Source organism: Candidatus Seongchinamella marina (assembly GCF_026262685.1).
GTDB classification, from domain to species: Bacteria; Pseudomonadota; Gammaproteobacteria; order Pseudomonadales; family Halieaceae; genus Halioglobus; species Halioglobus marinus.
Map to the genome: position 1 here is coordinate 115343 of NZ_SHNP01000003.1, position 461373 is coordinate 576715.

Here is a 461373-nt window from a genome sequence, read left to right on the forward strand (position 1 = left end):
TTCCCAGGAAATTCAGGCAGCGTATGAAATGATCAAGAAGAGTCGCGCCTAGATCCGCCAGAACATGGGTGTAAATAACACTAACAAAGTAAATACTTCCAGCCGTCCCAGCAGCATGGTGAAGCAGAGAATGCCCTTGGCGGTATCGCTGATGCTGGCATAATTTGATGAAACCTCTCCCAGACCAGGCCCAAGATTGTTGATGGATGCCGCTACCGCCGAAAACGCAGTGGTAAAGTCCAGCCCGGTAGCCATTAGCAGCAACATGATAATGATAAAGCAGGTGGTATAGACCGCGAAGAAGCTCCACACCGCGCTCACCACTGAGGCTTCAACTCTGCGGCGTCCTACTTTCAAGGGGATAATGGCCTGTGGGTGCACTAACTGCTTCAGCTCCCGCACACCCTGCTTGTAAATCAGCATCAGGCGCATGGCTTTCATGCCACCGCCGGTGGAACCAACGCAGCCTCCCATAAATGAAAACATTAGCAACATGACCGGTAAAAAGGAGGGCCACTGGGCAAAATCCTTAGTAGCAAATCCGGTGGTGGTGGTAATAGAGACCGCCTGGAATATGCCGTGTACCAGACTGTCTGAGGGCTGCAAAGTCTTGCTGATAATCAGGTAGACACAAGTAATGGTCACACAAATTAGCAGCACGCTGGAGAAAAAGCGGGTTTCCGAGTCTTTGCGGTAGGGAGCGATGCTGATGCGCCGCCAGAAAATGAAATGCAGTCCGAAATTGATCGCTGAAATATACATAAAGAGCGTACATATGAGCAATACGGTGTTGCTTTGAAAATAGCCCATGCTGGCATCGTGAGTAGAAAAGCCACCGATGGCGACGGTTGATAGGGCATGGGCGATGGCATCAAAAGTGGTCATACCTGCAAGCCAGAACGCGATAGCGCAGATGACTGTCAGCCCCACGTAAACCATGGCTAATGCTTTGGCGGTTTCGGTGATCCGGGGAGTGAGTTTGCTGTCCTTTGAAGGCCCGGGAGTTTCTGCCTTATAAAGCTGCATGCCGCCAATGCCGAGCATGGGCAGCACTGCGACAGCAACGACAATGATGCCGATGCCGCCCATCCACTGCAGCAGTTGCCGATAGAGCAGAATTGATTTGGGCAGGCTGTCGAGCCCAACGATGACGGTCGCGCCAGTTGTTGTGAGTCCGGAAATGGATTCAAAGATCGCTTCTATCGGAGTTAGGTCCAGGCTATCGGAAAGAGCAAAAGGTAGCGCACCGAAGAGGCCCAGTACCGTCCAGAACAAGGAGGTAATGAGAAAACCGTCGCGGATGCGAAGCTCGTGTCGAGCATTCATCACCGGCACCCAGATAATGAGCCCGGCAAAGAAGGTTATTGCCAGGGCAGAGAGGAAGCCATCAGCGGTGCTGTCATCTGCAATTAGTGCCATTACCAGTGGCACCAGCATGGTACTGGAGAACAGCATTAACAAAATGCCGAGTATGCGCAGAGAGACGGAAATATGCATGGGCTAGAAGAAACCGAAGCCCACGGCGAACAGTTTTTCTACAGCGTTAATCTTGCGTCTGTCGACCAGGAACAGGATAACGTGATCGTCTGTTTCCACGACGACATGGCTGTGGGCGATTAACACCTCCTCACCCCTGACAATTGCACCAATGGTGACGCCCTCAGGCAGTTGAATCTCATCCAGTCTGCGTCCCACGACTTTTGAGGAATAGGTATCGCCGTGAGCAGTGACTTCAATGGCTTCTGCCGCGCCTCGCCGCAGCGAGTGTACATTGCTGATATCACCTCTGCGCACGTGGGTCAGCAGGCTGCCAATGGTGATCTGTTGCGGCGAAATCGCGATATCAATTTCGTCGCCAACCAGTTCAGCGTAGGCGGGATTAGTGATTAGCGTAATCACTTTTTTGGCGCCCATCCGCTTGGCGAGCATGGACATCATAATGTTGGATTCGTCGTTGTTGGTCAGGGCGCAGAAAACATCGTTGGCTTCGATATTCTCCTGGGCAAGAAGCTGTGGTTCTGCGGCGCTTCCGTTGAGCACGATGGTGTGAGCCAGCCGCTCGGACAGCACCCTGCATCGTTCATAGGATTGCTCGATGACTTTGACCTGGTATTTATTTTCTATAGAGAGCGCCAGAGTCGCCCCGATGTTACCACCGCCGGCAATCATTACTCGTTTGTAGGGCTTGTCGACTTTGCGCAGCTCTGACATAACTGCTCGAATATTTTCTCTTGCCGCGATAAAGAAGACTTCATCGTCCGCCTCAACGACTGTGCTGCCCTCGGGCAAGATGGCGCGATCCTGGCGGAAAATAGCCGCGACTCGTGTGTCTACCTTGGGCATGTGAGTGCGAATTTCCTGTAATTCCTGACCAACGATGGGGCCGCCGTGATATGCCTTTACGGCCACTAGCTGGACTTTGCCGTCGGCGAAGTCCAATACCTGCAGCGCTCCGGGGTTAGCAATTAATTGACGAATGTTTTTGGTGACCAACTGTTCTGGGCCAATGATGACGTCTACCGGAATATGGTCTCTGTTAAATAACTGTTCCTGGTGCGATAGATAGTTGGGCGACCGTACACGAGAGATCTTGGTAGGCGTATTAAACAGGGTATGGGCAACCTGGCATGCCATCATGTTGATTTCATCGGAGTTGGTCACCGCGATCAGCATGTCCGCGTCTTCTGCACCGGCTTTATAGAGACTATTGGGGTGCGATGCGCCGCCGGTGACGATACCGATGTCCAGCTTGTCCTGCAGTGCACGGAGCTTTGCGCTGTCGGTGTCGACAACGGTGATGTCATTCTGCTCGTTGGCCAGGTGTTCTGCGAGGGTGCCGCCTACCTGGCCGGCGCCTAAAATTATGATTTTCATAGCTTGCGGATTCAGCTAAATGTCTGGAAACAATAAAGAAAAGCCCGCCATAATGTAAGGGCGGGCTCAGCGAAATTGTGCACAATTGTAGTCTTGCTAGAGTAACCGGCGTTTTTCGATCAGGGCGTAGAATAAGCCGTCCGGCCCGCTAATATTAGGGAGCAACTGACGGCCAACGCCGGCTGTCACTCCCCAGGTTAGCTCTGGTTGCACCAAAATGGCATCGTCGGTTGCTTTGAGGAAGCTGTTAACCACGCTGTTGTTTTCGCCATCGAGGATGGAACAGGTGGCATATAGCAGGCGACCACCGGGTTTTAGCAGCGGCCATAGTCCCTGCAGAATGGCTGTTTGCTGCGCGCCCAGCGAAGCAATGTCGTTCTGCCGACGCAGGGATTTTACGTCCGGGTGTCTGCGAATAACGCCGCTGGCGCTGCAGGGGGCGTCCACCAGGACCTTGTCAAAGCTTTGCGCGGCCAGAACCGGGGGAGGATTGGCGCCGTCGCCTGCAATTACCGAAGCCTGAAGCCCTAAACGCTCCAGGTTTTGCTGCACTCGCTCCAGACGCTGGGGGTCCAGGTCCATCGCTGTCAGCTCGCCGAGTGCGGGCTGTAATTCCAGTATATGGCAGCTCTTGCCACCGGGCGCGGCACAGGCATCCAGTACTCGCTCCCCGGGCTGAGCGGCGAGCAACAATGCCGCCATTTGTGCGGCCTCATCCTGAACGCTCGCGTCGCCTGTTTCAAAGCCAGGCAGTTCCAGGACGTCCCTGGCCGATTCAAGATAAATGGCCTGTGGTGACAAATCACCTTCTTTGGCAGCGATGCCAGCTGCATTGAGCCGGAGCAAATAGTCCGCTCGATTGCCTCGCCTGGCGTTAATACGCAGGGTCATCGGAGGCTGGGCATTGTTGGCGTCAATAATCGCGTTGGCCTGCTCCGGCCATTGCTCATTTATGATGTCGAATAGCCACTGGGGGTGTGCGTGCCTGGCAGCCTCTGGGAGTTTGGTCAGCAGGGAATCTCGCTCGCGCAGAAAGCGGCGTAATACCGCGTTGGATAAGCCCTTGGCCCAGGGCTTTTTAAGTGCCTTGGTCGCTGCAACGGTCGCGGATACGGCAGCGTGGTCAGGTATGCGGGTGTCCTCAAGTTGGTAAAGACCGCAAAGTAAAAGGCCGTGTATATCCCTGTCTTTTTCCCGTAGCGGTTTGTCCAGCAGCTGGTTTAGTAGTGCCTCAAGCCGAGGTGCCTGGCGCAGAGTGCCGTAACAGAGCTGTTGTAGAAGCCCTTTGTCGCGCGGCGCTACCTTTTCCAGTGTCGGAGGCAGTGTCTGGTTTAGTGACTTGCCTGAAAGCACATCGCCCACTATTCGAGCGGCTGCGGCGCGGGTGTCAAGCGCCATCAGTGGGCCTGTCCAGCTAGCGTGAAGCTGGCACCTGGGGTAAACAGATCGCTACTGCCATTGAGCACTTGATCTGCAGTCAGTGGCTTGCCTCCTGGCAATTGCAGGCGCTGGATATTGAGCTGACCCTCGCCACAGTTGACCAGGATGCCATTTCGGTCAGCGCGTAAAATGGTACCTGCAGCTTCTGTTAAAGGCGCGTTGCCGGCGGCTTGGGCCTGCCATACTTTTATCCGCTGGCCTTGCAGGTGAGTGAAACACACAGGAAAGGGGTTGAAAGCTCGGATAGCGCGATCCAGCGTTGTAGCTGCTTGTGTCCAGTCCAGCTCTGCTTCTCCTTTGAGGATTTTACTGGCGTAATTGGCGTTCTCATCATTTTGAGCAGTGGCATTGGCCTGATAGCGCTCCAGGTCTGACAGCACCTTAACCAGTAGCGGCGCACCCTGTGAGGCTAGCTTATCGTGTAGTGCTGCTGCTGTTGTTTCGGGGCCGATTTCGCAGTTTGCCGTGGCCAGCATATCGCCGGTATCCAGGCCTACGTCCATTTGCATGATAGTGGTACCGGAGGTGTTGTCCCCTGCTTCGATGGCTCGCTGTATTGGCGCTGCTCCGCGCCAGCGAGGCAGCAGGGAAGCGTGAACATTAAGGCAGCCGAATGCGGGGGCGCTTAAAACTTCGGCTGGCAGAATTAAGCCATAGGCAACGACGACCATAACGTCAGCGCCCAGTGCAGCCAGGCAAGCCTGCTCTTGCGGATCACGCAGGCTCTGCGGCTGGTAGACCGGAATACCCTGTTCCAGGGCCAGTTTTTTTACCGGGCTGGCCTGCAGCTTCTTACCTCTGCCAGCGGGCCTGTCGGGTTGCGTATACACAGCGATAAGTTGGTGCTCACTTTCAATGAGAGCGGCTAAATGTATGGCCGAGAAGTCGGGTGTTCCGGCAAAAATCAGTTTCAGAGAAGACACTCCTCAGACTCGCCGCCGCTGGTCTTTTTCCAGCTTTTTACGGATGCGATTGCGCTTCAGGGGCGACAGATAATCTACAAACAATTTGCCATCCAGGTGGTCAATTTCATGCTGCAGGCAAATAGCCAGAAGGCCTTCTATTTCGCTTGAGAAGGGCTTTCCGTCTCGTCCAAGCGCCTTTACTGCAATGCGCTGTGGTCGGTTTACCGTTTCATAATATCCGGGAACAGAAAGGCAACCTTCATCATATTCGCCCAGTTCCTTGTCTAGAATCTCTACTTCTGGATTAATAAACACCAGCGGGTCGTTCTGTTTCTCGGATAGGTCGATCACCAGTATGCGCTCATGCACATTGACTTGAGTTGCAGCCAGGCCGATGCCGGGAGCGGCGTACATCGTTTCGAGCATATCGTCTAGTAATTGTCGGTGCTTGTCGGTTACCGAGTTGACCGGTGCTGCGACTGTGCGAAGCCGGGGATCGGGGAACTCCAGGATCTCGAGTACTGCCATGTTTTAAAAGCTCTTTTTCAGGTTTTTAATAGCCCGCCAAGAGGTGCGGGAAAAGTAACATTTAGGCTTGCCAGCGGCATAACGCGACAGCACACTGTAATCTATTATACTGCCTGGGAATAAGGGGTGCCCAGTGGAGGCGCACGGGGCAGAGATAACAAGGCCACGCAGGGACGTAAAAATGAAAACAAGGTCACTCTCAATTTGGCTGTTGCTGGCATCGCTAATGTTTAGCGGTTTCCTTCACGCAGCGGTAGAACTTAATGAAGATGTGCCAGAGACCTATATCGTTAAAAAAGGCGATACGCTTTGGGGCATTTCAGGTATGTACTTGCGCGAGCCCTGGCTCTGGCCCGAGCTATGGGACGTCAATCCACAAATTGATAACCCCCACCTGATTTACCCCGGTGACGAGCTTTACCTGGTGTGGATCGATGGCCAACCACGTCTTCGTTTGCGCCGCGGCCGCGATGTGAAGCTTACGCCAAACATGCGGGTGTCGCCTCTGGATCTCGCTATTCCTACTATACCTCTTGATGAAATTGGTGCCTTTTTGCTGCGCCACAGGATTCTTGCAGCAGATGAGATCAACAATTCCGCCTATATCGTGGCGGGGGACCAGGGAAGCTTGCTGAGTGCGCCCGGTGACCTGATCTTTGGTCGTGGCGCCTTCCCCGATGGAGAACGAGCCTACGGTATCTACCGTCCCGGCGATACCTATTCAGACCCGATAACCGGAGAGCTGCTGGGCTACCAGGCTCAGGATATCGGCAATGCCAAGCTGAAATCTTCCAATACTGATGCAATAACCGAGTTAGAGATCAACAGGATCACCGAGGAAGTGCGCATTGCCGACAGGTTGTTGCCCCTTGAGGAGCGAATTCTGGATGCTGCCTTCCAGCCCAGGGCGCCGGAAACCCCCATCGAAGACGGGTTCATGATTGCCGTCGATGGCGGTGTTACCCAGATCGGAACGACAGACATTGTAGTACTTAATAAAGGGCTGCGTGATGGTCTGGAGGTGGGTCATGTGTTGGCCGTCTACCAAACCGGTGAACTGGCGTTCGACAAGGTAGCGCAGGGGAATGTGCGCTTGCCAGATGTGCGTGCCGGACTTGCCATGGTGTTTGAGTCTTTCGACAAAGCCAGCTATGCGCTGGTCTTAAAGTCTAATCGGCCACTCAAGGTGCTGGACAAGGTCAAGAACCCATAGTTTAACCAAGAGCGCGGCAAGGATGCGGTGCTCTGGGGCTAATGCCCCACAAAAACCAACCGACATTACGTCAAGGATGATGTATGAGCGTTGTAGACCGAGACCTGCGAGCGGCAGGCACAGAAGTTTTGTCGCTGGCAGACCCTCTTTATCCTCCCCTATTAAAGACCATCCCTGACCCGCCGCCTTTATTGCACGTGCGCGGTAACCCGATGCTTCTGGCTAGGCCTCAGTTGGCGATCGTAGGGGCTCGTCGCGCCAGCGCGGCCGGGCTGCAGGTGGCCCATAAATTGGCCGTTGCAGCGGTGCGCGCCGGGCTGGGGGTTACCAGCGGCTTGGCGTTGGGTGTCGATGGCGCAGCACATCGAGGCGCTCTGTCGGCAGGCGGGGACACAGTTGCAGTAATGGCCACAGGGATTGAGACGATCTACCCCCACAGGCACGAACCGTTGGGGCAAGAGATCGCGTCATCTGGTTGCCTGGTAACTGAATTTCCGCCCGGCACTAAACCATTGCCATATCATTTCCCTAAACGAAATCGCATTATCAGTGGATTGTCGCTGGGTGTCCTGGTCGTGGAGTCAGCGTTACCCAGCGGTTCTCTCATTACCGCCACCAGTGCAATGGAGCAGGGCCGAGAGGTCTTCGCCCTGCCCTGGTCAATTTCCCATAAGGGGGGTGCGGGGTGTCTCAGCCTGATACGCGACGGTGCTAAAATGGTGCTGGGAATCGAGGATATCCTGGAGGAGCTGGATTCGCTGTTTGGGTTGCAGCAGGAGCTGTCACAGGTTTCGACAATACCGAGCCCTGAATCGACTAGCGAGCCAGACTGTTTGCTGCTGGAACTACTGGGCTTTGAGGTCAGTAGTCTGGACCAATTAGTCGTTGCCAGCGGTCTACCTGTTGGGCAGGTGATGGGCGAGTTGTCGTCGCTAGAGTTAGCAGGCAGGGTCAATCGTTGCCCTGGGGGTTATATACGCAGTCGATAGCCCTGTTTTGCTTGCCAATTGCAGCAGGGTTGGTTAAATTTCGCGCTTTTTTGGGCGAATACAACTTCGCCACAGTCAGGAGATAAGCAATGAGCAAACCATTTGTCGCAATTGTCATGGGATCCGACTCAGATCTGCCAGTTATGGAAGCCAGCTTTGATGTTCTGCGTTCTTTTGATATCCCTTTCGAGGCTCGTATCACATCGGCGCATCGCACCCCGGAAGTGACAAAAAACTACGTCAAAGATGCGGACGAGCGCGGCTGCGCGGTCTTCATTGCTGCTGCTGGCATGGCGGCCCACCTCGCGGGCGCAGTGTCTGCTGCTACCGTCAAGCCTGTCATTGGGGTGCCCATGAACGCTTCTATGGATGGCCTTGACGCGCTGCTCTCTACGGTACAGATGCCTGCGGGTATCCCCGTCGCCAGCGTGGCGATTGGTAAGGCCGGCGCCAAAAATGCTGGCTATCTCGCCGCCCAGATTATCTCAACGGCAGACCCTGAAATGGGCCAGAAGTTGCGCGATGAGCGCGCCGCTAACGCCGCAAAAATTGCGGAAAAAGATGCCGCGTTGCAGGCATCGCTCAAGGTCTGATTTTGCCGTTTACGCCCTCTTCCCTGCGCTTGTCCGCGGCGGTCGGCGCGCTGCGGCGAGAAGGCGTTGTCGCCTGTCCAACTGAGGCGGTGTGGGGTTTATCCTGTGACCCCGACTCTGAGCAGGCAGTGTCCAGACTGTTGGCACTCAAAGGTCGCAGTGCGGACAAAGGCCTTATTTTGGTGGCCGCCAGCGTGGAACAGTTAGGCTTTTTATTGGCGGATCTTTCCCAAGCGCAGAGGCAACAATTGAGCGCCAGCTGGCCTGGCCCCAACACCTGGCTGGTGCCGCACCAACAGAGAGTTCAACCCTGGGTCCACGGCCGGTTTGAAACAGTCGCAGTTCGTGTCAGCCAACACCCGGTAGTGCGTTCCCTTTGCGAAGCATGGGGTGGACCGCTGGTTTCTACCTCAGCGAACCCAGCCGGAGCCCAACCGCCCCGCGCAGGCTTTCAGGTGTTGCGTTACTTTGGCGGCTCGCTCGATGGGATGTTGCCCGGCCAAGTGGGTGGCGCGCAGACTCCCAGTACTATTCGTGATCTGGCTTCCGGTGAGTTAGTCAGGGCGTGATGCTTTCCAGCTATTGTTACCCTGCCCGGGTGCGTATAATGCTCGCGCCCCTGCACAAGGAACAGGATAATGCAGATCGATCAGGTTAAAGCCTACCTTTTATCCCTACAGGACAGTATTTGCTCTGCTCTTGCACAAGAGGACGGTAGCGCAGCATTCATTACCGATGAATGGCAGCGCAGTGAAGGCGGCGGCGGACGCAGTCGCGTACTTGCCGAGGGCGCAGTGTTTGAAAAAGCGGGAGTGAATTTCTCCCATGTTATGGGTGAAAACCTCCCTCCCTCCGCCAGCGCTTCAAGGCCGGAGCTTGCCGGCCGCAGCTATCAGGCGATGGGCGTTTCCCTGGTCGTTCATCCCAATAATCCTTACGTTCCGACATCACACGCCAATGTGCGTCTGTTTGTGGCCGAAAAAGAAGGCGCTGAACCGGTATGGTGGTTTGGCGGCGGCTACGACCTGACACCTTATTATGGCAATCGTGAAGATTGTATTGCCTGGCACCAGGTTGCCAGCGAAGCCTGCGCCCCGTTCGGTGGGGAGTTATATCCCCGGTATAAAGCCTGGTGCGACGAGTATTTTTACCTGAAGCACCGGCAAGAGCCACGTGGTGTGGGAGGGTTGTTTTTTGATGATCTCAACGAATGGGACTTTGATACCTCGTTCGGCTTTATGCAGTCGGTGGGAAACTCTTTCCTTCGCGCATACCGGCCTATTGTCAGCAGGCGTAAGAATACTCCCTTTGGTGATCGCGAAAGGCAGTTTCAGCTTTATCGTCGGGGTCGTTACGTTGAGTTCAATCTGGTCTTCGACCGAGGTACTCTGTTTGGATTGCAATCAGACGGGCGCACCGAGGCGATATTGATGTCCCTGCCGCCGCTGGTGCGCTGGGAATACAGTTACCAGCCAGAGCCGAATACCCCGGAGGCAGAACTGACCGATTACTATCTCCAGGGTCGAGACTGGTTGAGCGAGGGCTGAATAATGACCGACAAGGACAAGTACGCAGTATTCGGTAATCCGATCAAGCACAGTAAATCGCCGGCTATTCATGCTGCTTTTGCAGCTCAGTGTAGCCAGGCCATGCAGTATCGTGCGGTGCGTGTCGATGAGGGCGGGTTTGCCGAGGCGGCCCAGCGATTCTTTGAAGGCGGTGGCAGTGGCCTCAATGTCACTCTGCCTTTCAAGCAGGATGCCTGCCAGTTTGCAGATCGATTGAGCGAACGGGCAGAGCGCGCCCAAGCGGTCAACACATTGAAATTTGGTCCTGGTGGAGAGATCGAAGGCGATAATACTGATGGCATTGGTCTGGTGCGTGACATGGTTGTGAACCTGGGCTGGGTCGTTCAGGGTTTGCGAATTTTGATTGTCGGCGCCGGCGGCGCGGTGCGTGGTGTGCTTGAGCCCTTACTAAGAGAGCGCCCGGATCAGCTGCTTATTGTTAATCGCACCGCTGCAAAGGCAGAAGAGCTGGCCGCTGAATTCGCTGATCTGGGCACGGTCGAAGGCGGGGGCTATGACTTAATTGGTGAGCGTCAATTCGACCTGGTGATTAATGCCAGTAGTGCGGGTCTGTCCGGCGAGATGCCGGATCTGCCAAGCACCCTATTGACCGAGCGCAGTTGCTGTTACGACATGGTGTATGGCCCTGAGCCTACGGCATTTATGCGCTGGGCCGCTCATCATGCCGCCTGGGCAGTGTCCGACGGTCTGGGTATGCTGGTCGAGCAAGCGGCCCAGTCGTTCTATCTCTGGCGGGGCCAGCGCCCGGAAACTCGCCCTGTCATTCACCAGATTCGCGAGGCTATGGAGGCTGCATGAGCACACCCCCTCAAACCCGTCGCTTTATAGCCGGAGCCGTCTGTCCTCGCTGCGGTGCCATGGACAAAATCGTGGTGGACATGGAGACCCAGTCCAGAGAATGTGTGGCCTGTGATTTTTCGGAGGCCCGTCCCCCCGACCCACTTTCCCAAAATGAACTGCCCACCCGGGTCAGCCGCGCCGCAGCGCGCAGGGTGGAGACTCCCGCTCAGGTCGTGACGCTGGTGGATCCGACAGACTCTGAGAATTAAACCCCCCGTTTTAGCCTGATCTGCGGTCGCGCGCCGTAAGCGCGCCGCTGGACGTTTGTTGGCGGTAGCAAAATACGATGCTCAAACAACGCTAGCCCTCGTTTGCCCTAAGCCAGGCATCGTCCCTGTTTAAGCGCCAGAACCAGATGTAAAGAAAGACCCCCCGGGCGAGATTAAAGGCGGTAAAAGCTAGCCACAAGCCGTGATTACCCAGCCCTGTGCAGAGATACCAGAGAGGGAGGTAAACCAAGAAGACACTGAGTAACATGGTAGACATCATGTAACGCGTTTCGGCGGCCCCGATAAATACCCCATCCAGCAAATAGCTTGGCGCTGCAATGAGTGGCAGAACAATAAGCCAGGGGAAAAACTGTCGCATAAGTTCTTTAACGGAACTGATGTCGGTGAGAATGTTGATGAATACCGGTTGTAGCGTTAGAAACGCCAGGCTCATTATTCCTGCTGCAACCATCGTCCAAACACTGCATCGTTTGACAGCCCTTAAAAAGCCGTCCAGGTCGCGCCCACCCAGCCGTTGTCCCACCAGGCCCTCCGCTGCAAATGCAAATCCATCCATACCATAGGCAGCCAGCATCAGCAGTTGGAGCATCAAGGCATTGGCAGCGAGCACTTCGCTGCCAAAGTTCTCACCCTGGGCGGTAAAAAAGGCAAAACTGAACAGCAGGCACATCGTTCGCACAAATAAATGTCTATTGCTCTTCAGAAGTTGTTTGTAAGCGCTAACATCCCCCAAATGTCCCTTTATAAGCGACAGTTCTGCTGTTTGCAGTTGTTTCCAAACCGCCAGGATCGCGATAGTGCAGCCCAGGTATTCCGCAATAACAGTGGCAAGAGCAGCGCCATCGCTGTTCATCCCCAGTCCCATAATGAACAGAAAATCGAGGCCGATATTGACTAAATTAGTGACTACGACGATCAACATGGGCCAACGCGTATTCTGCCGGCCGATGAACCAACCGACGATGGTATATGTCACCAAGACAGCAGGCGCGCTGCCGATTCTAATGTTAGCGTAGGATTGGGCGAGGTTCAGCACGTCCTCTGCGGGCGACATCAACAACAGGCCCAGGTGGATTACCGGTCGGTGCAATAGAACCACCAGTGCTGCCAGCGCCAGTGCAAGAATAGCAGAGCGCATCAATACCAAAATAGAACCGATAGTGTCGCCGGCGCCCTCTGCCCTGGCTACCAGGCCAGTGGTGCCCATGCGTAAAAAGCTGAATCCCCAGTAGAGAAACGACAGTAGTGCGGCCCCAACGGCAACAGAGCCCAGGTAAAGGCTGCTATCAAGGTGTCCCAGAATCGCCGAATCCACCAGGCCCAGCAAAGGAATGGACACATTCGAGAAAATTGCAGGCCAGGCGATGCCCCATATTTTGTGGTCCAGCTGCTTGTTAGTTTCCATATATGCTCTTTATGATGTTGTCGCTTCAAGCCCTTTTACTGTCTAGGTACGGACGAATTTCTGATGCAGTAAAAACTTGGGATTGCCAGCCACTGCGGGTATACTTGCCGCGTTTTGCTGGTGCCGTCAATGGACGCACTGTCGGCAAAATTGAGTCAGCCGGTCATCTTTGCCCTGTCTTTATCACATCTGCCCCCGGGACCCGGGGCTGCCAGAATGCGATCCTATGTTGGGTCCATTCAGTGACAAGTTCAGGGCTGGCAACAATTAGAACCGGTTGTGAGGATTAAAAACAGACTAAATATGGAGACACGGGAAATGTGTTTTGAAGCGAAGCGGCTGTTCAGACTCGCGCTCGGTCCTGTCCTTATGTTGTTAAGCGCTGCCACTATGGCCGCGGGCGGCGAAGTAAGCTCGTTCAATATGTCGCCAGGTGTGACTGCTGTAGGTAAGGAAATATACAGCCTGCACATGATCATCTTCTGGATCTGCACGATCATTGGCGTTGGTGTTTTTGGGGTGATGTTTTATTCCATCTATGCCCACCGTAAGTCGAAAGGCGCGGTTGCCGCTACCTTTCATGAGAGCACCAAGGTAGAGATTGCCTGGACAATTATTCCGTTCTTTATTTTGATCGGTATGGCATTTCCAGCTACTACTACGCTGCTCAAAATCTATGACAACGACGAGGCCGATATGGACGTAGTTGTGACTGGATTTCAGTGGAAGTGGAAATACGAATACCTGAACGAAGAAGGTGAAAACGTAAGCTTCTTTTCTAACTTGCGCACCGCTCAGGATGAGATTTATAACACGACAGAAAAGGGTGAGCATTACCTACTGGAAGTTGATGAGCCTCTGGTGCTGCCTGTTGATACTAAAGTGCGCTTCCTGGTAACCGGCAACGATGTCATTCACTCCTGGTGGGTTCCTGAACTTGCGGTCAAAAAAGATGCAGTTCCCGGCTTTATTAACGAAGCCTGGACCCGCACAACAGTGGAAGGTATTTACCGCGGACAGTGTGCTGAACTGTGTGGCAAAGAACACGGCTTCATGCCCATTGTGGTCAATGTTGTCAGCAAAGAAGAGTACGCTCAGTGGTTAGCTGAGAAGCAGGGAGAGGCAGCGCAAATCAAGGATTTGATGGCTCAAACCTTCTCTATGGACGAACTCATGGAGCGTGGCAAGGCAACGTACGAGCGCAGTTGCCTGGCCTGCCACGGCGCATCTGGTGAAGGTGGTGTTGGTACGGCAATCGCCGGCAGCGCTGTTGCTACAGGTGAGCTTGCGGGCCATCTGAACATCGGTATTAACGGTGTACCGGGTACAGCGATGCAGGCTTTTGGTAGCCAGCTGAACGATGTCGATATGGCGGCGGTAATCACATATCAGCGAAATGCATTTGGCAACAATATGGGTGACATGGTTCAGCCTATTGATGTCTTTAACCACAAGAAAGGCTAGTCGGAGGACTTCACGATGGGAGATCATCATCACGGCCCTGCGAAGGGCATAGGTCGGTGGCTTTTCACCACTAACCACAAAGATATCGGAACCATGTACCTGTGGTTTTCGTTCGCAATGTTTATTATGGGTGGCTTCTTTGCCATGGTCATTCGTGCCGAGCTGTTCCAGCCCGGCATGCAGCTGGTAGAGCCCGCCTTTTTCAACCAGATGACGACTTTGCACGGCTTAGTCATGGTGTTTGGGGCGATTATGCCCTCTTTCGTTGGCTTGGCTAACTGGATGATCCCGATGATGATCGGAGCGCCGGACATGGCGCTGCCAAGGATGAACAACTGGAGCTTCTGGATTCTGCCGCCAACGTTTTTGCTGCTGGCATCAACATTGTTTATGGAAGGTGGAGCGCCCGCCTTTGGCTGGACTTTTTACGCTCCGCTGTCGACTACTTACGCTCCGCCGTCAGTCACATTCTTTATCTTCTCAGTACACGTACTGGGTCTGTCATCCATCATGGGGTCCATTAATATCATTGCGACGGTAATGAACATGCGCGCTCCTGGCATGACTTACATGAAGATGCCGCTATTTGTGTGGACCTGGCTGATCACTGCTTTCCTGCTGGTTGCGGTTATGCCGGTTCTAGCCGGGGCGGTCACCATGATGTTGATGGATATTCACTTTGGCACCAGCTTCTTCTCGGCGGCCGGTGGCGGTGACCCGGTGTTGTTCCAGCACGTATTCTGGTTCTTCGGACATCCAGAGGTGTACATCATCATCCTGCCCGCCTTTGGCGTAGTTTCGCAGATCATTCCTGCGTTCTCGCGTAAGCCGCTGTTTGGTTATGATTCCATGGTGTACGCAACAGCCTCTATCGCATTCCTGTCCTTCATTGTGTGGGCTCACCACATGTATACGGTGGGTATGCCAGTAGCGGGTGAGCTGTTCTTTATGTACGCCACCATGCTGATTGCAGTACCCACAGGGGTGAAGGTATTCAACTGGATTTCCACGATGTGGCGTGGCTCTTTATCGTTTGAGACCCCCATGCTGTTCTCTCTCGGCTTCCTGGTGCTATTTACCATTGGTGGTTTCACCGGCCTGATGCTGTCAATTGCGCCGGCCGACTTCCAGTATCACGACTCCTACTTTGTGGTTGCTCACTTCCACTATGTCATGGTCGCTGGCGCGGTGTTCTCTATGACCGCGGCGGTCTACTACTGGTTGCCCAAGTGGTGCGGTAAAATGTACAACGAGGCGATGGGTAAGACGCATTTCTGGATTTCGTTTGTCGGCTTTAACCTCGCCTTCTTCCCGCAGCATTTCGTGGGACTGGCAGGTATGCCGCGTCGTATTCCCGACTATGCTCTGCAGTTCGCGGACTTCAATATGATGTCTTCGATCGGCGCCTTCATTTATGGCGCCTCGCAGATCATGTTCCTGTACAACGTGATAGCAACGATCGTGTCCGGTAAGCCAACTTCTGAAGAGAAGGTTTGGGACGGCGCTGAAGGCTTGGAGTGGACAATTCCTACGCCTGCTCCTTACCATACGTTCGAAACGCCGCCTAAAATTGATCCGGCGCACGCTCACTCCTGAGGATTATGAGTCAGTGATTCAAGTAAACGCCAACCCAGCAATCGATACCGCCATTAAATTGGTGGTGGTAGCGATTGCCATGTTCGCATTTGTGTTTGTAGTGATGGTTCCATTGTACGACGTGCTATGCGATGCCCTGGGTATCAATGGCAAGACCTCGGGAGAGGCTTATACGTCGGTGCCGGTCGCGGTTGACGAGAGTCGCACGATTAAAATCCAGTTTGTGGCGACTAACAATGAGGGCATGCCCTGGGAGTTTGGACCCAGCGTGACTGCGATGAAAGTACATCCGGGAGCGGTCAACGATACGGTTTTTTACGCCCGTAATCCTTTACCTGAAGCGATGGTTGCACAGGCAATACCCAGTGTTTCACCGGCCCGTGCTGCCGCTTACTTCCATAAGACCGAGTGCTTTTGCTTTAACCAGCAGCCATTGGATGGCGATAGCGCCGCAGAGATGCCTCTGCAGTTTATTGTAGATCAGGGCTTACCGCGGGACATACGCACAATTACACTGTCGTATACAATTTTTGATGTAACAGATATGGCGAGCGGCGCAGTCGCCGTTCGCTGAGGCGCAGGTTGGGGAACCTGCGAACTAACGGAGAAATAAAATGAGTAATCCGACTTCTACTGAGTACGAAACGTATTACGTACCCGAGAAGAGCAAGATGGCGGTAATGGCCACTATCGGCCTGATTCTTTCTATATACGGCGCCGCCAGCATCATGAATGACATGACTTTCGGCGACCCTACTGAGCCCACCAGCTCTTGGTCTATATTCCTTTGTGGGCTGTTTTTCTTCATGGCGACACTGTTCGTCTGGTTCCGTATGGCGATCAGGGAAAACATTGCGGGTATGAACAGTGCCCAGCTCAAGAAGTCCTACGTGCTGGGTATGTACTGGTTTATCTTCTCAGAAGTGATGTTCTTCTTTGCATTTTTCGGAGCGCTTTTCTACCTACGTAATTTGGCCGGCCCCTGGCTGGCTGGCGAGGGTGATGGCGGTCGCATGAACGGCATCTTGTGGGAAGGGTTTGAGTTTTCCTGGCCGATGATGCAAACGCCTCAGGAAGCGGTTGGTGGTGCTGTAGTTCAGCCCATTGCCAACAATGGCTCCTTCACCAGCGCCGAGACCAGCATGGCGTTTGCTGAGGTTAGCCATTGGTATCACTGGCTGCCCATGTGGAACACGTTCATTCTGCTGACGTCCAGCTTTACCTGTCACGTTGCCCACTTGGGTATTCTTGACGGCAACAAGAAGAAATTTAATCTCTGGTTGGGAATTACCGTTGCTCTGGGCATAGTGTTCCTGTTCCTGCAGGTGGCAGAATATTATGAGGCCTACGCCCTCTTTGGGCTTACCCTGAACTCCGGTGTTTATGGCTCGACATTCTTTATGTTGACCGGGTTCCACGGCTTCCACGTGTTCATGGGTATGACCATGCTGGCAATACAGTTGGTCCGCAGCTTGCGCGGCCAGTTTACTGCTGACGATCACTTTGGCTTTGAAGCGTCCAGCTGGTACTGGCACTTTGTTGATGTGGTTTGGGTATTCCTGTTCCTGTTCGTCTATATTTTGTAATGCTTTGTAGTTCTCGCTACGGCGTGAACTAGCGAACGTGAGCAATGCTAAGCCCCCGCTATTGCGGGGGCGATTGTTTTTGGGGAAGGGAAACCAGGCCTGATTAGCGCGAGAAGTCAGTCAGCGTTTTGACTGGCGTTTGGCCTTGGCCCGGCATCCCAGGGGTTGCGGTGTCCGAGCTGATCGGTGGCGACACCGTAAATAATCACGGCAAGTAAAGCGCTAGCCAGGCCCAGCCTCACTCCTAGTGAGTGAAAAGTGCGACGCTTTGTCTTGTCGCCCTGATCTAGCATCAGGTAGTAGAATCCGCTTCCCATGCTGGCGACCAGTGCCAGCATCAGGACGATTATCAGGGTTTTTAGCAAAAGGAGTCCCTCCTCAGGTGAGAGACCAGTATAAACCAGTACCGCGTCCCAAGCTCACTTTGAGGCTGCACTAATGGCCGCTCGCTTTGAGTTTGATTTCGAGTGGCGCATCACTTTGTTTACGCTGCTGTTGTTGCCGTTGCTGGTGTCTCTTGGGTTTTGGCAGTTGCAGCGGGCTGACGAAAAGGCTCTGCTTGCGGCGGCCTTTGAGCAACAGCAGGCCAGGGCCCCTGCCCCGCTGGATGAGGTCACCGCGTATCCTGTTGAGCAGTTGGCTTATCTGCCTGTGCTCCTCAAGGGACAGTATCGGCAGGGCGAACATTTCCTGCTGGATAACAGGATGTTTGGACGCAAATTTGGCAACGAAGTGCTGTCGGTGTTCGAGCTGGACAGCGGTGGGATGGTGCTGGTCAACAGGGGCTGGATAGAGGCCGACTCGAGCAGGCGGTCGATGCCCCTGGTGCCAGAGGTAGAGGGTTCAGCGACTGTTAGTGGTCATGTTTATGTTTCTCCTGGCGAGCCCTACATGTTGGCTGATGAGCCTTTGGGTGCATCCTGGCCACGCCAGGTTCAGTCTGTGCAAGTAGAAAAAATGGCACAAGTTGTAGGCGGCGACTTGTTCAGTTACCCCGTAAGGATTGATGCCGAGAGCCCGGGTGCCCTGACAGTAGATTGGCAAGTCATTAACGTGAGCCCGGCCAAGCATCACGGTTATGCAGTGCAGTGGTTTAGCATGGCGGCGATGCTTGCATTGATATATTTTTTGCGCAGTTGCAACCTTTGGCAGTTAATTCGAGGTACAGCCTCGAGTCAGGCTGAGAACGAGTAAGTAATGACAGAAGAAAAACAAATTCGAAGTAACCGCCTGGTACTGCTGATGATTGCGGGCATTCCAGTCACAATGATTCTCGCCGCGAGTTGGCTGTGGTATTACGTAGTCAATGGTGAGCTCGACTTGATAGGCACTGTAGGTACAGCCAACAGCGGTCGCTTGATTCAGCCACCGCGTCAAATTGACGAAATCGCAATGCGCACCGATACCGGCGCAGCAATGAAATACACTGACCTCCCCCGAAAATGGACCATGGTTATTGCCAATGAAGGTGCTGTTTGTGATGCTAGCTGCGAGAAATCCCTTTACGTTACTCGCCAGATACACGTTGCCCTGGGCAAGGGTTTTAGTCGAATTGGCAGGTTGTATCTTAGTGAGCAAGCGTCTGGGCAGACGTCGCTTGGGGTATCACAGCTGAGCGACGAACGCCCTGCCCCGGGTTCACTCGACGAGCTGTTGGACTCGGAGCACCGTGGTCTGAAGTCATTAACTCTGGCTGCCGGTGGTTATGAAAAACTGTTCCCCGAGCAACGACAGGATAAAAGCACCTGGTATCTTGTGGATCCTGCGGGTTGGGTGATGATGTCTTACAATAGCGGCAATCACTACAAGGATGTGATTTCCGATCTCAAGTTTCTGTTGAAGAACTCCAGCGGGTAAGGCGCCATGGCAGATTTACAGAGCACAGAAGCCGCCACCTGGCGCGATTATAAAGAGCTGACCAAGCCTAATGTCGTGCTGCTGATGATTCTCACTTCCGCTATTGGTATGTTTATGGCGGTACCCGGCATGGTGCCGCTGGATGTACTGATACTAGGCAATCTGGGTATTGCTCTGTCTGCCGGAGCGGCTGCAGCGGTAAACCACCTGGTTGACCAGCGCATTGACTTGCAAATGGCTCGCACTCATAACCGCCCTATCGCAACGGGCCGCCTGAGTAATACCCAGGCGACCGTGTTTGCCATGATAATGGGCGGGCTGGGTATGACGATCCTGATGGTTTTTGTTAACCCTCTGACAGCCTGGCTTACGCTGGCGTCCCTGCTAGGTTATGCCTTTGTCTATACCATGTTTCTTAAGCGAGCCACGCCCCAGAATATTGTGATTGGTGGCCTGGCGGGTGCGGCGCCTCCTCTGCTGGGCTGGACCGCTGTCACCGGAGAAATTCATGGGCATGCCCTGCTTCTGGTGTTGATCATTTTTGCCTGGACTCCGCCCCATTTCTGGGCATTGGCTATTCACCGGCGGGAGGAATACGCAGCCGTTGGGATACCGATGCTGCCGGTGACCCATGGCGTGGCTTTTACCAAGCTACAAATCCTGCTTTACACCATTATTATGTTCCTTATCACCCTGCTTCCGTACGCCACTAGAATGAGCGGACCGCTTTACCTCCTCGGAGCCGTCGTTCTCGGGCTTGGTTTCCTTTACTGGGCGGTTGAGTTAATGCGGGGCAAGAACGCCAACGCCCCCATGGAGACTTTTAAATACTCCATTACCTACTTGATGGCGCTGTTTGTGGTGATGTTGGTGGACCACTATTTGTTTCCGGTAAGCACTCTATGACGACGACTACGCGCAACCCGACCCAGGCTCGTAATATCAAGATTACCGTGGCCGCGATACTGGTGCTCATTACGATCATCGTGGCGGGCTTTGTTAATCGTGTGCAGCAACCCAGAGTCATGACTTTCGCTGAAATGAAGATAAATGGGCTCTATTTGTTGCAAACACCGCGTAACTTCGGCGAAGTAAAGCTGATAGACCATCATGGCGAACCGTTCACCAGAGAGCGCCTGGAGGGTCACTGGACTATGGTTTTCTTCGGCTTTACCCATTGTCCTGACATATGCCCGACTACTATGGCGTTTATGGACAAGTTCATGGCAGAGCTGGAGGGTACGGAGGCGCAGGAAACCGAGGTGGTGCTGGTGACCGTCGATCCGGCGCGAGACACGGTAGAACAACTTGCCGCCTATGTGCCCTATTTTAATCCAGACTTCACTGGGGTAACCGGCGAGTTTCTCGATGTTCACCGCTTTGCTACTGCGCTTAACACGCCCTTTCGGAGGGTTCCCGGCCAGGACGAAAATTACCAGGTAGACCATAGTTCCAATGTGGTACTTATAAATCCTCGCGGCGACTACCATGGCTTTTTTAAAGCGCCCCTGGACCAGGCCAAGATGAAGGTGACCTATCGGTCGGCGCGGGTTCTCTGGGACTACTAGCTTCTCGCAGATAACAGAAGATGATCCCCGAGAGTTCTCAAGCCAAGTTAGGAAAGGTTCTGTGGCGTTAGTTGGTACCAACTTATAAAATAAAAAAAAGGTGGCTGCCCCGTCTTTTTTAGTAGAGAGTTCTATTATGGCTTCAACACCCCCTATTGTGCTTGTAGATGGCTCGTCTTATGTTTATCGGGCCTTTCATGCTCTGCCGCCACTCACCAATTCCAAGGGTCAGGCGACCGGAGCGGTCAAAGGCGTGATCAATATGCTCCGTCGGCTGCTCAAGGACTACCCCGAAAGCCCGGTAGTTGGGGTGTTTGATGCCAAGGGCAAGACCTTTCGCGACGACCTTTACCCTGAGTACAAAGCAAACCGCCCTTCGATGCCCGATGAGTTGCGCGAGCAAATCGTTCCCATTCACTCGATAGTGCGTGCTATGGGTCTGCCTTTTCTCTGTGTGGAGGGCGTTGAGGCTGATGACGTTATTGGCACGTTGGCGCGACAGGCAAGTGAGCAGGGCAGGAGTGTAGTGATCTCCACCGGCGATAAGGATATGGCGCAATTGGTGGATAAGCACACGACCCTGGTCAACACGATGACCGATACAGTGATGGACGAAGCGGGCGTGGAGCAAAAATTTGGCATTCCGCCGAGCCTGATCATCGATTTTCTCGCCTTGATGGGCGATAAAGTCGACAACATTCCCGGGGTTGCTGGCGTGGGCGAAAAAACAGCCCTGGGTTTACTGCAGGGTATTGGCAGCCTGGACGATATTTATGCGTCATTGGATAAAGTGGCGGAATTGTCTTTTCGCGGCGCTAAAACCATGGCGCCCAAGCTGGAGGCGGAAAAAGCCAATGCTTACATGTCCTACGAGCTCGCCACGATCAAGACGGACGTGGAGTTGGACCAACGCCCCGAGGTGTTGGCTAATGCCGAGCCCGACCGGGAGGCCTTGGTAGAGTGGTATACCCAGATGGAGTTTCGTGCCTGGTTGGAGGACTTGCTGGAAGAGGGTGAAGCCCCCGTGGTGGAGCAGTTGGAAACCAGCTACGAGATCATCACCGAGCAACAGGAGCTGGACCGTTGGCTACAACAGCTGGAAGCGGCCGAGTTGTTTGCTTTTGATACTGAAACCACCAGCCTGAACTATATGGAAGCGAAAGTGGTGGGGGTTTCTTTTGCGATTGAAGCAGGTAAAGCAGCCTACGTTCCGTTGGCGCATGATTACCTGGGCGCGCCAGAGCAGCTAGACCGTGATGCAGTACTGGCACAAATGAAGCCCCTGTTGGAGGACCCAAATCAGGCTAAAGTGGGCCAGAACCTGAAATATGACGCCAGCGTCCTGGCCAACCACGGCATTGCACTTAAAGGCATTGATTACGACACGATGCTGGAATCTTACGTGCTCGATTCTACCGCGACGCGCCATGATATGGATAGTCTGGCGCTGAAATACCTGGGCCAGAACACTATTCACTTTGAAGACATTGCGGGAAAGGGCGCCAAGCAGCTCACCTTTAACCAGGTCAAGGTGGAGGAGGCGGGTCCTTATGCGGCCGAAGATGCCGACATTACACTGCGCCTGCACCAGGCTCTTTGGCCCAAGCTGGAAGAGCTCTCCAGCTTGTTGCCGGTGTTCAGGGATATAGAATTACCACTGGTGCCGGTGCTGTCTAAAATTGAACGGCAGGGGGCCTTGCTGTCTTGTGAAATGCTGCATCAGCAGAGCACTGAACTTGGGCTGCGGCTGGAAGAACTGAAGTCTGCTGCCTATGAACTGGCGGGGCAGGAGTTTAATCTGGGATCTCCCAAGCAATTGGGAGAAATCCTGTTTGAAAAACTCGAGCTCCCGATCATCAAGAAAACGCCAAAGGGAGCCCCCAGTACCGCTGAAGAGGTGCTGGTAGAGCTGGCCCTGGATTATCCTTTGCCGAAGCTATTGCTGGAATACCGCAGTTTGTCGAAGCTCAAATCTACTTACACGGATAAATTGCCGGGGATGGTCAATCCGCAAACGGGCAGGGTGCATACTTCCTATCACCAGGCCGTGGCTGCGACGGGGCGGTTGTCCTCCTCTGACCCTAACCTGCAAAATATCCCGATCCGCACGGAGGAGGGCAGGCGCATCCGCCAGGCTTTTATTGCGCCACAAGGCTTTCGCATCGTGGCTGCGGACTACTCGCAAATCGAATTGCGCATCATGGCGCATTTGTCCGATGACCCGAGCTTGCTCACGGCTTTTAAAGAGGGGCAGGATGTGCATCGCGCTACGGCTGCGGAGGTATTCGAAGTTAGTCTGGATGAAGTTTCTGGCGATCAGCGCCGCAAGGCGAAGGCTATTAACTTCGGTCTGATTTACGGCATGTCGGCATTTGGCCTGGCCAAGCAACTACATCTTGGGCGCCACGAGGCCCAGGAATATATCGACCGTTATTTTAAACGGTATCCCGGAGTGGCCCAATATATGGATCGCACCCGAGCGATTGCCAAAGAGCAGGGCTTTGTGGAGACGCTGTTTGGTCGGCGCCTGTACTTACCGGAAATTAATGCCCGCAACAAAATGCGGGTACAGGCCGCCGAACGTACAGCGATCAATGCCCCCATGCAGGGCAGTGCCGCAGACATTATCAAGCGGGCCATGCTATCCGTCGACCAATGGCTGGAGCAGGGTGACGCCAACGCTCGCATGATTATGCAGGTGCACGATGAATTGGTACTGGAGGTGGCTAACGATGAAGTAGACGCAGTCAGTAACCAGGTATGCCGCCTGATGTCCGGCGCCGCCGAACTCGCGGTACCCTTATTGGTTGAGGCGGGGGTTGGTGATAATTGGGACGAGGCCCACTAGTCGTTCTCAGTGCTGCGTTGCCACTCCCGGGGGTCAAGCCGGTAATAGGCTTGTAGCTCTGCAAAAAGCTCAGGTCTGGCCTTCTGCAGTTGCCGGGGTTGCTCAAAGAAAGCTTCTGTTGCGACAGCGAAAAACTCCGCGGGGTTGGTCGCGCCGTATTGATCTATTACAGTCGCCAGGCCGCGTTGGCTGCGATGGCGTAAATCTTCAAAATTTTCCGTGAAGACTCTTGCCCATGACTGGTAGCTATTGCTGCGCAGGGGCGGGGCTCCGTTGGTTGAGCCAGACAGACCGTCCAACTGGTGGGCAAATTCGTGCAGCACCACGTTATGGCCGTCGCCAAAGTCAGACACACCCTTCTCCACGTCGTCCCAGGATAGGATGACCTTGCCGTTACTCCACGACTCTCCCAGCAGGTCGTGTCTCGCTATCGCAACCGTGCCGTTATCCTGCATTTGATCCCTTTCTGCACGGAAAGCGCTGGGATACACCAGTACAGAAAGTAGCTTGGGATAGGTCTGCCAGCCTTTGTTGAGCAGCAACAAACAGGCTTGACCGGCAATGGTAATACGAATTTCATCGGTGATTTCGAGGCCAGCACAGCCGTAGAATTGCTTGCGCGTCAGAAAGAGAAGGATCAGCTGCTTCAGCCGATGCTGCTGATCTTCGCCAAGCGCAGGGTAGACCGGCAGGTTGCAGGACAGTATCGCCTCATGTTGCGCGGGAAAGGGCTTTTGCCTGATCCACTTATCGCGCAAAAACGTTTGATAGATGAATAGAATCGCCCCGGCGGCCACAATGAGGAGAAAAATGGTTACAGCCATATGTGAAAACCCTGTGCTTGATTGAACTCATGTCAGATTATTTGGTCGTAGTTTAGGTAGCAGATGCTACATCCCTGTAGAAGGCTTCATCTTCATGGGTCTTCGCGAACAAGTCTCTTTCCCCAGAGACTCTAGGTGTTTCGGTTGCCTTCCCCTTAGAGGCAACCGATTTTTTTGTCTGCGAACAGGTGCGCGACAAGCCTGGCTCAGCAGCTCTCAATGTCCTCGTCCGGATCGTAAACGCTGGCATCGGTCAGCCATCCGTCCAACACCTCTACCAATTGCTGATGGCCGCTGTGCTTCAGTGCCGAGAAAAGCTGCACCGAAACCAGCGCTTCGTGGGCTTTCATTGCCTTGCGGACACCTAACAGTGAGTTATTGGCGGGCCCTTTTTTGAGCTTATCGGCTTTAGTGAGCAAAATGTGCACGGGCATATGGGCTGTGAGTGCCCAGTTGAGCATTTGTTCATCAAAAGGTTGCAGCGGATGACGCACATCCATGAGTAGAATCATGCCTCGCAGACACTGTCGCTTGGCCAGGTAATTCTCCAACTGTTTTGTCCACTCTTTCTTCACGGCCACCGGTACCTTGGCAAAGCCGTAGCCCGGAAGATCCACTAGGCGCTGGCTCGTTGAGAGCTCAAAGAAATTAATCAACTGGGTACGCCCCGGAGTTTTGGAGGTTTTAGCGAGCTTTTTATTATTAGTTAAGCTATTGATTGCGCTAGACTTTCCAGCATTCGACCGGCCTGCAAATGCCACCTCCCAACCTTTATCTGGCGGGCATTGGTGAAGCTTGGCTGCGCTGGTCAGATACACCGCCCCGCGGTAGTTTGGGGTTGCTGGGCCGGGGACTTGGTCCTGTTCAGACATTGTGTGGTATTGCCTTTGTAGGTGTGGATAACTCGTATATAATGCCACAGCTTTTTTAGACTGTTATGAAAAGCTTGCGTGGCCCAGAGTCACCACTAATCGAGAGGTACCTCATGAACAAGATCATTGCAGCAGCTCTGTTATTGTGTGCGACTGGCGCTTTCGCGGAGCCCGATATGGGTAAGTACAACAAGAGCTGCGCTGTCTGTCACGCGACAGGCGCCGCCAACGCACCGAAAACAGGTGACGCTGCGGCTTGGGAACCACGTCTTGCCAAAGGTATGGATACACTGGTTGCATCTGTGGCCTCCGGCCTCAATGCCATGCCACCCAAGGGTATGTGTTTCGACTGCTCTGACGAAGACGTTAAGGCCTTGATCGAATTTATGGCCAAGCCTGCTGAATAAGCTGGCGTTAAACTACGTAATATCTGGAACGAACATGAAGAAAATTTTGATCCTGGTCAGCCTGCTGATGGGCTGGTCTCAAATAGTCATTGCACAACCGGGTGATGCCGCTGCCGGCGAAGCGAATAGTGTTGTGTGTAGTGCCTGTCACGGCGCCGACGGAAACAGTGCAGTAGCGTCGTTTCCCAAGCTGGCTGGTTTGGGTGAGAAGTATCTGCTCAAGCAATTGATGGACATTCGAGACGGTGGCCGTCCAATCGCGACAATGGTTGGTCTGCTGGATGAAAAATCGGACCAGGACCTGGCAAATCTCGCCGCCTTTTATGCGGGTCAGGCACGCTCAGGCAGCCAGGCTAATCCTGATTTAGTGGCGCTGGGTGAAAAAGTGTATCGCTCCGGAGTCGCTGAGCGAAAGGTTGCCGCCTGCACGTCCTGTCATTCACCCAATGGCAAGGGCAATGCGCCCGCTGGGTTCCCAGCACTGGCTGGGCAACATGCAGACTACATTGCGGCTCAGTTAAAAGCCTATCGCAAGGGTTATGAAGATAAGACCGGGCGTACTAATGATGGCGAAAGCAAAATTATGCGCACCAATGCATTTGGGCTGTCTGACAAGGAAATTGAGGCCGTCGCCAGCTATGCGGCCGGTCTGAAGTAAGTTGCTGTGCTCTGGGAAAAGGTGGCAATATGCCGCCTTTTTTTGTATCGAGACGAACGCTGTGCCTAATTGGTTGTCTTAATTAGGCGATTGTAAACCAAGGAGAAACCCAATCATGTTCAAGCGCATCTTGATGATTATGTTACTGGCACTGGCCCCCCTGGCTGTGCAGGCCCAAGAGGTCTACGAGGCGGGTAAGGACTATGACATTATCAACCCGGCTATTCGTGCCTCTGATATGAGCAAAATCGAAACGGCCGAGTTTTTCTGGTACGGCTGTGGCCACTGCTACACTTTTGAGCCAATGCTTGCTCAATGGAAGAAGACGCTGGCGGATGATGTGAGCTTCCGTGGTGTGCCTGCGATGTGGGGCGGAGCAATGGAACTTCACGCCAAGGCCTTTTATGCCGCCAGGGCTCTTGATGTTGCTGAAAAAATGGATCAGGCAATGTTTCAGGCTTTGAACGTAGATCGCAAACCACTGCGCTCGGATAAAGAAATTGCCCAGCTGTTTGTCGCCAACGGGGTAGCCGAAGAAGATTTTTACAAGGCCTACAATTCTTTCGGTGTCAGTAGCCAGGTGCGCCAGGCAAATTCTATTGCCCGTGCCGCCAAGATCACCGGTACGCCGGCATTAATGGTCAGTGGCAAGTACATGATTTCTCCGCGAAAGGCTGGTAGCACGGCCAATATGCTGAAAATTGCCGATTACCTGATTGAAAAGGAGCGCGCTGCCAAAGGCAGTTAGGGCTCAGGCAAGCATAAAAAAGCCCGGCTGATGACCGGGCTTTTTTGTGCCTGAAGAACGCTAAATTTTGAGCCATTGGGGAACGGGTAAACCTTTGTTCTCCAAAAATACCGGGTTGAATAACTTGCTTTGATAACGTGTGCCGTAGTCGCAAAGAATTGTGACAATGGTATGACCTGGCCCCAATTCTTCGGCCAGCCTCACTGCACCGGCAATATTCAGGCCGGCTGAGCCCCCCAGGCAAAGCCCCTCGTTCTGCAATAGCTCAAAAATGAAGGGCAATGCTTCTGTATCCGGGATACTGAACGCGGTATCGACATTTGCAGCGGCCACATTATCAGTGATGTGGTTAATGCCAATACCTTCAATGATTGAGCTACCTTCGCTGGCTTGCAGTTCACCCGTGTTGAAATAATTGCTTAGCGACGCGCCGCAGGGGTCTGCCAGGCCAATCCTGATCTGGGGGTTTTTGTGTTTCAGGGTTGAAGAAACACCGGCGAGGGTGCCGCCCGTGCCGACGGCACAGATAAATCCATCAACTTTGCCGGCAGTTTGCTCCCAGATTTCTGCACCGGTAGTGCGCGCGTGAATTTCCATATTCGCCGGATTGTCGAATTGTCTTGCCCATACTGCGCCGTGTTTTTCTTTTTCCGCGAGCTTTTGTGCCAGTCGTTCAGCGGTGTGTATGTAGTGCTTGGGGTCTGCATAGGAAGTTGCACCTACCAGGTGCAGGTCTGCGCCCAGCAGTTCCAGTGAGTCAATCTTCTCCCTGCTTTGACTGATAGGCATAACCACCGTGCTGCGATAACCCATGGCATTGGCGAGTAAGGTGAGGCCGATACCGGTATTTCCTGCTGTGCCCTCTACAATGCGTCCGCCCGGGCGCAAATCTCCGGACTGCTCGGCAGCCTGGATGATGCCTAGCGCGGTGCGGTCCTTGACCGAACCCCCAGGGTTGAGAAATTCGGCTTTGCCAAGAATGGTACAACCGGTTCGTTCCGATACCTGCCTGAGGTGAAGCAAGGGAGTGTTGCCGATAAGTTGAGTGACGTCCTGAGCCGTGTGCACGGTGGTCCTCCAGGGAAAATGCTCGCAGAGTATGCCATAGGCGGTGCAGTTGGGTCAGGTTAGCTGACTGCGATACTGCCGATAGGCTTTCAAGCTTAATATCACCGCCGCCAGATTGATGACAAACATCGCGGCAAGCATGGGTTGCGGGCTGTCTTTGAGCATTGCGCCTACGGCTGCGGTGCCGATGGCAGACAACCCCATCTGGATAAAGCCCAACAAGGCAGAGGCTGTTCCAGCGATATGCGGGAACGGAGCTAGCGCAATGGCCATGGCGTGGGGTAGTACCAAACCCATACCGACGGCATAGATTGTCATCGGCAGCATGAGTATCCAAATGTTGTTGGTTAATAGTGTAGCGCCAGTCCACATGATGATTGTAGTGAGCAGGCAAAGTAGGGCGCCCAGCAACATGGTTTGCTGTGAGTCGTAGCGAGACGCCATACGGGCACTGACGCCACTGCCGCCCACGTAGCCGGCCACGGTGGAGAGGAAAATAAAACCAAAGTATTGTACTGGTACGCCAAGCATTTCGATGTAAACAAAGCTGGCAGAGGAAAGGTAGGCCAGCAGGCCGCTATAAACCGCGGCGCTGGCCAGGGTCACCGAGAGATAGGAGGGGTCGACGATCAGCTGCATGTAATTGCGGGCGATGCTCAATGGATGCAGGCTTTGCCTCGCGGGAAGCGATTCCGAAAGATACACCTGCAGCAGGAAAATCATCAGTACGCCGTAACAGGCGAGGAACAGGAAAATGACCGGCCAGGGTAAAACCAGCAAGACTACACCGCCCAGTATTGGTGCGACCGCAGGCCCCACCGCCATCAGCATTGCAATGAGGGACAAGGCCCTCGCTGCTCGCCTCGGTCCAAATATATCCCGGGTTACCGTGCGCGCGAGTGTGGGCCCCACACAGGCACCCACGCCTTGCAAAAATCGAAAAACCAACAATTCTTCAACCGTTGTAGATTGTGCACAGCCAATGCAGGCGGCGACAAAAATCAGTGTGCCGCCAGTAAGCACCGGTTTGCGACCGAAACGATCAGCGAGCGGCCCACAGGCCAGGTGAAAGACAGCAAACCCCGTTAAGTAACTGCTGAGGGTGAGGTGCATGTGGCCTATGTCGGTGCCCAGAGCCCTCATCATCAAGGGCATCGCCGGCAGGTACATATCTACGCTGAGGGGTCCCATTGCGACCAGCGCGGCGAGCAAGCCAAGCAGCCAGGGTGAGTCGGGGTTGAGGTGTCGGTGGGCCATGGGCGGAGGAGGGTAGCCCATGACCAGGGTGAAGTGAAGCGGCCTGGTTACTTCTCGAAGTTCATTACTGTTTTCCACCATAGCCCGGGAGCCAGAGCACGCCAGAAGTACAGTAGTTTGGCTTCACTGGGATAAATAATGTCTTTGTCCTTGGCCACACCTTTCTCAATGGCATTAATAATTTTTTCGGGGTCAGCCAATCTGCCTTTTTCCTTTGATTCGGTAATACTTCCGGGAGCGTCAGTGTTGATTGTCTGATCGACCAGAGGAGTGTTGACCGCTGGCGGACAAACCAGGTGGGCACGCACGCCGGTGCCGCGAATTTCATTCTGCAGGACCTCGATATAGGCGTTTACAGCGGCCTTGGTCGCGCAGTAAGCGCCCATTTTTGGTACCAGTGCAATACCGGCAATTGAGCCAAATGCAATGATGCGGCCGGCTCCGCGGGCCTGCATTGAGGGCAGTACCGCGCGCACCATGTAGGTGGTGCCAAAATAGTTGATGCGAAACAGTTGTTCCATGCCCTCGTGGCTGTGTTCCGCCAGGCTGTATGCAGGCATCAGTGCTGCAGCGTGCACCAGCACGTCAACAGGGCCCAACTGGCCCTCCACTTGCGCTACTTTGGTGTTAACGTCCTCCAGGCTAGAGATGTCGCAGTGGAAAGCCGTAATGTTATCGGATTCTGCTTCGGTGGCATCCAGGCCCTGCTGGTTAACATCAAAAATGGCGACCTTAGCGCCATTAGCCGCCAATCGGCGGGCATAAATTTGACCCATGCCGCTGGCACCACCGGTGACTAAAGCTACTTTGCCGTTTGCATCCATTGAGTTGTATGTCCTGTGTTTTTAAGCAGGAGATCATGGTGCGATTCGTCAGTGGCCCATACAAGCCCCTAAACGGCCACTGGAACTTGTATCTTTTAGCAGGGCTCAGGCCTGGACCCGGGTGGTGTCGTCGATGTGCTCAAGGGGCAGCTCGGTGCGCTGGACCACACGGCGCAGCTCGAAACTGGAGTGCACGCCGGCAACGCCTGGAATGCGAGTGAGTCGGCCCAGGAGAAATTTTTCGTAGTACTCCATGTCCGCCACGACTGCTTTGAGCAGGTAGTCTGAAGACTGGCCGGTGACAACCGAGCACTCCATGACCTCGGGGTAGCTTAATACCTCTGTCTCGAATGCCTCGAAGCGATCGGGCGTATGCCGGTCCATGCTGATGCCGATGTAGGCGGTGAGTTTGAGCCCCAGCATTGATTGATTGAGCAATGTGACGTGAGCATTAATGAGCCCGGACTCCTCCAGCCGTTTGACTCGGCGTGAGCAAGGGGTGGGAGATAGCCCCACCAGCTCTGCCAGTTCCAGGTTGCTGATGCGTGCATTGTCCTGCATTGCATTGAGAATTTTCTTGTCAGTGCGGTCCAGTTTCATTGCCTGTTCACCATGCCTTGGCGGAGTTTATGAGAGGGATAGCAGCAGTATAACTTGGTTTATTAGTGATATATTTTAATAAATACCGAAATAAAGCATATTAATTGCTCTTATTTGCCATAATAGCGGCATATTTGCAATCCCTCGCTCTCTCTCAGGCAATATACTGTACGTCAGGCTGAAAACTCACTCGTGCGAACCGACTGGCCAGAGCTACCTTTTCTGGCAGACTGCGCACCAAACCCCAAAAGGGCTCGCGCCCGCGGGTGAGCAGCCATCCAATGGAAGAAGACCGGTGAAGTCATGAGCAATTTCGATCATAAAAAGTACAAGCCTTTCGCGCCTGTTGGCAAGACCGACCGTCGCTGGCCGGACCAGGTTATCGACAAAGCGCCGCTTTGGTGCAGCGTGGACTTGCGCGATGGCAATCAAGCGCTGATCGAGCCCATGACTGCTCGTCAAAAGTCCCTGTTATGGGACCAGTTGGTAAAAATCGGCTTCAAGGAAATCGAAGTGGGGTTTCCCTCAGCTTCCAGTCATGACTACGACTTTGTCAGAGAGTTAATCGATAACGATCGCATTCCGGAAGATGTGACTATTCAGGTGCTGGTGCAGGCTCGTAAGGAACTTATTGAAAAAACGTTTGAGTCGCTCAAGGGGGCCAAGCGCGCAGTGGTTCACGTGTATAACTCGACTTCCACGGTACAGCGCGAACAAGTGTTTGGCCTGGACAGGCAGGGCATTATTGATATAGCGGTTAATGGTGCCCAGCTAGTGCAGGCATGTGCCCAAAAGTATCCGCAGACCGAGTGGACTTTTGAATACTCACCGGAAAGCTTTACCGGCACCGAGTTGGACTTCGCCGTTGATGTTTGCAATGCAGTAACAGCAGTGTGGAAGCCTACACCAGAAAAACCGGTCATCATCAATCTCCCGGCAACGGTAGAGATGAGCACTCCAAATCTTTACGCCGATCAGATTGAATGGTTCTGCGATAAGGTGGCCAACCGTGAAAGCCTGCTGATCTCCCTGCACACCCATAATGATCGCGGCTGTGCGGTGGCCGCCGCAGAACTGGGAGTCATGGCCGGTGCGGATCGGGTAGAGGGCACTCTGATGGGCAATGGTGAGCGCACCGGGAACATGGACGTGGTCACCATGGCGATGAACCTTTACAGCCAGGGGGTAGATCCAAAATTGAACTTGGCCAATATGGATGAAATTATTCGCACGGTTAAAGAATGTACGCATTTGCCGGTGCATCCTCGCCACCCCTGGGCTGGTGAGCTGGTTTTCACTGCCTTCTCTGGCAGTCACCAGGATGCGATTAAAAAGTGTCTGTCGCGACGCGATGAAGAGCAAGCATGGGAGGTGGCTTATCTGCCAATTGATCCCGCTGATATTGGTCGCTCTTACCAGGAAGTTATTCGCATCAATAGTCAGTCCGGCAAGGGCGGTATCGCCTATGTCCTGGAGCGAGACTATGGCTTTGAGCTGCCTCGCTGGCTGCAGGTTGACTTTAGTTCAGCAGTGCAGGCCTATGCGGAAGAGAAGGAGACTGAGGTTGGCTCCGAGGACATCTTCTCTTTGTTTCAACAGACTTATCTCAACGGAGCAGGTCGCTGGCAGTTGGGCAACTATAAGGTTTCCCGAGAAGATCAGGTTGATAAGTTGCACGCTGAACTGATGCTTGGCGACACACAGGAAACCATCACCGGCACCGGCAACGGTGTCGTGGCATCTTTTGTTGACGCGATGGAAAAATTCACGGGTAAGCAAATTGTGCTGGTTGAGTACAGCGAGCATGCCCTTGGCCAGAGCGCCGATGCTGAAGCGGTTTGTTACATTCAGCTGAACATCGAAGGCGACCGCTTCTGCGGCTGCGGCCGCAGTCACGATATCGTACAAGCTTCACTGGATGGTATTTTGCGCGCGATTAACAAATCAGCGGAGCAGCAACAGAACGCAGCAGCTTGATTCAGTTGGCCGCGCTAATAAGGGTGCCTGGTAAAGTAATCCTTGGCGGCCTCTTTCACTCTGGGCGCTAACCATAGCGTTGCTGTCATTGTCGGTATTGCCATCAAGCCATAAGCGGCTGAAATCAGATTAAAGACAATGTCCAGGCTGACCAGCGAGCCGAAGATCACGGTTGCAACAAAAAACCAGCGATAATGGTGTTGCACTTCGGCACCAAATAAAAAGCCGAAACACTTGGCTCCGTAGTACCACATAGTAAACATGGTGGTGCTGCTGAGTATCAGAGTGACGAGAAAAAGCAGCGCCACCCCGACATTTCCCATCTCTTGAGCAAAGGCGTTCGATGTGAGGGTAATGCCGCTGAGCTCTCCTGGGTTTTGCCAGTTGCCGGCGATCAGAATGACTAGCGCGGTGCAGGTGCAAACAATCAATGTGTCTGCCACTGGACCCAACATGGCAACCAGGCCCTCGCGAATCGGTTCATTGGTTCGCGCTGCGCCGTGGGCCATCACTTCAGTCCCGACGCCCGCCTCATTGGAAAATGCTGCCCGGCTTATGCCAATCAACATGACACCCAGCAAGCCGCCACCGGCCGCCTCGGCACTGAACGCGCTGTTAACAATGTTTGCCAGCAGCGCCGGAATCTCGTCCAAATGAGACGCCAACAAGTAAAACGTCATGGCCATGTAGAGAAGTACCATTAGCGGTAACACGGTCACCGCCACTTTCGCGACGCGCTGCAGTCCGCCAAAAACAACCGTACCCACGACCAGGGCGAGCACCAGCCCAATGGCACCGTTTACCAGCAGTGGTTCTTGAGTGGAGAACAGGTTTTCCCGGATGAGGGCGGTCAATTGATTGGCCTGGTACATCGGTAGCGTGCCGATCAAGCCCGCCAGGGAAAATAATACAGCGAGCGGGTACAGTGAACGGGGCAATGCCTCACGAATAATGTACATGGGGCCACCTTGCAGGCGACCCAGGCTGTCTTCACCCCGGTACATGACGCCAAGGCTGCAGGTAAAGAATTTGGTTGCGATGCCCACCAGTGCAGAGACCCACATCCAGAAAACAGCGCCCGGGCCGCCAGCCACTACCGCCAGTGCTACTCCTGAGATATTACCCAGGCCCATAGTGCCGGAGAGCGCCGCTGCCAGTGCCTGGCCATGGCTTAATTCTCCGGGCTGATCCGGAGTATTGTGACGACCCAGCGCCAGCCCCAGTGCATGCCCAAAGTGTCGGTAGGGCAAAAATCCGGAGTACAGCGCGAAAAACAGGCCACCCAGTAACAGCAGCATTACCAGCGGTGTGCCCCAGACGGCATTGGCAAAGTCGATCGATAGTTGTTCCAGAGCTTGCATTATTTGTTCTCAATGATTTGGCTCATACCGTAACATGGCGGTAGCTCGCGTTGGCAGCTAAACTGCCGCTCTGACTGCAGCAAGACAGGTGTGTCTTGTTGATATGGGCTTATCCAGTTTACGCCCTGCCGCGCCTAATTTTTGAAGGAAATTACAGATGACTGAAAGGGTGTTGCCAGTGCTGGAAGACTTGCAAGAGGCCTGGTGTAGAATTTCTCCTCATCTCCATCGAACGCCGGTGATGTCCAGTCATTTGCTAGACCAGCTTACGGGCGCGAATGTGTTCTTTAAATGTGAGCACTTGCAGAAAGCAGGCGCATTTAAGGCGAGGGGGGCTATCAATGCGGTGCTTAGCCTTGATGACGATGCGGCAGCGGCGGGGGTTGCAACGCACTCGTCGGGCAATCACGGCGCGGCTTTGGCGATGGCGGCTTCGGCCCGCAATATTCCCGCGCATATTGTGATGCCCTCCAATGCGCCAAGGGTCAAAAAAGAGGCCGTGGCCGCATACGGAGGCCTGATCATCGAATGTGAGCCTACGCTAGCAGCCAGAGAGTCGACCGTTGCCACAGTCATTGAACAAACCGGTGCCCACGAAGTTCATCCCTACAATGATTCGCGCATTATCGCAGGGCAGGGTACCGCTATGTTGGAATTACTGGAGCAGGTAGAGGACCTTGATGTGGTGGTTGTTCCAGTGGGAGGTGGGGGATTACTGGCAGGCACTGCGATTGCCGTGAAAGAGAGCAATTCCAACATCGAAGTAGTAGCAGTGGAACCGGAGGGCGCAGACGATGCCTTTCGTTCTTTTGGCCTGGGTGAATTACAACCGCAAAATAATCCGCAAACGATTGCCGATGGTTTGCGAGCTGGCCTGGGTGAACTCAACTTCGACATTATCCGCAAGCATGTAGACACAATTCTCACAGTCCCGGACACTGTAATCGTCCAAGCGATGCAGTTACAGTGGACCCGGATGAAACAGCTGGTGGAGCCATCAGGCGCGGTAAGTTTTGCCGGTCTGCTAGAGCACCCGGAGCGGTTTCGGCAGCGCCGCGTTGGTGTTGTTGTGAGCGGCGGCAATGTAGATCTGGATAATTTACCCTGGTAATTCAGGAGGGCTTTTGACACAAATGATTCGCAACGCTCTGCTGTTTGTTCTCTTGCTGGCCCTTGTCGGTTGCAGTAGCACCACCTTTGTTTATAACCGGCTGGACTTTATTATTCCCTGGTACATGGGCAAATACGTAGGCCTGGATCGTGATCAGAAAACCTTCCTGGATGACCAATTACAGCCGTTTCTCAACTGGCACCGCACGGAAGAGCTTCCGGCCTATCTGCTATTACTGGATGGCATGGAGCAAACGCTCGATGCAGAGGTAAGCCAGGCTCAGGTGGCAGAAATCGCCACTCAGTTTGAGGATGCCTGGGACCGTATTGAATGGCGTGCCCTTGAGTGGATGCTGGCGCTGGGGGAGGAGTTGTCTCGAGAGCAGTTGGAAGAATTTACTGAAAACTTGCGTGAAAAGCAGGTGGAGTACGAAGAAGAGTATTTACCCCGTACTGACGAAGAATACCGGCAAGAAGCTTATGAAAATCTGGAGGATTCGGTACAGGACTTCATGGGTCGACTAGACAGTGAGCAGCGCGGTTACCTGGATCAGGCAGCACAAGACATGCGTCGCGCCGATACCATCTGGTTGCGGGAGAGAGCCGAATGGCTTGAGCGCCGGGAAGTGCTACTGCAGCGTGAAGAAGGCTGGCAACAGGGCATTCGTGACGCCCTTGCTACCCGCGAGCAAACGACCTCCGCCGAATACCTGGAAATTTTTGAGCACAACAGCCAGGTGATTTTCAGAGCACTGGCGCAAGTCGCGAACGTTCGCAGCGATAAGCAGGACAGACGACTACGGAAAAAACTGGCTGATTTTCGCGAGGATATCGAGTCACTGATAGCGCGGCGATAAATCATCCAGGGATGATTTAAACCGCTGGCAGAATGTTGTTTATTCATCACTCAACTGAGTTGAGTTGCTTAATCCAGTAGTGACAAATCGCGCACGGCGCCCTTATCCGCACTTGTCGTCATTTTGGCATAAACCTTGAGCGCAGCGCTGACCTTGCGGGGCCTTGGTTCCATTGGTTGCCAGGCTTTGTCGCCCCTGGCCTCCATGGCTTCACGCCGGGCTGCAAGCTCTTCCTCGGATAACATGACGTTAACGCTGCGTGCGGGAATATTAATCTCAATAAGGTCGCCATTTTCTACCAGGGCGATAGCGCCGCCAGCAGCTGCTTCGGGAGAGGCATGGCCGATTGACAGTCCAGAGGTACCACCGGAGAAGCGGCCGTCAGTCAGTAGGGCACAGGCGCTGCCCAACCCTTTGGACTTGATGTAGCTGGTAGGGTACAGCATCTCTTGCATGCCCGGGCCTCCGCGGGGACCCTCATAGCGGACGATCACCACGTCACCGGCTTTTACCTTATCTTCGAGGATATCGGCAACCGCTCCCTCCTGGCTCTCGCAGACATGTGCGGGCCCGGAGAAAACCAGAATCGATTCGTCGACGCCTGAGGTTTTTACGACGCAGCCATTCTCGGCGATATTGCCGGTTAGGACTGCCAACCCTCCTTCCAGCGAGAACGCATTTTCCAGAGAGCGAATACAACCATCGCTGCGGTCGTCGTCCAGCGACGGCCAACGCGAGTCCTGGCTGAAGGCAGTTTGGGTTGGAATACCGCCTGGCCCGGCGCTGAAAAATTTGTGAACCTCGGCATTGTCTGTACGCACAATATCCCAATTGTCCAGGGCGTCCCCCATAGTGGGACTGTGAATGGTCGAGCAGTTGGTATGCAGCAGGCCGGCGCGATCCAGCTCGCCCAGAATACCCATAATGCCACCTGCGCGGTGCACATCTTCCATATGATATTTGGGCGTATTGGGAGCCACCTTGCAAAGCTGTGGAATCTTGCGCGACAGCCTGTCTATATCGGCCATGGTGAAATCAAGCTCCGCTTCCTGGGCTGCTGCCAACAGATGCAGGATTGTGTTGGTGGAGCCGCCCATAGCAATGTCCAGGCTCATGGCGTTCTCGAATGCCTCGAAATTGCCAATGTTTCGCGGTAGAACTGACTCATCATCCTGTTCGTAGTAGCGTTTGCAAAGTTCGACAACCAGGCGGCCGGCGCGCAGGAATAGCTGCTCTCGGTCCGCATGGGTGGCAAGCGTGGAGCCATTGCCTGGCAGGGACAAGCCCAATGCCTCGGTGAGGCAGTTCATCGAGTTGGCGGTGAACATGCCAGAGCAAGAGCCACAAGTCGGACAGGCAGAACGCTCGTATTCGGCAACCATTTCGTCACTGGCTGAATCGTCTACGGCAATGACCATGGCATCTACCAGGTCGAGTTTGTGCTCGGACAGTTTGGTTTTGCCGGCCTCCATAGGCCCGCCAGATACAAAGACTGCGGGCACGTTCAGGCGCATGGCAGCATTGAGCATTCCCGGAGTGATCTTGTCACAGTTGGATATGCATACGATGGCGTCGGCGCAGTGGGCGTTGACCATGTATTCAACCGAATCGGAAATAATATCGCGGGAGGGAAGGCTATAGAGCATGCCGTCATGGCCCATGGCGATTCCATCGTCTACGGCGATGGTGTTGAATTCTTTGGCTACGCCACCAGCGGCCTCGATTTCCCGGGCCACCAGTTGCCCCAGGTCTTTAAGGTGCACATGCCCCGGTACGAACTGGGTGAACGAATTCACTACAGCGATAATAGGCTTGCCGAAGTCGCCATCTTTCATACCGGTGGCACGCCAGAGGGCGCGGGCGCCAGCCATATTGCGGCCGCCAGTGGAGGTTTTGGAGCGATAGTCGGGCATGATCATGTACCGTTTGAATTTGCGGCTTCTGTAGGAGTCGCAGTTGAGTCGTAATTTAAGCCGCGAAGGATAGCAAAAAACCGCGGAAGTTTCTTCGTGTGAGGGTTGCAGCGAGCGCCACGAGCCAGGCGACGTGCGTGATCAAAAATGAGGATGCCGAGGACGCTTGAGGGCCCGACGCAAGGTCAGGACAGAGTCTTGAAGAACACCTTGGAATTGCGCTGCAGATTATAGAGCGACTGTTTGTGTCCCGGGAGCTGGTCGCGTGAGCTTTCCACAAAACCTTGTTCGCGGAACCAATGGGCGGTCTGTGTGCTCAGCACAAAAACACTCTTGAGGCCCATATTAATGGCCTCCTGCTCAAGCTCGGCCAGCAAACGCTGGGCACGCTTGCCACCCCGATAGTCTGGGTGAGACACAATGCAGGCCAACTCACCGCAGTGGTCTTCGGGGAAGGGGTACAGGGCGGCACAGGCGATGATTCGGCCGTCCCGCTCCAGTAACCTGAAAAGGTCAATCTCGGTTTCAAGCAACTCCCTGGAACGCTTGAGAAGAATGCCTTCCTGCTCCAGAGGCTCGATCAGCTCGAGAATTCCGCCGACGTCGTCGATTCCTGCCTGCCGCGATTTTTCATAGTCCCGGTTGGCGACCAGGGTGCCGCTACCATCGTGAGTAAATAGTTCTTCAAGTAGCGCGCAATCATCCTGGTAACTGATAATTTGGCAGCGGGGTACACCTTCCAGGCACGCCTGCCTGGCAGTGTGCAAAAGCGCACCTTGCTCTGCATTTGCCAAAGGAAGTTGTTCAATGTCTCCCAGCGAGAGCTGACGGATAAGATCACCTTCGGTATTGGTGATTCCCGCTTCACTGCTAAACAGGATCAGTTTGTCTGCGCAGATCGCAGCAGCGCAGTTCACAGCGATGTCTTCTAACGCCAGGTTGAAAATCTCTCCGGTAGGGGAATAGCCCAGCGGTGAAAGCAGGACAATGGAGTCATCGCGTAATTGACGATGAATACCCTCTGTGTCGATGCGCCTGACTTTGCCAGTATGCTGAAAATCTACGCCATCGACCACGCCGGTTGGCCTCGCGGTGACAAAGTTTCCAGAGCAGACCCGCATGTGTGAGCCCTGCATTGGTGAGTTCGGTAACCCCATGGAGAGCAATGCTTCGATTTGGGAGCGCAAGGATCCGGCGGCATCTTTTACATGTTCCAGGGCATCGGTATCGGTAATCCTGACGTCCTGATAAAAGTTGCTCTGAATACCCGCAGTCTCCAGGCGCGAAGCAATTTGTGGCCGGGAACCGTGAATCAATACCAGTCGCACGCCCAGGCTCTTCAGCAGAGCGATATCGTGGATGACATTGGCGAAGTTTTCGTGTTGCGCGACTTCACCCCCCAACATCAGCACGAAGGTCTTACCCCGGTGCAGGTTGATGTAGGGTGCGGTATTTCTGAACCAGCGGATGTGGGCCCTGCCTGGCGTAGTCACCTCGTCTCCCAAGTCATTGATTATTAGCGAATTATCAAGAGTACAGAAAGCACAGCCATTCACCTAATGGAAATTTTTCACAATTGATGGAGGGGAGTGGGCCGCGTTAGCGGGCTGATAATAGTGTTTGGCCCTGATAGGGGTAGCCGGAATTAGTGCACGTGGCCGTGGGCGATTTCTTCTTCACTGGCCTCTCGCACGTCAACCACCTGCACATCGAAGTTTAGTTCGACACCTGCCAGGGGGTGATTGCCATCGATCGTAATGCCGTCATCGCTGACTCCCTTGACCACGACTCGGCGGGCCTGGCCGTCTGAACCCTCGGCCTCGAAGGCCATGCCGGCTTCTATTCTTTCAATACCTTCGAAGGCTTCACGGGGCACAGTTTCAACCAGCTCCGGTTGAAATTCTCCGTATCCATCTTCTGGTGAAACTGTTGCCTTCAAGCTGGCACCGGCAGTTTTACCTAATAGCTCTCGTTCCAATCCGGGAATCAGGTTGCCAGCGCCATGCAGGTAGGCCAGAGGATCAGCGCCTTCGGAGCTGTCGATGACTTCGCCGGATTCGTCGGTCAGAGTGTAGTGAATGGTTACAACGAGCTTGTCGCCAATAAGCAGTGACATGGTTGGAACTCCTGTTTTGCCGTGGATGGTGACGTTCTGGGCCACCACTCTAAATGTTTAAAATGCCACTGATTAGGCGGCCTCAGGCTGATGGGGCGGTTACTTATGAAAAACAGGAAGAGGAACTTTATTGCTGAACGTAAATGCAGGTCATAAAGAGTAGCCATCAGGCCGGGGCAGTATATCCGCCGCTTTGTGGGAGTCAATGCAAGTGCTTACAAGCAGTAATGCCGTATGCAGCTTTCGAGCAGCCTTATGCAGGGCTCGATTTGGTCCAGCGGCATAAATTCGTCGGGTTGGTGTGCCTGATCTATGGAGCCCGGGCCCATGACGATGGTGTCCATACCCAGCTGTTGCAAGAATGGCGCCTCGGTGGCAAAGGCCACTGCCGTGGCACTGTGGCCGGTTAGTTGCTCGGCTAACTTGACCAGTTCGCTATCTGCAGCTTGCTCGAACGGAGAAACATCCTGTATCAGGGATCGTAATTCGATATCCAGGCCCCGGGTCTGTCCGATGGCGGAGAGTCGTGCACGAATGTCTTCGCGTACCTGAGTGTTGTCCCCTCCCGGGGTCATGCGCAGGTCAAAATGCAGCTCGCTTTGGCCACAGATTCGATTGGGGCTATCGCCACCATGAATGCAACCCAGGTTAAGGGTGGGATAAGCCACCTCAAACAGTGGGTTGCTGTAGCGCTCCACCATTTCTTCTCGAAAAGCGACCAGATCGCCCATAACTGAATGCATGCCGTCCAGGGCGCTGTTACCCAGAGAGGGGTTAGACGAGTGACCAGCCTGCCCGGTGATATGCACCGCCTCCATCATGATGCCCTTGTGCATACGCACTGGCATCAAGGAGGTTGGCTCGCCAATAATTGCCGCTCTTGCCTTCGGTTGGCCTGCGGCAGCCAGTGCCCGGGCGCCATTCATGGAGCTCTCTTCATCGGCGGTGGCTAGAATAATCAGGGGCTGCTGCAGCGGCGTATCACCAAAGCTTGCAGCCGCGGCCATTGCCAGAGGGAAAAAGCCCTTCATGTCTGTGCTGCCCAGCCCATAAAGCCGGTTGTTGCGCTCGCTGAGTCCCAGCGGGTCACTGTTCCAGCGACCTTCGTCGTAGGGCACAGTGTCCGTGTGCCCTGCAAGCACAAGCCCCCCGGGGCCAGTGCCCCGGCTGGCGATCAGGTTGGCTTTACTGCCGTCGCTGTTAATAGCCTGAATATCTGTGGCGAAGCCCATGTCAGTTAGCCAGCTCGCCAATAAATCAATGACCGCGCGGTTGCCCTGGTCCCAGCCCGGATCAGTAGAGCTGACCGAGGGTGTACTGATCAGTTGGCCAAGCTGGTCGATAATGCGCTTTTCAGTATTGGACATGCAGTAGCAGCCGCTCTGGTGTTAAAACGAAAGTTGCAGCATCGTCTGTCGAGAGCCGCGTCGTAATGGCCCGTGCACAGGGCCGCAGCCTTGAGTGTAGACCTTGGCGGGAGACACCGCGACCAAGGTGGTGATCGCGGGTAAGTTCTGTCGCTGTTATATCAGGGATTAAAGATGCCCTTGAATAAGAAAAAGAACAGGATAGCCAGACCGGCGCCAGCGGGTAGCGTGATAACCCAGGACATGAAAATATTGCCGATGACCCTGAGGTTCAGGGCAGCGATGCCACGGGCGAAGCCCACGCCAAGTACTGCGCCAACCAGAGTATGGGTCGTTGAAATAGGCAGTCCGGTAGCGGATGCCGTCACCACTGTGGCAGCGGCGCCCAACTCTGCGGCAAAACCGCGACTGGGGGTGAGTTCGGTGATTTTACGCCCCACTGTGGTGATAACTTTCCAGCCGTAGGTAGCGAGGCCGATGACGATACCCAGGCCACCAATAAGCAGAATCCACCAGGGCATGACCGACTTAGCCGCGATCTCTCCACCAGACTGCACCGTGCTAACGATTGCCGCCAGCGGGCCAACTGCGTTGGCCACGTCATTGGAGCCGTGGGCGAATGCCATAGAGCAGGCGGTAAATACCATGAGAATGGCAAATACTCTTTCTACGCTGGCAAAGCGGTTGTCGGGGTCTTGGTCATCCTTAATGTTGCGCAATAGCATGGCACCAAAAAAAGCGACTAACAGACCTACCAAAACGGAAACGGGTATCGCGTTTGCGAACTTGCTACCCAGGCCCAGGTCGAGATCCAGTCCAACATGCTTGAGCCCCTTGAGCATGGTCACCATAGAGATCATGAAGCCCACCATCCACATGTAAATAGGGATGTACTTCTTGGCCCTGCTGAAGGGGTCATCAGTATCGAGAATAAACTTCTTCACGCTCATGAACAGCCCGAAGGATATGGTGCCAGCGAGCACCGGTGAAACTACCCATGAGGCAACAATACCCCCGACCTTGCCCCAGTTGACCGCGTCCACTGCAATCCCCACCGAAGCAAAGCCAACGATGGCACCAACGATTGAGTGAGTGGTTGAAACAGGCCAGCCCTTCATACTCGCAATGAGTAGCCAGGTCCCTGCTGCCAGCAGTGCGGACATCATGCCGTAAACCATCAGTTGCGGCTGATCTTCCATCACTTGCGGGTCAATGATGCCCTTGCGGATGGTAGAGGTCACTTCCCCACCGGCAAGATAGGCGCCGAGGAACTCGAAGATCATGGCAATAAGTATTGCCTGTTTTATGGTCAGGGCACGGGAGCCGACCGAGGTGCCCATGGCGTTGGCCACGTCATTGGCACCAATCCCCCAGGCCATAAAGAATCCGAACAGGCAGGCCATGATCAGGAATACGTTGCCGTATTGAGCAATAATTTCCATTATTCAGCCCTTCGTTATTTTGCTAGCAGTATTTGCAGATGGTCGCCGACTTTTTCGGCACAATCCGCCAGGGAGCCCAGTAGTGCCGTGGCACGGTAGTAAAACATCACGTCAACCGGGTGGAGTTCGTCCTCCAGCTTGAACAGCTTGCGGCGCAGGTTGAATTGTTGCTTGTCAGTGCGTCGCTCCAGCTTGTCCAACTCATTGAGCATGGCTTCCACTCGCTTGACCTCACGGCCGCTAAAGCCAACTTCCAGCAACTCATCCAGCTCTTGAATGGCAGCTAGCGCTTGTCCGCAACAAGCCACGCTGGTTTGGGTCAGTTCGTGAACTGCAGGGGCCAATTTTTCTGGAAAGCGCATGTCTCGCCCCATCAGGATGCTGGCGAAATCTTGAGCGGTATTGGCAACCTGGTCCTGAATGCCGACTAATACCAGCAGATCAGAACGCGGCACTGGCAGAAACAGGCTTTTGGGTAAATGCCTGCGGACATCGCGTTTCATTTTGTCTGCATTTTTCTCAGACTCGATAATGGCCTTGTAAATTTCCTTGGCCCGATTCCAGTCTTCATCTGCCGATGCTTGGACCAGCTCTGGGAGATGCTCCGCAGCCTCGAAGGCTACCTGCATATGTTCCTGTATGGGGCCTATAGGCGATCGCCCAAACAAGCTGCCCAAAGTGTTTCTACCAGCCATGGAGTTTCTCCGTTTCATGATACTTCGTTTCGGCGAAGTATAGGTACAAAGCGCGCGGCCGTCACGAAATCTTCGCATGGGCCTCATCCGGCTTAATGTCCTATATCAAGGGGTGGCACGCGAGACCCTGTGCTAGCATTAGTGGTTCAGGTGCAGGCCGACGATAAGTGCCCTAGCAAGCACCGGTTTACCAACAGGGATAGCCAATATGGCAACACATTTCGGCGAACAGGCCATGGAGCACAGACTGGAGCTGGCCTCGCTGGCCCAACTGCTATTCAGTGACGGGAGGATAACCCGGGAGGATATGCTGCGGGTGACCAGAAACGCCCGGGTCAAGGTGCATCCGTTGATCTTTCTGGCAGAGCAAGTGCTTGAAGATCCGTCCCGTTCTGGCAGCTTGCTGGATATGGATAGCCTGCTGGCCTGGCTGAGTGAAACGACAGACCAATTGGTTTACTCCATTGACCCACTGAAAATTAATGTCACCGCCGTTGCGGATGTCATGTCCCAGGCCTTTGCTGAACGCCATCGTATCCTCGCTGTTGAAGTAAAAGATGATGAGGTATGGATAGCTTCAGCCGAGCCGTTTATACGCGGGTGGGAAGGAAATCTGGAGCATGTGCTGCGTAAGCGAATCCGTCGGGTCTTGGCCGACCCTCGCGACATTGCTCGCCACACTTCCGAGTTCTACACCATGGCGGTTTCCGTTCGCGGGGCCCGCAGTGCTGACAGTCTAGAGAACAAGCCTGGCACCTCCAACCTGCAGCAAATGCTGGAGTTGGGTTCAATGAAGGAACCCGACGCCAACGACCAGCACATTGTTAACATTGTTGACTGGCTGCTGCAGTACGCGTTTGAGCAGCGCGCCAGTGACATTCATATTGAGCCCAGGCGTGACGTGGGTAATGTCCGCTTCCGCATTGATGGCGTGCTGCACAGTGTTTACGAATTGCCACAGCAGGTCAGTGCAGCAGTCTCCAGCCGCATCAAGATCCTTGGACGCATGGATGTGGCTGAAAAGCGCAGACCTCAGGACGGTCGCTTGAAAACGCGTACCCCTGAGGGCAATGAAGTGGAGTTGCGACTGGCAACCCTGCCCACCGCATTTGGCGAAAAATTGGTAATGCGTATTTTCGATCCGGATGTACTGCAAAAAAGTTTTGAACAACTGGGCCTGGCAGAGGAAGACCTGATTCGTTGGGATGATATGACCCGGATGGGCAACGGCATCGTTTTGGTTACCGGTCCCACGGGGTCAGGTAAAACCACGACCCTTTACTCAACCCTGCGTCAGTTGGCCACTGCTCAGGTGAATGTCTGCACCATTGAGGATCCTATCGAGATGATCGAGGAGGCCTTTAACCAGATGCAGGTCAATCACGGCATCAATTTGGATTTTGCGTCCGGTGTTCGCGCCTTAATGCGCCAGGACCCCGATATCATCATGATCGGAGAGATTCGCGACCTGGAAACCGCCAACATGGCGGTGCAGGCAGCACTGACCGGTCACCTGGTGCTCTCGACCTTGCACACCAATGATTCACCCAGCTCAATCTCGCGACTACTGGAACTAGGCGTCCCCGCATACCTGTTAAAGGCCACAGTGCGAGGCATCATGTCCCAGCGCCTGGTGCGAATATTGTGCCCCAGCTGTAAAACATGGGAGCCCCTGGACATAGATGCCTGGAAGCAATTAACAGCACCGTGGCAAATCGACCCTCCGGAAAAAGTGGCAAGGCCAGGCGGTTGCAAGGAGTGCCGTGAAACAGGGTATATGGGGCGTCAGGGAATTTACGAGGTGCTTGTTAACAGTCCGGCCTTGCAGCAGGAGATTCACTCGCATTTAGAGACCGCCCGAATTCGTGAAATTGCAATGGCCGGCGGCATGAAAACATTGCGCCTTTCCGGCGCCGGCCGAGTGGCGCGGGGGCAGACGACTATTGAGGAGGTCATGCGGGTTGCTCCTGTTCTGGACGCCTGATTTGTTAGTGATCGCCGAGAATTCCTATGAGTGTTGAGACAAGCAGCTTGCCGGATCCTCTTGCAGAGCAGGCGCTGGCGGCCTGGGAAAATATTCTGGATCGGGCCGACCCGGTTCAGGCAGACAAACTGCGAGTCGCAGCTGCTGTCCGTCCGGTCAGTGAACAGCTTGCTAGAGCTCTTTCCTGTAGTGCGTTTATCGCTGAGCTCAGCAAGCGGAAGCCGGGCTTGTTGTTGGAGGTGTTGTCTGGTGATTTTATTCAGCAGTCGCTGGACGAGGCGGATTTTCACGCTCAACTGGTGGCGGCGCTGGCCTCAGAAAACCAGGACCTGGGTTCCTGTTTGCGTGGCTTCCGGCAACGTCACATGTTGCGCATTGTCTGGCGAGACTTTTGTCGCCTGGCAGATACCCGGGAAACTGTGCGAGATACCTCGTTGTTGGCGGAAGCCTGTATCACTGAAGCCCTGTCTTGCACTCAGGCTGAGCTGGAGCAACGCTTCGGTGTTCCCATCGGCAAAGACAGCGGTGAACCTCAGGAACTGATCGTTCTTGCCATGGGCAAGCTGGGAGCCAGGGAGCTCAACGTCTCATCTGACATCGACCTGATTTTCGCCTATCCAGAGGCGGGCTATACCAATAGCGAAAAACGACCCATCAGCAACGAGGAGTTCTTTATCAAGGTAGGACAGGGTGTGATCAATGCCCTGGACCAGGTAACTCCGGAGGGTTTTGTATTTCGTGTAGACATGCGATTGCGCCCCTATGGCGAGAGCGGTGCACTGGTGCATAACTTCACGGCGCTTGAAGAGTACTACCAGGATCAGGGCAGGGACTGGGAACGTTATGCACTGATCAAGGCAAACCCGGTGACCGGCGATCCGAGCGTGGCGCAGCGATTGATGCAAAGCCTGCGGCCATTTATTTATCGCCGTTACGTGGACTTCGGTGTGATTGACAGTTTGCGCGGGATGAAACAGATGATTACCGCAGAGGTCCGGCGCCGTGGGCTGCAGGACAACGTTAAACTAGGTCATGGTGGTATTCGAGAGGTTGAGTTTATTGCCCAGTGCTTTCAGCTGATTCGAGGGGGACGCGACCTGGGCTTGCAGCAGCGCGAATTGCTGCTGGTGCTGGAGGAGTGTGTCAGCCTGGGCTGCTTGCCAAGGGAGGTAGTCGATGAATTACGAGCCGCCTATTTATTTCTGCGGGATAGCGAACACGCCATACAGGGTTATCAGGATAAGCAGACACAGGAGCTGCCGGGCGACGCGCTAAGGCAGTTGGCCATGGCAACAGTCATGGGCTTTGCAAGTTGGGAGCATTACAGGGCCGCTCTACAGCAGCACCGGGACAATGTTGCCGGCCATTTTTCCGAATTGATTGCGCCGCCGGAAGAAGAGAATTGTGCAAGCGTCGATGAAGATGGCCTCGACCTGTGGGGTGAGGACATGAGTAGCGCAGCGCTGGCAACGTTGGGCTACAGCGATGCCGATGTGACCCTGCAGCGATTGCAACACTTGCGCAGCAGCAACAGGGTGACGGCGCTGCAGGTGGAGGGCAGAGAGCGACTGGAGCAGTTCATGCCGCTGCTGGTACGTGCCTGTAGCGAATCAGTTAATCCGGATCTTGCCCTTCACCGGGTGCTGCCTCTGGTGATTGCGGTGCTCCGGCGCAGTGCCTACCTGGTGCTGCTCATGGAAAATCCGCCGGCCCTGGCGGAGTTGGTTTCGCTGTGTTGCGCCAGTCCCTGGATCGCGGAGCAAATGTCGCGCAATCCGGTCTTACTGGATGAGTTTCTCGATCGGTCCAGCCTTTATAACGCCCCTGATAAAGAGGAGTTGCGCGAGCAGCTCTCCCAGCAGGTCGCGCGCCTGGCTACCGATGACCTGGAGGCGCAGATGGATGCCTTACGTTATTTCAAGGCATCGCAGGTTTTACGTGTCGCCGCTAGCGAAATTGCCGGGCGCTTGCCGGTGATGAAAGTCAGTGACAACCTGACCTGGATTGCCGAGGTGATTCTGGAACAGGTGCTTGCAGTTTCATGGGCTGACCTGGCCCGTAAACACGGTGAACCCAAGCGCCAAAGTGATGGCTCTGGTTTTGCCGTTTTCGGTTATGGCAAGCTGGGCGGGATAGAGCTGGGATACGGTTCAGATCTGGACCTGGTGTTTATCCACGAGGGTGTTCGCGGCTCTACAGATGGTGAGCGCAGCATCGACAACAGTGTTTTTTATATGCGCCTGGGACAGCGCATGATCCATATTCTCGAGACACGTATGGCCCTGGGCCAGCTGTACGAGGTAGACATGCGGCTCAGGCCGGATGGTAACTCAGGCTCCCTGGTACCTGGGGTCGATGGCTTTTCCAACTATCAGCAAAAGAGCGCCTGGACCTGGGAGCATCAGGCATTGGTGAGGGCCCGGTTTGCAGCCGGCGATCCCGCGGTGGCTGCCCGGGTAGCGCAGGTTCGTAAGGACATTCTTTGCAAGCCGCGGGAACACGCTGAGCTTGCTCGGGACGTGGTCAAAATGCGCAGGCGCATGAGCGAGCATTTGTTGAGCGAGGGCGACAACACCTTGTTCCACTTGAAACAGGGCAGTGGTGGCATTGTTGATATTGAGTTCATGGTGCAATTCGCTGTTCTGGCCTGGGCTCACAGTCATCCGGAGCTGGCGCGTTGGTCTGATAATGTTCGCATTCTCGAGGTATTGGGCAAGGAGGGCCTTTTTTCCAGCGATGAGGCCCAGGATCTTACCCAGGCGTACCTGGACTATCGAGGCGCCGCTCATCAGTTGGCCTTGCAGCAGGAGCCGACTGAGGTCAGTACAGCACAATTCAACGATCAGAGAAGCCGGGTACAGGGGCGTTGGCAGGCCTTGTTTGGTGAGATCGAGGAACAGGCGGCGAAGGCATGAATCAGTTGCCTGAAAAGATACTGGTCATCGGGCCCTCCTGGGTAGGAGATATGGTGATGTCCCAGGTGCTTTACCGGTTCTTGCAGGAGACCAGGCCAGGCGTGGTTATCGATGTTGCAGCACCGGTCTGGAGTGAGCCCATTCTTGAACGTATGCCGGAAGTGAATCAAGCCATTACCAAAGCTATCGGGCACGGAGAACTCGCACTTGGCCGGCGTTGGAAGTTGGGTCGAGGCCTGCGCGCGGAGCATTACGACCAGGCCATTATGCTGCCCAACTCGTTCAAGTCTGCCCTGGTTCCCTGGTTCGCCGGCATTCCCAGACGCACTGGCTGGCGCGGTGAAATGCGCTATGGCTTACTTAATGATATGCGCGTCTTGAGAGAGCAAGACCTGCCTTTGATGGTGCAGCAGTTTGCGGCTTTAGGTCAGGACGCCTCCGCAGTGCTTCCAGAGGTATTGCCCACCCCGAGACTAGTGGTGGATGAAATCCAGGCCAGAGAGTGTCGCGATAAGTTTGGCATCGCTGCGGATATGCCAATCCTGGCTTTGTGCCCTGGAGCAGAATTTGGCAGCGCCAAACGTTGGCCCGCCGAGTATTACGGTCAGTTGGCGAAGCAGTTTCTTGATCGCGGCTGGCAAGTGGCCTTGTTTGGCTCCATTAATGATCAGGGGGTTACGGCGCAAATTGCAGCGGCATCCGGCGCTAGCGCGCGCTGCTTTGATTTGGCGGGCCGCACCCAATTAGCTGAGGCGGTAGATATGCTGTCACTGGCCACCGCCGTGGTGAGCAATGACTCCGGGCTAATGCATATCGCAGCAGCGCTGTCACGGCCTTTGGTGGTGATATACGGAGCAACATCTCCTGGCTTTACACCGCCTCTTAACGACAACAGTAGCGTTGTGGTCAGCGCAATTAACTGCGCGCCCTGTTTCCAGCGTGAGTGCCCTCTGGGCCATCATAAGTGCATGCGTGACACCCCAGTGGGCGAGCTTACTGATAAACTAGACGCTTTATTGGCGGTAACTAGCGAGGCTTGATGCGCGTCCTGCTTGTCAAAATGTCGTCCCTGGGGGACGTGGTCCATACACTGCCGGCACTGACTGACGCTGCGGCCGCCGTTCCGGGTATACATTTCGATTGGGTTGTTGAAGAAGCCTTTGCCGAGATTCCAGCCTGGCACTCAGCGGTCGACAAGGTCATCCCTATTGCCCTGCGGCGATGGCGTAAGCGCCCGTTACGGGATTTCTCCGGCCCCGAGTGGCGTGAATGCCGCAGTCAGCTCAGGCGAAATCATTATGACGCGGTCATCGATGCCCAGGGCCTGCTCAAGAGCGCCTTCGTAGCTCGCCTGGTAAAAGCGCCCATTTACGGACTCGATAAGCATTCAGCGCGCGAACCGCTGGCCTCAGCAATTTATCAACACAAACTTGCTGTACCCGCAGACATGCACGCGGTGGAACGAACGCGTCTGTTGTTTGCCAAGGCCTTGCGCTACGAGGTTCCTGCTGAAAAAGGTGATTATGGGGTTCGTGACAACCTGGTCGGCGGGAAATCCAGTCGATCTAAAGGATTGCTCTTTTTCCATGGTACCGCCAGAGACGAAAAGCTGTGGCCAGAATCGCACTGGATTGAACTTGCTGACAAGGCTCACGAACAGGGCTATCCCGTTTGGCTGCCCTGGGGCAACGAAGAGGAGAAGGCGCGTGCTGGCCGCATTGCCAGCCAATGTCAGTCTGCCAAGGTCTTGCCTAAACTGAATCTTGTGGGCGTTGCCGGTCTGTTGCTGGAGGCCGATGGCGCTGTTGCCGTTGATACCGGGCTAGGCCATCTGGCCGCCGCATTGGATGTACCCAGCGTATCGCTCTACGGGCCGACAAGTACTCAGCTGATTGGTGCTTATGGTCGCAATCAGGTGCATATCCAGTCTGAGGTGGGTGTGAGCGACACTGCTGATCCGGTGGCGATGATGAGCGCCATTGATCCGCAGCAAGCCTGGTCCGAGTTGCAGTCTATTCTCCCGGCAGGGCACTGACGGTGCGTCTGGCCTTCTTGCTCTATAAATATTTTCCCTACGGTGGCATGCAGCGCGATTTCCGTCGCTTTGTTGAGGAAGTGCAGGCGCGCGGTCATCATTGCAGGATTTATTATATTGATTGGCAGGGCGATAAAATTCCCGCAGCGGAACATCGCAAAGTGCCTGTGTCAGCGGCCAGCAATCATCGACGCAATGAACGCTTTCTGGCCTGGGTAAACAATGACCTGGCGGCTGACCCCTTAGACGGAGTGGTCGGTTTTAATAAAATGCCGGGGCTGGACATCTATTATGCTGCGGACTCCTGTTACCTGGACAAAGCGATGAACGAGAGAGGACGCCTGTATCGCAGGGGGGGGCGCTTTCGTCATTTTGCTGACTATGAAAACGCCGTGTTTGGCAGCGCTTCCAGCACTGAGATATTGCTAATTTCCGACACTGAAAAAGCCAAGTTCAAGCATCACTACCACACGTCCGAAGCACGCATGCATATGCTGCCTCCTGGTATTTCACGGGACCGCTGTGCTGGTGCGGATGCCGCTGACCGGCGCAAGGCGATTCGTGACTCCCTGGGCATGGCTCGCTCGGAACATTTGTTATTATTTGTTGGCTCCGGCTTTATCAAGAAGGGCCTAGACAGGGCAATTCGAGCCCTGGCCAATGTTCGCGAAGCGCAGCCTCATCAGACCATACGACTGGTGGTGGTGGGTCAGGACCGGGAACGGCGTTTTCGCCGCTTGGCAAAAAAACTGGGAGTGCATGACCTGGTGCATTTTCTTGGTGGCAGGGATGATGTGGCCGAACTGTTGCTGGGAGCCGATACCCTGGTGCACCCGGCCCTGGACGAAGCAGCGGGCATTGTTTTGCTAGAGGCACTCGTCGCTGGCTTGCCGGTAATCTGCACGGATGTCTGCGGTTATGCCCACCATATTGCTGCCGCCAAGGCGGGCATGGTGTTGCGCAGTCCCTTCCTGCAGGAGGACTTGAATATAGCGGTATTGCGTTCCCTGGATGGCGTTTATCGCTCTCAATGCCGTGAGACAGGGCTGACCTACGCTCAATTGACGGACTTATACTCCATGCACAGCACGGGCGCAGCATTGATTGAGGCGGCCATTGCCCATAAACAGGAACGCGGCAATGACTAAATACTTTTTGCGGCAAGACCTGGCAACTGGCACGGACGCTCCACGAGCTGAGGCCGCTGCTGTCCTTGACTGGGCGGAGCAGTTAGCCTCCCACGCAGCGCCTGCAGATGTATACCGCAACAAAGAAGGGCGCAAGACCCTCCGTTTCAATTGGCAGGGGCGCTCATGGTTCCTGAAGCTACACAGCGGTATTGGCTGGGGCGAGATTTTCAAGAACCTGTTGCAGATGCGATTCCCTGTTTTGGGAGCCGCCAATGAATACAGTGCGATAATGGCACTGGAAAAGCTGGGCGTGGATACCCTGTCGGTGGGGGCATATGCCTCCCTGGGCGAAAATCCGGCAAGGCGTCATTCAATGATTGTTACCGAAGATCTTGTGGATACAGTCAGCCTGGAAGATTACTGTGCCAACTGGGCTAACTCACCGCCCTCTTTTCCAGTGCGCCTTAAAATCATCCGTAAGTTGGCCGACAGTGCCGGGCGTATGCATGGCGCTGGAATTAATCATCGGGATTTTTATATTTGCCATTTTCATCTCGATGAATCGACCCTGGTTAACCGGCAACCGACTTGTTATCTCATCGATTTACATCGCGCTCAAATTCGACGTCGCACGCCACGGCGTTGGCAGGTAAAGGATCTGGCGGGGTTGTATTTTTCTGCTTTGGATTGTGGCCTGACCCGGCGGGATCTGTTGCGCTTTATGCGCTGTTACACGCCCGGTGGTCTGCGGCAGGCCCAAACAGCGGATGCGGCCTTATGGCATGACGTGGAGAAGCGCGCGCTGGCACTGTACCGAAAAGAGCACGGCAGGGAACCGTCTGCTGTGGCTCCAGCAGGTAGCCTAAAAGGTGGCCTGGAAGGTGGCGTAAATGGTGGTCGAGATTAGACGAGTCCTCAGAGACAATGGCTGGGCCGGGGACCTGTCCCAGTGCCTTGCTCTAGAAGCCAATAGCATTGAGCTGTGGATGGAAAATAATACCCGAGTGATGAAACGCGATGCACACAGCTGCGTGAGTCTGCTCGAGGTGAGTGGCCACCTGTGTTACCTAAAATTTTATCGCAGTAAATCTCCACTACAATCGCTGGGCTTCCAACTGGGTTATGGCCGTGGCGTGCGCAGTTTTGATGCGGCAGGCCGCCTCGGCGCCGCTAGAGTCGTGGTACCCGAACCTCGCTGTGTGTTGCTTGTTCCTGGAGGACTGGTGCTGTTAACCGAGGGTCTTGCAAACAGCGCCGACCTGAAATCTCTTTGGTCACAGCAGCTGCCGCCCAATGAATTTCGCGATTGGTTGGTGTTGGCCGGCGAAGCCTTGGCGAAACTGCACCTCGCAGGTTTTTTTCACGGAGACTGCAAGTGGAGTAACTTCCAGTGTTGTGAGTCTGCCGTGGTATTTGTCGACCTGGAGGCTGTGGGAGTCGCCGCGCCGGGCAGTGGTGCCCAATGCCGGGACCTGGCTCGCTTTACTCTTAACGCCGAGGATATGGCGCTGTCCCCGGATGATTACGCGTTATTTCTTGATGCCTATCTGGCGGCAACGGGTTGGAGTAAGGATGAACTGCTCGCCGCAGTGCTCAAACCACTGCAGCCCCTGCGCTCCAGACATCTGGCGAAGTATGGTCCCCGGGGCCATGCGCTGGTCTGAGCGTTAGGATTCCCCGTGGTATTCGAACACGGTATTGCCGTGTAGCGTGGCAGTCTGTCGGTAGCCCAGGCTGATAATAGTGCGATCAAACCATTCACTCTGCAGCAAATCACTGCCCTTGCGCACCTCCAGAATAATGATCGGGAGACAGCGGCTAATGGTTTGCAGTGCGCCAGAGAGGGCGGCTTTTTCGTGATCTTCTACATCCAACTGGATGATTGATACGGGGCGTTCATCACCGACAACGCTGTCGATGGTGACAATACGCACGTCCTCGTCGGTGTTGGCATTGAACTCTCCTGCAACCACAAGGTGACTCTTTCCGCCCAGGCTTACACCTTGGGAATCGCGCGTGCGCATGTGCAGTGTTGCCGGAGCATCTCCCAGACCAGCGTTTTGCAACTGAACATTATTCAGCGCGTTAATGAGCGTAGTGATCTGGGCGCAGCGGTAGTTCTCCGGGTTGGGCTCGAAGGCCCAGACGAGACAGTTGCTATCGCATGCCTGAGACAGTGCCGGTAAAAAGTCGCCAAAGTAAGTGCCCGCATGAACCACATCACCGCCGCGACAATGTGCGCGCATGAATTCAATGGTCTCAGGCTCATAGGCTTCACCGCGAAGTATTTTACGGGGCGCAGTGCGATGAAGAGATGCTTCAGGGAGACAATAGCCACCGTACTGGTTGTACCAAATACGGCATTTCAGGGCGTTCAGCGCTTGATACTGTGCCGCGGGCAGTTTCTTGGGAGTGACGGTTTTTTTTTCGCGGCGCAGGGGCCGGGGCAGCAACTTCTGCAGGAAATGGCTCATCGCTGGGCCTTATTCGGAAAACTGTATCCGAAAGTATCGATATCGACCGCGTAGAGATCGGCGATGATATTTTTGGACTTCTCGCTGTAAAAATCCTGGTAGGATGCCTGTCGGCTCTGATTGATATGGGGCAGAGTGGTATCCAGCTTCAAACGGTTTGCGATAGTGGCAAAGTCTTCCGTTAGGCTCTCGAAACGGCCCACGAAGTCCATGGCCAATCTCCCGTACTCATCCTGCAGAAACAGAATTTGCGGAGTTAGCAGGGCATTGCGCATGATGTTATCTGCTGTCATCCACTGGCAGACAAAATCGTCAAAAGAATCAAAGCTGTTGATGAAGTGGGCCCAGTGCTGGTCTTCTTCACTGGCGGCCGAGCCTCCATTTTTCAAATAAGTATAGGCGGAAACGGCACGATCCCACGGGTTGCGCACGAAGGTGAATTTGAAGTACCGCTCGAACTTTTCCCGATCAAGTCGCTGGTACCAATCTGCCGGTGCATGCTCCACCGACTTTACGTTGAAGAGTCCGCGAACAATACTGCGACCGGCAGATTTGGGTACGTGAATAAAAAGTGCCTCGTATTTGTCAAAGCAGGGCTGGTAAATGGCTCTTCCGCGCAGGATGCGATCGATATGCCGTTGCTGGTATTGCGGCGCATAGGATAACAACATATTTCGCTCGCTAGCGGGGATCATGCGCCAAAGCATTTTGGTGAGCAGGTTCATAGAAGTTTTCCTTTTGCTCGCAAGCGTCGCATCGCCCACTGGTAGGCCTCAGTGGCGACAAGGTGTGCTTCCGGATCCGCAAGATTATGCATCTCCCGACGCCAATGGCTGAAAAACCGCATGCGATCGGTATTGCTGATATCGGCTGGCGTTAACATGTTCAATTGCATTAAGTTGCGCAAGATATCGCGTCCAGCGGGGGGCTGGCGTTGCCGGTTACGCTCATTGTCAATCAGGGAGAAGTGGAAAGCACTTCCCTCACGGTGGGCGAGTACATTGCTGGTGCGCAAATCACCGTGAGTAAAGCCAGCGTGGTGCATGCGACCAATGAAGCTGCCAAGACCGAACAAGAGGTTGCGTCGCAAAGACAGCGATTCGCCCTGCCGGTCGACCAGTGTCTCGCGCAACCACGCGGTGACGCCTTGTCCTGGAACTGCACTGCTGAAAAGGTATTCACTTCCGCCAGCGATTGATCCCCATGCCAGGTTCACCGGCGCCGGAAAGCTTGCTGCACGCAGAGCCTCATTGTTCCGCCTGGCGCGGTAAGCGCGGCTGCCTTTTACCCGGGCTTTTACTGTCTCAAGCGGACTGCGCTTCAAAAACTCTTTGTAATAGACCTGGGTGTGCTGATCTACCGCAACTCTGGCATTTATTGAACTGCCAACCATGCTCCAGCCATCGGGCATTTCATGCCGTGCCAGACTCTGCGCAAGTTGCTCGAAGTGTTCGCTGTTGGTGGCGATGTCAGTAATAGCAGTAATCTCTAAGTGTACCGTCGGAGCTGGCCTCTTAATCGCTTGCCGATGGTAGCTGAACAATGACTACGCGACCTTTATTTCCGCCGCCGAAGCTGCGCTGTTCAGTGAGCGTATTTTTTTGTAGAAAATTTCGCCAGAGTTCTTCCCGCTGGGACTTGATGTACATTACCAGATAGTCCTCGTCTTGCCATAGTTGGGGAGTTTCCAATAGAGATCCGAGTGAGAAGCGTTTCGCCTGAATTGCCTCCCAGTTAAATTCGCGACCGCTGAAATAAGCGATGTATTTTTCATTACTGGCCAGGGATGCGTCTTTGGGTGTGTTTTGCACAACCCACTCGGTGGCATCCTTAATAAAAATTTTGTCCCTATCGCCATTATGTAAGGTATCGGCAGACATACCCGCCAGCAGAGCAATTACCAGCAATTTTTTCCATCCCCCGCTTTGCCACAGAGCGCCGAGAATAAAGGGCAGGTAGAGCAACAGGAATATAACAACCTGCATGCTGTAGCGTTCCAGCATGAAGCGGTTAATGAGGATAAAGACAGCCAGGTAGCCGACCGCTATCACCAGGTGAGCACGCAGAATAACCCTGTCATCGGGACGAAAATGACGATGTAGGCGAGCCTGTGCGCCCCAGGCAAGCGTTATTACCCAGGGCCAGGACAAGGCTCTGCAGACGTTAAGTAGCAGTACGATTGCCAGGCCTGCGGCAGCTGCCCAGCTCGCGTCTTCCCGGGAGGTAAATTGCAGCAATGTCCCTGCCGTTTGCTGGGCGACAGCGCTGAATTGTTCGGGAAAGTTTTTCAAGCCGTCGAAGTAGTAGGCAATGCCTGGGAACAGGAGCGCAGCGTCGGTTTGCTGGCTGCGATAGATCATGAATGCAGCTGTTACCAGAGCCAGGGTCGTCAGTTGGGGCATTAGTAATAACAGGCAATGTCGCAGGCGATGCTCCAGATTGCGGGTAAATAGCAATGCGAAGGGCGCCATAATCGCGAAAAACAGGCCTTCAAAGCGGAAGGTGCAAGCAAGCATGACGTAAAGAAACCACCGCAGTCGCAGGACCAGCGAGGGTTGGCGCAGGTAAAGCAGTAACTCCCTGAGGGCTAACATAAGTAGTGCCCAGTAAACCGGGTCGCGCATGATGGAGCTGCGCATGTGGTTCAACCACGGGTGGGAAAGCACCACGACCGCCGCTATTATTTGTACGGTTCGGTTGCCGCCCAATAAACGAACAGTGGCGACAAAGCTTGTGCATAAAATGGCATAAGCCACTGCCGCAATGGCGAGGCCGGTGTGAAGTAGAGACAAGCCCGTCAATTGATGCACCAGCGCGATACACACAGAAAGGATTGGCCTGCCATGTACCTGCTGTGCTGCAGCCAAGCCTCCCTGCAGGTAGGCATCTGCAGAACGCAGGTATATGATAGCGTCGCGATTAATGAGCGGGTCTAGCCACACAAGCCAGGCTGACAGCAACAAGCTGACGGCGATAACCCATCGGTATTGGAGAGGGGGCTGTGAACTGGCAGCGGGGTGTGTTTGCACGTAATAAACTCTGGCTTACGGCTAGTTTAACGCTCTGATCGCAGTCAGGCCAGCGCCTATCGGAGAGAGGAAATCTGTTTGATTCAAAAAGTGTTGATTACCGGGGCCGCAGGCCAGCTGGGTCGGGAATTGTTGCGCACAATGCCTGAGGGTGTTGAGTGTATAGCGGCTACTCGAGAGATACTGGATATCGCTGATGCGGCTCAGGTACGGGCACTTGTCCGGAGGGAGCGCCCGGGCTTAATTATCAATGCCGCCGCTTACACAGCGGTGGATAAAGCAGAGTCAGAGCAGGAATTGGCTGCGGCGATTAATGTCAATGGTGCTGCCAATCTGGCAACAGCCTGCGCTGAGAACGAGTCGCGACTGATCCATGTTTCTACAGATTTTGTGTTTGATGGCACCTCTTCTACCCCCTATCTTCCCGATGCACCAACATCGCCACTGGGCGAGTATGGGCGCAGTAAGCTTGCGGGAGAGCAAGCTGTTGTCGCAGGCCTACCCTCTGCCCTCATTATGAGAACCGCCTGGGTGTACTCAGCCTTTGGTGGGAATTTTGTGAAAACCATGCTGAGATTGATGGCTGAGAGGGAGGAACTGTCCGTGGTCGCAGATCAGGTGGGAACGCCCACCTGGGCCCGGGGCTTGGCGGATGCTCTATGGCTGGCTGCTGACCAATCTGATTTGCAGGGGTTATACCATTGGACTGACGCGGGTGTTTGCAGTTGGTACGATTTTGCCGTGGCGATTGCCGAAGAAGCGCTTGAAATCGGCTTGTTACAGCGCATGCCGCGTATTCACCCCATTCCCGGTAGCGCCTATCCGACGCCGGCGGCTCGGCCCGCGTTTAGTGTGCTGGATAAAAACAGTACCTGGGCGGTGCTGAAAACAGAGAGGCTGCACTGGAGATCTCAGTTACGGTCTATGCTTAAAGAATTAAAGGAGTCATCGTTTGAGTAAGTCCCTTCTGGTCACCGGCGCTGCCGGATTTATCGGCGCCAACTTTGTGCATTATTGGCGCAGCCAATATCCCGATGATCGCATCGTCGCCTTTGATGCTCTGACCTATGCCGGCAATCGTGCCAATCTGGCGTCACTGGAAGGTACTGACGGGTTTTATTTTGTGCACGCGGATATCTGTGATTACGACACGGTATTGGCGACATTGCGCGAGCATGCCGTAGATACCCTGGTGCACTTTGCTGCCGAGAGCCATGTGGATCGTTCTATCACCGGCCCTGATGCCTTTATCGAAACCAACGTCGTGGGCACCCACAGCCTGCTCAAGGCTGCCAGGGAATATTGGCTGGGGGGCGAGGCGAAATTGCCGCACCGTTTCCATCATGTGTCCACCGATGAGGTTTATGGTTCCCTGGCGTCTGATGCGCCAGGCTTTTATGAAGAACAGAAATACGAACCCAACTCGCCCTACTCGGCGAGCAAAGCGGCTTCAGATCATTTGGTGCGCGCGTATCTTCATACCTATGGTCTGCAGGTCACTACTAGTAATTGTTCTAACAATTATGGGCCTTATCATTTCCCGGAGAAGCTGGTGCCCTTGTGCCTGACCAATATTCTGCGGGGTCTGCCCCTGCCGGTTTATGGTGACGGTAGTAATATCCGTGACTGGCTGTTTGTGGCCGATCACTGCCGGGGGATCGAAAAAGTTCTGTTGGACGGTGTGGTGGGCGAGACTTATAACATCGGCGGTAATAACGAATGGAACAATCTTGATATCGTGCATCTGTTGTGTGAACAGATGGACGCACGTTTTGCGGCCGACAGCAGCCTCGCCCAGCGTTTCCCTGATTCTCCCTGTGCCGGTGATGGCAGTGCCCGAGATCTGATTATTTTTGTTGAGGACAGGGCCGGTCACGATTGGCGCTACGCCATCGATGCCAGCAAAATTAGCAGCGAATTGGGCTATGAGCCGGCAGAAACCTTTGAAACAGGTTTAAGTAAGACGCTGGACTGGTACCTTGCCAACGAGGACTGGTGGCGGCCGCTACTCTAGTCAGTCCAGCAAGGGCGCTTGTGTAAACGCCAGGCCCTGTGCATCTTTGCCAGAGACTTGAGGGGTTTCGCCCTCAGGCACTGGCCAGTCGATACCTACCTGAGGGTCATCCCAGGCCAGCGATATTTCACTTTCCGGGTGATACACATCGGTACATTTGTATTGGAAGTCGGCAACGTCGGTGAGCACGTAAAAGCCGTGGGCGAATCCCGCCGGGACCCAGAGCATTTGATGATTTTCGGCGCTCAAGGTGGCGCCATACCAATGGCCCAGAGTGGGTGAATCCTTGCGCATATCGACCACCGCATCGAATACAGCTCCGGCTGTGACCCTTACCAACTTGCCCTGGGTATGTTCGGTCTGGTAGTGCAGGCCGCGTAGAATACCCCTGGCCGAACGGCTGTGATTGTCCTGCACAAAATGCATGTCGAAGCCTTCGTTGGCAAACGTAGTCGCGCTCCAGCTTTCCATAAAGAAGCCGCGTTCATCGCCAAAAACTTTGGGTGTCAGCAGATAGACGCCCTGCAGCGGAGTCGCCTCAAACTTCATGGAAAACTACACCGTCGTCGTTGAGCAGGCCTTTGAGATAATGTCCGTAGCCGCTTTTCTCTAGCGGTGCGGCCAGGGCCAGCAGCTGTTCGGCATTGATGTAACCCATGCGGAAGGCGACCTCTTCAGGGCAGGCAATCTTCAAGCCCTGGCGCTCCTCCACCACGCGCACGAAGTTGGCCGCATCAAGCAGGGAATTGTGGGTGCCCGTATCCAGCCAGGCGCTGCCGCGGCTCATGACTTCCACGTTGAGTTTGCCGCGCTCCATATAAACCTTGTTGACGTCGGTAATTTCCAGCTCTCCCCGGGGGGATGGCGCGATGGACTTAGCTACATCTACCACGTCGTTGTCGTAAAAGTAGAGTCCGGTCACCGCGTAATGGGACTTTGGCTGCGCAGGCTTTTCCTCGATATCCTGAGCGACGCCTTCGGCGTCAAAGGAAACTACGCCGTAGCGCTCGGGATCCTGTACATAGTAGGCAAATACGGAGGCACCGGCTTCCCGCTGGGCAGCATTTTGCAGTTTTACGGTGAATCCGCCGCCGTAGAAGATGTTGTCTCCCAAAACCAGGGAGACCTTGTCGCCACCAATAAAGTCCTCACCCAATATAAAAGCCTGGGCCAGGCCGTCTGGGCTGGGTTGCACTGTGTAACTGATGTTAATGCCCCAGCGTGAGCCGTCCCCCAACAGGTCGGCAAAGGCCGCCTGGTCTCTGGGCGTGGTTATTACCAGTATGTCGCGGATACCTGCCAGCATCAGCGTGGCCAGGGGGTAGTAGATCATCGGTTTGTCGTAGATCGGCATTAATTGCTTGGATACGGTGCTGGTGAGCGGGTGCAGGCGAGTGCCTGAACCGCCAGCGAGAATGATGCCTTTATAGGCGGATTTGGCGGCTAAGTTGCTCATGCAGTGAAGATTCCAAGGGTAGGGCCAATAATTATAGCGGGAAAGGGAATGATTTGACGATAACCGGAATTCACACCGGGCCCCCAAAAGGGGTGGATTTTTGATCAATCGCTGACTAAAATCTAGCCCCTTTGCTCGCAGGACAGTCACTTTAGGTGTCCTTGATCGAGCTGAAGTATCTCCTGATCGTCCGAGTTTTGTTCTCAATTAGACAGAGGAAGCTGATATCACGCAGCTAGAAACAGTGCAGGCCGAAGCGCAGCCCGCGGAAGTGGCCAACCCCACTCCGTCACCTGTGTCGGTGAAACCCCTGCGAATAGCCTTACTCGGCTATCGCAGCCAGCCCTATGGGGGCGGTCAGGGCGTGTACCTGCGATATCTCAGTAAAGCTCTGGTCGATGCCGGGCACTCAGTCGATGTTATTTCCGGGCCACCCTATCCTCATCTGGATCCCCGGGTGCGGCTTATTGAGTTACCCAGCCTGGATTTGTTTGAAAACGGTTTGTTATCGCTGCGCCCGCGTCACCTCATGTCTATGACCGATATTATCGAATGGACCAGCAAGCTGACTGGTGGTTTCGCGGAGCCCTATACCTTTGGTCGGCGAGCGGTAAAGTATCTGCGTGAACACCGGGAAGAATACGACCTTGTTCACGATAACCAGAGCCTCAGTTACGGCATGCTGCAGTTGCAACGTATGGGAATACCTCTGGTAACCACAGTGCATCACCCGATTACCTCGGACTTACGCATTGCCCTCAATGCCGCTCGCAGCGCCTGGGAGCGCGTGCTGATCCGGCGCTGGCACTCTTTCCTCAACATGCAGAAGAGAGTGGTTAAAGACCTGCACAACGTGGTCACAGTTTCTGACTGCTCTCGGCAAGACATTGCCAGGGACTTCGGGCTGCAGCCCGCGGGCATCAGCCTGGTTTATAACGGTATCGATACTGACGTATTCAGGCCCGTTAAGGGCATTGAACGCAGGCCGCTGCGCCTGATGGCAACCTGTTCTGCCGATGCCCCTCTCAAGGGAACCCGTTATTTACTGCTGGCTTATGCCCGACTATTGGAGACGTATCCGCAGCTAGAGCTGTTGTTGGTCAGTAAGCCACAGCCCGGCGGTAAGACGGAGAGGCTGGTTAAGAAGTTGGGCCTGGTAGACAGGATTCAGTTTGTCAGCGGAATCACTACCGAACAAATGGTTCAGTATTATGCCGAGGCCAGCATCGCGGTGGTGCCTTCGGTCTATGAAGGCTTTGGCCTGCCCGCAGGCGAGGCCATGGCCTGCGGCGTGCCGGTGGTTTCAACCGATGGCGGTGCCTTGCCAGAAGTGGTGGGCGACGCCGGTATTATCGTGCCGGTGAAAAATGTAGAGGCGATGGCTAAGGCTATCGATGAGTTGTTGCGCGACCCCGGCCGACGGGAGACGCTGGGTAATGCGGGGCGCGAACGTATTTTGGACAAATTTTGCTGGCAGGTCTGTGCCAGGGAGATGAGTCAGTATTATCGGGAAGTTTTGTCGCATGCAGACTGTTGATTTTAGCCATTTTCCTCTGCAGTCAGGCGACGTCGTCCTTGACCTGGGTTGCGGCGAAGGCCGTCACGTGATCTCCGCTTATGTTGAGGCGCAGGTGCACTCCATTGGCGTAGACCTTAGCCTCGACGATCTCAAAACCACGCAACAAAAATTTCAGGACTTTGCCGAGCCTGACAACGAAACCAAGACCTTTGGCTTATCTTCAGCCAATGCGCTGGAGCTGCCATTTGCCGATAATACCTTCGATAAAGTGATTTGCAGCGAGGTCCTGGAGCATATTCCTGATTATCAGGGTGCGCTTAAAGAAGTAGAACGGGTGCTCAAACCGGGTGGCCTTTTTTGCGCCAGTGTTCCCCGGCTCTGGCCAGAAAAAATATGTTGGGCTCTCAGCGAGGAGTATCACAACACCCCCGGGGGGCATATTCGTATATTTCGCGCCAGTGAACTGCGCGATGATATCGAGAGCCTGGGCTTTAGCCGTTATCATCGTCACTGGGCGCATGCCCTGCACGCACCTTACTGGTGGTTGAAGTGTTTGTTCTGGGATCAACAGGACAGCAATTGGCTGGTAAAGCAATACCATCGCCTGCTGGTTTGGGACTTGATGGAGCGCCCCGCCCTCACTCGGGTGACGGAGCAGCTAATGAATCCCGTGGTTGGCAAAAGTGTGGTGATGTATTTCCGTAAGGGAGCAGTTGTATGAGTGGTCTGTATTTGAGTAGGGGCTTGTTTCCTACCGAATTTCTACGCCCAACCGTGCAGTTTATTTTGAATACTCAGCAGGACAGCGGTGAAATTCCCTGGTTTGAGGGCGGCTATGCCGATCCCTGGGATCATGTTGAAGCGGCCATGGGTTTATCGATTGGTGGCGAGCACGACGCGGCGCGCAAGGCCTACGAATGGCTTTATAGCATGCAGTTGGTAGATGGCAGCTGGTGGGCCTCTTACCGCGGCGAAGTGGTCGACAACCGTGAGCGACGCGAAACCAATTTCGTCGCTTATATTGCCGTCGGTATCTGGCACCATTTCCTAATCACCGAGGACAGAGATTTCCTTCGGGCTATGTGGCCCATGGTCGACAAGGCCATCGGCTTTGTTCTTGCCCTCCAAACCGAGCATGGCGAGATCCATTGGTCTGTTGACGGCGAAGGCAAGCCCAAGGAAGACGCGCTCATGACGGGCTGTAGTTCGATCTATAAGAGCCTGGAGTGCGCCCATAATATTGCCTGTACCCTGGAAGAAGCACGACCTCATTGGCTGCTCGCCCGGGAGCGATTGGGCCACGCCCTGCGTCATAAGCCGGAGCGTTTTGATCGCACCTGGGAAAGTAAAGCGCGCTATTCCATGGACTGGTTTTATCCGGTACTTGCGGGGGTGCTGCCCCCTGAAGAATCCCGGGCCCGCATCGCTTCGCGCTGGGATGAATTCGTAGAGAAAGGCCTGGGTTGTCGCTGTGTGTCTGATGAGCCCTGGGTCACGGTCGCCGAATCCTGTGAACTGGTTATGGCGCTGCTGGCCGCTGGGGATCACGCCAGGGCGGTAGAAGTTTACAGCTGGTTACACCAGTGGCGTCTCAATGACGGTTCTTACTGGACGGGTTACCAGATGGTGGAAGATCTGCTCTGGCCAGATGAAAAACCGACCTGGACCGCTGGCGCAATATTGTTGGCAGCTGACGCCCTGACAGAACACACAGCGGCAGCAAAGCTGTTTTGTAGTGTGCAGCTGTTGGGTGTGGATACTCAGGAACGCATCTCCCACGTAGACTGATATTAGCGTTATCCAGATCAGAGTCGGCGCAACAAACCCAGCGAGTTGATCTGGCCGAGGTCTTCGAATAACCCCGATGCTTTTGCCATGCGATAGACCGCAAAGGGCGCCTGTCCGCCTTCATGGGCGTCTTCGAACAGGTCGTGAATGGCCAGAATACCCCCGCGTAAGAGGTGCGCTGTCCAGCACCGATAGTCAGTGAGAGCGGCTTCCAGGCTATGACCGCCGTCGATAAAAACCATCGCCAGTGGGGTTTGCCACTGTCTGGCTGCGGCCTCCGAGCCTGCAACGACAGGTACCACTGTTTCCTCCAGCCTAGCGTTGCGAATGTTGCGGCGGAATTCTTTGAACGTATCTACTTTCCCCTCACCGTCGTCGTAGAGGTCAGGGTCGTGAAAATACTCGCCTATCTGGTGCTCCTCAGAGCCTCGGTGATGGTCCAGTGCGAATACTGTTGCCTTGTTTTGTTGACAAGCCAGGCCCAGGTAAATGGTGGACTTGCCACAGTAGCTGCCGATCTCCAGCACTGCACCACTGTGACTGGCATCCAGGGCGTGATGATATAGCGCCTCGGCCTCGTCCTCTGCCAGAAAGCCTTTAATGTCGTTAATAGTGTCCGGCAGGTTGGGGATCATGTGGGTAAGTGTATTGTCTGGGGGCTGGGCAAAGTAGCTGTTTTAACGCGCAGAGGCAAGCGAGCAGCGTGGTATGATGACGCCACGTCGAACTGGCCGCCCGCCGACATTGAGGACAAAAATTGATGAAACTGGAAATGCCCCGTCTTGACCGGGCTCAGGTGCTGGTACTTGGGGATATTATGCTCGACCGGTACTGGGAGGGGGGCACCTCGCGGATTTCCCCGGAAGCGCCGGTGCCGGTGGTAAAAGTCGATCAGATTAATGATCGGCCCGGAGGCGCGGGAAACGTGGCCCTCAATATTGCTGCCCTGGGTGCCGGCGCACAGTTGAGCGGCTACACCGGTGACGATGAGATGGCAGACTCCCTTCAGGATATGCTTACCGGCGCAGGTGTTCACTGCGATTTCACTCGGGTGCAAGCGCATCCTACTATCACCAAGCTTAGAGTCGTCAGCCGCCATCAGCAGTTAATTCGATTGGATTTCGAAGAGTCGGACTTATCACGTTCAGGTCCGCCGCTGGCAGATTCCCTGCCCGCTTTATTGCCTCACTGCGGAGCACTGGTGCTTAGCGATTACGCCAAAGGCGCGCTGGAAGACCCCGCTCCGTTAATAGCGGCTGCCAGGAACGCGAAGGTGCCTGTGCTGGTAGATCCGAAGGGCTCAGATTTTGCCCGCTATCGCGGCGCTACCCTGCTGACACCCAATCTCAATGAGTTCGAGGCCGTTGTTGGCCATTGCTCCAGTGAAAGTGAACTGGTCGAGCGCGGCAAAAAACTGATGACTGAACTGGAATTGCAGGCCCTGCTCGTAACCCGCGGTGAGCACGGTATGACATTGTTGCGCCCCGGCGCGCAGGAGCTGCATTTACCCGCCAGAGCGCGGGAAGTCTTCGATGTGACTGGTGCCGGCGATACAGTGATCGCAGTGCTTGCCAGTGCGGTTGCCGCGGGAGCCGAGCTGCCTCATGCCGTTGCCCTGGCGAATATTGCTGCCAGCATCGTGGTGGGCAAACTAGGCACAGCAACAGTCAGCGGTCCGGAACTGCGCCGCGCCGTGCAGCAGGACCAGGGTTCTGAGCGTGGTGCCGTCTCCCTTGAGCAACTGCAAATTGCGATGGCTGATGCCAGAAGTCATGGTGAAAGGGTGGTGTTCACCAACGGTTGTTTCGACATTATCCACGCTGGCCATGTGACTTATCTTGAGGAGGCCAGAGAGCAGGGTGACCGGCTCATCGTGGCGGTCAATTCTGATGACTCGGTACGCAGATTAAAGGGTAAGGGTCGTCCCATTAATCCGCAGGACCGTCGAATGGCGGTTCTTTCCGGCCTGGAGGCGGTAGACTGGGTTGTTTGTTTTGACGGTGATACCCCACGTCACCTGCTGGAGACATTGCAGCCTGATGTTTTGGTGAAGGGCGGTGACTATGCCGGCAAGGAGAAGGTTGTAGGCTGGGAGATCGTCGAGGCCTATGGCGGCGAGGTTAAGGTATTAAGCGTGGTGGACGAACTTTCAACGACCGCCATCGTTACCCAGATTCAGCAGGACAAAGAGTCCTGACATCTAGTTGCTCTGCGCCTGCTTGTTCAGTGTTTGATGAGCGGCTTCTACATTGGCCTGGAGATGTTTGGGGGTGATTGTTCCAATGATGGCAGCGCCGGTGCCAGGGTGCCCCAACACCAAATCCATTGAAGCCTGTATCGGGTCCTCGCAGTCTTGCGTGAGGTGGCCACTGGCCAGTGCTTTCTTGATGATTGCACCTTTGCCAAGCTCAGCGCAGGTATTGAGCACGGCCTCTTCTTCGCGCTGCGCCAGATTATAAGTAAGCATTACGATGTCGGCTTGCTGGGCTGCGGCCCGTCCTCCGGCGACTGTTTTAGTCGACATACCGAAAGCCCTGATCAAACCTTCCGACTTGAGTTCTGCCAAGGCCTGCAGTGTGCCCAGCTCTTCGATGATGCGCTGGTCGTTGCCGTCGGAATGGATAAGCACCATATCGATCATCTCGGTATCGAGGCGTTCCAGGCTGCGTTGCACAGAGGCACGGGTGTGCTCCGGGCTAAAGTCAAAGTGAGACACGCCCTGTTCGAACTGTTCCCCCACTTTGGAACAAATCACCCACTGGTTCCGTTGACCTTTCAACAATTTACCCAACCGCTCTTCACTACTGCCATAGGCGGGGGCGGTATCGATAAGGTTGATGCCAAGTTCGCGAGCCTGGCTTAACAGCCGGGTTGCGGCCTGATCGTCGGGAATAGTGAAATTTCCGGGATACTTAACGCCTTCATTACGCCCCAACTTCACGGTGCCCAGCCCGAGGGCACTGACCTCAATGCCCGTATCACCCAGAACCCGTATCCAGCTCATGTGAATACGCTATCCCAGTAGGTTTCGGCGATGCCGGGCCTGCCAAGATCCTCTAAAGCAGTGAGGTCGGTTGCCGGGCCGGGGATGATGTTGCGCTGCTGCAGGGCAATATCAACTTCGTCGGCAAGATTGGGGCTGAGGCTTAGTTTAGTCGGCCAGGCCACCAGGGCATTGTCTAAGCCCTCTACCGGGCCAACGAAGGCACTGTCCGGGCGAAGCAGGGCGGACTGCAGTGGCTCGCCTCTGTCCAGTTGAAGCGTGCGCCACTGGCATTGTCCAAAATCGATCCAGGGCAGCAATTCGGCAACTTCCCTCTGGGCTTTGGCGATAAGCTGATCAGGGTCTGCGTTGGCACCTTCAGTGGCGAGGTCGCCGCCCAGGTACCAAACGGGTTCGCCGCTGCTATTTTTGTGGCTGGAAATAGTGAGTCGGGGCGCGGCGCTGCCGCCGGTGCAATGAGAGTAAAACGGCTCTGCGTACTCGTGCTTCATCAGTACCTGTTGCAGCGGTCGGCGCTGCATTGCCGGCTCATTAGCGCCCAGCGCTTTGATCAGGGCTTCATTGCCAGCGCCGGCCGTAAGAATCAATTGTCCGGGATGTAACTCCCAATCTCGCCCGCGAATATAAGCCCTGTCTCCGTCGTGTTCCAGCGAGGCCTGGCTCCAATCTATGCGATAAATAACATCACGATGTTGCCGGGCGAGAACCTCTACCAGAGAGGGCACGTCCAGTACCAGGTCTGCCAAACGGTAGGCTTGTCCCTTGAAACTGGGGGAGCGCAGTGGCGGGGGAAAATCGGCGGCTGCTAATTTGTCTACCCGGCCACGCAGCATTTTGCTGGCGAAAAAGGAGCTTACCTTTGACGTGAGCCCGGTGTGAGACCAGAGATAAAAGTCTTCACTTAATATCTGGCAGCCGCGCAGATCAACTTTACCTTCACCAGCCAGACAGCTGCGCCATACGCCAGGCATGGCAGAAATAGCTTCCGAGCTACCGCTCCAGGCGCCCGACAGGGCGTACTTGATGCCGCCGTGAATCATGCCCTGGGAGCCTACGGTCTGGTAGCTCCCCAACGCTTCCTGTTCGAACAAAACGGCGTTGAAGCCTTGGTTACGCAGCTGACTCAAGGTCCACAGGCCGGCGATGCCGCCGCCGATAATCGCGATGTCTGTTGCTATTACAGGTGAGCCCATCAGGCATTCCCTATGAAATGAGGGTCCAAGTATAGCCTGCCTGAATTGAGGGTAGTCTCTTCGCCGGGAGATTATTTTTTTAGCCCTCGCGGTGGGCGAGTGCAAGTCAGCGCTGTTATGCTTTGCCTGATGTCCTGTCGTGGAGCTTTTCATGCGCTACCTATATAGCGCCCTGTTTTATTTGTTGCTGCCCATTATCGTTGTGCGCATGTTGTGGCGTTCGCGCAAGGCGCCGGCCTATCGGCGGAGGCTGGCGGAGCGCTTTGGTTTTTTCCACGGCCCCGACAGCGTCGCTTCAGACAAAGTGATATGGGTGCATGCGGTTTCGGTGGGAGAGACCCTGGCTGTAGCTCCCTTGATTGAAGAGCTGCTTGATACCTGTCCCCAACATCAGCTTGTGGTAACCACGACTACACCGACTGGTTCAGAAAGAGTAGAGGCGCTTTTTGGCGACAGGGTCTTCCATGTTTATTCTCCCTGGGATATGCCCGGAGCTGTTCGTCGATTTTTGTCCAGGGTTCGCCCGGGTTTATTGCTGGTGATGGAGACAGAACTTTGGCCCAACATGCTGCATTACACCCACCGCAGCGGGTGTGGCATTGTGCTGGGCAATGCCCGATTGTCAGCCCGCTCTGCACAGGGTTATAGCAGGCTTACCTCACTCACCCGAGATATGTTGCAGCAGTTGGATGTGGTCGCGTGTCAGTCTGAAGCTGATGGCGAGCGGTTGGTTACATTGGGCTTGCCCCGCCCACGCCTGCAGGTAACAGGGAGCATTAAGTTCGATATCGATATCGATGAAAATTTACGTGCCGAGGTGGGTGCCCTGAAGCAGTCTTTGGACCGGCCGGTCCTGCTGGGCTCCAGTACCCATGCCTCGGAAGAGGCGATAATCCTGGATGCGTTTGCTATCGCGCGGCAATCTATTCCCGATCTGTTGTGTCTGCTGGTGCCCCGTCACCCGGAGCGCTTTGAATCGGTTTATCAATTGTGCCTTGCCCGGGGCCTAATGACTGCCCGCAGGTCAATGGGTGAGCGGGTTAGCGAGGGTCACCAAGTATTGCTCGGCGATACTATGGGAGAATTGCGCTTGTTGTCAGGCCTTGCCTCGGTTTGCGTGATTGGTGGCAGTTTTATAGAGCACGGCGGGCAAAACGTGCTGGAGGCTGCGGCCTGGGGTGTACCGGTGATAAGCGGCCCGCATATGCATAACTTTACCGAAATTACCGAACGTCTGACCAGCGCAGGGGCCATGTCTAAGCTGAACGGAGCCGACGAGCTGGCACCAGCCGTACAGTCGCTGCTGGAAGATGCGTCACGTCAGGCGGCAATGGGTGCAGCAGGGGAGGCGGTCATTGCCGCTAATCGCGGTGCCCGAGACCGCTTGTTGGCGTTGATAAAGGAGCAGCTAGGCGGCGCCTGAGCAGGCACCGCAAAGAGGCAAAGCCTACTTGCTACCTGAGGCTGCAGGTGCTGCAGGCACAACCAGGTAGGAGTTCAGATTGTAGACGTCATCAGGACTGAGCAGGCCGGCCTGTTCTTTCAATTTCAGCAAATCCAGAATGTAATCATAACGGCTGTTAGCGTAGTCACGCTGTGAAGAGAACAAAGTGTTTTGCGCATTCAAAACATCCACTACGTTACGGGTACCGACCTCATAGCCCGCCTGGGTAGCATCCAACGCGCTTTTGGAAGACACAATACTCTGCTTGCGCGCTTTCACTCGAGAAACATCGCTGACCACGGTCATGTGCAGCGACCGGGTAGCGGTCACCGTATTGCGGCTCAGGTTGATACGATTTTCCCTGGCTGCATTGAATTCCTGCGCCGATTTTCGGCGATTGGCGCTGATGGCCCCTCCGGAATAAAGCGGTAAATCTACGCGCACCTCCCAGCGGTCACCGTCGGTGGAATTGAACGGAGATGTGTTGAAGCCTGTAGCCGGCACAATGTTGCGACTACCGTCAGTTTCGGTGTCGGAGTACCGATAATTGCCGCTTATCCGAAAGGCGTGTTCAGAGGCATTGGCTTTTGAATTTTGGCGTGACGCTTCTTCGCCATATTTGGCCGCTTTCAGATTGAAATTATTTTCCAGGGCGAAGTCGACCCAGGAAGCTCTGTCAATGGGTTCGGGTAGTTTGATCTCGAAGTCTTCTTTGAGAATATTGAGAGTGCTGTGCTTTTGCCCGGTGAGAACGGAAAGCTGCTCCAGGGCGACTGCGACATTATTTTCATCGACGATGCGGTTTACCCGAGACAAGTCATAGGCTGCCTGGGCTTCATAAACGTCGGTAATGGCAATCAAACCCACTTCAAAGCGCTGTTGGGTTTGCTCCAGCTGACGTTCAAAGGCGCGCTCCTGCGCTTTGGATGCTTCGAGGTTGTCCTGTGCTCGCAGCACAGTGAGGTATGCTTCTACCACTCGCACCACCAGGTTTTGCTGGTTGCCTGCAAACGTCGCCTCAGCCTGCTTGCTTAATTCTTTGCCAGACTGAAAGCTGAACCATGCTGGCAAGTCGAAAAGCGCCTGGTTAAGAGAGACCGAAAAACCTTCGGAGATAGTGTCATTGGTCGTCGTGGTATCTATAGTCGACAAAGTGTTGTCTGCAAAATCAACACTTTCACTATCGGTATCTGTATCGGAGCCGGACCTGGAATAGTCTGCGCCAATCTGAGGTAAGAGTGCAGAAAGCCCGAGGTTTTCCCGCTCCCGATTAGCCAGATAGGTAGCCTCTTCCGACTTCAACTGGGCATCGTTTTCCAGCGCCAGTTCGTAAATATCAAGCAGCGAGTCTGCACGGGTTGTAAAGCTTCCCAGCGAAAGTGTCAGCGCTAATAGCGTGACTCCAGTCTTTCTCATGTCTTGTCCTCTTAACGGGGGAAATAGCGGCGTGTGCCGTCTATTCTAGCAGTACAGGAACTGACTTGCATTGTGTGCGCCACATTCCACAACGCGGATAGCCTGCGCTATCATAAGTGCTACACTCAAAGCAGGTCTATGCCATATGGCATGGATTTGACTCAATTCATCGCATGAATGTGTTAAACAGGAGCAAGACCGTTGCTACAAGCCCGAAACAGGCAATTTAAGCTGGACCTCGCAGAGCTTCACGCGATCTGCGAGGCTAATTATGTCCGGTTTTTAAGGCTGTTTCCTGCGTATGAAACCAGTAATGTTCGGGAATTCCAGCTGGGGCCCGCCCACGTGCACCTGGAGGTCATCGAACGTTGTCGGTATACCACGATCTTCTCTTTGTCACAGCAACACGCGGAGGCTCGTTGGCTGGGGGGACTTAAAGTCGAAGTGCGGGCCTATCATGACGCGGGCATGTTGGAAGTCGGTAGCTTTCAATCGCATCGGCGTATCCAGCCCCGCTATAATTACCCCAACGAACAAATGCATCAGCAAGATGAAAAGTCCCAACAAAATCGCTTTCTTGCGGACTGGCTGGAACATTGCCTCGGCAATGGCCGCAGCAGCCACCAACTGGTTATCGGCGGAGTTTAAGCGGGCTTAACCGCGCCTCGTTATGTCGAAAACAGAACACAAGCCCTGCTACATCCAGACTGAAGGAGATACGGTTCGTCTGGTGCAGATCACAGATACTCATCTGTGCGCCAACCCAGGCGGCACACTGTTGGATATGGATACTGATCGTTCGTTGAAACTGGTTATTGAGCGAGCCCTGCAGGAGCGTGGAACGCCCGATGGTGTTCTCTGCACCGGTGATCTGTCTGATCAGGGTTCCCTGCAGGCGTACCGCCGATTAATCGCTCATCTGCAAGAGATTCCCGCTCCTGATTTCTGGCTCCCAGGCAATCATGATGATCTAAGCGAAATGCAGGCCGCGGTAGGCACTAGCAATCGGCTTTGTGCTGAAGTGCTGGCGGGCAACTGGCAGGTCATTCTATTAAACTCCCAAATTCCCGGTGAAGTAGGCGGCCGGCTGGGTAGCGATGAGCTGGAAAAACTGCGCTCGGCACTTGAGCGTGCACAAGCCGAGGGTTTGCACTCACTCGTTTGTTTGCATCATCAACCCGTTGCCATTGGCAGTGCATGGATTGATCAGCAGATGGTAGAAGACGCGGATCAATTCTGGGAAATTGTGGATGCGGCCAGTTCGGTCAAGGGAGTCCTGTGGGGGCACGTTCATCAACAGATAGATAAGCGTCGTGGCGATATTGCCCTGATGGCGTCTCCGTCAAGTTGCGTTCAGTTCGCCCCCGGGAGTGCAATGTTCAAAGCTGACGATAAACCGCCCGGTTATCGTTGGCTGGATCTGTGTAGCGATGGCAGCATCAATACCGGGGTCTCGAGGGTGACCGGCGTTGATTTTACCGTCGACCTGGAATCTGGCGGTTATTTGTAGGCGCCATCAACCCTCTTCACACGAAGCCGTCCAAATATTTCTTACGCCAGCCGCTGTCGTTTGCTCTCGCTCATGTACAATGGCTCCATCCTAATTTCTAAAGCCATAAATCGCTAAAACTACGAATGAGCCAATATACCGCCGAAGATATCGAAGTCCTCACGGGACTTGAACCCGTGCGCAAGCGCCCGGGTATGTATACCGACACTACTCGCCCCAACCACCTTGCTCAGGAGGTTATCGATAACTCCGTGGACGAAGCACTTGCTGGCCATGCAGACCAGATCGATGTCATTCTTCATAAGGGCGGCTCCGTATCTGTATCGGACAATGGCCGCGGCATGCCAGTCGACATTCACCCCGAGCAGGGTAAGCCGGGGGTGGAGGTTATTCTTTCTACCCTGCATTCCGGGGGTAAGTTCTCTAACAAAAACTACGAGTTTAGTGGCGGCCTGCATGGCGTGGGTGTGTCGGTGGTTAATGCCCTCTCCAGCGAATTAGTGGTGAGTATCAAGCGCGATGGCAGCGTTCATCAGATTACTTTCTCTGGGGGGGAAAAAACGTCTGAACTGGCTGTGATAGACAGCTGCGGCAAGCGTAATACCGGCACCATGGTGAAGTTTACCCCGGATGCCAAGTATTTCGATTCTATCAATTTTTCCGTATCGCGCCTGGTACATGTTCTGCGTGCCAAAGCTGTCTTATGCCCTGGTCTCAGGGTTAAGTTCAAGGACGAAAAAAAGGGTGAGACCCAGGAGTGGTATTACGAAGACGGCCTTACTGACTATCTAGCAGACGCCACAATTGATTTTCCGGCGATTCCTGAAGAACCGTTTGTGGGCAGTTTTAGTGGCAGCAGCGAAGGTGTGGACTGGGCGGTCCAGTGGTTGCCCGAGGGTGGGGAGGTTATCGCCGAGTCCTATGTGAATCTTATTCCTACCGCCCAGGGCGGCACCCACGTAAACGGCCTGCGTACCGGTTTACTGGACGCTATGCGCGAGTTTTGTGAGTTGCGCAGCTTATTGCCTCGGGGCATCAAGCTCGCCCCCGACGATATTTGGGATCGCTGTTGTTATGTACTGTCTTCCAAACTGGGTGATCCGCAATTTTCCGGTCAAACCAAGGAGCGGCTCTCTTCCAGGGAGGCTGCGGCATTTGTTTCGGGCGTTTCCAAGGATGCGTTTAGCCTGTGGCTTAACCAGCACACTGAGGAAGCCGAGAAGCTGGCGGAAATGTGCATTAATAATGCGCAGAGCCGTATGCGTAGCGCCAAGAAAATCGTGCGCAAAAAAGTTTCTGCCGGCCCAGCCCTGCCGGGTAAATTAGCAGATTGCTCAGGTGAAGATCCTACCCGCGGCGAGCTGTTTCTGGTGGAGGGGGACTCAGCCGGCGGCAGTGCCAAGCAGGCGCGGGACCGCGAGTTCCAGGCTATCCTGCCTTTGCGCGGTAAAATCCTTAATACCTGGGAAGTAGATTCCCAGGAAATCCTGGCCTCCCAGGAAGTGCACAATATTTCGATCGCCCTTGGCATTGATCCCGCTAGCGACGATCTCTCCGATTTGCGCTATCACAAAGTGTGCATCCTGGCGGATGCGGATTCAGATGGTTTGCACATCGCTACCTTGATCTGCGCATTGTTTGTTCGCCATTTCCGTAGTTTGGTCGCGGCGGGCCACGTTTATGTGGCTATGCCGCCTCTTTACCGCATTGATGTGGGCAAAGAGGTTTTCTACGCCTTGGATGAAGGCGAAAAACAAGGCGTGCTTGATCGAATCGAGGCGGAAAAAAAGCGCGGCAACGTCAATGTGCAGCGTTTCAAGGGCCTGGGTGAGATGAACCCGCTACAGTTGCGCGAGACTACAATGGACCCGGATACACGCCGTCTGGTCCGTCTGGTGTTGGACGCCGGTGATGGCACCAATAATATGCTGGATATGTTGCTGGCCAAGAAGCGAGCTTCCGATCGCAAGGCTTGGCTGGAGAAAAAAGGCGACCTGGCCGAGGTTGTTTAGATCCAATGGGCATAAAGAACGCCTAGACCTTGGCGAATTCCCGACTGGTCCCAGTCCATCGGTGTATTAGCGGCTCTGCGAGGTCGGGATGATTCGCTTGAATATTGGCAGCGATATCCTGCACCTCTTCCAGCAGGTGATTATGCGTCGGCAATTGTGCAATCCTGAATTCCATTAAGCCGGTTTGGCGGGTGCCTAGCACTTCGCCGGGCCCTCGCAGCTCGAGGTCTTTTTCGGCAATGTAAAAGCCATCGGTACTTGCCCGCATTGCTTGTAAGCGCTGCTTGCCATTCAACGAAAGTGGGCTCTGGTAGAGCAGTACACAGTGACTGGCGGCTGTGCCACGGCCTACTCGACCGCGCAACTGATGAAGCTGGGCGAGGCCAAGTCGCTCAGGGTTTTCGATAATCATCAGGCTGGCATTGGGCACATCTACCCCCACTTCGATCACTGTGGTGGCCACCAGTAAGTCAATTTTTCCTGCCTTGAAGGCCGCCATGACCAAGTCTTTTTCCGTCGGCTTTAAGCGGCCGTGTACCAGGCCAACCGCAAGCTCAGGCAGCGCCTCAGCCAATTCGGCAGCGGTAGCTTCTGCCGCCTGGGCCTGCAATACGTCGCTTTCCTCGACCAGGGTGCAGACCCAATAAGTTTGGCGACCTCCGGCACAGGCGTTTGCCACGCGTTGCACAATTTGTTCTCGGCGGCTGTTATCAATTAGCGCGGTCTCTACAGGTTGTCGACCTGGCGGCAACTCATCAATAACGGAACAATCGAGGTCGGCATAAGCAACCATAGACAGGGTGCGGGGTATGGGTGTAGCCGTCATTACCAACTGGTGAGGGCGTCCCACATCAGGTCCTGATTTTTCAGTAAGCGATAGCCGCTGGTGCACTCCGAACCGGTGTTGTTCATCGACGATAACGAGGCCCAGTCGTTCGAACATGACATCGGCTTGAAACAGGGCGTGCGTTCCTATGACCAGAGCTGCGCTTCCGGAGGAAATAGTTTCCAGGGCTTCGACCCGCTTCTTGCCCTTTATGCGGCCGCTGAGCCATGCGATGTTGATATCAAGCTGGGAAAACCAGCTCATAAAATTCAGGCGATGCTGCTCCGCCAGAATTTCTGTGGGCGCCATAATAGCAACCTGATAGCCGCTGGCGATGGCTTGCAGTGCCGCAGCCGCAGCCACCAGGGTTTTGCCTGACCCGACGTCTCCCTGCACCAGGCGCAGCATGGGATGAGGCTTGGCGATATCCTCGGTGATCTCCTGCATAACGCGCTGCTGGGCGGCGGTCGGTGAAAAAGGCAAAGAGTCAAGAAACTGTTCCAGTAGTTGTGCATTGCCATGTAGCTGAGGAGACCCTGCCGCTTGCTGTTGTGCCCGCAAGCCTTGCAAGGTGAGGTTATGTGCGACCAGTTCTTCGACTGCCAGGCGCAGTTGAGCAGGGTGGTTGCCTTCGCGCAGGGATTCCTGTGGCGCATCCGGCGGTGGTGTGTGCAGAAACACCAGCGCCTCTCCGAGGCCATAGGGCAGGGGGTGCTCTGTAGGCAGCAACTCTTGCGGGGAGCTGTGCTTTAACCGCGTGACGGCTTGTGCACAAAGCTTGCGCCACTGATTTTGTCCTATCCCTCCAAGCGCAGGATAAACTGGAGTGAGGGCGTCTTCTGTCTCGACTTCGCCCTCGATGACCTGTCGGTATTCGGGATGGTACATTTCCAGCCCGCTGCCGCCGCGGCGGACCTGGCCGAAACAGCGTAGGCGTGTGCCTGGTTTGAGATTGTTTTTTTGGGCGGCGGAAAAATGAAAGAAGCGCAAGCTGATGGTGCCGGTGCCATCCTGCAAGCGAACAACCAGACTTCGGCGCCGACCAAAAGCGATATCGGCCACCCGGACCTCACCCTCTATGACTACATCAACTCCGTCTTGAGTCGCGCCTATGGGGGTAACTCGAGTGCGGTCCTGGTAGCGTAGCGGTAAGTGGAAGAGCAGGTCTTCAACCCGGTGAATGCCAACTTCTGCAAGCTTGGTAGCAAGCTTGGGGCCTACACCACGTAGTTGCGTTACTGGATCAGCGGCTATTCCCGGCACTAATCTTTCAGGGCCTCGGCAAGCAGATCAATCACCTGGGGACGGGGATAGCTCACTCTCCAGGCCAGGGCTATTGTGCGGTAAGGGCTGGGCTCCTGAAATGGACGCACTACTAAATCGTGTTCTGAGTAAAGGGCGATATTAGCGGCAGATTCGGGCAGTACGGTAATGCCCATGCCACTGGCCACCATGTGCTTGAGAGTGTCCAGAGAACTGCCTTCAACGACAGTGTGGTCCCGGGCGTTATGAGCCACGATAGACTCCTGTAATCCGGGGCAGGCCTCCAGCACCTGATCTCTGAAACAATGACCTTCACCCATTAGCAGCACTTTGTGTTCTGCCAGTGCCGTTGGAGCGATAGTGCTCTGTTTGGCCATAGAGTGATCTCGCGGCATCATCACAACGAACGGCTCATCAAATAGTGAACGGGTAACGATTTCTGGCTCAGTGAACGGGAGGGCCACGAAAATAGCATCGAGGGCACCGCTACTCAGTTTGACTCGCAGGTCGGCGGTGTAGTTCTCCTCGAGATACATGGGCATTTCCGGGGCCAGTTGATTTATGCCGGGCACCAGGCGAGGAAATAGGTAAGGACCAACGGTATAAATCGCCCCCACTGACAGCACGCTGCCGAGCGGGTCTTTGCCTTGCTCGGCCATGCTCACCAGGTTGCTGGCCTCTTGCAGCACCGTCCTGGCCTGGGCAACGATTTGTTCTCCCGTGGGCGTGGGGCTGACCTTGTGTCGTGCTCGCTCGAAGAGAGCAATGCCCAGTTCGTCCTCCAGTTTTTTGATGGCGATGCTGAGAGTCGGCTGGCTTACATTGCAGGCATCGGCGGCCTTGCGGAAATGTCCCGCTTCAGACAATGCAACCAGATAGCGTAGTTCAGTGAGAGTCATTATAAGGCGAGTATGGCTTCAACCTCGATGTCGACCGCTTTAGGCAGGGCCGCCACCTGGACGCAGGCGCGAGCTGGATAGGGCTCTTCAAAGTAGGAGGCCATCAACTCATTAACCACTGCGAAGTTGCCAAGATCAGTGAGGGAGATGTTAATTTTCACTGCGTCATTGAGACTGCCGCCAGCGGCATTGGCGATTGCGGCAAGGTTTTTAAAAACCTGAGTTGCCTGAGCGCTAATATCGCCAGTGACCAGCTCCATGGTGTCAGGAACAAGCGGAATTTGTCCTGAAATCCAGACCGTATTGCCAACCTTGACTGCCTGGGAATAAGGCCCAATCGCGGCCGGTGCATCAGGCGTTGAAATAATTGCGCGGTTAGTCACGTTGTTGCTCCTTGTTGCCTAATTCTTGATGCGCACTACTTTGCGGACAGAGGTGGTGCTGCGCAGGCGCTTCATGATGCGCGCCAGGTGTATCCGGTTCTCAACCAGCATTTCCAGGTCTACGAAGGTGAACTGGTAATCTTTGTCTTCGGTCGATATTTTCTCAATATTGACTCCCATGGCGTTAATGCGGGTGGCTAGAACCGCGATCATACCGCGGCGGTTCTCGACTTCAATACGCAGTTCCACGGCGTATTCACCTTCAACCTGATCATCCCAGCGCAGGGCGACCAGGCGTTCGCTATTCACTCGCATATCGCCCAGATTGTTGCACCGCTCCCGATGCACAACCACTCCTTTTTCCGAGCTGAGGTAGCCCTCGATGGGATCCCCGGGGATGGGGTGGCAGCACTTGGCGTAGGAGAGCATGAAGCCTTCTGTGCCGCGAATAGCGACAGGGTGAGCGTTATCCGGCTCCTGCTGCTCTTCTGCAGGTTCGCCCAGTAATTGCTGGGCAGTGATAGCCGGGAGTCGGTTGCCCCTGGCAATATCTTCCAGCAACTGTTCTAGCGACTCGTACTGGTGCTCTTGTAGGTATTCCTGCAGCTCGTCTTCGGGAATGGTTTCCAGGTTGCTGTCCAACCCTGCGAGGGCACGATCCAGCAGACGTTGGCCAAGGGCAACTGAGTCTTCGCGCGTCTGGTTCTTGAGAAAATGGCGAATATTGGTGCGCGCTTTAGCCGTTACTGCGTAGTTAAACCAGGACGGATTGGGACTGGCGCCCTTGGCGGTAAGAATTTCAACCGTCTGACCACTTTGCAGTGGCTCAGACAGTGGTGCCAGACGGCGGTTTATGCGGCAGGCAACACAGCTGTTACCCACGTCGGTGTGCACGGCGTAGGCAAAATCGACGGCGGTGGCCCCACGGGGCAATTCCATGATCCTGCCTTTGGGGCTAAACACGTAAATCTCATCCGGGAACAGGTCGATTTTAACGCTTTCGATAAACTCCAGGGAGTTACCGGCGCGCTGCTGCATCTCCAGTAAGCCTTGCACCCACTCGCGGGCCCTGGCGTGGCTGCCATTGGCTGATTGTGCATCGCTTTTGTACAGCCAGTGGGCGGCGATACCATTGTTTGCCATATCTTCCATTTCGCGGGTGCGGATCTGGATTTCGATAGGGACGCCATGCATACCCATCAGTACGGTGTGCAGTGATTGATAACCGTTAGCCTTGGGGATGGCTATGTAGTCTTTGAATTCGCCGGGTACTGGCTTGTAAAGGCTGTGTACGCAGCCCAGGACTCTATAGCAGGTGTCAACAGAATCAACGATGATGCGAAAAGCGTAGATGTCCATGATCTCGGAAAAGGACTTGCGCTTGGATTTCATCTTTTTATAAATGCTGTACAGGTGTTTTTCTCGCCCCATCACTTCGGCGGAGTGGCCTTCCTGATTGAGGGTGGCCTCGATTTGCTGGCGAATCTTGTCTACCAGTTCTTTGCGGTGGCCACGAGCGTTGCGCAGCGCTGCTTCGATTCGCCTTGCCCGCATGGGATGCATGGCAGAAAAGCCCAGATCCTCGAACTCCATGCGAATATTGTTCATACCCAGGCGCATCGCGATAGGTGCGTAGATTTCGAGCGTCTCTCTGGAAATGCGCCGGGCCTTGCTGGTTTGGAGTACACCCAGCGTGCGCATGTTATGCAATCTGTCAGCCAGCTTTACCAGAATCACGCGGATGTCCCGCGCCATGGCCAAAGCCATCTTTTGGAAGTTCTCCGCCTGCTTTTCTTCCAGCGATCCAAACTCCATTTGGGTCAATTTGCTGACGCCATCTACCAGTTCGGCAACGGGAGCGCCGAACTGTTCGCCAATCGCTGATTTGGGAATACCAGTGTCTTCAATAACGTCATGGAGCATGGCGGCAATCAGGCTCTGGTGGTCCATGTGCATTTCAGCAAGAATGCCGGCGACCGCCAGTGGATGTGTCACATAAGGCTCACCACTGCGCCGAAGCTGACCATGGTGGGCCTGCTCGGCGAAGTAGTATGCGCGCCTTACGTGATTGCTTTGCTCTGAGGTGAGGTAGGTGTGGAGCGTGTTGGAGAGGGCATCGATAGATTGAATGGCGTTCATAGGTCTGCCTTTCTTCGATGCCCCCGGAGCTTAGAGAGCCTCGCTGGTGGCCTCTGACATCACTTCAGCCAGTTCTTCCTCGGCCTCCAGCTCGTCTTCGCGGGTCAGGATGTCCGCTGTAACCAGACCCTCTGCGATTTCACGCAGGGCGATAACAGTGGGCTTATCAGATTCTTCTTCGACCAGCGGATCCTTTCCGCCAGTCGCTATTTGACGAGCTCGCTTGCTGGCTACCATGACCAGTTCAAAGCGGTTAGCAACGTTTTCCAGGCAATCTTGAACAGTGACTCGTGCCATTAGTACAACTTCCCATAATAAGTAAAAAAATAGAACCGGAAATTATACCTCGCCAAGCCCCATTGCTCCAGCGTGAATAATGCCCGCCTACTGTCAGCTGAACAATGTGGTCAGGAGGTCGTCAAGCGTCGCTCTCTGTTGGTCGGTGGCCAGTCTGTGACAGCCGATAATAGACTGTAACTGGGCCAGCGCCTGATCAAAATCGTCATTTACCACCAGGAAATCACTTTCTATATAGTGAGACATTTCCTCCACGGCCTCGGCCATTCGACCCTCAATGGTGTTTGAGTTGTCCTGACCTCTTGCTGTCAGGCGTTGCAGCAGGGTCAACCTCGACGGTGGAAGAATAAAGATCGCCTTTGTATTCGGTAGCAGATGCTTGACCTGCGCAGCGCCTTGCCAATCAATTTCGAGGATGACATCGGTGCCCTGAGTCAACTGATCCTGAACCCAGGGCTGGGAAGTGCCATAGAGGTTGCCAAATACCTTGGCATGCTCCAGAAACTCGGCTTTTTCCAGCATGGCCAGGAAAGAGCCTTCATCGACAAAGTGGTAGTTCACCCCGTTTTCTTCACCAGGCCGCTTTTCCCGCGTAGTGTGAGACACCGAGACTCGCAGAGCCTCGGTACGCTCTATCAGCGCGGCAACAAGGCTGGTTTTCCCTGCGCCAGAAGGCGCTGATACGGTGTATAACGTTCCGGTACGGCTCATCTGCTGTGGCCCTTACTCAATATTCTGGATCTGCTCGCGCATTTGCTCGATCAGCACTTTCAGCTCTACTGCGTTTTGGGTGGTGCCGCTGGAGGTGGATTTGGAGGACAAAGTATTGGCCTCCCGGTTGAGTTCCTGCATCAGGAAGTCCAGACGCCGGCCACAGGGTCCGCCCTTGTCCAGGGTGCGACGTACTTCGCTGACATGAGCGTCGAGGCGGTCCAGTTCCTCATCGACATCGGCTTTATGTGAAAGGTGCACAAGTTCTTGTTCAAGCCGCCCCTGATCTACGTCGACTTCCAGTTCCTGTATGCGAGCGATCACCTTGTCACGCTGTTGCTGGAGTAATTCGGGCACTCGCGCTTTGGTCACTGCGACCTCAGCTTCGACCAGGTGTATTCGTTCGTTGATCATCTTGGCAAGCTTGGCCCCTTCGCGAGCGCGATTGTCTGCGAGCGAACTCAGCGCTTGTTTGGCTAACACGAGTGAGGCCTTGTGGAGCTCTTCCTCGGAATCCTCAGGTGCGCTGCAAATGCCCGGGAATTGCAGTACCTGCAAAGCGGTGGGCTGGGCTGTTTTCATGACCGTCTCAATCTCACTGGACGCTTTAGCCAGATCCTCGAGCATTTCCCTATTGATCACAAGAGAGGCGCTGCGCTGCGAGTTCGCCTGCAGTCGCATCATGCAATCAACCTTCCCTCGGGCCAGATTTTTTGCAATCATTTCACGCAACTTTGGCTCCAGCGCGCGCAGGCTATCAGGTAGTTTGAAGCTGCTATCCAGGTAGCGGTGGTTCACGGTTCGCAGTTCAATGGTCAGCATCCCTTGTTCGGTATTAGCGCTCTCCCTGGCGAAGGCTGTCATGCTGTGTATCTTGGCCAATGCTGCGATTCCTCGTTGAAATAGGACGGAATTAGAGTGTAGCAGTTTGCCGGGACTGCTCACAGTGCGCCACGCAGCGTATACTGGCGCTTTTGTTTAGCGGAGAGCTTTATGCAACGCCCCAGTGGTCGCACCCCGGAACAACTCCGGGACATTTCTATCACTCGTAATTTCACCTGCCACGCGGAAGGCTCAGTGCTGGTTAGTTTCGGAAAAACCAAGGTGATATGCACCGCCTCCGTAGAGGAGGGAGTGCCCCGTTTCCTGCGGGGCAAGGGTAGCGGATGGGTTACTGCAGAGTACGGAATGCTGCCTCGCTCCACCGGCAGCCGAATGGGGCGCGAGGCCAGTCGGGGTAAGCAAGGGGGCCGCACGGTAGAGATTCAGCGATTGATTGGACGCTCCCTGCGGGCCGCGGTAGATCTCAAAAAATTAGGCGAAAATACTATCAATATTGATTGTGATGTCATTCAGGCAGATGGCGGTACCCGGACGGCGTCCATTACAGGTGCCTTGGTCGCCCTGGTTGATGCAATTAACTATCTGCAACGCAAGAAAATTATCAACACCGATCCTCTGCTGGAGATGATGGCATCTGTGTCTGTGGGTATATACCAGGGAGTGCCAGTGCTGGACCTGGACTACCCCGAAGACTCGGCCGCTGACACCGACATGAATGTGATCATGGGGGAGTCCGGCGGTTTTATCGAGGTGCAGGGCACAGCTGAAGGGGCTACTTTTGCCCGCGATGAGCTCGATGCTATGTTGGATTTAGCCAGCGCAGGGATTTTGGAGCTGATTGAAAAGCAGAAAGCGGCATTGGCGGAGGGCTGATCGCCCAGGCATTAGTCCACGGTGCCTGGGCCAGAGTCCAGGTTTCAGAATTGGTTAGATTGTGGAGCTCTTGTCAGTGCTTGCCATAGTGCTTACAGCTCGATGTCGTAATCCATGATGACCGGCGCGTGCGTGGAAAACTCGCGACTTTTGTAGATTGCGCCGTAGTCTACGGCGTATTGCAGGTCTTTGGATATCACCTGGAAATCTGAACGCCAGCCATTTGTTGCACGATCTCCCTCAGGCCACCAGGTGAATTCATCCTGGTCTGAATTGATCTCGCGGAAGGGGTCTATATATCCCTCGGTAAACAGCTCGTTCATCCACTGGCGCTCTTCGGCGAGGAAGCCGGAAATCGTGCTGTTGCGCTCGGTGTCCTGAACGTCGGCAGGTGTGTGGGCGACATTCCAGTTGCCACAGATGACGAACTCACGGCGCTTGTTACGCACCTTTTGTAGGTGATTACCCAGGAGCTCATAAAAGTCATTCTTGCGCGATTGCTGCTCGGCATTTCCCGGCTCAGCACTGGGAGCCAGCAGGCAGCCGATGCTGATATTTTCGTAGTCCGCCTGAATGTAGCGCCCTTCCATATCAAAATCAGCGAATCCAAGGCCAGTCATGATTGCCTTGGGTAGCTGGCGGCAGTAAATCGCAACGCCGTTGGCCTTGCCGTCTATATCGTCAAAGAAGTAGGGGTTGTACTCCTCGGGAAAGAAAAGGTTGTCCTGAAGGTCATACTCCGAGCACCGTAGGTCCTGAATACAAACGAAGTCAGCATCCTGCTCTTTTAACCAGTCGTAAAACCCTTTTTCAGCGGCGTTCTTGATGCCGTCTGCGCTGAAACTGATGACCCGCATTCGTAGCCCCTTGATATTAGAGCGTGTATTATATGCAGCCCAATCGGGCGGCCTGTTATGACTTCCAAAAGGACTATCCGAAACTTGTATTCCGATTGCTACTGACTAGCGGTCCCGTCTCTGCTGATTATTTGTTTTGCCCGTGCAGATACGAAAACGCTCGGGTAAGCCACAAAGACCGCGCAGCAGTGCATTCTAGCTGGGAATGCCTTGATAACAAAGTCCGGAAGCGACAAACATTGGTGATTACAGATCATATTGACGAGAGAAGCGCAGGTATGCAGGCATATCAGAAAGAATTCATAGAACTGGCCAGGGAATACGAAGTGCTTAAGTTTGGTGAATTCACCCTTAAGTCGGGTCGAGTCAGCCCCTACTTCTTTAACGCAGGTGCATTTGACAGTGGTCGTGCACTGGCGGCCCTGGGCCGCTGCTATGCTAATCGTATCGTCGAGTCAGGTATTGAATTTGATGTGCTGCTGGGCCCTGCCTACAAGGGTATTCCCCTGGCGGCGGCGACTGCGGTGGCATTGGCCAATGATCACGGTATGGACTTGCCCTTTGCTTACAATAGAAAAGAGGCAAAGACCCATGGCGAGGGAGGTACGCTTGTGGGTGCCCCTCTCATAGGCCGTGTTCTGATAATCGATGACGTGATTACGGCTGGTACCGCAGTGCGGGAGGTTATAGCAATGATAGAGTCTGCCGGTGCAGAGCTGGCTGGTGTCGCCATTGGACTCAACCGGCAAGAGCGAGGAGCGGGTGAACTGTCGGCGATTCAGGAGCTCGAAAAATTATATTCCATTCCGGTGCTTAGCATTATTGATATGGGGCACATCATTACCTTTCTGGAGCAAACCGGTGGTTCTGCAGAAGCTTTGGAAAAAATGAAAGAATACCGCATTCGCTACGGGCTCTGACTTGTTCCTTATTCACCCAACGCCTATATTGGGCGGCATGAAAGTTAATTGCCTCAAATCCTCGAACTTGTTAGCCATGGTCCTCTTACTGGTGCTGGGCACAGTCGCCCAGGCCACCGATCTATATCGTTATGTTAACGACGAAGAGGTGACGGTTGTCGGTTTTCAGGTGCCTCCGGAACATGTCAAGAAAGGCTACGAAGTGGTCAATGACAAAGGAGTTGTTATCCGGGTGGTGCCCAGGGAGCTTTCCGCAGAAGAACAGAAGCATGCAGACGCGCAAAAGCGCCTGGAAGAAGAAGCGGCAGCAGAACAGGTGCGATTAAAAGAGTGGGACGAGGCACTACTGCTGCGTTATAGCTCTATAGAGGATATCGAAGCTGCAGCAGAGCGCGGCCTGGGCGATTTACGAATACGAGTCAGTATTATCAAGTCCAATAAACGATCTTTGAAGCAGCAGGTCGAAAACTATCAAGCACAAGCCGCTGAAATGGAGCGGTTGGGCCGTGAGGTCGATATTGGGCGGTTACAGGCCATTGAGGACCTGCAGTCAGAAATCGCTATTTCTGATCGTGCAATTGCCGATCGGCAGGTCGAAATCGAAGCGGTAGAAGCCGCCTACCAGGAGGATATTGAGCGCTTTGAGATTTTGTTGGATATGGTGGAGTTCCGGCGCAACATGATGGCCCAACAACGGGCCGAACAGCAAAAAACCACGCACGACCCGCGACGTTAGCCCTGGTTTAAGGGCTGGGAAAATCCACCTTGTCCGGGAACCGGCTGACTGGCAGCTTCGTTGAAAAACCCCGTCATTAGCAGCTCCCACTGCTGCTTCCAGTCTTCTGTGGGTGACCTTTTAAATCCAGAGCGAACGTACTGTGAGATGCGTCCTTCTGCAGTGGCCATTAACAGGTTGGCTGCGGCAGGCAGTGGAATAGCCGGGCGCAGTCCCTCGCGCATCTCCGCCTCGCGGATAACCTGTTTCAGTTGAGTTTCAAACCTGTCAAACAACTGTGCTACACGCACGTGCAAGCGCTCGGTCTCGCCCGCCAGAGCATCACCGGTAAGAATGCGAGTTATGCCGGGATTGCGCTCGGCAAAGGCTAGTAACAACGTCAACATTTTTTCACAGCGGCCGGTGGCGCTAGGCTCTTCGTTAAGAATAAGCTTGATGCGGCTGAACAGGGTTTCCTCGATGAACTCGATAAGGCCCTCGAACATTTTTGACTTACTGGGGAAGTGACGATAGAGCGCCGCCTCTGAGACACCCACCTGCTTCGCCAGTCCCGCCGTGGTAATCCTGTTACCGGGGTTGGCCTCCAGCATTTGAGCCAGTGCTTCCAGGATCTGTTGACGCCGTTGGGATTTTCTGGGGGGCATGAAAATTACACACTATTCAGGTGATGCTCCATGCTAGCGATTAGCCGGTGACCCTGCAATAAGCAGCGAGCGAAAATGCCTGAAATTATAGTCCCGGGCCGTATTTTTTTGCCCTGTTCAGTCCCTCTGGTTGCTGATTAGCGTACCGATACCTACATCAGTGAATATTTCCAGTAACACAGCATGGGGCACTCGCCCATCGATAATATGTGAACTGGCGACTCCCGACTTGACCGCGTCCAGTGCGCAGGCAATTTTTGGCAGCATACCTCCATAAATTGTGCCGTCTTCAATAAGGCTGTCTACTTCTTCGGTACTGAGTCCGGTGAGAATCTCCCCACTCTTGTTTAGCAGGCCAGAGACATTGGTCAACAGCATCAGCTTCTCTGCTTGTAAAACTTCGGACAGTTTACCTGCTACCAGATCGGCGTTGATGTTGTAGCTGCTGCCCTCATTGTCTACTCCGATGGGTGCTATCACCGGTATAAAATTACTTTCAAGAATGACTTTAAGGACCTCTGTGTCGATATGTTCTACTTCGCCAACGTGGCCAATATCGATGATTTCTGAGGCGTCAAGTTCCGGGCTATAGCGGGTAACCTTGAGCTTCCGCGCTCTGATGAGTTGGCCATCCTTCCCGGTAACGCCTATAGCCTTGCCGCCGTTGCGGTTAATAGAAGATACGATCTCCTTATTGACGCTACCTCCCAGTACCATTTCCACCACGTCCATGGTTTCTTCGTCGGTCACCCGCATGCCATCCACGAACTCAGTTTGGATGTTGAGTTTCTCCAGCAGGGAGCCGATCTGGGGGCCGCCCCCGTGGACTACAACAGGGTTCATGCCTACCAATTTCATGAGCACGACATCCCTGGCAAAGCTCTCGTGGAGCTCCGGGTCGACCATGGCATTGCCACCAAACTTGACCACGATGGTCTTGCCGGTAAAACGCTGGATGTAAGGTAAGGCCTCGGTCAGTACCTTGGCGATATTAAGGGCAGCATTGCGATCGAGTGACATGAATTACCTGTGGGAGCCTATTGAGCTCAGAAGTTCAGTTCAAGTGTGGAGTCTACCAGTGCGATCTGCTCACGGAATTCGTTCATGATCATCTCCAGTGCATCTGCACTGGTGGCTTCAAATCGGGCAGTCAGTGCCGGGCTGGTGTTGGATGCTCGAACCAGACCCCAGCCTTCTGAGAAGTCTACCCGAATCCCATCCATAGTGTTGACCTTGCCTGAGGAGAAATCAGTATTACGGATGATTCTATCTATCAGCGGTTGCTTGCTCTGCTCTGAGACAGGTATCAGAATCTCCGGCGTATTTACTGTGACCGGGAAGGTATCGATGATGTCGTCCAGGCTGTCACCCTGAGTGCTCATAATTTCAGCCAGTCTTCCCGCCGCATACATGCCATCATCGAAACCGAACCAGCGTTCGCCGAAGAACATGTGGCCGGAAAATTCGCCGCCCAGGAGGGCACCGGTTTCCGCCATTTTTTCCTTCATAAAGGCATGGCCAGTTTTCCAGAGCACAGGGCGGCCGCCATTACTGGTAATCAGCTGGGTAAGGTTGCGACTGCACTTCACGTCAAACACGACATCAGCACCGGGGTTGCGTGACACCACATCCTGGGCAAATATCATCAGCAAGGTGTCTGAGCGGACAATGCGGCCACTGCCTGTGACCACCGCCAATCTGTCGCCATCGCCGTCGAATGCAACGCCGAAGTCTGCTTCCTCCCGTTGGACTGCATCGCACAGGGCGCGCAAATTATCCTCGTTTGAAGTGTCTGGAGAATGGTTGGGGAAGTTGCCGTCTACGCTGCAATACATTGGAATGACTTCGCAGCCCAATTCTTCGAACAATTGGGGTGCAACATCGCTGGTCGCGCCATTACCCGCGTCCACCACAATTTTGAGGGGCACCGCGATAGCAATGTCTTCGGTGACCGCATCGATGTAGGCGGGAATGACATCTTCTTTGATCATCCTGCCGCTGCCCTTGCTGAATTTACCCTCGATCACCTTGTCTCGAACATCCTCAATACCACCGGCATGTATCGTGTGTTGGTTGAGAACGATTTTGAGGCCATTGTCGTTCTTGGGGTTGTGGCTACCCGTCACCATCAGGCCCGAGCGGCAGTTCAAGTGGCGGGTAGCGAAGTAGAGAACAGGTGTGGGTACCAGGCCAATGTCGATAACATCGCGACCAGATTCCATGAGCGAGCGTACCAGCGCGGACTTAAGTACGGGGCTCGAGTTGCGCCCGTCGCAGCCTACCAGTAACGACTGTTCTCCCATTTCGCCAGCGATAGTGCCCAGAGCAAGACCAATGTTTGCCATCAATTCTTGGGTAAGCTCGCGGCTTGCGTCTCCACGAATATCATAGGCTCTGAATATATGGGCCGGAAAATCAGAGGGAAGGGCGGAAATTTGTTCCGGATCTTCCTCCATGACCAAGTCCAGCTCCAACACATCATCCAGGTCAGCAGCAGAGGGCGCGCTTTCCACCGATTCTAGCGTCTCTACTTCCATGCTGGGCATTGGAGCACTATGACCACCGTCTATCTGGCGAAGAGCGCGCAGCGTGGCCCTGCGCAGCTGTCTTGCAACAGTGACTAGTTCCGGGATGGCTAGGCTTAATTCAGACCTGCGGTCCGAGGCAGATATCATTCGATTGACGTCGTCCTTGATGATATTGGGCATCCGGATAGCGACAATGGCAAAACCTCCAAGAGTAGCCACAATGCACAATATGAGCACAATCTGAAGGGGTCGGCTGGACGAGCCCAAAAGGCTGATCAACTCCCTGGAGGGGGTGAAAGCGACTCGCCAATTGGTGTCGGGTATGGTGGCGAATCGCTCATAGTTCGCCGCGTCGCCGCTACCTGCCTGGGCGATGATGTTAGTGCTGGTTTTGCCATCTCTGGACGTATACATCTGTTCCAGGGCATATTTTCCGGTGCCGGAGTTCAGGGCCTGAAGCTCCCGGGTAAATGCCTGGTTATCGACTGTTGCGACTAGCACTGCTCTGCGATTTTTTTCCCGCGGGTGCTTGACCAATTCGGCAATCGTGGTCAGCCAGCGCTTTTCAAATTGAAACGCCTCGGGCAGGGTTTGTTCGCCATTTGCCGTGCGGCGCACCAGGTCTACTTCAATATGATTACGCAGCTCCTGGTCGCCGCCCTCAAACTGTGCGGTGCCCATGTCACCCACCGGTACGATCTTGAGGGTCAGCAAATCTGGGAAGTAGTCCAGCACTGCTTGCTCTACCAGTTCTATGTCTTCCCGGGCGCTGCTGGCAATTGCCGACAAGGCCAGTGGAGATTGTGCGGTACTTCGCAGTCGCTCGCGCACAAGGCTGATTCGGGCGCTAATGTTGGTGGCTTGCTGAGTGGCATAAGCACCGGCAACCCGATCTGCCTGCTGAGTCCTTACGCCAGGTTCGCGAACCAAAAGTAGATAGGCGAAGCTCACCAAAATAACCAAAAGAGTAATCGCTAGTCCGGTGCCGGCTATTTTGTAGGTCGCATTGCCGGAAGCCGAGATGCCCTGGGGATTACTTGCAGCCCGGCGTTTGGGCTCTTTCGCTGCGTCACCTTTATTTTTTTTAAGTTTATTCAGCATGTTCCCTGCCAGCGTGTCCTTGAACGGGATGATATTACGCTCACGCCTCAACGTGAATGCGCTTTGGTATTTTTTGAGTAACTAGTTTTTGGTGGCCTTGGCGATCAGGCCCATGATTTGGCGGGCGATGGCCGGCTTTCCTGCTCTGGAGAGGGCTTGTTCCCCGGTCTCCCAAAGTACAGTGACCTCGTTTTCGTTGCTATTGAAGCCGATGCCATGATCCGAGACGTCGTTAGCAATAATCATGTTCAGGCCCTTACGTTGCATTTTATCCCTGGCATAGCCAAGTACATTCTGGGTTTCGGCGGCAAAGCCCACAGTGAAGGGAGCGCTTTCGCCGGCTGCGACGGCATTGACTATATCGGGATTTTTAACCAACTGGAGGCTGATTTCCTCGGCACCTTTCTTGATTTTCTGACCCTCTATTTGAGCTGGGCGATAATCCGCCACCGCAGCACAGGCGATGAAAATGTCACAATCAGCAACCAGGTCCAGGCATGAGTCCAGCATCTCCTGGGCGCTTTCGACTCGGTGGCACTTTGCGTGCGCGGGTGGATCCAAGCTGACAGGTCCACTAACCAGGGTTGTTACAGCTCCCGCATCAATCGCCGCTTGTGCCAGGGCGTAGCCCATTTTGCCGGAGCTGTGGTTGGAGATATATCGCACTGGATCCAGCAGCTCTCTGGTGGGCCCGGCGGTAATAACAACTTTTTTTCCAGCCAGCGCGCCAGTGTGAAAAAGTGCAGCAGCAGCAGCGGCGATGGCGGGTGGTTGCTCCATGCGCCCCGGGCCTATATCGCCGCAGGCCTGCTCTCCAGCTGCCGGGCCAATGAAATGTAAATCCCGACGCTGCAGGGTTTCGATATTGGCAGCAGTGGCCTGGTCGCGCCACATTTGTTGATTCATGGCAGGCGCCAATAGTACAGGGGCAGGCGTCGCCAGGCTGACTGTGGTGAGCAAATCGTCGGCGCGACCCGCCGCCAGACGAGCGATGAGATCTGCCGTTGCGGGTGCTATTAATAGCAAGTCCGCCCAGCGGGCTAGTTCGATGTGTCCCATGCCCTGCTCGGCCTGTTCGTCCAGCAATTGGGTATGAACCGGGTGACCTGACAGCGCCTGCAGGGTCAGCGGCGTAATAAATTCCTGGGCGCCATGAGTCATGATCACACGGACCGTGGCTCCCTGCTCCTGCAACTGCCGCACTACCTCCGCTGATTTGTAGGCAGCGATGCCGCCGCTTACGCCCAGGAGTACATTGCGATTAAATAGATGTGCCATTGTCGGACCTGAATTGCCACAATAGTTACCCGAAAGCAGCGAAAGATACCATTTGGCCCGCGTTTTTGACACCGGGGGGCCAGAGAGGCTCAAGGAGGAGCGTCTTGGAGGATGCATGTTGGGAGCCCGTAGAGGGGCCTCGGGACAGGCTGTTATTGCGTGGAGCGAACAGTCTCTCGGATCCCGAATTACTGGCGGTGCTGTTACAAACCGGCTATCGCCAATGTAATGCGGTTGTGCTGGCCAAAGAGCTACTCCAGCAATTTGGTGGACTGACAGGTTTGATGCGAGCAGACGCGAACAGTTTGCTGGCCTTTCAGGGTATAGGTGATGCCAAGTATGCCCTGCTGCAAGCGTCGGTAGAGCTCGCTCGCCGCCGGGCTTTGCAAGAGCTGCAGGGAGCGGACGTGCTTTCCAGTCCCAGCCAGACCCGGCTGTTTTTGCAGCATCACCTGGGCAGCCGGGTGAGAGAGGTATTCAGTGTCATTTTTCTGGATAACCAGCACCGCATCATGCGCTGTGAGGACCTCTTTCTTGGAACGCTGGACGGAGCCGCAGTTTACCCCCGGGAAGTTGCGGTCCGAGCTCTTCAATATCGGGCGTCTGCAGTGATTTTTGCTCATAACCATCCTTCTGGAGTGGCCGAGCCCAGCAGTGCAGACAAGCGTATCACTGAGCGCCTGGTTGCTGCCCTGGGCCTGCTGGATATAAGGGTTCTGGACCACATTATCGTTGGATCTGGTTGTGAATTTTCCTTTGCCGAGCAGGGGCTGCTGTGAACCTGGCCAGGCTAGCAGGTCGCGCGTGTCGCATAGCAGGTGCCAGTGCTGGAGAAGAGCTCCGGGCAGAGATTTTCTTGCTATGGTCTAGCCCTTCTGGTATAAAGTCGCGCTCCGTGCGGCTGGGGTCCTTTTTCGGATCTGTTATGGCCACTTATTTTTTATGAAATCCCGCGATTTTGGGAGAGACAGGATCATGGCAAGAGTATGTCAGGTCACCGGCAAGCGTCCGGTCACCGGTAACAACGTATCACACGCAAAAAACCGCACCCGTCGCCGTTTTTTGCCCAATCTCCACAAGCACCGCTTTTGGGTGGAGTCTGAGAAACGCTTCGTGAGCCTGAGGGTATCCTCAAAGGGTATGCGTATTATCGACAAGAAGGGTATCGAAACCGTTCTTGAAGAAATGCGATCTCGCGGCGAGAAGGTTTAAGGAGAAGATCGATGAGAGAAAAAGTTCGCATGAATTCTTCAGCTGGTACTGGACACTTCTATACCACTGACAAAAACAAGCGCACCACCCCGGATAAGCTGGAGCAGAAGAAGTACGATCCAGTCGCCCGCAAGCATGTGATGTATAAGGAAGGCAAAATTAAGTAAGTCGCTCTGCATAATACATCCTGAAACCCCGGCATAGTCCCGGGGTTTTTTGTGCCCGCTGTCGCGGTATGATGTGGGTTTTGCTGTTGATAGATAGTCATGCCGGAGCTTCCCGAGGTAGAAACCACTCGTCGTGGGGTAGAACCCCATGTAAAAGACCAACGGGTGAAACGCCTGCTGGTTAGAGAGGGCCGTTTGCGCTGGCCTATTCCCCCTGACCTTCCAGGCTTGTTCCAGGGGCAACGTATAGAGCGCGTGGAACGTCGGGCAAAATACCTCCTGTTCCATACCGCTGCCGGAGCTTTGTTGGTGCATCTGGGAATGTCTGGTTCACTGCGTCTGGTACCTCCCTCACAGCAACCTGCACGGCACGATCACTTCGATATTGAACTCGCTGGCGGTAACGTCCTTCGCTACAACGATCCCCGCCGTTTTGGCTGTTGTTTATGGGTGGCCTACGGGGAATCCCATGCCCTGTTAGAAAACCTGGGGCCAGAGCCGCTATCAGATTCGTTCGATGGAGCGCTTCTCTATAGACGATCCCGAGGACGTAAAGGCCCGATCAAATCATTCCTGATGGACCAAAAAATCGTTGTCGGCGTTGGTAATATTTACGCTAACGAGGCTCTGTTTTTGTCGGGCATTCGCCCCAACCGGGCTGCCGGGCGAATTTCAAAGGCCAGGTATCAGCGCCTCGCTGATCAAGTGAAGTTAGTGCTTACTTCCGCTATAAATCATGGTGGTACTACACTTAGAGATTTCGTGGGTGGTGATGGAAAGCCTGGATACTTTGCCCAGCAGTTGTATGTTTATGGCCGTGGGGGCGAACCCTGCAAGCATTGCAGCGAGAAATTGCAAGAAAGTCGAATTAGTCAGCGAACTACCGTGTACTGCGTGGCCTGCCAGCGTTGAACAGGCTACACTAAAAAGACCATAGGGGACGGGGAAGGGATCCCGCGGAGAAATAATATGAAAAAAACAGTAGGCGCGAAGCGCCTTGTAATAGCCCTGATGATTTCATGCTTGCTGATTCCACAGTCGCTGTTGGCAGCAAAAGCGGTCGACGAGAGCCCCAACGAGTGGGCTATGGTTGGTGATTTGTTGGTGGCGCGCCCGGTCGGGTTGGTGATGACAGTGGGTGGTGCCGCCGTCTGGTTGGTCAGCCTGCCCTTTACGCTGCTTGCTGGACATGCAGGTGAAGCTGCGGAAACACTGGTGATTGGCCCAGGTGCAACGACGTTCATGCGTTGCCTGGGTTGTCGTAACACGGGCTACACCAACAAAGACGTGGACTCAATTCGCGCTTCCAGAGCGGCACGCGAATAGGGCTAGTCAATCAAACGCGGCCAGGGGCTCAACGCGGACCCCATTGCGCCAGATCTTTATTCGGCGAATCGAGACTGCAGTGCCAGGGCGACGGGCTCTGGCACAAAGGGCGTGATATCGCCTTTGAGGGCGGCGATTTCCCTAACCAGGGATGACGAGATAAATGACAGATGTTCAGAGGGTGTCAGAAACACGCTCTCGAACTCCGGGAACATGGCCCGGTTCATGTTTGTCAGCTGAAACTCGTACTCAAAATCGGCCACGGTCCGCAACCCTCGCAGCACGCATCTCGCGCCTTGGCTTTTGGCAAAATCGGTCAAAAGATTACTAAACCCTGTCACTTCAACGTTATCCAGGTGAGAGAGAGACGCCTCACACAGGGCTATTCGTTGCTCCAGATCGAATAAGGGCGTCTTTTTCTCGCTGTAGGCGATAGCAACCACCACCCGGCCAAACAGCCGGGAGGCGCGCTCGGTAAGATCCACGTGGCCGTTAGTGATGGGATCAAAAGTACCGGGATAGATGACAGTGTTGGTGCGCATAGCGCTCAGCCTTGCAGTTACTTTAGCTGCGGATGGTAACCCGATTTACTCGGGGTGAACAATGAACAAGCGGTAGCTAACGCCCCCGGCCTTTTTCTCCCGATGCGGCTCCCAGCTTGCTGGGAAATCAGGTAGCTTTTCTTTGGCGCCGGACTCTACGTAAACCATCGCTCCCGGCGAAAGGCTTTTTAGTTGATTCAATAGGTCACAGGTTGGGGCAAGCAGGTCCTGGCCGAAAGGGGGGTCTACAAATACGATGTCCCAGCGCTGCTGTGCCTTGGTGAGGAAGGACAGTGCAGAGTCGTTATGGCAGTGGCCTCGGCTTGCGCCATCAAGGACTTGTAAATGTGATTGCAACTGCTTGATTGCCGCGGCGGACGTATCGATGAAGTCGCAATAGGTCGCCCCCCGGGACAGCGATTCCAGCCCTAGAGCACCGCTGCCGGCAAAGAGATCCAGGCATTTCGCCCCATGTATATCCGCAGCCAACCAGTTGAACAGGGTTTCTCGCACCCGGTCGGAGGTGGGCCGAAGGCCTTCAGCTGCAGTGAATGACAGCTTCCTACCGCGCCATTGACCGCCGATGATGCGTAATTGACCGTTACCGCTTAGGCCTTTTGTGCCTCTCGACATTTAATCACTCTGTACAGCAGTGGTAGGATAGACCCTTTCGCGGCTACCCTTCTGGTGACTGCAGACTTTAACACGACCGATATGAAAATTTTCAAACGAAAGAACAAGCTGGAAGCGCAACCGCTTGCCGAAGCAGGCGCTGCACAGGAACTCCCTGAGCCCGCTGTTGAAAGCTCGGCTCAACCCGAGCCTCAAGTCGAGGCAACGCCGGGGTTAACTACTGACGCAGCGCCCCAGGACAAGCCCGGAATTTTCGGCCGCTTGCGCCGGGGCCTTGGGCGAACCAGCGATAGTCTGGTTCAGGGTCTGGGGAACCTGTTCCTAGGGCGCAAGGAAATCGACGAAGAGTTGCTCGAGGAACTGGAGTCGCGTTTGCTGATGGCCGACGTGGGTATCGAGGCCACCATGGATATCATCGACAAGCTCATGTTACGTGTATCCCGTAAGGAATTGACCAATCCGGAATCGTTACAAGGGGCGCTCAAAGAAGAGCTTCTGTCTTTACTGAAGCCCTGCGAGCAGCCGCTGTCAGTAAGCGGGCACCAACCTTATGTAATATTGATGGTCGGCGTAAATGGTGTCGGCAAGACCACAACTATCGGTAAACTGGCCAAGCGATTTCAGTCCCAGGGGCAGTCAGTCATGCTGGCGGCCGGCGATACCTTTCGGGCTGCAGCGGTAGAGCAGCTGCAGGTATGGGGAGATAGAAACAGTGTGCCAGTGGTGGCACAACACACCGGCGCAGACAGCGCTTCTGTCATTTTCGATGCATTACAGGCCGCACAGGCCCGGAATATCGATGTGTTGATTGCTGACACGGCGGGTCGTCTGCACAACAAGGACAATTTGATGGAGGAGCTTAAGAAAGTGGTTCGGGTGATGGGTAAACTCGATCAAAGTGCTCCCCACGAAGTGATGCTGGTACTGGATGCGGGCACTGGACAGAATGCCCTGGCCCAGGCCGATCATTTCCAGCAATGGGTAGGCGTATCAGGCATTAGCCTGACCAAGCTTGATGGTACGGCCAAGGGTGGGGTAATTTTTGCGATCGCCAAAAAACTGGGTTTACCGATTCGGTTTATCGGTATTGGAGAGGCGGTAGATGATTTAAGACCCTTTGAGGCTGAGCCTTTTATCGAGGCCTTGTTCGCCGGGAATGAAGACCCTGCATGATCCGCTTCGAGCGCGTCAGTAAGCGCTATGATGAGGGTCACGATGCTCTGCGTGAAGTCAGCTTTGAGATTGCCAAAGATGACCTGGTTTTTCTGACCGGCCATTCTGGCGCGGGTAAGAGCACGCTAATGCGCCTGGTGATGTTGATGGATAGGGCAACCCGCGGCAAGGTCATCGTCGATGGGATAGACATGGCGAGCATTCCAAATCGAAATATTCCCGCTCATCGACGGGATATCGGCGTGGTGTTCCAGAACCATCAGCTGCTTTTTGATCGCTGCGTATTCGACAATGTGGCTCTGCCCTTAGTCATTGCCGGTTACGATCATCGAGAGATTGGCAGACGAGTGCGCGCGGCGTTAGACAAGGTGAGCTTACTGAATCGCGAACGGGCCTTGCCAGTAACCTTGTCAGGGGGGGAACAGCAGCGAGTAGGCATCGCACGCGCGGTAGTGGGCAAGCCAAAGATCCTGTTGGCTGATGAACCCACGGGAAACCTCGATCCGGCGCTGTCTGCTGAAATCATGCAGCTGTTCGAGGAATTCAACCAGGTGGGCGTCACGGTGCTCATCGCCAGCCACGACCTGATATTGATTTCCAAGTTGCGCCACCGAATCATCACGTTAAGTGAAGGGCGCCTGGTGACCGGGGGTGCCCTGTGAGTAAGTCCCGGATCGAAGGCGCAGTGCAAAGTAAGACGCGTTTATCTGATCGTTATAATGCGTGGCTGCGTCATCATAGACTGTCTGCGGCTGATAGCCTTCACCGGGTGTTAGACAATCTTGTCGCCAGCTTGATGACCTGGCTCGTTATTGGTATCGCAATGGCATTGCCTGTGGGGCTTGATGTGGCGCTGGACAATGCAACTGAGCTGAGCGCTGGCTGGGACAGCCCTTCGCAGATTTCCTTATTTCTTAAAGAGGGTCAGGACTCGGCTTCAGCTGAAACTTTAGTCCGTGAAATTGAAGCCAGGGACGATGTGGCCGGGGTGCACTTTGTGTCGCGCGAGGATGCTCTGGCTGAATTTAGCGCGCTGTCTGGTTTTGCGGATGTGCTGGCTAGCCTGGAGAAAAACCCGCTGCCCAATCTGTTAGTGGTAACCCCGGTTGCGTCTTTGGTGGGAACCGCCACCGATGGCCTGCGCTCGGAGTTAGCCCAGCGAGAAGAAGTGGCGGAGGCGGTGCTGGATATGGAATGGCTGCAACGTCTCAACAGCATCATGCAGTTGAGCCGGCGCCTGGTCATGGCCATTGGCGGGCTGTTGGTTTTAGGGGTGGTATTGATATTAGGTAATACCATTCGACTGTCGATCGAGAATCGCCGGGAAGAGATCGTCATTGTGAAATTGGTGGGGGGCAGCAATCCTTTCGTGCGTCGACCCTTTTTATATACGGGACTCTGGTACGGTGTCGGAGGCGGCTTTTTTGCCGCATTGCTGGTGAGTTTGTCTCTTTGGTTTCTGGAATCGCCGGTCTCTGAATTGGCCGCTTTGTACCAGAGTGACTTTGACCTGGAGGGACTCGGCATGATGGGCGCTCTCAATATGCTTATCCTGGGCGGGTTGCTAGGTCTGGCCGGCGCCTGGCTTGCAGTCACGCGCCATCTAGCTGCAATCCAGCCCCGTTAGTGGGTTTTAGGTGGCAGCTTACCCCGGCTCGCAAAATTGCCTGTAACCGGTGTGTTTGGCAGAATCTTTAGCATAAGTTGTTGATTATAATAAAAAAGCATGATTTTTTTGATACCTCCATGGAACTATGTGCTGATTAGCACTCTAATACAAAGAGTGCTAATATTGCTGGCCAAAATTTAATGGAGGTCTTTTATGAGTAGTAACCTGCAACCCGTCGATCAGATGGTACCGGGAGCCAACCTTGCCGCCTATGTGCAAGCCGTTGGCAGTATCCCTGTGCTCAGTCCTGAGCGCGAGCGGGAACTGGCAGAAGACCTCTTTTACAATGACAACCTCACCGCTGCCCGAGAACTGGTGATGTCTCACTTGCGTTTTGTCGTCCACATTGCCCGCAGTTACTCTGGCTATGGCCTGGCTGAAGCCGACCTGATTCAGGAAGGTAACGTGGGTTTGATGAAAGCCATTAAGCGCTTTGACCCGGAGAAGGGCGTCCGGCTGGTCTCTTTTGCCGTCCATTGGATCAAGGCAGAAATGCATGAGTACATTCTGCGTAACTGGCGTATTGTTAAAGTGGCGACCACCAAAGCGCAACGCAAACTGTTCTTCAATTTACGCAGCAAGAAGAAGAGCCTGTCGTGGCTCAGCGCTGACGAGGCCAAGGCTGTCGCTGAGGACCTTGGGGTTGACGTGAAAGAAGTTCACCGCATGGAAGGCCGACTGACTAGTCGTGACCTCGCATACGATATGTCTACTGACAGCGATGATGATGACGCTTGGCAAGCACCCCAGTATTACCTGGAAGATCATAGCTCCGACCCCGCCCAGACAGTAGAGGAGGGTGACTGGAAGCAGAACTCGCAGGCCCAACTGCATAGTGCTCTGGCAGACCTGGATGAACGCAGCCGCAATATTCTGGCACAGCGTTGGCTGGCCGAGGAGAAGTCGACCCTGCATGAGCTTGCCGATCAATACGGTGTCTCGGCAGAGCGTATTCGTCAGTTAGAAGCGAATGCGATGAAAAAGCTAAAGGTCGCCATCGCCGCCTGATTTAGCCAACATACTCTTGTAGGAGCCCACTGTGTGGGCGATGATTGTCTTCGGTCATCGCCCATCCAGTGGGCTTCTTCAGTTTCAGGATAGATACAAACCATGGCAAAACTATTTATTACCCTCGCGTCCCTCAGTGGCATGTTGGCAGTTACTTTCGGTGCCTTTGGCGCCCATGCTTTGCGCGACAAGCTTGATAACGACATGATGGGAGTTTTCGAAACTGCAGTTCAGTACCACTTTTACCATTCACTGGCCCTGTTGGCGGTGGGGGTGATTGCCCTTAGTCAGCCCCAGACCGTCATGCTTAAAAGCGCCGGCTGGTTGTTCCTGTCAGGCATAGCGGTATTTTCCGGTAGTCTTTATATTCTGGCGATAACCGACACCAAGTGGCTGGGTGCCCTTACCCCTCTGGGCGGCCTGTCATTCATTGCGGGCTGGGCGTGTTTGGCAGCAGTGGGCTGGAAGTTGCTGGGTTGATATGAGCGAAACAGAAAAGCATCGTCGCATTCGCAGCTATGTGCTGCGCACCGGACGCATGACCCCCGGACAAGAGCGAGCGTACGAGGAAAATTGGTCCCGCTGGGGCCTGGTGCATGCGGATGGCCCCCTGGATTTCGACACCTGTTTTGGCCGGCCCGGGCCAAAGGTGCTGGAAATAGGCTTCGGTATGGGCCAGTCCCTTGTAGAGATGGCGGTAGCAGCTCCCGATAACAACTTTGTTGGCATAGAGGTCCATAAACCCGGTGTCGGACGCCTGCTGCATTCCATGGTGGATGAGGGCGTGAATAATGTCAGAGTCTATTGTCATGATGCAGTAGAAGTATTGCGCGACTGTATTGCCGATGAATCTCTGGACACGGTGCAGATTTTTTTCCCCGACCCATGGCACAAAAAACGCCATCATAAGCGGCGCCTGATCCAGTCCGAATTTGTAACGCAGCTTACACGCAAGCTGAAATCCGGCGGTATTTTACACTTGGCTACAGATTGGCAGCAGTATGCTGAGCAGATGATGGACGTTTTGACCGCTGCCGAGGGTTTGTCGAATAGCGACGGGCCCGAGCAGTTTTCTCCACGGCCCGATGATCGGCCACTGACCAAGTTTGAAGCCCGTGGGGAGCGACTCGGACACGGGGTTTGGGATCTTTTGTTTGTAAAAGATTAGTACCGCAGCTATTTCACTGCCTGCGCAGGGAGTTATCAGGTCGGCTGGCCCAGGGTCAGTCGTTAGGCAGAAATTCCGCGATCACGCTGTCGAGGAAGCGCCTTCCTAGTGGTGTTGCTCGAATATTGTCGCGGTCCGTAGAAAGCAGTTCTCGATCCGCTAGTGACTGCACCTTTGGGCGCAGTTGATCTGCTGACAATCCGGTGACCTGCTCGAATCGCTGTGTGCTGAAGCCATTATTGAGCCGTAAGGCAAACATCATAAATTCTCCGATAAGCTCACCCTGGTTGAGAACGCGCTTACTGGCGGTGTAACGCTTGCCCTGCAAATAGTCTTGCGGTGCCCTGGTCTTGGCGTAGCGTCTGATGCTGCCGTCGGCTGCGGTAATTTTGCCGTGAGCGCCTGCGCCCAGGGCGAGATAGTCACCAAAGGACCAGTAGTTGAGGTTGTGTTGACACTGCAACTCGGGACGGCTGTAGGCCGACACTTCATATTGGGCATAGCCCTGATTTTCAAGCAACAATTCCCCCCGGTCCTGAATGTCTGCCAGGGCGTCTTCTACCGGCAGAGTGGGTGGTCGTTTGTTGAAGACGGTGTTGGGTTCAATCGTCAGCTGATACCAGGACAAATGCGGCGGATGGAAGCTGATGGCTGTTTCTAGGTCGTAAATAGCGTCTGCTTCAGTTTGTCCCGGTAAACCGTGCATTAAATCGATATTGAAACTATCGAAGCCGGCGGCACTGGCATATTCGATAGCAGCGCGGGCCTGCTTACTATCGTGCACCCGCCCTAGCGCGCCCAGCTTGTCATCCTGGAAACTCTGGACACCCAGCGAGAGACGATTAATGCCTGCCTGGCGAAAGCCGAGAAATTTGTCCGCTTCGGCGCTGCCCGGGTTTGCCTCCATGGTCGCCTCTGCGTCAGGGGCCAGTTCAAGTCTGTCACCGATGCCCGCCAGCAAGCGGGAGATCGCCTCGGCGCTAAACAGGCTCGGGGTTCCTCCACCGATGAACAGGGTCTGGATTTCACGCCCAGCCGCCATGGCCAGGTCGGCGTCCAGGTCTTGCAAAAGCGCGGTGATATAGGCCTGCTCTGGAACATGACTGCTCTCATGGGAGTTAAAGTCACAATAGGGGCACTTGCGCTCGCACCAGGGAAGGTGAATATAAAGGCTAAGTGGCGGCAGCGACATTGGGTTTAGGCGCTTGTGCCTAAAGCCTTCAGCAGCAGAACACTGGCAATTGCGCGGTGACTAATACCGTTTTTGATGTCCGTCGAGAGCTCGGCCGCGCTGCACTGGTAGTCTGGTAGATAAAACAAAGGATCGTAACCAAACCCATTTACGCCCTGTTCAGCTTCTAGAATGCGTCCTTCCCAGCTACCCTGGCAAACGATTGGCGTGGGGTCTTCAGCATGGCGCATATACACTAATGCGCATTGATAGCGGGCACCGCGCTGTGGCTCGGGCACCCCTTCGAGTGCGCGAAGTAACTTTGCATTATTCGCTATATCACCTGCCCCGGAATAGCGGGCTGAGTGAATGCCTGGCGCGCCTTTCAGGTGGTCCACTTCTAGCCCGGAGTCGTCGGCGATTGCCGGCAGTTCACTGTGGCGACAGGCAGCGCGGGCTTTGATAATAGCGTTTTCAACAAAACTAAGCCCGTCTTCGGCTACCTCGGGAACGTCAAATTCTGCCTGTGATTTAAGTTCCAGCCCAAGTGGGGTCAAAGTACGGTTCAGTTCCTTGAGCTTTCCTGCGTTGCCACTGGCGAGAACCACGGTTTGTTTGTCCATGGGCGGGCTTAGTCCTTGTACATCTGATGCTTGAGTTCGAATGTGTAGGTTTGTTGAGCACCCTCTGGTCGAAAGTAGACCTCAAAAGACCGGTGCTCTTCGTTGAGAAATTTGAATTCAGCGATGTAGTAAACGGCAGGCCCTTCGCGGATCTCCTGAAACTCCAGGACATCGAGTTTTTGCAGTAGATCCCTGCTAGTGCCCTTTAATTGCATGGGGCGGCCTATGTCGCCGCCTGCATCCAGGTGTTCGCGCACCGACAGGTTCAGTATGGCGCGCTCTTCGCCGCGGATAATCCCGTACGTGGCGGCGACGCTGGGTTCTAGAAAGGTAGTGTTAACTACGCTGTAGTGAAGCTCAAAAGGACCGAACATTTTTGACTGTTGACCGTGGGCCGCGACAGCAGGCCACAGTGCCATGATGAGAAAGGTAAGAAAGAGTGTACGCATGCTGACCTCAGCGGGTAATGTGATAGATCGCAGTGGTGGCGAACAAATTCGGCCAGGCATTGGCTAGCATCGGTTCGCGCTCTGTGTTGCCTACCACGTCGCGCGCCAGAATTCGTATTCCTCGTTCACTGCAAAGGGCTTCGAAGTCGTGCACGGTACAAAAGTGGATATTAGGCGTGTTGTACCAGGTGTGTGGCATAAAACTGGAGACTGGCATACGTCCTCTTGCACCGAGGAACAGGCGGCAGCGCCAGTGGCCGAAGTTGGGAAAAGTGACTATGCCCTGGCGGCCAATGCGCAGCATTTCTTCCAGCACTCGATCCGGGTAATGGACAGCCTGCAGAGCGTGGGCGAGCACTACGGTATCAAAGCTCTGGTCGGGGAAGTTTGCCAGGCCTTTATCCATATCCTGTTCGATAATATTCAAGCCACGTCCGATAGCGCTATTGATATCGGCCTGGTCGATTTCGATCCCCGTGCCACGCACTTGTCGCTGATCACGGAGAGTCTGCAGGAATTCACCGTCAGCACAGCCCAGGTCCAGCACCCTTGAACCAGGAGCTATCCAGCGTTGTATGTGAGTAAGGTCCAGGCGCATCAGCTTTCCCCCACCCGCTTCATATAAGCTGAAAACGCTTCCAGGTAGCGTGGTATGGGCATGAGAAAAGCGTCATGCCCCTCGTTGGCCTCGATTTCCGTGTAGGTCACCGGACGATCGGCGGCAATTAAGGCATTGACGATTTCCCGGGAACGAGCCGGTGCGAATCGCCAGTCTGTTGAGAACGAGGCGACAAAGAAGCTGCAGTTCGCGTTGCTGAATGCTTTCACAGGGTCATGCTGGTATTCGCGGGCCAGATCGAAATAATCCAGTGCCCGGGTCATTAATATATAGGTATTGGCATCAAAGTTTCCCGAGAATTGACTGCCCTGGTGACGCAGGTAGCTCTGGACTTGAAACTCGATATTGTCCTCGTCGCCCATCTCGAAGCTTCCTGAGCGAAGCTCTCTGCCAAATTTGTTGGCCATGGCTTCGTCAGACAAGTAAGTGATATGACCGACCATTCTCGCCAGAGCGAGACCCTGGCCCGGTACTGCACCCTTATAAACATAGTTACCGTCTTCAAATGCGGGATCGGAAACTATGGCTTGTCGGGCGAGTTCATTGAACGCCAGGTTTTGGGCGCTTAGCTTCATGGCTGCTGCAATGACAATACAGTGCTTGAGCCTGTCAGGGTATTCAAGCGACCAGCGCATAGCCTGCATGCCGCCCAAACTGCCGCCTATGACAGCGGCCCAGCAATCGATACCCAAACGGTCTGCCAGCCGGGCCTGGCTATTTACCCAGTCCCTTGCACGCAGTGATGGAAAATCTGGCCCCCAGGCCTTTCCCGTCGCTGGGTTGATGGACGCGGGTCCGGTTGAGCCGTGACAGCCTCCGATATTATTGGCGCTGACGACAAAAAATTGATTAGTGTCGATGGGCTTGCCGGGGCCGATGCACTCGTTCCACCAGCCTGGCTTGCGATCTTCTTCGCTATGATAACCCGCGGCATGGTGGTGCCCGGACAATGCATGGCAGATTAGTACTGCGTTACTGTTGTCATGGTTGAGCTCACCATAGGTTTCGTAAGTCAGCTCATAATTGGGTAATTCCCTGCCACAGGCGAGCATCAGGGGGTCATCAAAGCGGGCCACCTGGGGGGTAACAATGCCAATCGAGTGGCTGTCAAAGTTAGCGCTCATCGCGTGGCTGTCAGAGTCCGATTACCAGGGCCGGGTGCAGGCCCACGCCCGCGGCCATGTGGCGCAACGCAATCTGAATGATATTGATAAGAATGAATACCAGAATAGGTGAAAAATCCATGCCGCCCGCAGAAGGCAGTAGTTTCCTGAAAGGCGCCATAACCGGTTCGGTGATCTGGTACAGCAGATAAACCGCGGGGTTGCTACTGCCCGGGGCAATCCAGCTCAGGATGATCATGGCCAGCAGGGCAAAAAAGTAGACGTTAACCATCAGTCCTGTCACGCCAAGTACCGACCATACCAGCAGCAGGCCGATGTTGGGCATACCGAGGCCGTAAAGCGCCATAAGCAGAACGATCGCGAGGCATTGCAGTATCAAGGTCAAAAGTAGCGAGGCGATATCCAGGCCACCAAGCCCTGGAATTATCTTGCGCAGCGGGATGACCAATGGATTAGTGATTTTTACCAGGAACTGACTGACAGGATTGTAAAAGTCAGCTCGCACCAGTTGCAGCACAAAGCGCAACAGCATTGCCATCATGTACAGGGTCAGAACAGTCTGTATCAGGTAGGTGAATATTTCGTTTAAAGCGCCCATGCCCTTATCCCATTTCCTTTGCCATTTCATCGGCTCTGTCGGCGGCTGCTTGCATGGCATCATCCACCAGTTTACGCAGGCCAGCCGTTTCGAAATTTTCGATGGCTGCCTGGGTGGTGCCCCCCGGGCTGGTTACCCGGCGCCGTAACTCTACAAGATCGACATCGCTTTCAAGGGCCATCCGCGCAGCACCCAAACCGGTCTGCTGGGCGAGTTTGCGGGCGGTTTCCCGGTCCAGTCCCTGCGCTACTCCTGCATCGATCATCGCTTCCATAAACAGGAAAAAGTAGGCCGGGCCGCTGCCCGAAAGTGCGGTGACCGCATTCAGGTCCCGTTCTTTGGGAACCCAGTCAAGAATCCCGACAGCAGACAACACCTGCTCTGCATATGCTCGCTGCTGATCGCTGGTGTTGGCGTTTGCAAACAGTCCGCTGGCCCCGCAGCCCAGCAAAGCAGGTGTATTGGGCATGCAGCGCACGATGGCGGTTTCGCGTCCCAACCACGTCAACATGCTATCGATGGTGATACCCGCGGCGATGGAGATAACCAGCGGCGCGGTTGCAGTCACGGCTTCTGCGATTCCGCGACAGACCTCAGCCATAACCTGTGGCTTCACCGCCAGAATGATCACATCTGCCCCCCGGGCTGCTTCCCGGTTATCAGAGCAGACATGCACTGGAGCGATCTGTTGCAGCCGCTCAATGCTCTCTGGGAAGGGATCAGCAGCGCGGATACAGTCAGCGGGATGTCCAGCTTCGACCAGGCCGCCGACGATGCTGGTAGCCATATTTCCGGCGCCGATGAAGGCTATTGTAGGTGTCTTCAATTATGTTCTCAGTGACTTGCACAAGGTTGTGGGCTTGTCTTTACCGCCCAGGCCAGAATCGAGGCATCCGCGCGGTCGGTGTCTTAGCGTTTTAGTATAACAATATCACCCCTGTCTTGGGCCAAAGATCGCGGTGCCTATACGAACCATGGTCGAGCCCTCGGCAATGGCTGATTCCATATCGCCGGACATGCCCATCGATAAGGTGTCAATTTGAGGGTGCTTCAACTTCAGTTGTTCGAAGGCCTTGCGCAGGGCGGCAAATGTGGCCCGTTGCTCGGACTCAGAATCGGTGGCTGCCGGGATGGCCATGAGACCCCTCAATTGGAGGCGGGGAAGCTCGTCCACCAGCGCTGCCAGCTCATCCAGTTCATTCAGGCTGACCCCCGACTTGCTCTGTTCTGAGGAGATGTTGACCTGCAGGCACACTTGCAGGGGGGGCAGGCTATCGGGTCGCTGCTCATTCAGTCGGCGGGCAATTTTTGGCCGCTCGATGCTCTGCACCCATTGGAAGTGCTCTGCGATAGGCCGTGTTTTGTTGGACTGGATAGGACCAATGAAATGCCAGGTAATGGGTAAGTCGGCCAGATCGGTAATTTTGTCGACCGCTTCTTGCAGATAGTTTTCTCCAAACTGGGTCAGGCCGCAATCATAGGCAGCCCGGACGTCGTCAGCGGGCCGGGTTTTGCTGACCGCAAGCAGTATTATGTCACTTTCGGCTTTCTGGCTTTTTTGTGATCTGATTCGTACTCTCTTGAGTAGCTTTGTTATATTGTCTTTAGATAAGGGCTGAGTCATGGCGTGAATGGTAGCTGATGCGCGGCCGTTGGGGCTACAGCAAAGCCCTAAATACAGACAAACAAGCGGCCATGGTGCTGCGGGTCTGGCGTTATCAGGGGAGCCCACTAGGCAAACGCCCTACCAGAGAGGATAAATATGGATATTACAGAACTTCTCGCATTCAGTGCCAAGCAGGGGGCATCGGATCTTCACCTTTCGGCGGGTTTACCGCCGATGATCAGGGTCGATGGCGATATTCGCCGAATCAACCTTCCTCCCATGGACCACAAACAAGTTCATGAATTGATTTACGACATCATGAACGACAAGCAACGCAAGGACTATGAGGAGTTTCTGGAAACAGACTTTTCTTTTGAAGTTCCAGGCGTGGCTCGTTTTCGAGTCAATGCGTTTAACCAGAATCGTGGTGCCGGTGCGGTATTCAGAACAATCCCCTCGAAAGTCCTGACGATGGAAGATCTGGGCATGGGGCAGGTGTTTCGGGATATTTGCATGATGCCTCGTGGCCTGGTGCTGGTTACCGGACCAACCGGCTCAGGAAAGTCCACCACACTCGCCGCTATGGTCGATTTCATTAACGATAACAAGTATGAGCACGTTCTCACCATTGAGGACCCTATCGAATTTGTTCACGAGTCCAAGAAGTGCCTGGTTAACCAGCGGGAAGTTCATAAGGATACCCTGGGCTTCTCTGAGGCATTACGCTCTGCGTTGCGTGAAGACCCGGATATTATTTTGGTGGGTGAAATGCGCGATCTGGAAACCATCCGTCTCGCACTCACTGCAGCGGAAACCGGACACTTGGTTTTCGGTACTTTGCATACAACCTCTGCCGCAAAAACAATCGACCGGGTGATCGACGTATTCCCCGCTGCAGAGAAAGACATGGTTCGCTCTATGCTCTCGGAGTCTTTGATGGCAGTTTGTTCCCAGACCCTGCTCAAACGAACTACCGGCGGTCGGGTGGCGGCTCACGAGATTATGCGTGGTACTTCGGCGATCCGAAACCTGATTCGCGAGGATAAGGTGGCGCAAATGTACTCGGCCATCCAGACTGGCCACGCCCTTGGTATGCAGACCATGGACCAGTGTCTGCAGGAGTTGGTGGATAAGCGGGTTGTTTCTCGCGAAGCCGCTCGTGAAAAAGCACGTATGCCGGAGAATTTCTAGGGCCTGCGCAAAAGAAGAAAATAAAGGAGGCACCATGAAAATAGAAGATTTGCTACAACGAGTCGTCGATGGGGGAGCTTCTGATGGCTTTGTCTCTGCGGGTGCACCGCCCGGAATTAAAGTGGACGGCAATATATTTCCTATGGTGGACGAGCCGCTAACCTCTGAAGAGGCTCGCGAACTGGTTTTGTCTACCATGGATGAAGAACAGCAGGCCTATTTCTTCGAGCACCATGAATATAATTTTGCCATCGGTCGTGAAGGTCTGGGGCGCTTTCGTGTCAGCTGCTTCCAGCAGCGCGGTGAATATGGGCTGGTACTGCGTCGTATTGTTACCGAAATTCCAACCATCGACGAGCTGGGCCTGCCGCCTATCGTTAAAGAACTGTCGATGACCAAGCGCGGTTTGGTCATTTTTGTGGGTGCGACCGGCACCGGTAAGTCCACATCGCTGGCTTCCATGGTGGGCTATCGCAATGAGAATAGTCGCGGCCACATCATTACCATCGAAGACCCGATCGAATACATGCACGACCACGGCAATTGTATTGTCACGCAGCGCGAAGTAGGTGTGGATACCGAGTCTTTTGATATCGCACTGAAGAACACTTTGCGCCAGGCTCCTGACGTAATCATGATCGGTGAGGTACGAACGGCTGAAACCATGATGCAGGCACTGACATTTGCCGAAACAGGTCATCTTTGCCTTTGCACATTGCACGCAAACAATGCCAACCAGGCACTGGACCGCATTCAGAGTTTCTTCCCGCCCGAGCAACACCATCAGGTGTGGATGGACTTATCCCTCAACCTGAAGTCGATGGTGGCTCAACAGTTATTGCCCCGCAAGGGCAGTAATGGCCGAGTGCCTGTGGTTGAGGTTTTATTGAATTCGCCGCTAGTATCAGACCTGATTCGCAAAGGAGAGGTGCACTTGATCAAGGATTTGATGGCCAAGTCTACCGAGTTGGGTATGCAGACGCTCGATCAGTCTCTGATCAAGGCTTACAAGGAAGGCCTGATCACCAAGGAAGACGCTATTCGTTACGCCGACTCAGCCAATGATGTTCGCCTCGCCATTAAAATGCATGAAAAGGTCCAGGTGGGTGCGGGTGCGACGGACGATTTCTCTCTGTCCTATGAGGAAAACGAGGACAAGGGCCGTTTTATGGGTCGGTCTTAGGAGTCCGCCCCGATTTGCCCTGATAGCCAGGTCTGCAGGATTAACTCTGCTGCCAGGCTGTCTACCGGGTTTTTGTTGTAGTCACCTCCATGACCTCTTTCCCTGCTTTGTTGCTTGGCTTCAAAGCTGCTTAAGCGCTCGTCCACCATTTGCACCGGCAAATTCAGCCGCCCTCCCAGCCGTCGGCCGAACTTGTGGGCTTTTTCTGATAGTTCGCTGACGCTGCCGTCCATGTTCAGCGGCTCGCCCACGACCAACAGATCAGGTTGCCACTCATCCACCAGTGCTGCCACGGAAGCCCAGTTGGGGACTCCGTCCCTGGCTTTGAGGATGGGTAGGGCATGAGTAGTACCGAACAAAGAGTTGCCGGTGGCAACACCAATTTGGCGCAGGCCGTAATCGAAAGCCAGAACTGTTTGGGCTTGCTTGCTCAGGCGTGTCCTGCCTCGGCGGAAATCAGATTCATGTCGATGCCCAGTTGTGCAGCAGCGCTGCATAGTCTTTGTTCTGCCGGCGTGGCAAAAATAATGTCACTGGTTGCGGGTAGGCTCAGCCAGCTGTTTTCCGCCAGCTCCTGTTCCAGCTGACCGGCAGACCAGCCTGCATAACCCAGGGCAATCAAGTGCTCTTTAGGCCCGGAACCCTGGGCAATTGCCCTGAGTATATCTCGCGAGGTTGTCAGGGTGATCTCGACAGAGACTTGCAAGTTGGCCTCCCAGGTTTCATCGCAGCCCCTGTGGAGGACGAAGCCGTGGTCAATCTGTACCGGGCCGCCCGCCATTACCGGCATATCAGAAAAATCGTTCAGGCTCTCAATTTCCAGGTGCTCGAAAACCTCGCCCACGGACAAGTCCAGAGGCTGGTTTATCACGATACCCATGGCGCCGCTTTCACCGTGTTCACAGATATAGGTGATGCTATGAGAAAAAATGCCTTCGGTTAGGCAGGGCATTGCCAGCAGGAAATGATCCCGCAGACTGTCGCTGCTTCTGGCGGTGGTGGCGTCGACTCTACCGGGCATAATGGGTGGAAAAACCTCTGATGTGACCATTTAAACAGGGATTTTTTTAATCCCAAGCTTCAGTCTGAGCCTAGCTCATTTTCCTGAAATTGCCATGTCCGGATTATTTCAAGCTTGTCTGTGGTTGCTGCGAGCTCCGAGGGAAAGGGTGAATAGGGGGCCGCCAAACGTACAATTTTTATTGCCGCCTCATCCAGCACAGCATAGCCAGAAGATTTGAGGATCCGAATATCCTCAAGACTGCCGTCCTTGTGAATTACCACCAGTAATCGCAAGTCGCCATACAGTCCATAGCGCACAGACGCCTCGGGATAGTATTTGTTACCCACAGCCTCAAGGCGCTGTCGCCAATCTGCCAGATAGGCAGCGTCCACTGCTTGTTTTGCCGATACGGAAGTGAGTCGCCTTACCCGTGGGCGATTAACATAGGCCTGGGTTTGTTCGTCCAGCTCGGCTTCCAAAGACGCCAGTTGCTGATTGAGGCGATCCACCTCTGGATTGAGCCCCGGAGTGGCACTGCGACGCGTTTCTTCCTGTTCTTGTTGTGCGGTCACCTTTCGCGATGCTGCCGCTACTGTTGAAAGTAGTTCTCCGCTGGCCAACGCGTCGGCATCGACTTGCTGGGGTGCTGCCTGTTGCGGTGTCGGCGACTGCTGAGGGTATTCGTTATTGCGGGATGTGACGGCATCTACCTCGGCTTCCTGCCCCGATCCCTCCTGATTCTGCTGGGCGATGTGCTGTGCTTCATCGGGAGCCGCTTGGCTGGGCCTGGTGGCGAGAGTGACCTCGATTTGACGATTGTAGCGTGGGCTGGAGTCGCTGTTGAAAGAAACCGCAAAAGCCAAAACTACGTGGCAACACGCGGCAATCAGCACCGCATTGCGCATCCTTGTATGCTCTCCTTCAGTAGTCTCAAGGTAATACATTGGCGGTGGAAGTTTAGCTCCGTCTTTCTAGTTCCCCGACAATACAATCCATCAGATCACCGGCGATGTCCAGATCGTATCCGGCGTCAATTTCACGAATACAGGTGGGGCTGGTAACGTTTATTTCTGTGAGGTATTCCCCGATAACGTCCAGGCCGGCAAACAAGATCCCCCTTTCGCGCAAAAATGGAGCCACTTGCTCTGCAATCCATCGGTCCCTGTCCGTCAGGGGCTGAGCCCGGCCTGTTCCGCCTGCTGCCAGGTTCCCTCGAAGTTCTCCGGCCAGGGGAACTCGTGCCAGACAGTAGGGCACCGCTTCACCGTTGATCACGAGAATGCGTTTGTCACCGTCTACGATTTCCGGAATGTAGCGTTGGGCCATGATGGATTGCTGGCCGTATTCTGTCAGGGTTTCCAGTATCACACTGACGTTGGGATCGTCTTCCCTGGCTCTGAAGATGGCTGTACCGCCCATGCCATCAAGGGGCTTGAAGATGACGTCATTGTGCTCCTTGTGAAACTGCCTTAACCGCGCCATGTCGCGACTCACCAGCACTGGCGGACAGCACTGTGGGAATTGCGTGGCAAAAACCTTCTCGTTGCTGTCGCGCAGCCCCTGGCAGCGATTGACGATCAAGCTGCCTCTTCGTTCAGCATCTTCAAGTATGTAAGTAGAATAAATGTACTCATTGTCAAAGGGGGGGTCCTTGCGCATGAGTATGACATCGAGGTCAGCAAGCGAGCAGTCTTGGGGCGCCTTCAGGTCGTACCAGTTGTCCGGATTTTGAAATACGGTGAGCGGTGACATGCTGGCTCTGGCTTCACCATCTCTCAGATACAAGTCCTTTTGCTCCATATAAAATAGCTGCCAGTCTCGCGCCGTGGCTGCCCATAGCATCGCCAGTGTGGTGTCTTTCTTGTAGTTGATGTCAGCAATGGGGTCCATTACCACACCTAGCTTGATTGTCATAAAACGCTCCGGTTTGTCTGCGGCCTGCTAAGTTACGCAAAGCCAAAAATTAGCGCAAGCACGGTCAGCTAGTGAATTGATCGCTGCTACCCTAAACTAGGCCGGATTATTTGCAAATAGCGGAGGCTCCAAGAGTGAGCGGCTTTTATTTTTTTCTGGCGGTGGTATCCGCTATCGGTACTTATAGCGCGATTATTCAGGCCAGGCGTATTTACTGGATGGCCCCTTTTTATTTTTTGATCGCCTGGCTCAGCGGCGAATTAGCGCTAATTCACCTGCTCTGGCAATTGGGACTAACGGCTCTAATGGCTCTTTCAGGCATGCTGGACAGTTCGCTGGCCCAGGTGGGTCTGGGCCTTTTCGCCTTGTCCTGGATGGGTCAGGTGTACCTGCATGTGCAGGCCATGAATACTCAGCGCGTGATGCGCCAGGCGCTAAAGCGAGGCTTGGGTGAAGATTATCGCAGCACACTGCCCCAGCAGCGGCAGCGAGTGCTGGAAGATAGCGTTGACGCTGCTCATTGGATGAAACCTTTTGCCATGGTCCGCGAGGGTGTCCGTGTGCATTCACATATCGCCTATGCTGACGCAGGCAAGCGCAATCTGTTGGATATTTATCAGCCGCAGGAACCCCGAGAGGGTGGCTTTCCTGTGCTGCTACAAGTGCACGGTGGCGGCTGGATGATTGGAGAAAAAGAGCAGCAGGCTAAGCCATTGATGTTCCACCTGGCCCAAAGAGGTTGGTTATGTGTGGCAATTAACTACCGCTTGAGTCCCAATGCTGCGTTTCCCGCGCATATCGTCGACGTGAAAAAGTCTATAGCCTGGATACGGAACAATATTGCCGAATACGGGGGCGATCCGGATTTTATTGCCATCACTGGCGGCTCGGCTGGTGGGCACCTCAGTTCGCTGGCGGCGCTAACGCCTAACTATGCCCCATTCCAGCCTGAGTTTGAGGATGCCGATACCAGCATTCAGGCGGCAGTGCCTTTTTATGGCGTCTACGATTTCAAGGACCGTTTTGATATTCGTGGTGAAATGTCGATGGACAAAATGTTGGCCGACAAGGTCATGCAGTGTAGCCAGCAGGAAAATCCGGAGCTCTGGGATACGGGGTCTCCGCTTAGCCATGTCAGCGCAGAGGCGCCCCCGATGTTTGTTATTCACGGTACTCATGACTCCCTGGTTTGGGTTGAAGAGGCTCGTACCTTTGTTTCAGCGATGAATCAGGAATCTGAACAGGCGGTGGTGTATGGGGAATTACCCGGTGCTCAACATGCCTTCGAGGTGTTCCATTCTGTACGTACCGACCATACGGTGAATGCTGTTGCCGATTTTCTTGAGTGGACGCATGCTCGCTGGACGGAACAACAGGCCTGAGGGCTGGCACTGATGCAGGCCGTAAAAGCGTTTGTTCATGATCTGGAGTTGCGAAGGCAGCTCACACAGAACCTGTCTGAGCTCAAGGTAGAGACTCAACCCCTGGGCGACTTGAAACATGCGGCGGTTGTTCTGGCTGTCACCCGCTATCGCGACGAGGCCGCGATCATAGTGACACGACGTACTCACACATTGCGTTCGCATACTGGTCAGTGGGCGCTGCCCGGGGGCAGAATAGATTCCGGAGAGACGCCGGTTGAAGCCGCCTTGCGTGAAATGCGAGAAGAGATCAATTTGTCGTTGGATGCCAGCCAGATTGTCGGTACTCTCGATGACTACATTACTCGCTCGGGCTATCTCATTACACCGGTTGTGGTGTGGAACGATACCCGCTGGAGCAAACTGATTCCTAATCCGGATGAAGTGGCTACTATCTCTCCCTTTAGCTTTTCTGAACTCGCTCGAAACGACTCGCCACTGCTGTCAGATGTCGCCGGAGGTGATAGCCAGGTGCTTTCTATGCACTTTCAGGACGATGTTATTTTTGCGCCCACCGGAGCACTACTATTCCAGTTCAGGGAGGTCGCGCTGCGAGGTCTTTCTACGCGGGTGCTACACTTTGACCAGCCGAGATTTGCGTGGCAATGAGTACCATCCTCGATTAATAAAAAACCGCAGCAATTTTTACGAAGGCCTTTTTGCCAGCCGCCAATGCTGACCCTCCCAAACCGTTATGACACACTCGTTAGCCAGAGCGAATACGTTAAGCATGTTGATGTGGGCTGGATATTCGGTCACTACGCCCGCTTGGCGTTTTAGCGGGACAGTAACAAAAGAGGCGCAATCGATTTTGCGCAGCGGGTGAATCCGCTTATGGCGCCATGTCGCCCCACCTGGCCTGCAAAATTGAAAGAGCTGCTAGCGGTGCAGTTTCGGTCCTCAGCACACGGTCTCCAAGGCGCAGCGCGCGAAACGCTCGCTGCTCCGCCAAGTGGATTTCATCCGGGCTAAGGCCACCTTCCGGACCAATTAATAAATCAATACTGCGGGGAGGAGTGGATTGCGCCGATAAATTTTCTGCCCGATGATGCAACACCAGTTTCAGTTCGGCCCGGCTATCATTCAGCCACTTGGGCAACAGCGTCAGCTGATTGATGACGGGCAGGCGATTACGGCCGCACTGCTCGCAGGCGCTGATGGCTATTTGCTGCCAGTGCTGACGCTTTTTCTCGGCGCGATCAGCTTTTAACTTTACCTCAGTGCGCTCGGTGAGCAACGGTGAAACATGCGTTACGCCTAGCTCGGTGGCCTTCTGAATAACCCAGTCCATTCGCTCGCCGCGCGATATGGAAATACCCAGGTGGATGGCCAGCGGGGATTCCACCTCGATATCGTGATGTTGCCCTGTGAGTACAGAGACACACTTTTTGCCAACAGAGGTGATGGTAGCGGGGTATTCACCACCGCGACCATCGAAGAGTATTAATTGGCTCGCCTCCTGCATCCGCAGGGCGCGCGCGAGGTGTTGGCTGGGGCCGGGCTCCAGGTCGAAACTGGATTCGGCCTGCAGCACTTGCCCCGCATAGATACGGGGAATTCGCATGGCTCAATCTTACTACAGACCCAGGTTCTTGTAGATGGTGCTGGTGGGCTCCACCTGATTCATGGTGTAGAAATGAATACCTGGAGCACCCGAGTCGAGCAGCGTTTGACACAGTTGGGTGACAACCTCCAAACCGAATTTGCGGATGCTGTCCCTATCGTTGCCGTAGCTTTCCATGCGCTTGCAGATCCAGCGGGGAATTTCGGCACCGCAATTATGAGAGAAGCGGGCCAGGTTTTCGTAGTTGGTGATAGGCATGATGCCGGCATAAATCGGCTTATCGATTCCCGCTGCAGCGCATTGGTCCAAATAATAAAAGTAGGCCTCAACATTGTAAAAGTATTGGCTGATTGCACTGTTCGCGCCAGCATCCAGCTTGGTTTTCAGAAACTGGACGTCACTCTCATAGCTGTTGGATTCCGGATGAATCTCTGGATAGGCGGCCACTTCAATTTCAAAATGATCACCGCTGCGTTCGCGCACCAGCGCCACCAGTTCGCTGGCATGCACCAGTTGATTGGCTGTCCCCATACCTGACGGTATATCGCCCCGCAACGCTACGAGGCGCTTGATACCCAACGCTTTATAGGTATCCAGCAAATCGTTAACGGCGTCTTCGTCGTCTCCGCCGAAGCTGAGGTGGGGCGCCACATCGATGCCCGCCTCGCTCATGGCCGAGACAACACCCAGGGTTGCACCCCGGGTGGTGCCGCCAGCACCGTAGGTAATTGAGAAGAACTCCGGGTTGAGCTCGTTAAGGGCTGTCGTGGTCATATTGAGCAGCTTGTCCTTGCCAGCCTCGGTTTTAGGCGGGAAGTATTCAAAGCTGATTCTTGGCTTGGCCACTCTTGCTCCTTAGTATTTGTAGCTATCTGGTTTGAAGGGGCCGTCCACGCTAACGTTGATATAGTCGGCCTGCTCTGAAGTCAGCTTGGTTAATACCGCACCAAATCCGCCAATCATGTGAGCCGCTACTTCTTCGTCGAGCTTCTTGGGCAGCACTTCAACGCACAGGGCCGCCGGCTTCATTTCCGGCTCGAGGTTGGCAAATTTGCGCTCGTACAGGTAAATCTGCGCCAGAACCTGGTTGGCAAAAGAGCCGTCCATGATGCGTGAGGGGTGACCCGTGGCGTTGCCCAGGTTGACCAAACGGCCTTCTGACAAAAGGATCAAATGATCGTTGGTGGCCTGGTCACGATAAACTTTGTGCACCTGCGGCTTTACTTCTTCCCATTCCCAGTTACGACGCATGAAAGCGGTATCGATTTCATTATCGAAGTGGCCGATATTACATACCACAGCGCCCGGCTTCAGTGCTTTAAGCATGTACTCGTCGCAGACGTTGTAATTACCGGTAGTCGTTACCAGCAGATCCGTATTGCTGAGCAGGTCACTGTTGACGGACTCGTCATTACTCTTATTGACGCCATCGATGTAGGGGGACACCACTTCAAAGCCGTCCATACAAGCTTGCATTGCACAAATGGGATCGACTTCGGCAACCTTGACGATCATACCTTCCTGGTTCAGGGACTGGGCAGAGCCTTTGCCTACATCACCGTAGCCGATGACCAGGGCTTTTTTACCGGCCATTAGGTGGTCAGTGCCGCGCTTGATTGAATCGTTCAGGCTGTGACGACAGCCATATTTGTTGTCGTTCTTAGACTTGGTCACCGAGTCGTTAACGTTAACTGCGGGTACTTTCAGTGTGCCTGCTTCCAGCATTTCCTGCAGACGGTGGACGCCTGTGGTGGTCTCTTCAGTGATGCCATGAATGCTGTCCAGCATGCTGGGATATTTCTCATGCAGCATGCCCGTCAGGTCGCCACCGTCGTCCAGGATCATGTTGGCATTCCAGGGCTGACCGTCCTTGAGGATAGTTTGCTCAAGGCACCAGTCGTACTCTTCCTCGGTTTCGCCTTTCCATGCGAATACAGGAATGCCCTCAGCTGCGATGGCAGCGGCAGCGTGATCCTGGGTAGAGAAAATGTTGCATGATGACCAGCGCACTTCAGCGCCCAGTGCGATCAGGGTTTCAATAAGAACGCCAGTCTGGATGGTCATGTGAATGCAACCCAGGATTCTGGCGTTTGCCAGTGGCTTGCTCTCGCTGTATTTCGCGCGCATTGCCATCAGCGCTGGCATTTCACCCTCGGCGATATCCAGCTCGCGACGACCCCATTGGGCCAGAGAGATATCGGCTACCTTGTAGTCTTCAGTTGTTACTATCTGTTGTGCTGTGCTCATTGCAATAATCCTTTCAGTTCAGTTTTAAAGGGCCGCTTTCAGCGCCTCTGCTTTGTCAGTGTTTTCCCAGGTGAAGTCTGCGTCCTCTCGACCAAAGTGGCCGTAGGCAGCTGTTTTACGGTAGATCGGACGTTTCAGATCCAACATTTCGATGAGGCCACGGGGGCGCAGGTCAAAGTGTTCGCGAACCAGTTCACCGATCTTGTCGTCAGACAGTGCGCCTGTGCCGAAAGTGTCGATGGATATCGAAGTAGGTTCAGCTACGCCAATGGCGTAGGAAATCTGGATTTCGCAGCGGTCTGCGAGGCCAGCGGCTACGATATTCTTGGCGACATAACGACCCGCGTATGCCGCGGAGCGGTCAACCTTGGAGGGGTCCTTGCCGGAAAATGCACCACCACCGTGACGGGCCATGCCGCCGTAGGTGTCTACAATAATCTTGCGGCCAGTAAGACCACAGTCACCAACCGGCCCACCGATGATGAACTGACCCGTGGGGTTAATGTGGTACTGAGTGTTGGCATGTAGCCATTCTGTGGGCAAGGTTTCCTTGACGATCAGGTCCATGACCGCCTCGTGAATATCGGACTGGGCAATGTCGGGGTCGTGCTGGGTGGACAAGACCACGGCGTCGATGGCCACTGGTTTACCATTTTCGTAGCGCAGGGTGACCTGGCTCTTTGCGTCGGGACGCAGCCATGGCAGGGTGCCGTGCTTGCGAAGTTCAGCCTGTTTTTCCACCAGGCGATGGGAGTAGTAGATGGGGGCAGGCATCAGTACATCGGTTTCGTTGGTTGCGTAGCCGAACATCAGGCCCTGGTCGCCCGCACCCTGCTCAAGGTGGGCACCTTCGCCTTCGTTAACACCCATGGCGATATCGTGTGATTGTTTACCAATGGCGTTAAGAACAGCACAGGAAGCGCCGTCAAAGCCGACGTCAGAACTGTTGTAACCAATCTCGAGGATGACATTGCGGACAACTTCTTCCAGGTCCACATAAGTGGACGTGGTGACTTCGCCAGCTATCACGGCCATACCGGTTTTAACCATGGTCTCGACTGCAACCCGGGCATCCTTGTCATCCTTGATGATTGCATCAAGGATGGCGTCGGAAATTTGGTCGGCCATTTTGTCTGGGTGCCCTTCGGATACCGACTCCGAGGTAAAAATCGCATATTCACTCATGCTTTGGTTCCTTTATTTATGGGCGGCCGAAAAGGCGCACCTGTACTTGAAATCCGTTACGTTGCGCCAGATATACGCTGGCAATGTCTTTGAGTTCGGCCTCAGTGGCCCACTCGGTCAATTCTCCAGGGTCAAAGCCCAGCCACAAATCACCGCAGCTCTCTCGTGCCCAGCCCTGGTCGTGGTGACAAAGGTCGGTGACCAGTACCACCCCGCCGGGAGCGAGACTCGCGGCTGCATCCTTGAGGATCTGGCCGGGGTCGGGGGTGTGATGCAAAACCATGTTGATAACGACACAATCGGCTGAAAGCCGCGATAGAGCGGGGCTGCCGGTATCCCCGTGAATAAATTCGATATTACTGAGCTTCGCCTTGTTGACCCTGGCCTGGGCCTGCTCAAGCATGGCGGCCTCAATATCCACAGCGACCACCCGCTCGAAGCGGGGAGCGAGCTCCATCAGGAAGCTGCCGTCGCCGGGCCCGACTTCCAGTGCCAACAAGCGTTGGGCGATAGGAGCATCGCGCAATACTTCGGCTACGGTGCCTGCATACTGCTCATAGCTGGCGATCAGGTCCTGCTGCTGGCGAAATTTGTCAGCGTTGTGGCGAAAAAATGCGCGAGAGTTTTCAACTCTTTGTCGGTACAGCACCTGCAATGCGCGCTCGATTTCAACGGGTAATTCGATCTGGTCTGCAGCGTCGAGCAGGGCGCTTTGCAAGGGTTCAAGCTCTGGTTTTTGGCACAGCTGAGACCGGCGGTAGAAGATTGAATTGCCTTCCCGACGAGTAGCGACCAGTGATGCTCCGGCCAGCACTTTCAGGTGATGGCTGAGCGCTGGCTGGCGGATCTCAAAAATAGAACATAGCTCCGAGACACCAAAAGAATCCTCCCGCAAAACGCGCAGTATCTGCAAGCGTAGTGGATCAGCGCTTGCCTTACAGAAACTCGCTAGCTCGGCGGCCAGCAACTCCTGATCGGCTTGCGCAGTGGAACTTGAGGTTTGTGTAGCAGTTAACATAGCGGCGCAGTCTAGCAGGAGAGTTAATCTATATCAAAATATTTTGATATAGATTTTAGGGGGGGTTGCTGCCCTGTACGCTTGGCTGTGCTTTAGAGGAGCATAAGGGCGTCAGAGCGACAATTTTCCCTTTGATTTGATTGCTGTTAGCGCCCTGTTACGCGAAAATAATGTCCCGTTTTTAACCAGCTCCCTCATTTTGGAGATAAGCATGTCGTCCAACCGTACTGAACTCGCCAATGCCATCCGTGCCCTGAGCATGGATGCGGTCCAGAAAGCCAATTCTGGCCACCCCGGAGCGCCTATGGGCATGGCGGACATCGCCGAGGTTCTCTGGAATGACTATCTCCAACACAATCCTGGCAACCCCCAGTGGCCTAACCGAGATCGTTTTGTGCTCTCCAATGGCCATGGCTCCATGTTGATCTATTCCCTGTTGCACCTGACGGGCTATGACTTGCCCATCGAAGAGCTGCAAAATTTTCGCCAGCTTCATAGCAAGACCCCGGGTCACCCAGAGTACGGCTATACCCCGGGTATTGAGACCACCACGGGCCCATTGGGGCAAGGTGTCAGTAACGCGGTCGGTATGGCGATTGCCGAAAAAGTACTGGCTGACCAATTTAACCGAGATGGTCACCAGGTCGTGGATCACTTTACCTATACGTTCCTCGGCGATGGTTGTCTGATGGAGGGCATTTCACACGAGGTATGCTCTTTGGCCGGTACTCTGGGTCTGGGCAAGTTGGTTGCCTTTTACGACGACAACGGCATTTCTATCGATGGTGAAATTGAAGGCTGGTTTACTGATGACACACCCACCCGCTTTGCAAGCTATGGCTGGCAGGTCATTAATGATGTAAATGGCCATAGTTCTTCGGAGATCAAGGCCGCTATTGAAGCAGCTCGTCATGAAACCGCAAAACCCACTCTGATCTGTTGCAAAACAGTGATTGGTAAAGGCTCGCCCGGCAAGCAGGGCTCTGAATCCTGTCACGGTGCTCCGCTAGGTGGCGATGAGGTAGCGGCAACTCGCGTCGCATTGGCATGGCCGCACGACCCCTTTGTGATACCAGAGGATGTTTATGCCGGCTGGAATGCATGCGAAAAGGGTTTAGCAGCCGAGCAGGCCTGGAATGAATCGATGGTGGCCTATGCCGGGGCTCACCCTGAGCTCGCTGACGAACTCAAGCGCCGTTTGGCGGGAGAACTGCCAGCGGACTTCAGTGACAAAGCGCAGGCATACATTGCCCAATGCCAGGCAGAGGGTGAAAGCGTGGCCTCCCGCAAGGCTTCCCAGAACTGCCTTAATGCCTATGGTCCTTTGCTGCCTGAATTGCTGGGCGGGTCTGCTGATCTGGCTGGCTCCAACTTAACCATTTGGTCTGGTTCCAAGGGCGTAACCAAAGACGATGCCAGCGGTAACTACCTCTACTACGGTGTGCGCGAATTTGGCATGGCTGCCATTATGAATGGCATCGCTCTGCACGGAGGGTTCATCAACTACGGAGCGACATTCCTGGTCTTCATGGAATACATGCGCAACGCCGTGCGCATGTCGGCCTTGATGAAAAAGCAGTCCATTTTTGTATTTACACATGACTCTATTGGTTTGGGTGAAGATGGTCCCACCCATCAACCGGTAGAACAGGTGGCTTCCTTGCGAACTACACCTAACATGAATACCTGGCGCCCCTGCGACAGTGTGGAATCGGCAGTGGCCTGGAAGGCGGCCATTGAGCGACGTGATGGCCCCAGTTCGCTGGTATTTTCCCGTCAGGGCCTGCCCCATCAGGATCGTGATTCCAAGCAGTTGGCTGACGTTGCTCGCGGCGGCTATATCCTTAAGGCCTGCGGCAGTCTACCCGATGCCATTATTATCGCGACAGGATCTGAAGTCAGCCTGGCAATGGCGGCGGCAGAGCGACTGGAAGAGTCAGGGAAGCAGGTTCGCGTGGTTTCCATGCCCTGCACTGAGATATTTGATGCCCAGGATGCAGCCTATCGCGAGGCGGTGTTGCCATCGGATGTGTTCGCACGGGTTGCCGTGGAGGCTCTGCACGCGGACTACTGGTACAAGTACGTCGGCCTGGACGGGCGTATTATTGGTATGACCAGCTTTGGCGAATCGGCTCCCGCAGGCGAATTATTCAAGGAGTTCGGCTTTACGGTGGACAATGTTGTAGCCGCTGTTGAAGACGTGTTGATCGACTGAACTGGATTCGGCTTTGATTCGACTGGCGATTAATGGCTACGGCAGAATAGGCCGCAGCGTTTTGCGGGCTTTGCAAGAGAGCCCGTTGCAGTCGTGTATGCAGGTAGTCGCCATTAATGAATTGGCCGACGCCAATACTGTCTTGCACTTGACCCGTTATGATTCCACACATGGGCGTTTTCCTGGCACATTGCAGGGAAATGAGCGGGAGCTGTTAATTGGTGAGCAGTCCATTCGTTTGTTGCGCAGCGCAGCAATCAATGGTTTGCCATGGGCCGAACTCGGGATCGATATGGTACTGGAGTGCACGGGTGCTTTCACTGACCGGGCGACCGCGGAGCAACACCTGCAACAGGGAGCGAGTAAAGTATTGTTCTCGCAGCCAGCTCAGGCAGATGTAGATGCTACCGTCGTATATGGCATCAACGAGGGAGATTTGCGAGCGTCTCACCGTGTCGTTTCGGCAGGTTCCTGCACCACCAATGGCATTGTGCCTGTCATTCAGGCGCTGACCGATGCCGTGGGAATTGAAAGCGGCACGATCACCACCATCCACTCGGCGATGAACGACCAGCCTGTTCTGGACGCCTATCATCACACTGATTTACGCAAAACACGCGCAGCCTCCCAGTCCATTATTCCCGTTGATACTGGACTGGCGCGGGGTGTGGAGCGTGTTTTGCCTGCGATGAAGGGCCGCTTTAGTGCGCAGGCGTTGCGAGTGCCCACGCTCAATGTCTCTGCCATGGATCTGACCATACAAACCCGGACCGACACGGATGTTGCAACTATCAATCATGCTCTGAATGAGGCAGCGCGAACCCGCTTTTCAGGCGTGCTGGGCTATACCGAAGAACTCCTGGCGTCTTGTGACTTCAACCATGACCTGCGTTCAAGCATCATCGATGCCAGCCAGACACGAGTGAGTGGTGCCCGCCTTGTTAAAGTGCTGACTTGGTTCGACAACGAATGGGCCTACGCTAACCGCATGCTGGATGTGGCGAATCACTGGACACGATTAAAGGAGACTAACTGAATGTCCTTGAAGGTAAAATTAATGCAGGACATGGAGTTGAAGGGTAAGCGGGTGCTGATCCGCGAAGACCTGAATGTACCCATCAAGGACGGAGCAGTAACATCAGATGCCCGCATCCGGGCTGCGTTGCCTACCATATTAGCGGCCAGGGAGGCCGGGGCAAAAGTGATATTGATGTCCCACCTCGGACGACCGACTGAGGGGGAGTTCGATACTGCGTTTTCCATGGCACCGGTCGCTGAGCACCTCAGTGGATTATTGGATCAAAAGGTTTTTCTGGTTGAGGACTGGAGGCTGGGAGTGGAGCTCAATGATGGAGACGTCGCTTTGCTGGAGAACGTGCGCTTCAATTCAGGAGAGAAAAAAGACGACGAAACCCTGGCCAAGGCTTATGCCGGCTTGTGTGAGATATTTGTGATGGACGCGTTTGGAACAGCGCATCGTGCCCAGGCGTCTACCCACGGAGTCGCCAAGTTTGCGCCGGTGGCCTGTGCCGGACCGCTGCTCGCCGGAGAGTTGAGCGCGCTGGAAAAAGCCCTGGCTGAGCCAGCACGCCCGATGGTGGCTATCGTCGGCGGCTCCAAGGTTTCGACCAAGTTAACCGTTCTCGAAACCCTGTCAGATAAAGTTGATCAACTGGTTGTGGGCGGCGGTATCGCCAATACTTTTCTCGCCGCTGCAGGCAAGCCGGTAGGTAAGTCACTCTGCGAGCACGACCTGATTCCCGCCGCAAAGTCGCTTATGGAAAAAACCAGCATCCCGCTGCCAGTCGATGTGGTCACAGGTAAAGAATTTTCGGAATCTACCGAGGCCGAACACAAATTGGCTGATCAGGTGGTTGAGGACGATATGATCTTCGATATCGGTCCGGAAGCTGCCGAGGACATTGCCACGATTCTCAAAGATGCGGGAACGATTCTTTGGAACGGTCCTGTCGGTGTGTTTGAGTTCGATCAATTTGGGGGAGGCACTGAAGCATTGTCGTTGGCCATTGCCGAGTCCGAGGCCTTTTCGCTTGCTGGCGGTGGTGACACCCTGGCGGCGATAGACAAGTACGACATTGCCGACAATATTTCATACATTTCCACCGGTGGCGGGGCTTTCCTGGAATACGTGGAGGGTAAGACTCTTCCCGCGGTTGCCGTGCTTGAAGCGCGCGCAGCCGACTGACATACAACAAAATCGCAGAGGTAACACACAATGGCATTAATCAGCTTACGCCAGTTGCTGGACCACGCCGCCGAGCATGACTACGGCGTGCCGGCTTTTAACGTTAATAATCTCGAGCAGACCCGCGCTATTATGGAGGCGGCAGACCAAACTAATTCTCCTGTCATCATGCAGGCCAGCGCCGGTGCTCGAAAGTATGCTGGAGCGCCTTTTCTGCGCGCTATGATGGAAGCTGCAATGAATGAGTTTCCCCACATCCCTGTGGTTGTGCATCAGGATCACGGCACCTCAGCTGCCGTTTGTCAGCGTTCTATCCAACTCGGTTTTTCCTCAGTGATGATGGATGGTTCTCTGGGCGAAGATGGTAAAACGCCAATGGATTACGATTACAACGTGGCTGTGACTCGCCAGGCAGTAGAATTGGCACATGCCTGTGGCGTTTCAGTCGAGGGCGAACTGGGTTGTCTGGGCTCGCTTGAAACCGGTGAGGCCGGCGAGGAGGATGGTATCGGTGCAGCAGGTAAGCTAACCCACGACCAAATGCTCACTGACCCGGAAGAAGCTGCTGAATTTGTAAAAGCCACCAACGTAGATGCCCTGGCGATTGCCTGTGGCACCAGTCACGGAGCTTACAAATTTACCCGTCCTCCCACCGGCGACATTCTGGCTATTGATCGCATCAGGGAGATCAACGCCCGTATTCCCAACACCCATCTGGTAATGCACGGCTCTTCGTCTGTACCGCAGGACTGGCTGGCAGTGATTAATGAGTTTGGTGGCAATATTCCTGAGACCTATGGCGTACCTCTTGAACAAATTCAGGAAGGCATTCGCCACGGTGTGCGCAAGGTCAATATCGATACTGACCTGAGGCTGGCTTCTACGGGAGCCGTGCGCCGTTTTCTTGCTGAAAACCCGGCTGAATTTGATCCCAGAAAATTTCTTGCCAGAACCACCGATGCCATGCGCGACATATGTATTGAACGCTATGAAGCGTTCAATACATCGGGCAATGCGGACAAGATTCGGGTAAAAAACCTGGACACCATGCATATGCTTTACGATGCGGGCGAGTTAACGCCGAAAGTGAACTAGGCCGCTGGTGGTGGGCATGCGTCCAAACACTGTCTTGTTGGTGCGGGCCTAGGGACAATGACTGAAGGTAAGTCTTTGGGTTCCGAAGCTCCATTTGCGAAACCTCAGGCGGACGCGGGGCGGGGCAATGGCCCAACACTTGCTGAGCTGAGCCTTTTGAGGGATACCCTGCCAGCTTTTGCAGCCAGCACGGAGCAATCTTTCGAGCTCAACGAATACCTAAGATTTTATCAGCTGGATTTCTCAAAGAGGTACCCCGAGGCTGAGTATCACGCCGGTTTTAATTCATCGGGCGTTTTTCAGTTGATGACCCAGCGTTGGATATTGTCTGATGCCAGGGCCAATCTGGTACTCATTCATGGCTATTTCGACCATGCCGGGATCTATGACAAGCTGATTGCATACGGTCTTTCGCGGGGCTGCAATGTGTTGATCTTCGATCTTCCCGGGCACGGGCTATCATCCGGCGAACCTGCGGAAATTGATGACTTTTCAGATTACGGTAAGGCTATTGCAGCGGTAATTAGCGGTGCGGACCTGCCCCCGTTGCCCACTTTTGGATTGGGGCAAAGCACCGGCTGTGCCGCATTGATCGAACTTGCGAGACACGGGCCCTGGCCTTTCTCAAAGACTGCTTTGCTCGCGCCCTTGGTTCGGCCTGCTGGCTGGACCGGCGTTAGTCTCGGGCATACCTTGCTGCATCGTTTCACCGATAGCCTTAAACGCAAGTTTAATAAAAACTCATCCGATCTTGGCTTTCTGGACTTTTTGCGTGCGGATCCTTTGCAATCGCACCGAGTGTCTCTGATTTGGATTGGCGCATTAAAGCGGTGGCTCAAATCGTTGCCTGTCAAAAACCTTGGCGTGGGTCCTGCATTGGTGATTCAGGGGCGCGAGGATGGCACTGTCGCTTGGCGCTATAATATGAAGGCAATAGCCCGGTTATTTCCAGATTCCAAAATCCACTACCTTGATGAGGCCGGGCATCAACTCGCCAATGAATCTCCCGCTATCAGAGAGCGCTATTACGCGATCCTCGACGATTACTTTTTCGACTAGTCGTTCGGCAGGTTACTGAGCAATTGCTGATAATTGGTGTTGCGTGGAGCCAACTGCACCAGCTGTTGAGCGTAAGCCCGCGCCTTCGCGTAGTCGCCTAGCTCGGCGCTGTAATTAGCGAGCGCGAGGAGGATCTGCTCGTCGCTGGGAAACTTGCGATTGAGTTTGTTGAGTTCAGTCACCGCCTGCCTTGGGTTGCCAAGGTCGTGCAGCGCGATGGCATAGACGAAGCGATGCCGGGTGCCCAGCGTTTCTAGAGCTGCCGCCTGGGCCAGATAATCCAAGGCCTTTTTCGAGTCGCCCGAGCGCGTTTCCAGCAAGCCCAGGGCATGGATGGTATTGCCATTGTCGGGTGCCACAGCAAGGGCCTCGAGCAAAAACTTCCGGGCTTCTTCCTCTCGATTTTGCGCGCGTAACAAATCAGCCAGGTTTAAATAGGCCGCGACCAACTGCGGGTTAATCTCTATCGCCTCTTTGTAGGCTCGCTCTGCAGAAGGAGCATCACCACGATTGGAATAAAACAAGGCTAATTGCGAGAGCACGCCGGGCATATCCGAGTGTTGTTCATACACGGTGACATATTCTTTGAACAGCGTGCGCAGCCGGTTAGCCTCCTGTGCCTTTATCTGATCCAGAGGCACGCCTGCAAGGGCCTGTGCGACCTCCATCCTTACAGCGAGAACCGGGTCGTTTAACAACGGCGTTAGTAGCTGAAAGCGTTGTGGCAATGACAAAAACTGCAGTGAGCGTACGGTACTGGCGCGAATGATACTGTCATCATCATAAAGTAGGGCGGCCATTGTCTGGGTCGCCTCACGGCCTCCAGCCTGGCCCAGGGCTTCCATGGCGGTTGCGCGCCAGATGGGCGGCGCATTAGTGTCATTAGCCAGGGCGGCCAGAGAAGGCACAGCGCGTGCATCACCCTGATCGACGGCGGCAAAGCTGCGGGCCAGGTGGTTGCCAGTGTCACGAAAATTAACGCCCTGTTTACGTAAGGCATCCAGTGACCACGAGGCATCTTTATCCGTATGGCATTGGTTGCAGGCATTGGGTGTGCCCATAACCACGGACAAATCCGGGCGGGGTATGCGCATACTGTGATCACGGCGACGGTCTACACCCATGTATGTGCTTTCGGGCATATGACAGTTGGCGCAGCTTGCCCCCGTGCTGTTAACCGGATGAAAGTGGTGGTCCGGAGTGTCATAGGTGGAAGCCTTGTGGCATTGGGCGCACACACCATTGCCTGTGGCCCTCAAGGCATTGCTATGTGGCTCATGGCAATTGGAGCAAACGACGCCTGCCTGGTGCATTTTGCTTTGCACGAAGGAACCGTAAACATAGACCTCATCAAGAATCTGGCCATCGTAGTGATAAAGCGGCGATTGAAGCATGGACAGGCGATGAGTATCGAGCAGGTCGGCGCCATAGTGGTAATCGCCTAGCGTGCCTCGGCGGCTGTGGCAGCGACCGCAGGCATCAATTTGGGCGCGAGACTGGAGGGGCTCGGTGCGGCGGGCAATTGACTCGCCTGGCGGAAAAATCCAGTCTCCGCGCTGGGCAAAGTCAGTCGCAAATCCACCGCCTGGCACACCCGCCAGTTGTTCGGTCGCTGCGAGCTCAAGGTGTTTACCGCCGGGCCCATGGCAAGCTTCACAGCCAACGTCGATTTCCGCGTACTGAGTATCGAAGCTTCGAGACTCTCGATTATAATTCTTCTGCAGGTCTGTGCTGTGACATTCTGCGCAGCGCGTATTCCAGTTCTGGTAGGGGCCAGTCCAATGGAGTGGGTCCTTAAAGTCTATCGGTTCGTTCGGGTATAGGTGATACCAGCGCTGACCGCCTTCACTGGCCGGCCGCGCATCCCAGGCAATGGTCAGTGACTGCAGGCGACCGCGCGACAAGGGAAGCAGATATTGTTGAAGTGGGTACACGCCGAAGACATAGGCCACCTCAAAGTCTGTTAGCTTCCCGTCCTCGCCATCGGTGCGCACCATGTACTTGTCACCGTCTTGGTAGAAGCGTGAGGTAACACCGTTGTAGGTAAATTCGGCATTGTTAAAGTCGGCCAGCACGGTGTCCGGTCCGGGCAGCTGCATGGCCAGGTCATGGTGCGATCCCTGCCAGTTGCGATGCTCGTCGGCATGACAGTCCTGGCAACTGGCAGAGCCAGTAAAGGTGTTTCCAGCCGCGAAGCTGGAAGCGCCGGTTAAACACAGCGCCAGGAGCAGGAGTCGGATCAACAAAGTATTCGGCCTTACGTGGATGCAGGGCCACACATTAACTCAAGCGAGCATTCAGCCCAAGTCCGGGGCGCTATAACCTGCCCAATGGTGGTATGGACAGCTTGCCGACAGCTTTCTATGATGCGGCTTTGCTAGCTACTTCTGGCATCAGCTGATCAAGGTGTGTGATGAAACTTGGAATTTTAAAGACTGACGCGGTGCGCCCGGAATGGGCTTCGAACTTTGGGGAATACCCGGACATGTTTACCGCACTATTGGGGCGCGTTGATTCCAGCCTTGAATTCGTTACCTATGACGTGGAGGAGGGGGAATACCCGGGCGACGTCGATGAGGTCGATGCCTACCTTATCACCGGAAGCAAGTCCTCGGTTTACGACGATAAACCCTGGATTGCAACGCTGATGGACTTTGTTCGCACGCTGGACGCCCGCAAGAAAAAAGTCGTGGGCATTTGTTTTGGACATCAAATTGTTGCCCATGCCCTGGGTGGTAAGACTGCGAAGTCTTCTAAAGGTTGGGGGGTTGGGCGCCATACGCATCGATTTGATGCGATACCAGCCTGGCATGATGGAGGTGAGTCCGATTTTGATATTCTGGTCAGTCATCAGGACCAGATTGTGGAAAATGCGAACGGCGCCACCGTACTGGCAAGCAGCGACTTTTGCGAGAATGCGGTGGTTCAGTTAGAAGACCACATCCTGACTTTTCAGGGTCACCCGGAGTTTGTCTCCGGATATTCCCGGGAAATTATGGAGCTTAGGCGCGAGGCGATCGGCGAGAGCGTCTATGCCAATGGCGTCGCCTCACTGTCAAAGGAGGCTGAAGGCGACCGTGTCGCTCGCTGGATCGTGAGTTTTCTGAGGGGCTGAGCTATTCGCCTTTGGCTTTGCGCTGCATAGTGTCGAGGTAGTCGTCTAACTCCTGATCGTTGGAGAACACTGCCATATCGGGTAACGCCTTCAAAATTTCAAAAACCTTGTCGATATGGGGCTTGCGATTGGCTGCGGCCAGTTTGCGACCGCTGCTTTTAGTCTGCTTTGCCGCTTTAAAAATTACTCGCAGGCCTGCCGAGCTGATGTAATCCAGGTCTTTCATATCCAGTACAGTAAGCTCATGCCCTGCGGCAACAACGTCTTGCAGGCGCAGCTCGAAGGCCGGCGCAGTGTCGGTGTTGAGTGCTCCAGCCAAAGCAACCCTGGCGACAGAGTTCTCTTCATCAATGGCGACGGTGGTGGTCAGGTCCATGGTGTTACTGCCTCTATTATTTGGTGTTTAAGCAGGGGGCTCTGTGCCGCTTCCTGTTATACCCTTTTCCACCCGGAGGATATTGTAGCCATTCTCCCGACGGTAGCTCTGTCGATCCGTAAGCTGGATGATTAAGTGTACACCAAGCCCGCCGATCTCTGCAGAGTCGATATCGGCTCCCAATTCTGATCGATGACCGTCCTCGAACGGATTAAAGGGTTTGCCCTGATCGCGAGCCTCCAGCGCTAACGAGCCTGCTGTTACCGTCACCGTTAACCCCAGCAGTTCACCCGCCTCAAGCCCGGCATATTTTTGTACATTGGTAACTATTTCTTCAGCGACAAGATCGAATTCCATTATCGACTCTGGAGCCACTTTCCATTGTTCGAGCGTAGCTTCCAGCCAGGCCTGCACGCGCCCCGTGAGCCCTGTCCCAAGTTGAAAACTCTGATTCTCAATTTGCTTAGTCGTCGAGGGATACTGAAGCAACAGCAGGGTAATATCGTCGGATTGCGGAAGGTCACCCGTGTGCATGTCTACCGAATTGAAAAGTAGCAACCCCGCCTCTTTTACAGGCAGTTCGCCACAGGCCTGTAGTTCGCGATTGAAGCGGTCGACGCCGTACATTTCTTTTTTATCGTTGAATGCCTCATCAATGCCATCGGTATAAACGGCCAACCGATCGCCTTTCAATAATTGCAAAACGTTAATGGGGTAGACCTGATCCTCTGCCAGGCCCAGCGCGGGACCTGTTTCCTGGGCAACTGTCACCACTTCGCTAGCGCGTAATAAACTCGGGGCCGTATGACCGGCGCTGGCAAATCGCATTTGGCCACTGCTAATGTTGAGTACGCCCAAAAACAGAGTCACAAACATGCAGCTGTGATTGTCGCGTTCCAGGGCATTATTGAGTTCAGCCATTGCCTTGTCTGGCGGAGTAGCAGTGCCGGCAAGTTGCTGGATGAGGCTTATTGCGCGAGCCATAAACAAGGCTGCCGGAACCCCCTTGTCAGAGACATCTCCAACGGCAACAAAAAGATGAGTGTCACTTTGAAAATAAGTGTAGAGATCACCGCCGACTGTTTTCGCGGGCCTTACTTTTGCCCACAGATCAATACCATTTTGTTGCCAGAGGGCCTCGCCGGAGCCTGGAAGCATGGACATCTGTATATCTCGTGCGGCGGTTAGCTCGCCTTCCAGTCGGCTGCGGTTCGCGGTCGCTGTTTCAAGGTCACCGATATAGGCTTTGAGGTCCTTGTTCATGCTGTTGAAAGAACGTACAAGTCGAGAAACTTCATCCTTGCCCCCGGCCTGCGGCAGGGCTACGTCCATTTCGCCTCTGGCCATATGCTCGGTGGCGATACTGAGTTGCTGAAGGGGTCGGGTGAGGCGAGAGATTAGCAGGTAGACCGTTATCGCCATTAACAGCAAGGTTACCGCACCCAGAATGAAGGTCTTTACCTGATACTGATGCAGGGGAGAAAGGACTTCTTGCTGGTTGTATACGAGCCCGATGGGCCACCCTGTGGTCTTCAGGCGGCCCAGGCGAATGGTGCAATGACCCTCAGACTCAGGACACGGAAAGTCATAGGTGCTGGGTTCCCCGCGCAGGGCCTGACTGAACATTTGGTGCCAACGGTCGAGGTCAACGCCCCGGTATGAAATTTCTGAGTAATGTTTCATCACCCTGGACTGACTGCGTGTGTTCATCATCAGCCCCTCTTTGCTGAACAGCAGGCTATAGCTGCTTTCACCCAGGTGGAGTTGCCCTGCAACACGCTGCAAATCAGTGAGTGCAACGTCAGCAGTAACGACAGCATAAGCAACTCGATTGCCCTTATCGTCGATACGATAAACAGGGACCGCAAAGGTAGTCATGCTCACTTCGCCACCACCGGTGTCAAAGTAAGGCTCTGTCCACAGCGCTTTGCCTGCGGCGATCGGGGTTGAGTACCAGGGTTGCTTTTGGTAATCGGCACTGGCGCCCGCGAGGTCAGCATAGCTGACAGTTCCGTTGTCAACGTAGTAGTAGGGGGCAAAGCCTTTGGCGTCTTCGGTAAATTTAGGATTAACGGCAATAGCAGCGCCAAAAATTTCGTCGTTATTGACTACTACGTCGCGCAGCATCTGCTGCAATCCCTCATGGCTGTACTCCTGTTGCTCCAGGATACGACCTAACAATCCAGTAGTGGCTTCAATACCGTTGAGCCAATTTTCCATGTCGCTGACGGCTACGCCGATTTCCACCAATGCCTCCTCATTCAGCCGGGTGAGTATCTCCTGGCGAGACAGCCGATAGTCCAGCAGCATGCCGCCGCCCATGATTACCGCTAACGCCAGAGTCAGCAGAACAATCAGTCGCGTCGTGATGCTATTTTTCATTGCTGGATCACCAGCTACCAATATTCTCCATGGATGCCCAGGGTTCTTGGGCGGGCAAAGACTCGCCTTCCTGTAATAGCTCGATAGAAATACCATCCGGTGAGCGTACAAAGGCCATGTGGCCGTCCCGCGGTGGTCGATTAATGACTACGCCTTTGTCCAGCAGGCGTTGGCAAGTGTCATAGATGTTATCCACCCGGTAAGCCAGGTGTCCGAAATTGCGGCCGCCGGAGTAGGTTTCTTCATCCCAGTTCCAAGTAATTTCGACACAGGGGCTGGCATCTTTTTCGGCGGTCCCCAGATCGCCGGGTGCAGCGAGAAAAACCAGGGTGAAGCGCCCGGCATCACTGTCGTAGCGGTTGACTTCGACTAGCCCAAGCTTGTCACAGTAAAAGTCCATGGTTTCGTCCAGGTTACGTGCGCGTACCATGGTGTGCAGGTATTTCATATTCGGGCCTCGAAGTGGCAGCTAAAGAACACGGGGTGCAATGCATCCCGTGTTCCATGGTAGGAGTGTGGTGGCGGGCTGACAAGCCCGCTGTTAAGCGGCTTTTGTGCTGCTTGCCGCCTGCTTGCCGGCCAGGCGACCTGAGAAGGTCGCATCACCGACTGACATGCCACTGGAATAACCCTCGGCACGGCGTACGATCCCGCAGGCGGTTCTGCCCGCAGCGTAAAGGCCGGGAATGATCTGTCGTTGTGGGTCAACCACCTGGCCGGTGGGCAATGTATCCAAGCCACCCAGGGTAAACCAGGGGACGAAACAGCCCCTGCCCGGGGTGATGTCCAGGGCGACTAGTGGTGCCTCCAACGGCTTAAGCCATTGAGAGGCCTTATGGTATTGGCTATCCTCACCAGTGACACAGTCCTCGTTGTAGAGGTCAATAGTCTGTTGCAGGCTACCTTTTCGCAGGCCCAATTCATCTTCGAGCTCAGTGACTGATTCTCCGGTGCCAGCGATGGACGCGCCGAGGAAGTTCATTTTTTCGTAGCTGCCATAATCGTCAACAGTGACGATAAAATACAGACGATCGCCTTGTTGCTGCAGCGCTGCATGACCGAGACGGGCGTGGTAGACGTCTTCATTAATAAAGCGTTGTGCCTTGTCGTTAATCGCGATGCCGAAGGTCATGCTGGCGGGCGGGTAGTAGGGGATGCTGATGAAGCCTTCATGCATGTTGATAGCAGCTCCGCCTACCGACATACCCATCTGGATGCCTGATCCGGTATCTCCGGGGTTGCCGATGGGCTCAGTGCCCTGGGTTAACATTGGTGCATATTTCTGCACCATTTCTTCGTTCATGTTGAACCCGCCAGCACACAGTATGACGCCCTGGCGGGCTCTTACATTAATCTCTTTTTGGTCCTTGCGAATAACCAGGCCAACGACAGCGCCCACATCGTCGATGATGAGTGTTAGCGCCCGGGTCTCGTACTCCACTGAAATATGGTCACGTTTGTCGACATTTGCGGTAACGATCTTCATGAACAACGGCCCACCGTTGTCGCCCTCCACATAAAGATTGTGGCCTCTGGGGCAGGGCTTTGCGTGCTCCACAAAAGGATAGGCCTTCTCGCTGCCCGTGTAGAGCAGGCAATCATCGGTCAGGCACATAATGGCCCGTTCTTCGTGAAAGCTATCCTTGAAGGGCACACCCAGGTCTACCAGCCAATCGAAATGTGCTGCACTGTTCTCACAATAGTTGCGAATTTTGACTTCATCGGCCTGGGGGCCGGCGGACATCATCATGTAGGTGAACATGTCCTCGGTGCTGTCATCGAAGCCACAGGCCTGTTGTACTCGAGTGCCACCACTGCCGCCCATATAGATTTCTGCGCTGGACATGGCGGTAGAGCCGCCACTGGCGCTGGCCAGCTCAAAAATGATTACCTCTGACCCGGCATCAGCCGCCTCGATGGCTGCGCAACCGCCTGCGCCTCCAAAGCCGACGATGGCTACGTCGGTTTCCATGTCCCACTGGGCGACATCGCGGCTGTGACGGGGTTGTGACGGGTTGGTCTTGCTTTGCTCGGTCATAACTTTATCTGGCAGTGGCCATGGGGCCTCAGCATCCACTTCGCTATATCGGACCGTCGATTAAACCGGCTCCCCGGCAGGCTGACAACTGTCACTGGGGCCATCGGGGACAACATTTTGTACACGGGACTGCTTTTTCTTCCGAAATGCGCGCTGGCCTGGGTTACAATCTTTGGCTTTTGTCAGAGTTGTACAAAATATGTGGTTCAAAAATACCCGAGCGTTTCGCCTAAGCACCCCTTTTGCTCTTTCTCCCGAGGCTCTGGGAGAAAAGCTAGAACAGCGCGCCTTTGAGCCCTGTGCGAAGTCACAGGCATTGTCTATTGGCTGGGTCGCCCCGCTGGGGGACGGTTCAGAAGCTTTGGCACACGGAGCGGGCGGCCGGTTGTTGATTAAGCTCAAGCGCGAAGAAAAATTACTGCCTTCGACCGTCGTGCGCGAACAGCTGGAAGAGAAGGTGGCTGTTATCGAATCTGCGCAGGCGAGAAAGGTTTACCGTAAGGAGCGCCTGACCCTCAAGGATGAGATCGTGCAGGATTGCCTGCCCCGCGCCTTTAGCCGCTCCTCAGCGGTTTATGCGTATATCGATACGCGCACCAACTGGGTGTTTGTTGATGCCGCCAGCGCGGCCAGGGCCGAGGAGTTACTAAATTTGCTCCGTGAGTGTATCGGTACGTTCCCGGTGATACTGCCGCAGGTTAACAATGCACCTTCCGCTACCATGACTGGGTGGCTGGCTCATCACAACCTGCCCGATGATTTTGCGCTTGGTGAGGAATGTGAACTGCGTGAGTTGGGAGAAGAAGGCGGCGTGGTGCGCTGCCGCGGCGTTGATTTGTTGAGTGAAGAAGTGGAGACTCATCTCAATGCGGGTAAGCAGGTGGCTCGCCTGGCCTTGTCCTGGGATGAACGGGTAAAGCTGGTTCTGGCCGAGGATCTTTGCTTGCGTCGCCTCAAGTTTAGTGAGGAGTTGATGAAAGAGAACGAGGAAATTCCTGAGGCGGATAATGCCGCTCGTCTGGATGCTGACTTTGCTTTGATGTCCGATGCAGTTTCTGAACTGCAAGATCGTGTGATTGCCATCTTTGGCGGCGAGGCCGAATAAAAGCCTATGGTGCGCCCGGATACTGAAGATTATCGCGCGCTGTTTCTTGCGGATGCGCCGATGATGGATCTGCGGGCCCCAATCGAATTTGAAAAAGGCGCATTTTCCTGCGCGACAAGCCTCCCCCTGATGACCGACGATGAGCGTGCGCAGGTGGGAACTTGCTACAAGCAACAGGGACAAGACGCAGCCATAGCGCTGGGCCATAGCCTCGTAAGCGGGGAGTTAAAAGACCGGCGATTGCATGCCTGGTCTGAATTTGCACGCAGCCATTCCCAGGGCTATGTTTACTGCTTCCGAGGGGGGTTGCGATCGCAAACCGTCCAGCGCTGGCTGCAGGAGGCAGGTATTGAGTACCCGCTGGTTCGCGGCGGTTACAAGGCCATGCGCCGTTTCCTGATTGATGAGCTTGAGCGGTCTGCAGCTTCAGCTGACTTCGTGCTTATTGGCGGCAAAACCGGAACCGGCAAAACACGGGTTATTTGGGACTTACCACGCAGTGCTGACCTTGAAGGACTGGCGAATCATCGCGGCTCCAGCTTCGGTCAATTACCTCAACCACAGCCAAGTCAGATTGATTTTGAAAATGCGCTGTCGATTGTTCTTCTGAAACTACTCGATCAGTCTGGCGAACGTATTTTTTTGGAAGATGAAGGCAAACTGATCGGCCGTCTCTGCGTGCCGGATGTGTTGCAGGCGAAAATGGCGAACGCGCCCATGGTCTTGCTGGAGCAGAGCCTTGATGAACGCATTGATGTGGTGATCGAAGATTACATTGTCGATCTTGGAGGGCGCTATCAGCAGTTATACGGCGAACAGGGAGCGCAGCTGCACGCCGAGAAACTGCAGGCCGACTTGTTAAAGATTCGAAAGCGCCTTGGTGGTGAGCTTCACCTGCAAATGAGCGAGGTGATGGCTGATGCGTTCGATCAACAGCATGCCCAGGGTCAGCTGGAAGGTCATCGACAGTGGATCGGTTTTTTATTGCAGGAATATTACGACCCTATGTACGAGTACCAGTTTGAACAGCGCGCCGGTGAGCTGCTGTTTCGGGGTGATCGCAAGGCAGTGTTGGCCTGGGCGAACAGTCGCTAATGCAAGCGCAGCCGGAACTGATGCAAGACCTGGTCCTGGTTGGCGGCGGTCACACCCATGCGCTGGTGCTGCGGATGTTAGCCATGGATCCAATAGCGGGTTTGCGAATTACCCTGATTTCACCTGCCAGTCATACGCCGTACTCTGGCATGCTCCCTGGCCTGGTTGCAGGCCACTACGGCTTCGAGCAAACCCATATTGATCTCACCCGCTTGTGCCAGTGGGCGGGTGTGCGTTTTATAGAATCCGAAGTGACGGCACTGGATCCCCAAAAGAAGCGGTTAAGCCTCGCCGGTCGGCCTGGCATCGAGTATGACCTGGTGAGCCTGGATATTGGCTCACAGCCAGAGCTGGATTCGGTACCAGGTGCCCGTGAACATTCGATATCCGTCAAACCTGTTTCAGGACTGTGGCAGCGCTGGCACCAGCTGAGCCCCATCCTCGCTGGGCAGGATGAGCCTAAAAGTATTGGTGTGGTCGGTGGTGGTGCCGGCAGTGTGGAACTGGTCCTGGCAATGGCCCACGCCCTTGCCGGCCGCACTGTGAATATAACGCTGTTTTGCGGCGCTACCGAGGTGTTGTCGGGCTACAACCGCGGTGCAAGGTCTGCGGTGATGTCAGCCTTGCAGCGTCACGGTATCAAGCTGCTTGTTAATAGCAGGGTGAGCGCGGTGAATAACCGTTCGCTCGCCATCGCTGACGGTTCCAGTCATCTTTTTGATGAGCTGTTCTGGTGTACTGGCGCGTCTGCAAGCCCGTGGGTGGCAGCCAGTGGTCTTGGCTGTGATGATCGTGGATTTTTGCAGATCACTGATACTTTGCAGTCTGTCGATGATGAATGTGTCTTTGGTGTCGGCGATATTGCCACTCAGGTCAATCACCCGCGGCCCAAGGCAGGGGTTTATGCAGTGCGACAAGGGCCGGTGTTGGCACACAATTTACGCGCAAAGCTGCTGGGCAAGAAGCTTAAGCAACATCGACCACAGCAGCGCTTCCTGTCGCTGGTTTCATTGGGCGACCGGCGGGCTGTGGCCGACCGGGGGCCACTTTCTGCAACCGGACACTGGGTTTGGCGCTGGAAAGATCGCATCGACAGGGAGTTTATGGGCCGTTTTGAGGATCTTCCTCACATGCCAGAAAGTGGCAATGGAGATGTCATCCCGGGCGCCTTTGATGCGACAGCGAAACCTCACTGCGGCGGCTGCGGTGCCAAAATAGGAGCCACAGGCTTGTCTGCAGCACTGTTGCAGTTGGCAACGGACTATCCCGGCCTCTCATTGCCGCCAGGGGAAGGGGACGATGCTTCCCCAATTCCAGGCGCAGGGAATCAGCCTCTTATCCAGAGCCTTGACGTCTTGCGACAGATTACAGCAGACCCCTGGCTAATGGGACGCATAGCCGCTAACCATGCACTTAGCGATCTTTATGCCTGTGGAGCGCGTCCTGTGTCTGCATTGGCTGCCCTCACCTTGCCATTCGCCAGAGGCAGTCTTCTGCAGCGCGAACTGGAGCAAATTCTCGCCGGTGCCCTGCATGAATTCTCGCAAGTCGAATGTGTTTTGACCGGCGGTCATAGTATGCAGGGTCCAGAATTGCAGATCGGCTTTGCAGTTAACGGCAGGGCTATGCAAGCGTCAGTCGGATTCATGGACAAACGGGGCGCCGCGCCAGGCAACGTCCTGATCCTTACTAAGCCGCTGGGTACGGGTGTCCTGTTTGCGGCACATATGCAGCAACTGGCCGATGGTCGTGATATTTCTGCGGCACTAGAGATGATGCTGCAAAGCAACGCCGCAGCTGCTGGTCTGGCCCTTGCGCAAGGCGCGACGGCCTGTACCGATGTGACCGGTTTTGGTTTAGCGGGGCACCTGCTGGAGATGCTTACAGATGGCCAGCAAGCGACGCTTCATCTGGGTTCATTGCCACAACTTCCTGGTGTTGCCGAGCATTTGGCCGCAGGCGTGCGCAGCACGATGCACCAGGCCAATGCAGCATCTGCGCTGGTATCGATGGATGCCGGTTTACTTTCGGGAGTCTCCGGCGCTGAAGTTTTGTTTGACCCGCAAACCAGTGGAGGTCTGCTTATCGCAGTGGAGGCTACTGCAGCAACAACGCTGCTGGAAGCATTGTTCGACGCAGGATGCGAGCAAGCCGCAGTGATTGGCGAAATTTCTCAGCGACCTGCGGGGGCATCGGTAGCTGTGGTTATCAGTTAGCTGCTGGACTCCGGCTGACGATGTTTATCACCTCACCTCGTCCGCTACGAATTTATCGAGTGCATCTCCCTGTAGTCGGTAACCGACCCATTCGCTCATTGGAACAGCACCACAAGCTTCGTAGAACTTGATCGAAGGTTCGTTCCAGTCCAGTACGTTCCACTCGAATCGACCACAACCCTCGTCAACGGCCAGTTTCGCAAGGTGTCGAAGCAGTGCTTTACCGGCACCGTGCCCGCGAGAGTCCGGTGAGACATACAAGTCCTCCAGAAAGATCCCATACTTTCCCAGCCAGGTAGAAAAGTTGTAAAAATAAATGGCGAAGCCAACCGCTTCCCCGTCCATCTCACAGATCAGCGGATAGGCCCGCGCGTTATCGCCGAACAAAGCCTCGCGAAGCATGACCTCGTCGGTAGTAACTTCATCCAGGGCCTTTTCATAAATGGCCAGTTCACGGATAAAATGAAAGATCAGGTCGACGTCAGCAGACGTGCCTTTACGGATATGAATAGTCGCCATGTCAAAGTCGCTTTAGTTGTTTGTCGTGTATGCGTCCGAGGGTCACGAGAGCCGCTATAGCGCCAAACAGCGCCATCGCCATGTCAGTCTGAGTATCCCACTGGTAGCCTTGGGTGCCAAGAAAGGCTTCTGCCGAACTGCCCATTATTACCGCGGCAAGCCATTCTAGTAATTCGTAGAACGCAGAAAAAGCCAGGCAAAAGCACACAATAATAAAATTGCGCCAGAGCGCACTGGCTATTACACGTTTGCGGATCAGTAGTTCCCTGGCAATCACTGCAGGAACGAAACCCTGAGTGAAATGCCCGAGTTTGTCGTAGTTATTGCGTTCAGCGCCAAACAGGCCGTCAAATAGTGGGACCTCGGCGTACGTGTAGTGACCTCCGACCATCAGGATTAAACAGTGAATGAGGATGAGGCCATAGAGCAGAGGTGTTAAGGGAAAGGTATGACGGGTTCCCGCTAGTACTAATAAACCAATGATTGCCGGCGCAACTTCGAGCGCCCAGGTGATCGGCTCTTTTGGGTTTATAGCAGACCAGGCGAGCGTAATCAGAAATGCAGCCAGCCAGAGAAAGCGCATGCGGAATTAGTCCCGGTCCCAGTAACGGGTCATTTCAAGATACAAAAAGGAAGCGCTCCAGGTAATCAGTACCAGCCCAGTCAAAGACTCCAATCCCGTCAGATAGCGAAGGTCACCAATAGGCTCGATGTCACCCATGCCAAGGGTGGTATAGGTGGTGAAGGAAAAATAGACGCAGTCCATTAGGCTACCTTCAAAATTCCCGCGAAACTCGCCCCATCCGGGCCTGTGGTGCATCCAGTAATACGAGAGGGCGAAAATCCATACTTCAGCGGCGTGCGCGCTTAGCGCGGCGAATACGCCCAGAACAATCCTGAACCGGTGGCGGATTTTGAGTTGCGGCATGATGATCGTGAAACGGTATAAAAACTCGTAGTGAATCACGACGACGAGTGCAATAACGATCATATTGACGATGAAAACTGTGAGCAACCCGCTGGACTCCGCGCTGTAAATTGACGGTTAAGTTACCACGGTTTGCGCCGGCATGCAGTGCGTCAGCACCACCGTCAAAAAGGTGGTGTGAGGCGTGGCACAGGGGAGCAAGGCGAGACCAGGTGCAGCTAATTTCACGTTTTTGTGCGCCTTTGGCGCACAGGGTCATCAGCTTGGCGTAGGCAGCACTCTCCAGAGGACCTGCGCATTGGCACTATGTGTCCATACTAACCTGAGGCGACCAAGCCACGAGGGGAACAAAGATGAAAACTAAGAAATTGATACAGGTACTGGCACTTTCGGTCCTCATTGGCAGTACCGGTGCCTGGGCTGCTCAGGGTGAAAGTAATGACTTTATGCAAAAAGTCAGGGCTGACGAAGCTTATGAGTTAGATGAGAGGAAGTTGGAAGCGTCCGTCAACGGATATTACATAGCGCTTTCCTGATTGCACAGATCGTGGGTTTCGCTGGAAGTCCGGCTGCCAACAATTAATCAGTCGGCTTGCGGTAAATAGAAAGTCGGACTCTCACCGCATGGCCCCGCAGGGCTATATGTATGGTATTGCAGAGGAGTCTTGATGAAAGATGGTGCCCAGAGACAGAATCGAACTGCCGACACGGGGATTTTCAATCCCCTGCTCTACCGACTGAGCTATCTGGGCGTAATCGGGGTTCGCGAGAGGCGCGTATTAAACCCGTATGACTTGCTCGAGTCAAGCGTGTTTGGCCGATGCAAGTGCTTCATTCAGAGGGTGCTACGTAGCCTTCAGCCTGGTCGTAATCTTCACCCGCAAGAAACTTGTCCATTTCCTGTTGCAGGTACTTCCTGGCATCAGGATCTGCCAGCGACAGGTGCTTCTCATTGATTAACATCGTCTGGTGGGCCTGCCAAGCCTGCCAAGCCTTCTTGGAAACATGATCAAAAATATCCTGGCCTTTAGGCCCTGGATAGGGAGCTGCATCCAGCCCTTCCAGTTCTTCCTGATACTTTTTGCAAAATACGGTGCGGGCCATGTTGTTACTCCTGTGCCTCGTTATGACTGGCTAGTTGCTGTAGTAGCCCCACTACTGGGGCCGCTAAACCAATTTGTGGCGGTTGGCGCACGTTATACCAGAGCTGCCGGTTGGCTTCCATAACTTGCTCTGACTGAAAATCCAGTTGAATCAATAGGGGTTCGATATCCAGGTGGTAATGGCTGAAGGTGTGTCGAAAGATCGGCCAGGGTTCAACGTAAGCAGGGGGACGACCCGTGCGGTCGATGCACCAGTCGGTCTCGTTCACATCATGGGCCTCAGGAAAGCACCAAAGCCCGCCCCATATGCCGGGGGCAGAGCGTTTTTCCAACCAGAGATCCCCCATGCTGTCGCGCAGCATCAGGAAGCGCGTAGACTTTATCGGAGTTATTTTTTTTGGCTTTTTACCCGGGTAGTTTAGTTGCTTAGCGTCGCAGCGAGCGCTGCAATCCTCAAAGAGTGGGCACCTGTCGCACTGCGGCGACGAGCGAGTGCATACGGTGGCTCCAAGGTCCATCATTGCCTGGGTAAAGTCGGCACTGCGTGTATAAGGCGTATACTGTTCGGCGATCTCCCACAGCCTGTTATGCACCGCTGTCTTGCCGGGCCAGCCGTCTACCGAACGATAGCGCGCCAGCACGCGCTTGACGTTGCCATCCAGTATCGCGGCGCGCTTGCCATAAGAGATACTGACAATCGCCCCTGCTGTGGACCTGCCAACACCTGCTAACTGACAAAGTTCATCCACCTCTTCTGGAAATTGCCCATTCAACTCCTGGCAAACGTACTTGGCCGCTTTGTGTAAGTTTCGGGCTCTGGCGTAGTAACCCAGCCCTGTCCACAAATGCAGCACCTGGTCCTCGTCCGCTTGGGCAAGCCTGTCAATGGTTGGAAACGCAGCCATGAAACGAGCGAAATACGGAATTACAGTTTTGACCTGGGTCTGCTGCAGCATGATTTCCGAGACCCAAACCCGGTAGGGCGTGGTGTCGCGCTGCCAGGGAAGGTCGTGACGGCCATGCTGGTCGAACCAGCCTAGTACACGCTTGGAAAAATCTGTAGCCATGGTTGGGCAATGCTTCCTTTGTAGGGCTGGATTGGCTTCTTTGCCCCAAGGCGATTCAAAGCGGTTAGAATATATTGGCTCAGAGGGTACTTTGAGGACGGTATTATCGCCAGTGAATTCAGGGGTCTATTCCCTTATAATGGCCGCCGTCTTTGGGGGCAGGCCCCGAACATCGACTCATTTGGAGTGCAAAATGGCTGAGCGCAAGGCCACAGTTGAACGCAACACGCTGGAAACCCAGATCACTGCTACCGTTAATCTGGACGGCAGCGGTTCGGCACACTTTGAAACAGGGATACCTTTCCTGGAGCATATGCTGGACCAGATTGCGCGTCACGGCCTGATTGATCTTGATATCCACGCCAAGGGCGATTTGCATATCGACGATCACCACACCGTGGAAGATATCGGCATTACCTTGGGTCAGGCGTTTACTCAAGCGGCGGGAGACAAGAAAGGCATTATGCGCTATGGCCATGCCTACTGCCCGTTGGACGAGGCGTTATCGAGGGTAGTGATCGATTTTTCAGGCCGGCCTGGGTTGATCTTCAATGTAGACTTTAGCCGTTCAATGGTGGGTGGCTTCGATGTCGATCTGTTCATGGAATTCTTCCAGGGCTTTGTCAATCATGCACAAGTGACGTTGCATGTTGATAATCTACGCGGTGACAACACTCACCACCAGGTTGAAACCGTATTCAAAGCTTTTGGGCGCGCGATGCGTATGGCGCTGTCGCAAGACCCTCGCATGGCAGGCGTCACCCCATCCACCAAAGGTGTGCTCTAGGATTAGACGATGAGTGGTGTAGTCGCCGTTATTGATTACGGCATGGGCAACTTGCACTCGGTGGCCAGTGCTCTGGAGCATGTGGGTGCGGAGCAGGTGTTGGTGACACACGATGCTGAACTGATTCGCCAGGCAGATCGCGTGGTATTCCCCGGCGTAGGTGCTATGCGCGATTGTATGGCCGAGATTCGTCGCCTCAAGTGCGATCAGCTCCTGGCCGATGCGTTGCTTGAGCAACAAAAACCGGTACTGGCTATTTGTGTCGGTATGCAAGCGCTAATGACGCGCTCTGAAGAAAATGCCGGCGTAGATTGCCTGGACTTGATTCCCGGGAACGTGCGTTATTTTGGCAGTTCGCTTAACAGTGAGGAAGGTGAGCGCCTGAAGGTGCCTCACATGGGTTGGAACGAGGTCCACCAGACGCGCGATCATCCTTTGTGGCAAGGTATTGAAGACCGAACCCGATTTTATTTTGTGCACAGTTATTACGTGGATGCAGCGCAGCGCGACCTGGTTGCTGGAGCACTGGATTACGGTGTGCACGTCGATGCGGCCCTGGCCAGGGACAATTTGTTCGCGGTGCAGTTTCACCCGGAAAAAAGCCACACCGCTGGGCTGCAACTGTTGAAAAACTTCCTGCAATGGAATGGCCAATGCTGACAGCTTTCGATATCAACTTCATAGACAGGCAGTGTGTGCGCCTGCGCCCTGAGTTAGCCTGACCATGGGTTTGGCCAAACGTATTATTCCCTGCCTTGACGTGGAGAACGGTCGGGTCGTCAAGGGTGTGAATTTTGTCGATATTCGCGATGCGGGTGACCCGGTAGAAATTGCTATTCGGTATAACGAGCAGGGCGCGGACGAAATCACGTTCCTGGACATTACGGCCAGCCATGAGGGCCGAGAGACCACGGTGCATACGGTGGAGCAGATAGCCGAGAATGTATTTATTCCGCTGACAGTAGGCGGCGGCATTCGCACCGTAGAAGATATTCGTACCATGCTAAATGCTGGCGCTGACAAGGTGAGTATCAATACTGCCGCGATTCACAATCCGGAGCTGGTTCGAGAGGCAGCCGAACGTTTTGGCTCTCAATGTATTGTGGTGGCGATTGATGCCAAGCGGGTGGAGGATGTTGGCGGTGAGCCGCGCTATGAAATTTTCACTCACGGTGGTCGTAAGCCCACTGGCATTGATGCTGTTGCCTGGGCTGAAAAAATGGCGAGCCTCGGGGCTGGCGAAATACTGCTCACCAGCATGGATCGGGACGGTACGAAAAATGGCTTTGAGCTGGGTGTCACCCGCGCCATCACTGATGCCGTGAACATTCCGGTCATTGCATCAGGGGGCGTTGGCAACCTGGACCACCTGGTTGAGGGCGTCACTATCGGGGGTGCCGATGCGGTGCTTGCTGCCAGTATTTTCCATTTCGGTGAGTACACTGTTCCCCAGGCCAAAGCCTACATGGCCGAGCGGGATATTGAAGTTCGGCTCTGAGGTTTGATTGTAATCGTCTTCTGCCGGGACTGCTTGTGCGGGGATATCCCGCTGTTTTTGCAGTACTTCCGAAATTAGTGCCAGCTCAATGCCCCGGCATTTCAAAGACGGCAATTGCTTCGCCAATACACTGGCAGTTTGAGGATAGGGATGACCTATTCCCACAGCCAGGCCCTCTTGTTCTGCCCGCTTCACTAAATGATTGAATTGGCTGGTGATAGCCACTTCGGAAATTTCGTTATCCAGGAAAATAGATCGGGATAGATGAGGCACGTTGTAGTTGCCCGCTGTTTTGGCTGCCACCGTTCTGGCATTGGTGCGTGAATCAACGAAATAAAGGCCACGTCGAATCAGCGCCTGCATCACCCAGCCCATTTGCAGTGGAAGGGTGGTGAGCTCGCTGCCCATATGATTATTGATGCCTCGCACATGGGGGATTGCATCAATGCTTTCGGTGAGGGTGCGATCAAATTCCTCGCGACTCAGTGAAGGAGTTAATCCGCCGGGGCCCATCAGGGTCCCGCCCGAATTGCTCATAGGTACGTGAAGCATGATTTCCTTACCTGCCGCGAAGCCCGCCTGCGCCAGTTCTTTGGCGTGGGGTGTATGCGGCAATATGGCCAGGTTTATTTTTCCCGGAAGTGCCACCATGGACAGGCCAGTGCGGCGACCGTGACCCAGGTCATCGATAATAAGTACCAGTGTGCCGCGGGGTGAGGACGGAGCGAGCTCCGGAGGCGGTGACCGTAGGCAGGAATCGGTCCAGTGTTCCTTAGCCAGGACGGCAGGTGAACTCGTGAGTAAGATCAGCCAGGCCAGTAGGCCCAGAATTAAAAAGACGTGGCGACCCCCATCAGGATTCGCCTCTTGCATCTTGCTCGATGTTGGCAGTTTTGTCGTCACGCAATCCCAATATATTAATGCCCTTGAGTAAGGTCAACGCCTCATACAGCTGGTTGTCCCTGCTGAGCAATCTGCTGGCGGGCTTCTTGCTTTTGCTTTGGTCTTCGCCATTGGCGTTATTAAGGTGACCGGTCAGGTCTGCCTCCGTCACTCGACGAGAGTTATCGTAGGCCGTGACCTTCGCCCGTTCCACTTCGATATCCGGCTCAATGCCTTCCGCCTGAATTGAGCGGCCGTTGGGTGTGAAGTACAAGGCAGTGGTGAGTTTTACCGCCCTGGAGTCAGAAATCGGCAATACCGTTTGAACAGAGCCCTTGCCAAAACTGCGGGTACCCATGATCACAGCACGACCATGGTCCTGCAGAGCGCCGGCAACAATCTCCGAGGCGCTCGCTGAGCCTGAATTGATTAGCACAACGATGGGAATTCCGGCGGTGGCGTCCTCCGGCTGGGCGTTGAACTCCATGTCTGAATTTGGCAGCCTGCCCTCTGTGTAAACTACCTTGCCGCCATCCATAAACAAACCCGCAACATCAACGCTGGCGCGCAAGACTCCGCCGGGATTGTTACGCAGGTCCAGCACCAGGCCCTTCAGTTTTTGCTTGTTCATCAATTTTTCCAGGGCGCCTGTTACATCCTTGCCGGTCGCACTCTGGAACTGGGCGATACGGATATAGCCGTAGCCGGGTTCGAGCCAGCGTTGGCGCACGCTGGCGACTTTAATGACATCACGTAAAAGTGTGACCTCAAAAGGTTGGCTCTCACCTGACCTGCCTACGGTCAGTTTTATCTCGCTGCCGGCCGGGCCGCGCATACTGTCGATAGCGTCACTTAGGCTCATGCCTTTGACAGGCACTGTACCCAGTTTGAGAATCACGTCACCGCTTTGGAGACCGGCTTCGGCCGCTGGGGAGCCGTCAATAGGAGAGATGATCTTGACGTAGCCATCTTCCATGCCGACCTCCAGACCCAAGCCAGTAAATTCTCCACTGGTGGCTTCCTGCAAACCTTCGAACGCTTCCTTGGTCATGTAGACCGAGTGCGGATCCAGACCCATCAGCATGCCTTGAATGGCATATTCCAGCAGGGTGCTATCGTCTATGTCTTCGACGTAGCCGATACGTATCTGGTTATAGACGTCAGCAAAAGTGCGCAGCTCGTCCAAGGGTAATTGCCCCTGTTCCTCAATAGCGGCCGAGGCCCCAAAAGAAAGACAGGTTGCTGTAACGAGGCTGAGCAGTCGCTGGTGAATGGTTGAGCAAGACATGGGTACCGCCGTTGGCCTGGGCCAGTATTCAGTGAACAAAAAGTAAGTGTAACCTAAAGCCCGCTGCGCTGGCCAAGGGGTTCAACGACGGCACCAGTGGGCGGGATTGACCGGTTTGCCTTTCTTGCGCACCTCAAAGTAGAGGGCGGGCTTGGTCAGGCCACCACTGTCGCCTACGGTGCTTATCGGGGTCTCTGCGCTGACCCACTCTCCCACATCTCGCAGCAGGGTCTGGTTGTGAGCGTATAAGCTCATAAAGCCATCACCATGTTCGATGATGAGCAACAAGCCCATACCTCGCAGCCAATCCGCATAAACTACGCGGCCGTGATGTATGGCTTTCACCGGCGTGCCTGCCGGGGCCGGGATGGTGACTCCCTGCCATTTCATTTTGCCCTGATTGCGTGAACTGCCAAAGCGAGCGCTGGCCCGGCCAGGCACCGGCCAGGGCATTTTGCTCTTGGCGGACTGAAAGGGCTGGTAGTTCTCCGGGACCTGCAGGTTAACGACCGCCTCACGAATGGCGTCCAGCAGTTGTTGTAACTCTTTCTGGTCGGCCTCCATTTTTTTCAACTCAGCGCCCTTGCCCTTAATACTGTCGTTCAGTTTCGCGACAGCGGCATGGCGAGTCTGCTGCGCTCTGGACAACGCTTGCTGTTGTTTTTCCAGGTCAGTCTGCCGCTGTTCTAATTGGCCGAGGGTGGTGGCAATCCGTTCTTCGGTACCTTGCAGTGCGACCAGGGTTTCCCGGAACTCGTTCAGCAGTTCGTTGCGGGCGCGAAAAAAATAACGGTAATAAGCCATCACCCGAGCAACGGTATCCGGGCTTTCCTGATTCAGCAGTACTTTGATCTGCCCCTGCTGACCCATTTGCCATGCGGTGCGCAGCTCCATAGCGATGCGTGACTGCTGTTGATCCCGGGCCTGTTCCAGTGATGTTTTTTCTTGTCGCAGTTCAGCGAGCTCGCTTTGCTGATTGGCGATAGCTTTGTTCGTGCGATTAATGTCTCGACTAATACCCGATTGTTTCAGCTCTGCCTCACGCAGTTGGGCTTGCAAGGTATTTTTGCGTTTGTTGGCACTGCTGATCTCGCGGTTAATGCGGCTGATATCCGACCTTAGTGCCTGCAGTTGTGCTGAGGCTTTCTCCTCATCAGACTGCGCCCGGGCATTTTCAGGAGCGAGTAGCGCGACCATTGCCAGCAGCATTAGGACTGCGGGCAACAGGGATCTCATTATGTGGCCATGAGTCAGGATTTAGGTCCGGCCAGGCTGCGCCCGGTCATTTCTTTTGGCGAGGCTATATTCATCATAGCCAATAGAGTAGGGGCTATGTCAGCGAGAATGCCTCCGGCGGGATCGAGCTCTAATGAGCTATTGCCGATGTATACCAGTGGCACCTTCTCAGTGGTGTGTTGAGTGTGGTGTTGCCCGGATTGGTAGTCGAGCATTTGCTCACAGTTGCCGTGGTCTGCAGTCACCAGGGCCTGGCCATCTGTTTCAAGCACCGCTTGTTCGACTCTGGCCAGGCAGTTGTCCAGCGTGTGCACAGCTTTAAGTGCGGCTTCATAGGACCCTGTGTGACCGACCATATCGCCATTGGCATAATTACAAACGATCAAATCGTAGCGCCCGGAGTGAATCGCAGTGACCAGTTTATCTGTGAGAGCCGGTGCGCTCATTTCCGGCTTTAGATCATAAGTTGCCACATCCGGAGAAGGGATTAGTTCTCTGTCTTCTCCTGGGAAAACTTCCTCCCGTCCACCGCTGAAGAAGAACGTGACGTGCGCGTATTTCTCGGTTTCGGCGATACGCAGTTGTGTCATTCCCTGCTGGGCCAGATAGTCACCAAGGACATTTTTCAGGCTCTCGGGAGGGAAGGCGCAAGCAGCTTCGATGTCAGCTGCATACTCGGTACTAGTGACGAAAGCGGATGTACTGGGCCGAGCCTGACGCTTAAACCCGTCAAAATTGTCTTCAACGAAGGCTCGGGTCATTTCTCTGGCCCTGTCCGCGCGAAAATTCATAAATAGCACCGCATCGCCATCGGCGACAAAGGCGGGTTGGCTTCCCTCTGGGCAGATCACAGTTGGCAAGACGAATTCATCGTTTTCATTTCGCTGGTAAGCGGCTTCAAGGCCAGCGACGGCGTCCACTGCGGTGTATTGGGCCACACCTTCGGTGAGCAATCGATAGGCCGGCTCTACTCGCTCCCAGCGGTTGTCTCTATCCATGGCGTAGTATCGCCCGGTAATGCTGGCGACACGACCGCAGTTTAGCTCGTCAAAAAGATCTTGGGCTTTTTTCAGCGAAGGTTTGGCACTTTGCGGTGGCGTATCGCGCCCGTCGAGAAAAGCGTGAAGGTAGACTTTGCTTGCCCCGCGATCTGAAGCCATTTTTACGGCGGCAAAAATTTGATCTTCATGGCTGTGCACGCCTCCGGGCGAGAGCAGGCCGAACAAATGCACCGCGCCTCCTGCGGCGATAGCCTTGTCGATAGCGCCGGTGAAAACCGGGTTCTGATCAAATGTGCCGTCGGTAATGGCTTGGTCGATACGGGTGATGTTCTGGTAGATAACTCGGCCTGACCCCAGGCTCATGTGACCGACTTCAGAATTGCCCATTTGCCCGGCGGGAAGGCCGACGTCCAGGCCAGAGCCGGAGACCAGAGTGTGCGGTGACTCGCGCCAGAGCCGGTCCCACACGGGAGTGTCGCCGTTGGCAATAGCGTTGTCCTGGGTTTCCTCGCGGTGGCCCCAGCCATCCAGAATGACCAGAACAGTGGTTTTTTTACAGCTATTGCTCATTGGTTTTCCATCGCTGGCTAAGAATCACAGGGCGGCATTTTACCTTGTCTGGCAGTCCCTTGCATTGCCCACTAACAATTGGCTGTAGACCAACAGGGGCAAGGCTTTCGGGGGTGGTTGCGAGCCACTGTAGCCTGTATACTTGCGTCCTTTCAAAAATAGCCGCTGACCTGACAGCCACCGGCTCCAACGTCAATCCCCGATGGCAGCTGCCGCCCCGAGACAGACATTACCATGGCTTTAGTTCTAGAATTTCTTACCCAGCAGTGGATACTGGTGGCTGCCTTGCTGGCAGTGGGAATTATGCTGTTCATGCATGAGACCCGTAAATCTGGCACCTCACTCAGCCCGCAGAAGGCCATTAATTTAGTGAATGCCCAGGAAGGGGTATTTGTCGACCTGCGAGATACTGCCGACTTTCGCGGCGGCCACATTGTGGACGCCATGCACGTTCCATCAGCAAAACTGCTGAATAATACCGGGGCACTTGAAAAGTACCGAAACAAACCCATTGTACTGGTATGCAAAATGGGTCAGTCCGCTGGTGCGGTGGGCAAAAAGCTCAACGCTGAAGGCTATGAGAACATTAATATAATGACCGGCGGCATGATGGAATGGAAGAATCTGCAGTTGCCTGTGGTCAGTAACGGGTAAGTACTGATGAGCGCTTCAATCACTATGTATTCCACCCGATTCTGCCCTTTCTGTTCGCAGGCACGTTTTTTGCTGGATAGTAAAAGCGTCGAATATGCGGATATTGGAGTCGATGCCCGTCCGGAATTGCGTCGAGAAATGACCGAGAAGAGTGGCCGCCGTACCGTGCCACAAATCTGGATCGGCGAGCACCATGTTGGCGGCTATGACGACCTCGCTCGCCTAGAGCAGTTGGGTCAGTTGGATGAACTATTAAAAGAGGTAGCCTCGGCTTAAAATCGCGGCACCAACACAATCAAGACTAACGGAGGACGGCACCATGGCCGACGAACAAGTACAACAGCAGTTTGCAATGCAACGCATTTACACCAAAGATATTTCTTTTGAATCTCCAGCGACACCGGATGTTTTCAAAAAGCAGTGGCAACCCGCTGTTAACGTGGATCTGAACACCAAGAGTGACAAGATAGACGATAACGGTAACTTCGAAGTCGTGCTGAGCGTTACGATTACCGCCAAGGTCGACGAAGAAACTGCTTTCCTGGTGGAAGTGCAACAGGCTGGTATCTTTATGATCGCCGGCATCGAAGGCGAAGACCTGAGGCGTGTCCTGGGTACAGCAGCGCCGAACATCCTGTTCCCTTACGCTCGCGAGAGCATTGACAGCTTGTGTGTCAAAGGTGGTTTCCCACCCGTTATGCTGGCTCCGGTAAACTTTGAGGCTCTGTACCAGCAGGCGTTGGCGCAGTCAGCGGCTCAGGCTAGCGAAGCTGCAGAAGGTGAATCAGCGACTCATTAAGCGCTTATTACGAGTCAACAAAAAGGGGCTACGGCCCCTTTTTTGTGCTTCAAAATTTAAAAACTAAAATTGCTGACGAAATTATTCCAGTCCCTCAAACCCTAACTGCCTGAGCGCTTCGTAGGTGATAACCGCCGCTGCATTGCTAAGATTCAGGCTGCGACTGTTTTTCAGCATGGGTATTCGAATTCGTTGCTGTGGGGGCAGTTTGCTAAGCACGCTAGCAGGTAGTCCCCTTGTTTCAGGGCCGAAGAGCAGCGCGTCACCGGAGGTGTAGGCGGCCTGATGGTGAGGTGTGCTCCCTTTTGTAGTCACGCCCATCAGTCGACATTGCGGGTGCTTTGCAGTGAAGGTACTCAGCTCCGGGTAGACAGACACTTCTGCAAATTCCCGATAATCCAGCCCCGCACGCCTGAGCTTTTTCTCATCCAGATCGAACCCTAGCGGCTCAATCAGGTGCAGCGAACAACCCGTGTTGGCGCACAGGCGCATGATATTGCCTGTGTTGGGCGGGATTTCGGGTTGATAGAGGACGATCTTCAGCATGGCCCGCATGGTACAGGCGGCCTCAAAGCAGTGCTACATTTCCAGGTCTTTCATTTTTCGGGTCAGCGTGTTGCGGCCCCAACCCAGAAGTTCAGCCGCATCGCGCTTGCGACCCTGGGTATGTTTTAGGGCCACTTCGATCATCACTCGTTCAAAGGCGGGAGTCGCCTGCTCAAGGATTTGTTGTTTGCCCTGCCCTAGCTCATTATTGGCCCAGCTTTGCAGCATTGCCCTCCAGTCGGAGTCAGTGCTCTGAGAGTCTGGAACGACATCACGACTAAGTTCAGGTGGCAGGTCGGTGATATGAACCTCACGACCCGAGGCCATCACGGTGATCCAGCGGCAAGTGTTTTCCAACTGGCGGACGTTGCCCGGCCAGTCAAGGTTGGAGAGGAAGCGCTCGGTTGCTGGCAACAGGATCTTCGCTTCGCCGCCTAGCTCTTCCGCAGCGCTCTGGAAAAAGTGCTGCATTAGGCGGGGAATGTCTTCGCGACGCTCGGATAACTTGGGGATGTGAATCCGAATGACGTTCAAGCGGTGGAACAAGTCTTCGCGGAAGTCCCCACGGCGCACCAGTTCCTCCAGGTCCTGGTGAGTGGCTGCAATGATCCGGACATCCACTTTTACCGGGGTGTGGCCGCCGACACGATAGAACTCACCGTCGGCCAGTACACGCAAAAGTCGAGTTTGGGTTTCGGCGGGCATGTCACCGATTTCATCCAAAAAAAGCGTGCCACCGTCTGCCTGCTCGAAGCGGCCAGCGCGTTTGGCGTTGGCGCCGGTAAACGCCCCTTTTTCGTGGCCAAAAAGCTCTGATTCCATCAGGTCGCGGGGAATGGCGGCCATGTTCAGGGCGATGAAGGAACTTGCCGCCCGGGGGCTGTGCCGGTGCAAAGCATGGGCAACAAGCTCCTTGCCGGTGCCAGACTCGCCATTGATCAACACAGTAATGTTGCTGTGAGCCAACCTGCCAATGGCTCGAAACACTTCCTGCATTGCAGGGGCCTCACCGATAATTTCGGTTTCAGGCAGCTCCTCCAGTATCGGTGCTTCGATGCTGCGCTCGCGCACCTGCGCCAGAGCTCGTTCGGTTATGGCAACAACTTCGTCCAGGTCGAAAGGCTTGGGCAGATATTCGAACGCGCCTTTCTGGTAGGACGTTACAGCACTGTCCAGGTCGGAGTGAGCTGTCGTAATGATCACTGGCAGCTCGGGGTGGCTTGCGTTGATTTGCGACAAAAGTTCCAGGCCGTCGGTACCTGGCATTCGAATATCGCTGATAATGACATCAGGGGTTTCCGAGACGATGCGCTTGAGAAGCTGGTCTGCATCTGCAAAGCTCTCGTTGTTGATGCCTGCCTGTTTTAGCGCGCGCTCAAGCACCCAGCGAATTGAGCTGTCGTCATCTACCACCCAGACTTTTGCCTGACTATCCATGATTTAAGTCCATTGGTAAGTAAATTGAAAAGCGGGTGTGACCGGGTTCGCTGCTGCATTCCAGCATCCCGCCGTGACGGGTAATAATTGACTGGGCGATCGTTAATCCCAGCCCGGTGCCTTCGGCCCGCCCGGTGACCATGGGCATGAAAACGGAATGCAGCATGTCGGCGGGAATGCCGGAGCCGTTATCTTCTATGTCTAGTCGACAAAGCAACCGGTGAAGTTGATTACCAATAGTGAATTGACGTTGAGGGCGAGTCCGCAGAGTGATTACACAGTCTTTCTTGCTAGGCGCCGCTTGCAAGGCATTACGAACAATATTTAACACTGCCTGCACCAGCTGACTGCGATCACCAATTATGTCGGGGAGACTCGGGTCATAGTCTCGCACCAGTTCTACCCGGTTGTCGGTCTCGGCTCTAACCAGATTGCAAATATGTTCCAGAACCTCATGAATACTCATACACTGACTATCCATCTGCTGGTTGGGGCCCAACAGACGGTCTACGAGATCACGTAACCTGTCCGCTTCGCGAATGATGATGTTGGTGTACTCTTCAAGCTCGGCGCTCGGCAGTTCCCGCGCCAGCAGCTGGGCAGCACCGCGCACTCCGCCCAAGGGGTTCTTGATCTCGTGAGCGAGCCCGCGAATCATTTCGCGGGTGGTTTCCTGGGCGTGATGCAAGCTTTCCTCGCGGCTGATTTTCAAAAGCCGGTCCACCGGCTGAAGCTCCAGTAATATGTTGATGCCATGTTCGCTGTTCGATACCGGTGTCAGCATCAGGTCTGCATGTATTTCCCGTCCGGATAGCAGCATTAACGGCATTCCCCTGCGTGCGAGGGGACTGCGATCGGCGCGAACCTGTCTCAGCACCTCCATCAGAGTCTCCGGGTTAGCGACCAGCTTATGCATGGGTTGGCCCAGGCTGCGCGCTTCGGAAGCTTCCAGCAGATCTTGTCCGGAACTGTTAAGCGAGACCACTCTAAGCTCGGAGTCGAGGGAGACAACCGCCGTACTGATGTTGCCCAGTATGTCCTGATTTTGGTGCATTTGATTATCGGTTAGGTGGATTTTCGTCTTCAATAGAGTCATTGGCCTTACAGAAAGCAATAATGGAGCCAACAAAGCGCCTTCAATAAAAAAACAATAACTTAGCTATAACTATTGGTGTTAAGAGTAAGCAAGCGCTTACTATTATTGTTTGCACAGTGTGTTGAGAGTGCCGCCGGCGCTTCCGACGCTGAAGCGACTGCCTCACTGAGTAGTAGCGCACCATTATGGTGCACAAAAAGGAGAAGGTTGTCCAGATAGACCTTGCTTAGTTCAGTCCCGGGCGGAGTACATAAACGCGCACTGAATTGGAGGTCGCAATCACTTCGCCGCTGCTATCAATTAACCGGACGCTAAGATCGTGAGCGCCACGAAATACATTCTCTAATTGCCATAGGGTACCTGTCTGTGGCGCCCCTTTTGGGGTGCCGTCCAGCAATAGCTGCAGGGTCTGGCCAGGTCGCACGCCGGGAGTGGCTGTGGCGGAGACATCAAACATACCACCGCCCATGGGAATGGTAGTCTCGTTCGCAGGAGAGGTAATGCTGACCTCGATAGGTGTAGGTTCTGGTTCGCGCGGCTCAGGGGTGCTGGGTGCGCGAGGCGCAACTGCAGGGGTAGTGTTGGTTTGCTGCAGGTCTACCTGTTCACTGGCGGTGGTGCCTGCAGGTGGTTGATCGGTAAAGACCACGTTGCCATTTGCGTCAGTGGTTTTGTAGATCTGTGCTGCGCTGTGGGTTGCAAACAATGCTGTGATTAGCAAGGCGAGAAAAGAAGCTTTGGTCATGGCGTGTTCTCCAGGGTCCAGCGAGTCCCCAATACCCTATCAGAAAAGAATTTGCGGTAAGAGTTCCCGCAGTGGAAAAGTTCAGATAATCACGGCAGTGGCGCCTGTTCCTGGTGCTTTAAATGCCAGGCTAGAAAAAAAGGGCTGACCTTGCGGTCAGCCCCTTCCCGGTGTGATAAGCCTGCGGCTTACACGGAGTAGTACATATCAAACTCTACGGGGTGAGTTGTCATGTTCAGTCGCTCGATCTCTTCTTCCTTCAACTCGATGTAAGCATCAATCATGTCGTCAGAGAAAACGCCGCCCGCAGTGAGGAATTCGCGGTCTGCGTCCAGTGCGGCCAGCGCCTGGTCGAAAGTCGCCGCCACAGTGGGTATGGCTTTGCCTTCTTCCGGCGGCAGGTCGTAAAGATCCTTGTCCGCAGCGTCGCCAGGGTGGATCTTGTTCTGGATGCCGTCCAGACCTGCCATCAACATGGCTGCGAAAGCCAGGTACGGGTTTGCTGTAGGGTCAGGGAAGCGAACTTCTACGCGCTTGCCCCTGGGGCTTGGCTCATAGGGAATTCGGATTGAAGCAGAGCGGTTGCGCGCCGAGTAGGCCAACATCACAGGTGCCTCAAAACCGGGCACGAGACGCTTGTACGAGTTAGTAGACGCGTTGGTGAATGCATTCAAAGCGCGAGCGTGCTTGATGATGCCGCCGATGTAGTAAAGGGCTTCCTCTGACAGACCAGCATAGCCGTCACCGGCAAATACATTATCGCCGTCTTTGGCAATGGACATATGAACGTGCATACCAGAGCCGTTGTCACCTACCACGGGCTTAGGCATGAAAGTAGCCGTCTTGCCGTAGGCGTGTGCCACGTTGTGTACGCAGTATTTGAGTACCTGTACTTCGTCACCCTTGGTTACCAGGGTGTTGAAGCGGGTGCCAATCTCACACTGGCCCGCGGTACCTACTTCATGGTGGTGTACTTCAATATCTAGGCCCATTTGCTCCATTGCAGTACACATCGCACCGCGAATGTCGTGGAGGGAATCGACAGGGGGTACGGGGAAATAGCCGCCCTTAACGCCGGGGCGGTGACCGATGTTGCCTTCGTCGAACTGATGGTTGGATACCCAGGCCGCTTCTTCAGAGTGGATCTGGTAGCTGGCACCAGACATGTCCACGTTCCACTTGATGTCGTCAAAGACAAAAAACTCTGGCTCAGGTCCGAAGTAGGCAGTGTCACCAATGCCAGTGGACATCAGGTAGGCTTCTGCGCGCTTTGCTACGGAGCGCGGGTCGCGGTCATAGCCTTGCATAGTAGTGGGCTCAACCACGTTGCAACGAACAATCACGGTAGTGTCGTCAGTGAACGGGTCGATCAGGGAAGCATTGTCGTCAGGCATGAGAATCATGTCTGATTCGTTAATACCCTTCCAGCCCGAAATAGATGAGCCGTCGAACATCTTGCCACCCTCAAAGAAATCTTCATCGACTTCCTTAGATGGGATGGTTACGTGCTGTTCTTTACCGCGGGTGTCGGTGAAGCGCATGTCTACCCAACGCGCTTCGCTTTCTTTGATCAGGTTCAGAGTTTTCTCTGACATGTCTAGTCCTCCAGGGGATTAAGTGTGGCCAGCGGGCCAGCCAGTTTGCTTTTTCAGGGGCCCAGCCAAAGCTTGCGCCCAAATGTATCGGCAGTTTCAGAGTTAGCAAGAGCTGTGCCAAAAAGGTGCTAAAGGTAACTTATTGAATACTATAAACTTTGTGCTGTAGCTCGCGTGTGTCGAAATAAAAGTGCACCAATAAAGTGCATCAACGCACAATATTGGTGCAAGGCCGCCGATTATCGGCCTGCTTGCACCGCCTGCACCAATCCGGAAGCGATGTCCGTGCATTGCATTCCCGCGCAGGGCTACGCATTAGTGCCCCTATGAAATTTGATGTCAAGTTTTTCTACGAGGTGATCACTCAGAGTGAACCCGATCTTCGTCGTTTTATAATCCAGCGCGATGAAAATCTGAAGGTTGTGCTCCAGAGTATCGGCCCTAAAGTTCAAATCCACCCCGGCTGAGACAAGCGATAAAGAAGCGCAAAGCAGGCCTTCCCAGCTGACGCCCGATAGCCGTTACATGCTGCTTTGCGGTGCAGGGGCGATGAATCGCCGCTATGACGGCGTTCCTGTGGAATCCTGACATCGTCAGCTAAAGGTTTACGTCCCGTAAAACTACCAAAACACGACCAATTCTCTAGTGTATAATCCGCGGCCTTCGAACGCCCACTAAACGTCTCGTGGAAGCGCCCTGTCGCCGCATGCGGCAGATTAGTCGCTCCAGAAAATGACTCTATAGGTAACCCCTTGATCGATAAACTGCGCAATATCGCCATCATCGCCCATGTTGACCACGGCAAAACAACCCTGGTGGACTGCTTGTTGCAGCAATCCGGGACATTGGACCGCCGCGCCGAAGGCGCCGAGCGAGTGATGGACTCCAATGACCAGGAGCGTGAGCGTGGTATTACCATCCTGGCGAAGAACACTGCGATTGAATGGAATGACTATCATATCAATATCGTAGATACCCCCGGGCACGCCGACTTCGGCGGAGAGGTGGAGCGAGTGCTGTCCATGGTCGATTCGGTACTGCTGCTGGTGGATGCCGTGGACGGGCCTATGCCGCAGACTCGTTTCGTGACCTCTAAAGCCTTTGAGCAAGGCCTGAACCCCATTGTGATAGTCAATAAGGTAGACCGCCCCGGTGCCAGACCAGACTGGGTTGTGGATCAGGTGTTTGATCTTTTTGACCGCCTTGGTGCTAATGAAGAGCAGCTTGATTTTCCAGTGATTTATGCCTCGGCAATTGAAGGTATTTCAGGCCTGGATCACGAACACATGGCTGCGGATATGCAGCCACTGTTTGAAACCGTTGTGGAAAAAGTGCCAGCGCCGAAGGTCAATAGCGATGGACCTTTGCAGATGCAAATCAGCGCACTGGACTACTCCAGTTATGTTGGTGTGATCGGTGTGGGTCGCATTACCCGCGGCAAACTGGCTCCCAATACCCAGGTTTCTGTCGTTGGTATCGAAGGTGAAACTCGCAATGGCAAGGTGCTTCAGGTGATGGGTTATCTGGGTCTGGAGCGCGTAGATGTTAACTCGGCCGAGGCTGGGGATATTGTCTGTGTGACCGGTATTGATGGCCTTAACATCTCGGACACACTGTGCGATCCCGCTGCCATAGAGGCACTGCCAGCCCTCAGCGTTGATGAGCCCACCGTTAGTATGACCTTCCAGGTCAACGATTCTCCCTTCGCGGGCAAAGAAGGCAAATACGTAACTTCCCGCAATATCAAGGAGCGCCTTGAACGTGAGTTGATACACAACGTGGCTCTGCGCATTGAGCCTGGCGACAGCCCAGATAAGTTTAAGGTATCAGGCCGTGGCGAACTGCACCTGTCGGTGCTGATCGAGTCCATGCGGCGTGAGGGGTTCGAATTGGGTGTCTCTCGACCCGAGGTGATTCAGAAAGAAGTCGATGGCCAGATGCAGGAACCTTATGAACAGTTGGTGATCGATTGTGAAGATGAGCACCAGGGTTCGCTGATGGAAGAGTTGGGCCTGCGTAGAGCAGAGCTTGAAAATATGGTGCCAGATGGCAAAGGCCGGGTGCGCCTGGAGTTCATTATTCCCGCCCGCGGCTTGATCGGCTTCCGTTCCCAGTTTCTTACCATGACCTCGGGCAGCGGAATTATGACGCACGTGTTTGACCATTACGGCGCAGTCAAAAATGCGGAAATCATTCATCGCAGCAATGGTGTATTGGTGTCCATGGTCAAGGGCAAGACACTCGCTTATGGGCTGTTCAACTTGCAGGATCGAGGCCGTTTGTTTGTTGATCCTAATGTGGACGTTTATGAAGGCCAGGTCGTTGGTTTGCACAGCCGCAGCAATGACCTTGCTGTTAATCCCACCAAGGCGAAGCAGCTGACCAATGTGCGCGCATCAGGGACCGATGATGCGCTTACTCTGACGCCCCCAGTCAGGCACACCCTGGAGCAGGCACTGGAGTTTATTGAAGACGATGAGCTGGTGGAAGTGACACCCGGAAGCATCCGCGTTCGCAAAAAGTTATTGCAAGAGCATGAGCGTCGGCGGGCTGGCCGCGTCTGATGAAGGCCCTGATCCAGCGCGTTAGTAGCGCTCGGGTTGAGGTTGCCGGTGAGGTCGTTGGCGATATCGGGCTGGGGCTGCTGGTTTTGCTGGGTCTGGACAAAGGCGATGATCATGCTGCGGCCCAGCGTATGCTGGATAAGCTATTGGCTTACCGGGTTTTCGCTGATGAGCAGGGAAAAATGAACAGCTCGGTAACGGATGTATCCGGGGGCGTGCTGCTGATCTCCCAGTTCACTTTGTCCGCTGATACCCGCAAAGGGCTGCGCCCCAGTTTTTCCTCCGCCATGCCTCCTGCAGAGGCGCAATTACTTTACGATGCCATGTTACAAGCGCTTGTTGAGCGCCATACTGAGGTGGCCTCCGGGCAATTTGGCGCCGACATGCAAGTGAGTATGACCAATGATGGCCCCGTGACTTTTATGCTTGAGGTTTAGTCAGCGCTACTGTTGGGATTACTCAACACCATTTCCAGGTGGGGAACACCGTCGAGGTCGTAGATGCCCCCATCGGTACTAAATCCCAGTTCCTTATAAAATTTTTCCAGGTGAGCCTGGGCATGAATCCGGATATCGCTGTGCGGCCAGCGCTGCAGGTTGTGTGCTATTCCCCTGCGTACCAGCTCGCGCCCAAGGTCGCGACCGCGGGCAGCCGGTGCGACCACGATCCGCCCCAGGGTGCTTTCTTTCTCCTGTAGTCCGGGAGGCAGGCATCTCTGGTATCCCAACAACAGCTGATCTTCCCAACAGGCGAAGTGGATGGCCTCCAGATCCAGCCCGTCGGGGTCCACATAGAGACTGGTTTGCTCGACTCCAAACACTTCCTGCCTGAGCTTTAAGGCCGCGTAAAGTTCTCTGCTGCTCAATTCGTCGAAACTCGCTAGTTGCCAGCGCAGTGACATGCTTTAGATTCTCCTTTTCCTTGGTATGGTCTTTCTCCCGATAGGGAGAAGTTGCTACTATAGGGGGCAATTGGTTGCAGGGACAGGGAAGTTCTGCAGCGATGATGATAACGCCCGGCAGTGGAGACAGCTGTCGGCACAAGAGAGAAACTGATGCTGGCGACCGCCGAGCTTTCCCCGGATTTTGCTATTTTGGGCCAACAGTACAAAAAACTGGTCAGCGCACTGCTGGAAGTGGTCAATATGCCCGCTATTCCGGTGGAGGTCGAGGCCACCGCCAGTGGTAACTTCCGTGGTTTTGACGGCAATCAGTTCTACGTGGTGGAACGGGGCGCAGTTTGTGCTCGCTATCAGGAAAAGACGGTCTTCCTGCTGGAAGAAGGTGATATTTTGTTACCGGATATAGCAGGGACGAACGATAAGAACGCTGCGGTTTTTTATGGCTCTGATGCAGGAGCAAGGCTTGGTAGTTACCCTGCCCTGGAGTTTATGCGGCGCGTGTTTAATGACCAGGAAGCTACAACATTGTGGACCCGCCTGTTAGTGACGTATTCAGGTTTGATGTTGCGTATTACTGCCGCCAATATTCAAGAGCAGACGGATGCAACACCTGGCTTTGAAGTCTATGAGGCGGGTGACATTATCATTCGTCAGGGCGAGCGCGCTGACTATGTATTTAACATGTCTGCCGGCACGGCAGAAGTGGTAGTGGACGACGTCATTGTAGGTAGTATTGGTGAGGGAGAAATTTTTGGTGCCATGGCGGCATTGACCCACGCTGATCGCAGTGCCACTGTACGTGCCAAGACCACCTGTTCAATAGTGAAGGTCCCTAAGGAGCAGTTCACCGAACTGATCAAAAGAAACCCCTCTACCATTCATAGTCTGTTAATTGATATGGCAAACTCCATTGTCAATTTGAACGAAAAGCTGGTGGGCTTGCAGGGCTGAGTAGTATTTTCGCCGTCGCGACGGCGATCAATCCAACGGAAACAACATGACAGACGTAATCGAAATCGACGAGGACGGCATCGAACAGGTGTCGCTCAAAACCTATGCGGAAAAGGCATACCTGGACTATTCCATGTATGTGATCCTGGACCGGGCCTTGCCTCATGTTGGGGATGGCCTGAAGCCCGTTCAACGGCGAATCGTATACGCCATGAGCGAACTGGGCCTGAAGGCTACCGCCAAGTTCAAGAAGTCAGCACGTACCGTGGGCGATGTTATTGGTAAGTTCCATCCACACGGTGACAGCGCTGCCTATGAAGCCATGGTGTTAATGGCGCAGAATTTCAGCTATCGCTATCCACTGGTAGACGGGCAGGGTAACTGGGGCTCGCCGGACGATCCAAAGTCCTTTGCTGCAATGCGTTACACCGAATCGCGTCTCACTGCTTATGCCGACGTGCTGCTGTCTGAGCTTGGCCAGGGTACGGTTGATTGGTCGCCAAACTTCGATGGCACTATGGATGAGCCCACGGTGCTGCCAGCTCAGGTGCCTAATGTGTTGCTCAACGGCACCACGGGTATTGCTGTTGGTATGGCCACTGATGTTCCGCCGCACAATTTGCGGGAAGTGGTGGCCGCCACTATTCACTTGCTCGAGTCGCCTAAGGCGAGTGTTGCTGAGCTTTGCGAGCATGTGCAGGCACCGGACTTTCCAACCGATGCGGAGATCATTACCCCGCGAGAAGACATCATGGCGATGTATGAGACCGGGCGTGGTGCACTGAAAATGCGCGCTGTATGGGAAAAGGACGGCCCAGATATTGTGGTTAGCGCCTTGCCCCACCAGGTATCCGGGTCCAAAGTCCTGGAACAAATTGCCCACCAAATGCAGGCCAAGAAGTTGCCCATGGTGGCTGACTTGCGTGATGAATCCGACCACGAAAACCCAACTCGATTAGTGATTGTGCCGCGCTCGAATCGGGTGGAAGTGGAAGCTGTGATGAATCACCTTTTCGCCACGACTGATCTTGAACGCAGCTATCGGGTCAATTTGAACATGATTGGCATTGATGGTCGGCCCGGCGTAAAGGGACTGGACCGTATTCTCAAGGAGTGGCTCAAATTTCGTACTGAGACAGTTCGCCGTCGCCTGGAGTATCGTCTCGAGCGGGTCTTGCGCCGACTGCACATCCTCGATGGATATCTGGTGGCCTTCCTCAATATCGATGAAGTGATCCACATTATTCGTACTGAGGACAAGCCCAAGCCTGCGCTGATGAAGCGCTTTGGCATTTCTGATGTACAGGCGGAAGCTATTCTTGATCTGAAGCTGCGTAATTTGGCCAAGCTTGAAGAAATGAAAATTCGTGGCGAGCAGGACGAGCTGGAGGTTGAGCGTGATCAGCTGCAGACCATCCTGGGGAGCGCCGCCCGCCTTAAGACGCTGATAAAGAAAGAACTGCAGTCGGTAGCCGAAAAGTTTGGTGATGACCGTCGCTCGCCTCTTATGGCGAGAGATGAAGCCCAGGCCTTCAGTGAGCTGGATCTGATGACCGCTGATCCGATCACTGTCGTGATGTCCGAAAAAGGTTGGATACGCGCAGCCAAAGGCCACGATATTGATCCTTCCTCGCTCAGTTACAAATCGGGTGATGGCTTTAAAATGGCCGCCAAGGGTCGCAGTAACCAGCCCACTGTGATTCTCGACTCGACGGGCAGAGCCTACACGGTACCCTCACATAACTTGCCCTCTGCTCGCGGTCAAGGTGAGCCTGTGACCGGGCGGATCAATCCTCCATCAGGGGCAACCTTCGAAGGCTTGATGATGGGTGACGAGGGCGATCTCTATTTGCTTGCCTCGGATGCTGGCTATGGCTTCGTGGCTAAGTTGGGCGAACTGCAAACCAAGAATAAAGCGGGTAAGGGCGCACTAAATCTGCCGAAGGGTAGTGGCGTCATGCAGCCGGCGGCGATCAGCGAAGCTGAGGGCGCATGGGTTGCCGCGGTCACCAACGAGGGTCGACTACTGGTATTTCCACTGGAGGATTTACCACAAATGGCCAGGGGCAAGGGCAACAAAATTATCGGTATTCCTACTGCCAGGGTGCAGTCGCGGGAAGAATTTGTGATTGCAGTGCAGGTGCTAACCGACAAAGATACGCTGGTCGTCTACGCCGGCAAACGCCACCATAAGCTTAAGTTCAGTGACTTGAAGCACTACTGTGGAGAGCGCGGACGCCGCGGCAATAAGTTGCCACGAGGATTCCAGAAAGTAGATGCTATGTTGGTAGAGAGCTGATCAGGCTGTTCGATATTGCGACGCTTTAAGCGTGTCTAAATAAGCGCGGGGTCCATCAGGCGTTTCAAGATGAGCCGTAATTGCCGCTCCAGCAGGTCCTGATAAGGGCCGGCAAAGCTTTCCAGCATCCAATAGTCCATGACTTCTGTCGCCTGGAGCTGCAGGCGACCTTCGATGTCTGTGTCCTCGCGAACGGTTGGTGACAGCAGCAGCTTGGGCGGTTTGCTGGCACACACAGTCTGTAATTCGTCCAGTGTATGCTGCATATAAAGGCCCGGGTAGATATCTTTGCTGTCGCCCATCCCCAATTCACTCTGGGAGATGGCCATGGAGATTTTCATGGACAGCGGCATGACCTGCTCCAGCTCACCGCTGACCGCTTGGACCAGCCAGGCACAGGATGCTGCGCGAAAAGCGGCGCTGCCAGCGTTATTGGGGCCACTAAAATACACGGTCAGGGCAAACTGACGGCTGACGTGCAGGTCTCCCCCGTAAAAGCCCGATGATGCGTAGACCACCTGGTGCAGGCGGTCTGTATAGCGCTGCAAAGACTGCTCGTCCAGCGTATCGACATAGTCCGCCAGGCTGTCCAGGTGTAAGTGCAGCACTGCGGTTGAACGATAATTTTCTTCCCGTGCTTCGATGTCGTTGCGGGTGCGCAGCAAATCCATCGGCAGCGATGCAACCCTTGATTCGAGCAGCGAGAGTTCATTGGGGCTGTTGCCGCTGGCAGGCGTTTCATCCAGGGCCAAAGTACTGGCGAGCTTACTGACTCGGTTGCCCAAACGCCTACCCAACTGCAGGCCGACGCCATAGACAGTCAAGCTCAGTAGTATCGACAAACCCAGCAGGCTGAGGACAAACCTTTGATGGGCGGCAGCCGAGGAGGCCGCACTGACAGTGACCAGCACTTCGCCAGCGATATCTGATTCTATGCGCACGGATGCCCGGTGCTGACTCAGATACTGCCCGCTGCTGTGGCCAGCTTCACCCAAGGTTTTGCCCTCGACATCGAAGATGGTCACCTTTTCAGCGGAAGACGTCTCCACAAAGCGCTGCAGGGAGGCGGTTATGCTTAGCAGGTCGCCTGTCTCCAGGGCCACACTGACCCGACGAGCGATTTGGTGAGCCAGCGCATTGCCGAACTCCAGCTGCTGTTGGTTCTGTAAGTGCTTACTTGAAATTGCTCCCAGGATCACCAATGCGAGGCTAACCAACAGGCATAGTATTGCTGCTAGTGTTGCGATCTGCTGACTGAGTGGAGCATTGTGAAAGCGGTTTAGCACGTCGGATTGCCGCAGTGGAAACTCCGGCCAGTATAAACCAGTCCTGCTGTCAGCGGGTGTTTTTATCCTTGCCCGGTAGTAGAATAGGAGTCCCTTCCAACGCGCTGGAAAAACCTTTGAGCCAAATACTGTTGATCACCATCTCGGGCGAAGATCACCCCGGGGTGACTGCCGGGATCACCGAAATCCTCGCTGTCCACGGGGTTAACATTCTCGACATAGGCCAGGCGGTTATTCACGCTACATTGTCTATGGGGGTATTGGCTGAAATCCCTGATCAGTGTGATCGCCACCAGGTCACCAGCGATGTAGAGCGCTGTGTGGCCCAGCAGGGAATGCAGGCGAGAATAAGCGAGGTTAAAGAGCGTAGCTATGCTGAATGGGTGAACGCCCAAGGCAGGGCGCGCTACATTGTGACCTTGTTGGCAAGAAAAATAACAGCCCACCAATTGTCTCGCGTCACTGAAGTTGTGTCGCGCCACGGGCTTAACATAGATAGCATAAATCGGCTTTCTGGCAGAATTCCATTGGGAGACCTGCCAGCGCTTTCCAAGGCCTGTGTGGAGTTTTCAATACGTGGCCCTCTGTCTGATTCATCCGTATTTCGGCGCGATTTGCTAGAGGTGGCGTCTGCGCTGGAAGTAGACCTGGCTTTTCAGCAGGACAATATGTACCGCCGTAATCGTAGGTTGGTGGCTTTTGATATGGATTCAACCTTGATAGAAGCGGAAGTCATTGACGAGCTCGCTGCCCGGGCTGGCGTGGGTGAACAAGTCAGCGCTATTACTGAGCGAGCGATGCGTGGGGAAATCGACTTCTCTGAGAGTTTTCGTGAGCGTGTGGCGTTGCTTCGAGGGCTGGAGGAAAGCGCTTTGCAGCAAATTGCCGGCGAGCTGAAGATTTCTGAGGGCGCGGAACACCTGATTTCTACGCTCCGAGCGCTGGGCTACAAGACGGCGATTCTCTCGGGAGGCTTCACCTATTTTGCCCATTACCTGCAGGAAAAGCTTGGCATCGATTATGTCCACGCCAATGAGTTGGACATCGAAAATGGTAAGGTCACGGGCAGGGTCACCGGGAAAATCGTCGACGGAGAGCGCAAAGCCCGATTGTTGCGTCGATTGGCTGACGACGAGGGCTTAGACTTACAGCAGGTCATTGCAGTGGGAGATGGAGCCAATGACTTGCCGATGTTGAGTACCGCAGGTCTGGGCATCGCTTTTCGCGCCAAACCTTTAGTGAAGCAATCTGCCGAACAGTCAATCTCGACGCTCGGCCTGGATGCAATTCTTTATCTTTTGGGCTTTAGCGATCGTTATCAACAGCACAGCTAGCCTTCGCAGCGGCTAGATTTTGTTCCACAGGGAATCAAAGGGTGCATCCAATGGTTCATGTTTTTTCTCCGCCAGTTCCCCATCTACTTGCTTGATATAGCGAAAATCGAACTGGGCGTAGCTCGCGGTGGATGAGATTTGTCGGGTCAACTGCACGAGAGACTTTTCGCCGTGACGTAACAGGGAAACTTTCTGTTGTTCCCGAAACCCAGCTCTGGGGGTAATCAGAGTGTGAGGTTGGCCCACCAGTTGGATTTTTGGCAGCAGTAGAACCCGCTGTGGCTCAGAAAGTGCACCCGTTTTCTTGTGAGCCTGGGCGCCGTAGGCCGTTGATCGGGGGCTCAAAAGCTCCAGGCCGACCAGCGTGTGCGAGTCCTGCAGGGCGCTGACCCAGCGTATTACCGCGATAGCCCAACTGTCGCTGTGTTCCTCCTGCACCGCAACAATATTGCCGGCGCGCATCTCCCTCGGTAAGTCCTCGCACCAGTTGAGGCAGTAGCCGCCGGGGCTGACATTGGCGAGCTCCACCTGATAAACCGGCACCTCCGGGTCTTCTGGCACGTTAGGGCCGAATTTTTCAATCGCCTGCCGGGTATTCTCGTCGAGGTCGATGTTGTGGGTGAGTGCAGCGTCGATCTCACTGACAGCCTGCTCTCGAACATAATCCTCTTCCGGTTTGGCCTGGCTCCATGCGTCTCTGTCAGAGTCGTTTGTTTGTAAAAAGGGGTTGGTGGCGACTCGATCCGAGGGTTCGGGGAGGTAGTCGTCGCCGTAGAGCAGTTTGCCGAAATTACGTTCTCCGGCTGCGCGGAAATGCGCGGCCCCGAGGCCAATGCTGACTGCTAGCGGAGCGTTCGCGCGCACTCGGTTGAAGTTGCGCATACTCATGTTGCCCAGGGCATCTATCATATGGCTGAGCATATTGGCAGGCAATGTAAGGCCTGACTTTAGCTTCAAACCCGATTTTCCCTGATCATCGTCCAACGCTTTTTGCTGCTTGAGGTGGTTGATCAGCTTGCCTGTATCAATGTGGCGGCACTGTCCGTTGCCCGCGTTGCCTAGCGAGCTGTAAATCGGTGGCTGGTCGCTTTGCAGGTCAATCAGGAAGAGGCTATCGGGGCTTCCGGTCGGGCTAATCTGCAGTTGGTCGCTCCACTCGTCGAGCGCGCCCTTGACGGCAGCCAGGTCTGATTGGCGAAGTTGGTTGGGTTTACAGCAGCCCAGCAGCATGGATTGCAGATAGCTCGCGTTGATCGTGGTCACTGCGCCGGCCTGGGTGTTTACCGGCAGGCTTGAAAGGCCTTGATGTTCCGCGAGTGAGTAGAGTTGGTGCAGCGTAAGCCAGCCACTCGACGCTACCGGTTGATTCAACTGAAAGGTCAGCAGGATATTGAGGCCAGCAAAGTGCAGCGCTCGCTGCGTGGCTTCACAAACCAGTTTGGCCGGATTGGTATCTCGAACATTGTCACGTTGGGCTAGCGTTTCGGCCGCGACGATGGAATAGGCAGTGCAGAACTGGCCCTGCAAGGCATCGGTCAGTTTTGCCAGTTGCCGTGGTTCCTCTGGCATGACCAGGGGCTGATTCAGGAAGTGTCGGTTTAGATTGGTAAGTGTGACGTTTAACTTGCTTGCCAGCGATTCAAGGATGGCAAAGCGCTGCTCTGGAGGCAGGCTGTAGCGATTGAGCTCGCTGACCGCGGAAAGTAATTTCTGGGCGACCACTTTTGGGTCTGCCATAGGTAAATCCCGCACCCACTCCTGCGCCGCACTGATGTCAGTGTGAAACAGGTCGAAGCTGTGCAAATCCTGTTTGGGTATCTTCAATTTTATCGGAGTTTCAGTTTCCATAGCCTATGGTCCTTCATCTGGTCACATGTTCCCAGGTGGCTTTTTTTAAGACTAGCTCACTTTCCCGCGCAACTGCCAGCGGCAATAATCCAAATCTCCCTAATTCCCGTTCTCTGAGGTATCATTAGCGCCCTTTTTCAGCCCAGCGTAAACGGTAGCAACATGGCGAACTATTCAACCAACGAACTTCGGTCCGGCATCAAGGTTATGCTGGATGGCGAACCTTGTAGCATTTTAGACAACGAGTTTGTAAAGCCCGGTAAAGGCCAGGCTTTTAATCGGGTCAAGCTGCGTAACCTGAACAGCGGCCGCGTTTGGGAGCGAACTTTTAAGTCCGGTGAGTCTCTGGAAGGCGCCGATGTGATGGACCGGACCATGGAGTATCTTTATAACGATGGCGAATTCTGGTATTTCATGGAACCCGATACGTTTGAGCAGTACCAGGCGGATGAAAAAGCCGTGGGCGATACCCATCTGTGGCTCAAGGAGCAGGAGCGCTGTGAAGTCACCCTCTATAACGATAGCCCCTTGTCAGTAGCGCCCCCTAATTTTGTGGAATTGGAAATCACTGAAACAGACCCCGGTCTGAAGGGAGATACCGCCCAGGGAGGCAGTAAGCCCGCCACCCTGAGTACCGGAGCGGTGGTCAAGGTGCCCCTGTTCCTGAGTCAGGGAGAAATAATCCGTGTGGATACTCGTACCGGTGAGTATCAGGGCCGCGCAAGCAAGTCCTGACTCCTGATGAATTGGCAGCCCTCCGCAAACCTGCCTATGTTGCGGGCCCGGGCGGCCCTGTTAGACTCCATACGCGGGTTCTTCGCAGCAAGGCATGTGCTTGAAGTAGAGACTCCCCTGCTGTGTTCGGCAGGGGTCACTGACCCCGCAATAGAGCCCCTGATTGTAGAGCGCGGCAGTTCCCTGCACTCCCCTCACTATTTACAGACTTCACCCGAGTACGCAATGAAACGCTTGCTTGCTGCCGGCAGCGGTCCGATTTACCAGCTCACGAAAGCCTTTCGTGATGGCGAGGCTGGCGTCCGTCACAATCCCGAGTTTACTCTGCTGGAATGGTATCGACCTGACCATGATTATCATCAACTTATGCGTGAGGTCGCCGAACTAGTGTGTTCCTGCCTGGGTGAAAAGCCGGTGCAGTACATTACTTACCGGGACTTGTTCCTCGCCGAGCTGGGTCTGGATCCATTGACAGCGAGTCTGGCAAACCTGCGTTTAAGAGCCCAACAGGAATTGGATTTGGGGTCTCTTGATGGCGACAAGGACCTGTGGCTTGATTTGCTGATGAGCCACCTGATAGAGCCCCGCCTTGCGGCCCGTGGACTGTGCTTTGTTTACGACTACCCCGCCTCCCAGGCTGCTCTGTCGAGCATCGTGGAAAAGGATGGACAGCTGTTGGGGCAGCGTTTTGAGCTTTATGTGGACGGCCTGGAACTGGCCAATGGATATTCTGAGCTTACCGATTCTGCTGAGCAGCGTCGCCGATTCCAGGAAGATAATACTCGCAGGCGCGATACTGGCCTAGACGAGAAGCCTATGGATGAACGTCTGTTGGCTGCCCTGGAGGCTGGCATGCCGCAATGCTCGGGGGTGGCTCTGGGTTTTGACCGCCTGTTGATGTTGCTCACCGGTAGTGAGGATATTCGTCAGGTTTTGGCTTTTGACTGGGCGCGAATCTAGCTTACCAGTGCATTTTCATTCAAGTTCAGCACCGCGGGTCCGTAACCCGTCACGAACTCCTTTGGCAATCGCCGGGGCTTACCACTGGAAATTTCAATACAGGCGAAGCGCATACCGGCTCGCAGCAGGCAAGCTCCATCGCTGATCCGGGTTACCTGAAAACGCCGCTGCATGGTGAGCTTGTTGTCCCAACTGACGATCCAGGTACCCGCAACGACTTCATCTCCTGCCCGGGATGCCTGCAGGTAATGGTATTCACTGTGAGTGATTGCCATCGCCCGATCCAGGCTGCGGTAGGTATCGAGATCCAGTCCCAGGGAAACTGAATGGGCCCAGGCCACCTGCTCGCACCACTTCACGTAAACCGTGTTGTTAGTGTGTTCCAGCCCATCAATATCCTCTGGCAAGACGATGGATCGTTGAGTGAAGGGCGCAGGATAATCCCAGCTGAGGGAATCGGGGTTCACGTTGTTTGAGCGCTGTCGATGTCGTTCTGATCGTAAGAGGCCGGCTTCAGGGCAAAATGGAAATAGCCATAGGCGATCGCGATAAGCGGACTCAATAAATTGAAGAACGCATAGGGTGCATAGCTGAATGTTGCTACTCCCAGGGTGGCCGACATGTAAGCGCCGCAGGTATTCCAGGGAATCAACGCGGATGTCATGGTTGCGGAGTCTTCAAGGGTGCGTGACAGGTTCAGGCGAGACAGATTTTTTTTGGCGTATGCGTCCTTGTACATGCGACCCGGCAGCGCCACGGCAATGAACTGGTCTGCGGCCAGGATGTTTGTTCCGATACAGGTCAGGACTGTTGTGGTGATCAGTGATCCAACACTTTTAACACCGCGCAGTGCCAGATTCAGCAGGTAGCTGAGGATGCCTGTGCGCTCCAGCACGCCGCCGAAGCCCAGGGCGCTGATAATCAGCCATACAGTGTTGAGCATCGAACTCATGCCGCCCTTGCTCAGCAGCGCGTCCAGGAACTCATCACCGCTGTTGGAAACATAACCATCAAACAAAGCTATCCAGATACCTTTTATGAGCACAAAACCATGGGCTAGATCAGTACTATCGCCCGCGAGCTTTTGTACTTGCTCGGGTTGGAACAACACCGCAAAGACAGCACCTGTCAGGGCGCTGATAACAATGGAGGGAAATGCGGGGAATCGCTTGAACACCAGGAACAGCATTAGAGCCAGTGGTAACAACAGGTGCAGACCAATCTCAAACTCAGTGGTTAGCGACTGTTGCAGAGCGTTAATTTGCTCCGGAGTTGCGCCTTCCGAGCTTCCGATCATGGCGAAAATTAACAGGGCTATGCTGAAGCTTGGCACGGTTGTCCACAGCATATGACGAATGTGTTCAAACAAATCGACGCCTGCCGCTGCTGCCGCCAGGTTAGTGGTGTCTGACATGGGCGACAATTTGTCGCCGAAATAGGCGCCGGAGATAATTGCCCCGGCGGTGATGGCGGGAGAGAGCTCAAAGCTGCCAGCGATGCCCATGAGGCCAATTCCGAGGGTGCCAGCCACTGTCCATGAGCTGCCAATACTTACTGCTACGATGGCGCATATTGCAGCACTGGCAGCATAAAAAATGCTGGGGTCCAGAATTTGGACTCCGTAGTAAATCATTGCCGGAACCGTGCCACATAAAATCCAGGTTCCGATCAGCATGCCAACGCTAAGCAGGATGAGAGTAGGGCCAAGGCCCACCCCGATGCCATGAATGATGCCGTCTTGAGCTTCCCGCCAGCCCATGCCGTTACTGCGGGCGACCAGTGCAGCTACACAAGTTGCCAATACGAGCGCGATCTGATTTGCACCGTAAGATGAGTCAGAGCCGAAAAGATAGACAGAGCAAGCCAGCATTAACACCAGGAAGACAATGGGAATCAGCGCCTGCACAGGACTTATATTATTGTTTTCGCTCACTTAAGAGTTATCTCCGTTGGTTTTCGGGGCATCATTAAAACGCGTTCAGAATGCCTTAAATCGAGCTGTCGGTACAGCGTCCGAGACCCACAGGTATCTGACAGCAGAGCAGTGATGTCGTAATATAAGCGGCCGCGTACCTCCCGATTTCTGGACTCTGCATGACCTCGATTTTCCGATTCTCTCAAAATCTGCTGGTGAGCCTGGCCGTATTCAGTTTGATGAGCTGTGCACTCCCCAACGACGGCCCTGCCCAAAACGCAGCTGTCCTGGAAACGAAGTCTAGCCTTAGTGGTCCTGGTGAGCCCACTGAGATTCGCGTCCGCACGTTACTGGAGTGGTTACAAGAGCCCTGGGGAATGGACTTTTTACCCGATGGTAGTTTGCTGCTGACGGAAAAGCCGGGAACCATGAAGCTGGTGACCCCCGGCAGCTGGTCTACTCAGGAAATTAGCGGGCTCCCCACGGTGGCGAATGAAGGGCAGGGGGGGTTGATGGATGTATTGGTGCATCCGGATTTTGAACGCAATCAATGGGTTTACTTCAGCTACTCGGTGGCGGTGGGCGATGGCTTCAGCACTCGAGTGAGCCGCGGCAGACTGAAGAACGCCGCGCTGGTGGACGTAGAGAATCTTTATACCGCGCGACCCGCCTATCGCGAACGACGACACTTTGGTTCGCGCCTGCTGCTTGATGGTGAGCATCTTTATATTACGGTCGGTGATCGTGGCAATAGGGCCGCGGCCCAAAGCTTACTGAGCCATGCAGGAAAAGTGATTCGCTTGACTCAGAGCGGGGGTATTCCACTGGATAACCCTTTTGTGGGCCAGGCCAATGCGCTGCCTGAAATTTTTAGCTACGGCCATCGCAACCCCCAGGGCATTGTTCGTCATCCAGTTACCGGGGGGATATGGGTTTCTGAGCATGGACCTCAGGGTGGCGATGAGATCAACATTCTCAGGTCTGGTGCAAACTATGGCTGGCCGGTGATCACCTACGGCGAAGAATATGGAGGTGGCAAGATTGGAGAAGGCACCCAAAAACAGGGTATGGAGCAACCGCTGATTTACTACTCCCCTTCATTGGCTACTGGAGGGATCGCTTTTTACGCTGAAGAGACTTACCCGGGCTGGGGTTTTTCACTGCTGGTGTCGAGTATGCGGCTCACTCGCATTAATCGGCTGGAACTTAACTCAGATGACACGATTGCCGGGGAAACCCGCCTACTCGGCGATTTGGGGATGCGTATACGCGATGTCGAGGTCGGGCCGGACGGCTTGATTTATGCCCTTGCCGACCGGTCTCGACTAATTTTGCTAGAACCTCGCTAGCCGACGAACCTAGGTCTAGTGGCTTGCCTGAATTGTCTCTCTATTACTACCGCGACAACTTTCTCCAGTTGCTGGATACGGTTGAGGACCTCTATAGCGACCTTCTCATCGCCGATGAGCTGGAATTTTTAAACACTTATCGCGAACTGCCGTTCGCTGGCCAGTGCTTGTATGTGCGCCTGGTGTCGCGAGTGGGCCCCTGGTTTCGTGAAAGGCGTCTCAATTACCCAGAACTGGACGATATAAAAGCCGCGCTAAACGCATTGCTGGATAGCGGGTTATTGTTGGAGGCCTCTCGTCTGTCGTCTGAAGAGTTGGGCCGCCTTTGTACCCGCAGTGAACTGGCTACGATATTCTCGTTGGGAGCGGGTAGTAAGGCAGATTTGCTGGCGCAGATTGCTGAGCAAGAGGGTTTGTCGGCGTTGCTGGCCTTCGACGGTCAGCGTGTGGTTGCACCCGCTCATGTGTCAATAGTAGAACTGATGCAGCTGCTGTTTTTTGGCAATCATTATCAAGGCATGACCGACTTTGTACTGAGCGATTTGGGCGTTGCCCGCTATTACCCTTATCGTCTGGATCGTTCCCGGCGTTTGTTTCCCGGTAGGCGTGAATTGGAAGAGTACCTGACCTGTATTGAACGTACCGAGCGATGGAAGCTGCTCCAGGAAGAAAGCCACGCCTCATCCATGTTGGAGTTCGCCAATGAGTTGTTGGCAGAGTCACCTCGATATGTCACCAGTCAGCGGCGTTGGTGCCGTCTGTGCAATGGCCTCGCGAGGCAATTGGAGAGGGACGGGCACGATGGCACGGCTATCAGGTTATACGCGGTCAGCCAGTTGCATCCGGCCAGAGAGCGAAAGGCGAGATTGCTGGAGCGCGTGGGGGAGCATCGCGAAGCCTTGGCATTGTGTCAGGCTATTGAAGTTGAACCCTGGTGTGAGGATGAGCGGGACGCGGCGCAGAGAATTGGTTCACGTCTGCTGCGCAAACTGGAGGGAACAAAGATCGTGCGGTCGCGTGACAGCTTTGTTGAAGCCGAATTGGTGTTATCGCGATCGGAGCTGGGGGTGGAAAAGCAGGTTGCTCGGGCACTGTCCTGCGATTGGCAGGGTGTGCATTATGTTGAGAACAGGCTGATGAATGCATTGTTCGGCCTCGCATTTTGGCAGCAGATATTTGCGCCGGTGGCGGGGGCTTTTAACAATCGTTTCCAGAGCGTGCCAGCAGATATGTATGAACAGACATTCAGATCCAGCCGGCAGGAACTGATTGATGAGCGCTTGCTTGAATTGGAAGCGCTGGATCTTGCCGAGGAGCTGCCGCGCTGTTGGCGTTTGTATCACGATTACCAGTGCCGCTGGATAAGCTGGAAATATCTGAATGAACCTTTAGTGGCTGCGGCGAGTTCGGTGATTCCCAAGAATGATTTGCTGGCGATCTGGCGACGCATGTTGTTCGATCCCAGAGAAAATCGCCGTGGCTTTCCCGACCTGCTCGCTCTCGGGACCGAGCCCGGCGATTACCAGATGATTGAAGTAAAAGGTCCGGGTGATGCGCTGCAGGATAGCCAGAAACGCTGGTTACGATTTTTCCAGCAAGAGGATATTCCGGCATCAATCGTGTGGGTGCGCTGGGCGGATGCTTGAGTTCGGTGTCAATGTCCGCGACCTGGTGGCGTTTTGCCATCGCAGTGGTGACATAGATCATCGTTATACACCCTCGCCCAGTGCTGAACAGGGTATAGAGGGTCACGGCCGAATCTATCGCAGACGCCCAGAGTCCTACCAGCGAGAGTACCCTGTGAATTTTGTTCACTGTGAGCAGGGAATCAATTTGCACTTGCGTGGCCGGGCTGATGGGGTCGATCTCGCCCGGGGACTTGTCGAAGAGATCAAGACCTGCCGGGTAGATGCGGCAAGCATCCCTGCTGCAGTCAAGGAGTTACATTACTCGCAGGCGCGCATCTATGCCGCTCTGGTGGCTATCCAACACGATTTAGATTGCCTGCAAGTGCGTCTTACCTGGCTTAATATCGATAGCGATGAAGAGTTCAATATGTCTCGGAACTATGACCGGGCGGAACTGCACGCCTACCTGCTTGAGACCCTGGCTTTATTTTCAGATTGGCTTTCGCTATTGGCCAGCGAGAGAAACAGCAGGCAGCGTAGCCTTGAAAGCTTTAAGTTTCCGCACGGGCAGTTTCGCTCGGGTCAGCGAGACATAGCTGAACTTGTTTACAAGTGTGTGGATCAGGGTGGCGAGCTGATGGTGGAAGCTCCCACTGGTATCGGCAAGACAGCTGCGGTGCTGTATCCAGCGCTCAAGGCTATGGCGTCTCAGAAGCATGAAGCTATCGTATTTGTGACTTCGCGAACGGTCGGGCGCCGCACTGCAGAGGATTCCCTGAGTTTAATGAGCGAGCGTGGATTGCAGCTTTGTAGCCTCAGCCTCACTGCTAAAGAGTCGATTTGTTTCTCTCCGGGCAAAGCGTGTCATGGCGATGATTGTCCCTTTGCAAAAGGGTATTACGACCGTTTGCCCGCGGCGATGATCGAGGCCGTGCAGGACGGAATTCTGCGGCGGCAAGAGATAGAGTCTATAGCGAGACGGCACGAGGTGTGCCCCTATCAATTAGCGATGGACTTAATGCCCTGGGTCGATGTTCTTATTGCTGACGCGCATTATGTATTCAGTTTTTATGCGGGCGTTGGTCGCATGATGGAGCAAGACCAGCGGCGCTGGACCGTGTTGGTTGACGAGGCGCACAATCTGCCTGAGCGGGCCAGGGGAATGTATAGCGGCCAGTTGGGTAAGGCTGAGCTGATGCGCGTAAAAAAAGTATCTTCCCCGGTGGTAAAGCGCTCTCTGGAGAAAGTGAATCGCGCCATGCTCGCTTTACAAAAGCAAGACTGGCCGGAACAAGACCTGCGGTGTAGCTTGCCCGTCACCTTAATTAACAGTCTTGGAGATTTCGTCGCTGCCGTGGGTGTGGCCATGGCGGACGACGTGCGCTTTGCACCGCATAATCCGCAGTTGATGAACTTTTATTTTGCAGTGCTGCAATGGCTGCGTATTGCAGAGCACTGGGGTGATGAGTATCGATTGGAACTGCTGCGGGGGGAGGGTCCACAAGGCTTGCTGCTGAGATTGAATTGCCTTGACCCGTCACGCCTGTTGTCCAACAGTCACAAGAGGTCACATGCTCTGGTGGTGTTTTCTGCCACGCTATCGCCACAGTCCTGGATGGGGCAGCTGCTGGGTCTGAATGAGACGGCTGTTTACAGACGCATGACGTCGCCTTTCGAGCCTGCTCAGTTGGACGTGGTAGTGGAAACCGCCATTGACACTCGCTATCGCCAGCGGGAGGCCAGTGCGCCGCAGCTTGCTGAGCGCTTGTCGGCTTTTTTGGCGGAAGCGAAAGGCAATAGCATTATTTATTTTCCATCATATCGTTACCTCCGTACTACCCTCGAGCTCATGCAGGGCAGTGGCTCTGCTTTGCCAGATCGGCTGCTTTGGCAGCAGCATCCAGAGCAGACGGAGGCTGACCGCGCTAGTCTCTTTACGGCTTTGGAACGGCATCGTCATGTTGTGGCCTTCTGTATTTTAGGTGGCGTTTTTTCTGAGGGGATCGACCTGCCCGGGGCTCTGCTCACCAATGTTGCGATCGTCGGTGTAGGGCTGCCCCAGGTGGGGGCAGAGCGCGAGCAACTGCGGCAGTGGTACCAGGAGGTGTACGGGCAGGGCTTCGAATATGCCTATTTATACCCAGCGATGCAAAAGGTTGACCAGGCCCTGGGGCGGGTGGTGCGTACAGACACTGATCGAGGCAGCGCTTTGTTGATCGATAATCGCTACGGGTGGCCGGCCTACCGCGAATTACTGCCTCCCTGGTGGTCTTACAGGTAGCGGGTGGCCCAGCGAGGCGCTGCTATTAGGCGATTTGGTCTATATTTTTGGGCTCTCTCGCCATTGTTTGAGGCTGCGAAGTCCGTAAATTAGCCAGTCCTCTGCGAATTGGTTAGGGTTTGTGCTCGCTATGACAGACTGCTTTCGAATTCAGCTGGTGAATATTGGTCATTACCACGAGACCAAAGGCACTGTGCTAGAGTAATCGTCCACTTCAGTGGGGTGAAAGGGGTATGGGTCCGCAAGAGGCCAGCTCAACAAGTGCCGATTCTCGGTCGATAAGAAACACACAAGCAACGGGGAGCTAGAACCGTTATGCGCATCGCAATACCCAGGGAAACACATCCGGGAGAAAACCGGGTGCCTATTATTCCAGACGTCGCCAAGAAATTGGTACGTATGGGAGCCGAACTGGTCATCGAATCTGGCATGGGAACCGGCTCCGGTTTCACCGACGCAGAGTACACCGACGTCGGGGCCACGCTATCCGGTGACCGTAATGAACTTTTTTCCAGTGCTGACGTGTTGCTGCGTCTGCGTAAGCCTGAACTATCAGAAATTGCCCTGATGAAGCGCGGCTGCATCCATATAAGCTATCTGGACCCTTTTAATGAGCATGCGCTCGTGAATGCGTTCAAGGAAGCAGGCGTCACTGCTATCAGCATGGAGATGATTCCACGCACCACCCGCAGCCAGAAGATGGATGCGCTGAGTTCCCAGGCCAACCTGGCCGGGTACCAGATGGTGATGGAGGCCGCGATGGCTTTGCCACGTATCTTCCCAATGATGATGACGCCGGCTGGCACATTGAAGCCTGCTAACGTGTTTGTTATTGGTGCAGGCGTTGCTGGCCTGCAGGCAATCGCGACCGCCAAACGGCTGGGCGCCAGGGTGACGGCCTTCGACACTCGGCCAGTGGTTGCTGAGCAAGTGCAATCCCTGGGGGGCAAGTTCCTGGAGATAGATCTGGGTGAAACCGGTGAGACTGCCGACGGCTACGCCAAAGAGTTAACACCGGAGCAGGTCGATATCCAGCGCCAGGCGCAGAAGGATGTGATCGCCAAATCTGACGTGGTGATTACTACAGCGCAGGTATTTGGTCGCAAACCCCCGGTGCTGGTGACCCAAGATATGGTTGAAGGCATGGCTCCAGGATCTGTGATCGTGGACATGGCTGCCGAAACCGGCGGCAATGTAGAGGGCTCCGTGCCCAATGAAACAGTTGAATGGTCCGGCGTTACTATTATCGGTAAAGGTAACCTCGCTGGCGAAGTCGCCAGAGATGCCAGCCAAATGTATTCTTCCAACCTGTTTAATCTGGTAGAAGATAACTGGTGCGAAGATAAACACCTGTTTGTGGTGGATTTTGAAGACGATATTCTTCCCGGCTGCATTATTACCCACGGCGGCGAAATCACGCACGACACCATTAAAAACATCGTCGAAGGGGGAGCATAGTAATGATACCCGCAGAAATATTCCTGACATTTATCCTGATGCTTACCATCTTCCTGGGCTTTGAGCTGATCAACAAGGTGCCAGCCACCTTGCACACTCCGCTGATGTCCGGCGCCAACGCTATTTCAGGCATTACCGTAGTGGGCGCTATAAGCCTTGCCGGTACCGGTGAGCAGGACCTGGCTAATTGGTTGGGTGCCGGCGCTGTTGCCCTGGCATCTATTAACGTGGTCGGTGGCTATATGGTGACCGATCGCATGCTCTCCATGTTCAAAAAGAAGGAGGGTTAAGCCGAAATGGAAATTTTGATTCAATTTGCCTATATCGTGTCTGGCGGTCTGTTCATTTTTGGCCTGAAACAGTTGGGTTCACCGGCAACTGCCCGTCGCGGCAACATGATCTCAGCTACAGCTATGCTGGTAGCCATCGTCGCGGCCTTGCTTGACCAGGGTATTGTTGACTTCCAGTACATCGTGATCGGCTTCGTTGTCGGCGGTGCTGTTGGCGCAGCAGCTGCGCGTTTGGTTCAAATGACGTCGATGCCCGAGATGGTCGCGTTATTCAACGGTTTTGGTGGCATGGCTTCCTTACTGGTGGGCTGGGCGGCGTTATCACCGGAAGCTGGAACGTTCACCCTGGTAACCATTATCCTGTCGATTCTCATTGGTGGAATGACCTTCACTGGCTCCCTGATTGCTTACGGTAAGCTCTCCGAGACTATCGGCTCTGGAGCGGTCCAATTCAGCGGACAGCAGGTGGTCAACAGCCTGATCGTGCTGGGTATTCTTGGCGGATCGGTCATGTTTTGCATGAACCCGGGTAATGATCTCTGGTTGTTCGTCGTGATCGGCCTGGCACTGGTCTTTGGCATCATGGCAGTAATTCCGATCGGTGGCGCTGATATGCCCGTCGTAATTTCACTGCTGAATTCTTATTCGGGACTTGCGGCCTGTGCCGCAGGCTTTGCGGTGGATAACAATATCCTGATCGTCGCCGGCGCACTGGTGGGTGCTTCTGGCATCATTCTGACCCAAATTATGTGTAAGGCGATGAACCGTTCCCTGTCTAACGTGTTGTTCTCCGGCTTCGGTAGCGGTAAGCAGGACACCACCGAAGTGGAGGGCGAGATCAAGCCTATCTCCGTGGACGATGCTTACTATGTACTGGAAGCGGCGAGCAACGTTGCCATTATTCCTGGCTATGGTATGGCAGTGGCCCAGGCCCAGCATGTGGTGAAGGAGTTGACTGAACTACTGGAACAAAACGGTGCTGAGGTTAACTTCGGCATTCATCCGGTTGCCGGTCGTATGCCCGGACACATGAACGTGCTGTTAGCCGAGGCCGATGTTCCCTATGACCAACTGCTGGAAATGGATGACATCAACCCGCGCATGGAAAATGTCGATGTGGCTATTGTTATCGGTGCCAACGACGTGGTTAACCCGGCCGCCCGTGAAAATGAAGGCAGCCCGATCTATGGCATGCCGGTAATCAACGTGGACAATGCACGTACTGTGTTCGTGCTCAAGCGCTCTATGGCTTCTGGTTTTGCCGGCATTGAGAACCCACTGTTTTACAAAGACAACACGCGAATGTTGTTCGGTGATGCAAAAGAGTCGATTGGTGGATTAATCAGGGAATTCAGCTGATCAATTTAGTAAATTCGAAAACGCCGGCCTAGTGTCGGCGTTTTTGTTTTTGTGACTTTTAGTTGAAGGGGCTCTTGCCGCATTGGTAGCTCATCCTTGCTGGTTCATCAATTTACGCTAAAGTCGCTTGCGCCCATTTAATGCGCCAAATCAATGCTTGTAAGGCTTGGACCCGATAGGCTGGGCACCTATTCTGAGGGTACGAAAGATAAGGAGTGTGCTCATGCCAACTGCCACTAAAGCCGCGACGGTAAAATCTGTGGCAAAGAAAAAATCACCAGCAAAGAAGCCCGCTGTTAACCGCAGGAAGGCTCCGACGCGAAAGAAAGTAACGCCAAAAAAACAAGCTGCGGCCAGCAAAAGCGAGGCAGGCTACAATCGCGCGGCTGCAAAAAAGCAACCCAAGACGAGTTCCACTAAATCGCCAGAGCAACCACTGATGAAGGCACTGCGCGCCGAGCATAGGCATATTGCCACTGTTATGCAGCTGTTTTCTGAGCAATTACAGGGAATTGAAGCTGGCGAATCAGTGGATGCTCACGTGGTGTTTGAGGTGATGGATTACATGGCTACCTGGCCCGATCGCTACCATCATCCCCGGGAAGACCTGATCTACAGCAGGGTTGCAGAACTGGACAAGAAAGCCGCAGACGACGTAGATACTTTACAACGCGATCATGACTTTACTGCCAGGCGCGGGCAGGAGTTACTCAAGGACATTGAGCGCTGGCGTGAGGGAGAAGTGAAAGGGGCCACCCTGGCCAGGGCAGGTCGGGAGTATATCGGTCATATGTATGAGCACATGAACGTGGAAGAAAAAGTGGTTTTTCCCCATATCGAATCGGTGCTGTCCCTGGAGGACTGGCGCGAATTGTCTGAAGACGACGAGCTGCGCGCAGTTTCCATGCCGGTGTTCGGTCCTCGTGTGCAGCGCGAATTTCGCAACATGAGCCGCCGTCTGCGCCGTGGAGTTCGCCGTCGGGTAGAGCGGGGCGTAGTTCAGGAGTGGGTCGGAATAGAGGCCCTGATGGAGTCTTTGGAAGTCGTGTCACTGGCCTATGAAACTGCCCGTGAAACGGCTGGCGATCATCTGCGTACAGCGCTTGATGATTCCCGAGAGAAGTTCAGAGAGTCGCCGATCAGTGCGCCAGTCCAATGCACTCTCAACAACATGAAACTGGGTTACCAGTTAATTGAAGACATGATTGATATTTCTCGTGAGACTATTGACGACCTGCAGCGAGTGAATGGTGATCGCAAGATGCGGGTGGGTCGTTTCAACAGCTAGCTGAGGTCTTTTTCATCCTTGAACTGCAAGCGCGCCAGTCGTTGGTAAAGCTTGCAGGTTTGCAGTAGTTCCTCGTGACTGCCACTGGCAATGAGCTTTCCGTGGTCCATTACTGCGATACAGTCGGCATGTAATATTGTAGACAGGCGATGAGCAATGATCACGGTAGTGCGATTCTGCATCAGTTTTTCCAGGGCCTGCTGCACGTGATATTCACTCTCTGTATCCAGAGCACTGGTGGCTTCATCAAGCAGCAGGATTTTAGGGTCGTTGAGAATAGCCCTGGCCAGCGCAATTCGTTGGCGTTGCCCACCTGAAAGTCGGACCCCCTGTTCTCCCAGATGACTTGCGTAGCCTTCGGGCAGTTGGTTGATGAACTCATGGGCGTGTGCCGCTTGCGCGGCAGCCTCGATGTCTTCCTGCGTCGCACCGGGTCGACCGTAGCCAATGTTGTAACTTACGTCGCCGGTAAACAGGGCCGGTTGCTGTGGCACCAGAGCGATGTGCTCTCGAAGTTGTCTGAGACCCAGCTCTCGGATGTTTCTTCCATCTAGGGTGATACACCCTGATTGCGGATCATAGAAGCGCTGCAGTAATTCGAAAACTGTAGACTTGCCCGCGCCCGAAGGCCCTACCAGGGCCAGTGAACGCCCCGCCTCAATGGGCAAGGTGAAATTTTCCAGAGCGGCCACCTCCGGTCGGGTGGGATAGCGAAATGTGACGTTATCCAACGCTAAAGCAGGTTTTGGGTTATTCCCCGGCAGGCTATGGTCGCCAGGATCCGCTATCAGGCTGCGGGTGCTAATAAGTTCTACCAGGCGCTCGGCTGCGCCTGCCGCGCGCTGTAGTTCGCCCCAGACCTCGGAAATGGTAGCGACACCGGATCCAACCATGATGGCGTAGAAAACAAAAGCACCCAGTTCACCGCCGCTCATGCGGCCCGATATAACGTCTTGCCCGCCCGTCCACATCATTGCCGACATACCGATAAACATCAGCAGGATGGCCACGCATATCAATAGGGCGCGTTGGCGGATACGGCGACGGGCAATGGCAAAAGCGCGCTCAACTTCAGCGGCGAATGCTTCGCTTTCAAACGGTTCGCGGGTGTAACTCTGGACCACCCGGATGTGCTGTATCACTTCACCTGCATAGCTGCCGACACTGGCGATGCTGTCCTGGCTCTGGTTTGACAGGCGCCGCACGCGTCTTCCGAAGATCAGAATGGGCAACAGTACCAGTGGCACTCCCACTGCGATGTACAAGCTGAGTTCAAGGTTGGTGATCACCATCATCACCAGAGCGCCTATCAAGGTCAGGCTGCTGCGCAGAGCCATGCTGAATGATGAGCCAATAATAGTTTGCAGGAGCGTAGTATCGGTGGTTAGGCGAGACATGATTTCGCCAGAACGATTTGCTTCAAAATAGCCGGGGTGCAGGCGCACGATATTGTCAAAAACCGCTTTGCGAATATCGGCGCTGACCCGTTCTCCCAGCCATGACACAAGGTAGAAACGCAGGAAGGTACCGACAGCGATGGCCGCGGCAATGCTGAGCATCAGAAAAATGGCGTCCTTCAGGTCCGCACTGTCGCCACCAAATCCCTGGTCAATAAGCACCTGTAAGCCACGACCCATGGCAAGTGTAGCGGCTGCAGTAAAGAGCAGTGCCAGACTCGCCGCCAGTAACCTTAACTTGTAGGGTCTGAGAAGTTTTATTACCGGTAACAGGGAGCTTATGGCTCCGTTGGGTTTGCTCATTCGAGGGCGCCGGACTCTGAATCGTTGCCAGTGGGATCGAGATTTAGCCTGGCGGGCCCTGTAAAGCGAGTCCCGGCCTGATCCGCAATGTCGAGGATACCCAGATTCAGCTCCTCTACGACTGCCAGAAATTTCTGAAAATCAGTGGTATCCACTCCAAGGTCGATGCGCAAAATCGCATTTGCATCGGTAATTGTTTCAAAGCGGATGCTGATCGTTTCATCAATAACATGCGGGCTATTCGCTGCCAGCTGACGAATTTGCTCGAGTATGTGGCGCATTTGCCCAGACTGGGGAATTTGCATTTGATAGCGGCGAAAAAAACGGATGCGATCGCGTTGGGAAAAGTTTTCAATCTCTACAGATGAGAACATGGAATTCGGTATAACCAGCATTGAGCGGTCCATGGTGCGAATGATCGTTGACCGAAGGCCAATTTCTTCTACAGTGCCTTTAACATTGCCAAACCGGCAAAAGTCGCCGGCGCTTACTGGCCGTGCTGTATACAGCGTGATTGCGCCGATAACATTCTCCAGGGTTTTTTGCGCAGCCAGTGCAACGGCCAGGGAACCTACGCCCAGACCTGCCAGAATGGTGGACATATCGTAGCCAGCCTGCTTTGCCCAAAACAGCGCTATGATGGTCACCACGAAAACTTTGACAATAGTCGTGAAAGGTTTGAGCAGGGCGACATAGTGTGCGTTGCCGGCGTGCTGCATTTTACGGATTTGGTAGTCACGCAGTAACGACAACAGACCCATGATGATGACCGTAAATGCGATGTAGTCCACGCCTGAGGACTCGAGCAGGATTCTTGAGGTCAGCGACAGCCCCAACTCGTCTATCATTAACCTGGCAATGAAGATAAAGATGAAGAATCTCATTGGCCCGCGGAAAAAGTGCTTTATGCTCAGCGGAAAACGATTGGGTATGAGCAGCGCGCCTCGCATGAGCACGTAGCTGACCAGGCTAGCTAAAGGCCAGGCCACGATAAAGAAGACGATGAATCCCACTATCTGCCAGTTTTCCATACCCAGGAAGCGAAACTCAGGCAGCAACCGACTGACAATTATCGCAGCATCGCTGTAACCCAACTCGTCCCACATTTCTGGAACTCTGGCGACCGTTGCATTGGAAAGCTTCCAGATTCGCCCCCCTCTGCCATCCGGGATGCGCTGCAGGTATATGGGCACCTCTTCATCTCGCAGTCGTACCGAGCCTATCTGATCGCGGTATTCTGGCAGGCCGTCGGTGAGGTCGCCCTCGGGCCTGTCACTGACGGAGGTGACATCTGTGATGTTCTGTCGATTCCAGACATAGGTGATGGCCTTGATGAGTGTTTCATCACTGAAGTCTCCGACCTTTTCATCAATGTAACGACGATCGAGATACTCTCCGGCGGCGGCGTAGTCCTTTGCGCGCATAGCGTCGCGCAAGCCGATTAAAGTGGCAAGCGGTGTTCCCTGTCCTTCCAACGAATTAGGATCTGTCGATGACTTTTGTTCGACCAGTTGCTCAGATTTTTTTGCTGATTCTATGAGTTCTCTAGCTGAAACGTTCGATGTATCAACGCTGGATTGGGCCTGCACCAGCGGTGAAAACGCGACTAATAGCAGAAGACTTGAGGCCAGGTTACGTAGCATAGGTGCCAGTTCCGAGTGTGCAGATCCAATATGTTAGCCCAAACCGTGGGCGGTCCCTAGGGACTGTTTACCTCTTCATCATCATCTTTTTCGAGGAAGCGGCCCAAGAAAACTCCGAATTCGAATAAAATCCACATGGGAACCGCAAGTAGCGACTGGGAAATAATATCCGGTGGCGTTAATAGCATGCCAAAAATAAAGCAGCCAACAATGATGTAGGGTCGTTTTTTGGCCAGATCATCAGCAGTGGTAATACCGGCCCAAATCATCAGTATCGCAGCGATAGGGATTTCAAAGGCAATTCCGAAGGCGAAGAACAGTTTGAGTACAAAGTTAAGGTAGCTGTTGATGTCGGTCATGATGGTGATGCCCTCAGGACCAACGCTGGTAAAGAAGGCGAATATGAGTGGGAACACCACGAAATAGGCAAAGGAAGCCCCCAGATAAAACAGTGCGATGCTGGAAACCAGCAGTGGCACCGCGAAACGCTTTTCGTGACGGTACATGCCTGGCGCCACAAAACTCCATACCTGATAAAGGATATGCGGTATGGCGATAAATATTGCCGCTACCAGGGTTAGCTTGAAGGGCGTAAGAAAGGGCGATGCTACTTCCGTAGCGATCATGCTGGCACCCGGCGGTAGCAATTCTCTCAAGGGCTCAGACACAAAGGCGTAAATTTCATTGGCAAAGGGAAACAGGCAGATAAAAATAACAAGGACTGAGAGCAGTGCTCGCAACAGGCGGTCGCGCAACTCGGTCAGGTGCGCGACCAGCGGGAGGGGCTGGTCGGTGGTTTCTGTTTCGCTCATTCGGTGGTTTTTTGCTCTGGCTCTGGCTCTGGCTGGGGGTTAATCTGATCCGCAACCCGGCGCAGGTCGCTATTTAGGTCACTGGTTTCATTCTGTAGCTGCTGTTGAGTGTTTTTCAGCTCCTGCATTACACCGTCGTTATGTAACTCTTGCTCGACTTCCCGCTTAATATCGTTAAAGCCTCGCTTGATACGGCCCAGCCAGGCCGTACCTGTGCGAATTGCGCCTGGAAGGCGTTCCGGGCCAATGACCAGCAGACCCACAGTCGCAACGATAATGAGCTCGGCAAATCCGATATCGAACATTAGACGGCTACTTGCCGCCGTTGTCGGTAGGAATCTCTGCGTTCTTTTCTTCCGATGCAGATTCCTCAGCTTTTGCTTCGTCGTCGGTCATACTTTTGCGAAAGCCTTTCACCGCGCTGCCCAGATCCGACCCCAGGCTACGCAGGCGCTTGGTGCCAAACAGCATGACAACGATGGCCAGGATAATGAGTAATTGCCAGACACTTATTCCACCTAAACCCATGATTTACTCCATTTCTATTAAATACAGCACTATTGCCCGCGGGCAGCTTTTTCTTCCAGGCCGGAGATGCCGGCGCGGTCGGCCAGGCACTCACCGATTTCATCGATACTGATGTTCAGGTGAGAAAGCATGACCATACTGTGGAACCAGAGATCAGCGACTTCGCCGACCAGGGCTTGACGGCTACCACCACTCTCCAGGTCTTTGGCCGCGAGTATGGTTTCAGTCGCCTCTTCGCCGACCTTCTCCAGAATTTTGTTAAGGCCTTTCTGATGCAGGCTGGCCACGTAAGAAGTCTCACTGTCAGCAGATTGCTTACGCTGCTCCAGAACGACCGCCAGTTCTTGCAGTAAGTTGTTCATTGCTTGTTGTCCCCGTACATATCGTCCGGCTCGCGCAGCACTTCATCGGTGATCGAGAGCTCGCCGCTGGCGCTTGCAAGCCGGTAAAAACAGTTTCTTCGCCCGGTGTGACAAGCGATGCCTCCCAGTTGCTCAACTTTTAACAACACGGTGTCACCGTCGCAGTCCAGGCGCAGCTCCTTCAATTGCTGCACGTTGCCAGACTGTTCTCCCTTGCGCCAAAGTTTCTCTCTAGAGCGCGAGTAGTATATCGCTCGCTGCTCAATCAGGGTCAGCTGCAGCGCTTCGGCATTCATCCAGGCCATCATCAATACTTCACCGGATTGCCAGTCCTGGGCAATGGCCGCGACCAGGCCATCGCTATTCCAATTTATGTGTTCAGTTAGGCTCATGTTTAATTCCAAGCGGGGCCATTATTATGGCACAGCTCAGGCTTCTCTGGGCCATAGCAGTGCCAAGGCCAGACCGGCAAGAATCCAGCTCACTGGCGGTGCCTGTGCCACCTGCTGCCAGGCGCCGGGGAAAGCGCTGATAGCAGCCGCGCCGCAGGCCAGGGCCGCGATCAGGTAGCGTCGCCGCCGGCGCACGCTTTCGCGTGCCTGATCCTGCAGATGCTGTGTTTTTTGCTGCTGTATGCTGAAACGTTGCTCGAGGTCTCGCGCACTTTGCAGGTTGTCCATGACCACGTCAGGTAATTGCGGCAATTGCTCGAGCCAGGAAGGCGCATGACGTTGTAGCCGCTTGAGCACGGACTGTGGGGAGTAGCGCTGAGCAACCCACTTCTCTAGAAAGGGTTGGGCGGTATACCACAGGTTTAGGTCGGGGTAGAGTTGACGGCCCAGGCCCTCGATATTAAGTAGTGTCTTTTGCAGTAGTACCAGCGAGGGCTGAACTTCCATGTCAAAACGGCGTGCGGTCTTGAACAAATAAATGAGCAATTGGCCGAAGGATATTTCGCTGATGGGACGTTCAAACACGGGTTCGCAAACCGCGCGTAACGCAGATTCAAAATCTTGTACACGGGTATCCGCGGGTACCCAGCCGCACTCCACATGTAACTGAGCTACTTCGCGATAATCTCGCTGGAAAATACCGAGTAAGTTGCGGGCAAGGTAGTATTGATCCGATTCGGACAGGGCGCCGATGATAGCGCAGTCTACAGCGATGTAGGTGGGGTCGGCTGGATCGGTAGCGTCAACGAAAATATTACCGGGATGCATATCGGCATGGAAAAAGCTGTCCCTCAAGACCTGGGTGAAAAATATTTCTACACCCCGTTCTGCCAGCAACTTGAGGTCTACTTTTTTCTCGCGCAGTACCTCCATATCGGTGACTGGTATACCGTAAATCCGTTCCATGGTGAACACTTCGCGCCGGGTATAATCCCAGTAGACCTGGGGGACGTAAACCAGCTTGCCGTCTTCGAAATTCCGGCGCAGCTGTGATGCGTTGGCCGCCTCTCGGGCAAGATCCAACTCATCCAGAATGATGAGTTCATAGTCTCGAACGACTTCTAGAGGACGCAGGCGCTTGCCATCGGGGGCATAGCGGTTTACCAATTTCGCCAAGGTGAACATGAGGGCGATATCCTGGCGAATTACGGGCTCGATGTCCGGGCGCACCACTTTAACCACAACTTCTTCACCACTGTGTAGCCTTGCAGCATGCACCTGAGCAACGGATGCGGATGCCATGGGGCTGGCCTCGAAGTTTGCGTACAGTTCGGCAACAGGTTTGCCCAGAGCATCCTCAATTATTGCAACAGACTGACTTTCGGGAAACGGAGGAACGTCATCTTGTAACTTGGCTAATTCGTCGGCGATATCTTCGGGCAATAAATCCCTGCGGGTCGAAAGCATTTGTCCGAACTTGATAAAAACAGGGCCCAGTTCTTCCAGTGCCTTGCGCAGGCGTGCCCCTCTGCTAAGGTCCGGCACAGGGTTGAGACGCCACGGCGAAATGCGCAGTGAAAAACGCAGCGTCGCAGGTAGTGTGTCAGCGTCTAACAGTTCATCAAGCCGGTAGCGGCCAACGGTACGCAGTATTTTTACCAGGCGCGTGATTCGAGACATGTTTAGTGGGCCGCCCTTTGTCGCAGGCGTGCGCGCAGCCGGGCAGAGCGAGATTCCAGCCGCTCAATTCTCAGGCTCAACGCCTGCACGTCACGGTAGAAGTCTTCCAGTTCGAGTCGGGGCGGACTGAGACGCGCTTCTTCGTGAATGAACTCTTCCAGTTGGCGACCAAAGCTGGCGGAGGCCTGCTTGCCCCATGCGAAGGCATTTCTGAGCATTTCGGCCAGTTGATGGCCCGCTACATCTCCCAGGGCACCCACCAATGGTGCTTCCCAATCCACATCCAGTTGCGATAGCACTCGCTGCAGTTCAATGAGCGGGGCGCTGTCACCATGTAGTTCCAGGTTGCCATTGATGAGTGCTGCCGCGGGGTCTGACGCGGTGGCTAACGAGGCAAAGTCCGAGGCCTCACCCCGAATTGAGGTAGTGATTGGGCCATCGTACATGCCCATCAGTCGAACGTTATTGCCCTGGGGTTGCAGGTAAATATCGACCGCAGGAGCCGTGCAATGCAGGGCGAACACGTCATCTTCCAGTGCAGTCAGTGCCGCCGAAGCGGCGGGTGCGAGTTCCAGTGCGCGATTGAGTGCCGCCTCTGCCGCTGCGAAGGCAGCAGTGTGCAGAGTCGGATTGATGTCCCCTGTCATACTCAGGCCTTGATTCCCTTGTGGAGAGCGACAACCCCGCCGGTCATATTGTGAAACTCCACGGTGTTGAAACCGGCGTCTTCCATCATGCCTTTCAGCGTTTCCTGATCAGGGTGGACGCGAATAGACTCGGCCAGATACTGGTAACTTTCTGAATCGTTGGCTACCAGCTTGCCCATAAACGGCAGCACCCGGAAGGAATAGGTGTCGTAAGCCTTACTCAATAATTCGCTTTGTGGTTTGGAAAATTCGAGCACCAGCAGGCGACCACCGGGTTTCAGCACTCGCAGCATGGAACGCAGGGCAAGGTCTTTTTCAGTGACGTTGCGCAGGCCGAAGGCGATCGTAAGGCAGTCGAAGCTCTCGTCCGGGAAGGGCAGGAACTGGGCGTCCGCCTGAACGAATTCGATATTACCCTGATGGCCGGTGTCCAGTAGTTTGTCGCGCCCGACCTGCAACATTGAATCATTAATGTCGGCCAGCACCACTCGCCCCTCGGGACCCACGATACGTGAGAATTTTGCAGCCAGGTCGCCGGTGCCACCGGCGATATCGAGCACGGCATTGCCCTTGCGGACGCCGGAAAGCTCGATGGTGAAACGTTTCCAGATTCGGTGAATACCCGCAGACATCAGGTCATTCATCAGGTCATAGCGAGATGCTACGGAATGAAATACGTCCGCTACCATGCCCGCTTTGGCATTCTTGTCGACTTCTTTGTAGCCGAAGTGTGTGGTGTCTTTTTCGCTCATGGGGCCTCCTGGGAACAGGCCATTGTAACCCGATGTGGGCTTGGGGTCAGCGCATCTATAGATCCAGTTTTACGACCTGTACCTCCGGGTCGCGCTGGGCTCCGGATTTATGCACGCGCGCCAGGTAGTCTTGCCAACGAGATGCCTGTTCTGCACCCAGTTGGTAAAGGTATTCCCAGGAATAGAGCCCGGTGTCGTGTCCGTCATCGAACACCAGCTGCAGGGCATAGTTACCGATCGGGCGAATCGCGGTAATAGCAACATTCAGCTTGCCGGTTTGTAGTACTTCCTGCCCAGGGCCGTGGCCTTTAACTTCGGCAGAGGGCGAGTACACCCTGAGATATTCACAGCCAAGATGAAAGCGCTCCCCACCAGCATAGGTTAGCTCCAGCTCTCGGGAGCGGGTGTGTAGCTGGATTCCAGTAGGCCTTTTGAGGTCGTTGTTCATACGGTGATTTTAGAGGATAAACCGCGAAAGGTCTTCGTTTGAACTCAGGGCTTCAAGCTGATCACTAACATAGGTCGCGTCCACAATGAGTTTACTGTCTGAGAGGCCAGTATCCGCAGCGCTGAAGGAAGCGTGTTCCAAAAGGCGTTCCATAACGGTGTGCAAACGGCGAGCGCCGATGTTTTCGGTTTTTTCGTTAACTTGCCAGGCGGTCTCGGCAATACCTCTCAATCCGTCTTCCGTAAACTCCACATTAAGCCCTTCGGTCGCTAACAGAGCCTGGTACTGTTCTGTGAGTGAGGCATTGGGCTCAGTTAAAATACGCTCGAAGTCGTCTGGCCCCAGTGCATTGAGCTCCACTCGAATAGGCAGGCGTCCCTGTAGTTCGGGAATCAGGTCTGAGGGCTTGGCAAGGTGGAAGGCGCCTGAAGCGATAAACAGAATGTGATCTGTTTTAATCATGCCGTGCTTGGTACTAACGGTGGAACCTTCTATCAGCGGTAACAGGTCGCGCTGCACTCCTTCTCTGGAGACATCTGCCCCGGCCCCTTCGCTGCGTTTGGCGACCTTGTCCAACTCGTCGATAAATACAATGCCGTTCTGTTCGGCGGCATCGACGGCTTTCTGCTTGAGTTCGTCCTCGTTTACCATCTTTGCTGCTTCTTCGTCACACAAAGCAGTGAACGCAGCTTTTACAGGCATCTTCTGGTTCTTGCGTTGTCCTTTGGACATGTTGGAAAACATGCCCTGCAACTGGTTGGTCATTTCCTCCATGCCCGGGGGAGCCATGATTTCCATGCCCATTGCCGGAGCGCTTATCTCTACTTCAATTTCCTTGTCGTCCAGCTCTCCTTCGCGGAGCTTTTTGCGCAGCAATTGTCGTGTGCTTTCGCCAGTACTGCCCTCGCTGTCCCGGGCTGGGGGCAGCAGGATATCCAGAATGCGCTCTTCGGCGGACTCTTCGGCGCGGAAGCGAACACGAACCATTTCCTGCTCTCGCAGCATTTTTACAGAGACATCGACCAGGTCGCGGACAATCGATTCTACGTCCCGTCCCACATAGCCAACCTCAGTAAACTTGGTCGCTTCAACTTTAACAAACGGCGCGTCGGCCAGCTTTGCCAGGCGGCGAGCGATCTCTGTTTTACCAACGCCAGTGGGGCCTATCATCAGAATATTTTTCGGAGTGATCTCCACCCGCAGTTCTTCCGGTAGTTGCATGCGCCGCCAACGGTTGCGCAGCGCGATAGCGACAGCACGCTTGGCGTCGTCCTGGCCGATGATGTGTTGGTCTAGTTCCGAGACGATTTCCCGGGGGGTCATGTTGGACATGGGTAGAGCCTAAAAAGTGAGTTCTTCGATGGTTCGGTTGTGATTGGTGTAAATGCAGATGTCGCCAGCTATAGCGAGGCCTTTTTCGACGACGCTGCGGGCGTCCAGTTCGGTGTTGTCCAGCAGGGCTCGCGCAGCAGATTGGGCGAAGGGGCCGCCAGAGCCGATAGCAATAAGGTTGTCTTCCGGCTCAATGACGTCGCCGTTGCCGGTAATGACCAGAGAGGTTTCCTTGTCTGCTACTGCCAACAATGCTTCAAGTTGGCGCAGTGCACGTTCGGTTCGCCAGGCCTTGGCCAGTTCAACGGCAGCGCGCACCAGGTGCCCTTGATGCTTATCCAGTTGAGCTTCAAACAATTCGAACAGGGTAAATGCATCTGCCGTGCCGCCGGCAAAGCCCGCAATGACCCGATCTTTGTACAAACGACGCACTTTGCGGGCGTTACCTTTCATGACCGTATTGCCCATGGATACCTGGCCATCACCGCCAATAACCACGCTATTCCCCCGGCGAACCGAGAGAATGGTGGTGCCTCTGTATTGTTCCACGCCGAATCTCCTGTCTTGGTGAATCAGATATGGGGATTGTTAAGGCGAGTTCAACCGCTGCGTTTTAACAGCAAGGTGTCAATATTTTGGCCGGCGGTCAGGCTGCGGGCCTTGGACATGTTTGAGCGTTTCCCAAAGGGTCCGAGATAGACCCGGAACCAACGGCCATTTTCGCCTGTACTCTCTTCTATGGAAGGCTCCAAACCCAGTAGCAGCAGCTCCGCCCGTCGCCGGTCAGCGTCTTCTCGTTGGCGGAAAGAACCCGCCTGCAGCAGGTAGTACTCGCTGAGGGCAGTATTGGCTAGTGGGCGGGCCGACTCTGCCCCGGGGGTATCTTCTTCCTGTGAGTGCTCCGGCAGCAGGGTATAGAAATCGAAACGAGGCTTGGGTGGGGCTTCAGCTTCGCTGCTTGCCTGCTCCGAATTTACGCCTGCGTCCTGAATATCGCCGGGTGGCAGTGTGCCCAGGTAGAGCAGGAAGCTGAGGAACACGCCGGACAGGACACCTGCGCCATACCAGCGCCAGCCGCTACTGGCCTGCTTTTGCGGCGGCGCGCCGCGAGCCGACTGTTGCTTACGAGCAGGTGCTTTTTTGCGGCCGGAGCTGCCTTTTTTGGCGTAGTCCTTACTCATTCTTACATCGACTCCGGGGCAGAGACGCCCAGCAAGTCTAATCCATTGTTAATTACCTGACGCACAGCTTCCGACAGTGCCAACCGAGCGTCGCGCACCGGTTTGTCATCCACCAGTGTCTTGTGGGCGTTGTACCAGGAGTGAAAGTCGCCAGCCAGTTCACGCAGGTAGTTGGCCACATTGTGAGGTTCCGAGTTTTCTGCCGCATGGGCGACGACTTCCGGGAACTGGTCCAGGCGGCGCATCAGGGCTTTTTCATGATCCTCTGTTAACTGTCCCAGGCTTTCAAGCCCCGCCTCGATGTTCCAGGTGTCACCTTGCTCTTCCAGTTTGCGCATAATTGAGCACACCCGGGCATGGGCGTACTGGATGTAGTAAACCGGATTGTCGTTGCTCTGCGACAGCGCGAGGTCAATATCAAAGGTCAATTGGGAGGAGGGACCTCGAGCGACAAGGAAGTAGCGGGTCGCATCCCGTCCTACTTCATCGATCAGGTCGCGCAGGGTGACATAGCTACCCGCTCGCTTGGAAATTTTCACTTCCTCGCCGTCGCGCATTACCGTGACCATTTGGTGCAACACGTAGTCGGGCCAGCCCTGTGGAATGTCCTGCTGCAGTGCTTGCAAGCCAGCCCTCACTCGGGTCACCGTGCTGTGGTGGTCGGCGCCTTGCTCGTTGATAACGCGTTCAAAGCCGCGCTGCCACTTGTTGAGGTGATAGGCGACATCGGGCAGGAAGTAGGTATAGCCACCCTCGCTTTTGCGCATTACGCGGTCTTTATCATCGCCGAAGTCTGTTGTGCGCAGCCAAAGCGCGCCGTCCTGCTCATAGGTATGCCCTTGCTCAATGAGTCGTTGAACTGTCTGCTCTACAGCACCGCTGTTATAGAGTGAGGATTCGAGGAAGTAGAGGTCAAAATGCACGGCGAAAGCCTTGAGGTCCAGATCCTGCTCGCGACGCAAGTAGGCCACTGCAAACTGACGAATGGCTTCTACATCATTGACATCGGCAGCGCCGGTGACATGCTGATCCTGGGCATCGATGGTGTCTCCGGCGAGATAGGCATTGGCAACATCGCTAATGTAACCGCCGCGATAACCGTCTTCAGGCCAATCGGGACTTTGTGGATTCATTCCATTACAGCGAGCCTGCACTGAGCGAGCCAGGTTGTCGATTTGTGCTCCGGCGTCGTTGTAATAGAACTCACTGGCTACGTTCCAGCCGGTCGCCATCATTAATCTGCACAGGCTGTCGCCAACGGCGGCACCTCGGCCATGTCCCACATGGAGAGGGCCGGTGGGGTTGGCCGATACGAATTCCACTTGAACCCGGCGGCCTGCGCCGACGTTGCTGTGGCCAAATACTGCGCCACGCTCCAGAATTGTTCTCACAACAGATTGACTGCTGCTGTCGGTGAGGAAGAAATTGATAAACCCGGGACCGGCGATTTCGGTTTTGGCAACCAGGTCAGATTCCGGAAGCGCCGCGCAGATGAGCCCCGCCAGTTCCCTCGGGTTCTTTTTCGCCGCCTTGGCAAGGGTGAGGGCGATGTTACTCGCCAGATCGCCGTGAGATTTGTCCCGGGTGCGATCTATTTGCACCTTGGCCTGAGTGTCAGCGGGCAGATGGTCTTGTATGACCAGTGCATCCAGCGCTTGCTCAATTAGCTGGGTGATTTCTTGCTTCATTTCGGGAGATTTACCTGAGTTGTCTCTGGGGCCCGAGTTAATCGGGACGCAATAACCCCATTATCGCTGGATCGCGGGCCAATGGCCAGTTTACTGCTGTCAGAACATATCTTGTGGGTCCACGTCCAGAGACCAGTTCAAGCCTTTGCGGGCGGGCAGGCGCTGGGCTTGGGCAACCAATGTTCTGGCTGCGAGGTGAGAGAGCCTGCGTTGTGTCGTATGCACCAGCAGTTGGCTGCGAAAGCGCCCGGCCCGGCGCTGCATCGGGGCTGGGAGCGGGCCAATCAAGGCGACGCCAGCAGGTAACTGGCTTTGGCTGTTATTGCGCAGGTCACGCAGAAATTGTTCACCGCAACTGGCGTCCTGGCAATCTGTGCGCAAAATTAACAATTGTCCCAGGGGAGGCTGACCAGCCAGTTCGCGGGCCTTAAGCATGGCGCAAGCCTGCTGGTGGTAGTCTTGGCAGAGAATGGCCTGCAGGCTGGGGTGATCCGGATGGTGAGTTTGTAGCATTACCGTTCCCGCAGTTTCGACGCGTCCAGCCCGACCAGCGACCTGGGTGATCAGCTGGGCGCTGCGCTCTTCGCCGCGAAAGTCGGTACTGAACAGCAAACCATCCATATCGACGATGCCGACTAGCGTTACCGCGGGAAAGTGGTGACCCTTGGTCAGCATCTGGGTGCCCAGAAGAATGCACGGTTCACCTTGATTGATTTGGCTGACCAGGGCTTGCATGGTCCCCTTGCCTTGCATGGAGTCACTGTCAACCCGGTATACCGGATGGCGTGGAAATCGTCCCTGGAGAAACTCATCCGCTCTTTCCGTACCCAGTCCAATAGATAGTAACTGCTCGCTTCGGCATTCTGGGCAGCAGTTGATCAGGGGCTTGGAGGCGCCGCAGTGGTGGCAGCGCATACGCCGCTGCCTGCGGTGCAGGGTTAGTCGGGCATCGCATTCGCTGCAGTCAGCGACCCAGCCACAGTCATGGCACTGTAACGTCGGGGCATAGCCCCTGCGGTTGAGGAATAAAAGGGCCTGCTGGCCATTTGCCAGCGCGGTGTCTAGTGCATTGAGTAGCGCCTGGGAAAACCCTGATTGCAGGGGGGCTTTGCGGATATCTACGGCTTCCAGTTTCGGCAGCTGGCTGCCTCCCGCGCGTTGCTGCAGGCGATGATGGACGTAACGACCCTGCAACGCATTGTGTAGACTTTCCAGGGAGGGGGTGGCGCTGCCCAGAAGTACGGGGCAGTTCTCCAGTTGGCCGCGTTTCACCGCCACATCCCTGGCCGAGTAACGGAATCCATCCTGCTGCTTATAGGACTGATCGTGCTCCTCATCCACAACGATCAGGCCAGGTCTGGCCAGCGCGGCGAACACCGCAGAGCGGGTGCCTATGACGATATGGGCGGTGCCGCTGCGAGCCGCCTCCCAAGCGGTGTAGCGCTGCCCGTCAGAAAGCCCGGAATGCAGTACCGCGATTTCAGCGTCGAAACGGTCGCGAAAGCGGGCCAGTGTCTGCGGGGTGAGACCAATCTCGGGGATTAATACCAGGGCTTGTAGTCCCCTTTCCAGACAGTCGGCAATAAGCTGCAGGTAGACCTCAGTCTTGCCACTGCCGGTAACGCCTTCCAGCAGGTGGCAGCTAAAGCCCTCTTTTTGGGCTAAGAGTAACTGCAGTGAAAGGGCCTGTTCATCGTTTAGTTTTAGGCCGGGGTTCGCCCTGGGCTCCTTTTGCGCAGTGATCACCTCAATGTGTTCCGCCAGGCCTTTCTCTTCCAGTGCCTTGAGAATGCTAGTGCTTATTCCCGCATCGCGAAAATGGGAATTGCAGAGCTGGCTGTGCTCCTGAATAAGCCCCAGGGCTTTGGACTGTTTTGGCGATCGAGCCAGAGCCCCTTTGGGCAATCCTTTTCCGCGGGTTGTCAGTGTCCAGCCGGGCTCACTATTGCAGCGATGGGTCTTACCTGCGCGCAAAGCTTTGGGAAAAGTGGCCTGGTAAACCTCGCCTGGCGGGTGCTGATAATAATTGACGGCCCAATCGCAAAGTTTGAGCAGAATCGACGGGAGTAATGGCTCGGAGTCCAATATTTCGATCGCATTTTTGAGGGCAGAAGGGTCTACATCGCTGCTTTCAACCGTTTCGATGAGATACGCTGTGACCTCCCTGCGGCCAAAGGGCACTCGCAATCGTATGCCGGGCAGCAGCTCTACGTCGCTGTCGCCTGCAGGCGGCAGGTAGTCGAACAGAGTGCGCAGGGGCGTGGGAATGGCCAGTCGTAATACAGGCATGTGGCCCCTTGGGCGTGGCGTGGAGTGCAGAATAGGCAAGTGTAGCAACCAAAGTATGTCTCGGGCCACGCTCATGTCTTTTGGGTCGACGCTATTCACGCTGAATTAGCTTCAGCAAGCTGCGCCAGAGCCCTTGCCAATCCTGCTGTGTCTGGTAAGATGCCCGCCTATTTTTTATCTGGACCGTGTTCAGCGATGTTTGGTCTGATAGGGCTGAACGTAACTGGGCGGCCGACTCCAGTAACCTGATGTGGTGCCCGGCAAGAGATCGGGTGGCGATATCACTGAGTAAGGAGCAACACCATGCAAGCAGAAATTCACCCCAAGTACGAGACAGTGACAGCGAGCTGTAGCTGCGGCAACAAAATTGAGACACGTTCTACTCTATGTGAAGACTTTCACGTGGACGTTTGTTCCGAATGTCATCCCTTCTTCACCGGTAAGCAGAAGATTGTAGACTCAGGTGGCCGTGTAGACCGCTTCAATAAGCGTTTCGGCAGTCGTGGTGCTAAGCGCTAGGCAAAACATGCTGCGCTTCGTCGCAGACTACAAAAAGCGCCAGGCCCGATGCGGGACTGGCGCTTTTTTTATGGCTGCAGGTTATTGCCTGCTCCACTGCAGAGCGGAGTGTTTCCTCTTCAGCGACACCTGAGGCTTTTTTATTGACGGGCCGGCGCTGCACCGCACAAAGCCCTGGGTACAGAACCATAAATCACCTTGTTCGGTATCGGGCTTTTCTATATCCTCTTGGTCCTTTTTCCGTGGGGTTAATCCATGTCCGATGATCTTATGCAAGCTGCACTGGCATATCATGCCGAGCCAACTCCCGGCAAGATCAGCGTGGAGTTGACCAAACCTGCGGAGACTCAGCTGGATCTTTCCCTCGCCTATAGCCCTGGCGTCGCTGAACCTTGCCGCGCAATCGCTGCGGATAAGGCCAATGCCTATCGTTACACCGGCAAGGGTAATCTGGTGGCAGTGATTAGCAACGGCACGGCCGTGCTGGGCCTTGGCAATCTGGGCTCGCTCGCCAGTAAGCCGGTGATGGAGGGTAAGGCCCTCTTGTTCAAGCGCTTCGCAGGCATCAATTCCATTGATATCGAAGTGAATACCGAAGATGCTGACGAGTTTGTAGAAACGGTGTCGCGGATCGCAGACACCTTTGGCGGCATTAATCTGGAAGATATTAAGGCGCCGGAATGCTTTGAAGTTGAAGCCGCCCTGATAGAGCAGTGCGATATTCCGATTTTTCACGATGACCAGCATGGTACGGCGATCGTAACCGCCGCGGGTCTGGTCAGCGCCCTGGACGTTCAGGGTAAGCGGTTGGAAGATGCGGTTATTACTTGTCTTGGTGCAGGGGCTGCGGCCATTGCCTGTATGCGACTGCTGGTCAGCCTTGGGGCGCGTCGCGAAAATATCTATATGCTCGACCGCAGGGGCGTTATTTACTCAGGTAGAGAAGGAGTAAATGCTTACAAACAAGAGTTTGCCAACCACACTGACAAACGTAGCCTTTCTGACGCTATTGCGGGTGCAGATGTCTTCATTGGCCTGTCAGGTGCCAATCTGTTGAGTGCTGAGATGCTCAAGTCGATGGCAGTAAAGCCGGTGGTTTTCGCCTGCTCAAACCCCGATCCTGAGATCAAGCCGGAGCTGGCACTGGCTACCCGGGATGACCTGATCATAGCCACAGGCCGCTCTGACTACCCTAATCAGGTAAATAATGTTCTTGGTTTCCCGTTCATCTTTCGCGGTGCACTGGATGTTCGTGCCAGTTGTATCAACGAGGAAATGAAGGTGGCGGCAGTGCGAGCACTGTGTGAGCTCGCCCGCGAACCTGTGCCCCAGGAGGTATTGAAGGCCTGTGAGCTGGATGCACTGAGCTATGGGTCGCAATACATTATCCCCAAGCCCGTTGATAGCCGCCTGTTAAGCAGGTTGGCTCCGGCGGTGGCTAAGGCCGCTGTAGACAGCGGTGTGGCCAGTCTTCCGCTGCCGGACGATTACGCGCCGACGCTTTAGGGACTCCTAAAATATATCTCTTACCAGGTCGTCTGTGCCCTGGCCCACCGAACCGGCCTCTTCGCCATCGGGCCCCTGCTGGGGTACGTATTCTTCGCGAAAGTACTCATAGACAACGTTTTTTTGCCGCGAGCCTGCCAGCATGCCGGTGTCTGGGTCGATACGCACGTTGACCACCCCGGTGGGTAGTACGCGTTTCTCGTCCGGGCTATTTTTCAGAGCCTCTCTCATGTAATTGATCCAGATCGGGAGAGCGGCCGTGCCGCCAAATTCCCGACGGCCCAGAGGAGTGTAGTTATCAAAGCCCACCCAGGTGGTGGTGACTACGTCTCTGTTGTAGCCGGAGAACCAGGCGTCCATGGGGCCGTTGGTGGTGCCAGTTTTGCCCGCCAGATCTCCTCGTTCCAGAACCAGTGCGCGACGCCCAGTGCCGCGCGTGATGACATCTTGCAGCACGCTGTTCATAATATAATTAATGCGTTCTTCCATTACCCGGGGTGCGGCCGGTAATTCCGCTTTTTCTTTGCTCTGAGCCGCCAGTATTTCTTCCATGCTGAGTTCGCCCGCGTCAGCGGGTGCAGGTCGATCATCGCAGTCGCGGCAGACGGTGAGTGGCTTGGCTTCGTACACTTGCTCGCCTGAAATATCGTCGATACGCGAGATGAGATAGGGTTCTACCCGATAGCCCCCATTCGCCAGCATGGCATAGCCGGTGGCCACTTCCAGCGGACTCATTGCATGGGTGCCCAGAGCAAGAGACAAATCGGGGGAAAAGTCGGCGGTATCAAAGCCGTAGCGCTCGGCGGCGGTGATCAGTTTTCGTGCTCCCAATTGCTGGAGCAGGCGTATCGAAACCAGGTTACGCGACTTAGTGAGTGCCCAGCGCAAACGAGTCGGGCCGTGGAATACGCCGCCATCATTTTCAGGGCGCCAGACGTCTTCCAGTGAGCTGTCTGCCATCACCACCGGTGCATCATTAATGATGCTGGCGGCGGTAAAACCTTCCTCCAGCGCCGCGCTATAGAGAAAGGGTTTGAAGTTGGACCCAGGCTGTCGCATGGCCTGCGTAGCCCGGTTAAATTTACTCAGCTCAAAGCCCATACCACCGACAATGCTGACAATAGCACCGTTGTCAGGGTTGAGTGAGACCAGTGCTGACTGGGCTGCTGGAATCTGGCTCAGTTGCCAACGTCCCTGCTCATTGCTGTTGAGCCGTATCAAGTCGCCGGGAGTGAACAATTCCTGTGGGGTCTCGGGGCTGCTTTCGCGGGAATTCTCCGTCACGTAGGGCCTCACCTCAGCCATGCCGTTTTCCCAGAGCAGTTCACTGGCGGAACCGTCTTTGAGTAGCACAACCACGCGATCTTCCAGAACTTCAGTGACCACAGCGGGAGTTTGGCCTGCCACTTCCGGAATTTTACGTAACTTGTCGCCCCAATAAGCCAGCGAGTCGGTATCTGGATCATCCGTTAAAGGCCAGCGTTGCTCGGGTCCCCTGTAGCCATGGCGGCCGTCGTAGGTAAACAGACCCTCTATGAGCGCTTCCCGGGCTACCTGCTGCAATTCAGTGCTGATGGTGGTGTACACATGATAGCCGTCGTTATAGGCGGACATCCCGTAACGATTCAGCATTCGCTGTCTGGCCATTTCGGCCGCGTAGTGCGCAGCGAAGGATATTTTAGCGCCGTGCAGTTCTGCCAAAACCGGTGCAGTCAGCACCTCAGCATGCTGCTCGGGCGTTATATAGCCAAGAGTCAGCATGCGCCCGGCAATCCAGTTGCGCCGATCTTTTCCGGCTTCTGGACCACTGACGGGATTGTTTCGTGAGGGAGCCTTGGGAATGCCCGCGAGCATGGCGTGCTGGGCCAGGCTGAGTTGGTCCATGCCCTTGCCGTAGTAAACTTGCGAGGCGGCTTCAAACCCGTACGCGCGGTGCCCAAGGAAGACCCGGTTGAAATAGAGCTCAAAAATTTCCTCCTTATCCAGTGCTCTTTCTATCTCGATGGCCAGGAGAATCTCATTGAACTTGCGCATGAACGTGCGCTCCAGGCTGAGAAAGTAGTTGCGGGCGACCTGCATGGTCAGGGTGCTGCCTCCTGAACCTTTCTGCCCGGTGAGTACTAACTCAGATACGGCTCGAGCCAGGCCCATTACGTCGATACCGCGGTGCTCAAAGAAGCTGTCATCTTCCGCGGCGAGCAGGGCTTTTACAAACTGGTCGGGAATGTCTTCGAAGACTAACGGGCTGCGCTTTTGCTCCCCAAATTGGCCAATGAGGTCACCCTCTCGGGTGTAAACTCGCATGGGCGTCTGCAATTTCACATCGCGCAACGTTTCGACATCGGGCAGGTTTGGACTGAGGTAAAGGTAAACGCCAGCGGCAAGCCAAAGGCCTGCAAAAAACCCAAGAATTGATATACGTATAAGAAAGTGGAGAAAGCTCATTTAATCTCTTTACAAAACAATCGCTTGTATTACTGTTAGAACAAAGGGCGGGAACGCGTGTGGTAAATTATATGCCTTTTTTGGTTTGGATATAATTACCGCTATGTTATACCTTTTATTTAATGTATCGGTGGATAAAAACAATCTAAGTTAGTGATACTGATAGGGAAATAAGTTGCTTGGTCTAATAGGGAAAAAAAAGGCGACACCGGTTCTGGGGCTTGATATAAGTTCGACAACAGTGAAGCTGCTGGAGTTGAGCTATTCCGGGGACCGTTACCGTGTAGAGAGTTACGCGGTGAGTTCTCTGCCGCAGGATGCGGTTATCGAGAAGAACGTCAACGACGTGGATGGCGTTGCGAATGCCATTCGTAGCGTGGTCGCTCAGTCCAGAACGAAACTCAAAACGAGTGCAGCTGCGGTTGCCGGGTCCTCGGTCATTACCAAAATGATTGATATGCCCAGCGGTTTGAGTGAGGACGATATGGAGACCCAGCTGACGCTGGAAGCAGATCAATATATCCCCTACCCCCTAGAAGAAGTGGCAATCGACTTTGAGACTCAGGGACAATCACCGGAGGCGGCTGGTCAGGTTGAGGTTTTGCTGGCAGCTTGCCGACGTGAAACTATAGACGCTCGGGTTGAGGCAATAGAAGGCGCTGAGCTTGAAGCCAAAATCATGGATGTAGAAGCTTACGCCATGGAGCGCGCCTTTTCGCTGATCCAGAATCAACTTGACATGGATGAAGATTCCACCGTGGCAGTGGTCGATGTCGGTGCCACGATGACTACCCTGAGTGTGCTAAACAACGGCCAAACTATATACACTCGCGAGCAATTGTTCGGGGGTAAGCAGTTAACCGACGAAATCATGCGTCGCTATGGCCTGCCTCTGGAAGAGGCGGGCCTCGCCAAGAAGCAGGGTGGGTTGCCGGATGACTACGAGCCTGAAGTGCTGGAGCCGTTTAAAGATGCGGTCGTGCAGCAGGTGGCAAGGTCATTGCAGTTCTTCTTTTCATCCAGCCAGTACAATGATGTGGATTCCATCATTTTGGCTGGAGGTGTGGGTTCTATGGAAGGGCTGCCCGAGCTAGTACAGGAAAAACTGGGCACGCCGACATCAGTAGCCAACCCCTTTGCCAATATGTCCATTTCTTCTCGAGTCAATGCAGTGGCTCTCTCCAGTGATGCTCCGGCCATGATGATTGCATGCGGCCTGGCCCTAAGGAGCTTCGACTGATGGCAAAAATCAATTTATTACCGTGGAGAGAAGACAGGCGTCAGGCGCTCAAAAAGACCTTTCTGGTGACGACTGCACTAGTGGCTATTATCAGCGCTGGGCTGGTTTTGTTGGGCGATCGCATTGTCAATGGCCAGATCGAGTATCAGAACTCGCGCAACAGCCATCTCACTCAAAACATTCGCGAGCTTGACAAGAAAGTCGCAGAGATTCGCGAGCTTCAAAAACGTCGTAACCAGCTGATTGAGCGAATGCGGGTGATTCAGGAGCTGCAGGGTAATAGACCGATTATCGTGCGGATACTGGATCAATTAGTGAGAACAATTCCGGATGGCGTGTTTTATTCCAAGCTGACTACTAAAGATCGCAGCATTTCAATCAATGGTATAGCGGAGTCGAACAATCGCGTGTCAAGCCTGATGCGTCGTCTAGATCGCTCTGACTGGCTCGCCGGTCCAAATCTGGACAAGGTAAACGCCGCGACCAAGTACGGTGATCAGGCGACCACATTTAACCTGACGGTGAAGGTCGAATTACCCAAACCGGAAGATCAGCAGGGAGGACAATAATCCATGGCTTTTGAAGATACCATGCGCTCCCTGCGAGAGTTTGATGTAAACGACCTGGATTTTGATACGGTGGGGTCCTGGCCGCTGCCGATCAAAATGTTTATCTGGGTGGTGGTTTTGGGGGGCGTTCTGGCCTTCGGTTATTACTATCATATCGAAGACCTGCAGATACAGCTGGAAGGTGAACGTAAGAAAGAGGTGCAGCTCAAGAAAGATTTTGAGAAGAAGGCTTTTCAAGCAGCTAACCTGGAAGCGTATCGGCAGCAGATGCGGGAGATGGAAGAGTCCTTTGGTGCTCTAGTCAGTCAGCTTCCCAGCGATACCGAAGTGCCGGGTTTACTTGAAGACATCACCAACAAAGGCCTGCTTAACGGCCTGAATATTGCGAGCATTGATCTTCTGCCAGAGCAGGCAAGGGAGTTTTATGTGGAGCTGCCTATCTCCATTGTGGCATCGGGTTCATATCATGACCTGGGCGCGTTTATTAGTGGTATGGCAGCGCTTCCGCGCATTGTAACCCTGCACGATTTCAATATTTCTGCCCCTAGGGGTAATGCAAACCAGTTGCAGATGCGCATTATCGCCAAAACTTATCGCTACAGGGATGACGAGGTATGAATTTGAAGCGTTTGATTCATTGCTCTACTCCCTTATTGCTGTGCTTTTTGCTGGCTTCCTGCGGCAGTCGTGATCTTGCAGATCTGGATGTCTTTATGGCGGAAAAACGAGCCAGGCCGGGAGGTATCATTGCGCCCATCCCGACTTTTAAGGCTTACGAGGCATTTGGTTATAGCGCAACAACGTTGCGCAGTCCTTTTGAGCGCCCGATTGAAGTACGCGACATCGCTCAATTACAAGCGGTGAGTGCGATCAAGCCCGACGAGAACCGGGCCAAAGAGTTTCTAGAGCAGTTTACTTTTGATTCTTTGAGAATGGTTGGCACGCTTGAGCGAGGCGAGACTAGCTGGACGTTGATTCGTGATCCCCAGGGAGGGGTGCACCGAGTCAAAGCTGGAAACTATCTGGGGCGCTCTCACGGCAAGATCGTGGAGACAGCTGAGACCTATGTAGCCGTTGTTGAAATCGTCAGTGACGGCAGTGCGGATGGTTGGGTCGAGCGTCCGCGAACCATTAAATTATCCGGCATATAAGCCGAGGCCATGGGTGATTGCCATGTCAATTAAAAAACAATATTTGGGGACTAGGGCCGTGAGGAAAGGAACGTTGAATTTGGGTAAATGGATGCGCCCTCTTGTCGGGCTCACGTTAGGTGTTTGGGCTTTTGCCGTTCAGGCTGAACCCACGATTACCGACATTGAATTTAGCTCTCGTCCCGGCAGCAAGTTTGAAGTGAGGCTGGACTTCGATCAAACGCCGCCAGATATGAAAGCCTATACCATTGAAAAGCCAGCTCGCATCGCCGTTGATTTTCCTGGAACTGCCAGTGGTCTTGATCAAAAGCGTTACTCGCTTTCCTACGGAAATGCGACCGGTGTAGTCGTTCTGGAATCAGGTGATCGCACACGCATGGTAGTGAACCTGGTGAAGCTGGTGCCCTATGAAACGCGTGTAGAGGGCAACAGTCTGTTTCTCGTCGTGGGTCAGGACGGCACTGATTATGTGAAAGCGACATCAGACCCCAACCGCCTCAAAACTGAAGTAAGCCCGGTTATCGATGTTGTATCAGAAATTAGCGACTTGCAGTTCCAGCGTACTGGCAATGGAGAGGGCCGCTTGACGCTAGAGCTGACCGACCCTTCAGTGGATGTCAACGTGTTCAGTGAGGCTGGAGATATCAAGGTCCAATTCCTTGACACCAATGTTCCAGAGCGCCTAATGCGGCGTTATGACGTAACGGATTTTGCGACACCCGTTGATAGTGTTGATGTGAACACTACTGAGCGTGGCGCCACCCTGACAATGAAGACCACGGGTGATTTTGATTACCTCGCTTACCAGACGAATAACCAGTACGTGTTAAGCGTGAAGCCCCTCAGTGCCAAGGAAATGGAAAAACGTAAAAACGAGTTTTCTTACGTCGGTGATCGAATTTCGCTCAACTTCCAGGATATTGAGGTCAGGGCGGTACTGCAGTTGATCGCTGATTTTACCGAGCTCAATCTGGTCGCCAGCGACACAGTGTCTGGTCGTATTACATTAAGATTGCAGAACGTACCGTGGGATCAGGCGCTGGAATTGGTATTGAAGACCAAGGGTCTGGACAAGCGTCAGATTGGCAATGTGTTAATGGTCGCGCCTGCCGCCGAAATCGCCGAGCGCGAGCGTCAGGAAATTGAATCTAACAAGCAAATCGCCGAGCTGGCACCCTTACAGTCTGAGTTCGTTCGAATTCGCTATGCGCAGGCACAGCAAATTGTTGGACTTTTCCAGGCAGGCTCGGAAGACGGCGGCAGTTTGATTTCCCAGCGCGGGTCAGTCGTCGTAGATGCAAGGACTAACTCCTTGATAATTACCGATACTGCGGCAAAACTTGCAGAAATTCGCGAGCTCATTGAGCAGGTAGATATCCCGGTGCGTCAGGTGATGATCGAATCGCGCATTGTTATTGCCCAGTCTGACCTGACCCATAGTCTCGGTATCGAATGGGGTGGCGGCTACATCGATGATGTGAACGGCAATATACTTTCGGCCTCTGGTGATTCGCAAAACGTCATAGGTCTTAACAATTCTATTATCAACGGCGAGACTCCTTCGCTGAGTTATCCAGGCGCTCTGCTGGTCGACCTTGGCGTCGCCAGCACCAGCGGTTTCGCCCTTGGCTTTACTAGTAATGACCTGTTCCTCACTGCAGAGATATCCGCACTGGAGGCTGCGGGTCAAGGTGAGGTGGTTTCTCAGCCAAAAGTGATTACTGGAGACAAGCAACAGGCGACCATCAAGTCAGGTACTGAAATCCCTTATCAGGAAGCGGCTGCTTCCGGAGCGACTTCTACGTCGTTTAAAGAAGCTGTGCTGGAGTTGGAGGTAACCCCGAACATTACTCCTGATGACCGGGTGATGCTGGACCTTAACGTCAAGCAAGATTCTGTCGGCGATTTGGTGCCCAGTGGCCGTGGTGGCTTTATTCCATCTATTGATACCACCGAAATTACGACCCAGGTGCTGGTGGGTAACGGCGAAACGGTAGTGCTGGGCGGTGTCTTCAAAACTGAAGACTTGGAAACAGTTAACAAGGTTCCCTTCTTTGGCGACATCCCCTACGTGGGTGCATTTTTCCGCAGTGAGACGCGCAATAACACCAAAACTGAGACGCTGATCTTTATTACTCCGCGGATTTTAGCTGACACCTTGCTCGACTAATGCCCGCACTTCACCGCGTTTTTCTAGTCGGCCCCATGGGGGCCGGCAAAACAACTATTGGCAAGTACCTTGCTGATCACCTGAAACTGCAGTTTGCTGATACCGATTCGGAGATCGAGTCTCGCACCGGTGCTGATATTCCCTGGATATTTGATGTTGAAGGTGAAGAGGGGTTTCGCGAACGCGAGCAACAGGTGGTAGGAGAAATGACCCTCTGGGACAATATCGTTCTTGCTACCGGCGGGGGCGTGGTTTTACGTCCGGAAAATCGCAATGCACTTGGTGGTCGAGGCTTCGTCATATATCTTTACGCCACAGTGGACGAGCAGGTTCGGCGCACCCGGCGAGATAGAAAGCGGCCGCTGCTACAGAAGGGTGACCCCGAGGAAACGCTGCGTACGCTCATGGAAGCTCGTGACCCCCTGTATCGCGAGATTGCAGATCACGTGATTGAGACAGACGGTTGCAGTCCGCGTACTGTGGCGCAGCGATTAGTCCGCGAGTTGACCTCGTAAAGACCCACCCCGGGCAGTATCATAGGCATCCCTGAATAGTTGAGGACGCCAACGTGTCACTACTCATGCATACCTTGCATGTGGAGCTGGGAGAACGCAGCTACCCCATCTACATTGGCCGTGATTTATTGAATGACCCGCAGTTGCTCGGTGCACATTTGACTGGCTCACAGGTCGTAGTTGTCACCAACGAGACGGTGTCGCCCCTCTATCTTGATCGGCTACTGGCCATCCTGGGCGAACGCGCTCTGGTCACAGAGGTCATCCTCCCCGACGGTGAACAGTTCAAAAACCTTGAAACCCTGAACCAGATTTTTGATCGCATGATGCACGATCGACACAACCGAAGCACCACTATGATTGCCCTGGGTGGGGGAGTAGTCGGCGATATCACGGGCTTTGCGGCCGCCTGTTATCAACGAGGCGTTAATTTTATACAGGTGCCGACGACCTTGCTGTCTCAGGTTGATTCGTCCGTGGGCGGAAAAACAGCGGTCAATCATCCCTTGGGAAAGAATATGATTGGCGCGTTTTACCAGCCGCAGGCTGTGTTAATCGATATCAACACTTTGCATACCTTGTCTCCCCGGGAGTTTGCTGCCGGCCTTGCTGAGGTGGTTAAGTACGGCCTGATTTGTGACCTGCCGTTTTACCGTTGGTTACAGGAACAAACGCCCAGACTCCTGGCCCGGGAAGAGGCGGCGCTGGCAGAGGCCATTGAACGCAGTTGCTCCAGCAAAGCTGCGGTCGTGGCGGCAGACGAGCGAGAAGGGGCGCTCAGGGCTATCCTTAATTTGGGGCATACGTTTGGACACGCAATCGAAACTGCCCAGGGTTATGGCAAGTGGCTGCACGGTGAGGCTGTTGCCGTCGGAATGCTGATGGCGATGGAGCTATCAGCCCGCAGAGGCTGGATTGAGCCGGCAGAGGTGGTGGCGTTCCGCGACTTGTTGCGGGTCATTAATTTACCTGTGGCTCCGCCTGCGGACATGACGCCGGGCCAGTACCTCGATTTGATGGGCAGGGATAAAAAAGTAATCGATGGCCGTTTGCGCCTGGTATTGCTCAGGGGCATGGGCGAAGCCTGTATTGTTGACGACGCCACTGAAGAAGAACTGGTTAGTTTGCTAGAGACTTTTCGATAGCCCGATCTGGTTTAATATTTCTGAGTTTGTCGCTCACAGCGCATCTGTGTAAAATGACCTCCCCCTTTTGACCCATCCCTGTTTTTTGGGCTGGGCCTCCGGTGTAACTGTTTGTTTCTACTAGACATTCTGGATTGACTATGAGCACAGGCCTGTATAGACCTGAAGAATTTCGCGACAATTGTGGCTTTGGGCTGATTGCCCACACGTCCGGTGATGCCAGTCATCGCCTGCTGCAAACGGCGATTGAATCCTTGACCTGCATGACCCACCGCGGCGGTATTGCTGCTGATGGCAAAACCGGCGATGGCTGTGGCTTGTTAATGCAGATGCCTGCCTCCTTCATGCGCACACTCGGTAAAGAGTGTTTTGGCGCTGACCTGAACGACTCGTTTGCCGTCGGGCAGATGTTTCTCAGCAAGGATTCAGCGCGAGCGTCTGCCGCGAGAACTGCGACAGAAACTGCACTTACAGATCAGGGCCTTACCGTGCTGGGTTGGCGTGAAGTGCCCACAGATGACGCCGTTTGCGGTGAGATCGCTCTGCAAACACTGCCGCAGATAGAACAGGTTTTTATTGATGCCCCCGGCCTCACCGAAACCGAGCTGTCTACCCGGTTGTTCGTGGCGCGGCGTAAGGCCGAAATCGCCTGCGAGGGCGATGAGGATTACTACATTTGCAGTCTGTCGGGGCGGGTGATCTCTTACAAGGGCCTGGTGATGCCCGTAGACTTGCCAAAGTTTTACCTGGACTTGGCAGATGAGCGTCTGGAAACGGCTATCTGTGTGTTCCATCAGCGGTTCTCAACCAACACCATGCCCCGCTGGCCGCTGGCCCAGCCATTCCGCCTGCTGGCCCACAACGGCGAAATTAATACGATTGAGGGAAACCGTAACTGGGCGGAGGCACGCACCCCGGGCTTTGAAAGCGAGTTGCTACCCAATATCAAGGAAATCGCTCCCCTGGTGAACCGGACGGGCTCCGATTCCTCCAGCATGGATAACATGCTCGACATGCTGCTGACCGGCGGTGTCGATATGGCGAGGGCTCTGCGCATGCTGATTCCCCCTGCCTGGCAGAATATGGAGTTGATGGATCCTGACCTTAAGGCTTTTTATGAATACCACTCCATGCACATGGAGCCCTGGGATGGACCCGCGGGCATTGTGCTCACCGACGGCCGCTACGCCGTCTGCTTGCTGGACCGCAATGGGTTGCGGCCGGCACGTTGGGTAAAAACCAAGGACGGCTTCATCACCCTGGCCTCTGAAATCGGCACCTATGACTACAAGCCCGAGGATGTGGTCGCCAAGGGGCGGGTTGGCCCGGGTCAGATGATTATGGTGGATACCCACACCGGTGAAGTGCTGCAAACTGAGGAAATTGACGACCGTCTCAAGTCCCGACAGCCATACAAGCGGTGGCTGAAGGAAAAGGCCCAGCGGATCGAGGGCACCTTCGGCAGCGAGATGATTTCAGGTATCGAACGTGAGCAACTCGATGCCTACATGAAAATGTTCCAGGTGAGTTCAGAGGAACGCGACCAGGTGTTGCGTCCGCTGGCTGAGTCTGGCAACGAGGCGGTTGGCTCCATGGGGGACGATACGCCCATGGCCGTGCTATCACGGCGCGAGCGCTCGCTGTACGATTATTTTCGGCAGAAATTTGCGCAGGTAACCAATCCGCCTATAGACCCGCTGCGGGAAACTATTGTCATGTCCCTGGAGACAGATCTGGGCGGTGAGAAAAACCTGTTCCACGAAGGACCAGAGCATGCCGACCGGGTCATCCTGAGTTCGCCGGTATTATCTCAGGGCAAGTTTACCAGCTTGATGCAACTCGATCGCGTTGGTTTTTGCGTGAGCAAAATTGACTGCACTTACGCTGCCCAGGAGATGAATTTACAGCAGGCGATTGCGGCAGTGACAAATGCTGCAGAGCAGGCGGTGAACGATGGCGCGACTATCCTGGTGTTGTCTGACCGATCTATAGAGAAGGGCCGTTTGCCGGTGCATAGCCTGCTTGCTGCTGGCGCTGTTCACCACCACCTGATTAAGCAGGGCTTGCGCGCCGATGCCAATATCGTGGTGGAAACGGCGAGTGCGCGCGACTCCCACCAAATCGCCTGCCTGCTGGGCTTTGGCGCTACCGCTGTTTATCCCTACCTTGCATATTCCGTATTGGAAGAGTTGATCCGCTGCGGCGAAGTATTGGGAGAACCCAGCATTTGTTACAAGAACTATCGCAAGGGTATCAACAAAGGCCTGTTGAAAATCATGTCCAAAATGGGCATTTCCGCCGTCAGCTCCTATCGCGGAGCTCAGCTGTTTGAAGCCGTGGGCTTGGCCCGAGAAGTGGTGGATACTGCTTTTTGTGGAGTCGCCTCGCGCATTGAAGGCAGTGGTTTTGCTGAACTTGAAAAAGAGCAAAGCACCTTGTCCTCCAGAGCCTGGACACCTCGCAAAGGTATAGAGCAGGGAGGGTTGCTCAAGTACGTCCACGGCCAGGAGTATCATGCATTTAATCCCGACGTGGTAACGACTCTGCAGCAAGCGGTTGCCAGTGGTGACTACGCCGACTATCAGCGCTATGCGGCGTTGGTCAACGAAAGACCCGTGGCCACATTGCGCGACCTGCTAAAGCCGGTGGGTAGCGCAACCGCCATTAGCCTGGACGAAGTGGAGCCAGTGGAAAGTATTCTTCCGCGCTTTGATTCAGCCGGTATGTCCCTGGGCGCCCTCAGTCCGGAAGCACATGAAGCGCTCGCTGCCGCGATGAACCGCATGGGTGCCCGCTCCAATTCAGGAGAAGGCGGAGAAGATTCGGTGCGTTTTGGCACTGAGCGCATGTCCAAGATCAAGCAGATTGCCTCTGGTCGTTTTGGCGTCACCCCACACTACCTGGTCAATGCTGAAGTACTCCAGATTAAGGTGGCTCAGGGCGCCAAGCCAGGGGAAGGCGGGCAGTTGCCCGGCGGCAAGGTTAATGACCTGATAGCGCGACTGCGCTACTCGGTTCCGGGAGTTACCCTGATTTCACCGCCTCCCCATCACGATATTTACTCCATTGAGGATCTGGCCCAGTTGATTTTTGATCTGAAGCAGGTCAATCCAAAGGCGCTGGTATCTGTGAAGTTGGTATCCGAGCCCGGTGTCGGCACAATTGCAGCGGGTGTGGCCAAGGCCTATGCGGACCTTATTACCATCTCCGGTTATGACGGTGGTACCGCGGCCAGCCCGCTTACCTCAATACGCTATGCAGGCTCTCCGTTCGAACTGGGGCTGGCAGAAGTGCAACAAACGTTACGCGGCAATAATTTGCGCGGCTCCATTCGCCTGCAGGCGGATGGCGGCCTCAAGACGGGACTAGACGTGATCAAAGCGGCTATTCTCGGCGCCGAGAGCTTTGGTTTTGGCACCGCACCCATGGTTGCGCTGGGCTGTAAATACCTGCGTATTTGCCATCTCAATAATTGCGCCACCGGTGTGGCTACCCAGCATCAGAAGCTGCGTGACGACCATTTCAACGGTACGGTGGAAATGGTGATGAACTACTTCAACTTCGTTGCCACTGAAACTCGTGAGTGGTTAGCAAGGCTCGGCGTAGCCTCGCTGGAAGAGCTCATCGGTCGCACCGATCTGCTGGAGGCTTTGCCAGGAGATACTGACAAGCAATCTCGTCTGGATCTGGCGCCTATTCTTCACAAAGACGACAGCTCTGAAGGCCAGCCGGAGTTTTGCCAGGTGGCGTCCAACGATCCCTTCGATAAGGGGGAGAAAGCCGAGGAAATGGTTGCGGCTACTCTCGCCGCCATTGAATCTCGCTCGGGCGGGGAATTTGAATTTGATGTGTGCAATTGCGATCGGTCGATTGGTGCGCGCCTCTCTGGCGAGATCGCCAGGCGCTACGGCAACACGGGTATGGATGAAAATCCACTGGTATTGCGACTTACCGGTACCGCCGGGCAGAGCTTCGGTGTGTGGAATGCCGGCGGCCTTAATATGTACCTCGAAGGTGATTCCAATGACTATGTCGGCAAGGGAATGGCCGGCGGCAAGCTGGTGATTTATCCGCCCAGAGCCAGTGAATTCAAGTCGCAGGACACTACCATTATTGGTAACACTTGCCTGTACGGTGCTACCGGCGGTCGCCTCTATGCTGCGGGTATTGCCGGTGAACGTTTTGCGGTGCGCAATTCTGGCGCACATGCCGTAGTTGAGGGCGCTGGAGATCACTGCTGTGAGTATATGACCGGTGGTAACATCACCGTGCTTGGGCCTACGGGGGTGAACTTTGGTGCTGGCATGACAGGTGGCTTTGCCTACGTGCTGGATATGGACCGCACATTCATCGACAAGTACAACAGTGAATTGGTAGAAATTCATCGGGTTAGCTCCGAGTACATGGAGCCCTACCGCAACCACTTGCGAGGCAACATTCGCGAATATGTTGAGGAGACCGGTTCTGAGTGGGGCGCGTACCTGCTTGAAAACTTTGTAGATTACGTTGGCAAGTTTTGGCTGGTTAAGCCCAAGGCGGCAGAGTTCGATCGCCTGCTGTCACGTTTGCGCAATACCGACTAATGCGGGACAGGAGTAGATTATGAGCAATCGTCTGGCAAACAATTTCCAGTTTATCGATGTCGGTCGCAACGACCCCGACAAGAAGTCACTGCAGTCGCGCAAGGGCGACTACGTGGAAATTTACCAGCCGTTCACTAAAGACCAGGTGGCGGAACAATCCCATCGCTGTCTTGAGTGCGGCAACCCTTATTGCGAGTGGAAATGCCCGGTACATAACTTCATCCCTAATTGGCTGAAGTTGGTATCGGAAGGCAATTTGTTTGAGGCGGCTGAACTGAGTCACCAGACCAACACTCTGCCAGAGGTTTGTGGCCGCGTATGCCCGCAGGATCGCCTTTGTGAGGGAGCCTGTACTCTTAATGACGGTTTTGGTGCGGTTACAATCGGATCTTCCGAGAAATACATTACCGATACAGCCCTGGCCATGGGTTGGCGGCCTGATCTTTCTAACGTGGTCCAAACGGAAAAGAGGGTCGCAATTATCGGTGCGGGCCCAGCCGGATTGGGGTGCGCTGACATCCTTACTCGCAATGGCGTTAAGCCGGTGGTCTATGACAAGTACCCGGAAATTGGCGGCTTGCTGACTTTTGGTATTCCCGAGTTCAAGTTGGAAAAGCAGGTGATGATGCGTCGCCGGGAAGTGTTCGAGGGCATGGGGATTGAGTTTCGCCTGAATACCCAGGTCGGCAAAGATGTTCATATCAGCGAGTTGCTGGACCAATACGATGCGGTCTTTATGGGCATGGGTACTTACACTTATATGAAAGGTAATTTTCCGGGTGAGGATCTCCCCGGGGTTTATGAGGCATTGCCTTTCCTGGTAGGTAACGTGAACTACAACCTGGGCTTCGAGCAGGATCCAGAGCAGTACGTAAACCTCAAGGGCAAACGTGTGATTGTGCTTGGAGGCGGCGACACCGCGATGGATTGCGTCCGCACAGCAGTGCGCCAGGGTGCCGACAAGGTGATTTGCGCTTATCGCCGTGACGAAGAAAATATGCCCGGCTCTCGTCGCGAAGTTACCAATGCGCGCGAGGAAGGCGTGGAATTCCTGTTCAACCGCCAGCCTGTAGAAGTAGTGGAGTACTTTGGCCAGGCTTGTGGCATCAAAGTTGTGGAAACTGAGTTGAGTGAGGCCGGTGTCGATGGCCGTCGTCGTCCCCAGCCTATCGCCGGTAGTGAGCAAGTGCTGGAGGCCGACGCGGTTATTATCGCCTTTGGCTTTCAGCCCAGTCCGCCGGCCTGGCTGGAAGAGGTAGAGGTCCAGACCAACGACTGGAAGGGCGTAATCGCAGAGGAAGAACAGGCTTTCAAGTTCCAGACTAGTAACCCGAAAATTTTTGCTGGCGGCGATATGGTCCGTGGCTCAGATTTGGTTGTTACAGCGATCTGGGAAGGTCGTCAGGCGGCTGAGGGTATTCTTGACTACCTGGACGTTTAGCCGGCGTCACCGAAGAAACATTTAACACGAGGCAACAATGACTGAGCTCAAGAACGACCGCTTTCTTCGCGCTTTGCAGCGACAACCTGTGGATCAAACGCCAATCTGGATGATGCGCCAGGCGGGCCGTTATCTGCCTGAGTACCGGGCGACTCGTCAACAGGCGGGATCCTTTCTCGATTTGTGTAAAAACGCAGAACTCGCCTGCGAGGTCACAATGCAGCCTTTGCGTCGCTACCCTATGGATGCCGCGATCCTGTTTTCGGATATCCTGACGGTGCCGGATGCACTGGGTCTGGGTTTGTATTTTGAAGAGGGAGAAGGTCCCAGGTTCCACAAGACGGTTCGCAGTGAGGCCGACCTGGCCGGGCTCAATAGCATCAAGGCAGATGATGATCTGGGCTACGTGATGAACGCAGTGCGCACTATTCGCACAGAGCTTAATGGCCTGGTGCCGCTGATCGGTTTTACCGGCAGTCCGTGGACGCTGGCCACTTATATGGTGGAGGGTGGTTCCTCCAAGGATTTCGCCCAGGTGAAGGCCATGGCTTATGACAAGCCGGAGTTGATGCATAACCTGCTATCGCTGTTAGCGGACGCAGTAGCCGATTACCTGGCTGCACAAATTCGTGCAGGTGCCCAGGCGGTGCAAATTTTTGACACTTGGGGTGGCAGTTTGTCTGCAGCCGCCTATCAGGAATTTTCACTCAAATACATGCAGCAGATAATCGCCAGACTGCAGGCTGACCCGGCGACCCGGGCAGTGCCAGTTATTGTCTTTACCAAGGGCGGTGGCCAGTGGCTGAATGCAATTGCCGATTGCGGCGCCCAGGGCGTTGGCATTGACTGGACGACAGAGATCGGAGCAGCCAGGGCCCAGATAGGAAACAGGGTCGCGCTGCAGGGCAACATGGACCCCTCCATGTTATACGCTTCACCAGCGCGCATCCGCGAAGAGGTGGCCTCAATTCTTGCAGGCTACGGTCACGGTAGTGGCCACGTGTTTAATCTGGGCCATGGCATTACCCCTGGAGTCAATCCCGATCATGTCACTGCGTTTGTAGATGCCGTGCGGGAGTTCTCACCACAATATCACCAGGGCGTTTAACGCAGCTTCCTCAGTACTAATAAGTTAGACGGCATTACTGCGTTTAGGCTATGCCTAACCCTCTACGTCGCCGCTGTCGCAGAAGAAATCGTGATTCATATCCAGGGCGGGAGCATTGGTCGCCGGGCGGCCTACTACTTTTGCCGGAACACCTGCAACCGTAGTATGTGGGGGTACGTCTTCCAGAACTACGCTGCCGGCTCCAACCTTGGCGCCATCGCCAACACAAATATTCCCCAGAATTTTCGCTCCGGCGCTGATGAGTACGCCATCACCAATCTTGGGATGCCGGTCACCGTCCTGCTTTCCCGTTCCTCCGAGTGTGACCGATTGCAGGATGGAAACGTTATTACCAACGACAGCAGTTTCCCCTATGACCAACCCTGTGGCGTGGTCCAGCATGATGCCCTGGCCCATTTTTGCGGCCGGGTGAATGTCGACACCAAATTCTACAGAGATTCGATTCTGGAAAAACAGGCCCATAGACTTTCGATTGTTGTGCCACAGCCAGTGCGCAATGCGGTGGCTTTGTAATGCATGAAAGCCTTTGAAGTAGAGGAATGGAATATACAATTCGTGGCTGGCCGAATCGCGTTCTACTACCGCTAACAGGTCGGCGCGAATGGCTTCGCGGATTGCATCGTCGGCTCGCATGGCCTGCAGCATGACCTCGCGCAATAACAGTGAGGTTACGGTGGGGCTATCTAACTGGCTGGCGAGATGGAAGCTCAGGGCGCATTCCAGGGAATCATGGTTGAGAATTGTTGAATGCAGAAAACTCGCCAGCACAGCTTCTTCCTGCGCGTGCTTCTCAGTCTCTGTACGAATCCGGTCCCAGACCAGGTCAGGCTTAGTTGCAGACATTATGGTTCCTCGCTTTGGACGAGGGACTTTAGCCTATAAACGCGAATCCGTCACGGTGGGGGACTGTGAAAGCGCCACAAAGAGTGACCGCTGAGTCGATACTTTTCCTCGAACAATGTCAGGGATGGTTCGCCTGAAATTTGTGCAACCGTTCCAGGCCTCCCCGTCAGAAACATGGCCACTCCGAACTCTTCCAGGTAGAGCTGCCAGTTGGAACGCACTTCGATTTCGCCGCCCAGTGCCAATAGCGCGGGGAAGCTGCTATGGCCATGAATTCTTCGCTGCAAATGTTTACTTTTGGGCCAGGGATTGGGGTAGAGCAAATAGTGATGTGCCAGCAAGTGACCATTTTGCAACAGTAGTTGCCACAGATCTTCCGCGTTGGCGCGCAGCAGCAGGTAATTGCTGTCGCTGGCTGATATATGCTTGCCCAGTCGGTGAGCGGACTGATCTATGCCAATGACAAAATGGTCAGGGTGGCGGGCAGCCAGTATTGCAGTACTCATTCCCGTACCGCAAAAGGAGTCGAGTACTATGGGCCTCTGGCTATCACCAAGCGCGATCGCCAGTTCCTGATAAGCTGCTTTGGAGTGAGGCGCGACGGGCCTTTGAAACTCAGTATTGAGGTGACGTTGCAGGTTCTGGGCCAGTCGGGGGTGAATCCCAGCCTGATTGCTGGTCACGGGGCGTGAAAATTCAGACTGGTGTGGTTGGGTCATGCAAATCAAAGCCTCGTTCCATTGATGTTCATCACGGGGGTTGCCATCATAGCGCTTCATAATATCTCGAGCACATAGTCTGGAATTGTTTACATGCGAAAAGACCTTCGCCCCTGGTGGCTGAAAAAATTGTACCTGCGTTATCGCTATTGGTACGCGGAGTATTTTTTGCGGCCACAGTGCGAAAGCCTGGGGCCTTATCACACCATTATGAAGCCCTGGTATGTCAACATCTCGGGGAGTAATATCCGCATTGGTCGCTCATTTACAGCTATCGGTGAGCCTATGCACCAGGTGGAAGTGGGTGTCTGGGGCAGGGAGGAGGGGCTAGGCCGCATCGACATTGGCGATTGTGTACTAATGAGCCCGGGCTCGCGAATCAGTGCATCTGATGAGGTGACGATAGGTGATGGCACTATGTTTGCGAATGGCGCCTATGTGACTGATTCTGACTGGCACATGATTTACGATCGCACCGAGCGTGACCCCACGCCCACACCTGTTCACATAGGACGTAACTGTTGGTTGGGGGATGGCTCAGTGGTGCTCAAGGGTGTGACCGTGGGTGAAAACTCGGTGGTAGCTGCGCGTGCAGTCGTAACACGCGACGTACCGCCAAATGTGGTCGTTGCAGGCAACCCAGCAAAAGTGGTGAAGGAACTCGACCCCGAGCGAGGGTTTGTCACTCGCATGGATTACTTTGCCAACCCTGCGGAGCTGGAGCGCTTTTTTGATGCTATCAGCGCAGAAGTGCTGGCTGGCAATAGTTTCTGGCGCTGGCTATGGTCAGTGGTTTATCCGTCTTCCCGAATGAAACGCTAGGCGACTGGATAGAGGGTTTTAACGCCCTCTGCGGTGCCCAATAGCAGCACGTCCGCCGGTTTAAGGGCGAACAGGCCGTTGGTTACCACACCGGTAATGCCATTAATCTTTGCTTCTGTTGCCAGTGGTTGGGGAATCGCGAAGTTGTAAACGTCGAGGATAATATTGCCGTTATCGGTGACCACACCGTCCCGGTAGACAGGATCTCCCCCCAGTTTGACCAGCTCCCGGGCGACATGACTGCGAGCCATTGGCACCACCTCTACCGGCAGTGGGAATTCCCCCAGAGTGTGCACCAGTTTGGACTCATCGGCGATGCAGATAAATTCGCGGGCCACTGCTGTTACTATTTTTTCTCGCGTGAGCGCCGCTCCGCCGCCTTTGATCAGTTGCAGAGCACTGTTGCTCTCGTCTGCCCCGTCGATATAAAAATCCACCTGATCCACCGCATTGAGGTCGTAAACCGGGATGCCATGGGCCTTCAATTGTTCAGCGGAGGCTTCTGAACTGGCGACGGTGGCGTTGATGCTGCCGCGAATTTCCGCCAGACAGTCGATAAACAGGTTGGCGGTGGAGCCGGTGCCAATACCCAGGACAGTATCGTCATCAATCTTTGGGCGCACATAATCCAAAGCAGCCTGGGCCACAGCCTGTTTCAGTTCATCCTGGTTCATTGGCTCGATACTCCTAGTGCGATGGTGGTAGACCAGTATAGGCCAGCGGCCAGTTACCGACAGCATTAATCCGGCATATCAGTGCTGGAAATATTGCCGGGCTCCTTTAACATTGCCGGCTAGTCCCAAAATCTGGAAAAGGCCCATGCCGCAGTCCTATATAAAGCGCATTCTCGACGCCCGTGTTTACGATGTTGCCCGCGAAACCCCGGTAGATCAGGCCGCGCTTATGTCTCGACGTCTTGATAATAGAGTCTGGTTAAAGCGGGAAGACCTGCAGCCCGTGTTCTCGTTCAAGCTGCGCGGCGCTTATAACAAAATGAATTGCTTAAGCGATGAGCAGCGCGCGAAGGGCGTGGTAGCTGCCTCGGCGGGTAATCATGCCCAGGGCCTTGCCATGGCGGCGGATAAAATGAAGGTGAAGGCCATTATTGTCATGCCTCGCACTACACCTCAAATCAAGGTAGACGCGGTGCGAGATAGAGGAGCCAAGGTGATACTTCATGGTGACTCTTATGATGAGGCTGCAGCGCATGCCGCGAAGTTGGTGGAGGAAAAGGGCATGACTTATGTTCATCCTTTTGACGATCCGGATGTAATTGCGGGCCAGGGTACGGTCGGTATGGAGATTGTTCGCCAGCATGAGCAACCGTTGGACGCCATATTTGTGCCGGTTGGCGGCGGCGGGCTGCTGGCAGGAGTGGCTGCTTTTGTAAAATATGTGTGGCCCCAAACCCGTGTCATTGGTGTCGAGCCAGAAGATGCCGCATGCCTGAAGCTCGCGCTGGAAAAAGGCCGCAGAGCCGTGCTGCCAGAGGTGGGTTTGTTCGCTGACGGCTGCGCTGTTGCGCAGGTAGGCAAGGAGACTTTCCGGGTGGTAAAAAACCTGGTGGACGAGGTCATTACCGTTGGCACCGATGAGATGTGTGCTGCTATTAAGGATATTTTCGAAGATACACGCAGTATTGCCGAGCCCGCTGGCGCCCTGGCCCTTGCGGGACTCAAGCATTACGTCGAGCGGGAAGGCGCGCAAGGTCAGGATCTGTTGGCCATAGTGAGTGGTGCCAACACCAATTTTGACCGTCTGCGTTACATCTCTGAGCGCACCGAAATTGGTGAGCAGCGCGAAGCGGTAATCTCAGTCACTATTCCGGAAAAGCCGGGCAGCTTCCGAGCATTTTGCAATGCGCTTGGTCGGCGTAATATCACTGAATTTAACTACCGCTATGCCGATGCCGGCTCAGCTCAGGTGTTTGTGGGTCTTTCGGTCGTGCCCGGGGGGACGGATCTGGCGGAGTTGATGATCAAACTTCAGCAAAAAGGCTATGAAGCGAAAGACCTTACCGATAACGAGGTGGCGAAACTGCATATACGTTACATGGTGGGTGGTCATGCCCCGGGTGGGCTCGATAGTGAGCGCGTTTACCGCGTGGAGTTTCCTGAACGTCCTGGCGCAATGGCCAAGTTTTTATCTGGCCTGGGCCAGCGCTGGAATATTTCAATGTTTCATTACCGTAATCACGGCGCTGCCTATGGTCGAATCCTGGTGGGTGTTCAGGTTCCTGCAAGTGAAAAGCGAGATTTTACCAGGGTGTTGGAGGAGATAGATTATCGCTATTGGGATGAAACCGATAATCTTGCCTATCAACTTTACCTGGGTCAGCGGGAGCAGGACTGAATGTTTAAAAAGATTTAAAAGTGACTTTAATCCTGGCGAGCTATAGACATTTCTCGTTTTTGTGAAATAATCACGAAAGTTAGTAGTTGCTACACCATAATAATAACAGCAAAGGCCTCTAAGAAGAGCCTCGTTCCGACGTGATTATAAGAGAGTAATTTTCATTGAAACGTAAGCCAGACCTGATGCTAGTCCTCTTGGCAATCTTTGGTATGGGGGTAGTGGTCACACTAGTCTTGCCGATGACTGTCAACGACACCGTGGCGGCACCCGCCTCCGAATTACAAGCGGGCGTCATCATTCAAGATTGAGGGTTTGCTCAGCCTTCACCTTGGCACTGGATCAGGCCGTTTTCGGTCGCCACAAAATCCATTCTGATATCCCAGGGCTCAGTAACCAGCGCCTCAACTTTTTGTAGCTCAAGAGCAAGACCCACCTTGATGACGTTTTGTACGCCCGCAAGACTACGGTCGTAATATCCGCCTCCCATGCCAAGCCGGTGCCCCTGCGTGTCCCAGGCCACTAGCGGGAGAAGGATGATGTCCAATTCCGCAGCTGTGCAGGATGTGGTTTGCGGTTCCAGGATGCCATATCGATTGGCCACCAAGGTGGCAGTCTCTGTCCAGGGCGCGAAGCGCAGGCTCTTGTCTTCCTGAATGATGGGTAAATAAGGGGTCTTGCCCGAATGACGTAGCGCTTTTGCGATCTCCGCGGGGTCTGCCTCGCCATCGCTGGCCATATAAAGAGCAATTTTGCTGGCACTGCTCCACTCGAGGAGCGTCTTGACGGAGCGCACAAGCTGTCGCGCTGTGTTAGCCCGGTGCGCCTGAGGCAATGCCCGGCGACGCTGTCGCAGTGCACGACGGAGTTCTAGCTTGGAAGAATTAGGTTTGCTCATGGACAATTAAAAAGATTCCCACCGTACCGCTGACAGGGCTGCCCTTGAACCCGATGGTTCAAGGTGGAGGCACCTGCACTGCATAAGGCTTTCCGGTCAGGCCGGACTTGCACACCAACAGCAACGAGACACCCCCGGGTGTATATTTATCGGCTCGAGGACTGCCTGTCTGGCGCATACGCCAGGAATCGAATTTAAGTATAGCTCAAGCCGGACAGCGAAATCGCTCTTGAATTTCCCCGCTGATTAGGAGTGGGATCAGCCGATTTCCAATTGTCGTAATTGATAGAGGGCGTCATCGAGTTTTCTGTTGAGACCTTCCATCGCACCCGAATTTGGTGCGGGGTCCCCGGTACCACTGTGTTCCGAGGCCTGCAGCAGCTCGTAGCTGATGTTAAGTGCAGCCATTACCGCAATACGTTCCAAGCCGATAACCTTGCCGGTCTCGCGAATGCTGCGCATTTGTTTGTCCAGGTATTTTGCCGAGACAACCAACTCAGACTCTTGCTCTTCCGGGCAGGCGACCTGATAGTCTTTATCAAGGATTTTGACCGTGACGGTATGAGGTTGGTTCACCGAATTACTCCATTGTGCGCAGGCGGTTAATCATGGCTTCCACTTTCGATCGGGCCAATTCGTTTTTATCGATCAGGTCCTGACGCTCGTGCTGCCAGCCAGCGTTCTCTGCTTTGAGCAATTGGTTTTCCCTGTTCAGCTCATTACACAGGTCGATCAACTGGTCGATCTTTTGTGCCAGAGCCTGCAGTTGCTTGTCCGCCATGGAGTTTTACTGGTGTTAGGCTTATAGGAACTTTACTATAAGGGCGCTTCCGATTGAGGTCAACGGAACAAAAGTAATGAAAATCAATGGCCTGCCAAGCTTTGTTAGTTTGGTGTTGTAACTTCAACCCGGTTGCCGGGACGCATCTTTCAGGAAATCGCCATGTTTGATCCATTCGGAGATGAAATCGAGGTCTTTGACATCGATGAATTGGCCAATCATTTACTCGAACAGGGCCTGGAATCGTCGCCCTCCAATTTACACGGTTGCCTCTGCGGGCTGCTTTCCGCCGGGGCCCCGGCGCAGGCAGAAGCGGGGCTTGCGCTGATGAGCCAGGCACTGGAGATCAATTTGCACGGCGAGCTGGCCGGACAGATGCTGCAACTTTACCAGGTGACCGGTGCCGCCCTGGAAGATGAGGAGTTCGACTTTCACCCGTTGCTGCCAGACGACGACGTTGAGATAGATATGCGCACGATTGCCGTTGCCGACTGGGCAAGCGGCTTCCTCACTGGTTTCGCTCAGGTCAACCAGGCTCAGGTCGGGCAGGATAGCAGCGAGATTCTTCGCGACTTTGCTGCGATCGTCGAGGCGGTCGTGGATGAAGATAGCAGCGAGGAAGAAGCGGAGGGCGCCTATATGGAAATTGTTGAATACCTGCGTTTTGCGACTCTCAACATCTTCATGGATAGTCGCGCTGAATCTGGCGATAGAGATCAGCCCTCCGTGCATTAAATCAGCCTATGCTAACCCCGGTTATTTTCTTTATTAGTACTTCAGTATGAAGATAAGCAATAGTGAATACGCTCGTCGCAGGCGCAATTTTATGGTGCTGATGGAGCCAAACAGTATTGCCATCATTCCGTCCGCCGGGGAGCGCCGGCGCAGCAGGGATACGGAGTACCCCTTCAGGCAGGATAGCGATTTTTACTACCTTACCGGGTTTAAAGAACCCGAGTCCGTGCTGGTTTTGATTCCGGGTCGAGATCACGGTGAATATGTCATGTTCTGTCGCGAACGCGACAACACTATGGAGCTTTGGCACGGTAATCGCGCAGGGCCGGATGGTGCGTGCGAACGTTTCGGCGCAGACGACGCATTTCCCGTGGGAGATGTAGACGACATTCTGCCTGGATTGATTGAAGGCAGAGAGCGGGTTTACTACTCTATGGGGCGAAGCTCCAGCTTCGATCGACAGATAATGGATTGGGTCAATAGCATTCGCAGCAAGGAAGCCACTGGCGCCGTTCCGCCTGGCGAATTTACCGACCTGGACCATATGCTTCACGACTTGCGTTTGTTTAAAAGTGCGGCCGAGCAGAAGCTGATGCGGCGGGCGGGAGAGATTACCGCAGGCGCCCACAAACATATCATGCAGCACTGCCGGCCAGGTATGTTTGAGTACCAGCTGGAGGGCGAGTTACAGCATCAATTTATTCGCGGAGGCGCTCGCTATCCGGCCTATTTGAGCATTGTAGGCAGTGGCCGCAATGCCTGTACGCTGCACTACGTGGAAAACAGCGCAAAAATGCGAGATGGAGACCTGGTGCTGGTAGATGCTGGCTGTGAGTTTGAGTACTACGCGGCCGATGTGACGCGTACATTCCCTGTCAACGGTCGTTTCAGCACTGAGCAGAGCGCGATTTACAATATTGTACTGGCAGCCCATGAGGCGGCGATCGCCCAGATCGTTGCCGGCAACCATTGGAACCAACCCCATGATGCCAGCGTCCGGGTTATTACCGCCGGTCTGGTAGACTTGGGCCTGCTGCAGGGTGAAGTAGACGCATTAATCGAGACTCAAGCGTACCGGGACTTTTACATGCATCGGGTCGGTCACTGGCTTGGTCTGGACGTTCATGACGTAGGCGATTATCGCGTGGGTAATGAGTGGCGCCTGCTGGAGGCAGGGATGGTAATGACTGTTGAGCCTGGGATATATATTTCACCTGACAATAATAATGTAGCGCGAAAATGGCGAGGTATCGCCGTGCGTATCGAGGATGACGTGCTGATTACCAAACAGGGGTGCGAGTTACTTTCCGTGGGAGCACCCCGCACGGTCGAGGAGATTGAGTCCACCATGGCTGGCTCGCTATGAGTGCCCAGTTCGATATTGTTATCGCTGGCGGCGGCATGGTGGGCATTAGTCTCGCCCTGTACCTGGGAGAGGTGCTCCCCGCCGAGAAGCGCATTGCGCTGGTAGAGGGCTTTCCTTTTCCCGAGTCCTTACCCGGTCATAAGCCCGAATATCATCCTTCCTTCGACTCTCGCTCCACAGCGTTGAGTTACAGCAGCAAGTTAATATATCAGCGTCTGGGCGTGTGGCAGGACTTGCAGCAGTGGCTTTGCCGCATCCAGAGCATCCATGTCTCCAATCGTGGGCGCTTTGGTAGTACTTTGCTGGAGGCCCAGGAACACGGTTGGCCTGCTCTGGGTTATGTGGTTGAAAATGCCTGGCTGGGCGCCACTCTCGCCCAGGTTCTGCATCGACAGGGCCGAATCGAGCTGATCAGCCCTGCCAGGGTCATTGACGCCCAGCCCAGCGGCGCTGGTGTAACGCTTCGGTTAGAGGGCGCCAGCGATATTGAGCTGCACACTAGTCTGCTGGTTGTAGCCGATGGCGCTTCCTCTGGTCTGCGGAAAAGCCTGGGTGTAGCGGTCAGTGAAAAGCCCTATGGTCAGCACGCTCTGGTAGCCAATGTGGGCTTTGCCCAGGCACATCAGGGCTGCGCCTATGAGCGGTTTACCCGGTGTGGTCCAGTGGCATTATTGCCCTTGCTGGGTGTGAGTGGCGCCAGCAATCGCAGTGCGCTGGTTTGGACCCTGTCCCCGGACGAGGCTGAGCATCTTTTAGAGTGCCCTGATGAAGAGTTCCTGGAAGTGTTGCAAGACCGCTTTGGTTACCGGCTTGGACGCTTGCAGCAGGTGGGGCAAAGGAACGCTTACCCCCTGTCGCTGGTGAAATCTGCCGAGCAGGTCAGACAAGGCGTGGTGGTTATGGGCAATGCTGCTCATGCACTGCACCCGGTAGCGGGGCAGGGCTACAACCTGGCGCTGCGCGATGTGGCAGAATTGGCTCAGGTATTGGCAGATGCCGAAGACAAGGGAGAGACCTATGGAGATTTGTCAGTGCTGCAGCGTTACGAACAGCGCCAGTTGGACGACCAGCAGCGCACCATAGCATTTAGCGACCAGCTGCCTTCACTATTCATGTTAGGCGATCCGGTGATCGGCCTGGCCAGGGATTTGGCGCTGTCTGGTCTGGATCTGGTGCCAGCCCTGAAGCGGAACTTTGTCAATCATGCGGCGGGCGTGGCCGCCATGGGAGAGTAACTGATGCCAGCGCAAAAGTTCGACGTCGTTATTATTGGCGCTGGCATTGCCGGCAGTGCTCTTGCTGTGGCTTTGGCCGGACAGGGATTATCCCTGGCTTTGGTGGAAGCTCAATCGCTGGAGCGCAAACCTTTGCCGGATGATACTTCCCTGAAAACTTTCGACGCCAGGGTGAGTGCCTTAACGCCTAATTCTGTGCGTTTCCTCGAGCAGCTGGGTGCCTGGAGTCATATTGCAGGATATCGTCACTGCCCATACGGCCATATGACTGTTTGGGACGCAGAGGGTACCGGGCGCATTGAGTTTGACTGTGCAGAGCTGAAGGCTCCGGCCCTGGGTTATATTGTTGAGAACAGAGCCATTGTAGACGGCTTGTTGCTGGCCATGGATCAGGCCCATGGCATTCAGCGATATAATCCTGACCGCCTGCAAAGCTGCCAGCGCTGTGAGGACGGCTCAATGGAGCTTCTTCTGGACAGTGGCAAAACAATAGAAGCTTCCTTGCTTGTCGGCGCCGATGGTGCGCTTTCGCGAGTGCGCGAAATGTTCGACTTTAAAACGAGAGAGTGGGATTACGGTCACCAGGCATTGGTGTGCACGGTGCAAACTGCCGAGGAACACCAGGCCACCGCATGGCAGCGTTTCCTGCCCACCGGGCCGCTGGCTTTCCTGCCGCTGCCAGGGACGTCAGACCAGCACTATTGTTCAATCGTGTGGTCGCTGACAGACGACAGGGCCGCCGAAGTTCTGGCGTTGGACGACGACGCATTTTGTACCCAATTGAGCCGCGTATTTGAAGGTAATTTGGGTGGCGTCATCGGCGCAAGCGCCCGCGCTGCCTTTCCGCTGAGGCAGAGGCATGCGGTTGACTACATCCAGCCGGGAGTCGCCCTGGTTGCAGATGCGGCGCACACTATTCATCCGCTGGCAGGCCAGGGGATCAATCTGGGTTTACAGGATGTCGCCGCCTTGGCTGAGGAGCTGTTGGCTGCTCACGCCAAAGGTCTGGAACCAGGTCAGCTGGATGTGTTGGGTCGCTACCAGCGGCGCCGTAAGGGCGAAAACCTGCTGATGATGGCTGCGATGGACGGGTTCAAGCGGCTGTTTGAGCAGAAGGCGCTGCCGCTCAGGTGGTTGCGCAATGCTGGAATGCGCGGTGTCGCCCAGGTCGGTCCACTCAAGACAAAACTGATGCGCCAGGCGATGGGCATTGGTTAATAACCGTGTTGTGTTTCACCAACCTCCCGTTAGAATGTCCCGCTTAGCCTAATACCATTGATCAATGCAGAGGACGCTCCATGAGTCAGACACCAAGCGAACTGAAATATGCCGGCAGCCATGAATGGGTGCGCCTTGAAGAAGACGGCACCGTAACCATCGGTATTTCCGATCATGCCCAGGATGCACTGGGAGATGTAGTATTCGTGGAAGTTCCTGACGTGGGCAGTGCCCTGGCGGCAGGCGAAGAAGCCGGAGTCGTCGAGTCAGTGAAGGCCGCATCAGACATATACTCTCCAGTGGGAGGCGAAGTGTTGGCAGTCAACGAGTTGCTGGAAGACGAGCCGGAAACCGTTAATTCCGACCCTTACAATGATGGCTGGTTCTATAAGTTACAGCCTGCCGATACCAGCGAACTGGACGCCTTGCTCAATGCCGAGGACTATCAGAGTAAGTGCGACGAAGACGATTAGTCGTCACACAGAATCTCGGTGAGCTGAGCTACCGTCCGTGACTCTTACTGCAGGCCTCTTTTTGCGCAAGGGCGCCGACCGCCGTTTGCGTGGGGGGCACTTGTGGGTTTATTCCAATGAAGTGGATACCAAGCGTTCGCCGCTAGGCGGCTTCGAGCCTGGCGATATCGTTAGTGTGCGCAGTGCTGATGGTGTGCTGTTGGGGTCTGCTTACATGGAACCGCAAGCACTGATCTGTGCTCGTTTGTATGCGCCAGCTGAGGGTCAGACCCTCAGCACCGGTCTTTTCTATCAGCGTCTGGAAACGGCACTGGCCGGTCGCGATGCAGTTTTCACTCAGCCTTTTTACCGCCTGGTCTACGGTGACAGTGATTTATTGCCTGGGGTCGTTATCGATCGCTTTGGTCCTTACCTTGTAGTGCAGCTCAATAATGCCGGTATAGAGCGACATCGGCAGCCCTTGCTCGAGGCGCTGCAAAAATTACTGTCGCCTGAGGGAATCTTGCTGCGTGGCGATAGCCGCAGCCGCCGCGAGAGCGGTCTGGCAGAAGATAGCGAGATCGTATTGGGTAGCGTGCCCGACCAGGTCCCGCTGGAGGAAAACGGTGTGCGGTTTTTGGCGCCAGTTCATGCGGGACAAAAAACCGGTTGGTTTTATGATCACCGCATGGCCAGGGCCAGGCTGGCGCCCTGGGTTGCCGGCAAGTCGGTACTTGATGTGTACAGCTATATCGGTGGCTGGGGCATACAGGCGGGATCGTTTGGCGCGGATCGGGTGTGTTGTATCGATAGTTCTGCTACTGCCCTGGAAGGGGTGATGGTTAATGCAGCGCTCAATAATATTGCCGACAAGGTATCGGTGCGGCAGGGCTCGGCGCCAGAGACGATGAAGCAGATGATAAGTGAGGGGCTCACCTACGATGTGGTCATTCTGGACCCGCCCGCATTTATTCAGCGACGCAAGGATATCAAAAAAGGTGTCACCGCTTATCGACGCATTAACGAGTTGGGTCTGCGTCTTCTTAATACGGGTGGCTTGCTGGTTTCGGGCTCTTGCTCAATGCATCTTGCCCGCTCAGACCTGATGCTGGCAATGCAGCAGGCGGCGGTTAGGGCGGGTTGTCAGCTGAGAGTAGTGGAGCAGGGCGCACAAGGCCCTGATCACCCGGTGCATCCGGCGATTCCCGAAACTGAGTACCTGAAGGCGGTATTTGCCAGAAAGCTCTGAGTGGTATGGGCTCTCGGTCAAGCCCGCAGTGAGATGACGGGCCAGCCGGCCTCTTTTGCTCGCGCCAGTAAGGTAGCATCGGGATCAACCGCGATGGGCTTGTCCACCTGCTCTAACAGCGGCAGGTCATTGTGCGAGTCACTGTAAAAATAAGCGCCTTCCAGCGAGGTATCCCGGTTTTGCAACCACGCTTCCAGCCGGGTGACTTTGCCTGCACCAAAGGAAGGCGTTCCTACTGGTTCGCCGGTGTAACGTCCGTCAACTATCTCGGCCTCGCAGGCAAGAAGATCATCGATACCCAGTGCCGTGGCGATGGGCCGGGTAATAAACTCATTAGTTGCGGTGATGATCAGCAGTTCATCGCCGCGATTGCGGTGGTTGGCGATCAATTGCTGTGCCTTGGGCAGTATCACCGGGCTGATCATTTCGCGCATGAAGTCCCGGTGCCAATCGGCCAGCACATCCAGTGGCTGACCTTTCAGCGGTGCAAGAGCGAAGCGCAGGTAGGCGGCAATATCCAGGTCGCCCGACTTATAATCCTTATAAAACTGATCGTTTTGCGCAGAAAAATGTTCGCTGTTAACCAGGTTTCGGTTGCAGACAAATTGCCCCCAAAGGTGGTCGCTATCTCCTCCGATCAGGGTGTTGTCCAGGTCAAAAATAGCCAGGGCCATAAGGACTGCTCGCTGTTAAAGCACGGCAGCATAGCCGCCAACGCCGCGGGAGTAAATTTCTCAGGGAGTGGAAAGTGTGGAACAATGAACGGTTCAGGAGTAAAAATTTTGAAAAATAGTGATTGATAAAGACGGCTTTCGTCCAAATGTAGGGATCGTGTTGGCAAATAGCCAGGGCCAGGTGCTCTGGGCTCGTCGCGTGGGCGGCCGTGATGCCTGGCAGTTTCCACAGGGCGGTATCAATCAGGGAGAATCACCGGAACAGGCACTCTACCGCGAGTTGGAAGAAGAGGTGGGGCTCGGCCCTGAGGCGGTTGAGGTGCTCGGTGTGACACGCGGTTGGCTGCGCTACCGACTGCCCAAGCGCTTTGTTCGCAAAGGGCAAAAGCCACTCTGTATAGGGCAGAAGCAAAAGTGGTTTCTGCTTCGTATGTTGGCCGACGACAATGCTGTGCGCCTGGATCTCAATGACAAGCCGGAATTTGATCACTGGCAGTGGGTCAGTTATTGGTACCCCCTCAACGAGGTGATTTCCTTCAAGCGGGAGGTTTACCGCAGAGCAATGAAAGAGCTGGCTTTGCCTCTGGGAAGACACACGCAGACGTGGGACGAGCGTGTGATGAGAGAAGCCAATGCTTGAAACACTTCGCCAGATCGTCCAGGAGGTCAACGCAGCCAGCGGTTTGGAGGACGCTCTGGGCATTATTGTGCGCCAGGTCCGAGTGGCCATGGGCACTGAAGTGTGCAGTATTTATCTGCGAGAGCCCGGGGGGGAGCGCTTCATTTTCCGCGCCACCGAAGGTCTTAACCAGGAGCAAGTGGGTCTAGCCAGTCTTGCGGCGGGCGAAGGCCTGGTCGGTACCGTGGCGGAGCGGGAAGAACCCCTCAATTTGGAAAATGCGGAAAGCCACCCCAATTTTCGTTTTTTCCCGGATCTGGGTGAAGAGCACTTCGACGCTTTTCTCGGTGTTCCCATTATTCACCAGCGCGATGTTCTCGGTGTGCTTGTGGTACAGCAGGCCGAGCATCGGCGCTTTGATGAAAGCGAAGAAGCCTTTCTGGTTACTATGTCTGCCCAGTTGGCGGCCGTTATCGCGCACGCCAGGGTTACCGGTGCAGTGGATTCGGACGAAGTCGCCGAGGGTGCGCCAGCCAAGATTGGAGGTGTGCCCGGAGCACCAGGTATAGCAATTGGTACTTGCGTGGTGGTCTCGCCTATCGCTGATCTTTATGCCGTGCCGCGCAAAACCGTTAAGGACAGACGGGCGGAGCTGCATGCTTTTCGTTTTGCCCTGGATCGGGTCCGCGAAGACATTCAGGGTGTCGCTGATAATCTGGGCGGCGAGCTAAGCCCGGAAGATCATGCGTTGTTTGATGTCTATCTGGGCATCCTGGATGACTCCTCCATTGGCAGGGAAGTCGTCGGTCTGATTAAGGCAGGACAGTGGGCTCAGGGCGCCCTAAGCAAGGTGATGATCGAGCATATCCGTCATTTTGAACGCATGGAGCACAGCTACCTGAAAGAGCGCGCGGTAGACGTGAAGGATTTAGGCACCAGGGTGCTTTCTTACCTTCAGGCTTCTACCAAGGAAGAGCAGGTCTTTCCCGATAATGCGGTATTGGTAGGCGAGGAGCTGACGGCTTCTTCACTGGGCGAAATTCCCCGGGAAAAGTTGGCGGGCCTGATCTCTGTTCGCGGCTCCGGAAATTCTCACGTGGCTATTCTCGCCCGAGCAATGGGTGTGCCCACCGTTATGGGTGCGGTAGACCTGCCCTATACGCGACTGGAAGGGCGCAGTGTTGTTATTGATGGCTATAACGGGACGGTTCACCTCAATCCGCGGCCAGAGGTGTTGTCACGTTTTAAGGAGGTGGTGGACTCAGATCTGGAGCTGAACAAGGACCTGGAGTCTCTGCGGGACCAGCCTTGCGTCACCCTGGACGGACATCGCATGCCGCTCTGGGTTAACACTGGCCTGATGGCTGATGTGGTCCGATCTCTCGAGCAGGGTGCCGAAGGGGTTGGTCTTTATCGTACCGAAGTGCCGTTTTTGCTGAGAGAGCGCTTTCCCTCTGAGGAGGAGCAGAGACAAATTTACCGTAACCAGTTGGAGGCCTTTGCCCCCCGGCCAGTTACGATGCGTACGCTGGACATCGGCGGTGATAAATCGCTGCCCTATTTCCCCATTGAAGAGGACAATCCATTCCTCGGATGGCGGGGAATACGCGTTACCCTGGATCATCCGGAAATTTTTCTTTCCCAGGTACGTGCCATGCTCAAGGCCAATGATGGTTTAGGCAATCTGCGGATCATGCTGCCAATGATATCCAGTGTCTCTGAGCTTGATGAAGCCCTGGACTTGATTCGACGCAGTCACCGCGAGGTGGTGCAGGAAGGGGTGACTACCGAGCTGCCCAGCATTGGCGTAATGGTGGAAGTGCCTTCAGCGGTATACCAGGCCAGGGCGCTTGCCCGACGGGTCGATTTCTTATCCGTAGGTTCGAACGACCTCACTCAGTATTTGCTCGCCGTAGATCGTAACAATGCCCGGGTGGCGGACCTTTATCATTCGCTGCACCCGGCCGTCTTGCAGGCGCTTCAGGAAGTGGCGACAGCGGCCATGGCCGAGGGTAAAAAGGTAGGGATTTGCGGGGAACTGGCGGGGGATCCAGAAGGTGCTGTGTTGCTGTTGGCCATGGGTTACGACATGCTCTCCATGAATGCTACCAGTTTGCCGAAAGTCAAAAAGGCATTGCGTAATGTCAGTCTGGTTGAAGCCCGCGAGCTACTGGCTGCTGCCTTGCAACGTGAGGACCCAGCCGAAATCCATGCACTGTTGGAGCGCTTTCTTGCGGAGCATGGTATGGAGCGCTTTATCCATAACCCGGTGGATTAGCGACTTATACTTCTTTTTCAACCACTTCGATGAGATCGCCTCGGGCGTCGAAACTTCTTTCCTTCCAGTGAAATTCACCAGCAGATGTTTGCCAGCAGGTGGTGGTGGCACGGGTGCCATAGGCATCGCCGACGATAAACTGGGCTGATAGCAGCTGGTCCATCTCCGTATTCATTGCTTGCAGGTCCAGTTGGTTTTTGCTGGCGAGTTGGCGGCTGTCTACCGCTGTCGCCAGGGCAGAATGGTCAAGCGGGTGCTGCAATATTTCTGCCATGACCTGCTTGCCACGCTGAACCTTGGGCCAGGGCGTATCCAGAGAGGCGTTGCTCAAGCCGTAGATACCCGGCGTCAATCGTCTGGGCGATTGCTCGCTGGAGGGGCCGGAGTTGCTGACATACCAGAGATCTTCGCGGTCCCCCAATAACAGGTTGAACCCGGCGTAAGCGCCCGCGCGCAAAGACAGCTGATCAAGGTATTGCTGTGCGGATAAATCCCCTTGCAGGTAGCCGAGTACGAGCTCGCCGCGGGAGCGCTCGGCAGCTTTGGTTTGCTCGGGGTCGCGGGAATTGGTGACGGCGGCAAAGTGGCCACTTCGATTGACCCCCATCCAGCTGCCGCCAGCCTGGCGGTCGCGCCCGGCCAGCACCTGGGGATGCTCGAGCCAGTAGTGAGAGGCATCTGTGGGACGCTGGTGGAACTCGTCGCGGTTGGCGGCGACGACCAGCGGGTATTGGTTATTGACCTGGTGGGCAAACAGTATCAGGCACATTGTGGGCTTTATTACTCCTCTGGATATCGGGAAACAATTGTGAAACCGCAGCACGTGCATAATAATACGTTCTTATCCCGATGGTCTGCCCATGCTGCCTTATCCTGAAATAGATCCTGTTGCCCTGGCCCTTGGCCCATTGAAAATCCACTGGTATGGGCTTGCTTACCTTACTGGTATTGCCGTCGCCTGGTGGTTGGCGATCAGGCGCTGCCGCGAGCCCTGGAGCCCAATAAAGCGTGAGCAGGTAGATGACCTGGTGTTCTACGCTGCTCTTGGCATCGTGCTGGGAGGGCGCGTGGGCTATACGTTTTTCTATGGTGGTCAGCGTTTAATAGAAGACCCCACCTGGGCCCTGCGCCTCTGGGAGGGTGGTATGTCATTCCACGGCGGGTTCCTGGGGGTGCTGTTAGCCATGTACTTGTTTGGCCGCAAGCAGAAGCTGGCTTTTTGGCGGGTCATGGACTTTGTCGCACCCCTGGTGCCGATTGGATTGGGTCTGGGTCGACTGGGCAACTTTATCGGCCAGGAGCTCTGGGGAAGGCCTACCGATGTGGCCTGGGGAATGGTGTTCCCTGCCGATCCCCTGCAGCTTGCGCGACATCCCTCGCAGCTCTATGAGTTTGCGTTGGAAGGCGCGTTGCTATTTGGGTTGTTGTTCTGGTTCTCTTCCCGGCCTCGTCCTACTTGCGCAGTCTCGGGCTTCTTCTCCCTGGGCTACGGCTGCGCCAGGTTTTTCGTGGAGTTTTTCCGCGAGCCAGACGCCCATATTGGCTATGAAGCCTTTGGCTGGTTGACTCGCGGCCAAATCCTCAGTCTGCCGATGATCGCGGTCGGCATTACTCTGTTATTTGTCGCCTACCGAGGCTCATCTGCTACTGCGCAACGCGCAACTGGAACCAAGTAAATGAAGCAATACCTAGACCTTCTTCAGGATATTCTGGATAGCGGTGTGCGCAAGGGCGACCGCACTGGCACAGGGACTCTCTCAGTGTTTGCGCGGCAGTATCGTCATGATCTCGCTGATGGCTTTCCGCTGTTAACAACCAAGAAGCTGCATTTGAAAAGTATCGTCAACGAGCTGATCTGGTTCCTTAACGGTGAGACTAATACCCAATGGTTGAAAGAAAACGGAGTGTCTATCTGGGACGAGTGGGCCACCGAGGACGGTGATCTGGGGCCGATTTACGGGGCTCAATGGACTGCTTGGCCAACCAGCGATGGAGGCAGTATCAATCAGATTGACTATGTCGTTGATTGTTTGCGCAACTCCCCCGATAGTCGGCGGATACTGTTCCATGGCTGGAATGTGGAGTATCTGCCAGACGAAAAGGCCAGTCCCCAGGAGAACGCGAGGGCGGGGCGAATGGCGCTGCCACCTTGTCATCTGCTTTATCAGTTTTATGTTGCTGGAGGGAGACTTTCAGCCCAGTTATATATTCGCTCAAGTGATTCTTTCCTGGGTCTTCCCTACAACACCGCCAGCCTCGCGGTACTCACAATGATGCTAGCCCAGCAATGTGACCTTGAGCCGGGCGAAATTATTATTACTACGGGTGATTCCCATCTTTACAGTAATCACATGGAGCAGGTGCAAGAGCAGTTATCACGTGAACCGCGCGCGCTGCCGCGTATGAATATTCTGCGTCGCCCTGACAGTATTTACGATTATTGTTTCGAGGACTTTGAGTTGGTTGATTACAACCCCCATGGGCATATCTCAGCGCCAGTTGCGGTCTGAGCGCGTGGCAATTGAGCTGGCAGTGATTGTTGCCGCTGCGCAAAACGGTGTTATTGGTCGGAACAATACTCTCCCCTGGCATTTGCCGGAGGACTTGCGATACTTCAAGCGCACCACCATGGGTAAGCCAATTGTGATGGGTCGTAAAACCTATGAGTCGATTGGCCGACCGCTCCCTGGGCGCACCAACATTGTCGTCACCCGTTCTTCGCAGTGGAGTGCAGAGGGTGTGAATGTGGTTCACAGTCTGGGTGACGCCCTGTCGCTGGCGCAGGACGTCGCGGCGAACGAGGGTGCGCAAGAGTTAATGGTGATCGGCGGGGCTGAAATCTATAGCACGGCCCTGCTTGCTGCAGATCGTCTATACCTGACAGAGGTGCATGCCGAGGTGGAGGGCGATGCCTACTTGCCCCAGATCGACTGGACGGCGTGGCGGGAGGTTTCCCGGGAGCGGCATGAGGCCAGCGAGAGCAACCCCTATGGTTACAGCTTCGTAGTTTTTGAGCGCTAAGCCGAGGTTTCTCACAGCACGCTACAATTGTTACCGTCGCGTTGAAGATTATTGCTATGTGTTACCGTTTTACCCAAGAGCCTGTTTTACCCTATAGCGAGCGCACTGAAAATTGGAAAACGGATACTATTTGGTTTAAATTCGCTGCCTCGGTTTACCGACTCTGGTTTATCCACTATATAAATAGTTCAGATACCGGTTTTATCAGAGCCGATTCTTTTTGTTGGACACAGGAAACACGATTCCCATGACTATGCATCGATTAAAAAATGCACTGATCGCTGCGCTTGTCTCCGTTGGCGCCCTGGCGGGCGCCGCGGCTGCAGTGCAGGCCAGTACGTTGGACTCCATCTTAGCGGTTGGAGAAGCCAAAAATGATTCGGCTCGAAAGTCCCAGGTCAAGATTGACCGACTGGCTGACGAGACGCGCGATTTGCTCAGTGACTACAAAACAGTTAGCAAGCAGATTGACGGTCTCAAAGTTTATAACGCTCGTCTGCAGCGCCAGATCGACAATCAGATGAAGCGCGTTGGCGAGATTGATCAATCAATTTCCCAGGTGACGGTTATTCAGAGGCAGATGACGCCGCTGGTTATTCGCATGATCGATGGTCTGGAGCAGTTTGTAGAACTGGACGTGCCTTTCCAGAAGGGAGAGCGCATGGAGCGGGTTGAATTCCTGCGTGCCAATATCGATCGCGCTGACGTCAGCGTGGCGGAGAAGTTCCGCGGCGTTCTTGAAGCCTACAATATTGAGCTTCAATACGGACGTGGCATCGACACTTACCGCGGCGTTATTGATATGAATGGATCGTCCCGCGATGTGGACTTTTTACGCATAGGCCGCATCGCCCTGATGTATCAGACTACCGACGGTGCCAGCTCTGGTGCCTGGGATACCAACAGCGGTGCTTGGGTTGAGCTGCCTTCTGGTGACTACGACGGGGCTATTCGCAAAGGCATTCGAATTGCGAAGAAGCAGGCCACGATTGAATTATTGAACATGCCAGTTTCGGCTCCGGAGGCCAACTGATGAGCGCTAAAATCGTAAAAGCCGCTGCTTTTGTTTTGTGCGGCGCACTGACTCTCTCAACGGGCTCCGCTATGGCGCAAGACGCCAAGTCGTTGGATGAACTGCTGAAGTTCGTTAAGCAGGGCCAAAGCAGCGAAGCGAAAGAAAACCGCGCTCGCGAAGCCAAGTTTTCCAAAGATAAAGCGAATCAAGCGAGCGCTTTGAAGCGCGCAGAAGCTGAGCGTGCTCAACAAGAGCGGTTAAGCGCCCAGCTTGAGCAAGCATTTGAAGAAAACGAGCTATTGATTGCAGCCAAGCAAAAGCAGCTGCAGGAAAAGTTGGGTACCCTGACTGAATTGTTCGGCCACCTGACATCTGCGTCAGGCGATCTTGCATCGAATCTTGAGGTGTCCATGGCTTCTGCCCAGTATCCGGGCCGGGAGCAATTCCTTAAGGACCTGATCTCCAAGATGAGTGGTTCCGACACCTTGCCCAGCATCGAGGAGATCGAGCGGGTATGGTTCGAGCTTCTGCGCGAAATTCGTGAGACTGGTGTTGTCACCAAGTTTAGTGCTGAGGTCTCATCCCCAGCGGGCGAACGTGCCGAGCGCGAAGTTGTTCGTATCGGTGCTTTCAACATGGTTGATATCAACGGTAATTACCTGAGCTTCGACAACGGCAGCTTGAGCGAATTGCCACGCCAGCCCAGCGGACCGTATACAGGATGGGCTGCTGAACTGGCTTCCGCATCTGGCGGCATGCACAGCTTTGGTATTGACCCGACCGGTCCTACCGGAGGTTCATTCCTGGCAGCCATCATTGATACTCCGAACCTGGAGGAGCGTTGGCATCAGGGTGGTTATGTGGGCTATGCGATTACCGCTGTTGGTATATTTGCCTTCCTGCTCGCAATTTACAGATTGGTTGTACTGACCGCTGTTAGCAGCAAAGTCAATGCTCAGCTGAAGAGCGACACGGCCAAAGAAAACAACCCGCTGGGCCGCGTTCTCAAGATTCATGAAGACAATCCCACAATGGACACAGAGACTCTCGAGCTGAAGCTGTCCGAGGGTGTGTTAAAAGAGACTCCAAAACTGGAGAGTGGACTCACACTGCTGAAGATCATTGCAGCTGTGGCACCGCTGATGGGTCTGTTGGGTACTGTGACCGGTATGATTATCACCTTCCAGGCTATCACCATTTTTGGTGCGGGCGATCCCAAGGCGATGGCCGGCGGTATCTCCGGCGCACTGATCACCACAGTGCTTGGTCTGTTGGTGGCTATCCCGACCGTACTTCTGCACACCGTGGTGAATGGACGCGCGCAGCGCATCATTCACATCTTGGACGAGCAGACTACGGGAATGATTGCAGAGCATACTGAAGCCAATCTGAGGTCTTGATATGGGCGGTATTATCGAGGTACTCCTCGGCTTCATGGACAAGGGTGGCGATGTATTATGGTTGATCGCAGCCCTCCTGTTCGTGATGTGGACGCTGATCTTCGAACGAATCTGGTACTTGCAGTTCGGTTGGAAGAACGACGTTGCGCAGGTTATCGGCAAGTGGGAAGGACGCTCCGAGCGTAAATCGTGGGAGGCCGAGCAGATACGTGCCATGCTGGTTTCCCAGGCTCGAATGCAGATCAACCGCAACTTGCCTGTGATCAAGACCCTTGTTGCCCTGTGCCCATTGTTGGGTCTTCTGGGCACGGTGACCGGGATGATTGAAGTTTTCAACATCATGGCTGTGACGGGTGGCGGTGACGCGAAGTCCATGGCTGGAGGTGTCCAGCAGGCAACGATACCGACTATGGCCGGCATGGTTGCTGCACTTTCTGGCGTTTTTGCCAATACTTATGTGACCAGGATTGCCCAACGGGAAAGTGTTTTCCTGCGTGACAACCTGACTACGGATCATTAATAGAGCCAGTTAGATGCGAAAGAGAAACCGACAAGCTGATGCCGATGAGGCTGAAATCGACCTGACACCGATGCTCGATGTCGTGTTTATTATGCTGATCTTTTTTATTGTGGTCGCATCCTTCCTGAAGGAAGCCGGTATCGAGATGAACCGGCCTGACAGCAATCAGAATCCGCCGGAAACCGACGCCACCAGCATTGTTGTCACTATTACGGGTGACAATCAGATTTGGATGGAGAATCGCAGGATTGATATCCGCGCGGTTCGCGCCAATATTGCTCGCCTTTTGGCATCGGATCCTGATCAATCCTTTACAGTCAAAACAGAGTCTGGTGCCAGTGCCGGAGCGCTGGTTGAAGTAGGCGATGCCGCCCGAGAGGCCGGCGTGAAGCAGGTCAATTGGCCAGCGGAGGAAAAGAAGTGAGCAGTCGAAGTATGGCAAGCGGTCGTTCAGGTGGCGCACAGGATGGCGGCGGTGAGGGCGAAATTGACCTGACTCCAATGCTGGACGTTGTGTTCATCATGCTCATCTTTTTCATTGTGACGTCGTCTTTTGTTAAAGAACCGGGTGTAGAGATACTCAAGGCAGAGGCGGTGACAACCAGTGCCTGTGATAGGGGAACTATTATTTTTGCCGTTAACGCTACGGGCGACGTTTACTACGACAAGAAGCAGATCCCCATAGACCGGGCATATCGCCTGGCCGAGGCAGCCAAGAAAGAGGCCCCCAAGGCTAATTTTGTAATTCAGGCTGACGTGGATACGCCAACCTCAGCGTTGAGCGATTTGCTAGGAGTGATCAAACCCCTGATGGATGCACCGCTGTGTGTTTCCACCGATGACGCGGGTTAAGCTAGATGGGTGATAGTAAAGTGAGAATAATCGTTTCAGTATTGCTCGCCCTTCCCGTGGTGGTGGGCTTGTTTATGGTTATGCATAGCCTGATCGACCGCGATTTCAAGAATCCTGAGGTGTCGAATCAAAAAATTGCAGACCTGGTCCAACCGGATGAAGAAATTCAGCTGGAGACCAACTCCAAGAAGCCAGAAAAGGTGGAGGATCCGGAAGAGCCACCCCCTGAAATAGACATGGCCCGTATCGATCTGGATATGGACACCAATGTGGATAATATCGCACCAGCTGCCGCCATCGATATCAGCATCTCGACGTCTGGCATGTCCTCCGGCGATGGTGAGTATCTGCCTATCGTAAAGGTTGCTCCTATTTACCCACGTCGCGCTCAAACTCGCGGCATCAGTGGTTATTGCATTGTCGAGTACACGGTAACCACCTCTGGTGCGATTCGTGATCCCGTTGCAGTTGATTGCCAGCCCTCTGGTGTATTTGAGAAAGCTTCCGTGAAAGCGTCAACCAAGTTCAAGTACAAGCCACGAGTTGTCGATGGTGAAGCCATCGAGGTGGCTGGTGTACAAAACAAGTTCACCTATGAGCTGGAACAGTAACAAGGCTTAGCTGTTATGAAATTGTTAAATTACAAGATCTGGACCCGCGCAGCACTGTTCTCATTGCCGTTACTGCTATCTCAGGTAGCGGTAACCCAATTACAGTCAGACGCTGGGCTTACTCCGCTCTCTGCCGCCGTGGCGGCCGAAGACAAGCCCAAGGATACGCGGGAAACCCGGCGCACGCCGGCGTTACGTAACAAGGTTTACGAGAAGTTGGCAGAGGCCCAGGTCGCTGCAGAAGCGAAGGATCTTGCGGGCGCCCAGAAGGTGCTGGACGGAATGATCGCTGCGGGCGGTAAAAAAGCATTGAATAGCTATGAGCTGGCCAATGTTTATAACCTTTATGCGTTTATTTACTATTCCAGGGAAGATTATAGGAATGCCCTGAAGGCCTACGAAAATGTGGTCTCGCAGCCAGATATACCGTTGGCAATGGAGATCAATACTCGTTACACCATTGCCCAGTTGTATTTCGTGCAAGAAGACTGGAAGCGGGGTGTGGACGCTCTGCTCAAGTGGTTCGACATGACTGAAACGCCCAACGCTTCGGCCTATGTTTTGCTGTCGCAGGGCTACTATCAGATGAAGGACTACAACAAGTCCCTGTTCAATGTGGAGAAGGCAATCTCCATGTACGATGAAAAAGGCAAGATACCCAAGGAACAGTGGTACAACCTCGCACGTTTCCTGCATTTTGAGAAAGGCAATATCAACAAGACGGTCGATATTTTGGAAATTCTGCTGACCCATTACCCGAAGAAGCAATATTGGGTGCAGGTCTCTCACATGTACGGAGAGCAGAAGAAAGAATCTGAGCAGTTGTCTGCGATGGAAACAGCCTATGTGCAGGGCATGCTGGATAAGGGCACAGAGCAAGTCACTATGGCCTACCTGTATTTAAACGCTGATGTTCCCTACAAAGCCGCAAAGGTAATGGATAAGGGCCTCAAAGATAGCTCGATTGACGACAAATCTAAAAACTGGGAAATTGCAGGCAGTGCCTGGCGTCAGGCGCAGGAAGTTGAGAAGTCCATTCCGGCGATGGAAAAGGCGGCTGCCAAGTCCGATACCGGAGAGCTGTATGCTCGCCTGGGTAATATCTATCTCGACGGAGACGACAACAAAAAGGCTATCACGGCCATTAACAAAGGCTTGTCCCGTGGTGGCGTCAAGCGCCCGGATAATGCTCGCCTGATATTGGGAATGGCTTACTTCAACGTCAAGCAGTATGACAAGGCGAGAAATGCCTTTAAAGCCGCCTCGCGTGATGAGCGTTCCGCAAAATATGCGTCGCAGTGGATCAAGTATATGGATTCAGAGTTGGAGCGACAGCGCAGTCTGGCTGAGGGCTAAGACGCGACCTGTTAGTGGGTCGAAGAATAAAAAAGGAGCCTGATGGCTCCTTTTTTTATGCCTCAATGTAAAGTTTCTTACAGTCCTTGCTGCCCCACAAAGAGCACAGCTGTCTTGTTTAAGTGTTTATGACTTGCCTAGCGAATGACTCGAAGAGCTTTACTCGCTTCAGGCCGGTTTCATCTTGTTTATGCAAGGTATACCCTTTGACCTTGTCTGAGTGGGTATGGAATCAGCGTTGCGTATATTACTGGTGGAGGATGATGTCCAACTAGGGGAGTCTCTGGAGGCGGCATTGCGTCTTGAGCACTATGCAGTTGACTGGCTGCGCAGCGGCGAGCCGGTTCGAGCTACAATTGGCGCTACACCCTACGACTTGATGATTCTGGACCTTGGTTTGCCCGAAGTCCCCGGTATTCAGGTGTTGCGGCAAACTCGTGCCGATAAGCATGATATTCCTGTGCTACTACTGACCGCTCGCAACACGCTGGACGATAAGGTTGATGGCCTGGATTCCGGGGCGGACGACTATCTCACCAAACCGTTTGAAATTGACGAGTTGTTTGCCCGGGTTCGCACGCTGCTCAGGCGTCGCGGCGAGGGCCGTAGCCAGCAACTGGAAGCCCGTGGAATTACTATTGACCCGGTCGATCGGCTGGTGATTTTTGAGGGAGAGATGCTTGATCTGACTGCCCGGGAGTATGCGATTTTAGAAATCCTGATTCGCAATGCTGGGCGCTTTGTATCTCGGGCACGGTTGGAAGAAGGGATTTACAGTTGGGGAGAAGAGGTCGGTTCTAACACGGTAGAGGTTTATATTTCGCGCCTGCGAAAACGCTTTGGAAGCAACTGTATTGAAACTATGCGCGGCGTTGGTTACCGCATTTCCCAATGACTGCCTCGCTGCAACAAAGACTCACTATCATTCTGCTGGCGTTGACCCTGTTTGCCTGGATCGGCTCCGCCGGTGTGACCTATTTTTACGCCAACAGAGTGTTGCTGGAACAGGTCGATCGGCAGCTTGGACAGTATGCCGACCTGGTGAATTACATCACTCGCGTTTTTGAACGGCAGCTTGCCCAGGGGCAGCCACTTTACGAGGCTTGGAGTGGTCATGATTATGACCTGGCTCACCTGGACCCTATTCTTATAGAGGGGATTGTTACTGAAGGTCTTGCCCCTGCTATTAACATCTGGGAGAAACAGAGCAGGATTGCGGTGTTGGCCGGGTCCCCCCTGTTTGAGAGGCCAGACACTGAAGGTCTGGTCGATCGAGAACTGAAAGATGGCCAGGGTCACTGGCGGTTGTTGAGTAAGCGGGATGAAAATTCCGGGCTGTGGATTCAGGTGGGTATTGAAATGGGAGCGGCCAGAAGAGATATGCTGGGCACTCTGGGCAGCGCTTTTATGCCCTTGTTAATAGTGCTGCCGCTGACGGTTGCCTTACTCTATCTGGGCGTTGCTCGCGGCCTGCTACCCTTACGCAATCTGGCTGGGCAAATCGCGCGGCGTAAAACCGGACTGCTCGATCCGGTGGATACGCAAAAGGTGCCGAGGGAGCTCAATAGCGTAGTGTTGTCGCTGAACGAATTATTGTCGCGTCTGGCCCAGGCCATGGACGCAGAGCAGCGTTTCACCGCTAACGCAGCTCATGAGCTGTTGACTCCGCTGGCCGCGATCAAGACCGAGGTGCAGCTGTGTCAGCGGCAGTTGAAAACAGAACCGGCAGCTGGAATGCTTGCTCGGATAACCCAGCGTGTCGATCGAGCGACGCACACAGTCGAGCAGCTACTCACCCTGGCAAGGTTGGATCCGGGTGCTCCTGTTGTCGTGGCTCCGGTTGAGTTGCGAGGGCTGCTCATTGAGACACTTGCTGATACAGCTCACCTTGCAGCTGAGCGTGGCCTGGTGGTAGATCTAGAGGAGGGTGATGCCATTCCTATTCAGGCAAACGCTGAAGCGCTCGCGATTATGTTTCGCAATTTACTGGTGAATGCTTTTCGCTACAGCAGCGGAGACCCTGTGGTGTCGATTCGACTAAAGCTGGCAGGGGAGGTGTCGCTGGAAATTTGTAATGACTGCGAGCCACTATCCCCTGCAGAGCATCAACAATTGGCTGAACGTTTTTATCGGATTCCGGGAAGTGCCGGCCTTGGGGCGGGTCTCGGATTATCCATTGCTACCCGAATTTCCGAATTACACGGAGCGAGTATTGTGACTAGCCCCGGTGAGCAGGGGCGCGGTTTTTGTGTGCGAGTTAGCTTTCCCCAGTCGCGTTGAGGGGAGCATGAGCGGCGCCGATCAGACCCGGGTGTTCTGTGACTATTAGGCGAACCGGCATGCGTGCCAGATGCTCTTGCATCAAGCCTTTTCCCTGCAGTCTTGCGATAAAGCTGCTCTGTTTTAAGAAATCTTGCATGCGCGGAACGATTCCGCCAGCAATAAAAAGACCGCCATAGGCCCCGTTAGAGAGAACGAAGTCGCCACAGGCTGAGCCCAGTAGGGCACAGAACGTTTCCAGAGCCTGAACACAGTGAACATCACTACCATCCAGCCCCCTGCGAGAGACTTCCGCAGGGCTTAGCGACTGTGGTGTTGCTCCGCGTAGTTGGGCGATGGCTGTGTACAGCCTGACCAGCCCGGAACCGGAAACGAGAAGTTCGGTATAGATGTCTCCGTGTTCGGGTAGGAAATGGCTGAAAATAGCCGCTTCCAGTTCGGTGCCGGGTGACAGACCTGCATGCCCGGGTTCGGCGTCGATGGCGATGGGGGTGCCGCCCACCCACTGTAAGGTCGCTCCGCCAAAGCCGGTGCCAGGACCAGCGGTTGCCAACTTGCTGTGATCTGATTTTGTGCCCGGATGCAGTTGCTCGACATCTTCATGCCCCAGGTAGGGCAATGAGTGGGCATTGGCCTGGAAATCATTGAGCCAGCGCAGTTGGTGGAGCCCAAACTGTTTTGCCAGTGCCGAACGAGAAAATGACCAGCCGATGTTGACCATTACCACTTCATCGCCCGAAGGTGGAGCCGCAGCGGCGATGCAGCCCCGATGGGGCCAATCTTCATTCAGGTCTTTACGCCAGGTTTTTAAAATGTCTTCTAGTGAACCGTGATCTCGGTTAACAAAAGTGGCGACAGATCGAAAGTCCCCGGAGAGTTCATCGTAAAGCGCAATACGTGTATTGGTGCCGCCCACATCGGCAGTTAGGCGAGTGACTGCAGCCATTAGAGCACCGGGAGGATTTTGATGATATTGGTTGAGCCCGACCGACCCATGATCGTGCCCTTGGTCAGCAGGATTGAATCATCGCGTTGCAGATAGCCACCATCTTTCAAAAACTCGATAGCTCTGGCATCAACCTCTTCCTTTTTGAACGCAGACGCATCGAAAAACAGGGGGATGACACCACGGCACAAACACAGGTTTTGCAGTGTTGCGGCGTCACTGCTAAGGCCAAAAATAGGCAAGCCGGAACTGAGTCGCGACATCAGCAGCGGCGTGTTGCCGCTCTCCGTCAAACAAGCGATGCCGCGCACGCTGTCATAGTGATTGGCAGCGTATATTGCCGACATGGCAATGGTTTCCTGAGGCGTGGAGAACTGTCTGTCGAGTCGATAACGCGAGGTTCTAGTCACCGCCTGGCGTTCCGCACCAAGGGCAGCATCTGCCATTGCTTTGACCACCTCTACTGGATAGTTGCCCACTGCGGTTTCGGCTGAAAGCATGACGGCATCTGTGCCATCCAGTACGGCGTTAGCAACATCGAAAACCTCTGCCCTGGTGGGCATTGAATTGTCGATCATTGATTCCATCATCTGCGTCGCGGTGATCACCACACGGTCCATTTGTCTGGCACGGGAGATGAGTTCTTTTTGGATGCCGATTAACTGAGCATCGCCGACCTCAACACCCAGGTCACCTCTGGCGACCATGACACCCAGCGAGGCGCGGATGATGCCGTTGAGAATATTTTCATCGGCAACCACTTCGGCGCGCTCGATCTTGGCGATGATGCCAGGGTTCAAGTCATGTTTTTGCAGGAGGTCGCGAGTCTGTAAAATATCCTCTTCGCTGGAGACAAATGATACCGCAACAAAATCCGGTCTAACCTCAACAAGGCTGTCGATGTCAGCGATGTCTTTTGTGGTTAACGCGGGTGCAGCCAGCCCCCCGCCAAGGCGATTAATACCTTTGCGTGAGCCGAGCTTTCCTCCTATGACCACCGTGCAATCGACCACCGAAGCAGTAGCGTCGTCTACCTTGAGCCTGATCCTGCCGTCGTCGAGTAGCAGTATGTCGCCAGGCTCTACGCTGCTGCACAAGTCTTTGTAGTCCAGGCCGACGCCTCGATTGTCGCCCTGTCCCTCGCCCAGGTTCAGGTCAAGGCGAAAACTGTCGCCGATTGCCAAATCTACCGAGTCATTGCGAAAGGTGCTGATTCGAATCTTGGGCCCCTGGAGGTCCGCTAGAATCCCCACGTACTGGCCGGCAATGACGGATTGTTTGCGGATCCGGGCAGCCACCTTGGCATGTTGTGCACTCGTGCCATGGCTGAAGTTAAGACGAAATACGTTCACGCCAGCCGAAATGAGCTTCGCGATCATGTCGTCAGATTCGCTACCGGGGCCAATAGTGGCAACAATTTTTGTTCGTCTGTTTACCTTGGGGGTCACGCTAGTTTCCATGGCTGCATAAAAGGGTAAATCCTGCTGGGGGCGGCAGGCTTATATGGATCAACGGGGTACTCCAAAGAACTGATAATGCCTCGTTGCGCGAGTGAGTACTAGTCACAAGGGGTAGAGAGTGCGGTTTGATGGAAAATGGCGCAATTAACCGGGCTTTTACCATAAATGGCATCCTGGCCGTGCCTGATTTCTAGGCCCTCGCGGATACTGCGTTTGAGGCCCTTTGCGACCAAAGCGTAGGAATTCTCAATCATACGCTCGACCTCCCCACGGGGAATACTGCCATCCAGTATTATCGTATTCCAGTGGCGCTTGTTCATATGATAACCGGGTAATACGGCCGCAAAAATGTCCCTCAGGATGTGGGCTTCGTCGGGGTCGCACTTCAGATTCATGCGCGCGCTGGCTTCGCCTTGAAGCAATGTAGCGAATATCTTTTTTTGCAGTTTGAATACCGCGACTTTTGGGCCAAAGGGGAAGTCTTCCAGCGCCTCGGGGCGTTTGAGAAGATGGTTTCTCGCCTCCAAAAAATTCATCACCTGGCCTGCAGGTAACGCCTGGTGATATCCGGAAAATCAGTAAACAAACCATCAACTCCGGCTTTCTCGAAGAGTGCTTGATGCAGCTCTGCGGCATTTTCTGCGCCTTCAGGCAGTTCGTCGATGCGCAATGTATAGGGATGAACTTGCAGTCCGTGTTCATGGGCCAGTGCGGTTAGTGGCGTAGGCTCAAGGCCTGAATCCCGGTGGGTCAATACCTGCGGAATCCATGGGCCTATTCCCTGCGCATAATTGGCGATTCGGGCAAGTCCCGCGGCCGTTTGCATTGCTTCATAGTCTATTTCACCCTCCTCGCCCCAGTCGTTTTCGCCAATCAGTTGAATCAGTGGGAGGGGCGTCACCTCGCGGAGTGCAATTAGCGTCTGGTCGTTAAAGCATTGCAGAAAAACCTGATCGACTTTAGTTGCATAGCCGGTCTCTGCCAGTGCGCCAAGCACCGCGGTGGCTATGTCATAGCCTTGTTGTTGATGCCATAGCGGTGACTTCAGCTCAACGTATAGTCCGGCTTTTTTCTCTCGACTGAGATTCAGTCCGTGGATCAGGCTGATCTCCTCTTTTAAAGTAGGTAAGCGGAAGCTGCCCTGATCAAGAGGAAATCGACGGGGGTAGAAGGCCTGTTCTTCGCCGCTATCATTAGTAAAACTGCGCTCATGTAAACTTAGTGCCTTGATCTCTTGCAGATTGAAATCCAGGGCATAGTAGCGGCCGTCTTCCCGGGCTCTGCCAGGGAATAGTCGTGCAACATTTGTGGTGCTATCGAGGTGAATGTCGTGCAGAACAATAGGTACACCATCGCTGGTGAGTACCACGTCCTGTTCAAGAAAATCAGCTCCCATGGCGTGCGCCATGGCTTTGCTTTCGAGGGAGTGCTCGGGCAGATAGCCGCTGGCGCCACGATGGGCAATGACAATCGGGCCACTCTTGCTCATTGCTGCACGCTACAACGAGCCGTTGTTTTGGACGCTGGCGTGCAGTCGTGCAAGAGTGGGTCCATGGTGAGCCCTAGGGCAGGGCAGCAACCCAGTCACCGTTTTCAAACCACTTCTTGCGCAGTTGGCTCAGGACACCGGTTTTACCAAAGGCGTCCATGAAGTTGTCAATCAAGTTCTGCAATTGACGGTCGTCAGCTTTAATCGCTATACCCACGGGCTCCATTGTCAGTGGCTTTTTGAGGGTAACCAGACCTGATTCAGGGTTGCGCAGCACGGCTAGTTTGCATACCGCCATGTCTGCCAGCACCGCATCGACCTTGCCGGCAATCAGCAAGGCGACTGCTTCATCACTGGTTGCCGTTGTGATGAGTTCGGCCTCTGGGGTGTTTTCCTGAGCGAACGTGGCGCTGGTGGAATTTGCAATGGCGGCGATTTTCAGGTCGGCGCGGTTGATAGCGCCAGTGCTTTCGACCTGGGCCAGTACTGAACTGCGGGTGAGAATGGACTTACCAGTCATCATGTAAGGCCCGGCAAAGTAGGCCTTTTCCGACCGCTCCGGAGTGATTGACATGTTGGACATGACCAGGTCAATTTCACCTTTTTCCAATGCGGTCAGCAAGTCACCAAAAGGCAACACCTTGATGTCCAGTTGCACACGCATGGCGCGGGCAAGTCCCCTGGCCAGGTCCACGTCAAGACCCATAACACCGCCCTGGCGGTTTAAGGTGGTCATCGGTGGTTGGTCTGCAGACATTCCCACTTTGAGTGTTTTGAAGTCGATAATGCGTTGCAGGGCTTCACCTGCCTGGGCGCCACCAATGAGCGTGAAGGCTATCGTTGCCCCCAGCAGGAGCTGTTTTATAGTCTTTATCATGGGGTTGGGTTTCCTGGTTACATTACACAATTTTTGGCGTAGGTGGAGGCTTCATCGCCAGTCCATTCACCTTTGGGTTTACCTGATAGGTCTTCGCACCAGCCTTCTGAGCCTACTTCCAAACCATCGATAAGACAGTTCTTGGTGTAGGTGGCAGCGTCGGCGCCGGTCCACTCGGATTTGGGTTGTTCTTTTTTGGTTTCACACCATTTCTCTGTGCCGGGTTCGGCTGAACAGGCGGTGAGGATAAGCAGACTGGAAATGAGAATAAGACGTTTCATGGGAGACTCCTTGTTTGATGAGTGACAGACAAACAAGTATTGCACTCTCCCGGCTATCTCGCCAGTCTGCTGACACTTGCTGTTACAGAATAAGCGTTGAGCATGGCACTCGCAGAGACCGTAGGACCTGGTCATTGGCGAAAAGTCACGAACACCCGCTCAAATAGTTCGGGCCTATATCACTAGGCTGCTGGTATTTTTCGGATGAGCGGCTAATAATATTGCCATGAGCCTGCAGACTGACCATAAAGATTCCCGCACCCCGTCGCCTCCCTATGGCTACTCCAGGGTTTGCGGACATAGCCGCGAAGAGCAAATTCATATCGTGGCGGAGTTTCATGCGCATAAAATCCGTCCCAGCCGCATTGCTTATCGGGTCGGCATTGATATCGCCTTCATTGAGGAGTTGATTGCGGGAGAGATCGAAGAGGAGCGCTTCCCGCGATTGGTAAAACGGTATCGCCGCCAGCGTTTCCAGCAGCGGCTGCGAGACAGTACCTCCAGTAAGGGCGTCAGGCGTTACGAGCAGGAACAGAAAATCGAGCGAGAATTTCGTCAGGAGACGGATCTCTAGGTCAGCCACAAATGAGGGCTAAATAGTGAACAATTCCATGGAGCAATGGCATGAGTTTGTCGCCAGCCAGAATCCTGCAGCGCTTGCGAGTATCGTTGATGAGCAGTGTGTCTTTTTTTCCCCGGTGGTGCATTCACCCCAACGGGGTCGTGATCTCACCATAATGTATCTGACAGGTGCAATGCGTGTGCTCCAGGATGGGTTCCGGTATCAGAAAGAGATTGTGGATTCAGAGCATGCTGTTCTGGAGTTTGTGTGTGATATCGACGGGCTAACGGTCAATGGCGTAGACATTATTACTTTTAACGATGCAGGTAAGATTATCGAGTTTAAAGTAATGGTGCGGCCTTTGAAGGCAATTAATCTTGTGCATGAAAAAATGGGCCAGATGCTTGAACAACTCAGCGCATAAGGCGCAAATAACTCAACCCAGATGTTGTGGTCAGGAAATTGATAATGATGAGTAAGCATGGAATTGCCGGTTTTTGGTTATCAGTGGCATTAATGCTGGGGCTGACAGCCTGTGGTGGTGAGCAGGAGTCTGTCGAAACTGTTGATCTTGAAGAGGAAGTCACCGTGGCCAAAATAGAAGGAGAGGTGTTTTATCGGGAGCGGATGATGTTACCGCCGGGCGCTGAAGTGGAAGTACAACTGCAGGACGTCTCGCGCGCAGATGCCTTGGCCGCGGTGATGGAGACTGCCATGTTTAAAGCCGAAGGAGGCCCGCCTTACGCCTTTATTATTCATTACGATCCTGCAGATATTGATGAACGTAGCCAGTATTCCCTGCGCGCCACGATCACCCATGGTGATCAGTTAATGTTTATCAATACAGAATTCATTGACCCTTTCAATGGTGAGACGATCAGCATTATGCTGCAGCGGGTTCCCGAGCCTGTGTCAAAAGCTCCCGTAGCTCCCGTGGAGACTTCTTCGGCTGGCGACGAGGTCGTTGTTGCAGAGGTAAATGTGGCCTCAGAGAGCTCGACTAGCGCGCTGTGGCTGCTCGATACCCTGGGCGGCCAGACAGCGTCCCTGGGCGCCGGTGGTAAAGCCATTGAGCTGTCGCTGAATGCACAAGACCAAACTGTCAGTGGTTTCTCCGGGTGCAACCGCTATCAAGGTAGTTATTTCAGTGACGGCAATTCTAACCACGGTACACCGCTTAAGTTTGGACCTATGGCTAGCACGAAGCGGGCCTGTGCTGGTGATGACGAGATCGAGCGAACCTACTTGAAAGCACTGGGCGATGTTGACTCATACCGCATACAGGGATCCAGCCTTGCCCTGTTGCAGGGTAAAGAGGTTGTCGCCACCTTCAGGCTGCGTTGATAGACATCACTGGACCCTCCTATGGAACTGGACCCTCGTCAGACCCTCATTATCGCCATCCTGGTGTTGTACCTCGGGCGCTTCATCAACAATCGCGCCAAGTTGCTGAGGGAATACAATATTCCTGAGCCGGTGACCGGGGGGTTACTGGCTTCAGTTCTATTCGGCGTGCTCTATTGGATAGGCGATATCGAAGTTAATTTTGATATGGCTAACCGCAACATGTTGCTGGTGGTGTTTTTTACAACCATCGGTCTTTCGTCTCGCATCGACGTATTGAAAGAAGGCGGTAAATCTTTGCTGATACTGCTGGCATTGGCAGTGGGTTACCTCTTTATTCAGAATCTGGCAGGGATTGGTATTGCCGCTGCTGCTGGCGCTCAGCCGGCACTGGGCTTGCTCACTGGCTCGGTCAGCTTGAGTGGTGGCCATGGCACTGCGATAGCCTGGGCGCCCACCTTCGGCAGTGAATATGGCATTTCTTTCGCTATGGAAATAGGTTTAGCTTGCGCAACATTCGGCCTGATCTTTGGCGGTGTCATAGGGGGCCCTATCGCCCGATTCCTGATTTGGCGGCATAAACTGGAGCCAGAGCAAAGCGGCGACCTCACGGTGGGCTTTCGCTATAAAGAGCATGAGATCATTGATGTAGACGGCATTTTAAAGGTGCTGCTGGTCATTTCGATAGCGATTGGCATTGGCATTCATCTCAATGAGTTGCTTGATTATTGGGGCTTGAATTTACCGGATTTTGTCACCTGCCTGTTTGCCGGTATTATTTTGACCAACAGTTTGCCGCGCTTCATCCCCAAGTACCAATGGCCCACGGGTACGCGCTCGCTGGCATTGGTGTCCGACGTCAGTCTGGGTTTGTTCCTGGCAATGTCCTTGATGAGCCTGCAGCTTTGGGCTTTGGCAGACCTTGCGGGGTCTATGTTGATGTTATTGGCTGTTCAGGTATTACTGATTACATCCTACAGTGTATTTGTCGTGTTCAAGGCCCTGGGCGCTGATTACGATGCCGCCGTTATTTGCTCAGGTTATGCCGGCCTTGCGCTTGGAGCGACGCCAACTGCCATTGCCAATATGACCGCGGTGACCAAGTCATTGGGGCCGGCGCCCAGGGCATTTGTAGTCGTGCCTCTTGTGGGTGCTTTTTTTATCGATCTCTCTAATGCGGTGATTATCAACCTTTTGCTGTCCTGGTTCGGTTGACGTTTTTGCTAGTGCATATTTCCCACATTTGTATATAATTTTGTCCGTTGACCTCAGGCCCGAGCCACATGCATTTGATTAGCCACACAAGCAATCAGCCCCTGGCGCGAGTTTTCGCGCTCGTGGCGCTGTTGTGCGCCGGCGCATTGCAAATGCAGGAAGCAGGGCACGACCACTCCTTTTCAATGGATGGCAGCTATTCTCAGTGCCTGGTCTGTAAAACTACCGAGTCGATGACACCATCGCAGCTGTCCATCACACCGACTCCGGTGCCCGGCGCTGCTATCTATATCCAATATCAGCAGGCAGTTATATCGGTTGCCGGCGCATTTCTGCAGGCCCGGGGGCCGCCCATTTACTCCTGACAAAAGCGAATATTCGATTTTAACAGGAGTAGAAAATGAAACGTTTCATCCCTCTTGCCGCAGCTGTTGCCGTGGCAAACGTGGCCGCTGAGCCGCAATCCATGGAGCACGTGCTGGTATCCGTGCCCCTCCACAAAAAATCTGCTGAAACGGCTATGCCTGTGACGGTGCTGTCCGGTGACGAGCTCACCCGTGCGGTGTCTGGCACCATTGGAGACACGCTGGCTAATAGCCCTGGCCTTGCAAACGCTTCATTCGGGCCCGCGGTCGGCCAGCCGGTGATTCGGGGCCAGCAAGGCCCCAGAGTGACCGTACTGCAAAATGGCACCCGTAGCGCCGACGCTTCAAATATCAGTGCTGACCACGCGGTGTCTGTCGAACCGGTCCTCGCTGATAGTATCGAAATCGTGCGCGGACCGGCCACCCTGCTCTATGGTGGCGGGGCCATCGGCGGTGTTGTCAACGTGATCGACAATCGTATCCCAACGGTGCTGCCCGAGAAGGCCAATGGCGACGTTGAGTATCGCCACGATACGGCTTCAAGTATGGATAATGTTGTAGCCAAGGGTCAGGCGGCCGTCGGAAATTTTGCTTTCCACGGCAGTGTGCTCTACCGCGACTGGGAAGACCTTGAGATTCCGGGAAAGGCCGTTCGCGAAGACGATCATGAAGACCACGATGATCATGATGACGACCACGACGAGGATCATGAAGGTGAGGAGGAGCATGCCGAGGGAGGTGACGGTGTCATTGATAATACTTCAGGTCGCACCAAGAGCCTGACGCTTGGCAGTAGTTATCACTTTGAGGACGGATTTTTTGGCTTCGCGGTCAGCCGTCTGGAAAATGATTACGGTATTCCATCAGGCTCGCATGGGGAGCACGGCGAAGAACACGGCGAGGATCATGGCGACGACCACCACGACGATCATGATGAAGATCACGATGAGGATCACGACGAAGATCACGATGAAGATCACGATGAAGATCACGAGGGCGAGGAGGAACACGGCGACATTACTTTGGAAGTCGAGCAAACTCGTTACGATACGGCCCTGCACTGGCATGAACCCATTGCCGCCCTCGATGTTATGCGTGGCTTTCTGACCTACACCGACTATGAACACTCAGAAATTGAGGGCAGTGGGGAAGTCGGTACTGTGTACAGCAATGAAACCTGGGAGGGACGGCTGGAACTCGTTCATCAGCCGATAGGTAATTTCCATGGAGTGCTGGGTTTGCAGGCGATTGACAGTGAGTTCTCCGCCATGGGTGAAGAAGCATTTATTCCGCTCACCGAGAAGGAAGGCTTTGGCCTGTTTCTTTTGGAGGACTATCATGCCGCTGATTGGACCTTCGAATTCGGCCTGCGTTATGACCGCGATGAGCTAGCACCTGATACTAGCGCTGCGAGCGATAGCAGCTTCGATGCGCTTAGCTTCTCCGGATCTGCCTTGTGGGATGTGAGTGCCCAGTGGCAATTGGGCCTGGCTCTGTCCAGAGCAGAGCGAGCACCAGCGACTGAGGAGCTTTATTCTAACGTAGAGAATGATGATCCGGAGGATTGGGTGGTGCACGCTGCGACAGGTGCTATCGAATTGGGTAACACCGACCTCGACGTAGAAGTGTCTAATAACGTGGACTTTTCAGTGGACTGGCTGGGTGACGATTACTTCGCTTCGATCACTTTTTTCTACAATGACTTCGAGGACTATATCGGCCTGCTGGCGGCTGACCAGGAAGTTGACGAGGTGCCAGTTTACTTTTACGCACAGCAGGATGCTGAATTCTATGGTGTGGAATTTGAAACTGAGTTCGGTCTGACTAGTTTTGCTGGCGGTGATCTCCGCTTCGGGCTATTTGGTGACAGCATTCGCGGTGAACTGGACGACGGCGCAGATATACCGCGCATGCCGCCCATGCGCATTGGTGGCCGCATAAGCTGGCAGGCTAATCAGTGGCGAGTCTGGGGTGGCGTGCTCGATGCTGCCGATCAGGATCGCCCTGGTGAAAATGAAGAGGAAACTGCAGGCTACACCCGTTGGGACGCTGGTATTGAATATCGCTTGGAGGCTTCGCAGGGAGATTTGCTGGCTTTCGTAAAATTCAATAACATCACCGACGAAGAAATTCGCCTCAGCACCTCCTTCCTGAGAGACGTTGCGCCCGAAGCTGGGCAGGGTGTGGAGGTTGGCATCCGCTATAGCTTCTAGCCGGCAACCCTGTATAATCGCCGCCCCTCCCTCTGGGGGTGGCGATTCCGCCGCCCAAGGAAATAACATGTCTACGCAACCGGCGGTAAGCAGCTTCGCGGAACTGGCGCTTTCTGAGCCCCTGCAAAAAGCACTGGCCGATGTTGGCTATGAAACGCCCTCTGCTATTCAGGCGGCGACGATTCCCGCATTGATTGAAGGCCGTGATGTGCTGGGCCAGGCGCAAACAGGCACCGGTAAAACAGCAGCTTTCGCTCTGCCAATCCTCGCTCAGTTGCAGGCAAGCAGTAAAAAACCCCAGGTGCTAGTACTCGCACCGACTCGTGAGTTGGCCATTCAGGTGGCGGAGGCTTTCCAGAAATACGCGCGTTACCTCAAGGACTTTCACGTAGTGCCAATCTACGGAGGCGCCGACTACCGCGGTCAATTGCGCCAATTACAGCGTGGAGTTCAGGTTGTGGTAGGCACACCGGGTCGTGTTATGGATCATATGCGCCGAGGTTCGCTGGACCTTTCCGCGCTGCGCACGCTGGTGCTGGACGAAGCGGACGAAATGCTGCGTATGGGCTTCATCGATGACGTGGAGTGGATTCTCGAGCAGACGCCCGATGACCGCCAGATAGCGTTGTTCTCGGCCACCATGCCAACTGCAATCGCCCGCATCGCGAAGCAGCATTTGAACAACCCGGTGCACGTCGCCATTGAAGTGCAGACCATGACCAATAAGTCTATTCGTCAACGCGTCTGGATGATGGCCGGGGTGCACAAGTTGGACGCACTGACTCGCATACTCGAAGTCGAAGACTTTGACGGGGTGATCGTTTTTGTTCGCACTCGAATTGCCACCGCTGAAATTGCTGAGAAGCTGGCTGCCCGCGGCTATTCTGCCGCTGCTCTCAATGGCGATATACCTCAGAAGCAGCGCGAGGCGACTATCGATAACCTGAAGCGCGGCACAATAGACATACTGGTCGCCACTGACGTGGCTGCTCGAGGCCTGGACGTTGAGCGCATTAGCCACGTAATCAATTACGATATTCCCTACGATGTAGAAGCCTATGTCCATCGTATTGGGCGCACGGGTAGGGCAGGTCGGGAAGGCGACGCTATCCTGTTTGCGGCTAATCGTGAGCGTCGCCTATTGCGTGCAATTGAGAAAGCGACGGGCACTATTGAAAAAATGGAATTACCCAGCGTTGAGCAGGTAACGGACAAACGTATTGGCAAGTTTAAGCAGCGCATCACTGAAACGCTGGATACAGTGGAACTGGACCTGTTCCGTAAGTTGGTCGAGGACTATCAGGGTGAGTATGGCGTGCCGGTCATGGATATCGCGGCAGCGCTGGGCGCCATGGCACAGGGGAGCAAGCTGCTTGTCGCTAAGCCTGGTAAGGAAAGGTCCGGCCAGGAAAGGTCCGGCAAGGAAAAACCACGTAAGGAGACTTCTAAAAAGGATAAGTCTGCGAAAGAGAGGCCATCGAGAACAGATAGAGCCGAAGACTCGAAGAAGAAATTTGATAGCGACAAAAAGAAAACCCGCTCGTCGGCTGATTCTTCACCCGGAGGCGTGCGACCAGAATCGACCCCCGATAAGGGACTGGAGCGCTATCGTATTGAAGTGGGTCACGAGCATGACGTAAAACCCGCAAATATTGTTGGTGCGATCGCCAATGAGGCAGAAATCGATGCCGAGTATATTGGCAGAATCGAGATCTACAACGATCACAGTACGGTCGATTTGCCGGAAGGCATGCCCAAGGAAATTTTCACCCACCTGAAGTCTGTCTGGGTCAGTGGCCAGCGCCTGAAGATTTCTCGCGCCGATAAATCAGCGGGCAAAAAAAAGCCGCACCGCAAAGGTCCAGCCAAGAGCAAGAGCAAGAAAAGCGGCCCTCCAAAGCGCGATCATTGATTTTTTGCTAGAGTTGCCCCAGTGAAAAGTAGGGCTTTATGATATGACCAAGCGAATAATTGTCGGCATCAGCGGCGCCTCTGGCATCGTTTACGGCGTGCGCGCACTGGAAATGCTGGCTCAGAGTGGAGTGGAAACTCATCTGGTGATGAGTAAGTCGGCAGAGCTGACCCTGCATTACGAACTGGATATGTCGACCGACGATGTCAAAGCTCTGGCATCGGAGGTACATGCGATCAAGAATGTCGGCGCTTCAATCGCCAGTGGTTCTTTCATCACCGCTGGTATGCTTGTCGCCCCCTGCTCAATTCGCACCATGTCAGAAATTGCCACCGGGGTGACCTCTACATTGTTGACGCGCGCAGCTGATGTAGTGCTCAAAGAACGTCGGCGCCTGGTGCTAATGGTCAGGGAAACGCCATTGCATACCGGACATCTGCGCACTATGACTCAGCTTTCGGAGATAGGCGCGATCATCGCGCCCCCCGTGCCCGCTTTTTATGCTCGCCCTGAGTCTCTTGATGACATGGTTTCCCAAGGGGTGGCGAGGGTGCTGGACTTGTTCGATGTTCCAGTCAGTCAGGTTGTTCGCTGGCAGGGTGAGTAAGTGAGAAGAGGCCGCCCACTTCGGAGCGGTTCCTAATGCCCATTCTGTTCGGCGTTGTGCTGATCGACCTGATAGGCTTTGGTATCGTTATTCCTATCCTGCCTTTCCTGTCGCCTCAACTGGGCGCCGACAAAGTCGATATCGCCCTAATCATTGTGACCTACGCTGCGTGTGCGGGTATTTTTGGTCCCTTCTGGGGCAAACTTTCCGATCGCCGTGGTCGCAAGCCGGTGATCATGATTTGCCTGGCTGGCGCTTCGTTGTCCTATGTCATGTTGGGTCTGGCTACTGAACTGTGGATGATATTTGTCGCCAGGGCGTTTGCTGGTGTGATGGCGGGCAATTTTGGCGTGGCCTCTGCAATGATGGCGGACGTGACCAGTCCAGAGAACCGGGCCAGGGGAATGGGCCTAATCGGCGCTGCATTTGGCCTTGGGATGGTATTGGGCCCCTTGATTGGAGGCCTTCTGGCGGGAGACAGCGGTAGCTTTACTCTACCTTGTATTTTTGCGGGCTTAATGTCCGTGCTGGCGATTATTGCCGCAGCGCTAACCCTTCCTGAATCTCTCAGCCCTGAGAAACAGGTTGCCAATCGCGCGCATCAGAAGAGTCTCGACCGGGAATCGACACTGCAGGTGTTGAAGAAGTCTGGTAACCGCCTGTTTGTATTTCAGTATGTTGTTCACAATGCGGGCGTGAGTTCCGCTACCTACCTGTTTCCGCTTTGGGTAGCCGACATTCTGGGTTGGACCGCAAGAGAAGTCGGTATGGTATTTGGCGTGCAGGGTGTCATCATGGTGGTGATGCAGGGCGGCGCACTGGGTGCGCTGGTAAAACTGCTGGGTGAGTGGCGCGTCTTGCTGTTTGCCATTTGTTTTTTCTTGTCCGGGATGCTGTTGGCTGTGTTTGCGTGGAGCATGCCCACAATGCTTGCGTCGATGTTTATTGGAATGACTGGCGCGACCTTATGCACGCCCCTGCTGAACACCTTGGTGACTCACCGTACGCCCGCAAGTTATCGGGGACGCATTATGGGAACGACCGCTGCAGCTTCTTCCTGGGGTCGCGTATTTGGTCCGGCGTTCACCGGCTTTAATTTGGCATGGTTTGGCTATTCTGCGGCATGGGCAGTGTGTGCTCTGATCGCGGCTTGTTATCTTTTGTGGGCTTTTTATGAACGTGCTCTGGAAAAACGTCATCCATCAATTCTGAGGAGAACTTAATAGTGGCGACGAATTTATTTGATTTAAGCGGGAAAATCGCGCTGGTTAGTGGTGCAAGCCGGGGTATCGGAGAGTCCATCGCCAAATTACTCGCCCAGCAGGGTGCTCATGTCATTGTGTCCAGTCGTAAAATCGACGATTGCGGTCGAGTTGCCAGTGAGATCGTTGCCGCTGGAGGCAGCGCCGAAGCGCAGGCCTGCCATGTGGGCAATATGGAAGATATAACGGCAACCTTTGAACACATTCGTGCAACTCATCCACGCCTGGATATTTGCATCAACAATGCAGCCGCTAATCCTTACTTCGGACATATCCTGGACACGGATCTGGGGGCTTTCAATAAAACAGTAGAGGTTAATATTCGCGGTTACTTCTTCATGTCTATCGAGGCCGGCAAACTGATGCGCGAAAACGGTAGCGGCGTCATCGTCAACACCGCATCGGTGAACGCTTTGCAGCCGGGTCCAATGCAGGGAATTTACTCCATTACCAAAGCTGCTGTAGTCAGCATGACCAAGGCATTTGCCAAGGAATGTGCACCTCTTGGCATTCGTTGCAATGCGCTTTTACCGGGGCTGACCAAAACCAAATTTGCCGGTGCGCTTTTTGCCACAGGTGAATTTTATGACGAGGCAATAAAAGCCATACCTTTGGGCCGTCACGCGGAGCCGGACGAGATGGCGGGTACGGTTTTGTATCTTGTGTCTGATGCTTCGAGTTATACCACTGGCGAATGTATTGTGGTTGATGGCGGAATGACTATTTAGTGTTTGCCAAAACTCACTCACACTGACTAGAGTAATGCTTATGGCACAAGGAATATTGCTATGAGTATGCTCACTATCCATCCGCAGTTATTAGAAGACTGTCATTACCTGGGTCAACTCCTCTCTACTGATGTGTTGTTGCATCGTAATGCCAGTCTGCCCTGGTTCATTTTGGTACCCGATACTGAGTGTGCTGACTTCCTTGATCTACCGCCCGAGCACCGACAAGCGGTATTGGCTGACTGTGCAGCTATCTCTGGCTTCATCAAAAAATTTCTGGGTTTTGATAAAGTTAATTTTGCGGGCCTGGGCAATGTGGTGCCGCAAATGCATTTACACATTATCGGTAGGGTGCCTGTGGATCCCTGCTGGCCACAGCCGGTGTGGGGAAACCTGGTAGACAGCGAGCCCTATTTGGCAAAGAGATTAGAAGAGTGGCAGCAAGCGTTGGTTCGTATGTTGCAACTGAAGCCTTCGCGATTGGAATTTTAGCATTGTCAGTGACTAAGAAAGTATTCGTTACTCATCAATTACCTGGCGCTCGTATTCACGACCTTGCGCGTTATTGTGAGCTTAATATGTGGATGGGCCCAGGGCTACTTGGCGTGGAAAACCTGCGCCAAGAATTGCGCGGCTGTCACGGATTAATCTGTTTATTGACCGACAGAGTCGATGCGACATTGCTGGCCGCCGTGCCCGATCTGGAATTTGTCTCCAGTATGTCTGTGGGGGTAGACCATGTTGATCTGTCTGCACTATCTGCTCGCAATATTCCTCTGGGAAATACGCCAGGAGTGCTGGTGGACACCACCGCTGACACAGCCTTTGCACTGATGCTCGCAGCGGCTCGCCGGGTGGTTGAAGCGGACAACTTTGTTCGTCAGGGCAACTGGACGCAGAAAAATGCCTGGGCGCCAGATTTTTTTACGGGCAAGGATGTCAGCGGTGCAACTATCGGAATCATTGGCCTGGGGCAAATCGGCCAGGCTGTGGCACGCCGCGCCGCGGGGTTTGGAATGGAGATCCTGGCCTGGAATCGAACTTCGCGCCAGGTGCCTGGTGTGGAGTCGGTTTCTCTGGAAGAGTTGTTGCAGCGCAGTGACTTTGTCAGCTTACATGTAGCGCTCTCAGACGAGACTCGGTATCTGATGAACGCCGAGCGTATTGCGCTGATGAAGTCCGACGCGATACTAATCAACACCGCTCGCGGAGGCATTGTTGATGAGGAGGCTCTTGCCGTGGCGCTGGCTGATGGACATTTGGCTGCAGCGGGTATTGATGTCTTTGAAAATGAACCTGTGTCGCCTGACAATGCACTGCTGTCGCTTAAGAACGTCGTGGTAGCACCCCACATCGGCAGCGCAACTACGCTCACGCGGGGAAAAATGGCTGATATTGCCGTGGAGAATGCAATTGCCGCCCTGGAGGGGCGGCCGATGATCCATTGTGTCAACCCGGATGTTTACCGCTAGCTGGCGTTAGGAAGTGGCCTGAATGCCTGCTTGATTGCCCGGTTGATATTGCGCTCCACCGCAGCGGTATCGACGTTGTTCACGTCCTCGATTATCTTGGTGATGATCACCCGCCACACTTCTTGCTGGGTCGTGACATCATTAAATTGAACGGCAACGTTGTTAGTCGTTTGAACGCCAGAAAGCGCGTGAGCATTGTCTACCATTGCCTGGTTGATCTGACGGTTGGGTCGAGCCGAGGGTATCGGATCGATTCCACCATTGGCATCTTGACTACTAACGCCTTCGCGAAGGCCGACAGCCTGCAGGTAGTCTACGCTGAATTGGGCTCGCTCCGGATCTAAAATAAAGCCGCGTTGATTGAGTGCTGAATTTACTTCGCGTCTCACGATGGGGTCCATGACGTAGAGAAGATCGTCTGATTGATTTGCGTTGGTCAAGGGTTCACTGCGCCACTTGAAGAACGTGTAATTTCCAGCTTTAAATTCAGCAGTATCGGTTGGATTGGTTTCTATGCTGCTGCAGGCGCCAAGCGCCAGAGTCAGCAACAGGGTTGCCAGGGTGGTGAAACTACGCATGTGCGCCTCGGGGGTTCGAAAAATGTTCGCTGGTCATGGTAACAGCCTGCGAGATTTGCAGCTACTAGTTGGCGGTGATGCGTTTGGGCAATCAGCTTGGCAAGCGATGCGTTGTTATTCGTTTTCGGCGGGCGCCGTGGTGCACACAGGTGCGATTGATTAATGGCCAAGTCCTGCGCCGGGGCGAACGCAGGCTTCAGACTAGCTAGTTCGAGTTTGTGTATGTTTTTTCTGTCCCACGACAGTTGCTGTTTGCTAGCATTGCTGCATAACAATGAGTTATTTCTCTGGAGAAAACAAAAATGATCTCGCGAAAACTGATTCGCACAGACCTCAATCTGCTGGTGGCCTTACAGATTTTGCTGGAGGAACGCAATGTGACTCGCGCTGCCGAAAGGTTGTCTGTGAGTCAGCCGGCGCTCAGCAAAACCCTGCACAAACTGCGCGATTCTTTTGAAGATGAGCTATTTACTCGAACAGCACACGGATTAGTTCCCACGCCCCGGGCTGAGGAACTGGGTGCCCAATTGCCTACGCTGCTGGAGTCGGTAGAACGTGTGTTGGGCGAATCGGACTTTGATCCCCTCACCTACCTGGGGAGCTTTAAACTGCTACTACCGCCTATACTCTGTGAAGCACTCCTACCTGGATTGGTAGCCGAGTTGGATAAAACTGCACCTGGCGTTCAGGTCATTACTGCGGAAATCACCCCGGATTACCAAGAGTTGTTAAAGAAAGGGGAGATTGACTTTGCAGCCTTTGTCGCCATGGATACAGAGCGCGATATTCACGCGGAGCCCATTGCCACCCTTGCTCCCCGCTGCTACATGCGCATCGGACATCCCCTGGGAGTTAAAAAAGAAATTGAGCTCCAGGAATTTCTGGCTCACAACCACCTGCGTCTTTACCTGCCTGGCTTGACTCGTGAGAATACTTCCATGGTAGATGATGTTCTGGGTCAGTACGGCGCGCATCGCAAAATCGCTTTAGAAACAACGCAGTTCGCGTCGGCTGTGGGTGTATTAGCGCGCACAGACAGTTTGTTGGTCGCCAATGCCGGATTCGAGGCCAGTGGTTTGTATAGCGAATTGATTACCGGCCGGGAGTTGCCTGCAGAGTTGCAGCGCATGATTCGAAATACGCTGAGTAGTAACCGAGGCAAAATGTCCTTACTGCGCCATACCCGCACTTCACGCAGCGCACCACATCAATGGATGCGAACACTATTGATGAAGCACCTGAGTGGGCCCGGTGAATCGGCTGAGCCAATTCGCCAGCCCAAGGCTATCAGCTAGTTGTCTTCCAGTGAGTCCAGGCGCTGTTCGGCGGCATCCTTCACCATTTCCTCAACGCCCTGGGCCTTGTCCAGTGACTGCTGGTAGCTTTCAGGGATAATAGTGTCCGACTCACCGTTGCCCGAGGCGTTGTACAACACCCATCCTATGGCGCCTAATGCCAGAAGCATGCCCAGTAGTCTCATTGCCTAGCCTCCTGCTAATTCATTATGACTATTGTGCGCCTGATAGCAGAAAGCTGTCGATACCGGTGAGTTTGTCGAAATCGTAGGCGCGGATGCGAAACAGCAACGGATACTCATCGCTGCTGATGAAATGTTCCTGGCCCAGCTTGAACAGCTTAAGTTCTGTATTCGTGGCCAGTCCCGTCACTTGCAGTATCAGGTCGGCTTCCCGGCGAGATACAGCCTGCTTAGTTTCGTCTGTTGCAATCCCTTGTACCTGTAAATTTCTGAGGGCATCCAGAAGCGCCTGAAGTTCGCGCTGGTCCGGTTTCGCCCCGGTACCCATTCGCCATTCACCAGCGCTGCGCTCAAGGCTGTAACCGTCAGCGGTAATCTGCAGGGGCGCTCGAACTTGCAACAGGCGAGGTTCCAGCCACTTGCCGGGCTGCAGGGGTATGTCGAAGAGGTTCAGGTCTACACTGTAAATGCTATCCCGCTTTTCGTTGCGCGCGTGAACTTTGCGAAACCCGGGCGAAGTGCCAAGAAAAACGGCGCCTACCGCCCTGTTCAGAGAATTAAGAGTGATTTTACGGCGATAGTGGTAGTGCGCCACCTGAAATCGCTGGCGGGAGGCGAGAGTATGGGCGACCGATAGGCCGGGGTCTTCTATGGTCAGTTTTAGTAGTGCTTTTTCTACCATCTCAGGTTTGGCAGGCAGGTTGCTCAGTTCAGGTAATAGCCACAAATCGGCCGCCTTTCTCAGCAGTACGGAGCCACCCATGCTGTCTTCAATCAGTAGCTCTTCGATCACATTTGTACCGACATTGACCAGCGCTGCCGCTGACTGTGTCCCTGCGCTATCGCGATCGTCGCGATAAAGTACAGCGGTTAAGGCCAACTGCATGACCAGCAGCAGCAACAGGAAAATGCCGGCGCGGTTCACAGACCCAACTCCCTGACGTAACGTTTTTTGCGTCGTCGCCCCTGTAACCAGGTGACAAGCCCCAACAGTGCTAGCCAGGCGATGGCGGCAGCGTAGTTCGCCAACTCGAGCGAGACTCGCAGCTTTTGTTCCATGGGAGGCAGTGTGCGGTTGAAATGGGCGCGTGAGCGTATTTGCAGCAGTTGCTCTTCGCGCAGTGCCCAGTCCAGAGTGTTGCTAAATAGTTCGACCGGACCCAGGTATCGATTTCCAGATGCGCGCACCAGAGCACCTAGAACTCTGTCACTGAGAAAATCATTGGAGGGATAAATGATGATGCGTGATGACTCAGGTGACCTTCGCACAAACGCGTTAACTCCAGGGCTTACTTGTTCCGGGCGATCTTGAAGGCTAGCAGGCGGCGTCTTAAACAAAGATTGAAAGCGCCCTTGAATCGCGACTCCGAGTAGCTGGCGTTGGGTATCGCCAGGAGGCTGCCAGGTTTGGTTGGCCCGAGGCGATATATCATCGCCTGCGCCGAGCCAGGCGTCAGGGCTACTCCATAGCAACTGGGTCACCCGCAATTTATCGCGCCTTTTTACTTCCAGCGGCGAGGCCCAGGCCATCGTCAGCTGGGGTAGACTGCCGTTGACCGGATGGCGCGCTAAGCCATTCTCACGGATGTCGATGAAATAGGGGTAGTCTATAATTCTGCTGTCCTGAAATTGAAGATTGCCGCTGTCGCGCTGCACCGGCGCCGGGAAGCGAGCGTGGCGTTTGTCCAGTACCAGAGATTCAGCAATGCCAACTCCGTGATGACTTAACCAGGCCTCCAGCCCGCTGTCCCATGAACGCAGTGCCAGCGCGCCGCCGTCAGGCTCGACCGAAAATGGAGATGTGGCGAGGACAACGGTGCCTCCACGCATCAGGAATTGGTCGATGGCAAATACCGCCAGCTCGCTCAGGTCATGAGGTGCTACCACTGCAAGGATATCGGCTTCCGGGCTGATTTCTCCGTCAGCCAGGTTTTCCAGAATGATGCTGTGGTTGCGCGTGATGATGCTTTCTAGGCCATTGAAGCTGTGGCTGCCGAGGTTGTAGGCGGCCATTTGCTGGTTCACCTGTGGGGCTGCAAAGGCAACGGTCTTGGTAAAGTCGCGGGCAAAGCGTTTGAGGCCAGAGTCCAGTGATTTGCGAAAGTTACCGGGGTTGAAGTCACCGCTCGGTAGCTGCACCACCTGCTTTTCGTCCGCCAGCGTCAGGTAAAAGTAGAAATCTTTTTCAGGATCTATTGGCGAAGCCATAGGGGCAAAGCCCCACTGTTCCTCAATTTGTTGTGCCAGTTGCCCTTCATCAGCCTCAGGTTGCAGGAAGCGGTAGCTGAACTTACCATCAGAGGCTTGAACTGCAATGTCCAGTTGCGCTTTGATGGAATCAAGGTAGCTAAGGAGAGCGTCTGGCAGCAGGTCAGCGTCCGAAACATAGGCAATAAACTCAACGGGTTGCTCAATGCCTGCAAAAAGATCGCCCCCGGAGCGATAGCTGTAGAGCACGTCTCGTATCGCGCGGGTGATGTCGAACTCCGGGTTGCGCAAGCGGACTTCTGCTTTCCCGCTGGTACTGGTGCGAGCCTCTATCAGGTCGCTGAACGACAGTACCTGATACTCGTTAGCGTATTTAACCAGGATGCTGAAGTATCCGCTGACCAATGATGCCTGGTAACGATCGGATACCTGAAAGGGCGTTGCCTTGATGTTGTAGTACTCATTGGCCTCTTTTTCGAGTGCCGGGTTTAGAGCAGGGTCTACAAATTCAACCCTGGCATTGCCACCAGTTGCTTCGGCGTACTCCAGCATTAAGTTTCTGAGCTGCGGCTCCAGTGGGGCCAACATGGGGTGGTTGCGAGCACTGAAATATCCGCGAATAAGCAGTGGTTCTCTCAGCTGCCCAACCAATTCCTGACTGGATTCAGAAATGGAATGCAGCTTGCCCTGGGTGAGATCCCAGCGCAGCTGGGAGATAGGCTGCATCCAGATGTTAGTGACCAATAGGTTGGCCAGCAGCAGAAAGGTGCCGACCCGCCAGTGGCGTTGCCTGAGAGTGCTGGAGAAACGCGCCCAGCCCTCTTTTTCCAGCGTGTAAACATTAAGCCCAAGGAACGCGATGACCAAGCTTAAATAGTAAATCAGGTCGCGCAGGTCGATGACGCCGCGGGTGATACTGTCAAAACGTGAGCCGCTACCGAATAATCGCAGTATTTCTGCCGTATCGTTAGTGAAAAACTCGGTGAATAAATTGCTTCCCAACAGGTAGACTAGCCCGCACAAAGCCACGCTTCCCAGAAGGCTGACGATGGGGTTGTCAGTGCGGGCGGAGACAAACAGACCAATGCTCAGGTAGGCACTGCCCAGTAGGACGCTGGCTATGTAGCCTGCCCATACCGGGCCCCAGTCCAGGTCAGCGATGAGCGATACAGTCACCGGCAGCGCGAGGGTGGCCATTAATGCCAGCATTAACAGGCTCAGGCAGGCTTGGAACTTGCCAAGGCTAAAGCGCCACAAAGCGCTGGGTTGAACTAATACGTGTTCAAGTGTGCCGTTGCGCCGCTCTTCACTCCACGTGCGCATGGTGATGGCGCTGCACAGAAAAATAAGCAGTATCGGCATCCACTCGAACAGTGGCCTAACGTCGGCGATATTGCGAGCAAAAAAAGATTCAATCCAGAACACCACGAACAGGCAGACCGCTGCGAACCCACCAAGAAATAGCCAGGCGGCCGGGGAGGCGAAAAATAAGCCCAGTTCCTTGGCTGATACGCGGCGTGCGACGTGGCTAGTGTCCATCGTCTATCACTTCGCGAAATACATCGTCCAGGTGCCGGGATTGGTTTTCCAATTGATAGAGGCGAGCGCCGGACTGCAAGACGCATTGGGAAATATTGCCTGCTGCCGTATCGATGTCAGCGCCCTCACGCAGCTGCAGGTGGTATTCGCATATGCCGTCTTCTGTCAGCGAGTGCTGGACGGAGACAAGTTGCGGCAGGCGATTCAGTAGTATGTTCAGGTCGTCGCCTGTCCTGTCTGTGCGCAATAACATATGACCGGAGCTATGCAGATTTTCCAGGGGTTGATCGAGGGCCAGCTGGCCATTACGCAAGATAAGCACCCGATCACAGACTGCCTCTACTTCTTGCATGATATGAGTGGAGAGAATAATGGTTGCTCGCCTCGACAGCTGGCCGATCAGGGAGCGCATTTGTTCAGTTTGGTGCGGGTCTAGTCCATTGGTGGGTTCATCGAGAATTAAAAATCGCGGCCTCCCCAGCACAGCCTGGGCAACACCGACTCTCTGCTTCTGCCCCCGGGATAATTTGCCAATGGTGTCCAGGGCGTGGTGGGTCATCTCGGTTGAAATCAACGCCTCACGGATAGCCCTGCTGCGTTCGGCTTTTTCTATACCCTTGATTGTAGCTACGTAGTCCATGTAATCAGCGACCATCATTTCAGGGTATATCGGCAGGTTTTCAGGAAGGTAGCCCAGCTGTCGCTGTATCGAGTAGGCGTTTTGCCCCAGGTTTTCGCCGTTCACCGTCACCGAGCCTGTAGTAGGTTCCAGGAAACCACTGAGCATGCGCATGATGGTGGTTTTACCGGCGCCATTGGGGCCCAGCAGTCCCACCACCTCGCTGCTTTGAATGCTGAACGAGACGTTGGATACCGCCGTAGTTCTCCCGAACTGACGGGTCAGATGGCTTACTTCAATCATGGCCGTAAACTACCTTCAAAGTCAGTCCTCGGTCCAGGGGTCCCGCAAGGTGACAAATTCCTCTGCCGCTGTGGGATGAATGCCGATTGTATTGTCGAATACAGCTTTAGTCGCGCCCGCTTTCATTGCGATGGCTATGCCTTGCATGATTTCTCCAGCATCCGGGCCAACCATGTGAACACCGACGACTTTATCTGTCGCCTTGTCGACAATCATTTTCATGAAACTGCGTTCATCTCGTCCTGAGATAGTGTGCTTCATGGGTTTAAAGGTGGACTTATAAAGTTCGATATTTTCGAAACGAGCCTGGGCCTCCTCTTCGGTAAAGCCTACGGTGCCGATATTAGGCTGGCAGAACACCGCAGTCGGTATGAACTCATATTCAGGGCTGGCGTTTTGCTGGTTAAATTCCCTCCGGGCGAAGGCCATGCCTTCCGCCAGGGCAACTGGGGTCAGCTCCATGCCACCGGTGACATCACCTAATGCAAAAATACTGCTCTCACTGGTTTGGAAGTGTTGATCGACTGCGATGGAGCCGTTTTCGTTGAGCCTGACGCTGACATTTTCAAGGCCAAGTCCAGTCAGGTTTGGCTTGCGGCCCGTCGCATAGAGCACGGCGTCTGCTTCGATACTGCTGCTATCAGTGAGTTCCAGTTGCAGTCCACCGCTATTGCGGGATATCGACGTGACGTTGACCTCGAAGCGTAAATCGACCCCGGTTTTAGTAATTTCCTGGGCTGCGTGGGCGCGGATGTCACTATCGAAACCCCTGAGAAAAAGCGGGCCGCGGTAAAGTTGGGTGACGGCGCTGCCCAGACCATTGAAGATACCAGCGAATTCAACAGCGATATATCCGCCACCAACAACGACCAGACGCTCGGGGAAGTCCTCCAGGTCAAAAATTTCGTTAGAGGTAATGGCGTGCTCGCTGCCCGGGAACTGGGGGATATGCGGCCACCCGCCAGTGGCGATCAGGATTCGTTCAGTACGATAGTGAGTGCCGTTGACGGCAACAGTGTTGGCATCCACGATGGAGGCTCGTCCATCGATCAGGTCAGCCTCCACGCCGGCTAAAAGATTTTGGTAAATTTGGTTCAGCCGGGAGATTTCAGCCTTCTTGTTGTCTCTCAGAGTGCTCCAGTTAAAAGCGGGTTTCTCTGATTGCCAACCAAAGCTGCGGGCGTCGTCAAAACCTTTACCGAACTCGGATGCATAGACATACAGCTTTTTGGGAACACAGCCAACATTGACGCAAGTGCCTCCCATATAACGATCTTCCGCCACCGCGACGCGAGCGCCAAATCCGGCTGCCATGCGAGCAGCGCGCACTCCACCGGAGCCGGCGCCTATGACGAAAAGGTCGTAATCCTTGTCGGACATGTGTACTCCTGAAAGTAAGGTAGACGGTAATATTAGCAGTGTTGCTGTCACCACCCAATTGAATACGCGCTATTCCGCCGATTGCCTTGAACTATGACTCAATGTTGTTTACCTGGGATGCCTGACGCACAGGTTTTTTTTGTCTATTATGGGGCGCCCGAAAGTAAGCCCACTATGGTTGGGCGAACAAGGAAGTAATTATGTCCCGAAGCATGTTGATGAGAACTTATTCCACCTGCCTTATGCTGCTCGCAGTATTAACCCTCGGAGCGCACGCTGAGGATCAAGCCACAGAAACGGCTGAGCCGGTGCCCACTGATGAAATTACACTGAATAACGGGTCTCGCCTGGTCGGTACCGTCACCGGGATCAGGGACGGCGTGGTGAGTATTGAGACTGATTTTGCCGGCACTTTATCCGTGAGTATGGACCAGATCGTATCGATGGAGACGTCTGACGCTGCCACGCTGCTGCTAGCTGATGACTCGCTCATCGAGGAGCAGAGTATTGAAATCAGAGAGTCGGAATTGATTGTTGCCGAAGGTACTGCTGCCGAAAAGACCTATGCCCTTGACCAGCTGTTGGTCGTTAATCCAGAGCCCTGGGAAACGGGCGTTGGCTACCGAAGCACTGGCATAGTCAGTTTCGCTTTCGCTATTGAACGAGGTAATTCTGATACAGATGAACTGGATTACAAACTGGAAAGCTATTGGCGTAGCTTACGCGATCGCTATACGCTCAAGTTGGATGGCGAAATCGATGAAGCTAATGGCCAGAAAAACGCCGATAATTGGTTGATTCTCGGCAAATACGATTACTTTCTCGGTGAGACGACTTACTGGGGTGTGAACACCTCCGCAGAGTCGGATGAGTTCAGAGACCTGGATCTGCGTTATTTGATTGGCCCCTACTATGGCCGAGATATCCTGACTGATCCACAGCTTACGCTCACTGCTGAAGTCGGGGGCTCCTATGTCAAGGAGAACTTCATCATCTCCGAAGACCAGGATTACCCTTCCGCCAACTGGTATTTGCGTATGACCAGCGACTACCTGGGGGGTGATTCACAGCTCTATATTGATCAACGGGGAATCTGGAACCTGGATTCAACCTCTGATGTGGTTATTGACACTTCTCTGGGGCTTGCATTTCCCTTGTTGTGGAGCCTTGAAGCCGCCGCGGAAATTCTCTGGGAATACGATACTGGAGCGGTTGCCGGTGTCGAAAAACTTGATGAGACTTACCGGCTCCGCATTGGTTACAGCTGGTAGTGCCAGCCGAGCTAGCTGAGTAAGCCAGGCTTAGCTCGGCTGAGTGGCACTCATGTTCACCGCTGCCGCCAATTGCTGCAGCAGCGGGACAGTGTCTTTCAGGGAAAGACAGGCATCAGTGATGCTCTGCCCGTAGCTCAGCTTGCTCCCGTCGCCAATATCCTGACTCCCGCCCAGCAGATGTGATTCCAGCATTACGCCTTTGATTGCACCCTGCCCAGTCTGAATCTGCTCGCACAGGCTCGAGACTACCTGAGTCTGCCTTTGCGGGTCTTTTTCACTATTTCCATGAGAGCAATCGACGATCAATGACGGAGTCAGCCCGGATTCCGCCAAAGCCACAGAAGCTTGCTGCACTGCCGCTGGGCCATAGTTGGGTCCCGTTTGTTTACCGCCGCGCAGGATCAGGTAGCCGTGGGGGTTGCCGCGTGATTTTAGAATGGCAGGTGTGCCTTCTTTGGTCAGAGAAGGGAACCAGTGACTGTGCGCTGCCGATTGAATGGCGTCTATAGCGACATCAATATGGCCATTGGTGCCGTTCTTGAAGCCCACGGGCATCGACAGCCCAGAGGCGAGTTCCCGGTGTATTTGGCTTTCGACGGTGCGAGCGCCAATAGCGCCGAAGCTCACCAGGTCGGCGTAGTATTGTCCGAAGGTGTTGTCCAGGAATTCGCTGGCGGCGGGCAGGCCCAGCTCCGCAACATCCAACAGTACTTTACGAGCGAGGTGCAGGCCCTTGTTGATGTGGAAGCTGCCGTCCAGGTCCGGGTCATTGATCAGCCCTTTCCAGCCTACTATTGTTCGAGGTTTTTCAAAATAAACCCGCAGCACAGGCAAGAGTGTGTCCGCCAGGGGCTCGCAGGCAGCTTGGAACTGGTGCGCAAAATCCAGTAAGGCGACTGGATCGTGAACAGAACAGGGACCCGCGATGACGACTAATCTCGGGTCATTTCCCGCCAAAATCTGCTCAATGCTACGGCGACTGCTGGACACGGTTGCCTTGGCCGTTGCCCCGCCGGGTAGTTGATCGGCAAGAACCCAGGGGGTAATCAGTGGCCTGGCGTTATCAATCCGGATGTCGTCAGTATTCTGGCTCATAGTATTTAATCTTATATGTAAGTAAGTGCTTGCTATCTTTTAAGGCCTTTAAAAAAGCGGCCTAAGCCGCCTTTTTTATCTTTCAGACGGCCTACCGGGAGCCCTTGACCAGGGTGCGGAACCAATCTGCCCAGGTCTCATGCTTATAATCGGTAAATTCTCCGGCATCCATAAACATGCCATGCTCCTCGCACTCTTCAAACCAGATATGCGCTTGATTGGGATCGGAGCGCTTTTCCATGTCTTTGCCACAACGCGGGCAGGAAATGTCCTCTACGGCATCCCACTTTTTGCCCTCGTTGGCGTCACCCATGTCCAGGGCGTCTCCCATCCACTTTCCTTTCAGAGCTTCCGCTTCACCCACGTCAAACCAGATGCCCTGGCAGTGAGTACAGCGGTCAACCACCACGTCACCGCCATAGGTAATTTCTTTCATGCCGTGTCCACACTTAGGACACTTGATGCTGTGCTCATCCGAGTTGTATTCCATCTGCTTTCCCTATCTTCTTATTTGTTGATTGCAAGTCGGCCGGGGTCCGGATCCACTGCCTGCCTGAGTCTAGACCACAGCACCACCGTTGTCCTCCCCCTGAGAGGTATCGTGAGCAGAAAACCCAATTTTCAGCTACGTTTAATCTTCATAATTATCATATGGGGCCTCAATTGATACAAGCAGCTTGTGCTCTTTACAGTATCCGACTGGAGAAACAGTGATGAAGAAGTTCATTATTCTCGCGCTCACAGGTCTTGGCCTGGCTAGCGCGACCATCAGCGCCTCGGCGGACAACCCTGAAGCGGGCAAGGGTCATTACACTACCTGCGTTGCCTGTCACGGTGATCAAGGCCAGGGTAACAAGGCGATGAATGCGCCGCGATTAAATCACCTTGAGCCGGTCTACGTTGCAGCTCAGTTATCGAAATTTCGCCGTGGTGTGCGCGGAGGGCCGGGCGCCACTGCGACCTCCATGCAGATGGCGCCAATGGCTGCCACCCTTGCAGACGATCAGGCCGTTACTGACGTGGCAGCGTATATTGCCACTCTCGAAAGCCCAGCGTCTGCGTCGACTTTGGCAGGCGATGTCAAAATGGGGGCCGATTACTACAACCAGTTTTGTGGTGCTTGTCATGGCGCAGGCGCCGTCGGTAACCTGGCGTTGAATTCACCACGACTTGCCGGTGGTGATGACTGGTATCTGCAGGCTCAGCTACTTGCATTCCGTTCCGGTCAACGGGGCAGCCACCCTGAGGACACTACTGGCAAACAAATGCGTGCTATGGCCGCCATTTTGCCCGATGAGCAGGCGGTCAAAGATGTTGTGGCCTACCTGCATGGTCTGGAACAATAGGGTCGTTCATGTTTCGCGTACTGATACTGTTGACCTGTTTGCTTGCCAATGCCCCCGGCTTAGCGGTTGAGCACGCTATTGTGCTCAATGCGGATTGCCCTCCGGGGTTTGAGCTGAGTTCCGGGCATTGTGAACTGCGCAGTTTGTATCAGATGTATCCTTCACTGCAGGAAGCTGGGGTCGGAGGCTTGAAAACAGGTCTGCCTGAATGGCGAGATGGTTTTTCTCCTGAGCAAACAGATCTCGGCCGCTATTTATTTTTCGACCCGGTACTGTCAGGCGACGGAAGTGTGAGCTGTGCCAGTTGCCATCACCCGGATCAGGGCTTTGCCGATGGCCTTGGCCAGAGCCTGGGCATTGATGATTCAGTGTTACCTCGTTCGGCCCCTACGCTGTGGAACGTAGCATTCCTGAAAAGCTTTTTCTGGGACGGACGAACAAGTTCTTTGGAAGAGCAGATGCAGGGGCCGCTTTACGATGCGCATGAGATGGGCAGTAATCCACAGCTGCTATTGAAGACGCTCAATGGGATTCCTGCCTACCAACAGCTGTTCGCTCAGGCTTTCCCCAACGACTTTATCGACAGCGGATCCCAGGTACGCCTGGATCATATCTATGCGGCTATAACCGCGTTTCAAGTGTCGCTGATTTCGCTAAATAGTCGCTATGACCAGTACGCCCACGGCTATGCAGATGCGTTATCCGGGCCAGAAAAAGAGGGGCTCAATATTTTCCGCTCCTTTGTGGCTCGTTGCGCCGAGTGCCACACTCCGCCACTCTTTACTAATCAGCAACTGGCAGTGATTGGCACTCCAGAGCCGGAGGGAATGCCTTTCGATGCGGGTGCCCAGGTCCCAATGAAAGAGCCCAGTCAGCGAGGCGGATTTAAAGTGCCTAGCCTTCGGAACATTGCCCTTACTGCGCCTTACATGCACTCGGGGCGTTTCGCCAGTCTGCGGGAGGCTGCCGCTTTTTACACGGGTGGTCGCGGACACGCTGTACCAAAAGGCGAAGAACTCAAGATTCACTGGCATATCTGGGAGCCTAACTTGACTGACGAGGAACTGGATCGTCTGGTGGACTTCCTCATGACCCTGACTGATGAAAGTTTTAAACCTGAACAGCCGAGCCGTTTGCCCTCTGGCATGCGACCGGTACACAATAATGTCGCCGATGCAGGCGAAATAAAAGATGGAGCAAGCAACCATGAATAAAATCGCAGCCATAGCAGGCGCGGTGGTGTTATTGGCAGGGGGTTACTATCTCGGAACAGCCAATCAGCCAGAGCCGACGGTCATTAAAGTGCCTGCCGCACCCAAGGCGGAATTTGCATCTGACGGCGCCGCAGAAGTCATAGCTGCTAGCGGAACCTTCAGTGTTCGAGCCTGGGAGACTCCCACTAGTGGTGAAGTCATTATTGTTAAAGACGGTGAGTCGATTCAGGACGCGGTTGCCAAAGCTGAGCCCGGCACTCTCATCAAGGTCATGCCAGGCACTTACAAAGAAACGGTTTATATCGACAAAGACAATATTACCTTGTCCGGTGTTATCGAGCAGGGCCGATACCCGGTAATGGAAGGTGAGGGCGTTCGCAACGACGCTGTGCTTTATTCAGGTAATGGCGTGACTGTCGAGAACCTATACATTACCCACTATAAAGGCAATGCGATCATGGGTCAGGCGGGTAATAACTTTATTATCCGCAATAACTACATTGTCGACACGGGCGTATACGGTATTTTCCCTCAGTTAGGTAAAAACGGTATCGTCGCGCACAATATTATCTCCGGAATTGAAGACGCCGCGATTTACGTGGGCATGTCTGACAATGTCGATGTTGTTTACAACCAGGTGTTTGAAAGTGTGGCCGGTATTGAGATAGAAAACAGCCGCGCCGCATTAGTTGAGGGCAATTATGTCTACAATAACACTGGCGGTATCCTCGCATTTATCACTCCAGGCCTTCCCATTAAGACCTGTAGCGATGTGATCATCCGCAACAACTTCGTGGTAAATAATAACCATGAAAATTTTGCGATTCCTGGCTCCCTAGTCTCCAATATACCTTCGGGTACGGGTATGTTAATCATGGCCTGTGACGATGTTGTCGTTGAGCAAAATATTGTGACGGGCAATGACTCGGTTGGCATTCTATTCACTGACTTCTCTCTGGCGACCAGTGCTTCTGTCGATCCGGATTCAGAGCCGAACCCTAATCGCCCCAAGATTCTCAATAACATCATGCAGGACAATGGCAACAACCCGGCGCCACTGGTTCGTGCGTTCCTCGCGACTAAGCTGGAGACCCGGGGTCCCGATGTTGCTGATACTGTTGGTATGGATGATGGTTGTATTCTCAACCCGGAGCGATTTCGCACCATCGGTCTTGATAAGTACAGTGAGTGTGCATTTTCCGATACCAAAAATGTGCTGACTTACACGCTACCAGAGCCTGTTGCGCCCCGTACTGAAGAGTCAAACATGGACAGCGGTAAGCTTGCGTATTACGGCGTTTGCGCCGGTTGTCATGCCTACAATTCGCGCATGATTGGGCCCCCCACTCAAATTATTCAAGCACTCTATATGGATAATCCTGAAGGGATTGCCGCCTACGCTGCAAAGCCAGTGAAAAAGAGAGACGACTACCCGGAGATGCCACCACAGGGTCACCTTGACGAAGAAACCCGTCTTGCTGCCGCGAAGTTTATGCTGAAGCTGAGCAAGTAAGCGAAACGAAAAATAGAAAAGGCCACCTTGGTGGCCTTTTTTGTGCGTTGTTGTTAAATCGGTACCCGTTTGCCTCCTCACTTGGGTGTTTCGGAAGCTCCTCGATATTTGTGCTACTAGCCCCATAACCTGCCCTGCTATGCGCATAATTTTTCGTTTTGCTATTCGACAATTATTTAAGTTTTTTTATCGGATATTTTGATCTGCACATCTCGAAGTAGAAGACGAGAAAATGCGCGTTAACAATCTGTTTTAATCTCACCTTGAGATAGGTTAAAAAATATACGTTACATCTATCATAATTAAGCCTACACTAGCCAAGCGGTATCTACTCACCATACGGAGTGTGAAAAGCAATGTTGGAAAAAGAATTGGCCCAGGCCACTAAATTGGCTTACCAAGCCAACAAGAAAGTAGAGCAACTTCGCAAAAAACTTGTGTCTGAATCTGAGAAAGCGAATGCGCGAGCAAAGCGTGAACTGCAATCTGCGCGTAAAAAACATTCGACGGCTTCGACCCGTTTGAAAAAGGCGCGCGCGGCGGCAAAGAAAAAAGCAACGCCTGATAACCAGAAGAAAGTCGATGCGTTAATGAAGCAGGTGCAAGACCTTGGTGACACGGTTGCTAGCATTGCCAAAGTCGCTTATGAGGCTGCGCAGAAATATACCGTGGTAAAAGCGGATGCGATTGTAGAGGACCGCAAGGCGAAGGCTGCAGATCGAGCAGCTGCCATGGTGGAAAAAGCTTCGGCCAAGCCTAAGAAAAAGCCGGCCGCGAAAAAGAAAGCTGCTCCCAAGAAAAAAGCCGCAGCCAAGAAAAAGGTGGCACCTAAAAAGAAGGTGGCAGCCAAGAAAAAAGCAGCGCCCAAGAAAAAGGCGGTAGCGAAGAAAAAGGCAGCGCCCAAGAAAAAAGCGGTAGCGAAGAAAAAGGCAGCGCCCAAGAAAAAAGCGGTAGCGAAGAAAAAGGCAGCGCCCAAGAAAAAAGCAGTAGCGAAGAAAAAGGCAGCGCCTAAGAAGAAGGCGGCAGCCAAAAAGAAAGCACCCGCCAAGCGCAAGGCGGCTCCCAGGAAAAAAGCAGCAGCCAAGAAGTAACAGGCTGAGCACTCCTGATTAGCCTGCACGGCTTGTTCCGTGCGGGTTTTCCGCGCCCTTCTTAACAAGGGCGTGTTAATATGCTTTCACTCATCCGTTTTCTGGTCTGTTTATATTGACCAGGAGATTATGTGCAAGCGAAAACTGGCCATATCTCCTACCTCAGCTGTGCACCCTATACTATGATCGCCTTAAGTAAACGAGGTGCATTAATGAACAGGTCTGCTCCTGCATTGCTGTTGGCTATTGCCTGTATTGCTATTGCATCCTGTGGGGGTGAGCCTGAAACGCGCGGGGTAATTCTCGGAGAGACGCTGCCTGCGGATGTCGTGAAAGATAAGTCTGCGCGGCAAACTGTTGTCACTGGTGACGGGGATAGCCAGATCTTGTTCGGTGATCTGCATGTTCACACCACCTTTTCGCCTGACGCTTTTATCATTGCCATGCCTTTGCAGGGCGGTTCCGGCCTGCATCCTCCTGCCGATGCTTGTGACTTCGCTCGCTATTGCTCCAGCTTGGATTTCTGGTCTGTTAATGACCACGCGGAGGGCATAACTCCCCGTCGCTGGGCGGAGACTCGTGAGAGTATTCGTGAATGTAATGCTGCTTCCGGTGATCCGGCTAATCCTGACATGGTGAGTTTCCTCGGATGGGAGTGGAGCCAGGTTAATACTGATCCCTCAAGGCATTATGGCCACAAAAATGTGATCTTCATGGATACAGCTGATGCTAATGTTCCGGCTCGTGCGATTGCAGCCCCAAGGAAAAGGCTTGCACAGGCACCGATCGGGCGAGCGCTCCAGCTTATGATGTCGCTTGTTGATTTCGAGAACAGACAGTTCTATCTGGGCATTCAGGGCTACTATGACGAAATTGCTGACACACCGGTTTGTGAAAAGGGCGTGCATACCCGCGAGTTGCCCACACAGTGTCTTGAGATTGCCGAGGACCCTCGGGAGCTTTTTACCAAGCTGGACCAGTGGGGTTATGACAGCATCGTCATTCCCCATGGAAATTCCTGGGGCATGAATACCCCCGCTTCAACGACCTTCGACAAGCAGTTGAACAGCGAGCAACATGATGCCGATCGGCAGATTTTGTTTGAAATCTACTCGGGGCATGGTAACGCTGAGGAGTATCGAAAATGGCGGGCCTCGGTGAAAGAAGGCGATGGCGGTCTGTTTTGCCCCCAGCCTTCAGATGACTACTTGCCCTGTTGTCATCGTGCTGGGGAGATTATCCGCGAGCGCTGTGAGCAAGCTGGGGAGGGTGCGGCGGTGTGCCAAAGTCGTGAGTTCGAGGCGAGGCAGAACTTTGTTGATGCGGGTAACTCGGGTCATGCAACCGTTCCGGGGCAGCAGGTGGTTGATTGGCTCAATTGTGGGACCTGCCCGGACTGTTTCAATGAACCCATGGATCACAGGCCGGGAGCCACTGCGCAGTATGCGCTGGCCATTACGGGTTTTGAGGAGGGCGGCAAGTCACTTAATTTCCGTTTTGGATTCATTGGTGCCAGTGACAATCATCGTGGCCAGAGCGGGACCGGCTATAAGGAAGTAAAGCGGAAGTTCATGACTGAGACATTTGGTCCGACCAGCGCAAGCGCTATTGGCAGCCTGATTCGTGAAAGGCAAGATCCGCTACCCTATTCAGAGCCTTTAAGTGCCGACGGCGTGAGCCTGATGAATGCAAGAAATATGGAGAGGCAGAACTCTTTCTGGCTAACAGGCGGCCTGGTGGCGACACACAGCTCCGGTCGAGATCGAGTATCTATATGGAATGGTCTTAAGCGTAAAGAGGTTTACGCGACATCCGGGGACAGGATTCTACTCTGGTTCGATATGATCAATGGCGAGCAACGAGTGCCCATGGGTTCAGAGGTCAGCTCTGCCATAAATCCCTCGTTCAAAGTGAGTGCATTGGGTGCTTTCAAGCAGAAGCCGGGCTGCCCACAGCATGCGATTGATGGCTTGGGAGCGCAGAGAGTTCAAAGTTTGTGCGGCGGCGAGTGCTACAACCCCGGTGATGAGCGCTACCGTTTAGACCGAATCGAGATTGTTCGAATTCGTTCTCAACTGACTGCCGATGAAGACGTAGGTGAACTCATTGAGGATCCGTGGCGCAGTTTCAGTTGTGACGGTGACCCCTCCGGCTGTAGCGCAGAGTTCAGTGACGATGAGTTCACGGCTACTGGGCGCGAGGCGATTTACTACGCCAGGGCTATTCAGGAAACCACAGCAATGATTAACGCCGACAATGTGCGCTGTGAATACGATGAAAATGGACTCTGTATCAAGGTTGAGCCCTGCTATGGGGACTACCGCACAGACTCTGACGACGATTGTCTGGCACCAGAGCAGCAGCGCGCCTGGTCATCTCCCATATTTGTGACACCGCAAGAATGAGCGATAAACGCTCAAAAGGGCTCTTTATGAAATTTCAGCATGGCAAATGCCATTTACAGCGCGGCGTGGTAAAGCAGCTGTTGTTGATAATTATCGCCGTTTCCGCAGTGTCTGTGCTCTGGTTATTTTTGGACGGGGATGTAGGTAAAGGTCTAAAAAAAGACGCAGAGCTGGTTGCCCTCGGTGCGATTGGTGAAGCTGCAACCAGGCGTCTGGGTGTCGATCAGGGAGAGGCAACACACGGCAGTGCAGTAGAACTGATCAAGCGTCCCATTAAAATTCAAAAAGTTGCCGATAATGTTTACATGGCCACGGGTGTCGGCAATGTGATGATGATTACAACCAATGAGGGCAATGTGCTCTTTGACACCGGCCTGATATTGCAAACGCCAAAACAACTCAAGGCTTTACAGGCGGTTTCCGATGCGCCAATTCATACTATTATTTTGAGCCACTCCCATGCGGATCACATAGGAGGTACTCGCTTCTTTGCTGATGACGATACCCGGGTGATCGCGCACCAGCAGTTTGAGGAAGAGCAGCGCTACCTGATGGAACTCGAGCCCTACCAGTACAACCGGAGCCGTACATTGTTTCCCTGGATGCCCGCCTGGGAGGATCGTCCCGATATCGCCATGATGCGCTACGGTGGCATCGTGCCTGACATAACCTTGGATGACTGGGAGTCCTACAGCTTCGCCCTGGGCGGCGTTGAGTTCGAAGTATTTGGTACGCCCGGTGCGGAAGGCGCCGATAATGTGGTGCTGTGGTTACCACAGCAAAAAATCCTGTTCAGTGGCGATTTTTTTGGTCCCCAATTTCCACAGTTTCCCAACGTATTCACTATGCGCGGAGAGAAGGTGCGCAAGCCAATGGAGTACGTGAAGTCACTCGACTTTCTTCTTCCCCTTGGCGCGGAGATCGTTGTACCCAGTCATCTCGATCCCAGCTATGGCGCTGAACAGATCAATGCTGATATGACGCGTATTCGCGATGCTGTGCAATTTGTGCACGATGAAACTGTTGCTGGGATGAATGCAGGCAAGACGGTTTATCAGCTGATGAAAGAAATTCAGTTGCCCGCTAATCTCACTCTGGTGCAAAACCACGGCAAGGTGGATTGGGCGGTGCGCAGCATTTGGGACTACTACATGAGCTGGTTCCACTTTGATAGCACAACCGAGTTGTATCCAGTGCCCGCAAGCAACGTATACGCTGACCTGGCGGCTGCAACGGGCAATGAGGTTTTACAGAGTCTGGCAAAGAACTATCTGTTGAAAAATGAGCCGGTTAAGGCCTTGCATATCGTTGAAGTGTTGCTCGCAGGGGAGCCCACTAATCGGGATGCGCTTGAGTTAAGACAGCAGGGTTTGGCGGCGCTAATGGAGGCCGCACAGGAAGGACTCAGGAACGATTATGAAATTTACTGGTTGCAATTTCGCATGGCTGATACCGCAGCACGATTGGAAAGCCCGGCGGTCCAGCCCTGATCAATTGCTCGAGGAAGGGTAGGGTGTCATGCCGGCGCGTTGACGGGCTTCGGCATGGCCTGCCTGCTGCTCCAGCGTGTAACGGTACGCAATATAGTACTTATAAATGTTAGAGACATACTGTACTGTCTCCCTGCCAATTTCCTTTGCCGCCACCAGCTCCACATTGTCAAACCACTGGTTGGGATCATAGCCCAGTTTCTTGGCTTTATTGCGCATATTAATCATACGGGTTGGACCAGCGTTATAGGCAGCGAGCGCCAATAGCGTTTTGTTGCGAGCATCAATGGCGGGGTCGTCGAAGTAGCGATTGCGCAGGAAATCCAGGTATTTAATACCCGCGTGGATGTTGGAGTCCACGTTGTCGATGTCATGAATCGCTACGTTCTTATCCTTCGCCGTGCTGGGCAATAGTTGCATCACACCAACAGCACCTGCGCCACTGCGAGCTTCCTGATTGAGGCGTGATTCTTGATAGCCCTGAGCTGCGGCCACCAGGTAATCAACCCTGTATTGCTCGCCGTATTTTTGGAATATGTGCTGTAAATCAAGGAAGCGCTCATAGTCTGAATCGTCCAGCGCATTAGCCGCCCAGTCAAAGTCCCGGATATAGCGATTTTTCAGCACATTGCCTATCAGCGTACCTTCACGATTTTCCTTCATGAAGTCATTAACCGCAGATTCCAGCAGAGGGCTGTCTTCCCGAAATACCCAACCAATACGGCCGCCTTGGCGAAAGACAATGTCCTGACGTGCTACTGTATGGGTAAATACATCCTTCCACAGGGTGAGTTTGTAATCGTCTACGATAGCCCAGGGGAGTAAGCCTTTATCGACCATTTCAATCAGGTCATCATCTTCTAAAAATTCCGACACCAGTTCAATCTTGACCGGTTCCTTACCCTCGCTCTCCAGTCTTGAGTTCAGGTTCTCCACGCTTTCTCTATAGCTACTGGACTGACGCACATAAATGGTCTTGCCGGCCAGGTCATCGATAGAGCTGAGCTCGGCCGCCTTGGGGCCGGTAATCAAAATCTCCGAAATTGGTTTGGTCGCTGGAATACTGAAATCCATGATCTCAGCTCGCTCTGGAGTAATTGAAAGGCTGGCGTTGATAATGTCGCCATGGCCCTGGAGTAGAGAGGGGATTAACTGACTTCTTGCCATGGGAATGATGGCAACAATAACCCGCACGGTCTTACGCTTAAGGCGCTGGTTAATGAAGTCCTCAAAGCGTCGTGCCATTTCCTTCACCAGGCCTTTCTCTTCTCCGTTTTCTTCCAGGTAGTAGCGCCCAGGGCTGTAAACCGTGAGTATGCGGATTACCCGGTTACCTTCCATGGTGTCCAGATCTCCGGTCCAGGCACTGCGGAAGGCCTTAACCGGTTCTAATTCCTGCTCCTGTTTGGTAGGAGCGAAAGGCAAGGTCTCTGCCGCAGGGGTGGCTACCCCGGACACGTTCTGCTGGAGATCATTTGTCGGCTCGGGGCCAATTTCTTGTGCTCCGATTGGGGTGGAATCGCCGCAAGCGGCAACGCCGAGAATACATATTAGGTAGAGCAGTCGGGTCAGGTGCGTCATGGCTAGTTGGTGTCGTCTCTGTTGATTGTTTGGCGATCGCGATTGTGACCAGTGCCATCATCCTCGCAGCCGTGGGTATTGGCAATAGGGAGCAATTGGCTGTATTTGCCGGCTTTTAAGGCGCGCTGCGGGCGTACTATCAGCATTGACTATACTGAGCCTCGGCCAGCTCTGATTTCTTGGTTGCCCCTAGCCTGCCGTCTGGGCGCCATCAATGGGTAATCCGATACCATTGATAAAGCGGGCCTCGTCGGACGCAAGGTAAGCCACACTGGCAGCCACTTCTTCTGGTTCTGCTCCCTCGGTCAGCGGCATCAGCTTTGCCATCAAGTCCATATCGACGTCTTCTGGCATGCTGAAATTGGCAGATAAAGGGGTTTTAACGAATCCGGGGCACACGGCATTGACTCTTACGCCTAGCTTGCCGTATTCGATGGCCAGGGATTTACTGAACATTAGTACACCCGCCTTGGTAGCACAGTAGGCAGAGTTGTAGGCCTGGCCCACCAGGCCGGCACTAGAGGACATATTGACGATGTTGCCTGTGCTGGCAACAAGGTGGGGCATGGCGGCGCGACACATAAAAAACACACCGTCCAGATTGATCGCTACTGCCCTGTGCCATTGCTCGTCGGTGATATCGGTGAGGTTCTCACAGATGGCGATGCCGGCGATGTTGCAGAGGATATCCAACTGCCCGAATGTGCTGACGCAGGCTTCTACGGCTGCATTGCAGGCAGTCGAGTCTGTGACATTGAGTTCAAACATGTCGCTCTGACTGCCTTGTGGCAAGGCTGCAACGGTTTCAGCCAGGCCATCGGTGTTGATGTCGCAGAGAAAGACGGCTGCGCCTTCGCTGGCCAGGCGAATGGCGCTCGCGCGACCGATGCCTGAGGCCGCGCCAGTGACCAGGGCGACCTTATTTTCAAATCTTTGCATTGTGGTTTCCTAGGTGCGGAGAATAATTTTGCCCATGTGAGCGCCACTTTGCATGTGATCGTGAGCACTGGCTACCTCATCCAGTTCAAATACCCGGTCGATAATGGGTTTGATGCTGCCGTTCTGCAGGTGAGGATAAATATGTTCGATAATTTCTCGGCACATGATGGTCTTTTGCTCAAAGCTTTGGCTGCGAAGAGTCGATCCAGTAAAGGTGATGCGCTTTATCAGTAAAGGCGCAAAGTTGACCTCGGCTTGAAAACCGCGAATGAAAGCGATGTTGACGATCCGGCCTTCCGGGGCAGCCACATTGATATTCTTCTGGATGAAATCACCGCCAGCCAAGTCGAGAATGACGTTAATGCGGTCTTTGAGTCCCGCCTCGGTCAAAGCAACTTCAAAGTCCTGGGTCTGGTAGTTGAAGGCTTTGACTGCCCCAAGGGTTTCCAGATCAGTGCACTTTTGCTCATTGCCCGCGGTGGTATATACCTTGCCGCCCAGGGCGTTGACCATTTGAATGCCCAGGGTGCCGATGCCGCTGGCGCCGCCGTGGATGAGTACATTGTCGCCGGCTTGCATGGCTGCCCGTTGGAATACATTGTGCCAAACAGTAAGCAGGGCTTCGGGTAGAGCGGCCGCTTCCTCCATATTCATTCCTGCAGGTATGGGCAGGCACTGACCTTGCGGAGCGACTGCGTGGTCGGCATAGCCGCCACCGTGCGTCAGGGCGCAAACCGAATCGCCGACCTGCCAGCCAGTAACCTCGTGGCCAAGTGCGAGCACGGTGCCAGCAACTTCCAGGCCCATAATGGGTGACGCATCCTCAGGAGGCGGATACAGTCCCGCACGCTGCAGCAGGTCGGCTCTGTTCAAGCCCGCCGCAGCCACCTTGATCAGGATTTCTCCGGGTGCAGGAGTGGGTGCGATATCTGTTTCTATGCAGAGACTTTGATCGTCAGGGTCAACCGCGATATAGCGTCGGGTATGGGGCAAAATCCTACTCCTTCAGGTGTTCAGTGGTACTCGCCAACCATACTTATCCTCGGCTGCGCCGGTCTGGATAGCACAAAGTTGTTCTCGCAGGCGTGTCGACCATGGGCCCATTGCTCCATCGCCGACCTTTACACAGTTGCCGTCGTGGAGCAGTTCTCCTACCGGGGTCAGCACAGCCGCGGTGCCGGTCAGCGCCGCTTCGCCATGAGGGGCACGCTCCAGCAGTTCAGCGACGGTGAAGTCTCTTTCCGAGACCTTGAGTCCCGCATCGGCTGCCAGAGCAAGGATACAATCCCGGGTTACGCCGGGAAGGACTGATCCATCCAGCGGTTTAGTGATCAATTCTCCGCCTTCAATGAGAATGAAGTTCGCCGCCCCGGTCTCCTGCACGATACCACCGGGAGAAAACAACACCTGGTCGGCACCCAGCTCTTCTCGGGCGCGCACTATCTGGCGCATGGCCGCTGCGTAGTTGCCGCCCGTTTTAACCTCGCCGAAGTCGGGAGTTGAACGCTGCGCTTTGTCATCAACCTTGACCCTCAAAGGCTTTAGTCCGCCGGCGAAATAGTCGCCCACCGGCGAGGTGAGTACGTAGAACGTGGCTTTCTGGCTGGGCCGCGCCGCTGCGCCAATGTCTTCTTCGGTGCCAAACAGGGTAGGGCGCAGGTACAAGGCCCCCGGGTTGACGGGGATTTCATCGGTTACTGCTGCTACTGCCATGTGCAGGGCACGGGCCAGGGTCGTTTCGTCGGGAATGGGCAGTAGCAATTGTTCGGCGCTGTTCAGCATGCGGTTGACGTGGCGATCAGGACGAAACAGGTGTATGTCGCCGCTGTCCGCGCGATACGCTTTAAGCCCTTCAAAACATTCGCTGGCATAGTGCAGCACATGGGTAGCGGGATGCAGTGAGAAGGGTTCCACAGGCACCAGCGCCAGATCAGACCATTGTCCGTCCTCGTATTGGCTGATAACCATTTCCTGCGTGAATTCTGTACCAAACGCTGCCATTGCCAAATCTCTAAATGTGTTGCGTAAACAAACGATGATACCCTGAGATGACTTTGAACGCTGCGTTTACCGACGACAAAATCAGGAAATTTATTACGGTCTTTATCACGGCGACGTCATTCGGCGGTAGCCAATTATGAGTGTGCTAGTCCCGCGCTAGCAGTCTCGCTGGCATCTCCTTATAGCCGTGCACAAGGTTTGAGCAGATATACGTTGGCTCCCCGGTAAGTTCCAGTCCTCTAAACTTGCGGAAAAACTCTTCCAGGAACAGGCGTGCCTCCATTCGGGCGAGGTTGGCGCCGAGGCAAAGATGGATGCCATAACCAAAGGCCAGGTGCGGATTCGGATTCCGGTGGATGTCAAAATCCATCGGCTTAATAAAAACGTTCTCGTCAAAGTTGGCAGAGCTATAGAGCATCACGACTCTGTCACCTGCTGCAATGACCTGGCCTGCAAGTTCTGTTTCGCAGGTGGCAGTGCGACGGAAGTAGTGAAGAGGGCAGGTCCAGCGCAGCATTTCTTCAACCGCTGATGGTAGCAGTTCTGGATTGGCCTCCAGTTCCCGGTATGCCTCGGGGTGCTTGGCTAACAGGTAAAGTCCGCTGCTTATAAGACCGCGAGTTGTTTCATTGCCGGCGACTGCTATCTGCACAAACAGGGAGGCAAACTCCGCCTCAGTGACTTTTTCCCCATCCACTTCCTGATTAATTAACAGGGAGATAAGGTCGTCGCCGCCCTTGTCTTTGCGCTCGCATGCAAGTTGAAAGCCGTAGGTGCCCATTTCAATGCTGGCCTGGTTAACCTCCTCTGGGGTTCCGCCTAAGTCTGGATCAGAAGCAGAAGTGCAGAGGTCTGACCAGCGCCGAATTTGCGGCCACATGTCCTCTGGAATATCCAGAAGTGAGCAGATAACGGCGGTGGGTAAATCACCCGCCAGGTCTTCGACAAAATTGAGCTCATCCATTGCGCCGGCACGCTCCATAATGCCGCGCGCAATTTCCCTTACCTGTGGCTCCAGTGCCGCCAGCCGTTTTGAGGTGAAGCGGGTGATGACCGCACGACGCAGTGGCGCATGGCGAGGCGGGTCCATACCCAGAAGCTGGTTGCGCACCATCTGGAGGATGTCATCGTCCATGTCGTCGACCATGACAAAACCTTGCTCGGCAGAATAGGTTTTGAAATCACGAGACACGGTGACAACGTCGGCATGCCGGCTTACAACCCAATAGCCTCCGCCCTGCGGATGCTGGTGCCAGTAGACCGGCGCGTTTGCCCGCAGCCAGGCAAATTCTTCATGGGGAATTCCCGAGGTGTAACTCTCCGGGCTATAAATATCGATTTTCACGCTTACTCCACCAGCACATTGGGTCGGGGCAGGCCTTGCTCTTCACACATGGCCAGGTAAAAATCGAGGGTTAATTGACCGTCTACAATTGAGGTGATGTTGTCGTCGGCATCGAGATTAATGTTACTGCCATACATCTGGAACCACACCCGCGTGTTGTTTTCAACGCACTGTAAGGTGTGGACAGATCCGGCAGGTTCGTAAAGAAAGGAGCCGGCGCGATTGACGTAGTCATACTCTTTGTATTTCCAGGCGCCGGCGCTGGTATAGCCCCATACGGGGCCAGTGTGTTTGTGTTTGTCGACTTCGTAGCCGGCCTGGAAGATGTTTTCGATGATCCAAAGGCCTTCACCGCGTTTTAGCTGCAACACTTTTAACTGGCTGCCGTCGCCTATATCGATGAATGGAAGATCGTTTTCACCAAAGTGGATTGCTTCTGGGTGAGTCATGAAATATTTCCTCAGTTTGCCTGTTTTACGGCGCCGGACTTGAGCAGTGCATCGATTGCGTCCTGCCCGAAACCAAACTCCGTGAGAATTTCAGTGGAATGTGCGCCGATCTTGGCGGGCGGCCGCTGCACTTCTCCGGGTGTGCGGCTGAATCGCGGTGCAGGTGCTGGTTGCCACACTTCGCCATCATCCACAAAGGTACCCCTGGCCTGGTGATGAGGATGATGGCGCACTTCGGCCATAGACAGCACCGGCGCGTAGCAAATATCCAACCCGTCGAAAAAGCTATCCCATTGTTCGCGGGTACGTTGTTTGAACACTGCCTCAAGCTTGTTTTTGAAAGCAGGCCAATTAGCCATATCCCACTGGTTTTCCATGCCCTCGACATCTTCTCCCAATGCCTCTATCAGCGCAGCGTAAAACTGTGGTTCAACCGATGCAATGGTCACGTATTTGCCGTCCGCAGTTTCGTAGACCTCGTAAAAGTGCGCGCCGGAGTCCAGTACATTAGTGCCTCTTTCGTCTGACCAGAATCCTATTTGATTGGCCGCATAAGAGCTTGCCATCAATGTCGCGGCGCCGTCGACCATAGCCGCATCGACCACCTGGCCTGCCCCTGAGGTTTTTGATTCCAGCAGTGCGCAAACCATGCCGTAGGCGAGCATCATTCCACCACCACCGAAGTCACCAACCAGGTTCAACGGGATGGCAGGCTTCTCTCCGGCCCGGCCCATGGTATGCAACGCGCCTGTCAGGGCAATGTAGTTGAGATCGTGGCCTACTTCATTTGCCAGTGGGCCTTCCTGGCCCCAGCCGGTCATCCGGCCATAAACCAATTTTGGATTGCGTTGTAGACAGATATCGGGGCCCAGTCCCAATCTCTCCATCACCCCTGGGCGGTTGCCCTCGAGCAGGCCATCTGCCTTGTCAATTAATGTCAGAACGGTATCAACCCCCTCAGGCGTCTTGAGATCAACACCAATGCAGCGCTTGCCGCGGTTTAAAACGTCCAGCCGGGAATCCTGCTGTGCCGCAAACAAGCCGCCGCCCGGGCGCTCGATACGGATGACACTGGCGCCCATATCTGCCAGCGACATAGCGGCAAAGGGGCCCGGGCCTAAACCGGCAATTTCAATTATGGTGATACCAGCGAGTGGTCCCATGGTTTTACCTTCTGAGTTTCAGGTGGGCAGCATGCGCCCGATGATGAAGCGGGACAATGACGCGATTGGGCTTATGGGTTGTCTTTACAGATCAGTTGATCAAACAGCTTGCGAGCCTCTTCCAGCTTAGCGAATACAGGGTAGCTGCTGTCCAGGCACCAGCTGATGGTGAGCATATTCAGGGTGCCCACTACGGTGGTGGCGAGCATCAATGGTGTGAATTCGGTCTTTACATCACCTAGCTCAATGCCCGCATTGATCAGTTGGGTAAAGCTCGCCATAGACGAGTTGCCAATCTCACGCTGTCGTTCCTGGTCCTCGGCGAAAGCGGTGGGGCCAACCAGTACCAATTGCCGATCGATATCGTTCATACCGGCAAAGCTGGATTCGATGTAGTCAATCATCGCTTGGAGCCGGGCACGGGTGCTCGTGTGGTTAGCCATTAATTCACTCAGCATGGGTTCAGAGCGGCTGTACAGGCGGGTAATACCCAGTCCCCCAAGCAACGCGTGCTTGTTGGTGAAATGACCGTAGAAGGTGCGCCGGGCAACATCAGCCTCAACGCAGATTTCCTCGATACTGGTGTCCTCGATGCCCTGCTGCTGGAACAGTTGATAGGCTGCGTCTTCGATGCGCTGGCGAATCTCTTGTTTACGCTTTTCTCGGCGCCCTAAAGGGGCCTCAATAGTGTCCATAAAAAAGCCGTAATGCTGTTGCATTTTAAAATACATTAAACTATTTTGTATACAAATGTGCAAGTTTGCGCGTTTGTTGCGTATTTACAATGAGAAATCAACAGGTGAACCCGAAGATGTCCGATAAGTTGCTGGTCGTATCTACCGACTGTCACGCCGGTCTGCCCATCGCTGATTACAAGCCCTACGTGGAATCAAAGTACCACGACATGCTTGATGTGGCGGTGCCGATTACCGTCGAAATGCTGGAAAAGTCTGAGTCGCAGTTCCTGATCAAGGAAATTAACGACGAGTGGCGCGCGCCAATCAAACAAGAGCTGACCGGGGCCTGGAACTACCAGGAGCGGATAAAAATGCTCGCCGGTGACGGCATTGCTGCAGAAGTGATATTTCCCGACGGAATCACCGAAAAGAACACACCGCCTTTTGGTGCAGGCCTGGGCCTTTCTCCCAAGGATATGGTGCCCGAGTTGCAATGGGCCGGCGCCATGGCTCACAACCGCTGGTTGGCCGAACTTTGCGCCAACGACCCTGCCAGGCATATCGGCGTGGCCTCAATTCCCCTGCTTTGGGATGTGGACCAGGCGGTTGAAGCGGTGCGCTGGTGCGTAGATAACGGGCTGCGCGCGGTGATGATTCCTACCTTGTGGTATGGCAACGATCCCTATCACAACGTGAAGTACGATCCGTTTTGGGAGGTGTGCGAAGACCTGGGTGTCATTGTTCATTTTCACTCAGGGCCCGCACCTCACGCAGAATACTTCGGTGCCGGTTTTCCGGTTGAGGACAAACGCGACGAGTTGCCCGGAGCAATGGGTATCTACGTGTCGGAAGTCATGTGGTGGTTGTATCGGCCGCTAACGTTCATGATTTGGGGTGGCGTATTTGAGCGCTTTCCTAGGTTGAAGGTGATGATCGTGGAGGGGGGCACAATGTTTATGTTGCCGCCCTGGCTGCGCTTGATGGACTTTCACTACAGCGAGGGACAGATTTCGGCGAAGCTGGGTAATTTCCGCGAACATCTTTCTCTCTCTCCTGGCGAGTATTACCAGCGCAATGTCGGTATCGGTGCCTCCTGCGTATTGCGGCCCGACATTGATATGCGCGACGACATTGGTCTGGATAAAATCATGTGGGGTAGTGACTATCCTCACCCTGAAGGCAGCTGGCCCAACACAGGGCAATATTTGCGCGATACATTCGCCAACCTCCCGGAAGCTGATGGGCGGAAAATTCTTGGAGAAAATGCGGTAGATTTTTACGGCCTTGATCGGATACGCCTGCAGCAAGTGGCCGATGAAATTGGTCCCGACGCATCAATTTTTCACTGAGCAATTTACGCTTAACAAAAAAACTTTTTACGCAGACAAGGCAATGGAGAACAACCATGACAATCGTGGAAGCCTGTGAATCAAAAACCAACACCACCCCGGACTTTCCCATGGGTTGGTTTTCTGTAGAGCGCTCGCATGGCTTGGCTGTTGGTGAAGTAAAGCCAGTGAAAGCCTTTGATCGAGAGCTGGTGCTATACCGCACCCGGTCTGGCAAGGTCGCGTTGCAAGACGCTTATTGCCCGCACTTGGGCGCTCACCTGGGACACGAGGGCCGAGTCGTTGGAGAGACCGTGCGGTGCCCTTTCCACGGCTGGCAGTTCAATGCCGACGATGGAAAATGTTCGAACATTCCTTACTGCGACGAAATTCCGGAGCGGGCGAGGGTTCGTACCTGGCATACCGAAGAAAAGAACGGTGAAGTTTATGTTTGGTTCCACCCCGAAAATACGGCACCCCAATGGCCGCTGCCGGACCTGCCGGAATTGGGCGATCCGGCGTGGACTGAACCTCGTTACACCGAGCACCTAGTGCCCGCACACGTGCAGGATATTTGCGAAAACTCCTGTGACCCGGTGCACTTTGCCTTCGTGCATTCCCAGGGAGAAATCCCCGATTCAAAGGTCTCTATCGATCCAGATGGACGCACCATGCATCTGCACTCGGAGATGACAAATAATGACTTTCCGAGTCATTTACATGCGACCACCTATAGCCCCGGTTTTGCCATGGTGCGAAACAGTTATGGTCCCGGCGCTGAAATGATTATGTACAACAGCCCCCAGGCGATCGACAGTAACAACACACTGATGCGCTGGACCCTGATTGTGCGCAGGGAAATTGAGGACGCCGCTGGAGATGACGTCATGAAGGGGATTATTGATGGGCTGAGCGATGACTATCCCATTTGGGCGAACAAAGTGCACAGGCGGCGGCCGGTTTTTTGTAAAGAAGACAAGCCACTGGTTACATTCCGTAAATGGGTTCGCCAGTTCTATGTCACGTCGCAAGAACAAAGGGAGATCGCGTAAGTGCAGGATTTTCACGACAAGGTCGCTGTTATTACCGGTGGTGCCAGTGGCGTGGGTCGCTCGCTGGCGTTTGCCCTGGGTAAAAGAGGTGCAAAGATTGCGGTCGGTGATGTAGATAGCAAGGCCATGCATCAGGTTGCCGCCGATCTCGCTGCAGAGGGTATCGAGGCCATCTTAGAGCACTGTGACGTGACATCGGTGGACAGTCTTAACCATCTCGCTGATGTCGCCGAACAAAAATTGGGCCCGCTGGATCTGGTGTTTGCCAATGCGGGTATTGGTGCCGGTGAGAGTGGGGCTATGTGGGATTACTCAGAAAAAGACTGGCAGTGGTGTTTGAACGTCAATGTTTGGGGTGTGATTAACAGTATTCGCGCCTTCATGCCGCGTCTCGTTGCTACCGGTAAGGAAGCACACTTTGTGGTGACAGGGTCGGGCAACGGTGCGTTCATTGTTCTCCCTGATGCGCCGATTTACACAGCGAGTAAAGCGACAGTCCATGCTATTACTGAAAATTTGCACTATCAGTGCCAGGCGGGTGGATTGCCGGTAAAAGTGAGCGCACTTTTTCCTGGCCCCCATGTTGTTGATACCGGGCTTTTCAATTCAGGGCGCGTGCGACCCGAGGATTTGAAGAAAGATGTTGAAGGTAACGAGTCCGGAATTAATTCTGTCGACGACATGAAGAGAATGGCGGCGGAATTTGGCATCGAGATGCAGACCACGCACCCGGATGAGGTAGCAGCAATGGCGGTGAGGGGTCTGGAACAGGATGCTTTCTGGCTATTGGAAACAACCGAGGATACGGATGCGAAAATACGCGCGCGTGCTGAAATGATATTAAATCGCACCCTGCCAGTTCCGGCGATGGTGGGATGAACTAAAGTAGAAGGGGAATAAAGAGATGACAAATGAATCAGGTGCACCCCAGGGAAACCCGGGAGATATTATAAACTGGCCCATGCTCAAGATCGTTTACCGAACTGACCCGGAAGCGATAGCTAAACTTTTGCCACCGGGCATTGATCCCGGCGCCAATCCAAACGTTAACCTGACTATTTATAACTTTCCGGTTCCCGACGAGCCCGAGTACGGCATCGTGACCACCGTAGATGCCGATTACAATGGGACAGCGGGGGAGTACACGCTGGGTTACGGCATCGACCAGGAATCAGCCATATTTATCAGTCAGGAAACCAATGGCCAGCCCAAGTACCCCTGCACTACGGAGTTCTATCGACTGGGTCCCCAGGTCAGCGCTCGCTGTGTGCATCAGGGCTACACTTTTGTTGAGTTCAAAGGTGTTTCTACGGGGCCTGTGGAAGGCGCTGAGGAGTGGGTTCAGAATGAATGGTGGCTGAAATATTCCCGCGCGGTCAGCGTCGGTGGCCCCGCAACTGGCTTCGACTTCCCGCCCCACGTGGTTCATGTAATGAGTAAATACGGGACAGCCTGGAAAGAAGAGGTTCAGGGTGAACTGCTTCTTCGCGATAGCCCATGGGATCCACTGGCAAGTCTTCTTCCGATGCGTGAGCAGTTGTCTGCTCATCTATGGTGGCCCATCTTCCTTGATCGACAGATTACTCTGGCGGGAGAGCTTGATGCGGAGGCATTCCTGCCTTATGCCGATACCATTTCTGGCTCTCGCTGGCCGGGTGAAAACGGCGGTCCCAAGCGCGGCTGACCTAAGCACCGGCATCGCCTGGTGGTGCCGGAGCTTGCTTTCTCAATAATGCCGTCTAAAAACATGCAAGCTGCCAGGGCCTGGCTTCCGGCCCTCGCAGGCATGACTTGTCTGGGACTCGGTGCAGGCCTGATTGGCTTATTCGGATTCTTTGTCGAGCCACTGTCGCAAGAGTTTGGTGTGGGTGTTGCCACCCTGAATATTGCGCCGGTTGCATTGTTGCTAGTGCCCGGGATTATTGCTCCTCTGGTTGGGCGACTGGTGGATGTCTGGCCTATTCGCAGAATGATTCTTGGCGGCAGTGCATTGGCCCTGCTGTCTCTTTTAGCCATTAGCTTTTCCTCTTCTCTTCTCCAGGCTGGCATTGGTTTTCTTTGTTTTTCGATCGGAATTACGTTTTATGGCCCGGTAGTGATCAATGGCCTGATGGTTAAGTTATACCCCGGGCAAGAAGGCAGAGCGCTGGCGATTGCTGCATTGGGTATCAGCATCGCTTCGATGACTCTGCCGCCAGCGATGGGAGCAGCATTACAGATCGTAGAGTGGCGCGAGGCGTTGGCGGTGATGTCTATCGTGCTACTGGCGATAGTCTGGCTATGGGTTTTGTTGGGAATCCCTGCCGACGCAGGGGCTGTTGCTGACAGCCCGCAAGCTAAGGTAGACCGTGAAATTTATCGACGGGCCGAGTTCTGGATGGTCGGCATTACCGTGGCCTTGACCTTGAATGTGATGGTGATTTTAACTATCTGCTATCCACCCCTGCTGGCCAGTCGCGGCTTCACTGCCGTTGAGGCCGGCCTGTTTTTGGCAGTTGGGGGGGCCGGTGGCGCATTGGGGAAGCTCACTGTGGCTGTTTTGGCAGATAAGTTGCGACCGCATACCCGCTGGTTTGCCGCTGCAATCCTGTTGGTCAAATTGGTCGGGTTGATATTACTGTTGATGACCGATGTTACCTATCTGATTGTTGTCAGTGTCGCCATGATGGGTTTCAGCGGAGGCGCTTTCCTGCCGATGCATCCCTACCTCAACAGCCGCTACTTTAAGGCGGATATCATCGGTCAGGTCAATGGCGCCCAGGGGCCGTTATTCCTGCCCTTGGGGCTAGTCGGGGCACCCTTGGCTGGTTATGTCTTTGACCAGACCGGAAGTTACACGCTTGTTCTCGTCGGTCTTGCGCTCATCTTGCTGTTGGCGATATTGTCAGTACTGGCTTTGCCTCGATCCAGGTTCTAGTCCCTAGTCATGGCTCATCTCTGGATGGGTCAGGGTTAACATGTATTCTGCGGCCGCACCCACGTCGTATTCGGTTGCGTACTCTGCATTGCCCTTCGCCGGCATTTTTATATAGCCCTGCTCCGCGTGCTCAACCAGTACAGCCTCCCACAAGCCTGAACGGGCACGCCAGTCTTCTTTGTTGCCAACGACAGGTGCTCCTTCAAGCCCCGTTTCGTGACAGCCCGTGCATACTTTCTCATAAGTGCGCTTGCCATCTTTAAGTCGCTCAGACGCGCCAGACGACATTCCCAGCGCGAACAAAACGACGCCACTTAGTATCAGCTTCCGTGTCATGATTTTCTATCTCGCTGTCGATGCTATTACTTCCTTTTTTTAGTTTAGCAGATGGCTCGTTGCGGCTTTGTGCTCTTTTGCAAAGAGATGGCAATAATCCAAATATCTGCCATGCTTAATAACATAGTCGTGACTAGCAAACTGTTGTGGAGTTGTGTGGACGTAAAAATTGGCATGGATATGCGCCTGTGGGGCGATGCGACCGGTGTAGAACAGTTGCCCGTTTTGGAGATGTTGGCTGCTCAAGGTTACCAAGGCGTAGAGATTCCGGTCTGCGGCCAGGGGCGGTCTGCGCTGAAGTTGTTGAGTGTCGCGCTGGATGGTCTGGGGCTGGCAGTGACAACAAGCGCGCGTTTGCCTGCGCACGCCAACCCCTTATCTCCTGACGAGGCAACGCGCCGAGCTGCAGTAGATTATCTCTGTGCCCGGGTCGACGAGTCGGCAACGTTGGGTAGTCAATTGCTGAGCGGCGGCTTGTTCCAGGCCCAGGGAGTGTTCAGCGGTAAGCCTCCGTCTGATAGGGAGTGGGAATGGAGCCGCAGTTGTCTGCGTGAGGTGGCTGACTATGCTGCAAAAATGGGAGTTTCTCTGGGACTTGAGTTTCAAAGCCGTTTTGACGCCTACCTGATTAACACCGCTGCCGAGGCAGCTCGCATGTGTCGAGACGTGGGCCATCTCAACATCGGGGTGCTTTACAACACCTTTCACGCCCATCTTGAAGAGTTTAATCCTGCGCGAGCCTTGCCCGCGGCGGGGGAGCAGCTGTTGCATGTTTGTCTCAGCGAGAGCCATCGGGGTGAACTGGGCCGCGGTCAGGTGCAGTGGCGGGAAACGTTCGCTACACTGGATTTTCTCAACTACAGTGGTTGGTTAATGGTGCAGGCTCTTGCAATTGCAAAGGATCCTCCTGGTACTCAAAACACCTGGAGAAACAATTTTGACAGTCGCGAGCAGCTTGCTGCAGATGCGATCCAGCTCATCCAGCAGATTCTTCGCAGTCAGCGGCAATAATAGTGCGATGATTGGAAGCTCAATCAATGCAATGAGCTTTTCGCGCTCAGTTCGGTGGCTATTTGTTTTTTGATGTCAATTATTGGTGGCGTGTGGTTCGCCATGTCTGGGGTTTGAAAAGCTGGCCAGGGCGTCGACGTATGCTACTGCGCCTACTGATCTGGACCCCTTTTGTTACCCTGTTTCATAGCCTGTGTTTCATGTTGGACTACTTGGTTTTCCCGCGCCTGTGGCAGCAGCAGGTGAATCGGCCCGTTTTTATCATCGGTCATGCTCGCAGCGGAACGACGTTGATGCATCGTTTGATGAGCGCCGACGGCGATAAGTTCAGTTACTTTCTTTATTGGGAAATGTTCTTCCCGTCTCTACTGCAGAAGAAGCTTATTCGCCTTTTGGGGAGGTTAGATGAACGATGTTTAAGGGGGCGACTTAAGGCTCGTTTAGTCAGATGGGATGATGAAACATTCGGGCCTTATCGACATATGCACAATATGAGTCTGTGGAACGCAGAGGAGGACTGCTTTGCAATGCAAGCGGCTTTTGCGTCGCAGCAGTGGTCATTGGAAATTCCGATGATGGATATTGTAGATTTTTTTCACATCGACGAGATGTCTAAAAGACGCGGCCGGTGGCTGCGGCATTATCGTGAATTGGTAAAGCGTCAGCTGCTCCTCAATGGAGGCGACAAAATTCACCTGTCCAAAAATCCGGTAATGAGCGGCTGGGTAGAGTCCCTGATCGCAACATTTCCTGATGCTCGATTCGTCGTGATGATCCGTGACCCTGCAGATTGTATTCCCAGTTGCCTTAAGCTGGTGGAAACTAATTGGAGAAGCAAAGGCTGGCCTAAGGAGGCTTGTCAGGAATCTCTGGATGCTCTTACAGAAATTTCATTTGAGCACTTTAGTCATCCATGGGAGGTGCTTTCACGTCACACTGAAGTGGATCGATTATTTATCGACTATCGCTTACTGACAGCAACGCCCAAAAAGGCTGTTGTAAACGCTTACGCAGCACTTGGGCTGAGCATGGAAGACTCTTACGATTGTTGGTTACAAGATCAGTCTGAGCGGGAGAAAGCGCATCACAGTAAGTTTGAATACAGCCTGGGCGAATTTCGTATTAGTGGCGAAGAGATCTATGCTCGGCTGGAAGACTTTTACATCAAGTACGAATGGAGTGCCCCTGGGGCGGAGATAACAGAATGAGCGAGAGCGTAGAGGAAACCGCAGAGGCACTTCGCAAGGCCTTCGATACCATGATAGATAGGTTGAAGGAGGCCCGCGATGCCATTGATACCCCCGAGTTGTACCCTGCTCCGCAAACCGAACGTAACCTCGCTGAAGGCTACCGTTATGTGTTGGGATTTTTGCTGGGTAGCATAGAGCGGTCGCTTGCCGATCCACTCTACCCACGATTTCGACGGGCCATTCAGCCAATGAACCGTTCGACAATCGACAATAGCGACGCGGTTTATCTTGCTGCTGAAATCGATGGCAATCACAGCTACAGAATACGAGGTCGAGCGTTGGACAGCAGACATTGGCGCGGCGAGAATCCAGTGACCAGTAAACGAGCGCCTCAATATGTGATCTTTGAATTGTCCAGCGGGCATGCCGGCGACTCCGGGTCACTGGCGGAGATGCGTCCCGGTAACCGTATTAACACCAGCACCCTGGATTGTCACAGTCTCCAGGTAGATTCCGACGGTCATTTTGAAATTCTCATTGCCCCCCAGCGGCCTGAAAATTACGATGGCAATTTTATGCTCAGTTGCCGGCACAGCCATGGTAGCGATTACGTCGGTAGGTTTCTGACTTGTCGCGAATTGTTTCATGACTGGTCAAACGAGGATTTACTCGATTTGGAAATTCTGCGTCTCGGTGCCGAGTCTGATCCGCGATCACCGCTGAATCCCGCCGGAGCGATAGCGCTGATGGATCGCATTGGTGAGTTAACGCGCAACCAGGTGCATTTTTGGAATGCTTTTAATACCGTGACTCTTGAGACCTATGGAAAGGTGCCGGGGATGCCCTCAATTGGCGACGACGATAAGCCATTCATGCCGACCAATGACATGAATGCGCCCAATGCGTTGGGTTTAGCGACGGGGGGTGGCCAGAGCACGAATATATATGCGGGTGGAGTTTTTATGCTGGGCGACGAGGAAGCGCTGTTAATTGAATCTACTGTGCCCGTGCCCCCGAGCTTCATGGGTTTTCATCTGGCTAATCTGTGGGGTGAATCACTGGATTTCGAGAGCTATCAGTCAAACCTTAACGGGCATATGTTAGAGCAGGATGCAGACGGGGCTTACAGGTGGGTTGTTTCGCACCGCGATCCCGGCATTGCAAACTGGGTCGATACAACCGGACTGCCCCACGGTTACCTGACAATACGCTGGACGTATCCGGAGCCTCCTGTGCGAGAACAGTGGCCAAGCCTAAAAGTGAAGCAGGTTGCCTTTGAGGATATTCAACAGAGCTTACCGGCAACGACTAAAAAAGTTCTCGCCGAGCAGCGCCAAGAGCAGGCATTGATGCGCATGCGTCATGTACAGCGTCGCTATCGACAGTACTGAGGCGTCGGTGCAAAGATCGCATGGTGTTGGTAACGGGCGCCAAGTTTTCTGGGTGCGATGAAAACCCCATTGCGGGTGGCGTCTGCTATTATTCCAGCTCTTAAAAAAAACGGGGCTTAGCTATGACAGCGACCATTCGAAAAATTCGCCACGGTATGTATCTTTTTATGCTGCGGGTGATGAGTCGCTTTTTGCCGGGCTCCACGCACATTGCTTTTGTCGGATCAGGCAGCAGTCGCCAACTGGGCCAGCATATTGCGGCGCTGGCTCCACGCAAAGTGTTGATCGTTACAGACAAAGCCCTGCGCGAACTTGGTATTACGGATAAAGCGGTCGTTGGTCTGCTTGATGCCGGAGTAGATTGCGCTTGGTTTGACGGCGTTCTCCCGGACCCCACCTTCGAGCAGATAGAAGCAGGTTTGGCTGTGCAGAAAAGCGAAAACTGCGACATGGTCCTCGCGGTCGGCGGCGGCTCAGTTATGGATTGTGCAAAAATTATTGCTGCCTGCGCCACTTCAGATGAGTCCCCCAGGGATTGGGTCGGTCTGGGTAAGGTGAATCATGAGTTGCTGCCCATATATGCGATCCCGACCACTGCTGGTACTGGCTCAGAGGGTACCGCTGGCGCTGTCGTTAAGGACGCGGCGACCAAAGCGAAAAGCGTTATGTCAGGCAATGGCATGTTACCCAAAGCCACCGCGCTTGATGCTTCATTAATGTTGGGGCTGCCCCCTCATATTACCGCTGCTACTGGTATCGATGCGTTAACTCACGCGATCGAAGCCTATATCGGTGTTTGGGAAAGGGGTTCTCGTCTGGAGGATGGCCGTATCGGCGTGAAGCTTGTATTCGAGCATTTGGTGAATGCTTATTCAGACGGCAGTAACCTTAAGGCACGCGAAGGCATGGCAATGGCGGCCTACTATGCGGGCATGGCGATCAACCAGGTTTTCGTTGGTAGCGTGCATGCGATCGCTCACCAGATCGGAGGCAGATATGGCATTCCTCATGGCCTGGCCAATGCATTGATTTTGCCGCATGTGCTTGAATATTGTCGTGAAGAGGCGCAACCGCGCCTGGCTGAGTTGGCTGTAGTTATTGGTGCAGGGGAGCAGGGAGAACCCGAGGCGCAGCTGGCTCATAAATTTATTGCCGCCGTGCGTGAATTGCGAACTCAGGTGGGCATCCCCGATCGTTCAGACTTGATACGCCGGGAAGATCATGAGGCTCTGACTGCTGCCGCAGTCGCTGAATGCATGGATTATCCTGTGCCGCGCCTGCTCGATGAAGCCAGCACTCTGGCTATCCTCAACCAGATTACTGACTAGACAACGCCGGCGCCGGACTCTGCATCAGAGACTGCCCGGCGCATATGGGCGAACAACTCCCTGCCAGTGCCACTTTCGCTTTCCTCTGAGGTGCGGGTAGCGGCTTCTCTGTGCTGCCACTCTGATTCCGCTACCAGACACTGCAGCTCTCCTTTGACAGCGTCCAGGCGAAGCAGGTCGCCGTTGCATATCTTGGCGATGCCCCCACCGACGAGTGCCTCTGGCGTCAGGTGTATAGCGGCAGGTACCTTGCCTGAGGCACCCGACATCCGGCCATCGGTGACCAGCGCCACCTTGAAGCCGCGGTCCTGCAGAATACCCAGGTAAGGCGTCATTTTGTGCAGCTCGGGCATGCCGTTGGCAGCGGGACCCTGGAATCGAACGACGGCAATCATGTCCTGTTCCAGTTCACCGGCCTCGAACGCTCGGGCCAGTTCAGCCTGGTCATCAAATACTCTTGCAGGTGCTTCTACAAAGCGGTGTTCAGGAGCGACAGCTGAAACCTTGATGACACTGCGGCCAAGGTTGCCTTGAAGTAGGCTCAAGCCGCCCTCAGTGGAAAAGGGCGCATCGGCGGGTCGCAGTACTTCCTGGTCTGCGCTTTCGCTAACTCCTGGAACGTAATGCAGTCGACCCTGGTTCAGCTGCGGTTCCTGGCTGTAACGAGAAAGGCCCGGGCCCCAGTTGGTTTGCACGTCTTCATGCAGTAAACCGTTTTCCAACAGCGTACGAATCACGTAGCCGGTGCCGCCTGCGGCATGGAAGTGGTTCACATCGGCACTGCCGTTGGGGTAAACCCGGGCGACTAACGGCGTAATAGCCGAGAGTTCGCTGAAGTCCTGCCAGTCGATAATTATGCCCGCTGCACGCGCGATAGCAATCCAATGGATGCTGTGATTGGTTGATCCGCCGGTTGCCAGTAAGGCGACTATGGCGTTGACAATGCATTTTTCGTCGACGATATTTGCCAGTGGCGTATACTCGTTGCCCAGCGCGGTAATCTTGCAAAGACGCTCTGCCGCCGCGCGTGTCAAGGTGTCTCGCATCTCAGTCCCCGGGGGTTCGAACGCGGCCCCGGGAATGTGAATTCCCATGACTTCCATCAGCATTTGGTTGCTGTTTGCGGTGCCATAAAAAGTACAAGTGCCTTCGCCATGATAGGCTGCCGACTCCGCTTCAAGCAGTTCATCGCGACCCACTTTGCCCTCGGCAAATTGCTGTCTTACCGCGGCTTTCTCTTTATTGGAAAGGCCAGAGGTCATGGGTCCCGCCGGCGCAAAAATAACGGGCAGGTGACCAAAAGACAAAGCGCCGATTAACAAGCCCGGCACAATTTTGTCGCACACTCCCAGGCACAGTGCCCCGTCAAACATATTGTGAGACAGGGCGATGGCTGTAGCGCCCGCGATGATATCCCGGCTGAATAAACTGAGCTCCATGCCTGCAGTGCCCTGAGTGACACCGTCGCACATGGCAGGAACGCCGCCTGCCACCTGTGCCGTGCAACCGACGTCGTGCGCCGCCTGCTTGATCAAGGCCGGATAGCTTTCCAGGGGTTGATGGGCAGAGAGCATGTCATTGTAGGCGTTGATAATACCTATGTTGGCTGACTCGGTGAGTTTCAGCGCCTGTTTGTCCTGCTCACCGCAAGCGGCGAAGCCATGGGCCAGGTTGGAGCAGGAAAGGGCGCCTCGCACGGGACCCTGGCCTCGCATTTGCTCGATTTTTGCGAGATAAGCTGCGCGTGTTTCGAGGCTGCGCTTGGTGATTCGATCAGTTATGGATTTTAGTTCAGGGTTTATCATCAGGGTGCCCACCAGATACTTGCAGGATTGACGTCTTGGTTTGTGATTGTGGCGATGGGGTATTGTTTCTCTGCGGCCTCGGCAAGAACTACTCGCTTTTGAGTACCTGTGATATGAAGAATGACCTCTCCGCTTTGCAGCAGCGCTGGCAGGGTGAACGTAATTCTTTGATAGGGTGCAGTTACCGGTTCACAAGTGCCCAGTAACGCGCTGCCCTGAGGGTCAATGAGTTCAGCGAGGTTGCCTGCTTCTGGAAACCAGGACGCAGTGTGACCATCGCCGCCCATGCCCAACACGGTGCAGCTCAGCGGTAAGGGAAGCGTATCCATCCGGCGGGTGACTTCTGCCAGGCCAGTGCCAGCGTCGTCGGGACTCGCTTTTAAGCCGATGAAGTTCGCGGCTGCCGCTTTATTTTGCAGCAGGTTCTCGCGGACCAGGCGTTCGTTTGAATCAGGGCTGTCGGCCTCTACCCAGCGTTCGTCAACCAGGGTAATCCAGACCTTATGCCAGGACAGGTCTGCCAGAGACAGCGCAGCAAAGAAACCCTTTGGCGTGCTGCCGCCCGAAACCGCCAGGCTGGCCGCTCCCCTGATTTCGATATCGCGGTTTAGCCGCGATGCGACATGTGCAGCAAGGGCCTGATCCAGCTCTGCTCTGCTGTCAAAGTTGTGTGCTTCACTCATGCCAGCTATGGCCCTCCACAGCCAGCAGCGCCGTGGCAGCATTGGGGCCCATAGTGCCTGCATTGTAGGACTTGATAGGAGTGCTGTTTTCATCCCATGCGCCGATGATGGAATCAATCCAACGCCACGCGGTTTCGACCTCGTCGCGTCGCATAAACAGGGTCTGGTCACCGTGAACGGCATCCAGCAGCAAACGCTCATAAGCGTCGTAGCTGTCGCCCTTGTTTTGAGATTCATCAGTCAGGTGCAGCTCCACAGGCTGCAGCTTTAGCTTACTGGTTAAGCCGGGCTTTTTGTTAACCGTGTGCAGGCTGATACTTTCCTGCGGTTGCAGATGAATGACCAGTTTGTTGGTCAGTTCCTGAGGATCATTAGCAAATAGTGAGAAGGATTGCCTGCGATACTCGATCACGATTTCTGAGTAGCGGCCGGACAGGCGCTTGCCAGTGCGCAGGTAGAAGGGCACGCCGGCCCAGCGCCAGTTGTTAATGCTGGCCTTCAGAGCGACAAAGGTTTCGGTATTGTCCGCATGGTGGAAGGCATCTTCTTCGAGGAAACCTTTTACGGCCTCACCGTCGACGGCGCCTGCGCCATAGCGCCCACGCACTGTGCGTTTCTTGACGTTCTCTCCGGTAATGGGCTCCAGGCAGCGCAACACCTTCATTTTTTCATCGCGAATATCGGTCGCCTTGAGACTGGCGGGAGGTTCCATCGCCACCAGTGACAAGACTTGCAGCAGGTGATTTTGCACCATGTCGCGCAGAGCGCCGGTATCCGCGTAATAGCTGCCGCGACCGGCGACCCCAATTTCTTCTGCAACGGTGATCTGCACGCTGCTGATAAAGGTGTTGTTCCACATCGGGTGAAATAGCTGATTGCCGAAGCGCAGTGCCAGCAGGTTCTGCACGGTCTCTTTACCTAAATAGTGATCGATCCGAAAGGTGGCTTCCTCATCGAACACTCTGGCGACCTGCTCGTTAATGCTCCGGCAGGACTCCAGATCGTGCCCCAGGGGTTTTTCTAACACCACACGGCTGGCTTCGTTGACGACACTGGCGTTTTGTAACTGCTGGCAAATTTCGCCATATAAAGAAGGCAGCGTGGCAAGGTAGTAAAGACGCCCGGGTGCCTCACTCTGGTTTAGCAGCTCTGCCAGTTGCGCATAGTCGGCAGCGTTGCCGGCGTCGAGTTTTACGTAGTCCAGTCGCTGACAAAAGCGTTCCCATACGGCTTCGTCCCAACTGTCTTGGGGCAGGTACTTTTTCAGGTTGGCGTGGGCTTCGTTGCGGAAGGATTCTGGGTCCAACTCCCCGCGACCAGTAGCAATAATCCGGTTCAGTCGATCTGCCAACTGGTGACGTTGTAACTGATACAGGGCCGGGAGTAGCTTGCGGGTTGAGAGATCCCCCGTACCACCAAAAATAACCAAATCGACCATATGACTCATACACATCTTTCCTTAAGAGTGAGTAAGTAAAATGTCTGTGTGTCATTGCTGTTTGCGGTCGCAAACGGCTTTTCGGCGGTGATCTTCCCCGCAGCACTCTGATGGGCCGCTGGAGAGGGCGCAAGTCTAGCAGAAAACGAGCGTACAGGTCTCTGGTAATTTATCGGGTTTCAGTGCAAGCCAGTCAGCCAGTTATCGAAGTCATCGAGAACCGCCTTGAAATTGTCAGTGGGGCCTTCCGAGCAGGCAAAGCCATGAGCCGCATCGGCGAAGTGACGATGCTGTACTGGCACTCCTTCGCCTTTGACGACTCTGGCAAAGGCCTGGCCCTCGTCCCTTAGAGGATCCATCTCCGCTGTTACGTTGAACAGAGGAGGCAGCGATGCCAGGTTGTTTGCCTGCATGGGTCTTGCTTTCAACGCCTGTTCGGGGCTGGTTTGGCCCAGGTATGTGTCCCAGAACCAACGCATTAGTGTGGATGTGAGTGCGGAGGCGCGGGCTCTTTCCTGATAAGAGGGCCAGTCACGCAGGTAATGGTCGACCGCAGGGTAAAGTGTTGCCACGCCAGACACCCGTGTCAGAGCGGGCGCAGTCATTGTCAGGCAGGTGCAGGCGGTGAGGTTGCCGCCGGCGCTATCGCCTGCAATCACGATCCTGCCATTACTGGGCCCCAGTTCGTTCAGGTGGGTTGCCACCCACTCTGTCGCAGCAAGGCAATCGTCCTGGGCGGCAGGCCAGGGGTGCTCGGGCGCCAGCCTGTAGTTCAACGCGAGCACGGTCGCGCCGGTTTTATGGGCAAGCTGTTGGCAAAAAGGGTGATGGGTATCCAGGTCGCCAATGACCCAGCCGCCACCGTGAAAATAGAGAATCAGCGGGCGTTCCCCGGTCGCCGTAGCAGTATACATACGCGCTTCGATACTGCCGGCAGGGCCCGGTATCTGCAACGTGCTGGTGTCCGGATCAGGATATTTGCCTCGCCACTGCCGCGCACTGATGAGTCGGTAGAAAACTCGGTAACCCCAGGTTTTTAGTCGTAGCAGCATGTCAGCAGGCGACCTGTCTGTACTCACGGGGCGAACTGCCATGCCAACGTTTGAACGCATTGCTAAAGTTGCTGGGCGCGCTATATCCCAGCAAAACAGAAATTTCCTCTAGCGGTAAGGTGGAAGTGGCCAGGTATTCCCTCGCCAATTCATAGCGCACCTCGACGAGTATTTCCTGGTAACTGCTGTCTTCCCTGGTGAGTCTGCGTCGCAGCGTCCGGCTGGTCATATTTAATTTCTCCGCTACGTAATCGATGTCCGGGAAATAGCCGGGGCGAGCGAGAATAATCTGTCGCACCTTGTCGACAAAGTTGCTGCCAGCTTTCATGCGCGCCAGTAGCAGCCTGCACTGTTGCTGACAGACGGAAGTCGTCTCAGTGTCCCTGAGTGGCATGATAGTGTCCAGTACCCGTGCGTCTAATTGCAGTTCTGACGCCATGGTGGAGAATGACACCGGGCAGCGGAAATGTCGCTCGTAGATATCTCTCTGGTCTTCACTAAAGTGAAGCAGCTGTATGTGTTGCGGCTCCAGGGGAACTCGCATTGTGCCTTGGCCACCGGTGACCGCAGCGGTCAGGTCGCGATCTACGTAGTAGGCGAGTAAATCATCAGGTATCGGAATATCCGGGGACAAGCGCAGCGTTGCCAGAGGGCCCTCAACCTGAAAATCCACCCTAAACAAGGTAAAGGTGAGCGGCCCGTAATTGCGCAGAACGACCATTGCATGGCGCAGGGTGGGTGCGCTCATGAAGGCGTAGCCCAGCAGGCCGTATGCTTCTAGTTGATAGGTCTTGCCCAGTAATAGTCCCAACATGGGGTTGTCGGTCAGTTCCAATAGGTTGCGATGGAATTGGAACTCCTGATCCAGGGTGAACCCGAGCTCTGTTGGTGGTTTGACTAAGTCAGCCTCATTGAGCCCGGTGTTACGTAAACAATCCGCAGACGTAAAGCCCATAGTCTGCATGGCTTCCAGCGCCGGGCCTATGGCTTTAATGTGGTGACTGGTATCGGCTTTGCTGCCCATATTTGATCTCTTGTTGACGCACTGGCGGTGCTACAGCATCAAACCGCAGAATAGCAGGTGTTGTCCGTTTTTCATAAGTTTTTGGCCTTGAACAATATTCGATCAAAACGCGCTGGGCGATAGCATGGCCAGAAGATGTTAAGAGCTTTAGAGATTCTATGAATAACCAGCAGCGAAATCCCTCCGTTGCCGTCATCGGCGCAGGCATGAGCGGTATTTTAATGGCAATTAAACTGCGAGAGGCGGGTATCACCGACATCAGCATTCTGGAAAAAGCAGATAAGGTCGGCGGTACCTGGCGGGAGAATACCTACCCCGGCGTGGCCTGTGATGTGCCAGCTCATATGTATACTTACAGTTTTAAAGGTAACTCGCACTGGAGCCATCGTTTCGCCCTCGGTGATGAAATCCAGTCCTATTTCGAGGGCGTGGCCAGCGAGAATGGCTTAGCCGGGAAAATTCGGTTCAATGAGTCCCTGGACCAGTGTCACTTCCGGGGCGGTCAGTGGCACCTGACGACCAGCAAAGGCGCACAGTTGGTGGTGGACTTTGTCGTTGCCGCAACCGGCATTCTGCACCATCCCGCCTACCCGGATATCAAGGGACTTGATAGTTTTAACGGAGAAATGTGGCACACGGCCCAGTGGAACCATGATGTTGACCTGCGTGGCAAGCGCGTAGGGGTCATAGGCACCGGTTCCACTGCCTGTCAGGTGATTTCTGAAATTTCCAAACTGGACTGCGATTTGACCGTTTTCCAGCGCACTCCACAGTGGCTCATTTCTGTTCCTGATAAACATTACAGCGAACAGGACAAGACGGCACTGAAGGGTAAGCAGCGTAAGCTTGCAGCACTGAGTCGCCGCTATGCATTCATTATGCGCAACACCTTCAGCAAAGCCGTCACCGGCGGCAAACTGCAGCACGCATTAATCAGTTGGGCTGCCAAGCGTAATTTGCGCAAAAGCGTTCGTGATCCGGAGTTGCGGGCAAAGCTGACTCCGGATTATTCCGTCGGTTGCAAGCGACTGATTATCAGCAGCACGTTTTACGATGCGATCCAGCGCGATAATGTTTATCTGGAAACTATGGCAATACAGAGTATTGCTGAGCAGGGAATCGTGACCGTAGATGGCGCTGCCAAAGAGTTGGATGTCATTATTCTCGCCACTGGTTTTAGCCCTTTCAATTTCATGCGGCCGATGGATCTGCGCGGTCGAAATGGTGTTTCCATTGATGAGACATGGGCCAAAAAAGCACAGGCCTATCGCTCCTTGTGTATTCCCGGATTTCCAAACTTTTTCCTGATGCTGGGCCCCAACTCACCCATTGGCAATTATTCAGTCATTGCAATGAGTGAGGTACAGTCGGCTTACATTCTCAAGCTGATCGAACTGTGGAAACAGGGCGAGCTGCCTGCGGTGGAGGCCACCCAAGAAGCTAAGGAGAGTTACAACGCCTATCTGCGGGCAGGCATGAGCAAGACCGCCTGGGTCGGCGGCTGCCAGAGCTGGTATCTGGATGGCGACGGCGACCCAGCTATGTGGCCTTACAGTTGGGACCAATGGGTGAAGGAACATCAGACGCCAGTGCTGGATGACTTTGTTCATGAAGCGCCCGCTGAGTTAGAACCGCTGCGCCCAGCTGCCTGACGCGTTTGGAGACCAGTGACCGGAGTGCCTGCTTATCGTTCCCCGCGAATTACTCGTCGAATTCAGCGGTGTCCGCAATTTGTTGATACCAGTCCACGCCATGCTCATCTGTGCTGCGAGTGATTCTATGTCGGCCCAGTAAGCAGTTCAGGTGGGCAATAGTTTCTCCAGTGGCCAGGTTGATGTTGTCGCCTTTGATCTCGCGTTTGAACAAGGCAGGAAAACAGTCAACAGCGCGGGTGGGTTGAACCATGAAATTAAAGAGTTTAATCAGGTCGCGTTTGTGACCTTCAATAATCTGGCTCAGGCGCACGTAAAGGCCCTTAAAGGGAGCCTCGTGAGCGGGTAGCACCAGCAGGTCGTCAGGTAGGATTTCCCGGATCACGGCCTGGGTTCGCAACCATTCTTTGAGTGGATCACCCATGGGCTCGGTCGGGAATACGCTGACATTGGGTGAAATACGCGGCAACACCTGATCGCCAGAAATCAATAGCTTAAGGCCGGGGCAGTACAACGCTGCGTGCTCGGGCGAATGACCACGACCAACGATTACCTGCCAATAGTGCTCACCGATGGTAATAGTTTCGCGATCCACCATACGCCGGAAACTTTCGGGCAGCGCATAGATGGCGCGGCCAAAGTTGCCAAATTTCTTTTTGTATCTTTCCAGCCACTCATCTTTCCAGCCGGCAGCAGTGTAAAAACGTAAAGCTACCTGCGGAGCTGGCTTGCCGGTGTCGGCGGCCATGGTCCGACACATCAGGAACTCCTCCCGCGACATCCACAGCTCTGCATCGAAGCGCTCGCACAGCCAACCCGCAAGGCCCACGTGGTCTGGGTGTAGATGGGTACAGATGACGCGTTTGATCGGCTTGTTCTGCATAAAGCCGGTGAAGAGCTTCTCCCAGGTTTCCCGGGCACTACTAATGTTTAGGCAGGTGTCGACGACTGTCCAGCCATCGCCGTCTTCAAGTAGCCACAAGTTGATGTGGTCCAGCGACATGGGCATGGCAAAGCGCACCCAGTAAACCCCTTCGGCGACTTTAACCGGCTCGCCTGCTGTGATGTCTGGTTTCCGACCGAAGGGGTAGGTGAGCCCGCGGTAGATTTCGCTGTCCTGTTGATTCATCGTGAATCCAAATTTTGAAGGACGTCTATGGTCGGTGTCTGAGAGCGATCTGTCCAGCCTTGATCTTTTTCTTCAGGGGCTATACCAGATGGCTGAGGTAACGGCGCGCTCCTGGAGACTGGCTCGCTCAGGTGGCTCCATACCCAGTGTTTTGCGGTCGAAAGTCGTCCAGCGAGGCGTGGGTATCTCAATTACCCGGGCGTAGTAGAAGGCCTCTCGGTCAGGGTTGAAATCTGGATCTGTCCACACTGTCGCTAACTGATCCGAGCCGATAGTGTTCTGATAACTGGCCTGTGCGGCATTGACCGTATTGCCCACTGCCCGAAGCTCACCCTGCGCATCGAGTTTACGGTCACCGGACCAAGCAACATTGAACACTTGTTCATGAGAGTCGCCATCGCTGTCCAGCCAACCTTTGATCACTTGCAGTCTATCGAGGTTACCGCTGTCGGGGTCACGAATGGCCCACAGAGCAAATCTGGGCGCGGTTCCCGTGCGTTGCGGCAGATTGCTACCCATGGCAACACCCCCGGCACGTGCTTTTTCAATCCATTGATCGTCGTCGATCAGGTTTTCAGCATAATCCCAGCCGCCGAAAAAACGCACAGCGATGCGCGGTCCAGACGTGGCGAAGGTCTCTTTGCGACGCATGGCATCAAAAATAGCGCCTCGGGTGTTTTCCTCTGCCCAGACGGCAGCGAGTCCGGCGGCACTCCAGCGCTCTCCTCCAGGCATACCCTCGGGCAACCAAAGGGATTGACGCATACGTATGCCTGCGCTGCCATCCATGAGCGGCAGCTTACCGTGATAGCTGTCCTCTTCGGCTGGGGAGCTGGCGTTGTGGCCATCCGAGCTGCCAATGACGCCAAAGCGATACGGATTGAAGCCCTCACGGTGAGACATTTCGATGCCGGTGCGCAAAGCGTCCCGTGCGTAGCCACCTTTTGGCTTTACATCGGCTTGGCTCGCTCCCAGGAGGGTGTCGTAAATTTCAAAGCCTGCAAAATCATCTTCATCGGATAGCAGGGGGTGAGTTTCAGAGGAACCTTTAACCTGGAAAATTTCACTGATCGGCTCGTTGCGCATACGTGTTTCGGCGTAATCCGCGTGCATGGCTTGGCCGTCGAACATGACCTGGGCGTACATCAGGCCATCGCTAACGTTGCCGTTGTGTGGAATCGCGAAATTGTCCATGCCGGCTTGTCGTTGCAGGTCTAGTGCTGACCATAAATCTCGAGGGTCTTCAGAGTCGACAGAGCTATAGGGAAGTTTGGGTACTGCGGTGCCGCGGTAAATGACGTTGCGATGCAGGTTGCGCTCACCGGGCATGGAAGTCCACTCGTAGCCAACGAAACTGGTGAAGCGCCCCGGAAAGTTGTGGCGTTGCGCTGCTGCAACTATTTCTTCCCAGGCGCTGGCGGTGATGGTTTCCCAGCCAGGGATCATCGCATTTTCCAGGTCAAAGCCCCACATGCTTTGAAGTTGCATCCAGCTATTTTGCAGGGCGCTGTCAGTTAGCAGTCGGTCACGCAGGCCGCGCTGATTGAGTGGAAGGTCTGGCGAAGTAGCCAGCATCACACCCAGATACTCGGAATGGTCGGTGACTGCGGCGAAGTCCAGAGGGCGTTTAAGCTTGATGCCGTAGCCGGCGACATGGCGAATTTCGCCACCACGTACAAAGGTGTAGGCATCGTCTGGCGTGGCGCGCACACCACTGATGTAGGCATCGGTCGAATAACCCGTATGAATGTGAAGATCGCCCCAGTAAAGGTTTTTGTCTGCGTTGTAATCGCTCGCCTTTTTTTGCGGAATCGGCTTTGCTGTTGCTGCAGAGTATTCCGGGAACAGACCGGGGTCTTCCGCTGGCGAACAGGCTATCAGGGTAGCCGCCAAGGCGGCAATGATTGCCCTGTAGCCAGTGGTCTTCAACTGCATTCAAATTCCTTGAGGGACTCTGTCACCCCACGCTGCGTGCTGCACCTTCCCAATATTGGGCTTTGATTGCTTTCTTATCGGGTTTGCCCACTGGTGTCAGAGGGATTCCAGCCACAAAGTCTACTGACTTGGGCGCCTGCACTGAGCCCTTTTTATCCTTTACCAGCGCCTGTAGCTGGGCTTCCAACACATCGCTTTCTTCCACTCCAGGCTTTAATACGACGACGGCTTTTACCGACTCGCCCCATTGTTCGTCGGGAACGCCAATCACAACGACCTGGCCAACAGCCTCGTGGGTGGCCAAGACATCTTCGACCTCCCGGGGGAAAACATTAAATCCGCCGGTGACAATCATGTCTTTGGTGCGATCTACAATGTAGAGGAAACCATCCTCGTCTAATCGACCGACATCGCCGGTGTGCAACCAACCACCTTCAAAAGCTTCGGCTGTTTGCTTTGGCATATCTTTATAGCCTTTCATAATGAGGGGGCCGCGTATACAGATCTCGCCAGGCTCGCCCTCGGCGGCGGGTTTACCGTCATCGCCCATTAGCGCCAGGTGTACCCAGGGTGTGGGGCGGCCGCAGGAGGACAATCGTTCGGGCTTAGACAGGTCGTGATCGCCCTTGCGCATGTTAGCGATGACCATGGGGCATTCTGATTGGCCAAAGAACTGGTAAAAGACCTGCCCCCATTTTGCAATGCCTTCAGCAAGCCTTGTCGGATTCATCGGGGAGGCGCCATAGAAAATCGTTTCCATGCTGTCCATAGAGCCATCGGTCGCCCGCTGAGAATCCAGCAAAAAGTAGAGCATCACCGGGACCAGCATGGTGCAGGTGATTTTATGATCCCTGACGGTGTCGAAAAACTCATCCGGGCTAAAGCCCTGCATAACGTAAAAGGCGCCTCCCTTCTGGAGCACAGGAATAAAAAAGGCGGCGGCCGCATGGGAAAGCGGTGTTGCCATGAGCATGCGCAGTTCGTCGGGGAACTCCCACTCGGCCATCTGGATCTGGGTCATGTAGGCACTCACCCGGTGCGTGCTCATGACGCCCTTGGGCTTGCCGGTAGTGCCGCCGGTAAAGTTGACTGAGGCAATATCGTCGGCACTGACCTCTGGCGCTACTAGCGGCTTGGGGCTGAAGCTTTCGGCGATGGCAAGGTAGTCGTCGCCGACTTCGTTAGGGCCGAAGCCCAGAAGGTTTTTCAGGCCGGGTACCCGGGCCTTTAGCGCAGCAGCTATTTCAGAGAATACTGAGGCGTCGAATACCAGGGTTTCGATTTCAGCAGCCTCGAGCACGTAGGCATGATCATCCAGCGACCCTAGTGGGTGCAGAGGCGTGCCAATGCATCCTGTGAGTTGCATCGCTGCTATGTTGGAGAGAACTTCGGGGCGGTTGGCCGAGATGATCGCAACGCGACTGCCCTTGCCCAGCCCCTTCGACTGGAGCGCCTGAACCAACTGACTGGTCTGTTCGCGAACGTCCTTGTAGCTTGCGACCTTGTCGCCCAGATACAGGCAGGGTTCATCATTGTAGCGATTCAATCCTTCAACGAGCAGGTGTGGCATTAAGGGGGGTTGGTGTAGCTGGTCGAGGCTCATGTTTACTCCGTATTTCATTGTTCCAGAGGCCTTTCGCTACCTTGTGTAGCCGGGCCGTTATCGTTTTGTGATTGACCGTTATTCTGGCCTTTAATGCGCGGGGATCAATGGCGGGAAGGGCCACAAATTGTTGGAATCCGGTTCAGTCCTGAGCGCAGATGACAATGTATCCTGTCCTTATGGAATCTGTCATTTGCGTATTGAAAAATGGATACTTCGCCGTTGCCAGAATTGCCCTGAGATCCACACTATGAAGATCGATAGCTCCTTAATGTTCGACCCGGCCCGAGTCGCAGGGATGGCCTCGCAGTTGGAGGAGGCAGGATTTGATGGCGCCTATACGTTTGAGGGGCAGAGCGACCCATTTATTACCGTTGCCGCCGCTGCCATGAATACTGAGCGCATGGCGCTGATGACCTCCATAGCCGTGGCTTTTTCCAGAAACCCCATGAATCTTGCTTACCTGGGTAACGATCTGCAAAACCTGTCTGAAGGGCGTTTTATCCTCGGTCTTGGTGCCCAGGTGAAAGCTCATATCGAGCGCAGGTTTTCCATGCCCTGGAGTAAGCCGGCCGCGCGGATGCGGGAAATGGTGCAGGCAGTGCGCACTATCTGGGGCTGCTGGCAAACTGGCGACAAGCTAAAATTTGAAGGGGAGTTCTACCATCACACGCTGATGTCACCGGTCTTCGCCCCAGAGCCTAACAAGTACGGGCCGCCAAAGATTTATATTGCGGGGGTGGGCCCGCTAATGACGGAAGTGGCAGCCGAGGTGGGGGACGGCTATTTCCTTCATCCCTTTAATACCGCGTTGTCGACGGACGAGCTTTCGCTTGCCGCTATTACCCGTGGTTTGGAAAAATCGGGCAAATCGCGAGCGGATTATGAAGTTTCGGCGCAGGTCATTACCGCCACGGGTCTCGATGAAGAGAGCATGCAGACAGCGATTGCCTCCGCTCGCAACCAGATCGCCTTTTACGCTTCCACCCCAGCGTATTTACCAGTGCTTCAGTGTCACGGCTGGGAGAGCCTCCAAGCTGACGCCAACCAGATGATGCGCGCCGGCCAGTGGACACAGCTGAATGATCTTATCGACGATGACATTCTTAACACTTTTGCCGTCGTGGGGACGCCTGCGGAAGTCGCGCAGAAAATTGCAGCAAGGTATCGTGGCAAAGTAGAGCGGATCTCGCCGGTTGTTTACCAGCCTGATGTGGCATTATTGGCGGAGCTTCGTTGCCAGATTAGCAGCGCCGTCAATTAGCTCTGGCTAGAGCGGCAGCCCCAGCAATAGCGTTGCTGCGATGCTGTACATCACAATGCCGATGAGAACCTCCAGTATTTGCCATGAAATGGGTTGGTGAAAGATCGGTGTAATCAGTCTTGCTCCATAGCCAAGGGCATAAAAAAAGACAAGCGAACCGGCGCAGGCGCCCAGTGCGAACATGAATTTGTCCTCGTACTGCGTAGAAATTGAGCCTATTAACACCAGTGTATCGAGATAAACGTGTGGGTTAAGCCAGGTAAATGCCAGACATGTAAGGGCAGTTTGCCACGCGCTATGAACGGTGCTGCCAGCTGGATCCAGCCCATGCTGCTGGCTGCGGGCCGAGATGAAACTGCGTGTTCCATAAACCAATAGGAACGTGGCGCCGGCATAGCGGGCCACTATTTCAATCGATGGAAACTGCGTGACGAGCGCGCCGAAGCCCGCTACTCCCGCCATCATCAGCAGCGCATCCGACAGCGCACAGATGCTGGTGACCAGGAGAACGTATTGCCGCTTGAGTCCCTGTTTCAACACGAAAGCGTTTTGTGCGCCAATCGCAAGAATGAGCGACAAGCTGAGGGTAAAGCCGGCGATCAGCGCGGTCATCCGTAGGCTCTCAATCGTAAACAGAGCTCGAGTTTAAGCCGCTGCCACTGTCGGCACAATCTGAGCTATGCTGTGTCTCACACAATTGACGTCCTGTGAGCGCAATGAGAGTCCTACGATGTAATTTGCTTGTCACCCTTTGTTTCCCCTTTGCCCTTATGGCCTGTTCTACTTCTCAACCCTCAAGCGGGGACAAGACAGTGATTTCTGAGCTGGGAGCCGGGGGACGACCGATAGGCGAGAACTGGTCCCGTAGTCCCGTCTATGGCAGCAATGGTATGGCGGCAACGGCCCAACCCCTGGCTTCTCAGGTGGCTTTGGATATTTTAAAGGAGGGCGGTTCAGCCGTGGATGCGGCCATTGCGGCGAATGCCGCACTGGGGCTTATGGAGCCAACTGGCAACGGTATCGGAGGTGATATTTTTGTTATTGTTTGGGACCCACAAAGTAAACAGCTTTATGGCTACAACGGCTCCGGGCGTTCTCCTAAAGGACAAACTCTTAAACAGCTGCAGGCGCGTGTTGAGGGTATGAAAGCCCGTGGCGAGCTGCCGGCTGACTTTGATGGAATTCCCAGTCACGGACCCTTGCCCGTGTCAGTGCCGGGAACGGTCGATGGATGGTTTGCCATTCATGATCGCTTTGGCAACCTCCCCATGAATCAGGTGCTCGCACCTACTATCGACTATGCGCGTAATGGATTTGCAGTGTCGCCAGTAATTGCTTACTACCTTGAGCGAAGTTGGGCTTTCTTTGAGCGCATCTACGCCGAAAGCCCTCATCTTGAAAATATTCGAGACACCTGGTTTCGCGAGGGTAGGGCCCCAGCGGTGGGGGAGATTTTTGTCAATGAAGGTCTTGCTGACACCTTGGAGACAATTGCTCTGGATGGGCGCGATGCATTCTATAAGGGGAGTCTGGCCAAACGCATGGCAGCTTACTTTGAGAGTATGGATGGCGGACTTTCTTATCAGGACTTCAGCGAACATCGTGGCGATTGGGTGAGCCCGGGCCGTGTTAATTATCGCGGCTATGACTTGTACGAATTGCCACCTAATGGCCAGGGTTTTGCTGCGCTTCAAATGCTGTCTATCCTGAAAAATGTCGATCTTACCCAGTGGTCCAGAGGCTCGGCAGAAGTTTTCCACTACATGGTCGAGGCCAAGCGACTCGCTTTTGAAGACGTGGCCCGTTATTACGCCGATCCGGAGTTTTCGCAGGCCCCGCTGACGGGGCTGTTATCGGATGAATATGGCCGGGAGCGCTTTGCGCTGATAGACCCTGTAAAGGCCTCCGCTGCCTTTGGGCCGGGTGAGCCAAAGCTTGAGGCGGAGGGGGATACCACATACCTCACAGTGGCTGATAAAAACGGCATGATGGTGTCGTTAATCCAATCCAATTATCGCGGTATGGGCTCGGGTATGGTGGCCGATAATACAGGCTTCATGTTTCAGGACAGAGGTGAGCTTTTTTCCCTGGAACCCAACCACCCTAACGCTTATGCTCCTGGCAAACGCCCCTTTCACACCATTATCCCCGCCTTCTTGATGAAAGATGGCGAGCCGGTAATGAGCTTTGGATTGATGGGCGGTTCAATGCAGCCTCAGGGGCACACGCAGATTCTAGTGAACATGTTGGACTTCGGCATGAATGTGCAGGAGGCCGGTGACGCAGCACGTTTTCTCCATGACGGTGGCAGCGAACCCACAGGTGTTCACGGCGACCCTCTGGGCACGCTTTATCTCGAGCCAGGGGTTGCCGGCGATACAGTAAAACGCCTCGAAGCGATGGGCCACAATGTACAAATCGACTCCAGCGGGGTTCGTTTTGGCGGTTACCAGGCGATCATGGTGGACAAGGAAAAAGGCAGTTATGCAGGTGCTACGGAAATGCGCAAGGACGGCACGGTAGTGGCCTGGTAGGACGGGCTGGCATAGCTTGGTTATTTCAAATGCTTGATAGGTGGCGCAACGGCATCATTTAGGGCTGCTGCTTTTACGTTAAACAGACTGGGAATGTAGCTCCCGCAAGGGTGTAGCAAAATATTATCATGACTAAAAAATGGATTGTTTGCCTCGGCGTGCTTGCGCTAATGGGCTGTTCAGGGGACTCAGAGAACTTCGATTTTCAGGGCTTTAGTGAGCCTACCAAAGCGACGCAAAAGCACAACGCAGCAATCGCCCGGCTGTTGCCACTTGATACTCAACAGGATTTTGAAGATGCTGTCCGCGGCCTTATCGCCGCAGATGACAGTTCAGTGGTGCGTACCGAAGCAGGCAAGTTGGTTTGGGATATTCCTTCCTACGCCTTTATAGATGGAGACGCCCCGGCATCAGTGAACCCCAGCTTATGGCGCCAGGAGCGGCTCAACAATATTCGAGGCTTGTTCGAAGTAGTACCCGGCATATACCAGTTACGCGGTTTCGATTTGTCGAACATGACTATTATCGAGGGTGATACTGGTTGGATCATTGTTGATCCGCTGACCGCAAAAGAAACGGCTGCCCATGCGCTTGCGTTTGCTCGCGAGCATCTCGGAGTAAAGCCTATCAAGGCGATTCTTTTTACTCACTCGCATATCGATCACTTTGGAGGAGCACTAGGTGTGGCTTCGGTTGAAGAAGTGGTGCAACAGGGTATTCCTGTGATTGCCCCTGTTGGTTTCATGGAGGCGGCAACGCGGGAGAATATTATCGCCGGTTTTGCGATGGGCCGTCGTGGTGGCTACATGTACGGCACTCATTTACCGAGGCATGAGCGTGGACATATTGGCTCTGGTCTGGGCAGTGAACCGGCCATGGGTAGCCATGGTATCCTGCAGCCCACTGATATTATTGATACCACTGGCGAAACTCGCACCATTGATGGCGTAAAAATAGTGTTCCAGAATGTGCCTGGTTCAGAGGCACCTGCTGAGTACACTTTTTACTTGCCCAAGCATAAGGCGTTTATGGGCGCTGAACTGGTGTCGCGCAATATGCACAATCTTTACACGCTGCGCGGTGCCCATGTGCGCGATGGATTGAGCTGGAGTAAGTTTATCGACCAGGCTATTTCCCTGTTTAGCGAGGCCGATGTATATCTGGGTAGCCACCACTGGCCTGCGTGGGGTAACGAGAATGTGCTCTCTTTCCTGGAAAAGCAACGCGATACTTACAAGTACCTGCATGACCAATCAGTGCGTCTGTTAAACGCTGGCTATACCAGCGCGGAGATTGCCGAGGGCTTGGAAATGCCAGAGGCCCTGGCCCAGAATTTCGCCACTCGGGGCTATTACGGCACGGTGCGCCACAATGCCAAAGCGGTCTACCAGATGTATATGGGTTGGTACGATGGCAACCCAGCCAAACTCAATCCGCTTCCCGATGAACAGGCTTCAGAACGTTACGTAGAGGCCATGGGGGGTGAAGACGAGGTTGTTGAGTTGGCCCAATCTGCATTTGATGACGGTGATTACCGCTGGTCTGCAGAACTGTTGAACCGGCTGGTCTTTGCGGGTGAGGACAGTAGCGAAGTACGTGAATTACTGGCCACCTGCTACGACCAGATGGGTTATCAGGCAGAATCAGGGCCCTGGAGGAATGTGTATTTAACTGCCGCCTGGGAATTGCGCAATGGCGCGGTCGAGCAGGGTGTGGACATAACAACAATGGCCGATGTCCTGGCTAATACGGCGATCGACAGCTTCTTTGATTCAATGGCGGTGCAGCTCGACGGAAGAAAAGCGCGTGGCAAGGATCTTAGCGTGGAGTTTTACTTTACCGATCTGAAACAGCGCTATCGTTTGGAAATTCGAAACTCCGTGCTCCGTCATTATAAGGTAGACGCGGAAGGCGATGTCGATGCAGCCTTGGTGCTCTCCCGATCCATGTTCAATCGCCTTACGTTGGGTCAGGTGGGCATAACCGATGCTCTGTTTTCCGATGATTTGTCTTTCGAAGGCAGCAAATTGAGCCTGGTGGAATTCTTCGGTCTGTTGGACACACCAACTGGTACTTTTAATATTGTGACGCCCTGATTTTTGGGGAGGTTCCCATGTCAACGATAGAGCAGCGCCACAATACTTTGTTGGCGGTTGTGTGGATGATGGCGGCACTGGCGTGTTTCTGCCTGTTGGCGATTGCCAGCAGGGAGCTAACGGCTAATCTGGCAACCCTGGAGATACTGTTTTGGCGCAGTGTGTTGGGCTTTGTTCTGGTCTGTAGTTTGTTGGTCAGGCTTGGGGGAATGGCCAGTGTGCGCATGCAGCCCAGGATTATGGGCTGGCACTTACTTCGCAATACTGCGCATTTTTCAGGCCAATGTGCCTGGCTTGTTGCCATTGCGGCGCTGCCTCTGGCTGAAGTCTTTGCGTTGGAATTCACTACGCCTTTATGGGCAGCGCTGCTGGCGGCGCTGTTTATGGGCGAGTCACTCACCCGGGGTCGCTGGTTGTCTCTGGTTTTGGGTCTGGTGGGCGTGTTAATTATTCTTCGTCCGGGCGCAGCCGTGATTGATCCAGCGAGCCTGATTATGTTGGCAGGCGCATTTGGCTTCGGCATCAATGTAATTGCCACTCGTCGCCTCACCCAGTTGCTTCGCGAGAATAGCCATAGCTTTCTGGTGATTCTTTTTTACATGACCGCTATGCAGGGGATATTTTCCCTGGCACCTATCGTTGGCCAACTGCGACTACCTGCGTCGACCGACTGGCTTTGGCTGGCAGTGGCTGCGGCGACCGCACTGACAGCCCATTACTGCCTCAGCCGCGCATTGTCCCTGGCCGACTCTGCCGTAGTGATGCCTATGGATTATCTGCGCTTACCGCTGATTATGCTGTTGGCGTGGTGGTTATATGGCGAAACCGTCAGCATATTTCTGCTGATCGGTGCCACTATGATTATCGGCGGGAACGCCGCAGGTCTCTATCTTGAGACTCGGCGGCTAAAAGCGAGACACGGGGATTCCGCCGTTGGAAAATCGTGACCGCCTGAAGCGGTTTTTATAAATCCCGTAGTATCTCTTTGGCGGCATTGTGTCCCGGCGCGCCGGTCACGCCGCCACCTGGGTGAGTTCCAGCACCGCACATGTAAAGATTTTTAATGGGCGCTCGATAGTCGCCATGACCCATCACCGGCCGTGCGCTAAACATTTGGTCGAGGTTAAGTGCGCCGTGCATGATGTCGCCCCGGTTGAGTGCGAACTTACGCTCAAGATCAAGCGGACTTAGCACCTGCCTGCCGACAATGCTGGCCTTGAAGCCAGGCGCGTATTTTTCAACCTGGTCGAGAATTTGCTCCGCGGCTGTATCCCTGTGCTGATCCCAGTCGACGTCTGGATCAAACTGCTGACAGAACAGGCTGGCAACGTGCTGGCCTGAGGGGGCGAGGGTGTCGTCAACTAGCGAAGGAATGAGCATTTCGACCAGTGGCTGTTTCGACCAGCCGTATTCGCGGGCGTCGCGGTAGGACCTGTCGAGGTATTCCATGGTCGGGCCGATTACAATACCGCCGGTGAGGTGGTCTTCTGTGGCCCGCGCCTGATTTTCCAGGCAGGTGAATTTAGGCAGCTCGCTGAGCGCCACATTCATGCGGAAGGTACCAGAGCCGTTGCGATAATGACGCATTCGGCGGGCAAAGTCCTCGGGAAGGTCGGCTGCATTCACCAGGCTGTTATAGAGCAAGGCCGGGTTGACGTTGGAAACTACCGTTTTGGCTCTCAGAGTTTCACCGCTTTTCATCAGGACACCGGTAGCCTTGCCGTCTGCAACCAGCACGCGCTCAACTGCAGCGTTCAATTCGATTTCTACTCCCCGTTCGCGGGCCGCGCTCGCCATTGCCTGGGTGATTGCGCCCATGCCGCCGATGGCGTGGCCCCATATGCCTTTTTTGCCATTAACCTCACCGAAAGCGTGGTGCATGAGCACGTAGGCAGAACCGGGCGAGCGGGTGTCTGCGTAGTTGCCTACCAGGCCATCAAATGCAAAAGCACCTTTGACGAAATCATTTTCGAAGTAGAGCGCAAGAAAGTCAGCGACGCTTTTAGTGAATATATCCATGACGATGCGCTCGTCCTCCAGAGACAGCTTGCGTAGCCGATTGGCAAAGCCCGCCGCTTTGAAGAGGTCGCGAATCCCGCCGCCGACGTTTGGGGGCGTTTCCAGCAAATAGTGGCGAATCAGGTCCGCCACCATAGTGGTATCGCGGCTATAGCGTTCAAGAGCATTGGCATCGTGTTCTGAATAGCGAGCGATCTCGGTCTTGAGCGCCTCGCCGCCTGCCGGAAACGAAATAAAGTCTCCGCTGTCGTTGGGCCAGAGGTTGTTCACCCGCCGTTCAATGACCTTGAGGCCGTGTCGGTGGAGGTCGAGGTCGGCAATGATTTTGGGATTGAGCAGACTGACGGTGTAAGACGCGACCGAATTACGGAAGCCAGGATGAAACTCCTCGGTAATCGCTGCCCCGCCTACTACGTTGCAACGTTCGAGAATTTTGACTTTTTTCCCGGCCTGAGCCAGGTAAGAGGCGCAGACCAGGCCGTTATGACCACCGCCTATTATGAGTGCGTCTAGGGACATTCAAGATTACCCGTTAATGTTGTCTGAGCCGCGAGGCGGCACAGCTTATTGCGTATTGTGCAAAGGTGCAATCACGATCACCGCCTAGCCAAAGTCATCTGCGGAGGCCTTCATCATTTCTTCCAGAAACCACGCCGGAAACTGGCCTACAAATTTCTGCATATCCCAGTAGTCGCTCCAACGATAGATCAGGCCATCCCTGATTTCATGCATGCTGACAAAAGTGTGAGAGGCCATCTCGCCCGATTTGAAAGTCCAGGTCTCGGTATGGTCTAAAAATACGATATCACCCTCCGTAACCAGATGATGGGTAACCTGTTCTTGCTTGCTCAGGTGATTAAAAGCTATTTGCAGTCTTTTAACGCAGTTTTGTGGGCCATGGGCTCCCGGATCATCACTCGGTACGTCCTGGTAGTGAATGTCAGGGTGCATGCAACTTTTCATAGTTTCCCAATCCATTTCGCTTAGGGCATGCCACATTTTTTTCACTACGGCCTTGTTCTTTTCTATGGACACAATTCTTACTCCTTTTTATGGCTCTACAAGCAGGTTACTGATCTTGCCCCAGATGTTTTTATCGGAGGCACAAATCAATCCTAACTTGTTTGATGCTGGCAGGTAGGGCGTTCCATCAAGGCGACCAGTGCATGCGCCTGACTCTTGTGCGATGAGTACTCCCGGGGCATGGTCCCAGACCAGCGTGCGGTAGTAAAAGACAAACTGATACTCACCTGTCACCAGGGCGCGATAATCGAAGCCCGCGCAGCCGCTGGCGCGAGTGACGCCCAGAGAGCGAGCGCCGGTGTTGGCTTTGGGTTTCATGAGCTCTGGCAAATACTTGGTAGACAGTGCGCCATTGATGTCAGCAGTGGCGCCGGAGAAATTTACCGTTGCCAGCTTGGCACCATTGAGCGCGCAGCCTGCTCCAAGTTCTGCTTGCAACATGGTTTGTTGGACAGGATCGTAAATCCAGGCGGCCACCGTTTTTTGTTTGTAAGTCAGGCAGACCATAACGGCTATTGGGCCTTCGCCGGCGGCGAAGTTGCTGGTGCCATCCAGGGGGTCGATGACCCACACTGGGCGCTCACTCTCGAGCGTCTTCATCAGGGAGGGGTTGCGGTGTACAGACTCTTCACCCAGCACCAGCGAGCCGGGAAGGAGATTAACAAGTGCCTTGCTTAGCTTGTCTTCGCAGGCTCGATCAGCAACAGTAACCACATCACCAGGACTTTTGAACTCGATTTGATGCTGCTGCAAGTTGCACCAGAGAGGAAGTATTTCCTGTTCGGCGGTATCACGGATAACGGCGACTACCGCATCGTGATCAATGTTCATTGTGCAGGCAGTCGATGACTGAGCCAATTCTTAAAGCGGTGCAATGTGTTCCCTCGAATAGCTGACTCGCTCTTTTACACCTAGCTGCTCAGTTGCTGCTTGTTTGGCAGCCAATTTTACCCGAGGCTCTAGCCCCCGACCGTTGGCCACTTGTATCGCCAGACCAGGGCGTGCGTTTAGTTCGAGTAGCAAAGGGCCGCGATTGCGGTCTAATACGATGTCGGCACCTAGATAGCCCAACTCAGTCATTTCGAAAGCCTTGGCCGCAAGCTCCAGCACTTCATCCCAACAGGGTATCACCAGCTCATTTAATGCCCGTCCAGTATCAGGGTGTTCGCTAATGGGCCTGGCGTGTTGTACTGCCTTAAGTGCGCGTCCTGTATCGATGTCGATACCGACACCTACTGCCCCCTGGTGCAAGTTTGCCTTTCCATCGGACGCGTGAGTAGACAGGCGCGTCATGGCCATCACCGGGTAGCCGTGATAGACGATGATGCGCACGTCCGGTACTCCTTCAAAACTGAAGCCATCGAAATCAGATGTGAATTGCACTAATTCTTCGATCAGCGCGACATCGGGTTTGCCGCCCAGGCTATAAAGACCACTCAGGATATTTGAAACATGGCGGGCAACTTCTTCTTCCGTGACATGTACGCCACTGGGTTTGACGAAGTGATTGCCCTGTCGTTCAGTGATTACCAGGATGCCCTTTCCTCCGCTGCCTTTAGCGGGTTTGATGCAAAACTGGCTTTCATCGGCGAGAAAATCAGGTAATTGCTTAATGTGGCGTTGTACCCGACAAACGCCCATCAGCCGCGGAACCGGGATATCGTGCTGTGCGCACAAGAGCTTCGTCTTTAATTTGTCGTCAACTCTTGGATAAAGGTGCCGAGGATTGCTCTGTGCAATATAAATAAAATTGCGCTTGTTCATACCTACAACGCCCTTACGGCGCAGGTGCAATGGAGATGCCAGTCCGAACATCAGTAGCGCTCCATTGGTTCGAAACGCCGTAAGTCGGACAAGCGATAACCGCTATAGCTGCCAATGGCGATGATGGCTGCTAGCAGTACCAACAGCGCTTCCGGGTAAAGAAAGATTGAGTCGGCGACAATCTGGTTGCTCATAAGTGCATAGGCCAGAGACGCAGTGAGTAAACTACCGCCGCCCTGAATCAGGACTTCGTGAGCACTTTCTTCATCCCAGAGAATTGACATACGTTCGATCGTCCATGAGAGGATAATCATTGGGAATACTGTAACGCTAAGGCCCCACTCGAACCCCAGCTTATGACCAGCGATACCAATGGCGCCGTAGATGATGATCACCACCACCAACACTGCCGCGATTCGCGGCACCAGCAGCAGGTTCAGGCGGGTCAGGTAAGAGCGCACGATTAATCCCGTGCCCACCACCATAATGAACAACAGCAGGCCGATCAGCAGGCCGGTTTGCAGGAAGGCGAGGGTGATGAGTATGGGCATGAACGTGCCAGAGGTGCGAATGCCAACCAGGTTGCGTAATACTACGACGACCAGTGCCCCCAGCGGCATCAGCAGCAGCAATTTGAAAGTACCCTGCTGAGCCACTGGCAAGCTGTAGATAGAAAAATCCACTAGTAAGCTGCGATGATTGCGAGCCGCCTCTACGGCAGTGATAAAGGATGCACGTTGCTCTCTCAGCACCGAAAATCTGAGGCTTGAGTTTTCTCCACCCTCTACCTCAAAAAGTGGCGTCGTGCCCTCCTGGAAAATAATGAAGCTATCCCAAGCGACGGAACTGGACTCCCTGGGATCAAATAGTTGCCACTGGCCATCTAACCACACCTTCAGCATAAAAAGGGCACTGCGATTATTTTGACGATCCTCCAGCAACACTCCACGTACCATGCGCGCGGCTATTCCTTCCATTGCCAGCAGGTCTATGGCCAGTTGAAGTTGCTCTGACCGACGGCGCGCATCACGCAGTAATACGCCCAGATGTTCACTGGCCGGATTGTTAAGTTCGCGAAGAATCTTGAGTACCAGGTTTTTTTCCTTCGCACCCGATTTGGCGTTGGCATCGCTGAAATCCTTCTGAACTTGAGTGGCCACCTCATTAAGTTCTGGCGTTATTGGCAGTGGAGGTTTTTCCTGGGTGACAATGGGGACCTCCCTGAAGAAAACCTCGTTGCGTAGAAACACGGCCTGCTGCCCCGGCAGTGCGTCGTCTCGGGACCATTGGTAAAAATCCTTGCCATGATCGCGCTCAACCCCAGAATCGTAGCCTGAGGACACCTCACTGCCGTGAAGTATTTCAACGCCAGAGACCGAGTCGGGAAGATTAATCCTTACTTTGACGGGTCCACCCAGCGCCTTGAACTCCAGGCGTGACTCGATATTCCAGACGGTTTCGGTATCAGTGGCGAAGAGAGGGAAGCCAAGCACCCGGTGCTTGTAGGTGATCATGCTGACGCCAGTCAGCACCAGCAGTGTAATTATGATGACAATCTGTCGGTGGGCGTTCATTTTTCCGGTGCCGTTGTCGCGATGTAGCGTTCACTGACATCAACGATAACTTTTCCCTCGAGAAAATTGCGGCCAATAAGCAAAGGGAAATCAAAAGCTTCTCGATCTGCCAGAGTCATTTCTATGGTTTGAACAATATTACCGATGGTGATTTTCATGCTAACGACCGGTCTGCGATTTGCCTCTGCATTGTGTTGTTTGATATCCACTTGGCGAATCAAGGGACGCTCGAAAGTATGAAGCCCTCCTTCCAGTCGATCGTTAATCGAGAATCTCAGCCATTTATCTCCGTCACGTTCGAAGTGTGTGAGCTCAGCTATGCCAATCGAACTGGTTGTCGCCCCGGTATCAATACGGGCTTTTTTTAGCAGCCCTCGATTGCCTACAAGCGCATACTCCACTTCCCCCACAATCATTCGGGTAGGCTCTTCTACCGGACATTCACAGGCAACTGCGACCTCCGTCGGTGGCTTTGCCGGTTGCTGGACAGAGACGGGGCTCTCGGTTTCGATCGGGTCCGGACTAGGGGGAGGGCCCGCGGGTAAGGTCGGTTCCGAGTCAGGAGCCTGAATCGGGTCTGGTGTCTGGATAGGTGCGGGTTCACCGGTAGTTTGTTTGAAGCTACTGCAGGCAGAGACGGAGGCGATCAATAAAGCTGCAGCAATTACGCGCCAGGCTTGGTCGTTTGCGCGATATTCGCGCTGGCGTATCTCACCATATCGGACAGCTGTACAGTGAGCGAGATTGTAAATCATGGATAGGAAAAATCGACGCATTCTTCGCTGATGGTCCACAGTCTTGCTGCCGCCGCATCATCTTCTGCCCACGGCTTGGGCTTTGTTTTTTTACAGTTGGAAAAATAGGCGCCACTAACCGCTTCTACCTCGTCGCTCTGGCAGAGGTAGATAGAAGTTTCAGCCCCCCTGTCGGGACTTCGAAAAAACGGCTTGAGCAGAGCAGGGAGTAACTTCGATAAAAAGCCATCATTTTGAGACCCTAATGAGGTCGCTACTGCTCCGGGGTGAAGACAGTTAACACTGATGCTTTCTGGCAGTCGCTTCGCCAGGCTGCGCGTGAACAATATGTTGGCAAGCTTTGAACGTCCATACTCACGGAAGGTCTTGTAACTCTGCACGGCCTGTATATCGTCAAAGCCCATGCTTTTTACAAAACTGTGTGCGTCCGATGCTACATTGACGATACGGGCAGTCGGCGCGTTCTGCAGCAATGGCAGTAACATGCCAGTGAGCAGAAATGGAGCGAAGTGATTGACCGCCAGTGTTTCTTCAAAGCCGTCCACTGTTTCAACTCGAGAAGTGTTGACAACCCCCGCGTTGTTGAGCAAAACGTCTATGGGCTTGTTGAGGTCAAGACATTGCCTGGCGGCATCACGCACGCTGTCCAGCACCGCCATGTCCATGGAGATCAGAGTGGGTTGCCTGCCCCCCGCGCTGACGATTTCACTTGCCAGGGCTTCCGCCTTTTCGGTGTTGCGGCTGAGTAAGGTGAGATCAGCTCCCAATCCGGCAAGCGTAATTGCACTGCTGCGGCCTATGCCTGCAGTAGCACCGGTGACTACAACGTGTTTTCCAGTCAGATCCATTTTTTAATCACTCATCATCAGCTTAACAGGGCGCGGCCAGGAATAGACTGCAGGAGTTGTCGGGTGTAGTCCTGCTGCGGGCGTTCGAACAAGTCTTCTCCTGTACCCTGCTCAACAATCTCGCCCTTGTAGAGCACCAGGATACGGTCTGCCAGGTGGCGGACCACCGCGAGGTCGTGGGACACGAACAACATGGTCAAACCGTACTCTTTGCCCAGGTCCTGCATCAAATCGAGTATTTGCGCCTGAATAGTGACGTCCAGTGCAGAAACGGGTTCGTCTGCCACCACAAATTCAGGGCTGGTAGCGAGTGCACGGCCGATAGCGATACGCTGGCGCTGCCCTCCTGAAAACTCATGCGGGTATTTACGTACGAAATTGCGCGCGAGCCCAACATCATCCATCAGTTTAAGGACGCCGCTGGCCACCGTTTTTCGATTGGCAATGCCGTGCAGTAGTAAAGGCTCAGCCAGCGTATCAAATACCGTCATACGCGGATTCAGCGAGGCAAACGGATCCTGGAAAATCATCTGCATGCGGCGACGGAAATTCTTTAAATTGCCACCTTGCAGTTGGGTGACATCAGTTTCGTCGAAGCTAACCTGCCCCGACGTTATCGGTACCAGTCGCAATATTGAGCGACCTATCGTTGATTTTCCGGAACCGGACTCGCCTACCAGTCCCAGGACTTCGCCACGATTAATATCGAAACTGACATCGTTCACTGCCTTCACTGGCTCTTTGTTTTTACCCTGCTCGAACCAGGTGCAAAGCTTGCGTACTTGTATGAGAGGCTCAGTTTTACCTTCCATGGGTTGCTTGCTGTCAGCGGGAATCGCAGAAAGGAGTTTCTGTGTGTACGGGTGCTCCGCATTGTGGAAGATGTGCTGGCTGTCGCCACCTTCCACGACCTTACCCTGCTGCATGACAATAATCTGATCTGCGATATCTGCTACCACAGCCAGGTCGTGAGAAATGAAGATGACTCCTATATCGCGTTTGGTTTGCAGCTCGGCAATTAACTTGAGAATCTGTGCTTGTATGGTGACATCCAGGGCGGTGGTTGGTTCATCAGCGATCAACAGCTTCGGCTCATTAATTAGCGCCATTGCGATCATTACACGCTGACGCATGCCGCCGGAAAACTGGTGGGGAAAGTTATCGAAGGTGTCTTCGGGATCGCGTATGCCCACTTCTTCCAGCAGCTCAATAGCGCGCCGTTTTGCCTGCTCTTTGCTGACATCCTTGTGGTACAGCAGTGGTTCCACTAGCTGCTTACCAATGGTCATGAAGGGGTTGAGGCAAGTCATCGGGTCTTGGAAAATCATGGCGATGTCGCGGCCGCGAATTTCCCGCAGCTGCGCTTCGCTCATCTGTAGCAGGTCCTGGCCCTCAAACAAAGCCTGGCCACCGTCAATACGTCCCGGTGGTTGGGGAATGAGTCCCAGCATCGAGTAACAGGCGACTGATTTTCCAGAGCCTGATTCACCGATGATTGCTGTGATTTTCCCAATTTCCACGGAAAACGAAATGCCGTCGACGGCTTTGTTCGTCCCCATTCGAGTGACGAAGCTTACCTGTAAGTCATTTACTTCAAGTAGTGACATCAGTCCTTGGACCTCCGTACGTCGAGTGCGTCGCGCAGGCCGTCACCCAAAAAGTTGAGGGAAAATAAGGTCAGGGTCAAAGCCAGGCCGGGAAAAATTAGCAGCCAGGGAAACTCTTCCATAGTTTCGGCACCATAAGAAATGAGCAGACCCCATGAGGTTTGCGGTGGCTGGATACCCAGACCCAGGAAGCTGAGAAAGGCTTCCAGCAACATGACCGAGGGTATAGTCAGCGTGGTATACACGATGATCGGGCCCAGGGCGTTGGGGATCAGGTGGCGACGGATAATGATGTGCGGAGGCAAGCCTAGTGAGATGGCCGCCTCTACGAACTCCTGCTGGCGCAGTTGCTGAACCTGGGAGCGCATGATGCGCGCCATCGTCAGCCACTCTACCGCGCCGATGGCCAAAAATAACAGCAGTACATTGCGGCCGAATACCACCATCAGCAATACGATAAATATCATAAAGGGCAGGGCGTAAAGAATGTCTACCAAGCGCATCATCACTGCGTCCACACGTCCGCCTACATAACCGGCTATGGCACCCCAGGTGATGCCGATGACCAGGGCGACAGAGGTTGCCACGAAACCAACTGCCAAAGAGATTCGTCCGCCATACATAACCTGGGTGAGCAGGTCCCTACCGAAAATGTCGGTACCCAGCCAGTGAGCAGCAGAGGGGGGCGTGGCGCCCAGGTCGAGATTCTGGGTCTCGTAGGAGTAGGGTGCGATCAGAGGCGTAAGAATGGCAATGATCACGAATAGCAGTAATGTTATGCCACCAAATAACGCCATTTTGTTTTTGCGCAGACGCAACCAGGCGTCGTGCCAAAGTGAAGATCCCTGTTCCGCTTCGGTGATATCGGAAATTACGTCGGTAGTCATTTTATTTCTCCCCGAACTGTGCGCGTAAGCGGGGGTTCATCCAGGCGGCGAGAATGTCCGATAACAGGTTGAATAAAACAATTAGGGTCGACAGGAACACGGTGGTTCCAAGGATCATGGTGTAGTCGCGGTTAAACGCGGCTTGTACGTAAAAACGACCCAGTCCTGGAATCTGGAAGATGGTCTCAACGACAAAGGAGCCCGCCAGCAGACCTGCAAAAGCTGGCCCAAGAAAAGCAACTACCGGGATAAGGCCACCTCGCAGTGCGTGTTTGGTAACCACTTGCCACTCAGGCAGCCCTTTGGCGCGGGCGGTGCGAATATAGTCCTGGGACATGACTTCCAGCATTCCCGCTCTCGACAAGCGAGCGATATAGGCAGCGTAGGCTGACCCCAGAGTTATGGATGGCAGAATTTTGTCTCCCGGTATGTCCCCCCACCCCGAGACGGGTAACCAGTCCAGGTAAATACCGAACACCAGAACCAACAGAGGCCCTAGTAAAAAAGAGGGCATGCAAATGCCAATCATCGCCGCAGACATGGGGAGATAATCTTGAGCGGTATTGGGCTTGAGCGAGGCCATGACGCCAGCCAGACCGCCGATGATGACAGCGACTAGCAGGGCGTAGAGGCCAAGCTCCGCTGTGACTGGCAGGCCGGCACCGATCAGCTCGTTCACACTGCGACCCGGGTACTTGAAGGAGGGCCCAAACTCTCCCTGGGCCAGGTCGCCTAGATATGCGGTGTATTGATTGAACAGCGGCTGGTCCAGTCGGTATTGCGCCTCCAGAGCAGCCTTCACTTCTGGCATGACCGCCTTTTCGCTGTCGAAAGGTCCCCCCGGTGCAATTCGCACCAGGAAGAAGGTCATGGTGATGACCGCGAGTATCACTGGAATCGCCTGCAGCAGGCGGAAGCTTATAAATCGCCACATAGGATTATTGTTCCCCGTCTTTCCAGACAGGTGCATCTGGGTTCAGGCTGATGAATTTAAAATTCTGTATATCGAGCACGTTGGGTGTGGCTCCTTTGACGCTGGGTTGCACCAGGTGCTTACTGTTGTAGGTATAGAGTGGGATCACCGGTGCAGCCTCCAGCAATATCGCCTCGGCTTCTTGCATGAGTGCATTGCGTTCTCCCTGATCGGCTGTAGGTGGAACCAATTCGAGCATTATTTCATCATATCGAGCGTTGGAGAAGCCCGTGCGATTAATGCCGTTGTCGGTAGTGAAAATATTGAGAAAAGTTGCTGGGTTTAGGCTGTCTGCTATCCAGCCCATGCGGGAAAGGTCGTAGTCACCCTCGTTCAATGTATCCAGGAAAACCTTCCATTCCTGGTTCGCGAGCGTAATATCGATATTGAGTTCGTCTTTCCACATCTGCTGTAGTACGACGGCTATTTTTCGATGGTTTTCGCTGGTATTGAAGATAAACTCCATTCCCGGCCAGCCTGCACCGTCCGGGTAGCCCGCCTCTGCCATCAATGCTCTGGCTCGCTCAGGGTCATAAGCCAGTGAGCTCGGAGAACGATATTCTGGTGTTCCCGCCGGTACCATAACGGAATTGGGGATCTCAGTCTGACGCAGGACAGTGTTGATAATTTTCTTTCGATCAGTAGCAAGTGCTAACGCCTTACGAACAAGCTGGTTATCCAGGGGCGGGCTGTTTGTGTTGAGCTGGAGAAAATAGGTGCCCTGCCATTTGCGCTGCCTGTAGGGTGAGTTTTCCATTGCCTTGTAGGCTGGAATTTTACTGAGCGGTACTTGAGCGGTGAAGTGCAGTTGACCGGCGCGGAACATTTTTTCTTCTGCTGTCTCGCTTTCGACGGGATGAAAAACTACTGCGTTAAGCTCCACTTTATCCTTGTCCCAGTAGGTCTCGCTGCGCGTCACAACAAGGCGACGATTGAGCTTCCACTCGTGGAGAGTAAACGGCCCGTTACCCACAAAGTTCTCTACCTTGGTCCAGGGAGTGTAGCGATCCGTTGCTTTGCCATGTGCTTCCAAGGTCGCACGGTGCACCGGGTAGGTGGCGTAAACACTCATGGTGCCTAAAAAGTAAGGGTCAGGATTGTCGAGCTTGATTTGTAGTGTGAGTTCATTCAACACCGTAATGGCCAATGATTCCGGGTCCTGGTTTTTGCCACTGGCATAGTCTCTTGCCCCGACGATGGGAAATAAAACGTAGGCAAGCTGGTTGCCCATGTCAGGGTGCAGCGAGCGGCGCAGGGACCAGGCGAAGTCCTCGGCGGTTAACTTGTCACCGTTTGACCAGCGAGCCTTTGGATTAATATAGAAAGTGTAGGTCTTGCCGTCGTCTGAAATCTCCCAGCGTTCGGCTGAGCCGGGGACCAACGCCATGGTGTCAGGGTGGCGAGTGACCAAAGCCTCGAAAATGGCCATGGCAATATTAACGTCGGGGGAGCCTGTCATGACATGGGGGTCCAGCGCTTGTGGTTCAGTGCCGTTGCCGTAGTGCATTACCGCTTCGCGATTGCCGGCAGCGACGTTAGACTCGCCGCGGCCGCAGGCCGCGAGCAACAGGGCGAATATGCTTGCTAGCGCACCGATCCAGAGTGCTCGCTTAAGATCGATGTGTGGCATAGCTTACTTCTTCTCCGTCTGCGCTTTTTCCCAGTTCGGATCTAACGACACGTACTTCAGATTCAGCGAATCCATCAGATTCGATGGCAAGCCTTTCACACTCGGGTGGATTAGGTGCTTGCTGGTGTAAGTATAGACAGGGAGTATGGGCATTTGCTCCATCAGCATGGTCTCTGCCTCGTAAAATATCCTATAGCGTTCTTCTCTTGTTTTAGCCTGCGGCGCCAGTTTGAGAATCATTTCGTCATAGCGAGGGTCAGAGAAGCCGGTGTTGTTGTTACCGCCATCGGTGAGGTACAGGTCGAGAAAATTGTTGGCGTCTACGTAGTCACCAATCCAACCGCGCCTGGCGATCTGGAAATCCATTTGGGTGACTGAATCGAGATAAACTTTCCATTCCTGATTAGAAATGGTCACTTCAATATTGAGAGCGTCTTTCCACATCTGCTGCAGTGCTACCGCTATTTTTCGGTGGCTTTCCGAGGTGTTGTATACCAGCTCTAGTCCAGGCCAGCCCTCGCCATCGGGGAAGCCCGCATCAGCCAGTAATGTTCTGGCCAGCGCCGGATCATAGTCGAACAGCTTTGGAGGGTTATAACCCATAGTGTCTGGCGGAGTAATGCTATAGGCCGCGACATTGGTTTTTTGCAGCACTGTATTGTTGAGCTTTTCCCGGTCAATGGACATGGATAAGGCTTTGCGTACCCGAACGTCATCTACCGGTGGCCGCGTAGTGTTGAAAAGGTAAAAGTAAGTGCCCAGATAGGGCGCTTGGATATAGGGCGTATCTTCCATCGCCTGATAGATGGGAATTTTATCCAGGGGAATGCCCTGAGTGTAGTGCAGCTGGCCTACGCGGAACATGCGCTCCTCGGACACGATATTTTCAGTGGGATAGAACACCACACCGTTGAGCTTTACATTAGCCCGGTCCCAGTAGGTGTCGCTTTTTACCATCGCAATACGTCGGTTGAGCTTCCACTCGCTGAGATTAAAGGGCCCGTTGTTGACCATGTTTGCAACTCGGGTCCACTTGGTGAAGCGGTCAGTTTTCTTGCCGTGCTTTTCTATCGTTTCCGGGTGCACCGCGAATGTGGAATAGTGGTCCATCAGCTGAATAAAATAGGGAGTGGACTCGTTCAGAGTCACCTGTAGGGTCTGGTCGTCCAGGGCTTTTACGCCAACCTGGTCGAAGTCTGTTATTTTGCCTTTGGCATAGGCCTCAGAATTGACGATGGGAAATAGCATGTATGCATACAGGTTGCCCATCTTTGGGCTCAGCGCTCGTTCCCAGGACCAAATGTAGTCACCGGCGGTCATTGCCTCACCGTTGGACCATTTTGCCTGCGGGTTAATATGGAACGTGATGATCCTGCCGTCCTCGGAGATGTCCCAGGATTCAGCCACGCCGGGCTCGGGCTCAAGAGTGTAGGGGTTTTTAACCGCCAGTCCCTCGAACAAGGCGCGTATCAGCTTGTTCTCTGGCACTCCAGTAACGACGTGCGGGTCAAGGCCCTGGGGTTCGGATCCGTTGCCAAAATGAAGAATACCTTCACGATTGCCCTGGGCTACGTTGGATTCGCCGCCGCCACAGGCAGTCAGGGTGATTAGCAGTGCCGCTAAAAAGCAGCATAAAAGTTTATGATTCATTGCGAGAATTCGGCCAGTAAGATCGGTACGATTATACCCACTTCCCGACTGATTGCTGCAGCTTTTCAACGAGGTTATTCATCGCTAACGGGTTGGTTTTAACCATGCAGCCTGTTGGGCGAGCCAGGTCGGTAACTAGCAGCAGGATGAGAGAAAAAACGGTACAAGGCCTGTGCGGCAGCCGATTTCTCTTGCCACGAGAATGCCGATTAGCGCGAGGCCATCCTGAATCATTCGCTCTTCTCCCTGAGGCCATGTTGGATAAATGCTGATCGATAGCAGCTGTTCATGAATGGGCGTTGCAGGGTAATCCCAGGCGATGCCACTGGATCATTCCGCCAGCGAGGTTTGCTGACTCTGGATAACCTGAGCTTTGCAGAATCTGGGTTGCCATGGCGGAGCGTTTGCCCGATTGGCAGACCGCGACTACCGGTTTGTCGGTGGGTATTTCTTCAAGTCGCTCGCGCAGTTCATCCAGGGGAATGAGTACGGCGCTTTCGATATGTTCCAACTGGCCCTCGAATTCACCGCGACTGCGGACATCCAATAGATACAAGTCCCCGCGGTGTCTGGCTACCCAGTCCGGTGCGACTTCAGGTATGCCGGCAAAATTGACCATCACAGGACCCCATTCAATAGTGCCAGGTAGCCTGTCGTCTTTAGGGCGGCCACTGCGCAGGTTTGCAGGCACCGCAATATCGATCAATCGTGGATGGGGTAATGCCAGATTATTCATATAGCCGACAAAATCCTCCTCCAGTGCCTCTCCACCAATGCGTGGGTTGAAGGCTTTCTCCTCCTTCACTGTGGAGACGGTTCGTCCGCTATAGTCGTGACCGGGGTAGAGTAGGCAGGTGTCTGGCAGTGTAAAAATCTGCTCTTGAATGCTCTGCCACATTTGATGAGCGTTGCCGGCCTGGAAGTCAGTGCGTCCGGCGCCGCGAATGAGCAGGCAGTCTCCGGTAAATGCCATATCCTGATCGCGGGTGACGTAGGTCAGGCACCCATCGGTGTGCCCTGGTGTGGCCCTTACGGTCACCGAGCAATTGCCAAATCCAAGAACATCGCCATCGCTGACGTTAACGTCGGTCCCGGTAACCCGAGCGTGTTCGGCGATAACTGATTGCGCTCCCAGCGTCTGACTCATTAACCAGGCGCCGGTGACGTGGTCGGCATGAACGTGGGTGTCCAGTGCATAGCGCAACTTCAGCCCCAATTCACGGATCAGTGCCGAGTCTCTGGCGTGCTGCTCGAATACCGGATCGATCACGATGGCTTCGTGAGTGTTTTCACAGCCCAGCAAATAGGTGTAAGTTGAGGATTCTATATCGAACAATTGGCGAAAAATCATAGGAAGTCCGGTCGCAATTTGCAGGAGCTTTAAAGCCTGGTCGACAGGGCGGTTGGCGCATAGCTGACCATGTCAGTCCAGGCTTTTATGGAAGCGTTTGGTGGCGATGGTAAGCATGATAGCAGTAAACACCAGCAGCCATAGCAGATCCGTCAGCATCTGGTCTGCGTGAGCTCCACGCAGGTATACGCCGCGGATCAGGCGCATAAAATGGGTAGCAGGGAGCGCTTCGGCAATGTATTGGGCGAGCCGCGGCATGGCATCGTAGGGGAACATGAAGCCGCTCAGTAGTATGGATGGCAAGAGTATGAAGATGGTCATCTGCATCGCCTCCATCTGGGTTTTGGCGATAGTGGAGATCAGCAGGCCCAGTGATAAACTGGCGCCGATGAAGGCAAGGGTGACTATTGCCAGGTCGAGGGCCGCACCCTGGAACGGCACGTTGAACACCAGCCTGCCCAGGCCGAGAATGATAGTGATCTGAATGAGTCCGACAAACACGTAGGGCAGCAGTTTGCCGAGCATCAACTCCAATGGCCTTATCGGTGTTGTGATCAATAATTCCATATTACCGCGCTCATGTTCTCTTACCAGGGCGACAGACGTAAACAGGATCATGGTCATGGTAAGAATGATGGCAGTCAGGCCGGGTACGATATTGACTTCGGAGCGCCGCTCCGGATTGAAGAAAAGGGCGATTTCAAAGCTCGGCTCTGGTTGGGTGTAAGCCTCTCGGGGACTACCGGCAGTGTGTCTCAAAGGCATGTTGCGCAAGCCCAATAATGCCGATCCAACCACTGTGTCGGATCCATCTACCATCCATTGGCCGGCAGTGGCTCCACTCGCCAGTCGTTGTGGCAGGTCGCGAGGCAATACCAGGGCCGCGCGAATTTTGCCGGCAACAATGGCCTCTTCTGCTTCTGCGGGCGTGTTGTATAGAGCGACGATCTCAACTACCTGGGTCACACGCACCTGCTCGGTAATTATCCGGGCGGCGGCGCTGCCGCTGAGATCAACGACCCCCACCGGAATATTACGCACCATGGTATTAATGGCGAAGCCGAACATTAAGAGCTGGATCAGTGGAATCATCACCACCATGCCAAAAGTTACCCGGTCTCGCGATAACTGTCGCAGCTCTTTAGCGGCGACTGCGCCCATGCGTTGCAGCGCGCTCATAAGTGGTCCTCGCCGTTAGTGCAGGCAACGAACACATCTTCCAGGCTGGGTTTGCCCTGAATAATGGACAGATTCCTGTTGGGGAGAGCCTCATTCAGGCGTGAAATCGCAGCGTCACCAGAGGGCCCGTTTTTAGTGAATAGAACTCGTAAGTGCAGCCCCTGTTGGGCGGCCGACTGCACCCCGGGTACTTCGAGGACGAGATTCTTCACAGTGCGCAGATCAGGCCCGTTGACCTCCAGGACTCTGCCTTTGAGTTCATCCATTAGTTGCTGGGGAGGGCCGCTTTGGCGCAGGTAGCCGTTTTCCAGTACGGCGAGTTGATGGCAGCGCTCTGCTTCATCCATGTAGTGGGTAGAAACTAACACCGTGGTACCTTCATCGATAAGGTCGAACAGCTTTTCCCAAAAATCCCGCCGATTTTCAGGGTCTACTGCTGACGTGGGTTCATCGAGAATCAATAAGTCCGGCTGGTGGAGCGTTGCCACCGCGAGGGCCAGGCGTTGGCGCTGGCCGCCGCTCATGTCATGGGCGAGGCGGTCGCGCATCCCTTGCAAGGCGTATCGGTTGAGCAATTCTTCAACCCGGTCGCGGCTAGCGGCGCTCCCAAGGCCATAGATCGTTGCCATAAAGCGCATGTTTTCGCTGACTGAGAGGTCATCGTAAAGGGAAAACTTTTGGGTCATGTAGCCAATACGCAAGCGCAGTTGTTCGGCATCGCGTGGTATCTGCAAACCGAGTACAGAAATTTCGCCATCGCTAGGGGTCAGCAGGCCGCACAGCATGCGGATCGCAGTGGTTTTGCCCGAGCCGTTGGGTCCAAGAAAGCCGTAAATTTCGCCCTTGGGTATTTCGAGGTTCAATTCATTAACGGCGATCAGATCGCCAAAACGCTTGCACAGGCCATGGGTTTGGATGGCCAGTTCAGTCATTTGCCAGCATCACCTGCACAGGTACGCCGGTAGGTAGGTCCTCACCTTCGAGTAAATCCAGTTCCGCCAGGTATACCAGTCGGGATCGGTCGGAGGCGTTCAGGGCATAGTAGGGCGTGAAAGCCGGCTCGGTTGCAATCCAGCGCAATCTTCCGGCGTAGGTTTTTTCCAGACCGTCGATGTTTACCGGGTATTCATCGCCAATACTGAGACGCGCCCGCCAGGGCTCGGGAACATAAACGCGGGCGAAGGGTCGGTCTCCCGCTAGCATGACCGCCAAAGTTGCCCCCAGGTTGACGCGTTCTCCAACATTCCACGGCAGGCTGTCCAGGTAGGCATCTCGGGTGGCAACCACAGACAACTCTGACAGTCGGTGCTCTTCCAATGCCAGACGCGCTTGCGCAGATTGCACAACGGCGTCTCCGGCATCCAACTGTTCCTGGCGCGTGCCGTTGGTCAGCCGCAACAGCTCTTCTTCAGCTGACTCGAGGTTAGCTTCCGCCTCGTCACTGCCGGCCAGGGCACCGTCGAGCAGAGCCTGGGCGGCAAGTTTCTGCTCTACCAATGACACGGCACGTTGGTAATTGGCCCGGGCTTCCACCCGCGCGGCTCTGGCGCCCGCTACGCGAGCGCTGGCGGCGGCAATATCTTCGGGTCTTGCTCCGTTGCGCAGTTCTTCCAACTGAGCAGAGGCGCGTCCGACTTCAGCACGAGCACCTGCAACGATTGCCTGTTGTCGTGTGTTGTCCAACTGCACGAGCAGCGTTCCCTGGGTCACCTGGGTGCCCTCAGGTATCGGCTGTGCGGTGATGATTTCATTGTCGGTGGCTTTCAGAACGACGCGATCTCTTTCCAGGGTGCCCAGCGCCTGATCGGCGTTTTGGTCACTGCAGGCGCAGAGCACGCCAAGGAAGAGGCAGAGAAGGGTAAACCGGATCACTGAAACTGCTCCTGTGCCAGGGTTGCGGGGGCGGCCGACAATCGAGAGCCACTTACAGCCGGCATGACCTGGAGCCGGCGGCTATCAGGCTGCGGACTGGTCTCTTGCCGCGGGCGATTTGCCAACGTAGGAGGCGCGGGGGCGAATCAACCGGCTTTCTTGTCTGAACTCGAGGAAGTGCGCGATATAACCGTAAACCCGGGCCATGGCAAACATGGAGGTAAAGTATTGCGGCGGAATGCCCAGGCTATGGAACACGGCGCCTTTGTAGAACTCCACGTTGGCCCAGATTTCCTTGCCCTTGGCGCTGAACTCCTGCTGGCAGGCCTCTTCGACAGCCACCAGCGTTGCCAGTAGATTTTTGCTCTGTGCGTCCTGGCACAACTCCACTGCCATGGGCTTGAGCACTCTGGCGCGGGGGTCTACGGTGCGGTACTCGCGATGGCCCATACCCATGATTTTCACTTTGTTAGCGAGACAATCTTTGACATAGGCAGCGGCATTCTCCGGGCTGCCGACTTCAACCGCCATTTCCAGGGCCGCTTGATCCGCGCCCCCATGCAATTTACCAAATAGTGTGCCAATGGACGCAGAGATAGAGGACTGGATAGGTGCCAGGGTGCTCGCACAAACGCGTCCGGCGAAGGTGCCCGCATTGAAGCTGTGTTCCATCTGCAGGATCTGCGCTGCATCAAGCATGCGCACCTGCTCGGGGGATGGTGCCTTGCCGTGGAACATGGTCAGGAAGTTTTCATGGCGCAGCTTGCCGGCAATCGGGTGCAGGATGACTTTGTTTTGACCAAGGCGGTTATGGGCGGCAATCAGGCCAGAAAGCTTGGCGGCGATAAACAAGCCTTGCTCTGCGTCCAGGCCCTTGCCCAGGGTGTCTTCTTCGGGCATTTGCAGCAACGGGATCAAGCCCTGCAACATCAGCATGGGGTGTAAGTCGCGGGAAATCTGTCCCAGCAGGTCTTGCTCGGCATGAGAGAGCCGGGCATGTCTGCACATAAAACTCTTCAGGTTGCTTTTCTCCTGTTCATCGGGCCATTCACCGAAAATGACCATCCAGGCCACGTGAAGAAAAGGAACACCAATCAGGTCATTGATGTCTATGCCCCGATAACTGAGTAGGCCCTTGTCTCCCTGAACATCAGAGATGGAGGTTTCGCCTACTACGATGCCAGCCAGATCATAAGAAAATACGGATTGTGTCTTGGACATGCTTGCGGTTCTCTGTTTTGGTACTTTTTCACATTATAGCGCCGTAAATTATTAGTTGGGTTAATCTTACTTATCAAAGTATCAGGATTGCTTATATGCGGTTAGAAAACAGTGAGTTACGAGCGTTTCGTGCCGTAATTGAGGAAGGGGGCTTTCGCAGGGCGGCTGAGGCGCTGCATATCAGCCAGTCTGCGGTCAGTCAGGCGGTTGCTGGCCTGGAAAGTAAGGTGAGCACCTCGCTCATTCGCCGAGGCAAGGAACTCAGGCTCACGGATGCCGGACGTCGCCTGTTCGACCATGCTTTCGAGGTGCTCACCGGCGAGCAACAAACTCTGGAAGATATCGCCCAACTTCGTCAGGGACAGTCGGAGACCCTCAACCTGGCCCTGAGTGCCTCGATTAACCGTTTTAGCGCTCCCAGGCTAATCAGCGCGTTCTACCGGCTTAACCCGCAGGTGCGGATGAAAATATCGGAGATGCCAGCGCGTAACATTATCTACGCGGTGCTCGCGGGAAACGTAGAGCTGGGCTTTGGTCCCTTCCAGAAAGATATGCAGGCGTTTACTACGATCCCTCTTTACACGGACACACGACATTTGGTGGTGAGCCCGGGACATCCCAGGTTTGAGGATATGAAGAAAGGGGATGCCGATGCCTTACAGCAAACCCCGCTGATTACTTCCGCACTGGATAACCCGGAACTGCGCCCTTCCATCCAACGATTGCGCGATCAATTCAGCACGGTGTGGGAAGTCAGCAGTCTGTTACTCCGTATTCACATGGTGAAGGAGGGTATGGGGGTCACATTTATCGACCGGCGTTTATTGCAAGAGCATAACGATTGCGCTGACTTCCATATAATTGATGACGTTTCCTTTAGCACGATTGATAAGCAGGTGGGGCTTTATTATCGCTCCGGCAAACAGCTTAACGAAAGCGCAAACAGCTTTGTCGCCCTATGCGAGGAACACTGGAAATTGTAGAGTGTCGCCACTCACAAAGAGGTAACAACATGGCAGTTAGTTTACGTGGCAGTAATCTGGAAAAACTCACCGAGCAGGTCTATGACGTGCTGATTGTGGGCGGTGGTATCAATGGTGCGGTCGCCGCTGCAGCACTTGCAGGCCGAGGAGTGAAGGTGGCCTTGATCGAAAAGGAAGATTTTGCCAGCGGCGCAAGCTCCAACTCTTCCAATCTTGCCTGGGGTGGGATCAAATATTTGGAGAGCCACGAGTACTTGTTGGTGAACAAATTGTGCAAATCGCGCAACGAGTTGATGCGGGCCTACCCTTCTACTGTTAAGGAAATTCGCTTCTTCACTACTATCCAGCGCGGCTTTCGCTTCTGGTCATTTTTTGTGTTTCTGGGCGCAGTTTTGTACTGGATTATGGGTCGTTTCAAGACGGCTTCACCGAGATACTACACGGCTAAAGATCTTGAGCGTCGCGAGCCCGTGGTCAATACCAGCAATGCAGCCGGAGGCCTCGAATATTCTGATTGCTATCTTTACGACAACGACGCGCGCTTTGTTTTCAACTTTATCCGCACTTCGCTGAACTACGGCTGTATCGCCACCAACTATGTGGAGTCTGTGGCTAATCGCAGAGTGGGTGAACTTTGGTATACCACAGCCCGCGACTGCATGAGCGGCGAGGAATTGCAGATTCGCTCCAGAGTTTTAATTAATGCCTGTGGCCCGTATGCAGATGCTCACAATAAATTGTCCGGGGAGAGTACTGATTATCACCACCTGTTCTCCAAAGGCATTCACCTGATTGTCGATCGGGTGACTGACAACAAACGCGTGCTTACTTTTTTTGCCAGCGATGGCCGCTTGTTTTTCCTCATTCCCATGGGTCCGAAAACCTGCATTGGAACGACAGATACCCAGGTGGAGGATCCCGAAGTCGGCGTGACTCCGCAGGATCGCCAGTTCGTGTTGGACAATGTTAATGCCTTGTTGGACCTGGATGAACCCCTGGTGCCTGAGAATGTTATAGCCGAGCGCGTCGGTGTAAGGCCGCTGGCGATGCAGGGTGAAGGGGGCGCGGCTGACTGGGTTCAGCTATCGCGAAAACATGTTATCGAGCAAAGTGAACATCATCGTCATCTCACCATCTTCGGTGGCAAGCTCACCGATTGCCTCAATGTTGGTGATGAGGTGGTCGATAAGGTAGCTGACATGGGTGTCATTATTCCCTACCCGGAAAACCGGTGGTACGGTGAACCCTCCAGCAGTCAGCGGGACGAGTTTATGCTCCAGGCCCGTTTAATGAACCTCGATGCGCTCACCGACTCGAGTTCCTCGGAATCATTGTCTGAACGCTTTTGGCGGCGCTACGGCACCGCCGCTTTTGGCTTGTTGGAGCGCATCCGTGAGGATGAAAGCTGTGCAACGCTGCTCATAGAAAGTGCTGAATACACCCGTTGCGAAATAGAGCTGGCTGCCCGTCGAGAAATGGTCGTGAAGCTGGAGGACTTTATGCGCCGCCGCTCTAAAATCGAACAGGTAATTCGCTGGGAAAATATCGAGAGCGCCCCGGGCTTAAAGGAAGCCTGCGATATTCTGTTTGGTGAGCAGGCCAATCTACGATTGCAGGAGTACTTGAGCAGAGGGCAAAGCTCGCAGTGAACTCAGCAGTGTAAAAAATGCTGCTATTCCTGCCGAGGTTGGTTGCTTTTCGTTGTTGGGTTGGCTGCGGGGTCCGAATCGCCCAAGATAGGGTGAGCGTTAATCCGGGCCCTGTACTGAGTGCGCAGAATTTGGATACGGCTGGAGGGGGTTTCAACCTGCGCGACGAGACCCTTAATATGGTGTTTAATACCCGCGCCCTAATAGGGTTGGGAGTCAGTGAACCAATGGCACTTACCCCATTTTAGACTGGTTAACGGCTGTTACGCTGTTGAACGCATGTGATAAAAGTTTAAACGATCATGATGAATGACAACTCAGTGCTTCGATATCTGGTAATTGCGATTTTAGGCATTTGCCTGGTATTGGGCGCTTGCCAGAGTCGAGCCCAGGACGGCGTCTTACCCGATTTTGGCGAGGGCAATGCAGTTTCACTTTCCCAGGAATATCTGATGGGAAGAGCGTGGCTGATGCAGTTTCGCCGGCAGGCTCCGATTCTCAGTGACCCACTGATCCAGGACTATACCGAGAATCTTATTTATCGTTTGGCTGTTACCAGCCAGTTGCGCGAGCGGCGTCTTGAAGTGGTGTTGGTCAACAACAAAAGTATTAATGCATTTGCGGTTCCCGGCGGAGTGGTCGGGGTGCATAACGGATTGCTCCTGGCTGCCCAGAGTGAGGCTCAACTGGCATCGGTGTTGGGCCACGAGCTTGCCCACCTGAGTCAACGGCATTTTTCGCGTGGCCAGGAGAATGCGGCGAAGACCGGGAAAATGGCGTTAGCAGGAATGCTCGCGGGGATGGTTGCGGTGGCTGCAGGTGGCGGTGACGCAGGTATAGCTGCAATTGCTGGTTCCCAGGCAGCATCACAGGATGCATCCTTGCGCTACAGCCGACTGCACGAACAGGAGGCTGACCGGGTGGGTATGCAAAATCAGGTAGCAGCAGGTATGGACCCTAAAGGGGCTGCCGGAATGTTTTCAGTCATGCAGGCTCAGTCGCGAAAGTACGGCAGTAGGCCGCCCGAGTTTTTAATGACTCACCCACTGACCGAGAGTCGAATAGCCGATGCGCGTAACAGGGCGGCGCAATTCCCGGCGCGTATTTACCAGGATAATCCTGAGTTCCACTTGATACGAGCGCGCGTAGAGTTGAGTTTTATCGACCAACCTGAACAAGCCGTCGCTTACTTTCGAAAAAAACGTCAGGAACGGAAAGGCGCTGAGGCAGTCGCTGCCCAGTATGCCTTGATTCTGGCGCTGACCAACAATGGCGGGTATGCGGAGGCACGAGAGTTATTAGCTCCGATGCGTGAATATAGTCCGACTAACATGACCTATGCTCTCGCAGAGACGGACATCGACCTGGCAGAAGAAAAATTCGATAGTGCAATAAAAAAGTTGAAGAGGGGTGTTGAACTGGTGCCGGGTAATCATCCGATCACCATTCAGTTGGGCAAAGCCTATTTTAAGGCGGGCCGTTATTCAGAAGCGGACCAGGTACTAACAGCACATGCGAAATTGAAGCCAACTAACGTGACCCTCTGGTATTGGCTGGCGGAAGTACAGGGGCTAGCGGGGAACCGCTTCGGCTTGCATCAGTCGCGAGCCGAGTATTTTTTCCTAAAAGGGGCAATGCCGCCCGCGCTTGATCAGCTGAAACTCGCGTTAAAACTGGCGCCGGATGATGTCTCCATAGAGCGCATCAACCGGCGCATGAGCTTTTTCCACCAGGTGGGGAAAGCCCTGGGTCAGTTTTAATCAGCCGGGATAAGGCAGATTCAACGCTGTCGCCAGATTGGTTTCTACCAGGGTGCCGGCGGGGATGTTGATGCTGGACCCTGAGGTCAAGATTGCTGCCCCCAAACCCACTTTGGCACCTTTTTTGGCGCTGGAGCTGCCGCCATACAGCCCACCTAGCGCAGCGGCCCGTGCAGTGCGACCGGCAGTGCGGCCAGCTTCATTCTTCCCCTGGGCTTTCAAACCCTGGGTGCGCATGCTGTGCATCTGGTCGTCAACCAGCAAGTCGGTAAACTCAATTGTCATGTCGGAAGAACCGGCGAGTCTCCCGGCCTGGGAAGCGCCCAGGATGCGCCCATAGACCGTCGTGCCGCGGCGAGCAGCAGTCACACCATTCACCACTAGCGCACTTTCGAGTTGGCCGCGGAAGCGGTGGCCGGCGGAGTGACGCTTGGTGTCGATAGTTTCAGACATCCGAATCACCAGCCGAGTGCCCTCAGCCACCGTAATCGTCTGTGGTTGATTCTGTTGATTCTGCTGCTTCTGTAATTCCTGTTGGCGGGTGGCTACGCCATCGCTCAGGTAAATACCAACCACTTCAGATTCAGGGTAAGCCTCGATATCGTCACCGGTATTGAACATGATGATGCCGTTACTGCTACCGACCATGTCACCCTCCAGCAAGGTGCCGTCGGCAAGTTCCAGGGTGTCTGCGGTTACTACACTCACAGCCAGTAAAGAGGCAGCTGCGAAGATGGATAGTGTTGATTTCATTGGCATATTTTTCCAGTTGTTTGGGTCAGTCTCAGGCCTGCCCTGAGGCATTTAAAAATACGCTGTTGTCGGGGTCTTATCAACACGAACTGTGCGCGCAATATTCCATAGATCCGCTTCGAGGGGCCAGGGACGCTATTTGTACCGCGGGCGCAAAACAATCCGCAAAGGCATCAAATGATGGCCACACCCGCTAACCAGGGGTGCGCGAAGATGGCGATTGTGACCGCCACCAGGCTGATGATTAGGATTTTGACTTCTTGCCCCATAGCGGGCACATCAGCCTTGACCCATTCACCATCTCGACGGTTGATGAGCACCATCTCCAGTATGGCCCATGTACCCAGGCCGCCGAACAATACCAGTGATCGACTGTCACCGTTCATCATCAGGTGAGCAGCGGCCCAGATTGCCACTCCGGTGAGCTGTGGGTGCCGAACAATCTGCTTGATGCGGGTGGGCACTCCGGCGGCTACGAACAGGATAAAGGCAATGACAATAAGCAGCATGCCCAGGTGACGCGTCCAGAGGGGAAGGGCGTAGAGGAAGCCTGGTTGATCAATGCTGCGCCAGCCAAACACCATCATCAGGAGGGCCGCGACCAATAGTAGCGAAAACACGCCCTTGTAGCCGTCCTCGCCAAGCTTGCCGGTGAGCGATTGCTTGAATGAGTGCCCAACCGAGGGAATGAAATGAACCAGTGACCAGAGTAATACGCCGGCGATGAGAAGGGTCATGTCTTTGTCCATGTTGGTGAGTTGCTAATCAGTCTAGCGCCCATTGTCGACTTCGTCATCTCTGGTATGTCCTGGTGAAAGTAGGCCGCTTGCTTGCGGCTGTTATTTTTCACGTGACAGCATACTGGCCGTAGCGCGGCGTTTAGCCTACAATCCGCGCCCTTTCCTGTCTGCGCATAACAACCACTCCGCCGATCGGTTCCTGACTCCACGTGCCTGATGGCACGTTACAGCAAACTTTAGGTGAGAATTGCGATGTTTGAGATTCATCCGAGCAAAGTCTCGACCGTTAAAAATGACGTTTTGTCCGGCCTGACAGTGGCCCTGGCACTGGTGCCGGAAGCAGTCGCGTTTGCGTTTGTGGCTGGCGTGCAGCCGCTGGTGGGCTTGTACGCTGCCTTTATGGTGGGCCTTATCACCGCCTGCATCGGCGGTCGCCCCGGCATGATTTCCGGGGCAACGGGAGCGCTAGCGGTAGTGATGGTGGCACTAGTTGCCGACCATGGGGTTGAGTACCTGTTTGCGACCGTAGTCCTTATGGGTGTTTTACAGATTGCGGCGGGCGCTATGCGCCTGGGTAAGTTTATCCGGATGGTGCCCCATCCGGTCATGCTGGGCTTTGTGAATGGCCTGGCGATCGTAATTTTTCTTGCCCAGTTGGGCCAGTTTGGCAATCCCGGTGAAGCAGGGTGGCTGGCAGGGACCTTTATGGAAGGCAGCATCGTTGATGTCGCCTGGTTAGAGGGCCAGCAGCTATACATGTTGCTGGGGCTTGTGGCGCTGACTATGGCGATCATCCACTTCCTACCCCGTCTGACTAAGGCGATCCCTTCTTCGCTGGTGGCTATCGTCGTGGTTAGCCTGCTGGTGGTTGGTCTTAGTCTCGACACCAAAGTTGTGGGTGATGTGGCATCAATAAGCGGTGGTTTGCCTGAGTTTCATATCCCTATGGTCCCTCTAACCTGGGAGACATTTACTATTATTTTGCCCTACTCGGTCATTCTTGCTGCCATTGGGTTAATTGAGTCCTTGCTGACATTGCGTCTGGTGGATGAAATCACGGAATCTCGCGGGCGTGGCAATAAAGAGTGCGTGGGTCAGGGCGTGGCCAACGTGGCCACTGGTTTCTTCGGTGGCATGGGTGGTTGCGCAATGATCGGCCAGAGCATGATCAATGTGAACTCCGGGGGTCGCGGCCGTCTGTCAGGTATCTCAGCGGCCTTGTTCTTACTGGCCTTTATTCTGGTTGCCTCGTCGTTGATCGAGCAGATTCCGCTGGCCGCACTGATCGGCGTGATGTTTATTGTTGTAATAGGGACCTTCGAATGGAGTAGCTTCCGAGTGCTGCGCAAGGTACCCAAGTCTGACGCGCTGGTTCTTATTCTGGTCTCAGCGGTCACCGTAGCCACAGATCTTGCGGTTGCGGTTGTTGTGGGTGTGATTGTGTCGGCGCTCGTATTTGCCTGGGAGCACGCCAAGCAGATCAACGTTCAGGCTCGGGAAGACCATAAGGGCTCTACTGTGTATGCGGTGTCCGGCCCTCTCTTCTTCGGTTCGGTCACTTCATTTCTGGAGCAGTTTGATCCCGGTGAATCCAACGAAGACGTCGTGATCGATTTTGCAGGGTCTCGAGTGTGTGACCACTCAGGGCTCGAGGCCATTGATACATTGGCAGAGCGCTACCTCAATTCTGGCAAGATCCTGCACCTTGTGCATTTGTCGGGTGAGTGCAAGCAGTTACTGCGCAAGGCGGGCAACCTCGTTGAAGTCAACGTGATCGAGGACCCGAAATACTTTGTGGCAGAAGACGCGCTGGGCTAGTGCACTAAGACTGCGGCTCGGTTCCGTGTACGCCCAGGTAGTGTGAACTGGGCTTAACTTTTTCGGACAACTGTTCGCTGAACTCGTAAAGTCGCTCGTAACGGGTGTCCTTGATCAGCCACTTCCCGTTTTCCTTTACGTAACGATCCCAGTACAGCAGTGTGCCGGTGGTGTAGTACTTGTGGTTTATCACCCAGAACTTGTCTTCCAGATACCAGATACCAGTCGCTTCGGTTTCCGAGAGCATTTGAATTTCAGGATGGTGACCATGATGCTGGCCAATGGACTGTTTGGTGAATGACTGCTCCATTCCTGTCACATACTCCTGCTTGCCGTTGTATTGCAGGTGGTAGTTGCCGCCCTTGAAATCCACCTGAACGTCGTCATGGAACAAGGTGGCTAATTCTTCGAAGTTGGCAGTGTCGATACAGCGAAAATAGGCATGCTTCAGCTGTTTGATGGCTTCCATATCCATCAGGCGTTGTATGTCTTTGCGCAACTCCTCCATGCCCCCTGCGGAGGCTTGCAGGGGCAATCCTTCGCCAATTCCCATGTTTTCCTTGTTGAGCTTTTGACGTGTCTCTGACATCAGCCTTCTCCCGGCAATAATGGTTTGCTTGAAGTAACAAGGTAATGCGGGCGCCGCGCGCTGACAACCGCCATTGCAGCCAATACTATTGACTGCAGCGCTCGCGGTCTGGCCGCGAAGAGAGCTTGCAGGGAACTGCCGGCGTCAGCTTTCGACAAAGGCCCGTTCGATGACGTACTCGCCGACTTCACCGTTGCGGGTCTCACGGAAGCCGCGACTATCCAGCAGCTTGCCGATGTCTTTGAGCATGCTGGGGCTGCCACAAATCATGAAGCGGTCGTTTTGTGGATCAATGGCAGACAGTCCTATGTCCTTTTCCAGCTTGCCAATGCGCAGCAGGTCAGTCAGGCGGCCATTGTTGACGTATTTCTCCCGGGTGACTGTGGGGTAATAAATGAGCTTGTCGCGCACATCCTCGCCAAGATACTCATGGTTGGGCAGGTGTTCGGTGATGAGCTCCTGATAGGCCAGTTCTTCCACTTCGCGACAACCGTGGGTGAGGATGACCTTGTCGTAGATCTCGTAAATCTCAGGGTCGCGGATAATGCTGAGGAAAGGTGCCAGCCCGGTTCCGGTCGCTATCAAGTAGAGGTTTTTCCCGGGCAGCAGGTTGTCAGGAATCAGCGTGCCAGTGGCCTTGCTGTTCACCAGTAGCTCGTCGCCTGGCTGAATGTTCTGCAGCTTTGAGGTCAGTGGTCCGTCCGGCACTTTGATACTGAAAAATTCTAGCTCGTCTTCATGATTGGCGCTGGCCAGGCTGTAGGCTCGCATCAGCGGCTTGCCCTCGTGTTCGAGTCCAATCATGGTGAAAAAGCCATTTTTGAAGCGAAAGCCTTGATTCCTGGTCGTCTTGAAGCTGAACAAACTGTCAGTCCAGTGGTGTACTTCGGTCACCTGTTCACGCAGCAGTGATGCCATTGCTCTGTACCTGTGGTGTTAATGCTAACCAGAATAACCGCTGGCCTATAAACTGTAAAACAGATATATTCGATTTTATTAATCGGAAAAATAGATATGAGATTCACCTTTCGCCAGCTACAAGTGTTTTTGGCGACCGCCAGATTTGAGAACGTCAGTCGCGCCGCTGAGTCCTTAGCCATGTCCCAATCTGCTGCCAGTGGCTCCCTGAAGGAGTTAGAGCAGCAGTTTGAAGTGCAGCTGTTCGATCGTCTGGGCAAGCGCTTGCAGCTGAGTGAGCTGGGCCGCCAGGTTCGCCCCCAGGCCGAAAGATTACTCGCCCAGGCGCAAGACTTTGAGGCCGCTTTAAGCACTGAGGAGGGCAGCGGTGCCTTGCGCGTCGGTGCAACCTTGACCATCGGCAATTACCTCGCCGTGCCAATGATCGCCGTCTTTCGCGAGCGATACACTCAGGCCGATGTGGCACTGCAGGTAGCAAATACAAAAACCATAGCGCGTCAGGTAGCGGACTTTGAGCTGGACCTGGGCATGATCGAGGGCGAGATGAATCACCCTCAACTGGAAACAATCCACTGGCGCGAAGACGAGCTACAGGTTTTCGCCGCCCCTGGACACCCATTAGCGGGAGTGTCGCAGGTATCTGACGACCAGTTGATGAGTCAGCGCTGGATTATGCGTGAATCGGGCTCGGGCACGCGCCAGGCGTTTGAGCGCGCCATGCACGGCATCCTCACCGATCTAGATATATCGATGGAGCTCCAACATACGGAGGCCATCAAGCGCGCTGTAGAGGCGGGCCTGGGCGTCGCTTGCCTGTCCAAGATCAGTCTTAAGGAAGCGTTTCAGCGGGGCTCGCTAATTCCCTTGAGTATTCCGCACCGTGATTTCAGTCGTCAGCTAAATTTGATATTGCAGCGTGATAAATTTCACACAGCTACACTGGAAAGGTGGCTGTCACTTTGCAGGGAAACCGCCCAATGAAGAAGAACAAAACTCAATTTTTTGATGAACCAGAAGACTCAAAAGCCCAGGTAAACTTTGGTCGAGCCCTGAAGCATCTTTTGGTATTCCAGTTGAAACTCGGCGCTGACGCATTTCGGGACCTGCTGATGAGCCCACTCAGCGTGTTGGTTTTTTTCCTCGACTGGATTCGCAAGCCCGCCGTGGAAGACAGTTTGTATCTGCGCTTGATGGTGCTGGGGCGCCGGTCTGACCGCTTTATCAATCTCTTTGATCAATACCAGAACAAAGGGCACCAAACCATGGATCAAGCCATTGAGACAGTAGGACGAATGGCGGCCGACGCCTCTCGGAACCAGGATCAAAGCGCGGAGAAAGAAATCGAGGCCAAGCGCTGACATGTGCAATCAATTTTGGCTCGTTTGCGCATTGTCTCTATACTTTAAAGCAGCGCTTCGCTTCATTTACTCGCCAAGAAGGATTGGATTATGAAAGGTGATGGAACAATTATTGGCTACCTGAACCGGGTTCTCACTCTGGAACTGACCTCCATTAATCAGTATTTTCTGCACGCCCGGATGTTTCGCAACTGGGGGCTGGAAGCCTTGAATGAAAAGAATTACAAGAAGTCGATCAAGGATATGAAACAAGCGGACGAACTTATTGAGCGCATCCTTTTTCTGGAAGGCCTCCCCAATTTACAGCAGTTGGAAAAGGTGCGAATCGGCGAGCATACGGTGGAAATGCAGCAATGCGATATGGCCTTCCAGCTGGAGCAGCTCGCCTTGCTCAGGGAGGCGATTGCCTGTTGTGAGCAAGTGCAGGATTTTGTCAGTCGCGATTTGCTTGAGGAAATACTCGAGTATGAAGAGAGTCACGTAGACTGGATTGAGACGCAGCAGTATCTGATTGAAAATACCAGTCTGGAAAACTACCTGCAGGCGCAGATCTGAACCCAGCATTAAAGGAGGACGTCACCATGAAAGGCAGTAATAAAGTAATTGCCGAGTTGAACGGGTTGCTGGCTTGGGAGTTGGCCGCCATGGACCAGTATTTTATTCACGCGCGGATGTACGACGACTGGGGACTGCAGAAGTTATTTGAGCGGATCGAACACGAGTTTGATGACGAAAAAGGTCACGCCGCAGCGCTTATTGAACGCATGCTTTTTCTCGAGGGAACGCCGGATATGACGACGCGCCCGCCGTTACAGGTCGGTAAAACTGTGCCCGAGATGTTGCAGAATGACTTGAATGTAGAGCTGGCCGTTGACCAGGCTTTAAAAGACGCGATCAAGGTGTGTGAGAGCGAACAGGACTATCACAGCCGTGAAATACTGGAAAAGCTGCTTGAAGACACCGAGGTCGATCATACTTGGTGGCTCGAAAAGCAGTTGGGGCTGATTGACAAGGTGGGTTTACAGAACTATCTGCAGTCACAGATGAGTTAATCACCGCGCCCCATCACCGAAGTCTGATGGAGGGCTCCAGCATGGGGCGCTTTAGTTTGTTCAAGCTACAAGCGCGTTTTGAATGTTGGCAGCTTGCGCGCGCAATTACACGCCGTAATGCGTCGCCGTCAGGTCTATTGACTGGACCAGCATATCGACCAGCGAGTCAATCTCGCTGATACTGGATACCAAAGGTGGAGCCATAATCATCGCATCGCCGGTTTGGCGCACCATCAACCCCAGCTCGTTAGCCGTGTTGCGACAGAATACGGCGCCCGCAGATTCCGGAGCAAGCTTCTCCCTGGAAGCCTTGTCTTTCACCAGCTCAACGGCGGCAAACATGCCGCGACCGCGCACCTGGCCAACCAGTGGGTGATCTGCCAGTTCCTGCAAGCGTCCCTGGAAGTGCGGGGCGAGCTTGTTGGCAGCGTCGGCAATGATATTGCTCTCACGCAGTATCTTTAGCGTAGCCACGCCCGCGGCAGCTGCGGACGGATGGCCTGAGTAGGTCAGGCCATGGGTGAATTCGCCTTCACTGGAAAGCAGAGCGTCAGCAACCTTGTCACTCACCATGACGCCGCCCAGGGGCTGGAAGCCATTAGTGACAGCTTTGGCGAAGGTCATCAGGTCGGGCTTAATACCGTAGGTTTCTGAGCCAAACCACTGGCCGGTGCGACCAAAGCCACAGATGACTTCGTCTGCGATGAGCAGAATGTCGCGCTCGTCACAAATTCGCTGAACTTCTGGCCAGTAGGAATCCGGAGGAATGATAACGCCACCGGCGCCCTGTACAGGCTCGGCGATGAATGCGGCGACATTGTCTTCACCCAGTTCATCGATTTTCTCCTCCAGCTGCCGTGCAACACGCAGGCCAAATTCATTGGGGTCTTCGTCCGGGCCTACTGCAAACCAGTGCGGCTGGTCGATGTGGTGAACATAGTCCAGGCCGTTGGTTTGCTCATGCATGCCACTCATGCCACCCAGCGAGGCGGCGGCAATAGTGGAACCGTGGTAAGCGTTGTTGCGACTGATAATGTGCTTTTTCTCGGGGCGACCCTGCACCTGGTAGTAGCGGCTGACCAGTCGCAGGTTGGTGTCGTTGGCCTCAGAGCCGGAGTTAGTGAAGAACACGTGATTGAAGCGCTCTTCGGTGATGTCTACCAATGCCTTTGCCAGTTCGATTGCCGGCTCATTGGCGCACTGGAAAAAGCTGTTGTAATAAGGCAGCTTGTGCATTTGCTCGGTGACGGCTTCAACAATAGCCGGCTGGCTATAACCCAGGTTGCAGCACCAGAGCCCAGACATACCGTCCAGCATCTTGTGGCCATTACTGTCATAGATATAAATGTGCTCGGCGCGGGAAAAAATCCTGCCGCCGTTCGTTGCGTAGTCCCTGAAGTCCGTGAATGGGTGCAGGTAGTGGGATTGATCCAGCTGCTCAAGGTTGCCGGTGGTGGCTTGCATGTTCATGTTACTGCTCTCCCTTTTGGAACGCATCGTGTATGGCGCTGTTGCTATACCCTGAAGTGGTATGGCCGGGGTTGGCACATCGTTGTTAAATAGTGTGGCATAGTGATTCGCTCAAGAAATTACCCCAAAGGTGGTGTTTTAACCGGGGATAAAGGAAATTGAAATGTCCGAGAATAACGACAGATTGCATCTTTTCCTCGACCAATATCCGGATATCGAAATCTTCGAAGTGATGTTGATGGATCTATGTGGGGGTCTGCGCGGCAAATGGGTGACTCGGGACAAGATTGGTAAAGTGATGGCTGGCAGCCTGAAAATGCCCCTCAGTACCCTGGCTTTCGACGTATGGGGCAGAGATGCACAAGAATGGGTGTTTGACAGTGGTGACGGCGATGGCTGGTGCGCGCCGGACCAGCGGACCCTGTTCCCCGCACCTTGGCTAAAGCGGCCTACCGGTCAGGTGCTGATGTCGATGAACAATATTGACGGCTCACCTTGCTCCTATGATCCTCGCTACATGCTCCAGCGCTTGATGGACCGCTTTGATAGTCTGGGGTTAACCCCGGTCATGGCCAGTGAAATGGAGTTTCACCTTTTATATCCAGAGGAGGACGGTGTCGGTCGTCCTATTCATACTCAACAGGATCGAGTGGGTGGTTCGCTGGGTGCCGGGCAAACTTATGGTATCGACCTGATGGAGGACGAAGCCGAGTTAATGCACGAAATTCGTGACGCCTGTCATGCCCAGGGTTTGCCGGTAGATACCCTGATCAAGGAGTCCGCACCCTCCCAGTACGAGATCAATCTCTATCATACCAATGATGCCCTCATTGCAGCAGATCAGGCGGTCATGCTGCAGCGAGTCATTCGGGGCGTGGCCAAGAAGCATGGCCTGATAGCCACATTCATGGCCAAACCATTTGGTGACATTGCGGGTAATGGCATGCATGTGCATTGCAGTCTGGTAAATAAAGATGGCAACAATATGTTCGATGACGGCAGCGCAGCAGGTACCCCTTTATTGCGGCAGGCGATCGCTGGGTGCCTGGATATGATGGCTGACAGCATGCTGCTGTTCGCGCCTAACCTGAACTCCTACCGTCGTTTTCGCCGCGGAACTCACGCACCTATGGCGCCTACCTGGGGCTATGAGAATCGTACTGTCGCGGTCCGTGTTCCTGCCGATTCACCAGCAGCCACTCGTCTCGAACACCGGGTCGCTGGAGCGGATGCCAATCCGTATCTGGTCATGGCCGGGGTTCTCGCGGGTATGTTGCATGGGATCGAAAGTAAACTGGAGGCCCCCGCACCCCTCGAGGGGAATGCCTACGAGCAGGTGCCCGCAAACTTACCTCGCTACTGGCCAGACGCGTTGCAGTGTTTTGAGCAATCAGAATATGTTGCCAGCTATCTGGGGGCCGAATTCCAAAAGGTGTTTACAATTCTCAAGCAACAGGAACTGGACGCTTTTGACGGTCAAGTAACCCCGTTAGAGTACGACGCCTGCTTATAGCTTAGTAAGCGGCTCATTGCGCCTCGCAAAGTCTGTCGCAGGTATTCGTTACTCGAGACCGGAGCCATCTGCCGAGTAAATCACCCAGATCTTGCTATAGCCTTCTGTTTCCCAGATGCCTGTCCACTCTTTGGGAATGGTGACGGCTTCGCCAGCTTCGATTTTTTGCACGCTGCCATCGCTTGATGTCAGGGTAACGCCGCCGGAAATAAAGTACATGAATTCGTCAACGCCATAGGGCTCACTAATTTCAGATCGAGTTTTGCCCGAGGTATACATGCCCGATGCGAATTTTTTATCGCTGGACAACAGGCTCGTTACATCCTGGGTTACATGGCCGTCTTCATGGGCCTGTTGTGCCATGTCTTCGCGCTCAAATATTGCGCCGCCGATTTCTGCGGCGGATATTTTTGCCGGTAGCACGACACTATGATCTGCCGCAAAAGAACTGACCGTGAAAGTGAGAAGCGCCAGTGAAATCAGTATTCTTTTCATCTTGTACTATTCCAAAGCAGTTAAGCAATAAGTCGCAGTTGATCGATAGAAACGTCAGTGATTAGCGTCACGCCTGAAGTTGTTCGTTAACTGCTCTATAAGCAGCATCTATGGCGCCATCAACGTAGGCGTAGGCCTCTGAATCTGAATTGGCGATAGAAATTCGGCCTATCTGTGCACGACCAGCTATATGCGGGCCATTGTAGCGATCGTACTCTGTCGGCACGCCGATACCTTCAAATTCGTAGGCGTAGCCGTGGGGCCAACGGTTCAGCGTGATTGCTGAAAAGTCTCGTTGTGCATCAAAACCGTGTGGACCCAGCATGCCATCGAAGTGGTTGAAGATATCATCTTCGAAGTCCTGATAAGACATTTGCAGTAATTTAGCTCGCCCCGCCTTGTATTGTTGGATGTTAGTCAATCCTCGCTCTCTGGGCGAATACCAGGCAGATACTACGACGGGCTGGTCGGGGTTTTGTGAATATTGGTAGCCCCCCATGCTGACTGGGAAGTCCAGATGCAGGTATTTGAACATAGCATCCCCCGGCGTATATATTTTGTAAAACCCGGCGTCTGCAAAAGCCTGCCAACTACGAATTGCGAAGCTACCAATGACAAAAGGAATCTTGGTTGCATAGCCGATCGCCTCGGCCTGGGCGGGCGGCAACTCTGGGCAGACGTGAGGGATGATAGCGTTGTAGCAAGCCATTACCACATGTTTCGCGCGAACTCGGTAGCTGCGGTCATTGTTGACGTAGGTGATATCTACCCCATCAGCAATATTCTGAACTCTCACTACGGTGCTGTTTAGGCGAATTCGAACACCGGAATCTGTCGCGTCCAGGGCAGTATAATCAGCTCGCGCAGTCACCAGGCTTTCCATTCCATAACCTGGTAGCGCTTGCGGTATCAGATTGCGAACCAGCGCTCTGGCGACGCTGGCGTTGCCATCCGGAAAATGATGAATGTACGGTTCTTCTCTTTCTGCGTAATCTGCTTCGTCCAGACCCAGGTCTGCTGTGCCAGGAAAGTCATATTCCTTCGCTTCCCACGCTGATGCCGCTTCCCAACCAACGCCGATCATGGGCAGGAAGCTGTCACGAATGATTTCTCGCACACTTTCAGGAGCGCCAGCATGGGTTTCAAGAAATTCTAGGTAGCTGATGTTGCGTAACAGGGCCTCTTTTTCTATCTTGTTCATGCCCTCTAAATAGTCAGTGCCGCCCGCAAGCAACTTGAGAAAAGCCTTGCGATCGGCGCTGGGGATTGGCATCTCGTTAATCGCTGTGAGCAGTTGACTTTGAGTCATTGTTTCGGAGGCCAACGGATTTGCAACGATTTTGCGTTCGCCATAGGTTGCTTCATCAAAGTACAGACCCGCGCCCATCTCGCGTCGTTTGAAAAAAGCCTGATCGAAATAATCATAGAAACGATCGAGATCGATGGCCAGGTCTTTGAGCAGTTGCCTGGCCACTGGAGAATAGTCAGAGGGCGTATCTATGGTTTGGCTGCCGCCGAATCCAATAAGCGTTTCACCATCCGCTTGTAACTCATTGCGCCTGGCATGCCCGCCAAAGTCGTCGTGGTTATCAAGCACGAGAATGCGGCCGGGTGTTTCCTGCTTATCGCGGAAAAATTTCGCCGCCGAAAGTCCGGATATTCCTGCGCCTACAACCACAAGATCGTAAGTCTTCTCAGTTTGCTGTTTAGGGATTGAAAAAGATCTGCCTTCGCGCGCAACGGCGTGGGCAGTTTCAAAAGAGCCCTTGTTGCTGCCTCTCAGGCCGGTGAGACCCGGCGGATAATAGCCAGGTCCAATGGCACTCGAGGGTAGCAGGCCTTCCGCTACCGCCTCTAATGGGGTCATGTTAAGTGCGGCTGCGCCCAAGGCAACCCCACTTACAAAATCCCTGCGTGAGAGCAGGCGCGGTTTCGTCATGCGACCCATTCCCTACGGCACGAATTGTGCCGAGGGAGTGATCTTAAGAAATATGCCAATAGCCGACCTGGGTTAAAAGTCGTAACCGAGTCGCACACCGACGGTTCTTGGTCGCGCTGGCCCAAAGGCGTGTTGAGCGTAAATGGTTCCTGGTGTCGGATCGTCGGCGTAGTTGCCGTCATACCAGACATCATCAAACACATTCTCTACATAGCCGGCGGCGCTCCATCCACTCTGTCGATAACCCAGAACTATGTCGGTCTGGTTGAGGGTTGCTATGCGCTGGTAAATCAGGCTTTCGTCTGGCCAGTCTCCCCGAATATCGTCCTCCCAGGACCATGACAGGGTACCGAACATTTCACCGCCGCTATCGCCGACGGGGTAGACACCGTTCAGAACTGCAAACGCTGTGTACTTTGGTGCCCACGGAATAGAATTGCCTTCACAGTGGTCGGCTCCTTTGACGGGGTCTAGAACTTCCCCTGCGCCGCAGAAAGCCTGAATTCCGGTGGCTTCGGTTTCAAGCCAGGATGCTCCCACTCGCAGAGTAAGGTTATCTGTGATTGCAGTGCTGAGTTCCAACTCGAGGCCGTAACCATCAAGCTCACCCACGTTATCAACAATTTGCTTGGGGCCTTCAGAGAAGATCGCCTGGAGATCTTCATACTCGTAATAAAACGCGGTGGTTGCTAATTGCGAGCGACCGTTGAACAGGGTCGCTTTGTAACCAAGTTCGTAAGAAATGACCGTTTCCGGGCCGAAATCACCGGGCGCTTCAGAGCCGGGCAGCCCGACGCAGAGGCCAAATGGGCAGCCATCGGCTCCTGGCCCTTCGATGTTGAAACTGCCAAAACCTCCGGACTTATAGCCCGTTGCAACGCTAGCGAATATCAGGGTGTCTTCGTTTGGTCGATAGTTGGCAACAATTCGCCAAGTCGTATCATTCCAGTCCTGTTTATCGGATAGCGCCCCTTCAGGTGTAGAAAAGCCAGTTTGTGCTTTGTAGGCAAGCAGTGAGTTTCCAGAGTCCTGCAAAACTTCTTGCGAGAACTCTTTTTCATCGTAGCTGTAGCGCACGCCGAAATTCATATCAAAAGCGTCGGTGAACTCATACCGCAGATCAACATAAGCTGAGTAACCTTCGTACTTGCCTTTTATACGGTTCCTGTCATTGATCAGTCCATCGGCTGAGCCGCTCCAGTCGCAGCTGGAGAAGTAGTAATCCAGATAATAGTCGCAGTAGTAGGTGTTACCATTGTAGTCATCCAGATAGTTGTAGTAATCGAACATATCCTGGCAGGTGTTGAACCAGTAGCCGAGACAGTAGACATCTTCCTCTTGTTGGCCCAGGAACACAGTTTCAATATCTTCCTGGTAATAGGATGCACCCGCGTACCATCCCAGGGGTCCGTCATCATTTGAGCTGAGTCGAAGTTCCTGTTCAAAATAGTCGCCGGATTGGTCCTGGCCGTAGTTAAAGGTTACTGTGGGCAGGGCGTCGTAATCTTCCACGTACAGGTAGTCGTGGTCTTTGTAGCCGGTCAGGGAGGTCAGTGTTGCCCAGCCCATATCGTAATCGATCATTAGGCTGACAGAGAATATTTCAGCCTCATCAGTAGGTTGTAGCGAATTATCGTTGTTGACTGTGCGTCCGTCTCTGGACAGGGAAATTACTTCGCCGCCGTTGATGCGAGTCTGGTCGACGAGGAATGCATCCCCCTCGCCAGTGGCGCGGTAAACAGTGCCAAACTGATCGCGATCTTCATATTCAATCATCAAGTCAGCGGTCAGGTTATCGGTCTCCCAGCGGCCGGTAATTCGCAGTCCCTGGTTTTCGTAGTCGATGAGATCGGGTCCGCCGAAATCGTTTTCGACATAGCCGTCTTCTTGAGAATGATAGCCGGCTATGCGGACGGCGGCATTGTCAGAAATGGGGAGGTTGATACCACCTTCAAACGCGATCAGGTCGCGCTCACCCACATCGAGCTGCGCGTAGCCTTCCATTTCCGACACGTTCGGTTTCGTGGTGATGATATTCATTGCGCCACTGACGGAATTCCGGCCGAACAGGAAGCCCTGGGGGCCACGCAGCACTTCGGCTCGATCTATGTCATACAGGGTCGACACCGCGGAGCCATTTCGGCCCTGGTACAGTCCGTTTTTGTAAAGGCTGACTGAGGGATCGCCGCCGTTGCCAAAGTCGATGGTGCGGATGCCGCGAACGCTGACGAAGTCGAGAAAGCTGTCTTTGCTGTTGCCGCTGATGCCTGGTGTGAAAGCAATCAGGTCTTTCACGTCGGTGAGGTTAACCGCGCGGATATCTTCTCCGGACATGGCGGTGATGGAAATCGGCACATCCATTACTGACTCTGCACGCTTGGTAGCAGTCACGATGACTTCTTCAAGCTGCTGTGCCTGCAAGGATTCTGTGCCCAATCCGGCTAGCACTGCCACAGAAACCGCCTGCGCTAAAATGCTACGGGTAGAACGGCTTGATCGGTGCGGTATCGTAGTGAACTTGCGATCGCTCGCTTTCGTGTTGTGCTGTTGCTTCGTCATTTTTTTCTCCCGCATGTTATCTATCATGCTTCAGTATCAACGCCTCGAAAGGTGTTTAAGGTGGAACTTTTGATACTTTAACTTCTCATCTTTACGCGTCTCAGCTACGTATTTCTTCCGGCTTTGTAGGCCTTGAATACTCGGAGTTTTCAAGTATTCACCAACAGGATCGCATATGACCCCGCTGCTGACTGCCCCCCGAAAGGGTTAGCCCCTCTAAAATTGCATTAGACAAGGGGCGATTGATAGCTCGCACAGGGTTAAGGCTACGCCTAAAAGAGATGCGCTGCAATTTATGTGGATCATTGGAATAGGCGTCGGTCAGCAGCCAAAGGCCGGCTACTGTGCGCTGTTTTCTACTGCTGCAAAGGCACGCCTTGTTCTGTGAGCGTTTGCTGCATTTCGGTGAGCTTATCCTGGTAGCGACGCCAGCGTCCGACTGAGCGGGTGTGTGCGGGTTCTCTGACCTGTACCACGCTAGCCGTTGTCACGGCTGCTTTTTGTGAGTGAAAGTCCAGACAGGCGTCTTCCCAGCCAAGACCGAGAAACTCGATAAGTCTGCGCGCGTTGGGCTCCAGGTTCTGCGCGGTGTCTTCATACGAAATGTCAAAGAACCTGCCACTAAAGCGTTCACGCCAAGTGTCCATTAAATGATAGTAGCGTGCGTGATGGCGCGCCATCTCCTGTTGGTCATACGAGTGAGGATAAGCGTCTGCAAATAATTGTTTGAAGCTGGAGAAGCAGGCGTCCATCGGATCGCGCCGCAAGTGAACTATTCTGGCATTTGGAAGGGCCTTGAGAATCAATGGTATATACAAATAGTTCGGAGGCAGCTTATCTACAAATCTGGGCTGTGAACCGCGCATTTTTGCGGTGGTCTGCATGTACGCTTTTCCGAGTTGGTTGGGGTTCACGTCAGCAGCGAGCTCGGCAAGTTTGGCAGACTGTCGCTTGGGCTCCTGGTAGTTGGCGAGTCGGCGCAGGCAATTACCAAACTGCTTCAGCTCGCCGGCAGAGTGAACCTGTGAGTGGCTGGTGATAATTCTTTCAACCAGGGTGGTACCGGTTCTAGGCTGTCCAACCACGAAGATTGGAGAGGGATCATCGTGGCCGTCGCCGCCCTGTTCTAGCCATTCTTTGGTGAAAGTAGCAGCAAATGCGTCGTACATTTCAATTTCTGCCTGCTCGTCGAAATCTATGGTGCTGCGCCGCGCTTGTGCTCCGCGGGCGAAAGCATCAAAAGCATTGTCCCAGTCCTCTATATCTTCCGACTCTTTACCTATCGAGTAATAGAGAAAAGCCAGCGCCCTTTGATTTTTGCCCTCTTGCTGGGCAAGTTGCTCCAGCAATTCAATGTGCGAGCGATCTGTTGCCTTGCGCAGCCCTGACAGCAACCAGTGCGCATTGGGATTTTCCGGTCTCAGCTCAAGCGCTTGGCCCAGGAGTTTCTCGGCTTCATCCATCTTGTCGAGAAACATATGATTATTTGCCTGGTTGATCAGGAACTGAATGCTATCCGGTTGCTTTTGCAGTGCGCGTCCAATCCACTCTCCCGCTTCGATCTGATCGCCCAACAGTCCGTAAACGGTCCCTATCAAATCCATGACTATTGGGTTTTCATCGTTTAATGCGGCTGCTTTTTCAAGTGCAGAGTCTGCTCTTGCGGGCTGCCCAGCCTGCATGAACAGTCTGGCGAGATTGGCCCAGGCCGCAGCGTTATCGGGCTGTAGCTTGGTGACCGAGCCAAAAGCGCTGACTGCGTGCCAGTTCTGCTTGAGCTCCAGCGCAATGAGGCCAACCAGGAAGTGTGCCTCTACCAAATCTGGTTTTGACTCCAACAGTCGCCGACAGCAGTCGCCTGCTTCGTTAAGGCGGCCTGCAGACAGGTGATTAAAGCCTTCCTTTAGCGTTTTTTGCATCCAAGGCTGGTTCATAGAGATCGGGGCCGTTTTTCGGGTGGTTGCATATACGCCACCAGGGTGTCACCGCCTTCATAGTCTTTGGCGCTCATCACAGAGTCGAGAAACAAGTAGAAAAGCTCAGCCTGAGAGGATACTTCCAGTTTGGCGTAGGCGTGCTTGCGATGGAGTTTCACAGTCTCCATGGAGATAGATAGTTTTTCCGCTACGGTTTTGGTGCTGTGTCCATGAAGGACCAGGTTGATAACCTGCGTCTCGCGTTCTGTCAGCAAACTTGAACCAAAGGATTGCAGCGCACTGTTCAGTTGTGCCCTTAAATTGATCCCGCTGTCTACTTCATCTGACTGCTTCCAGTGCTGTTGGCAGAGCGCCTCAACAGTGGGGTAGACATCGGCAAGCAGGGTGCGCTCACGTTTGCTAAAGCTGGCACGAGTTGCGGTTTTGCCCAGTGCAATATTGACGAAGCCTTCGCCTGACGTAGGAATAACAAAGCCACACTCATCCTGGTAACCGCAATTTCGGTACCAGGCCTTGTAGTACTCGCTGTCTTTGAAGCCCGTGGGGGAAAGCTCCCGTAGTCTGAAAACGCCGAATTTTTGGCTGGCGGTGGCCGCGAGGTAGTAGGGGTCCAACAGAAAAGCACCTTTTATGAAGACATCCAGGGTGGATTTTCCAGAGTCCTCATGGACCTCAAAGTATTCTACCATCGGCAAATCAGTGTTTGGGTAGACGATAATACTGGCGTCATCAACGGGAACCAGATTGCGCAGCATGTCTACCAGCATTGCCGGAAAGTTAGCACTACCGGTTGCGGGAATCAGTTTGGCCAGGTGGCCACTAAAGGTATTAAGTGTGGGCATTGGAAAAGCACATAACCGGAAAGCTCACATCATAACTGCAAAGCGACCCAATCTAAAAACGCCTGATTGGCGCGGGAGATGGTTCTACCTTTTCGTTTGGCCAGGGCCATGGGTACTTCAACACCGGGAGTCAGAGGAATGCCTGCTATGCCGGGCTCTTGCTCTGCCATGGTGCGCAGGCCGACCGTAACCCCAATGCCCTGCTTAACCATCCTTACCAGCAGAGGCAGGAAGTTACTTTGCAGGCGCAGCTCCGGCTCCGCCGCTGCCTCCCGGCACAATTGATCCAGCTGTGCCCGAATAAAGTAACCGCTCTCATAAACTACCATGGGAGTGTTGTGTAGCTCTTGTGTGTTTAGGTGACTGCGCTGTGCCCATGGGTGATTCTCAGCCACGCAGACCACCATTTGCTCTTTGATTAATGGCAATCGCTCCAGGTCTTCGGTGCCGCTTGTGGTAGTCACTCCCAGTTCAATGTCATCACGTAGCAGCATTTCTTCGATTTGAGTGGTACCCGCTTGGATAACCGATGCAGTAAGGCCAGAGTGCTCGGTAAGAAAGCCACTGAGCAGGTCAGGTAAAAAGTAGGTCGCCAGCATGGAGGGACAGGAAATGCTCAGCTCACCTCGCAGCAGATCCGAGAGGTCACCGGCGGATTGGGCCAGGTCCTGCACCTGCTGCAAGATCGATTGCGCACGGCCCAGAAGTTGCTCTCCTTCGGCCGTCAGCGCGATACTCCGGCTACTGCGATCAAACAGGGTGACACCAAGAGAGTCCTCCAGTTTGCGGACCGCAATACTGACCGCTGGCTGCGCCATGTGCAGCTGCTCCGCTCCGGCACTAAAGCCTCCGCATTGCGCAACCGCCGCAAAAATTTCAAGTTTGCGTAAATCCACTCCCGATGCTCTCCTCGTCAGGGTTTCCGTCTTCATTTGCAGCCTCGCGGCGGGAGTCCACTAGCGCCGCTATCAGGCAACTACAGGCTCACGCTGATTAATATACCGTGTATATATTATTCATTAAATATATATATTATATATATTAATTGCCCCCTGTTATCCTCAGCGGCTATTCGTATCAACCGTGGAGCGAGCCCGATGGCCGGCAAAAAGTGGCAAAAACTCAATTGGCAGGACCCTTTTCTGCTGGATCAGCAGCTCACCGACGAGCAGCGTATGGTGCAGCAGAGCGCCAGGCAGTATGCCCAGGAGAAGTTGCTCCCCCGAGTCAGGGACGCTTTTCGCGCGGAGGAAACAGACCTTTCCATCTTTAGGGAAATGGGCGAACTGGGCTTATTGGGGTCCACTATCGAGGGCTATGGCTGTCCGGGTGTAGATTACATCTCCTACGGTTTGGTCGCGCGAGAGGTTGAGCGGGTCGATTCTGGCTACCGCTCTATGATGAGCGTGCAGTCCTCCCTGGTGATGTACCCCATTGATGCCTACGGCAATGAAAGCCAGCGAGAGAAGTATTTGCCAAAATTGGCGACTGGTGAATGGATTGGCTGCTTTGGCTTGACCGAGCCGGATCATGGTTCTGACCCGGGCAGCATGGTGACACGCGCTCGCAGTGTGGATGGTGGTTACAGCGTGAGCGGCGCCAAGATGTGGATTACCAACAGCCCCTTTGCCGATGTGTTTGTGGTTTGGGCAAAAACTGATGATGACAAGATTCGCGGCTTCATTCTGGAGAAGGGCATGGATGGATTGTCCGCCCCAAAAATAGAAGGCAAGCTAGCGCTCCGCGCTTCGGTTACCGGGGAGATTGTCATGGACGAGGTCTTCGTCCCGGAAGAAAACCTGCTGCCCAACGTGGAGGGTCTGAAGGGTCCATTCGGCTGCCTTAATAACGCTCGTTACGGTATCGCTTGGGGTTCCCTTGGCGCCGCTGAAACCTGCTGGCATGCGGCTCGACAATACACCATGGAGCGCAAGCAATTTGGTGTGCCGCTGGCCTCCAAGCAACTGGTGCAGTTGAAGCTGGCTGACATGCAGACCGAGATTAGTCTGGCGCTGCAGGGTTGTTTGCGAGCAGGACAGTTGATGGATGCGGGCGACATTGCGCCGGAACTTATTTCCCTGATTAAGCGCAACTCATGCGGTAAGTCTTTAGCCATAGCCCGCACGGCTCGCGACATGCTCGGTGGCAACGGTATTTCAGACGAGTATCCGATTATGCGGCACATGGTTAACCTTGAGGTCGTCAATACCTATGAGGGCACCCACGATGTGCATGCCTTGATACTGGGCCGCACCCAGACTGATATTCCAGCCTTCTAATGGGTGCTCTGTCGCATATCAAGGTGCTGGACTTGTCCCGCATTCTTGCCGGCCCCTGGGCCAGTCAGGTCCTTGGGGATTTGGGCGCTGAAGTCATCAAGGTAGAAAATCCCCAGGGGGGAGACGATACCCGCCAATGGGGCCCTCCCTATATGCAAGATGAGCATGGGCACGCGACTGAAGAGTCGGCTTACTTTATGTGTGCCAATCGTAACAAGCGGTCTGTATGTATTGATATGCGTACCGCGGAGGGCCAGGATAAGTTGCGAGAGCTGGCGCGAGACTGTGACGTGCTCATTGAAAATTTCAAGGTCGGCGGCGCCGCTAAATACGGTCTGGATTACACCACGCTGGCAGAGCTCAATCCGGGGTTGGTGTATTGTTCCATCACCGGCTTTGGTCAGGATGGCCCCCTGGCAAATCGCCCGGGCTATGATTTTCTGGTGCAAGCCATGGGTGGCCTGATGAGTGTCACCGGAGCCGCCGATGGCGAGCCCGGCGCTGGCCCGCAAAAAGTCGGAGTTGCACTCACCGATATCATGACCGGCCTTTATGCGGTGATCGGAATTCAGGCAGCGCTGGCAGACAGGGCCCAGTCCGGACTTGGACAGCATGTCGATCTCGCTCTGCTGGATGTCACCGCCGCCACTTTGGCCAATCAGGCCACCAACTATCTGGTTGGCGGCCTGAATCCAGCCCGGTTGGGCAATGCCCACCCCAATATCGTTCCCTACCAGAGCTTTGTGGCCAAAGATGGTTATCTGATCGTGGCGGTTGGTAACGACGGCCAGTTCCGCCGTTACTGCCAAGTGATAGGCGCGCCTGAGTTGGCCGATGATGAGCGCTTTCAGACCAATCGCGACCGGGTTGGGAATCGCGATGCATTGGTGCCCTTGTTGCAGGTCAAAATGCTGGAGCGGGATAAAGCGGATTGGATTGTTTTACTGGAAGCCGCCAACGTGCCGGCGGGTCCCATTAATTCGGTAGGAGAGGTGTTCGCAGAGCCGCAGATTCAGGCCCGAGGTATGCAGGTCAATCTGGACCACCCGCTTAATAGTAAATTGCAGCTGGCGGGTAACCCCATCAAATTGTCGCGCACACCCGTGGAGTATCGCCAAGCGCCGCCCACGCTGGGGCAGCACAATGAGGATTTTCTGTAGGCTTAGCTCGCGCGGCTTTTGCGATCGACGTCGTCTTCGTCCCGCGTCCGCCTCACTGGGGCTGCGTTCTTATTAAAGCCCCAATATGTTTTCGGTTGAAACATAGTCATAGCCCAGAACGTCGGCTACCGCTTGGTAGGTGATGTCGCCGCAGTGCACGTTCAACCCGCGACGCAAATGGACGTCATCGGTTAGTGCCTCCTTATAACCCTTGTCCGCCAGTGCCAGGGTGTAGGGCAGGGTTGCATTGTTGAGGGCAAAAGTGGAAGTGCGTGCCACGCCGCCTGGCATGTTTGCGACGCAGTAGTGCACCACACCTTCTTCGACATACGTGGGGTCTGAGTGGGTGGTTGCGCGGCTGGTTTCGAAACACCCACCCTGGTCGATAGCAACGTCAACGACGACCGAGCCCGGACGCATGGCTGCCAGCATTTCACGGGTCACCAGCTTTGGTGCTGCTGCTCCCGGTACGAGTACTGCACCAATAACGAGGTCGGCAGTGGTGACGTGTTTCCACAAAGCTTCCCGGGTCGAATAAATGGTGTTGAGCATACAGCCAAACTGGAAATCGAGTTCCTTCAGGCGAGCCAGCGAGCGATCCAGAACTGTGACATGCGCCTCCATGCCCATTGCCATGCGAATGGCATTGGTGCCGACAACGCCACCGCCGATAACAACAACCCTCGCCGCCTCTACACCCGGCACGCCACCCAGCAGCATGCCTGAGCCTCCCTTGTGCTTTTCGAGTGCGTGGGCACCGGCCTGAATAGACATGCGGCCGGCAACTTCGCTCATCGGCGATAGCAGTGGTAGATGGCCATTGTCATCGGTCACTGTTTCATAGGCGATAGCAATACAACCGGAATCTTTGAGCAGTTTGGTTTGCTCGGGATCAGGAGCAAGGTGGAGATAGGTGAATAGCACCTGTCCTTCACGCAGCATTTTGCACTCGTTGGGTTGCGGCTCCTTGACCTTGACGACCATGTCAGAGCGCTCGAAAATCTCTTCTGCGGTGGCGACGATTTCGGCACCCGCATCGCGATACATCTGATCAGAAAGGCCTATGCCCTCGCCAGCGCCGCTTTGTACGATGACCTGGTGACCGTGGTGCACGAGTTCCTCGGCCGACCCTGTGGTCAAACCGACACGAAACTCCAAAGTTTTAATTTCCTTGGGTACGCCTACTAACATTGCCTGAGCCTCTTTTTCTGTTTAGTTGTTGCTTTATGAAGTGTCGCTATTCGCGAATGAGGCGTAGTTTACTGGAAAGCAAAAGCTAAACGATTACTCCAAAGGGGTAGTGTCAGTGGGACTGGCCAAGCTGTGATTTCATGATCTCTAGTGTTTGCCGGCCGAACTCATCACCGGCGGTAGCGGGCACCAGGCATATCTCTCCAGCGCCGGCGTCGCGGTATTCATCCACACGCGCCTGAACTGCTGACAGGTCTCCCACCAGTCCAATGGCACTGATTAGTTTATCGGGCATTGCAGCAAGGAGCTCGCGGGGGTGGGGGCGCGTGCGAGCATAATTTACCAAGTCCTCGAAGCCTGCTTGCATCATCATCTCGGCATAGCCGGGTGCGGCAAGGTAGCCAACAATACCTCGCTTGAGTTGGTCGATAGTTTCGCGCTGCGGGTTGACCGCGCAGGGTAGCCAAATAGCGATCTCAGGTGTCGCCTTACCTGCTTTTTCGGCGGCGCGGATAAGTTGGTCGCGCAAGGCGGCAACACTCAAAGGCGTCACCATATTTAGTAGCATGCGGTCAGCGTGACGGGCCGCTGCCCGAACCGCTGCGGGTCCGAACGCTGCAATTGTTATTGGTCCTTCAACTGCATCCAGACGCAGTTTGTAGCCTTTGCTGCTAGCGCATTCACCGCTAAAGTCAGTCTTTTCACCTGCCAGTAATGCGCGCAGAATTTGTGCGCTTTCAGCAAGGTGAGTGGCAGTGCGGGTGCGGTCTCGTCCGTGCCACTCCTCAACGACGACAACGCTCGAGGCGCCCAACGCGACGGCGGTGCGCCTGCCAGTGATGTCCGCAACAGAGGCAGCTCCCATTGCTATGGTCATGGGCGTGCGCACCGAAACAGATAGCGGGCCGACTGTCAGTCGAATGTGCTTGGTTTGCAAACCTGCGGCGGTGGCGAATGCGAAAGCATCATAGGTTGCCATTTCTCCAATCCAGAGTTCCTCGAAGCCCAGGCGGTCTGCCAACTTGGCGACTTGCAGGTTTTCTGCGGCTGGACGGTCTTGCCAAAGAGGGGTGACAACACTGAATTTCATGACCTTTGCCTATCGATGTGCTGGAATGAAAAAGAGTATACTTCACTCTTAGTCTTGTTATAAAAGTACAAATTTAGCGCAGTTTACTGTAATGAGAACTTCACCTGAACACAGAATAAATGAGCTGACTGCAAGTGGTCATTGGGGTAGCGAGACATTGCATTCCCTGCTCGCGAAAAACGCGGGTGACAAGCCTAGCGCCCTGGCCGTCAAGGACCAGCCTAACCGGGCTGTTCTCACTGATGATGAGCCCCTGAGTCTAACCTGGGCTGAGCTGGAAGCAGCTAGCACTAATTTGGCAGATCAGTTCGGGGCACTCGGTCTGGTCGAGGATGAGGCGGTGATTGTGCAGCTCCCCAATGTGGCTGAATTGATGGTGGTTTATTACGCCGCGTCCATGTTGGGCCTGATCGTTTCGCCAGTGCCGGTGCAATACGGCAGCCACGAGCTGCAAATGCTTGCCGATGCATTACAAGCCAAAACCGTGATAACAATGCCACGCCTGGGCAATGTTGAATTGGCAAACCGCGCGCGTCAGGCGCTGCCTCGACTCAGCGTGCTGGAGTTCGGCAGTGACCTTGTGATTGATACCTCCGAGCCTTGCATCGGTGCGACCTTACCGGCGGATGATGCTAATCGTATTTTGAGCATCTGCTGGACTTCAGGGACTACCGGCACGCCAAAAGGCGTTCCGCGCTCGCATAATATGTGGATGGCATCTGGCCGATGCAGTGCGCAAGCCGGTAGCATGACGGGAGAAGATATTCTGCTAAATCCATTCCCGCTGGTGAATATGGCGGCTCTGGGCGGTTTCTTGTTTCCGGCTGCACTGGTGGGTGCCGCGATCGTGCTTCACCATCCGCTGGATCCACCGCTTTTTTTGCAACAACTACAGGATGAGAGTGCCACCTTTACGATTGCGCCTCCGGCGCTGTTGAATCAATTGGCCAAGACCCCACAGATGTGGCGCCAATTTGATTTCAGCGCCCTGCGGAGAATAGGTTCCGGGTCAGCACCACTGGCGCCTTCCATGATCGAAACCTTCGACCGCGATTACCAAAAAGCGATCGTCAATTTTTACGGATCCAATGAGGGCATTTCACTGTTCTCGACACCCGAGACCGCGCCAGGGCCAGATGTCCGCGCCAGCATGTTCCGCAAGCCTGAATCGGGCGCACTGGTGGCAACCAAGGTTGCTGATCCGACCTCGGGTAAGCTGCTTGATGAGGTTGGCGAAAGCGGTGAACTGCTGATTAGTGGCGCTACGGTTTTCGATGGCTACTATGCTTCAGATAACCAGGATGTGTTTGCAAAAGATGGTTATTTTCGCAGCGGCGACCTGGTGGAAATCTGCGGAGATAGCGGCAATTACTACCGTATTGTCGGGCGTTGCAAAGACATTATTAATCGAGGTGGTATGAAGGTTTCACCGGCGGAGCTGGACGTCGCACTGGAACATCATCCGGCGGTTGTTGAAGCCGCGGTCTGCGCTTATCCTGATGAGCGCTTGGGTGAAAAGATTTGTGCAGTGCTGGTGTTACAGGCAGATGCAGTAGTGCCCAAGCTGGAGGAGCTGCAACAGTTTTTGCTGAGCCAGGGTTTTGCCAAGTTTAAATTACCTGAACGTATCGAGGTGATAAAGCAGTTACCACGCAATCATCTGGGCAAGGTTCAGCGCTTCGTTTTGCAGGATGCGCTGACTGAAAATCAGGAGTCATGAATGAGCAGTGATATTTATATACTCGGAGGCAGTCAATCTGACTTTGCTCGCAATTGGGCGAGGGAGGGCAAGGGCATTTATGAAATGTTTGAAGAATCTCTGCGTGAAGCAGTAGACAACGCGGATATTGAGCCCGCTGAGATCGAGGTTGGCCATGTGGGCAATTTTGTCGGCGAATTGTTTGCGCGCCAGGGACTATTAGGCGGATTTTTTGGCCAGGTATATCCTGAGCTGGCAGCCTTGCCCACCTCCAGACATGAGGCCGCCTGCGCATCTGGCTCCATCGCCATTATGTCTGCTATGCGCGACATAGAGGCAGGCCATTATCAAATGGCCTGTGTTCTGGGCCTGGAACTGATGCGTAATGTAGACGGTAAAACAGGCGCGGAATACCTGGGCGCTGCAGCCTGGAATGGGCGGGAAGCAACGCCAGAGGATTGCGATTTTCCCTGGCCCCACATGTTTGATCGCCTTACCGAAGAATACGACCGCCGCTATGGGATCAAAGCTGATCACCTGAACAGTATCGCCGAGATTAATTTCGCTAATGCAAAGCTCAATCCCCGAGCACAAACTCGCAAATGGGAGTTTGCGCAAGGAGCGTTTAGTTGTAATGACGAGCTGAACCCGGTGATAGAGGGACGGGTGCGCAAACAAGACTGTGGTCAGATCACCGACGGCGCGGCCTGCGTCATTCTTGCCAGTGAATCCAAAGCGAAAGAATATGCCGCGAAACATGGACTGGCGCTGGGGGATATTCCCCGAATCAAGGGTTGGGGCCATCGTTCGGCTCCGATTCTGCTGTCACGCAAACTAGAAATTAGTGCAGATGCGCCACTGGTATTTCCTCATGCTGCCCAGTGTTTGCAGGAAGCAGCGCAACGCGCGGGTTTTGCAGGTGCTGCCCAGTTGGATGGATTGGAAACCCATGACTGTTTCACTATGACCGAGTACATGGCGATCGACCACGCAGGGCTTACTGCACCGGGTGAAAGCTGGAAGGCAATTGAGGAGGGCCGGATTGCCAAGGACGGAAGTTTTCCCATCAATTCCAGCGGTGGCCTGATTGGCCTCGGCCACCCGGTGGGCGCTACCGGTGTTCGCATGGTGCTGGACTGCGCGCGTCAGGTTACGGGTCGTGCAGGTCCTTACCAACTTAGCAAAGCAGAAAATATGATCACCTTTAATATGGGCGGCAGTACTACGACTTGCGCCAGTTTTGTTGTCGGGGTAGGTGCGTGAAAGACGTATTCGTCTATGACGCCATTCGCTCACCTCGGGCCAAAGCCAAAGAAAGTGGCGGGCTGCATGATTTATTGCCGCATGAGTTATTAAAAAGCTTATATGCCAGCCTGGTGGAACGCACCGGGCTGGACCCGGCCATGGTGGGTGATGTGCTGTTGGGATGCGTTACTCAGCATGGCGAGCAAGCGGCGAATATAGCCAAGACTTCTGTGATGTTCGCTGGTTGGCCCAGCAGTGTGGGAGGGCTGACAGTGAATCGTTTTTGCTCTTCCAGTATTGACGCCATCAGCATTGGTGCGCTGAAAATTGCAGCGGGTCAGGAAAATGCGATTGTCGCTGGCGGGATAGAGATGATGTCTAGGGTACCTATCCTTTCCGACCAGGCCAAGGCGTTCATCGACCCTGCTTTTGCGGCCCAGTGCCAGATGCTGATGATGGGAAGCGGTGCCGACCTGATTGCCACGCTGAACGATGTGACTCGGGAGCAGGCAGATGCAATTGCGGTGCAAAGTCAGCAGCGGGCCGCGCATGCCAAAGAACAGGGCTACTTCAAATCCATCGTGCCGATCTATAATCCGGTTAAGGGCATCACTGTTAGCGAGGACGAATGTATTCGTGGCAACGCGACGATAGAAGCATTGGCTGAATTGCCCCCCGCGTTTGCTGGCATAGGCAGCAAGGGCGTCGATGCATTTCAGCTGGCTTCAAATCCGGGCATTACGGTCATAGAGCACGTTCATACGGCGGGCAATTCACCGGCCATGGCGGATGCAGCATCGCTATTGCTGTTGGGGGATAAGTCTGTCGGTGAAAAGTTGGGCATTGTCCCGCGCGCCAAGATCGTAGCCACGGCGACGGCTAACGCTGATCCACTGCAGGTGCTGACGGGCTGCGTATCAGCTACCGAAAAGTTGATGAATCAACAGAATTTGAGTGCAGACGAGGTGGATTTGTTTGAGCTGCATGAGGCTTTCGCCGCAACGGTGGTGAAGTGCCAGAAAGACCTGGGAATTGCCGATGACAAACTCAATGTGAATGGCGGTGTCATCGCCCTGGGCCACCCAATGGGCGCTACTGGGGCGATTATGGCTGGCGTGTTGTTGGATGAATTGGAGCGTCGAGACCTGTTCCGCGGTATCGTGGCTGCCAGTGGCGCCGCAGGCGCCGGCAGTGCATTGATGATCGAACGCTAAACAAGTAGGTCGTGCGGCATAGTCTGTAGTCAGTGATGCCTGATTGGACCTGAAGTTAATAGTAGATAAGCGCTGTAGAAAAACAGCGTGCTGTTCGCAGATCGGAGGATAGTGATGAGCCTGGCACCTAAATTTAATGAATTCCCCCACGTGGATCGTTGTCTGGGCGGGGTGACCTATTTTGACGACGCACCTCAATGGATTTACAACCTGGACAATCCATACCTTCATGGCCTTTATGCGCCGACCACCGAGGAACTTTCCGTGGACGGGCTGGAAGTAGTTGGTGAGCTGCCAGCTGATCTGGTCGGAGGGTATTTTCGCAACGGCCCCAATCCCGTGTTTGAGTCAAAGAATCGCCATCACCCGTTTGATGGTGACGGCATGGTTCGCGGGGTTTATTTCAAGGATGGCAAAGTCAGCTATCGCAACCGTTGGGTTGAGACCTCAGCTTTTGGTGAGGAAGCTGCAGACGGCAAGTCGGTATCGCCAGGTGTCATGGGGCCCTTTGATTACAGCATTTCCCAGTTTGGCATCAAGGATACATCTAACACGGATGTGCTCTGGTACAACGGGGATATCATGACGCTTTGGTATAACGCAGGGCATCCCTATCGTCTGGATAGCCAAACGCTGACCACTAAAAGCCATTACCAGCTGGAGGGCCGGGAGCCATTGCGCTTGTCCGCCCACTCTAAAGTCGATTGGAGCACTGGCGAGTTAATCTTTTTCGATTACGGTGATGAATTACCCTACCTGACCTTTGGTGTTGCCGATGCCAATGGGTGTCTGCAACACGAGGTGCCAATTGAACTACCGGGCCCGCGACTTCCTCATGACATTGGCTTCACCACCAACTATGCGGTACTGCACGACTTGCCCTTTTTTCATGACATGGAGGTGTTGCGACGCCATAAACAGCGAGTGCTGACCTTCCATAAAGACATTCCCACCCGCTTTGGTATTATCCCGCGTCGAGGGCAAAGTGATGAGATTCGGTGGTTCGAGTGTCAGCCCTGTTACATTCTGCACGTTACCAACTGTTGGGAAGAGGGTGAGTGGGTAGTAATGGACGGATGCCGTTCGCTCAACCCCATGCCTGATTCGCAGCCCGGCGAGGGTGAGCTGGCACACATGCTTGCTTATATGCGTCTGGAGGCGAACGCTTATCGCTGGCGCTTTAATCTGCGCACGGGTGAAGTGAAAGAGGGCGATATCGACCTTCTCAATACGGAGTTTAACAAGTCCAACCCTATCTTCCATGGCGTCAAGAGTCAGTACTCCTATCATCAGCGCATCCCCTTGCTGCATGAGGGTGGCCACACGCTGCGATTTACCGGTTTGGTAAAATATGACAACGATACCGGGACTTCATGGCAATGGGACTATGGTCAGGGCGTATTCGGCAGTGAAGCTGTTTTTGCTCCCAAGCCTGGCGCCGACCGGAGCAGCGTTGAAGATGATGGCTACGTCATTACGATGGTCACCGATAGTAATACCTGGAAGTCTGAGTGCCTGGTGTTTGACGCCCAGGATATTGAGACGGGACCCGTTTGCCGGGTACAACTGCCTCATCGAGTGCCCTTTGGTTTTCACGCCGTGTGGGCGAGAGGCGAAGACCTGTATCAGGGGGCTTGATGTCGGCGCTGTTACAGAAACACCGGGAGATCCTGGACAAAGCGCTGGACGCCTGTAGCAAACGTTATTCCTGGACCGCCTACCCCGAAAGTCCCAGTAGCAAAATATGGGGACGGGAAAAGCCTGTTGCCGGCAAGGCCAATTTCGAAGCTATGCTGGGTACCGACTATCACCTTGCGCAGCCTGGCGAAGTGGGTCGCACCGGTTTGGAGATCTCTCCCTATACAGGTGAACCACTTGGTATCAGCTACCCGAAGATGGATGTCGACTTGCTATATCAGGCAATTGAGAGCGGCATGCCCAGCTGGCGCAATGCAACACCCCAGACTCGAATTGGAGTCTGCCTCGAGATTCTCGATCGCTGTGCGGGCCAGCTTTTTGAAAACGCTCATGCCACTATGCATACCTCGGGACAAAGCTACATCATGGCCTTCGCTGGCAGTGGTGCGAATGCGCTAGATCGTGGTTTGGAAGCGCTTGCCTATGCACATAAAGCCATGAGCGATGTGCCCGAAACCGCAAAATGGGAGCGCCAGTTTGGCAAGAGCGGCTCGGCTCGGCTGCATAAAACTTACCGCATCATGCCGCGGGGCGTTGGCGTCGTTGTATGCTGCGCCACTTTTCCCCTGTGGAATGGTTATCCAGCAATGTGCGCGAGTCTCGCCACCGGTAATCCGGTGGTGCTCAAGCCCCATCCGGCAGCGATCCTGCCAGTGGCACTTCTGACCAAGGTCGCTCGCGAGGTATTGCGCGAGGCCGGTTTCGATCCTAACCTGGTTTCGATGGTTGCAGATACCCGTGAGGAGCCGGCCACAATGGCGCTGCTCGAGCATCCGATGACGGCAATTATTGACTTCACGGGCAGTCCTGCTTTTGGCCGATGGATAGAGCAAAACTGCAGTGGCAAGCAGGTTTATACCGAGACCGCCGGCTGTAATTCGGTCGTTGTGGAGTCCTGTCAGGAGCTTACGGCAATGGCAGCGGCGATCGCGCATTCGCTGTGCCAGGCTTCGGCGCAGATGTGCACAAGCGTGCAGAATATTCATATACCCGCCGATGGCATTGTCGCCGGTACAGAGCACGTGAGTTTTGATGAGGTAGCCGCTGCCATTGTTCAGGGCGTAGAAAAGTATCTGCAAAATCCCCAGGTACTTTGCGGCACGCTGGTGGACGATACTATTCTTGCGACCATTGAGCGCTACCGTGGTTTGGCCTCGCAACACGGGCGTTTGCTAAGGGACTCCGCTCCCATTCATTACCCTGACTTTCCCAGGGCACGCACGGCGTCACCGATGATTTTAGAGGTAACGCAAACTGCGCGGGAAATTTACCGGGATGAAATATTTGGCCCCGTCTCTTTCATCATCAAGGGTGAATCAATAGATGAGTGTTTGCGGGACGCGACTACTAATGCGCGGGAATGTGGTGCTATTACATCCCACGTATATTCGACGGATGAAGAGTTTCTCGACAGAGCTGAAGCTGCCTATAACAATGCTGGCGCTTCTGTTGCCTGCAACCTGCTCGGTATGCCCATTAACTTTGCCGCTGCCTACTCCGATTACCATGTCACCGGTTTGAACCCCGCGGGCAACGCATGCCTGACGGACCTTGCGTTTGTCGCCAGTCGCTTTCGAATTGTTCAGTCCAAGCGGATGTAGCCCACATCCTGATCCTAACCCGTAAGGGTGACAGTGATGCCTGTTAACGCACGATTTGCACGGGCGCGATGGGCGCCAACCTGCCGTCGGGATTAAGGCCGCGCATTTCAGGAATCATCGCCGCCAGCTGTGCTTCCCGGTTGCCGGGTGCGGGGTGAGTGCTTAGAAACTCCGGGGGCGCTGATCCGCCTGTCTTGGCCATCTTTTGCCACAGGGTAACGGCTGCATCAGGCTCGTAACCGGCCTGGGTTGCCAGGCGCATGCCCAGATTGTCTGCTTCGAGTTCAGCCGTACGGCTGTTGGGCAACTCCAGTGCCACTTTAGCGGCAGCGGCAGCGCCCAGCATGGCGGCGCCGTGATTGTCTGCGGCCACGCTTACGGCGATGATACCTAATGATGTAGCCATAGCGCGGGACATACGTTCTGCAGTGTGATTAGCAAGAGCATGGGAAATCTCGTGGCCCATGATTTGGGCAAATTCATCGTCAGTGAGGTTGAGTTCGCTGAACAAGCCGGTGTAAACCGCCATGCGGCCACCAGCCATGCACCAGGCGTTGACAGTTTTGGGGTCATCGACAATGGCAACACTCCATTCCCAATTCGCTGACTTGGGGTATTTCTGCTTGGCTACGGTGACTAGTCGACCAGTGATGGTAGCCACTCTGTCCATTAACTTCGGGTCATCGACCAGTTTGTTTTCCTTGTCGAGTTCACTGACCGTGCTCAGGTAGGCCTTTTTAGATTCGACAATGGCGGATTCTGGCGAAATCAACATTAACTGCGCTCGCCCTGTCGGGCTGGTGACGCAGGCGGGAAGCAGAGAGAGAGCAAGAAGGGCAAGTAGCAGTCGTTTCATGATAGATGTCTGTTAAAATCCAGGAACATGAATACTAGCCCCATTTTTGGGCTGGCTGAATACTCTGGCTGAGGATTTAGACCATTTCAGTTGCCAGTACCCGCAAGAAACGGCTGCCAGTGGCTTAAATTGGCAGTCCTTCATCAATGTTGTGGTTCGCTTGTCTCGGGCTGGCCATACCCACGGTCGAATGCGTGCCATTGACCTCCGCGCGGATCGTTGCCGCGTCCTCGGGAGTGGCGAAGAACTGCGAGTACCACTTGCGACCTGTGCGGAAAGGACCGTCTGTTTTCATTTGCATGATTGTCAGCGCCGGCCGTTTGTTAGCCCAGACGTTAAAGTCTGCACCAAAGGCTTCCAGGGCGCCTGCTTGAATTCCAAGCGCAACTTCCGCATCTTCCGCAGTCGTCGGATTTGCGCTGCCCTTGTACAGGCAGCCGTGCCAGCATTGCGTTTTGCCATCTTCGACCGGCGTGTTGGCAATCAACTCAAAAACCACTGTGTCAGACCATACCTGCTTTGAAAGCAAAATGCCGGGGCCGGTGTACCAGGTAGTGGTGTAGAGATATGTTTCATACAACTGCATGGGGCCGCCTTGGCGTTGCACGTAGACCTCATTGTTAATCTCGTTTTCAAAATACTCACTCGGTGCACCATGAGTGGGGCCCAGGTGACGACAATCAGCCATATTGTCGAGAATTTCCTGGGAATGTATGTCCAGAACACCCAGGTGGTCCAGCTTCCAGTTGATCCATTGGGGATCGTCCCATTCCTTGAGAAACGGTGCATCGTAGTCTGGCTCGCGTCCATCTGGATCGAACCAGGCCATGATACAACCCATATTGTCGACCACAGGGTAGGCACGAATTGAGGCGGATTTGGGACAGGGGCCGTCATGATAGGGGATGTCATCTACGTCGCCAAACTCGTTATAGCGCCAGCCATGATAAGGGCAGCGAATGGAGTTGCCTTCTATCTGCTCGCCATTTTTCACTATCATCGCGCTGGTGCTGGCCGTAATGTGCGTCCCCATATGGCCGCAGTATGCGTCCAGCATGATCGCTTTACCGCTTTCGCCGCGGTACAGGGCCAGATCGCGACCCCAAAAACGTACCGCCATGGGTCCAGCGTCTAGCTGTGAGCTCTCCGCTACAATGAACCAGCCACGGGGGAATTCGTTGGGGCCAAGGCCATATTCTTCAGCAGTTGCCATGATCACACCTCTTCATATTCGGGAGTTTAGGAAGTATAGCGATGGCAGCCTCGGTGAGCATGTTTTCGGGCCTATACAACACTTATCAGGTGCCCATGGCTCAATAATTCAACTGTAGCGGAACTTATTGGCTTTCAATCAGGAAGTTAACACCATTTTTAGCGCACTGCGGAGCATTATTCGAGCGACTATCGCTTCGCGCCTGATAGTTAATTCGCAACGGCATCTCTTGACTCGCTTAAATCGGACTAAAAATAGGCATACACTGCAGTGCAGTTTAGATCGATGGAGAGCAGTCCCATGAACGGTGTCATAGCTAGTGCCTCGCTGATGGTCGCAGCGGTTTTAATCAGTGCCTGTGGCGATCAAACGGCCAGTGTGGAGCTGCATGCTGCTTCTGGGCCTGCAGTGGCCAAAGTGGTATTTCTCGCGGGAAGGGATAGTCACGGCTCGGGTGCCCATGAGCACAAGGCGGGTTCAGAGTTACTTTCCAGCGCACTGCGTAAGCGCAGGCCGGATTATGCAACAGTCAACGTTTACGGTGGCTGGCCGGACGATGAATCAGTATTTGAAGGCGCCGATGCAGTAGTGATGTATTGCGACGGCGGTAAGCGGCACTTGATTAACGATCACCTGGCTACGTTTAATCGTCTGGTTAAGGAGGGAGTAGGCGTGGTGGCCCTGCACTATTGTGTAGAGGTGCCTAAAGCCAGCGCCGCCGCGTCTGCCATGCTGGATGCCACAGGCGGATATTTTGAAACTCATTGGTCGGTAAACCCCCACTGGACCGCAGCCTACACAGCATTGCCGTCGCACCCGGTTACTCGCGGCATTGAGCCGTTTAGCATGCTGGATGAGTGGTACTTCAATATGAGATTTCAGCCGCAGGGTATTTCAGGCCTGTTGAGCGCCGTCGCGCCAGAGTCGACCATGGAGCGCCGTAATGGCCCTCACAGTGGTAATGATGCGGTCCGGAAAATGGTCGCCGATGGCGCGGCGCAGGTTACAGCCTGGGCTTACCAGCGCCCCAAGGGCGGGCGAGGCTTCGGCTACACAGGAGGTCATTTCCATCACAACTGGCAGAACGATAACGCAAGGAACCTGGTGCTCAATGCAATAGAATGGGTTGCCGAGGACTAGTCAGCAAAGCACGCGGTTAATTGTCGGCAGTAACATATCTGGTCGCGAATGATCTGCCCAGCGCGATCCCCGTTGCAGCCCAAAGCAGTGCAATGACTGCGCCCACCCCCGCCGTAGCCGCAATCCCCAGGCCCAGACCCTGGGTCAGGGCGGTGAAGCCCCATGCATTGAGCATATCTCCCCCACGATAAACCACGATATCGATGACCGGTTTGGCTTTAAACCGGGTTTCTCTATCGACCGCAGTAAACAGCATCTCCCTCGCTGGTCTTGATATTGCATAGTTGCCCGCCCGTCGGGCCACTTGCAAAGCGACAACAGTAGCCACTGCTGGTGCGGCCATCAGCATAATCATCCCTAGCGCAATCATCATGGGCACGCTGGCCAGCGTAAAGGAAAGGCCCAATCGGCTTGCCATTTTGCCAGTGGCAAACATGGCAATACCCAGCGTCAGAACATTGACCACCAGGTCCATACTGGCCCAGATCTGGGTTCGTTCAGCACGACTGTAGTCTGCCATCAGGTTCTTGAGCTCGAAATAAACGAAAGAGCCGATGGATGTATACAGAAAAATAAACAGGCCTATGCCAAGCAGATAAGGACTCTTCAGGAACTCGGCGAAACCGGAAAGAGGATTGCCGCCTATATAATCAAAATCTTCTTGTCCTGCCGAGACGCTCTGATTGTTGAGTTCACTTAGCTTTAATCGCTGCACCCAGACAATCAGCGGCAGCGTGGCCACAATAGTGATGCTGGCAATCAGTAGCAATGGATCGGTATTACCCTGACCCGCCAGCAGTGTTGCCATCGCAGGCCCGGCGATTGCGCCGACACTGGCTCCAGCTCCTATGAAACCAAATAAACGAGTGGACTGTGGCTGGCTGAAAGTGTCTGCCATAAAAGTCCAGAACACGGAGATATGAAACAGGCTGAAGACGCTCACCCAGACGTAAAAGCTCTTGTCGACCAGGGTTCGGTCCTGCAGTATCTGCGTGCTTAAGTAAAAGCCCACAAAGCTGAGTGCGAAAAAGCCGTAAATACCTGGTACTAATTTACGCACATTGAAGCGGGCCACCGCCGCTCCGTAGAGCGACACCGCGATAGCGCTGAAAAAAAAAGTGAAAGTCCATAGCCAGCTCACTTCAGCGTCGGTCCAATCACTGGCCATGGCGTCCCGTACCGGGCGCAAAATATAGTAGGAACCCATCAGGACCAAGACCAGGGTAAAGGACGCCAGAGTGGCGCGTACCTCAGTCGGTTCCATGTCGCAGGCTTTTCTCAGGAGTCTCTGTAGAAATGATGGCTTGGTTTCTTGCACGGGATTCCTGTCTGTCTTGTGAGTGGCTAATAGTTCGGGGTGGTGATCGGATCTCTGGTGGGTAATGGAAACGCCTCCCAGAAAACTGTGACACAGTGTTTCGAGCAGTCTAGCATGGGACACGCCGACACTATGATAGTTTGCCTATGATTGTTGCTAACGTTATATTTAGCGAGTCGCAATTGTGTCAAAAACATAATAGAGAATTGACAGCATGTTGGAAATCTTCGCGCTCGTTGTATTGGGGGTACTCGCTTTAGTGGGGGTATGGTTGATTGTGGTTATTGGCAATGTTCCGGGGAATATCGCGCGCGCTGCGGAGCATCCCCAGGCCGACGCGATCAGCATGCTCGCCTGGATAGGTTTGCTTACTCTTGGGCTGGGATGGCTTGTTGCCCTTGTATGGGCCAAGACCAAGCCCGTGTTTTCCAGCGCGGCCCTAGAAAATAGGGTTGCTGACCTGGAAGCCCGACTGCAACAAAGGGAGGAGGGAGCATGATTGCCTTTATCTCAATTTGCTATGGTCTGCTTTATTTCCTGATTTTCAACAAATTCGGGCTGCTCAAGAAAACCGTCGGTAACATTTGCTCCTTTGCGGGAGTTGGTGTGGCGATGATCGGCGCTATTATTTTCATGTGGTATACCTTCTCGCCAATGAGTGGGGATGCTCGGATGTTCCGCTATATCCTGCCGATCGTGCCGAAAGTGCGCGGTGAGGTTGTTTCAGTCCCTATTGAGCCACTACAAATGGTGGCTGCCGGCGAAACTCTGTTTCAAATCGACCCCGAACCTTTTGAGATCAGCATTAGGCAGATTGAAGGGCAGGTGAGGCGATATGAGGCGGAATTACGCCTGGCAGAGGTTAATATGGAGCGGGCGTCGAAATTGCTTAAAATGCAGTCTGCAGCGCAAATTGATATGGATACCTGGACAGCCAATCGCGATGCCGCGCAGGCGGCAATTGACTCATCTGAAGCGCAATTGGACGACGCCAGGTGGCAGTTGAAAAAAAGCACTGTTGTCGCGCCCTATGAGGGCTATGTTGTCAATTTACAGCTGCGTCCAGGAGCGGTAGTAACCACCGTTCCGCTTGCATCTCCCATGGCCTTTGTTTCCAGTGAGAGCAATCTCATTCTTTCCAGCTTAAGCCAGAGTGCCGCACGCCATGTGGCGGTAGGGGATGCTGTAGATTTAGTCTTCACTAGTGTTCCCGGCCAAACTTTCTCGGGAAAAATTTTGAGAATAGTTTCGGCTGGCGCCCAATCGCAGCTCACCGCGAGTAATCAGCTGCCGTCTCTGAGCGGAGCGCGAGTAACAGATCGCTGGGCTGTGGTGTCGCAATTGGACGATGAGGAATTCGCCAGGAACTTGCCCCAAGGGGCGGGGGGTTCCATAGCGATTTATACTGCCAAAGGTAAACCGGTTCACGTGATCAGCAAGGTCGCTATCCGCATTAACGCATGGTTGGGGTATCTCACCGCGCCGTAATACAAATCTTCGTCGCTACCCCCACTATAAATCGATTGGTGGCGCAGTCAGCAAGGAGCATGCCCAGCGTAACCTCGTTGTTTGTCGGATAGATGTTAGTTGGTGCGATCGGCAGGACGCCAGAGGGCTTCGTAGGGTCGAGTCTTGTCGTTGCGGGCATTTTTTATCAGGCGTCTGCACTGGTCGCCCGACGTGAGCACCCAGCGATCCCACATACTTTCAGCCAGGATCGACCAACCTGCCGTCGCAAAGGCTGCACCACTGGATACTGCTGCGCCTTTCGCATCCAGCACTAAGCGAGGATTAGCCAGTGTGCCACCCAGCTTAATGTAATTGGTCAGCGCGCGTCCCGCGCTAATCCCCAAGCCCTTGCGAGAACGTGTACTAAAGGCGAGATTAATCGATTCATCTCTAAGGTTAATGCCACCCGCGGCTACATAGTCCAGTTTCTCGGAGCGCAGAATAAACCCTGGTATTATCTCAAGGACGCCATCACGAGCGCTGATAGCACCGGCATTGCAATCAACGTTGCTGTAGGGCCTCACTTTAGTGGTTGGGTTTAGTCGATCAAATATTTCTCCGAGCAGGTCGCCCATCAGTAAGTCAAGATCATTATTGTCCAGCCGGCCTCCCTCATCACGAAACATCAAAGCACCGTTGAAGTTGATCGCTAATTCCCGGAGGTCTTTCCCGCTAGTATTGAATTGGGCCCGAAAAATAGACTCTTGCTCATTATTGGGATCGCCTATTAATAACCATAAAAATGGCAATCTCTCGCCTTGAGTATTAACGCTCACTGTTAAGGCATCGTCCAACGCCTCAATCTCAAATTGGGCACTACCGGAGGACTCGTCGCCTTCCCAGACAAGGGACTGACTCGAGAGCTTTCCATTGTTAAGTCTGAGCTTCAATTCAACCGCACTGTTGCCTTGGTCGTTGAGGTAGATTTTATCCACTGCGTAGTCGACGCTACCTTTGAATTGATGAAGTATGTCTGCTTTTATCTCTGTGTCGGGAATCAACCGTTCGCGCAGCTCAGATTTTGTAAGTTGATCGGTAAAATCGTCGATTTCAAAAGATTCCCCTGCCTTCGCCTTTTTCTGCCTCTCCTCTTCTATCTCCTTAAAGTCTGGTGAAATAAAGCGCAGATCAATATTTTTAGAATGCAGTTTGGCATTTACCGCAGTTACAGCTCCGGGTGTTAATTTCAATTCGCCCGTAAGGTCGCTTGCGCCTATGGCCAAATCAATAGACTTCAGCAAGATATTGCTATCGGCTGCCTGAAGAACAGAACTCAGCCGTACAGACATATCGCTAGTCTGCGGCTCCCTGCCGAGCGCTGCGCTTATTTGATGAATACTTTGGCCTATCGCTGAAAACTCAGCTTGCAATCTGGTTTTGGACGCCCAGTCAACGACGGCCATTCCTTCGATTTTTAGTAGCTGCTTCGGCAAGTCAAGCTGAAGCTTGCTGGCTTCCAGACCTGAAGACTTAATCAGCAGTTCGCTATCCAGCTGGTACGCAAGTCGCGATTGCAGGAAAGACAAGTCGTTTGGCATCAGTTCCTGTAACGCTGGACCCGCCACGCTAACGGTAATCTGCATCTGGTCGAATTTCTGCAGATTACCCAATGTCCCGAGTAAAGTGCCACTGTGATCTCCAAGGGTAAATTTCCCTGAACCAAGATTTATTGATTCAGGGCTGCCGCTGATTTTTGCGGAAAACCGCAAAGGCAGTTGCGGCACGAACTCAGTATTTACACCATAGGCAGACAAAGTTGTGCCGGGGTCTTGACTGAAAATATCTAACTGCGCATCGAGATGGCTTGCATTGACGAGTCGATTTATTTTCCCCTTGAGGCCAAGAGTCAGGCTGGCGGAACTAAATTCTCCGTTCAACAGCTTCCAACCGTCCGGGTTGTACTCAAAATCTGCGCTCATCTCGAACGCTTCGCTCGGCACTACCTCAAGCCCTATCCATGGGGCCAGGTCGGCGATGCGATCTCCTTTCAGTTCAGTGTTAATTCGTGACCCATGATAGCTCGGCGCTTCCCCTAAAGTGCCATCTATCTTCAGGCGACTCTTTTCGCCAATCAAGTTGACGTTGAGCAGTTCAGTCCCTTCCCGAGAACTCATGAGTTGGCCGTTCAGCGTATATCGGGTATCGGGTATACCCTTAACGCCCAACGTAGGCGCGAGAAGAGCGAGATTGAGGTTCTTGCCATCCAGGTAGAACTGCCAGTCATCGGTGTCAGGAAACTTGGGTAATTGGCCTGACAGATGCAGCTGATTGTCGCTGACTAAAGCGCTGCCGCTGACTATTTGAAACAGCATCCCATTCCGGCGCACGTGACTTTTTATGGAGTAGGGCACAGCGGCCAGGCCCTGGACATCGAACATCGCACCGGCCTCTGCGAGTGAAGGGCCATCTACTGATAGTTCTGCATCTATGCCGTCCAGCGCCAACGGATCTCTGGAGGTACCCTCGATACTCAGATCAAACTCGCCGAGCTTGCCAATAGCACTAACGCTGAAATTTCCGTCCTTGGGCTTGAGGCTTGCCTGCAATTGAAAAGGACCATCCCGGACTTCAGGCATGCCAAGCATATCCAGCAGTACTCGGCTGCGGGGTGCTCTGGCACTGATCTCCATTGCCAGGCCTTTTGCATTTGCCAGGTCCAGGGCTGTGCCACTGGCAGTTAACTCTAGTTTTTCGACCTTCGCGGCAAGGTTCATCTCAATGTTGCGCCCAGTGACCAATGCCTTTGGCGGTCCCAAACGACCGAGAGCGCTCACCGGGTAACCATTGGCTGTCGCTGCCAATTGAAGCCCAATGAGACCACCTTCTACTTCCTGGTCGATGAGCAGCGATTCAACTTCGATGTTAATGTCCTGATCGTCGTCCTGGAAACGCACCACTGCAGTGCTTAACCTGCCGTCATTGATTACGACGGGAAATGAACTGTCTTCAACTGGATCGTCAGCCAGACTCTCCTCTTCTGGCCAAAAGTTCCATGTGGGTGCGTGTTCACTGTGTGATAGCAGATTCAGTTCAGCGTTAGTCAACTCAACCCGGTGGATGACGATGGGGCCTTTTCGCCACAGCGAGGGGACATTGATTTCGAGTAATAGCCTGTCGCTGCGCGCGAACGGTGCTTTAGAAGCCCAGGCCGGATTAGCAAGCCTTACATTACTGGCCAGCAGGAAAACGTTTTGACCTACCTGAAGTTCATGAATTTTTTCGATTTCCAGTTCTCGCTGTAGCAACCGGGAGACGACTTCTTCCAGCGCCCATTTGGCATTGTCGTTATCGTATTTTAGCCAGCCAACTGTGCCAGCAATTGCCAGTATGATGATTAGCAACAGCAAACCGGAGGTAAGCAATAGGTACTTGGCGAGTAGCTTAATAGGCGTCATTGTCATCAAAGTATACTCTGCATGACCGCAATGAGTCCCGCAGAAGGGCCTAATATAGCGATTAAAACCTATTTTTTGACGTGTTGCTGTTTTTCAATGTTTACGCTAGTGTCCTCGTCTCAGCCGCATTAGTTAAAGGAGAATATCAATGTTTCTCTATTGGCGAGGTGTTGGCATTTATTTTTAAGGAGCAGTTTGTGAGTAATTATCTAAAAATTCGCGCTATTGGCTTGGCGTCGCTGATGGTGTCAGCGAGCTGTGTATCAACGGCGTTCGCTGAAGAGGAAGAATGGGATTTTTCAGTGGCTCCAATGTACCTGTGGGCCAAGAATATCGAGGGATTTGCTGCGATTGGCGGATCGGCTGCGCCCCTTGATCTCGATTTTAAAGACGACATTCTGGACAATCTTGACGGTGCCTTTGCCATACATTTAGAGGCGAAAAAAGGCGACCTGACGCTTTACGGAGAGTACAACTATGCCAAGCTGAACCCAACTACGACACTAACGGCAGGGCCTGTCGAGCTTCTGGGAGAAGTGAAATTTAGAGATACCATGTGGGAAGCCGGCGCGCTATGGACCTTTGCTAACTCAGGCTCTTCAACCTGGGAGCTGCTTGGCGCGGTTCGCTATGCCGATCAGGATATGGATGTAAAAATTACGAGCGAAATCGGCTCAAATATTACCCCACGACCTTTGCGGAGTTCCGTCGGAGACGACTGGTGGCAGGGCGTAGCTGGTTTGCGTTATGTGTTGGCCGTGAGTGACCGCTGGAGTTGGCGCTTCCGTGGCGATTACGGCTATGGAGATAGTGATAATTCTTCAGTGCACGCTATTGGGCTGCTCAACTATCAATTCCAAGGCTGGGGTTCTTTTTTCTTTGGATACCGCTATCTGCAAACAGACTTTGATAACGGGAAAAACGGCCTTGACGGATATGCCTTTGATGGCGACCAGCAAGGTCCAGTGCTGGGTTTGAATTTCCATCTCTAGTCAATCAGGGGGCAGGCACTCCTTGCCTGGCCTCCTATTTACAGTTTCTTAAGATGCCACCTGATCTCGCTCATTTCGAATTTCTTCTTTCGTCACTGCAAGCAAGTCAGTCAATATCCTGAAACTCTCGTTGGCTGAGAGTTTTTCCTCGATCAATGATTCAAAGGCCTCTCGCTCAATGTCGTAGAGAGCGCTTAACCGTTGCTCTGCTCCGAGATGGCTGCCGCCATCCCTTATCTCGAACACTCGCTTGTAAAAAATGTCTACGCGGTCTTTTTTCTTTTGATCTCTCCAGCGAGCAAAGGCCAGGAAAGCGGAGATCAGCAGAAACATAATATAAACCAACATATTGATGGTTTCGGCGTAGCGTTCTATGAAACTTGGGTCATCACGTTCCAGATAGCTGCGCGCCCCTGGGTGTAAGGGAAAATTTAGGTCGAGTGGATCAAAAGACTCGTTGATCCCCGAAAAAAGATGTGGCGCAATTGCTGTGAGTCGGGGCTTCTGCTCTAAAAATGTTTTGGTTAATTCGTAAATTGCAGATTCTGACACCTCTTTGCGTGTGACTAGCAAAGTGTCTACGGCAACGGTGAGCAGGGCTTCTTCGTTGCCTGGCGAGTCGTAGGTAAGTGCCGGAATCATGATGGGTTTCATTCCAGGCGCACTATAACCAATGCCTTCCTCATAGAATTTACGCCTGGGATTGAGTTGATCGTCCAGTGACATGAGCGAAAAACCATCGCGCAACCAGCTGGTGTTGTTGGGATTAATGGGGCCAAAATAAATTATGAAGTCGGTGACTCCGTCCTCAAATGCCGAGCTGATTCTATACTGATCCTGGGTATAGCCTTCTCTGTGCATAACCAGCTTCACAAAGGTTTCACCGGCAGAAGAGCGGTTGGCGATGTAGAAATTGGCGCCGCTTAGCGTTCTTTGAAGGTTTTCCGAAAAATAGGCATCGCGACCGGCCAAGTGGAGCACACTTTCAAACACGGGTAATATTGCGCGAATTCCCCGGGCAAAGGCGACATTGTTTTCAATCAGCGCAAGGTCGGCCTCATCGGCTAATAATGCCCCTAGCGGTCTTCTCTCCAGTGGCACTTCGGCCAGTTCAAAACGAATGGAAGATTGTTCCTCGATAACCAGCTGCAGGGCTTCTGGCTCAAACTGCCGGTAATCGGTGATCATCATTCGCAGGGTGGAACCGGGGTAGCCGCAGGCCGTAATAACCAGGCTGATTGCCAGCAACAGTCCAGGGGGCCCCAGTAGGAAATTCTGTAGCTTTGGGTAGCGCGTACTTTTCATTGTTGAAGTATGGGTTCGTGCGTTACAGCATTTGAGTGTAGGTGAGTACAAACTGTGGCCCTCGGATATCCAGATTGCCGACTGTATCGTCAAAATCCATTTCTGCCGCCATATAGCGCACACTCAATCCAACATGCTGCCCGCTGTTGTACTGGTAGTCGATGCCGGTTCGCCCATAAAGCCCGAGTGCAAAGCTGGATGCCTTGTCATCCTCGATAGCTATTTCATTCTTGCCTGATGCACTCATGAGCTCTTCCTTCTCTACCCGGTGCTGTCCGTACATGATCATAGGGCCTGCGGCTGCATAGAGCGACACGTTGGGGCCTATATAGCCGCGAACGAATCCGCCAAGGTGTAACTCTCCCAGGAACAGCGAGTTATCTAACTCGAAGCGGATATTCGCGCCATCACCACCTATGGTCCCTGATATCCGGGTGTCGCTGTTCTTCCAGCCAATGCTTCCGCCGGAATTAAAGCCCCACTTAAAAAGGTCGCCCACGTGATAGGTGTACTCGGCTTCAATGCCGCCGCTGGGCAAGGAGGATGGAAAGCTCACGTCAACGTCTTCACCATTGATATCTTTCCAGTCGCCACTTTGGTCTTCAAGCATCAGGCTACCGAAAAAAGCTTGCACCAGCGGAGGAAATTCTTCCTGATTGGCGGTCTCTGCCTGGGCTTGTCCGGCAAGTGCCAGGACCATCAAATTGATAGTTAGTCGAAAATAGGGCATGTCATTCTGGCTCAATGTGTGTGATTAGCTGTTTGCCAGCATCCATTTGCGCAGGCGGTTAGAGTCGCCGTAGGGGGTCAGTTTGCCAAAGGAATTGAGCAGCACAATCGATACATCCTCTCCTTCGATATTTGCCTGCATGACCAGGCATCGGCCAGCCTCGTTAATATAACCGGTCTTACTAAGTTCGATATCCCAGCTGGCGTTCTTTAACAAGCGGTTGGTGTTGCCATAGGTCAGGTTGCCGCGGCCTTTATACGGATAAACGTCTTTTCTTCTGGTGGTTGTAGCCTCGGTAATCAGCGCATATTCCTCAGCCGCTGTTACCATCTTCGCCAGATCTGCAGCAGTGGAAACATTTTCTTTCTTTAGCCCGGCTGGGTCTGCGAAGTGGGAGTTTGTCATGCCCAGTGCTCGCGCTTTACGATTCATGTGAACCAGAAAGTTTTCCATGCCGCCGGGGTAAGTTCGGCCCAGTGCGGTAGCAGCACGGTTTTCCGAAGACATAAGCGCAAGCAGGATCATTTCCCTGCGAGATAGCGTTGCTCCATATTCCAAACGCGAGCCGGTAAGGCGGATAAGGTCCCGGTCTTCCTTGGTGATGGTCACCTTCTCGTCCAGTCCAATGCCTGAATCCAGCACCACCATTGCAGTCATTAATTTGGTGATTGAGGCGATTGGACGCACGGTATCTACATCCTTGCCGTAAATCAGGTTGCCGGACTCATCCAGCACGATCGCTGACGCGGACTTGAGATCTGGGTTCCCCGGAAGATCGGTGAATTTGGAAGTGCCCGCGATGACACTACTTGCCGCTGCGAGGAAAGTCGCCGCGACAAAGAAAGTCTTTGCTATGCCCATGGTCTGTAGTCTCAGTTTTTATAGCCTTCATCGCCCCTGCGAGTCTGGCACTGCTGACTATTCTGCCTCAGCGGGGCAAGAATCGCCAGATTCAGCCAGGCTCTGATTCTGCTCCGGCCATGACTCGCAGCAGCCCACGGAATGCTCTGCTGGCAGTAGCGTCTCCCGCTAAAACGCGCGATACATCCGACGCGATGGGCATTTCAACATCGTACTCGTGGGCCAGGGCCATGACGGCTGGTGCGCTTTTAGCGCCCTCAGCGACCATGGTCATCTTCTCGATGATTTCTTCCATGTTGCGGCCTTTGCCTAATTCAATCCCCACATGGCGGTTGCGGCTTTGGGGACTGGTACAGGTTGCGATCATATCGCCCATGCCAGCGAGCCCTGAAAATGTCTCGGGACGGCCCCCCATCGCCACACCAAGGCGAGTTACCTCTGCCAGGCCCCGGGTAATGAGTGCTGCCCTGGTGTTGTCCCCTGCGCCCTGTCCATCGCCCATGCCCACGGCAATTGCGATAATATTTTTTAGTACGCCCCCCAGCTCGCAGCCCACCACGTCAGTGTTGGTATAGACGCGAAACAAACCACTTTTGAATACGTTTTGCAGTTCCTGGACAATGATTTCATCTTCCATGGCGATGACGCCGGCAGCGGCCTGGCCAGCCATGATTTCCCTCGCCAGGTTGGGCCCGGTAAGCACACCCACCGGATGTCCGGGCAGAACTTCCTGAATGATTTCAGTCATTCGCATCCGGGTTTTAAGTTCCAGGCCCTTGGTCAGGCTGATGACCGGTACCCAGGCTCGGATATGCTGTTTAACATCTTGCAGCACCGCTCGGAAATTTTGCGAAGGAATACCCATTACCACCACGTCTGCATCGCGAATAGCTTCGCCTACATCACTGGTCGCGCGAAGGCGGTCTGGCAGTTTGGCACCGGGCAGGTACTTTTCGTTACTGTGTCTGGCGTTGATTTCGTTGACTGTATCCGGGTTACGTGCCCAAAGCGTGACGTCGGTATTACGCGCCACCAGTGAGGCAACCGTTGTGCCCCAGGAACCGCCGCCTAAAACCGCTATATTCAATGTCTTCATTACTTTCCCTATGGGCTGGAGCTGCGGTTGGCTACTCCAACCGCCCTTATTAAGTCGATTCGCCGCAACAATTCTCGCAGTTCGCGCGCCAGTTCCAGTCGCTCCTCTTTGAGTGATTCCATGCCGCCCTCTGTCAGACTTCTGCTCTTTAGCATCTGATAGCCGTTCTTGAAAAGCAGCTTGCCAATGGAAGACTCGCTCGAAATTCGCCGCTGTAAATAGGCCTGACGCCCATAGGTAAGAGCCTCGCTGATGCAGTTAGCTTGTTCCAGCGACTCATTGGCCTCTTTTCTCGCCAGCATTGAAGCGACCACCGAATAGGCCTCGGTATAAGTGAGCAAGGTCACGTGGGCGACCAGCGGTGACATTTTTTGTAGCATCGTTCCGAAGCCAGCTGCTCCCTGGCCCAACAGTTCCTCCCAATCGTTACTGTAGCGAGCCATTTCCTGGCGAATTTGCTGGTGAAATTCTTCAGTCGGCGCGTAGAAAAACTCAAACTTGAAGAGGTCGCGTATGTCGTCGACTTCTTTCCAGAAAACTGCCAGCGCGCAGTCTTCGGCCTGTTCGCTGGCCTTGATTAACGCCAACTCGATGATCGCTTTATTGACGAAAAAGTGGATAACGGTATTGCGGTAATAGCTGGCGACTGGGTGTTGTTCCAGGCTAATGCCATAAACGACTTCGGGTCCTTCATCATAGCGAGTAACGATGTTTTCATCGATCATGATTCCTAGAAGGCCCTCCATCTGATCGGCGAAGGCCCGGTTGAAATCGTGGGAAATTCGTAGGTTTCGACTCTCAGACCACGCTAGAAGAGACCGCAAGTCCTCAATAACCTCATCTTCAGTCAAGGCCTTGGGTGCGGCGCCGAGCAAGCTCATGGTGACCAGAGATGGGAAGGTGATCGGCGTTACTTCGTTGGCCTCAACGGCCACTTCAAAAGCAATTTTTGACAGTGCTAGTTTGTCATCAGGCTCTGGTGCTTTAGGTAGCACTACAGGTTCACCGATATCCATGTAGACCTTGCCCATGGGACGCGCCAAACTGCGAACGTAACCAATGAACCACTTGAGTGACTCAGCGCCTTTGCCGCGGCCAGTTTGTTCGGTGGCGTACTCTTCTACATCGCGAATAATGTCGTAGCTGATGGATATTGGAATGATGTGAATATTTTCAGCGTTCGTTGTGTGGCAGGCTTCCAGTACGTATTTCAGCAGGCCGTAACGGGGAGGCATTAACTTACCCATACGAGAGCGGGTGCCCTCGAACGCCCAGTTCATTGGAAATCGCTTTTCCATGAGGTAGCCGATGTAATAGCGCAGCGTGAGTTTGTACAGTTCGTTGTCCTGGAAACTGCGCTTTATGAAAATTGCACCCGCTCGATGGAGCAGGTGGCCCAAGCCAGGAAAGTTGAGGTTTGCACCGCCAAACATATGCGGCATCGGAAAATCGTTGTCGTACATGACCTTCGGTACGACCATGCCGTCCAGATAGGTTTTGTGAGTCCACAACAAAATCGATGGGTTGCTTCTAACAACCTGGCGCATTTTTTCCACCGCAGCCTTGTTATAAACAATATCTTCTTCATAACCAAGGCCCAGACAAAAGGTATTGAAGCGTGCATAGATATCCAGCCAGAAAGATGAGGGAGTGGATACCATCTCCTTCATGTAGGTGGCAGCCTCCTTCATCAGCGCTTCTTTAGTCTTTCCCTGTGCTTCAGCCAGTTTTTGGACTTCCTTGTTGTAGTCACTGTTTGCCATGATGGCCGCAGAAACGTGGCGTGGCACCTTGTAACGACCGCCTTTTACGTGACGTTCGCTAATGTCCAGTACTACCGCTGCCTGGCGGGCAACAAAGTTAGCGAAGCCTTCCTGGGCGGATTCATCGGTGACGGTGTTAGTGGCTTCAAATCGCTGACGAAGGTTGGCCATGGTGTCGGGCTGTCCGGCGATAACATGCACTCTGTCGGGGTGCTCTTCGAGAACCTTTTTGCCACGTCGATTGGAGGGCCTTCGCGGGTCGCCCAGTATTAGGTGGCGCAGGCGGCCCAGGCTAGTAGTGCCGTTACCTCCAGGCGTCCACACCACCCGTAAAGGCGCAATCAAAGTGTCTGCCGGCAACGCCAATGACATGACCAATTGTCCGCTATCGAAGCCAGTGCGCTCGTCCTTCAAATCGATGCAGACCTGGGGTGCTTCGAAGGACTTATTGTCCTGATCGCCGAAGTGATGAATCCAACCGCGTAATATCGACTCCTCTGTGTCGTTGCGCACGTCCAGAATAAACAGCACCTGCTGCGAGCCACGTTGTGGCCAAGGATTTTTTGTATTGTAAATGTCTTCCAGGTTCAAACTGATTCCTTAGGCGTAGATCATTTAGCAGACTTTGGTTTTGCTTTAGCGCGAACTTTTGATTTTGCTGCCGCTTTCTTTTTTACAGCGGACGCTTTGCCAGTTGCCTTAGTCACTTTGGCGGCTACTTTTTTTCGCGGGGCTGCTTTCTTCTTGGCGGGTGTTTTCTTGCGCGCCGGCTTCCGTTTTGTGCCTGTGGTCACCGCTTGTTCAGGTTGTCCAAGGCTGCGGGCGAACATGTTTCTGACCTCGGTCACATGCTGGTCAATAGTGTCAGCCGACCAATCATGAGTGTCTACTGCCGGCAGTATTTCTACATCGACGGTTGCCGACCGGAAGACAAAGTCCCCCTTGGGCGCGACGTCGCCTGCATTGCGAATAACGATGGGCACTATGGGCACGCCCGCCTGCATGGCAATGTGAAATGCGCCTTTTTTGAAGGGTGCCAAGGTAGGGGAAACAGTTCGAGTTCCCTCCGGCGCCAAAACCACCGATTTGCCTTCATCGCGCAGGGTGTCGATGAGGGGTGCTATCGAGTCAATGGCATTTTTGGAATTAGCCCGATCTATAAACACAACTCCGCCGAACTCCATCACTTTGCCAATGAGAGGCTGTTCTCTTTTAATTTCTTTTTTACCAATACCTGCAATGTCGCGTCGCAATAGTTTGGCGATAATAACCACGTCGGCCTTGCTCTGATGGTTAAAAACAAATACGCAAGGCCGGTGTGACCACAGATTTTCCTCGCCTTTTACGCTTAACTCCAGGCCGATTAAGGCGCTGGCGGTATCGGCAAACAGGGAGAAAGAAAAGTTCACAGAGTCTCGCTTGGAACCAGTAAGAGCATAGATAGGCAGTCCGGCAATGAAGCTGGTCACCAGGCTACTAGTGGCTGCAATTGATCGCACGAATTGACCCAGGCTTGGGCGTCCGCGACTACCAAAGCTGGCAATCGGCCATTTATTCTTGCGCGCCAGGCGCTCCAATTTTTCGCTGGGATTAAGGGCGCGAGGCTTGCCTACCCGTTCTAAAAGGAGTTGGTCGTCGGTACTGTCTGAATAGAAGAAGCTTTGATCCAGGTCGCCGTTGACTTCGGCGGCAAGGGCCTCGGCTGCATCGACCTTGCCCTGGCCAAAACAGGTTGGCCGCACAACTGCGCCAGTGAACTTGCCGTTAGCAACCTCCAGATGGGTGCACAGGACATGCTCAATCCCCAGATCTTCGGCGGCGGGAGCCACCTGATAAGGAGTAGCAGAGGAAATGATAGCGACCGTGTGCCCTTTGGACAGATGGGCATTCACTAACGCGCGGGACTCCGGATAAATACGTCGGGCTATCTGTCGTGTATATAACTGTTCTCCCACCTCATAGTAAGTCTCCTCCTCGATGCCGCGCATGAATTGGGCGTTGACCGCCATCATGCCTGAGAAGCCAAGGTTGCCCATGCCAAAGTTGGTCATGGCGCCCATAATTTCAAGGAACTCGCGTGGTGACACGTCCCCTCTGCGGAACTGTTCGCGAATAAAAACGGTAGCGGAGTAGCCGGCGATAATTGTGCCGTCGAAGTCGAACACTGCGGTAATTTCTGGGCCACTGGGTGACTCATCAATATCCCGCAGCAATTGTTGAATGCTGGTCATGAGAATTCCTTAGATAGTCCGGCAAGTTTAGCGCATTGTTATTGGAAGCGTTGGATTATCAAGGCCGAGGCATAAAAAAAGCGCCGCTGAAAGACAACTCTCAGCTGCGCTTGGGGGTATTGCGTTTAATGCCGCCGAAGCTGCATTCGTTCCGGCCCGCTACCGGATAACGTTCCTATGGCTGTGGCCATCTCTGACAAATGTCCACGCGCATCCCCTACGATTGCAGGAAACGGTCCATAATGAGGATTCACCCCATGCGTGAACCATCATCTGTGGCCTGCTTCTTGAGTATAAGCAGGTCATTTGGCAGGGCAAGAAATTCCGTTATGATATTTTTTTATTTCTGTTAATAACCTTAGGTTATTTCAATCAATGCGGAAGCCCGGAGTAGGCTCCCATGAGCGTGGCTTTATTTAGCTTTGCTAAACAGCAATGTCATACGATCCGATTCGCCGATCGCTTGCATCGCCGCGCGCTTTTGAGCGTCATCTTTGCTGCCACTCAAGGAGGGGGGCAGGCGCCAAACGATGTCGTTGGCGGCAGGCTTGTCTTTGGGGTTAGCGTTGATTTCGCTCTCGGCCACCAGCTTGAAGCCCGCTGCCTCAAAAGCAGCCAGGACCGTGGATTGCTTCAGGTAGCCGCGGCTGCCGTCGGCGCCTTCTTCCGCAGCTGACTCAGGTAGGCGATGCTGAACAACGCCCACGAGCCCGTCGTTTTTCAGCATCCCGCGAATATTTGCCAGAGCCTGGCTGAGGCTTCCGGCGCTAGCTTCAAAGCGGTTTAGGTTGTGAAGCGCTCGTATCATCAACACTCGATCTACGCTGCCAACGGCATTTGGCGGCAGGGTGTTGAACGTATATCCCGCAGCCTTAATGTCGTTGTCGGTGAAACCGGCAACGAGACCAGGAAATTTGCCCGTTGCAGCGGCGCGCGCCTTGCGCCAGTCGTCAGTTCGGTCGGGAAAAAGAGACCAGAGACGTTTCGAGTAGTTCAAGCCATAAAGTGTGGCATCGCCGCCAAGGTAGTTCGCCAATATATTGCTGTACCAGCCACCTCCGGGTAGACCTTCTGCAACAGTCATACCGGGCTCAACCTGGAAGAAGGTCAGCGTTTCAATGGGGTGACGGGCTGTATCACGGGCGCGGTCTTTCTCGCTGCGCGCTTCAACTGCCTGGACCAGTGCAGGATTGGGGTCGGCCAGCGCCGGATTGAGAGTGCCAACTATTGCCAGACCGGCGATGGCGAGAGTGGGGATAAGCCTTCGCATATTGATTTCCTTTTTGTAGGTAATACGATATTGAGTTAGATTTCGCCGCGTTCACGCAGCGCTTGACGTAGGGCTGTGGAGCTGTGGATTTTCTCGTCGCCGACAAATTCGATACGCCCGCCTCCGGCTTCTACCGCAAAGCGCTCAGGCATTTTATCCAGTGTGTAGTCTGTGCCTTTTGCCTGAATGTGTGGCCGATACAATTCGATTAGCGGAATGGGTACCGAGGCGTTGAGAGGTACCACGTAGTCGACTGCTTCCAGGGCCGCAATAATTTCCATGCGTTCTTCGCAGGGGTTGATGGAGGGTTCCCGGTTCTCATTGGTGGCAATAGACGCCTCCGTGTTGACTGCTATGACCAACACGTCTCCAAGTGACTTGGCGGCCTCCATGTAGCGTACGTGCCCGACATGTAACAGGTCGAAGCAACCATTGCCAAAAACGACGGTGTCTCCTTTTTCCCGTCGCGCCTCGAGTATGGGGGTCAGGTCGTGAGGATTAGCGTAGATTTTTTGGAAGCTATCCATGAAAGAATGGGCGGAGTCCTGTTGTGGCAGCCTACGCAGTGTAGCGGGGAATGGCCTTGGAATATATACTTCCGGGCACTGTCACCCAGGAAAGTCCCGCTGTTATGCATACACTTGAGTTCAAAGAAGAGCCAGGTCGCGTGCTTCTGGTATTGCCGACCTGGGTGGGTGATGTGGTGATGGCCACTCCTTTTGTTCGAGCGTTGTTCATGCGGTTTCCCGATGCTGAAATCACTTTGCTGATGAACCATCACCTGTATCCGTTGCTTGAGGGCAGTCCATGGGTGCAGCACTGTGAATTCTGGGCGCCGAGGAAAAAAACAGCGGAAGCAAAACAGCAGCAACGGGAATTGCTGATTCGACTAAAGGCACGGCGGTTCGACCTCGCGGTAATGTTGCCCAATTCTCTGCGCAGCGCCTGGCTGTGCTTTCGAGCTGGGGCCAAGCGGCGTGTGGGGTTCAGTCGCGACGGTAGGGGCTTGTTACTCACGGACAAGGTCGAGGTGCCCAATCGTGTGGCAGGCGGTTACCAGCCATTGCCTTTGTGTGACTATTTCGCTGTGCTGGGTGATGCTCTGGGTATGGAGCATCCGGGTGATCGGCTGGCTCTTTTCCTAACTGACCAGGCTAATGAAGCCGTCGAATCCAGGCTGTTGAAAGACGGTGTTTTGCCAGAGCAGCCCCTGGTCGTGCTATGCCCCGGTGCTAACTTCGGTGCCTCCAAGTGCTGGGATCCCAAGCGCTTTGCTGCGGTGGCGGATCGACTGGTAAACCTACACAATGCAGCGATTGCGATTAGTCCCGGCCCCGGGGAAGAGCCTTTGGCAGAGGCTATTCGTGACAATATGGACGCACCGAGTTTTTTGCTTACCCAGCCTTGTTTGACTCTGGGTGAACTAAAATCGCTGATTGTTCGAGCCGATTTGCTGCTGGGAAATGACACTGGCCCGCGGCATTTTGGCAGGGCGCTCGATACACCTAGGGTTACGGTTTTCGGACCCACAGAGCAGAGGTGGACGGAGACGTCCCATGGCGACGAGACTATCGTGAACGTGGACGTGCCCTGTGGTCCATGCCACAAGAAAGTGTGTCCATTAGACGAGCAGGTTTGTATGACTCAGGTGACCGTTGAGATGGTTACAGAGGCGTGCGAAGAACAACTGTCTTCAAGCTGCTAGGATTGGCGCGGCCTAAATCGCCAGGTGGACCGAGTAGGGCGCGACAGTCAGTGGTCTGAAAAATTGCGCCGGTTACGTTACAAAAAGTAGTCGGGTTCCGCGGCTTCATCCCAACTTAATTTGCCCAGCTCTTCAGGATTGGCGATCAGCTTTTCAATCCACCAATTTACATCGTTATAAAGACAGGTGACCTTTTCGCAGGCAACGGTGGCATTAAAGCTTTTCACCAGATCTGCGGTGACACCGCGAGTTGCATCGTAGGCCTCAACGCCGGCGTTAGCGTTTTTATCGCCGAGGCGACCATGGTCCTGGTTGCGGTAAACCGGACAGTTGTAGAGGCCCAGCGGGGATAATACCTGGCGAAAAAACTGCATGTGGCACTGCTGGGGCTGTTTGGCCAGCGACTGTGTCTGGCGTTTTAGCATGGCTTTGAGTCCGGTGGATTGATGCACCCGAAAAGTATCGTCGGCCAGGGTGTTGGCTTCTTCCACCTGCGCCTGGATTCTGTTGATGATGTCTTCCAGTCCCGCGTTGGCCTTGATATCAATCACCTCGGCGTTGTTCACCTCGTCTCGGGTGAGGAAAGGTTTGAAACTGATGTAATCAAAGCGGTTGTCTTTGGCTAACTTGGTTGCCTGGGCGATTTCGTGCAGATTTTCAACAATAGCTGAGTCATTTATTTCGGCACCGCGCCAGGTAACGATGTAGGAAAAGCCGACGGTAACATCAGGGTTCGCATCTTTGATTAATGGAACCTTGGCGCAAATGCCTTCAAGGTCGAAATCTTTACGCGGTTTGTGCATTGGCTGGAAGGTCGCGTCTGTGCCTGAGTCCAGTGACAGACGAACCCAATCAGCCTTGTCCATGCAGTCGGCCACCTTGGCGATTTTATCGTTGCCAGTACCGTTGGAAACAATGGCAATTTGTAGCTTCAGGTCCTTCATGAAGCGAATCGTTTCTTCAAACTTGGGGTAAAGGGTTGGTTCGCCGCCGCCAATAACGATGACTGACTTCATGCCGCGCTCGGCCATAACCTTTATCGATTCTAATAATTTCTCGTGATCAAAGCGTATGCCAGTGTTCAGGATGTCCAGGTCCACGCAGTGGTCGCAGGCGTAGTTGCAGGCAGTGGTCAGGTCCAGGTTGATGGAAATGGGTGCGAAATCAGGCACTTTACTGGGATCGAGGTCAATTGCGTCAGCATCGGTGGCATTGCGCATGGCAACTTGCCAGCGCACGTAGTGTTCCAGGGCTTCTTTGGCGCCGGGCTGAACTAATTTGGTGGCAAAATCGTGGATACTGGCCAGTTCCAGTTGGTCTTCTGGCTCCTGTATAGGAGCGTCTACGTCGGTCAAGGGTATGTTGTTGTTCAAAAGGATACCTCGAGGCGCAATCTGCCAAAGCTAGAGTCAACAGGCGGCAATTCTACGGGGACTGGCTCGCCAGCGCTAGCGCTAGGCTGCAGCCAGTTGGAGCAGGTTACGGTGGGCGCTGCGCAGCAGTTTGCCTTTTGTGACTGCGCCAGCGTCCAACGCTGACAGAAATTGTGCTGTCACCTGGTGCATTGGGTCGACCACGGGGACTCGTTCGCCATTCCCGATTAGCTCCTGGCTATACTGAGGTAGCGTGACGCTTCGGTCGACGCGCAAGTCGTTGACTTCATACCAGGCAGGGCGGGGTCTCTCTTTGCAGGTTTCCAGTAGCAGCTGCGCCGATAATGATCCGCCGCCGTGTTTGTATGTGCAGGTCAGCGTAAGCTTGGTATTGTCAGCATCCCTTTCCGCCGTGCAGGCAAGGCAATCCCCTGGCCCCGCGAGGGCTTGTAGCATGCTGATAAAGTGGGGCGCAGCGTCCGCAAGCATATCCTCACCGATTGAAATGGGGCTAAGCCTCATTCTGAAGGTGTCGATAGATTCCGGGATGCTTGAGTGCAACGCGCTGAATGCAGAAAGTGTGGCGGGCCATTGGCCGACCAGGTCGAGTAACAGTCCGCGGTTCTCATACTCGGCTATCAGTGAATCAACTTTCTCTATCGATGCCGGCCATGCCAGAGGTTTTTCTACCAAGCAGTGGCAGTTTGCCTCCGCGACTTCTCGCAGCTGGTCCGCATGAAAGCGCCAGGGAGAGCAGATAGCGACTGCATCAGGCTGTATTGCCGAGAGCGCAGCGGACAAGCTGCTATGACCCACGGTCTCGATGCCCCAGTCGTGCTTAAGACCGTTTAGTGCAGCATTGATGCTCGCCTCGCTGGTGCCGACGATGCCGCCAATTCTGGCACCGGCAGCGCTGAGCCCTGCGGCGATGAATGGACCGGTGCCTTGGCGCGCTGAGCGAGCACCCACGATAACCACTTTGGGAGAGCTGCTGACGGTCAACGATGAATTCCTGTGATAAGCACGGCCTGGACATTGTAGCTCAGTTGACCAAAGTCGCCTGGTTTGCACGCTGTGGCGGGTTGGGTTGACCCCGTCTGTTTTTTTCGATTTCGGTATTTTAATGCATGTTTCTTTATTTATGGCCATTTCGGCCCGATACTGCGTTCTTGGACTATTGGGGAAGCCGGCACGCATGGAGGCAAAGGGAGGTTTAATGACAATTCAACAGGGCTGGATTTTTACCGCCTTATTTTTGCTTGCCCTATTACCGCGCCTTTATTCGGCTCAGACCATTGGCTGGGATTGGGACCATCCGGGTAGCTTCACCTTGATTAATTTTGATGAAGGCGGATCTTGTCGGGCAGCAATGAATGGGTTCTCCTACTCTACTTTTATCGGTCGGCAGACTATAGCTATTGCATCTGTTCTTGGGCGGGCTCCCGACCCTGGCATTAGTGGTGACTTGGAGCTTCTGCTGAAAATTACGCCTGAATCTGCGATGCTCTATCGACAGGTCCTGGCCGGCGATATTAAGGCGCTACGTGTCTGCAACTAGGCGTAAATTGGTCGAAACAGGGTTTCGTTTCGCCCTGGTCGGTGTGATTACCGGCCTGGTTCACTATGGTCTGGTTTACCTGGGCGTCAGTTGGCTTGGCTGGGATAGTTTAGTTGCCAGCAGTGTTGGCTTTGTGGTGGCAGTCAGTTGCAATTATTTAATGCATTATGGTTGGACCTTTGCCGTCGATGCTCATGAGGTACCACCACCCCACGGGGCAACCTTAGGGCGTTACCTGACAATGGTTGCATGTGGTTTCGTTATCAATGGGCTTGTCATGTACCTGAGCATTCAAGTTTTGGACTATCACTATCTCGTTGCGCAGGCCTTTGCTTCGGTTGCGGTGGTGTTGTGGAACTACTTTGTTGCGAATTTTTGGGTGTTCAAAAGGTAATGGGATTGCCTCAGTTACTTCCCGACCAGAATGCTGCGTTAGTTGGCAATCATGCCGAGGCTAGAAACTCCTCGGCGATCCTCGCACCCAACTCACCGGTTAGTTGGGCGCTGTTGCCCAGGCTAAGCTCAATTTGCCTTGCCTGCAGGCAGTATCGAAATAAGGGGTAATCGCGATCAACACCTGCGCCGCCGTGGCAGTGCTGGGAAGCCTGACTGACCCGGTGCGCAGTGTCGCCACACCAGATTTTAGCTATCAGCACCGCTTCTTCTGCCGGACGTCCCTGGTCGATTAACGAGGCTGCTTGCTGGGTAACGAGACGCAGGCATTCTACGTCGATGTAACAGTCTGCCGCGCGATGACTGACTGCCTGGAAGGTTGCTACCGGTCGACCAAACTGTTCCCGCTCCGTAGTATAGGATCCGGTCATGCGCATCATCTTGTCGCTGATACCAACGGTCATGGCGCACAACGCAGTGCGAGTGGCTTGCTGGGCCCATTGCATTGCTTCCAGGGCCTTGCCGCCTCTGGCGACAATGTCTTCATCGGGAACCTGAACGCCGTCTAATACCAATTCGTGGAGAACCTCTCCACTGGTTACCGTCTGAGGCCTGAGTGTGATTCCGGCGGCGTGCGGATCGACAAGCACAACGATTAATTCTTCTCCTGTCTGTGCCGACAGCAGGATCCGCTTGGCCGAAGCCGCATGGCTGACACAGATCTTGGTGCCGCTGATGGAGCACCCTCCTTCCACTAGTTGCGCCCGGGCGCTGGGAGCGGCAGGATTGTCGTTGCCGTATTCTTCCAGTGCAGCGGTGACGAGGTGGGCACCGCTGACGATACCGCTGAGCAGTTGCTCTTTTTGTTTGTCAGTGGCGAAGCGTCGCAAAGTGCCTGCGGCACTCACCAGCACCGGGACTGCGGGTACCGGCGCTGCTGTACGGCCGACCTCTTCGCATAATGAGCTGAGCGCATAAAACCCGAGATCAATGCCGCCATGACTCTCTTCAATATCAAGCCCCAGCAGGCCAGCCTCTGCCAGTGCCTGCCAGAGGTTGGCGTCAAAACGCTGCTCTTGCTGCTCCGTCGCCTTGAGTTGATCTACGGCAGTAAAGTCGGTAAAAATCTGCTGCGCAAGTTGCTGAACGCTGGTTAGTTCTTCTGATAATGTGAAATCCACTGCTATTTCCTCTTAGCGTGTGCGGGGCATCCACAGCCCCGCCATGGCAATAATGTCGCGCTGCACCTCGTTAGTGCCGCCGCCAAAGGTGAGAATAGAGCCCACACGCCAGCGAAACTCGATTTTTCCTTTTAAAACTGCGCCCGGGGAGTCGGCACCAATGCTGCCTGCCGTGCCCATGACTTCTAATAGCAGACGATAAAGTTCAACAAAAAATTCGCTTCCATATACTTTTGCTGTGGACGCATCGGCCATATCCAATGGCCCCTGGTCCATGGACCAGGCCTGTTTCCAGCACATGATTTTGAGTGCTTCCAGGCCGGTTTTTACCTTGGCGAGGTTTTGTTGCACCCAGGGCTGTTCGATCACTTTGCCTTCGGGATTGGCATTGGCCTGCGCTGCCCATTGGGCGGCGCCTTGATAGAGCGAGTCCACCTGGCCGTGGGTGAAAAGTGATAAGCGCTCCACATTCAGTTGACTGGTTATCAGCTTCCAGCCACCGTTGACGTCACCCACCCTGTATTTGTCAGGGATGCGAACGTTCTCATAAAAAGTCGCGTTGGTGCGAACTCCCAGGGTACTCACAGCGGTGCATGAAAACCCTTCGCTGCTGGTTGGCACCAGGAACATGGTGAGTCCCTTGTGTTTTTTGTCTGCATCAGGATCAGTGCGGGCAGCCAACCACACATAATCTGCATAGTGGGCGTTGCTGGTCCACATCTTTTGGCCGTTGATGACCCAGTCGTCGCCGTCGCGTTCCGCTTTGGTTCTAAGGCTAGCCAGGTCAGTGCCCGCGTTAGGTTCTGAGTAGCCGATAGCGATGGTAACTTCGCCGCGTTTAACGCCGCCGACGACCTCCTGCTGGACTTCTTCGATGGCATTGGCGGCGATAACAGGAGCGACCGCCTCGGTAGTCAGGAACGGATAGGCAAAGCCGGACCGAATCACCTCATCGGTGAAAATATATTGCTCTACATGCGAAAGTTCCTTGCCTCCCAGCGCTTTCGACCAGCTTAGGCCGATCCAGCCATCAGCACCCATTCGAGCATACTGCTTGCGAAACTCCGGGCCACCACCTTCCTTGAGGTCATCAACTTTCATTTCCTCGATAAGTTCAGGAGTCATGATGGTCTTCATGTACTCACGCACTTGTTGCTGCAGCGCCTTTTGTTCTGTCGTCAATTCAATGTTCATATTTCGGGTTCCTTACCTCGGTCATGTCATTCCTCAGCGAAGGGAATTCAGTTCCTTTTTGTCTCAAGAGGCTTCTACGTTTAGTCGTTCTATCATGTCCATGGCCTGTGTGGCATAACCACCACCAAACAAGTTGAAGTGATTGAGAACGTGATACAGGTTGTAGAGCACTTTACGCGTTGTGTACCCGGGATCAATGTCCCATGTGCCACGGTAGGACTGGTAAAAACGATCATCAAAACCTCCAAATAGCTCGGTCATGGCCAAATCGGCCTCGCGGTCACCGTAGTAGATGGCGGGATCAAAAATAACCGGTTCCCCTCCTAAGCAGGCGCTCCAGTTGCCTGCCCACAGGTCGCCGTGAAGCAGTGCAGGTAAGGGTTTATAGTTGCTAAAGAGTTTATGTGTCTGTTGCATGAGCCGGTGCCCCGCATCGACGAGGCCTGAGCTGGCGCCGTTATTTTTCGCCAGTTCCAGCTGGAATCCGAGCCGTTGTTGAGTGTAGAAATCCACCCAGTTCCCTGTCCAGTTGTTGACCTGCTTTGTAGTGCCGATGAAGTTGCTTTGATCCCAGCCAAATTGGCGGGTAGAGTTTCGATGAAGATTGGCCAGTCCTGCACCCAACGCAGTACTCGTGCTTGGAGCAGGTTGTGCGAGGTCAAGGTACTCCAGAGCCAACCAACTGAACTTGCTGTCTTCGCCTAGTGCGATGGGGGTAGGCGCGCGCAAACAGTGGCAGCCAATGAGTACGTTAAGCGCTTTGGCTTCAGCAGCGAACATGTCCTTGTGATGCGAGGAATTTTGTTTGAGAAAATAACGCTGGTCATCCCCTGCCAGCAGAAAGCTGTTGTTAATACAGCCACCACCTACAGACTGGGCTTTCGCAATCTTAAATTGTCGCCCCGTCGCCTTCGATATGCTGCGTTCTACTGGTTCCCAGTCCACTTGGTTGCTGATCTCCGGTCGACTAATTAGGGTGTTGAGCAATTGTTGGACTGGCCTTATAATGCCCGCCCTCTTTAGGACTATAGCTCAGTTGGTTAGAGCGCTACCTTGACATGGTAGAGGTCCCCAGTTCGAATCTGGGTAGTCCTACCAAACAAACAAGCCCTCGCAATTGCGGGGGCTTTTTTTTTGGAGAGACTAGCTTACCCGGCATAGCTGTCATTCAGTACCGTTGACGCCGCCAACGGGATGACCATAGGCGCCATTAGTGGTCATTGGTACCACAATCGATAATGATCAGGCGCAGGGTGCCTTGATTGGCAATAATACAATTGCAAGCGTGTTTGATATCATCAGCAAACCGGCCCGCCGAAGTGAAGTTTTGATGCTTAAGGTGAGATTATAATCGCCTTTATTCTGTCGTAATAAGGAGTATGTATGAGTTTAAGCGAATCTCAAACGTTCACCGTTACAGTGCTTTACGCAGCTTCGCTGTTGCCAGCATTGGTTATTTTTGCACTCTTTTTGGTGGGAAAGTTTCCTCGCTGGCTAATGGCCACGTATGTCGGTTCTTTCATTCTGTGTGCCATTGGATGGGAGCTTTGGATTAGCTATGGCCTGGTCGATGGCCTGGATGTTGCCAGCCGACGACCCCAGGCGATGAATGAGGTCATCCCCATGCACATCAACTGGGTACTGAATTCCCTGGGTGACGCCGCAGCGGTCGGGTTGGCTGGTGTTTTTCTAGTCTGGCTTGCCTATGGCAGAACAAACAGTGCCTTTATGGCCTGGCGATGGGGCGCGTTCGCAATACTGTCCGCCTGGTTTATTGCCCAGAATCTGTTTGTAGAGATGTATGTGTACCAGCAGCAGTTGGCAGAGGGTTTTCGCCTTTCATGGGCACCATTAATGCCAACCGGTCCCTGGTATAACCCCACGTTACTAAACTTTGATGGCAGGTCGGTGCAGTTACAGACGCAACTGCCCTGGGTGTTGATGACACCGATTTATTACTATCTGCTTTTAAGGTGTTATAAAAAGTGGGGCGTTCAGACCAGAGACGGCGTTTAAATCTGGCTTGAAGTGTTCTTCGCGAAACTATTCAGTTCGGTTTGAAGCCACGCATCTCGGGCTGATCGATTCATCGTTGTACGTTAAACGGAGTTAACCATGAAAATTACTATCACGCTCACCATCACTTTGCTGGTTTCTTGTCTTGCGGCACAGGTTTCTTCTGCTCCAAATCAGGACGCTGCGAATATCATTCAGGAGCTTGGCCTGCGCGAAGCGAGCAAGCCCCTCAGTAGGCAGCCTGGTTGGGCACCCTCGAAGATCCTGGTTAGCGCGCCTCCTTTTTTGACGTCGATTACCCCAGGATATTTGCAGCAATTGAGGGGGGCCGCCGGCACTGCCGAGTTGGTTATTGATGACTCTGGAGCTTTTGTACCCGATCCGGCATTGCTTCAAGGTGTGGATGCGGTGATTGGTCTTTGCGATCCGGCGACGATGACCGCAGGGGCTGACCTGATCTGGGTACACAATTATTTTGTCGGCATGGATCGCTGTGCGAGCTTAACGCCAGAGCAAGTGTCCGGCCGAACGTTCACTAATGGCAAGCGTCTTTCCGGTCCGGCAATTGCGGAGCACAGTATCGCGATGATGTTATCCCTCGCCCGCGGGCTGCCGGCTTATTACCGGGCCCAGATGGACTCGAAATGGGACAATAATCTGAGGCAGCAGGTGCGCTTTGGAGAGCTAAAAGATAAAACCCTGCTAGTAGTCGGTCTGGGAGGAATCGGCACAGAAGTGGCATGGCGCGCCCACGGCCTGGGTATGAAAGTCACGGCCATTCGAAACTCCTCCCGCTCTGGGCCTGACTATGTCAGTTACGTGGGTTTGTCTGACGAGTTGATGGCATTGGCCGCCGATGCGGATGTTGTTGTAAACGCACTGCCGCTGACTTCTAAAACTGCAGGGCTGTTTAATGAAAAATTCTTTGCAAAGGTTAAGAAGGGGTCTTTGTTTATTAGCGTTGGCCGAGGCAAGAGCACCGATACCGACGCTCTTATCGCTGCACTGGAGTCTGGCCGGGTTTACGGCGCGGGGCTTGATGTGACTGACCCGGAGCCTCTGCCCGCCGATAGCCCTCTGTGGCTGATGGACAACGTCATCATCACTCCCCATTCTTCGACAGCCGGCAGCGACAGTATCAGGCGGGGAGCTATCATTGCAGTGGAAAACCTGCGCCGTTATGTAGCCGGAGAACCGATGCTTAGCGTGGTGAACATGGATGCGGGTTACTAGCCATCAGCTTTCAGGACCTGGCCAGTCTCCACGGTATGTCCATTGGCAAACTTCTTTTCTAAAGACTTTTCTCTCGGCCCCGCTTCCTCGAGGGTTGATGAGTCGTAGCTGCTGTCCAATGGCCACTGCCGCGTCAGTTGAGATGTTTTTACCCCGGGTCGTTGAAACTGGGAGAGCGTCCTTCGAACTTTGCCGAAACTGCTTCCACCTGATTTGATGAACCCAATATTTCCTGGCTGGCTGCTGCTTCCTGCTGCAGTCCGTCTGCAACGCTCACCAGAGCAGATTGATTCAGCACCTGTTTAACCGCTCGAACCGCGTCTGGATTGCGGTTGGCGATTTGCTCGGCCAGAGCCAGTGCATCCTCCACCGGCGTAGTCGTGATTTCGGTAGCCAGTCCATACGCGAGAGCCTGCTCACCACTGAAGCGGCGACCAGTCATTGCCAGCTCCTTGGCTCTGTCCAATGAGGTGAGACGCCGTAGAGATTGAGTGGCGGACATGTCCGGTAGCAGGCCCCAGGTGATTTCTACCAGGCCAAGTGATGCTAGCGGATGTACCAACCGAATGTCGGCGCCAAGGGCAAGATTCAGGCCGCCACCCAGCGATACGCCCTGAATGGCCGCGATAACGGGCACAGGCACTTCCTGCCATAGCCAGCCTAGTTGCTGCGCGCGGTTCGCGCCGGCTGGGCTCAGATCCGCCATTGCCGCAGTAACATCCTCGCGCTCGGAATTGAGTTCACCGCTGGCCATCTCTGCGAATGAGTTCATATCAATGCCTGCGCAGAAACTTTTGCCCTTGCCTGAAATGACGACAGCGCGGATTTCGCCGGGGTCCATCATTTGCCGGGCAAAATCCAGTAGCCCATTCATGATCGCTCCGTCGATAGCGTTATGCGCGTCTGGTCGATTCAATTGCAGGTGGGCTACGTGATTATTGATGGTGACCTCAATGACACTGCTCATGGATATTCCTTGTTATGGGCTGATGCAGATAAGCAATGTCTCATTAGCAGGCTTTAACACCAAGGATGTCTGCGGTCATTGTTCGTTAACAAACCCTGCACCGAGGCAATTTATTGCACTATGGGTTAGGCTGCACCTAACAAATAACAATAGGTGGATGAATGAATCGTGTAAGAGGTTTGTCGAATACAGTGGTTCTGATAGTTGGAGCTTTGCTGAGCCGCTCTGTTTTTGCCGGTGGAATCGACGAAACGGTGGAGTCGATTGTTCGTCCGTTAGCGGCCGCGTTGTCCTCCTTTGTTTTCTATAAGTTATCGCTATTTGGTTATGAAATTCCCTGGATTGTGCTCTGGCTTGCTGTTGCGGCGACGTTTTTTACCTTGTACATGGGCTTTATCAACATCCGCGGCTTCGGTCTGGCGCTGCGCCTGGTCAGAGGCGACTATCATGACCCCAAGGCCCCCGGTGAGATTTCGCACTTCAAGGCGGTTGCCACAGCCGTATCGGGCACTGTAGGTATAGGAAACATCGGAGGTGTCGCAGTAGCGATAGTGATTGGCGGGCCTGGAGCCGCATTTTGGCTAATCGTCGCCGGCTTTGTTTCCATGTCCACTAAGTTGGTGGAATGCACGCTCGGGGTGAAATACCGCAAGTACAACCCGGATGGATCGGTGTCCGGCGGCCCCATGTATTACCTCGAGCACTATCTGGTATCCAGGGGCTTTCCTCTGATGGGTAAAGGTCTCGGCAGGTTCTATGCGCTGGCGCTGGTAATTGGTTGTTTGGGCATCGGCAACATGTTTCAGTCCAACCAGGCCTACGTTCAGTTTGTCACTATCACCGGCGGCGACTCTAGCTACTTTGTCGATAAAGGCTGGCTGTTCGGTCTGGCGATCGCTGCTTTGGTGGGCGTTGTGATTCTTGGCGGCATCCGTTCTATCGCTGCTGTGGCAGGAAAAATTGTGCCGTTTATGGCAGTCCTGTACATGGTGTCGGCAGTGGTCATTATTGCCATGAGCGCAGAGCATATTCCCGCTGCCGTTGGTCTGATTGTCGGCAGTGCATTCAGCCTGGAGAGTGTCACCGGCGGTATGGTGGGCGCCATTATTGTGGGCTTCCAGCGTGCCTTGTTTTCCAATGAGGCGGGACTGGGGTCTGCGTCAATTGCTCACTCGGCGGTGCAAACAGATCATCCTGCCTCCGAGGGACTGGTGTCTTTGCTAGAGCCGTTTATCGATACCATTGTCATTTGTACCTTGAGTTCACTGGTCATCGTGGTAACTGCTTATCCTGCAGGGCTGATGGATCAGGGGCTGCAAGGTATTGCCCTGACGTCGGCGGCTTTCGAGCACCACTTCAGTTGGGCGCCTTATCCGCTGGCGGTAGCTGCCCTGTTGTTTGCATTTTCAACTTCCATTGCCTGGTCTTACTATGGACTGAAGGCATGGACTTACTTGTTCAGTGAGCACCCCGTGAGTGAAAATATTTTCAAACTGGTGTTCTGTGGTTTTCTCGCACTGGGTTGCATGATCCAGCTTGAAGCTGTTCTGGACTTCTCGGACGCCATGGTCTTTCTGATTTCGGTGCCCAATATTTTGGGTCTGTATTTCTACGCACCGGAGATCAAGCGTGAAGTGAGGGAATTCATAGACGGGGTGAACCGGGGCGATGTGCGTAACTATCGCCAGGAGCGTGCCCGGGCCTCCAAAGCCTGATTTTAGCGGGCTTAAGTTCAGGCCGAGTGCAAACGGGTTGTTAGCGGCCTGGTACGTTTGTTGTTATTGACGAGGACTTTTCATGTCACCGGAGCGAGAAATAGAAAACCTGATCTATCGGTACGCTGAATTGATAGATGAGGGGAGTATCACGTCGATTGGAAAACTGTTGTCGCAGGCCCAGTTTATAGGCCCGGATGGAGAGGTCCACGCCCAAGGCAGCGAGGCCATTGAGCGCGTTTATGCTGCATTTACGCGCATTTATGAGGACGGCACGCCCCTCAGTCACCATATCACTACTAACGTGCAAGTGAAGGTGGAAGGTGATCGTGCAGGTGCACGTTCCTATTTCACAGTGCTGCAGGCAACGGAATCACTGCCTTTACAGGCAGTAATGGCGGGGCGTTATGTAGACGAATTTGCCTGCGACAAGTCGGGTTGGTATTTCACTAGTCGGCAAATCATACCGCGCTTATCGGGTGACCTGTCTCAGCATTTGAAGAGCTGATTCCGACCATTTCGAAAGTCAGCGTACGCCAGCGCTGATCCGCCGCAGCTAAAACCCCAATACCCAGATTAACGGCCTGCTCTTTTCAGTGAACGTCCAGCTTTTCTATGTAGATCAATTCGCTACGGCACTAGGGCTTAACGGTGTTCGCCTTGAGCCAGAAGAAGCCCCCGAAGCCGGCGATTGCTGAAGCCAGGAGAATACCGGTTTTGGCTGCCAGCAATTCCTCCGGTTTGTTAATAAAGCCAAGGTCCGCGATGAAAATAGACATGGTAAAACCGATGCCCCCCAACAGACCCACGCCAAGAACATGTTTCATGTTCAGGCCGTCGGGCAGTTTTGCCATTCCCAGTTTCACCGTGACCCAGGTGAAGCCGGCAATGCCAAGCGGTTTACCCAGTAGCAGCCCGCATATTATTCCCAGGGTAATAGGGCTGGAAACTACCTCACTGAACTCTGCGAAATCGATAGGAATTCCGGCATTGGCCAGCGCGAAAATGGGAATCACCAGATAGGCCACTGGCAGGTGCAGCGAGTGCTCCAGGCGTTGGGCTGGTGCCTGAACCAATTTCACCCCGTCGTCCAGCGACATGACCAGCGCTCGAAAATGATTGTTGTGAATGATGTCAGCATTTTCGCTGATCGATTTCTCCATTTTCTTATTGGTTTCATCAACCCGTTTGACAAAGGTGTGGGGCTCAAACTTGGGCCGAATGGGAATGACAAAAGCGACCACGATACCCGCGATTGTCGCGTGAATGCCGCTCGCCAACATGGCAGCCCAGAGCAAAATGCCAACGGCGGCATAGGGCAGCGGCCTGCGCACGCCGCCGAGGTTGAATGAAAGCAAAAAAAAGGTGAGCACAGCGGCATAAAATAGCGCCATGGTGTCGATATTTTCCGTGTAGAACAGGGCGATTACCGCCACCGCACCCAGGTCGTCAACAATGGCGAGTGCAATAAGAAAGGTAATCAGGTTTTTGGGAATTCTTGGTCCCAGTAGGCTAAGCGCCCCGATTGCAAAAGCGATATCTGTGGCCATGGGAATGCCCCAGCCTTTGGTGTCAGGTCCGCTGGTGTTGAAGACAAGGTAGCCTAGCGCAGGAATCACCATGCCACCAATTGCCGCCATGATTGGCAACAGTGCCTGACTGGGAGTAGACAGTTCTCCCACCAATAATTCACGCTTCAATTCCAAGCCCATGATGAAGAAGAACATCGCCATCAGGGCCTCGTTAATCCAGTGGTGAATGGACAGCGAGAAGGCCTTGTTGCCAAAACTAATAGCTATTTGTTCGTGCAGGAAATGCTCGTAGGACTCATGAATTGGGCTGTTGGCAATCACCAGCGCCACAACGGCACAAATCATCAGCAGTATGCCGGAGGTGGTCTGGCGATGGATGAAATCTTCCAGAGGGGTCAGGATACGGTCAAAGGCTCGTTCCCAGGGGGCGTGATAGACACCTTTAGGCATGATGTGAGTGACTCCTGTCGTCCGGGTGTGGTTACTGCTCAGGCAGGCATCTTACTTGACCGCTGAGTGGGGGGGAAGTTTCATGAGCATACGCCGGGCAGCCCTTAAGCAAGCGAACCAGCGCGCGCAGTGGGCAACGGTGTTGCTGCAGTGGCCATATGGCCAGGGCGCTTCTCTCGAGGGGCGCCCCATTTTAAGGGGTGGTCAGGATGCCGAGAGGAAAGGACCATCAACGCACAGTCTTCTGCCATCGGGTGCTGCGCAGGCTCCACAAATACCGACACCACACTTGGTCAGGTAGTCAATGGCATTGAAGATTTGATCGTCTCGACAGAACTCCCGTTGCACGGCAATTGCCGCATGCACCATGGGTGATGGGCCGCAGTTATAGAACACCAGGGTGTCCCGCTCTTCCGCTGACATTTCTTTGAGTCGCTGCCGCAGCAGCTCAGTGACCACACCGTGGTAGCCGGCGCTGCCATCGTCTGTAGCCACATGTACCTCGGCAATCTGCTGGCATTCTTCGAGGAAATACAAGCGCTCGGCGGTGCGGGCGCCAGTAAAGACCTCAGCGTTGCCAAAGTCTCTGGCGACCTGATAGACCGCGGCCAGGCCGGTGCCACCGGCCACCGCCATTACTTTGGCACCCTCGGGTGGATCCACCGGGATGCCATGAGGTCCTCGAACATAGCACTCTGTGCCTTCGGCCAGGTCCAGCACTGCGTGAGTGAAGTGGCCTACATCAATAACCACCAGAGAGAAGGGGTCGTCAGTCAGTGCGGAGAAGGGCTTTTCGCCGACTCCAGGCACCCAAAGAAAAATAAATTCGCCCGCTTGAATATTCAGTTTTCGGTCGAAAGTGAGGATGGTGATGTCGTCACAAACTTTCTCATTTTTGACCAGGATCACTGGCGCGAAGTTCATGTCCACGTCATAGCGGATATGTGACTCGGCTCTGTTCTGGTCGCGATCCATGTCCGCGGCCAGGGTTTTGAAATAGGCGCCGATTTCGTCAGTCGTCAGGCCGGTGAGCGCCGACCCTACGCCGACGATCCCAGCACCAGCATCAAAGAAGGCGCGCACATCATCGGCGCTGGATACACCGCCACAACCGATAATGGGCAGGTCACTGACTTCGGCCACCTCTTTAACGCACTTGAGCCCGATAGGCAGAATGCCCTTGCCAGACATTCCCCCGGCACCATTGCTCAGTACGGGGTGACCGTGTGCAGAGGTATAGCCGGGGCCAACCGTGTTAATCGCGCAAAAGCCGTCAGCGCCGCCGGCCTCGGCAGCCATGGCGATTACAGTGATGTCTGGGGTGTTGGGAGTGAGCTTGGGAATCACCGGTATATCGACTACTGCCTTAACCGCGGCGACAATTTCTCGGACCATATCAGGGTCCTGACCCATAGCCATGCCATAGCCTTTGGCGTGTGGGCAAGACAGGTTCAATTCTAGTCCGTCTGACACGGGTGCCAGAATTTTAGCGACCTCTACAAATTCGTCGATGCTGCCGCCAAAGATGGAGGTCAGTAAAAAGCGATCCTCGGGTACCCGCAATTGAGCCATGAGCTCGGCTGATCGCTGTGGCCCGGGGTTGGTCAGCCCGACCGCGTTAACGAAGCAGCCGGGGGCATATTGGCTGAGCACTGGCTCGCGGTATCCATCGCGAGGTTCCGGGCCGATACTCTTGGTGGTCACTACACCCACCTCGGGCATGTGGTCGAAAATGTACTGAATGATCGGCACCGCGGTGGTGACAATGCCGGAGGGGATGGTAAACGGACCGGAGAGCGTTTTACCGAAAAGTTCTGTGCTCAAGTTGCTGGACTCAGTTGGGTGCAGTGATGGGTGAGGCATTATAAAGGTTCTTGGGTCTCTCCGCGAAGTTGAAAGTGTTATTGATAAATTAAACCATTATCCTGCCTGTAGGGCGATCAGGTTCCGCAGAAAGTCTGTGCAACTTCCTGTCCTGCCAGTGGTGGGCTTGCATAATGTCGCGCTGCAGCATTGTATTGACCAGGCCCTGACAAGCGCTCGATAAGCTTGAAGAAAGGTCCAAAGTCACCCTCATCTTCGCCGGCCCTGATGGCCTCCTCCACCAGATGGTTACGGGCAATGAAGGCAGGATTCGCCATCGCCATTCGCTCTGCTCGGGTGTTATCTGCCAGTTGATCAGTGTCCAGTCGCTGGCGCCAGCGTGACAACCAGGGCACCAGAGCGTCGGGAAACTCAAACAGCTCAGCAACCTGCTGGTCGGGATTGCAGGCCAGGTCGTAAAGACGTCGAAAGCAGAGGGTAAAGTCGAGTTTCTCTGAAGCCATAAGCTCAAAGAGCTCGTCTACAATGGCCTTGTCCGACTCACGTATTTCATCAAAGCCAAGTTTGTCTGCCAACCCTCGCAGGTGTGCCGCCTCAAACAGCGCGGGAAATTCGTCTACGGTGGCCTGCGCCAACTCTACCGCTTTGTCCTGATCCTCATGCAGCACGGGCAGCAGTGCCTGCGCAAGTACAGCGAGGTTCCAGTGAGCAATTCCAGGCTGGTTGCGGTAGGCGTAGCGGCCTCCATGGTCGATCGAGCTGAACACTTTTGCCGGGTCGAACTCGTCCATGAAAGCGCAAGGGCCATAGTCGATAGTCTCGCCGCAGATCAGCATGTTGTCTGTATTCATTACGCCGTGAATGAAGCCCAGCAATTGCCAGCGAGGTATCAGGGCGGCCTGTGCAGCGGTGACCGCCTGTAAAAGCGCAAGCGCCGGATTGTCGGCTTGGGCGCGCTCCGGGTAGTGTCGCTGCACGCAATAACTGGCCAATGTCTTGAGGGCATCCAGGTTCTTTTGTGCAGAAAAAAACTGAAACGTACCGAAGCGAATGTGGCTGGAAGCCACTCTGGCAAGCACGGCACCGGGCAGGAAACTATCCCGGGTGACCTGCTCTCCAGTGGTCACTGCGGCAAGTGCCCTGGTGCTGGGCACGCCCAGCGCGTGCATGGCTTCGCTGACGATGTATTCGCGTAACACGGGGCCCAGTGGCGAGCGGCCATCGCCACCGCGAGAGTAGGGCGTAGGCCCGGAACCCTTGAGCTGAATGTCGTAGCGGTGACCCTGCGTACTAAGCACTTCGCCGAGCAGAAGAGCACGGCCATCTCCCAACTGGGGGTTATAACTGCCAAATTGGTGTCCGGCATAGACCGCCGCCAGTGGCGCAGCGCCGGGTGGCAGGTAGTTCCCAGCAACTGTAGCGACCCCCTCGGGGGATTCCAGCCAGTCAGGGTCTATGCCCAGCAAACTTGCCAGTTCCCGGTTAACCTTGATCGCGCCGGGGGTTTTAACCTCGCGGGGCCCAAGGCGAGTGTAAAACGCCTCGGGAAGCTGGACATAAGTATTGTCGAAGGGAATCGGACCCATGGTTTGAACTATCCTGATGACGGCTGATCTGCTATATACGTGTGTGCGAGCATGATAGCCCAATCAGGAAACGAAAAAGCAGGAGATCGAACATGTCCAGAAAGACCTGGGACACCCTCATTCAGAATGCACTGGTATTTGATGGCACCGGTGAGAAGCCCCGAGAGATGGACATTGCCATCAAGGAAGGCCGTGTCGCGGCCAAAGGTATGTTTCTGCCGCGCTCCATGGCAGCCGAAGTGATCGACGGGCAAGGGCAATGGCTGATGCCGGGCCTGCTGGATATTCACACCCACCTGGATCTGGAGGTCGACCTGGACCCCGGGCTGCCAGAGGTTGTGCGCCATGGCACCACTACCGTGCTGGTCGGCAATTGTAGCTTGGGAACCTGCTTCGGCAGTCAGCAAGAGGGGGGCCAAGACCCCATCGTAGATTGTTTTACCCGGGTGGAGAACATACCCAAGTCGGTATTGCGCAAGTGTGTTGAAGCGGTGACCTGGCAGAGCACGGGTGAATACATGGATCACTTCGACAGTATGCCCCTGGGCCCAAATGTGGGAGTGTTTTTGCCCCATTCCATGTTGCGAGTCGAGGCGATGGGCCTGAGCGAGAGCATTTCCAGGGAGCCCACCGAGACAGAAATGAAGCGCATGGAAAGCCTGCTGGATACGGCTATGGACGAGGGCTATATCGGTATGAGTACCGATGGCCTGCCCTTCCATTATTTGTCTAACGACCCGCATACCGACAAGCGAATTCCCACCCAATTTGCCAGTTTTGGAGAACTGAAAAGGCTGCTGGGAGTGGTGCGTGGCAAAGACAGGGTTTGGCAGACTACCCCCATTCTCGAAAACCGCCTGAAGGCGTTTCTCTACTTCACTCTCACCAGCGGCAGATTGTTCGGCAAGACACTGAAAACATCAGCGCTATCGGCGATCGAGTTTGCTCTGGCGCCTAAAGCGGTGAAGGCCTTCCTGGGCTTTGCGGCGCTGATGAACGGTCGCCTGTTCAAGGGCAATATGCACTTTCAGGCACTGGGAACAAGCTTCAGAATCTGGTCTGACGGTATTGTGAGTCCGCTGTTTGAGGAGCTGGACTCGACCTGCAAACTCATCGCCAAGGAATATGACGACTTAGACGGGCGCAGGGAACTGCTCAACGATCCCGAATTTATCCAGCAGTTTCGCGATGACTGGCATCACGGTCGTGGTGAGAATGATCTCGCCAGCATTAAGGCCAGGCTGGGCATGCCTGATGTGGTGGTTCCAAGGGACTTTGGCATCATGACTTTCGACGGTGCTCCAATCACCGAGTGGGACGGGGAGACCTTTCAGCAAGTGTACAATCGCCTTACAGCTTACCAACGGGGACAGGCTGACCAGGCTCGTTCAGATGCCGAGCGTGACGCATTTGACAAGTTTCCACGGCCTATTCTCGACGACGCCGACTTTATGCTGCATATGATGCGTGAATATGACAAAGGCTTCAGGTATTGGGTTGATGTGGCAAATGTCGGTAACAAAGCCACGCTGGATTTATTATTACATAAGCACACCTTGCCTGGATTTAATGACTCTGGCGCGCACATCACTAATATGGCGTTTTTCGATGCCAACCTGAACTCCCTGAAGCTCGCTCAGCAGAAGTCACTGGAAACTGTGTCTACTATCGTGAAACGACTCACCAGCGAGCCCGCTGCGTTTTTTGGGCTGGATGTGGGTACTCTGGAACTGGGCGATCAGGCGGATATCACCATGATCGATCCGGAGGCGTTGCGTGACTGGGACGATGCCAGCGGAAGAGAGCTGATCTACCGCGAGTTGTTCGAGCACCAGCAAATGGTGAGCCGCTCCGACGGTGTTGTCACCCATACGTTCATTAATGGCGAAGCTGTTTGGCGCAATGGTGACCATACCGAAGCCCTGGGTACAAAAACGTTGGGTCGTGCGCTGCGAGCGGCCTGACGCGAAGTTTTTAATTGAGGCAGGACAAGCTTCCCGGGATTTGCGCTAGCGATAGCTGTTGTTATCGCTATGCTTGAGTCTTTACTAATGGGTGGGTGAGTATGGCCGGCACGGAGCTGGCTATTGCGATAACCGGAGCCGGAGGCGCCGGCGTTATATCTGTAGGGGAACTGCTGCTTCAAGCTTGGGCCAAAGAGGGCGGACGCGGTTTGTTACGCAAGGCGTTCGGTCCGCAGATTCGTGGTGGCGAGTCCGCCGCATTACTGAAGCTGACAGAAACTGAGCGCTATACCGCCGCCAGCCAATACGATGTTCTGCTGGCCTTTGATTGGAATAACTTTACCCGCTTTGGCGATGAAATCCGTATTGCCAGGAACACGCCAGCTGATTGTAGCTGACGATGCCAAGCCCCTGGCCGCTTTTAACCACCGGTACTTTTGGCCGTCCACAATAGCCGGGTTACCTGCCCAGCAGACCTCTCAACAGACCTCCTGCTTCTTCCCCGTATTTTTTCTCGACCTCTTTCTGCGCTTTACGTTTTAGCTCGTTGCCCGCCAGGTCTTCGATAATTCCAGTAGTGTCTACTGAGCACCAATCGGCTGGTTCGCCGGTCACGTTGCCCTCGCAATTTACCGGCCATTCTATGGCGGTAATGCTGTCGTTTACTTTGCAGGCCGGATCCAGTTTGGTTAGACCAGCAGACAGTTTTGCGGCAAAGGTCGCATCGAAGTCCATAGTGACTATATCCAGTGCGCCTTTGCCTACCAGACGTATATCAGGGAATTTTGCCTTGAGCGGCTGTAAGCGTGCTTTGCCATTGCCCAGGTTGATTCTTACCGATAACTCCTCGAATGCACTGCTATTGGGAAAGTCCGCCGCCAGACTCTTCTGATTAACCAGCGCAACGCCTTCACACAGCATTTTTTCGACCGCCATATCTTTTAATACGGCCTGTTCCGTGAGCAGGTCAATAGGCCCTTTCAGGGTCTGAGTGATGGCCCCGCTGGTATTGCCCTCGCCGTTGAGTTTCCAGTTCAGGCTGGCCTTTCCACTCAGAACGGGTTCGACTTCGGAGGCCACCAGGGCCTGGGCGATATCGACATTACTGAGCGTCCCCCGGGTGTTGATCTTGGCCAGGCTGTTTTTGGCATTGAGACTGGCTTTCATGTCCAGTTTGCCGCCGTGAATATCGCCGGTGATGCTGGGGAAGTTCGCCGCGCCCTTATTCACTCGCAGTTTTGCCTTCAGGTTGTCTACCTGGTGGGCACCCCAGATGACTTTGTCGATGCTGAGATCGGCACGGGTGTCTATTACGCGCAGCGCGTCAAGTGGCAGCGGAGTATCCTCGGCCTCCTCCGGACTTGGTTGAACCGGTTTGGTATCGGCCGCTTCGGGCCCCGCCAGTGCCAGCAGTGCCGGGGTGAACTGATTGAGGCGCAACTGTGTGTCGATTTGCGGGCTCTCAAAAGCGGCGTAACGCAGTTGGCCATCCGCTCTGGTGTCACCAATCGTCGCGACCAGTTTCAGGTCTGCGACCTGTCTATTCATATCGACTTCCCCGGAAGTATTCAGGGCGACTGTCTCAGCCAGGGCGCCTTTTAGGGTAAGGTCCATCTCTTCAATACCAAGCATCTGAGTCTCCTGGCTGACCACCACCGAGCCATTGAACATAACCACCAGCGGCTCATCTCCCGCCAGGATTATCGATCCCTCCAGTGGAATTGAACGGCCTTCAAGGTTGAGGCCGCTAACCTTCAGGTTATCGATTTCGATGATACTGGTGTCACCGCCTACCTCAGTCATTTCAATGCGCGAATCAGTGATGCTGAGGCTGGCGACTTCCAGTGCTAGCGGCACAGCAACCGCCGCCTCTGTCGAGGCTGCCTGCCTCGCCTCATCGATATCGGCCTGGCGTTTGGCATAAAATTCACCCAGTTGCTTGTCATTTAGCTTACTGGTATCGATGGGCGCCGCCTCGGGCTCAGTGGTCATTTTAATGACAACACCATCCAGTTCTATCGTCTCGATGGCGACTTCTTTAGATAACAGGGGAATTAGCTCCACGCCAATATTGAGCGACCTTGCCTGCAAGCTGGGCTGTTGATCGGACGGCATATCCAGTGACACGTCTGCCAGTGCTAATCCCAGTGTTGGAAAAATCCTGAGGTCAGCGCCTCCGAGTACGGACAATTCGGCACCGGTCTGTTTACGCACCTCATCGGCAGCCAGTTGCAGCATTTTTTCCTCGTCCACCATGACGGGGATGAGTAGGGCGGCAACAATCACTAAAATGACCGGTGCGAGAATGATGTAGAGCAGAATGCGTGGCATCTGGAATCCTTTTCTTTGGAAATCATCAGGGGTCGTACAAGTGATAATAGAACAGGTTCTGCAAAGCCGCCTCATAAGGTTTTTATGATAAGCCCGCACCTGCTTCCTGCTCGATTGAGAATTTCACGGGGATGTCGCATGCTAGCGACATAAGAAACGACGGGGAAGTTAATGTGATCAGCAGCGTCGCCGGATATCTGGCGTCCCTGGTTATGCTGGCGGGCACGCTGATATGGCTGGGGCAGAATCGACCAGAATGGTCTGTCTTCCGCTGGCTGCCGCCCATTGTGCTGACCTATATGAGTGCCATGTTGCTCGCTGGGGGTGGCCTTTGGGCCGTCAACGATGCTCAATCCCAGGCCTATGCTGAAATTAAACGTTTGCTGGTGCCAGCCATGATTTTGCTGTTGCTGCTGCAATGCAGAATAGGCGAATTGCTCAAGCTGGGGCCGCGCTTATTGGCGGCGTTCCTGGTGGCCGCCATGGGCATTATCATCGGCTGTCTGGTGGCCTTTTTATTGTTCCGCAGTCTGCTTGGAGAGGGCGCATGGGGCGTATTCGCCACTCTGGCAGGTAGTTGGTTAGGAGGAACTGCCAACATGGTTGCGGTGCAAACGGCGCTGGCGGTGCCGGACGCAGACCTGGGCTATGCCCTGCTGGTCGATTCTATCGATTACTCCCTGTGGCTGATGTTGCTGCTGGCGCTGGTGCCACTGGCCGATCGTTTCAATGCCTGGTCACGCGCCGATCCGATCAAACTGGATGTCAAAATCGACCATGCCAAAAGCGGTGGTCGCTTGCGAGAGCCACAGTTACTGCTGTTATTTGGCACTGGTTTGCTGGGCGCAATGCTGGCGGACCAGGTTGGTCAATGGCTTGGTGGCGACGGTTTCTTCACGGTCAGTGTCGTTCGTATTCTGGCGGTGACTGCCCTGGGTCTGGTGCTCGCTTATACGCCACTGTCACGCTTGTCCGGTAGCGAGACCCTGGCCAACGCACTGCTCTACTTGATGGTGGCGACTATTGCTTCACGTACCTCCTTTGCCGACCTGGCAAGCGCTCCAATCTATTTAATGGCCGGCGTGGTGATTCTATTGGTGCATGCCGGCTTCATGCTGGTGGCAGCGCGGCTGCTGCGTCTGGATTTGTTCACCTGCGGAATCGCGTCGCTAGCCAACATCGGAGGTGTAGCATCGGCGCCAATTCTCGCAGCGGCCTATTCACGCCAGTTGGTGCCCGTTGGAGTGTTAATGGCGTTGTTGGGTTACGTGGTAGGCACGGCCGGCGGGCTATTGGTGGGCAAGGTGCTGATGTGGCTGGGAGGCGTCGACCCGTGAGGGTATCGGGATATCGCCTGGCCATGCTGCGGGCACCTTTACGCTTGCCTTTCAAAACTGCATTACGGCAGGTGGACGAGGTCGAAGATGTGGTGGTGTTACTGGAATCTGATTGCGGCAAACTCGGCTACGGTAGCGCTCCGGCTACCAGGGCGATAACGGGGCAGGATCACCAGAGCATAATGACTTCACTGGTACGCGACCTGCTTCCCGCTCTTGACGGCCGGCCGTTCGATGACCTCGGCTCTGTGCTGGCGCTCTTTGATCAGTTGCCAAAAGATAACGTGAATGCGCGTTCTGCGTTAGAGATCGCGGTGTTCGACTTGGCGGCGCAGGCGTCCGGCCTGCCTCTTGCTGCTTTTCTCGGGGGTGGTTCTTCGCTGCCTGATACAGGTATTACCGTTAGCGTTGATCAACCGGAAGTCATGGTTGCTGGTGCGCTGGATGCTGTGGACAGAGGGTTTGCCACACTGAAACTGAAAGTGGGTGGCAGTGGAGACGGGGACATCGAAAGAGTCTCTCAGGTGGCTGCTGCGATTGCCGGTAGAGCCCGGATTTATCTGGATGCCAACCAGGCCTGGACCAGTGACCAGGCGGTGGGCGTTATCCATGCCTTGAACAAGCGCGGCATCAGCATAGATCTGCTTGAGCAACCGGTGCCCGCCGGCGATATAGCGGGGCTCGCCCGCGTGTGCCTGGCGCTGGATACGCCAGTAATGGCTGACGAAAGTGTCTTTTGTGACGAGGACGCAGTCAGCATAATTGCAGCTGGCGCAGCCGATATTATCAATATCAAACTGGTGAAGAGTGCTGGTATCACTGGCGCTTTGCGTGTTGCCGATATCGCTGCTGATGCTGGAATCAGCTGCATGATGGGCTGCATGTTGGAAAGCGCAATCGCAGTGGGTGCCGCTGCTCATGTCGCAGCCGCAAGGTCAGCGGTGATAAAGCGGGTAGACCTGGATGCGCCCATGTTGTGTCGGCAAAGCCCCATTGTAGGCGGTACTGTGTTCGATGGTCCCAGGATCGAGTTAAATTCCACGCCGGGTCTGGGAATCGACGCCGTGCCGGGCCTGGAGTTTCTATGACGGGTGTCGGGCTGATACAGTAGCGTCAAAAACAGGGAGTCTGGAATGGATCGGCGTAGCCTGATCAAGACAATGGCAGCCATGCCGCTGGTAGCAGGTATTGCCAGCGCTGCCGCGCAAGAGCCTCGGTCCATTATCAGGGCTAGGCGTTTGCGCAAGGGCATGACGATCGGCCTGGTCAGCCCTGCGAGCAATGTCGCCGAAGACGAGGATATTGCCTTTGCCAGGGACGTTGTTACATCGCTGGGTTTCCATGTAAAACCGGCAAAACACCTATACCACCGAGATCAGTATCTCGCAGGCTCGGATCAGCAGCGGGCGGATGACCTCAACGCAATGTTTGCGGATCCTGAGGTGGATGCGATTTTCTGCCTACGGGGCGGCTATGGGTCCTCTCGTTTACTGCCCCTGCTGGACTACAAAAATATCGCCGTTAACCCTAAAGTGCTAATGGGCTACAGCGATATTACCGCGCTGCTTTGCGCCATCCATCAGCGCACTGGTCTGGTGACCTTCCATGGTCCGATCGTTGGGGACAACTTTAGTGATTACAGCTATAGCCAGTTCAAGCGCACTCTTGTGAGCGCTAAAAAAGGGCAGTCGCTGGCGGCGCCTCCCCCATTTGACGACCCTGCACCCGGTCGGGTGGAGAAGGAAAACCGTTTGACCCTGATTCGCGGTGGAACGGCGCAGGGGCCCCTGATTGGCGGCAACCTTTCTCTGGTTTGCCATCTTATGGGAACGCCTTTTCAACCTGAATTCAATGGCCGTATTTTGTTCCTGGAAGATGTCCACGAGGCTCCTTACCGAATTGATCGTATGCTTACCCAGTTGAAACTGGCGGGCGTTCTGGACGAGGTCGCCGGCATTGCGTTTGGTAAGTTCACCGAGAGCGAGACCACCAGGAACAGCTTTTCCATGGAGCAGGTATTGCGTGAGCGAACCCTCGACCTGAGCGTTCCCGTGATTCGTGGCTTGATGATTGGCCATGTAGAGGACCAGGCGATAATTCCAGTTGGCGCTATGGCCAGCCTCGATGGAGATCGGGGTAAGCTTACGCTGCTGGATTCGGGGCTGGCATGACAGACCCCAACTGGACGGTATTACTCCCGCCATTAATCGCCATTGGTCTGGCACTTTTTACCCGGCAGGTATACCTGGCTCTCTTTACTGGCATCTGGCTGGGTTACTTTCTGTTGCTGGGCGAAGGGTTACTGGGCTCACTTGCCAATGCTATTGATGCCTCGCTGGCGGTGTTGGCGAGTCCCGGCGATGCCCGGGTCATTGTATTCACCCTGGTTATTGGCGCTTTCATTCTTACTCTGGAGCGCTCGGGGGGTGTCACTGGTTTTATCCGCTTCCTGGAGCAACGTAGGTGGGTAGATAACGGCAAGCGTGCCCAATGGATGGCCTGGTTCATTGGGGTTCTGATATTCATTGAATCCAACATTACCGTGCTGGTGGCAGGAACCGTGTCGCGGCCCTTGTTTGATCGTTTCAAGGTGTCCCGGGAAAAGCTGGCCTACCTGATAGACTCGACGTCGGCCCCCATTTGCATGCTGATACCCCTTAACGCCTGGGGCGCCTTCAATTTGGGTTTGCTCGATGGGCTCGGGGTGGAACAGCCACTGAAAGTGTTGTTGTCCTCTATCCCGATGAACCTTTATGCCATCGTCGCGGTGCTGTTGGCGGCATTTACGGTGTCCCGCAACTTTAATCTGGGTCCTATGGTTGAAGCCGAGCGTCGAGCGGCAACAGGGCAGTCGCTGGCCGTGCAGCAGGATGCCCAAATTCTGGAGGACTCTGCGCCGCCCAATGCCTGGAACATGCTGCTGCCGGTGGCTTGCCTGGTGGGCGCAATGCCTGCTTTCCTGCTGATTACCGGGAATGGCGACCTATTCGCCGGTTCGGGTTCCACCAGTGTGTTGTGGGCCAGTTTGTTCGCGCTTACGGTCGTCTCTATGCTGGTGCTGGTCCAGCGCAGCATGAGCCTGGAACGGCTCACCAGTACCTGGATGGAAGGCGCTGGAGGGATGCTGCCTATAGCTACAATTTTATTGTTGGCGCTTGCGCTGGGTGGAGTTTCCAAGGCGCTTGGTACGGGGGTATTTGTGGCGAGCCTGGTGGGGGAGACGCTGCCGGCCTGGCTGCTGCCCGCCTGTCTGTTCCTGGCCTCAGGGTTTATAGCGTTTGCAGTGGGTTCAAGCTGGGGAACCTTCTCTATCATGCTGCCGATTGCAGTGCCGGTTGCGTCAGCGCTGGGCGTAGACCCCACGCTATTGGTAGCAGCGGTCTTATCTGGCGGTATTTTCGGTGATCATAGTTCACCGATTTCCGATACAACGATTGTGTCCTCGTTGGCTTCTGGAACCGAGCATATTCAGCATGTAAGTACTCAGTTACCTTACGCGCTGCTGGCTGGAGGGGTTTCTATCATCGGTTTTCTTATGTTGGGACTGATATTGCTGTAAATGTAGGTAGTCAGCTTGGGCGTTTACTGAACAGAGAGCGGTTTTTTTCACAATATGTTGTGTAGCCCGTTGCTCACGTACCGATATATAGGTTTAAATGGTAGGTCTAACAAAAACCTTCGCGTCCGCTTTTCGGGCGCAATTTCTGACATAGAAGGGGCAAGATTTGGAATCACTAGCCAAGCAGGGCAGCGCCGCTCGCGGTAATAGCAGCACTATCGAACTTCAGGGCGCATCCCTGGATATCTGGGACAAAAAATATCGCTTGAAGGACGCCCAGGGGAACGCGGTCGACAAGGATATAGATGGCACCTATGCCCGCGTCGCACGCGCTTTGGCCGAGGTGGAAGACGAGACCGTGCGCCAGGAGTGGGAACAACGTTTTGTCTGGGCCCTCAAGCGAGGCGCTATTCCGGCGGGGCGTATTGTTTCCAACGCCGGCGCTCAGGAGCATAAGCCCTCGACTTCGACGATTAATTGCACCGTGTCCGGCAGCATCACCGACTCGATGGAGGGCATTCTGCAGAAGAATCTGGAGGCGGGCCTGACCTTGAAGGCGGGTTGCGGTATTGGTTACGAATTTTCCACATTGCGCCCCAGGGGAGCGTTCGTTTCAGGTGCAGGTGCCTATACCTCCGGTCCGATGTCCTTCATGGATATTTTCGACAAGATGTGTTTTACCGTATCGTCTGCCGGTGGGCGTCGAGGTGCGCAAATGGCGACCTTCGATGTTCATCACCCGGACGTCTTTGACTTCGTGAAAGCCAAGCGAGAAGACGGTCGTCTGCGCCAGTTCAATTTATCGCTGCTGATCACAGAAGACTTTATTAACGCGGTTAAAGAAGATGGCGAATGGCCACTTTCATTCCCGGTGACACCTAAGGAATTTGCCAACCTGGAGCTTGATCCTGAGCAGGAAGTGGTATGGCGTTCATTCCCTGTTACCGATGGCTATGTGACTAACGAGCAAGGCCAGGTCGCCTGTCGAGTTTATCAGCGTATTCGCGCCATCAAGCTGTGGAATGCCATTATGAGCTCCACTTATGATTATGCGGAGCCCGGCTTTATTCTGATCGATGAGGTCAATAAAAAGAACAACAACTGGTTTTGCGAGAATGTCCGCGCCACCAACCCCTGTGGTGAGCAACCACTGCCACCCTACGGTTCATGTCTGCTGGGTAGCGTAAACCTGACTCGATTCGTTCGAGAGCCTTTTACTGACAAGGCTCACTTCGACTGGGAAGAGTATCGGGAAGTCGTCGCTGTGTTTACTCGCATGCTGGATAACGTGGTGGAGATCAATGGTTTACCGTTGGAGCAGCAGCGTCAGGAAATCACTAGTAAGCGTCGTCATGGCATGGGTTTCCTGGGCCTGGGTTCTACGCTGACCATGTTGAAAATGAAGTACGGGGAGGAAGACTCCCTTGAGTTCACTGAGGAAGTGAGCAAGCAAATGGCTGTTTCTGGCTGGAAAATTGGTCTGGACCTGGCGCGTGAAAAAGGGGCGGCCCCCATTATGGACGAGGAGTTTGAAGTGACCGGCGAGATGCTGCGACGTCGTCCGGAAATGGCGGCAGACGGCATTAAACTTGGCGACAAACTGCCCGGCAAGGTCCTGCACTCCAAATACAGTCATTACATGCAGGCGCTGGCGCTGGAAGAGCCTGAGCTGGTGAACTCCATCATTCAGGAGGGCGCTCGATTTACTCACCACTCCTCCATCGCACCCACGGGCACCATTTCATTGTCTTTGGCCAATAATGCCAGTAACGGTATCGAGCCCAGTTTTGCTCACCATTACAGTCGTAATGTGATTCGCGAAGGTAAAAAGTCAAAAGAGAAGGTCGATGTGTTCTCCTTCGAGTTGCTGGCCTACCGCGAACTGGTCAATGGCGATGCCATGCCTTTGACCGACGATGAGAGTAAAAAGCTACCCGACTACTTTATCGCCTCCGATAATGTCACTCCCCGGCAGCATGTAGACGTACAGTCTGCGGCTCAGAAATGGGTAGACTCCTCGATCTCCAAAACGATTAATGTGCCGACAGATTGCCCGTACGAAGATTTCAAGGACACTTATTTATACGCTGCTGAACAGGGGTTAAAAGGGTGTACTACTTTCCGCTTCAATCCCGAAGCATTCCAAGGTGTGCTGGTGAAGGAAGAGGACCTGGAGAACACTAACTATCAGTTCACCCTTGAGGATGGCTCCACGGTTGAATTCAAGGGCAATGAAGAAATTGAGTATGACGGGGAGATGCACACCGCAGCCAACCTGTTCGATGCATTAAAAGAGGGATATTACGGGAAGTTCTGATCGGCCTTCAGAAACCCGTTACAGGTAAAGAATTATGAATAAAAAAATAGATAAGAAGATCGTTGGTTTTCAGGTAAAAACTGAAGAGCAGAAGCAGGAAGAGATCGAGAGCAACATCGTACAAATGCACGAGAAAGTATCGCGCCCTGAACAATTGGAAGGTGCGACTTACAAAATCAAGACCCCGCTGTCCGATCACGCGCTGTACCTGACGATTAATGACATCATCCTCAACCCCGGCACTGACCACGAATTGCGTCGGCCGTTTGAGATATTCATTAATTCTAAAAACATGGATCATTTTCAGTGGATTGTTGCCCTGACCCGGGTTATTTCTGCAGTATTTCGCAAGGGCGGTGATTGTACCTTCCTGGTGGAAGAGCTTAAGGCCGTGTTTGACCCCCAGGGTGGCTACTTCAAGTCTGGCGGCCGCTTCATGCCGTCGCTAGTGGCAGAAATCGGCTGGGCAATTGAAGACCATTTACAGAATATCGGCTTGCTGGCCCCCGCTGAACTCACTGATCACCAGAAAAAGATCCTGGACGAGAAAAAAGCAGATTACACAGCCAAGACCGGCGATGACGGTGCCGGCGGCGAGTTCCCCACCAGCGCCGAGTTGTGCAAAAAGTGTGCTGTAAAAGCATCTATTATGATGGATGGTTGTATGACCTGCCTTAATTGCGGCGATTCCAAGTGTGGTTAATGATTGGCCAGTGGTGATACTACGGCCCCTGGCCCCGTGACCGGTAAAAAGGTCGTATCGATAAAACATTTCCCGGCGGCATGAAGCTTCTTTTTATTGCATGTGCTTGGATGTCAGTGGGGCACCACGAATCTAAATTGTGTGCAATATAGTTGCCTGATATACTCTGCACATGAGTGATAATAATAAAGATACTCCTCAGCTGCTGCTGGAAAACCAGATTTGCTTCCCGCTCTACGCTGCGGCCAATGCTGTTGTCAGGGCCTATCGCCCGTTGCTGGAGAAGCTCGATCTTACCTATTTACAGTACATTGTTTTAATGGTGCTATGGGAAGAAGAGACCCTCAATGTCAAGTCTATTGGGCAGCGCCTTCGCCTTGACTCCGGCACTCTGACGCCACTCCTTAAGCGCCTTGATGCGAAGGGGTATGTGGAGCGCCGGCACAGTGAGGTTGACGAACGAATCCGCGTTATTAGCTTAACCAGGCAGGGGAAAGCGCTGAAGTCTCGCGCTGAGGGTATTCCTCATGAGCTGGTTTGCACAGTCGGTTTATCTGCCACCAAGGGTAGGGAGCTTAAAGAAATCTGCGACGAGCTGATAAGGGCCCTGGCAGACTAAACCCAAAGTCTTTCTCGGGATTTGGGATCATGAATTGCGTGCAATTTAAATGTATGCAATGATTATCGAATAAGCCGTCAGGGCGCAGAGACCAGGAAGCGCATTTGCTGGCTGCAGCTGTCAGCGTTTTGCCGAAGATTAGAGGCGGCATGCAGTGCCCGGCTATCGCGTAAGCGATGTGCTTATGGGTATAGTTAAAAAATGATAGAAAGAAAAGTTGCGGCACTGGATGTGTAAAGCCAGGATAAAACCGCAATTGCGAGGCGCAACACAGCATTAACGGCGGGCAGGAAGCCGTCACCACACAGCTTATAACATTATAAAGGTGCACAAATGACCAAAAGCGGTAGAAAAACAGACACCACGAGAAGGGTGCGAAATACATTCTGGAGTTCAGTGAAAGTGCTGACGCTCGCTACCGGCGTTGTCTCGTTGGGAGCGCAAGCCCAGGCAGTTCTTGAGGAAGTGGTGGTAACCGCCCAGAAGCGGGTCGAGAGTCTCAGTGATGTGCCAATTTCGGTGAATGTGGTAGACGCTACAAAAATAGCTGATTCGGGTATTACCAACCTGAATGACTTGACTGACTTCGTGCCCAACCTGAGCATGAACCAGACAGGGATTGGAACCAATATAACCATCCGCGGAATTAGTTCGGGCATCAATCCGGCCTTTGAGCAATCCGTTGGTATGTTTGTCGACGATGTGTATTACGGACGTGCCCAGTTGGCACGCGTTCCCTATCTTGACCTGGCACGGGTAGAAGTGCTGCGCGGACCGCAGCCAATTTTGTTTGGTAAGAACGCGATTGCCGGCGCTATTAGCATGATTACCGAGCATGCGAGCACAGAAGGCCTTGATGGATTTGTTCAGGCCGAGTACAACTTCGATCAAGAGGGCACGGATTTTTCAGGTGCTGTGAACTTCCCACTTGGCGACAGGTTTGGCGTGCGTTTGGCTGCGTTGAAGCGTGATTCCGATGGCTACTATGAAAATACCAATCTGGGAGATCGTCCTGAAGCCGAGCTTGACGAGCAGGTGCTACGAGCAAGCTTCCGCTGGGAGCCCACCGATAGCCTGACGGCAAACTTCAAAATTGAGAATGCCCAATTTGACACAAAGGGGCGCTTTTTAGAGATTATTAACCCGGTCGAAGTAGGCGGTTCACCTTCTTACGCAACCGCACTCGCAGGCCTGACTGGTGGTGCGGTCATTCTTGATGCTGAGCAAGATTTTAAGCGTCAATCTAATGGCGATATCAATGAAACTGAAGTAGACAACGCGACACTGAAAATAGACTGGCTGGTTGGTGACATCACTATGACCTCGATTACGTCGCGCGTTGAATATGAAGATTACCAGCAGTGCGACTGTGATTTTGTGAGCGCGTCGTTGATTGATACCTCAGGCAGGGAAAAATTTGAGCAGTTCAGCCAGGAGTTCAGGTTTACTTCTGAGGGAGGTGAAACCATCGACTGGATCGGCGGGGTCTTCTATCAGGACTATGATGTAGAGTTGAATGACATCACCATTGTCCCTGGCGATAGCCTTTTGGGGGCGTTGAGTTCATCGCTGCTCGGTACCGGCGCGCGTCGCGCGTACGATCAGGATAGTGAACTATGGTCAGCGTTTGCGCAGGTAACCTGGAATATCAATGACAGTTGGCGTTTGACACTTGGTGGCCGTTACTCCGAGGAAGAGAAGAGTGGCTCGCGAAGCATTACCACCGTCGACATACTCGATCCAAGCCCGGTCCGTGACATTTTGGGCCAGCCGATTACAAGTAGTCCCGTAGCGCCCTTTGTCTATGCAGGCGGATTTGGAATTGACAATGAGCAGGCGAATTTGAGTGGACTGACCGACTGTGGCGGTGCTGATGACGCCATTGGCCACAATCTGGCTTGTGACAAAGATGAGGACAGTTTTACTCCAGCGGTCAATCTTCAATGGGATGCTACCGAAGATGCCATGGTATACGTGTCTTACACTGAGGGTTTCAAGGCGGGCGGCTTTGATGCCCGGGCGAATAACACGGGTTCATTCGAGTTCGATGAAGAGCTGGCTACCAGCTATGAGCTGGGCAGTAAAATGACACTGGCAGATGGCAGGGCAGAACTGAATGTTGCGCTTTACCGCACCGAGTACGAAGATCTGCAGACAAGTCAGTTCGACGGCACTCTCGGATTTAATGTTACCAACGCCGGCGAGGCAACGGTGCAAGGTATTGAGCTCGATGGTCGCTGGCAAGCGACTGACTCCTTACTCTTCTCCTACGCTGCGGGTATCCTGGATTTCGAGTTTGACAGTTTCCCTAACTCGCAATGTTATTTTGGCGAAGAGTCGAGCTACCCGGATGGAAGCGAGCTAGCGGGCTTGTGTGATCGTTCAGGTGACACTCGCGAGTTCACGCCTGAGCTCACTGCGAATCTCGGCGGTCAGTACTTCTTCGACATCGGCGGTTCCATGGAGCTGACTGTTGGTCTGGACTTGATTTATAGCGACGAGTACTTTGTTTCACCAACACTCGACCCTAACCTGGAACAGGACAGTTACACTAAGCTGAATGGCCGCATTGCGCTCGCCGATAATGAAGGGCGCTGGCAAGTTGCAGTACTGTTTGAAAACATCACCGATGAGGAGATCCTGACGTTTGGAAACCAGGCGCCTACATCAACAACTCTTTCGGGTGCTTTCAATAATGCAATAGGTGCACCTGGCGTTGCCACTGCTTACTACGGCTTTTACACAGCGCCTTATAATGTCGCACTTCAGGCGCGTTACAACTTCTAAGCAAGCTTGGGCCTGACATCTGGTCGGGTTCAACTGGATAAAATCGGCGGGCGTTTTTTATAGACACCGCCGATTCCTGCCTCATGAAAATCCCTGGCTTATCTGGCACAACTCCAATCTATTTTTAACCAGCCACATTCCAGTCATTCGACGGAAGCTAAGTTTGCGTATACCGAGCTTAGTGCTGTTCGCGCTGGGCCCGTGATTAGGTTAAATTAGAAACACTCAGGGATCTGGACTAATGCTTCCTCAAGGATATGGATAGGACCATGCGTGCAACCATGTTTATCACTAAATCTATCGCTTCAATTATCATTACTCTGCTCGCCCTGGGAGGGTGTAGCAGCGAGGCGCCCAATACGCCCGCCCCGGTAGCAGCTGCCAAGGCGGTTCCGCTGACGACGGAGCCAGCCGCTATTGCGTGGTTTGAGGGAGATATTGAGGCAGCCTTTGCCACCGCAAAGAAGCAAAATAAACCGCTGTTTCTCTATTGGGGCGCCGAGTGGTGCCCCTACTGTAAGGAGCTTGAGGCCAATATATTTATCCGTGACGAGTTTGTGCGTCTATCCCGGCAATTTGTGCCTCTGGATATGAGTAATGGCGACTCAGAAACCATTCGTTACGCGGACGAATACAAGATTTATGGCTTGCCCACTGTGATCGTCTTCAGCCCCCAGCGAGATGAGCTTACCCGCATGCCGGGTGGCATTGACATGGCCCAGTATGTGGCGGTGCTGGAACTTACCTTGAACCAGATACGGCCGGTGGCCAAGCTCGTTGCCGCCGCGTTAGCGGGCGAATCGCTTAGTGATTCGGATTGGCAGCTACTGGCTAATTATTCCTGGGGTCAGGATCGTGGTCAGGCACTGGGTGAAGACAAGCCCACCGATGTGCTGATGCAGTTGCGCGATGCCGCGCCTGCCAGCGACACCTTGCTACGCAGTCGCTTGGCTTTAGCTGCGATGGAAGTGTGGTTGAGCCAGGAGGAGGAAACTCGCGACCCTAGCCTTGCCTCGGTTCATGTTGCGGCTATCGAGCAGATTTTGGCAGATTCTACGCTGGCTCAGGCTAACCTCATGAAGCTTTCTGGGTATGGTCAGAGCATCGTCGAACTTGCACAAGGGGAGCAACAGCTGGCGCTGCAGGAAAACCTGTCAAAGTTGTGCAAGTCGGCCGTTGAGAATGCCGAAGCGAATCTCTTGAACAGAGCTAGCGTGCTGTCCGGTTGGGCAGAGGTGGCCACTGTATTGCTGGCTGAGGGTGAATCCCCCGCCCCGGATCAAGTGGTCTGGGGTAAACGCCAGGCGGACGCATTGGTTGTTCAGTTGGATACCTACCAGTTGCACGCTGGGGTTAATAGCTTATGGGGGGTGTACTTCGACCTGGGGCTCATCGCAGATGCAAAGCAAACCCTGCAGCTGGGAATTGATCGTTCTAAGGCTCCTTTCTACTTTATGTCGGGTATGGGCTACGTTGAACTTGATGCAGACAATAACGAGCAGGCCCTGGCTTGGTATCGCAAGGCCTGGGAGGCTACCCGTTTGCCCCTGGACAGAACCCGATGGGGCAGGGGTTATGTGCGCCGCTTGTTGAACCTGGCGCCTGATGACCTGTTGGAAGTGGAGCGGGCGGGATCATTACTGCTTGCAGACATGGCCTCGCAGAAAGGTGGCCTCAATGCCTATGCCAAGCCAATTGCCCAGCTTGATGAAAGCTTGGAAGAGTGGTCTGCAGACAGTCCCAAGCGACAGGCAGTGGCGGTGTCTTTGCGCGCGCGGATGACAGACCCCGGGTGACATAGCGACCTTCTTTTGGGTGTTGCAGCTACTGTGCTAAAAATTTCAAGTGAATAGCGTTCGGGCAAGGTGATGAATAATTATCGAAACCTTAACCTGGGCTTTAGGGATGGCATGACCTTTGCCAACGGTCAAAGATGATGACTGGCAAGCTGCATAAATGGTTGGGGGTGATCTTGTTATTACCGTTATTGGGCTGGTGCGCCACGGGGGCTATTTTTCTGTTCCAACCCGGGTATGGAGATGCCTATAAAAAGCTGACTCCCAGGTACTATTCATTGCCCGGACTGTCGATACCTTCCGGCCGTAACGAGTGGTTGGAGGTGCGGCAGGTGCAAACGGTTCTGGGCACACATCTGCTGGCCAAAACGAAAGACGGGTGGCAACAGTACAACGCAGACACTATGGCAAAGCGCGGCCTTCCGGCTTCCGCTGATATCAAGGAATTGTTAGAGGATGCAATTAGTGTCGATCAGAAGCGTTATGGTGAGAGCGTAGCAAAATCTGCTGACGGCTATGTCACCGCCAGCGGAGTGCGGCTGAGCTTCGACTGGGATACTTTGAGTATCGAACAGTATGGCAAAGACAGAGCATTGATAGACGCGCTATACGATATCCATTACCTGCGCTGGACGGGAAATCGTAAGGTCGACAATGTTGTCGCGATCATGGGTTTGTGCTGTTTGGTGTTGACAACAGTGCTGGGCGTTACGCTGATCTTTAGCCGTCGAAGTGTTCGCTAGAGTTGCGACTCAGGCACAATAATTGACAGGAAGCCGGTGCTAAAACGTTTCCACCAGGTGGTGTCAGGTTCTTTAAAGAAAACCAACTCCTCGCCATTCCTTTCGGTCGTCCACTGTAAGTCACCGCTCTCATCCAGTGTTAGTTGATAGGCAATTTGCAGTATCATCTCATCGAATTCCTGGGATAATATTTTCGCTTCCTCCGGACTGGCATAGTAGGCGCCTAGCTCGGAATTGAGCGCTACTGATCGTCCATCCAGGTTAAACGAACCTATAAAGAGATAGGTTTCATCAAAGCTGAAGAACTTTGCATGCAGGCTTGCCTTGGAGGCGCCAATACGGCGCTTTTCCTTGTTTTCTTCCCCGCTCTCTCTGTTTTCTTTGCGAACCACCTTGTTGGCATCAGCCTTGAATTCAAAAAGCTCGACCCCACCCGCGACCAGGTCTTCGCGATAACGCATGTATCCCGCGTGAACCATCGAAACATCATTGGCCTGCAGTGAGTTCGTTAGAATGCGTACCCTGACTCCGCGATCAACAAGGCTTACAAGGTAGCCGGTAAATTCGTCTCCGGGGACGAAGTAGGGGGATACAATAATCAGGTCTCGTTGTGTTTTATCCATTCCCATTTGCAGTTTTGGGGCCAGGTGGGTTTCTGCACTCACCTTGTTAGCTTCTACCTTACTGGGCTGGTCATAGGCCAATAACCATGTTGACCAAACAAATTTCAGCTCGGTAATACTCTTCATGGTGGTCATTTCGTATTGACGCAATATATCGCCGTAGGCCGACTGGCGAGCTTCCTCCAGGTATTGGTCGGACTTTTCTCGAAAGGCTTTGAAATCGGCTTGTTCAAGTAGTTCTTTCCATTCGAACGCGGCAATGGGGTAGGCCCACTCACTGTTCCAGTAGAGGTCAAACTGGGCCGAAACTTCACCTGCTATGGGGCCGATCGCGAGAGCGTCCATGTCGCCGAAGCCAACGTTTGTGTCAGCGGAAAAGTATTCATCACCGATATTCCTGCCACCGAAGATGGTCACAATGTTGTCAGCAGTGAGAGTCTTGTTATGCATTCTCCGGTTGATGCGGTGAGTATCACCGATGAAGTCTCCTAAACGCCGTGCGCGGTTGGCAAATGGATTGAAGACTCGAATTTCGACATTGGGGTGGCTGTCGATCAGTCTCAAGATGCGATCCTTGCCTGCGGTATCGAGGTCGTCTAGCAGTATTCGAACGCGCACTCCGCGATCAGCAGCGGCGAGCAGTTGATTGTGCATCGTTCTGCCCGTCAGATCGTCGTGCCAAATGTAATACTGTAAGTCCAGCGACGTTGATGCGCTGTCAATCAAGCGAATGCGAGAGACAAAGGCCTCTTCACCCAGTTCCAGGGTGCGAAACCCTGACTTTTCGGGGTTTTCGTTGAGCAGCTCCTGTAGCTCTAAGATCAGGTGATTTTCGCTATCGGCTTCCAGAGCGTAACTGGGCACCTTCTCAAAGTCAGTGGGCAGCGAACTGCATGCCGCGAGCAACGAAAACATCACCAGTAGCGCGAGTGATCTCAGCGTGGAGGGCCATTGGCTCGAAAAGCAGGTCATATTGCTGAGTGAAAATGTCTGTTCAAATACGTGGGGCATGCCTTATCCATAACTGGTTTTCGGGTGAACCTAGCGATTGTAGCCTTTTTTTGGCTAAGTCGGCTGCCCGAGGAAAAACAGGGCAGTCAGGTAGGGGAACACATGGTATTGTGGAGCCCGCGTTCCGGGTTTTACGATGTGGCTTTCGTGGTAATTCTGGCACTATCGTCTACATTTGTTACATACCTTTTTCTTCGTACGTCTTGCCTTGGGGTTCAATTATGTCGGCCAGGTTTTTTCCATTAGGTGTCGCTTGCATCGGTGTAGCGATGGGTTTGCTCAGTGGTTGCGGGGGTGAAGAGCGTGAACTGCCGCCGCCAGCATCCCGGCCTGTCAAGCTCTTCACCGTCGGTGGCGGCAGTAAGGAAGCGATCCGCACCTTTCCGGGTCGCGTGGATGCTACCCAGCGCGCGGAGCTAGCTTTTCGTGTCTCCGGACAGCTGCAGGAACTGCGCATAAAGGAAGGAGACCTGGTAGAAGAAGGCCAGGTTCTTGCGAGACTTGATCCAACGGACTACGAAATTGTGGTGGAGGATCGCCAGGCAAATTTTGATAATGCCGAGAGAAACTTCACGCGCGGTAAAGAGCTGATTGTCGACGGCAACATCTCCCGACTGGATTACGATCGCATGGAGGCAGACTACCGTACTGCCAGCGCGGCTTTGACCGCTGCCAAGCAGGATCTCGAATACACTGTCTTGACCGCGCCCTTTGAGGGCAGAATAGCCCGGCGGGATGCCGAGAATTTCGAGGAAGTGTTGGCTCGCCAGACAGTGATCTGGCTGCAAAATATTACTGAGCTGGACGTGATATTCGACCTGCCTGAATCAGTAGTACGCAGTGTCCGCGGGGGCATCAAGAATGAGGGCGATGTCCGCAGTAGTGAAACGGCGGGAACCGTGCGCGCATTTGCCCAGTTTGAAGGACGCAGTAACCGCCAGTTTGCCCTGCGACCGAAAGAGTTGGCCACCAAGGCGGATGATCAAACGCAGACATTCAGAACTACCTTTACGATGGACGCCCCTACAGATTTTAACGTGTTGCCGGGAATGACGGCCACAGTGGTGATCGATCTGAGTGCGGTGATAGATAAGGGCGCGGTGAAGTGGGTGCCGGTCCGGTCCGTGCAGGGCGATAACGCGTTGAAACCTCGAGTTTGGGTGCTGGATGCCGATACCATGACCGTATCTTCCAGGTCGGTGGAAATAGGGCGAATGTCTGGCCGCTCTATCCAGGTGTTAGAGGGTCTGGATGGTGGCGAGGAAATTGTTTCCGTGGGCGGTCCTTACCTGGCGGAGGGTATGCTTGTCACACGAATGAAGTTGACTGAGCAGGCCATCCCTCGTGCCGACGACTCTTTATAAACGCGGACGGACTCAAGGTTATTGCAGATGAATATCGGTGAATACTCAGTCCGCAACCCGGTAATTTCCTGGTTGTTGGTCGTCATCATGGTCGGCGGCGGCCTCTTGGCCTTCCAGACGATTGGCAAATTGGAAGATCCGCCCTTCACCATTAAAATGGCGAAGATTCTTACTCCGTATCCTGGCGCGACAGCACAGGAAGTTCAGGACGAACTGACTTATCATCTGGAGGACGCAATCCAGTTGATGCCCCAGATCAAGCGCATCAAGATGTCTGTTTCACGTCCCGGCTTGTCTGACATTCTTATCGAGTTCAAAGACGAGTACCAGGCGGCCGACCTTCCCAATATTTTTGATGAGCTGCGACGAAAAATCGCTGATGTCAGCCCGCAGTTACCTCCAGGAGCCAGCGCGCCGATTATTCTCGATGATTTCGGTGACGTGTATGGCGCTTACATGATGCTGCACGGTGAGGGATATACGTGGCGTGACTTGTATGACACTGCTGACGCTATCAAGAAGCAATTGGTGTTGGTGGATGGCGTGCGCAAGGTCGTTATTGATGGTGAACAGCGCGAAGTGGCCTATCTTGATATCTCTCGCAGCCGGATGGCTGAGCTAGGTATTTCGTTGGGTGAAATTGCCAGTGTCCTGGGATCGCAAAATGTGGTGGTCGATGCGGGCAATGTTGATGTGGGTGATGACTATCTGCGCTTTGACCCCACGGGCGCCTTCCAGTCAGTACAGTCAATGGGCGATCTGTTAATCAGCTCCAGCCAGCGCAAACTGATTCGCCTGTCTGATATCGCCACGATTAGCCGGGCCTATGAGACCGTGCCGACAAAGCTTTACTACGTTAATGGTGAGCCGGGGCTGAGTCTGGGTATCTCCATGGTGGCGGGAGAAAACGTAGTGGCTGTGGGTAAACGGCTGGATCAAAAACTGAACAGCCTTCTTACAACAATTCCGATTGGCATGAATATAAGCACTGTTTATGACCAGCCCAAGGAAGTGGATGCGTCAGTCAGCGGTTTTCTTGTCAGCGTTGCCCAGGCAGTGATCATTGTTATCTTGGTCTTACTTGTGTTTATGGGTTTGCGCACTGGCATTGTTATCGGTTCAGTGCTGATAATTACGGTGGCTGGCACATTATTCGTAATGGATATTTACGGTATTGAACTGCAGCGAATATCCCTGGGAGCATTAGTGATCGCCCTGGGAATGCTGGTGGACAACGCTATTGTTGTTGCGGAAGGAATGTTGATACGCATGAATGGCGGTATGGATCCCTTTCAGGCGGCCAGAGAGGTAGTGGGTAAAACCATATGGGCTTTACTGGGCGGCACAGCAATTGGCATTCTGGCTTTTTCCGCGATTGGTTTGTCACCGGACAATACCGGAGAGTTCGCCAGCTCCCTGTTTTACGTGATTATGATTTCCCTTTCATTAAGCTGGATCACCGCCATTAGCACTACCCCTCTGTTGTGTGCCCTGTTTTTGAAGCCCGACCCGCAGGCGGCTGGTAAAGATCCTTATGGTGGCAAAGTCTTCACGTTTTATCGCGGCGTTGTGGCCAAGGCCATCGATCATCGTTGGGTCACCGTGAGCGGTGTGGTGGGATTATTTATCGCTGCTGTAATCGGTTTTGGTCAAGTCGCCGGCGGATTTTTCCCTGACTCAAATACACCCTTATTCTTTGTCGATGTATGGGAACCTGAAGGTTCTGATATTCGCACTACACGCGACGATACCCTGCGGGTGAGTGAATTTATTCGTGAGCAACCCGGTGTTATCAGTACCAGCTCTGTCATTGGTGGACCTCACCAGCGCTTTACCCTGGTCTATGATTCGCGCGAGCCGGCTTCGGTTTATTCGCAGATCATCGTTCGGACGGAGTCGCGCGAGCAAATCTCAGCAGTCTGGGAGGCAACTGCGGAGTTTATGCGCGAGGAAATGCCCTGGACCGACCCGATCATAAAAGCGTTACGGATAGGCCCCGGCCGAGATGCCAAAATCGAAGCCCGGTTTTCTGGGCCAGATGCAACAAAGCTGCGCGAATTGTCAGAGAGAGCGCAGCAGATCATGCGTGATGATGGCTACGCTACCGATATACGCGATGACTGGCGAGCGCCCGTTAAGGTGGCTGTGCCGGTATTTAATGAACAGGTTGGCCGTCAACTGGGCGTGGATAGGGAAGATCTCGCTGGCGCTTTGCGTTACGCCTTCGAAGGCGCGCCTGTTGGCGTCTATCGTGATGGAATCCGGTTGCTGCCTATTGAAATGCGAGCGCCGGAAGACGAGCGCGGAGATATTAATAGCGTCAGGGATATCCAAATATGGAGCCCTGTATTGGGTCGATCAATACCTGCATCCCAGGTTGTCGCTCGTTACGAGACCGATATGGAGAACGCTCTGATACGCGGTCGCGATCGTATTCAGACAATTATCGCTTCCTGTAATCCCAATGAAGACCTCGCGACGGCGCTGTTCGAACGACTCAGGCCGCAAATCGAAGCTATGAATTTGCCGGCAGGTTACAAATTGGAGTGGGGCGGTGAATACGAAGACTCGGTCAATGCCCAGGCCGGACTCGGCCAGTCACTACCTGTAGGCTTTCTGTTGATGATAATTACCAGCATTTTCCTGTTCGGCAAGCTGCGCCAGCCGGCGATTATCTGGCTAACCGTGCCTCTGGCCATTGTAGGTATTACCGCCGGACTCTTGACTACTGGAGGTGCTTTTGACTTCATGTCGTTGCTGGGCGCGCTGTCACTTGTGGGGTTATTGATTAAGAATGCCATTGTCCTGATAGAAGAAATTGATCAGCAGATCGAGGAAGACAAGGATCCCTACGAGGCTATTCTTGACTCTTCTGTAAGTAGGATGCGACCGGTTATGTTGGCCGCGTTCACCACTATCCTCGGCCTGATTCCGCTCCTTTCAGATATATTCTTTGTGAATATGTCGGTGACCATTATGTCCGGACTTGGCTTCGCATCTCTTCTGACTTTGACTATTGTACCGACGCTCTACGCCATCTTTTTCCGCATTCACAAACGAGAGGATAGCGTGGCTAGTTAGTCCTCTAGCCGCCAATACATTCAGCTTGAAGCAAGGCGCAGCAGATTAAGCCCATGAAGGTTCTGATACTTGATGAGGATTATCGCCAATACCAGCAACTCCTGTTAGCCGAGGGAGTGGCTGCTGATGCCAGATGTGACCCCACCGTATTTCCTGCTGATTATGATGCGCTTCTCGCTCAGCCGGATCTCGCGGCGCGATACCTGGAACAAGGTGGACAAACACCCTGGGTTCAGTCGACCTGGGCTGGTGTCGACGCACTCGTCACCGCAGCAGGAGCCGCGGGTGTTGTGGTCACAGGTGTAAAAGATATTTTTGGGCCACAAATGGCCGAGTACGTGTTCGGCTATTTACTCAGTGATGTTCGTTCGTTGTCGTTCTTTCGAGCACAGCAAGATTCTCGCTGCTGGTCTCCCGTGCCCCCAAAAACCCTGGTCGGAAAAACCATGAGTGTACTTGGCACGGGTACAATCGGTGCGCATGTTGCGGGTGTTGCCCAGTCGTTTGGGATGGAAACCCGTGGCGTTTCCCGATCAGGTCAGCAGCATGAAAATTTCGATGTAGTAGGGTCAGCTGACGAGATATTGAATGTGCTCGCTGGGACTGATGTGCTGATCAATACCTTGCCTGGTACAGAGCAGACCCGGGGTATCCTCAACGCGTCATTGCTGGACGTTTTGTCTACTGATGCCACCCTCTTCAACCTGGGAAGAGGTAATGCTCTTTGTGAAGACGGACTGCGCAACTGGCTGAAGGTTCACGAGCGCGCCAGCGCTGTGCTCGATGTCTTTGCAGCAGAACCGCTGGCATCCGATCACTGGCTTTGGCAGCACCCCCAAATTTCAATTACTCCGCATATTTCTGCGTTCAGTTTCCCGGGCGACGTGGTTAAACTGTTTCTGGGAAACCTGCGACGCCGGAGCCGGGGTGATGATCTGAAATACGTGATTGACCTGGACCTAGGCTATTGAACTTGGTTGCCGGGTCGACGATTGCCGCTAGTCCCCTGCACTGCGGAAAAGATGCAAGCTTTCTAACCACTGGAGTCTTGTCTATGCGAAGCGCCTTTGCCGTTCTACCATTGCTGCCTCGCGCCGGGGTGCTACTCCTTTGCACCTTGTGGTTGACCTCGTGCGCCAGTGTTCCCTTTGATTACCCTCGCGAATCAAGCCAAACGATGCCTCTGTCGGCTGATACGACGCTGGGCGAATTCGCGTTTAAATGGAAACAGGAGCACGGAACTAAAGCCGGTTTTATCGGTTTGCCTTTGGGGGCAGACGCGCTTGGTCTTCGCCTGCGGATGTTAGAGCATGCGGAACATAGCATCGATGCCCAGTACTTCATTCTCAAAAAAGATCAAGCGGGGACTTTGTTTGCTTCAGGGCTACTGGCGGCGGCTGATCGCGGTGTCAGGGTGAGACTTTTAATTGATGACATTTTTTCTCCTGACGTCGATGAGGCATTTAGTTTGCTGACGTCGCACCCCAATATAGATGTTCGCTTGTTTAACCCGCTGCCCCGACAGAGTGTGCGCTACCTTGGGTATCTCACTGACTTTAAACGGGCCAACAGGCGGATGCACAATAAATCTCTCACTGTTGATAATGCGATGAGCATTGTTGGCGGCCGAAACATCGGCGAAGAATATTTCGAGATCAACCAGGATGTTCAGTTTGATGACTATGAGGTCATGATGGTGGGTGACATAGTCGAGGACGTCAGCCATGGCTTTGATATGTTCTGGAATAGTGACCTGGCTATACCAATGGCAGCCTTCGCCCTTGAGGTGGATGTGAGTGAGCTAAACGAGTGGCGTGATTATGTTCGGCAAGAGGCCTTTAATGGTAAAGAGGGTCTCTACGCCACAGCCATTAATAGCCCTTTACTCCTGGACCTGCAGGAGGACCGGGTGGAGCCTGTTGTGGCGAAAGCTACCCTGGTGACAGATCGTCCAGAAAAACTTCAGACTGCCGTGGGGGACGCGGCAGAACTGGTTGTCATTGACGAGATGGCGCGCCGTTTTCTCGAGGCAAGTGAAGAGATCCTCATCGTATCGCCTTACTATATTCCCCAGAAGGCTGGCGCTCAGTTCATGGAGAGTTTGCTGGACAAGGGAGTGAGAGTGATCGTAGTAACTAACTCCCTGGCATCTACCAACCATATACCGGTGCACTCTGGATATGCCCGATATCGCACGCGGTTGCTTAAAGCAGGCGCTGAGTTTTATGAAATAAAGGTTGATGCTGTTGCTGGAAAAAATTTATGGGGACATCAGCCGGAAGCAGTAACGCTGCATTCAAAGGCAACCGTCATTGATGGAGAAAGTATTTTTATTGGTTCGCTAAACTTTGATCCACGGTCAATAAAAATCAATACCGAGATGGGAATTTTCATTGAATCGCCAGAAGCGGGCTCGGCGTTTCGCGATAATATTATGAAGGAGCTGGCGCGGATGGCCTGGCGGGTCGATCTGAATGAAAAAGGAAAGCTGCGTTGGACCTATCACAATGGGGACGACCACCAGGTGCTGTATAAAGAGCCTCAGACCAGCTGGTGGCGTCGCTTTCAGGTTGGCTTTTATCGGCTGCTGCCGATAGAAGGCCAGTTGTAACTATTCTCCCGCGTTGGGGCCATACAGACCTACACCCAATGTTGACGAAATGTAACCAATAGCTTTTAAGCCACGCACGCTATTGCCGGCGGGATTCAGGGGAGGGGAGAAGGTGGCGATAGCGAATTTGCCAGGCACTACGGCAACGATGCCGCCGCCCACACCGGTTTTGGCGGGCAGTCCGGCGCTATACATCCACTCTCCAGATTCGTCATAAAAACCTGCGGTGGCCATTATTGCCAACAACTCAGGCACGTGCTCCCTGTCGAGGACACGCTTACCGGTCTTGGGATTAACACCCTCGTTGGCCAACGTGGCGCCCATCATGGCCAGATCCAGCGTGTTAATGCCTATGGAGCACTGGCGGGTGTAAACACGTAAGGCCTCTTCCGGCTCACTGTAGAGGCGTCCATAGTTGAATAACAGGTTGGCAATAGCGCGATTGCCCCAGGCGGTCTCATACTCAGAGTCGTACACCTCCTCCAGAACAGTCAGGTCGCGAGCGGTGTAGTCCTCAATATTGGAAAGCACCTGCTGCCAACGGTCTTTCTCCGATGAGGCTTCCACCAGACTGACGGCAGCTATTGCACCGGCGTTTACCAGCGGGTTCACCGAACGGCCTTCGTAAATTTCCAGGGCCATCTTAGAGTTGAATGCCATACCAGTAGGTTCAACCCCAATCTTTTCGCGCACGGCTCTAGGTCCCTGTTGCTGCATGATTAACGATGCAGTAAACGGCTTAGAGACGGATTGAATCGAAAATTCATAATCCAGTTCACCTGCAGAGTAAACTTCACCGTCGCGGGTGATAATTACTACACCGAACATTTCGCTGGGTACGGTCGCTAGAATAGGAATGTAGTCGGCGTTGGCGCCACCTTTTTCATCCTTGAACTGTGCATAGGCTTCGTCGACGACACGCTGGTAGTCAGCGGGACTAATGGGGGCCGCCACTGTAGCAACAGATGCAGTGAGCAGCGCTGCCGATAGGTATCCCTGAATTGCTTTAACGATCATTGGTTTTTCCCTTAATGTGAACTTTTTGACAGGGATAAGCATAGTAGTCACCAGCGTACTGGGCAAGTTAGCGCTCATAAATAGTGCTGGGAGGCTGACTAAAACTCTGGCCCCACTGTGATATAGATCTGGAAGGCATCGTCTGCGTCATTCAGGGGAATACCAAAATCTATGCGAGCGAGGCCCACCGGAGAACGCCAACGGATCCCGATCCCTGTACCCAGTTTCTCGTTGAAGTCAGCGAACTTATTGAAGGCATTACCGCCATCAAGAAATGCAGCGACACTCCAGTCTGGAAAAACTTCGTGTTCATACTCGATACTGGCGACAATCAAATGCTTGCCGCCGGTAATGGCATCGCTGGGGAACAAGGTTTCCCAGCCGTAGCCGCGGACGCTGCGAGCACCCCCGGCGCGAAACTCATAGTATTCAGGTATCTGGTTGAAATTGACACCGAGCACCGAGCGACTCTCCGCGTCGGTGTAACCCAGGTTTGAACGAAATAAAAATCGACCTCGCTCTGCTACCGGCCATATATTCCAGGACGAGAAGCGGGCCTGCCAGAAATCGATGTTGGAGCCAAGGTCTTCACTGGCGCCCAGTAGTTCGAGATTCAGGTAGTCGCCGCGACGAATATATAGCGGGTCGTCGGCGCGCTTCAGCTTAAAACTCAGTCCGGGAACCACCGCGTCAAATTCTGGCGCCAATGTTTCATAGGCTTCAGTGCCGATATTTTCGATGATTGCATTCTGGGCGGAGCCCGGAAGGTTGCCAAAAAGCACCTCGAAAATGTCATAGCTTTCTCCCACTATGCTGACCCCCGCGCTGGACTGTAGGCCAAAGTCATCAAAGTTTGAAACCGGCAGTCGCCACTGCAGGGTTGCGAGATTGGTTGCTATTCGTGTCTCTCCCCCTTCGTCCAGATCGACATCGGTAAAGTTCAGGTCTTTGCTTTCGTGGCGTAAACCAATTTCGAAGGCTTCTCCGCGCAAAGGGTTGCGTGGGATGGTGTAGCTGACGTCCCCTGCCAGTCTTTCTCGTTCTTCAGCAACTGCTGCGCCAACATTAAAATGGTGGCCGCGCTGACCCAGGTAACGACGTGTCCAGTCCAGCCCAAGGCCAAATCCTGTATCTGTGCCCCAGCCAGCGCGTCCTCGATACCGATTTGCGGGAAATGGCGTCATGCCTATTACCAAAGGCACCTGTGGATTCTCCCCTTGCATTGGCTCACCCGGTTCGATGATAACTTCGCTGAAATATCCGCTGGCGCTCAACAGGTGACGCTGCCTGGCGAGCTCAGAATGTTTGAAAGTGTTTCCAGGTTGGAGAATCAGGTAGCGCGCCAGGTAGTCGTTGGAGAACTTGTCCTGCTGTAGTTCAATATCGCCATAAACGAACCTGGGCCCAGTCTCTATTTTTAAAGTAATTCCAGCGGTGTATTTCTGTAGATCGACTTCAACCCGGTGTTCCAGGAATTGAGCATTGAGGTAGCCAAGTTCTCGCGTGTCGCTGATTAACTTGCGCTTGCCGGTTTCATACCTTCGATGGTCGAGGCGTTGGCCCTGAAGCAAGGCCAGGGATGCTGCCAGCATTTTTACATCCTGATGGTCAGCCCCCGGGCCGATAAAAGACAGGGCGATATTGTTCACTGGTATGGGCGTGCCGGCTTCTACATTGTATGTGGCTTGCCAGCCACTGCCTGATTCTTCTGAGTTTTGAAGGTCTGTGGTGATGACAGGCTGGTAGTAACCGAACGGTTCCAGAGCTCGGCGTATCTCTGCTTCAGCTTTGCCGTGCATGCGGATGATATTGGTGCTGCTGAGCTCTGCGTCTTTGCTACGCCGTGCAATCTCCAGTGATGCCAATGCATTATTGCGGATGTCATCTTCAAGGCCATTAAGGGTCACCTGTAGCTGCTCCGCAGCGAAACTGCTGATAGATGCAACGAGGCAGGGCCATAACGCCATACTCAAAAGGGTTGAGCGAAATGCGTGGTTGCGATCAACGTTCATAGGTGAATGTCATATTCAGGTTGTTGTCTGCTTCGCCCACGTCAATTCCTGCGCCATAGCGTGGTGTGATATTGAATATAGAATTGAATTCGCTGGTGTTTTCCAATGTGTTGTAACCATAGCCGACATAAATACGTGGGCTAACGTAGGTGCCAATACTCAACACATTGTTTCGGTCTCCGCTTGATCTTCCTGTCAGCAGGTAGGCCTGAACCTCACTGGCTTCGAGCTGAGGTCTTGAGAACAGTTCCATGGTGGGCGTGGCGATGGGCCCAGTCAGAATGATTCCTGCAGAAGATACCTGGGCGTCGCCATCAATCCAGCGAACGGCGCGAAGATTTATCACCGGCTCGGTGGCTGGCACATTGTTGAACAGTAGCTGTCCCGTGCGGATATCAAGGTCCTGGCCGAAGGAACGAAAGGTGCCGTCTTCCACCGAAAAATTGCCATTGGCGATCGGAATAAGGCTGGTTTGCTCAGGGGTGTTGGTGAAAAGCGCATTGCCGGTGATACGACCAACGAAGCCCATTGCTTTGACGTTAACGGCATCTCCAAGTATCAGCCTGGTCTGGCTATCGATACGAAAAGGCGCACTAAGTTCCTCTCCAGCGCGATTATCGAGATTGCCATTTACAACGACCACATCAGCAGAGGGCGCAATTATCTGGTCGGGAGTAGTGACCTCTTCACCATCCTGGCTGAGCATTGCGGGGCTCAGTTCCAGCCTGGGAGTGATCTTCGCTTCAGGAATCAGCAAATCTCCGCGCAGTTGCAGGGTCTCCTGCTCCCAGTCTATTTTTAGGTTGGGAGACAGAGAAACCTGCGCGTCCCGGGTGTTGAAGGCTTCGAAATAATCGCCCTGTAGCCGCAGCGCGGCGCTAGTCTCTGCTGTGTTAATAATTCCGGATAGCGATATTTCTCCTGAGCCGGATTTCACTCCACCGGAGACTTGCAGCAGATCGGGCTGCGCCGGTTTGCTGCTAATTTGAAGCTCCGCCTGCCGCAGCTGCAGTCCGGCCACCGGGATATCCGCAGAGCCGTCCTGCAGTTCAAGCGTCCCGGTGAATCGGGGTTGATCCAGGGTGCCAGCGAAGCTAATGTCAGCGTTCATTCGTCCGGTCGCGGACTGAATGTCGGGGACCCAGGCAGCAATACTGGAAAGATCGGGAAGTGTTATCTGCAAGCTTCCGCTCAGGGCTTGTGGGCCACTGAACGGTATACGGGTCAGCGCTGGTAGCTTCAGGTTCGCATCCAGTGTGCCGTTCTCCGGTGGAATAAAGTGAAGCTCCGCCTCGGCTCCCTGTGCGTCGACCTTGAGTGTCAGCGCACCCCCTTCATGCGCCATTTGCTTGTTACCGTTCTCCAATTCAAGGTTGATGAAACCGGGGCTCACTTCAAGTTTACCTGCGGCCTGCAATGAACCATCAGCTGCGAGACTTGCTTGCACATTTCCCCCGACATTCCCGGTTGCTGTCGTTTGCAATAGCTCCAGCGGGATTTGCTTTAATTCCAAGGCAAGAGCGCTGTCGTCATTGCTCCGCCAGCTGCCTTGTGCACACAGCCGGCCAGGGCCGCTCTGCCTGATCAGGCAACTGTCACCCAGGCTGGCCGTCTCGATGCCTATCGATAGCGGCGTGGGTTTGGCGAGTGACCATGCACCCAGTGTTGTAGTGGTGGCGTTGAGAACTTCAATATTACCCTGCCAGCCGTCCAATGCGGCCGTGATTCCTCCTTGCAAGCGGCCGTCAATCGACTGCTTGGCAGCGATGATCGCAATTTGCAGCTGGTGCCTGGCATTACTGCCATTCGCTTTCAGCGATAACGAGTCGGCAACGATATCGCCATCACTTAATAGTGCGTCTGTTGCTATAGCCAGTGTCAGGTCGTCTCCAGGTGCGGTTCCCGCAACCAGCGTTATGTCTACCCCAGTGGTTGAAAATGAGTCCATTGCCAGTGACCTGCCTTTGAATCTGGCATTGACCCGTGGCGCTTCTGTACTTCCGGTGATTGTTCCTGTCCCGGTGAGCGTTCCCGCCACGCCCGCGACAAATTCTCCCGGAGATAAGGCACGCAGCTCCCAACTAAGATCTAGTGCATTGGCTGAAAGTTCGCCCTCGGCCTCGAACCTATTCTGGCCACTGCTCAGGTCCAACCGAGCCAGCGAGATAGAATCTTCTATTAATTCGCCGGCGGCTGAGACATCCAGCGGATAGCCAAATAATTCCCCGCTTAAGCGTTCGATGTCGAATCGAACGAGTAGTCCTAGTTCTGGGTCCAGTTTGCCTGACGTGTCCAGCGCAGCGGCAATGACGCCTTCCAGTTCGGGGTTTACAAAACCAGGGTTGAGTTCAGCTCCTTCTATGCGCAGTTGCCATGCGGGGACCGGATCCCAGCTCACCAGGCCTGTCGCGGCCAGTTCGCCTTCCAGGATTCTGGCGTTCACGGCGTCCAGCTTGAGTTGTTGCAAGTTGCCGCTGCCCTGTCCCTGCCATTGCCCAGCCGGGATATCTGTGCCTGCAATACTTGCCTCAAACTCTAGCTGGTAGTCGTTAAGTGGGCCTTTGAACTGCAAAGCGCCTGCAGCGCTGGTCAAGTCCGGTGCATCGGTATCTAAAGGCCAATGTAAGCCCTGCCACTGTAATTGGGTGTCCAGTGAGGGTGCGTCACTATTCAGGCCGGACACAGCGCCTTGAAGAGCCAGCGCTATGGTGTGGTTTTCTGCTTCGAGGCTGAACTGTTTCAGTTCGATGGCATCGCCGAGAAAGCGTCCGATAATTTTGCCGGCAATAAAATCAGCGTCTGGTAATCCCGCCTCCAGTTGCGCCAGGCCTTGCACGCCCAGGTCGTAGACAAGCGCAAAGTCGATAGCGTCGCCCCAACCGATAATGCCACCTAAGCCCAGTTCAGCTTTCAATGGGGAGCCTTCCTGCCCAGTCAATGTTAACTCTACACGGGCGTCTAGCGGCATATCATTTTCCAGAGAGGTTGTACCGCTTATGCTAACGCTGCCCTGAGATGCCTGGACCTCAAGTTGCTTAATTGTCAGTTGATTGCCCTTGAGTTCAGCATTGCCTTGCAGAGAATCTATAAGAACTTTTGACCCTGTATCCTGGGAAATCTGCACATTGGTGAGACGCACATCCGACAGGGATATATCAACGGGAAGATTCAGGCTGGAAGGGTTAAAAGACGCGCTGCTGGCGCTGGATTCTTCGGTAGTGAGGGTGACAGTCATGTTATCCAGTGCAAGCAAACTCAGAGCCAAGCTACCTTGCAACAAGGCGCCGGGTTGCCATTCCAAGCGCACTTTATCCATCTTAATGTTAGTGCCCGGCTGGGAAATTGCCACACCGGTCAATTGTAAAGGCCCGGTGATTGGGCCCTCCAGGGTTTCCCAACTGAGGGTGTCACCCATGGTCTGCCGCAGTTGCCCGGCCAGAAAGGCGGTCCCCGACTCAGAGTTGAGTAGTGTCCAGATAGCGGCGAACCCTGTCGTCGCTATTAATAGCAGCAGTGCCAGTCCGGCTACAGTCAGTTTCAGTGTTTTTGTCAAAAGTCGCTCATAGTTTTGCGAGATTGCATGAAGCGGGCGGTTGCCTCTAGAGCCTATTGGAGTAAAGTTGTAAAAGCCTGATCACAATAGTAGTAAAAGGAAACAATTGATGAAACGTATAATTCTTTTTTCAACGATCGCCTTCGTTTGCATCGCGCCCACGCAGGCCGTGGATTTCAATACCGATGCTCTGAAATCCATGCAGGAAGAGGGCCATGCGATCGTTGCCGAAGCGGAGGCCCCCAGGGTTTATAAAGCATCCAATGGTCAGTGCCTTGCTTTTTCTGCCAGTGCGCTGATCCTGGCAAACTGCAACGGAAAGAAGAACCAGACGTGGTCATTGGATGGGAACAATCGTTTGCTCGCTGCTAACGGGAAGTGCGCCGGGGGGTCTCATCTTAAGGCCTGTGATAATTCAAAGCCGCAAAAGTGGAAGTATGATTCCAGTCGACGGTTGATGAACCAGGCGAAAAAATGCCTTCAACCCGAGGGAAATCCGCCCCAAAAAGGGGCCAGGGTAGTCGCCGCCAACTGCAACAAGTCTGCACGACAGATTTGGAAGTAGCGGGGCATGAAGACATCGGTATTGTATAAGCATCATTGCTCCTGAATATGTCCGATAAGAAAATATTGCCATTTGTGGTAGCAACAACAATCGCGGGTCTTTTGTTGTTAATACCTGTAGCGCTGCTAGGCGCCGTATTCTTCGCTGCCTATGACCTTATGGTCGAGTTGGCGAGAACTACTGGTCTCGATCTGCCATATAACGACTTCGTCGATGGTCTTATCATTGGCGCAGGAGCGTTGGTCTCGTTGATTATTGTCTGTTTTTTTATTGGTCTGGCGCTGCGAACCAGTATCGGCAATGCGCTTGAGAGTCGCTACGATAACTTGTTGCAAAAGTACCTGCCGGTAGTGGGCATGTTGCGCAACCTAATTATGCAGGTCGTTGGCAGTAACGAAGATGTTCTGAAATTGAAACCTGCAGAAGTGGCGCTTTACGGTAGCAATAGCCGGCAGTATGCCTTGGTCGTTGAGCAATTACCTGATGGACGTGCAGTAGTCTTTGTTCCCTCGGTGCCAGCGGCGACGCTTGGTCAGCTGCATGTTGTCTCGATGGACGACGTTACCCTGCTGGATGTTCCGGTACAGGACCTGCTCAACGCCGTTACCCAGTGGGGCGCCGGTTCATCGCTGATTTACAGGGCAAAGTCCTAGGCAATTTTATTAAAAAATAATAATCAGCTGCTGCCCTTGGTGCGGTCGCTGCTGAATCGGGAAAATCAAATGACAACGACTGTAAAAACACCCTTGGAAATGTTTTACCGATGGGAACAGGAAACACCAGGCAAGGTGTTTTTGCGCCAGCCGAAGTCCCTGGAGTGGCGAGAGTATAGTTGGAGAGAAGTGGCGGACCAGGTTCGCAGGTTGGCCAGCTTCCTGCGCAGCAAAAATTACCCGCAGGGGACCCGGATCGCTATTTGGTCGGCGAATAGCAAGGATTGGCCGATCGTTGACTTCGCTATCATGATGGCGGGTCATGTCAGCGTGCCAATTTATCCTGGTCAGGATGTGGGCTCAGCTCGCTATGTTTTCGAACACAGTGAGGCCAGAATGGTGTTTGCGGGTGCCTTTGACATGCAGGATCGCCTGGCAGAGGCACTGACAGACGTGATGGAGACAGTCGCTATACTCGGTTGCCGCTGCAATACAGATACGTCTATGGAGGAGATCTTAGAGCAGTTTTCGCCGATGAAAGAATCGCCGCAACCGCCCCCCGAGAATTTGATGACGTTGGTCTATACCTCTGGCACTACTGGAAATCCTAAAGGCGTGATGCATATTCACGAAACCCCCGGTCACGTCGTTCCTAGTCTGGTCGCGTCGTTTCGTCTTAACGAGCCGGAGAGTCGACTGTTCTCTTTCCTGCCCATGGCCCATGCCGCAGAACGTATCCTTGTTGAGTTAACGGGACTCTACTCAAATACCCCCATTTCGTTTTCAGAAGGCCAGGAAACTTTTGCGGATGAAATTCGGTCTGTGCAGCCAACCTTCTTTTTTGCAGTGCCGCGGCTATGGATCAAGTTCAAGGAAGGCATTGATGGCAAGTTCAGTGCTGCACAGCAAGCCTCGATGACTCTGGAGCAGAAAAGGGAAGTGGCGCATGCCCTTGGTCTTGCCAGTGGACGCATTATCGTCACCGGCTCGGCGCCTACACCCCGTGATGTGCAAGACTGGTTTCTGGGTATGGGCATTGCGTTGCGAGACGCTTATGGCATGACTGAAAACTTTGTTCATGGTATGGGCTGGTTCAAAAATGACCAACCGATTTCAGGTTGTGTTGGCCAGCCAATGGATCCCGCTACTCAGGTTCGTGTGTCGGATCTGGGCGAAATACAGTTCAAAAGCAAGGGCTTGATGCAAGGTTATTACCTCAACCCTGAAAAAACGTCAGAAGTATTTGACGATGGCTGGTATTGCACGGGTGACGCTGGCCGTTTCGATGAGGATGGAAACCTGTGGATAACAGGTCGCCTTTCGGAGGTTTTTAAAACAACCAAGGGTAAGTTTATTGTGCCCACCCGGCTGGAAAATTTGTTTGGCCGCTCGAGATATTTGGCCCAATTTTGTGTGTACGGTCACGGCCGGGATCAACCTGCCGTGCTGGTCACTCTGTCGGAAAAAGGACATGAACTGGAACCCGGGCAGTTAAGAGAGGAACTGTTGGCCCTGTTGGAGCAAATAAATGCGGAGGTGCCGCCCTATGAGCGTCTTTCCCATATTGTCGTGACACCTGAATGGACGATTGAGAACGGTCTGCTGACGCCAACGATGAAACTCAAACGCAATCAGATTGTAGAGGCGTTTCGAGAGCAAACGGCAGCAATGGGTCAAACAGAACCAGTGTTGTTGCTGTAGCTCTTCCAGTGATTATGAACGATTGCTCTGAAAATTAGCGAGATTGTTTATTCTGATATTCGGCGTACCGAATAGCGACTTCACCCAGCGCAATGCAAGTTAGCGAACCTATGACCACCGGCCAGTCGAAGCCGTTTCCGGGGACATACATAAAGAGAAAAATAGTCACCGTCAGCAGGAAAATACAAGTGACTGTAATTAGCGCTACTACTGGCTTACCGCCGGGCACACGAAAAGGGCGTGGACGATCCGGATCTATGATTCGTGCTCGATAAAACGCCGAAACCACACCGATATAAGGGAGCATGAATAGCACTGCACTGGCCGCGAACAGAAGCCAGAACAGGTCTTCATTGGTGCCGGCGATGGCACCGTAGGCAAGTAGCAGAGCGGTGGATGATGCACCCATAAGAATACTGGCCCCTGTTGGCGTACCATATTTCGGATGTTCTATCGCGAATACATTAGGTAGTTCTCCGTCAATCGCAGACTCCGCGGCAGCTCGGTTGCAACCCATGGCCCAGGTGACCGCATTCGAAATGAAAGTGAACAGCGCAAATATGCCAAGCAGGGTTGCGATCAATACTCCCAGCTGGGAATCACCGAATAGCTTTTGCAAGGTATCTACCAGTCCTTCGACCAGATTGATCTCAGCGGAGGGAATGACCGCCAGGATGGCAAAAGTGCCAAGTACATAGCATAGAAAAATGATCACCCCTGAACTCAGAATTGAACGCGGAATATCGCGCTCCGGATTTTTCATTTCTTCACTGGCCGAAGACATTAGCTCGAACCCCAGCATGCCGTAAATAATTGTGGAAACATATTGAGTGCCGCCGCTCCACTGGGGCTTGAAGGATTCCCAGCTGAAGTCATTGGCCAACTTAACGTCCGGCTGCAGTGCATACACGACACCACCGATGACTATTGCGATGAAGGTAATGGTTTTTAGTGTGGCACCCATATTAGGTACCCATTTGCCAATACTGAGTGACATGCAGGTAATAAAAATGACCACCCAATTAAGTGTTATCGCAATGATCAACTGTGTCGACATTGACATGGTCGGAAAGAACATTTGCGAAAACACACCGGTGAACAGAATAAAAATCGAGGCATTCCACAGCACAGTGTTCAGCCAGTACAACCAGATGGCTCTGGTACCCCAGCGTGTGCCGAATGCATCGCGAATCCAGCTATAAATACCACCTTGCTCAGGGTAGGTAGTGCCGAGTTCAGCGGTGATCAGGCCATAAGGGATGAAGAAGATGATACCCATCAGGCCCCACCAGAATATGCTAGAGACGCCTATTGAGGCAGATGCTGCCAGCGTATCCAGCAATAGAATGGCCGACACTGTAAAGAGTGTCATATCGCGAACGCCCATGGTGCGGCGGTGTTGTACATGGGCCGTGTTATTCAAATTATTCTCCCGGCGCTGGATTGAGTCCTGAACTTGAACTGAGTAAAGGATGCACTATTGTAATGTTCGAGTATGTTGGTTCTAGGTGGTTAAAGCCATAACCTCAGAAGGTTAGTGCCAAGTCAGAGCGTGGCCATTAATTGCTACCAATGGACATTTACCATGGCGATTGGAGATCAGAATAGTTCCACGAGCTTCGTATGACGAAGTCTCAGTTGATCTTGATGACTTGGGAATGGATAGAGAAGACTGGAGCTGGGCTCTGGAGGGCCGCTGGCGTTTCAAACCAAAGTGGATGTTGGGTGGGGCTGGCCTATCAATTTGAGTACGACGGTGCACGCGCCATATCGAGGGACTTTAACTTCGAAGGTAAGGAATTTCAGGCTGGCACTTTTCTAAATACGGAAATCAGCATCAATACTTATATTGTTGATCTCATGTATCAAGTTTATGACAGTGAGCGGGCTGAAGTTTTAGTCGGTGGAGGTGTTCATGCATTTGATATGAACTTCAATGGGCCCACAATTTTCATGAGTTATCGGTTTTAGATTGAGCCGGGGATGTTTTTTATTTTGAGCGTTCCGGGTCGTATTATTAAGCTTTTGTACTATGCCCGCACTGGATCGCGCGTTATACCTTGAGCTATCTGCTTGCCTGCGGTCCAGGTAGGGCGTAGGCAACATAGCTTGATCCAACGGACGCGTCTAACTTGCCGCCGCCCGCAGCGATCACAATAAATTGCCTCCCCATCGCCTCGTAAACCGCTGGCGTGGCAAAGCCTGCTGCAGGCAAACTACCATGCCACAGTAGCTTGCCGGTCAATTTGTCGAACGCTCTCAGCTTTTTGTCGGGCGTAGAAGCAATGAAAAGGAGACCGCCGGCCGTGACCACAGGGCCGCCGTAATTTTCTGCCCCCAACCCAGATAGACCGAGCATTTCTGCCTGCGGATAATCACCTAGCGGAATGCGCCAGCGGATAGTGCCTGCGTTGAGGTCGAGTGCATTAAGACTGCCCCAGGGCGGTTTAGAGCCAGGCAAGTTGTCGCTGTCGCGAAGTTTCTGGAACCTTGCGCCGTAAGTTAATGTGCCCGGGTTTTCACTTGCGGGAAACTGCTCTCCTTCGGCTTCGTTGGGCTGGTACAAATAAACAATGGCTCCCAGCGAGTAGTACCAGGGTTGATGACTGAACCCCGGCATCCGGCCGCGCCCGTTGCGCACAATGTCCCAGATCTCCCACGGCCAATACTTCAGATGAATGTCCTCTAGTGAAGGCACTGCGTCCCCCATGCCTTTTCTGTCTGCTCCATGGCAGTGAGCGCAGAACAGTCGGTAGCCTGTCTCAGGTGACCGATCGCCCGTAGTACCGGATTCCACTGGTGTCATTTTTATCGTCCATGGAACTTCGTTAGCATTCACGTAGATTAAACCGGTTGCCTTGTCATAAGCCTGACCACCCCATTGGGCGCCGCCATCCAGGCCGGGCTTTAGCACAATGCCGTCTTCGTTCGGCGCAGCATAGTGCTTGTTTGTCGACATGCCAGCGATCTTCTCTCCAACTGTTTCGCTGGCCTGCTTATCCAGTGTTGTGATCTCGAAATCGAGGTCGACAAATGGCGGCGGTGAAGTCGGCATTGGTTGACTGCTGGGAAGTTGTTCGCCGGGCATACCATTTCCGGCGATTGTTAGTTCCTCAATGGGAAAAAGCGGCTCTCCTGTTTCGCGATGAAACACGAATACGTGACCAGACTTGGTTGACTGAGCGACGGCTGGAATGTTTTTACCACCCCGTTGGATGGTGACAAGGTTTGGCGGAGATGGCAGATCCCGATCCCATAGATCATGCCTGACTATCTGGTAATGCCACAGCCTTTCACCTGTGCGCGCATCCAGCGCGATTAAGCTGTTGGCGAACAGATTGTCGCCTGCGCGGTTGGCGCCGTAGAAGTCGTAGCCAGCCGATCCTGTAGGTACGAATACGATGCCTCGTTCTGCATCGACGGTCAGGCCCGCCCAGGCGTTAGCGCCGCCGCGCTTATCGCGGTTCGCCTCAGGCCAGGTGTCGACGCCATATTCGCCCGCGCCTGGTATGGTTTTAAAGGTCCAGCGAAGTTGACCGCTGGGCATGTGGTAGGCGCGGATATAGCCCGGTGCTGCGCTGTAGTCCTCGCTGGTTGCGAAGCCCATGATAAGTAGGTTCTCAAATAAGGTGCCAGGCGTGTTGGCGGCGACATTGGTGCTTTGAGGTTTGCGGTCGAGGCCCAGGCGAAGATCGACAGTGCCATTCCTGCCAAAGTCTTGCACCAAATTGCCGGACACCGCATCGATGGCGTAAAGCAGGTGCTCATGGCCGACCAGTATGTATTCGGCAGTGACGCCGTTATTCAGCTTTCCCTCCCAATAGACCAAACCACGGCCTGCACCCTTGGCTGTAGCGGATCGGTTGAATGGATAGACCCACAACTCATCGCCAGAGGCAGCATTCAGCGCGAACAGGTTTTTGTGGCCGTCCAGGCCGTAGAGTACGCCTTTTACAATGAGGGGGTTGGTAGGTATCAACCCAGTATGGCCCGGATCGTAGCGCCAGGCCTCCGTGAGTTGATGGACGTTGTCTGTGGTGATCTGTGTTAGCGGACTGAACTGGTTACTGGACTGGTCGCCAAGGTAGCTGCGCCACTCGCTCTGGGCAACGATTTGCGAGCTTCGCAGCGCATTGATGCGTGTAACTGCGTCTTCGTTGCTTGAACTGCCGCAGCCCAAAAGCAGCAGGGCTGCGATAAGCAATATCGTTACTAATGATTGCTGGTTTGCCAACGATTGCTGTCCTGAACCTGAGTTGATAGCCTGACCCGCATCATACCCTGCAAAGTGCTTTTTGGTTCACTTCAGCTAGTTTGTTCACCAATTTTAAGCCCCTGGGAGCCCATTCGATAGTCGGGTATTTTGCACATGCCAAAGCCTTTGTTGTCTTACTTATTGCCTCACCATGCTTAAACCTATACCTTGAAGCTACTTGGACGACCGCGTTACCGGCTGTTATTCGTGGCATATATAAGGCCTTTTATATCCTTTGCCGCTCCAGGCGCACGTAGTCTTGACCACGACATTGTCGTTTTTGGGCAGGCAAATAGACTGAAAATAACCGCATAATGGACTCATGTCGCAAACTCTGACCTTTCGCCGTCTCCTTGAGTCGCAAACGCTGCTGGTCATCGTGACCCTACCGGTACTTGTTTGGTATGGCAATCCCGCCGTCGCGCTATTGGTAGGTGCTGCGCTTTCACTGGTATTTAACAAGGTCGTTGTACCCGGGGCTGGCGCCATCGGGAAACAGGCCTTGCAGATAGCTATTGTGCTCCTAGGCCTTAAATTGAATGCTGCCCAATTGGTGCAAATCAGCTCAGACTATAGCCTGCTGGTTACTGTCTACGTTGGGCTCACCATCGGTATTGGCCTGTTAATGGGGCGCTGGCTGGGCAATCAGCGCAAGTGCAGCCAATTAATCTCATCGGGCACCGCGATATGTGGCGGTACCACCATTGCCAGCTTATCTCCGGTGATCGGGGCTCGACCAGAACAGACCGGCGCAGCGCTTACCCTGGTTTTCCTGTTGAACGCCCTGGCGCTCTTTACCTTCCCTATTGTCGGCGAAGCGCTGTCGCTGACACAGGAGCAATTTGGAGTCTGGGCCGCTCTGGCCATCCACGACACCTCCTCCGTGGTCGCCACGGCAGCCATTTATGGCGATGATGCAGCCACCATTGCCACCACCGTAAAACTCGGCCGCACCCTTTGGTTAATACCTTTGCTGTTGGTATTTAGCGTTTTGGAACAGCGAGGATCGGCCAAACTAAGGTTACCCTTGTTCATCGTCGCTTTCGTGGCCACAGCTTGCCTGGGCTCGCTGATTGAGCTTCCTTCCGAAGTGGTCACTGGTGCCTCAATGATCAGTAAAAGTCTTTTGGTGGTTGCTCTTTTCTGTATCGGCACGGAGATTAATCGCTCCACGCTAAAGGAGTTGCGCGGAGCGGTGCTAATGCACGGCCTGCTTTTGTGGGCCTTGGTCGTGCCTCTGGTGTTATTATTAGTGATCCAGACCATTTAGTACTGAAAAAGCAAAAATCTTCGCATGAACCTACTTTTGGTTATAAGAGTATAGCGATTACTTCCTTTTACCTCATCCGCACATTTCGTATTATGCCCGGCATGAGCATACGCAACGTCAAAATTGATCTACTAAGTGCAGCGGCTATAGGCGCCTTCGCACTCTTCGTGTTCGCCCCTATCCTGGCCTGATCGCTTCGCCTCTCAGAGCTTCTGGGGCCGCAGAAACAGCACTAACAAACCTGCCAAGAACGAGCCGCTTGCCATTATTATGGCGACGTTTTCCAGCATCATGCCTGTCGCAAACAAAAACCCCGGAATCATTGGCCCAAGCACTGCGCCACCGCGACCAATTCCCAGAACCAGGCCGGTGCCGGACCCCAGCAGTGAGGAAGGGTAAGAAACCGCAAAGAGTCCGAAGAAGCCCGAGATGGCCGCAAAGATAAATAGGCCGGTCACAAACCCGACGAGCTTCATGCTTTGCAAGGTCTCGGTGAAGTAGGGAAATGCAGCCACACCTATCGCCGCTGACACCAGACAGAGGGCCATCAAGAGCCGAATCGGTAGAAATCTGGCAATAATGCTGAGACCGACTGAGCCTATGACCCCGCCCAGGCTAATAACACCCAAAACATTGGTTGCCTCTGACGAACTATAGCCCAGGTCGGTAACGATCATGGGAATCCATTTGACGAAATAATAGTAGGTTCCCACATTGCCGAGGTAGGCAAACAGTAAGATACAGGTAATGAGACCCAAGCCCGACTTAAACAAACTGGCCATACCTACTGGGTGTGCCTGGCTCGCTTCTATGGGAGGCAAACTGTCGGGTACCGAGTGACCCAGGCGTTTCATGATGGTCTGAATACGCTCCAGGGCGCCCTGCGGGCGCTTGCGTTCAAGATAGGTGATGCTTTCGGGAACCAGTAAGTACACTAACGGAATGAAACCCAGGCTTAACAGTGCTCCTAGATAGAAGGTTACGCGCCAGTCGTACTCCCTGAGCAGGGGCGCAAGGAATGTCGCGCCCAGGTAAACGCCAAGGGCAAAGCCGCCGGCTACCAGAACCACAGCCAAAGAGCGATTTTTGTCATTACAGAAGTCTGAAGAGGTCGCTGTGGCCGCAGCCAAAAGCCCGCCTATGCCTATGCCTGTGAACACGCGAGCGGCGCCGAGAACGTATAAGTTGGGTGCCATTCCTGCAACCAGCATCCCCGCTGTCAGGATAATAAGCCCAAGCAATAAAGTGGGTCTTCGACCTCGACTATCAGCGAGTGCTCCCATAATAATCGAGCCCAGGGCCATGCCCATGAGTTCGAGGGACAGCACGATCCCCAATGTCGCCTTGGATACATTCCATTCTTCGGTAATACCCGGGGCGGCAAAGGCGATAGACAGAACGTCGTAGCCATCCAGCGCAAGGATGCCGATACAGATAGCCACGACATACCATTGGCCTGCACTCATCGGTTCGTGTTGAAGGGTCTCCAGAGGCCCGGCACCTGTATTCATATTATTCTCTTTTTTAATGAATCATTGATCATCAAACTACAGGTCTAACCGGCGCAGCATGATGTTTATTTAGGCATGATTATAGTGTCTCACAATGATGGCGAGCACATAACTTTGCTTTATTGGCGATTCGGGCTGCGCATGCACTTGCCTGTTCTGTGCCTGGATCTATCGGCCACCCTAGTCAGCCGCGGTAATAGTGCCAAACCGGGCTCAAGGTCGATTAGTCTAGCCGCGCTCCACCATCAACATTGATAGTCTGGCCCGTGACATAGCTGGCGTCTTGCGAGCACATGAATGAGACCACCGAGGCCAATTCAGAAACCTTGCCCTGGCGTCCCATCGGAATAAACTCTTCCAGTTGCTGCTTAAATGCGCCGTCGGGTAATTGATATAGCTCGGTTGCCCTGGCGATAGTGCCGTCCATCATGTCGGTATCGTGTGACCCAGGGCTTACGCAGTTAACTCGAATACCGGTTTTGGCGAGCTCCAGCGCCAGTTGCTGGGTGAAACCGATGACCCCGAACTTGGATGCACAGTAGGCCCCGTAATCCTGTAGGCCCACTCTGCCGGCGAGTGACGCGATCATTACGATGGCGCCGCCATTGCCGCTGTCGCGAATCAGACGACCGCCGTACTTGCTCACCAGGAATACACCGTTCACGTTTACATCCATGGTCTGGTACCAGACATCTTCACCGGTATCGAGAATGGGCGAAGCGCCGGCATCGCTGGGTACGCCGGCATTGTTAACAATAATGTCGAGTCGCCCAAAGCGTGCTTTGATGGTTTCGACCATGGCCACGACCTGGTCTTTATTAGTGACATCACACTCCAGCGCCAGGGCTTGTCTGCCTTTCCCCTCAATTTCCTGCGCCAACGAATCAACGCCACGCCATTTCATTTCCTGCTCGTGAGCAGGGTATGACTCGGGAGAGCGAGGTCGACCACAAATCACGATGTCAGCGCCATCCTCTGCTAATCGCAGTGCAATAGCACGGCCTATACCCCGGTGACGCGCCGCACCTGTGATCAGTGCGACTTTACCCGACAGTCCCTGTGTGTTGCTCATGTGTTATTCCTTTCCATTGTAAGGTCGGCCAAGGCGATTTTTTAGCCAGCTGATTATTGCTATGGTTGTTAGTATAAGGCCTGTTCAGCACACATACCTATAAGGGATAAACGATGGATTTGAACTTAAACGGCAAGCGAGTCATATTATCCGGGGGCAGCCGCGGGATTGGCTTGGCGATTGCTGCACGTTTTCTGGAAGAGGGTGCGAACGTTGCTTTCTTTGCCCGGGGTGAGGCTGGTGTTCAGGCTGCACTTGAAGAGCTCGGCAGCAAAGGAGAGTTCTATGGTGACTCGGTTGACGCGGCTGATACTGAAGCTGTTCGAGCCTGGGTTTTAAAGGCAGCGCAGCAGTTGGGGGGCGTTGATATTGTGATCAACAATACCAGCGCATCGGCGAGTATCAAATGGAATGATGAGGCCTGGCGTAATAGCTTCAATGTCGATTTGATGGCGGCCGTGACGATGAATGAAACCGCCTTACCTTTTCTTGAAGAATCAGATGCAGCGGCGGTGTTGCAGGTTGCCACGGTCACTGCCTTTGAACATCATGATCTCTCTGTATGCCCGAGCTATGGCGCGATAAAAGCAGCCACAGTAAATTACTCTGCCCAACTGGCCCAGAACTGGGGGGACAAGGGTATACGGTCGAATAGTGTTTCACCTGGCCCTATTTTTATTGAGGGTGGGGCCTGGGACGGGATTAAGCAAAATTATTTTGATCTCTATGAGCGCGACCGGCTGGCTCATCCCTCCGAACGCCTGGGCAGTGCCGAGGAGGTCGCTAATGTTGCAGTGTTTGTCTGTTCCGGTGCAGCAAGTTGGATCAATGGTGAGAATGTCGTGGTGGACGGTGGCTTTACCAAACGTGTGAGCTTTTAATAAGGCAGCCTATAGAGAAGAAGACAATGAATAAATATGAAGGTTTGAATAAATCGATGGTCCAGCAGTTTGCTCCCCGGCCCGGTCGTAAGCCACTGCTTCCATCACTCAGCAAGAAAGCACAGGTCGCGCTAATGTGCCGCATGCTCACCCGTGAGGGTTGGAACGAGCATATAGCGGGCCACATCACCTGCCGCCTTGATGACGGTAATATTCTGACTAACCCCTGGGAGTTGGCCTGGGAAGAACTGACCGCTAGCGATATCGTTACCTTGAATCCCGAGGGCGAAATTATTGACAGCGACTGGAATGTGACACCAGCCATAGGTCTGCACCTGCAACTGCACGCGCGGCGCCCAGACCTGCACGTGGCGATTCACAATCATGCGCACTGGAGCGGCATCTGGGCTAATCTGCAACGTGTGCCACCGGTTTATGATCAGGCTGGTGCGTATTGCGGGGTAGATCTTCCGCTCTACAATGAGTACGAGGGGACCTTTGAAAACGAGGCGACTAGCTTGTCCGCAGTAGAAGCTCTGGGAGATGCAAAGTGGGCGCTGCTGGCGAACCACGGTTCATTGGTAGTCGGCAAGGATTTACGCCAGGCCCACCTGCGAGCCATCACGCTGGAATGGCGTAGTAAGCGAGCCTATGAAGTTGAGTTGGCAGGTGGCGGCGCAAAGCCGTTGAGTGATGAGGAAGTCGCTAAAGTATCTATTGCCGACGACAACGGCTTTCCCTTCTGCTGGGAAGCAATGGCGCGCCGGGAACTGCGTCTAGATCCTGGTATCGTAGATTAAGTCTGCTGCTACTGCTTACGCCTGACCCAAGGAATTTGTTATGACCATTAATGTAACTCCACTCGAGCATGTGGGCGTTGAAGTCTCCGGTTTCGATATCAATGAAGCCCTGACTGACTCGATAAAAGCGGAATTAAAATCACTGTGGTACGAGCATGCCATTCTGGTGTTTCGTGATCAGGATATTAGTCCCGAAAAGCAAATTGAATTCAGTCGCATCTTTGGTCCGCTGGAAATACATCCGCTGAAGATCAATACCAGTGACGAGCACCCGGAATTGTTTGTGCTGGAAAACGGTGGCGACAAGGACAGTTTCTTCACCGCATTTTACGAGGGTGAGGAGATTGTAGGTCGTCTAGATTGGCACATGGACCTTCACTATACCGCGCGTCCCAACCACGGGGCGCTGTTACGCGCGGTGGTGGTAGCAGAAGAAGATGGCTTAACGGGTTTTGGCGACCTGGCGAAGGCTTACGATGCTTTAGATAGCGAGACTCAGGACTTGCTTGAAAAGCTCGAGGTTGCCTACAGCTTTAGCATGCAACGACGGCATATGCGCTATGTGAATCTGGAGGGTTACGAACCAGGCCCTCATAGCCCAAAGAAACCCGCTGATGTGGGTTATCCCGACTTTGCTGATGCGGTTTACCCGGCAGTGGTTACTCACCCCGTTAGTGGACGCAAAGTACTCGAAATCGTTGAGCAATTCCTGGACCGAGTTATTACGCCTCAGCAGTTTGGGCTGTCAAATGATGAATCTATCGAATTATTGGAACGGCTGGTAGCGCATACCAAAAAGCCTGAATTCACTTATTTCCACCAATGGCGCGATGGCGACATGGTGCTCTGGGATAACTGGCGGGCCATGCACTGTGCAACGGGCACAAGACCAGGTATCAAGCGGGTGATTAACCGTACCACCATCGAAGGCGATATTACTTTGGGGCGTGTGGATTCACCTGAGTGAGAACTACAACGGTAAGGCAGGCGGCAGTTTATACGTCGATGGAAGGCGCAATGAGCGGTTAGTAGTTTGGCATTGAGTGAACTTGCTCTAGCCGTGCTTCGGTCGAGAGGGCAGGGGTTAAGGAACGAGAATTGAGCAAGACGCTTCCCGAGTAGGGTCGTCTTTATCCCTTCAGCAGGGGTTGTCCCGTGGCCGCTGGCATTGCGATTTCGCGAGGGACTGGCTGCCAAAATACCGCGGTAGTAAAGACAAAAAAGGCGGCTATTTGCCGCCAAGTCACACTGCTTCACCACACCTGAAAGGGTGTGCCACTCTGGTCATGACTGACCTGAGTGGCATGTGTTACTGCTAGAACATTGCCCGAAACTTGAGGCCGTAATTTCGAGGGTAGAGGTAAGACGTTTGCACAACATCGTCGCTGTTGTTGTTGCCACGAGCGAGTACCTCACTGTCTTCAATATTTTCGACAAAAAGCTCGATGCCGTAGCGCTGATCGGGTGAGTCCCAAATAAGGCGTGCATCCGTTTTCGTGTAAGAGTCCTGATCGTGTGCAGGATCTGTTGCCAGCAGGTTAGACGTATTGTACCCGTCTGAGTAATAAGTCTGGCCATACACTGTAAGCGAGCCTCTATCGCTAAGTTCAAAACGGTAGGCTGCGCTTGCTCCTAAGGTGTACTCAGGAGACCAGGGTGTGGTTTCTCCGGACTGGTTTACAAACGGTTGTACCTGGCCTTTGTAGAGCTGATACGGGTTGGTCTGTCCGTAGGTGCCAAACTCTGAGTCGAGGTAGGCGAAGGCGCCGGTCAGGGTCAGTCCATCAATAGGCAGCCAGATCGCATCAAGCTCAATGCCCCATGCTTCAATATCGCCGCCATTGTCTGAGAACGTCAGTACGATGCCGGTATTCGGGTCGATGCGCTGCCGTTGGGTCAGTAGGTTTGTGTACTCTGTGAAGTGAACCGCGCCATTAAACTGCAGTGTGCTGTCTAGCAATACAGTGCGGAAGCCAGCTTCTATGACCTCAGATTCCTGTTCATCTGTGGTGGCGTCCGTGCTTGCGGCGCCCGAAAGGTAGCCGGTAGAAGCTGTCAGGTAGAACATTATGTCCTCGCTCAGGTCATATTCCGCTGCCGCTTTCCAAGTGATGTTATCGTATTCTCCGTCCTTGGGGCTCTCTATTGCATCAGCGGCACCGCAATTGTAGGTGAACAGGTCCTTGGCATTTTCTGGGAGAATTCGCGGTGAACTACCATCCACCCCGTCCTTTACGTTCACCACGCGGTCGCCTTCGGAAAAATTACTACCGCCACAGTCGGCGGACTTGGTTTCATCGTTGTAACGGATACCCGCGATCAGTCTGAAATTGTCGGTAAGTGAATACTCCGCCTGACTGAATACGCCCCAGTACTCAGTATCGATACGGACTGCATTGGCGAAGAATCCGTTGAGCAGCGTTTCATCCGAAACAATGTCTGTTCCCTCAAGAATTGTAAATTCGCCAAGTTCTGTTTCGATAACTGGCCTCGTTGAATCATCCCTGACCGTCTGTTGATAAATATAAAAGCTGTTGTAATCCTCGAGGTCAGAATAATATGCGCCTGCCGTCCACTGTAGAGGGCCTTCCGAATTCGACGTCAGTACGAATTCCTGCGACCAGCCTTCGGACTCTTCAAGATAACCGCCGTTAGAGTTTTGGGTTGGGCCAAAGTCGAAGTCGAAGTTGATGTCATTTTCATACTCGTTGGCAGCGGTGGTAGAACGCAAGCTGAAGCTGCCGAAGTCGTAAGTAAAGTTAAGCGAAACTGTGTCATCTTTGAGGTCGACAGGGCGGACGTAGTCCTGGCTGATTTTCCAGGGGTCACCACCAGGTCCATTTGAGGCGGTGCCTAGCTTGCCTGAACCTCTCACTGGGTTTTCACAATTTCGCTGGGAGCCGAAGGCGTCTGTCAATCCATCTGGTGTTTCGTTGCGGCATAGAATCGTGTAGCCGAATAGTCCCGCCTCGTTTCCATCCTCCTCTACCGAGGTATAGCGGAAGATGGCCTCGGTGCGATCGTTGGGCTGCCACAGTGCCGATATGCGATAACCCTTGTCATCCTGCGCGCCGATATCAGGCCCTGCGTCATTCTCAATATAGCCATCGCTTTTGTCATACATTCCAGCAAATCGCAGTGCGAAGGTGTCAGTAACAGGCACGTTGAAGTGCGCTTCTCCCTTGATTCGATCAAATCGCTGTCGACTGAGTTCGATGCCTCCGTAGGCTTCGTCAGTTTCGGGCGCATGGGTGTAGACATTCAGAGCGCCGGCGAATGTGTTTCTGCCATACAGAGTTCCCTGCGGGCCTCGAAGAAATTCAATTGCTCGTACGTCGAAGAACGCTCGGGTTTGCTGAGAGGCTCTGGCCTGATAAACACCGTCGACAAAGGCGCCCACGATAGAGCTGTTGTCGCCAAATGTATTGGTAGAGTTGGCGCCACGAACATTAAATTTTGCATCGTTACCGGCAAAAGCATAGTTAAGGCCTGGCACAAGCAATTCAAGCCGGGATACGTCGTCGACACCGCCTAGCCTCAGTGCCTCTTCGTTAAAGGCGGAAATAGATATGCTCACGTCCTGCAGGCTCTCTTCACGCTTTTCTGCAGTTACTACAACCTCCTCAAGGGTGGCTCGCTCCTGTGCATGCAGGGACATTGACCCCAATGCTGTGGATGCAGTTAATAGGGCGATTTGCAACGCAATGGGTTTGCGGACAGATTTCATCATCTTGAGTGGCTCCTGGGTGATATTGAGTATCTTGCAGTGCCATGCTGTGTACATGGTCATTATTCTCGGTACAGAAAATACTTCGAATGCAATTTGTTTGTCAATACTTAGTTCAAACGAATTCTTGTGACCTTTGAGGTGTGGCAGGTCTCGCTTATGCCAAAACAGCTATTTTTTACGAAACTGCTATTTTTTCTATATATTACAGATAGATATGAGCGGCCAGTCAAGGCTTCTGCCGATTAATGTCTCTGGGGCGCAGCATTTTATTTATTGTTTTCGAAGTCAAATATGTGTGATAAATTTCCCAAAATGTGCTCGCGCAAGGGTAAGTTGGCCCTGACCGGGTTTTATTATGCCGCTGGTGATGCTGAATGAGGGTGCTGCTATTCTTTGGCGCGCGAGCTGTAGAGCTGAAACAGGGATGATGGAATGCCATTATCACGACGCGATTTAATTAAAGTTACCGCGGCATCCGCGCTGCTTGCAGATGGAGCAATAGGGCAGGCTGCCCCGGCACCGGGGGGCAGGGCAATATCATCAACCGACTACGCATCGAGTTGGCGTCCGCGCAATCTCGCCAGGCGACCCAATATTTTAATGGTCGTGCTGGATGATGTCGGTTTCTCTGATTTGGGATGTTTTGGCTCTGAGATCGATACCCCTTGTATCGATAATCTCGCCAGGGGCGGGGCGAGATTCAATAACTTTCAGGTCACGGCATTGTGCGCTCCAACGCGCGCTTGTTTGATGAGTGGCCAGAATGCTCATAGGGTGGGTGTAGGTAATATCGCAGAATGGGGTAGGCCCCTGCCTGGATATCGGGGCTATATCCGTGAAGACGTAAAGCTTCTGCCGCAGATGCTGGGTGAGGCGGGTTATAACACCATTGCTGTTGGTAAGTGGCACTTGTCCATGGTGAATGACCAGGATGCCATGGGCCCTTTCGATCACTGGCCTACGGGGCGCGGTTTTCAGCATTGGTATGGGTTCCATGGTTCTGCGGTAGATCACTTCCACCCCGAACTGTTTCGAAATCACAGTCAGGTATACCCCACAAAAGGGGAAAACTACCATCTGACCAACGATCTCGTTACGCAATCGATTCGCTATCTTCAGGATCACCGCGTCGCCACGCCTGAAAAACCCTTCTTTATGTATCTGGGCCTGGGGGCCTGTCATTTCCCGTTCCATGCGCCTGATGACAAATTGAGCAAGTACCGGGGTAGGTACTCGCAAGGTTATGACAGTATGAGACTCCCGCGGTTTGAGCGACAGAAGGCGCTGGGGGTAGTTCCCGAAAATGCGCTGCTGACTCCTCGGCCTGATGAGGTTTCAGGGTGGGATCGCTTGCCCACCTCGGAACGCGTCTTCAGTGAGCGGACTATGGAAGCGTTTGCGGCAATGCTTGATCACGCTGATAGTGAAATACAGCGACTGGTAACAGCGCTGCAGCTCATGGGTGAGCTCGATAATACGATTCTGATGGTGATGTCAGACAATGGTGCCGGTGGTGGCTATCATCGGGCAGGGGCTTTGGATGTTCGGCGGATTGCATATATCGAGCCCGAAACCGTCGCAGAAAAAATGCGCGGGCTAGACCTTGTTGGTACTGAACGCAGCAGTCCCCTTTACTCAACAGGGTGGTCGCATCTTGGCAACACTCCGTTAAAGCGACGCAAAGGCGACACTTATGCCGGGGGCACCCGCTCGCCACTGATTCTGCATTGGCCAGCGGGTGAGCTTCAGCTGAATGCGGTCAACAGTCAGTATCACCATGTGACTGATGTAGTCCCAACCCTATTGGAAATGGCTGGTATTGAGGCGCCACTTCCCGAGCCGTTGGACGGTACCAGTTTTGCCTACACCCTGGACGACCCGTCCCAGCTTACGCGCAAGAAGACGCAGCACTACGAAACTGCTGGTGATCGTGCAATCTGGGCAAAGGGCTGGAAGGCGGTCACCGTGCATCAGTCAGGAGATCGGTTCGAGGATGATGATTGGGCGCTTTACCATGCCGAACAGGATTTTTCTGAAGCTGTAGACCTCGCTGAAAGTGAGCCAGAGAAGCTCGTTGAGTTGATTGCACTGTGGGACAAGGAGGCTGCGGCAAATAACGTGCTGCCGTTAGACGATGACCTTGATGGACTTTATGCAAAGGTAGCGCCGCGAGCTCGAGCCAGTTACGAATTCTTCCCCGATCAAACTCGATTTAATCGTCTGACAGCGCCAGACATCTTCAGGCACAACTTCAATATGGAGGTAGTTCTTGAGTTGCCGGACGATCAGGTGAGCGGAGTTATTCTTGCGTCGGGTGACAGCGCGGCCGGCTATGAGCTTTTCATGCAAAATGGCCATCTTTACTTTGTTTATATCTACACCCGGGAGGCAGTGCAGCGATTTGCCACTGATGACCAGTTGCAAGCAGGTACACGAAAAATCGTTATCAATGGTCAAGTCGATGGCAGGGGAAGTGGTCGGCTGTCGTTTACTGTAGATGATCGCAGCGTGGGCAGTTTGGTTCTCCCAAAGATGTGGCGTGTAGAGGCGCTCAATGCGGGTATTCGCTGTGCCGAAAACTGCGGTGCGCCAATAAGTTTTGCCTATGCAGGCAGTAGTCCCTTCGAGGGTACGTTTGAAAGAGTTCTGGTTAATCTGTCGCTATAGCGATCAGTGTGCGTTAGCGAGAAAATTTGGGCGCTAAACCGCCATAGAAAGCGTGCCAGGCACTATCGCGCACGTGCAATTTACAGCCAACGTTTTTATAGGAGCAAGTCATGAATGACTTTATTAACAGCCTTGCCCAATTCGATACCCCGACAATATCTAATGCCATTGAGGTTGCTCAAGGTACACGCGGTTATGAGCGCTTTACACGCGGCACGCCTGTATCGGTGATGAATGGCGCTAAAGCAATGTGTGGCTATGCCCGTACCGCGAAACTTTCCGGCGTTAAGGCTCCGACTGAAGACCCTGAGATTATCAAGGCACGCCGCCTGGACTACTTTAAATATATGGCAAAAGGTAACC

General features: G+C 54.0%; 412 protein-coding genes, 2 tRNA genes, 1 other RNA gene and 1 pseudogene (2 of these 416 only partly in view). 210 read left to right on the plus strand and 206 right to left on the minus strand.

All coding sequences use genetic code 11. From position 1 onward, the window contains the following. Nucleotides 1-52, plus strand: the final stretch of a protein-coding gene (gene djlA / locus EYC87_RS08900) for a co-chaperone DjlA (RefSeq protein ID WP_279252567.1). 734 nt of this gene lie to the left of the window's left edge; 52 of the gene's 786 nt are visible here — the last part of the coding sequence; its start codon lies beyond the left edge, outside the window; the stop codon is at nt 50-52. Here djlA and EYC87_RS08905 read toward each other — a convergent pair. The 5 genes from EYC87_RS08905 to def form a co-directional block, all read right to left on the minus strand. Further along, nucleotides 49-1497 carry a TrkH family potassium uptake protein gene (locus EYC87_RS08905; protein ID WP_279252568.1) on the minus strand — a complete coding sequence of 483 codons (1449 nt, stop codon included), beginning with the start codon at nt 1495-1497 and terminating at the stop codon, nt 49-51. The two genes, djlA and EYC87_RS08905, sit on opposite strands and share 4 nt — an antisense overlap. Nucleotides 1498-1500: 3 nt before the next feature. Further along, nucleotides 1501-2874, minus strand: coding sequence for a Trk system potassium transporter TrkA (trkA, locus tag EYC87_RS08910; RefSeq protein ID WP_007230588.1), 1374 nt, complete (start codon nt 2872-2874; stop codon nt 1501-1503). A gap of 96 nt (nt 2875-2970) precedes the next feature. Further along, nucleotides 2971-4272 carry a 16S rRNA (cytosine(967)-C(5))-methyltransferase RsmB gene (gene rsmB / locus EYC87_RS08915; protein ID WP_279252569.1) on the minus strand — a complete coding sequence of 434 codons (1302 nt, stop codon included), beginning with the start codon at nt 4270-4272 and terminating at the stop codon, nt 2971-2973. Continuing rightward, nucleotides 4272-5237: a methionyl-tRNA formyltransferase gene (fmt, locus tag EYC87_RS08920; RefSeq protein WP_279252570.1), complete on the minus strand. Its 966-nt coding sequence runs from the start codon at nt 5235-5237 to the stop codon at nt 4272-4274. Before fmt ends, rsmB begins: the two co-directional genes overlap by 1 nt. Nucleotides 5238-5240: 3 nt before the next feature. Further along, complete coding sequence (gene def / locus EYC87_RS08925) at nt 5241-5747, minus strand: peptide deformylase (RefSeq protein ID WP_007230568.1); 507 nt, start codon at nt 5745-5747, stop codon at nt 5241-5243. A gap of 181 nt (nt 5748-5928) precedes the next feature. On the opposite strand from def, the gene EYC87_RS08930 reads away from it, so the two are divergent. The 7 genes from EYC87_RS08930 to EYC87_RS08960 all read left to right on the plus strand — a co-directional run bounded on the left by EYC87_RS08930 (nt 5929) and on the right by EYC87_RS08960 (nt 11180). Further along, nucleotides 5929-6960: a LysM peptidoglycan-binding domain-containing protein gene (locus tag EYC87_RS08930; protein ID WP_279252571.1), complete on the plus strand. Its 1032-nt coding sequence runs from the start codon at nt 5929-5931 to the stop codon at nt 6958-6960. A gap of 83 nt (nt 6961-7043) precedes the next feature. Continuing rightward, nucleotides 7044-7949, plus strand: coding sequence for a DNA-processing protein DprA (gene dprA, locus EYC87_RS08935; RefSeq protein WP_279252572.1), 906 nt, complete (start codon nt 7044-7046; stop codon nt 7947-7949). An 89-nt stretch (nt 7950-8038) separates the two neighbouring features. Beyond that, nucleotides 8039-8542, plus strand: coding sequence for a 5-(carboxyamino)imidazole ribonucleotide mutase (gene purE / locus EYC87_RS08940; RefSeq protein WP_040542585.1), 504 nt, complete (start codon nt 8039-8041; stop codon nt 8540-8542). Between the two features lie 2 nt (nt 8543-8544). Continuing rightward, complete coding sequence (gene tsaC, locus EYC87_RS08945) at nt 8545-9111, plus strand: L-threonylcarbamoyladenylate synthase type 1 TsaC (protein ID WP_279252573.1); 567 nt, start codon at nt 8545-8547, stop codon at nt 9109-9111. A gap of 69 nt (nt 9112-9180) precedes the next feature. Next, nucleotides 9181-10089 carry an oxygen-dependent coproporphyrinogen oxidase gene (gene hemF / locus EYC87_RS08950; RefSeq protein ID WP_007230594.1) on the plus strand — a complete coding sequence of 303 codons (909 nt, stop codon included), beginning with the start codon at nt 9181-9183 and terminating at the stop codon, nt 10087-10089. A gap of 3 nt (nt 10090-10092) precedes the next feature. Continuing rightward, nucleotides 10093-10929 carry a shikimate dehydrogenase gene (gene aroE / locus EYC87_RS08955; RefSeq protein WP_007230580.1) on the plus strand — a complete coding sequence of 279 codons (837 nt, stop codon included), beginning with the start codon at nt 10093-10095 and terminating at the stop codon, nt 10927-10929. Next, on the plus strand, nt 10926-11180 hold the full coding sequence (locus EYC87_RS08960; protein ID WP_040542584.1) for a YheV family putative zinc ribbon protein: 255 nt from the start codon (nt 10926-10928) through the stop codon (nt 11178-11180). Before aroE ends, EYC87_RS08960 begins: the two co-directional genes overlap by 4 nt. A gap of 91 nt (nt 11181-11271) precedes the next feature. On the opposite strand, the gene EYC87_RS08965 is transcribed toward EYC87_RS08960, so the two are convergent. Beyond that, a complete protein-coding gene (locus EYC87_RS08965; RefSeq protein WP_279252574.1) occupies nt 11272-12606 on the minus strand; it encodes an MATE family efflux transporter in 1335 nt (444 codons plus the stop codon). Between the two features lie 318 nt (nt 12607-12924). On the opposite strand from EYC87_RS08965, the gene coxB reads away from it, so the two are divergent. The 4 genes from coxB to EYC87_RS08985 are packed head-to-tail and all read left to right on the plus strand — an operon-like array spanning nt 12925 to nt 17252. Then, nucleotides 12925-14070: a cytochrome c oxidase subunit II gene (gene coxB / locus EYC87_RS08970; protein WP_040542582.1), complete on the plus strand. Its 1146-nt coding sequence runs from the start codon at nt 12925-12927 to the stop codon at nt 14068-14070. A gap of 15 nt (nt 14071-14085) precedes the next feature. Further along, nucleotides 14086-15666, plus strand: coding sequence for a cytochrome c oxidase subunit I (gene ctaD / locus EYC87_RS08975; RefSeq protein WP_279252575.1), 1581 nt, complete (start codon nt 14086-14088; stop codon nt 15664-15666). Between the two features lie 13 nt (nt 15667-15679). Then, a complete protein-coding gene (locus tag EYC87_RS08980) occupies nt 15680-16240 on the plus strand; it encodes a cytochrome c oxidase assembly protein (protein ID WP_040542610.1) in 561 nt (186 codons plus the stop codon). 40 nt (nt 16241-16280) lie between these two features. After that, nucleotides 16281-17252 carry a cytochrome c oxidase subunit 3 gene (locus EYC87_RS08985; protein WP_279252576.1) on the plus strand — a complete coding sequence of 324 codons (972 nt, stop codon included), beginning with the start codon at nt 16281-16283 and terminating at the stop codon, nt 17250-17252. A gap of 116 nt (nt 17253-17368) precedes the next feature. Here EYC87_RS08985 and EYC87_RS08990 read toward each other — a convergent pair whose 3' ends face one another. Beyond that, the gene (locus EYC87_RS08990; protein WP_040542578.1) at nt 17369-17617 is read right to left on the minus strand and encodes a DUF2909 domain-containing protein; all 249 of its coding nucleotides are present in this window, start codon (nt 17615-17617) and stop codon (nt 17369-17371) included. Between the two features lie 73 nt (nt 17618-17690). Between EYC87_RS08990 and EYC87_RS08995 the strand changes: the two genes are divergently transcribed. The 5 genes from EYC87_RS08995 (at nt 17691) to polA (ending at nt 23525) form a co-directional block, all read left to right on the plus strand. Then, on the plus strand, nt 17691-18446 hold the full coding sequence (locus EYC87_RS08995) for an SURF1 family protein (protein WP_279252577.1): 756 nt from the start codon (nt 17691-17693) through the stop codon (nt 18444-18446). 3 nt (nt 18447-18449) lie between these two features. After that, nucleotides 18450-19109: a hypothetical protein gene (locus EYC87_RS09000; RefSeq protein ID WP_279252578.1), complete on the plus strand. Its 660-nt coding sequence runs from the start codon at nt 18450-18452 to the stop codon at nt 19107-19109. Nucleotides 19110-19115: 6 nt separating this feature from the next. After that, on the plus strand, nt 19116-20015 hold the full coding sequence (gene cyoE / locus EYC87_RS09005; RefSeq protein ID WP_279252579.1) for a heme o synthase: 900 nt from the start codon (nt 19116-19118) through the stop codon (nt 20013-20015). Further along, nucleotides 20012-20677, plus strand: a complete 666-nt coding sequence (locus EYC87_RS09010) for an SCO family protein (RefSeq protein ID WP_279252580.1) — start codon at nt 20012-20014, stop codon at nt 20675-20677. Before cyoE ends, EYC87_RS09010 begins: the two co-directional genes overlap by 4 nt. Nucleotides 20678-20813: 136 nt before the next feature. Further along, nucleotides 20814-23525 carry a DNA polymerase I gene (gene polA / locus EYC87_RS09015; protein WP_279252581.1) on the plus strand — a complete coding sequence of 904 codons (2712 nt, stop codon included), beginning with the start codon at nt 20814-20816 and terminating at the stop codon, nt 23523-23525. Here polA and EYC87_RS09020 read toward each other — a convergent pair. Both EYC87_RS09020 and yihA read right to left on the minus strand, forming a co-directional pair. Continuing rightward, the gene (locus tag EYC87_RS09020; protein ID WP_279252582.1) at nt 23522-24349 is read right to left on the minus strand and encodes a M90 family metallopeptidase; all 828 of its coding nucleotides are present in this window, start codon (nt 24347-24349) and stop codon (nt 23522-23524) included. The genes polA and EYC87_RS09020 overlap by 4 nt on opposite strands. Before the next feature lie 206 nt (nt 24350-24555). Next, on the minus strand, nt 24556-25221 hold the full coding sequence (yihA, locus tag EYC87_RS09025; protein ID WP_279252583.1) for a ribosome biogenesis GTP-binding protein YihA/YsxC: 666 nt from the start codon (nt 25219-25221) through the stop codon (nt 24556-24558). A 113-nt stretch (nt 25222-25334) separates the two neighbouring features. Here yihA and EYC87_RS09030 point away from each other — a divergent pair, with 113 nt between their 5' ends. From EYC87_RS09030 to EYC87_RS09040, 3 genes are all read left to right on the plus strand, one after another. Continuing rightward, nucleotides 25335-25628 (plus strand): c-type cytochrome, encoded by a 294-nt coding sequence (locus tag EYC87_RS09030; RefSeq protein WP_279252584.1) that lies wholly within the window; start codon nt 25335-25337, stop codon nt 25626-25628. A 34-nt stretch (nt 25629-25662) separates the two neighbouring features. Beyond that, a complete protein-coding gene (locus EYC87_RS09035) occupies nt 25663-26286 on the plus strand; it encodes a c-type cytochrome (protein ID WP_279252585.1) in 624 nt (207 codons plus the stop codon). Between the two features lie 115 nt (nt 26287-26401). Continuing rightward, on the plus strand, nt 26402-27034 hold the full coding sequence (locus tag EYC87_RS09040; protein WP_279252586.1) for a thiol:disulfide interchange protein DsbA/DsbL: 633 nt from the start codon (nt 26402-26404) through the stop codon (nt 27032-27034). A gap of 60 nt (nt 27035-27094) precedes the next feature. On the opposite strand, the gene EYC87_RS09045 is transcribed toward EYC87_RS09040, so the two are convergent. From EYC87_RS09045 to EYC87_RS09060, 4 genes are all read right to left on the minus strand, one after another. After that, nucleotides 27095-28102 carry a cysteine synthase A gene (locus EYC87_RS09045; RefSeq protein WP_279252587.1) on the minus strand — a complete coding sequence of 336 codons (1008 nt, stop codon included), beginning with the start codon at nt 28100-28102 and terminating at the stop codon, nt 27095-27097. Between the two features lie 54 nt (nt 28103-28156). Further along, nucleotides 28157-29440 carry a multidrug effflux MFS transporter gene (locus tag EYC87_RS09050; RefSeq protein ID WP_157045215.1) on the minus strand — a complete coding sequence of 428 codons (1284 nt, stop codon included), beginning with the start codon at nt 29438-29440 and terminating at the stop codon, nt 28157-28159. Next, entirely contained in the window at nt 29407-30183 is a 777-nt protein-coding gene (locus tag EYC87_RS09055; RefSeq protein WP_279252588.1) for an SDR family NAD(P)-dependent oxidoreductase, read from the minus strand. The genes EYC87_RS09050 and EYC87_RS09055 overlap by 34 nt, the downstream gene beginning before the upstream one ends. Nucleotides 30184-30288: 105 nt before the next feature. Beyond that, nucleotides 30289-30783: an Lrp/AsnC family transcriptional regulator gene (locus EYC87_RS09060; RefSeq protein ID WP_279252589.1), complete on the minus strand. Its 495-nt coding sequence runs from the start codon at nt 30781-30783 to the stop codon at nt 30289-30291. Nucleotides 30784-31086: 303 nt separating this feature from the next. Here EYC87_RS09060 and leuA point away from each other — a divergent pair, with 303 nt between their 5' ends. Then, nucleotides 31087-32760 carry a 2-isopropylmalate synthase gene (gene leuA / locus EYC87_RS09065; protein WP_007230603.1) on the plus strand — a complete coding sequence of 558 codons (1674 nt, stop codon included), beginning with the start codon at nt 31087-31089 and terminating at the stop codon, nt 32758-32760. Between the two features lie 14 nt (nt 32761-32774). Here the strand turns inward: leuA and EYC87_RS09070 are convergent, their stop codons facing one another. Continuing rightward, complete coding sequence (locus EYC87_RS09070; RefSeq protein WP_279252590.1) at nt 32775-34121, minus strand: alanine/glycine:cation symporter family protein; 1347 nt, start codon at nt 34119-34121, stop codon at nt 32775-32777. A gap of 157 nt (nt 34122-34278) precedes the next feature. Here EYC87_RS09070 and EYC87_RS09075 point away from each other — a divergent pair, with 157 nt between their 5' ends. Together EYC87_RS09075 and EYC87_RS09080 are read left to right on the plus strand one after the other, a co-directional pair. Further along, nucleotides 34279-35232, plus strand: a complete 954-nt coding sequence (locus EYC87_RS09075) for a pyridoxal-phosphate dependent enzyme (protein ID WP_279252591.1) — start codon at nt 34279-34281, stop codon at nt 35230-35232. Nucleotides 35233-35254: 22 nt separating this feature from the next. Beyond that, nucleotides 35255-36088, plus strand: a complete 834-nt coding sequence (locus EYC87_RS09080) for a DUF6279 family lipoprotein (RefSeq protein WP_279252984.1) — start codon at nt 35255-35257, stop codon at nt 36086-36088. A 68-nt stretch (nt 36089-36156) separates the two neighbouring features. Here the strand turns inward: EYC87_RS09080 and ilvD are convergent, their stop codons facing one another. The 6 genes from ilvD to EYC87_RS09110 all read right to left on the minus strand — a co-directional run bounded on the left by ilvD (nt 36157) and on the right by EYC87_RS09110 (nt 43621). Continuing rightward, nucleotides 36157-38001 (minus strand): dihydroxy-acid dehydratase, encoded by a 1845-nt coding sequence (gene ilvD / locus EYC87_RS09085; protein ID WP_040542598.1) that lies wholly within the window; start codon nt 37999-38001, stop codon nt 36157-36159. A gap of 185 nt (nt 38002-38186) precedes the next feature. Continuing rightward, nucleotides 38187-39494 (minus strand): amino-acid N-acetyltransferase, encoded by a 1308-nt coding sequence (argA, locus tag EYC87_RS09090; protein WP_279252592.1) that lies wholly within the window; start codon nt 39492-39494, stop codon nt 38187-38189. Between the two features lie 152 nt (nt 39495-39646). After that, nucleotides 39647-40111 (minus strand): FKBP-type peptidyl-prolyl cis-trans isomerase, encoded by a 465-nt coding sequence (locus EYC87_RS09095; RefSeq protein WP_423243974.1) that lies wholly within the window; start codon nt 40109-40111, stop codon nt 39647-39649. Nucleotides 40112-40332: 221 nt separating this feature from the next. Next, a complete protein-coding gene (gene argE, locus EYC87_RS09100; protein ID WP_279252594.1) occupies nt 40333-41484 on the minus strand; it encodes an acetylornithine deacetylase in 1152 nt (383 codons plus the stop codon). Nucleotides 41485-41645: 161 nt separating this feature from the next. After that, nucleotides 41646-42926, minus strand: a complete 1281-nt coding sequence (locus EYC87_RS09105) for an inorganic phosphate transporter (RefSeq protein WP_279252595.1) — start codon at nt 42924-42926, stop codon at nt 41646-41648. A 14-nt stretch (nt 42927-42940) separates the two neighbouring features. After that, entirely contained in the window at nt 42941-43621 is a 681-nt protein-coding gene (locus tag EYC87_RS09110; RefSeq protein WP_279252596.1) for a TIGR00153 family protein, read from the minus strand. A 208-nt stretch (nt 43622-43829) separates the two neighbouring features. Here EYC87_RS09110 and tfpB point away from each other — a divergent pair, with 208 nt between their 5' ends. Genes tfpB through EYC87_RS09145 form a run of 7 tightly spaced genes read left to right on the plus strand, consistent with a single transcriptional unit; the run spans nt 43830 to nt 53349 of the window. After that, a complete protein-coding gene (gene tfpB / locus EYC87_RS09115; protein ID WP_279252597.1) occupies nt 43830-45605 on the plus strand; it encodes a type IV pilus assembly ATPase TfpB in 1776 nt (591 codons plus the stop codon). Between the two features lie 26 nt (nt 45606-45631). Then, a complete protein-coding gene (glnE, locus tag EYC87_RS09120) occupies nt 45632-48520 on the plus strand; it encodes a bifunctional [glutamate--ammonia ligase]-adenylyl-L-tyrosine phosphorylase/[glutamate--ammonia-ligase] adenylyltransferase (RefSeq protein WP_279252598.1) in 2889 nt (962 codons plus the stop codon). Beyond that, nucleotides 48517-49560: a lipopolysaccharide heptosyltransferase II gene (gene waaF, locus EYC87_RS09125; RefSeq protein WP_279252599.1), complete on the plus strand. Its 1044-nt coding sequence runs from the start codon at nt 48517-48519 to the stop codon at nt 49558-49560. The genes glnE and waaF (EYC87_RS09125) overlap by 4 nt, the downstream gene beginning before the upstream one ends. Then, nucleotides 49560-50555: a lipopolysaccharide heptosyltransferase I gene (gene waaC / locus EYC87_RS09130; RefSeq protein WP_279252600.1), complete on the plus strand. Its 996-nt coding sequence runs from the start codon at nt 49560-49562 to the stop codon at nt 50553-50555. The genes waaF (EYC87_RS09125) and waaC overlap by 1 nt, the downstream gene beginning before the upstream one ends. Before the next feature lie 2 nt (nt 50556-50557). After that, on the plus strand, nt 50558-51703 hold the full coding sequence (locus EYC87_RS09135) for a glycosyltransferase family 4 protein (RefSeq protein ID WP_279252601.1): 1146 nt from the start codon (nt 50558-50560) through the stop codon (nt 51701-51703). Next, nucleotides 51696-52592: a lipopolysaccharide core heptose(I) kinase RfaP gene (gene rfaP / locus EYC87_RS09140; protein WP_279252602.1), complete on the plus strand. Its 897-nt coding sequence runs from the start codon at nt 51696-51698 to the stop codon at nt 52590-52592. Before EYC87_RS09135 ends, rfaP begins: the two co-directional genes overlap by 8 nt. Further along, nucleotides 52576-53349 (plus strand): lipopolysaccharide kinase InaA family protein, encoded by a 774-nt coding sequence (locus EYC87_RS09145; RefSeq protein WP_279252603.1) that lies wholly within the window; start codon nt 52576-52578, stop codon nt 53347-53349. Before rfaP ends, EYC87_RS09145 begins: the two co-directional genes overlap by 17 nt. A 3-nt stretch (nt 53350-53352) precedes the next feature. Here EYC87_RS09145 and EYC87_RS09150 read toward each other — a convergent pair whose 3' ends face one another. The 4 genes from EYC87_RS09150 to EYC87_RS09165 are packed head-to-tail and all read right to left on the minus strand — an operon-like array spanning nt 53353 to nt 57188. Further along, entirely contained in the window at nt 53353-54159 is an 807-nt protein-coding gene (locus EYC87_RS09150; RefSeq protein ID WP_279252604.1) for an FkbM family methyltransferase, read from the minus strand. Continuing rightward, on the minus strand, nt 54156-54884 hold the full coding sequence (locus EYC87_RS09155) for a sulfotransferase family 2 domain-containing protein (RefSeq protein ID WP_279252605.1): 729 nt from the start codon (nt 54882-54884) through the stop codon (nt 54156-54158). Before EYC87_RS09155 ends, EYC87_RS09150 begins: the two co-directional genes overlap by 4 nt. Beyond that, entirely contained in the window at nt 54881-55702 is an 822-nt protein-coding gene (locus EYC87_RS09160; protein ID WP_279252606.1) for a lipopolysaccharide kinase InaA family protein, read from the minus strand. The genes EYC87_RS09155 and EYC87_RS09160 overlap by 4 nt, the downstream gene beginning before the upstream one ends. Beyond that, nucleotides 55674-57188 (minus strand): hypothetical protein, encoded by a 1515-nt coding sequence (locus tag EYC87_RS09165; RefSeq protein WP_279252607.1) that lies wholly within the window; start codon nt 57186-57188, stop codon nt 55674-55676. Before EYC87_RS09165 ends, EYC87_RS09160 begins: the two co-directional genes overlap by 29 nt. Nucleotides 57189-57266: 78 nt before the next feature. Between EYC87_RS09165 and rfbD the strand changes: the two genes are divergently transcribed. Then, nucleotides 57267-58148, plus strand: coding sequence for a dTDP-4-dehydrorhamnose reductase (gene rfbD, locus EYC87_RS09170; RefSeq protein ID WP_279252608.1), 882 nt, complete (start codon nt 57267-57269; stop codon nt 58146-58148). After that, nucleotides 58141-59202: a dTDP-glucose 4,6-dehydratase gene (gene rfbB / locus EYC87_RS09175; RefSeq protein WP_279252609.1), complete on the plus strand. Its 1062-nt coding sequence runs from the start codon at nt 58141-58143 to the stop codon at nt 59200-59202. Before rfbD ends, rfbB begins: the two co-directional genes overlap by 8 nt. On the opposite strand, the gene rfbC is transcribed toward rfbB, so the two are convergent. Beyond that, the gene (gene rfbC / locus EYC87_RS09180; RefSeq protein WP_279252610.1) at nt 59203-59751 is read right to left on the minus strand and encodes a dTDP-4-dehydrorhamnose 3,5-epimerase; all 549 of its coding nucleotides are present in this window, start codon (nt 59749-59751) and stop codon (nt 59203-59205) included. It lies immediately after the preceding gene. Next, nucleotides 59741-60658: a glucose-1-phosphate thymidylyltransferase RfbA gene (gene rfbA, locus EYC87_RS09185; protein WP_279252611.1), complete on the minus strand. Its 918-nt coding sequence runs from the start codon at nt 60656-60658 to the stop codon at nt 59741-59743. The genes rfbC and rfbA overlap by 11 nt, the downstream gene beginning before the upstream one ends. A 244-nt stretch (nt 60659-60902) precedes the next feature. Here rfbA and EYC87_RS09190 point away from each other — a divergent pair, with 244 nt between their 5' ends. From EYC87_RS09190 to EYC87_RS09200, 3 genes are read left to right on the plus strand one after another with little or no spacing between them, the layout of a single operon-like run. Then, a complete protein-coding gene (locus EYC87_RS09190) occupies nt 60903-62195 on the plus strand; it encodes a glycosyltransferase family 4 protein (RefSeq protein WP_279252612.1) in 1293 nt (430 codons plus the stop codon). After that, complete coding sequence (locus EYC87_RS09195) at nt 62182-62898, plus strand: class I SAM-dependent methyltransferase (protein ID WP_007230021.1); 717 nt, start codon at nt 62182-62184, stop codon at nt 62896-62898. The genes EYC87_RS09190 and EYC87_RS09195 overlap by 14 nt, the downstream gene beginning before the upstream one ends. Beyond that, nucleotides 62895-63965 (plus strand): prenyltransferase/squalene oxidase repeat-containing protein, encoded by a 1071-nt coding sequence (locus tag EYC87_RS09200; protein ID WP_040541999.1) that lies wholly within the window; start codon nt 62895-62897, stop codon nt 63963-63965. The genes EYC87_RS09195 and EYC87_RS09200 overlap by 4 nt, the downstream gene beginning before the upstream one ends. A 17-nt stretch (nt 63966-63982) precedes the next feature. Here the strand turns inward: EYC87_RS09200 and EYC87_RS09205 are convergent, their stop codons facing one another. Continuing rightward, nucleotides 63983-64600: a class I SAM-dependent methyltransferase gene (locus tag EYC87_RS09205; RefSeq protein ID WP_279252613.1), complete on the minus strand. Its 618-nt coding sequence runs from the start codon at nt 64598-64600 to the stop codon at nt 63983-63985. A 125-nt stretch (nt 64601-64725) separates the two neighbouring features. Between EYC87_RS09205 and hldE the strand changes: the two genes are divergently transcribed. Next, the gene (hldE, locus tag EYC87_RS09210) at nt 64726-66162 is read left to right on the plus strand and encodes a bifunctional D-glycero-beta-D-manno-heptose-7-phosphate kinase/D-glycero-beta-D-manno-heptose 1-phosphate adenylyltransferase HldE (RefSeq protein WP_279252614.1); all 1437 of its coding nucleotides are present in this window, start codon (nt 64726-64728) and stop codon (nt 66160-66162) included. Nucleotides 66163-66165: 3 nt separating this feature from the next. Here hldE and EYC87_RS09215 read toward each other — a convergent pair whose 3' ends face one another. Then, on the minus strand, nt 66166-66969 hold the full coding sequence (locus EYC87_RS09215) for an aldo/keto reductase (RefSeq protein ID WP_279252615.1): 804 nt from the start codon (nt 66967-66969) through the stop codon (nt 66166-66168). Then, complete coding sequence (locus tag EYC87_RS09220) at nt 66966-68162, minus strand: FAD-dependent oxidoreductase (protein WP_279252616.1); 1197 nt, start codon at nt 68160-68162, stop codon at nt 66966-66968. The genes EYC87_RS09215 and EYC87_RS09220 overlap by 4 nt, the downstream gene beginning before the upstream one ends. A gap of 151 nt (nt 68163-68313) precedes the next feature. Here EYC87_RS09220 and waaA point away from each other — a divergent pair, with 151 nt between their 5' ends. Next, nucleotides 68314-69585, plus strand: coding sequence for a lipid IV(A) 3-deoxy-D-manno-octulosonic acid transferase (gene waaA, locus EYC87_RS09225; RefSeq protein ID WP_279252617.1), 1272 nt, complete (start codon nt 68314-68316; stop codon nt 69583-69585). Nucleotides 69586-69609: 24 nt separating this feature from the next. Here the strand turns inward: waaA and EYC87_RS09230 are convergent, their stop codons facing one another. Then, complete coding sequence (locus EYC87_RS09230) at nt 69610-71022, minus strand: TolC family outer membrane protein (RefSeq protein WP_279252618.1); 1413 nt, start codon at nt 71020-71022, stop codon at nt 69610-69612. Nucleotides 71023-71223: 201 nt separating this feature from the next. Here EYC87_RS09230 and EYC87_RS09235 point away from each other — a divergent pair, with 201 nt between their 5' ends. From EYC87_RS09235 to parE, 3 genes are all read left to right on the plus strand, one after another. Next, nucleotides 71224-71670, plus strand: coding sequence for a DUF1249 domain-containing protein (locus EYC87_RS09235; RefSeq protein ID WP_040542002.1), 447 nt, complete (start codon nt 71224-71226; stop codon nt 71668-71670). Between the two features lie 22 nt (nt 71671-71692). Further along, nucleotides 71693-72532 (plus strand): 3',5'-cyclic-AMP phosphodiesterase, encoded by an 840-nt coding sequence (gene cpdA / locus EYC87_RS09240; protein WP_279252619.1) that lies wholly within the window; start codon nt 71693-71695, stop codon nt 72530-72532. Between the two features lie 125 nt (nt 72533-72657). Continuing rightward, nucleotides 72658-74544: a DNA topoisomerase IV subunit B gene (parE, locus tag EYC87_RS09245; protein WP_279252620.1), complete on the plus strand. Its 1887-nt coding sequence runs from the start codon at nt 72658-72660 to the stop codon at nt 74542-74544. 22 nt (nt 74545-74566) lie between these two features. On the opposite strand, the gene recG is transcribed toward parE, so the two are convergent. From recG to EYC87_RS09280, 7 genes are all read right to left on the minus strand, one after another. After that, nucleotides 74567-76633, minus strand: a complete 2067-nt coding sequence (gene recG, locus EYC87_RS09250; protein WP_279252621.1) for an ATP-dependent DNA helicase RecG — start codon at nt 76631-76633, stop codon at nt 74567-74569. Next, entirely contained in the window at nt 76633-77532 is a 900-nt protein-coding gene (locus EYC87_RS09255) for a hydrogen peroxide-inducible genes activator (RefSeq protein WP_279252622.1), read from the minus strand. Before EYC87_RS09255 ends, recG begins: the two co-directional genes overlap by 1 nt. Next, a complete protein-coding gene (locus EYC87_RS09260; RefSeq protein WP_007230000.1) occupies nt 77532-77915 on the minus strand; it encodes a RidA family protein in 384 nt (127 codons plus the stop codon). The genes EYC87_RS09255 and EYC87_RS09260 overlap by 1 nt, the downstream gene beginning before the upstream one ends. 18 nt (nt 77916-77933) lie before the next feature. Next, complete coding sequence (spoT, locus tag EYC87_RS09265; protein ID WP_279252623.1) at nt 77934-80054, minus strand: bifunctional GTP diphosphokinase/guanosine-3',5'-bis pyrophosphate 3'-pyrophosphohydrolase; 2121 nt, start codon at nt 80052-80054, stop codon at nt 77934-77936. 30 nt (nt 80055-80084) lie between these two features. Next, nucleotides 80085-80351 (minus strand): DNA-directed RNA polymerase subunit omega, encoded by a 267-nt coding sequence (gene rpoZ / locus EYC87_RS09270; RefSeq protein ID WP_007229930.1) that lies wholly within the window; start codon nt 80349-80351, stop codon nt 80085-80087. Nucleotides 80352-80444: 93 nt separating this feature from the next. Further along, on the minus strand, nt 80445-81062 hold the full coding sequence (gene gmk / locus EYC87_RS09275; protein WP_279252624.1) for a guanylate kinase: 618 nt from the start codon (nt 81060-81062) through the stop codon (nt 80445-80447). A gap of 12 nt (nt 81063-81074) precedes the next feature. Then, nucleotides 81075-81944, minus strand: coding sequence for a YicC/YloC family endoribonuclease (locus EYC87_RS09280; RefSeq protein WP_279252625.1), 870 nt, complete (start codon nt 81942-81944; stop codon nt 81075-81077). A 111-nt stretch (nt 81945-82055) separates the two neighbouring features. Here EYC87_RS09280 and rph point away from each other — a divergent pair, with 111 nt between their 5' ends. Beyond that, nucleotides 82056-82778 (plus strand): ribonuclease PH, encoded by a 723-nt coding sequence (rph, locus tag EYC87_RS09285; RefSeq protein ID WP_279252626.1) that lies wholly within the window; start codon nt 82056-82058, stop codon nt 82776-82778. Between the two features lie 92 nt (nt 82779-82870). Here rph and EYC87_RS09290 read toward each other — a convergent pair whose 3' ends face one another. Next, nucleotides 82871-83635: an exodeoxyribonuclease III gene (locus tag EYC87_RS09290; RefSeq protein ID WP_007230003.1), complete on the minus strand. Its 765-nt coding sequence runs from the start codon at nt 83633-83635 to the stop codon at nt 82871-82873. A 278-nt stretch (nt 83636-83913) separates the two neighbouring features. Here EYC87_RS09290 and pyrE point away from each other — a divergent pair, with 278 nt between their 5' ends. Further along, complete coding sequence (gene pyrE, locus EYC87_RS09295) at nt 83914-84555, plus strand: orotate phosphoribosyltransferase (protein ID WP_279252985.1); 642 nt, start codon at nt 83914-83916, stop codon at nt 84553-84555. A 76-nt stretch (nt 84556-84631) separates the two neighbouring features. Continuing rightward, a complete protein-coding gene (locus EYC87_RS09300) occupies nt 84632-85291 on the plus strand; it encodes a hypothetical protein (protein ID WP_279252627.1) in 660 nt (219 codons plus the stop codon). Here EYC87_RS09300 and slmA read toward each other — a convergent pair. The 4 genes from slmA to coaBC all read right to left on the minus strand — a co-directional run bounded on the left by slmA (nt 85288) and on the right by coaBC (nt 90842). Further along, on the minus strand, nt 85288-85935 hold the full coding sequence (gene slmA, locus EYC87_RS09305) for a nucleoid occlusion factor SlmA (protein WP_279252628.1): 648 nt from the start codon (nt 85933-85935) through the stop codon (nt 85288-85290). The two genes, EYC87_RS09300 and slmA, sit on opposite strands and share 4 nt — an antisense overlap. Before the next feature lie 117 nt (nt 85936-86052). Beyond that, nucleotides 86053-86955 carry an acetylglutamate kinase gene (gene argB / locus EYC87_RS09310; protein ID WP_007229987.1) on the minus strand — a complete coding sequence of 301 codons (903 nt, stop codon included), beginning with the start codon at nt 86953-86955 and terminating at the stop codon, nt 86053-86055. Nucleotides 86956-86981: 26 nt separating this feature from the next. Beyond that, nucleotides 86982-89564, minus strand: coding sequence for a phosphomannomutase/phosphoglucomutase (locus EYC87_RS09315; protein ID WP_279252629.1), 2583 nt, complete (start codon nt 89562-89564; stop codon nt 86982-86984). An 81-nt stretch (nt 89565-89645) separates the two neighbouring features. After that, complete coding sequence (gene coaBC, locus EYC87_RS09320; RefSeq protein WP_279252630.1) at nt 89646-90842, minus strand: bifunctional phosphopantothenoylcysteine decarboxylase/phosphopantothenate--cysteine ligase CoaBC; 1197 nt, start codon at nt 90840-90842, stop codon at nt 89646-89648. A 104-nt stretch (nt 90843-90946) separates the two neighbouring features. On the opposite strand from coaBC, the gene radC reads away from it, so the two are divergent. The 5 genes from radC to EYC87_RS09345 all read left to right on the plus strand — a co-directional run bounded on the left by radC (nt 90947) and on the right by EYC87_RS09345 (nt 93547). Then, nucleotides 90947-91621, plus strand: coding sequence for a RadC family protein (radC, locus tag EYC87_RS09325; protein ID WP_279252631.1), 675 nt, complete (start codon nt 90947-90949; stop codon nt 91619-91621). 196 nt (nt 91622-91817) lie between these two features. After that, complete coding sequence (gene rpmB / locus EYC87_RS09330) at nt 91818-92054, plus strand: 50S ribosomal protein L28 (RefSeq protein ID WP_007230026.1); 237 nt, start codon at nt 91818-91820, stop codon at nt 92052-92054. 11 nt (nt 92055-92065) lie between these two features. Next, nucleotides 92066-92221, plus strand: coding sequence for a 50S ribosomal protein L33 (gene rpmG / locus EYC87_RS09335; RefSeq protein ID WP_007229923.1), 156 nt, complete (start codon nt 92066-92068; stop codon nt 92219-92221). Between the two features lie 99 nt (nt 92222-92320). Next, entirely contained in the window at nt 92321-93133 is an 813-nt protein-coding gene (gene mutM, locus EYC87_RS09340; protein WP_279252632.1) for a bifunctional DNA-formamidopyrimidine glycosylase/DNA-(apurinic or apyrimidinic site) lyase, read from the plus strand. Nucleotides 93134-93190: 57 nt separating this feature from the next. After that, nucleotides 93191-93547: a hypothetical protein gene (locus EYC87_RS09345; RefSeq protein ID WP_007229989.1), complete on the plus strand. Its 357-nt coding sequence runs from the start codon at nt 93191-93193 to the stop codon at nt 93545-93547. Between the two features lie 56 nt (nt 93548-93603). Here the strand turns inward: EYC87_RS09345 and coaD are convergent, their stop codons facing one another. After that, complete coding sequence (coaD, locus tag EYC87_RS09350) at nt 93604-94089, minus strand: pantetheine-phosphate adenylyltransferase (protein ID WP_279252633.1); 486 nt, start codon at nt 94087-94089, stop codon at nt 93604-93606. A gap of 45 nt (nt 94090-94134) precedes the next feature. Beyond that, the gene (gene rsmD / locus EYC87_RS09355; protein ID WP_279252634.1) at nt 94135-94722 is read right to left on the minus strand and encodes a 16S rRNA (guanine(966)-N(2))-methyltransferase RsmD; all 588 of its coding nucleotides are present in this window, start codon (nt 94720-94722) and stop codon (nt 94135-94137) included. An 81-nt stretch (nt 94723-94803) separates the two neighbouring features. Here rsmD and ftsY point away from each other — a divergent pair, with 81 nt between their 5' ends. The 6 genes from ftsY to trmB (EYC87_RS09385) all read left to right on the plus strand — a co-directional run bounded on the left by ftsY (nt 94804) and on the right by trmB (EYC87_RS09385) (nt 99740). Beyond that, on the plus strand, nt 94804-95895 hold the full coding sequence (gene ftsY, locus EYC87_RS09360; RefSeq protein WP_279252635.1) for a signal recognition particle-docking protein FtsY: 1092 nt from the start codon (nt 94804-94806) through the stop codon (nt 95893-95895). Then, a complete protein-coding gene (gene ftsE / locus EYC87_RS09365) occupies nt 95892-96557 on the plus strand; it encodes a cell division ATP-binding protein FtsE (RefSeq protein WP_279252636.1) in 666 nt (221 codons plus the stop codon). The genes ftsY and ftsE overlap by 4 nt, the downstream gene beginning before the upstream one ends. Continuing rightward, a complete protein-coding gene (gene ftsX / locus EYC87_RS09370) occupies nt 96554-97522 on the plus strand; it encodes a permease-like cell division protein FtsX (protein ID WP_279252637.1) in 969 nt (322 codons plus the stop codon). Before ftsE ends, ftsX begins: the two co-directional genes overlap by 4 nt. Before the next feature lie 195 nt (nt 97523-97717). Beyond that, on the plus strand, nt 97718-98572 hold the full coding sequence (gene rpoH / locus EYC87_RS09375) for an RNA polymerase sigma factor RpoH (protein WP_279252638.1): 855 nt from the start codon (nt 97718-97720) through the stop codon (nt 98570-98572). Between the two features lie 102 nt (nt 98573-98674). Further along, the gene (locus EYC87_RS09380) at nt 98675-99052 is read left to right on the plus strand and encodes a DUF423 domain-containing protein (protein WP_279252639.1); all 378 of its coding nucleotides are present in this window, start codon (nt 98675-98677) and stop codon (nt 99050-99052) included. Between the two features lies 1 nt (nt 99053). After that, entirely contained in the window at nt 99054-99740 is a 687-nt protein-coding gene (gene trmB, locus EYC87_RS09385) for a tRNA (guanosine(46)-N7)-methyltransferase TrmB (protein ID WP_279252640.1), read from the plus strand. Nucleotides 99741-99795: 55 nt separating this feature from the next. On the opposite strand, the gene hemW is transcribed toward trmB (EYC87_RS09385), so the two are convergent. The 8 genes from hemW to EYC87_RS09425 all read right to left on the minus strand — a co-directional run bounded on the left by hemW (nt 99796) and on the right by EYC87_RS09425 (nt 105948). Continuing rightward, on the minus strand, nt 99796-100932 hold the full coding sequence (hemW, locus tag EYC87_RS09390) for a radical SAM family heme chaperone HemW (RefSeq protein ID WP_279252641.1): 1137 nt from the start codon (nt 100930-100932) through the stop codon (nt 99796-99798). A gap of 5 nt (nt 100933-100937) precedes the next feature. Continuing rightward, nucleotides 100938-101534: an RdgB/HAM1 family non-canonical purine NTP pyrophosphatase gene (gene rdgB / locus EYC87_RS09395; RefSeq protein ID WP_279252642.1), complete on the minus strand. Its 597-nt coding sequence runs from the start codon at nt 101532-101534 to the stop codon at nt 100938-100940. Nucleotides 101535-101542: 8 nt separating this feature from the next. Continuing rightward, nucleotides 101543-101983 (minus strand): DUF4426 domain-containing protein, encoded by a 441-nt coding sequence (locus EYC87_RS09400; protein ID WP_279252643.1) that lies wholly within the window; start codon nt 101981-101983, stop codon nt 101543-101545. 7 nt (nt 101984-101990) lie between these two features. Further along, complete coding sequence (gene metW / locus EYC87_RS09405) at nt 101991-102581, minus strand: methionine biosynthesis protein MetW (protein WP_007229964.1); 591 nt, start codon at nt 102579-102581, stop codon at nt 101991-101993. Continuing rightward, nucleotides 102581-103726 carry a homoserine O-succinyltransferase MetX gene (gene metX / locus EYC87_RS09410; RefSeq protein WP_279252644.1) on the minus strand — a complete coding sequence of 382 codons (1146 nt, stop codon included), beginning with the start codon at nt 103724-103726 and terminating at the stop codon, nt 102581-102583. The genes metW and metX overlap by 1 nt, the downstream gene beginning before the upstream one ends. 10 nt (nt 103727-103736) lie before the next feature. Then, nucleotides 103737-104324, minus strand: coding sequence for a YggT family protein (locus EYC87_RS09415; protein WP_007230039.1), 588 nt, complete (start codon nt 104322-104324; stop codon nt 103737-103739). Nucleotides 104325-104328: 4 nt separating this feature from the next. Further along, nucleotides 104329-105150, minus strand: a complete 822-nt coding sequence (proC, locus tag EYC87_RS09420; RefSeq protein WP_040542012.1) for a pyrroline-5-carboxylate reductase — start codon at nt 105148-105150, stop codon at nt 104329-104331. A 105-nt stretch (nt 105151-105255) separates the two neighbouring features. Further along, nucleotides 105256-105948: a YggS family pyridoxal phosphate-dependent enzyme gene (locus EYC87_RS09425; RefSeq protein ID WP_279252645.1), complete on the minus strand. Its 693-nt coding sequence runs from the start codon at nt 105946-105948 to the stop codon at nt 105256-105258. A gap of 138 nt (nt 105949-106086) precedes the next feature. Here EYC87_RS09425 and EYC87_RS09430 point away from each other — a divergent pair, with 138 nt between their 5' ends. Together EYC87_RS09430 and EYC87_RS09435 are read left to right on the plus strand one after the other, a co-directional pair. Further along, the gene (locus EYC87_RS09430; protein WP_279252646.1) at nt 106087-107121 is read left to right on the plus strand and encodes a type IV pilus twitching motility protein PilT; all 1035 of its coding nucleotides are present in this window, start codon (nt 106087-106089) and stop codon (nt 107119-107121) included. 34 nt (nt 107122-107155) lie between these two features. Further along, complete coding sequence (locus EYC87_RS09435) at nt 107156-108304, plus strand: PilT/PilU family type 4a pilus ATPase (protein WP_279252647.1); 1149 nt, start codon at nt 107156-107158, stop codon at nt 108302-108304. Here EYC87_RS09435 and ruvX read toward each other — a convergent pair. From ruvX to gshB, 4 genes are read right to left on the minus strand one after another with little or no spacing between them, the layout of a single operon-like run. Beyond that, entirely contained in the window at nt 108301-108801 is a 501-nt protein-coding gene (gene ruvX, locus EYC87_RS09440) for a Holliday junction resolvase RuvX (RefSeq protein WP_423243971.1), read from the minus strand. The genes EYC87_RS09435 and ruvX overlap by 4 nt on opposite strands. Beyond that, on the minus strand, nt 108735-109325 hold the full coding sequence (locus EYC87_RS09445) for a YqgE/AlgH family protein (RefSeq protein WP_279252648.1): 591 nt from the start codon (nt 109323-109325) through the stop codon (nt 108735-108737). Before EYC87_RS09445 ends, ruvX begins: the two co-directional genes overlap by 67 nt. A 59-nt stretch (nt 109326-109384) precedes the next feature. Further along, the gene (locus EYC87_RS09450) at nt 109385-110212 is read right to left on the minus strand and encodes an energy transducer TonB (protein WP_279252649.1); all 828 of its coding nucleotides are present in this window, start codon (nt 110210-110212) and stop codon (nt 109385-109387) included. 52 nt (nt 110213-110264) lie between these two features. Beyond that, the gene (gshB, locus tag EYC87_RS09455) at nt 110265-111221 is read right to left on the minus strand and encodes a glutathione synthase (protein WP_279252650.1); all 957 of its coding nucleotides are present in this window, start codon (nt 111219-111221) and stop codon (nt 110265-110267) included. Between the two features lie 134 nt (nt 111222-111355). Between gshB and EYC87_RS09460 the strand changes: the two genes are divergently transcribed. Together EYC87_RS09460 and EYC87_RS09465 are read left to right on the plus strand one after the other, a co-directional pair. Further along, nucleotides 111356-112603, plus strand: a complete 1248-nt coding sequence (locus tag EYC87_RS09460; protein ID WP_279252651.1) for an alpha/beta hydrolase fold domain-containing protein — start codon at nt 111356-111358, stop codon at nt 112601-112603. Between the two features lie 12 nt (nt 112604-112615). Continuing rightward, a complete protein-coding gene (locus EYC87_RS09465) occupies nt 112616-113251 on the plus strand; it encodes an NUDIX hydrolase (protein ID WP_279252652.1) in 636 nt (211 codons plus the stop codon). Nucleotides 113252-113474: 223 nt separating this feature from the next. Here the strand turns inward: EYC87_RS09465 and EYC87_RS09470 are convergent, their stop codons facing one another. From EYC87_RS09470 to EYC87_RS09490, 5 genes are read right to left on the minus strand one after another with little or no spacing between them, the layout of a single operon-like run. Then, nucleotides 113475-114206 (minus strand): 16S rRNA (uracil(1498)-N(3))-methyltransferase, encoded by a 732-nt coding sequence (locus EYC87_RS09470; RefSeq protein WP_279252653.1) that lies wholly within the window; start codon nt 114204-114206, stop codon nt 113475-113477. Between the two features lie 12 nt (nt 114207-114218). After that, a complete protein-coding gene (gene metF / locus EYC87_RS09475; RefSeq protein WP_279252654.1) occupies nt 114219-115052 on the minus strand; it encodes a methylenetetrahydrofolate reductase [NAD(P)H] in 834 nt (277 codons plus the stop codon). 9 nt (nt 115053-115061) lie between these two features. Continuing rightward, nucleotides 115062-116453: an adenosylhomocysteinase gene (gene ahcY / locus EYC87_RS09480; protein ID WP_007229913.1), complete on the minus strand. Its 1392-nt coding sequence runs from the start codon at nt 116451-116453 to the stop codon at nt 115062-115064. Between the two features lie 24 nt (nt 116454-116477). Continuing rightward, nucleotides 116478-117638 (minus strand): methionine adenosyltransferase, encoded by a 1161-nt coding sequence (gene metK / locus EYC87_RS09485; protein WP_279252655.1) that lies wholly within the window; start codon nt 117636-117638, stop codon nt 116478-116480. Between the two features lie 16 nt (nt 117639-117654). Further along, nucleotides 117655-118656, minus strand: coding sequence for an ArsR/SmtB family transcription factor (locus EYC87_RS09490; protein ID WP_279252656.1), 1002 nt, complete (start codon nt 118654-118656; stop codon nt 117655-117657). 211 nt (nt 118657-118867) lie between these two features. Here EYC87_RS09490 and tkt point away from each other — a divergent pair, with 211 nt between their 5' ends. From tkt to EYC87_RS09515, 5 genes are read left to right on the plus strand one after another with little or no spacing between them, the layout of a single operon-like run. After that, nucleotides 118868-120871: a transketolase gene (gene tkt / locus EYC87_RS09495; protein ID WP_279252657.1), complete on the plus strand. Its 2004-nt coding sequence runs from the start codon at nt 118868-118870 to the stop codon at nt 120869-120871. Between the two features lie 13 nt (nt 120872-120884). Beyond that, complete coding sequence (locus EYC87_RS09500; protein WP_279252658.1) at nt 120885-121907, plus strand: glyceraldehyde 3-phosphate dehydrogenase NAD-binding domain-containing protein; 1023 nt, start codon at nt 120885-120887, stop codon at nt 121905-121907. Continuing rightward, nucleotides 121908-123077: a phosphoglycerate kinase gene (locus tag EYC87_RS09505; protein ID WP_423243972.1), complete on the plus strand. Its 1170-nt coding sequence runs from the start codon at nt 121908-121910 to the stop codon at nt 123075-123077. It abuts the gene before it with no gap. Between the two features lie 30 nt (nt 123078-123107). Then, complete coding sequence (fba, locus tag EYC87_RS09510) at nt 123108-124172, plus strand: class II fructose-bisphosphate aldolase (protein WP_279252659.1); 1065 nt, start codon at nt 123108-123110, stop codon at nt 124170-124172. Nucleotides 124173-124229: 57 nt separating this feature from the next. Next, complete coding sequence (locus EYC87_RS09515; protein WP_279252660.1) at nt 124230-125231, plus strand: alpha/beta hydrolase; 1002 nt, start codon at nt 124230-124232, stop codon at nt 125229-125231. On the opposite strand, the gene EYC87_RS09520 is transcribed toward EYC87_RS09515, so the two are convergent. Continuing rightward, on the minus strand, nt 125228-127477 hold the full coding sequence (locus EYC87_RS09520) for a tetratricopeptide repeat protein (protein ID WP_279252661.1): 2250 nt from the start codon (nt 127475-127477) through the stop codon (nt 125228-125230). The two genes, EYC87_RS09515 and EYC87_RS09520, sit on opposite strands and share 4 nt — an antisense overlap. A 167-nt stretch (nt 127478-127644) precedes the next feature. Between EYC87_RS09520 and EYC87_RS09525 the strand changes: the two genes are divergently transcribed. After that, nucleotides 127645-128346: a GMP synthase gene (locus tag EYC87_RS09525; RefSeq protein WP_007230009.1), complete on the plus strand. Its 702-nt coding sequence runs from the start codon at nt 127645-127647 to the stop codon at nt 128344-128346. A 1-nt stretch (nt 128347) separates the two neighbouring features. On the opposite strand, the gene EYC87_RS09530 is transcribed toward EYC87_RS09525, so the two are convergent. The 4 genes from EYC87_RS09530 to EYC87_RS09545 all read right to left on the minus strand — a co-directional run bounded on the left by EYC87_RS09530 (nt 128348) and on the right by EYC87_RS09545 (nt 133142). After that, nucleotides 128348-128722 (minus strand): STAS domain-containing protein, encoded by a 375-nt coding sequence (locus tag EYC87_RS09530; protein ID WP_279252662.1) that lies wholly within the window; start codon nt 128720-128722, stop codon nt 128348-128350. A 27-nt stretch (nt 128723-128749) separates the two neighbouring features. Next, nucleotides 128750-131104 carry a SpoIIE family protein phosphatase gene (locus EYC87_RS09535; RefSeq protein WP_279252663.1) on the minus strand — a complete coding sequence of 785 codons (2355 nt, stop codon included), beginning with the start codon at nt 131102-131104 and terminating at the stop codon, nt 128750-128752. A gap of 7 nt (nt 131105-131111) precedes the next feature. Then, nucleotides 131112-131552 carry a VOC family protein gene (locus EYC87_RS09540; RefSeq protein WP_007229889.1) on the minus strand — a complete coding sequence of 147 codons (441 nt, stop codon included), beginning with the start codon at nt 131550-131552 and terminating at the stop codon, nt 131112-131114. A gap of 93 nt (nt 131553-131645) precedes the next feature. Next, the gene (locus EYC87_RS09545; protein ID WP_279252664.1) at nt 131646-133142 is read right to left on the minus strand and encodes an FAD-dependent oxidoreductase; all 1497 of its coding nucleotides are present in this window, start codon (nt 133140-133142) and stop codon (nt 131646-131648) included. A gap of 199 nt (nt 133143-133341) precedes the next feature. On the opposite strand from EYC87_RS09545, the gene rdgC reads away from it, so the two are divergent. Genes rdgC through selD form a run of 3 tightly spaced genes read left to right on the plus strand, consistent with a single transcriptional unit; the run spans nt 133342 to nt 137558 of the window. After that, nucleotides 133342-134247 carry a recombination-associated protein RdgC gene (gene rdgC / locus EYC87_RS09550; RefSeq protein WP_279252665.1) on the plus strand — a complete coding sequence of 302 codons (906 nt, stop codon included), beginning with the start codon at nt 133342-133344 and terminating at the stop codon, nt 134245-134247. 6 nt (nt 134248-134253) lie between these two features. Continuing rightward, nucleotides 134254-135342, plus strand: a complete 1089-nt coding sequence (gene mnmH, locus EYC87_RS09555) for a tRNA 2-selenouridine(34) synthase MnmH (RefSeq protein WP_279252666.1) — start codon at nt 134254-134256, stop codon at nt 135340-135342. Further along, complete coding sequence (gene selD, locus EYC87_RS09560) at nt 135342-137558, plus strand: selenide, water dikinase SelD (protein WP_279252667.1); 2217 nt, start codon at nt 135342-135344, stop codon at nt 137556-137558. The genes mnmH and selD overlap by 1 nt, the downstream gene beginning before the upstream one ends. Nucleotides 137559-137585: 27 nt before the next feature. Here the strand turns inward: selD and EYC87_RS09565 are convergent, their stop codons facing one another. From EYC87_RS09565 to EYC87_RS09575, 3 genes are read right to left on the minus strand one after another with little or no spacing between them, the layout of a single operon-like run. Next, nucleotides 137586-138077 carry a GNAT family N-acetyltransferase gene (locus EYC87_RS09565; protein ID WP_279252668.1) on the minus strand — a complete coding sequence of 164 codons (492 nt, stop codon included), beginning with the start codon at nt 138075-138077 and terminating at the stop codon, nt 137586-137588. 1 nt (nt 138078) lies between these two features. Next, nucleotides 138079-138660, minus strand: coding sequence for a DUF2238 domain-containing protein (locus EYC87_RS09570; RefSeq protein ID WP_279252669.1), 582 nt, complete (start codon nt 138658-138660; stop codon nt 138079-138081). Nucleotides 138661-138666: 6 nt separating this feature from the next. Beyond that, a complete protein-coding gene (locus EYC87_RS09575; protein WP_279252670.1) occupies nt 138667-139092 on the minus strand; it encodes a potassium channel family protein in 426 nt (141 codons plus the stop codon). Between the two features lie 266 nt (nt 139093-139358). Here EYC87_RS09575 and EYC87_RS09580 point away from each other — a divergent pair, with 266 nt between their 5' ends. Then, nucleotides 139359-139541: a hypothetical protein gene (locus tag EYC87_RS09580; protein WP_279252671.1), complete on the plus strand. Its 183-nt coding sequence runs from the start codon at nt 139359-139361 to the stop codon at nt 139539-139541. A 140-nt stretch (nt 139542-139681) separates the two neighbouring features. Here EYC87_RS09580 and EYC87_RS09585 read toward each other — a convergent pair. From EYC87_RS09585 to mutY, 3 genes are all read right to left on the minus strand, one after another. Further along, nucleotides 139682-139757, minus strand: a tRNA-Phe gene (locus EYC87_RS09585). Between the two features lie 79 nt (nt 139758-139836). Beyond that, on the minus strand, nt 139837-140109 hold the full coding sequence (locus tag EYC87_RS09590) for an oxidative damage protection protein (RefSeq protein WP_007230005.1): 273 nt from the start codon (nt 140107-140109) through the stop codon (nt 139837-139839). A gap of 4 nt (nt 140110-140113) precedes the next feature. After that, complete coding sequence (gene mutY, locus EYC87_RS09595; protein WP_279252672.1) at nt 140114-141175, minus strand: A/G-specific adenine glycosylase; 1062 nt, start codon at nt 141173-141175, stop codon at nt 140114-140116. Nucleotides 141176-141368: 193 nt separating this feature from the next. Between mutY and hisB the strand changes: the two genes are divergently transcribed. The 3 genes from hisB (at nt 141369) to hisF (ending at nt 143460) form a co-directional block, all read left to right on the plus strand. Continuing rightward, a complete protein-coding gene (hisB, locus tag EYC87_RS09600; protein ID WP_279252673.1) occupies nt 141369-141962 on the plus strand; it encodes an imidazoleglycerol-phosphate dehydratase HisB in 594 nt (197 codons plus the stop codon). 9 nt (nt 141963-141971) lie between these two features. After that, nucleotides 141972-142622 carry an imidazole glycerol phosphate synthase subunit HisH gene (gene hisH, locus EYC87_RS09605; RefSeq protein ID WP_279252674.1) on the plus strand — a complete coding sequence of 217 codons (651 nt, stop codon included), beginning with the start codon at nt 141972-141974 and terminating at the stop codon, nt 142620-142622. Nucleotides 142623-142686: 64 nt separating this feature from the next. After that, a complete protein-coding gene (gene hisF, locus EYC87_RS09610; protein ID WP_007229904.1) occupies nt 142687-143460 on the plus strand; it encodes an imidazole glycerol phosphate synthase subunit HisF in 774 nt (257 codons plus the stop codon). Between the two features lie 75 nt (nt 143461-143535). Here hisF and EYC87_RS09615 read toward each other — a convergent pair. The 4 genes and pseudogenes from EYC87_RS09615 to gpmI all read right to left on the minus strand — a co-directional run. Continuing rightward, a pseudogene (locus EYC87_RS09615) lies at nt 143536-144333 on the minus strand (divergent polysaccharide deacetylase family protein); the annotation flags it as partial. Next, nucleotides 144314-145630: a S41 family peptidase gene (locus EYC87_RS09620; RefSeq protein ID WP_279252675.1), complete on the minus strand. Its 1317-nt coding sequence runs from the start codon at nt 145628-145630 to the stop codon at nt 144314-144316. The pseudogene EYC87_RS09615 and the gene EYC87_RS09620, both read right to left, overlap by 20 nt. An 81-nt stretch (nt 145631-145711) precedes the next feature. Then, nucleotides 145712-146866 (minus strand): murein hydrolase activator EnvC family protein, encoded by a 1155-nt coding sequence (locus tag EYC87_RS09625; RefSeq protein ID WP_279252676.1) that lies wholly within the window; start codon nt 146864-146866, stop codon nt 145712-145714. A 14-nt stretch (nt 146867-146880) separates the two neighbouring features. Continuing rightward, nucleotides 146881-148437: a 2,3-bisphosphoglycerate-independent phosphoglycerate mutase gene (gene gpmI, locus EYC87_RS09630; RefSeq protein ID WP_279252677.1), complete on the minus strand. Its 1557-nt coding sequence runs from the start codon at nt 148435-148437 to the stop codon at nt 146881-146883. A gap of 234 nt (nt 148438-148671) precedes the next feature. Between gpmI and EYC87_RS09635 the strand changes: the two genes are divergently transcribed. Genes EYC87_RS09635 through secB form a run of 3 tightly spaced genes read left to right on the plus strand, consistent with a single transcriptional unit; the run spans nt 148672 to nt 149890 of the window. Next, nucleotides 148672-149091 carry a rhodanese-like domain-containing protein gene (locus EYC87_RS09635; RefSeq protein ID WP_007230036.1) on the plus strand — a complete coding sequence of 140 codons (420 nt, stop codon included), beginning with the start codon at nt 148672-148674 and terminating at the stop codon, nt 149089-149091. 6 nt (nt 149092-149097) lie between these two features. Next, entirely contained in the window at nt 149098-149367 is a 270-nt protein-coding gene (grxC, locus tag EYC87_RS09640) for a glutaredoxin 3 (RefSeq protein WP_279252678.1), read from the plus strand. Between the two features lie 43 nt (nt 149368-149410). Continuing rightward, the gene (secB, locus tag EYC87_RS09645; protein ID WP_279252679.1) at nt 149411-149890 is read left to right on the plus strand and encodes a protein-export chaperone SecB; all 480 of its coding nucleotides are present in this window, start codon (nt 149411-149413) and stop codon (nt 149888-149890) included. A gap of 81 nt (nt 149891-149971) precedes the next feature. Here the strand turns inward: secB and EYC87_RS09650 are convergent, their stop codons facing one another. From EYC87_RS09650 to glnA, 5 genes are all read right to left on the minus strand, one after another. Next, nucleotides 149972-150436, minus strand: a complete 465-nt coding sequence (locus tag EYC87_RS09650; protein WP_279252680.1) for a tRNA (cytidine(34)-2'-O)-methyltransferase — start codon at nt 150434-150436, stop codon at nt 149972-149974. Nucleotides 150437-150469: 33 nt separating this feature from the next. Then, nucleotides 150470-151873, minus strand: coding sequence for a nitrogen regulation protein NR(I) (gene glnG, locus EYC87_RS09655; protein ID WP_279252681.1), 1404 nt, complete (start codon nt 151871-151873; stop codon nt 150470-150472). Continuing rightward, nucleotides 151866-152927 carry a nitrogen regulation protein NR(II) gene (gene glnL, locus EYC87_RS09660; protein ID WP_279252682.1) on the minus strand — a complete coding sequence of 354 codons (1062 nt, stop codon included), beginning with the start codon at nt 152925-152927 and terminating at the stop codon, nt 151866-151868. The genes glnG and glnL overlap by 8 nt, the downstream gene beginning before the upstream one ends. Nucleotides 152928-153195: 268 nt before the next feature. Next, a complete protein-coding gene (locus EYC87_RS09665; RefSeq protein ID WP_279252683.1) occupies nt 153196-153714 on the minus strand; it encodes a DUF4124 domain-containing protein in 519 nt (172 codons plus the stop codon). 188 nt (nt 153715-153902) lie between these two features. Continuing rightward, complete coding sequence (gene glnA, locus EYC87_RS09670) at nt 153903-155309, minus strand: glutamate--ammonia ligase (protein ID WP_279252684.1); 1407 nt, start codon at nt 155307-155309, stop codon at nt 153903-153905. A 752-nt stretch (nt 155310-156061) separates the two neighbouring features. Between glnA and typA the strand changes: the two genes are divergently transcribed. Together typA and dtd are read left to right on the plus strand one after the other, a co-directional pair. Beyond that, the gene (gene typA / locus EYC87_RS09675; protein WP_279252685.1) at nt 156062-157873 is read left to right on the plus strand and encodes a translational GTPase TypA; all 1812 of its coding nucleotides are present in this window, start codon (nt 156062-156064) and stop codon (nt 157871-157873) included. Next, nucleotides 157873-158310, plus strand: coding sequence for a D-aminoacyl-tRNA deacylase (gene dtd / locus EYC87_RS09680; protein ID WP_279252686.1), 438 nt, complete (start codon nt 157873-157875; stop codon nt 158308-158310). Before typA ends, dtd begins: the two co-directional genes overlap by 1 nt. On the opposite strand, the gene EYC87_RS09685 is transcribed toward dtd, so the two are convergent. Next, a complete protein-coding gene (locus EYC87_RS09685) occupies nt 158307-158774 on the minus strand; it encodes a GNAT family N-acetyltransferase (protein WP_007229970.1) in 468 nt (155 codons plus the stop codon). The genes dtd and EYC87_RS09685 overlap by 4 nt on opposite strands. 153 nt (nt 158775-158927) lie before the next feature. Between EYC87_RS09685 and EYC87_RS09690 the strand changes: the two genes are divergently transcribed. Both EYC87_RS09690 and parC read left to right on the plus strand, forming a co-directional pair. Then, nucleotides 158928-159725: a cyclic nucleotide-binding domain-containing protein gene (locus EYC87_RS09690; protein ID WP_279252687.1), complete on the plus strand. Its 798-nt coding sequence runs from the start codon at nt 158928-158930 to the stop codon at nt 159723-159725. Nucleotides 159726-159771: 46 nt separating this feature from the next. Beyond that, nucleotides 159772-162024 carry a DNA topoisomerase IV subunit A gene (parC, locus tag EYC87_RS09695; RefSeq protein WP_279252688.1) on the plus strand — a complete coding sequence of 751 codons (2253 nt, stop codon included), beginning with the start codon at nt 159772-159774 and terminating at the stop codon, nt 162022-162024. Between the two features lie 35 nt (nt 162025-162059). Here parC and EYC87_RS09700 read toward each other — a convergent pair whose 3' ends face one another. Beyond that, nucleotides 162060-163310 (minus strand): hypothetical protein, encoded by a 1251-nt coding sequence (locus EYC87_RS09700; RefSeq protein WP_279252689.1) that lies wholly within the window; start codon nt 163308-163310, stop codon nt 162060-162062. A gap of 116 nt (nt 163311-163426) precedes the next feature. On the opposite strand from EYC87_RS09700, the gene serB reads away from it, so the two are divergent. Then, nucleotides 163427-164644 (plus strand): phosphoserine phosphatase SerB, encoded by a 1218-nt coding sequence (gene serB / locus EYC87_RS09705; RefSeq protein ID WP_050756542.1) that lies wholly within the window; start codon nt 163427-163429, stop codon nt 164642-164644. Between the two features lie 12 nt (nt 164645-164656). Here serB and EYC87_RS09710 read toward each other — a convergent pair whose 3' ends face one another. Continuing rightward, complete coding sequence (locus tag EYC87_RS09710) at nt 164657-166492, minus strand: hypothetical protein (protein ID WP_279252690.1); 1836 nt, start codon at nt 166490-166492, stop codon at nt 164657-164659. Nucleotides 166493-166654: 162 nt separating this feature from the next. Between EYC87_RS09710 and efp the strand changes: the two genes are divergently transcribed. After that, on the plus strand, nt 166655-167227 hold the full coding sequence (efp, locus tag EYC87_RS09715; RefSeq protein ID WP_279252691.1) for an elongation factor P: 573 nt from the start codon (nt 166655-166657) through the stop codon (nt 167225-167227). Between the two features lie 6 nt (nt 167228-167233). Beyond that, on the plus strand, nt 167234-168187 hold the full coding sequence (gene epmA / locus EYC87_RS09720) for an EF-P lysine aminoacylase EpmA (protein WP_279252692.1): 954 nt from the start codon (nt 167234-167236) through the stop codon (nt 168185-168187). Here the strand turns inward: epmA and EYC87_RS09725 are convergent. Together EYC87_RS09725 and nhaC are read right to left on the minus strand one after the other, a co-directional pair. Next, a complete protein-coding gene (locus tag EYC87_RS09725; RefSeq protein WP_279252693.1) occupies nt 168184-168654 on the minus strand; it encodes an acyl-CoA thioesterase in 471 nt (156 codons plus the stop codon). The genes epmA and EYC87_RS09725 overlap by 4 nt on opposite strands. Then, nucleotides 168651-170120, minus strand: a complete 1470-nt coding sequence (gene nhaC, locus EYC87_RS09730) for a Na+/H+ antiporter NhaC (protein ID WP_279252694.1) — start codon at nt 170118-170120, stop codon at nt 168651-168653. The genes EYC87_RS09725 and nhaC overlap by 4 nt, the downstream gene beginning before the upstream one ends. A gap of 161 nt (nt 170121-170281) precedes the next feature. On the opposite strand from nhaC, the gene EYC87_RS09735 reads away from it, so the two are divergent. The 7 genes from EYC87_RS09735 to EYC87_RS09765 all read left to right on the plus strand — a co-directional run bounded on the left by EYC87_RS09735 (nt 170282) and on the right by EYC87_RS09765 (nt 179755). After that, a complete protein-coding gene (locus EYC87_RS09735) occupies nt 170282-171451 on the plus strand; it encodes a PQQ-dependent sugar dehydrogenase (protein ID WP_279252695.1) in 1170 nt (389 codons plus the stop codon). Nucleotides 171452-171474: 23 nt separating this feature from the next. Next, a complete protein-coding gene (locus tag EYC87_RS09740; RefSeq protein ID WP_279252696.1) occupies nt 171475-173097 on the plus strand; it encodes a VRR-NUC domain-containing protein in 1623 nt (540 codons plus the stop codon). Then, entirely contained in the window at nt 173090-175360 is a 2271-nt protein-coding gene (locus EYC87_RS09745; RefSeq protein WP_279252697.1) for a helicase C-terminal domain-containing protein, read from the plus strand. Before EYC87_RS09740 ends, EYC87_RS09745 begins: the two co-directional genes overlap by 8 nt. A 315-nt stretch (nt 175361-175675) precedes the next feature. Next, nucleotides 175676-176818: a Re/Si-specific NAD(P)(+) transhydrogenase subunit alpha gene (locus EYC87_RS09750; RefSeq protein ID WP_279252698.1), complete on the plus strand. Its 1143-nt coding sequence runs from the start codon at nt 175676-175678 to the stop codon at nt 176816-176818. A gap of 2 nt (nt 176819-176820) precedes the next feature. Next, nucleotides 176821-177108 carry an NAD(P) transhydrogenase subunit alpha part 2 gene (locus EYC87_RS09755; RefSeq protein WP_279252699.1) on the plus strand — a complete coding sequence of 96 codons (288 nt, stop codon included), beginning with the start codon at nt 176821-176823 and terminating at the stop codon, nt 177106-177108. Between the two features lie 6 nt (nt 177109-177114). Further along, nucleotides 177115-178467, plus strand: a complete 1353-nt coding sequence (locus tag EYC87_RS09760) for an NAD(P)(+) transhydrogenase (Re/Si-specific) subunit beta (RefSeq protein WP_279252700.1) — start codon at nt 177115-177117, stop codon at nt 178465-178467. Between the two features lie 223 nt (nt 178468-178690). Continuing rightward, nucleotides 178691-179755 (plus strand): hemerythrin domain-containing protein, encoded by a 1065-nt coding sequence (locus tag EYC87_RS09765; protein WP_279252701.1) that lies wholly within the window; start codon nt 178691-178693, stop codon nt 179753-179755. Here EYC87_RS09765 and EYC87_RS09770 read toward each other — a convergent pair. The 16 genes from EYC87_RS09770 to EYC87_RS09845 all read right to left on the minus strand — a co-directional run bounded on the left by EYC87_RS09770 (nt 179752) and on the right by EYC87_RS09845 (nt 195269). Beyond that, on the minus strand, nt 179752-181515 hold the full coding sequence (locus EYC87_RS09770) for an ABC transporter transmembrane domain-containing protein (protein ID WP_279252702.1): 1764 nt from the start codon (nt 181513-181515) through the stop codon (nt 179752-179754). The genes EYC87_RS09765 and EYC87_RS09770 overlap by 4 nt on opposite strands. Further along, entirely contained in the window at nt 181512-183158 is a 1647-nt protein-coding gene (locus tag EYC87_RS09775) for a mechanosensitive ion channel family protein (RefSeq protein ID WP_279252703.1), read from the minus strand. The genes EYC87_RS09770 and EYC87_RS09775 overlap by 4 nt, the downstream gene beginning before the upstream one ends. Nucleotides 183159-183214: 56 nt before the next feature. Beyond that, nucleotides 183215-183970 (minus strand): twin-arginine translocase subunit TatC, encoded by a 756-nt coding sequence (gene tatC / locus EYC87_RS09780; RefSeq protein ID WP_279252704.1) that lies wholly within the window; start codon nt 183968-183970, stop codon nt 183215-183217. Beyond that, nucleotides 183967-184275 carry a Sec-independent protein translocase protein TatB gene (tatB, locus tag EYC87_RS09785; protein WP_279252705.1) on the minus strand — a complete coding sequence of 103 codons (309 nt, stop codon included), beginning with the start codon at nt 184273-184275 and terminating at the stop codon, nt 183967-183969. The genes tatC and tatB overlap by 4 nt, the downstream gene beginning before the upstream one ends. A 7-nt stretch (nt 184276-184282) precedes the next feature. Further along, complete coding sequence (gene tatA, locus EYC87_RS09790) at nt 184283-184498, minus strand: twin-arginine translocase TatA/TatE family subunit (protein ID WP_007230012.1); 216 nt, start codon at nt 184496-184498, stop codon at nt 184283-184285. A 29-nt stretch (nt 184499-184527) separates the two neighbouring features. Next, nucleotides 184528-184860 (minus strand): phosphoribosyl-ATP diphosphatase, encoded by a 333-nt coding sequence (locus EYC87_RS09795; RefSeq protein ID WP_279252706.1) that lies wholly within the window; start codon nt 184858-184860, stop codon nt 184528-184530. Continuing rightward, entirely contained in the window at nt 184857-185252 is a 396-nt protein-coding gene (hisI, locus tag EYC87_RS09800; RefSeq protein WP_279252707.1) for a phosphoribosyl-AMP cyclohydrolase, read from the minus strand. Before hisI ends, EYC87_RS09795 begins: the two co-directional genes overlap by 4 nt. Nucleotides 185253-185288: 36 nt before the next feature. Further along, nucleotides 185289-186932, minus strand: coding sequence for a ubiquinone biosynthesis regulatory protein kinase UbiB (gene ubiB, locus EYC87_RS09805; protein ID WP_279252708.1), 1644 nt, complete (start codon nt 186930-186932; stop codon nt 185289-185291). A 2-nt stretch (nt 186933-186934) separates the two neighbouring features. Next, nucleotides 186935-187579, minus strand: a complete 645-nt coding sequence (locus tag EYC87_RS09810; protein ID WP_279252709.1) for a ubiquinone biosynthesis accessory factor UbiJ — start codon at nt 187577-187579, stop codon at nt 186935-186937. A gap of 2 nt (nt 187580-187581) precedes the next feature. Continuing rightward, nucleotides 187582-188331 (minus strand): bifunctional demethylmenaquinone methyltransferase/2-methoxy-6-polyprenyl-1,4-benzoquinol methylase UbiE, encoded by a 750-nt coding sequence (ubiE, locus tag EYC87_RS09815; RefSeq protein ID WP_279252710.1) that lies wholly within the window; start codon nt 188329-188331, stop codon nt 187582-187584. 55 nt (nt 188332-188386) lie between these two features. After that, the gene (locus tag EYC87_RS09820) at nt 188387-188779 is read right to left on the minus strand and encodes a gamma-butyrobetaine hydroxylase family protein (protein ID WP_279252711.1); all 393 of its coding nucleotides are present in this window, start codon (nt 188777-188779) and stop codon (nt 188387-188389) included. A 9-nt stretch (nt 188780-188788) separates the two neighbouring features. Beyond that, complete coding sequence (gene hslU / locus EYC87_RS09825) at nt 188789-190111, minus strand: ATP-dependent protease ATPase subunit HslU (protein WP_279252712.1); 1323 nt, start codon at nt 190109-190111, stop codon at nt 188789-188791. Between the two features lie 9 nt (nt 190112-190120). After that, entirely contained in the window at nt 190121-190660 is a 540-nt protein-coding gene (gene hslV, locus EYC87_RS09830) for an ATP-dependent protease subunit HslV (protein WP_007229899.1), read from the minus strand. Nucleotides 190661-190710: 50 nt separating this feature from the next. Then, entirely contained in the window at nt 190711-191292 is a 582-nt protein-coding gene (locus tag EYC87_RS09835) for an SPOR domain-containing protein (protein WP_279252713.1), read from the minus strand. Nucleotides 191293-191294: 2 nt separating this feature from the next. After that, entirely contained in the window at nt 191295-192980 is a 1686-nt protein-coding gene (gene argS / locus EYC87_RS09840) for an arginine--tRNA ligase (protein WP_279252714.1), read from the minus strand. A gap of 99 nt (nt 192981-193079) precedes the next feature. Further along, on the minus strand, nt 193080-195269 hold the full coding sequence (locus tag EYC87_RS09845) for a primosomal protein N' (protein ID WP_279252715.1): 2190 nt from the start codon (nt 195267-195269) through the stop codon (nt 193080-193082). A 303-nt stretch (nt 195270-195572) separates the two neighbouring features. On the opposite strand from EYC87_RS09845, the gene rpmE reads away from it, so the two are divergent. Beyond that, nucleotides 195573-195788: a 50S ribosomal protein L31 gene (gene rpmE, locus EYC87_RS09850; protein ID WP_279252716.1), complete on the plus strand. Its 216-nt coding sequence runs from the start codon at nt 195573-195575 to the stop codon at nt 195786-195788. Nucleotides 195789-196043: 255 nt separating this feature from the next. Next, a complete protein-coding gene (locus EYC87_RS09855; RefSeq protein WP_279252717.1) occupies nt 196044-197294 on the plus strand; it encodes a malic enzyme-like NAD(P)-binding protein in 1251 nt (416 codons plus the stop codon). Between the two features lie 6 nt (nt 197295-197300). Here EYC87_RS09855 and EYC87_RS09860 read toward each other — a convergent pair whose 3' ends face one another. Then, entirely contained in the window at nt 197301-199739 is a 2439-nt protein-coding gene (locus EYC87_RS09860; protein ID WP_279252718.1) for a penicillin-binding protein 1A, read from the minus strand. 175 nt (nt 199740-199914) lie between these two features. Here EYC87_RS09860 and EYC87_RS09865 point away from each other — a divergent pair, with 175 nt between their 5' ends. The 10 genes from EYC87_RS09865 (at nt 199915) to hemE (ending at nt 213661) form a co-directional block, all read left to right on the plus strand. Next, nucleotides 199915-200979, plus strand: a complete 1065-nt coding sequence (locus EYC87_RS09865; RefSeq protein WP_279252719.1) for a pilus assembly protein PilM — start codon at nt 199915-199917, stop codon at nt 200977-200979. Beyond that, the gene (locus EYC87_RS09870) at nt 200979-201548 is read left to right on the plus strand and encodes a PilN domain-containing protein (RefSeq protein ID WP_279252720.1); all 570 of its coding nucleotides are present in this window, start codon (nt 200979-200981) and stop codon (nt 201546-201548) included. Before EYC87_RS09865 ends, EYC87_RS09870 begins: the two co-directional genes overlap by 1 nt. Before the next feature lie 3 nt (nt 201549-201551). Continuing rightward, nucleotides 201552-202166 (plus strand): type IV pilus inner membrane component PilO, encoded by a 615-nt coding sequence (locus tag EYC87_RS09875; RefSeq protein WP_007229950.1) that lies wholly within the window; start codon nt 201552-201554, stop codon nt 202164-202166. Continuing rightward, nucleotides 202163-202699 (plus strand): pilus assembly protein PilP, encoded by a 537-nt coding sequence (locus tag EYC87_RS09880; protein WP_279252721.1) that lies wholly within the window; start codon nt 202163-202165, stop codon nt 202697-202699. Before EYC87_RS09875 ends, EYC87_RS09880 begins: the two co-directional genes overlap by 4 nt. A gap of 91 nt (nt 202700-202790) precedes the next feature. After that, on the plus strand, nt 202791-204869 hold the full coding sequence (locus EYC87_RS09885; protein WP_279252988.1) for a type IV pilus secretin PilQ: 2079 nt from the start codon (nt 202791-202793) through the stop codon (nt 204867-204869). Then, nucleotides 204869-205384 (plus strand): shikimate kinase AroK, encoded by a 516-nt coding sequence (gene aroK / locus EYC87_RS09890; RefSeq protein WP_083793589.1) that lies wholly within the window; start codon nt 204869-204871, stop codon nt 205382-205384. The genes EYC87_RS09885 and aroK overlap by 1 nt, the downstream gene beginning before the upstream one ends. Nucleotides 205385-205449: 65 nt before the next feature. Further along, nucleotides 205450-206529 (plus strand): 3-dehydroquinate synthase, encoded by a 1080-nt coding sequence (gene aroB, locus EYC87_RS09895; RefSeq protein WP_279252989.1) that lies wholly within the window; start codon nt 205450-205452, stop codon nt 206527-206529. A 140-nt stretch (nt 206530-206669) separates the two neighbouring features. Further along, nucleotides 206670-211112, plus strand: a complete 4443-nt coding sequence (gene gltB / locus EYC87_RS09900; protein ID WP_279252722.1) for a glutamate synthase large subunit — start codon at nt 206670-206672, stop codon at nt 211110-211112. A 19-nt stretch (nt 211113-211131) separates the two neighbouring features. After that, nucleotides 211132-212553 carry an FAD-dependent oxidoreductase gene (locus tag EYC87_RS09905; protein WP_279252723.1) on the plus strand — a complete coding sequence of 474 codons (1422 nt, stop codon included), beginning with the start codon at nt 211132-211134 and terminating at the stop codon, nt 212551-212553. A gap of 37 nt (nt 212554-212590) precedes the next feature. Continuing rightward, a complete protein-coding gene (gene hemE, locus EYC87_RS09910; RefSeq protein ID WP_279252724.1) occupies nt 212591-213661 on the plus strand; it encodes a uroporphyrinogen decarboxylase in 1071 nt (356 codons plus the stop codon). Nucleotides 213662-213715: 54 nt separating this feature from the next. On the opposite strand, the gene cysE is transcribed toward hemE, so the two are convergent. Both cysE and trmB (EYC87_RS09920) read right to left on the minus strand, forming a co-directional pair. Beyond that, entirely contained in the window at nt 213716-214525 is an 810-nt protein-coding gene (gene cysE / locus EYC87_RS09915; RefSeq protein WP_279252725.1) for a serine O-acetyltransferase, read from the minus strand. Nucleotides 214526-214575: 50 nt separating this feature from the next. Beyond that, on the minus strand, nt 214576-215304 hold the full coding sequence (trmB, locus tag EYC87_RS09920) for a tRNA (guanine(46)-N(7))-methyltransferase TrmB (RefSeq protein WP_279252726.1): 729 nt from the start codon (nt 215302-215304) through the stop codon (nt 214576-214578). 33 nt (nt 215305-215337) lie between these two features. On the opposite strand from trmB (EYC87_RS09920), the gene EYC87_RS09925 reads away from it, so the two are divergent. Continuing rightward, a complete protein-coding gene (locus EYC87_RS09925; RefSeq protein ID WP_007229990.1) occupies nt 215338-216066 on the plus strand; it encodes an acyltransferase in 729 nt (242 codons plus the stop codon). On the opposite strand, the gene rpiA is transcribed toward EYC87_RS09925, so the two are convergent. Beyond that, nucleotides 216063-216740, minus strand: a complete 678-nt coding sequence (rpiA, locus tag EYC87_RS09930; RefSeq protein WP_279252727.1) for a ribose-5-phosphate isomerase RpiA — start codon at nt 216738-216740, stop codon at nt 216063-216065. The two genes, EYC87_RS09925 and rpiA, sit on opposite strands and share 4 nt — an antisense overlap. 145 nt (nt 216741-216885) lie before the next feature. Between rpiA and ilvA the strand changes: the two genes are divergently transcribed. Continuing rightward, the gene (ilvA, locus tag EYC87_RS09935; RefSeq protein WP_279252728.1) at nt 216886-218418 is read left to right on the plus strand and encodes a threonine ammonia-lyase, biosynthetic; all 1533 of its coding nucleotides are present in this window, start codon (nt 216886-216888) and stop codon (nt 218416-218418) included. A gap of 319 nt (nt 218419-218737) precedes the next feature. Here ilvA and EYC87_RS09940 read toward each other — a convergent pair whose 3' ends face one another. The 4 genes from EYC87_RS09940 to EYC87_RS09955 all read right to left on the minus strand — a co-directional run bounded on the left by EYC87_RS09940 (nt 218738) and on the right by EYC87_RS09955 (nt 220097). Next, a complete protein-coding gene (locus EYC87_RS09940; protein WP_279252990.1) occupies nt 218738-219316 on the minus strand; it encodes a 5-formyltetrahydrofolate cyclo-ligase in 579 nt (192 codons plus the stop codon). Between the two features lie 11 nt (nt 219317-219327). Beyond that, a non-coding RNA gene (gene ssrS, locus EYC87_RS09945) (6S RNA) lies at nt 219328-219507 on the minus strand. A gap of 67 nt (nt 219508-219574) precedes the next feature. Further along, nucleotides 219575-219892, minus strand: a complete 318-nt coding sequence (locus tag EYC87_RS09950) for a cell division protein ZapA (RefSeq protein WP_279252729.1) — start codon at nt 219890-219892, stop codon at nt 219575-219577. Between the two features lie 4 nt (nt 219893-219896). Next, nucleotides 219897-220097, minus strand: a complete 201-nt coding sequence (locus tag EYC87_RS09955; protein ID WP_007230874.1) for a TIGR02449 family protein — start codon at nt 220095-220097, stop codon at nt 219897-219899. 162 nt (nt 220098-220259) lie between these two features. On the opposite strand from EYC87_RS09955, the gene EYC87_RS09960 reads away from it, so the two are divergent. The 6 genes from EYC87_RS09960 (at nt 220260) to EYC87_RS09985 (ending at nt 226352) form a co-directional block, all read left to right on the plus strand. Beyond that, nucleotides 220260-220832: a UPF0149 family protein gene (locus tag EYC87_RS09960; RefSeq protein WP_279252730.1), complete on the plus strand. Its 573-nt coding sequence runs from the start codon at nt 220260-220262 to the stop codon at nt 220830-220832. A gap of 46 nt (nt 220833-220878) precedes the next feature. Beyond that, nucleotides 220879-222198, plus strand: coding sequence for a Xaa-Pro aminopeptidase (gene pepP, locus EYC87_RS09965; RefSeq protein ID WP_007230858.1), 1320 nt, complete (start codon nt 220879-220881; stop codon nt 222196-222198). Further along, nucleotides 222195-223433: a 2-octaprenyl-6-methoxyphenyl hydroxylase gene (gene ubiH, locus EYC87_RS09970; protein ID WP_279252731.1), complete on the plus strand. Its 1239-nt coding sequence runs from the start codon at nt 222195-222197 to the stop codon at nt 223431-223433. The genes pepP and ubiH overlap by 4 nt, the downstream gene beginning before the upstream one ends. A 3-nt stretch (nt 223434-223436) precedes the next feature. Continuing rightward, nucleotides 223437-224651, plus strand: coding sequence for a UbiH/UbiF/VisC/COQ6 family ubiquinone biosynthesis hydroxylase (locus EYC87_RS09975; RefSeq protein WP_007230883.1), 1215 nt, complete (start codon nt 223437-223439; stop codon nt 224649-224651). 80 nt (nt 224652-224731) lie between these two features. After that, nucleotides 224732-225124, plus strand: coding sequence for a glycine cleavage system protein GcvH (gcvH, locus tag EYC87_RS09980; RefSeq protein ID WP_007230871.1), 393 nt, complete (start codon nt 224732-224734; stop codon nt 225122-225124). A gap of 37 nt (nt 225125-225161) precedes the next feature. Further along, nucleotides 225162-226352: a class I SAM-dependent rRNA methyltransferase gene (locus EYC87_RS09985; protein WP_279252732.1), complete on the plus strand. Its 1191-nt coding sequence runs from the start codon at nt 225162-225164 to the stop codon at nt 226350-226352. A 17-nt stretch (nt 226353-226369) separates the two neighbouring features. On the opposite strand, the gene EYC87_RS09990 is transcribed toward EYC87_RS09985, so the two are convergent. Further along, nucleotides 226370-227026: a histidinol-phosphatase gene (locus EYC87_RS09990; RefSeq protein ID WP_279252733.1), complete on the minus strand. Its 657-nt coding sequence runs from the start codon at nt 227024-227026 to the stop codon at nt 226370-226372. Between the two features lie 118 nt (nt 227027-227144). On the opposite strand from EYC87_RS09990, the gene EYC87_RS09995 reads away from it, so the two are divergent. Together EYC87_RS09995 and ptsP are read left to right on the plus strand one after the other, a co-directional pair. Then, nucleotides 227145-227666: an RNA pyrophosphohydrolase gene (locus EYC87_RS09995; protein ID WP_007230879.1), complete on the plus strand. Its 522-nt coding sequence runs from the start codon at nt 227145-227147 to the stop codon at nt 227664-227666. Further along, on the plus strand, nt 227659-229923 hold the full coding sequence (ptsP, locus tag EYC87_RS10000; protein WP_279252734.1) for a phosphoenolpyruvate--protein phosphotransferase: 2265 nt from the start codon (nt 227659-227661) through the stop codon (nt 229921-229923). Before EYC87_RS09995 ends, ptsP begins: the two co-directional genes overlap by 8 nt. Nucleotides 229924-229927: 4 nt before the next feature. Here the strand turns inward: ptsP and EYC87_RS10005 are convergent, their stop codons facing one another. Further along, complete coding sequence (locus tag EYC87_RS10005) at nt 229928-230692, minus strand: NRDE family protein (RefSeq protein ID WP_279252735.1); 765 nt, start codon at nt 230690-230692, stop codon at nt 229928-229930. Between the two features lie 91 nt (nt 230693-230783). Between EYC87_RS10005 and lgt the strand changes: the two genes are divergently transcribed. The 12 genes from lgt to EYC87_RS10065 all read left to right on the plus strand — a co-directional run bounded on the left by lgt (nt 230784) and on the right by EYC87_RS10065 (nt 240978). Next, the gene (lgt, locus tag EYC87_RS10010) at nt 230784-231599 is read left to right on the plus strand and encodes a prolipoprotein diacylglyceryl transferase (protein ID WP_279252736.1); all 816 of its coding nucleotides are present in this window, start codon (nt 230784-230786) and stop codon (nt 231597-231599) included. Then, nucleotides 231600-232433 (plus strand): thymidylate synthase, encoded by an 834-nt coding sequence (locus EYC87_RS10015; RefSeq protein WP_279252737.1) that lies wholly within the window; start codon nt 231600-231602, stop codon nt 232431-232433. Beyond that, nucleotides 232402-232944 carry a dihydrofolate reductase gene (locus tag EYC87_RS10020; RefSeq protein ID WP_279252738.1) on the plus strand — a complete coding sequence of 181 codons (543 nt, stop codon included), beginning with the start codon at nt 232402-232404 and terminating at the stop codon, nt 232942-232944. The genes EYC87_RS10015 and EYC87_RS10020 overlap by 32 nt, the downstream gene beginning before the upstream one ends. A gap of 247 nt (nt 232945-233191) precedes the next feature. After that, entirely contained in the window at nt 233192-233977 is a 786-nt protein-coding gene (locus EYC87_RS10025; protein WP_279252739.1) for a DUF3450 domain-containing protein, read from the plus strand. Beyond that, nucleotides 233977-235359 (plus strand): MotA/TolQ/ExbB proton channel family protein, encoded by a 1383-nt coding sequence (locus tag EYC87_RS10030; protein ID WP_279252740.1) that lies wholly within the window; start codon nt 233977-233979, stop codon nt 235357-235359. The genes EYC87_RS10025 and EYC87_RS10030 overlap by 1 nt, the downstream gene beginning before the upstream one ends. 1 nt (nt 235360) lies before the next feature. Beyond that, a complete protein-coding gene (locus EYC87_RS10035) occupies nt 235361-235879 on the plus strand; it encodes a MotA/TolQ/ExbB proton channel family protein (protein ID WP_279252741.1) in 519 nt (172 codons plus the stop codon). 13 nt (nt 235880-235892) lie between these two features. Then, a complete protein-coding gene (locus EYC87_RS10040; protein ID WP_007230863.1) occupies nt 235893-236303 on the plus strand; it encodes an ExbD/TolR family protein in 411 nt (136 codons plus the stop codon). Nucleotides 236304-236314: 11 nt separating this feature from the next. Beyond that, nucleotides 236315-236731: an ExbD/TolR family protein gene (locus EYC87_RS10045; RefSeq protein ID WP_007230882.1), complete on the plus strand. Its 417-nt coding sequence runs from the start codon at nt 236315-236317 to the stop codon at nt 236729-236731. A gap of 5 nt (nt 236732-236736) precedes the next feature. Next, entirely contained in the window at nt 236737-237342 is a 606-nt protein-coding gene (locus EYC87_RS10050) for an energy transducer TonB (protein WP_007230873.1), read from the plus strand. A 15-nt stretch (nt 237343-237357) separates the two neighbouring features. Then, on the plus strand, nt 237358-238698 hold the full coding sequence (locus EYC87_RS10055; protein WP_279252742.1) for a tetratricopeptide repeat protein: 1341 nt from the start codon (nt 237358-237360) through the stop codon (nt 238696-238698). 238 nt (nt 238699-238936) lie between these two features. After that, nucleotides 238937-239593, plus strand: coding sequence for a response regulator (locus tag EYC87_RS10060; RefSeq protein ID WP_279252743.1), 657 nt, complete (start codon nt 238937-238939; stop codon nt 239591-239593). Next, the gene (locus EYC87_RS10065; protein ID WP_279252744.1) at nt 239590-240978 is read left to right on the plus strand and encodes an ATP-binding protein; all 1389 of its coding nucleotides are present in this window, start codon (nt 239590-239592) and stop codon (nt 240976-240978) included. The genes EYC87_RS10060 and EYC87_RS10065 overlap by 4 nt, the downstream gene beginning before the upstream one ends. Here EYC87_RS10065 and glk read toward each other — a convergent pair. The 6 genes from glk to EYC87_RS10095 all read right to left on the minus strand — a co-directional run bounded on the left by glk (nt 240956) and on the right by EYC87_RS10095 (nt 246031). Further along, on the minus strand, nt 240956-241924 hold the full coding sequence (glk, locus tag EYC87_RS10070; RefSeq protein ID WP_279252745.1) for a glucokinase: 969 nt from the start codon (nt 241922-241924) through the stop codon (nt 240956-240958). The two genes, EYC87_RS10065 and glk, sit on opposite strands and share 23 nt — an antisense overlap. After that, nucleotides 241924-243384: a pyruvate kinase gene (gene pyk, locus EYC87_RS10075; protein ID WP_279252746.1), complete on the minus strand. Its 1461-nt coding sequence runs from the start codon at nt 243382-243384 to the stop codon at nt 241924-241926. The genes glk and pyk overlap by 1 nt, the downstream gene beginning before the upstream one ends. Before the next feature lie 98 nt (nt 243385-243482). Further along, nucleotides 243483-243920 carry an MmcQ/YjbR family DNA-binding protein gene (locus EYC87_RS10080; RefSeq protein WP_279252747.1) on the minus strand — a complete coding sequence of 146 codons (438 nt, stop codon included), beginning with the start codon at nt 243918-243920 and terminating at the stop codon, nt 243483-243485. After that, nucleotides 243920-244873, minus strand: a complete 954-nt coding sequence (gene glpQ, locus EYC87_RS10085; protein ID WP_279252748.1) for a glycerophosphodiester phosphodiesterase — start codon at nt 244871-244873, stop codon at nt 243920-243922. The genes EYC87_RS10080 and glpQ overlap by 1 nt, the downstream gene beginning before the upstream one ends. 73 nt (nt 244874-244946) lie before the next feature. Further along, the gene (locus tag EYC87_RS10090; RefSeq protein WP_279252749.1) at nt 244947-245750 is read right to left on the minus strand and encodes a substrate-binding periplasmic protein; all 804 of its coding nucleotides are present in this window, start codon (nt 245748-245750) and stop codon (nt 244947-244949) included. A gap of 17 nt (nt 245751-245767) precedes the next feature. After that, entirely contained in the window at nt 245768-246031 is a 264-nt protein-coding gene (locus EYC87_RS10095; RefSeq protein WP_279252750.1) for a DUF3012 domain-containing protein, read from the minus strand. Nucleotides 246032-246257: 226 nt separating this feature from the next. Here EYC87_RS10095 and EYC87_RS10100 point away from each other — a divergent pair, with 226 nt between their 5' ends. The 12 genes from EYC87_RS10100 (at nt 246258) to EYC87_RS10155 (ending at nt 257711) form a co-directional block, all read left to right on the plus strand. Next, nucleotides 246258-246605 carry a hypothetical protein gene (locus tag EYC87_RS10100; RefSeq protein WP_279252751.1) on the plus strand — a complete coding sequence of 116 codons (348 nt, stop codon included), beginning with the start codon at nt 246258-246260 and terminating at the stop codon, nt 246603-246605. Between the two features lie 25 nt (nt 246606-246630). Beyond that, nucleotides 246631-247017 carry a nuclear transport factor 2 family protein gene (locus EYC87_RS10105; protein ID WP_279252752.1) on the plus strand — a complete coding sequence of 129 codons (387 nt, stop codon included), beginning with the start codon at nt 246631-246633 and terminating at the stop codon, nt 247015-247017. Nucleotides 247018-247061: 44 nt separating this feature from the next. After that, nucleotides 247062-247937, plus strand: a complete 876-nt coding sequence (locus tag EYC87_RS10110) for a YbaY family lipoprotein (protein WP_279252753.1) — start codon at nt 247062-247064, stop codon at nt 247935-247937. A 21-nt stretch (nt 247938-247958) separates the two neighbouring features. Beyond that, nucleotides 247959-249152 carry a sodium/glutamate symporter gene (gene gltS / locus EYC87_RS10115; protein WP_279252754.1) on the plus strand — a complete coding sequence of 398 codons (1194 nt, stop codon included), beginning with the start codon at nt 247959-247961 and terminating at the stop codon, nt 249150-249152. Nucleotides 249153-249220: 68 nt separating this feature from the next. Beyond that, on the plus strand, nt 249221-249517 hold the full coding sequence (locus EYC87_RS10120; protein WP_279252755.1) for a hypothetical protein: 297 nt from the start codon (nt 249221-249223) through the stop codon (nt 249515-249517). Between the two features lie 35 nt (nt 249518-249552). Further along, a complete protein-coding gene (locus EYC87_RS10125) occupies nt 249553-251730 on the plus strand; it encodes a TonB-dependent receptor (RefSeq protein WP_279252756.1) in 2178 nt (725 codons plus the stop codon). Nucleotides 251731-251797: 67 nt separating this feature from the next. Next, entirely contained in the window at nt 251798-253642 is a 1845-nt protein-coding gene (locus tag EYC87_RS10130) for a DEAD/DEAH box helicase (protein ID WP_279252757.1), read from the plus strand. A gap of 43 nt (nt 253643-253685) precedes the next feature. Then, a complete protein-coding gene (locus EYC87_RS10135) occupies nt 253686-254249 on the plus strand; it encodes a UbiX family flavin prenyltransferase (RefSeq protein ID WP_279252758.1) in 564 nt (187 codons plus the stop codon). A 35-nt stretch (nt 254250-254284) separates the two neighbouring features. Next, complete coding sequence (locus tag EYC87_RS10140) at nt 254285-255472, plus strand: MFS transporter (RefSeq protein WP_279252759.1); 1188 nt, start codon at nt 254285-254287, stop codon at nt 255470-255472. Nucleotides 255473-255474: 2 nt separating this feature from the next. Further along, nucleotides 255475-256239 carry an SDR family oxidoreductase gene (locus EYC87_RS10145; protein WP_279252760.1) on the plus strand — a complete coding sequence of 255 codons (765 nt, stop codon included), beginning with the start codon at nt 255475-255477 and terminating at the stop codon, nt 256237-256239. A 60-nt stretch (nt 256240-256299) separates the two neighbouring features. Continuing rightward, nucleotides 256300-256731 (plus strand): HIT family protein, encoded by a 432-nt coding sequence (locus EYC87_RS10150; RefSeq protein ID WP_279252761.1) that lies wholly within the window; start codon nt 256300-256302, stop codon nt 256729-256731. Between the two features lie 8 nt (nt 256732-256739). Beyond that, nucleotides 256740-257711 (plus strand): 2-hydroxyacid dehydrogenase, encoded by a 972-nt coding sequence (locus EYC87_RS10155; protein WP_279252762.1) that lies wholly within the window; start codon nt 256740-256742, stop codon nt 257709-257711. Here EYC87_RS10155 and EYC87_RS10160 read toward each other — a convergent pair. Continuing rightward, a complete protein-coding gene (locus EYC87_RS10160) occupies nt 257708-258289 on the minus strand; it encodes a DUF4136 domain-containing protein (RefSeq protein WP_279252763.1) in 582 nt (193 codons plus the stop codon). The two genes, EYC87_RS10155 and EYC87_RS10160, sit on opposite strands and share 4 nt — an antisense overlap. A 302-nt stretch (nt 258290-258591) precedes the next feature. On the opposite strand from EYC87_RS10160, the gene EYC87_RS10165 reads away from it, so the two are divergent. Next, the gene (locus EYC87_RS10165; protein WP_279252764.1) at nt 258592-259584 is read left to right on the plus strand and encodes a LysR family transcriptional regulator; all 993 of its coding nucleotides are present in this window, start codon (nt 258592-258594) and stop codon (nt 259582-259584) included. Here EYC87_RS10165 and EYC87_RS10170 read toward each other — a convergent pair. Genes EYC87_RS10170 through gor form a run of 5 tightly spaced genes read right to left on the minus strand, consistent with a single transcriptional unit; the run spans nt 259581 to nt 265815 of the window. Then, nucleotides 259581-259769: a hypothetical protein gene (locus EYC87_RS10170; protein ID WP_279252765.1), complete on the minus strand. Its 189-nt coding sequence runs from the start codon at nt 259767-259769 to the stop codon at nt 259581-259583. The genes EYC87_RS10165 and EYC87_RS10170 overlap by 4 nt on opposite strands. Before the next feature lie 28 nt (nt 259770-259797). Then, a complete protein-coding gene (locus EYC87_RS10175) occupies nt 259798-260691 on the minus strand; it encodes a DUF4340 domain-containing protein (RefSeq protein ID WP_279252766.1) in 894 nt (297 codons plus the stop codon). Beyond that, complete coding sequence (locus EYC87_RS10180; protein WP_279252767.1) at nt 260688-263513, minus strand: Gldg family protein; 2826 nt, start codon at nt 263511-263513, stop codon at nt 260688-260690. Before EYC87_RS10180 ends, EYC87_RS10175 begins: the two co-directional genes overlap by 4 nt. Further along, entirely contained in the window at nt 263503-264435 is a 933-nt protein-coding gene (locus EYC87_RS10185) for an ABC transporter ATP-binding protein (RefSeq protein WP_279252768.1), read from the minus strand. Before EYC87_RS10185 ends, EYC87_RS10180 begins: the two co-directional genes overlap by 11 nt. 21 nt (nt 264436-264456) lie before the next feature. After that, complete coding sequence (gene gor / locus EYC87_RS10190) at nt 264457-265815, minus strand: glutathione-disulfide reductase (protein ID WP_279252769.1); 1359 nt, start codon at nt 265813-265815, stop codon at nt 264457-264459. A gap of 200 nt (nt 265816-266015) precedes the next feature. On the opposite strand from gor, the gene EYC87_RS10195 reads away from it, so the two are divergent. Beyond that, entirely contained in the window at nt 266016-267086 is a 1071-nt protein-coding gene (locus EYC87_RS10195; protein WP_279252770.1) for a DUF481 domain-containing protein, read from the plus strand. A gap of 30 nt (nt 267087-267116) precedes the next feature. Here EYC87_RS10195 and EYC87_RS10200 read toward each other — a convergent pair whose 3' ends face one another. Continuing rightward, complete coding sequence (locus tag EYC87_RS10200; RefSeq protein ID WP_279252771.1) at nt 267117-268184, minus strand: 3-deoxy-7-phosphoheptulonate synthase; 1068 nt, start codon at nt 268182-268184, stop codon at nt 267117-267119. A 91-nt stretch (nt 268185-268275) separates the two neighbouring features. Next, the gene (locus EYC87_RS10205) at nt 268276-268674 is read right to left on the minus strand and encodes a zf-TFIIB domain-containing protein (protein ID WP_279252772.1); all 399 of its coding nucleotides are present in this window, start codon (nt 268672-268674) and stop codon (nt 268276-268278) included. 223 nt (nt 268675-268897) lie between these two features. Here EYC87_RS10205 and EYC87_RS10210 point away from each other — a divergent pair, with 223 nt between their 5' ends. The 6 genes from EYC87_RS10210 (at nt 268898) to EYC87_RS10235 (ending at nt 277243) form a co-directional block, all read left to right on the plus strand. After that, a complete protein-coding gene (locus EYC87_RS10210) occupies nt 268898-269530 on the plus strand; it encodes a c-type cytochrome (protein ID WP_279252773.1) in 633 nt (210 codons plus the stop codon). Nucleotides 269531-269538: 8 nt separating this feature from the next. Beyond that, nucleotides 269539-270744 (plus strand): cytochrome-c peroxidase, encoded by a 1206-nt coding sequence (locus EYC87_RS10215; protein ID WP_279252774.1) that lies wholly within the window; start codon nt 269539-269541, stop codon nt 270742-270744. Further along, complete coding sequence (locus tag EYC87_RS10220) at nt 270737-272257, plus strand: parallel beta-helix domain-containing protein (RefSeq protein WP_279252775.1); 1521 nt, start codon at nt 270737-270739, stop codon at nt 272255-272257. The genes EYC87_RS10215 and EYC87_RS10220 overlap by 8 nt, the downstream gene beginning before the upstream one ends. Before the next feature lie 356 nt (nt 272258-272613). Next, entirely contained in the window at nt 272614-273348 is a 735-nt protein-coding gene (locus EYC87_RS10225) for a hypothetical protein (RefSeq protein ID WP_279252776.1), read from the plus strand. Between the two features lie 212 nt (nt 273349-273560). Next, entirely contained in the window at nt 273561-275753 is a 2193-nt protein-coding gene (locus EYC87_RS10230; RefSeq protein ID WP_279252777.1) for a DUF3604 domain-containing protein, read from the plus strand. A 26-nt stretch (nt 275754-275779) separates the two neighbouring features. After that, nucleotides 275780-277243 (plus strand): MBL fold metallo-hydrolase, encoded by a 1464-nt coding sequence (locus EYC87_RS10235; protein ID WP_279252778.1) that lies wholly within the window; start codon nt 275780-275782, stop codon nt 277241-277243. Here the strand turns inward: EYC87_RS10235 and EYC87_RS10240 are convergent, their stop codons facing one another. From EYC87_RS10240 to EYC87_RS10280, 9 genes are all read right to left on the minus strand, one after another. Beyond that, entirely contained in the window at nt 277244-278824 is a 1581-nt protein-coding gene (locus EYC87_RS10240) for an MltF family protein (RefSeq protein ID WP_279252779.1), read from the minus strand. A 2-nt stretch (nt 278825-278826) separates the two neighbouring features. Then, complete coding sequence (locus tag EYC87_RS10245) at nt 278827-278970, minus strand: hypothetical protein (protein WP_279252780.1); 144 nt, start codon at nt 278968-278970, stop codon at nt 278827-278829. Nucleotides 278971-279013: 43 nt separating this feature from the next. Continuing rightward, complete coding sequence (locus tag EYC87_RS10250; RefSeq protein ID WP_279252781.1) at nt 279014-279763, minus strand: SDR family NAD(P)-dependent oxidoreductase; 750 nt, start codon at nt 279761-279763, stop codon at nt 279014-279016. A gap of 9 nt (nt 279764-279772) precedes the next feature. Then, nucleotides 279773-280756, minus strand: a complete 984-nt coding sequence (locus tag EYC87_RS10255) for an NAD(P)H-quinone oxidoreductase (RefSeq protein ID WP_279252782.1) — start codon at nt 280754-280756, stop codon at nt 279773-279775. 12 nt (nt 280757-280768) lie between these two features. Next, nucleotides 280769-281764, minus strand: a complete 996-nt coding sequence (locus EYC87_RS10260) for a branched-chain amino acid aminotransferase (protein WP_279252783.1) — start codon at nt 281762-281764, stop codon at nt 280769-280771. Between the two features lie 145 nt (nt 281765-281909). After that, the gene (locus EYC87_RS10265; RefSeq protein ID WP_279252784.1) at nt 281910-283109 is read right to left on the minus strand and encodes a cytochrome P450; all 1200 of its coding nucleotides are present in this window, start codon (nt 283107-283109) and stop codon (nt 281910-281912) included. Between the two features lie 2 nt (nt 283110-283111). Next, nucleotides 283112-283558 (minus strand): 2,4'-dihydroxyacetophenone dioxygenase family protein, encoded by a 447-nt coding sequence (locus tag EYC87_RS10270; RefSeq protein ID WP_007229537.1) that lies wholly within the window; start codon nt 283556-283558, stop codon nt 283112-283114. Nucleotides 283559-283569: 11 nt separating this feature from the next. Then, nucleotides 283570-284721, minus strand: coding sequence for a CaiB/BaiF CoA transferase family protein (locus EYC87_RS10275; protein ID WP_279252785.1), 1152 nt, complete (start codon nt 284719-284721; stop codon nt 283570-283572). A 71-nt stretch (nt 284722-284792) separates the two neighbouring features. Then, complete coding sequence (locus tag EYC87_RS10280) at nt 284793-285440, minus strand: TetR/AcrR family transcriptional regulator (protein WP_279252786.1); 648 nt, start codon at nt 285438-285440, stop codon at nt 284793-284795. A gap of 92 nt (nt 285441-285532) precedes the next feature. Between EYC87_RS10280 and EYC87_RS10285 the strand changes: the two genes are divergently transcribed. The 5 genes from EYC87_RS10285 to EYC87_RS10305 are packed head-to-tail and all read left to right on the plus strand — an operon-like array spanning nt 285533 to nt 290695. Next, complete coding sequence (locus tag EYC87_RS10285; RefSeq protein ID WP_279252787.1) at nt 285533-286747, plus strand: amidohydrolase family protein; 1215 nt, start codon at nt 285533-285535, stop codon at nt 286745-286747. Between the two features lie 56 nt (nt 286748-286803). Next, nucleotides 286804-287778 (plus strand): Rieske 2Fe-2S domain-containing protein, encoded by a 975-nt coding sequence (locus EYC87_RS10290; RefSeq protein WP_279252788.1) that lies wholly within the window; start codon nt 286804-286806, stop codon nt 287776-287778. After that, nucleotides 287779-288657 carry an SDR family NAD(P)-dependent oxidoreductase gene (locus EYC87_RS10295; protein WP_279252789.1) on the plus strand — a complete coding sequence of 293 codons (879 nt, stop codon included), beginning with the start codon at nt 287779-287781 and terminating at the stop codon, nt 288655-288657. It abuts the gene before it with no gap. 25 nt (nt 288658-288682) lie between these two features. Then, nucleotides 288683-289462, plus strand: coding sequence for an acetoacetate decarboxylase family protein (locus tag EYC87_RS10300; RefSeq protein ID WP_007229540.1), 780 nt, complete (start codon nt 288683-288685; stop codon nt 289460-289462). Between the two features lie 48 nt (nt 289463-289510). Further along, entirely contained in the window at nt 289511-290695 is a 1185-nt protein-coding gene (locus tag EYC87_RS10305; RefSeq protein ID WP_279252790.1) for an MFS transporter, read from the plus strand. Between the two features lie 3 nt (nt 290696-290698). On the opposite strand, the gene EYC87_RS10310 is transcribed toward EYC87_RS10305, so the two are convergent. Further along, nucleotides 290699-291031: a c-type cytochrome gene (locus tag EYC87_RS10310; RefSeq protein WP_279252791.1), complete on the minus strand. Its 333-nt coding sequence runs from the start codon at nt 291029-291031 to the stop codon at nt 290699-290701. A gap of 156 nt (nt 291032-291187) precedes the next feature. Between EYC87_RS10310 and EYC87_RS10315 the strand changes: the two genes are divergently transcribed. The 4 genes from EYC87_RS10315 to EYC87_RS10330 all read left to right on the plus strand — a co-directional run bounded on the left by EYC87_RS10315 (nt 291188) and on the right by EYC87_RS10330 (nt 295951). Next, nucleotides 291188-292042 (plus strand): sugar phosphate isomerase/epimerase family protein, encoded by an 855-nt coding sequence (locus tag EYC87_RS10315; RefSeq protein WP_279252792.1) that lies wholly within the window; start codon nt 291188-291190, stop codon nt 292040-292042. Nucleotides 292043-292182: 140 nt separating this feature from the next. Then, a complete protein-coding gene (locus tag EYC87_RS10320; protein ID WP_279252793.1) occupies nt 292183-293250 on the plus strand; it encodes a sulfotransferase in 1068 nt (355 codons plus the stop codon). Beyond that, a complete protein-coding gene (locus EYC87_RS10325) occupies nt 293247-294623 on the plus strand; it encodes a hypothetical protein (RefSeq protein WP_279252794.1) in 1377 nt (458 codons plus the stop codon). The genes EYC87_RS10320 and EYC87_RS10325 overlap by 4 nt, the downstream gene beginning before the upstream one ends. 122 nt (nt 294624-294745) lie before the next feature. Then, nucleotides 294746-295951, plus strand: a complete 1206-nt coding sequence (locus EYC87_RS10330) for an iron-containing alcohol dehydrogenase (RefSeq protein WP_279252795.1) — start codon at nt 294746-294748, stop codon at nt 295949-295951. Here EYC87_RS10330 and edd read toward each other — a convergent pair. The 5 genes from edd to EYC87_RS10355 all read right to left on the minus strand — a co-directional run bounded on the left by edd (nt 295948) and on the right by EYC87_RS10355 (nt 301953). After that, complete coding sequence (gene edd / locus EYC87_RS10335; protein ID WP_279252796.1) at nt 295948-297756, minus strand: phosphogluconate dehydratase; 1809 nt, start codon at nt 297754-297756, stop codon at nt 295948-295950. The genes EYC87_RS10330 and edd overlap by 4 nt on opposite strands. Continuing rightward, nucleotides 297756-298439 carry a 6-phosphogluconolactonase gene (gene pgl / locus EYC87_RS10340; protein ID WP_279252797.1) on the minus strand — a complete coding sequence of 228 codons (684 nt, stop codon included), beginning with the start codon at nt 298437-298439 and terminating at the stop codon, nt 297756-297758. The genes edd and pgl overlap by 1 nt, the downstream gene beginning before the upstream one ends. After that, nucleotides 298432-299886: a glucose-6-phosphate dehydrogenase gene (zwf, locus tag EYC87_RS10345; protein ID WP_007229463.1), complete on the minus strand. Its 1455-nt coding sequence runs from the start codon at nt 299884-299886 to the stop codon at nt 298432-298434. The genes pgl and zwf overlap by 8 nt, the downstream gene beginning before the upstream one ends. 170 nt (nt 299887-300056) lie before the next feature. Continuing rightward, nucleotides 300057-300929, minus strand: a complete 873-nt coding sequence (locus EYC87_RS10350) for an alpha/beta hydrolase (protein WP_279252798.1) — start codon at nt 300927-300929, stop codon at nt 300057-300059. A 1-nt stretch (nt 300930) separates the two neighbouring features. Beyond that, nucleotides 300931-301953 (minus strand): AraC family transcriptional regulator, encoded by a 1023-nt coding sequence (locus tag EYC87_RS10355; protein WP_279252799.1) that lies wholly within the window; start codon nt 301951-301953, stop codon nt 300931-300933. Nucleotides 301954-302111: 158 nt separating this feature from the next. On the opposite strand from EYC87_RS10355, the gene EYC87_RS10360 reads away from it, so the two are divergent. Next, nucleotides 302112-303605 carry a flavin-containing monooxygenase gene (locus EYC87_RS10360; protein ID WP_279252800.1) on the plus strand — a complete coding sequence of 498 codons (1494 nt, stop codon included), beginning with the start codon at nt 302112-302114 and terminating at the stop codon, nt 303603-303605. Between the two features lie 49 nt (nt 303606-303654). On the opposite strand, the gene EYC87_RS10365 is transcribed toward EYC87_RS10360, so the two are convergent. The 3 genes from EYC87_RS10365 to EYC87_RS10375 form a co-directional block, all read right to left on the minus strand. Continuing rightward, complete coding sequence (locus EYC87_RS10365; protein ID WP_007229421.1) at nt 303655-304734, minus strand: MBL fold metallo-hydrolase; 1080 nt, start codon at nt 304732-304734, stop codon at nt 303655-303657. A 72-nt stretch (nt 304735-304806) separates the two neighbouring features. Then, entirely contained in the window at nt 304807-306669 is a 1863-nt protein-coding gene (locus EYC87_RS10370; RefSeq protein ID WP_279252801.1) for a DUF3604 domain-containing protein, read from the minus strand. A 22-nt stretch (nt 306670-306691) separates the two neighbouring features. Further along, nucleotides 306692-308272, minus strand: a complete 1581-nt coding sequence (locus tag EYC87_RS10375; protein ID WP_279252802.1) for an AMP-binding protein — start codon at nt 308270-308272, stop codon at nt 306692-306694. Nucleotides 308273-308522: 250 nt separating this feature from the next. Here EYC87_RS10375 and EYC87_RS10380 point away from each other — a divergent pair, with 250 nt between their 5' ends. Further along, nucleotides 308523-309536, plus strand: a complete 1014-nt coding sequence (locus EYC87_RS10380; protein ID WP_279252803.1) for a TIGR03617 family F420-dependent LLM class oxidoreductase — start codon at nt 308523-308525, stop codon at nt 309534-309536. A 6-nt stretch (nt 309537-309542) separates the two neighbouring features. On the opposite strand, the gene EYC87_RS10385 is transcribed toward EYC87_RS10380, so the two are convergent. Continuing rightward, on the minus strand, nt 309543-310148 hold the full coding sequence (locus EYC87_RS10385; protein WP_279252804.1) for a LysE/ArgO family amino acid transporter: 606 nt from the start codon (nt 310146-310148) through the stop codon (nt 309543-309545). Nucleotides 310149-310348: 200 nt separating this feature from the next. Between EYC87_RS10385 and ggt the strand changes: the two genes are divergently transcribed. The 3 genes from ggt to EYC87_RS10400 all read left to right on the plus strand — a co-directional run bounded on the left by ggt (nt 310349) and on the right by EYC87_RS10400 (nt 315113). Next, nucleotides 310349-312070 (plus strand): gamma-glutamyltransferase, encoded by a 1722-nt coding sequence (gene ggt, locus EYC87_RS10390; RefSeq protein WP_279252805.1) that lies wholly within the window; start codon nt 310349-310351, stop codon nt 312068-312070. Between the two features lie 128 nt (nt 312071-312198). Beyond that, entirely contained in the window at nt 312199-314166 is a 1968-nt protein-coding gene (locus tag EYC87_RS10395) for an alkyl/aryl-sulfatase (RefSeq protein WP_279252806.1), read from the plus strand. Nucleotides 314167-314183: 17 nt separating this feature from the next. Next, nucleotides 314184-315113 (plus strand): DMT family transporter, encoded by a 930-nt coding sequence (locus EYC87_RS10400; protein WP_279252807.1) that lies wholly within the window; start codon nt 314184-314186, stop codon nt 315111-315113. Between the two features lie 16 nt (nt 315114-315129). On the opposite strand, the gene EYC87_RS10405 is transcribed toward EYC87_RS10400, so the two are convergent. The 17 genes from EYC87_RS10405 to EYC87_RS10485 all read right to left on the minus strand — a co-directional run bounded on the left by EYC87_RS10405 (nt 315130) and on the right by EYC87_RS10485 (nt 334519). After that, nucleotides 315130-316704: a phytoene desaturase family protein gene (locus tag EYC87_RS10405; protein ID WP_279252808.1), complete on the minus strand. Its 1575-nt coding sequence runs from the start codon at nt 316702-316704 to the stop codon at nt 315130-315132. Nucleotides 316705-316788: 84 nt separating this feature from the next. Next, complete coding sequence (locus tag EYC87_RS10410; protein ID WP_279252809.1) at nt 316789-317220, minus strand: nuclear transport factor 2 family protein; 432 nt, start codon at nt 317218-317220, stop codon at nt 316789-316791. Between the two features lie 15 nt (nt 317221-317235). Beyond that, entirely contained in the window at nt 317236-318039 is an 804-nt protein-coding gene (locus EYC87_RS10415) for an inositol monophosphatase family protein (RefSeq protein ID WP_279252810.1), read from the minus strand. Between the two features lie 30 nt (nt 318040-318069). Continuing rightward, nucleotides 318070-319023 (minus strand): alpha-L-glutamate ligase-like protein, encoded by a 954-nt coding sequence (locus tag EYC87_RS10420; RefSeq protein WP_279252811.1) that lies wholly within the window; start codon nt 319021-319023, stop codon nt 318070-318072. Next, nucleotides 319023-320546, minus strand: a complete 1524-nt coding sequence (locus EYC87_RS10425; protein ID WP_279252812.1) for a UUP1 family membrane protein — start codon at nt 320544-320546, stop codon at nt 319023-319025. Before EYC87_RS10425 ends, EYC87_RS10420 begins: the two co-directional genes overlap by 1 nt. Then, nucleotides 320543-321322, minus strand: coding sequence for an ATP-dependent zinc protease family protein (locus tag EYC87_RS10430; protein ID WP_279252813.1), 780 nt, complete (start codon nt 321320-321322; stop codon nt 320543-320545). The genes EYC87_RS10425 and EYC87_RS10430 overlap by 4 nt, the downstream gene beginning before the upstream one ends. Then, complete coding sequence (locus tag EYC87_RS10435) at nt 321298-322149, minus strand: SDR family oxidoreductase (protein WP_279252814.1); 852 nt, start codon at nt 322147-322149, stop codon at nt 321298-321300. Before EYC87_RS10435 ends, EYC87_RS10430 begins: the two co-directional genes overlap by 25 nt. Nucleotides 322150-322166: 17 nt before the next feature. After that, on the minus strand, nt 322167-323756 hold the full coding sequence (locus EYC87_RS10440; RefSeq protein WP_279252815.1) for an ABC transporter ATP-binding protein: 1590 nt from the start codon (nt 323754-323756) through the stop codon (nt 322167-322169). Continuing rightward, a complete protein-coding gene (locus tag EYC87_RS10445; RefSeq protein ID WP_279252816.1) occupies nt 323756-324643 on the minus strand; it encodes an ABC transporter permease in 888 nt (295 codons plus the stop codon). The genes EYC87_RS10440 and EYC87_RS10445 overlap by 1 nt, the downstream gene beginning before the upstream one ends. A gap of 1 nt (nt 324644) precedes the next feature. Beyond that, nucleotides 324645-325577 (minus strand): ABC transporter permease, encoded by a 933-nt coding sequence (locus EYC87_RS10450; RefSeq protein ID WP_007229547.1) that lies wholly within the window; start codon nt 325575-325577, stop codon nt 324645-324647. A 4-nt stretch (nt 325578-325581) separates the two neighbouring features. After that, the gene (locus tag EYC87_RS10455; RefSeq protein WP_279252817.1) at nt 325582-327246 is read right to left on the minus strand and encodes a peptide ABC transporter substrate-binding protein; all 1665 of its coding nucleotides are present in this window, start codon (nt 327244-327246) and stop codon (nt 325582-325584) included. 3 nt (nt 327247-327249) lie between these two features. Then, nucleotides 327250-328896 carry a peptide ABC transporter substrate-binding protein gene (locus tag EYC87_RS10460; RefSeq protein ID WP_279252818.1) on the minus strand — a complete coding sequence of 549 codons (1647 nt, stop codon included), beginning with the start codon at nt 328894-328896 and terminating at the stop codon, nt 327250-327252. A gap of 286 nt (nt 328897-329182) precedes the next feature. After that, nucleotides 329183-330247 carry a rhodanese-like domain-containing protein gene (locus EYC87_RS10465; RefSeq protein ID WP_279252819.1) on the minus strand — a complete coding sequence of 355 codons (1065 nt, stop codon included), beginning with the start codon at nt 330245-330247 and terminating at the stop codon, nt 329183-329185. Between the two features lie 72 nt (nt 330248-330319). Next, nucleotides 330320-331426 carry an ABC transporter permease gene (locus EYC87_RS10470; RefSeq protein WP_279252820.1) on the minus strand — a complete coding sequence of 369 codons (1107 nt, stop codon included), beginning with the start codon at nt 331424-331426 and terminating at the stop codon, nt 330320-330322. Further along, on the minus strand, nt 331423-332358 hold the full coding sequence (locus EYC87_RS10475; protein WP_007229414.1) for an ABC transporter ATP-binding protein: 936 nt from the start codon (nt 332356-332358) through the stop codon (nt 331423-331425). Before EYC87_RS10475 ends, EYC87_RS10470 begins: the two co-directional genes overlap by 4 nt. Next, the gene (locus EYC87_RS10480; RefSeq protein WP_279252821.1) at nt 332351-333298 is read right to left on the minus strand and encodes an HlyD family secretion protein; all 948 of its coding nucleotides are present in this window, start codon (nt 333296-333298) and stop codon (nt 332351-332353) included. Before EYC87_RS10480 ends, EYC87_RS10475 begins: the two co-directional genes overlap by 8 nt. An 84-nt stretch (nt 333299-333382) precedes the next feature. Continuing rightward, nucleotides 333383-334519: a citrate/2-methylcitrate synthase gene (locus EYC87_RS10485; RefSeq protein WP_279252822.1), complete on the minus strand. Its 1137-nt coding sequence runs from the start codon at nt 334517-334519 to the stop codon at nt 333383-333385. A 95-nt stretch (nt 334520-334614) separates the two neighbouring features. Between EYC87_RS10485 and EYC87_RS10490 the strand changes: the two genes are divergently transcribed. From EYC87_RS10490 to EYC87_RS10500, 3 genes are all read left to right on the plus strand, one after another. Next, complete coding sequence (locus tag EYC87_RS10490) at nt 334615-335502, plus strand: LysR family transcriptional regulator (protein ID WP_279252823.1); 888 nt, start codon at nt 334615-334617, stop codon at nt 335500-335502. Between the two features lie 29 nt (nt 335503-335531). Further along, nucleotides 335532-337151 carry a glycerol-3-phosphate dehydrogenase/oxidase gene (locus EYC87_RS10495; RefSeq protein WP_279252824.1) on the plus strand — a complete coding sequence of 540 codons (1620 nt, stop codon included), beginning with the start codon at nt 335532-335534 and terminating at the stop codon, nt 337149-337151. Nucleotides 337152-337453: 302 nt separating this feature from the next. Continuing rightward, nucleotides 337454-338911 (plus strand): M48 family metalloprotease, encoded by a 1458-nt coding sequence (locus EYC87_RS10500; RefSeq protein WP_279252825.1) that lies wholly within the window; start codon nt 337454-337456, stop codon nt 338909-338911. Here EYC87_RS10500 and EYC87_RS10505 read toward each other — a convergent pair whose 3' ends face one another. Next, nucleotides 338912-339664 carry a hypothetical protein gene (locus EYC87_RS10505; protein WP_040541596.1) on the minus strand — a complete coding sequence of 251 codons (753 nt, stop codon included), beginning with the start codon at nt 339662-339664 and terminating at the stop codon, nt 338912-338914. It lies immediately after the preceding gene. A 173-nt stretch (nt 339665-339837) separates the two neighbouring features. Further along, nucleotides 339838-340401, minus strand: coding sequence for an NnrU family protein (locus EYC87_RS10510; RefSeq protein WP_279252826.1), 564 nt, complete (start codon nt 340399-340401; stop codon nt 339838-339840). Nucleotides 340402-340656: 255 nt separating this feature from the next. On the opposite strand from EYC87_RS10510, the gene EYC87_RS10515 reads away from it, so the two are divergent. Beyond that, nucleotides 340657-342222, plus strand: coding sequence for a SulP family inorganic anion transporter (locus EYC87_RS10515; protein ID WP_279252827.1), 1566 nt, complete (start codon nt 340657-340659; stop codon nt 342220-342222). A 4-nt stretch (nt 342223-342226) separates the two neighbouring features. On the opposite strand, the gene EYC87_RS10520 is transcribed toward EYC87_RS10515, so the two are convergent. Continuing rightward, nucleotides 342227-342811 (minus strand): nuclear transport factor 2 family protein, encoded by a 585-nt coding sequence (locus EYC87_RS10520; RefSeq protein ID WP_279252828.1) that lies wholly within the window; start codon nt 342809-342811, stop codon nt 342227-342229. Between the two features lie 144 nt (nt 342812-342955). Next, a complete protein-coding gene (locus tag EYC87_RS10525; RefSeq protein WP_279252829.1) occupies nt 342956-343729 on the minus strand; it encodes a ferredoxin--NADP reductase in 774 nt (257 codons plus the stop codon). Nucleotides 343730-343825: 96 nt separating this feature from the next. Here EYC87_RS10525 and EYC87_RS10530 point away from each other — a divergent pair, with 96 nt between their 5' ends. From EYC87_RS10530 to bfr (EYC87_RS10545), 4 genes are all read left to right on the plus strand, one after another. Further along, complete coding sequence (locus EYC87_RS10530) at nt 343826-344710, plus strand: LysR substrate-binding domain-containing protein (protein WP_279252830.1); 885 nt, start codon at nt 343826-343828, stop codon at nt 344708-344710. Next, entirely contained in the window at nt 344707-345087 is a 381-nt protein-coding gene (locus EYC87_RS10535; protein WP_007229496.1) for a hypothetical protein, read from the plus strand. Before EYC87_RS10530 ends, EYC87_RS10535 begins: the two co-directional genes overlap by 4 nt. Nucleotides 345088-345177: 90 nt before the next feature. Continuing rightward, nucleotides 345178-345642, plus strand: coding sequence for a bacterioferritin (gene bfr / locus EYC87_RS10540; protein WP_279252831.1), 465 nt, complete (start codon nt 345178-345180; stop codon nt 345640-345642). A gap of 26 nt (nt 345643-345668) precedes the next feature. Further along, nucleotides 345669-346139, plus strand: a complete 471-nt coding sequence (bfr, locus tag EYC87_RS10545) for a bacterioferritin (protein WP_279252832.1) — start codon at nt 345669-345671, stop codon at nt 346137-346139. 105 nt (nt 346140-346244) lie between these two features. Here bfr (EYC87_RS10545) and EYC87_RS10550 read toward each other — a convergent pair whose 3' ends face one another. Then, the gene (locus EYC87_RS10550; RefSeq protein ID WP_279252833.1) at nt 346245-347609 is read right to left on the minus strand and encodes an aminotransferase; all 1365 of its coding nucleotides are present in this window, start codon (nt 347607-347609) and stop codon (nt 346245-346247) included. Nucleotides 347610-347772: 163 nt separating this feature from the next. On the opposite strand from EYC87_RS10550, the gene EYC87_RS10555 reads away from it, so the two are divergent. Continuing rightward, the gene (locus EYC87_RS10555) at nt 347773-349122 is read left to right on the plus strand and encodes a glutamine synthetase family protein (protein ID WP_279252834.1); all 1350 of its coding nucleotides are present in this window, start codon (nt 347773-347775) and stop codon (nt 349120-349122) included. Between the two features lie 48 nt (nt 349123-349170). Here EYC87_RS10555 and EYC87_RS10560 read toward each other — a convergent pair whose 3' ends face one another. The 6 genes from EYC87_RS10560 to EYC87_RS10585 form a co-directional block, all read right to left on the minus strand. Beyond that, nucleotides 349171-349617: a cupin domain-containing protein gene (locus EYC87_RS10560; protein ID WP_279252835.1), complete on the minus strand. Its 447-nt coding sequence runs from the start codon at nt 349615-349617 to the stop codon at nt 349171-349173. 67 nt (nt 349618-349684) lie between these two features. Then, nucleotides 349685-351556: an FAD-dependent oxidoreductase gene (locus EYC87_RS10565; protein ID WP_279252836.1), complete on the minus strand. Its 1872-nt coding sequence runs from the start codon at nt 351554-351556 to the stop codon at nt 349685-349687. Between the two features lie 72 nt (nt 351557-351628). Further along, nucleotides 351629-354115: a TonB-dependent receptor gene (locus tag EYC87_RS10570; protein WP_279252837.1), complete on the minus strand. Its 2487-nt coding sequence runs from the start codon at nt 354113-354115 to the stop codon at nt 351629-351631. Between the two features lie 356 nt (nt 354116-354471). Then, nucleotides 354472-356049, minus strand: a complete 1578-nt coding sequence (locus EYC87_RS10575) for a tetratricopeptide repeat-containing sulfotransferase family protein (RefSeq protein ID WP_279252838.1) — start codon at nt 356047-356049, stop codon at nt 354472-354474. Further along, nucleotides 356046-356894, minus strand: coding sequence for a LuxR C-terminal-related transcriptional regulator (locus EYC87_RS10580; protein ID WP_279252839.1), 849 nt, complete (start codon nt 356892-356894; stop codon nt 356046-356048). Before EYC87_RS10580 ends, EYC87_RS10575 begins: the two co-directional genes overlap by 4 nt. 29 nt (nt 356895-356923) lie before the next feature. After that, nucleotides 356924-357826, minus strand: coding sequence for a LysR family transcriptional regulator (locus EYC87_RS10585; RefSeq protein WP_279252840.1), 903 nt, complete (start codon nt 357824-357826; stop codon nt 356924-356926). A gap of 165 nt (nt 357827-357991) precedes the next feature. Between EYC87_RS10585 and EYC87_RS10590 the strand changes: the two genes are divergently transcribed. Together EYC87_RS10590 and EYC87_RS10595 are read left to right on the plus strand one after the other, a co-directional pair. Continuing rightward, a complete protein-coding gene (locus EYC87_RS10590) occupies nt 357992-359173 on the plus strand; it encodes an acyl-CoA dehydrogenase (protein WP_007229468.1) in 1182 nt (393 codons plus the stop codon). Further along, nucleotides 359173-360333: a CaiB/BaiF CoA transferase family protein gene (locus tag EYC87_RS10595; RefSeq protein WP_279252841.1), complete on the plus strand. Its 1161-nt coding sequence runs from the start codon at nt 359173-359175 to the stop codon at nt 360331-360333. Before EYC87_RS10590 ends, EYC87_RS10595 begins: the two co-directional genes overlap by 1 nt. 72 nt (nt 360334-360405) lie before the next feature. Here EYC87_RS10595 and ald read toward each other — a convergent pair whose 3' ends face one another. Next, nucleotides 360406-361524, minus strand: coding sequence for an alanine dehydrogenase (gene ald / locus EYC87_RS10600; protein WP_279252842.1), 1119 nt, complete (start codon nt 361522-361524; stop codon nt 360406-360408). Between the two features lie 112 nt (nt 361525-361636). Continuing rightward, entirely contained in the window at nt 361637-362614 is a 978-nt protein-coding gene (locus tag EYC87_RS10605) for an LLM class F420-dependent oxidoreductase (RefSeq protein ID WP_279252843.1), read from the minus strand. Between the two features lie 91 nt (nt 362615-362705). On the opposite strand from EYC87_RS10605, the gene EYC87_RS10610 reads away from it, so the two are divergent. The 5 genes from EYC87_RS10610 (at nt 362706) to paaN (ending at nt 370071) form a co-directional block, all read left to right on the plus strand. Further along, nucleotides 362706-364334: a class I adenylate-forming enzyme family protein gene (locus tag EYC87_RS10610; protein WP_279252844.1), complete on the plus strand. Its 1629-nt coding sequence runs from the start codon at nt 362706-362708 to the stop codon at nt 364332-364334. Continuing rightward, a complete protein-coding gene (locus EYC87_RS10615) occupies nt 364335-365576 on the plus strand; it encodes an acetyl-CoA acetyltransferase (RefSeq protein ID WP_279252845.1) in 1242 nt (413 codons plus the stop codon). After that, on the plus strand, nt 365573-366772 hold the full coding sequence (locus EYC87_RS10620) for an acetyl-CoA C-acyltransferase (RefSeq protein ID WP_279252846.1): 1200 nt from the start codon (nt 365573-365575) through the stop codon (nt 366770-366772). Before EYC87_RS10615 ends, EYC87_RS10620 begins: the two co-directional genes overlap by 4 nt. 114 nt (nt 366773-366886) lie before the next feature. Then, nucleotides 366887-368410 carry a carotenoid oxygenase family protein gene (locus tag EYC87_RS10625; protein ID WP_279252847.1) on the plus strand — a complete coding sequence of 508 codons (1524 nt, stop codon included), beginning with the start codon at nt 366887-366889 and terminating at the stop codon, nt 368408-368410. Continuing rightward, nucleotides 368410-370071 (plus strand): phenylacetic acid degradation protein PaaN, encoded by a 1662-nt coding sequence (gene paaN / locus EYC87_RS10630; RefSeq protein ID WP_279252848.1) that lies wholly within the window; start codon nt 368410-368412, stop codon nt 370069-370071. The genes EYC87_RS10625 and paaN overlap by 1 nt, the downstream gene beginning before the upstream one ends. Before the next feature lie 43 nt (nt 370072-370114). Here paaN and EYC87_RS10635 read toward each other — a convergent pair whose 3' ends face one another. Then, nucleotides 370115-370927, minus strand: a complete 813-nt coding sequence (locus EYC87_RS10635) for a M48 family metallopeptidase (RefSeq protein WP_007229445.1) — start codon at nt 370925-370927, stop codon at nt 370115-370117. Between the two features lie 124 nt (nt 370928-371051). After that, a complete protein-coding gene (locus EYC87_RS10640; protein ID WP_279252849.1) occupies nt 371052-372140 on the minus strand; it encodes a Rieske 2Fe-2S domain-containing protein in 1089 nt (362 codons plus the stop codon). A 300-nt stretch (nt 372141-372440) separates the two neighbouring features. Here EYC87_RS10640 and EYC87_RS10645 point away from each other — a divergent pair, with 300 nt between their 5' ends. Beyond that, nucleotides 372441-373280, plus strand: coding sequence for a ThuA domain-containing protein (locus EYC87_RS10645; RefSeq protein WP_279252850.1), 840 nt, complete (start codon nt 372441-372443; stop codon nt 373278-373280). Between the two features lie 16 nt (nt 373281-373296). Here EYC87_RS10645 and EYC87_RS10650 read toward each other — a convergent pair whose 3' ends face one another. Then, on the minus strand, nt 373297-374544 hold the full coding sequence (locus tag EYC87_RS10650) for an NTP/NDP exchange transporter (protein ID WP_007229483.1): 1248 nt from the start codon (nt 374542-374544) through the stop codon (nt 373297-373299). A 268-nt stretch (nt 374545-374812) separates the two neighbouring features. Between EYC87_RS10650 and EYC87_RS10655 the strand changes: the two genes are divergently transcribed. Both EYC87_RS10655 and EYC87_RS10660 read left to right on the plus strand, forming a co-directional pair. Then, nucleotides 374813-375097, plus strand: coding sequence for a DUF3302 domain-containing protein (locus tag EYC87_RS10655; RefSeq protein WP_050756520.1), 285 nt, complete (start codon nt 374813-374815; stop codon nt 375095-375097). Next, nucleotides 375094-376086 (plus strand): efflux RND transporter periplasmic adaptor subunit, encoded by a 993-nt coding sequence (locus tag EYC87_RS10660; protein WP_007229525.1) that lies wholly within the window; start codon nt 375094-375096, stop codon nt 376084-376086. Before EYC87_RS10655 ends, EYC87_RS10660 begins: the two co-directional genes overlap by 4 nt. Before the next feature lie 95 nt (nt 376087-376181). On the opposite strand, the gene EYC87_RS10665 is transcribed toward EYC87_RS10660, so the two are convergent. Next, nucleotides 376182-379508: an AsmA family protein gene (locus tag EYC87_RS10665; protein WP_279252851.1), complete on the minus strand. Its 3327-nt coding sequence runs from the start codon at nt 379506-379508 to the stop codon at nt 376182-376184. 191 nt (nt 379509-379699) lie between these two features. Between EYC87_RS10665 and EYC87_RS10670 the strand changes: the two genes are divergently transcribed. Continuing rightward, entirely contained in the window at nt 379700-380494 is a 795-nt protein-coding gene (locus EYC87_RS10670) for a hypothetical protein (protein ID WP_279252852.1), read from the plus strand. A gap of 48 nt (nt 380495-380542) precedes the next feature. Here EYC87_RS10670 and EYC87_RS10675 read toward each other — a convergent pair whose 3' ends face one another. The 8 genes from EYC87_RS10675 to EYC87_RS10710 form a co-directional block, all read right to left on the minus strand. Further along, a complete protein-coding gene (locus EYC87_RS10675) occupies nt 380543-381799 on the minus strand; it encodes a TAXI family TRAP transporter solute-binding subunit (protein WP_279252853.1) in 1257 nt (418 codons plus the stop codon). Nucleotides 381800-381821: 22 nt separating this feature from the next. After that, a complete protein-coding gene (locus EYC87_RS10680; protein WP_279252854.1) occupies nt 381822-382529 on the minus strand; it encodes an outer membrane beta-barrel protein in 708 nt (235 codons plus the stop codon). A gap of 24 nt (nt 382530-382553) precedes the next feature. After that, nucleotides 382554-383390 carry a D-alanyl-D-alanine endopeptidase gene (gene pbpG, locus EYC87_RS10685; protein ID WP_279252855.1) on the minus strand — a complete coding sequence of 279 codons (837 nt, stop codon included), beginning with the start codon at nt 383388-383390 and terminating at the stop codon, nt 382554-382556. A 91-nt stretch (nt 383391-383481) separates the two neighbouring features. After that, entirely contained in the window at nt 383482-384486 is a 1005-nt protein-coding gene (locus tag EYC87_RS10690) for an NAD(P)H-dependent glycerol-3-phosphate dehydrogenase (protein ID WP_279252856.1), read from the minus strand. A gap of 8 nt (nt 384487-384494) precedes the next feature. Then, on the minus strand, nt 384495-386840 hold the full coding sequence (locus EYC87_RS10695) for a glycerol-3-phosphate 1-O-acyltransferase (protein WP_279252857.1): 2346 nt from the start codon (nt 386838-386840) through the stop codon (nt 384495-384497). 20 nt (nt 386841-386860) lie between these two features. After that, a complete protein-coding gene (locus EYC87_RS10700; protein ID WP_279252858.1) occupies nt 386861-388480 on the minus strand; it encodes an HAD-IB family hydrolase in 1620 nt (539 codons plus the stop codon). Between the two features lie 412 nt (nt 388481-388892). Continuing rightward, entirely contained in the window at nt 388893-389750 is an 858-nt protein-coding gene (locus EYC87_RS10705) for a class I SAM-dependent methyltransferase (RefSeq protein WP_279252859.1), read from the minus strand. Nucleotides 389751-389785: 35 nt separating this feature from the next. Then, entirely contained in the window at nt 389786-390277 is a 492-nt protein-coding gene (locus EYC87_RS10710; protein ID WP_279252860.1) for an adenylyltransferase/cytidyltransferase family protein, read from the minus strand. Between the two features lie 56 nt (nt 390278-390333). Between EYC87_RS10710 and waaF (EYC87_RS10715) the strand changes: the two genes are divergently transcribed. Then, nucleotides 390334-391455: a lipopolysaccharide heptosyltransferase II gene (gene waaF / locus EYC87_RS10715; protein WP_279252861.1), complete on the plus strand. Its 1122-nt coding sequence runs from the start codon at nt 390334-390336 to the stop codon at nt 391453-391455. Between the two features lie 77 nt (nt 391456-391532). Here waaF (EYC87_RS10715) and EYC87_RS10720 read toward each other — a convergent pair whose 3' ends face one another. Beyond that, nucleotides 391533-392828, minus strand: a complete 1296-nt coding sequence (locus EYC87_RS10720) for a radical SAM protein (protein ID WP_279252862.1) — start codon at nt 392826-392828, stop codon at nt 391533-391535. Between the two features lie 81 nt (nt 392829-392909). Continuing rightward, entirely contained in the window at nt 392910-393830 is a 921-nt protein-coding gene (locus EYC87_RS10725; protein ID WP_279252863.1) for a Gfo/Idh/MocA family protein, read from the minus strand. A 214-nt stretch (nt 393831-394044) separates the two neighbouring features. Here EYC87_RS10725 and EYC87_RS10730 point away from each other — a divergent pair, with 214 nt between their 5' ends. Next, nucleotides 394045-394386, plus strand: a complete 342-nt coding sequence (locus EYC87_RS10730) for a hypothetical protein (RefSeq protein WP_279252864.1) — start codon at nt 394045-394047, stop codon at nt 394384-394386. Beyond that, nucleotides 394373-394780: a GtrA family protein gene (locus tag EYC87_RS10735; protein ID WP_279252865.1), complete on the plus strand. Its 408-nt coding sequence runs from the start codon at nt 394373-394375 to the stop codon at nt 394778-394780. Before EYC87_RS10730 ends, EYC87_RS10735 begins: the two co-directional genes overlap by 14 nt. A 49-nt stretch (nt 394781-394829) precedes the next feature. On the opposite strand, the gene EYC87_RS10740 is transcribed toward EYC87_RS10735, so the two are convergent. The 3 genes from EYC87_RS10740 to EYC87_RS10750 form a co-directional block, all read right to left on the minus strand. Next, on the minus strand, nt 394830-395960 hold the full coding sequence (locus EYC87_RS10740; RefSeq protein WP_279252866.1) for an acyl-CoA dehydrogenase family protein: 1131 nt from the start codon (nt 395958-395960) through the stop codon (nt 394830-394832). A 12-nt stretch (nt 395961-395972) separates the two neighbouring features. Further along, the gene (locus EYC87_RS10745; protein WP_279252867.1) at nt 395973-397154 is read right to left on the minus strand and encodes an acyl-CoA dehydrogenase family protein; all 1182 of its coding nucleotides are present in this window, start codon (nt 397152-397154) and stop codon (nt 395973-395975) included. Nucleotides 397155-397217: 63 nt separating this feature from the next. Then, nucleotides 397218-398099 carry a fructosamine kinase family protein gene (locus EYC87_RS10750; RefSeq protein WP_279252868.1) on the minus strand — a complete coding sequence of 294 codons (882 nt, stop codon included), beginning with the start codon at nt 398097-398099 and terminating at the stop codon, nt 397218-397220. A gap of 76 nt (nt 398100-398175) precedes the next feature. Between EYC87_RS10750 and EYC87_RS10755 the strand changes: the two genes are divergently transcribed. From EYC87_RS10755 to EYC87_RS10765, 3 genes are all read left to right on the plus strand, one after another. Next, nucleotides 398176-398252 (plus strand) — tRNA-Val (locus EYC87_RS10755). A gap of 285 nt (nt 398253-398537) precedes the next feature. Beyond that, entirely contained in the window at nt 398538-399170 is a 633-nt protein-coding gene (locus EYC87_RS10760) for a hypothetical protein (RefSeq protein WP_279252869.1), read from the plus strand. 99 nt (nt 399171-399269) lie between these two features. After that, a complete protein-coding gene (locus EYC87_RS10765) occupies nt 399270-400403 on the plus strand; it encodes a D-2-hydroxyacid dehydrogenase (protein ID WP_279252870.1) in 1134 nt (377 codons plus the stop codon). 148 nt (nt 400404-400551) lie between these two features. On the opposite strand, the gene EYC87_RS10770 is transcribed toward EYC87_RS10765, so the two are convergent. Beyond that, nucleotides 400552-401370, minus strand: coding sequence for a crotonase/enoyl-CoA hydratase family protein (locus tag EYC87_RS10770; RefSeq protein ID WP_279252871.1), 819 nt, complete (start codon nt 401368-401370; stop codon nt 400552-400554). 161 nt (nt 401371-401531) lie between these two features. On the opposite strand from EYC87_RS10770, the gene EYC87_RS10775 reads away from it, so the two are divergent. Together EYC87_RS10775 and EYC87_RS10780 are read left to right on the plus strand one after the other, a co-directional pair. Beyond that, nucleotides 401532-403085 (plus strand): alanine/glycine:cation symporter family protein, encoded by a 1554-nt coding sequence (locus EYC87_RS10775; RefSeq protein ID WP_279252872.1) that lies wholly within the window; start codon nt 401532-401534, stop codon nt 403083-403085. A gap of 82 nt (nt 403086-403167) precedes the next feature. Further along, nucleotides 403168-403593 (plus strand): nuclear transport factor 2 family protein, encoded by a 426-nt coding sequence (locus EYC87_RS10780; RefSeq protein WP_279252873.1) that lies wholly within the window; start codon nt 403168-403170, stop codon nt 403591-403593. Between the two features lie 130 nt (nt 403594-403723). Here the strand turns inward: EYC87_RS10780 and nhaA are convergent, their stop codons facing one another. The 3 genes from nhaA to EYC87_RS10795 form a co-directional block, all read right to left on the minus strand. Beyond that, nucleotides 403724-405067, minus strand: a complete 1344-nt coding sequence (gene nhaA / locus EYC87_RS10785) for a Na+/H+ antiporter NhaA (RefSeq protein ID WP_279252874.1) — start codon at nt 405065-405067, stop codon at nt 403724-403726. A 204-nt stretch (nt 405068-405271) separates the two neighbouring features. After that, nucleotides 405272-406891, minus strand: coding sequence for a tRNA-dihydrouridine synthase (locus tag EYC87_RS10790; protein WP_279252875.1), 1620 nt, complete (start codon nt 406889-406891; stop codon nt 405272-405274). A gap of 116 nt (nt 406892-407007) precedes the next feature. Further along, on the minus strand, nt 407008-408477 hold the full coding sequence (locus EYC87_RS10795; RefSeq protein WP_279252876.1) for a protein adenylyltransferase SelO: 1470 nt from the start codon (nt 408475-408477) through the stop codon (nt 407008-407010). A gap of 92 nt (nt 408478-408569) precedes the next feature. Here EYC87_RS10795 and EYC87_RS10800 point away from each other — a divergent pair, with 92 nt between their 5' ends. Then, nucleotides 408570-410441 (plus strand): N-acyl-D-amino-acid deacylase family protein, encoded by a 1872-nt coding sequence (locus EYC87_RS10800; RefSeq protein ID WP_279252877.1) that lies wholly within the window; start codon nt 408570-408572, stop codon nt 410439-410441. 101 nt (nt 410442-410542) lie between these two features. Beyond that, entirely contained in the window at nt 410543-410839 is a 297-nt protein-coding gene (locus EYC87_RS10805; RefSeq protein ID WP_279252878.1) for a 2-oxoacid:acceptor oxidoreductase family protein, read from the plus strand. 61 nt (nt 410840-410900) lie between these two features. Here EYC87_RS10805 and EYC87_RS10810 read toward each other — a convergent pair whose 3' ends face one another. After that, nucleotides 410901-412772 carry an AsmA family protein gene (locus EYC87_RS10810; RefSeq protein ID WP_279252879.1) on the minus strand — a complete coding sequence of 624 codons (1872 nt, stop codon included), beginning with the start codon at nt 412770-412772 and terminating at the stop codon, nt 410901-410903. A 173-nt stretch (nt 412773-412945) separates the two neighbouring features. Here EYC87_RS10810 and EYC87_RS10815 point away from each other — a divergent pair, with 173 nt between their 5' ends. The 10 genes from EYC87_RS10815 (at nt 412946) to EYC87_RS10860 (ending at nt 426633) form a co-directional block, all read left to right on the plus strand. Further along, nucleotides 412946-414109, plus strand: a complete 1164-nt coding sequence (locus EYC87_RS10815) for a DUF819 family protein (RefSeq protein ID WP_279252880.1) — start codon at nt 412946-412948, stop codon at nt 414107-414109. Continuing rightward, nucleotides 414106-415197: an enolase C-terminal domain-like protein gene (locus EYC87_RS10820; protein ID WP_279252881.1), complete on the plus strand. Its 1092-nt coding sequence runs from the start codon at nt 414106-414108 to the stop codon at nt 415195-415197. The genes EYC87_RS10815 and EYC87_RS10820 overlap by 4 nt, the downstream gene beginning before the upstream one ends. Before the next feature lie 45 nt (nt 415198-415242). Continuing rightward, a complete protein-coding gene (locus EYC87_RS10825) occupies nt 415243-416280 on the plus strand; it encodes a S66 peptidase family protein (protein ID WP_279252882.1) in 1038 nt (345 codons plus the stop codon). Next, on the plus strand, nt 416277-417668 hold the full coding sequence (locus tag EYC87_RS10830) for a Na+/H+ antiporter NhaC family protein (RefSeq protein ID WP_279252883.1): 1392 nt from the start codon (nt 416277-416279) through the stop codon (nt 417666-417668). Before EYC87_RS10825 ends, EYC87_RS10830 begins: the two co-directional genes overlap by 4 nt. 166 nt (nt 417669-417834) lie before the next feature. After that, nucleotides 417835-419985 (plus strand): adenosylcobalamin-dependent ribonucleoside-diphosphate reductase, encoded by a 2151-nt coding sequence (locus EYC87_RS10835; protein ID WP_279252884.1) that lies wholly within the window; start codon nt 417835-417837, stop codon nt 419983-419985. A 34-nt stretch (nt 419986-420019) separates the two neighbouring features. Next, nucleotides 420020-420688 carry a TSCPD domain-containing protein gene (locus EYC87_RS10840; protein ID WP_007229465.1) on the plus strand — a complete coding sequence of 223 codons (669 nt, stop codon included), beginning with the start codon at nt 420020-420022 and terminating at the stop codon, nt 420686-420688. A 172-nt stretch (nt 420689-420860) separates the two neighbouring features. Next, nucleotides 420861-421307: a transcriptional regulator OhrR gene (gene ohrR, locus EYC87_RS10845; protein ID WP_279252885.1), complete on the plus strand. Its 447-nt coding sequence runs from the start codon at nt 420861-420863 to the stop codon at nt 421305-421307. Between the two features lie 333 nt (nt 421308-421640). Further along, nucleotides 421641-424094 (plus strand): TonB-dependent receptor, encoded by a 2454-nt coding sequence (locus tag EYC87_RS10850; RefSeq protein WP_279252886.1) that lies wholly within the window; start codon nt 421641-421643, stop codon nt 424092-424094. Nucleotides 424095-424363: 269 nt separating this feature from the next. Then, a complete protein-coding gene (locus EYC87_RS10855; protein ID WP_279252887.1) occupies nt 424364-425890 on the plus strand; it encodes a thioredoxin family protein in 1527 nt (508 codons plus the stop codon). A 140-nt stretch (nt 425891-426030) separates the two neighbouring features. Further along, nucleotides 426031-426633, plus strand: a complete 603-nt coding sequence (locus EYC87_RS10860; RefSeq protein ID WP_279252888.1) for a PepSY domain-containing protein — start codon at nt 426031-426033, stop codon at nt 426631-426633. Here the strand turns inward: EYC87_RS10860 and EYC87_RS10865 are convergent. After that, on the minus strand, nt 426630-428267 hold the full coding sequence (locus EYC87_RS10865) for a phospholipase D family protein (RefSeq protein WP_279252889.1): 1638 nt from the start codon (nt 428265-428267) through the stop codon (nt 426630-426632). The two genes, EYC87_RS10860 and EYC87_RS10865, sit on opposite strands and share 4 nt — an antisense overlap. Before the next feature lie 221 nt (nt 428268-428488). Here EYC87_RS10865 and EYC87_RS10870 point away from each other — a divergent pair, with 221 nt between their 5' ends. The 4 genes from EYC87_RS10870 to EYC87_RS10885 all read left to right on the plus strand — a co-directional run bounded on the left by EYC87_RS10870 (nt 428489) and on the right by EYC87_RS10885 (nt 435323). After that, complete coding sequence (locus EYC87_RS10870) at nt 428489-429631, plus strand: efflux RND transporter periplasmic adaptor subunit (protein ID WP_279252890.1); 1143 nt, start codon at nt 428489-428491, stop codon at nt 429629-429631. 27 nt (nt 429632-429658) lie between these two features. Then, a complete protein-coding gene (locus EYC87_RS10875; protein ID WP_279252891.1) occupies nt 429659-432712 on the plus strand; it encodes an efflux RND transporter permease subunit in 3054 nt (1017 codons plus the stop codon). A gap of 53 nt (nt 432713-432765) precedes the next feature. Then, a complete protein-coding gene (locus EYC87_RS10880) occupies nt 432766-433683 on the plus strand; it encodes a D-2-hydroxyacid dehydrogenase (protein WP_279252892.1) in 918 nt (305 codons plus the stop codon). A gap of 83 nt (nt 433684-433766) precedes the next feature. Beyond that, nucleotides 433767-435323 (plus strand): phospholipase D family protein, encoded by a 1557-nt coding sequence (locus tag EYC87_RS10885; protein ID WP_279252893.1) that lies wholly within the window; start codon nt 433767-433769, stop codon nt 435321-435323. Here EYC87_RS10885 and glsA read toward each other — a convergent pair whose 3' ends face one another. The 3 genes from glsA to EYC87_RS10900 form a co-directional block, all read right to left on the minus strand. After that, nucleotides 435324-436340 carry a glutaminase A gene (glsA, locus tag EYC87_RS10890; RefSeq protein WP_083793562.1) on the minus strand — a complete coding sequence of 339 codons (1017 nt, stop codon included), beginning with the start codon at nt 436338-436340 and terminating at the stop codon, nt 435324-435326. A 98-nt stretch (nt 436341-436438) separates the two neighbouring features. Then, complete coding sequence (locus EYC87_RS10895; protein WP_279252894.1) at nt 436439-438352, minus strand: autotransporter assembly complex protein TamA; 1914 nt, start codon at nt 438350-438352, stop codon at nt 436439-436441. Continuing rightward, on the minus strand, nt 438342-441905 hold the full coding sequence (locus EYC87_RS10900; RefSeq protein ID WP_279252895.1) for a translocation/assembly module TamB domain-containing protein: 3564 nt from the start codon (nt 441903-441905) through the stop codon (nt 438342-438344). The genes EYC87_RS10895 and EYC87_RS10900 overlap by 11 nt, the downstream gene beginning before the upstream one ends. A 109-nt stretch (nt 441906-442014) precedes the next feature. Between EYC87_RS10900 and EYC87_RS10905 the strand changes: the two genes are divergently transcribed. The 3 genes from EYC87_RS10905 to EYC87_RS10915 all read left to right on the plus strand — a co-directional run bounded on the left by EYC87_RS10905 (nt 442015) and on the right by EYC87_RS10915 (nt 444824). Further along, nucleotides 442015-442470, plus strand: a complete 456-nt coding sequence (locus tag EYC87_RS10905; RefSeq protein ID WP_040541562.1) for a ricin-type beta-trefoil lectin domain protein — start codon at nt 442015-442017, stop codon at nt 442468-442470. A gap of 47 nt (nt 442471-442517) precedes the next feature. After that, nucleotides 442518-443123 (plus strand): DUF502 domain-containing protein, encoded by a 606-nt coding sequence (locus EYC87_RS10910; protein ID WP_007229416.1) that lies wholly within the window; start codon nt 442518-442520, stop codon nt 443121-443123. A gap of 69 nt (nt 443124-443192) precedes the next feature. Beyond that, entirely contained in the window at nt 443193-444824 is a 1632-nt protein-coding gene (locus EYC87_RS10915) for an AMP-dependent synthetase/ligase (RefSeq protein ID WP_279252896.1), read from the plus strand. Between the two features lie 34 nt (nt 444825-444858). Here the strand turns inward: EYC87_RS10915 and EYC87_RS10920 are convergent, their stop codons facing one another. Then, nucleotides 444859-446247 (minus strand): APC family permease, encoded by a 1389-nt coding sequence (locus EYC87_RS10920; RefSeq protein WP_279252897.1) that lies wholly within the window; start codon nt 446245-446247, stop codon nt 444859-444861. A gap of 200 nt (nt 446248-446447) precedes the next feature. Here EYC87_RS10920 and EYC87_RS10925 point away from each other — a divergent pair, with 200 nt between their 5' ends. Beyond that, complete coding sequence (locus EYC87_RS10925) at nt 446448-446795, plus strand: hypothetical protein (protein ID WP_279252898.1); 348 nt, start codon at nt 446448-446450, stop codon at nt 446793-446795. 94 nt (nt 446796-446889) lie between these two features. On the opposite strand, the gene EYC87_RS10930 is transcribed toward EYC87_RS10925, so the two are convergent. Continuing rightward, a complete protein-coding gene (locus EYC87_RS10930) occupies nt 446890-449058 on the minus strand; it encodes an outer membrane protein assembly factor BamB family protein (protein WP_279252899.1) in 2169 nt (722 codons plus the stop codon). A gap of 343 nt (nt 449059-449401) precedes the next feature. Here EYC87_RS10930 and EYC87_RS10935 point away from each other — a divergent pair, with 343 nt between their 5' ends. Further along, complete coding sequence (locus EYC87_RS10935) at nt 449402-450349, plus strand: YeiH family protein (protein ID WP_279252900.1); 948 nt, start codon at nt 449402-449404, stop codon at nt 450347-450349. Between the two features lie 203 nt (nt 450350-450552). Here the strand turns inward: EYC87_RS10935 and EYC87_RS10940 are convergent, their stop codons facing one another. Together EYC87_RS10940 and EYC87_RS10945 are read right to left on the minus strand one after the other, a co-directional pair. Continuing rightward, the gene (locus tag EYC87_RS10940; protein WP_279252901.1) at nt 450553-451860 is read right to left on the minus strand and encodes an MFS transporter; all 1308 of its coding nucleotides are present in this window, start codon (nt 451858-451860) and stop codon (nt 450553-450555) included. Between the two features lie 223 nt (nt 451861-452083). Further along, nucleotides 452084-452932 (minus strand): SDR family NAD(P)-dependent oxidoreductase, encoded by an 849-nt coding sequence (locus EYC87_RS10945; RefSeq protein WP_279252902.1) that lies wholly within the window; start codon nt 452930-452932, stop codon nt 452084-452086. A 113-nt stretch (nt 452933-453045) separates the two neighbouring features. On the opposite strand from EYC87_RS10945, the gene EYC87_RS10950 reads away from it, so the two are divergent. Genes EYC87_RS10950 through EYC87_RS10960 form a run of 3 tightly spaced genes read left to right on the plus strand, consistent with a single transcriptional unit; the run spans nt 453046 to nt 455580 of the window. Then, entirely contained in the window at nt 453046-453813 is a 768-nt protein-coding gene (locus EYC87_RS10950) for an SDR family NAD(P)-dependent oxidoreductase (protein WP_279252903.1), read from the plus strand. Between the two features lie 26 nt (nt 453814-453839). After that, nucleotides 453840-454613, plus strand: a complete 774-nt coding sequence (locus EYC87_RS10955; protein ID WP_007229499.1) for a class II aldolase/adducin family protein — start codon at nt 453840-453842, stop codon at nt 454611-454613. A gap of 40 nt (nt 454614-454653) precedes the next feature. Further along, complete coding sequence (locus EYC87_RS10960; RefSeq protein ID WP_279252904.1) at nt 454654-455580, plus strand: TauD/TfdA dioxygenase family protein; 927 nt, start codon at nt 454654-454656, stop codon at nt 455578-455580. A gap of 348 nt (nt 455581-455928) precedes the next feature. On the opposite strand, the gene EYC87_RS10965 is transcribed toward EYC87_RS10960, so the two are convergent. After that, on the minus strand, nt 455929-458397 hold the full coding sequence (locus EYC87_RS10965; protein WP_279252905.1) for a TonB-dependent receptor: 2469 nt from the start codon (nt 458395-458397) through the stop codon (nt 455929-455931). Between the two features lie 378 nt (nt 458398-458775). Between EYC87_RS10965 and EYC87_RS10970 the strand changes: the two genes are divergently transcribed. Together EYC87_RS10970 and EYC87_RS10975 are read left to right on the plus strand one after the other, a co-directional pair. Continuing rightward, nucleotides 458776-461010, plus strand: coding sequence for an arylsulfatase (locus EYC87_RS10970; RefSeq protein WP_279252906.1), 2235 nt, complete (start codon nt 458776-458778; stop codon nt 461008-461010). Between the two features lie 110 nt (nt 461011-461120). Further along, nucleotides 461121-461373, plus strand: partial view of an RraA family protein gene (locus EYC87_RS10975; RefSeq protein WP_040542539.1) — the beginning only. The gene runs 440 nt beyond the window's last position; 253 of the gene's 693 nt are visible here — the first part of the coding sequence; it begins with the start codon at nt 461121-461123; its stop codon lies beyond the right edge, outside the window.

Bases quoted from the DNA above. Each gene is read 5' to 3' on its own strand.
- EYC87_RS08905 (WP_279252568.1), bottom strand. From the start codon at position 1,497: ATGCATATTTCCGTCTCTCTGCGCATACTCGGCATTTTGTTAATGCTG.
- trkA (WP_007230588.1), bottom strand. From the start codon at position 2,874: ATGAAAATCATAATTTTAGGCGCCGGCCAGGTAGGCGGCACCCTCGCA.
- rsmB (WP_279252569.1), bottom strand. From the start codon at position 4,272: ATGGCGCTTGACACCCGCGCCGCAGCCGCTCGAATAGTGGGCGATGTG.
- def (WP_007230568.1), bottom strand. From the start codon at position 5,747: ATGGCAGTACTCGAGATCCTGGAGTTCCCCGATCCCCGGCTTCGCACA.
- EYC87_RS08930 (WP_279252571.1), top strand. From the start codon at position 5,929: ATGAAAACAAGGTCACTCTCAATTTGGCTGTTGCTGGCATCGCTAATG.
- dprA (WP_279252572.1), top strand. From the start codon at position 7,044: ATGAGCGTTGTAGACCGAGACCTGCGAGCGGCAGGCACAGAAGTTTTG.
- purE (WP_040542585.1), top strand. From the start codon at position 8,039: ATGAGCAAACCATTTGTCGCAATTGTCATGGGATCCGACTCAGATCTG.
- hemF (WP_007230594.1), top strand. From the start codon at position 9,181: ATGCAGATCGATCAGGTTAAAGCCTACCTTTTATCCCTACAGGACAGT.
- aroE (WP_007230580.1), top strand. From the start codon at position 10,093: ATGACCGACAAGGACAAGTACGCAGTATTCGGTAATCCGATCAAGCAC.
- EYC87_RS08960 (WP_040542584.1), top strand. From the start codon at position 10,926: ATGAGCACACCCCCTCAAACCCGTCGCTTTATAGCCGGAGCCGTCTGT.
- EYC87_RS08965 (WP_279252574.1), bottom strand. From the start codon at position 12,606: ATGGAAACTAACAAGCAGCTGGACCACAAAATATGGGGCATCGCCTGG.
- coxB (WP_040542582.1), top strand. From the start codon at position 12,925: ATGTGTTTTGAAGCGAAGCGGCTGTTCAGACTCGCGCTCGGTCCTGTC.
- ctaD (WP_279252575.1), top strand. From the start codon at position 14,086: ATGGGAGATCATCATCACGGCCCTGCGAAGGGCATAGGTCGGTGGCTT.
- EYC87_RS08985 (WP_279252576.1), top strand. From the start codon at position 16,281: ATGAGTAATCCGACTTCTACTGAGTACGAAACGTATTACGTACCCGAG.
- EYC87_RS08995 (WP_279252577.1), top strand. From the start codon at position 17,691: ATGGCCGCTCGCTTTGAGTTTGATTTCGAGTGGCGCATCACTTTGTTT.
- EYC87_RS09000 (WP_279252578.1), top strand. From the start codon at position 18,450: ATGACAGAAGAAAAACAAATTCGAAGTAACCGCCTGGTACTGCTGATG.
- cyoE (WP_279252579.1), top strand. From the start codon at position 19,116: ATGGCAGATTTACAGAGCACAGAAGCCGCCACCTGGCGCGATTATAAA.
- EYC87_RS09010 (WP_279252580.1), top strand. From the start codon at position 20,012: ATGACGACGACTACGCGCAACCCGACCCAGGCTCGTAATATCAAGATT.
- polA (WP_279252581.1), top strand. From the start codon at position 20,814: ATGGCTTCAACACCCCCTATTGTGCTTGTAGATGGCTCGTCTTATGTT.
- EYC87_RS09020 (WP_279252582.1), bottom strand. From the start codon at position 24,349: ATGGCTGTAACCATTTTTCTCCTCATTGTGGCCGCCGGGGCGATTCTA.
- yihA (WP_279252583.1), bottom strand. From the start codon at position 25,221: ATGTCTGAACAGGACCAAGTCCCCGGCCCAGCAACCCCAAACTACCGC.
- EYC87_RS09030 (WP_279252584.1), top strand. From the start codon at position 25,335: ATGAACAAGATCATTGCAGCAGCTCTGTTATTGTGTGCGACTGGCGCT.
- EYC87_RS09035 (WP_279252585.1), top strand. From the start codon at position 25,663: ATGAAGAAAATTTTGATCCTGGTCAGCCTGCTGATGGGCTGGTCTCAA.
- EYC87_RS09040 (WP_279252586.1), top strand. From the start codon at position 26,402: ATGTTCAAGCGCATCTTGATGATTATGTTACTGGCACTGGCCCCCCTG.
- EYC87_RS09050 (WP_157045215.1), bottom strand. From the start codon at position 29,440: ATGGTGGAAAACAGTAATGAACTTCGAGAAGTAACCAGGCCGCTTCAC.
- EYC87_RS09055 (WP_279252588.1), bottom strand. From the start codon at position 30,183: ATGGATGCAAACGGCAAAGTAGCTTTAGTCACCGGTGGTGCCAGCGGC.
- EYC87_RS09060 (WP_279252589.1), bottom strand. From the start codon at position 30,783: ATGAAACTGGACCGCACTGACAAGAAAATTCTCAATGCAATGCAGGAC.
- leuA (WP_007230603.1), top strand. From the start codon at position 31,087: ATGAGCAATTTCGATCATAAAAAGTACAAGCCTTTCGCGCCTGTTGGC.
- EYC87_RS09070 (WP_279252590.1), bottom strand. From the start codon at position 34,121: ATGCAAGCTCTGGAACAACTATCGATCGACTTTGCCAATGCCGTCTGG.
- EYC87_RS09075 (WP_279252591.1), top strand. From the start codon at position 34,279: ATGACTGAAAGGGTGTTGCCAGTGCTGGAAGACTTGCAAGAGGCCTGG.
- EYC87_RS09080 (WP_279252984.1), top strand. From the start codon at position 35,255: ATGATTCGCAACGCTCTGCTGTTTGTTCTCTTGCTGGCCCTTGTCGGT.
- ilvD (WP_040542598.1), bottom strand. From the start codon at position 38,001: ATGCCCGACTATCGCTCCAAAACCTCCACTGGCGGCCGCAATATGGCT.
- argE (WP_279252594.1), bottom strand. From the start codon at position 41,484: ATGTCCAATACTGAAAAGCGCATTATCGACCAGCTTGGCCAACTGATC.
- EYC87_RS09105 (WP_279252595.1), bottom strand. From the start codon at position 42,926: ATGGAAATTATTGCTCAATACGGCAACGTATTCCTGATCATGGCCTGC.
- EYC87_RS09110 (WP_279252596.1), bottom strand. From the start codon at position 43,621: ATGGCTGGTAGAAACACTTTGGGCAGCTTGTTTGGGCGATCGCCTATA.
- tfpB (WP_279252597.1), top strand. From the start codon at position 43,830: ATGGCAACACATTTCGGCGAACAGGCCATGGAGCACAGACTGGAGCTG.
- glnE (WP_279252598.1), top strand. From the start codon at position 45,632: ATGAGTGTTGAGACAAGCAGCTTGCCGGATCCTCTTGCAGAGCAGGCG.
- waaF (WP_279252599.1), top strand. From the start codon at position 48,517: ATGAATCAGTTGCCTGAAAAGATACTGGTCATCGGGCCCTCCTGGGTA.
- waaC (WP_279252600.1), top strand. From the start codon at position 49,560: ATGCGCGTCCTGCTTGTCAAAATGTCGTCCCTGGGGGACGTGGTCCAT.
- rfaP (WP_279252602.1), top strand. From the start codon at position 51,696: ATGACTAAATACTTTTTGCGGCAAGACCTGGCAACTGGCACGGACGCT.
- EYC87_RS09145 (WP_279252603.1), top strand. From the start codon at position 52,576: ATGGTGGTCGAGATTAGACGAGTCCTCAGAGACAATGGCTGGGCCGGG.
- EYC87_RS09150 (WP_279252604.1), bottom strand. From the start codon at position 54,159: ATGAGCCATTTCCTGCAGAAGTTGCTGCCCCGGCCCCTGCGCCGCGAA.
- EYC87_RS09155 (WP_279252605.1), bottom strand. From the start codon at position 54,884: ATGAACCTGCTCACCAAAATGCTTTGGCGCATGATCCCCGCTAGCGAG.
- rfbC (WP_279252610.1), bottom strand. From the start codon at position 59,751: ATGAAGTTTGAGGCGACTCCGCTGCAGGGCGTCTATCTGCTGACACCC.
- rfbA (WP_279252611.1), bottom strand. From the start codon at position 60,658: ATGAGCAACTTAGCCGCCAAATCCGCCTATAAAGGCATCATTCTCGCT.
- EYC87_RS09195 (WP_007230021.1), top strand. From the start codon at position 62,182: ATGCAGACTGTTGATTTTAGCCATTTTCCTCTGCAGTCAGGCGACGTC.
- EYC87_RS09200 (WP_040541999.1), top strand. From the start codon at position 62,895: ATGAGTGGTCTGTATTTGAGTAGGGGCTTGTTTCCTACCGAATTTCTA.
- EYC87_RS09205 (WP_279252613.1), bottom strand. From the start codon at position 64,600: ATGATCCCCAACCTGCCGGACACTATTAACGACATTAAAGGCTTTCTG.
- hldE (WP_279252614.1), top strand. From the start codon at position 64,726: ATGAAACTGGAAATGCCCCGTCTTGACCGGGCTCAGGTGCTGGTACTT.
- EYC87_RS09215 (WP_279252615.1), bottom strand. From the start codon at position 66,969: ATGAGCTGGATACGGGTTCTGGGTGATACGGGCATTGAGGTCAGTGCC.
- EYC87_RS09220 (WP_279252616.1), bottom strand. From the start codon at position 68,162: ATGGGCTCACCTGTAATAGCAACAGACATCGCGATTATCGGCGGCGGC.
- waaA (WP_279252617.1), top strand. From the start codon at position 68,314: ATGCGCTACCTATATAGCGCCCTGTTTTATTTGTTGCTGCCCATTATC.
- EYC87_RS09230 (WP_279252618.1), bottom strand. From the start codon at position 71,022: ATGAGAAAGACTGGAGTCACGCTATTAGCGCTGACACTTTCGCTGGGA.
- cpdA (WP_279252619.1), top strand. From the start codon at position 71,693: ATGTCGAAAACAGAACACAAGCCCTGCTACATCCAGACTGAAGGAGAT.
- parE (WP_279252620.1), top strand. From the start codon at position 72,658: ATGAGCCAATATACCGCCGAAGATATCGAAGTCCTCACGGGACTTGAA.
- EYC87_RS09255 (WP_279252622.1), bottom strand. From the start codon at position 77,532: ATGACTCTCACTGAACTACGCTATCTGGTTGCATTGTCTGAAGCGGGA.
- spoT (WP_279252623.1), bottom strand. From the start codon at position 80,054: ATGAACGCCATTCAATCTATCGATGCCCTCTCCAACACGCTCCACACC.
- rpoZ (WP_007229930.1), bottom strand. From the start codon at position 80,351: ATGGCACGAGTCACTGTTCAAGATTGCCTGGAAAACGTTGCTAACCGC.
- gmk (WP_279252624.1), bottom strand. From the start codon at position 81,062: ATGAGCCGTACCGGAACGTTATACACCGTATCAGCGCCTTCTGGCGCA.
- rph (WP_279252626.1), top strand. From the start codon at position 82,056: ATGCAACGCCCCAGTGGTCGCACCCCGGAACAACTCCGGGACATTTCT.
- EYC87_RS09290 (WP_007230003.1), bottom strand. From the start codon at position 83,635: ATGCGGGTCATCAGTTTCAGCGCAGACGGCATCAAGAACGCCGCTGAA.
- pyrE (WP_279252985.1), top strand. From the start codon at position 83,914: ATGCAGGCATATCAGAAAGAATTCATAGAACTGGCCAGGGAATACGAA.
- EYC87_RS09300 (WP_279252627.1), top strand. From the start codon at position 84,632: ATGGTCCTCTTACTGGTGCTGGGCACAGTCGCCCAGGCCACCGATCTA.
- slmA (WP_279252628.1), bottom strand. From the start codon at position 85,935: ATGCCCCCCAGAAAATCCCAACGGCGTCAACAGATCCTGGAAGCACTG.
- argB (WP_007229987.1), bottom strand. From the start codon at position 86,955: ATGTCACTCGATCGCAATGCTGCCCTTAATATCGCCAAGGTACTGACC.
- EYC87_RS09315 (WP_279252629.1), bottom strand. From the start codon at position 89,564: ATGCTGAATAAACTTAAAAAAAATAAAGGTGACGCAGCGAAAGAGCCC.
- coaBC (WP_279252630.1), bottom strand. From the start codon at position 90,842: ATGGCACATCTATTTAATCGCAATGTACTCCTGGGCGTAAGCGGCGGC.
- rpmB (WP_007230026.1), top strand. From the start codon at position 91,818: ATGGCAAGAGTATGTCAGGTCACCGGCAAGCGTCCGGTCACCGGTAAC.
- rpmG (WP_007229923.1), top strand. From the start codon at position 92,066: ATGAGAGAAAAAGTTCGCATGAATTCTTCAGCTGGTACTGGACACTTC.
- mutM (WP_279252632.1), top strand. From the start codon at position 92,321: ATGCCGGAGCTTCCCGAGGTAGAAACCACTCGTCGTGGGGTAGAACCC.
- EYC87_RS09345 (WP_007229989.1), top strand. From the start codon at position 93,191: ATGAAAAAAACAGTAGGCGCGAAGCGCCTTGTAATAGCCCTGATGATT.
- coaD (WP_279252633.1), bottom strand. From the start codon at position 94,089: ATGCGCACCAACACTGTCATCTATCCCGGTACTTTTGATCCCATCACT.
- rsmD (WP_279252634.1), bottom strand. From the start codon at position 94,722: ATGTCGAGAGGCACAAAAGGCCTAAGCGGTAACGGTCAATTACGCATC.
- ftsY (WP_279252635.1), top strand. From the start codon at position 94,804: ATGAAAATTTTCAAACGAAAGAACAAGCTGGAAGCGCAACCGCTTGCC.
- ftsE (WP_279252636.1), top strand. From the start codon at position 95,892: ATGATCCGCTTCGAGCGCGTCAGTAAGCGCTATGATGAGGGTCACGAT.
- rpoH (WP_279252638.1), top strand. From the start codon at position 97,718: ATGAGTAGTAACCTGCAACCCGTCGATCAGATGGTACCGGGAGCCAAC.
- EYC87_RS09380 (WP_279252639.1), top strand. From the start codon at position 98,675: ATGGCAAAACTATTTATTACCCTCGCGTCCCTCAGTGGCATGTTGGCA.
- trmB (WP_279252640.1), top strand. From the start codon at position 99,054: ATGAGCGAAACAGAAAAGCATCGTCGCATTCGCAGCTATGTGCTGCGC.
- hemW (WP_279252641.1), bottom strand. From the start codon at position 100,932: ATGTCGCTGCCGCCACTTAGCCTTTATATTCACCTTCCCTGGTGCGAG.
- rdgB (WP_279252642.1), bottom strand. From the start codon at position 101,534: ATGGACAAACAAACCGTGGTTCTCGCCAGTGGCAACGCAGGAAAGCTC.
- EYC87_RS09400 (WP_279252643.1), bottom strand. From the start codon at position 101,983: ATGCGTACACTCTTTCTTACCTTTCTCATCATGGCACTGTGGCCTGCT.
- metW (WP_007229964.1), bottom strand. From the start codon at position 102,581: ATGCGCCTGGACCTTACTCACATACAACGCTGGATAGCTCCTGGTTCA.
- metX (WP_279252644.1), bottom strand. From the start codon at position 103,726: ATGAGCGCTAACTTTGACAGCCACTCGATTGGCATTGTTACCCCCCAG.
- EYC87_RS09415 (WP_007230039.1), bottom strand. From the start codon at position 104,324: ATGGGCGCTTTAAACGAAATATTCACCTACCTGATACAGACTGTTCTG.
- EYC87_RS09425 (WP_279252645.1), bottom strand. From the start codon at position 105,948: ATGACTCAGCCCTTATCTAAAGACAATATAACAAAGCTACTCAAGAGA.
- EYC87_RS09430 (WP_279252646.1), top strand. From the start codon at position 106,087: ATGGATATTACAGAACTTCTCGCATTCAGTGCCAAGCAGGGGGCATCG.
- EYC87_RS09435 (WP_279252647.1), top strand. From the start codon at position 107,156: ATGAAAATAGAAGATTTGCTACAACGAGTCGTCGATGGGGGAGCTTCT.
- ruvX (WP_423243971.1), bottom strand. From the start codon at position 108,801: ATGCAGCGCTGCTGCACAACTGGGCATCGACATGAATCTGATTTCCGC.
- EYC87_RS09445 (WP_279252648.1), bottom strand. From the start codon at position 109,325: ATGCCCGGTAGAGTCGACGCCACCACCGCCAGAAGCAGCGACAGTCTG.
- EYC87_RS09450 (WP_279252649.1), bottom strand. From the start codon at position 110,212: ATGCGCAATGCGGTGCTGATTGCCGCGTGTTGCCACGTAGTTTTGGCT.
- gshB (WP_279252650.1), bottom strand. From the start codon at position 111,221: ATGACAATCAAGCTAGGTGTGGTAATGGACCCCATTGCTGACATCAAC.
- EYC87_RS09465 (WP_279252652.1), top strand. From the start codon at position 112,616: ATGCAGGCCGTAAAAGCGTTTGTTCATGATCTGGAGTTGCGAAGGCAG.
- EYC87_RS09470 (WP_279252653.1), bottom strand. From the start codon at position 114,206: ATGCGAATTCCCCGTATCTATGCGGGGCAAGTGCTGCAGGCCGAATCC.
- ahcY (WP_007229913.1), bottom strand. From the start codon at position 116,453: ATGAGCACAGCACAACAGATAGTAACAACTGAAGACTACAAGGTAGCC.
- metK (WP_279252655.1), bottom strand. From the start codon at position 117,638: ATGAGTGAATATGCGATTTTTACCTCGGAGTCGGTATCCGAAGGGCAC.
- EYC87_RS09490 (WP_279252656.1), bottom strand. From the start codon at position 118,656: ATGTTAACTGCTACACAAACCTCAAGTTCCACTGCGCAAGCCGATCAG.
- tkt (WP_279252657.1), top strand. From the start codon at position 118,868: ATGTCGTCCAACCGTACTGAACTCGCCAATGCCATCCGTGCCCTGAGC.
- EYC87_RS09505 (WP_423243972.1), top strand. From the start codon at position 121,908: ATGTCCTTGAAGGTAAAATTAATGCAGGACATGGAGTTGAAGGGTAAG.
- fba (WP_279252659.1), top strand. From the start codon at position 123,108: ATGGCATTAATCAGCTTACGCCAGTTGCTGGACCACGCCGCCGAGCAT.
- EYC87_RS09515 (WP_279252660.1), top strand. From the start codon at position 124,230: ATGACTGAAGGTAAGTCTTTGGGTTCCGAAGCTCCATTTGCGAAACCT.
- EYC87_RS09525 (WP_007230009.1), top strand. From the start codon at position 127,645: ATGAAACTTGGAATTTTAAAGACTGACGCGGTGCGCCCGGAATGGGCT.
- EYC87_RS09530 (WP_279252662.1), bottom strand. From the start codon at position 128,722: ATGGACCTGACCACCACCGTCGCCATTGATGAAGAGAACTCTGTCGCC.
- EYC87_RS09535 (WP_279252663.1), bottom strand. From the start codon at position 131,104: ATGAAAAATAGCATCACGACGCGACTGATTGTTCTGCTGACTCTGGCG.
- EYC87_RS09540 (WP_007229889.1), bottom strand. From the start codon at position 131,552: ATGAAATACCTGCACACCATGGTACGCGCACGTAACCTGGACGAAACC.
- EYC87_RS09545 (WP_279252664.1), bottom strand. From the start codon at position 133,142: ATGACCGAGCAAAGCAAGACCAACCCGTCACAACCCCGTCACAGCCGC.
- rdgC (WP_279252665.1), top strand. From the start codon at position 133,342: ATGTGGTTCAAAAATACCCGAGCGTTTCGCCTAAGCACCCCTTTTGCT.
- mnmH (WP_279252666.1), top strand. From the start codon at position 134,254: ATGGTGCGCCCGGATACTGAAGATTATCGCGCGCTGTTTCTTGCGGAT.
- selD (WP_279252667.1), top strand. From the start codon at position 135,342: ATGCAAGCGCAGCCGGAACTGATGCAAGACCTGGTCCTGGTTGGCGGC.
- EYC87_RS09565 (WP_279252668.1), bottom strand. From the start codon at position 138,077: ATGGCGACTATTCATATCCGTAAAGGCACGTCTGCTGACGTCGACCTG.
- EYC87_RS09570 (WP_279252669.1), bottom strand. From the start codon at position 138,660: ATGCGCTTTCTCTGGCTGGCTGCATTTCTGATTACGCTCGCCTGGTCT.
- EYC87_RS09580 (WP_279252671.1), top strand. From the start codon at position 139,359: ATGAAAACTAAGAAATTGATACAGGTACTGGCACTTTCGGTCCTCATT.
- EYC87_RS09590 (WP_007230005.1), bottom strand. From the start codon at position 140,109: ATGGCCCGCACCGTATTTTGCAAAAAGTATCAGGAAGAACTGGAAGGG.
- mutY (WP_279252672.1), bottom strand. From the start codon at position 141,175: ATGGCTACAGATTTTTCCAAGCGTGTACTAGGCTGGTTCGACCAGCAT.
- hisB (WP_279252673.1), top strand. From the start codon at position 141,369: ATGGCTGAGCGCAAGGCCACAGTTGAACGCAACACGCTGGAAACCCAG.
- hisH (WP_279252674.1), top strand. From the start codon at position 141,972: ATGAGTGGTGTAGTCGCCGTTATTGATTACGGCATGGGCAACTTGCAC.
- hisF (WP_007229904.1), top strand. From the start codon at position 142,687: ATGGGTTTGGCCAAACGTATTATTCCCTGCCTTGACGTGGAGAACGGT.
- EYC87_RS09620 (WP_279252675.1), bottom strand. From the start codon at position 145,630: ATGTCTTGCTCAACCATTCACCAGCGACTGCTCAGCCTCGTTACAGCA.
- EYC87_RS09625 (WP_279252676.1), bottom strand. From the start codon at position 146,866: ATGAGATCCCTGTTGCCCGCAGTCCTAATGCTGCTGGCAATGGTCGCG.
- gpmI (WP_279252677.1), bottom strand. From the start codon at position 148,437: ATGAGCAATAGCTGTAAAAAAACCACTGTTCTGGTCATTCTGGATGGC.
- EYC87_RS09635 (WP_007230036.1), top strand. From the start codon at position 148,672: ATGGCTTTAGTTCTAGAATTTCTTACCCAGCAGTGGATACTGGTGGCT.
- grxC (WP_279252678.1), top strand. From the start codon at position 149,098: ATGAGCGCTTCAATCACTATGTATTCCACCCGATTCTGCCCTTTCTGT.
- secB (WP_279252679.1), top strand. From the start codon at position 149,411: ATGGCCGACGAACAAGTACAACAGCAGTTTGCAATGCAACGCATTTAC.
- EYC87_RS09650 (WP_279252680.1), bottom strand. From the start codon at position 150,436: ATGCTGAAGATCGTCCTCTATCAACCCGAAATCCCGCCCAACACAGGC.
- glnG (WP_279252681.1), bottom strand. From the start codon at position 151,873: ATGGATAGTCAGGCAAAAGTCTGGGTGGTAGATGACGACAGCTCAATT.
- glnL (WP_279252682.1), bottom strand. From the start codon at position 152,927: ATGCACCAAAATCAGGACATACTGGGCAACATCAGTACGGCGGTTGTC.
- EYC87_RS09665 (WP_279252683.1), bottom strand. From the start codon at position 153,714: ATGACCAAAGCTTCTTTTCTCGCCTTGCTAATCACAGCATTGTTTGCA.
- glnA (WP_279252684.1), bottom strand. From the start codon at position 155,309: ATGTCAGAGAAAACTCTGAACCTGATCAAAGAAAGCGAAGCGCGTTGG.
- dtd (WP_279252686.1), top strand. From the start codon at position 157,873: ATGAAGGCCCTGATCCAGCGCGTTAGTAGCGCTCGGGTTGAGGTTGCC.
- EYC87_RS09685 (WP_007229970.1), bottom strand. From the start codon at position 158,774: ATGTCACTGCGCTGGCAACTAGCGAGTTTCGACGAATTGAGCAGCAGA.
- EYC87_RS09690 (WP_279252687.1), top strand. From the start codon at position 158,928: ATGCTGGCGACCGCCGAGCTTTCCCCGGATTTTGCTATTTTGGGCCAA.
- parC (WP_279252688.1), top strand. From the start codon at position 159,772: ATGACAGACGTAATCGAAATCGACGAGGACGGCATCGAACAGGTGTCG.
- EYC87_RS09710 (WP_279252690.1), bottom strand. From the start codon at position 166,492: ATGGAAACTGAAACTCCGATAAAATTGAAGATACCCAAACAGGATTTG.
- efp (WP_279252691.1), top strand. From the start codon at position 166,655: ATGGCGAACTATTCAACCAACGAACTTCGGTCCGGCATCAAGGTTATG.
- epmA (WP_279252692.1), top strand. From the start codon at position 167,234: ATGAATTGGCAGCCCTCCGCAAACCTGCCTATGTTGCGGGCCCGGGCG.
- EYC87_RS09735 (WP_279252695.1), top strand. From the start codon at position 170,282: ATGACCTCGATTTTCCGATTCTCTCAAAATCTGCTGGTGAGCCTGGCC.
- EYC87_RS09745 (WP_279252697.1), top strand. From the start codon at position 173,090: ATGCTTGAGTTCGGTGTCAATGTCCGCGACCTGGTGGCGTTTTGCCAT.
- EYC87_RS09750 (WP_279252698.1), top strand. From the start codon at position 175,676: ATGCGCATCGCAATACCCAGGGAAACACATCCGGGAGAAAACCGGGTG.
- EYC87_RS09755 (WP_279252699.1), top strand. From the start codon at position 176,821: ATGATACCCGCAGAAATATTCCTGACATTTATCCTGATGCTTACCATC.
- EYC87_RS09760 (WP_279252700.1), top strand. From the start codon at position 177,115: ATGGAAATTTTGATTCAATTTGCCTATATCGTGTCTGGCGGTCTGTTC.
- EYC87_RS09765 (WP_279252701.1), top strand. From the start codon at position 178,691: ATGCCAACTGCCACTAAAGCCGCGACGGTAAAATCTGTGGCAAAGAAA.
- EYC87_RS09770 (WP_279252702.1), bottom strand. From the start codon at position 181,515: ATGAGCAAACCCAACGGAGCCATAAGCTCCCTGTTACCGGTAATAAAA.
- EYC87_RS09775 (WP_279252703.1), bottom strand. From the start codon at position 183,158: ATGCTACGTAACCTGGCCTCAAGTCTTCTGCTATTAGTCGCGTTTTCA.
- tatC (WP_279252704.1), bottom strand. From the start codon at position 183,970: ATGAGCGAAACAGAAACCACCGACCAGCCCCTCCCGCTGGTCGCGCAC.
- tatB (WP_279252705.1), bottom strand. From the start codon at position 184,275: ATGTTCGATATCGGATTTGCCGAGCTCATTATCGTTGCGACTGTGGGT.
- tatA (WP_007230012.1), bottom strand. From the start codon at position 184,498: ATGGGTTTAGGTGGAATAAGTGTCTGGCAATTACTCATTATCCTGGCC.
- EYC87_RS09795 (WP_279252706.1), bottom strand. From the start codon at position 184,860: ATGAACAACTTACTGCAAGAACTGGCGGTCGTTCTGGAGCAGCGTAAG.
- hisI (WP_279252707.1), bottom strand. From the start codon at position 185,252: ATGAGCCTAACTGAACACATAAATTGGAATAGCGATGGCCTGGTCGCG.
- ubiB (WP_279252708.1), bottom strand. From the start codon at position 186,932: ATGTCTCGAATCACGCGCCTGGTAAAAATACTGCGTACCGTTGGCCGC.
- EYC87_RS09810 (WP_279252709.1), bottom strand. From the start codon at position 187,579: ATGACAGGGGACATCAATCCGACTCTGCACACTGCTGCCTTCGCAGCG.
- ubiE (WP_279252710.1), bottom strand. From the start codon at position 188,331: ATGAGCGAAAAAGACACCACACACTTCGGCTACAAAGAAGTCGACAAG.
- EYC87_RS09820 (WP_279252711.1), bottom strand. From the start codon at position 188,779: ATGAACAACGACCTCAAAAGGCCTACTGGAATCCAGCTACACACCCGC.
- hslU (WP_279252712.1), bottom strand. From the start codon at position 190,111: ATGTCCAACATGACCCCCCGGGAAATCGTCTCGGAACTAGACCAACAC.
- EYC87_RS09835 (WP_279252713.1), bottom strand. From the start codon at position 191,292: ATGAGTAAGGACTACGCCAAAAAAGGCAGCTCCGGCCGCAAAAAAGCA.
- argS (WP_279252714.1), bottom strand. From the start codon at position 192,980: ATGAAGCAAGAAATCACCCAGCTAATTGAGCAAGCGCTGGATGCACTG.
- EYC87_RS09845 (WP_279252715.1), bottom strand. From the start codon at position 195,269: ATGCCTGTATTACGACTGGCCATTCCCACGCCCCTGCGCACTCTGTTC.
- rpmE (WP_279252716.1), top strand. From the start codon at position 195,573: ATGCAAGCAGAAATTCACCCCAAGTACGAGACAGTGACAGCGAGCTGT.
- EYC87_RS09855 (WP_279252717.1), top strand. From the start codon at position 196,044: ATGTCCGATGATCTTATGCAAGCTGCACTGGCATATCATGCCGAGCCA.
- EYC87_RS09860 (WP_279252718.1), bottom strand. From the start codon at position 199,739: ATGAGCTTTCTCCACTTTCTTATACGTATATCAATTCTTGGGTTTTTT.
- EYC87_RS09870 (WP_279252720.1), top strand. From the start codon at position 200,979: ATGGCAAAAATCAATTTATTACCGTGGAGAGAAGACAGGCGTCAGGCG.
- EYC87_RS09875 (WP_007229950.1), top strand. From the start codon at position 201,552: ATGGCTTTTGAAGATACCATGCGCTCCCTGCGAGAGTTTGATGTAAAC.
- EYC87_RS09880 (WP_279252721.1), top strand. From the start codon at position 202,163: ATGAATTTGAAGCGTTTGATTCATTGCTCTACTCCCTTATTGCTGTGC.
- EYC87_RS09885 (WP_279252988.1), top strand. From the start codon at position 202,791: ATGCGCCCTCTTGTCGGGCTCACGTTAGGTGTTTGGGCTTTTGCCGTT.
- aroK (WP_083793589.1), top strand. From the start codon at position 204,869: ATGCCCGCACTTCACCGCGTTTTTCTAGTCGGCCCCATGGGGGCCGGC.
- aroB (WP_279252989.1), top strand. From the start codon at position 205,450: ATGCATACCTTGCATGTGGAGCTGGGAGAACGCAGCTACCCCATCTAC.
- gltB (WP_279252722.1), top strand. From the start codon at position 206,670: ATGAGCACAGGCCTGTATAGACCTGAAGAATTTCGCGACAATTGTGGC.
- EYC87_RS09905 (WP_279252723.1), top strand. From the start codon at position 211,132: ATGAGCAATCGTCTGGCAAACAATTTCCAGTTTATCGATGTCGGTCGC.
- hemE (WP_279252724.1), top strand. From the start codon at position 212,591: ATGACTGAGCTCAAGAACGACCGCTTTCTTCGCGCTTTGCAGCGACAA.
- cysE (WP_279252725.1), bottom strand. From the start codon at position 214,525: ATGTCTGCAACTAAGCCTGACCTGGTCTGGGACCGGATTCGTACAGAG.
- trmB (WP_279252726.1), bottom strand. From the start codon at position 215,304: ATGAAGCGCTATGATGGCAACCCCCGTGATGAACATCAATGGAACGAG.
- EYC87_RS09925 (WP_007229990.1), top strand. From the start codon at position 215,338: ATGCGAAAAGACCTTCGCCCCTGGTGGCTGAAAAAATTGTACCTGCGT.
- rpiA (WP_279252727.1), bottom strand. From the start codon at position 216,740: ATGAACCAGGATGAACTGAAACAGGCTGTGGCCCAGGCTGCTTTGGAT.
- ilvA (WP_279252728.1), top strand. From the start codon at position 216,886: ATGCCGCAGTCCTATATAAAGCGCATTCTCGACGCCCGTGTTTACGAT.
- EYC87_RS09940 (WP_279252990.1), bottom strand. From the start codon at position 219,316: ATGAGCAAACCTAATTCTTCCAAGCTAGAACTCCGTCGTGCACTGCGA.
- EYC87_RS09955 (WP_007230874.1), bottom strand. From the start codon at position 220,097: ATGGCGGACAAGCAACTGCAGGCTCTGGCACAAAAGATCGACCAGTTG.
- EYC87_RS09960 (WP_279252730.1), top strand. From the start codon at position 220,260: ATGTTTGATCCATTCGGAGATGAAATCGAGGTCTTTGACATCGATGAA.
- pepP (WP_007230858.1), top strand. From the start codon at position 220,879: ATGAAGATAAGCAATAGTGAATACGCTCGTCGCAGGCGCAATTTTATG.
- ubiH (WP_279252731.1), top strand. From the start codon at position 222,195: ATGAGTGCCCAGTTCGATATTGTTATCGCTGGCGGCGGCATGGTGGGC.
- EYC87_RS09975 (WP_007230883.1), top strand. From the start codon at position 223,437: ATGCCAGCGCAAAAGTTCGACGTCGTTATTATTGGCGCTGGCATTGCC.
- gcvH (WP_007230871.1), top strand. From the start codon at position 224,732: ATGAGTCAGACACCAAGCGAACTGAAATATGCCGGCAGCCATGAATGG.
- EYC87_RS09990 (WP_279252733.1), bottom strand. From the start codon at position 227,026: ATGGCCCTGGCTATTTTTGACCTGGACAACACCCTGATCGGAGGAGAT.
- ptsP (WP_279252734.1), top strand. From the start codon at position 227,659: ATGCTTGAAACACTTCGCCAGATCGTCCAGGAGGTCAACGCAGCCAGC.
- EYC87_RS10005 (WP_279252735.1), bottom strand. From the start codon at position 230,692: ATGTGCCTGATACTGTTTGCCCACCAGGTCAATAACCAATACCCGCTG.
- lgt (WP_279252736.1), top strand. From the start codon at position 230,784: ATGCTGCCTTATCCTGAAATAGATCCTGTTGCCCTGGCCCTTGGCCCA.
- EYC87_RS10015 (WP_279252737.1), top strand. From the start codon at position 231,600: ATGAAGCAATACCTAGACCTTCTTCAGGATATTCTGGATAGCGGTGTG.
- EYC87_RS10020 (WP_279252738.1), top strand. From the start codon at position 232,402: ATGGGCATATCTCAGCGCCAGTTGCGGTCTGAGCGCGTGGCAATTGAG.
- EYC87_RS10025 (WP_279252739.1), top strand. From the start codon at position 233,192: ATGACTATGCATCGATTAAAAAATGCACTGATCGCTGCGCTTGTCTCC.
- EYC87_RS10030 (WP_279252740.1), top strand. From the start codon at position 233,977: ATGAGCGCTAAAATCGTAAAAGCCGCTGCTTTTGTTTTGTGCGGCGCA.
- EYC87_RS10035 (WP_279252741.1), top strand. From the start codon at position 235,361: ATGGGCGGTATTATCGAGGTACTCCTCGGCTTCATGGACAAGGGTGGC.
- EYC87_RS10040 (WP_007230863.1), top strand. From the start codon at position 235,893: ATGCGAAAGAGAAACCGACAAGCTGATGCCGATGAGGCTGAAATCGAC.
- EYC87_RS10045 (WP_007230882.1), top strand. From the start codon at position 236,315: ATGGCAAGCGGTCGTTCAGGTGGCGCACAGGATGGCGGCGGTGAGGGC.
- EYC87_RS10050 (WP_007230873.1), top strand. From the start codon at position 236,737: ATGGGTGATAGTAAAGTGAGAATAATCGTTTCAGTATTGCTCGCCCTT.
- EYC87_RS10055 (WP_279252742.1), top strand. From the start codon at position 237,358: ATGAAATTGTTAAATTACAAGATCTGGACCCGCGCAGCACTGTTCTCA.
- EYC87_RS10065 (WP_279252744.1), top strand. From the start codon at position 239,590: ATGACTGCCTCGCTGCAACAAAGACTCACTATCATTCTGCTGGCGTTG.
- glk (WP_279252745.1), bottom strand. From the start codon at position 241,924: ATGGCTGCAGTCACTCGCCTAACTGCCGATGTGGGCGGCACCAATACA.
- pyk (WP_279252746.1), bottom strand. From the start codon at position 243,384: ATGGAAACTAGCGTGACCCCCAAGGTAAACAGACGAACAAAAATTGTT.
- EYC87_RS10080 (WP_279252747.1), bottom strand. From the start codon at position 243,920: ATGAATTTTTTGGAGGCGAGAAACCATCTTCTCAAACGCCCCGAGGCG.
- glpQ (WP_279252748.1), bottom strand. From the start codon at position 244,873: ATGAGCAAGAGTGGCCCGATTGTCATTGCCCATCGTGGCGCCAGCGGC.
- EYC87_RS10090 (WP_279252749.1), bottom strand. From the start codon at position 245,750: ATGATAAAGACTATAAAACAGCTCCTGCTGGGGGCAACGATAGCCTTC.
- EYC87_RS10095 (WP_279252750.1), bottom strand. From the start codon at position 246,031: ATGAAACGTCTTATTCTCATTTCCAGTCTGCTTATCCTCACCGCCTGT.
- EYC87_RS10100 (WP_279252751.1), top strand. From the start codon at position 246,258: ATGAGCCTGCAGACTGACCATAAAGATTCCCGCACCCCGTCGCCTCCC.
- EYC87_RS10110 (WP_279252753.1), top strand. From the start codon at position 247,062: ATGATGAGTAAGCATGGAATTGCCGGTTTTTGGTTATCAGTGGCATTA.
- gltS (WP_279252754.1), top strand. From the start codon at position 247,959: ATGGAACTGGACCCTCGTCAGACCCTCATTATCGCCATCCTGGTGTTG.
- EYC87_RS10120 (WP_279252755.1), top strand. From the start codon at position 249,221: ATGCATTTGATTAGCCACACAAGCAATCAGCCCCTGGCGCGAGTTTTC.
- EYC87_RS10125 (WP_279252756.1), top strand. From the start codon at position 249,553: ATGAAACGTTTCATCCCTCTTGCCGCAGCTGTTGCCGTGGCAAACGTG.
- EYC87_RS10130 (WP_279252757.1), top strand. From the start codon at position 251,798: ATGTCTACGCAACCGGCGGTAAGCAGCTTCGCGGAACTGGCGCTTTCT.
- EYC87_RS10135 (WP_279252758.1), top strand. From the start codon at position 253,686: ATGACCAAGCGAATAATTGTCGGCATCAGCGGCGCCTCTGGCATCGTT.
- EYC87_RS10140 (WP_279252759.1), top strand. From the start codon at position 254,285: ATGCCCATTCTGTTCGGCGTTGTGCTGATCGACCTGATAGGCTTTGGT.
- EYC87_RS10150 (WP_279252761.1), top strand. From the start codon at position 256,300: ATGAGTATGCTCACTATCCATCCGCAGTTATTAGAAGACTGTCATTAC.
- EYC87_RS10160 (WP_279252763.1), bottom strand. From the start codon at position 258,289: ATGCGTAGTTTCACCACCCTGGCAACCCTGTTGCTGACTCTGGCGCTT.
- EYC87_RS10165 (WP_279252764.1), top strand. From the start codon at position 258,592: ATGATCTCGCGAAAACTGATTCGCACAGACCTCAATCTGCTGGTGGCC.
- EYC87_RS10170 (WP_279252765.1), bottom strand. From the start codon at position 259,769: ATGAGACTACTGGGCATGCTTCTGGCATTAGGCGCCATAGGATGGGTG.
- EYC87_RS10180 (WP_279252767.1), bottom strand. From the start codon at position 263,513: ATGGACACTAGCCACGTCGCACGCCGCGTATCAGCCAAGGAACTGGGC.
- EYC87_RS10185 (WP_279252768.1), bottom strand. From the start codon at position 264,435: ATGATTGAAGTAAGCCATCTGACCCGTCAGTTCGGGAGAACTACGGCG.
- gor (WP_279252769.1), bottom strand. From the start codon at position 265,815: ATGTCCGACAAGGATTACGACCTTTTCGTCATAGGCGCCGGCTCCGGT.
- EYC87_RS10195 (WP_279252770.1), top strand. From the start codon at position 266,016: ATGTCCCGAAGCATGTTGATGAGAACTTATTCCACCTGCCTTATGCTG.
- EYC87_RS10200 (WP_279252771.1), bottom strand. From the start codon at position 268,184: ATGAGCCAGAATACTGACGACATCCGGATTGATAACGCCAGGCCACTG.
- EYC87_RS10205 (WP_279252772.1), bottom strand. From the start codon at position 268,674: ATGGAATACAACTCGGATGAGCACAGCATCAAGTGTCCTAAGTGTGGA.
- EYC87_RS10210 (WP_279252773.1), top strand. From the start codon at position 268,898: ATGAAGAAGTTCATTATTCTCGCGCTCACAGGTCTTGGCCTGGCTAGC.
- EYC87_RS10215 (WP_279252774.1), top strand. From the start codon at position 269,539: ATGTTTCGCGTACTGATACTGTTGACCTGTTTGCTTGCCAATGCCCCC.
- EYC87_RS10220 (WP_279252775.1), top strand. From the start codon at position 270,737: ATGAATAAAATCGCAGCCATAGCAGGCGCGGTGGTGTTATTGGCAGGG.
- EYC87_RS10225 (WP_279252776.1), top strand. From the start codon at position 272,614: ATGTTGGAAAAAGAATTGGCCCAGGCCACTAAATTGGCTTACCAAGCC.
- EYC87_RS10230 (WP_279252777.1), top strand. From the start codon at position 273,561: ATGAACAGGTCTGCTCCTGCATTGCTGTTGGCTATTGCCTGTATTGCT.
- EYC87_RS10235 (WP_279252778.1), top strand. From the start codon at position 275,780: ATGAAATTTCAGCATGGCAAATGCCATTTACAGCGCGGCGTGGTAAAG.
- EYC87_RS10240 (WP_279252779.1), bottom strand. From the start codon at position 278,824: ATGACGCACCTGACCCGACTGCTCTACCTAATATGTATTCTCGGCGTT.
- EYC87_RS10245 (WP_279252780.1), bottom strand. From the start codon at position 278,970: ATGCTGATAGTACGCCCGCAGCGCGCCTTAAAAGCCGGCAAATACAGC.
- EYC87_RS10250 (WP_279252781.1), bottom strand. From the start codon at position 279,763: ATGCAAAGATTTGAAAATAAGGTCGCCCTGGTCACTGGCGCGGCCTCA.
- EYC87_RS10260 (WP_279252783.1), bottom strand. From the start codon at position 281,764: ATGGCAGCGTTTGGTACAGAATTCACGCAGGAAATGGTTATCAGCCAA.
- EYC87_RS10270 (WP_007229537.1), bottom strand. From the start codon at position 283,558: ATGACTCACCCAGAAGCAATCCACTTTGGTGAAAACGATCTTCCATTC.
- EYC87_RS10275 (WP_279252785.1), bottom strand. From the start codon at position 284,721: ATGGGACCACTCGCTGGTATCACCATAATTGAAATTGCCGGTTTAGGC.
- EYC87_RS10280 (WP_279252786.1), bottom strand. From the start codon at position 285,440: ATGCAACAGCATTACGGCTTTTTTATGGACACTATTGAGGCCCCTTTA.
- EYC87_RS10285 (WP_279252787.1), top strand. From the start codon at position 285,533: ATGTCCGATAAGTTGCTGGTCGTATCTACCGACTGTCACGCCGGTCTG.
- EYC87_RS10290 (WP_279252788.1), top strand. From the start codon at position 286,804: ATGACAATCGTGGAAGCCTGTGAATCAAAAACCAACACCACCCCGGAC.
- EYC87_RS10300 (WP_007229540.1), top strand. From the start codon at position 288,683: ATGACAAATGAATCAGGTGCACCCCAGGGAAACCCGGGAGATATTATA.
- EYC87_RS10305 (WP_279252790.1), top strand. From the start codon at position 289,511: ATGCCGTCTAAAAACATGCAAGCTGCCAGGGCCTGGCTTCCGGCCCTC.
- EYC87_RS10310 (WP_279252791.1), bottom strand. From the start codon at position 291,031: ATGACACGGAAGCTGATACTAAGTGGCGTCGTTTTGTTCGCGCTGGGA.
- EYC87_RS10320 (WP_279252793.1), top strand. From the start codon at position 292,183: ATGCTACTGCGCCTACTGATCTGGACCCCTTTTGTTACCCTGTTTCAT.
- EYC87_RS10325 (WP_279252794.1), top strand. From the start codon at position 293,247: ATGAGCGAGAGCGTAGAGGAAACCGCAGAGGCACTTCGCAAGGCCTTC.
- EYC87_RS10330 (WP_279252795.1), top strand. From the start codon at position 294,746: ATGACAGCGACCATTCGAAAAATTCGCCACGGTATGTATCTTTTTATG.
- edd (WP_279252796.1), bottom strand. From the start codon at position 297,756: ATGATAAACCCTGAACTAAAATCCATAACTGATCGAATCACCAAGCGC.
- pgl (WP_279252797.1), bottom strand. From the start codon at position 298,439: ATGAGTGAAGCACACAACTTTGACAGCAGAGCAGAGCTGGATCAGGCC.
- zwf (WP_007229463.1), bottom strand. From the start codon at position 299,886: ATGAGTCATATGGTCGATTTGGTTATTTTTGGTGGTACGGGGGATCTC.
- EYC87_RS10350 (WP_279252798.1), bottom strand. From the start codon at position 300,929: ATGCTGCTACGACTAAAAACCTGGGGTTACCGAGTTTTCTACCGACTC.
- EYC87_RS10355 (WP_279252799.1), bottom strand. From the start codon at position 301,953: ATGGGCAGCAAAGCCGATACCAGTCACCACATTAAAGCCATAGGCCCG.
- EYC87_RS10360 (WP_279252800.1), top strand. From the start codon at position 302,112: ATGAATAACCAGCAGCGAAATCCCTCCGTTGCCGTCATCGGCGCAGGC.
- EYC87_RS10365 (WP_007229421.1), bottom strand. From the start codon at position 304,734: ATGAATCAACAGGACAGCGAAATCTACCGCGGGCTCACCTACCCCTTC.
- EYC87_RS10370 (WP_279252801.1), bottom strand. From the start codon at position 306,669: ATGCAGTTGAAGACCACTGGCTACAGGGCAATCATTGCCGCCTTGGCG.
- EYC87_RS10375 (WP_279252802.1), bottom strand. From the start codon at position 308,272: ATGAGCCTCGACCAGCTACACCAACCCCCCTTAATGCCACACCTGCTC.
- EYC87_RS10380 (WP_279252803.1), top strand. From the start codon at position 308,523: ATGAAGATCGATAGCTCCTTAATGTTCGACCCGGCCCGAGTCGCAGGG.
- EYC87_RS10385 (WP_279252804.1), bottom strand. From the start codon at position 310,148: ATGACCGCGCTGATCGCCGGCTTTACCCTCAGCTTGTCGCTCATTCTT.
- EYC87_RS10395 (WP_279252806.1), top strand. From the start codon at position 312,199: ATGACTAAAAAATGGATTGTTTGCCTCGGCGTGCTTGCGCTAATGGGC.
- EYC87_RS10400 (WP_279252807.1), top strand. From the start codon at position 314,184: ATGTCAACGATAGAGCAGCGCCACAATACTTTGTTGGCGGTTGTGTGG.
- EYC87_RS10405 (WP_279252808.1), bottom strand. From the start codon at position 316,704: ATGTCCCTAGACGCACTCATAATAGGCGGTGGTCATAACGGCCTGGTC.
- EYC87_RS10415 (WP_279252810.1), bottom strand. From the start codon at position 318,039: ATGAACATTGATCACGATGCGGTAGTCGCCGTTATCCGTGATACCGCC.
- EYC87_RS10420 (WP_279252811.1), bottom strand. From the start codon at position 319,023: ATGTTCGGACTGGCATCTCCATTGCACCTGCGCCGTAAGGGCGTTGTA.
- EYC87_RS10425 (WP_279252812.1), bottom strand. From the start codon at position 320,546: ATGAACGCCCACCGACAGATTGTCATCATAATTACACTGCTGGTGCTG.
- EYC87_RS10430 (WP_279252813.1), bottom strand. From the start codon at position 321,322: ATGCGTCGATTTTTCCTATCCATGATTTACAATCTCGCTCACTGTACA.
- EYC87_RS10435 (WP_279252814.1), bottom strand. From the start codon at position 322,149: ATGGATCTGACTGGAAAACACGTTGTAGTCACCGGTGCTACTGCAGGC.
- EYC87_RS10440 (WP_279252815.1), bottom strand. From the start codon at position 323,756: ATGTCACTACTTGAAGTAAATGACTTACAGGTAAGCTTCGTCACTCGA.
- EYC87_RS10445 (WP_279252816.1), bottom strand. From the start codon at position 324,643: ATGACTACCGACGTAATTTCCGATATCACCGAAGCGGAACAGGGATCT.
- EYC87_RS10450 (WP_007229547.1), bottom strand. From the start codon at position 325,577: ATGTGGCGATTTATAAGCTTCCGCCTGCTGCAGGCGATTCCAGTGATA.
- EYC87_RS10455 (WP_279252817.1), bottom strand. From the start codon at position 327,246: ATGCCACACATCGATCTTAAGCGAGCACTCTGGATCGGTGCGCTAGCA.
- EYC87_RS10460 (WP_279252818.1), bottom strand. From the start codon at position 328,896: ATGAATCATAAACTTTTATGCTGCTTTTTAGCGGCACTGCTAATCACC.
- EYC87_RS10465 (WP_279252819.1), bottom strand. From the start codon at position 330,247: ATGATTTTTCGCCAATTGTTCGATATAGAATCCTCAACTTACACCTAT.
- EYC87_RS10470 (WP_279252820.1), bottom strand. From the start codon at position 331,426: ATGAGCGCGCTGCAACGCATGGGCGCAGTCGCCGCTAAAGAGCTGCGA.
- EYC87_RS10475 (WP_007229414.1), bottom strand. From the start codon at position 332,358: ATGACTGAACTGGCCATCCAAACCCATGGCCTGTGCAAGCGTTTTGGC.
- EYC87_RS10485 (WP_279252822.1), bottom strand. From the start codon at position 334,519: ATGTCCAAGACACAATCCGTATTTTCTTATGATCTGGCTGGCATCGTA.
- EYC87_RS10490 (WP_279252823.1), top strand. From the start codon at position 334,615: ATGCGGTTAGAAAACAGTGAGTTACGAGCGTTTCGTGCCGTAATTGAG.
- EYC87_RS10495 (WP_279252824.1), top strand. From the start codon at position 335,532: ATGGCAGTTAGTTTACGTGGCAGTAATCTGGAAAAACTCACCGAGCAG.
- EYC87_RS10500 (WP_279252825.1), top strand. From the start codon at position 337,454: ATGATGAATGACAACTCAGTGCTTCGATATCTGGTAATTGCGATTTTA.
- EYC87_RS10505 (WP_040541596.1), bottom strand. From the start codon at position 339,664: ATGAAATCAACACTATCCATCTTCGCAGCTGCCTCTTTACTGGCTGTG.
- EYC87_RS10510 (WP_279252826.1), bottom strand. From the start codon at position 340,401: ATGACCCTTCTCATCGCCGGCGTATTACTCTGGTCACTGGTTCATTTC.
- EYC87_RS10515 (WP_279252827.1), top strand. From the start codon at position 340,657: ATGTTTGAGATTCATCCGAGCAAAGTCTCGACCGTTAAAAATGACGTT.
- EYC87_RS10520 (WP_279252828.1), bottom strand. From the start codon at position 342,811: ATGTCAGAGACACGTCAAAAGCTCAACAAGGAAAACATGGGAATTGGC.
- EYC87_RS10525 (WP_279252829.1), bottom strand. From the start codon at position 343,729: ATGGCATCACTGCTGCGTGAACAGGTGACCGAAGTACACCACTGGACT.
- EYC87_RS10530 (WP_279252830.1), top strand. From the start codon at position 343,826: ATGAGATTCACCTTTCGCCAGCTACAAGTGTTTTTGGCGACCGCCAGA.
- EYC87_RS10535 (WP_007229496.1), top strand. From the start codon at position 344,707: ATGAAGAAGAACAAAACTCAATTTTTTGATGAACCAGAAGACTCAAAA.
- bfr (WP_279252831.1), top strand. From the start codon at position 345,178: ATGAAAGGTGATGGAACAATTATTGGCTACCTGAACCGGGTTCTCACT.
- bfr (WP_279252832.1), top strand. From the start codon at position 345,669: ATGAAAGGCAGTAATAAAGTAATTGCCGAGTTGAACGGGTTGCTGGCT.
- EYC87_RS10550 (WP_279252833.1), bottom strand. From the start codon at position 347,609: ATGAACATGCAAGCCACCACCGGCAACCTTGAGCAGCTGGATCAATCC.
- EYC87_RS10555 (WP_279252834.1), top strand. From the start codon at position 347,773: ATGTCCGAGAATAACGACAGATTGCATCTTTTCCTCGACCAATATCCG.
- EYC87_RS10560 (WP_279252835.1), bottom strand. From the start codon at position 349,617: ATGAAAAGAATACTGATTTCACTGGCGCTTCTCACTTTCACGGTCAGT.
- EYC87_RS10565 (WP_279252836.1), bottom strand. From the start codon at position 351,556: ATGACGAAACCGCGCCTGCTCTCACGCAGGGATTTTGTAAGTGGGGTT.
- EYC87_RS10570 (WP_279252837.1), bottom strand. From the start codon at position 354,115: ATGACGAAGCAACAGCACAACACGAAAGCGAGCGATCGCAAGTTCACT.
- EYC87_RS10575 (WP_279252838.1), bottom strand. From the start codon at position 356,049: ATGAACCAGCCTTGGATGCAAAAAACGCTAAAGGAAGGCTTTAATCAC.
- EYC87_RS10580 (WP_279252839.1), bottom strand. From the start codon at position 356,894: ATGCCCACACTTAATACCTTTAGTGGCCACCTGGCCAAACTGATTCCC.
- EYC87_RS10585 (WP_279252840.1), bottom strand. From the start codon at position 357,826: ATGAAGACGGAAACCCTGACGAGGAGAGCATCGGGAGTGGATTTACGC.
- EYC87_RS10590 (WP_007229468.1), top strand. From the start codon at position 357,992: ATGGCCGGCAAAAAGTGGCAAAAACTCAATTGGCAGGACCCTTTTCTG.
- EYC87_RS10595 (WP_279252841.1), top strand. From the start codon at position 359,173: ATGGGTGCTCTGTCGCATATCAAGGTGCTGGACTTGTCCCGCATTCTT.
- ald (WP_279252842.1), bottom strand. From the start codon at position 361,524: ATGTTAGTAGGCGTACCCAAGGAAATTAAAACTTTGGAGTTTCGTGTC.
- EYC87_RS10605 (WP_279252843.1), bottom strand. From the start codon at position 362,614: ATGAAATTCAGTGTTGTCACCCCTCTTTGGCAAGACCGTCCAGCCGCA.
- EYC87_RS10610 (WP_279252844.1), top strand. From the start codon at position 362,706: ATGAGAACTTCACCTGAACACAGAATAAATGAGCTGACTGCAAGTGGT.
- EYC87_RS10615 (WP_279252845.1), top strand. From the start codon at position 364,335: ATGAGCAGTGATATTTATATACTCGGAGGCAGTCAATCTGACTTTGCT.
- EYC87_RS10625 (WP_279252847.1), top strand. From the start codon at position 366,887: ATGAGCCTGGCACCTAAATTTAATGAATTCCCCCACGTGGATCGTTGT.
- paaN (WP_279252848.1), top strand. From the start codon at position 368,410: ATGTCGGCGCTGTTACAGAAACACCGGGAGATCCTGGACAAAGCGCTG.
- EYC87_RS10635 (WP_007229445.1), bottom strand. From the start codon at position 370,927: ATGAAACGACTGCTACTTGCCCTTCTTGCTCTCTCTCTGCTTCCCGCC.
- EYC87_RS10640 (WP_279252849.1), bottom strand. From the start codon at position 372,140: ATGGCAACTGCTGAAGAATATGGCCTTGGCCCCAACGAATTCCCCCGT.
- EYC87_RS10645 (WP_279252850.1), top strand. From the start codon at position 372,441: ATGAACGGTGTCATAGCTAGTGCCTCGCTGATGGTCGCAGCGGTTTTA.
- EYC87_RS10650 (WP_007229483.1), bottom strand. From the start codon at position 374,544: ATGGAACCGACTGAGGTACGCGCCACTCTGGCGTCCTTTACCCTGGTC.
- EYC87_RS10655 (WP_050756520.1), top strand. From the start codon at position 374,813: ATGTTGGAAATCTTCGCGCTCGTTGTATTGGGGGTACTCGCTTTAGTG.
- EYC87_RS10660 (WP_007229525.1), top strand. From the start codon at position 375,094: ATGATTGCCTTTATCTCAATTTGCTATGGTCTGCTTTATTTCCTGATT.
- EYC87_RS10665 (WP_279252851.1), bottom strand. From the start codon at position 379,508: ATGACAATGACGCCTATTAAGCTACTCGCCAAGTACCTATTGCTTACC.
- EYC87_RS10675 (WP_279252853.1), bottom strand. From the start codon at position 381,799: ATGAAAAGTACGCGCTACCCAAAGCTACAGAATTTCCTACTGGGGCCC.
- EYC87_RS10680 (WP_279252854.1), bottom strand. From the start codon at position 382,529: ATGCCCTATTTTCGACTAACTATCAATTTGATGGTCCTGGCACTTGCC.
- pbpG (WP_279252855.1), bottom strand. From the start codon at position 383,390: ATGGGCATAGCAAAGACTTTCTTTGTCGCGGCGACTTTCCTCGCAGCG.
- EYC87_RS10690 (WP_279252856.1), bottom strand. From the start codon at position 384,486: ATGAAGACATTGAATATAGCGGTTTTAGGCGGCGGTTCCTGGGGCACA.
- EYC87_RS10700 (WP_279252858.1), bottom strand. From the start codon at position 388,480: ATGACCAGCATTCAACAATTGCTGCGGGATATTGATGAGTCACCCAGT.
- EYC87_RS10705 (WP_279252859.1), bottom strand. From the start codon at position 389,750: ATGCGAAGGCTTATCCCCACTCTCGCCATCGCCGGTCTGGCAATAGTT.
- EYC87_RS10710 (WP_279252860.1), bottom strand. From the start codon at position 390,277: ATGGATAGCTTCCAAAAAATCTACGCTAATCCTCACGACCTGACCCCC.
- EYC87_RS10730 (WP_279252864.1), top strand. From the start codon at position 394,045: ATGACAATTCAACAGGGCTGGATTTTTACCGCCTTATTTTTGCTTGCC.
- EYC87_RS10745 (WP_279252867.1), bottom strand. From the start codon at position 397,154: ATGAACATTGAATTGACGACAGAACAAAAGGCGCTGCAGCAACAAGTG.
- EYC87_RS10760 (WP_279252869.1), top strand. From the start codon at position 398,538: ATGAGTTTAAGCGAATCTCAAACGTTCACCGTTACAGTGCTTTACGCA.
- EYC87_RS10765 (WP_279252870.1), top strand. From the start codon at position 399,270: ATGAAAATTACTATCACGCTCACCATCACTTTGCTGGTTTCTTGTCTT.
- EYC87_RS10770 (WP_279252871.1), bottom strand. From the start codon at position 401,370: ATGAGCAGTGTCATTGAGGTCACCATCAATAATCACGTAGCCCACCTG.
- EYC87_RS10775 (WP_279252872.1), top strand. From the start codon at position 401,532: ATGAATCGTGTAAGAGGTTTGTCGAATACAGTGGTTCTGATAGTTGGA.
- EYC87_RS10780 (WP_279252873.1), top strand. From the start codon at position 403,168: ATGTCACCGGAGCGAGAAATAGAAAACCTGATCTATCGGTACGCTGAA.
- nhaA (WP_279252874.1), bottom strand. From the start codon at position 405,067: ATGCCTAAAGGTGTCTATCACGCCCCCTGGGAACGAGCCTTTGACCGT.
- EYC87_RS10795 (WP_279252876.1), bottom strand. From the start codon at position 408,477: ATGGGTCCGATTCCCTTCGACAATACTTATGTCCAGCTTCCCGAGGCG.
- EYC87_RS10800 (WP_279252877.1), top strand. From the start codon at position 408,570: ATGTCCAGAAAGACCTGGGACACCCTCATTCAGAATGCACTGGTATTT.
- EYC87_RS10805 (WP_279252878.1), top strand. From the start codon at position 410,543: ATGGCCGGCACGGAGCTGGCTATTGCGATAACCGGAGCCGGAGGCGCC.
- EYC87_RS10810 (WP_279252879.1), bottom strand. From the start codon at position 412,772: ATGCCACGCATTCTGCTCTACATCATTCTCGCACCGGTCATTTTAGTG.
- EYC87_RS10825 (WP_279252882.1), top strand. From the start codon at position 415,243: ATGGATCGGCGTAGCCTGATCAAGACAATGGCAGCCATGCCGCTGGTA.
- EYC87_RS10830 (WP_279252883.1), top strand. From the start codon at position 416,277: ATGACAGACCCCAACTGGACGGTATTACTCCCGCCATTAATCGCCATT.
- EYC87_RS10840 (WP_007229465.1), top strand. From the start codon at position 420,020: ATGAATAAAAAAATAGATAAGAAGATCGTTGGTTTTCAGGTAAAAACT.
- ohrR (WP_279252885.1), top strand. From the start codon at position 420,861: ATGAGTGATAATAATAAAGATACTCCTCAGCTGCTGCTGGAAAACCAG.
- EYC87_RS10850 (WP_279252886.1), top strand. From the start codon at position 421,641: ATGACCAAAAGCGGTAGAAAAACAGACACCACGAGAAGGGTGCGAAAT.
- EYC87_RS10855 (WP_279252887.1), top strand. From the start codon at position 424,364: ATGCGTGCAACCATGTTTATCACTAAATCTATCGCTTCAATTATCATT.
- EYC87_RS10860 (WP_279252888.1), top strand. From the start codon at position 426,031: ATGACTGGCAAGCTGCATAAATGGTTGGGGGTGATCTTGTTATTACCG.
- EYC87_RS10865 (WP_279252889.1), bottom strand. From the start codon at position 428,267: ATGCCCCACGTATTTGAACAGACATTTTCACTCAGCAATATGACCTGC.
- EYC87_RS10870 (WP_279252890.1), top strand. From the start codon at position 428,489: ATGTCGGCCAGGTTTTTTCCATTAGGTGTCGCTTGCATCGGTGTAGCG.
- EYC87_RS10875 (WP_279252891.1), top strand. From the start codon at position 429,659: ATGAATATCGGTGAATACTCAGTCCGCAACCCGGTAATTTCCTGGTTG.
- EYC87_RS10880 (WP_279252892.1), top strand. From the start codon at position 432,766: ATGAAGGTTCTGATACTTGATGAGGATTATCGCCAATACCAGCAACTC.
- EYC87_RS10885 (WP_279252893.1), top strand. From the start codon at position 433,767: ATGCGAAGCGCCTTTGCCGTTCTACCATTGCTGCCTCGCGCCGGGGTG.
- glsA (WP_083793562.1), bottom strand. From the start codon at position 436,340: ATGATCGTTAAAGCAATTCAGGGATACCTATCGGCAGCGCTGCTCACT.
- EYC87_RS10895 (WP_279252894.1), bottom strand. From the start codon at position 438,352: ATGAACGTTGATCGCAACCACGCATTTCGCTCAACCCTTTTGAGTATG.
- EYC87_RS10905 (WP_040541562.1), top strand. From the start codon at position 442,015: ATGAAACGTATAATTCTTTTTTCAACGATCGCCTTCGTTTGCATCGCG.
- EYC87_RS10910 (WP_007229416.1), top strand. From the start codon at position 442,518: ATGTCCGATAAGAAAATATTGCCATTTGTGGTAGCAACAACAATCGCG.
- EYC87_RS10915 (WP_279252896.1), top strand. From the start codon at position 443,193: ATGACAACGACTGTAAAAACACCCTTGGAAATGTTTTACCGATGGGAA.
- EYC87_RS10925 (WP_279252898.1), top strand. From the start codon at position 446,448: ATGACGAAGTCTCAGTTGATCTTGATGACTTGGGAATGGATAGAGAAG.
- EYC87_RS10935 (WP_279252900.1), top strand. From the start codon at position 449,402: ATGTCGCAAACTCTGACCTTTCGCCGTCTCCTTGAGTCGCAAACGCTG.
- EYC87_RS10940 (WP_279252901.1), bottom strand. From the start codon at position 451,860: ATGAATACAGGTGCCGGGCCTCTGGAGACCCTTCAACACGAACCGATG.
- EYC87_RS10945 (WP_279252902.1), bottom strand. From the start codon at position 452,932: ATGAGCAACACACAGGGACTGTCGGGTAAAGTCGCACTGATCACAGGT.
- EYC87_RS10950 (WP_279252903.1), top strand. From the start codon at position 453,046: ATGGATTTGAACTTAAACGGCAAGCGAGTCATATTATCCGGGGGCAGC.
- EYC87_RS10955 (WP_007229499.1), top strand. From the start codon at position 453,840: ATGAATAAATATGAAGGTTTGAATAAATCGATGGTCCAGCAGTTTGCT.
- EYC87_RS10960 (WP_279252904.1), top strand. From the start codon at position 454,654: ATGACCATTAATGTAACTCCACTCGAGCATGTGGGCGTTGAAGTCTCC.
- EYC87_RS10965 (WP_279252905.1), bottom strand. From the start codon at position 458,397: ATGTACACAGCATGGCACTGCAAGATACTCAATATCACCCAGGAGCCA.
- EYC87_RS10970 (WP_279252906.1), top strand. From the start codon at position 458,776: ATGCCATTATCACGACGCGATTTAATTAAAGTTACCGCGGCATCCGCG.